Source organism: Stutzerimonas stutzeri (assembly GCF_000219605.1).
Lineage (GTDB): Bacteria > Pseudomonadota > Gammaproteobacteria > Pseudomonadales > Pseudomonadaceae > Stutzerimonas > Stutzerimonas stutzeri.
The window spans coordinates 3,339,542-3,796,351 of record NC_015740.1 but is presented as its reverse complement, the minus strand read 5'-3'; the positions used below and the strand labels follow the sequence as shown (position 1 = coordinate 3,796,351).

At 63.1% G+C, this 456,810-nt stretch carries 392 protein-coding genes, 7 tRNA genes, 3 rRNA genes, 1 other RNA gene and 7 pseudogenes (2 of these 410 only partly in view); 205 read left to right on the top strand and 205 right to left on the bottom strand.

The features are described from left to right. On the bottom strand, positions 1-327 hold the beginning of the coding sequence (locus tag PSTAB_RS17510; RefSeq protein ID WP_041771855.1) for an NAD(P)/FAD-dependent oxidoreductase. 675 nt of this gene lie to the left of the window's left edge; the window shows 327 of its 1,002 coding nt (coding positions 1-327); its start codon is at positions 325-327; the stop codon falls past the left edge of the window. A 349-nt stretch (positions 328-676) separates the two neighbouring features. Between PSTAB_RS17510 and PSTAB_RS17505 the strand changes: the two genes are divergently transcribed. Further along, positions 677-1,675 (top strand): TRAP transporter substrate-binding protein, encoded by a 999-nt coding sequence (locus PSTAB_RS17505; RefSeq protein ID WP_269464888.1) that lies wholly within the window; start codon positions 677-679, stop codon positions 1,673-1,675. On the opposite strand, the gene PSTAB_RS17500 is transcribed toward PSTAB_RS17505, so the two are convergent. After that, positions 1,659-2,078, bottom strand: a complete 420-nt coding sequence (locus PSTAB_RS17500) for a DUF488 domain-containing protein (protein WP_013984003.1) — start codon at positions 2,076-2,078, stop codon at positions 1,659-1,661. The two genes, PSTAB_RS17505 and PSTAB_RS17500, sit on opposite strands and share 17 nt — an antisense overlap. A gap of 210 nt (positions 2,079-2,288) precedes the next feature. Between PSTAB_RS17500 and PSTAB_RS17495 the strand changes: the two genes are divergently transcribed. The 15 genes from PSTAB_RS17495 to PSTAB_RS17425 all read left to right on the top strand — a co-directional run bounded on the left by PSTAB_RS17495 (position 2,289) and on the right by PSTAB_RS17425 (position 19,451). Continuing rightward, positions 2,289-2,642, top strand: a complete 354-nt coding sequence (locus PSTAB_RS17495; protein ID WP_013984002.1) for a hypothetical protein — start codon at positions 2,289-2,291, stop codon at positions 2,640-2,642. A gap of 70 nt (positions 2,643-2,712) precedes the next feature. Beyond that, positions 2,713-3,153 carry a CopD family copper resistance protein gene (locus tag PSTAB_RS17490; RefSeq protein WP_011914576.1) on the top strand — a complete coding sequence of 147 codons (441 nt, stop codon included), beginning with the start codon at positions 2,713-2,715 and terminating at the stop codon, positions 3,151-3,153. 183 nt (positions 3,154-3,336) lie between these two features. Next, entirely contained in the window at positions 3,337-4,587 is a 1,251-nt protein-coding gene (locus PSTAB_RS17485; protein WP_013984001.1) for an acyl-CoA dehydrogenase family protein, read from the top strand. 260 nt (positions 4,588-4,847) lie between these two features. Next, positions 4,848-7,025 (top strand): transcriptional regulator NosR, encoded by a 2,178-nt coding sequence (nosR, locus tag PSTAB_RS17480; RefSeq protein WP_013984000.1) that lies wholly within the window; start codon positions 4,848-4,850, stop codon positions 7,023-7,025. Positions 7,026-7,092: 67 nt separating this feature from the next. After that, positions 7,093-9,006 carry a TAT-dependent nitrous-oxide reductase gene (gene nosZ, locus PSTAB_RS17475; protein ID WP_013983999.1) on the top strand — a complete coding sequence of 638 codons (1,914 nt, stop codon included), beginning with the start codon at positions 7,093-7,095 and terminating at the stop codon, positions 9,004-9,006. 121 nt (positions 9,007-9,127) lie between these two features. Continuing rightward, entirely contained in the window at positions 9,128-10,438 is a 1,311-nt protein-coding gene (locus PSTAB_RS17470; protein WP_013983998.1) for a nitrous oxide reductase family maturation protein NosD, read from the top strand. Further along, complete coding sequence (locus tag PSTAB_RS17465) at positions 10,435-11,361, top strand: ABC transporter ATP-binding protein (protein WP_013983997.1); 927 nt, start codon at positions 10,435-10,437, stop codon at positions 11,359-11,361. The genes PSTAB_RS17470 and PSTAB_RS17465 overlap by 4 nt, the downstream gene beginning before the upstream one ends. Further along, complete coding sequence (locus PSTAB_RS17460; RefSeq protein ID WP_013983996.1) at positions 11,358-12,188, top strand: ABC transporter permease; 831 nt, start codon at positions 11,358-11,360, stop codon at positions 12,186-12,188. The genes PSTAB_RS17465 and PSTAB_RS17460 overlap by 4 nt, the downstream gene beginning before the upstream one ends. 25 nt (positions 12,189-12,213) lie before the next feature. Continuing rightward, positions 12,214-12,786, top strand: a complete 573-nt coding sequence (locus PSTAB_RS17455) for a nitrous oxide reductase accessory protein NosL (RefSeq protein ID WP_013983995.1) — start codon at positions 12,214-12,216, stop codon at positions 12,784-12,786. Between the two features lie 47 nt (positions 12,787-12,833). Further along, on the top strand, positions 12,834-13,016 hold the full coding sequence (tatA, locus tag PSTAB_RS17450) for a twin-arginine translocase TatA/TatE family subunit (RefSeq protein ID WP_013983994.1): 183 nt from the start codon (positions 12,834-12,836) through the stop codon (positions 13,014-13,016). A gap of 314 nt (positions 13,017-13,330) precedes the next feature. Continuing rightward, positions 13,331-14,521, top strand: a complete 1,191-nt coding sequence (locus tag PSTAB_RS17445; RefSeq protein WP_013983993.1) for an NnrS family protein — start codon at positions 13,331-13,333, stop codon at positions 14,519-14,521. 117 nt (positions 14,522-14,638) lie between these two features. Next, positions 14,639-15,382, top strand: a complete 744-nt coding sequence (locus PSTAB_RS17440; RefSeq protein WP_013983992.1) for an SDR family NAD(P)-dependent oxidoreductase — start codon at positions 14,639-14,641, stop codon at positions 15,380-15,382. An 11-nt stretch (positions 15,383-15,393) separates the two neighbouring features. After that, positions 15,394-16,503 carry a methyl-accepting chemotaxis protein gene (locus PSTAB_RS17435; RefSeq protein WP_013983991.1) on the top strand — a complete coding sequence of 370 codons (1,110 nt, stop codon included), beginning with the start codon at positions 15,394-15,396 and terminating at the stop codon, positions 16,501-16,503. 270 nt (positions 16,504-16,773) lie between these two features. Then, positions 16,774-18,216, top strand: a complete 1,443-nt coding sequence (gene ccoN, locus PSTAB_RS17430; protein WP_041772000.1) for a cytochrome-c oxidase, cbb3-type subunit I — start codon at positions 16,774-16,776, stop codon at positions 18,214-18,216. Positions 18,217-18,311: 95 nt separating this feature from the next. Continuing rightward, complete coding sequence (locus PSTAB_RS17425) at positions 18,312-19,451, top strand: HPP family protein (protein WP_013983989.1); 1,140 nt, start codon at positions 18,312-18,314, stop codon at positions 19,449-19,451. Positions 19,452-19,475: 24 nt separating this feature from the next. Here PSTAB_RS17425 and PSTAB_RS17420 read toward each other — a convergent pair whose 3' ends face one another. The 7 genes from PSTAB_RS17420 to PSTAB_RS17390 form a co-directional block, all read right to left on the bottom strand. Then, complete coding sequence (locus PSTAB_RS17420) at positions 19,476-20,336, bottom strand: LysR family transcriptional regulator (protein WP_013983988.1); 861 nt, start codon at positions 20,334-20,336, stop codon at positions 19,476-19,478. A 102-nt stretch (positions 20,337-20,438) separates the two neighbouring features. Next, a complete protein-coding gene (locus PSTAB_RS17415) occupies positions 20,439-21,947 on the bottom strand; it encodes a nitrite reductase (protein WP_013983987.1) in 1,509 nt (502 codons plus the stop codon). Further along, entirely contained in the window at positions 21,938-22,774 is an 837-nt protein-coding gene (gene cobA / locus PSTAB_RS17410) for a uroporphyrinogen-III C-methyltransferase (protein WP_013983986.1), read from the bottom strand. Before cobA ends, PSTAB_RS17415 begins: the two co-directional genes overlap by 10 nt. A gap of 70 nt (positions 22,775-22,844) precedes the next feature. Continuing rightward, positions 22,845-24,026, bottom strand: coding sequence for a heme d1 biosynthesis radical SAM protein NirJ (nirJ, locus tag PSTAB_RS17405; protein WP_013983985.1), 1,182 nt, complete (start codon positions 24,024-24,026; stop codon positions 22,845-22,847). Between the two features lie 157 nt (positions 24,027-24,183). After that, positions 24,184-24,432 (bottom strand): cytochrome C oxidase subunit IV family protein, encoded by a 249-nt coding sequence (locus tag PSTAB_RS17400; RefSeq protein WP_013983984.1) that lies wholly within the window; start codon positions 24,430-24,432, stop codon positions 24,184-24,186. 10 nt (positions 24,433-24,442) lie between these two features. After that, on the bottom strand, positions 24,443-25,030 hold the full coding sequence (locus PSTAB_RS17395) for a cytochrome c oxidase subunit 3 (protein ID WP_013983983.1): 588 nt from the start codon (positions 25,028-25,030) through the stop codon (positions 24,443-24,445). Next, positions 25,014-25,826: a CbbQ/NirQ/NorQ/GpvN family protein gene (locus tag PSTAB_RS17390; RefSeq protein ID WP_041771999.1), complete on the bottom strand. Its 813-nt coding sequence runs from the start codon at positions 25,824-25,826 to the stop codon at positions 25,014-25,016. The genes PSTAB_RS17395 and PSTAB_RS17390 overlap by 17 nt, the downstream gene beginning before the upstream one ends. 316 nt (positions 25,827-26,142) lie before the next feature. Here PSTAB_RS17390 and PSTAB_RS17385 point away from each other — a divergent pair, with 316 nt between their 5' ends. The 11 genes from PSTAB_RS17385 to PSTAB_RS17335 all read left to right on the top strand — a co-directional run bounded on the left by PSTAB_RS17385 (position 26,143) and on the right by PSTAB_RS17335 (position 35,732). Further along, positions 26,143-27,855: a nitrite reductase gene (locus PSTAB_RS17385; protein WP_041771853.1), complete on the top strand. Its 1,713-nt coding sequence runs from the start codon at positions 26,143-26,145 to the stop codon at positions 27,853-27,855. A 56-nt stretch (positions 27,856-27,911) separates the two neighbouring features. Beyond that, the gene (locus tag PSTAB_RS17380) at positions 27,912-28,226 is read left to right on the top strand and encodes a c-type cytochrome (protein WP_013983980.1); all 315 of its coding nucleotides are present in this window, start codon (positions 27,912-27,914) and stop codon (positions 28,224-28,226) included. Between the two features lie 18 nt (positions 28,227-28,244). After that, entirely contained in the window at positions 28,245-28,586 is a 342-nt protein-coding gene (locus PSTAB_RS17375; protein ID WP_011914551.1) for a c-type cytochrome, read from the top strand. Next, entirely contained in the window at positions 28,583-29,758 is a 1,176-nt protein-coding gene (locus PSTAB_RS17370) for a cytochrome D1 domain-containing protein (RefSeq protein WP_013983979.1), read from the top strand. Before PSTAB_RS17375 ends, PSTAB_RS17370 begins: the two co-directional genes overlap by 4 nt. A 1-nt stretch (position 29,759) precedes the next feature. Next, complete coding sequence (locus PSTAB_RS17365; RefSeq protein WP_013983978.1) at positions 29,760-30,218, top strand: AsnC family transcriptional regulator; 459 nt, start codon at positions 29,760-29,762, stop codon at positions 30,216-30,218. After that, complete coding sequence (gene ahbB / locus PSTAB_RS17360) at positions 30,215-30,727, top strand: siroheme decarboxylase subunit beta (protein ID WP_013983977.1); 513 nt, start codon at positions 30,215-30,217, stop codon at positions 30,725-30,727. The genes PSTAB_RS17365 and ahbB (PSTAB_RS17360) overlap by 4 nt, the downstream gene beginning before the upstream one ends. Beyond that, positions 30,720-31,163 (top strand): Lrp/AsnC family transcriptional regulator, encoded by a 444-nt coding sequence (locus PSTAB_RS17355; protein WP_013983976.1) that lies wholly within the window; start codon positions 30,720-30,722, stop codon positions 31,161-31,163. Before ahbB (PSTAB_RS17360) ends, PSTAB_RS17355 begins: the two co-directional genes overlap by 8 nt. Then, positions 31,138-31,644, top strand: coding sequence for a siroheme decarboxylase subunit beta (ahbB, locus tag PSTAB_RS17350; protein WP_013983975.1), 507 nt, complete (start codon positions 31,138-31,140; stop codon positions 31,642-31,644). The genes PSTAB_RS17355 and ahbB (PSTAB_RS17350) overlap by 26 nt, the downstream gene beginning before the upstream one ends. A gap of 254 nt (positions 31,645-31,898) precedes the next feature. Beyond that, complete coding sequence (locus tag PSTAB_RS17345) at positions 31,899-32,339, top strand: c-type cytochrome (RefSeq protein ID WP_011914545.1); 441 nt, start codon at positions 31,899-31,901, stop codon at positions 32,337-32,339. A gap of 43 nt (positions 32,340-32,382) precedes the next feature. After that, positions 32,383-33,807 carry a cbb3-type cytochrome c oxidase subunit I gene (locus PSTAB_RS17340; protein WP_011914544.1) on the top strand — a complete coding sequence of 475 codons (1,425 nt, stop codon included), beginning with the start codon at positions 32,383-32,385 and terminating at the stop codon, positions 33,805-33,807. 83 nt (positions 33,808-33,890) lie between these two features. Further along, entirely contained in the window at positions 33,891-35,732 is a 1,842-nt protein-coding gene (locus PSTAB_RS17335) for a nitric oxide reductase activation protein NorD (protein ID WP_013983974.1), read from the top strand. A gap of 405 nt (positions 35,733-36,137) precedes the next feature. Here the strand turns inward: PSTAB_RS17335 and PSTAB_RS17330 are convergent, their stop codons facing one another. The 4 genes from PSTAB_RS17330 to ytfE all read right to left on the bottom strand — a co-directional run bounded on the left by PSTAB_RS17330 (position 36,138) and on the right by ytfE (position 38,446). Next, positions 36,138-36,329 (bottom strand): hypothetical protein, encoded by a 192-nt coding sequence (locus PSTAB_RS17330; RefSeq protein ID WP_013983973.1) that lies wholly within the window; start codon positions 36,327-36,329, stop codon positions 36,138-36,140. A gap of 67 nt (positions 36,330-36,396) precedes the next feature. After that, positions 36,397-37,080 (bottom strand): Crp/Fnr family transcriptional regulator, encoded by a 684-nt coding sequence (locus PSTAB_RS17325; protein ID WP_011914541.1) that lies wholly within the window; start codon positions 37,078-37,080, stop codon positions 36,397-36,399. 134 nt (positions 37,081-37,214) lie between these two features. Next, complete coding sequence (locus PSTAB_RS17320; RefSeq protein WP_011914540.1) at positions 37,215-37,733, bottom strand: hypothetical protein; 519 nt, start codon at positions 37,731-37,733, stop codon at positions 37,215-37,217. Further along, positions 37,730-38,446 (bottom strand): iron-sulfur cluster repair protein YtfE, encoded by a 717-nt coding sequence (gene ytfE / locus PSTAB_RS17315; RefSeq protein ID WP_013983972.1) that lies wholly within the window; start codon positions 38,444-38,446, stop codon positions 37,730-37,732. The genes PSTAB_RS17320 and ytfE overlap by 4 nt, the downstream gene beginning before the upstream one ends. A gap of 145 nt (positions 38,447-38,591) precedes the next feature. On the opposite strand from ytfE, the gene norR reads away from it, so the two are divergent. From norR to ubiT, 5 genes are all read left to right on the top strand, one after another. After that, positions 38,592-40,118 carry a nitric oxide reductase transcriptional regulator NorR gene (gene norR, locus PSTAB_RS17310; RefSeq protein WP_013983971.1) on the top strand — a complete coding sequence of 509 codons (1,527 nt, stop codon included), beginning with the start codon at positions 38,592-38,594 and terminating at the stop codon, positions 40,116-40,118. Between the two features lie 74 nt (positions 40,119-40,192). Beyond that, a complete protein-coding gene (locus PSTAB_RS17305; RefSeq protein ID WP_013983970.1) occupies positions 40,193-40,402 on the top strand; it encodes a hypothetical protein in 210 nt (69 codons plus the stop codon). Between the two features lie 204 nt (positions 40,403-40,606). Further along, positions 40,607-41,602 (top strand): ubiquinone anaerobic biosynthesis protein UbiU, encoded by a 996-nt coding sequence (gene ubiU, locus PSTAB_RS17300; RefSeq protein ID WP_011914536.1) that lies wholly within the window; start codon positions 40,607-40,609, stop codon positions 41,600-41,602. A 14-nt stretch (positions 41,603-41,616) separates the two neighbouring features. Continuing rightward, a complete protein-coding gene (locus PSTAB_RS17295) occupies positions 41,617-42,507 on the top strand; it encodes a U32 family peptidase (protein WP_013983969.1) in 891 nt (296 codons plus the stop codon). Then, complete coding sequence (gene ubiT / locus PSTAB_RS17290; protein ID WP_013983968.1) at positions 42,501-42,995, top strand: ubiquinone anaerobic biosynthesis accessory factor UbiT; 495 nt, start codon at positions 42,501-42,503, stop codon at positions 42,993-42,995. Before PSTAB_RS17295 ends, ubiT begins: the two co-directional genes overlap by 7 nt. 138 nt (positions 42,996-43,133) lie before the next feature. Here ubiT and PSTAB_RS17285 read toward each other — a convergent pair whose 3' ends face one another. Both PSTAB_RS17285 and PSTAB_RS17280 read right to left on the bottom strand, forming a co-directional pair. Then, positions 43,134-43,517: a putative zinc-binding protein gene (locus PSTAB_RS17285; RefSeq protein ID WP_013983966.1), complete on the bottom strand. Its 384-nt coding sequence runs from the start codon at positions 43,515-43,517 to the stop codon at positions 43,134-43,136. A gap of 48 nt (positions 43,518-43,565) precedes the next feature. Then, positions 43,566-44,243 carry a Crp/Fnr family transcriptional regulator gene (locus PSTAB_RS17280; RefSeq protein WP_011914533.1) on the bottom strand — a complete coding sequence of 226 codons (678 nt, stop codon included), beginning with the start codon at positions 44,241-44,243 and terminating at the stop codon, positions 43,566-43,568. Between the two features lie 231 nt (positions 44,244-44,474). Between PSTAB_RS17280 and PSTAB_RS17275 the strand changes: the two genes are divergently transcribed. The 3 genes from PSTAB_RS17275 to PSTAB_RS17265 all read left to right on the top strand — a co-directional run bounded on the left by PSTAB_RS17275 (position 44,475) and on the right by PSTAB_RS17265 (position 47,413). Further along, a complete protein-coding gene (locus tag PSTAB_RS17275) occupies positions 44,475-46,493 on the top strand; it encodes a ribonucleoside triphosphate reductase (RefSeq protein ID WP_011914532.1) in 2,019 nt (672 codons plus the stop codon). Positions 46,494-46,565: 72 nt separating this feature from the next. Continuing rightward, positions 46,566-46,721: an anaerobic ribonucleoside-triphosphate reductase gene (nrdD, locus tag PSTAB_RS17270; protein ID WP_011914531.1), complete on the top strand. Its 156-nt coding sequence runs from the start codon at positions 46,566-46,568 to the stop codon at positions 46,719-46,721. After that, positions 46,718-47,413, top strand: a complete 696-nt coding sequence (locus PSTAB_RS17265; RefSeq protein WP_013983965.1) for an anaerobic ribonucleoside-triphosphate reductase activating protein — start codon at positions 46,718-46,720, stop codon at positions 47,411-47,413. Before nrdD ends, PSTAB_RS17265 begins: the two co-directional genes overlap by 4 nt. Positions 47,414-47,509: 96 nt before the next feature. Here the strand turns inward: PSTAB_RS17265 and PSTAB_RS17260 are convergent, their stop codons facing one another. Genes PSTAB_RS17260 through PSTAB_RS17245 form a run of 4 tightly spaced genes read right to left on the bottom strand, consistent with a single transcriptional unit; the run spans position 47,510 to position 50,628 of the window. After that, positions 47,510-48,883 (bottom strand): 4Fe-4S binding protein, encoded by a 1,374-nt coding sequence (locus tag PSTAB_RS17260; RefSeq protein ID WP_011914529.1) that lies wholly within the window; start codon positions 48,881-48,883, stop codon positions 47,510-47,512. Beyond that, complete coding sequence (locus PSTAB_RS17255) at positions 48,880-49,737, bottom strand: FTR1 family iron permease (protein WP_013983964.1); 858 nt, start codon at positions 49,735-49,737, stop codon at positions 48,880-48,882. Before PSTAB_RS17255 ends, PSTAB_RS17260 begins: the two co-directional genes overlap by 4 nt. 19 nt (positions 49,738-49,756) lie before the next feature. Continuing rightward, complete coding sequence (locus PSTAB_RS17250; protein ID WP_013983963.1) at positions 49,757-50,095, bottom strand: cupredoxin domain-containing protein; 339 nt, start codon at positions 50,093-50,095, stop codon at positions 49,757-49,759. Continuing rightward, on the bottom strand, positions 50,095-50,628 hold the full coding sequence (locus tag PSTAB_RS17245) for an iron transporter (protein ID WP_011914526.1): 534 nt from the start codon (positions 50,626-50,628) through the stop codon (positions 50,095-50,097). Before PSTAB_RS17245 ends, PSTAB_RS17250 begins: the two co-directional genes overlap by 1 nt. A 331-nt stretch (positions 50,629-50,959) precedes the next feature. Between PSTAB_RS17245 and mdtD the strand changes: the two genes are divergently transcribed. From mdtD to PSTAB_RS17225, 4 genes are all read left to right on the top strand, one after another. Beyond that, complete coding sequence (gene mdtD / locus PSTAB_RS17240) at positions 50,960-52,387, top strand: multidrug transporter subunit MdtD (protein WP_013983962.1); 1,428 nt, start codon at positions 50,960-50,962, stop codon at positions 52,385-52,387. Positions 52,388-52,599: 212 nt separating this feature from the next. Further along, a complete protein-coding gene (locus PSTAB_RS17235) occupies positions 52,600-52,860 on the top strand; it encodes a hypothetical protein (protein ID WP_026006493.1) in 261 nt (86 codons plus the stop codon). Between the two features lie 97 nt (positions 52,861-52,957). Next, complete coding sequence (edd, locus tag PSTAB_RS17230) at positions 52,958-54,784, top strand: phosphogluconate dehydratase (protein WP_013983960.1); 1,827 nt, start codon at positions 52,958-52,960, stop codon at positions 54,782-54,784. Further along, positions 54,781-55,749, top strand: coding sequence for a glucokinase (locus PSTAB_RS17225; protein WP_011914522.1), 969 nt, complete (start codon positions 54,781-54,783; stop codon positions 55,747-55,749). The genes edd and PSTAB_RS17225 overlap by 4 nt, the downstream gene beginning before the upstream one ends. Before the next feature lie 123 nt (positions 55,750-55,872). On the opposite strand, the gene PSTAB_RS17220 is transcribed toward PSTAB_RS17225, so the two are convergent. Beyond that, entirely contained in the window at positions 55,873-56,742 is an 870-nt protein-coding gene (locus PSTAB_RS17220; RefSeq protein ID WP_013983959.1) for a MurR/RpiR family transcriptional regulator, read from the bottom strand. 170 nt (positions 56,743-56,912) lie between these two features. On the opposite strand from PSTAB_RS17220, the gene zwf reads away from it, so the two are divergent. The 6 genes from zwf to sugE all read left to right on the top strand — a co-directional run bounded on the left by zwf (position 56,913) and on the right by sugE (position 63,002). Beyond that, positions 56,913-58,382: a glucose-6-phosphate dehydrogenase gene (gene zwf, locus PSTAB_RS17215; protein WP_011914520.1), complete on the top strand. Its 1,470-nt coding sequence runs from the start codon at positions 56,913-56,915 to the stop codon at positions 58,380-58,382. After that, the gene (gene pgl / locus PSTAB_RS17210) at positions 58,369-59,082 is read left to right on the top strand and encodes a 6-phosphogluconolactonase (protein ID WP_013983958.1); all 714 of its coding nucleotides are present in this window, start codon (positions 58,369-58,371) and stop codon (positions 59,080-59,082) included. Before zwf ends, pgl begins: the two co-directional genes overlap by 14 nt. An 18-nt stretch (positions 59,083-59,100) precedes the next feature. Then, complete coding sequence (locus tag PSTAB_RS17205) at positions 59,101-59,838, top strand: bifunctional 4-hydroxy-2-oxoglutarate aldolase/2-dehydro-3-deoxy-phosphogluconate aldolase (RefSeq protein WP_013983957.1); 738 nt, start codon at positions 59,101-59,103, stop codon at positions 59,836-59,838. Between the two features lie 70 nt (positions 59,839-59,908). Then, positions 59,909-61,537, top strand: a complete 1,629-nt coding sequence (locus PSTAB_RS17200) for an NADP-dependent glyceraldehyde-3-phosphate dehydrogenase (protein ID WP_013983956.1) — start codon at positions 59,909-59,911, stop codon at positions 61,535-61,537. A gap of 12 nt (positions 61,538-61,549) precedes the next feature. Then, positions 61,550-62,413 carry an aldo/keto reductase gene (locus PSTAB_RS17195; RefSeq protein WP_011914516.1) on the top strand — a complete coding sequence of 288 codons (864 nt, stop codon included), beginning with the start codon at positions 61,550-61,552 and terminating at the stop codon, positions 62,411-62,413. A gap of 268 nt (positions 62,414-62,681) precedes the next feature. Beyond that, the gene (sugE, locus tag PSTAB_RS17190) at positions 62,682-63,002 is read left to right on the top strand and encodes a quaternary ammonium compound efflux SMR transporter SugE (protein WP_013983955.1); all 321 of its coding nucleotides are present in this window, start codon (positions 62,682-62,684) and stop codon (positions 63,000-63,002) included. 111 nt (positions 63,003-63,113) lie between these two features. Here the strand turns inward: sugE and PSTAB_RS17185 are convergent, their stop codons facing one another. Both PSTAB_RS17185 and PSTAB_RS17180 read right to left on the bottom strand, forming a co-directional pair. Beyond that, positions 63,114-64,037, bottom strand: coding sequence for a MalM family protein (locus PSTAB_RS17185; protein WP_013983954.1), 924 nt, complete (start codon positions 64,035-64,037; stop codon positions 63,114-63,116). A 116-nt stretch (positions 64,038-64,153) separates the two neighbouring features. Then, positions 64,154-65,446 (bottom strand): maltoporin, encoded by a 1,293-nt coding sequence (locus PSTAB_RS17180; RefSeq protein ID WP_013983953.1) that lies wholly within the window; start codon positions 65,444-65,446, stop codon positions 64,154-64,156. A 385-nt stretch (positions 65,447-65,831) separates the two neighbouring features. Between PSTAB_RS17180 and mta the strand changes: the two genes are divergently transcribed. Beyond that, entirely contained in the window at positions 65,832-67,493 is a 1,662-nt protein-coding gene (gene mta / locus PSTAB_RS17175; RefSeq protein ID WP_013983951.1) for a glucan 1,4-alpha-maltotetraohydrolase, read from the top strand. A gap of 182 nt (positions 67,494-67,675) precedes the next feature. On the opposite strand, the gene PSTAB_RS17170 is transcribed toward mta, so the two are convergent. Together PSTAB_RS17170 and PSTAB_RS17165 are read right to left on the bottom strand one after the other, a co-directional pair. Next, positions 67,676-68,788, bottom strand: a complete 1,113-nt coding sequence (locus PSTAB_RS17170) for a protein kinase family protein (RefSeq protein WP_013983950.1) — start codon at positions 68,786-68,788, stop codon at positions 67,676-67,678. After that, entirely contained in the window at positions 68,785-70,857 is a 2,073-nt protein-coding gene (locus tag PSTAB_RS17165; protein WP_013983949.1) for an alpha-amylase, read from the bottom strand. Before PSTAB_RS17165 ends, PSTAB_RS17170 begins: the two co-directional genes overlap by 4 nt. A 250-nt stretch (positions 70,858-71,107) precedes the next feature. On the opposite strand from PSTAB_RS17165, the gene malE reads away from it, so the two are divergent. The 6 genes from malE to PSTAB_RS21975 all read left to right on the top strand — a co-directional run bounded on the left by malE (position 71,108) and on the right by PSTAB_RS21975 (position 78,222). Continuing rightward, complete coding sequence (gene malE, locus PSTAB_RS17160) at positions 71,108-72,295, top strand: maltose/maltodextrin ABC transporter substrate-binding protein MalE (protein WP_013983948.1); 1,188 nt, start codon at positions 71,108-71,110, stop codon at positions 72,293-72,295. 67 nt (positions 72,296-72,362) lie between these two features. Then, the gene (gene malF, locus PSTAB_RS17155) at positions 72,363-73,928 is read left to right on the top strand and encodes a maltose ABC transporter permease MalF (protein WP_013983947.1); all 1,566 of its coding nucleotides are present in this window, start codon (positions 72,363-72,365) and stop codon (positions 73,926-73,928) included. A gap of 10 nt (positions 73,929-73,938) precedes the next feature. Continuing rightward, positions 73,939-74,829: a maltose ABC transporter permease MalG gene (malG, locus tag PSTAB_RS17150; protein WP_013983946.1), complete on the top strand. Its 891-nt coding sequence runs from the start codon at positions 73,939-73,941 to the stop codon at positions 74,827-74,829. Between the two features lie 93 nt (positions 74,830-74,922). Continuing rightward, on the top strand, positions 74,923-77,670 hold the full coding sequence (malT, locus tag PSTAB_RS17145) for an HTH-type transcriptional regulator MalT (protein WP_013983945.1): 2,748 nt from the start codon (positions 74,923-74,925) through the stop codon (positions 77,668-77,670). 136 nt (positions 77,671-77,806) lie between these two features. Next, positions 77,807-77,956, top strand: coding sequence for a hypothetical protein (locus PSTAB_RS21980; protein WP_013983944.1), 150 nt, complete (start codon positions 77,807-77,809; stop codon positions 77,954-77,956). After that, positions 77,956-78,222 (top strand): hypothetical protein, encoded by a 267-nt coding sequence (locus PSTAB_RS21975; RefSeq protein ID WP_232244018.1) that lies wholly within the window; start codon positions 77,956-77,958, stop codon positions 78,220-78,222. The genes PSTAB_RS21980 and PSTAB_RS21975 overlap by 1 nt, the downstream gene beginning before the upstream one ends. 46 nt (positions 78,223-78,268) lie before the next feature. Here the strand turns inward: PSTAB_RS21975 and PSTAB_RS17135 are convergent, their stop codons facing one another. After that, the gene (locus tag PSTAB_RS17135) at positions 78,269-78,892 is read right to left on the bottom strand and encodes a glutathione S-transferase family protein (RefSeq protein ID WP_013983942.1); all 624 of its coding nucleotides are present in this window, start codon (positions 78,890-78,892) and stop codon (positions 78,269-78,271) included. Between the two features lie 164 nt (positions 78,893-79,056). Between PSTAB_RS17135 and PSTAB_RS17130 the strand changes: the two genes are divergently transcribed. From PSTAB_RS17130 to malK, 3 genes are all read left to right on the top strand, one after another. Further along, a complete protein-coding gene (locus tag PSTAB_RS17130) occupies positions 79,057-79,605 on the top strand; it encodes a sugar O-acetyltransferase (RefSeq protein WP_013983941.1) in 549 nt (182 codons plus the stop codon). A gap of 147 nt (positions 79,606-79,752) precedes the next feature. Beyond that, on the top strand, positions 79,753-81,381 hold the full coding sequence (locus PSTAB_RS17125) for an alpha-glucosidase (RefSeq protein ID WP_013983940.1): 1,629 nt from the start codon (positions 79,753-79,755) through the stop codon (positions 81,379-81,381). Positions 81,382-81,456: 75 nt separating this feature from the next. Continuing rightward, positions 81,457-82,572, top strand: a complete 1,116-nt coding sequence (gene malK / locus PSTAB_RS17120; RefSeq protein WP_013983939.1) for a maltose/maltodextrin ABC transporter ATP-binding protein MalK — start codon at positions 81,457-81,459, stop codon at positions 82,570-82,572. 75 nt (positions 82,573-82,647) lie between these two features. Here malK and PSTAB_RS17115 read toward each other — a convergent pair whose 3' ends face one another. Beyond that, entirely contained in the window at positions 82,648-83,091 is a 444-nt protein-coding gene (locus PSTAB_RS17115; RefSeq protein WP_335324193.1) for a response regulator, read from the bottom strand. Positions 83,092-83,103: 12 nt separating this feature from the next. Next, positions 83,104-83,214, bottom strand: a pseudogene (locus PSTAB_RS22115) (hypothetical protein); the annotation flags it as partial. 115 nt (positions 83,215-83,329) lie between these two features. Between PSTAB_RS22115 and istA (PSTAB_RS17110) the strand changes: the two are divergent. Next, positions 83,330-84,829, top strand: a complete 1,500-nt coding sequence (gene istA / locus PSTAB_RS17110) for an IS21-like element ISPst3 family transposase (RefSeq protein ID WP_148263437.1) — start codon at positions 83,330-83,332, stop codon at positions 84,827-84,829. Next, the gene (istB, locus tag PSTAB_RS17105) at positions 84,822-85,625 is read left to right on the top strand and encodes an IS21-like element ISPst3 family helper ATPase IstB (RefSeq protein ID WP_013983152.1); all 804 of its coding nucleotides are present in this window, start codon (positions 84,822-84,824) and stop codon (positions 85,623-85,625) included. The genes istA (PSTAB_RS17110) and istB (PSTAB_RS17105) overlap by 8 nt, the downstream gene beginning before the upstream one ends. Positions 85,626-85,807: 182 nt before the next feature. On the opposite strand, the gene PSTAB_RS17100 is transcribed toward istB (PSTAB_RS17105), so the two are convergent. The 18 genes from PSTAB_RS17100 to PSTAB_RS17020 all read right to left on the bottom strand — a co-directional run bounded on the left by PSTAB_RS17100 (position 85,808) and on the right by PSTAB_RS17020 (position 108,197). After that, a complete protein-coding gene (locus tag PSTAB_RS17100; protein WP_013983937.1) occupies positions 85,808-86,065 on the bottom strand; it encodes a hypothetical protein in 258 nt (85 codons plus the stop codon). Positions 86,066-86,091: 26 nt separating this feature from the next. Beyond that, positions 86,092-89,769, bottom strand: a complete 3,678-nt coding sequence (gene brxC / locus PSTAB_RS17095) for a BREX system P-loop protein BrxC (protein WP_232244016.1) — start codon at positions 89,767-89,769, stop codon at positions 86,092-86,094. Between the two features lie 12 nt (positions 89,770-89,781). Then, on the bottom strand, positions 89,782-90,357 hold the full coding sequence (locus tag PSTAB_RS17090) for a DUF1788 domain-containing protein (RefSeq protein ID WP_013983935.1): 576 nt from the start codon (positions 90,355-90,357) through the stop codon (positions 89,782-89,784). A gap of 24 nt (positions 90,358-90,381) precedes the next feature. Then, a complete protein-coding gene (locus PSTAB_RS17085; RefSeq protein ID WP_232244015.1) occupies positions 90,382-90,990 on the bottom strand; it encodes a DUF1819 family protein in 609 nt (202 codons plus the stop codon). 2 nt (positions 90,991-90,992) lie between these two features. Then, complete coding sequence (locus PSTAB_RS17080; RefSeq protein WP_013983933.1) at positions 90,993-91,862, bottom strand: WYL domain-containing transcriptional regulator; 870 nt, start codon at positions 91,860-91,862, stop codon at positions 90,993-90,995. Between the two features lie 249 nt (positions 91,863-92,111). Further along, complete coding sequence (gene trfA, locus PSTAB_RS17075; protein WP_049790870.1) at positions 92,112-93,002, bottom strand: plasmid replication initiator TrfA; 891 nt, start codon at positions 93,000-93,002, stop codon at positions 92,112-92,114. Then, a complete protein-coding gene (locus PSTAB_RS17070) occupies positions 93,002-93,217 on the bottom strand; it encodes a helix-turn-helix transcriptional regulator (RefSeq protein WP_003283618.1) in 216 nt (71 codons plus the stop codon). Before PSTAB_RS17070 ends, trfA begins: the two co-directional genes overlap by 1 nt. A gap of 89 nt (positions 93,218-93,306) precedes the next feature. After that, positions 93,307-94,035: a hypothetical protein gene (locus tag PSTAB_RS17065; RefSeq protein ID WP_148263425.1), complete on the bottom strand. Its 729-nt coding sequence runs from the start codon at positions 94,033-94,035 to the stop codon at positions 93,307-93,309. 57 nt (positions 94,036-94,092) lie between these two features. Then, the gene (locus PSTAB_RS17060; RefSeq protein WP_003280843.1) at positions 94,093-95,331 is read right to left on the bottom strand and encodes a tyrosine-type recombinase/integrase; all 1,239 of its coding nucleotides are present in this window, start codon (positions 95,329-95,331) and stop codon (positions 94,093-94,095) included. Positions 95,332-95,839: 508 nt separating this feature from the next. Next, on the bottom strand, positions 95,840-96,079 hold the full coding sequence (locus PSTAB_RS17055; RefSeq protein WP_041476652.1) for an AbrB/MazE/SpoVT family DNA-binding domain-containing protein: 240 nt from the start codon (positions 96,077-96,079) through the stop codon (positions 95,840-95,842). Beyond that, positions 96,076-96,879 (bottom strand): inositol monophosphatase family protein, encoded by an 804-nt coding sequence (locus tag PSTAB_RS21425; RefSeq protein WP_041476671.1) that lies wholly within the window; start codon positions 96,877-96,879, stop codon positions 96,076-96,078. The genes PSTAB_RS17055 and PSTAB_RS21425 overlap by 4 nt, the downstream gene beginning before the upstream one ends. Positions 96,880-96,940: 61 nt before the next feature. Then, positions 96,941-98,227, bottom strand: a complete 1,287-nt coding sequence (locus PSTAB_RS17050; protein WP_237234193.1) for a Fic family protein — start codon at positions 98,225-98,227, stop codon at positions 96,941-96,943. 400 nt (positions 98,228-98,627) lie between these two features. Then, on the bottom strand, positions 98,628-100,706 hold the full coding sequence (locus PSTAB_RS17045) for a hypothetical protein (RefSeq protein ID WP_013983930.1): 2,079 nt from the start codon (positions 100,704-100,706) through the stop codon (positions 98,628-98,630). After that, a complete protein-coding gene (locus PSTAB_RS17040) occupies positions 100,703-104,707 on the bottom strand; it encodes a hypothetical protein (RefSeq protein WP_013983929.1) in 4,005 nt (1,334 codons plus the stop codon). Before PSTAB_RS17040 ends, PSTAB_RS17045 begins: the two co-directional genes overlap by 4 nt. A 260-nt stretch (positions 104,708-104,967) precedes the next feature. Further along, positions 104,968-105,774 carry a hypothetical protein gene (locus PSTAB_RS17035; RefSeq protein WP_013983928.1) on the bottom strand — a complete coding sequence of 269 codons (807 nt, stop codon included), beginning with the start codon at positions 105,772-105,774 and terminating at the stop codon, positions 104,968-104,970. Positions 105,775-106,008: 234 nt separating this feature from the next. Continuing rightward, the gene (locus PSTAB_RS17030) at positions 106,009-106,656 is read right to left on the bottom strand and encodes a helix-turn-helix transcriptional regulator (RefSeq protein WP_232244014.1); all 648 of its coding nucleotides are present in this window, start codon (positions 106,654-106,656) and stop codon (positions 106,009-106,011) included. A gap of 179 nt (positions 106,657-106,835) precedes the next feature. Then, on the bottom strand, positions 106,836-107,816 hold the full coding sequence (locus PSTAB_RS17025; protein WP_013983409.1) for an IS5-like element ISPst7 family transposase: 981 nt from the start codon (positions 107,814-107,816) through the stop codon (positions 106,836-106,838). Positions 107,817-107,870: 54 nt separating this feature from the next. Then, positions 107,871-108,197, bottom strand: a complete 327-nt coding sequence (locus PSTAB_RS17020) for a hypothetical protein (RefSeq protein ID WP_013983926.1) — start codon at positions 108,195-108,197, stop codon at positions 107,871-107,873. Between the two features lie 37 nt (positions 108,198-108,234). Here PSTAB_RS17020 and PSTAB_RS17015 point away from each other — a divergent pair, with 37 nt between their 5' ends. The 6 genes from PSTAB_RS17015 (at position 108,235) to recD (ending at position 120,136) form a co-directional block, all read left to right on the top strand. Further along, positions 108,235-109,143, top strand: a complete 909-nt coding sequence (locus tag PSTAB_RS17015) for a tetratricopeptide repeat protein (protein WP_232244013.1) — start codon at positions 108,235-108,237, stop codon at positions 109,141-109,143. Positions 109,144-109,219: 76 nt separating this feature from the next. Beyond that, on the top strand, positions 109,220-110,128 hold the full coding sequence (locus PSTAB_RS21655) for a hypothetical protein (RefSeq protein WP_148263422.1): 909 nt from the start codon (positions 109,220-109,222) through the stop codon (positions 110,126-110,128). 10 nt (positions 110,129-110,138) lie between these two features. Beyond that, on the top strand, positions 110,139-110,732 hold the full coding sequence (locus PSTAB_RS17005; RefSeq protein ID WP_003459743.1) for a hypothetical protein: 594 nt from the start codon (positions 110,139-110,141) through the stop codon (positions 110,730-110,732). 139 nt (positions 110,733-110,871) lie between these two features. Next, positions 110,872-114,333 carry an exodeoxyribonuclease V subunit gamma gene (gene recC / locus PSTAB_RS17000; protein WP_013983923.1) on the top strand — a complete coding sequence of 1,154 codons (3,462 nt, stop codon included), beginning with the start codon at positions 110,872-110,874 and terminating at the stop codon, positions 114,331-114,333. Next, positions 114,330-118,010 (top strand): exodeoxyribonuclease V subunit beta, encoded by a 3,681-nt coding sequence (recB, locus tag PSTAB_RS16995; protein WP_013983922.1) that lies wholly within the window; start codon positions 114,330-114,332, stop codon positions 118,008-118,010. Before recC ends, recB begins: the two co-directional genes overlap by 4 nt. Next, a complete protein-coding gene (gene recD, locus PSTAB_RS16990) occupies positions 118,007-120,136 on the top strand; it encodes an exodeoxyribonuclease V subunit alpha (protein ID WP_013983921.1) in 2,130 nt (709 codons plus the stop codon). Before recB ends, recD begins: the two co-directional genes overlap by 4 nt. Positions 120,137-120,183: 47 nt before the next feature. Here recD and PSTAB_RS21420 read toward each other — a convergent pair whose 3' ends face one another. The 7 genes from PSTAB_RS21420 to PSTAB_RS16965 form a co-directional block, all read right to left on the bottom strand. Continuing rightward, positions 120,184-120,954, bottom strand: a complete 771-nt coding sequence (locus tag PSTAB_RS21420) for an HNH endonuclease (protein ID WP_197932803.1) — start codon at positions 120,952-120,954, stop codon at positions 120,184-120,186. A 319-nt stretch (positions 120,955-121,273) separates the two neighbouring features. Then, positions 121,274-121,396 carry a hypothetical protein gene (locus PSTAB_RS22065; RefSeq protein WP_013983920.1) on the bottom strand — a complete coding sequence of 41 codons (123 nt, stop codon included), beginning with the start codon at positions 121,394-121,396 and terminating at the stop codon, positions 121,274-121,276. A gap of 12 nt (positions 121,397-121,408) precedes the next feature. Then, positions 121,409-122,011: a DUF4339 domain-containing protein gene (locus PSTAB_RS16985; RefSeq protein WP_013983919.1), complete on the bottom strand. Its 603-nt coding sequence runs from the start codon at positions 122,009-122,011 to the stop codon at positions 121,409-121,411. Positions 122,012-122,099: 88 nt separating this feature from the next. Then, positions 122,100-122,855 carry an IS21-like element helper ATPase IstB gene (istB, locus tag PSTAB_RS16980; protein WP_013981287.1) on the bottom strand — a complete coding sequence of 252 codons (756 nt, stop codon included), beginning with the start codon at positions 122,853-122,855 and terminating at the stop codon, positions 122,100-122,102. A 17-nt stretch (positions 122,856-122,872) separates the two neighbouring features. Then, positions 122,873-124,387 carry an IS21 family transposase gene (gene istA / locus PSTAB_RS16975; RefSeq protein WP_013981288.1) on the bottom strand — a complete coding sequence of 505 codons (1,515 nt, stop codon included), beginning with the start codon at positions 124,385-124,387 and terminating at the stop codon, positions 122,873-122,875. Between the two features lie 281 nt (positions 124,388-124,668). Further along, positions 124,669-125,118: a hypothetical protein gene (locus PSTAB_RS16970; protein WP_013983918.1), complete on the bottom strand. Its 450-nt coding sequence runs from the start codon at positions 125,116-125,118 to the stop codon at positions 124,669-124,671. Positions 125,119-125,153: 35 nt separating this feature from the next. Beyond that, positions 125,154-125,354, bottom strand: coding sequence for a hypothetical protein (locus tag PSTAB_RS16965; RefSeq protein ID WP_013983917.1), 201 nt, complete (start codon positions 125,352-125,354; stop codon positions 125,154-125,156). 118 nt (positions 125,355-125,472) lie between these two features. Here PSTAB_RS16965 and PSTAB_RS16960 point away from each other — a divergent pair, with 118 nt between their 5' ends. Further along, positions 125,473-126,123 carry a HEPN domain-containing protein gene (locus PSTAB_RS16960; protein WP_013983916.1) on the top strand — a complete coding sequence of 217 codons (651 nt, stop codon included), beginning with the start codon at positions 125,473-125,475 and terminating at the stop codon, positions 126,121-126,123. A 71-nt stretch (positions 126,124-126,194) separates the two neighbouring features. Here PSTAB_RS16960 and PSTAB_RS16955 read toward each other — a convergent pair whose 3' ends face one another. Genes PSTAB_RS16955 through PSTAB_RS16935 form a run of 5 tightly spaced genes read right to left on the bottom strand, consistent with a single transcriptional unit; the run spans position 126,195 to position 132,184 of the window. Further along, on the bottom strand, positions 126,195-126,842 hold the full coding sequence (locus PSTAB_RS16955; protein ID WP_013983915.1) for an OmpA/MotB family protein: 648 nt from the start codon (positions 126,840-126,842) through the stop codon (positions 126,195-126,197). A gap of 11 nt (positions 126,843-126,853) precedes the next feature. After that, positions 126,854-128,788, bottom strand: a complete 1,935-nt coding sequence (locus PSTAB_RS20935) for a hypothetical protein (RefSeq protein WP_013983914.1) — start codon at positions 128,786-128,788, stop codon at positions 126,854-126,856. Then, complete coding sequence (locus tag PSTAB_RS21645) at positions 128,785-130,068, bottom strand: hypothetical protein (protein WP_041771845.1); 1,284 nt, start codon at positions 130,066-130,068, stop codon at positions 128,785-128,787. The genes PSTAB_RS20935 and PSTAB_RS21645 overlap by 4 nt, the downstream gene beginning before the upstream one ends. A 10-nt stretch (positions 130,069-130,078) precedes the next feature. Next, positions 130,079-131,089: an ATP-binding protein gene (locus PSTAB_RS16940; RefSeq protein WP_232244012.1), complete on the bottom strand. Its 1,011-nt coding sequence runs from the start codon at positions 131,087-131,089 to the stop codon at positions 130,079-130,081. A 27-nt stretch (positions 131,090-131,116) separates the two neighbouring features. After that, a complete protein-coding gene (locus PSTAB_RS16935) occupies positions 131,117-132,184 on the bottom strand; it encodes a helix-turn-helix transcriptional regulator (RefSeq protein ID WP_013983911.1) in 1,068 nt (355 codons plus the stop codon). Between the two features lie 615 nt (positions 132,185-132,799). On the opposite strand from PSTAB_RS16935, the gene PSTAB_RS21410 reads away from it, so the two are divergent. Together PSTAB_RS21410 and PSTAB_RS16925 are read left to right on the top strand one after the other, a co-directional pair. Beyond that, the gene (locus tag PSTAB_RS21410; protein ID WP_080564998.1) at positions 132,800-133,669 is read left to right on the top strand and encodes a site-specific integrase; all 870 of its coding nucleotides are present in this window, start codon (positions 132,800-132,802) and stop codon (positions 133,667-133,669) included. Positions 133,670-133,911: 242 nt separating this feature from the next. Beyond that, on the top strand, positions 133,912-134,538 hold the full coding sequence (locus PSTAB_RS16925; protein ID WP_148263421.1) for an HAD family hydrolase: 627 nt from the start codon (positions 133,912-133,914) through the stop codon (positions 134,536-134,538). A gap of 101 nt (positions 134,539-134,639) precedes the next feature. Here PSTAB_RS16925 and PSTAB_RS21965 read toward each other — a convergent pair. From PSTAB_RS21965 to PSTAB_RS21400, 6 genes and pseudogenes are all read right to left on the bottom strand, one after another. Next, positions 134,640-134,951, bottom strand: a pseudogene (locus PSTAB_RS21965) (DDE-type integrase/transposase/recombinase); the annotation flags it as partial. Between the two features lie 11 nt (positions 134,952-134,962). Beyond that, entirely contained in the window at positions 134,963-136,102 is a 1,140-nt protein-coding gene (locus PSTAB_RS16915) for a WYL domain-containing protein (protein WP_335324189.1), read from the bottom strand. A gap of 21 nt (positions 136,103-136,123) precedes the next feature. Continuing rightward, the gene (locus PSTAB_RS16910; RefSeq protein ID WP_013983906.1) at positions 136,124-138,229 is read right to left on the bottom strand and encodes an ATP-binding protein; all 2,106 of its coding nucleotides are present in this window, start codon (positions 138,227-138,229) and stop codon (positions 136,124-136,126) included. A 165-nt stretch (positions 138,230-138,394) separates the two neighbouring features. Beyond that, positions 138,395-139,045 (bottom strand): hypothetical protein, encoded by a 651-nt coding sequence (locus tag PSTAB_RS16905; protein ID WP_003459809.1) that lies wholly within the window; start codon positions 139,043-139,045, stop codon positions 138,395-138,397. Between the two features lies 1 nt (position 139,046). Further along, positions 139,047-139,442: a hypothetical protein gene (locus PSTAB_RS16900; protein ID WP_003459810.1), complete on the bottom strand. Its 396-nt coding sequence runs from the start codon at positions 139,440-139,442 to the stop codon at positions 139,047-139,049. Positions 139,443-139,872: 430 nt separating this feature from the next. After that, a pseudogene (locus tag PSTAB_RS21400) lies at positions 139,873-140,061 on the bottom strand (BrxR family transcriptional regulator); the annotation flags it as partial. A gap of 202 nt (positions 140,062-140,263) precedes the next feature. On the opposite strand from PSTAB_RS21400, the gene istA (PSTAB_RS16895) reads away from it, so the two are divergent. Then, positions 140,264-141,778, top strand: a complete 1,515-nt coding sequence (gene istA / locus PSTAB_RS16895) for an IS21 family transposase (protein ID WP_013981288.1) — start codon at positions 140,264-140,266, stop codon at positions 141,776-141,778. Positions 141,779-141,795: 17 nt separating this feature from the next. Beyond that, the gene (gene istB, locus PSTAB_RS16890; protein ID WP_013981287.1) at positions 141,796-142,551 is read left to right on the top strand and encodes an IS21-like element helper ATPase IstB; all 756 of its coding nucleotides are present in this window, start codon (positions 141,796-141,798) and stop codon (positions 142,549-142,551) included. Here the strand turns inward: istB (PSTAB_RS16890) and PSTAB_RS16885 are convergent. After that, positions 142,548-143,375: a WYL domain-containing protein gene (locus PSTAB_RS16885; protein WP_013983904.1), complete on the bottom strand. Its 828-nt coding sequence runs from the start codon at positions 143,373-143,375 to the stop codon at positions 142,548-142,550. The two genes, istB (PSTAB_RS16890) and PSTAB_RS16885, sit on opposite strands and share 4 nt — an antisense overlap. A 76-nt stretch (positions 143,376-143,451) precedes the next feature. On the opposite strand from PSTAB_RS16885, the gene PSTAB_RS16880 reads away from it, so the two are divergent. From PSTAB_RS16880 to PSTAB_RS16840, 9 genes are all read left to right on the top strand, one after another. Further along, positions 143,452-143,793 (top strand): hypothetical protein, encoded by a 342-nt coding sequence (locus PSTAB_RS16880; RefSeq protein WP_232244023.1) that lies wholly within the window; start codon positions 143,452-143,454, stop codon positions 143,791-143,793. 75 nt (positions 143,794-143,868) lie between these two features. After that, positions 143,869-144,510: a hypothetical protein gene (locus PSTAB_RS16875; protein ID WP_003459813.1), complete on the top strand. Its 642-nt coding sequence runs from the start codon at positions 143,869-143,871 to the stop codon at positions 144,508-144,510. 88 nt (positions 144,511-144,598) lie between these two features. Further along, positions 144,599-145,306, top strand: a complete 708-nt coding sequence (locus tag PSTAB_RS16870; protein WP_013983902.1) for a hypothetical protein — start codon at positions 144,599-144,601, stop codon at positions 145,304-145,306. 348 nt (positions 145,307-145,654) lie between these two features. Next, positions 145,655-147,580, top strand: coding sequence for a class I SAM-dependent DNA methyltransferase (locus PSTAB_RS16865; protein ID WP_013983901.1), 1,926 nt, complete (start codon positions 145,655-145,657; stop codon positions 147,578-147,580). Continuing rightward, on the top strand, positions 147,570-148,910 hold the full coding sequence (locus PSTAB_RS16860; RefSeq protein WP_004423328.1) for a restriction endonuclease subunit S: 1,341 nt from the start codon (positions 147,570-147,572) through the stop codon (positions 148,908-148,910). The genes PSTAB_RS16865 and PSTAB_RS16860 overlap by 11 nt, the downstream gene beginning before the upstream one ends. Next, entirely contained in the window at positions 148,900-150,741 is a 1,842-nt protein-coding gene (locus PSTAB_RS16855; RefSeq protein WP_013983900.1) for an McrB family protein, read from the top strand. Before PSTAB_RS16860 ends, PSTAB_RS16855 begins: the two co-directional genes overlap by 11 nt. A 5-nt stretch (positions 150,742-150,746) precedes the next feature. After that, on the top strand, positions 150,747-152,045 hold the full coding sequence (locus PSTAB_RS16850) for an McrC family protein (protein ID WP_013983899.1): 1,299 nt from the start codon (positions 150,747-150,749) through the stop codon (positions 152,043-152,045). Between the two features lie 41 nt (positions 152,046-152,086). Continuing rightward, the gene (locus tag PSTAB_RS16845; protein WP_013983898.1) at positions 152,087-156,859 is read left to right on the top strand and encodes a DUF3320 domain-containing protein; all 4,773 of its coding nucleotides are present in this window, start codon (positions 152,087-152,089) and stop codon (positions 156,857-156,859) included. A gap of 84 nt (positions 156,860-156,943) precedes the next feature. Then, the gene (locus PSTAB_RS16840; protein WP_013983897.1) at positions 156,944-160,045 is read left to right on the top strand and encodes a type I restriction endonuclease subunit R; all 3,102 of its coding nucleotides are present in this window, start codon (positions 156,944-156,946) and stop codon (positions 160,043-160,045) included. Positions 160,046-161,337: 1,292 nt separating this feature from the next. On the opposite strand, the gene istB (PSTAB_RS16835) is transcribed toward PSTAB_RS16840, so the two are convergent. Further along, complete coding sequence (gene istB, locus PSTAB_RS16835) at positions 161,338-162,093, bottom strand: IS21-like element helper ATPase IstB (protein ID WP_013981287.1); 756 nt, start codon at positions 162,091-162,093, stop codon at positions 161,338-161,340. A gap of 17 nt (positions 162,094-162,110) precedes the next feature. Continuing rightward, positions 162,111-163,625 (bottom strand): IS21 family transposase, encoded by a 1,515-nt coding sequence (istA, locus tag PSTAB_RS16830; protein WP_013981288.1) that lies wholly within the window; start codon positions 163,623-163,625, stop codon positions 162,111-162,113. Between the two features lie 186 nt (positions 163,626-163,811). Between istA (PSTAB_RS16830) and PSTAB_RS22060 the strand changes: the two genes are divergently transcribed. Beyond that, positions 163,812-163,937 carry a hypothetical protein gene (locus PSTAB_RS22060; protein WP_013983895.1) on the top strand — a complete coding sequence of 42 codons (126 nt, stop codon included), beginning with the start codon at positions 163,812-163,814 and terminating at the stop codon, positions 163,935-163,937. Positions 163,938-163,994: 57 nt separating this feature from the next. On the opposite strand, the gene PSTAB_RS16825 is transcribed toward PSTAB_RS22060, so the two are convergent. The 9 genes from PSTAB_RS16825 to PSTAB_RS16790 all read right to left on the bottom strand — a co-directional run bounded on the left by PSTAB_RS16825 (position 163,995) and on the right by PSTAB_RS16790 (position 176,717). Further along, positions 163,995-165,266 (bottom strand): tyrosine-type recombinase/integrase, encoded by a 1,272-nt coding sequence (locus PSTAB_RS16825; protein WP_041771841.1) that lies wholly within the window; start codon positions 165,264-165,266, stop codon positions 163,995-163,997. A 156-nt stretch (positions 165,267-165,422) separates the two neighbouring features. After that, positions 165,423-167,876: a site-specific integrase gene (locus PSTAB_RS16820; protein ID WP_013983893.1), complete on the bottom strand. Its 2,454-nt coding sequence runs from the start codon at positions 167,874-167,876 to the stop codon at positions 165,423-165,425. Between the two features lie 99 nt (positions 167,877-167,975). Beyond that, positions 167,976-168,354, bottom strand: a transfer-messenger RNA (tmRNA) gene (ssrA, locus tag PSTAB_RS20985). 131 nt (positions 168,355-168,485) lie between these two features. Continuing rightward, positions 168,486-168,791, bottom strand: a complete 306-nt coding sequence (locus PSTAB_RS16815; RefSeq protein ID WP_013983892.1) for a hypothetical protein — start codon at positions 168,789-168,791, stop codon at positions 168,486-168,488. A gap of 181 nt (positions 168,792-168,972) precedes the next feature. Continuing rightward, entirely contained in the window at positions 168,973-171,825 is a 2,853-nt protein-coding gene (locus PSTAB_RS16810) for an FAD-binding and (Fe-S)-binding domain-containing protein (RefSeq protein ID WP_013983891.1), read from the bottom strand. Beyond that, complete coding sequence (locus PSTAB_RS16805) at positions 171,822-172,493, bottom strand: LutC/YkgG family protein (RefSeq protein WP_013983890.1); 672 nt, start codon at positions 172,491-172,493, stop codon at positions 171,822-171,824. The genes PSTAB_RS16810 and PSTAB_RS16805 overlap by 4 nt, the downstream gene beginning before the upstream one ends. Next, on the bottom strand, positions 172,490-173,950 hold the full coding sequence (locus tag PSTAB_RS16800; RefSeq protein ID WP_011914398.1) for a LutB/LldF family L-lactate oxidation iron-sulfur protein: 1,461 nt from the start codon (positions 173,948-173,950) through the stop codon (positions 172,490-172,492). Before PSTAB_RS16800 ends, PSTAB_RS16805 begins: the two co-directional genes overlap by 4 nt. Continuing rightward, on the bottom strand, positions 173,947-174,768 hold the full coding sequence (locus PSTAB_RS16795; protein ID WP_013983889.1) for a (Fe-S)-binding protein: 822 nt from the start codon (positions 174,766-174,768) through the stop codon (positions 173,947-173,949). Before PSTAB_RS16795 ends, PSTAB_RS16800 begins: the two co-directional genes overlap by 4 nt. A gap of 254 nt (positions 174,769-175,022) precedes the next feature. Further along, positions 175,023-176,717 carry an L-lactate permease gene (locus PSTAB_RS16790; RefSeq protein WP_013983888.1) on the bottom strand — a complete coding sequence of 565 codons (1,695 nt, stop codon included), beginning with the start codon at positions 176,715-176,717 and terminating at the stop codon, positions 175,023-175,025. Between the two features lie 269 nt (positions 176,718-176,986). Here PSTAB_RS16790 and PSTAB_RS16785 point away from each other — a divergent pair, with 269 nt between their 5' ends. Continuing rightward, positions 176,987-177,778: a GntR family transcriptional regulator gene (locus PSTAB_RS16785; RefSeq protein ID WP_011914395.1), complete on the top strand. Its 792-nt coding sequence runs from the start codon at positions 176,987-176,989 to the stop codon at positions 177,776-177,778. Between the two features lie 52 nt (positions 177,779-177,830). Here PSTAB_RS16785 and smpB read toward each other — a convergent pair whose 3' ends face one another. Then, a complete protein-coding gene (gene smpB, locus PSTAB_RS16780; protein WP_011914394.1) occupies positions 177,831-178,313 on the bottom strand; it encodes an SsrA-binding protein SmpB in 483 nt (160 codons plus the stop codon). A 206-nt stretch (positions 178,314-178,519) separates the two neighbouring features. Between smpB and PSTAB_RS16775 the strand changes: the two genes are divergently transcribed. Together PSTAB_RS16775 and PSTAB_RS16770 are read left to right on the top strand one after the other, a co-directional pair. Continuing rightward, positions 178,520-178,954, top strand: coding sequence for a type II toxin-antitoxin system RatA family toxin (locus PSTAB_RS16775; protein ID WP_011914393.1), 435 nt, complete (start codon positions 178,520-178,522; stop codon positions 178,952-178,954). After that, a complete protein-coding gene (locus PSTAB_RS16770) occupies positions 178,947-179,261 on the top strand; it encodes an RnfH family protein (RefSeq protein WP_011914392.1) in 315 nt (104 codons plus the stop codon). Before PSTAB_RS16775 ends, PSTAB_RS16770 begins: the two co-directional genes overlap by 8 nt. Before the next feature lie 40 nt (positions 179,262-179,301). Here PSTAB_RS16770 and PSTAB_RS16765 read toward each other — a convergent pair whose 3' ends face one another. Next, positions 179,302-179,814 carry an outer membrane protein assembly factor BamE gene (locus tag PSTAB_RS16765; protein WP_013983887.1) on the bottom strand — a complete coding sequence of 171 codons (513 nt, stop codon included), beginning with the start codon at positions 179,812-179,814 and terminating at the stop codon, positions 179,302-179,304. Positions 179,815-179,909: 95 nt separating this feature from the next. On the opposite strand from PSTAB_RS16765, the gene fur reads away from it, so the two are divergent. Beyond that, on the top strand, positions 179,910-180,314 hold the full coding sequence (fur, locus tag PSTAB_RS16760; RefSeq protein ID WP_011914390.1) for a ferric iron uptake transcriptional regulator: 405 nt from the start codon (positions 179,910-179,912) through the stop codon (positions 180,312-180,314). Positions 180,315-180,376: 62 nt separating this feature from the next. On the opposite strand, the gene recN is transcribed toward fur, so the two are convergent. Next, positions 180,377-182,050, bottom strand: coding sequence for a DNA repair protein RecN (recN, locus tag PSTAB_RS16755; RefSeq protein ID WP_013983886.1), 1,674 nt, complete (start codon positions 182,048-182,050; stop codon positions 180,377-180,379). A gap of 201 nt (positions 182,051-182,251) precedes the next feature. Between recN and grpE the strand changes: the two genes are divergently transcribed. The 8 genes from grpE to PSTAB_RS16715 all read left to right on the top strand — a co-directional run bounded on the left by grpE (position 182,252) and on the right by PSTAB_RS16715 (position 192,480). Further along, positions 182,252-182,821: a nucleotide exchange factor GrpE gene (grpE, locus tag PSTAB_RS16750; protein ID WP_011914388.1), complete on the top strand. Its 570-nt coding sequence runs from the start codon at positions 182,252-182,254 to the stop codon at positions 182,819-182,821. A gap of 98 nt (positions 182,822-182,919) precedes the next feature. After that, a complete protein-coding gene (dnaK, locus tag PSTAB_RS16745) occupies positions 182,920-184,833 on the top strand; it encodes a molecular chaperone DnaK (RefSeq protein ID WP_013983885.1) in 1,914 nt (637 codons plus the stop codon). A 123-nt stretch (positions 184,834-184,956) separates the two neighbouring features. After that, a complete protein-coding gene (dnaJ, locus tag PSTAB_RS16740) occupies positions 184,957-186,087 on the top strand; it encodes a molecular chaperone DnaJ (RefSeq protein WP_013983884.1) in 1,131 nt (376 codons plus the stop codon). 81 nt (positions 186,088-186,168) lie between these two features. Next, entirely contained in the window at positions 186,169-186,975 is an 807-nt protein-coding gene (dapB, locus tag PSTAB_RS16735; protein ID WP_013983883.1) for a 4-hydroxy-tetrahydrodipicolinate reductase, read from the top strand. A 216-nt stretch (positions 186,976-187,191) separates the two neighbouring features. Next, positions 187,192-188,340 carry a glutamine-hydrolyzing carbamoyl-phosphate synthase small subunit gene (gene carA, locus PSTAB_RS16730; RefSeq protein WP_013983882.1) on the top strand — a complete coding sequence of 383 codons (1,149 nt, stop codon included), beginning with the start codon at positions 187,192-187,194 and terminating at the stop codon, positions 188,338-188,340. A 36-nt stretch (positions 188,341-188,376) separates the two neighbouring features. Next, a complete protein-coding gene (carB, locus tag PSTAB_RS16725) occupies positions 188,377-191,598 on the top strand; it encodes a carbamoyl-phosphate synthase large subunit (protein WP_013983881.1) in 3,222 nt (1,073 codons plus the stop codon). Continuing rightward, a complete protein-coding gene (gene greA, locus PSTAB_RS16720; RefSeq protein WP_011914382.1) occupies positions 191,595-192,071 on the top strand; it encodes a transcription elongation factor GreA in 477 nt (158 codons plus the stop codon). Before carB ends, greA begins: the two co-directional genes overlap by 4 nt. Next, a complete protein-coding gene (locus tag PSTAB_RS16715) occupies positions 192,049-192,480 on the top strand; it encodes a hypothetical protein (RefSeq protein WP_013983880.1) in 432 nt (143 codons plus the stop codon). The genes greA and PSTAB_RS16715 overlap by 23 nt, the downstream gene beginning before the upstream one ends. Positions 192,481-192,511: 31 nt before the next feature. On the opposite strand, the gene PSTAB_RS16710 is transcribed toward PSTAB_RS16715, so the two are convergent. After that, on the bottom strand, positions 192,512-192,823 hold the full coding sequence (locus PSTAB_RS16710) for a YhbY family RNA-binding protein (protein WP_013983879.1): 312 nt from the start codon (positions 192,821-192,823) through the stop codon (positions 192,512-192,514). Between the two features lie 605 nt (positions 192,824-193,428). Between PSTAB_RS16710 and ftsH the strand changes: the two genes are divergently transcribed. The 15 genes from ftsH to PSTAB_RS16635 all read left to right on the top strand — a co-directional run bounded on the left by ftsH (position 193,429) and on the right by PSTAB_RS16635 (position 208,559). Beyond that, complete coding sequence (ftsH, locus tag PSTAB_RS16705; protein WP_013983878.1) at positions 193,429-195,351, top strand: ATP-dependent zinc metalloprotease FtsH; 1,923 nt, start codon at positions 193,429-193,431, stop codon at positions 195,349-195,351. A gap of 168 nt (positions 195,352-195,519) precedes the next feature. Continuing rightward, the gene (gene folP, locus PSTAB_RS16700; protein WP_011914378.1) at positions 195,520-196,371 is read left to right on the top strand and encodes a dihydropteroate synthase; all 852 of its coding nucleotides are present in this window, start codon (positions 195,520-195,522) and stop codon (positions 196,369-196,371) included. A gap of 10 nt (positions 196,372-196,381) precedes the next feature. Then, entirely contained in the window at positions 196,382-197,719 is a 1,338-nt protein-coding gene (gene glmM, locus PSTAB_RS16695) for a phosphoglucosamine mutase (RefSeq protein WP_013983877.1), read from the top strand. Between the two features lie 65 nt (positions 197,720-197,784). Then, positions 197,785-198,540 (top strand): triose-phosphate isomerase, encoded by a 756-nt coding sequence (tpiA, locus tag PSTAB_RS16690; RefSeq protein ID WP_041771839.1) that lies wholly within the window; start codon positions 197,785-197,787, stop codon positions 198,538-198,540. Between the two features lie 4 nt (positions 198,541-198,544). Continuing rightward, the gene (gene secG / locus PSTAB_RS16685) at positions 198,545-198,928 is read left to right on the top strand and encodes a preprotein translocase subunit SecG (RefSeq protein WP_013983875.1); all 384 of its coding nucleotides are present in this window, start codon (positions 198,545-198,547) and stop codon (positions 198,926-198,928) included. 7 nt (positions 198,929-198,935) lie between these two features. Further along, a tRNA-Leu gene (locus PSTAB_RS16680) sits at positions 198,936-199,021 on the top strand. Between the two features lie 94 nt (positions 199,022-199,115). Further along, positions 199,116-199,192 (top strand) — tRNA-Met (locus tag PSTAB_RS16675). 128 nt (positions 199,193-199,320) lie between these two features. After that, positions 199,321-199,779, top strand: coding sequence for a ribosome maturation factor RimP (rimP, locus tag PSTAB_RS16670; RefSeq protein WP_013983874.1), 459 nt, complete (start codon positions 199,321-199,323; stop codon positions 199,777-199,779). A gap of 47 nt (positions 199,780-199,826) precedes the next feature. After that, the gene (gene nusA / locus PSTAB_RS16665; RefSeq protein WP_011914373.1) at positions 199,827-201,308 is read left to right on the top strand and encodes a transcription termination factor NusA; all 1,482 of its coding nucleotides are present in this window, start codon (positions 199,827-199,829) and stop codon (positions 201,306-201,308) included. Between the two features lie 28 nt (positions 201,309-201,336). Continuing rightward, positions 201,337-203,853 (top strand): translation initiation factor IF-2, encoded by a 2,517-nt coding sequence (gene infB, locus PSTAB_RS16660; protein WP_013983873.1) that lies wholly within the window; start codon positions 201,337-201,339, stop codon positions 203,851-203,853. Between the two features lie 102 nt (positions 203,854-203,955). After that, positions 203,956-204,345 (top strand): 30S ribosome-binding factor RbfA, encoded by a 390-nt coding sequence (rbfA, locus tag PSTAB_RS16655; RefSeq protein ID WP_011914371.1) that lies wholly within the window; start codon positions 203,956-203,958, stop codon positions 204,343-204,345. Positions 204,346-204,347: 2 nt separating this feature from the next. After that, positions 204,348-205,265 carry a tRNA pseudouridine(55) synthase TruB gene (gene truB, locus PSTAB_RS16650; RefSeq protein WP_011914370.1) on the top strand — a complete coding sequence of 306 codons (918 nt, stop codon included), beginning with the start codon at positions 204,348-204,350 and terminating at the stop codon, positions 205,263-205,265. A gap of 115 nt (positions 205,266-205,380) precedes the next feature. After that, on the top strand, positions 205,381-205,650 hold the full coding sequence (gene rpsO / locus PSTAB_RS16645; protein ID WP_011914369.1) for a 30S ribosomal protein S15: 270 nt from the start codon (positions 205,381-205,383) through the stop codon (positions 205,648-205,650). 167 nt (positions 205,651-205,817) lie between these two features. Then, positions 205,818-207,923, top strand: a complete 2,106-nt coding sequence (pnp, locus tag PSTAB_RS16640) for a polyribonucleotide nucleotidyltransferase (protein ID WP_013983872.1) — start codon at positions 205,818-205,820, stop codon at positions 207,921-207,923. 270 nt (positions 207,924-208,193) lie between these two features. Continuing rightward, positions 208,194-208,559, top strand: coding sequence for a BON domain-containing protein (locus PSTAB_RS16635; protein ID WP_013983871.1), 366 nt, complete (start codon positions 208,194-208,196; stop codon positions 208,557-208,559). 66 nt (positions 208,560-208,625) lie between these two features. On the opposite strand, the gene PSTAB_RS16630 is transcribed toward PSTAB_RS16635, so the two are convergent. The 16 genes from PSTAB_RS16630 to dksA form a co-directional block, all read right to left on the bottom strand. Continuing rightward, complete coding sequence (locus tag PSTAB_RS16630) at positions 208,626-208,934, bottom strand: DUF2845 domain-containing protein (protein ID WP_013983870.1); 309 nt, start codon at positions 208,932-208,934, stop codon at positions 208,626-208,628. 17 nt (positions 208,935-208,951) lie between these two features. Then, positions 208,952-209,248: a DUF2845 domain-containing protein gene (locus PSTAB_RS16625; protein WP_011914365.1), complete on the bottom strand. Its 297-nt coding sequence runs from the start codon at positions 209,246-209,248 to the stop codon at positions 208,952-208,954. Beyond that, positions 209,248-212,136, bottom strand: a complete 2,889-nt coding sequence (locus PSTAB_RS16620; protein ID WP_013983869.1) for a DUF748 domain-containing protein — start codon at positions 212,134-212,136, stop codon at positions 209,248-209,250. Before PSTAB_RS16620 ends, PSTAB_RS16625 begins: the two co-directional genes overlap by 1 nt. An 85-nt stretch (positions 212,137-212,221) precedes the next feature. After that, entirely contained in the window at positions 212,222-213,238 is a 1,017-nt protein-coding gene (locus PSTAB_RS16615; RefSeq protein ID WP_013983868.1) for a class I SAM-dependent rRNA methyltransferase, read from the bottom strand. A gap of 61 nt (positions 213,239-213,299) precedes the next feature. After that, entirely contained in the window at positions 213,300-214,175 is an 876-nt protein-coding gene (locus PSTAB_RS16610) for an oxygenase MpaB family protein (RefSeq protein WP_013983867.1), read from the bottom strand. 128 nt (positions 214,176-214,303) lie between these two features. Next, on the bottom strand, positions 214,304-215,968 hold the full coding sequence (gene pgi / locus PSTAB_RS16605) for a glucose-6-phosphate isomerase (protein WP_013983866.1): 1,665 nt from the start codon (positions 215,966-215,968) through the stop codon (positions 214,304-214,306). Positions 215,969-216,320: 352 nt separating this feature from the next. Further along, positions 216,321-216,701 (bottom strand): aspartate 1-decarboxylase, encoded by a 381-nt coding sequence (gene panD, locus PSTAB_RS16600; RefSeq protein ID WP_011914360.1) that lies wholly within the window; start codon positions 216,699-216,701, stop codon positions 216,321-216,323. Positions 216,702-216,783: 82 nt separating this feature from the next. Beyond that, positions 216,784-217,644: a pantoate--beta-alanine ligase gene (panC, locus tag PSTAB_RS16595; protein WP_013983865.1), complete on the bottom strand. Its 861-nt coding sequence runs from the start codon at positions 217,642-217,644 to the stop codon at positions 216,784-216,786. Next, positions 217,641-218,441 carry a 3-methyl-2-oxobutanoate hydroxymethyltransferase gene (gene panB / locus PSTAB_RS16590; RefSeq protein ID WP_013983864.1) on the bottom strand — a complete coding sequence of 267 codons (801 nt, stop codon included), beginning with the start codon at positions 218,439-218,441 and terminating at the stop codon, positions 217,641-217,643. Before panB ends, panC begins: the two co-directional genes overlap by 4 nt. A gap of 126 nt (positions 218,442-218,567) precedes the next feature. Continuing rightward, entirely contained in the window at positions 218,568-219,095 is a 528-nt protein-coding gene (gene folK / locus PSTAB_RS16585; RefSeq protein ID WP_013983863.1) for a 2-amino-4-hydroxy-6-hydroxymethyldihydropteridine diphosphokinase, read from the bottom strand. 1 nt (position 219,096) lies between these two features. After that, on the bottom strand, positions 219,097-220,488 hold the full coding sequence (locus PSTAB_RS16580) for a polynucleotide adenylyltransferase PcnB (protein ID WP_013983862.1): 1,392 nt from the start codon (positions 220,486-220,488) through the stop codon (positions 219,097-219,099). A gap of 730 nt (positions 220,489-221,218) precedes the next feature. After that, positions 221,219-222,634, bottom strand: coding sequence for a sigma-54-dependent transcriptional regulator (locus tag PSTAB_RS16575; protein WP_013983861.1), 1,416 nt, complete (start codon positions 222,632-222,634; stop codon positions 221,219-221,221). 61 nt (positions 222,635-222,695) lie between these two features. Further along, the gene (locus tag PSTAB_RS16570) at positions 222,696-225,650 is read right to left on the bottom strand and encodes a sensor histidine kinase (protein ID WP_013983860.1); all 2,955 of its coding nucleotides are present in this window, start codon (positions 225,648-225,650) and stop codon (positions 222,696-222,698) included. After that, the gene (locus tag PSTAB_RS21640) at positions 225,634-225,810 is read right to left on the bottom strand and encodes a hypothetical protein (protein ID WP_003095129.1); all 177 of its coding nucleotides are present in this window, start codon (positions 225,808-225,810) and stop codon (positions 225,634-225,636) included. The genes PSTAB_RS16570 and PSTAB_RS21640 overlap by 17 nt, the downstream gene beginning before the upstream one ends. A 105-nt stretch (positions 225,811-225,915) precedes the next feature. Beyond that, positions 225,916-226,821, bottom strand: coding sequence for a tRNA glutamyl-Q(34) synthetase GluQRS (gene gluQRS / locus PSTAB_RS16560; RefSeq protein WP_013983859.1), 906 nt, complete (start codon positions 226,819-226,821; stop codon positions 225,916-225,918). A gap of 89 nt (positions 226,822-226,910) precedes the next feature. Continuing rightward, positions 226,911-227,357 carry an RNA polymerase-binding protein DksA gene (dksA, locus tag PSTAB_RS16555; protein ID WP_013983858.1) on the bottom strand — a complete coding sequence of 149 codons (447 nt, stop codon included), beginning with the start codon at positions 227,355-227,357 and terminating at the stop codon, positions 226,911-226,913. Between the two features lie 191 nt (positions 227,358-227,548). On the opposite strand from dksA, the gene PSTAB_RS16550 reads away from it, so the two are divergent. The 5 genes from PSTAB_RS16550 (at position 227,549) to PSTAB_RS22180 (ending at position 231,796) form a co-directional block, all read left to right on the top strand. Then, a complete protein-coding gene (locus PSTAB_RS16550) occupies positions 227,549-228,721 on the top strand; it encodes a pyridoxal phosphate-dependent aminotransferase (RefSeq protein ID WP_013983857.1) in 1,173 nt (390 codons plus the stop codon). Continuing rightward, a complete protein-coding gene (sfsA, locus tag PSTAB_RS16545) occupies positions 228,721-229,428 on the top strand; it encodes a DNA/RNA nuclease SfsA (protein ID WP_013983856.1) in 708 nt (235 codons plus the stop codon). The genes PSTAB_RS16550 and sfsA overlap by 1 nt, the downstream gene beginning before the upstream one ends. Before the next feature lie 259 nt (positions 229,429-229,687). Next, the gene (gene rfbD, locus PSTAB_RS16540) at positions 229,688-230,608 is read left to right on the top strand and encodes a dTDP-4-dehydrorhamnose reductase (protein ID WP_013983855.1); all 921 of its coding nucleotides are present in this window, start codon (positions 229,688-229,690) and stop codon (positions 230,606-230,608) included. Positions 230,609-230,712: 104 nt separating this feature from the next. After that, positions 230,713-231,612 carry an AEC family transporter gene (locus PSTAB_RS16535; RefSeq protein ID WP_013983854.1) on the top strand — a complete coding sequence of 300 codons (900 nt, stop codon included), beginning with the start codon at positions 230,713-230,715 and terminating at the stop codon, positions 231,610-231,612. 97 nt (positions 231,613-231,709) lie between these two features. After that, the gene (locus tag PSTAB_RS22180) at positions 231,710-231,796 is read left to right on the top strand and encodes a small membrane protein YohP (RefSeq protein WP_443977743.1); all 87 of its coding nucleotides are present in this window, start codon (positions 231,710-231,712) and stop codon (positions 231,794-231,796) included. Between the two features lie 56 nt (positions 231,797-231,852). Here the strand turns inward: PSTAB_RS22180 and PSTAB_RS16530 are convergent, their stop codons facing one another. Beyond that, positions 231,853-232,584 carry a VC0807 family protein gene (locus tag PSTAB_RS16530; protein ID WP_285590059.1) on the bottom strand — a complete coding sequence of 244 codons (732 nt, stop codon included), beginning with the start codon at positions 232,582-232,584 and terminating at the stop codon, positions 231,853-231,855. Between the two features lie 109 nt (positions 232,585-232,693). Beyond that, the gene (locus tag PSTAB_RS16525; protein ID WP_013983852.1) at positions 232,694-233,641 is read right to left on the bottom strand and encodes a lysylphosphatidylglycerol synthase transmembrane domain-containing protein; all 948 of its coding nucleotides are present in this window, start codon (positions 233,639-233,641) and stop codon (positions 232,694-232,696) included. 203 nt (positions 233,642-233,844) lie between these two features. Between PSTAB_RS16525 and PSTAB_RS16520 the strand changes: the two genes are divergently transcribed. Further along, entirely contained in the window at positions 233,845-235,095 is a 1,251-nt protein-coding gene (locus PSTAB_RS16520) for a cytochrome P450 (protein ID WP_013983851.1), read from the top strand. 21 nt (positions 235,096-235,116) lie between these two features. Here the strand turns inward: PSTAB_RS16520 and PSTAB_RS16515 are convergent, their stop codons facing one another. The 12 genes from PSTAB_RS16515 to PSTAB_RS16460 form a co-directional block, all read right to left on the bottom strand. Further along, entirely contained in the window at positions 235,117-237,918 is a 2,802-nt protein-coding gene (locus PSTAB_RS16515) for a hybrid sensor histidine kinase/response regulator (protein WP_013983850.1), read from the bottom strand. Between the two features lie 116 nt (positions 237,919-238,034). Further along, a complete protein-coding gene (purD, locus tag PSTAB_RS16510) occupies positions 238,035-239,327 on the bottom strand; it encodes a phosphoribosylamine--glycine ligase (protein WP_013983849.1) in 1,293 nt (430 codons plus the stop codon). Between the two features lie 199 nt (positions 239,328-239,526). After that, complete coding sequence (gene purH, locus PSTAB_RS16505) at positions 239,527-241,131, bottom strand: bifunctional phosphoribosylaminoimidazolecarboxamide formyltransferase/IMP cyclohydrolase (RefSeq protein ID WP_011914342.1); 1,605 nt, start codon at positions 241,129-241,131, stop codon at positions 239,527-239,529. Between the two features lie 76 nt (positions 241,132-241,207). Further along, complete coding sequence (gene fis, locus PSTAB_RS16500; RefSeq protein ID WP_003279911.1) at positions 241,208-241,528, bottom strand: DNA-binding transcriptional regulator Fis; 321 nt, start codon at positions 241,526-241,528, stop codon at positions 241,208-241,210. Continuing rightward, on the bottom strand, positions 241,525-242,538 hold the full coding sequence (dusB, locus tag PSTAB_RS16495; protein ID WP_013983847.1) for a tRNA dihydrouridine synthase DusB: 1,014 nt from the start codon (positions 242,536-242,538) through the stop codon (positions 241,525-241,527). Before dusB ends, fis begins: the two co-directional genes overlap by 4 nt. 198 nt (positions 242,539-242,736) lie before the next feature. Continuing rightward, positions 242,737-243,972, bottom strand: coding sequence for a DUF3426 domain-containing protein (locus PSTAB_RS16490; protein ID WP_013983846.1), 1,236 nt, complete (start codon positions 243,970-243,972; stop codon positions 242,737-242,739). 112 nt (positions 243,973-244,084) lie between these two features. Continuing rightward, positions 244,085-244,966, bottom strand: coding sequence for a 50S ribosomal protein L11 methyltransferase (gene prmA / locus PSTAB_RS16485; RefSeq protein ID WP_013983844.1), 882 nt, complete (start codon positions 244,964-244,966; stop codon positions 244,085-244,087). A gap of 149 nt (positions 244,967-245,115) precedes the next feature. Continuing rightward, positions 245,116-246,465, bottom strand: coding sequence for an acetyl-CoA carboxylase biotin carboxylase subunit (gene accC / locus PSTAB_RS16480; protein ID WP_011914338.1), 1,350 nt, complete (start codon positions 246,463-246,465; stop codon positions 245,116-245,118). 17 nt (positions 246,466-246,482) lie between these two features. Further along, positions 246,483-246,941 carry an acetyl-CoA carboxylase biotin carboxyl carrier protein gene (gene accB / locus PSTAB_RS16475; RefSeq protein ID WP_011914337.1) on the bottom strand — a complete coding sequence of 153 codons (459 nt, stop codon included), beginning with the start codon at positions 246,939-246,941 and terminating at the stop codon, positions 246,483-246,485. Between the two features lie 76 nt (positions 246,942-247,017). Then, on the bottom strand, positions 247,018-247,461 hold the full coding sequence (gene aroQ / locus PSTAB_RS16470) for a type II 3-dehydroquinate dehydratase (RefSeq protein ID WP_011914336.1): 444 nt from the start codon (positions 247,459-247,461) through the stop codon (positions 247,018-247,020). 211 nt (positions 247,462-247,672) lie between these two features. Beyond that, positions 247,673-249,469, bottom strand: coding sequence for a protein-disulfide reductase DsbD (locus PSTAB_RS16465; protein WP_013983843.1), 1,797 nt, complete (start codon positions 249,467-249,469; stop codon positions 247,673-247,675). Between the two features lie 31 nt (positions 249,470-249,500). Further along, positions 249,501-249,836 carry a Rieske (2Fe-2S) protein gene (locus PSTAB_RS16460; RefSeq protein ID WP_013983842.1) on the bottom strand — a complete coding sequence of 112 codons (336 nt, stop codon included), beginning with the start codon at positions 249,834-249,836 and terminating at the stop codon, positions 249,501-249,503. A 132-nt stretch (positions 249,837-249,968) separates the two neighbouring features. On the opposite strand from PSTAB_RS16460, the gene PSTAB_RS16455 reads away from it, so the two are divergent. The 3 genes from PSTAB_RS16455 to PSTAB_RS16445 are packed head-to-tail and all read left to right on the top strand — an operon-like array spanning position 249,969 to position 252,669. Further along, on the top strand, positions 249,969-251,006 hold the full coding sequence (locus PSTAB_RS16455; RefSeq protein WP_013983841.1) for a FecCD family ABC transporter permease: 1,038 nt from the start codon (positions 249,969-249,971) through the stop codon (positions 251,004-251,006). Further along, entirely contained in the window at positions 251,006-251,773 is a 768-nt protein-coding gene (locus PSTAB_RS16450) for a heme ABC transporter ATP-binding protein (protein ID WP_013983840.1), read from the top strand. The genes PSTAB_RS16455 and PSTAB_RS16450 overlap by 1 nt, the downstream gene beginning before the upstream one ends. An 11-nt stretch (positions 251,774-251,784) precedes the next feature. After that, positions 251,785-252,669, top strand: a complete 885-nt coding sequence (locus tag PSTAB_RS16445; RefSeq protein WP_041771834.1) for a ChaN family lipoprotein — start codon at positions 251,785-251,787, stop codon at positions 252,667-252,669. Positions 252,670-252,890: 221 nt separating this feature from the next. On the opposite strand, the gene PSTAB_RS16440 is transcribed toward PSTAB_RS16445, so the two are convergent. From PSTAB_RS16440 to PSTAB_RS16425, 4 genes are all read right to left on the bottom strand, one after another. Next, on the bottom strand, positions 252,891-253,688 hold the full coding sequence (locus PSTAB_RS16440) for a Crp/Fnr family transcriptional regulator (protein WP_013983838.1): 798 nt from the start codon (positions 253,686-253,688) through the stop codon (positions 252,891-252,893). Positions 253,689-253,800: 112 nt separating this feature from the next. Beyond that, positions 253,801-254,064 (bottom strand): TfoX/Sxy family protein, encoded by a 264-nt coding sequence (locus tag PSTAB_RS16435; protein ID WP_011914329.1) that lies wholly within the window; start codon positions 254,062-254,064, stop codon positions 253,801-253,803. Between the two features lie 18 nt (positions 254,065-254,082). Beyond that, complete coding sequence (locus PSTAB_RS16430; RefSeq protein ID WP_013983837.1) at positions 254,083-254,865, bottom strand: class I SAM-dependent methyltransferase; 783 nt, start codon at positions 254,863-254,865, stop codon at positions 254,083-254,085. A 72-nt stretch (positions 254,866-254,937) separates the two neighbouring features. Beyond that, positions 254,938-256,500, bottom strand: a complete 1,563-nt coding sequence (locus PSTAB_RS16425; protein WP_013983836.1) for a bifunctional aminoglycoside phosphotransferase/ATP-binding protein — start codon at positions 256,498-256,500, stop codon at positions 254,938-254,940. A gap of 159 nt (positions 256,501-256,659) precedes the next feature. Here PSTAB_RS16425 and mrcB point away from each other — a divergent pair, with 159 nt between their 5' ends. From mrcB to PSTAB_RS16410, 3 genes are read left to right on the top strand one after another with little or no spacing between them, the layout of a single operon-like run. Continuing rightward, entirely contained in the window at positions 256,660-258,972 is a 2,313-nt protein-coding gene (gene mrcB, locus PSTAB_RS16420; RefSeq protein ID WP_041771833.1) for a penicillin-binding protein 1B, read from the top strand. A gap of 48 nt (positions 258,973-259,020) precedes the next feature. After that, the gene (locus tag PSTAB_RS16415; protein WP_013983834.1) at positions 259,021-259,749 is read left to right on the top strand and encodes a tetratricopeptide repeat protein; all 729 of its coding nucleotides are present in this window, start codon (positions 259,021-259,023) and stop codon (positions 259,747-259,749) included. Then, a complete protein-coding gene (locus PSTAB_RS16410; RefSeq protein WP_013983833.1) occupies positions 259,749-260,075 on the top strand; it encodes a YqcC family protein in 327 nt (108 codons plus the stop codon). Before PSTAB_RS16415 ends, PSTAB_RS16410 begins: the two co-directional genes overlap by 1 nt. A 36-nt stretch (positions 260,076-260,111) precedes the next feature. Here the strand turns inward: PSTAB_RS16410 and PSTAB_RS16405 are convergent, their stop codons facing one another. Next, positions 260,112-260,546 carry a DUF4124 domain-containing protein gene (locus PSTAB_RS16405; protein ID WP_013983832.1) on the bottom strand — a complete coding sequence of 145 codons (435 nt, stop codon included), beginning with the start codon at positions 260,544-260,546 and terminating at the stop codon, positions 260,112-260,114. A 405-nt stretch (positions 260,547-260,951) separates the two neighbouring features. Here PSTAB_RS16405 and PSTAB_RS16400 point away from each other — a divergent pair, with 405 nt between their 5' ends. The 14 genes from PSTAB_RS16400 to PSTAB_RS16335 all read left to right on the top strand — a co-directional run bounded on the left by PSTAB_RS16400 (position 260,952) and on the right by PSTAB_RS16335 (position 276,517). Further along, on the top strand, positions 260,952-262,676 hold the full coding sequence (locus tag PSTAB_RS16400; RefSeq protein ID WP_013983831.1) for an acetolactate synthase 3 large subunit: 1,725 nt from the start codon (positions 260,952-260,954) through the stop codon (positions 262,674-262,676). Positions 262,677-262,678: 2 nt separating this feature from the next. Continuing rightward, positions 262,679-263,170: an acetolactate synthase small subunit gene (gene ilvN / locus PSTAB_RS16395; protein ID WP_013983830.1), complete on the top strand. Its 492-nt coding sequence runs from the start codon at positions 262,679-262,681 to the stop codon at positions 263,168-263,170. A gap of 77 nt (positions 263,171-263,247) precedes the next feature. After that, complete coding sequence (gene ilvC / locus PSTAB_RS16390) at positions 263,248-264,264, top strand: ketol-acid reductoisomerase (protein WP_013983829.1); 1,017 nt, start codon at positions 263,248-263,250, stop codon at positions 264,262-264,264. Positions 264,265-264,417: 153 nt separating this feature from the next. Beyond that, complete coding sequence (pssA, locus tag PSTAB_RS16385) at positions 264,418-265,257, top strand: CDP-diacylglycerol--serine O-phosphatidyltransferase (RefSeq protein WP_013983827.1); 840 nt, start codon at positions 264,418-264,420, stop codon at positions 265,255-265,257. Positions 265,258-265,311: 54 nt separating this feature from the next. Continuing rightward, positions 265,312-266,319, top strand: coding sequence for a protein-methionine-sulfoxide reductase catalytic subunit MsrP (gene msrP, locus PSTAB_RS16380; protein WP_013983826.1), 1,008 nt, complete (start codon positions 265,312-265,314; stop codon positions 266,317-266,319). Further along, positions 266,319-266,942, top strand: coding sequence for a protein-methionine-sulfoxide reductase heme-binding subunit MsrQ (gene msrQ, locus PSTAB_RS16375; RefSeq protein ID WP_041771831.1), 624 nt, complete (start codon positions 266,319-266,321; stop codon positions 266,940-266,942). Before msrP ends, msrQ begins: the two co-directional genes overlap by 1 nt. A gap of 555 nt (positions 266,943-267,497) precedes the next feature. Further along, positions 267,498-269,034 (top strand): 16S ribosomal RNA (locus PSTAB_RS16370). Positions 269,035-269,125: 91 nt separating this feature from the next. Continuing rightward, positions 269,126-269,202 (top strand) — tRNA-Ile (locus PSTAB_RS16365). Positions 269,203-269,208: 6 nt separating this feature from the next. Continuing rightward, positions 269,209-269,284, top strand: a tRNA-Ala gene (locus PSTAB_RS16360). 254 nt (positions 269,285-269,538) lie between these two features. After that, positions 269,539-272,429, top strand: a 23S ribosomal RNA gene (locus PSTAB_RS16355). Positions 272,430-272,563: 134 nt separating this feature from the next. Continuing rightward, positions 272,564-272,679: ribosomal RNA gene (gene rrf, locus PSTAB_RS16350) — 5S ribosomal RNA — on the top strand. Together the 16S, 23S and 5S rRNA genes with 2 tRNA genes alongside form the textbook arrangement of a ribosomal RNA operon. Positions 272,680-272,948: 269 nt before the next feature. Continuing rightward, on the top strand, positions 272,949-273,605 hold the full coding sequence (locus tag PSTAB_RS16345) for a paraquat-inducible protein A (protein WP_037005208.1): 657 nt from the start codon (positions 272,949-272,951) through the stop codon (positions 273,603-273,605). Further along, a complete protein-coding gene (locus PSTAB_RS16340) occupies positions 273,592-274,215 on the top strand; it encodes a paraquat-inducible protein A (protein ID WP_013983823.1) in 624 nt (207 codons plus the stop codon). The genes PSTAB_RS16345 and PSTAB_RS16340 overlap by 14 nt, the downstream gene beginning before the upstream one ends. After that, entirely contained in the window at positions 274,208-276,517 is a 2,310-nt protein-coding gene (locus PSTAB_RS16335; RefSeq protein WP_013983822.1) for a PqiB family protein, read from the top strand. Before PSTAB_RS16340 ends, PSTAB_RS16335 begins: the two co-directional genes overlap by 8 nt. Positions 276,518-276,594: 77 nt before the next feature. Here the strand turns inward: PSTAB_RS16335 and mksF are convergent, their stop codons facing one another. The 3 genes from mksF to mksB all read right to left on the bottom strand — a co-directional run bounded on the left by mksF (position 276,595) and on the right by mksB (position 281,468). Beyond that, positions 276,595-279,429, bottom strand: coding sequence for an Mks condensin complex protein MksF (gene mksF / locus PSTAB_RS16330; RefSeq protein ID WP_013983821.1), 2,835 nt, complete (start codon positions 279,427-279,429; stop codon positions 276,595-276,597). Further along, the gene (gene mksE, locus PSTAB_RS16325; RefSeq protein ID WP_013983820.1) at positions 279,426-280,115 is read right to left on the bottom strand and encodes an Mks condensin complex protein MksE; all 690 of its coding nucleotides are present in this window, start codon (positions 280,113-280,115) and stop codon (positions 279,426-279,428) included. The genes mksF and mksE overlap by 4 nt, the downstream gene beginning before the upstream one ends. Positions 280,116-280,181: 66 nt before the next feature. Next, a complete protein-coding gene (gene mksB / locus PSTAB_RS16320) occupies positions 280,182-281,468 on the bottom strand; it encodes an Mks condensin complex protein MksB (protein ID WP_013983819.1) in 1,287 nt (428 codons plus the stop codon). Between the two features lie 252 nt (positions 281,469-281,720). Here mksB and PSTAB_RS16315 point away from each other — a divergent pair, with 252 nt between their 5' ends. The 5 genes from PSTAB_RS16315 to rimI all read left to right on the top strand — a co-directional run bounded on the left by PSTAB_RS16315 (position 281,721) and on the right by rimI (position 287,209). Next, positions 281,721-282,818, top strand: a complete 1,098-nt coding sequence (locus PSTAB_RS16315) for a carboxynorspermidine decarboxylase (protein ID WP_013983818.1) — start codon at positions 281,721-281,723, stop codon at positions 282,816-282,818. A gap of 26 nt (positions 282,819-282,844) precedes the next feature. Then, positions 282,845-284,083: a saccharopine dehydrogenase family protein gene (locus PSTAB_RS16310; protein WP_041771829.1), complete on the top strand. Its 1,239-nt coding sequence runs from the start codon at positions 282,845-282,847 to the stop codon at positions 284,081-284,083. Between the two features lie 316 nt (positions 284,084-284,399). Continuing rightward, on the top strand, positions 284,400-285,944 hold the full coding sequence (locus PSTAB_RS16305) for a 2-isopropylmalate synthase (RefSeq protein ID WP_013983815.1): 1,545 nt from the start codon (positions 284,400-284,402) through the stop codon (positions 285,942-285,944). Further along, complete coding sequence (locus PSTAB_RS16300) at positions 285,941-286,747, top strand: hypothetical protein (RefSeq protein ID WP_013983814.1); 807 nt, start codon at positions 285,941-285,943, stop codon at positions 286,745-286,747. The genes PSTAB_RS16305 and PSTAB_RS16300 overlap by 4 nt, the downstream gene beginning before the upstream one ends. Before the next feature lie 9 nt (positions 286,748-286,756). Next, on the top strand, positions 286,757-287,209 hold the full coding sequence (gene rimI, locus PSTAB_RS16295) for a ribosomal protein S18-alanine N-acetyltransferase (protein WP_041771828.1): 453 nt from the start codon (positions 286,757-286,759) through the stop codon (positions 287,207-287,209). A 101-nt stretch (positions 287,210-287,310) separates the two neighbouring features. On the opposite strand, the gene PSTAB_RS16290 is transcribed toward rimI, so the two are convergent. Further along, the gene (locus tag PSTAB_RS16290; protein ID WP_013983812.1) at positions 287,311-287,853 is read right to left on the bottom strand and encodes a hypothetical protein; all 543 of its coding nucleotides are present in this window, start codon (positions 287,851-287,853) and stop codon (positions 287,311-287,313) included. A gap of 190 nt (positions 287,854-288,043) precedes the next feature. Here PSTAB_RS16290 and otsB point away from each other — a divergent pair, with 190 nt between their 5' ends. The 5 genes from otsB (at position 288,044) to PSTAB_RS16265 (ending at position 292,102) form a co-directional block, all read left to right on the top strand. After that, a complete protein-coding gene (gene otsB / locus PSTAB_RS16285) occupies positions 288,044-288,820 on the top strand; it encodes a trehalose-phosphatase (RefSeq protein ID WP_013983811.1) in 777 nt (258 codons plus the stop codon). 15 nt (positions 288,821-288,835) lie between these two features. Beyond that, complete coding sequence (gene otsA / locus PSTAB_RS16280; RefSeq protein WP_037002483.1) at positions 288,836-290,251, top strand: alpha,alpha-trehalose-phosphate synthase (UDP-forming); 1,416 nt, start codon at positions 288,836-288,838, stop codon at positions 290,249-290,251. Between the two features lie 69 nt (positions 290,252-290,320). Next, positions 290,321-290,965, top strand: coding sequence for a carbonate dehydratase (gene can / locus PSTAB_RS16275; protein WP_013983809.1), 645 nt, complete (start codon positions 290,321-290,323; stop codon positions 290,963-290,965). Continuing rightward, positions 290,965-291,864, top strand: coding sequence for a DMT family transporter (locus PSTAB_RS16270; RefSeq protein ID WP_013983808.1), 900 nt, complete (start codon positions 290,965-290,967; stop codon positions 291,862-291,864). Before can ends, PSTAB_RS16270 begins: the two co-directional genes overlap by 1 nt. A 161-nt stretch (positions 291,865-292,025) precedes the next feature. Continuing rightward, a tRNA-Met gene (locus tag PSTAB_RS16265) sits at positions 292,026-292,102 on the top strand. 97 nt (positions 292,103-292,199) lie between these two features. Here the strand turns inward: PSTAB_RS16265 and PSTAB_RS16260 are convergent. Continuing rightward, complete coding sequence (locus PSTAB_RS16260; RefSeq protein ID WP_048330550.1) at positions 292,200-292,640, bottom strand: hypothetical protein; 441 nt, start codon at positions 292,638-292,640, stop codon at positions 292,200-292,202. A 52-nt stretch (positions 292,641-292,692) separates the two neighbouring features. After that, positions 292,693-293,487 (bottom strand): annotated as a pseudogene (locus tag PSTAB_RS16255) (phage integrase); the annotation flags it as partial. Positions 293,488-293,600: 113 nt separating this feature from the next. On the opposite strand from PSTAB_RS16255, the gene istA (PSTAB_RS16250) reads away from it, so the two are divergent. From istA (PSTAB_RS16250) to PSTAB_RS21625, 6 genes and pseudogenes are all read left to right on the top strand, one after another. After that, on the top strand, positions 293,601-295,100 hold the full coding sequence (gene istA / locus PSTAB_RS16250) for an IS21 family transposase (RefSeq protein WP_148263444.1): 1,500 nt from the start codon (positions 293,601-293,603) through the stop codon (positions 295,098-295,100). Continuing rightward, on the top strand, positions 295,093-295,896 hold the full coding sequence (gene istB / locus PSTAB_RS16245) for an IS21-like element ISPst3 family helper ATPase IstB (protein WP_013983804.1): 804 nt from the start codon (positions 295,093-295,095) through the stop codon (positions 295,894-295,896). Before istA (PSTAB_RS16250) ends, istB (PSTAB_RS16245) begins: the two co-directional genes overlap by 8 nt. Before the next feature lie 194 nt (positions 295,897-296,090). Next, positions 296,091-296,618 (top strand): annotated as a pseudogene (locus tag PSTAB_RS22160) (3'-5' exonuclease); the annotation flags it as partial. A gap of 288 nt (positions 296,619-296,906) precedes the next feature. Continuing rightward, a complete protein-coding gene (locus PSTAB_RS21630) occupies positions 296,907-297,092 on the top strand; it encodes a hypothetical protein (protein WP_013983802.1) in 186 nt (61 codons plus the stop codon). 13 nt (positions 297,093-297,105) lie between these two features. After that, complete coding sequence (locus tag PSTAB_RS16230) at positions 297,106-298,377, top strand: hypothetical protein (protein ID WP_013983801.1); 1,272 nt, start codon at positions 297,106-297,108, stop codon at positions 298,375-298,377. Then, positions 298,364-298,558: pseudogene (locus PSTAB_RS21625) on the top strand (3'-5' exonuclease); the annotation flags it as partial. The gene PSTAB_RS16230 and the pseudogene PSTAB_RS21625, both read left to right, overlap by 14 nt. A 908-nt stretch (positions 298,559-299,466) precedes the next feature. On the opposite strand, the gene PSTAB_RS21380 reads toward PSTAB_RS21625, so the two are convergent. From PSTAB_RS21380 to PSTAB_RS16215, 3 genes are all read right to left on the bottom strand, one after another. Beyond that, a protein-coding gene (locus PSTAB_RS21380) for an IS3 family transposase (protein ID WP_418080427.1) occupies positions 299,467-300,677 on the bottom strand; the annotation gives its coding sequence in 2 pieces (ribosomal slippage) (positions 299,467-300,332 and positions 300,332-300,677; 1,212 coding nt in all). A 23-nt stretch (positions 300,678-300,700) separates the two neighbouring features. After that, complete coding sequence (locus PSTAB_RS21955) at positions 300,701-300,898, bottom strand: hypothetical protein (protein WP_232244010.1); 198 nt, start codon at positions 300,896-300,898, stop codon at positions 300,701-300,703. A 283-nt stretch (positions 300,899-301,181) separates the two neighbouring features. Then, entirely contained in the window at positions 301,182-302,162 is a 981-nt protein-coding gene (locus PSTAB_RS16215) for an IS5-like element ISPst7 family transposase (protein ID WP_013983409.1), read from the bottom strand. 119 nt (positions 302,163-302,281) lie between these two features. Here PSTAB_RS16215 and PSTAB_RS21615 point away from each other — a divergent pair, with 119 nt between their 5' ends. The 4 genes from PSTAB_RS21615 to PSTAB_RS21815 all read left to right on the top strand — a co-directional run bounded on the left by PSTAB_RS21615 (position 302,282) and on the right by PSTAB_RS21815 (position 304,572). Continuing rightward, positions 302,282-303,208 carry a hypothetical protein gene (locus tag PSTAB_RS21615; protein ID WP_148263420.1) on the top strand — a complete coding sequence of 309 codons (927 nt, stop codon included), beginning with the start codon at positions 302,282-302,284 and terminating at the stop codon, positions 303,206-303,208. Further along, on the top strand, positions 303,205-303,771 hold the full coding sequence (locus tag PSTAB_RS16210; RefSeq protein WP_041771822.1) for a hypothetical protein: 567 nt from the start codon (positions 303,205-303,207) through the stop codon (positions 303,769-303,771). The genes PSTAB_RS21615 and PSTAB_RS16210 overlap by 4 nt, the downstream gene beginning before the upstream one ends. Positions 303,772-304,050: 279 nt before the next feature. After that, positions 304,051-304,260: a hypothetical protein gene (locus PSTAB_RS16205; RefSeq protein ID WP_013983798.1), complete on the top strand. Its 210-nt coding sequence runs from the start codon at positions 304,051-304,053 to the stop codon at positions 304,258-304,260. Positions 304,261-304,410: 150 nt separating this feature from the next. Continuing rightward, positions 304,411-304,572: a hypothetical protein gene (locus tag PSTAB_RS21815; RefSeq protein WP_013983797.1), complete on the top strand. Its 162-nt coding sequence runs from the start codon at positions 304,411-304,413 to the stop codon at positions 304,570-304,572. A gap of 123 nt (positions 304,573-304,695) precedes the next feature. Here PSTAB_RS21815 and PSTAB_RS16200 read toward each other — a convergent pair whose 3' ends face one another. The 16 genes from PSTAB_RS16200 to PSTAB_RS16125 form a co-directional block, all read right to left on the bottom strand. Continuing rightward, entirely contained in the window at positions 304,696-305,958 is a 1,263-nt protein-coding gene (locus PSTAB_RS16200) for an OprD family porin (protein WP_013983796.1), read from the bottom strand. 272 nt (positions 305,959-306,230) lie between these two features. After that, positions 306,231-307,865, bottom strand: coding sequence for a tannase/feruloyl esterase family alpha/beta hydrolase (locus PSTAB_RS16195; protein ID WP_013983795.1), 1,635 nt, complete (start codon positions 307,863-307,865; stop codon positions 306,231-306,233). A 252-nt stretch (positions 307,866-308,117) separates the two neighbouring features. Continuing rightward, the gene (locus PSTAB_RS16190) at positions 308,118-308,516 is read right to left on the bottom strand and encodes a DoxX family protein (protein WP_011914299.1); all 399 of its coding nucleotides are present in this window, start codon (positions 308,514-308,516) and stop codon (positions 308,118-308,120) included. Between the two features lie 110 nt (positions 308,517-308,626). Then, positions 308,627-310,126, bottom strand: coding sequence for a sigma-54 interaction domain-containing protein (locus PSTAB_RS16185; RefSeq protein WP_013983794.1), 1,500 nt, complete (start codon positions 310,124-310,126; stop codon positions 308,627-308,629). A 76-nt stretch (positions 310,127-310,202) separates the two neighbouring features. After that, complete coding sequence (locus tag PSTAB_RS16180) at positions 310,203-311,573, bottom strand: TRAP transporter large permease (protein ID WP_013983793.1); 1,371 nt, start codon at positions 311,571-311,573, stop codon at positions 310,203-310,205. A gap of 16 nt (positions 311,574-311,589) precedes the next feature. Then, positions 311,590-312,192: a TRAP transporter small permease subunit gene (locus PSTAB_RS16175; protein ID WP_013983792.1), complete on the bottom strand. Its 603-nt coding sequence runs from the start codon at positions 312,190-312,192 to the stop codon at positions 311,590-311,592. Between the two features lie 73 nt (positions 312,193-312,265). Next, positions 312,266-313,351 carry a TRAP transporter substrate-binding protein gene (locus PSTAB_RS16170; RefSeq protein ID WP_011914295.1) on the bottom strand — a complete coding sequence of 362 codons (1,086 nt, stop codon included), beginning with the start codon at positions 313,349-313,351 and terminating at the stop codon, positions 312,266-312,268. A 405-nt stretch (positions 313,352-313,756) separates the two neighbouring features. Further along, positions 313,757-314,155, bottom strand: coding sequence for a MerR family transcriptional regulator (locus PSTAB_RS16165; RefSeq protein ID WP_011914294.1), 399 nt, complete (start codon positions 314,153-314,155; stop codon positions 313,757-313,759). A gap of 73 nt (positions 314,156-314,228) precedes the next feature. After that, positions 314,229-315,410, bottom strand: a complete 1,182-nt coding sequence (locus PSTAB_RS16160; RefSeq protein ID WP_013983791.1) for an acetyl-CoA C-acetyltransferase — start codon at positions 315,408-315,410, stop codon at positions 314,229-314,231. A gap of 257 nt (positions 315,411-315,667) precedes the next feature. Continuing rightward, positions 315,668-316,297, bottom strand: coding sequence for a CoA transferase subunit B (locus PSTAB_RS16155; RefSeq protein WP_013983790.1), 630 nt, complete (start codon positions 316,295-316,297; stop codon positions 315,668-315,670). A gap of 4 nt (positions 316,298-316,301) precedes the next feature. Continuing rightward, entirely contained in the window at positions 316,302-316,997 is a 696-nt protein-coding gene (locus tag PSTAB_RS16150) for a CoA transferase subunit A (protein ID WP_011914291.1), read from the bottom strand. Positions 316,998-317,082: 85 nt separating this feature from the next. After that, on the bottom strand, positions 317,083-317,982 hold the full coding sequence (locus PSTAB_RS16145; protein ID WP_013983789.1) for a hydroxymethylglutaryl-CoA lyase: 900 nt from the start codon (positions 317,980-317,982) through the stop codon (positions 317,083-317,085). A gap of 159 nt (positions 317,983-318,141) precedes the next feature. After that, positions 318,142-320,052 carry an acetyl/propionyl/methylcrotonyl-CoA carboxylase subunit alpha gene (locus PSTAB_RS16140; protein WP_013983788.1) on the bottom strand — a complete coding sequence of 637 codons (1,911 nt, stop codon included), beginning with the start codon at positions 320,050-320,052 and terminating at the stop codon, positions 318,142-318,144. Next, positions 320,052-320,849, bottom strand: coding sequence for a gamma-carboxygeranoyl-CoA hydratase (locus tag PSTAB_RS16135; protein WP_041771981.1), 798 nt, complete (start codon positions 320,847-320,849; stop codon positions 320,052-320,054). Before PSTAB_RS16135 ends, PSTAB_RS16140 begins: the two co-directional genes overlap by 1 nt. 57 nt (positions 320,850-320,906) lie before the next feature. After that, on the bottom strand, positions 320,907-322,514 hold the full coding sequence (locus PSTAB_RS16130) for a carboxyl transferase domain-containing protein (RefSeq protein ID WP_011914287.1): 1,608 nt from the start codon (positions 322,512-322,514) through the stop codon (positions 320,907-320,909). A 111-nt stretch (positions 322,515-322,625) separates the two neighbouring features. Continuing rightward, positions 322,626-323,789 (bottom strand): isovaleryl-CoA dehydrogenase, encoded by a 1,164-nt coding sequence (locus PSTAB_RS16125; RefSeq protein WP_011914286.1) that lies wholly within the window; start codon positions 323,787-323,789, stop codon positions 322,626-322,628. Positions 323,790-324,108: 319 nt separating this feature from the next. Between PSTAB_RS16125 and PSTAB_RS16120 the strand changes: the two genes are divergently transcribed. The 10 genes from PSTAB_RS16120 to PSTAB_RS16075 all read left to right on the top strand — a co-directional run bounded on the left by PSTAB_RS16120 (position 324,109) and on the right by PSTAB_RS16075 (position 334,508). Beyond that, complete coding sequence (locus PSTAB_RS16120) at positions 324,109-325,131, top strand: apurinic/apyrimidinic endonuclease family protein (protein WP_013983785.1); 1,023 nt, start codon at positions 324,109-324,111, stop codon at positions 325,129-325,131. Positions 325,132-325,411: 280 nt separating this feature from the next. Then, on the top strand, positions 325,412-327,094 hold the full coding sequence (locus PSTAB_RS16115; RefSeq protein WP_013983784.1) for an AMP-binding protein: 1,683 nt from the start codon (positions 325,412-325,414) through the stop codon (positions 327,092-327,094). Between the two features lie 57 nt (positions 327,095-327,151). Then, positions 327,152-327,757: a peroxidase-related enzyme gene (locus PSTAB_RS16110; RefSeq protein ID WP_013983783.1), complete on the top strand. Its 606-nt coding sequence runs from the start codon at positions 327,152-327,154 to the stop codon at positions 327,755-327,757. Between the two features lie 103 nt (positions 327,758-327,860). After that, a complete protein-coding gene (locus PSTAB_RS16105; protein WP_013983782.1) occupies positions 327,861-329,135 on the top strand; it encodes an OprD family porin in 1,275 nt (424 codons plus the stop codon). Positions 329,136-329,454: 319 nt separating this feature from the next. After that, complete coding sequence (locus tag PSTAB_RS16100) at positions 329,455-330,231, top strand: ABC transporter ATP-binding protein (protein ID WP_041771819.1); 777 nt, start codon at positions 329,455-329,457, stop codon at positions 330,229-330,231. After that, positions 330,228-330,944 (top strand): ABC transporter ATP-binding protein, encoded by a 717-nt coding sequence (locus PSTAB_RS16095; protein ID WP_013983780.1) that lies wholly within the window; start codon positions 330,228-330,230, stop codon positions 330,942-330,944. The genes PSTAB_RS16100 and PSTAB_RS16095 overlap by 4 nt, the downstream gene beginning before the upstream one ends. A gap of 76 nt (positions 330,945-331,020) precedes the next feature. Then, positions 331,021-332,238, top strand: coding sequence for an ABC transporter substrate-binding protein (locus tag PSTAB_RS16090; RefSeq protein WP_041771818.1), 1,218 nt, complete (start codon positions 331,021-331,023; stop codon positions 332,236-332,238). 69 nt (positions 332,239-332,307) lie between these two features. Next, the gene (locus tag PSTAB_RS16085; RefSeq protein ID WP_013983778.1) at positions 332,308-333,195 is read left to right on the top strand and encodes a branched-chain amino acid ABC transporter permease; all 888 of its coding nucleotides are present in this window, start codon (positions 332,308-332,310) and stop codon (positions 333,193-333,195) included. 2 nt (positions 333,196-333,197) lie between these two features. After that, entirely contained in the window at positions 333,198-334,205 is a 1,008-nt protein-coding gene (locus tag PSTAB_RS16080; RefSeq protein ID WP_013983777.1) for a branched-chain amino acid ABC transporter permease, read from the top strand. Between the two features lie 105 nt (positions 334,206-334,310). Further along, positions 334,311-334,508: a hypothetical protein gene (locus PSTAB_RS16075; RefSeq protein ID WP_013983776.1), complete on the top strand. Its 198-nt coding sequence runs from the start codon at positions 334,311-334,313 to the stop codon at positions 334,506-334,508. A gap of 64 nt (positions 334,509-334,572) precedes the next feature. Here PSTAB_RS16075 and ychF read toward each other — a convergent pair whose 3' ends face one another. The 9 genes from ychF to PSTAB_RS16030 all read right to left on the bottom strand — a co-directional run bounded on the left by ychF (position 334,573) and on the right by PSTAB_RS16030 (position 341,501). Then, positions 334,573-335,673 carry a redox-regulated ATPase YchF gene (ychF, locus tag PSTAB_RS16070; protein WP_013983775.1) on the bottom strand — a complete coding sequence of 367 codons (1,101 nt, stop codon included), beginning with the start codon at positions 335,671-335,673 and terminating at the stop codon, positions 334,573-334,575. Positions 335,674-335,697: 24 nt separating this feature from the next. Then, positions 335,698-336,282, bottom strand: coding sequence for an aminoacyl-tRNA hydrolase (gene pth / locus PSTAB_RS16065; RefSeq protein ID WP_041771816.1), 585 nt, complete (start codon positions 336,280-336,282; stop codon positions 335,698-335,700). Positions 336,283-336,315: 33 nt separating this feature from the next. Then, a complete protein-coding gene (locus tag PSTAB_RS16060; RefSeq protein ID WP_013983773.1) occupies positions 336,316-336,933 on the bottom strand; it encodes a 50S ribosomal protein L25/general stress protein Ctc in 618 nt (205 codons plus the stop codon). A gap of 119 nt (positions 336,934-337,052) precedes the next feature. Continuing rightward, complete coding sequence (locus PSTAB_RS16055) at positions 337,053-337,994, bottom strand: ribose-phosphate pyrophosphokinase (RefSeq protein WP_003294564.1); 942 nt, start codon at positions 337,992-337,994, stop codon at positions 337,053-337,055. Between the two features lie 78 nt (positions 337,995-338,072). After that, positions 338,073-338,147, bottom strand: a tRNA-Gln gene (locus tag PSTAB_RS16050). Positions 338,148-338,194: 47 nt separating this feature from the next. Continuing rightward, a tRNA-Gln gene (locus PSTAB_RS16045) sits at positions 338,195-338,269 on the bottom strand. Between the two features lie 19 nt (positions 338,270-338,288). After that, positions 338,289-339,149 carry a 4-(cytidine 5'-diphospho)-2-C-methyl-D-erythritol kinase gene (gene ispE / locus PSTAB_RS16040; protein ID WP_013983772.1) on the bottom strand — a complete coding sequence of 287 codons (861 nt, stop codon included), beginning with the start codon at positions 339,147-339,149 and terminating at the stop codon, positions 338,289-338,291. Further along, complete coding sequence (gene lolB, locus PSTAB_RS16035; RefSeq protein ID WP_013983771.1) at positions 339,150-339,770, bottom strand: lipoprotein insertase outer membrane protein LolB; 621 nt, start codon at positions 339,768-339,770, stop codon at positions 339,150-339,152. It lies immediately after the preceding gene. Positions 339,771-339,773: 3 nt separating this feature from the next. Then, complete coding sequence (locus PSTAB_RS16030; RefSeq protein WP_013983770.1) at positions 339,774-341,501, bottom strand: tetratricopeptide repeat protein; 1,728 nt, start codon at positions 341,499-341,501, stop codon at positions 339,774-339,776. A 200-nt stretch (positions 341,502-341,701) separates the two neighbouring features. On the opposite strand from PSTAB_RS16030, the gene hemA reads away from it, so the two are divergent. From hemA to PSTAB_RS16000, 6 genes are all read left to right on the top strand, one after another. Continuing rightward, positions 341,702-342,970 carry a glutamyl-tRNA reductase gene (gene hemA, locus PSTAB_RS16025; protein WP_013983768.1) on the top strand — a complete coding sequence of 423 codons (1,269 nt, stop codon included), beginning with the start codon at positions 341,702-341,704 and terminating at the stop codon, positions 342,968-342,970. After that, entirely contained in the window at positions 342,967-344,049 is a 1,083-nt protein-coding gene (gene prfA / locus PSTAB_RS16020) for a peptide chain release factor 1 (RefSeq protein ID WP_013983767.1), read from the top strand. Before hemA ends, prfA begins: the two co-directional genes overlap by 4 nt. 35 nt (positions 344,050-344,084) lie before the next feature. Beyond that, on the top strand, positions 344,085-344,912 hold the full coding sequence (gene prmC, locus PSTAB_RS16015; protein ID WP_013983766.1) for a peptide chain release factor N(5)-glutamine methyltransferase: 828 nt from the start codon (positions 344,085-344,087) through the stop codon (positions 344,910-344,912). A 24-nt stretch (positions 344,913-344,936) separates the two neighbouring features. Beyond that, positions 344,937-345,692 (top strand): molybdopterin-synthase adenylyltransferase MoeB, encoded by a 756-nt coding sequence (locus PSTAB_RS16010; RefSeq protein ID WP_013983765.1) that lies wholly within the window; start codon positions 344,937-344,939, stop codon positions 345,690-345,692. Further along, positions 345,685-346,479, top strand: a complete 795-nt coding sequence (gene murI, locus PSTAB_RS16005; RefSeq protein ID WP_013983764.1) for a glutamate racemase — start codon at positions 345,685-345,687, stop codon at positions 346,477-346,479. The genes PSTAB_RS16010 and murI overlap by 8 nt, the downstream gene beginning before the upstream one ends. Before the next feature lie 83 nt (positions 346,480-346,562). Beyond that, complete coding sequence (locus PSTAB_RS16000; protein ID WP_013983763.1) at positions 346,563-347,081, top strand: acyloxyacyl hydrolase; 519 nt, start codon at positions 346,563-346,565, stop codon at positions 347,079-347,081. 61 nt (positions 347,082-347,142) lie between these two features. On the opposite strand, the gene PSTAB_RS15995 is transcribed toward PSTAB_RS16000, so the two are convergent. The 3 genes from PSTAB_RS15995 to upp all read right to left on the bottom strand — a co-directional run bounded on the left by PSTAB_RS15995 (position 347,143) and on the right by upp (position 349,429). Beyond that, entirely contained in the window at positions 347,143-347,454 is a 312-nt protein-coding gene (locus tag PSTAB_RS15995) for a YkgJ family cysteine cluster protein (RefSeq protein ID WP_013983762.1), read from the bottom strand. Between the two features lie 74 nt (positions 347,455-347,528). Beyond that, positions 347,529-348,788: a uracil-xanthine permease family protein gene (locus PSTAB_RS15990; RefSeq protein ID WP_013983761.1), complete on the bottom strand. Its 1,260-nt coding sequence runs from the start codon at positions 348,786-348,788 to the stop codon at positions 347,529-347,531. A 2-nt stretch (positions 348,789-348,790) separates the two neighbouring features. Next, positions 348,791-349,429, bottom strand: coding sequence for a uracil phosphoribosyltransferase (upp, locus tag PSTAB_RS15985; protein ID WP_013983760.1), 639 nt, complete (start codon positions 349,427-349,429; stop codon positions 348,791-348,793). A gap of 258 nt (positions 349,430-349,687) precedes the next feature. Between upp and PSTAB_RS15980 the strand changes: the two genes are divergently transcribed. The 4 genes from PSTAB_RS15980 to PSTAB_RS15965 all read left to right on the top strand — a co-directional run bounded on the left by PSTAB_RS15980 (position 349,688) and on the right by PSTAB_RS15965 (position 357,068). Beyond that, entirely contained in the window at positions 349,688-350,245 is a 558-nt protein-coding gene (locus tag PSTAB_RS15980) for a hypoxanthine-guanine phosphoribosyltransferase (protein ID WP_013983759.1), read from the top strand. A 522-nt stretch (positions 350,246-350,767) separates the two neighbouring features. Continuing rightward, a complete protein-coding gene (locus tag PSTAB_RS15975) occupies positions 350,768-352,735 on the top strand; it encodes a DUF1302 domain-containing protein (RefSeq protein ID WP_013983758.1) in 1,968 nt (655 codons plus the stop codon). A gap of 97 nt (positions 352,736-352,832) precedes the next feature. Continuing rightward, positions 352,833-354,194 carry a DUF1329 domain-containing protein gene (locus tag PSTAB_RS15970; protein ID WP_013983757.1) on the top strand — a complete coding sequence of 454 codons (1,362 nt, stop codon included), beginning with the start codon at positions 352,833-352,835 and terminating at the stop codon, positions 354,192-354,194. Between the two features lie 258 nt (positions 354,195-354,452). Continuing rightward, positions 354,453-357,068 carry a LuxR C-terminal-related transcriptional regulator gene (locus tag PSTAB_RS15965; RefSeq protein ID WP_041771814.1) on the top strand — a complete coding sequence of 872 codons (2,616 nt, stop codon included), beginning with the start codon at positions 354,453-354,455 and terminating at the stop codon, positions 357,066-357,068. A 148-nt stretch (positions 357,069-357,216) separates the two neighbouring features. Here the strand turns inward: PSTAB_RS15965 and PSTAB_RS15960 are convergent, their stop codons facing one another. The 4 genes from PSTAB_RS15960 to PSTAB_RS15945 form a co-directional block, all read right to left on the bottom strand. Beyond that, on the bottom strand, positions 357,217-357,486 hold the full coding sequence (locus PSTAB_RS15960) for a DUF3509 domain-containing protein (protein ID WP_013983755.1): 270 nt from the start codon (positions 357,484-357,486) through the stop codon (positions 357,217-357,219). A gap of 111 nt (positions 357,487-357,597) precedes the next feature. Next, a complete protein-coding gene (locus PSTAB_RS15955; protein ID WP_013983754.1) occupies positions 357,598-357,852 on the bottom strand; it encodes a YebG family protein in 255 nt (84 codons plus the stop codon). An 85-nt stretch (positions 357,853-357,937) separates the two neighbouring features. Beyond that, positions 357,938-358,402: a hypothetical protein gene (locus tag PSTAB_RS15950; protein ID WP_013983753.1), complete on the bottom strand. Its 465-nt coding sequence runs from the start codon at positions 358,400-358,402 to the stop codon at positions 357,938-357,940. Between the two features lie 119 nt (positions 358,403-358,521). Further along, positions 358,522-358,977: a DciA family protein gene (locus PSTAB_RS15945; RefSeq protein WP_013983752.1), complete on the bottom strand. Its 456-nt coding sequence runs from the start codon at positions 358,975-358,977 to the stop codon at positions 358,522-358,524. 270 nt (positions 358,978-359,247) lie between these two features. On the opposite strand from PSTAB_RS15945, the gene secA reads away from it, so the two are divergent. From secA to PSTAB_RS15905, 8 genes are all read left to right on the top strand, one after another. Beyond that, complete coding sequence (gene secA / locus PSTAB_RS15940) at positions 359,248-361,986, top strand: preprotein translocase subunit SecA (RefSeq protein WP_041771980.1); 2,739 nt, start codon at positions 359,248-359,250, stop codon at positions 361,984-361,986. A 108-nt stretch (positions 361,987-362,094) separates the two neighbouring features. Next, positions 362,095-363,312: a bifunctional glutamate N-acetyltransferase/amino-acid acetyltransferase ArgJ gene (gene argJ, locus PSTAB_RS15935; protein WP_013983749.1), complete on the top strand. Its 1,218-nt coding sequence runs from the start codon at positions 362,095-362,097 to the stop codon at positions 363,310-363,312. 118 nt (positions 363,313-363,430) lie between these two features. Next, the gene (locus PSTAB_RS15930; protein ID WP_013983748.1) at positions 363,431-364,063 is read left to right on the top strand and encodes a glutathione S-transferase family protein; all 633 of its coding nucleotides are present in this window, start codon (positions 363,431-363,433) and stop codon (positions 364,061-364,063) included. Continuing rightward, entirely contained in the window at positions 364,060-364,998 is a 939-nt protein-coding gene (locus PSTAB_RS15925; protein WP_013983747.1) for a Nudix family hydrolase, read from the top strand. The genes PSTAB_RS15930 and PSTAB_RS15925 overlap by 4 nt, the downstream gene beginning before the upstream one ends. A gap of 183 nt (positions 364,999-365,181) precedes the next feature. Then, positions 365,182-365,745 carry an alkyl hydroperoxide reductase subunit C gene (gene ahpC / locus PSTAB_RS15920; protein ID WP_013983746.1) on the top strand — a complete coding sequence of 188 codons (564 nt, stop codon included), beginning with the start codon at positions 365,182-365,184 and terminating at the stop codon, positions 365,743-365,745. 118 nt (positions 365,746-365,863) lie between these two features. Next, positions 365,864-367,426 carry an alkyl hydroperoxide reductase subunit F gene (ahpF, locus tag PSTAB_RS15915; RefSeq protein ID WP_013983745.1) on the top strand — a complete coding sequence of 521 codons (1,563 nt, stop codon included), beginning with the start codon at positions 365,864-365,866 and terminating at the stop codon, positions 367,424-367,426. Positions 367,427-367,653: 227 nt separating this feature from the next. Further along, the gene (locus PSTAB_RS15910) at positions 367,654-368,781 is read left to right on the top strand and encodes a DUF3182 family protein (protein ID WP_041771979.1); all 1,128 of its coding nucleotides are present in this window, start codon (positions 367,654-367,656) and stop codon (positions 368,779-368,781) included. Next, complete coding sequence (locus tag PSTAB_RS15905; protein WP_013983743.1) at positions 368,768-369,559, top strand: alpha/beta hydrolase family protein; 792 nt, start codon at positions 368,768-368,770, stop codon at positions 369,557-369,559. The genes PSTAB_RS15910 and PSTAB_RS15905 overlap by 14 nt, the downstream gene beginning before the upstream one ends. A 16-nt stretch (positions 369,560-369,575) precedes the next feature. On the opposite strand, the gene PSTAB_RS15900 is transcribed toward PSTAB_RS15905, so the two are convergent. Genes PSTAB_RS15900 through PSTAB_RS15880 form a run of 5 tightly spaced genes read right to left on the bottom strand, consistent with a single transcriptional unit; the run spans position 369,576 to position 375,144 of the window. Further along, the gene (locus PSTAB_RS15900; RefSeq protein WP_193384068.1) at positions 369,576-370,604 is read right to left on the bottom strand and encodes an ion transporter; all 1,029 of its coding nucleotides are present in this window, start codon (positions 370,602-370,604) and stop codon (positions 369,576-369,578) included. Then, positions 370,597-371,187, bottom strand: coding sequence for a cob(I)yrinic acid a,c-diamide adenosyltransferase (locus tag PSTAB_RS15895; RefSeq protein ID WP_013983741.1), 591 nt, complete (start codon positions 371,185-371,187; stop codon positions 370,597-370,599). Before PSTAB_RS15895 ends, PSTAB_RS15900 begins: the two co-directional genes overlap by 8 nt. A gap of 13 nt (positions 371,188-371,200) precedes the next feature. Beyond that, positions 371,201-373,216, bottom strand: a complete 2,016-nt coding sequence (locus tag PSTAB_RS15890; protein ID WP_013983740.1) for a sensor histidine kinase — start codon at positions 373,214-373,216, stop codon at positions 371,201-371,203. 46 nt (positions 373,217-373,262) lie between these two features. Further along, positions 373,263-374,174, bottom strand: coding sequence for a putative 2-dehydropantoate 2-reductase (locus PSTAB_RS15885; protein ID WP_013983739.1), 912 nt, complete (start codon positions 374,172-374,174; stop codon positions 373,263-373,265). 4 nt (positions 374,175-374,178) lie between these two features. Beyond that, positions 374,179-375,144 carry a response regulator gene (locus PSTAB_RS15880; protein ID WP_011914242.1) on the bottom strand — a complete coding sequence of 322 codons (966 nt, stop codon included), beginning with the start codon at positions 375,142-375,144 and terminating at the stop codon, positions 374,179-374,181. 150 nt (positions 375,145-375,294) lie between these two features. Between PSTAB_RS15880 and PSTAB_RS15875 the strand changes: the two genes are divergently transcribed. After that, on the top strand, positions 375,295-375,774 hold the full coding sequence (locus PSTAB_RS15875) for a YajQ family cyclic di-GMP-binding protein (RefSeq protein ID WP_011914241.1): 480 nt from the start codon (positions 375,295-375,297) through the stop codon (positions 375,772-375,774). 89 nt (positions 375,775-375,863) lie between these two features. Beyond that, positions 375,864-376,688 carry a mechanosensitive ion channel family protein gene (locus PSTAB_RS15870; RefSeq protein WP_011914240.1) on the top strand — a complete coding sequence of 275 codons (825 nt, stop codon included), beginning with the start codon at positions 375,864-375,866 and terminating at the stop codon, positions 376,686-376,688. A 49-nt stretch (positions 376,689-376,737) separates the two neighbouring features. Here PSTAB_RS15870 and PSTAB_RS15865 read toward each other — a convergent pair whose 3' ends face one another. Together PSTAB_RS15865 and PSTAB_RS15860 are read right to left on the bottom strand one after the other, a co-directional pair. Continuing rightward, positions 376,738-378,438 carry an AmpG family muropeptide MFS transporter gene (locus PSTAB_RS15865; RefSeq protein ID WP_011914239.1) on the bottom strand — a complete coding sequence of 567 codons (1,701 nt, stop codon included), beginning with the start codon at positions 378,436-378,438 and terminating at the stop codon, positions 376,738-376,740. Between the two features lie 38 nt (positions 378,439-378,476). After that, positions 378,477-378,836, bottom strand: coding sequence for an MGMT family protein (locus tag PSTAB_RS15860; RefSeq protein ID WP_041771978.1), 360 nt, complete (start codon positions 378,834-378,836; stop codon positions 378,477-378,479). A 135-nt stretch (positions 378,837-378,971) separates the two neighbouring features. Between PSTAB_RS15860 and PSTAB_RS15855 the strand changes: the two genes are divergently transcribed. Then, positions 378,972-379,976 (top strand): DUF481 domain-containing protein, encoded by a 1,005-nt coding sequence (locus PSTAB_RS15855; RefSeq protein WP_013983737.1) that lies wholly within the window; start codon positions 378,972-378,974, stop codon positions 379,974-379,976. 70 nt (positions 379,977-380,046) lie between these two features. On the opposite strand, the gene PSTAB_RS15850 is transcribed toward PSTAB_RS15855, so the two are convergent. After that, positions 380,047-380,805: an SDR family oxidoreductase gene (locus PSTAB_RS15850; RefSeq protein WP_013983736.1), complete on the bottom strand. Its 759-nt coding sequence runs from the start codon at positions 380,803-380,805 to the stop codon at positions 380,047-380,049. A 100-nt stretch (positions 380,806-380,905) separates the two neighbouring features. On the opposite strand from PSTAB_RS15850, the gene PSTAB_RS15845 reads away from it, so the two are divergent. From PSTAB_RS15845 to PSTAB_RS15825, 5 genes are all read left to right on the top strand, one after another. Then, positions 380,906-381,613, top strand: a complete 708-nt coding sequence (locus PSTAB_RS15845; RefSeq protein ID WP_013983735.1) for a HugZ family pyridoxamine 5'-phosphate oxidase — start codon at positions 380,906-380,908, stop codon at positions 381,611-381,613. A gap of 131 nt (positions 381,614-381,744) precedes the next feature. After that, positions 381,745-382,203, top strand: a complete 459-nt coding sequence (locus tag PSTAB_RS15840) for an FxsA family protein (protein WP_013983734.1) — start codon at positions 381,745-381,747, stop codon at positions 382,201-382,203. A 248-nt stretch (positions 382,204-382,451) separates the two neighbouring features. Then, positions 382,452-382,745, top strand: a complete 294-nt coding sequence (locus PSTAB_RS15835) for a co-chaperone GroES (RefSeq protein WP_011914234.1) — start codon at positions 382,452-382,454, stop codon at positions 382,743-382,745. A gap of 47 nt (positions 382,746-382,792) precedes the next feature. Continuing rightward, positions 382,793-384,433, top strand: coding sequence for a chaperonin GroEL (gene groL / locus PSTAB_RS15830; RefSeq protein ID WP_011914233.1), 1,641 nt, complete (start codon positions 382,793-382,795; stop codon positions 384,431-384,433). A gap of 158 nt (positions 384,434-384,591) precedes the next feature. Then, positions 384,592-384,813, top strand: coding sequence for a hypothetical protein (locus tag PSTAB_RS15825; RefSeq protein ID WP_011914232.1), 222 nt, complete (start codon positions 384,592-384,594; stop codon positions 384,811-384,813). An 11-nt stretch (positions 384,814-384,824) separates the two neighbouring features. Here the strand turns inward: PSTAB_RS15825 and PSTAB_RS15820 are convergent, their stop codons facing one another. From PSTAB_RS15820 to PSTAB_RS15790, 7 genes are all read right to left on the bottom strand, one after another. After that, on the bottom strand, positions 384,825-387,881 hold the full coding sequence (locus tag PSTAB_RS15820) for a multidrug efflux RND transporter permease subunit (protein WP_013983733.1): 3,057 nt from the start codon (positions 387,879-387,881) through the stop codon (positions 384,825-384,827). Between the two features lie 54 nt (positions 387,882-387,935). Next, positions 387,936-389,069: an efflux RND transporter periplasmic adaptor subunit gene (locus PSTAB_RS15815; RefSeq protein ID WP_013983732.1), complete on the bottom strand. Its 1,134-nt coding sequence runs from the start codon at positions 389,067-389,069 to the stop codon at positions 387,936-387,938. 222 nt (positions 389,070-389,291) lie between these two features. Continuing rightward, on the bottom strand, positions 389,292-390,914 hold the full coding sequence (locus PSTAB_RS15810) for a methyl-accepting chemotaxis protein (RefSeq protein ID WP_013983731.1): 1,623 nt from the start codon (positions 390,912-390,914) through the stop codon (positions 389,292-389,294). An 83-nt stretch (positions 390,915-390,997) separates the two neighbouring features. Beyond that, a complete protein-coding gene (locus tag PSTAB_RS15805) occupies positions 390,998-392,092 on the bottom strand; it encodes a DUF1513 domain-containing protein (protein ID WP_013983730.1) in 1,095 nt (364 codons plus the stop codon). Between the two features lies 1 nt (position 392,093). Next, on the bottom strand, positions 392,094-393,170 hold the full coding sequence (locus PSTAB_RS15800) for an imelysin family protein (protein ID WP_041771977.1): 1,077 nt from the start codon (positions 393,168-393,170) through the stop codon (positions 392,094-392,096). Between the two features lie 68 nt (positions 393,171-393,238). Next, positions 393,239-394,657 (bottom strand): di-heme oxidoreductase family protein, encoded by a 1,419-nt coding sequence (locus PSTAB_RS15795; protein WP_013983728.1) that lies wholly within the window; start codon positions 394,655-394,657, stop codon positions 393,239-393,241. 168 nt (positions 394,658-394,825) lie between these two features. Next, positions 394,826-396,160: an imelysin family protein gene (locus PSTAB_RS15790; protein ID WP_011914225.1), complete on the bottom strand. Its 1,335-nt coding sequence runs from the start codon at positions 396,158-396,160 to the stop codon at positions 394,826-394,828. Between the two features lie 167 nt (positions 396,161-396,327). Between PSTAB_RS15790 and PSTAB_RS15785 the strand changes: the two genes are divergently transcribed. Together PSTAB_RS15785 and PSTAB_RS15780 are read left to right on the top strand one after the other, a co-directional pair. Continuing rightward, positions 396,328-396,900: a LemA family protein gene (locus PSTAB_RS15785; RefSeq protein ID WP_019406971.1), complete on the top strand. Its 573-nt coding sequence runs from the start codon at positions 396,328-396,330 to the stop codon at positions 396,898-396,900. A 1-nt stretch (position 396,901) separates the two neighbouring features. Next, positions 396,902-397,795 (top strand): GIDE domain-containing protein, encoded by an 894-nt coding sequence (locus tag PSTAB_RS15780; RefSeq protein WP_013983726.1) that lies wholly within the window; start codon positions 396,902-396,904, stop codon positions 397,793-397,795. Between the two features lie 6 nt (positions 397,796-397,801). On the opposite strand, the gene PSTAB_RS15775 is transcribed toward PSTAB_RS15780, so the two are convergent. The 4 genes from PSTAB_RS15775 to PSTAB_RS15760 form a co-directional block, all read right to left on the bottom strand. Continuing rightward, positions 397,802-398,485 carry a spermidine synthase gene (locus tag PSTAB_RS15775; protein ID WP_013983725.1) on the bottom strand — a complete coding sequence of 228 codons (684 nt, stop codon included), beginning with the start codon at positions 398,483-398,485 and terminating at the stop codon, positions 397,802-397,804. Positions 398,486-398,590: 105 nt separating this feature from the next. Further along, positions 398,591-400,651, bottom strand: coding sequence for a putative bifunctional diguanylate cyclase/phosphodiesterase (locus PSTAB_RS15770; protein ID WP_013983724.1), 2,061 nt, complete (start codon positions 400,649-400,651; stop codon positions 398,591-398,593). Between the two features lie 290 nt (positions 400,652-400,941). Further along, positions 400,942-401,523 carry a superoxide dismutase gene (locus tag PSTAB_RS15765; RefSeq protein ID WP_003299885.1) on the bottom strand — a complete coding sequence of 194 codons (582 nt, stop codon included), beginning with the start codon at positions 401,521-401,523 and terminating at the stop codon, positions 400,942-400,944. A 402-nt stretch (positions 401,524-401,925) separates the two neighbouring features. Next, positions 401,926-402,534, bottom strand: a complete 609-nt coding sequence (locus tag PSTAB_RS15760; RefSeq protein WP_013983723.1) for a LysE/ArgO family amino acid transporter — start codon at positions 402,532-402,534, stop codon at positions 401,926-401,928. A gap of 92 nt (positions 402,535-402,626) precedes the next feature. Between PSTAB_RS15760 and PSTAB_RS15755 the strand changes: the two genes are divergently transcribed. After that, positions 402,627-403,517 carry a LysR family transcriptional regulator ArgP gene (locus PSTAB_RS15755; RefSeq protein ID WP_013983722.1) on the top strand — a complete coding sequence of 297 codons (891 nt, stop codon included), beginning with the start codon at positions 402,627-402,629 and terminating at the stop codon, positions 403,515-403,517. Between the two features lie 9 nt (positions 403,518-403,526). Here the strand turns inward: PSTAB_RS15755 and PSTAB_RS15750 are convergent, their stop codons facing one another. Next, positions 403,527-403,799, bottom strand: a complete 273-nt coding sequence (locus PSTAB_RS15750) for a hypothetical protein (RefSeq protein WP_013983721.1) — start codon at positions 403,797-403,799, stop codon at positions 403,527-403,529. A 360-nt stretch (positions 403,800-404,159) separates the two neighbouring features. Between PSTAB_RS15750 and PSTAB_RS15745 the strand changes: the two genes are divergently transcribed. Beyond that, positions 404,160-405,059, top strand: coding sequence for a hypothetical protein (locus tag PSTAB_RS15745; RefSeq protein ID WP_013983720.1), 900 nt, complete (start codon positions 404,160-404,162; stop codon positions 405,057-405,059). Positions 405,060-405,116: 57 nt separating this feature from the next. Here the strand turns inward: PSTAB_RS15745 and PSTAB_RS15740 are convergent, their stop codons facing one another. After that, a complete protein-coding gene (locus PSTAB_RS15740; protein WP_013983719.1) occupies positions 405,117-407,027 on the bottom strand; it encodes an autotransporter domain-containing esterase in 1,911 nt (636 codons plus the stop codon). 356 nt (positions 407,028-407,383) lie between these two features. Between PSTAB_RS15740 and PSTAB_RS15735 the strand changes: the two genes are divergently transcribed. Beyond that, entirely contained in the window at positions 407,384-408,580 is a 1,197-nt protein-coding gene (locus tag PSTAB_RS15735; RefSeq protein WP_013983718.1) for a GGDEF domain-containing protein, read from the top strand. 28 nt (positions 408,581-408,608) lie between these two features. On the opposite strand, the gene pncB is transcribed toward PSTAB_RS15735, so the two are convergent. From pncB to hmpA, 4 genes are all read right to left on the bottom strand, one after another. After that, the gene (gene pncB / locus PSTAB_RS15730; protein WP_013983717.1) at positions 408,609-409,808 is read right to left on the bottom strand and encodes a nicotinate phosphoribosyltransferase; all 1,200 of its coding nucleotides are present in this window, start codon (positions 409,806-409,808) and stop codon (positions 408,609-408,611) included. Positions 409,809-410,211: 403 nt separating this feature from the next. After that, a complete protein-coding gene (locus PSTAB_RS15725; protein ID WP_003290130.1) occupies positions 410,212-410,382 on the bottom strand; it encodes a con-10 family general stress protein in 171 nt (56 codons plus the stop codon). 211 nt (positions 410,383-410,593) lie between these two features. Continuing rightward, on the bottom strand, positions 410,594-410,851 hold the full coding sequence (locus tag PSTAB_RS15720) for a hypothetical protein (RefSeq protein ID WP_013983714.1): 258 nt from the start codon (positions 410,849-410,851) through the stop codon (positions 410,594-410,596). A 49-nt stretch (positions 410,852-410,900) separates the two neighbouring features. Beyond that, entirely contained in the window at positions 410,901-412,079 is a 1,179-nt protein-coding gene (gene hmpA / locus PSTAB_RS15715; protein WP_013983713.1) for an NO-inducible flavohemoprotein, read from the bottom strand. A gap of 254 nt (positions 412,080-412,333) precedes the next feature. Between hmpA and PSTAB_RS15710 the strand changes: the two genes are divergently transcribed. Then, positions 412,334-412,558, top strand: coding sequence for a DUF2188 domain-containing protein (locus PSTAB_RS15710; RefSeq protein ID WP_013983712.1), 225 nt, complete (start codon positions 412,334-412,336; stop codon positions 412,556-412,558). A gap of 13 nt (positions 412,559-412,571) precedes the next feature. Here PSTAB_RS15710 and PSTAB_RS15705 read toward each other — a convergent pair whose 3' ends face one another. The 6 genes from PSTAB_RS15705 to gcl all read right to left on the bottom strand — a co-directional run bounded on the left by PSTAB_RS15705 (position 412,572) and on the right by gcl (position 420,286). Then, positions 412,572-413,420, bottom strand: a complete 849-nt coding sequence (locus PSTAB_RS15705) for an urea transporter (protein ID WP_013983711.1) — start codon at positions 413,418-413,420, stop codon at positions 412,572-412,574. Positions 413,421-413,513: 93 nt separating this feature from the next. After that, the gene (gene pyk, locus PSTAB_RS15700) at positions 413,514-414,929 is read right to left on the bottom strand and encodes a pyruvate kinase (protein ID WP_013983710.1); all 1,416 of its coding nucleotides are present in this window, start codon (positions 414,927-414,929) and stop codon (positions 413,514-413,516) included. A 56-nt stretch (positions 414,930-414,985) separates the two neighbouring features. Next, positions 414,986-416,257: a glycerate kinase type-2 family protein gene (locus PSTAB_RS15695; protein WP_013983709.1), complete on the bottom strand. Its 1,272-nt coding sequence runs from the start codon at positions 416,255-416,257 to the stop codon at positions 414,986-414,988. Positions 416,258-416,585: 328 nt separating this feature from the next. Next, a complete protein-coding gene (locus PSTAB_RS15690) occupies positions 416,586-417,476 on the bottom strand; it encodes a 2-hydroxy-3-oxopropionate reductase (protein WP_013983708.1) in 891 nt (296 codons plus the stop codon). 72 nt (positions 417,477-417,548) lie between these two features. After that, on the bottom strand, positions 417,549-418,331 hold the full coding sequence (hyi, locus tag PSTAB_RS15685; RefSeq protein WP_013983707.1) for a hydroxypyruvate isomerase: 783 nt from the start codon (positions 418,329-418,331) through the stop codon (positions 417,549-417,551). A gap of 173 nt (positions 418,332-418,504) precedes the next feature. After that, a complete protein-coding gene (gene gcl, locus PSTAB_RS15680; protein WP_013983706.1) occupies positions 418,505-420,286 on the bottom strand; it encodes a glyoxylate carboligase in 1,782 nt (593 codons plus the stop codon). A gap of 114 nt (positions 420,287-420,400) precedes the next feature. Here gcl and PSTAB_RS15675 point away from each other — a divergent pair, with 114 nt between their 5' ends. Next, positions 420,401-421,309: a LysR family transcriptional regulator gene (locus PSTAB_RS15675; protein ID WP_013983705.1), complete on the top strand. Its 909-nt coding sequence runs from the start codon at positions 420,401-420,403 to the stop codon at positions 421,307-421,309. Between the two features lie 5 nt (positions 421,310-421,314). Here the strand turns inward: PSTAB_RS15675 and uraH (PSTAB_RS15670) are convergent, their stop codons facing one another. Together uraH (PSTAB_RS15670) and PSTAB_RS15665 are read right to left on the bottom strand one after the other, a co-directional pair. Next, positions 421,315-421,725: a hydroxyisourate hydrolase gene (gene uraH, locus PSTAB_RS15670; RefSeq protein ID WP_013983704.1), complete on the bottom strand. Its 411-nt coding sequence runs from the start codon at positions 421,723-421,725 to the stop codon at positions 421,315-421,317. A gap of 15 nt (positions 421,726-421,740) precedes the next feature. Further along, a complete protein-coding gene (locus PSTAB_RS15665; protein WP_013983703.1) occupies positions 421,741-422,244 on the bottom strand; it encodes a GlcG/HbpS family heme-binding protein in 504 nt (167 codons plus the stop codon). Between the two features lie 200 nt (positions 422,245-422,444). Between PSTAB_RS15665 and PSTAB_RS15660 the strand changes: the two genes are divergently transcribed. The 5 genes from PSTAB_RS15660 to PSTAB_RS15640 all read left to right on the top strand — a co-directional run bounded on the left by PSTAB_RS15660 (position 422,445) and on the right by PSTAB_RS15640 (position 427,320). Then, the gene (locus PSTAB_RS15660) at positions 422,445-423,119 is read left to right on the top strand and encodes a heavy metal response regulator transcription factor (protein WP_013983702.1); all 675 of its coding nucleotides are present in this window, start codon (positions 422,445-422,447) and stop codon (positions 423,117-423,119) included. Continuing rightward, positions 423,116-424,474: a heavy metal sensor histidine kinase gene (locus tag PSTAB_RS15655; protein WP_013983701.1), complete on the top strand. Its 1,359-nt coding sequence runs from the start codon at positions 423,116-423,118 to the stop codon at positions 424,472-424,474. The genes PSTAB_RS15660 and PSTAB_RS15655 overlap by 4 nt, the downstream gene beginning before the upstream one ends. Before the next feature lie 75 nt (positions 424,475-424,549). Further along, positions 424,550-425,341 carry an exodeoxyribonuclease III gene (gene xth, locus PSTAB_RS15650; RefSeq protein ID WP_013983700.1) on the top strand — a complete coding sequence of 264 codons (792 nt, stop codon included), beginning with the start codon at positions 424,550-424,552 and terminating at the stop codon, positions 425,339-425,341. A 136-nt stretch (positions 425,342-425,477) separates the two neighbouring features. Beyond that, positions 425,478-426,731: a sensor domain-containing phosphodiesterase gene (locus tag PSTAB_RS15645; protein WP_013983699.1), complete on the top strand. Its 1,254-nt coding sequence runs from the start codon at positions 425,478-425,480 to the stop codon at positions 426,729-426,731. A gap of 136 nt (positions 426,732-426,867) precedes the next feature. Next, the gene (locus PSTAB_RS15640; RefSeq protein ID WP_011914196.1) at positions 426,868-427,320 is read left to right on the top strand and encodes a PA2169 family four-helix-bundle protein; all 453 of its coding nucleotides are present in this window, start codon (positions 426,868-426,870) and stop codon (positions 427,318-427,320) included. A gap of 60 nt (positions 427,321-427,380) precedes the next feature. Here the strand turns inward: PSTAB_RS15640 and PSTAB_RS15635 are convergent, their stop codons facing one another. The 4 genes from PSTAB_RS15635 to PSTAB_RS15620 all read right to left on the bottom strand — a co-directional run bounded on the left by PSTAB_RS15635 (position 427,381) and on the right by PSTAB_RS15620 (position 432,259). Next, entirely contained in the window at positions 427,381-428,778 is a 1,398-nt protein-coding gene (locus PSTAB_RS15635) for an efflux transporter outer membrane subunit (RefSeq protein ID WP_013983698.1), read from the bottom strand. After that, the gene (locus PSTAB_RS15630; protein WP_013983697.1) at positions 428,775-429,890 is read right to left on the bottom strand and encodes an HlyD family secretion protein; all 1,116 of its coding nucleotides are present in this window, start codon (positions 429,888-429,890) and stop codon (positions 428,775-428,777) included. Before PSTAB_RS15630 ends, PSTAB_RS15635 begins: the two co-directional genes overlap by 4 nt. Beyond that, positions 429,887-431,461, bottom strand: coding sequence for an MFS transporter (locus tag PSTAB_RS15625; protein WP_013983696.1), 1,575 nt, complete (start codon positions 431,459-431,461; stop codon positions 429,887-429,889). The genes PSTAB_RS15630 and PSTAB_RS15625 overlap by 4 nt, the downstream gene beginning before the upstream one ends. A gap of 177 nt (positions 431,462-431,638) precedes the next feature. Continuing rightward, entirely contained in the window at positions 431,639-432,259 is a 621-nt protein-coding gene (locus PSTAB_RS15620) for a TetR/AcrR family transcriptional regulator (protein WP_011914192.1), read from the bottom strand. 223 nt (positions 432,260-432,482) lie between these two features. Here PSTAB_RS15620 and PSTAB_RS15615 point away from each other — a divergent pair. Next, positions 432,483-434,416: pseudogene (locus PSTAB_RS15615) on the top strand (methyl-accepting chemotaxis protein). Positions 434,417-434,506: 90 nt separating this feature from the next. Here PSTAB_RS15615 and PSTAB_RS15610 read toward each other — a convergent pair. From PSTAB_RS15610 to puuE, 7 genes are all read right to left on the bottom strand, one after another. Continuing rightward, the gene (locus tag PSTAB_RS15610) at positions 434,507-435,316 is read right to left on the bottom strand and encodes an outer membrane protein OmpK (protein WP_011914190.1); all 810 of its coding nucleotides are present in this window, start codon (positions 435,314-435,316) and stop codon (positions 434,507-434,509) included. Between the two features lie 491 nt (positions 435,317-435,807). Further along, complete coding sequence (locus tag PSTAB_RS15605) at positions 435,808-438,552, bottom strand: cation-transporting P-type ATPase (RefSeq protein ID WP_013983695.1); 2,745 nt, start codon at positions 438,550-438,552, stop codon at positions 435,808-435,810. A gap of 1,020 nt (positions 438,553-439,572) precedes the next feature. Then, positions 439,573-440,838: a urate hydroxylase PuuD gene (locus PSTAB_RS15600; protein WP_013983693.1), complete on the bottom strand. Its 1,266-nt coding sequence runs from the start codon at positions 440,836-440,838 to the stop codon at positions 439,573-439,575. An 83-nt stretch (positions 440,839-440,921) separates the two neighbouring features. After that, entirely contained in the window at positions 440,922-441,434 is a 513-nt protein-coding gene (locus tag PSTAB_RS15595; protein WP_011914187.1) for an ureidoglycolate lyase, read from the bottom strand. Between the two features lie 99 nt (positions 441,435-441,533). Further along, positions 441,534-442,529, bottom strand: a complete 996-nt coding sequence (alc, locus tag PSTAB_RS15590; RefSeq protein WP_013983691.1) for an allantoicase — start codon at positions 442,527-442,529, stop codon at positions 441,534-441,536. Between the two features lie 75 nt (positions 442,530-442,604). Beyond that, positions 442,605-443,120, bottom strand: a complete 516-nt coding sequence (gene uraD, locus PSTAB_RS15585) for a 2-oxo-4-hydroxy-4-carboxy-5-ureidoimidazoline decarboxylase (protein WP_011914185.1) — start codon at positions 443,118-443,120, stop codon at positions 442,605-442,607. Beyond that, a complete protein-coding gene (puuE, locus tag PSTAB_RS15580; protein WP_013983690.1) occupies positions 443,120-444,049 on the bottom strand; it encodes an allantoinase PuuE in 930 nt (309 codons plus the stop codon). The genes uraD and puuE overlap by 1 nt, the downstream gene beginning before the upstream one ends. A 281-nt stretch (positions 444,050-444,330) precedes the next feature. Here puuE and uraH (PSTAB_RS15575) point away from each other — a divergent pair, with 281 nt between their 5' ends. Then, positions 444,331-444,684: a hydroxyisourate hydrolase gene (gene uraH / locus PSTAB_RS15575; protein ID WP_041771811.1), complete on the top strand. Its 354-nt coding sequence runs from the start codon at positions 444,331-444,333 to the stop codon at positions 444,682-444,684. Between the two features lie 229 nt (positions 444,685-444,913). On the opposite strand, the gene PSTAB_RS15570 is transcribed toward uraH (PSTAB_RS15575), so the two are convergent. Both PSTAB_RS15570 and PSTAB_RS15565 read right to left on the bottom strand, forming a co-directional pair. Further along, the gene (locus tag PSTAB_RS15570) at positions 444,914-445,540 is read right to left on the bottom strand and encodes a LysE family translocator (RefSeq protein WP_013983688.1); all 627 of its coding nucleotides are present in this window, start codon (positions 445,538-445,540) and stop codon (positions 444,914-444,916) included. 63 nt (positions 445,541-445,603) lie between these two features. Further along, a complete protein-coding gene (locus tag PSTAB_RS15565) occupies positions 445,604-446,950 on the bottom strand; it encodes an NCS2 family permease (protein WP_026006664.1) in 1,347 nt (448 codons plus the stop codon). 351 nt (positions 446,951-447,301) lie between these two features. Between PSTAB_RS15565 and PSTAB_RS15560 the strand changes: the two genes are divergently transcribed. From PSTAB_RS15560 to PSTAB_RS15545, 4 genes are all read left to right on the top strand, one after another. Then, positions 447,302-448,057 (top strand): GntR family transcriptional regulator, encoded by a 756-nt coding sequence (locus PSTAB_RS15560; protein WP_011914179.1) that lies wholly within the window; start codon positions 447,302-447,304, stop codon positions 448,055-448,057. Positions 448,058-448,295: 238 nt separating this feature from the next. After that, entirely contained in the window at positions 448,296-448,970 is a 675-nt protein-coding gene (locus PSTAB_RS15555) for a metal ABC transporter ATP-binding protein (protein WP_013983686.1), read from the top strand. Between the two features lie 41 nt (positions 448,971-449,011). Further along, positions 449,012-449,830 (top strand): metal ABC transporter permease, encoded by an 819-nt coding sequence (locus tag PSTAB_RS15550; protein WP_043942349.1) that lies wholly within the window; start codon positions 449,012-449,014, stop codon positions 449,828-449,830. An 11-nt stretch (positions 449,831-449,841) separates the two neighbouring features. Next, positions 449,842-450,714 carry a metal ABC transporter substrate-binding protein gene (locus tag PSTAB_RS15545; RefSeq protein ID WP_013983684.1) on the top strand — a complete coding sequence of 291 codons (873 nt, stop codon included), beginning with the start codon at positions 449,842-449,844 and terminating at the stop codon, positions 450,712-450,714. Here the strand turns inward: PSTAB_RS15545 and guaD are convergent. The 4 genes from guaD to xdhA all read right to left on the bottom strand — a co-directional run. Continuing rightward, positions 450,711-452,018 carry a guanine deaminase gene (guaD, locus tag PSTAB_RS15540; protein WP_013983683.1) on the bottom strand — a complete coding sequence of 436 codons (1,308 nt, stop codon included), beginning with the start codon at positions 452,016-452,018 and terminating at the stop codon, positions 450,711-450,713. The genes PSTAB_RS15545 and guaD overlap by 4 nt on opposite strands. 88 nt (positions 452,019-452,106) lie before the next feature. Then, on the bottom strand, positions 452,107-452,967 hold the full coding sequence (xdhC, locus tag PSTAB_RS15535; protein ID WP_013983682.1) for a xanthine dehydrogenase accessory protein XdhC: 861 nt from the start codon (positions 452,965-452,967) through the stop codon (positions 452,107-452,109). A gap of 101 nt (positions 452,968-453,068) precedes the next feature. After that, a complete protein-coding gene (xdhB, locus tag PSTAB_RS15530) occupies positions 453,069-455,465 on the bottom strand; it encodes a xanthine dehydrogenase molybdopterin binding subunit (RefSeq protein WP_013983681.1) in 2,397 nt (798 codons plus the stop codon). After that, positions 455,458-456,810 carry the 3' portion of a xanthine dehydrogenase small subunit gene (gene xdhA / locus PSTAB_RS15525; protein ID WP_013983680.1) on the bottom strand. The gene runs 96 nt beyond the window's last position, so only the last 1,353 of its 1,449 coding nucleotides appear in the window; the start codon falls outside the window, past its right edge; its stop codon occupies positions 455,458-455,460. Before xdhA ends, xdhB begins: the two co-directional genes overlap by 8 nt.

Sequence of the window (456,810 nt, the reverse complement as noted above, 5' to 3'; positions counted from 1 at the left end):
GATGCAGCTGCGCTCGCCGTAACGCACGCTGAAGCCCTCGACATGCGGCTCGATGTGCTCGACCAGGCCGTGCTCCAGGCGTGCGCCATAGCCAGCGGCCTGTTCGCGCAGCCTGGCCAGCAGGTCGTTGCCGCTGATGCCCGGTGGAAAGCCCGGGTAGTTGCGCGACCGCGGTATCCACGCGGCGCGGCTGCTGCCGGCATCGACCACCAGACAGCTGCGTCGGAAGCGCGCCAGGTACAGCGCGGCGGTGAGGCCGGCGGGACCGCCGCCGACGATTAGGCAGTCGGTCACGGCAGTTTGCGGGTTCGCTTGCTCGGGGGGCATGGCGTTGGCCGGTGGCGGGTGGTTGCCAGTAGAAGGGGGCGTGACGAGAAAGTTCGGTCCGGCCGATGGATGCAATGTGCGGTTTTGAGAGCTGGTTGGAGCTTCAACCCTTGTGCCAGAGCCGTCGATGGCCAAAACTGCGCGGCTCGGTGACCGTCGGGTCCAACCCGTACCTATCGGTCACCGCCATTCCAATAAAGACCAGCCTGCGGCTCCGCTCGCGGTGCACTGGTCCCCTCGCTGTACCCCAGCCTCGCCACACCCGGCGCCGGCTGAACCATATCGAATTGCAAACACCACTCGGACGGTGCTCACGAGGCGCCTTCGGGCTTTTCCCATTGGGGGTTGGATGTACAAGTCTTGTGTCGCTGCGCTGGTCGCAGCCCTGTATTGGTTGAGTGCTCCCATGATGGCTGCCGAAGGCGGGCCGATCGTCATTAAGTTCGCCCACGTGGTGGCGGACGACACCCCCAAGGGCAAGGGGGCGTTGTTGCTCAAGCAGCTGGTCGAGGAGCGTATGGCCGGCAAGGTGAAGGTCGAGGTCTATCCGAACTCGACGCTGGTGGGCGACGCCGACGAGATGCAGGCGCTGTTCGACAACAAGGTGCAGCTGCTGGCGCCGTCGATGTCGAAGTTCGCGCCCTACACCAAGAAACTGCAAGTGTTCGATCTGCCGTTCCTGTTCGATGACGCCGAGGCGCTGCAGCGTTTCCAGAAGCGCGAGGCCGCGCGCCAGCTGCTGCGCTCCATGGCCGATCACGGCGTCTACGGCCTGGCCTACTGGAACAACGGCCTGAAGCAGCTCTCGGCCACGGCGCCGCTGCGCAAGCCGAGCGATGCGGCGGGTCTGGCCTTCCGTATCCAGCCCTCGCCGGTGCTCGAGGCGCAGTTCGCGGCGGTCGGTGCCAAGTCGGTGGTGCTGCCGTTCGCCAAGGTCTACGAGTCGCTCAAGGGCGGCGTGGTGCAGGGGGCCGAGAACCCCTGGTCGAACATCCTCAGCCAGAACATGCACAGCGTTCAGCCGTACATCACCGAAACCAACCACGGTGTGCTCGACTACATGCTGATCACCAACAACGAATTCTGGCTGAGCATGCCGTTCGCCGTGCGTTCGGAGCTGGAGGGCATCATTCTCGAGGTCACCCAGGCGGTGAATCGCGAGGCTGCGGCGGTCAATCGGCGCGACCGCGATCGCATCCTGGCCAGCGGCAGCAGCCAGCTGATCACCCTCACGCCGGAAGAACGCCAGGCCTGGCGCGAGCAGATGCTGCCGGTATGGAAAACCTACGAGGCCGAAATCGGTGCGGACCTGATTCGCGCCGCAATGACGGTCAATCGTCGCCGCTGAGGCCGCGATCGAACTCGCCGGCCATGCAGGCCGGCGAGCTCGGGCGGTTCAGCCGCTCACCCTCCTGCTCCAGCCATTCGGCCAGTACCCGTGCGTTGTTCTCGTGCTCATCCCGAGCCGCGTAGACCAGCGTCAGGGTGCCCCCTTCGGTCATCTCCAGCAGTGGCCACCAGTGCTCCGGATGCGCCGCCAGCTCGCTGCGGTAGCGCCGGCGGAACTCGGCGAAGTTCAGCGTGCCGTTCTTGAACGCCCTGCGCAGCTCGGTCGATGGCGCCAGATCTGCCAGCCAGGCCTCCAGCGCCAGCCCTTGACGATCGCAGCCCCGCGGCCATAGCCGATCGACCAGTATCCGGCGGCCGTCCGTGACCTCGGCGGGTGCATAGGCGCGTTTGCACAGAATCATCACCAGACCTCCTCGTTATCGGTAAACCAGCCTAGACCGTTCGTTCGCTGAGGTGTGGTTTATTTTACTGGTGAAGGGGTAAATAACACCCTGTGCGATTGGGTTTTCACAACCATTTAATGCGTATCTTTTTGATTTAAAAGGAGTAAAAAGCGGCACGCTTCCTGAAGTGAAGCCTTGGCGGCAAATCAATCACGACAGGAGCATTACATGAAAAGCGCAAAGGTTCTGGTGGCGGCAGCGGCAATCCTGGCAAGCGGACTGGCCAGTGCGGACGAGATTCTGGAAGTGCACAAGGACCGCGCCGTCGGTGGCGGGTTCGGTGGGCTCAGCGGCTTCATGATCGGGGCCGCAGCGGGCGGCCCGATCGGGGCGCTGATCGGTGGCGGAGTCGGTTATCTGATGGGGCAGGGCACGCAGCAGGCCGCCGGGCTGGAGCAGACGCTGTATGTGGTCAAGCGCGAGGATGGCAGCATCGCCCGCATCCGCACTTCGGATGACCGCTTTCTGCAGGGCCAGCACATCGAGCGCGATGGCGCGCGGGTCACCGCGTCGACCCGCTGATGCACAGCGGCTGGTCCGCCGGCCGCCGGATGGGGGATGATCGCGGCTGACCGTCATCGAGGAGGCACTGATGAGTTATTCCGTTCTGCATGTGGTGCATCTGCTGGCCGCGATCTTTTTCATCGGCACGCTGTTCTTCGAGGTGATGATCCTCGGCCGTATCCGTCAGCAGATCGGCGAGCAGACCATGCCGCTGGTGGAGCGCGCCGTAGGTGCGCGCTCGCGGGTGGTGCTGCACTGGGTGGTACTGTTCGTCTACGGCGCCGGTATCGGCCTGGCCTGGTATCACCGCCAGGCGCTGGCCAATCCGTTCGCCAGCAGCTTCGCCACACAACTGACGCTGAAGATCGTGCTGGCGGTCGGCGTGTTCCTCACTTTCGGCCTGGTGGCCGTGCTGCTGCGCAAGGGGCGGATGACGCCGGCACGCTACCGGACGCTGCACTGGGCCATCTTCCTGCAGATGATCGGCATCGTGCTGCTGGCCAAGGGCATGTTCTACCTGCACTGGTAGTCGCCGCCGCCTTCATCCGTCCGGCGCCTTAGCAGGTCCGCCGCGCGGGGTGATGATTCCGGTCAAGTTTGCCGGCGCTTTTCGTGGTGCTTATCGGGGCCGATTCAGTGGCTGCAGTCTCGTTGCGTTCGCCGTATCGGCGACTAAGGTGGCTGCATCCATTCCAGTCAGCAGAGGTCTGCCATGAACTTCGCCTACAGCCCGCGTGTGGAGGCCCTGCGGCAGCAGCTGCAGGCCTTCATGGACGACCACATCGTGCCGCGCATCGGCGCCTGGCACGCGGAAGTCGCTGCCGGCCAGTACCCCGTGTCGTTCATGGAGGACCTGAAGGCGCTGGCGCGGGAGGAGGGACTGTGGAACCTGTTCCTGCCATCGCTTGGCGAAGACGAGCCGGGTACCGGGCTGAGCAACCTTGAATACGCGCCGCTGGCGGAGATCATGGGGCGCGTGCACTGGGCCTCCGAGGTGTTCAACTGCAACGCGCCGGATACCGGCAACATGGAGCTGCTGCACATGTTCGCCACGCCCGAGCAGCGCGAGCGCTGGCTCAAGCCGCTATTGGAAGGTGAAATCCGCTCGGCCTTCGCCATGACCGAGCCGGACGTGCCGTCCTCCGATGCGACCAACATCCAGACGCTGATTCGCCGCGACGGCGACGACTACGTGATCAACGGCCGCAAGTGGTTCATCACCAACGCCTCGCATCCCAACTGCAAGCTGTTGATCGTCATGGGCAAGACCGACCCGGACGCCGAGACCCATCAGCAGCAGAGCATGATCCTGGTGCCGTTCGACACGCCCGGTGTCGAGCTGGTGCGCAACATTCCGGTGATGAACCACATCGCCCCGGAAGGCCACAGCGAACTGCTGCTGAAGAACGTGCGCGTGCCGGCGAGCAACCTGCTCGGCAGGGAAGGCGACGGCTTCATGATGGCCCAGGCGCGTCTAGGGCCTGGGCGCATCCACCACTGCATGCGCTCGATCGGCATGGCCGAGCTGGCCCTGGAGCTGATGGTCGAGCGCTGCCAGGAGCGCAAGGCGTTCGGCAAGTACCTGCAGCAGTATTCCAATGTCGCCGACTGGATCGCCGAGTCGCGCATCGAGATCGAGCAGGCGCGGCTGCTGGTACTCAAGACCGCCTGGATGATCGACGAGGTCGGCGCCAAGGCCGCGCGCAAGGAAATCTCGATGATCAAGGCGCTGGTGCCGCGCATGCACACCAGCGTGGTCGACCGCGCGATCCAGGTCTACGGCGCGATGGGCCTGACGCCGGACACGCCGCTGGCCGACATGTGGACCGGCGGCCGCGCGCTGCGCTTCGCCGATGGCCCGGATCAGGTGCATCTGCGCAGCATCGCGAAAATGGAAATCAAGGTCAGTGAAGCCAGCCGCGGTGCCACGGCGGCTTATCTAACCCCGCCGGGTCGTCACTGATCGTGACTGCTGCTGGCCGCGCGACGCCAAGGCGCGCGGCCTATCTCCGTTCGCGCGCATGCTCCGTCCTGTGCGCTAGCTTGCGTCTCTCTCCTACTGGCCTAGGCTAGTCATAACAACGTCTTTGTTCACGGTCATGGTGTTCTTTGACATGGGACAACGAAACCAGTCGCCGGGGGAGTCCTTGATTGCAATCAAGGGGAGGGATGTAGACGCTCACCTACCATCCGCTTACGCCAACCGTACAAGCAGGTAATTCGATGGCTTCCCGTGAAATCTGGTCGCTGGCCGGTACGTTCAGTACCTGGGTCAAGGGCTTTGTCATTCTGCTGATCCTGAGCGTCTGCGCATCGTCGCTGCAGGCCAGGGAATATGAAGCCGAGCAGCAGCGCCTCGACAAGTTCTTCCCCGGTGCCAGTCTCTCGTCAGCCGAGGGCGACTATCAGGTCCGCACGATCACCAAGGGTGACGAGGTACTCGGCTACGCCTTTCAGTCCATCAATGTGGTGGACATTCCCGCCTATTCCGGCAAACCCATCAACATGCAGGTGCTGCTCGATCCGCAGGGTGTGATCGTCGATGCCTATGTGCTTGAGCACCATGAACCGATCCTGCTGATCGGCATTCCCGAACAGAAACTGCACGACTTCAACGCCAAGTACCAGGGCATCCGGGCCGACCAGCGCGTGGTGGTCGGTCGCTCCAGCGACAGCAATGCTGTGACCATCGATGCCGTGACCGGCGCCACCGTGACCGTGATGGTGGTCAACGAGATCGTCATGCGCGCCGCCCATGAGGTGGCCGTCTCGCTGGGCCTGATCGAGGGGGGCGGCAACGCGCGGCCGAAGATCGCCAGCGTGCGCCAGGACGTCTACCAGCCGGCCAACTGGACCGAGCTGACCGGCAGTGGTGCGATCCGGCGTCTGCACCTGACTCGCGGGCAGATCGACGAAGCCTTCAAGGGCACCGAGGCCGAAGGCATCGACGAGGCCACCGCACAGACCGCCGACGAGACCTTCATCGACCTCTACGCCGCGGAGCTGAACCCGCCGACCATCGGCCGCAACCTGCTGGGCGACAATCAGTACCGCTTCCTGATGGAAGAGCTCAAGCCGGGCGAGCACGCCATCGCCGTGCTGGGCAGCGGCGAGTATTCGTTCAAGGGCTCGGGCTACGTGCGCGGCGGCATCTTCGATCGGGTCCAGCTGCGCCAGTTCGGCGACATCATCAGCTTCCGCGACCTCGACTTCCAGCGTCTGAACGATATCTACCTCGACGGCGCGCCGCGCTTCAGCGAGATGGCGATCTTCATCGTCCGCGAGGCTGCCCGCTTCGATCCGGGCTCGCCCTGGGTGCTGGAGTTGCTGGTGCGCCGCCAGACCGGCCCGGTGAGCGGCGTGTTCACCAGCTTCGAACTGCCCTACCAGATGCTCGAGGACTACATCGAGCGGCCGCAGCCCACCGCCGAGGAACTGGCTGCCATTGAGGAAGCCAATCGGCCGATGTGGGTCAACATATGGTACCAGAAGAGCTTCCAGATCGGCGTCATCCTCGCCGCCCTCGGCCTGCTCACGGTGATCCTCTTCCTGCAGGACACCTTCACCCAGCGGCCGCGCTTCCTGCACTGGCTGCGCCGCGGCTACCTGGTGTTCACCGTGGTGTTCATCGGCTGGTATGCGCTGGGGCAGCTGTCTGTGGTCAACGTGCTGACCTTCGTCCACGCGCTGTTCCAGGACTTCCGCTGGGAGCTGTTCCTCTCCGACCCGGTGATCTTCATCATCTGGACCTTCACCGCCGCCACCATCCTGCTCTGGGGCCGCGGTGTGTTCTGCGGCTGGCTGTGTCCGTTCGGCGCGCTGCAGGAGCTGATCAACGAAGCCGCACGCAAGCTGAAGATTCCGCAGTACGAGCTGCCCTTCGCGGTGCACGAGCGGCTTTGGGCCATCAAGTACATCGTCCTGCTGGTGCTGTTCGGCATCTCCCTCGAGTCGATGATGATGGCCGAGAAGGCCGCCGAGGTTGAGCCGTTCAAGACCGCCATCACCCTCAAGTTCGACCGCCAGTGGTGGTTCGTCGCCTACGCGGTGTTCCTCCTGGTCATCAACATCTTCACCCGCAAGGTGTACTGCCGTTACGTCTGCCCGCTGGGCGCGGCGCTGGCGATCCCGACCAAGCTGCGCCTGTTCGACTGGCTCAAGCGCCGCAAGGAGTGTGGCAGCCCCTGCCAGCTCTGCGCCAAGGAATGCGAGATCCAGGCGATCCATCCCGACGGCCATATCAATGCCAACGAGTGCCACTACTGCCTCGATTGCCAGATGACCTACCACAACGAGCACAAGTGCCCGCCGCTGGTGAACAAGAACAAGCGCAAGAAGCGCGACAAGAAGGCGCCGGCATCCGCCGAGCTGATTCCCGTAGTGCAAGTGGTGGAACCCTGAGCCATCGCCCCGGCGAGGTGCTCGATCGAGTGTGTTTGAAGCAGATGTCCCAAAGGAGCAAAACCCCATGAGCGACAAGAGCAAGAACAACCCCGAGGTGCTGGAGAAGGGCGGCATCAGCCGTCGTAACTTCCTCGGCGCCAGTGCGGTGACCGGCGCGGCCGTTGCGGCCACCGCCTTCGGCGGCGCGGTGATGACCCGCGAATCCTGGGCCGCCGCGGTCAAGGATGCGCAGCAGAACATCCACGTCGGTCCCGGCGAGCTGGATGACTATTACGGTTTCTGGAGCGGCGGCCACCAGGGCGAGGTGCGCGTGTTGGGCATCCCGTCCATGCGCGAGCTGATGCGCATCCCGGTGTTCAACGTCGACTCCGCCAGCGGTTGGGGCCTGACCAACGAAAGCCGCGCGATCATGGGCGACAGCGCCAAGTTCCTCAACGGCGACTGCCACCACCCGCACATCTCCATGACCGACGGCAAGTACGACGGCAAGTACGTGTTCATCAACGACAAGGCCAACACCCGTGTCGCGCGTATCCGCCTGGATATCATGAAGTGCGACAAGATGATCACCATCCCCAACTGCCAGGCCATCCACGGTCTGCGTCTGCAGAAGGTGCCCTACACCAAGTACGTGTTCGCCAACGCCGAATTCGTCATCCCGCACCCGAACGACGGCAAGGTCTTCGACCTGCAGGATGAAAACAGCTACACCATGTACAACGTCATCGACGCCGAGAAGATGGAAGTCGCTTTCCAGATCATCGTCGACGGCAACCTCGACAACACCGATGCCGATTACACCGGCCGCTTCACCGCAGCCACCTGCTACAACTCGGAGAAGGCCTACGACCTGGGCGGCATGATGCGCAACGAGCGCGACTGGGTCGTGGTGTTCGACATCGAGGCGGCGGAGAAGGCGGTCAAGGCCGGCAAGTTCATCAATCTCGGCGACTCCAAGGTGCCGGTGCTCGATGGCCGCAAGAAGGGCAACAAGGACAGCGAGTTCACCCGCTACATCCCGGTGCCGAAGAACCCGCACGGCTGCAACACCTCGTCCGATGGCAAGTACTTCATCGCCAACGGCAAGCTGTCGCCGACCGTATCGATGATCGAGATCGCCAAGCTGCCCGACCTGTTCGCCGGCAAGCTGGCCGATCCGCGTGATGTGATCGTGGGTGAGCCTGAGCTGGGTCTCGGCCCGCTGCACACCACCTTCGACGGCCGCGGTAACGCCTACACCACGCTGTTCATCGACAGCCAGGTGGTCAAGTGGAACATGGAAGAAGCTGTTCGTGCCTACAAGGGCGAGAAGGTCAACTACATCAAGCAGAAGCTTGATGTGCACTACCAGCCGGGTCACCTGCACGCGTCGCTGTGTGAAACCAATGAAGCCGATGGCAAGTGGCTGGTAGCACTGTCCAAGTTCTCCAAGGACCGCTTCCTGCCGGTTGGCCCGCTGCATCCCGAGAACGACCAACTGATCGACATCTCCGGCGACGAGATGAAGCTGGTACATGACGGCCCGACCTTTGCCGAACCGCATGACTGCATCATGGCTCGCCGTGATCAGATCAAGACCAAGAAGATCTGGGACCGCAACGATCCGTTCTTCGCCCCGACCGTGGAAATGGCGAAGAAGGACGGCATCAACCTCGATACCGACAACAAGGTCATCCGCGACGGCAACAAGGTGCGCGTGTACATGACCTCGATGGCGCCGGCGTTCGGCGTGCAGGAGTTCACCGTCAAGCAGGGCGATGAAGTCACCGTGACCATCACCAACATCGACCAGATCGAAGACGTCTCCCACGGCTTCGTGGTGGTCAACCATGGCGTGAGCATGGAGATCAGCCCGCAGCAGACTTCTTCCATCACCTTTGTCGCTGACAAGCCAGGCCTGCACTGGTACTACTGCAGCTGGTTCTGCCATGCGCTGCACATGGAAATGGTCGGCCGCATGATGGTCGAGCCGGCCTAAGCTGTTCGAGCCATCGCCAATAAGCCGGTGATAGTTCAGCGACTGCGCGAGGAACCTCGGCCCTGCCGAGGTTCTTCCCGCAGTGTTTACCCGCCTGGAAGCTGAAGAAGGTTAAAACGCAGTGTTCAAAGCTCAGGCTACTTTCTCGCGGTACTCAGCGGCAGTTTCGCTGCTGCTTTTATTCAGTGGTGCTGCCCAGGCGGCACCGCAATCGATTACCACCTTGCCGCTGCAGCCCGATGGTGAGAACCGCTGGCGCTTGCCTGCCGGTGAGTATCAAGGCCAGTTCACCATCGAGCAGCCCATGCAGCTGCGGTGCGAACCGGGAGCCGTCATCCAGTCGCAGGGGCAGGGCAGCAGCCTGCTCATCAGCGCGCCCGACGTCCTAGTCGAAGGTTGCACGTTGCACGAATGGGGCTCCGACCTCACCGCCATGGATTCGGCAGTATTCATCCTGCCTGCTGCGGAACGTGCGCAGATCAGCAATAACCGTATGCGCGGCCCGGGGTTCGGTGTGTTCGTCGATGGCACCAGAGACGTGCAGGTGATAGGCAATGAAATCGATGGCGACGCCGGCGTCCGTTCGCAGGATCGCGGCAACGGCATTCACCTGTTCGCCGTTAGTGGCGCACGCGTGCTGCACAATCACGTACGCAATGCGCGCGATGGCATCTACATCGATACCTCCAACGGCAACCACCTCGAAGGCAACGTGATCGAGGATGTTCGTTACGGCGTGCATTACATGTTCGCCAACGAAAACAGCCTCATCGACAACGTAACCCGTCGTACGCGCACGGGTTATGCGTTGATGCAGAGCCGCAAGCTGACGGTGACCGGCAACCGTTCCGAGCAGGATCAGAACTACGGCATCCTGATGAACTACATCACCTATTCGACCATTACCGGCAACTTCGTCAGCGACGTGCAGCGTGGTGATACGGGTGGCGACAGCATGATCAGCGGTGGTGAGGGCAAAGCGCTGTTCATCTACAACTCGCTGTTCAACACCATCGAAAACAATCACTTCGAAAAGAGCTCGCTGGGCATCCACCTGACCGCCGGTTCCGAAGACAACCGCATCTCCGGTAACGCCTTCGTTGGCAACCAACAGCAGGTCAAGTACGTCGCCAGCCGCACCCAGGAGTGGTCGGTGGATGGCCGCGGCAACTACTGGAGTGATTACCTGGGCTGGGATCGCAACAACGACGGTCTCGGCGATATCGCCTACGAACCGAACGACAACGTCGATCGCCTGCTCTGGCTCTACCCGCAGGTGCGCTTGCTGATGAACAGCCCGAGCATCGAGGTGCTGCGTTGGGTGCAGCGGGCGTTCCCGGTGATCAAGTCACCAGGCGTGCAGGACAGCCATCCATTGATGAAGCTGCCCACTGAAAAACTCCTTACCGAAAAGCAGGAACCAACGTCATGAACGCCGTCGAGATCCAGGGCGTAAGCCAGCGTTACGGCAGCATGACCGTGCTGCACGATTTGAATCTGAACCTCGGTGAAGGTGAGGTGCTGGGGTTGTTCGGCCATAACGGCGCGGGCAAGACCACCAGCATGAAGCTGATTCTCGGCCTGCTCTCACCGAGCGAAGGCCAGGTCAAGGTACTCGGCCGCGCGCCGAACGATCCGCAAGTGCGCCGTCAGCTCGGCTATCTACCGGAGAACGTGACCTTCTATCCGCAACTCAGCGGCCGCGAAACCCTGCGCCACTTCGCTCGCCTGAAGGGCGCGGCGTTGACCCAGGTGGATGAGCTGCTCGAGCAGGTCGGCCTCGCCCATGCCGCGGATCGCCGGGTGAAGACCTATTCCAAGGGCATGCGCCAGCGCCTCGGTCTGGCCCAGGCACTGCTCGGCGAACCGCGCTTGCTGCTGCTCGATGAGCCGACCGTGGGGCTCGATCCGATCGCCACCCAGGATCTCTATCTGCTGATTGATCGCCTGCGTCAGCGCGGCACCAGCATCATTCTTTGCTCCCACGTGCTACCGGGCGTCGAGGCGCACATCAACCGGGCTGCAATTCTCGCCAAGGGCTGCCTGCAGGCAGTGGGCAGCCTCTCGCAATTGCGTGCCGAGGCAGGGCTGCCGGTGCGCATTCGCGCCAGTGGTATCAGCGAGCGGGACAGCTGGTTGCAGCGCTGGACCGATGCAGGCCACAGCGCACGCGGGCTCAGCGAGTCGAGCATCGAGGTCGTGGCCGTCAACGGCCACAAGCTGGTGTTGCTGCGCCAGCTGCTGGGTGAGGGAGAGCCGGAGGACATCGAGATCCATCAGCCATCGCTGGAAGACCTCTACCGCTATTACATGGAGCGCGCCGGCGACGTGCGCGCCCAGGAGGGTCGGCCATGAACCAGGTCTGGAACATCGCGCGCAAGGAACTCAGCGACGGCCTGCGCAATCGCTGGCTGCTCGCCATCAGCCTGCTGTTCGCCGTGCTCGCAGTGGGCATCGCCTGGCTCGGCGCCGCGGCCTCCGGGCAGCTGGGCTTCACCTCGATCCCGGCGACCATCGCCAGCCTGGCCAGCCTGGCCACCTTTCTGATGCCGCTGATCGCGCTGCTGCTGGCCTATGACGCCATCGTCGGCGAGGACGAAGGCGGCACCCTGATGCTGCTGCTGACCTACCCGCTGGGCCGCGGGCAGATCCTGCTGGGCAAGTTCGTCGGCCACGGGCTGATCCTGGCCCTGGCGGTGCTGATCGGCTTCGGCTGTGCCGCGCTGGCCATCGCCCTGCTGGTGGACGGCGTCGAGCTGGGCCTGCTGCTCTGGGCGTTCGGTCGCTTCATGATCTCCTCGACGCTGCTCGGCTGGGTGTTTCTCGCCTTTGCCTACGTGCTCAGCGGCAAGGTCAACGAAAAGTCCAGCGCCGCGGGCCTTGCGCTCGGCGTCTGGTTTCTCTTCGTGCTGGTCTTCGACCTGGTGCTGCTGGCGCTGCTGGTGCTCAGCGAAGGCAAGTTCAATCCGGAGCTGCTGCCCTGGCTGCTCCTGCTCAACCCCACCGACATCTACCGGCTGATCAACCTGTCCGGCTTTGAGGGCAGCGGCAGCGCCATGGGCGTGCTGTCGCTTGGGGCGGACCTGCCGGTGCCGGCGGCCATGCTCTGGCTGTGCCTGCTGGCCTGGGTCGGTGTCTCGCTGCTGCTGGCCTACGGCATCTTCCGCCGGCGCCTGGCCTGACCTTTCACGAATCGAGGAGAACGCCATGAACACTTTGCATCGCATCGGCGCCGGCGCCGTCTTCGCCCTGCTGCTGGGCCTCGGCCTGGCCGGCTGCGGCGAGCAGGAGGAGGTCCGGCAATCGCTCGAGCCGGTGGCCTTCCATGCCAGCGACGAGTGCCATGTCTGCGGCATGATCATCAGCGACTTCCCCGGGCCCAAGGGTCAGGCGGTGGAGAAGGGCGGGGTGAAGAAGTTCTGTTCCACCGCCGAGATGCTGGGCTGGTGGCTGCAGCCGGAGAACCGCCTGCTCGAGGCCCGGCTGTATGTGCACGACATGGGCCGCAGCGTCTGGGAACATCCGGACGACGGTCATCTGATCGACGCAACCAGCGCCTACTATGTGGTCGGCACGACGCTCAAGGGCGCCATGGGTGCGTCGCTCGCCAGCTTCGCCCAGGAGCAGGACGCCCAGGCCCTGGCGAGCATGCACGGCGGCCGTGTGCTGCGCTTCGAAGAGATCGATCAGGCGCTGCTGCAGGAAGCGGCCAGCATGCAACATGGCGGCATGCACGGGCACCTGTCCGACGATGCACACGGCGCGCATGCGGGGCACTGAGCCCCGGACAGTGACGACCAGTCTTCCGACACTTGCGAGGTAACACAATGATGGGTATCAGCGTCTGGCAACTTCTGATCATTCTTCTGATCGTGGTCATGCTGTTCGGCACCAAGCGCCTGCGTGGCCTGGGCTCCGATCTGGGCAGCGCGATCAGCGGGTTCCGCAAATCGGTGAGCGAAGGCGAGACCGCCGCCCATACCGAAACGGTGAAGCAGGAACTCAAGTAACCGTCATCTCCGAAGCAGCCCGTCCGGCCGCGCCTCGGCATCTGGACGGGCTGCCTCGGGCACCTCGTGCCCGCCGCGACCTACCTCTGCACGATCAGCTGCGTCGCTTCGCACCGCCATGGTGCGCCTGACTGCGGCCCTTGCCCGCCGATCGTCACTTTCCCACCCCCTCGGAAAAAAGCTGATTGCAATCAAGTCTGCCGAGGGTACCTACCCTGTAGAAAGTAATCCTGGCTCCCGGATTCGGGAGCGGTCATCGAGTCCGGCGCGTCGCGGTTGTCGCAGTCGGGCGCAGAACGTCTGGAGGCCCTTCCGTGCAAGTTATCGATCGGCGAAAAGCCCTGAGTATCGCGCCCATCTGGCGGCTCGCATTTCGCCCGTTCTTTCTCGCCGGCAGCGTTTACGCGTTGCTGGCGATCCCGCTCTGGGTGGCGACCTGGACCGGCCATTGGCCGGGCTTCCAGCCCACCGGCGGCTGGTTGGCCTGGCACCGCCACGAGATGCTGTTCGGCTTCGCCATGGCCATCGTCGCCGGTTTTCTGCTCACCGCCGTGCAGACGTGGACCGGGCAGATCGCGCCGTCCGGCAATCGCCTGATGGGGTTGGCGCTGCTTTGGCTGGCGGCACGCCTGGGCTGGTTGTTCGGCCTGCCGGCCGGGTGGCTGGCCCCGCTGGACCTGCTGTTCCTGCTGGCCCTGGCCTGGATGATGGCGCGCATGCTCTGGGCCGTGCGGCAGAAGCGCAACTACCCGATCGTGGTGGTGCTGGCGCTGATGTTCGGTGCCGATCTGCTGGTGCTGACCGGCCTGCTGCAAGGCAGCGATGCCCTGCAGCGCCAGGGTGTGCTGGCCGGTCTGTGGTTGGTCGCGGCGCTGATGGCACTGATCGGCGGCCGCGTGATCCCGTTCTTCACCCAGCGTGGGCTGGGCAAGCTCGAGGCGGTCAAGCCCTGGGTCTGGCTGGACGTCGCCCTGCTGGTTGGCACCGGTGTGATCGCCCTGCTGCACGCCTTCGGCCTGGCCATGCGCCCGCAACCCTTGCTGGGGCTGCTGTTTGCCGCCATCGGTGCCGGCCACCTGCTGCGCCTGGCGCGCTGGTACGACAAAGGCATCTGGAAGGTCGGCCTGCTCTGGTCGTTGCACCTGGCGATGCTCTGGCTGGTGGTCGCGGCGTTCGGCCTGGCGCTCTGGCATTTCGGTCTGCTGGCGCAGTCCAGCCCGTCGCTGCATGCCCTGAGCGTCGGCTCGATGAGTGGCTTGATCCTGGCCATGATCGCCCGGGTGACCCTCGGCCACACCGGTCGGCCGCTGCAGTTACCGGCGGGCATCGTCGGGGCCTTCGTGCTGTTCAACCTCGGTACGGCAGCGCGGGTATTCCTCTCGGTCATCTGGCCGGTCGCCGGGCTGTGGCTGGCGGCGGCCTGCTGGGCACTGGCCTTCGCACTCTACGTCTGGCGCTACGCGCCGATGCTGGTCGCGCCCCGTGTAGATGGACACCCGGGCTAACAGCGGAAGTCGCAATCGGCAGGTGCCGTCGCACCTGCCACACCTAACCAGCTTGAAAACCGCTGCCTCTGGCGAGGCGGCCTGTGACTCGACGCGTGTCGAGCTCGGAGATGATGAATGAAAAGCGAGTTTCAGGATCGTCTTGCGGTCGTGACCGGTGCCAGCTCCGGAATCGGCCTGGCACTGTGTGCTGCCCTGTTGCAGCGGGGGGCCCAAGTGCTGGCGATGTCGCGCAGCCTGGGTGGTCTCGAGGCGCTGCTGGCGACGCATCCGGAGCAGCTGCAATGGCTGCGTGGCGATGTCACTTCGGCAGAAGACCTGGCCGAGCTGGGCCGGCGCGCGGCCCAGCTCGGCCCCGTGCATTATCTGGTGCCCAATGCGGGCATCGCCGAGCTGGCCGATGGCCTCGACATGGCGGCCTTCGACCGGCAGTGGGCAGTCAATGGCGCCGGTGCGCTGAACACCCTCGCGGTCATGCGTAACGAGTTGGCCAAGCCGGCTTCGGTGGTGTTCGTCGGCACCTTTCTGATCCGTTCGACCTTCCCCGGACTGGCCGCCTACATCGCCAGCAAGGCGGCGTTGGCGGCGCAGGCGCGTACGCTGGCGGTGGAGTTCGCGCCGCTGGATGTACGCATCAACATGGTCTCGCCGGGGCCGACCGCTACCGCGATCTGGGGCACGCTGGGACTGACCGACGACCAGCTTGAAGGCGTTGCCGATGGCGTTACCAAGCGCCTGCTGCCGGGGCATTTCCTCGAGTCCGCGGCGGTCGCCAACGTCATCCTGTTCCAGCTCTCGCAAGGCGCGCGCGGCGTGTTCGGTCAGGACTGGGTGGTGGATAACGGCTACACCATCAGCTGAGGGATACCCGCATGTGGTTCAAGTGGAAGCGCAGCGCGGTACGCCTGGAGCAGGAATTGCGCGCGTTGCAGTCCAGTCACGCCGAGCAGTCGGCGCGCGTCGCAGAGCTGGAACAGCAGCTGCAGGTAGCAGAAGCCGCCAGCCAGCAACGCCAGCGACAGCTCGACTATTACCGCGGCGTGTCGGAAAAGCTGATTCGCTTCAGCACCTCGGTGGCCCATCTCGGCGAGTCGTTCGAGTTCCTCACCGGGCAGCTGGGCGACAACAAGGCCCGTGCCGGCGAGGTCGCCGCCGCGGCGCTGAGCAACCAGAAGCATTTCGGCGAGCTGCAGGGCAAGGCCGCCGAGATGGAGGACGGCCTCGGCCTGGCCTCGCGCAAGGTCGATACCCTTGCCGAGCGCTCGCAGGAGATCAACGGTATCGTCGATCTCATCAGCGGCATCGCCAGCCAGACCAATCTGCTGGCGCTGAATGCCGCGATCGAGGCGGCGCGTGCCGGCGAGGCCGGGCGTGGTTTCGCGGTTGTCGCCGGGGAGATTCGCAGCCTGGCGGAAAAGACCGCGCTGGCGACCGATGACATCGTGCGCAAGATTGGCGAAGTGCAGGCCGAAATCCGCAATGTGCATGACTACATCCAGCTGCAGGGCAGCCACGCCAAGGGCTTCAGCCGAACCACCGAGGTGGCGGTCGAGGCGATGCGTACGCTCTACCAGCTGGCCGGGGCGATGCGCGCCAGCAGCGCCGCGTCTTCCTTCCGGGCCGGCATCGAGCTGGCCAATCTCGATGAGCTGTCGCTGAAGTTCGTGGTGTACAACCACCTGCTGAGCGACCAGGCACAACCGATCCCACAGCTGCCGAGCGAGCGCGACTGTCGTTTCGGCCGCTGGTATTACGGCGAGGGCAACCGCGATATCCAGGCGCTGGACTGCTTCCGGCAGATCGAGCGGCCGCACACGGCGGTGCATGCCCAAGGGCAGGCGGCGCTGGATGCATTTGCTCAGGACGCCCTGGAAACCGCGCTGCGCCACCTCGGCCAGATGGAGGACGCCAACCTGGAGGTGATGCGTATCGTCACCGCCGTGGTCGATCAGTACGAGAAAGGGGCGAGTCGCGCGGCCTGATGATACAGACGCCCGCATTTTCGCTTGTGATGTCGTTGGTGCAAAAATATTGCGCTTATCGAGCAATACTATTCGTTAGATAACATTTAACCCGCCGCAGACAATGCGCACGCATTCCGTCTGCGCGGCAATCCGCCGCGCTCGATATGAACCGATCCCAGGAGGAGCGGCGAGCGGATGCGGCGTGCCGGTCCGTCGACCATTGCCAGCGCTGCGCTGGCAGATCTCGATGTTCGTTTCCTGGGCGCCCGCGTCGGCCGCCTGGCAAGCATGAGCGAACTGCACAACAGTCCCGAACCAATTGCCTACAACTACCACGTGGTGCGCCAGTTCACCCTGATGACGCTGGTCTGGGGTGTGCTCGGCATGGGCCTCGGCGTCTTCATCGCCGCTCAGCTGGTATGGCCGCAGCTGAACTTCGATCTGCCCTGGACCAGCTTCGGCCGCCTACGGCCAATCCACACCAATCTGGTGATCTTCGCCTTCGGTGGCGGCGCGCTGTTCGCCTCGTCCTTCTACATCGTCCAGCGCACCAGCCATGCCCGACTGATTTCCGATCGGCTGGCCGCCGTGGTGTTCTGGGGCTGGCAGGCAGCCTGCGTGGCAATGCCGATCAGCTACGCGCTGGGCTACACCACGTCCAAGGAATACGCCGAGATGGAGTGGCCGATCGCGCTCTGGGTGACGCTGATCTGGGTGCTCTACGCCTATCTGTTCTTCGGCACCATCGCCCGCCGGCGCATCCGCCACATCTACGTCGGCAACTGGTTCTTCGGCGCCTTCATCATCGTTACCGGCATGGTGCACATCATCAACCATGCCCTGATCCCGGTGAGCCTGCTCAAGTCCTATTCGATGTACTCGGGGGCCACCGATGCGATGGTGCAATGGTGGTACGGGCACAGCGTGGTGGGCTTCATTCTCTCGGTCGGCTTTCTCGGGATGATGTACTACTTCGTGCCGAAGCAGGCCGGGCGGCCGATCTACTCGTACCGCCTTTCCATCGTGCATTTCTGGGCGATCATCTCGATCTATATCTGGGCCGGTCCGCACCACCTGCACTACACCGCACTGCCGGACTGGGCGCAGAGTCTGGGCATGGTGATGTCGATCATCCTGCTGGCGCCGAGCTGGGGCGGCATGATCAACGGCATGATGACCCTCTCCGGTGCTTGGCATAAGCTGCGCACCGACCCGATCCTGCGCTTCCTGGTGGTCTCGCTGGCGTTCTACGGCATGTCGACCTTCGAAGGCCCGATGATGGCGATCAAGACGGTCAACGCGCTGTCGCACTACACGGACTGGACCATCGGCCACGTACACGCCGGGGCGCTGGGCTGGGTGGCGATGATCTCCATCGGCTCGCTGTACCACCTGATTCCGCGGCTGTGGGGGCGCGAGCAGATGCACAGCATCGGCCTGATCAACGCGCACTTCTGGCTGGCGACCATCGGCACGGTGCTCTACATCGCCTCGATGTGGGTCAACGGCATCACTCAGGGCCTGATGTGGCGGGCGATCAACGAAGACGGCACGCTGACCTATTCCTTCGTCGAGGCGCTGGAAGCCAGCCATCCCGGCTACATCGTGCGCATGGCCGGCGGCGCCATCTTCGCCAGCGGCATGCTGCTGATGGCGCTGAACACCTGGCTGACCGTGCGCACCCGCCGCGACGAGCGCGTGCCGCAGGCAGCGCCGCTGCTGGCCAGCTGAACGCCCGGGCAGCTATCTCGCTCAAAACCGGTCCAGGGACGGACCGCTCCACCGCCCGCCGGGCGGTCTCTCCGATTTCGACACAAGCAGGACCAATGCACGACTCTTTCGCCCTCTGGATTCGCTCGTTCCTTCCCGCCCCGCTGAATGCTTCGCCGAAGGAGTGGTTGCGCGCCGCCCTCGGCGTCGCCATCGTCATGCCGCTGGTGTTCTGCAGCGGCTACATGCTGGTCGGCAGTTCGTTGACCCTGCAGATCATGGGGCCAGCCGGCGCCTCGGCGGTGCTGGTGTTCGTCGCCTCGTCCAGCCCGTTCGCCCAGCCATGGGCGGTTCTGGTTGGCAATCTGCTGGCGGCGCTGATCGGCATCAGTCTGGGCATGAGCGGCTTGCCGAGCGTGGCCTCGCTGGCACTGGCGGCGTGCCTGTCGCTGCTCTGCCTGTTTTACCTGCGCTGCCTGCATCCGCCGAGCATTGCGCTGGCGCTGGTGGCGGCGGTCGGCAGTCCGGAGCTGCATCAGCTCGGTTACGCGCTGGTGGGGCCAGTGCTGTTCTACTCGCTGCTGCTGGTGGCCGTCGCGTTGGTCTACAACAACCTCACCGGGCATCCCTATCCGAAGCCGCGGCTGAGCCGCGAGAACAGCCATCACACCCGCGACCTGCCGCCGGGCGAGCGCATGAGCTTCACCCATGACGATGTGGATCGTGCGCTGCAAGAGTTCGGCGAGTACGTCGACGTCACCCGCGACGACCTCGAGCGGCTGATCAAGCAGACCGAGAAGCACGCCCTGCGCCGCAGCATGGGCGAGATCACCGCGGCGCACGTGATGTCGCGCGATCTCTACTGGCACACCCCGGATACCTTCATCGAACAGGCCTGGCAGACGTTGCAGCAGCATCGCCTGCGCTCGTTGCCGGTGGTCGAGGGCGATGATCACCGGCTGGTCGGTATCGTCACCCAGGTGGATCTGCTCAAGCACTTCCACCCACGCCCGGGGCGGCTCAGCTTTGGCCAGCTGAACTTCCTGCGCGGCACCAAGCTGCGCGCGATCATGAGTTCGCCGGTGGTTTCGGTGACGGCCGATACGCACATGGTCGAACTGGTTTATCTACTCTCGGATCGCGGCCTGCACTGCCTGCCGGTGGTCGATGCGCAACAGCGCCTGGTCGGCATGATTACCCAGACGGATCTGATCGCCGCGCTGTACCGCAACTGGCTCAAGCAGCTGCCGGACTGAGCGGCCACGAGTCCGGCGCGACGCTCAGATATCGTAGTACCAGCGGGACCAGTCGTAATCGTCGAGGGCTACTTCGCGCAGCAGTTCGATGGCCTTGAGCAACGCGGGCGATTCGCTGGCGCGTGCATGCACCAGGTAGACCGGATAGCTGAACTCCGGCGCCTGCTCCACTCGCTTGAGAAGCCCTTCTTCCAGATAGCGCTGGACCACGCGGGTGCGAAAGTAGCCGCGGCCGCCGCATTGCACCAGATACTGCAAGGCCAGCGGCCCGAGGCTGAATGAAAGCGCGGCGCGGGTGTATTCGGGCAGCGCCTGGTTATGCTGCTTGCGAAATGCCGGCCCCCAATCCACGTACAGATACGGCGTTGGATTCTGCGCCTGCACCACCTGGATCAGCTTTTCCTCCAGCAGCTGTTCGACCTGCAGACCGGGCAGGTACTCCGGCTGGTGTACCAGCGCGGCGTCGAGCACGCCGAGGTCGAGCTTCTTCTGCAGCTCTTCGCCGCTGCCCACTTCCAGTCGCACGGCGTGGCCCGGCAGCGCTTGCCGCAGCCGCTGGACCCAGGCCAGCATCAGCGGGTTGCACAGGCTCACCTCGGCGCCGAGCGTGAGCAGTTCGCCATAACCCCGTGGCAGCGGCAGGTCGCGCCGCGCGGCCTCCCAGGTCTGCACCAGCTGGCGGGCATAGGCGGCAAAGCGCTCGCCATCGGCCGTCAGCCGCGCCCCGGCGCGATTGCGCACGAACAGCCGGCAGCTCAGCTGGTTTTCCAGGTTCTGTATGCGCGCGGTGACGGCCGTCTGGGTGATGTGCAGGCGCTCGGCCGTGGCGATGAAGCTGCCGCTGCGAATGATCTCGAGAAAGGTGCGGGCGAGATCAATATCCATGGTCGACCTTAAATGCAGTGAACGTGACGGAACCGATGATTGTAGGGGGTTGTGACCGTCGTGGGGGCGCCCACCTTGAATCGGTGGGCGATCCGCTCACGATCAGTGCGAAGTGCCTTCGGCGAATTCGATCTTGTTGCCGACGTTGTACTTGCCGGAGGGCTTGTTCATCGGGATGCGTTTGACCTCCTCCAGCGTGTTGGCGTCGTAGACGAGGAGGGCGCCGTCGGTGTCCCAGACGCTGAGCAGGGCGTAGCGGCCGTCGTTGGTGAATTCGACGTGGGCGGCGTTCTTGCCCGGCATCGGGCGCAGGGTGTGGGCGACTTCCAGGGTCTGTTTGTCGATCAGGTGCACGGCGTCGTTGTTCGGGCCGAAGAACACGTCGGTCCAGGCGTAGGGCGAGTTGGCCTGGCTGCGCATGAAGAAGCCCGGGCCTTCGGTGGGGATCTCCTTGATCAGCTTCCAGGTGTCCAGATCCAGCACCGAGATCAGTCCCTTGCTGACGTTGGGGGTGGCGAACACCCATTTGCCGTTGCGTTTCCAGTAGATGCCCGAGCCCAGGTGCGGCATGCCAGGAAGCGGAATGTCGGTGACCGCCTGGCCGTTGTCGAGATCGATCACCTGGCCACCGTGGGCCTTGCGCGAGGTGGCCAGCAGGTAGCGGTAGTCCGGCGTGAAGGAGAAGTCATCGAGGAAGTCTGCGGCCTCGATGCGCCGCGGTTCGAAGGTCGGCTCGCCGGCATAGGAGAGCTCCCAGGCCTCTTTCACGTCCTTCAGCGCGACCACGAAGCTGTCGCGCGGCGGCGCGGTGTACACGGCGCTGACCCGTGACGGCGTGCCGTCCTGGCCGACGGCGGGGATGTGCTTGACCAGCGACAGGTCGCGCGCATCGAGCAGCACCAGGTTGCCCGGCAGGTAGTTGCCCACCAGCACCCAGCGGCCGTCGTTGCTGACCGCCAGGTTGCGGGTGTTCAGCCCGGCACGGACCTCGGCGAGCATAGTCAGGTTGTGCAGGTCGTAGACGCTGACCCAGCCATCGCGGGAGGCGAAATAGACGAAGCGGCCATCGGGCGAGAACTTCGGCCCGCCGTGCAGGGCGAAGTGCGACTGGAAGTTGGCCAGTTCCTCGAATCGATCGCCATCCAGCACCCGCACGTGATGATTGCCAGCCTCGACCACGACGAACAGGTTGCGCGGATCGGCGCCGTGCTGCGGAGTCGTCGGCAGGGTGGCGACGTCGGTGAGGATGCGGTGGCTGGCCCGGATATCGGCATCGCTCCAGGTCGGCGGCACGGCCGAGGGCTGATACAGGTAATCGACCAGGCCGGTGATCTGCGCGTCATTCAGCACGTGTGAATAGGCGGCCATCTGGCTCGCCGGGCGGCCGTCGCGGATCACCGCCTGGGCCTCGGCCGGTTTGATGCGGCTGAGGCTTTCCGGCAGCAGCGCCGGCCCGGCGCCACCGAGGCGGTTGACGCCGTGGCAGGCCTGGCAGTGCTGTTCATAGAGGGCCTGGCTGTCGTCCGGCGTGGCGGCACTGGCCATGTCGAGGGCGACGAAGGTGGCGGCCGGCAGCGCGGCGGCCAGCAGCAGGGCGGGCATCAGTTGCATAAGGCCTCCGCTTGCGGGGTGGGGTCACCGTGCAGGCGCGCCGGGTGGCGGACCTGGCGCTCGGCGAACAGGCCCACCACCTTGCCGATTACGGTGAGGGTCGGTGGGGTGAGGTGCTGCTCGTCGGCCATGTTCGGCAGTTGCCGTAGCGTGCAGCGCACCACTTGCTGGTCCGGCCGGGTGCCGTTGCCGATCAGTGCGGCCGGGGTATTCACCGGCAGGCCGGCGGCGATCAGGTTGCGCGAGATCTCGCCGAGGCTGGCCAGCCCCATGTAGAACACCAGGGTCTGGCCGCCCTGGGCCAGTGCGTCCCACGGCAGGTGCAGTTCGCCGTTGGTCTGCAGGTGGCCGGTGATGAACTGGCAGGAATGCGCCAGGTCGCGATGGGTCAGCGGGATGCCGGCATAGGCGCTGCAACCGGCCGCGGCGGTGATGCCCGGCACCACCTGGCAGTCGATGCCGCGCTGCAGAAGGAATTCGAGTTCCTCGGCACCGCGGCCGAAGATGAACGGGTCGCCGCCCTTGAGCCGCACCACGCGCTTGTTCTGCAGGGCCAGGTCGGCCAGCAGCTGGTTGATCTCCGGCTGCGGCAGGCTGTGGTAGCCACTCGTCTTGCCGACGTAATGGCGGCTGCAGGCGGCGGGCAGCAGGGCCATCAGACCGTCGCTGACCAGGCGGTCGTAGACCACCGCGTCGGCCTGTTGCAGCAGGCTCCAGGCGCGCAAGGTGAGCAGCCCGGGATCGCCCGGACCGGCACCGACCAGAGCGACCTCGCCCGGGGCGAACGCCGCGCTCAGCGAGGCGGGAAGTGTGAGTGGCTGGTCCATGCGGTGCTCCTGAATTCTCATCGGGCTTACGGAGTGCGTTGCTGCGGCGCTTGGTCGGCCGCTTGATCGGTCAGATGGCGATGCTGGGAATGCGCTCGACGGCGGGCAGGCCGATCTCCTCGTCGGAGAGGTAGCAGCCCGGGTCTTCGGCCCACAGATCGCCCTGCGCCCAGGCGCGGGTACGCGTGTTGCCGTTGCAGATCGCCAGCCAGCGGCAGTCGGCGCAGCGACCGCCCACCGCGCGCGGATGCTGGCGCAGCTCCTGCAGCAGCGGCGCCGGCTCGTTCAGCCAGATGTCGCTGAAGCGTTGGCGGCGCACGTTGCCGACGGTGTGCTGCCACCAGTAGGTGTCCGGGTGTACGTCGCCGATGTTGTCGATGTTGGCGATGCCGCTGCCCGAGGCGTTGCCGCCCCAGGCGCGCAGCATGCCTTCCAGGCGCTCGCGATGTTCCGGCAGGTGCTGCTCGACCCATTGCAGCAGCAGGACCGCGTCGGCGTCGTTGTTGCCGCTGACGAAATCGGTCTCGCGGCCGTGCTGGACATCGTCCCAGGCCTGCTCGAAGAGCTGGCGCATGGCGTCGCGGGTCATCTGGTGATGGGCGTCGGCCTTGCGGCTGCGCTTGCCGCGGCCGCTGTAGTTGAGGTGCGAGAGGTAGAACTTCTGCACGTCGTGTTCGCGCATCAGTGCCAGCAGGGCCGGCAGCTGCGGGTAGTTGTTCTGCGTCAGGGTGGTGCGCAGGCCGACGCGGATGTCGCGCTGGCGGCACAGGTCGATGGCATGCATGGACGCGGCGAAGCTGCCCTTGAGCTGGCGCCACTCGTCGTGCACCGCCTCGAGACCGTCGATGCTGATGCCGACGTAGTCGAACTGCGCGGCGGCGATACGTTCGATGTTGCTCTCGTCGATCAGCGTGCCGTTGGTCGACAGCGCAACGAAGAAGCCCTTGTCGCGAGCGTAATCGGCGAGCTGGAAGATGTCGGCCCGCAGCAGCGGCTCGCCGCCGGAGAGGATCAGCACGCGCACACCGGCTTCGTGCAGGTCATCGATCACCTTCAGCGCCTCGACGGTATCCAGCTCGTCGCGGAACTCGCTGTCGGCGGAGGTGGCGTAGCAGTGCTTGCAGGTCAGGTTGCAGCGGCGCAGCAGGTTCCAGATCACCACGGGTGGGCGCTTGCCGCTGGCGCTGCGGGCACCAAGTACCGGAGTGGCCGGCCGGGCCAGGGCGCGCAGGTAATGGCTGATTCTCAACATGGTCGGCTCCGCTTCGGCAGCGTGTGACACCGGGCGCGCCGTCTCGCGCGTCCAACTCTTGAGTGGCAGGATCACCGAGCGAGGTAGGGCTGACCTTGATCAGAAACAATAAAAGTCGCAGGGCTATTGGTGCCGGGCGGGCAGGCCGTACCGCTGGTCAGAGCAGCGTCAGCAGCACGCCGATGGCCATCAGCAACGGCCAGCCGAGCAGCAGCAGACGCCAGGCTGGCGGGGCATGGCGCAGTTCCATGAAACCATCGGTGATCAGCCAGGCCTTGCCGAATGCGGCCAGCAGAACGCCTGCCGTCAGTGCCAGGGTGGCGCCGGCACTGCCGAGCACGACGGTGGAGACCGAAAGCGCGGCCAGGCCGAGCCAGCAGGCGACCAGCAACTTGGAAGCGGACATGACGACCTCGTCAGTTCAGCACGTAGACCAGCGGGAACAGCAGCACCCAGACCAGATCCACCATGTGCCAGTAGAGCACCCCGGATTCCAGCCCGCTGTGCGCGTCCGTGCGGTAGGCACCACGCCGGCAGCGCTCGGCCAGCCAGCCGAGAATCACCATGCCCAGCAGCACGTGGAGGAAATGAAAGCCGGTGAGAATCCAGTACAGGGTGAAGAACGTGTTGTGCTCCATCCCCAGACCGAGCCCGGCCAGGTGGCCATACTCGTTGAGCTTGAGCACCACGTAGACGCACGCCGAGGCCAGCGCCGCGAGCAGCAGCAACGCCGCACGACCCTGCCGCGCCTGACGGACCTGTTCCACCGCCAGCGCGGCGAGCAGGCCGGAGGTCAGCAGGCTCAGCGTCAGCGCCAGGCCGATGGAGCTGTCCAGTGCCGCGCGGCTTTCGCCGAACAGCTGCGGGTTGAACATCTGGGTGACCGCGAACGCCAGGATCAGGATGGCGAACACCGTCAGCTCGGCGAGGATGAAGAACCACATCGCCAGGTCACCCGGCAGGCGCCGGGACGGCTGGGCGACGCGTTCAGCCGAAGTGGACATCGACCACATCCATCAGCGCGGCAACGGTCTGCGGATCATCCGACAGCGGCTCGGCGAGACAGGCCAGGCAGGCCTGCCGCGGCGTCATGCCGGAGCGGATCATGCGTGCGGTGAAGATCAGCAGGCGGGTCGAGGCGACTTCCTCCAGATCGTGCTGTTCCAACCGACGCAGTGCCTGGCCAAGCTTGACCACCTGGGCGGCGAGCGCGGCATCCACCTGCGCCTCGTTGGCGACGATTCGCTCTTCCTCTGCGGCTGGCGGATAGTCGAAGCGCATCGCCACGAAACGCTGGCGGGTGCTCGGCTTCATGCCCTTGAGCAGGTTCTGGTAACCGGGGTTGTAGGACACCACCAGCATGAAGCCCGGCGGCGCCTTCAACGCCTCGCCGGTGCGCTCGATGAACAGCTCGCGGCGATCGTCGGCCAGCGGGTGCAGCACCACGGCGGTGTCCTGGCGCGCCTCGACCACTTCGTCCAGGTAGCAGATGCCGCCTTCGCGCACCGCGCGGGTCAGCGGGCCGTCCTGCCACCAGGTGCCCTGGGCGCCGATCAGGTGGCGGCCGACCAGGTCGGCGGCGGAGAGGTCGTCATGACAGGCCACGGTGTACAGCGGCAGGTTCAGCCGGTGCGCCATGTGCTGCACGAAGCGCGTCTTGCCGCAGCCGGTCGGACCCTTGATCAGCACCGGCATGCCGTGCTGCCAGGCCTGCTGGAACAGCTGCTCCTCGTTGCCCAGTGGTTGATAGAACGGGGCATCCGGTGTGCCGGCGGCGGTTGGGATCTCGAGCGCATTCACAGGCAATACCTCACGGCAGCGGTTGGTTATCTCGATCGCCACGCTACCGATCCGGGTCCGGCCGCTCAAGCAGCCTGCCGGCAAAGCTTGATTGCGATCAAGCCCGCTGCGGATGCGTGGCGGAGCGAGACCCAGCGCAAGGTTTGCCCGCGACAAGGCGTCACGCTCAGGGGGTGAGGAGGGATCTCTTGATTGTCGTCAAGCGGACCCGCAAAGCCGCTCTCATAGGATGCCAGTGCACCAACAACAACTGGATCTGCCGTACCGCCGTCACCTGAGCAGGAAGCGCATCCCGCGTTTCCAGAGGAGAAACAGCATGAAAAAACCACTACTGGCTGGATTCGTCGCCGGCTTCTCGTTACTCGCTCTGGGCATTGCTCAGGCACAGAACAATCCGGAAGACAAAGCCGAGGCTGCCTATAAGGGGCAAGCGTCGGCAGTCGATCCGGCCAGTGCACAGGTCGTGCATTCACCGGGCGCACCGGACCTCACCTCCGCCGAGTTCGAGCAGGCCAAGGAAATCTACTTCCAGCGCTGCGCCGGCTGCCACGGTGTGCTGCGCAAGGGCGCGACCGGCAAGCCGCTGACGCCTGACATCACCCAGGAGCGTGGCCAGGCCTATCTGGAAGCGCTGATCACCTATGGTTCGCCTGCCGGTATGCCGAACTGGGGGACGTCCAACGCGCTGACCAAGGACCAGATCACGCTGATGGCCAAGTACATCCAGCACACTCCGCCGACCCCGCCCGAGTGGGGGATGAAGGAGATGAAGAATTCCTGGAATGTGCTGGTCAAGCCGGAAGATCGGCCGAAAAAGCAGATGAACAAGCTGAACTTGCCGAACCTGTTCTCCGTCACCCTGCGTGACGACGGCAAGATCGCCCTCGTCGACGGTGACAGCAAGAAGATCGTCAAGACCATCGACACCGGTTATGCGGTGCATATCTCGCGCATGTCCGCTTCGGGTCGTTACCTGCTGGTTATTGGTCGCGATGCCAAAATCGACATGATCGACCTGTGGGGTAAGGAGCCGGTCAAGGTCGCCGAAATCAAGGTCGGCATCGAGGCCCGCTCGGTTGAAACTTCGAAGTACAAGGGCTACGAGGACAAGTACGTGATCGCTGGCGACTACTGGCCGCCACAGTTCACCATCATGGACGGCGAAACCCTGGAACCGCTGCAGATCGTCTCCACCCGTGGCATGACCGTCGGTACCCAGGAATACCACCCGGAACCGCGCGTCGCGGCGATCATCGCCTCCCACGAACATCCTGAGTTCATCGTCAACGTCAAGGAGACCGGCAAAGTCATGCTGGTCAACTACGAAGACATCAATAACCTGACCACCACCATGATCGGCACCGCGCCGTTCCTGCATGACGGCGGCTGGGACGTGAGCCACCGCTACTTCATGACGGCAGCGAACAACTCCAACAAAGTTGCGGTGATCGACTCGAAAGAGCGCAAGATGGCCGCGCTGGTCGATGTCGGCAAGATTCCGCACCCAGGCCGTGGCGCCAACTTCGTGCATCCGAAATTCGGACCGGTATGGGCAACCAGCCACCTGGGCGACGAGACCATCTCGCTGATTGGCACCGACCCCGACAAGCATCCGAAGAACGCCTGGAAAGTGGTCGAGACTCTGAAGGGCCAAGGTGGCGGTTCGCTGTTCATCAAGACCCATCCGAAGTCCAAGCACCTGTATCTGGATACCACCTTCCACCCGGATGCCAAGATCAGCCAGTCCGCTGCGGTCTTCGACATCAGCAATCTGGAGGGAGGCTACAAGGTGCTGCCCATCGGCGAGTGGTCCGGCCTGAAAGGCGGGGCCCAGCGCGTGGTGCAGCCGGAGTACAACGAGGCGGGCGACGAAGTCTGGTTCTCGGTCTGGAATGGTCAGGAAGAGGAGTCCGCGATTGTTGTCGTAGATGACAAGACGCTAGAACTCAAAACAGTGATCAAGGACAAAAGGTTGATTACCCCAACCGGTAAATTTAACGTCCACAACACTCAGTACGACGTTTACTGAGTCCACCTGGGGGCGGGCCTCAAGATCCGCCCCCGATTAGCCTTGAGGAAGTACTCATGAAAAAAATTCTGCTCCCATTGCTCGCCCTTGGCGGCGCGCTGGCCCTGCAGCCGGCGTTCGCACAGGACGGCGAAGCGCTGTTCAAGAGCAAGCCTTGCGCCGCGTGCCATAGCATCGACGCCAAGCTGGTAGGCCCGGCGTTCAAGGAAGTCGCCGCCAAGTACGCAGGGCAGGACGGCGCTGCCGATCTGCTGGCCGGCCACATCAAGAACGGCAGCCAGGGCGTATGGGGTCCGATCCCGATGCCGCCAAACCCGGTAACCGAAGAAGAAGCCAAGATCCTCGCCGAGTGGATTCTTAGTCAGAAGTAAGCTGCACCGGAGGACGCCATGACAGTTGCCCGACACGCCGTAAAACGTCTGGGGCTGACCCTGGCGTCCTTCCTCCTGATTCCCGTCGCGCTGGCCGCTGCTCCTTCGGCAGAACGCCAGGCCCAGCTCGACAACCTGCTCCTGCAGGATTGCGGCTCCTGCCATGGCCTGCGCATGACCGGTGGGCTCGGCCCGCCACTGACTCGCGCGGCACTGGCCGACAAACCCCGTGAAAGCCTGATCGCCACCGTCACCCATGGGCGGCCCGGCACCGCCATGCCCGGCTGGAAGGCGCTGCTCGACGAGCAGGACATCGCCTGGCTGGTCGACCAACTCCTGCAAGGATATCCAAAGCCATGATTCGCCCGATCCTGCTGTTCGCGGCTGCCGCCATGCTCAGCGCCTGTGCGCAACAACCCCTGCGCGGTACCGGTGACCTCGGCGTGGTGGTCGAGCGCGCCACCGGCAGCCTGCAGATCATCGAGAGCAGCAACCAGAGCCAGCTGGCGCGCGTCGAAGGGCTGGGCGATCTGTCCCATGCCTCGGTGGTCTTCTCCCGCGATCAGCGTTACGCCTATGTGTTCGGGCGCGACGGTGGGCTGACCAAGGTCGACCTGCTGCGCCAGCGCATCGACCGCCGTGTGGTTCAGGGAGGCAACAGCATCGGCGGGGCGATCAGCCAGGATGGCCGGCTGATCGCGGTGGGCAACTACGAGCCGGGCGGCGTCAAGGTATTCGATGCCGAGACCCTTGAGCTGGTCGCCGACATTCCGGCCACGCCGCTGGCCGATGGCAGCCGCAATTCGCGGGTGGTCGGCGTGCTCGACGCACCGGGGCGGCGCTTCATCTACAGCCTGTTCGACACCAACGAGACCTGGCTGCTGGATTTCAGCCAGGGCGATACACCGACCGTCACGCGTTTCGAGAACGTCGGCAAGCAGCCCTACGATGCGCTGCTGACCCCTGATGGCCGCTACTACATCGCCGGCCTGTTCGGCGAGGACGGCATGGCCAAGATCGACCTCTGGCACACCGTCCGCGGTGTCGAGCGGATCGTCGACGGTTACGGCCGCGGTCAGGAGAAACTGCCGGTCTACAAGATGCCGCATCTGGAGGGCTGGACGGTGGCCGGCGATCAGACCTTCGTCCCCGCCATTGGCCAGCATCGGGTGCTGGTGATGGATTCGAAGAGCTGGAAGCAGACCGACGCCATCGACGTCGCCGGCCAGCCGGTGTTCGTCATGGCGCGGCCGGATGCGCGGCAGATCTGGGTCAACTTCGCGCACCCGGACAACGGCAAGGTGCAGGTGATCGACAGCGAAACCCACGAGATCATCGCCACCCTGGAGCCCGGTCCGGCCGTGCTGCATATGGAATTCACCGCCCGTGGCGACCAGCTCTGGCTGTCGGTGCGCGACGGCAACGAGGTCCAGGTCTGGGACCCCTACAGCCTGAAGCTGATCAAGCGCCTGCCGGCACAGAGCCCGAGCGGCATCTTCTTCAGCAGCCGCGCTCACGAGACGGGGTTGTGACATGCACATCGACGCTCTCAGTCGCCGCCTGATCGACCGTTTTCAGCACGGCATGCCGCTGTGTGCCGAACCCTACCGCGCCATGGCCGAGGAACTCGGCTGCAGCGAGGACGAGGTGCTGGACCGCCTCGAACAGCTGCAGGCCGCCGGCGGGCTTTCGCGCGTCGGCCCGGTGTTCGAACACAGCCGAGCCGGTGCGAGCACCCTGGTGGCACTGGCCGTGCCCGAAGCGCGGCTGGAGCAGGTTGCGGCACGCATCAGTGCCTTCTCCGAGGTCAATCACAACTATCTGCGCGAGCATCGCTACAACCTCTGGTTCGTGCTGACCGGGCCGGACCGTGCGCACATCGACCGAGTGCTCGCCGAGATCGAAGCCGACACCGGGCTGGTGCCCCTGGACCTGCCGATGCTCAACGCGTTTCGCATCGACCTGGGCTTTCCCTTGGGAGAACCGTCATGAACGACTGCCTCAACGATTTGCAGGCGATGCAGCTGCGCCGCCTGCTCGAGGCCGGCCTGCCACTGACGGCGAGGCCCTACCAGCGCCTTGCCGAGCAGATCGGCTGCAGCGAGCGCCAGGTGCTCGAACAGGTCGAGCAGTGGCAGGAGGCCGGGCTGTTCCGCCGCGTCGGGCTGGTGCTCAAACACCGGGCGCTGGGGTTTCGCGCCAATGCCATGCTGGTGATGGATATTCCCGACGAGCAGGTCGACGCGATCGGCCGCCGCCTGGGCCAGGCCGCCGGGGTCAATCTCTGTTACCAGCGGCCACGGCGCCTGCCACAGTGGCCCTACAACCTGTTCTGCATGGTTCACGGTCGCGAACGTGAACAGGTCTGCGGACTGATCGAGCGGCTGCTGGCCGAGCACGGTCTGAGCGATGTGCCGCACCAATTGCTGTTCAGCACGCGGGCCTTCAAACAGTGTGGCGGACGTTTCGCGCCGCCATTGCCGGACGTCGCCAATGGATGACTTCGATCGACTGTTGATCAATCGCCTGCAACACGGCCTGCCGCTGGTCCGCCAGCCATGGGAAGCGCTGGCCACGGAGTTGGGCAGCAGCTCCGAGACTCTGCGGCAGCGGGTCCAGGCGTTGCTCGACGATGGCACCCTGACCCGCTTCGGGCCGATGTTCGATGTCGAGCGCCTCGGCGGCGCCTTCACCCTGGCCGCGCTGGCGGTACCGGAGGCGCGCTTCGACGAGGTCGCCACGCAGCTCGAGGCGATGCCCGAGGTCGCCCACAACTACCGCCGTGAGCACCAGTGGAACATGTGGTTCGTGCTCGGTTGCGAGACGCCCGCGGGCATCGCCGAAACCATCGCCCGCATCGAGGCGCAGACCGGCCTGACGGTGCTCAACCTGCCGAAGGAGAAAACCTATCATGTCGGTTTGCACTTCCCCGTCTGACGAAGCGCTGGTGCGTCGGTTGGTCGAACTCACCGAGGCCGGTCTGCCGCTGGTGGCCGACCCCTGGGCCTGGCTCGCCGGCGAGCTGGGGCTCGAGGTGGACGACACCCTGGCGCTGCTGCAGCGCCTGCAGGCCGAAGGGGCGATTCGGCGGATCGCCGCGGTGCCCAACCACTACCGCCTGGGTTACCGGCACAACGGCATGACCGTGTGGGATGTCGACGATGCCGAGATCGACCGTCTGGGCGCGCTGATCGGTGCTCAGCCCTTCGTCAGCCACTGCTATCGACGGCCACGCCGCGAGGGTTGGCCTTACAACCTGTTCGCCATGGTGCACGGGCGCGATGCCAGCGACATCGAGGCCTACCGCAACCAGATCCGCGCGTTGCTCGGCACTGCCTGTCGCGCGAACGAGATGCTGGTGTCCAGTCGCATTCTGAAGAAGACCGGCCTGCGCCTGGCCGCTCAGCGCCGCGCCTGAGCCTCCGTCGGCGCTGCCGTTCGCCCTCGTCGGCAGCGCCGGCCAGCGGGTGCACAAGCCCGTTGCACAGCGGCCCGATGCCCGGCGGGCGCGCCTGAAAAGCGCTGGAGCCCTTGCCCGGCAAGGGCTTGCGGCCTCCCTTCGATCTCGCTGGAAAGCCTGACTGTTGCGTTCGGGTTTTTCTTGATTGCCATCAAGCAGGTTTCGATAGCCCCCTTCTTAAACTGGCCACGCCAAGCCATGAGGAGGCGACCATGTCCGAGACCTTCACCAAAGGGATGGCCAGGAATATTTACTTCGGAGGAAGCGTGTTCTTCTTCCTGGTATTCCTCGGCCTCACTTACCACACAGAGCAGACTTTCCCCGAACGAACCAATGCATCGGAGATGACCGAGGCGGTGGTTCGCGGCAAGGCGGTCTGGGAAAACAACAACTGCATCGGCTGCCACAGCCTGCTGGGTGAAGGCGCCTACTTCGCGCCGGAGCTGGGCAACGTGTTCGTCCGCCGGGGTGGTGAGGAGGCCTTCAAGCCCTTCCTGCACGCCTGGATGAAGGCTCAGCCACTCGGCGCCCCCGGACGCCGCGCGATGCCGCAATTCAATCTGACCGAGCAGCAAGTTGACGATATGGCGGAGTTCCTCAAGTGGACTTCGAAGATCGACACCAACAACTGGCCGCCAAACAAGGAAGGTTGAGTGATGAACGTCTTTGTTTCCGAATTCAAAGGAGGGCCACGAGATGGGCATCATTAACCCGCATCTCAAATTCCAATCGCAGGCGGTCGCCAAACCCTACTTCGTGTTTGCACTGATCCTGTTCGTCGGTCAGATCCTCTTCGGTCTGATCATGGGGCTGCAGTACGTGGTGGGCGACTTCCTGTTCCCGCTGCTGCCGTTCAACGTGGCGCGGATGGTGCACACCAACCTGCTGATCGTCTGGTTGCTGTTCGGCTTCATGGGCGCGGCCTACTACCTCATCCCCGAGGAAGCGGACCGTGAGCTGCACAGCCCGAAATTGGCCATCATCCTGTTCTGGGTGTTCGCCGCCGCCGGCGTGCTGACCATTCTCGGTTACCTGTTCGTGCCCTACGCGGGTCTGGCGGAAATGACCAAGAACGAGCTGCTGCCGACCATGGGGCGCGAGTTCCTGGAGCAGCCGACGATCACCAAGATCGGCATCGTGATCGTGGCGCTGGGCTTCCTCTACAACATCGGCATGACCATGCTCAAGGGTCGCAAGACCGTGGTCAGCACGGTGATGATGACCGGTCTGATCGGCCTCGCGGTGTTCTTCCTGTTCTCCTTCTACAACCCGGAGAACCTGGCGCGCGACAAGTACTACTGGTGGTTCGTCGTGCACCTGTGGGTGGAAGGCGTGTGGGAGCTGATCATGGGTTCGATGTTGGCCTTCGTCCTGATCAAGATCACCGGCGTGGACCGCGAAGTGGTCGAGAAGTGGCTCTACGTGATCATCGCCATGGCGCTGATCACCGGCATCATCGGCACCGGCCACCACTTCTTCTGGATCGGCGCACCGACCGTGTGGCTGTGGCTGGGCTCGATCTTCTCCGCCCTTGAGCCGCTGCCGTTCTTCGCCATGGTGCTGTTCGCCCTGAACATGGTGAACCGTCGTCGCCGCGAACACCCGAACAAGGCCGCCTCGCTGTGGGCCATCGGCACCACCGTGACCGCCTTCCTCGGCGCCGGTGTATGGGGCTTCCTGCACACCCTGGCCCCGGTGAACTACTACACCCACGGTTCGCAGCTGACCGCTGCGCATGGCCACCTGGCATTCTACGGCGCCTACGCGATGATCGTGATGACCATGATCAGCTATGCCATGCCGCGTCTGCGTGGCCTGGGTGAAGCACCGGATGCACGGGCACAGCGCGTCGAGGTCTGGGGCTTCTGGCTGATGACCCTGTCCATGGTCGCCATCACCCTGTTCCTGACTGCTGCCGGCGTGGTGCAGGTCTGGCTGCAACGCATCCCTGCCGATGGCGCCGCCATGTCCTTCATGGCGACTGCCGACCAGCTGGCCATCTTCTTCTGGCTGCGCCTGGTCGCCGGGGTGTTCTTCCTGATCGGTCTGGTCTGCTACCTGTACAGCTTCCGCCAGCGCGGTCGAGTACCGGTCGCAGCAGCGGCAGCCGCCGCGGCCTGAGACGGTTCGCAATGAGCATCGACGGCCCGGCTGGTAATAGCGGGCCGTTTTGCGTTCCAACTGCCAGCACGGAGTAACCCGCCATGGCCTTTACCATCGAAGTGGAAGAGTGGGTCGGCAGTGTCTGGCACCGCTTCATCACCCGTCGCGCCAGCCCGGACTTTCCCGAGGCACGGGTGGAACTTGAGAGCATGCAGCGGCCGCTGTCGCTGCTGTTCCGCGCCATGGGCGGCGCCAGCGGCGTGGGTGTCGAGGCCGCCAGCGCGCGTGACATGCTCGTGCGGCGCAACCTGCTGCAGCAGGTCGCCGGCACCTGCAAGCAACTGCCGGTGGCCTGGTGCGACGCCAGCAATCTGCGGCTGCCACAGAGCCTGGCGGTGTACCCGGAAGTCTCGCTGAACCAGGACCTGTATCGCTGGCTGGCGCTGCTCGCCGCGCAGGCGGGGCAGATGCGCCATTGGGCGCGGGACAACCAGCGCTGGACCCAGGCCATCCTCGAGCAGTTCCCGGCCATGCGTGCGCGTTACCGGCGCCTGGTCGAGGCTCATCTGCAGTTGCGCCCGGACCCGAGCCAGCTGCCCAAGGCCGAGGCCGCACTGGAAAGCGCGCTGTGCCAGGCGCTGCGTGAACCGGGCAGCGTCAGCCAGTTCCCGCGTAGCGAGCGCGCGCCCTGGCCGCTGCCGCTGTGGCTGTATCCGGCGGACAACCTAGGCGAGCCCCAGACCACCCAGCGCGCCGAGGAAGGCGAGGGCAATCTGGAAACCCCGCCCGGCGGCGAGTCGCGCCAGCGCAAGCGGGCTCGGCGGGTCGAGGAAAGCTCGAGCAAGGGTGGCCTGCTGCTGTTCCGTCTGGAGAACCTGTTCAGCTGGTCCGAACACATCGAGCTGGACCGCTGCGGCGACGACACCGAAGACCTAGACGCGGCCCGTGTCGCCGAGGATCTCGACGAACTGGCTCTGTCGCGTCAGCGCATGCGTCAGGGCGGCGGGCTGAAGCTGGACCTGGATCTGCCAGCCGCGGACTTCGACGATGTGCCGCTGGGCGAGGGCATCAAGTTGCCCGAGTGGGATTATCGCAAGCAGCGTCTGCAGAAGGATTTCGTCAACCTGCAGCTGATGCTGCCGCGCGGCTCGGAAGCCAAGCCGTTGCCGCTGCACCTGTCGCCGTTGGCGCGGCGCCTGCGCCGGCAGTTCGAGCACCTGCGCAACGACCGCCAGTGGCTGCGCCAGCAACCGCAGGGTTCCGAGCTGGACATGCAGGCCTGGCTCGATTTTCACGTCGAGCGGCAGAACGGCCAGTGCGCCGACCGCGGCCTGTTCATGGAACAGCGGCAGAATCGCCGCGACCTGGCCTGTCTGCTGCTGGCCGACCTGTCGATGTCCACCGATGCGCACCTGGACAACGAGCACCGGGTGATCGACGTGGTGACCGACAGCCTGCTGCTGTTCGGCGAGGCGCTGTCGGCGGTGGGCGATCCCTTTGCGCTGTACGGCTTCTCCTCGCTGCGCCGCCAGCAGGTGCGCATGCAGGAGCTGAAGAGCTTCCGCCAGCCCTACGGCGACGAGACCCGCGGACGCATCCAGGCGCTCAAGCCCGGCTACTACACCCGCATGGGCGCGGCCATCCGCCAGGCCACCGAGCTGCTTGGTGCCTGCAAGCAGCGGCGCAAGCTGTTGCTGCTGGTCACCGACGGCAAGCCGAATGACTTGGACCTCTATGAAGGTCGCTACGGCGTCGAGGATACCCGTCAGGCCGTCATGGAGGCGCGCAAGCAGGGGCTGCTGCCGTTCTGCATCACCATCGACCGCGAAGCCGGCGACTACCTGCCGTACATGTTCGGCGCCAACGGCTACACCCTGATCAAGGAGCCTCAGCAGCTGCCGTTCCGCCTGCCGCAGTTGTACAAGCAGCTGACCCAGCCGTAGGCGGGTAATGCAGACGAGGGCGGTTCGCTACAACCGCCGCGGTGCTGCACTGCTCGATCGTAGGGTGGATGTCGCTTTTCACATCCACCGTGCACAGCGTGCGGTGGATGGCCACCCGGTGGATCGCTGAAGCGTGACCCCACGACAGGGGATTCGTTGGGCGAGCGGTCAGCGCGGCATGTAGGGTGGATGTCGCTTTTCACATCCACCGTGCACAGCGTGCGGTGGATGGCCATCCCGTGGATCGCTGAAGTGCGATCCAGCCCACGACGGGGATTCGTTGGGCGAGAGGTCAGCGCGGCATGTAGGGTGGATGTCGCTTTTTACATCCACCGTGCACATCGCTCGTGGATCGCCAGCCCATGGACGGTGAAGCGAAATTCACCCCAGGCTGCTGGCAGGCAATCAGAACAGATAGCGCGGCAGCCAGACGATCATCACAGCACAGAAGATGCTGAGGGCGATGCAGAACCAGAGGAAACGCCGTTGGCGGCGTTCCGGGGCGCCATCGGCGTGTTCCGGCAGGGGCATGCCGCAGTTGCTGCATTCGGCGTCCCCCGGCGGATTGTCTTGCTGGCAGTACAGGCACTTGGGCATGTGGTGCTCCTCCTCGCCAGCAAAGCCTGACACGCTGCTCGCGCCGTCGACTTTGATGGCGATCAACTCACTCGAACTGCTCGAGCCGCTGACGATCGAGGATGGCGATCTGCCGACCTTCCTGGGTGATGATGCCCTCGTCGATCAGTCGGCGGATGATCCGTGAGAACGTCTCCGGCTGGATCGACAGGTGCCCGGCCACCAGCTGTTTGGCCATCGGCAGTTCGAAGCTGTTGCTGTCGTCCTTCACCCGCGCCAGTTGCGTCAGCAGATAGCGCACCACGCGGTGAGTGGCGTTCTTCAGCGACAGCGTCTCGATCTCGTTGATGCGCTGGTGCAGGCGCACGCAGAGCTTGCCGAGCAGGGCGAACGTCAGTCGCTGGTTGGCCTCCAGCAGACGCATGTAGGCAGCGTTGGAGAAGCGGTAGACCTGCGACGGGCAGACCGCCTGGGCCGAGGCGACGTAGTTGGGCGTGTCCATCAGCATCATGGCTTCGGCGAAGGTCTGGCGGTTGCCGATCACCTCGAAGACCTTTTCCTGGCCGTCCGGTGTCAGGCGGTAGACCTTCACCGCACCGGAGATGACGAAGTAGAAGTTGTGTGCCGGCTCGCCCTGATGGAACAGGTTGTCGCCCTTGTCCAGGTTGAGCAGCTGGCTGGCATTGAGCAGTTCTTCCATCTGCTCTTCGTTGAGCGGTTCGAACAGGTGATGGCTGCGGAGGATCTGGTGGTGTACGCGGTGAAGCACCATGCAAGGCGTCCTGTTTCAATTGAACAACAACAAACGTCGGGCTTCAGCCTAGCGCAAGTGCTGGGCGATGGCGCAGGCCAGACGTTGATGACGGTCAAGGTCTGGCCAATAGGTCGTGTCGCCGCGGCGTGGGATCAGTGCAGACGGGCGACGAAACCGTCACGCCAGAGCGGCTCGGCGAACAGCTGCGGGTAGCGCTCCAGCGCCTCGACGAGGCGTTGCAGGCCCTGCTCGCGCTGGTCGGCTTCGGATAACGCCTCGGCGCCCCTGAGCAGGTCGATGAGCAGACCGTGCAGCGCGGCATCGGCGGCTTCCGGCAGTTTGCAGTTGGCAATGAGGTAGCTGGTCGCTGCCTCGATGTCGCGCTGCAGATCGGCGGCAGCCTCGTCACCGATCGGCTGGCCCGGGGCGTCCGGCAGGCTGCGCTGGACCGCTTCGTGGATGCGGGTCATGCCCTCGCGCAGGGCCTCGTCGGTGCTCCATCGCGCACCTGGCAGGGGCTCGCTGATCATTGCCTGGCCGTGCGGGCCATGATCGTGGGCCATCGCCGCCTGCGCGGTACTGGCCACCATGCTGAGCGCGAAGCCGCTGGCCACGGCGACGATGGAGGCCATGGCCATGCCCCAGGCGAGCGGTTGCAGGTACTGTTTCATGGCTGCCGCACCTCGATGGTTTGAGCGTCGTCTGAGCTGGCCGCGAGCGGCGCTTCGGCGTTGCGGAACAGCACGTTGTTCTCCAGGTGGATGTGCTGCATCAGGTCGCTGCGCATTTCCTCCAACCCGCGGTACAGCGCGCGCCAGGTATTGCAGGCGTTGGCCGGCGGCGTGATGTCGTTGGTCAGTGCGGCCAGTCGTTCCAGCGCGTTGCCGTGCTCCTGATGCTCGTAGCGCATCACCGAGATCGGCCCCTGAGCCTGCGGGAAACGCATGCCGCGCTGCAGCATGGGGAAGAGAATCTGCTCCTCCTTGAGCATGTGGCTCTCAAGCTCCTGCTGCATGTGCCACAGGTGCTGGGCGAGTCCGTTGGGGCATTCGGGGCGGCTGCCATGAACCTGCTCGACCCGGCTGGCCAGGCGGATCAGCTCGGGGAACTGGTCACGGTGACGTTCGTGGAAGCGCGCCAGCAGGTAGTCGATTAGCTCGCCCGCGGGCACGTTGCGCCAGTCCCGTTGCGCTTCCTCAGGCTCGAGGGCGAGCAGCGCCTCGGCGACGATCTGGGGCTCGACGCCGATACGCCGTGCGGCCTCGCCCAGCGAGAGGTCGCCGCCGCAGCAGAAGTCCAGGCGATAGTGGCAGAAGACGCGGGTGGCTCCCGGCAGCGAGCAGGCGAGGTTGCCGAGGGTCTGGTCGATAAGGTCTGTGCTCATGACAACGTTCCTGATGACGATGACCGAGCCATCGCAACAGGCGTGCCATCGCCGGAGGCTCCGAAAATCGCCAACTGCAGCACGCCGCTGGTGAAATTTACCCGTGCAGGTTATGGTGCGGAAAACCTTGAGGGTAACTAGAACCATGATGGCTGATGCCCTGCTCGCCGACCTGACCACCGAACTGCCCAACGCCGTGCGCTTGCAGCGCCTCGTGCATACCTTGCAGCAGCATTTCAATTGCGGCGCGGTGGTGCTGTTGCGCCTGGACGAGGACAGCCTGCGTCCGCTGGCCGCGGTCGGGCTGGTGCAGGAAGCGCTCGGCCGGCGCTTCGTCGTCGCCCAGCATCCGCGGTTGGCCGCGATCCTCTCCCAGCGCGAGCCGACCTGGTTCGAGCCTGACAGTCGCCTGCCCGACCCCTACGACGGCCTGCTCGACGCGCATGTCGGCGAACCCCTGCCAGTGCACGACTGCATGGGCGTCAGCCTCTACGTCGAGGGTAAGCTGTGGGGCGCGCTGACCCTCGATGCCTTGCATGCCGGCACCTTCGATGATGCGGCCCGCTGCGATCTGCAGCGTTTCACCCTGGTGATCGAGGCCGCCGTGCGGGTGACCCGTCTGGAACACGAGAACCGCGGCCTGCGCCTGGCGCGCAGCGATGTGCTGGAGTCCTCGGTGGAGCACGGCGAGGGTGAGATTCTCGGCCAGAGCGAGGCGATCCGCGAGCTGCTGCGCGAGCTGCAGGTGGTGGCCGACTCCGAGCTGCCGGTGCTGCTGTTGGGCGAAACCGGGGTCGGCAAGGAGTTGTTCGCGCGCTGGCTGCATCGGCATTCCCGCCGGCGCAACAAGCCGCTGGTGCACGTCAATTGCGCGGCGCTGCCGGAGTCGCTGGCCGAGAGCGAGCTGTTCGGGCACGTCAAGGGCGCCTTCTCCGGCGCCACCACCGACCGCCCGGGGCGGTTCGATGCCGCCAACGGCGGCACGCTGCTGCTCGACGAGGTCGGCGAACTGCCGCTGACGGTGCAGGCCAAGCTGCTGCGCACCCTGCAGAACGGCGAGATCCAGCGCCTGGGCGCGGACAAGCCGCGGCAGGTGGATGTGCGCATCATCGCGGCGACCAACCGAAACCTGCGCGACAGTGTGCGCGACGGGCATTTCCGCGCCGACCTCTATCACCGGCTGTCGGTCTACCCGGCGCCGATCCCGCCGCTGCGCGAGCGTGGCAATGACGTACTGATCCTCGCCGGGCATTTTCTCGAACTCAACCGCGCGCGCCTGGGGCTGCGCAGCATGCGCCTGTCGCCGGCGGCCGAGCGCGCGCTGCTGGCCTACTCCTGGCCGGGCAACGTGCGCGAGCTGGAGCACGTGGTCAGCCGCGCGGCCCTGCGCCTGCTCAGCCGGGGCGCCTCGCGCAGCGAGATTCTCACCCTGGAGCCCGAGCTGCTGGATCTGGACAGCCATGTCGCGGGCACGGAAGCGCCGGCGTTGGCCGAGCAGCCGGTGGCGGTCGACGAGATACTGTCGCTGCGCCAGACGGTGGATGCAGCGCAGCGCCGGGCCATCGTCTACGCCCTGGAAGCCTCCGCCGAAAACTGGGCGCAGGCGGCGCGACTGCTGGATGTCGACCCGAGCAACCTGCACAAACTGGCGCGGCGGCTGAAGCTGAAGTAGCGCCTGTCGGGCAGCCAGAGTCGTCGCCGGCGCGCCATGGTCTAACCTCACAGCACAACCTCGAGGAGATGCCAATGGCCCTGGACCAGAACGAATTCGAAGCGCTGCTGAACGAGGCGCAAGCCTTTGCCGAGCGCGCCGCCAGCGAGAACAATCCGCTGCATTACCGCGACGCGTTCGCTGCCAGTCTCAAGGCCATGCGCCTGCTCGGCGAGGAATCCGGCGCCTGGCGGCAGATGGTGGCGCGGGCGACCGAGGAATTCGAGGGTGACGAGGGCATCTGACAGCGACTGCCTGCGCTTGGCACCCACCGCGATGCAGGTCGATCCGCTGCATTTCGTCGCATTGGCCACGTCCGAGCAATCTTGACCCCTATCAATGCTGGCCACTGGTCAGCTGCCTAGACTGCCGGCTGTTTTCCGTTCAGCCGAACGACCGCCGCGCCGCCTGTGCGTGGCGCGCATGTACCCGAATGTCTAGGAGTTGTCATGCACCTGGTCTGCCCGGCAGGAAGCCTGCCCGCGCTCAAGGCCGCCGTCCAGCAGGGCGCCGATGCCATCTACGTCGGATTTCGCGACGACACCAACGCCCGCCATTTCGCCGGCCTCAATCTTGACGAAAAGCAGCTGGACAAGGGCCTGCAGCTGATCCGTGAAAAGGGGCGGCAGCTGTACATCGCCGTCAATACCTATGCCCAGCCGGAAGGTTGGAATCGCTGGCAGCGCGCCGTCGATCAGGCCGCCGACCTGGGCGTCGATGCGCTGATCGCCGCCGACCCCGGCGTGCTCGGCTATGCCAGCAAGCGCCATCCCAAGCTCAAGCTGCACCTGTCGGTGCAGGGCTCGGCGACCAACGCCGCGGCGCTGGGGTTCTATCAGCAGCGCTACGGCATCAGCCGTGCGGTGCTGCCGCGGGTGCTTTCGCTCAAGCAAGTCAAGCAGGTCGCGGCGAGCAGCCCGGTGCCCATCGAGGTGTTCGCCTTCGGCAGTCTGTGCATCATGGCCGAGGGGCGTTGCCACCTGTCTTCGTACCTCACCGGCGAGTCGCCGAACCTCTGTGGCGTCTGCTCGCCGGCCAAGGCGGTGCGCTGGAGCGAGGAGCCGGAAGGGCTGACCTCGCGCCTGAACAACGTGCTGATCGACCGCTACGCCGAAGGCGAATCGGCCGGTTACCCGACGCTGTGCAAAGGGCGCTTCATGGTCAACGGCCAGCGCTTCCATGCGCTGGAGGAACCGACCAGCCTGAACACCCTGGACCTGATCCCGGAACTCTCCGCCATCGGCGTCACCGCGATGAAGATCGAGGGGCGCCAGCGCAGCCCGGCCTACGTCGAGCAGGTCACCCGAGTCTGGCGCGCGGCGCTGGACAGCTACCTCAAGGCACCGCAGCGCTATGCGGTCGAACCCGGCTGGCGGCAGGTACTGGACGGCCTTTCCGAAGGCTCGCAGACCACCCTGGGTGCCTACCACCGAGCCTGGCAATGAACGAGGAGCCACGCATGAAACTCTCTCTCGGCCCGGTGCTGTTCTACTGGGATCGCCAGCAGACGCTGGATTTCTACGCGAACATGGCGGAACAGCCACTGGACGTGATCTACCTCGGCGAAACGGTGTGCTCCAAGCGCCGCGCCATGATGCTCGACGACTGGCTGGGGCTGGCCCGCGACCTGGCCGAAGCCTCGTCGGCGCAACTGGTCCTGTCCGGTCTGACGCTGGTCGAGGCCGCCTCCGAGCTGTCCAGCCTGCGCCGCCTGTGCGACAACGGCGAGCTGCTGGTGGAGGCCAACGACATGGGCGCAGTGCAACTGATGTCCGAGCGCAAGCTGCCCTTCGTCGGCGGTCCGGCACTCAACCTCTACAACGGTCATGCCCTGGCCGAGCTGGTGGCCAGCGGCATGAGCCGCTGGGTGCCGCCAGTGGAAGCCTCCGGCAAGCTGATCAAGAGCGCCCGCGCGCAACTGCAGGAACTGGGCGTGGCGCTGCCGGAAATCGAAATCTTTGCCTACGGGCACTTGCCACTGGCCTATTCGGCGCGCTGCTTCACCGCGCGAGCCGAGAACCGGCCCAAGGACGATTGCCAGTTCTGCTGCCAGAACTACCCCGAGGGCATCCCGCTGCTCAGCCAGGAGGGCGAGGCGCTGTTCACCATCAACGGTATCCAGACCATGTCCGCCGCGGTCAGCAACCTGCTTGCCGACTACGCGGGCCTGGTCGACAGCGGCGCCGACCTGCTGCGCCTGAGCCCGCGGGCCGCCGGCATGGAAGAGGTGATTGGCGCCTTCGATACGGTGCGCAAGGGTGCGCTGCCGCCGCTGGCGGTGGACGGTTGCAATGGTTATTGGCATGGCCAGCCGGGCATGCTGCGTGCCGAGGAGGCCGGTTTATGCTGAATCCGCGTGCCCATCTGGTGAATCTTGGCGGCCGCCTGTTGCCACTGGCGGCGAAGACGCCATTCCTGCTCCAGCGCCTGGCGCTGGAGCGCAGTCTCAATCAGGTATTCGCCGAAGCCCTGGATGATGGTGCGTTCGACGTGCTCGATGGCCACTGGATGAAGCTCGAGGTCGCCGACCTCGGACTCGCCTGGTGCCTGACCTGCGAGCGCGGCAAGCTGCGCATCGCGGCGCAGGCGCCGGTCGAGGTAAGCATCCGCGGCAACTGGCGCGAGTTCCTCTTGCTGGCCAGCCGTCAGGAAGACCCGGACACCCTGTTCTTCCGCCGCCGGTTGGTCATCGAGGGGGACACCGAACTGGGACTGGCGATCAAGAACCTGATCGACAGCCTCGACCCGGACACCCTGCCGGGCTGGCTGTGGAAGCTGCTGCAGGGCGCGGGAGAGGAGGTCGCCGCGGCCAATCGGGCGCAGGCGGCAAACGCCTGATCGAGGCGCCACGCCGGAGCGCCGCGAATCACAGGCGCTTCTGCTCGTTGGCACGAACGGTGGCTTCGGCCCACCTGCAAACCGTGATCTCGTTGCGCTGGCCCGGATTGATCGGGCCAGCGTCAGCTTCGGCAGATGTCACACAGCGCGCATCTGCATGCGGTCGCTGGCGATGATCTGTTTCATATCCTCGAACAGCGCTGCGATCTCTTCCTCGCTGCAGTCTTCCCGATACCGCTTGCGCAGACCGTAGCTGCTGAGGGTGATGTGCACGTCGGGCATCACGCCGTGCTGTGCCAGGCAGGCGCGGGCGCAGTGCATCGGGCAGCCGTCGATGGCCAGGATCGGTCGTCCGGAGTTGGCCTTCTTCACCAGCGCCGCGACGCGGCCGCCGACGCCGGCGATGCAGGACATTTCCGCGAGCCCGGCGCGGTCGAGACGCACGGCCAGCGTGTTGGCCAGCTGGGCGACGTTCGAGCAGCCGGAACAGGAATAGACCAGGGGGATGGGGGTGACGGTCATCGCGCGCTCCCGGCAGTGGGGTGGGTTGGCGGGCGGACATGCCGCGGGTCATTCGTCATAGGCGGCCAGCTTGCGGTTGTCGAGGATCTCGATGCGCCGACGCTGTACGGAAATGGTTCCGGCGTCGATCAGTCGATGCAGGATGCGCGAGAAGGTTTCCGGCTGGATGCCCAGCTTCGAAGCGATCAGCCGTTTCGGCACATCGAGCACCACCACGCCGCTGTCGTCCTGCTGCGACTGCGCGAGAAAGCGCACCACCCGATGGCTGGCGTTGGCCAGGGTCAGGGTGTCGATCTCGGTCATGCGCTGGTGCAGACGGATGCTGAGGGTGGCGAGGATGTCCAGGCAGATGTCCGGCTGCTGTTCGAGGATGCGTCGGTAGTGGGGCCCGTTCAGGCTTGCCACCAGGCTGGCCTTGAGGGCGGTGGCGCTGACCGGATAGCAGGGCGTGCCCTTGAACAGCAGCGCCTCGGCGAACGACTCGCCGGCGCGCATCACTTCCACCAGCTTCTCCTGACCGTCGCAGACCACCCGATGCAGCTTGATCTGGCCACTGAAGAGGAAATAGAAACGGTCGGCCTTGTCGCCCTGGTGAAACAGCGAGGCTCCCGCCGGCAGGCGCTTGAGGTTGGCCGAAGCGCATACCTCCTGCAGCGCGGCGTCCGGCAGCCGGCTGAACAGATGATGGCGGCGTAGCTCCGCTACCAGGGTCTTTTCGGTGAGCATGGTTCCTCCCCCGGGCTGGGCCGGGTCTTATCTGGCTGCATCCTAGGAGCGCCGCCGCGGGAGGTTCCTTGATCAGGGACAAGTCTGCGCGTCACGCAGGGTCGATGCCGTTCGCCTGCCAGCCGCTCGGGCTTGACGATGGTCAATTCGATAATGGAGTTCCACCGCTAAAGTCACACCATATTGTGGTTTGCTGGAAAAAGAACACTACATATGGTTATGGAGGCGGGAATGCCCAGACAGGCAGAGGTGAACCAACCGGTCTCGCTGCGCAAGCGCGATGGCCGCTTGGCGGCGTTCGAGTTGGCCAAGATCGAGCGCGCCATTGCGGCGGCCGGGGCGGCCACGGGTGAATTCGATGCAGCGGTCGCACAGGCCCTGGCCGAGGCGGTGCGGCTGCAACTGGCCCGCCGCACGGCAGTGGAAGTCGAGCAGGTGCAGGATGCTGTCGAGCGTGCGCTGATGGCCGCCGGCCACTTCGACACGGCGCGTGCCTACATCGTCTACCGCGAGCGGCACGCCCGCCTGCGGCGTGATCGCAAGGCAGTGGTGGATGTCGCGGCCTCGATGAACGAATACCTCTCGCGTGAGGATTGGCGCGTACGGGCCAACGCCAACCAGGGCTATTCACTGGGTGGGTTGATCCTCAACGTGTCGGGCAAGGTCACCGCCAACTACTGGCTGGACGAGGTCTACAGCCCGGAGATCGGCACGGCGCACCGCGAAGGCGATCTGCATATCCACGACCTGGACATGCTCGCCGGCTACTGCGCCGGCTGGTCGCTGCGCACGCTGTTGAACGAGGGTTTCAACGGCATTCCCGGGCGCGTCGAGGCGGGCCCGCCGAAGCACCTGTCCAGCGCCCTGGGGCAGATGGTCAACTTCCTCGGCACGCTGCAGAACGAGTGGGCCGGCGCCCAGGCGTTCAGCAGCTTCGATACTTACCTCGCGCCCTTCGTGCGCAAGGACCGGCTCGGTTACGACGAGGTGCGGCAGGCGATCCAGGAGTTCATCTACAACCTCAACGTGCCGTCGCGCTGGGGCACGCAAACGCCGTTCACCAACCTGACCTTCGACTGGGTTTGCCCGGAAGACCTGCGCGAGCAGATCCCCTACATTGGCGGCGAGGAAATGCCCTTCGCCTACGGCGAGCTGCAGGCCGAGATGGAGCTGATCAACCGCGCCTACATCGAAGTCATGCAGGCCGGCGACGGCCTCGGCCGGGTGTTCACCTTCCCGATCCCGACCTACAACATCACCCACGACTTCCCCTGGGACAGCGACAACGCCGAGCGCCTGTTCGAGATGACCGCGCGCTACGGGCTGCCGTACTTCCAGAACTTCCTCAACTCGGACATGCAGCCCAACCAGGTGCGTTCCATGTGCTGCCGCCTGCAGCTGGACGTGCGCGAGCTGCTCAAGCGTGGCGGCGGATTGTTCGGCTCGGCCGAGCAAACCGGTTCGCTGGGCGTGGTGACGATCAACTGTGCGCGGCTGGGTTACCTCTACCGAGGCGACAAGGCGGCCCTGCTGGCGCAGCTGGATCGCCTGCTGGAGATGGCGCGGCAGAGCCTGGAGGTCAAGCGCAAGGTCATCCAGCAGCATATGGATGCCGGGCTCTACCCCTACACCAAGCGTTACCTCGGCACCCTGCGCAATCACTTCTCCACCATCGGCGTGAACGGCCTGCACGAAATGCTGCGCAACTTCACCGATGACGCCGAGGGGCTGCACAGCGAAGCCGGTCGCGCGCTGGCGCTCGAGGTGCTCGACCACGTGCGGGCGCGGCTGGTGCAGTTTCAGGAAGACACCGGGCACCTCTACAACCTCGAGGCGACACCGGCGGAGGGCACCACCTATCGCTTCGCCAAGGAAGACCGCAAGCGTTTCCCGGACATCCTCCAGGCGGGTACGGCCGAGGCGCCGTACTACACCAACTCGTCGCAGCTGCCGGTGGGTTTCACCGACGATCCCTTCGAGGCGCTGGCATTGCAGGACGAACTGCAGTGCAAGTACACCGGCGGCACCGTGCTGCACCTGTACATGGCCGAGCAGATTTCCTCGGCCGAAGCCTGCAAGAAGCTGGTACGCAATGCGCTGTCGCGCTTCCGCCTGCCCTACCTGACGGTGACGCCGACCTTCTCGATCTGTCCGGTGCACGGCTATCTCGCCGGCGAGCACGAGTTCTGCCCGAAATGCGACGAGGCGCTGCTGCACAAGCAGCAGGCCGAAGCGGCCCTGGCCGTCTGATCTGCGATCCCATGTCACGCCGCGCCATGAGGTGCGGCGCCGCATACTCACCCCCCGCAAAGGAGCATCAGCATGACCCAAGCCAACCAATTGCCCCAGGACCAGCGCCAGCGTTGCGAAGTCTGGACCCGCGTGATGGGCTATCACCGCCCGGTCGCCGCATTCAATCCGGGCAAGCAGTCCGAGCATCGCGAGCGCCTGCACTTCACTGAAGCGGCGGCGCGGTGACCGCAGCACTTCGCGTCGGGGGGCTGGTCCCCCTGACCACGCTGGATTTTCCCGACCATCTGGCCTGCGTGCTGTTTTGCCAGGGCTGCGGCTGGCGCTGTCGCTACTGCCACAACCCGCAGCTGATTCCCGCCTGTGGCAACGAAGAAAGGCCGTGGTCGGAGATTCTGGCGTTCCTCGAGCAACGCGTCGGCCTGCTCGAGGCGGTGGTGTTCAGCGGCGGCGAGCCAACCCTGCAGACCGCGCTGCCCGAGGCCATCGCCCAGGTGCGGGCGCTGGGCTACAAGGTCGGCCTGCACAGCGCCGGCATCAAGCCGAAGCTGTTCGCCGGTATTCTGCCGCTGGTGGACTGGGTCGGTTTCGACGTCAAGGCGCTGCCCGAGCAGAGCACGGCGATCACCGGCGTGGACGGCAGCGGCAAGGCCAACTGGAGGAGCCTCGAGCACCTGCTGGAAAGCGGTGTCGAGCATGAATGCCGGACCACCGTGCACTGGCAGCTGTTCGATGCCGATAGCTTGTGGGACATGGCCCAGCGCCTGCGCCGTCTGGGTGTCGAACGCTTCGCCGTGCAATGCGTGCGCACTGCGCGCATGCTCGACGACAACCTTGCCGAGAGCCGCGCACCCTACGACCAGCAGCGGCTGTGGGAACGCCTGGATCGGCTGTTTCCGTCCTTCGTGTTGCGCGGTTAGTCGCAGGTGCTCCCTGCAGCCCCGGCCCCGGGGCCGGGCTTGCTGGAGTGAAGAAGGGGAACACGGGTGGGCTTGAGCCCACCATGAGCAGGCGGCTCACCAACCCCAGAACTGCAACCACCAGCCATAGCCCACCAGCGCGCAGCCGGCGTTGACGCAGGCGAACGCCAGCAACCGGCGCAGGCCGTTGCCGCCGTGGCGACTGATGACGTTCCAGGCCAGATACAGGCTCCATGCGATGGCGCCGATCAGCAGCGCGGCGCGAGCCGGTTGTGCCCAGGCCAGCAGGAAACCCTCGTAGCGCAGCAGCTTGACCGTGGTCGCCGAGAGGCCGAGAAACAGCCCGGCGCCGCCCAGCGGCACCAGCGCCAGCGCCAGGTGCTGGAATACATTGTCGCCGCGGCGCATGACGCGCACGGCTGCACGTAGCAATAGCCAGAGTGCGCCGCCAATCAGCAGCGAGGCGCCGAAGATATAGGTGAGGATCGCCGCACCATCGAGCCAGGTGAAGGCATCGTTGGCCTGCGGATAGTGGGTCAGCAGCCACCAGGGCGCGTTGGCTTCCAGCGGCCAAAAGATATCGCGATCCACCAGCCATTCCGCCGCGGCCTGCTTGAGGGCGATGAACCAGGGGCTGACCGTCCACTGGAACGCGCCCATGGCCAGGCCGATCATGCCGAACAGCAGCAGGGTGCTGTCCCAGTGCTCGCCTTGCCGCTGGCCGCCGACAATGAGGATTTCAGCGTTTGGTGAGCGGGCGCTCAGCTGCACTGCGCCGCGCTGTCCGCTGCAGCGGCCGCAGGCATGGCAGTCGGCGTTGCCCTGCATGCGGCGAATGTCGATCAACGGCGCACAGTTGGGCGTCGGCAGGTGCGGTTCGCGGTTTTCCAGCCAGCGCTGCTCATCGACCTTGTAGTGCACCGGCGCCAGCCGGGCGAGCAGGGCGAACACGCCGCTGACCGGGCACAGATGGCGGCACCAGACGCGCTTGCCGCGGCCGTAGAGAAAGCCCACCAGCATCGCCGCGACGGTGGAGCCGCCGAGAATCAGCAGCGCCGCCTGAGCGTAGTCGTAGACACTGATCAGCTGGCCATAGACGGTGGTGAGGATGAAGGCAATGGTCGGCCAGCCGCTCCAGCGCACCCAGCGCGGCGTGCGCTTGTTCAGCCCACGCCAGCTGATCCACTCGCTGAGTGAGCCCTCGGGGCAGAGTACGCCGCACCACAGGCGGCCGAAGAAGATCATCGACAGCAGCACGAAGGGCCACCACAGCCCCCAGAAGATGAACTGCGCCAGCACCGTCAGGTTGTCGAGCATGCCGGCCTGGGCCGGCGGCAGGTCGAGAAAGGCGGGAATCACCAGCAGCGTCAGGTAGAAGCCCACCACCAGCCACTGCAGCGTGCGGATGGCCTTCGCATGCTGGCGCAGCAGATCACCGAGTCGCGCCAGCCACGGCGCCTGGATGATCACGCCGGCCTCGCAGCGAGCTGCACCTGGGCCCGGGGTTTGAGCCAGGCCCATGCGGCGAGCCAGTACAGGCCGAGTGTCACCACCGCGGCCAGTGACGGCATGGCGCGGTAGCCGGTGAGGCCGGCCAGGGTGCCACCGAGGGCGCTGCCGTCATCCAGCAGGGCGGAGGTGTCCCAGAGCGGATCGCCGAACACCGTATAGAACACTTCCGGTACATCCATGCCCATCAGCTGGCCGCTGAAGCGATCCAGCGCGGCCATCAGCAGGGCGCCACCGAGCAGCAGCAACATCACCTCGCTGACCTGGAAGAAACGCCGCCAGCTGAAGTAGCGGCTGCCAGCCTGCAGCGCGGCATAGCTGAGCAGGGCGAGGACAAAGCCCAGAACTCCGCCGATGACGAAGCCGGTGAGGTCCTGGCCCTGCTGCTGGTTGCCGATGCCGTAGAGGAACACCACCGTCTCGCTGCCTTCGCGCCCGACGGCGAGCATGGCCAGCACCAGCAGGCCGAAGCCGCTGCCCTGGCTGAGCTTGTCCGCCGCGCTGTTCTGCAGGCTGGTCTTCAGGGTCCGGCCGTGCTGGTGCATCCAGCCGACCATGTGCAGGATCAGCAGGCTGGCTACCAGCAGCATCGCGCACTGGAACCATTCGCCACCGCTGCCGGCCAGCCAGTCGCCGGCCTGCAGCACGCCCCAGCCCAGCGCGCCGGCCAGGCCGAGCCCGGCGGCGACGCCGGCCCAGAGCATGCGCAGGGCGTTGCCGGCACCCGGTTGCTGACGCAGCCAGGCATGCAGGATGCCGATGACCAGCAGGGCCTCGACGCTTTCGCGCCAGACGATGAACATGGATTGGCCCATGGGGTTCTCCTCGGAAAAACTACTTGGCGATGATCTCGCCTTCGGGAAGATCCATATGGAATTCGTCGAAGAACGGGTAGCGGCCCGGCTTCAACGGATGGATCACGACGAAGGAGGTCACACCCGGTGACAGCACCTTCTCGACGCGCAACGGCGTGCTCTCGAACTCGGTCGGCCCGCTGCCGGCGTTGTGCACGATGATCTTGAAACGCTGACGAGCCGGCACCTCCAGGGTCGCCGGCTCGAAGTGGCCGTCACGGATGGTCAGCTCGTAGGTCGGCAGCGCGGCCTGCACCGGGCCCGCGAGCCCGGCCAGCAGGGGCAGCGCGCCGAGCAGCGAACGCCCGGCGCGGCCCATCAGTAGCCCCCTTTCTTGCCGATGCCGGCGTAGGTGAACTCGTAGTTCAGCTCGCAGCCTTCGAACCAGGGCGCGACGCCGGTTTCCTTGTCGGTGTGGCGACCGAACATGGCGTGCCCCGAGCCTGGCGGCAGGATCTTGTAGGTCAGCTGGTACTTGCCGGGGCCGAGTAGCTTGACGTTGTCTCCATAATGCGGCCCGTCGTTGGCGACCATCGGGTGGAAGTCGCCTTCGACCACTTCGTCGGAGCCCTTCTTGCGCAGCGTGTAGTGGATGCTCAGGTAGGGCACGAAGCTGCCTTCCTGCCAGCCGTTGCGGTTGTCTTCGGTGGCGCTGATGTCGGCTTCCAGATGCACGTCGGACTCGGCGGCGGCGCGCATCATGCCCGGCGGGTCCATCTCGACCGGTTGCAGGTACACTGCGCCGACTTCCATGCCGCCGCACTGCTGCGGTTCGCCGATGGGATATTCCTTCGCCTGGGCGAGCGGGGTGAGCAGCAGGGACGTGATGGCGAGCGTGGCGGGGATGCGCATTGGGGAGCCTCCGGAAAGCTGTAAAGGACGGGGCGAAGATTGCACTTGCGCTTCCGAATGATAATGATTCGCGTCAATTTCCCAAGAAATATTTTGTTACCGGTGCCCGTATGCAAAGCCGTATGCCGCTGCAGACCGCTGTTGGCAGGCGTCGGCGGCTGACTGCGACCGGTCGTCACAGCGCCGTCGTGGACTCCGGTCGTGCCCAAGCCTCGCTGCAGCACTTCCCCGTTCCGGTGGAACGAACGGCTGCGCTGACGAAGCCGCGGCGGCGCGAACCGTCGCCGGGGGAATCCTCTAAGATGGTGCACCTTTCGTTCCCGGGGACTTCATGCAACCGCCCGTAGCACTCGATGCCCGCACCGCGCGAATTCTGCCGTGGCTGGTGGCCATCGCCTTCTTCATGCAGACGCTGGACGGCACCATTCTCAATACTGCGCTGCCGGCCATGGCCCGCGACTTGGCCGAGAACCCGCTACGCATGCAGGGTGTGGTGATCGCCTACATGCTTACGGTCGCCTTGTTGATTCCCGCATCGGGCTGGATTGCCGATCGCTTCGGCAGTCGGCGGATCTTTGTCGCAGCCATCGTGCTGTTCTCCCTGGGTTCGCTGCTCTGCGCGCTGTCCACCAGCTTCAACCAGCTCGTCGCATCCCGCGTGCTGCAGGCGCTGGGCGGGGCGCTGATGCTGCCGGTAGGGCGGCTGGTGGTGCTGCGCGCCTTTCCGCGCAGCGAATTCGTGCGGATCATGGCCTTCATCGCGTTGCCGGGGCTGGTCGGGCCGCTGCTCGGGCCGACCCTGGGCGGCTGGCTGGTGGAGTACGCCTCCTGGCACTGGATCTTCCTGATCAACCTGCCGGTGGGCGTGGTCGGTTGCATCGCCGCGCTGCGCTTCATGCCGGATCTCAAGGGGCCGGAGCGGGTGCGTTTCGATACCCTGGGTTTCGTGCTGTTCGGTGCCGCGATGGTGCTGATCACCATCGCCCTGGAAGGGCTCGGCGAGATGCACATGCCGCATGCGCGGGTGATGCTGCTGCTGTTCGGCGGTGCCGCCTGCATGGCTGCCTACTGGCTGCGCGCCGGTCGCATCGATGCGCCGCTGTTCAGTCCCACGCTGTTCCATACCCGCAGCTTCGCGGTCGGCATCTTCGGCAACCTGTTCGCGCGCCTGGGGGGCGGCGCTCTGCCGTTCCTGGTGCCGCTGTTGCTGCAGGTGGCGCTGGGCTATTCGCCGGCTCAGGCGGGCATGAGCATGATTCCGCTGGCCCTGGGGGCGATGGCGGTGAAATCCCTGGCCAAGCCGATCATCGACCGCCTCGGCTATCGTCGCCTGCTGATCGGCAACACCTTGCTGCTCGGCGGCCTGATCGTCAGCCTGGCGACCATCGGCACGCAGACGCCGACCTGGCTGCTGCTGGTGCATCTCGGGCTGATCGGCATGGTCAACTCGATGCAGTTCACCGCAATGAACACGGTCACCCTGATCGGCCTCAGCCATGCCGATGCCAGCAGCGGCAACAGCCTGCTGTCGGTGGTGGTGCAGTTGTCGATGAGCCTTGGTGTCGCCACCGCCGGCGCGCTGCTCGGCGGCTTCACCGTGGAGGGTGCGGCAGGCAGCGAGGTGCTGCACGCTTTCCAGCTGACCTTCCTCTGCGTGGGTGCCATGGCCATGCTCGCGGCCGCGCTGTTTCTGCAGCTGGAGCCCCGCGACCCTGGTCACGGCGATGACTCCCGGCGCGCGGTTGACGTGGCCGAATAGGGCGGCTGCTTGCGACCTGTAAGCTTTGTCGACAGGTCGCTCAGCCGCCCCGCGTAGCGCTCCCCGCAGACTTGATCGCGATGGCTATTGCGCCACCGCGAACCCGCTGCATTTGTTTACCTGTTCAAGTAAACATTATCGACCTGTCGTATAAGGCTACATATCGTTGCGGCTCTGGATTGGCATTCTGCCGTTATGGAAGGAGCGAAGGAATGAATGGGATGAGCCTGGCCTGGCTGCTGATCGGGGGGTCGCTGTGCAGTGTGATGGTGCTGCTGGTTCTGCTATGGCTGCTGTGGCTGGAACGCAGGAGCCAGCGCTGCGAGTTGACGGTGTTGCGTGAACTGCTCGATGGCCTCGGGCAGGTGATCGTGCGGCTGGAGAAGGACAAGGCCGAGCTGACATCGGGGTTGCGCGCGGAAAAAGCCCACGTCGCCCAGTTGCGTCGGCAAATCGAGCTGCTGCGGCACTGAAATTTGTTGTTAGTACGAACATATTGCTTCGAAAGCTTGATGTGAATGGCTATGATGCGCTCCTGTTTGTTATAAAAACTACAATCTTGGAGGTTTCATGCATCCCCGGGTCGTCGAAGTCACCGAGCGCCTGATCGAGCGCAGCCGTCCGACGCGCGAGTCCTATCTCGCCATGATTCGCGCCGCCGCGAGCGCCGGGCCGGCCCGCAACGCGGCGCAGTGCGCCAACTTCGCCCATGGTGTCGCCGGCTGTGGCGCGAAGGACAAGCAGCGCCTGCGCCTGCCTGATGCGGCCAACGTGGCCATCGTCACCGCCTACAACGACATGCTCTCGGCGCACCAGCCCTACGAGGACTACCCGGAGCGCCTGCGCCAGGCGCTGCGCGAGATCGGCTCGGTGGGTCAGGTGGCCGGCGGCGTGCCGGCGATGTGTGATGGCGTTACCCAGGGCGAGCCTGGCATGGAGCTGGCCATTGCCAGCCGCGAGGTGATCGCCATGAGCACGGCGGTGGCGCTGTCGCACAACCTGTTCGACGCCGCGCTGCTGCTCGGCATCTGCGACAAGATCGTGCCTGGCCTGCTGATCGGTGCGCTGCGCTTCGGTCATCTGCCGGCGCTGTTCGTGCCGGCCGGGCCGATGCCCTCCGGCCTGGCCAACAAGGACAAGGCCGCGGTGCGCCAGCGTTACGCCGAAGGGAAGGCTGGCCGCGACGAGCTGCTCGCTGCCGAGATGCAGGCCTATCACAGCCCTGGTACCTGCACCTTCTATGGCACCGCCAACACCAATCAGATGCTGATGGAAGTGATGGGGCTGCACCTGCCGGGCTCGTCCTTCGTCAATCCCGGGACGCCGCTGCGCGATGCGCTGACCATCGAGGCGGCGCGCCAGGTCACGCGGCTCACGCCTCAGGGGGGCTGCCACACGCCCCTCGGCGAGCTGGTCGACGAGCGCGTGCTGGTCAACGCCGTGGTTGCGCTGCATGCCACCGGCGGCTCGACCAACCACACCCTGCACATGCCGGCCATCGCCCAGGCGGCGGGCATTCAGCTGACCTGGCAGGACATGGCCGACCTCTCCGAGGTGGTGCCGACGCTGGCCCGCGTCTATCCCAATGGCTCGGCGGACATCAATCACTTCCATGCCGCTGGCGGTGTCGCGTTGCTGGTGCGCGAGCTGCTCGACGCCGGCCTGCTGCACGACGATGTGCATACCGTGATGGGGCGAGGCCTGCATCGCTATACCCAGGAGCCCTTCCTCGAAGATGGCAGGCTGACCTGGCGTGAAGGGGCTGCGCAAAGCCTTGACGACAGCATCCTGCGCCCCGTGGCGCGGCCGTTCTCCGTCGAGGGCGGGTTGCGGCTGATGAGCGGCAACCTCGGGCGTGGGGTGATGAAGGTGTCCGCCGTGGCGCCGGAACTTCGCGTGGTCGAGGCGCCGGCGCGGATCTTCTCCGATCAGCTGGAGCTGGTGGAGGCGTTCAAGGCCGGCGAGCTGGAGCGTGATTTCGTCGCCGTGGTGCGATTCCAGGGGCCGCGCGCCAATGGCATGCCCGAGCTGCACAAGCTGACGCCCTATCTCGGCGTGCTGCAGGACCGCGGCTTCAAGGTCGCGCTGGTCACCGACGGGCGCATGTCCGGTGCGTCGGGCAAGGTGCCGGCGGCGATCCATGTATGCCCGGAGGCGATCGATGGCGGGCCGCTGGCGCGGCTGCGCGATGGCGATCTGTTGCGCGTAGACGGCCAGGGCGGCGTGCTCGAGGTGCTGGTGGATGCCGCCGAGCTGGCCGATCGCTTGCCGGCAGCGGCGCCGGCGACGGGCGTGCAGGGTTGCGGCCGCGAGCTGTTCGGCTTCATGCGGGCGGCATTCAGTTCGGCGGAACAGGGTGCCAGTGTGTTCACCGCCGGGCTGGAGGTGCTGCGATGAGGCTGGCGCTGGTCGGTGACATCGGAGGGACCAACGCGCGCTTCGCGCTCTGGCGCAACGCCCGGCTGGAAGCGGTGCGCGTGCTGGCGACGGCGGATTTCGCCACGCCCGAGCTGGCGGTCGAGTACTACCTGGCGTCGCTCGGTCTTGCGCCGGGCAGCGTCGGTGCGGCCTGCCTGGCCTGTGCCGGGCCGGTCAAGGGCGAGCAGTTCGTGTTCACCAACAACCACTGGCGGTTGGGGCGCAGGGATTTCTGTGGTGCCCTGCAGCTAGACGAGCTGCTGCTGATCAACGACTTCGCGGCCATGGCGCTGGGTATGACCCGGGTCGCCGAAGCGCAGCGGCGCATCATCTGCAATGGGGTCGCGGAGACGGGCGCGCCGGCGCTGGTGATCGGGCCCGGCACCGGGCTTGGCGTGGCCACGCTGCTGCCGCTGGCAGGCGGCGGCTGGCAGGCGCTGCCGGGAGAGGGTGGGCATGTCGACCTGCCGTTGGCGGATGCCTACGAGGCGGCGCTGTGGCAGCAGCTGTTCGCCGGACTCGGCCATGTGCGCGCCGAGGATGTGCTCAGTGGCGGCGGCCTGCTGCTGCTGTACCGCGCGCTCTGCCTGCTGCACGACCAGGCGCCGCGGCTGGCATCGCCGGCCGAGGTCACGGCGGCAGCGCTGGCCGGCGATACGCTGGCCGCGGCGACCCTGGAACAGTTCTGCGTGTGGCTCGGTCGCGTGGCCGGCAACAACGTGCTGACCCTGGGCGCGCGCGCGGGCGTGTATATCGTCGGTGGTGTGGTGCCGCGCTTTGCCGATTTCTTCGCCGCCAGCGGCTTCGCCCGTGGCTTTGCCAGCAAGGGCTGCATGAGCGCTTATCTCGCCGACGTGCCGGTGTGGCTGGTGACTGCGGAATATCCGGGGCTCGAAGGTGCCGGAGTGGCGCTGGAGCAGGCCCTGGCGTGCGTGCCCGGCTAGCGCGGCCGATATCCATGATGTTGTTGGAGCAACATCATGGAGCGGTGCGTGGTTCCTTGCGGGGCTGCGAGCTCCGCGTCATGGCTCGGGATTGTCGATGCCCGAGCGGTCGAGCTGGCGGCGTCAGCTCGGCTCCTCGTCCGCCGGATAACGGCTGGCGTTGAGACTTTCCTTCACTTTGCGCAGGTGCGGCTGGAAATCCACGCCGCGGCGCAGGGTCATGCCGGTGGCGAGCACGTCGAGCACCGTCAGCTGGATGATGCGCGAGGTCATCGGCATGTAGATGTCGGTGTCCTCGGGCAGTGGAATGTTCAGGCTCAGCGTGCTGGCCTGGGCCAGCGGCGAGCCGGCGGCGGTCAGGCCGAGTACCGAGGCGCCGTTCTGGCGGGCGATGCGCGCCACTTCCACCAGCTCGCGGGTACGCCCGGTGTAGGAAATGATCACGAACAGCTCGCCCGTGTGCGCTACGGACGCCAGCATGCGCTGCATCAGCACGTCCGAATGGGCGGTCACCGCCAGGTTGAAGCGGAAGAACTTGTGCTGCGCATCCAGTGCCACCGAGGCCGAGGCGCCGAGGCCGAAAAAGTGGATCTGGCGGGCCTGGATCATCAGGTCCACGGCGCGGCTGACCAGTTGCGGGTCGAGGCTCTGGCAGGCGCTGTCCAGCGAGGCGATGGCCGAGCCGAAGATCTTGCGTGTGTATTCCGCCGGGCCGTCGTCGGGCTCTACCGCCTGGCTGACATAGGCGGCGCCGCTGGCCAGGCTCTGCGCCAGCTGCATCTTCAGTTCCGGGTAGCCGCTAACGCCGAACGAGCGGCAGAAGCGATTCACCGTCGGCTCGCTGACCTGTGCGGTCTGCGCCAGCGCGGCGATGCTGAAGCGGGTGGCCTGCTGAGGGTTGCGCAGGATGACTTCGGCCACCTTGCGCTCGGCCTTGTTGAGGTCTTCGATGCGACGCTGGATCTGCTCGAGCAGGTTGTGTACGCGGTCCATGACGATCCTGATGCGGCGGGTCAGAGGTGCCCTATGCTACTGAGCGGGCTGCGGAGCGACTACCGGAATCTCCTTTTATGGCTAAATGTTGTTTTTATTACTACATCATCCTTGAATAAACGCGGCTTCGCGTGTATTCATAGTGCAGTGTTAGTAGAAGAACAAACATCATGACGCCATTATCTGTCGAACCCTGCACCCTGGCGCTGTTCGGCGCCCTCGGTGATCTGGCCTTGCGCAAGCTGTTTCCCGCGCTCTATCAGCTCGACCGTGCCGGCCTGCTGCCGGCGGACACCCGCATTCTCGGCCTCGCCCGCGACGGCGGCGAGCCGGCTTCGCATCTGGCGCTGATCGCCGAGCACCTGCGTCGCCATGTGGCCGAGCGCGAACTCGAGGAAAGCGTTCTGCAGCGTTTCCTGGCCCGTCTGGACTACCTGAGCATGGAGTTCGGCCGCCGCGAGGATTACGCCGCGCTGGCGGACAAGGCCGGCCAGGCCGAACGTATCGTCGCCTTCTTCGCCACGCCGGCTTCCGTCTACGGCGCGATCTGCGCCGGGCTGGCGGAGGCGGGGCTGGCCGAACGCACCCGCGTCGTGCTGGAAAAGCCCATCGGCCATGACCTGGGGTCGTCCCGCGAGGTGAATGACGCGGTGGCGCGTTTCTTCCCGGAAGACCGGACCTATCGCATCGATCATTACCTGGGCAAGGACACGGTGCAGAACCTGATCGCCCTGCGCTTCGCCAACAGTCTGTTCGAAACCCAGTGGAACCAGAACCACATCTCCCACGTGGAGATCACCGTCGCCGAAACTGTCGGCATCGAGGGCCGCTGGGGCTACTTCGACCAGGCCGGCCAGCTGCGCGACATGATCCAGAATCACCTGCTGCAGCTGCTCTGCCTGATCGCCATGGACCCGCCCAGCGACCTCTCGGCCGACAGCATCCGCGACGAGAAGGTCAAGGTGCTCAAGGCGCTGGCGCCCATTGCGCCGGAGCACCTCGGTCAGCAGCTGGTGCGCGGCCAGTACGTCGCTGGCAGCATCCTTGGGCGCCAGGTGCCGGGCTATCTGGAGGAAGAAAACTCCAACACCCAGAGCGACACCGAGACCTTCGTCGCCCTGCGGGCCGAGATCTGCAACTGGCGCTGGGCGGGCGTGCCGTTCTACCTGCGTACCGGCAAGCGCATGCCGCAGAAGCTGTCGCAGATCGTTATCCACTTCAAGGCGCCGCCGCACTACATCTTCGCCCCGGAACAGCGCCAGCTGATCGGCAACAAGCTGATCATCCGCCTGCAGCCGCAGGAGGGCATCTCGCTGCTGGTGATGACCAAGGACCAGGGCCTGGACAAGGGCATGCAGCTGCGCAGCGGCCCGCTGCAGCTGAATTTCTCGGAAACCTACAAGAGCCCGCGCATCCCCGACGCCTACGAGCGTCTGCTGCTGGAAGTGATGAAGGGCAACCAGAACCTCTTCGTGCGCAAGGACGAAATCGAATACGCCTGGAAGTGGTGCGACCAGCTGATCGACGGTTGGCAACGCGTCGGCGCGCCTCCCAAACCCTACGCAGCAGGCAGCTGGGGACCGGCTGCCTCGATTGCCCTGATCAGCCGTGACGGCAGGAGTTGGTATGACGATCTCTAATCTCGATCTGCCTGTGCAGACCCTAGGTTTCAGCCTCGGCAACGCCGACCAGCTGGCCGGCGAACTGGCGCTGACGGTGAGCAACGCCCTGCGCAGTGCGATCGCCGAGCGCGGTGCGGCGACCCTGGTGGTGTCCGGCGGCCGCAGCCCGATCGCGTTCTTCGAGCGCCTGGCGCAGCAGGAACTGGACTGGGCCAAGGTCACCATCAGCCTCGCCGACGAGCGCTGGGTGCCGGTCAGCCATCCCGACAGCAACGAAGGCCTGTTGCGCCGCCATCTGCTGCAGGGGCCGGCCGCTGCGGCGCGCCTGTTCGGCCTGTACCAGAGCGCGGCCAGCCTGGAGCAGGCCGCCGAAGGCGCCGACGCCAAATTGGCCGAACTGCCGCCGATCGACGTGCTGGTGCTGGGCATGGGCGAGGACGGCCACACCGCCTCGCTGTTTCCCGACAGCCCGAATCTGGAAGCGGCGCTCGACCCGCGTGGTGCGCGGCGCTGCCTGCCGATGCAGGCGCCGAGCGTACCGCGCCAGCGCCTGAGCATGTCCCTGGCGCTGCTGGCCAGCGCGCGGCTGACCCTGCTCGCCCTGCACGGCCCGGGCAAGCTGGCCACGCTCAACCAGGCCCTGGCCGGCGAATCCTATGAAGCGATGCCGATCCGCGCCTTCCTCGCCCGCCCCCTCGAAATCTACTGGTGCCCCTGAGGCCGCAAGGAATCTTCCATGACATCTACCCAAACCCGCGCCGTCAGCATGACCGACAAGATCGCCCTGATCGACCAGTGGTGCAGTGCCGCACGCATCCTGCCGGTGATCACCATCGAGCGCGAGGCGGACATCCTGCCGCTGGCCGACGCCCTGGCCGCCGGTGGCCTCAAGGTGCTGGAAATCACTCTGCGCTCGGCTCTGGGTCTGAGTGCCATCCGCCTGCTGCGCGAGCAGCGCCCCGAACTGATCGTCGGTGCCGGTACCGTGCTGGATGCCGCCATGCTGGCCCAGGCCGAGGCGGCCGGTGCGCAATTCATCGTCTCTCCGGGCAGCACTGGCGAGCTGCTGGATGCCGCGTTGCACAGCCCGTTGCCGCTGCTGCCAGGCGTCGCCAGTGCTTCGGAAATCATGCTCGGCTACGCCATGGGCTATCGCCGCTTCAAGCTGTTCCCCGCCGAGATCTGTGGCGGCGTGGCAGCGCTGAAGGCGCTGGGCGGGCCGTTCGGTGACATCCGTTTCTGCCCGACCGGCGGCGTCAATGCGCGCAATGCGCGGGATTACCTCAGCCTGGCCAACGTGATGTGCGTCGGCGGCACCTGGATGGTCGACGCCAAGGCCGTGCGTGCCGGCGACTGGGCCGCCATCGAAAGCGTCACGCGCCAGGCCCTGCAGGCGCTGGACAGCGCGCCGGCGGCCGAACTGCCGCGCGACTTCGACCTGCGCGCCGAGCGCGCCGAACAGCGCGAGCTGTAATCGTCCCAGCCCCTCGCGGCGGGCCAAGGCCCGCCGCATCTTCCCCATCTTCTCGCTACCTGGAGGTTGCATGAGCAACGCGCGCCCGCTTTCCGAGCTTTTCCCCCGTCTGGATGAGATTCCCGAAGCCTATCGTCCGGATGCACCCGTCGAGCAGCGCGACTACCTGGTCGATGGCGAGTTGATGCACTGGGACGGCCCGCTGGCGGAAGTTCGCAGCCCGGTGTTTCTGCGCGAGGCCGATGGCAGCGAGCGTCAGGTGGTGCTGGGCAGCACGCCGCTGCTCGATGCCGACGCCGCGCTGCGTGCGCTGGACGCCGCCGTTGCCGCCTATGACTACGGCCGCGGAGCCTGGCCGACCATGCGCGTGGCTGAGCGTATCGCCCATGTCGAAGCCTTCCTGGCGCGTATGCGCGAGCAGCGCGAGGCGGTGGTCAAATTGCTGATGTGGGAGATCGGCAAGAACCTCAAGGATTCGGAGAAGGAATTCGACCGCACCTGCGACTACATCGTCGACACCATCCATGCGCTGAAGGAACTGGACCGCAGCTCCAGCCGCTTCGAGCTGGAGCAGGGCACCCTCGGGCAGATCCGCCGCGTGCCCATGGGCGTGGCGCTGTGCATGGGGCCGTACAACTACCCGCTGAACGAAACCTTCACCACGCTGATCCCGGCGCTGATCATGGGCAACACCGTGGTGTTCAAACCGGCCAAGTTCGGCGTACTGCTGATCCGCCCGCTGCTCGAAGCCTTCCGCGACAGCTTCCCGGCGGGGGTCATCAACGTCATCTACGGCCGCGGTCGCGAGACGGTCAGCGCGCTGATGGCCAGCGGCAAGATCGACGTGTTCGCCTTTATCGGCACGCACAAGGGCGCCGCCGACCTGAAGAAACTGCACCCGCGTCCGCACCGCCTGCGCGCCGCGCTGGGGCTGGATGCGAAGAACCCGGGCATCGTCCTGCCGCAGGTCGATCTCGACAATGCCGTGGAGGAGGCGGTGACCGGAGCGCTGTCGTTCAACGGCCAGCGCTGCACCGCGCTGAAGATCCTCTTCGTGCATGAGGCGGTGCTCGATGGCTTCCTCGAACGCTTCGCTGCGCGGGTCAACGCGCTCAAGGCGGGCATGCCCTGGGAGCCCGGCGTGGCGCTGACGCCGCTGCCGGAGCCGGGCAAGACCGATTACCTGCATGCGGTGCTGGAAGACGCCGTGGCCAAGGGCGCGCGGGTGATCAACGCCGGCGGCGGCGAGTCGCACCAGACCTTTTTCCAGCCGGCAGTGCTGAGCCCGGCGGATTCGACCATGCGTGTCTATCACGAAGAGCAGTTCGGCCCGCTGGTGCCGGTGGTGCCGTACCGCGACCTGCAGGAGGTGATCGACTACGTCACCGCCTCCGACTACGGCCAGCAGCTGTCGATCTTCGGCAATGACCCGGCGCAGGTAGGCCGGCTGGTGGATGCCTTCGTCAACCAGGTCGGGCGCATCAACATCAACGCCCAGTGCCAGCGCGGGCCGGACAGCTATCCGTTCAACGGTCGCAAGAATTCCGCCGAAGGCACGCTGTCGGTACATGACGCCCTGCGCGTGTTCTCCATCCGTACCCTGGTGGCGACGCGCTTCAACGAGGCCAACAAGGAGCTGGTCGACCGGATCATTCGTGACCGCCAGTCGAGCTTCCTGACCACCGACTACATCTTCTGACGGAGCGCCACGATGGCCGCACCCGTGCTCGCCCAGCCGCTGTTGCTGGGCATGATGCGCCTGCTGGAATACCCCGAGCTGGGTGAGCCCCAGGCGTTGCTGGGCTTTATCGAGCGCTGTGTCGAGCGCGGGCTGAACGGCTTCGACCATGCCGACATCTATGCCGGCGGGCGCTGTGAGGCGCACTTCGGTGCGGCCCTGCGCCAGGCACCCGGGTTGCGCCAGCGCCTGCAGATCATCGGCAAGGCCGATATCGTGCCGGCGGGACAGGACTGCTCACGCTGGCGGGTCAAGCACTACGACTCCAGTGCCGGCTACCTGCGCCGGGCGGTGGACGACAGCCTGGCGCGACTGGGCGTGGAACGACTCGATGGTTTCCTGCTGCATCGCCCGGACCCGCTGCTGCAGGTCGACGAGGTGGCCGAGACGCTGAACGGACTGGTCGCCAGCGGCAAGGTCGGCTGGGTGGGGCTGTCCAACGCCGGCATCCTGCATTGCCAGGCACTGGCCCAGTGCGTGCCGCTGCGCTGCAACCAGATCGAGCTGTCACTGCAGGCCCAGCACTGGGTATGGGATGGCAGCCTGCATGCGTTGCAGGCTGCCGGCCTGCAGGTGCTGGCCTGGTCGCCCATGGGCGGTGGACGCTTCGGCGATCGGCTATGTAGCGCACTCGATGAAGTCGCCGCCGACCGGGGAGCCACGGCCAATCAGGTGGCGCTGGCCTGGCTGCGGCAGCTGCCCGGCCGGCCGTTGCCGATCCTCGGCAGCCTGCGCTGGGAGCGGATCGAGGAGGCGCTGCTGGGCGCCGAGCTGGAGCTGGACCGTCCCGCCTGGTTCTACCTGAGCGAAGCGGCCCGCGGGCATGAGGTGGCCTGAGCAGGGACATCTGCCCGCTATCCGAGGTGGAAAATGCTTCGCAGTTTTCCACCCCACGCGGGACTCGTAGGGTGGATGACGCTTCACCCATCCACGGCGGGTATCTGCGATGGTTCGGCATATCCCCGCTTAGAAACGCTACTGATCAACGGGCGCTGTGAGTGGTCCAAAACGGTGCGCGACTGTGCTAGGGTCGCATCCGCCGCGGGACGACCCGGGGCGTGTCGAATCATGCGGGGACGGCCCTGCCGTTGCTGGAGTCATCGTCATGCATTCGGCCTGGATCATGCTGATCATCGCCGGCCTGCTCGAAGTGGGCTGGGCCATTGGCCTCAAGGCTTCCGAAGGTTTCACCCGCCCGCTGCCGAGCGTGCTCACCCTGGTGGCCATGGCCGCCAGCTTCTTCCTCCTCGCCCGCGCCATGCAGGTTCTGCCGGTGGGTACTGCCTATGCGATATGGGTCGGCATCGGTGCGCTGGGCACCGTGGCGCTGGGCATCGTCATCTTCGGCGAAAGCGCCTCGCCGGCGCGGTTGCTGAGCGCGGTGCTGCTGCTGGCGGGGCTGGTGGGGCTGAAATTGACCGCCTGAGGCAGGGCCGGTCGTCCTGAGGGATCCACTCTGCGGCGCTGAAGCCCAGCCCAAGGGAGCCGTCGCAGGGTGGATGGCACTTCACCCATCCACCCGTTGCTGCCGACCGTGTCAGCGAATCTCGATTCGCTGCAGCAGATGCTGCTTCGCCTGAGTATCGCCGACGCGCGCGGCCTCGTCGGCCAGGCGCAGGGCGCGCTCCAGGTCCTTCTGCGCCAGCGCCGCATCGATCGCCTGGCGATAATAGGCCGAGGTTTCCGGCAGCACCGTCGGTGCCGGCGCGGTGGGCAGTTCGTTGCCCATCTCCTGGCCGATGCTGTAGCCCGGTACGTAGCCCTTGGCGTTCGAGCCGGCGGCACTGTCGGGGATCATCACCAGCTTGATCACGCCCACCGGGGAGTGCTGCGCCACCGGATCGGGGATGCTCGGCGGTTCGTTGCCCAGCGCCTTGGCGTAGGCCTTGGCCGGATGTTGCAGGACGGTCTGCCCGGCCATCTGCGCCTCGCTGGTGTAGAGGATCAGGTAGCGCTCGTTGCCTGGATGCTCGGGCTGCGAGCGATCGATGCGCAGGCGCGCGTCCAGACTGTCGCCTTTGAGCCCGGTTGGCGGAACGTAGACGAAGTCGTCGGCATCCAGCAGGCGGGTCGGGCGCATGCGGCTGTCCAGCAGCATGGCATTGGGTGCCAGCACGCTGCTGCCGGCCTGGCTGTATAGACGCAGCTCGAACGACGGGCCGCCGGCCGGCAGCTTGAAGGCGCGCAAGAAGCTCTTGCCGGTCTCGAAGGCATAGGCCGGTGCCTGGCTGTCAATCACGACGTTGCCGCTGAAGCCTGCCTCCAGGGGCTCGTACGGCAGTTGGTCGAGGCCGTTGCAGCAGGACGGCGCGGCCGCCAGCGCGGCACGGGCCTGTTCGACCGAGCCTTGCAGCGGGGCCGGGCTGGCGGCCAGGGCGTCGACCCGGCGCAGCGGCTCGCTGCTGCAGCCGACGAGTGCCAGAGCGATCAGCCCGGCGGCGAAAAGAGAGAGAGGATGCATGGTGCTTCTCCGGATAAAAAATGCCCCGACCTGCCAGAGTCGGGGCAAAAGGCACCGTCTGGACGGTGGGAGCGGAAAGCCTGCCGTTGCTCGCAACGGCGTTCAGCCAGTGCGGGTTACCACCAGGCCTCGGCCTGGATGCCGAAGGTGATGCCGTCATCGTCACCGGCATCGATCGATTCGCTGGCGGCCTGATAGCGGCCGCCGTCCCACTGGGCGTAGGTGGCGAACACGCGGATCTGCGGGCGCGCCCAGAAGCTGTTGCCGGCCGACCACTGCTGGGCCAGGGTGAGCTTCTTCAGGTCGCGGGTGCGCTCGCCGTCGGCCTGCGGATCGACCCGGTCGTAGCCGAACTCCAGCGCGGTGCTCATCACGTCGCTCCACTTGTACACCGGGCGCACACCGAAGCTGGCCCAGGTTTGCCCGGAGTCGTTGTCGAAGTCGCGGTCCTCGTAGATCTGCACGTACATCATCTCGATGTTGTCGGTCAGGCCGACCACGCCCTGGTTGACCAGGCGGAACATCTTGCCGTCGCTGTTGCCGGTGCTGTTGCGCCCGCTGCTACCGATGATGCCGTCGGTGCCGTACTGCAGGGCGAGCTTGTTGTAGCCGCCGAACCAGTTGCTCTGGGTGTGCTCGAGGGTGACCAGATGACCCTTCTGGTCCTGGTAGCCGGGGTCGCGTTCCTGCTCGTCGGTGAGGTTGGCCTTGCCGTAGTCGTAGCCGATCTCCAGCTTGCCGCCCGGGTTGACGTCGATCTCGGCGAGGCGGAAGTCGAGGGTGTCGTTGGCCAGGTTGGTGCCGGTGCCCGAGCCCTGGTAGACCCAGTCGCCGTCGGTGTTGCGAATCCACGCGACGCTGGCCTTGGCGAAGCCCAGGTCGATGTCTTCGATACCGGCGCCGGGGCCGGAGACGTCCCAGTAGTAGTAGTCATTGATGTGCACGTCGTGGCGCTTGTAGTAGCGCTTGCCGGCCCAGATCGCCGCGCCGGGGAGGCTCGGGATGAGGTTCTTGCCGACCACGTTGAACTGGCGGATGGAGGTGGTGCCGGCCTCGTCGAAGGGGTTGTTCTCGCCGCCGTTGGTGTCGGTGCCGGTGGCTTCCCAGTCGTTACCCTGGTCGGAGCGGTAGGCGATCATGCTGTCGACGTAGAAGCTGCGGTTGCCTTCGCTCCACACCTCCTGGCCGAGGCCGATCTCGGCGTAGGTTTCGCATTCGTTGCCCAGGCGATATTTCGCCGGTGCGCCAGCAGCCTGGAAGCAGGCCTGGTCGCCGCCGCCGGCCGTGGCGCCGACGCCCGAACGCAGATAGCCGTGGAAATCGACCGCCAGGGCCGGGCCGCCGACCAGCAGGGCGGCAAGCAGGCAGGCGGGTTTTAGGACGAACAGGGGGTGCGCGGTGTGCTTCATGACGAGGTCCTTGTTTTTCTTGTTAATGCCGAATCGATCACGCCTTCGCTGCGTGTCGCAGGGCGCAGCTCGGTGGCGAAAGCCTCGGGGATGGCTCCGCTGGCGGCATCCTCCCGACCAGAGATTTCGCTGGCGCAGCTCGAGGGCGTAATCAGGATGAGTGCGGCGTAATCCCCCGGGCGGGGCTACGCCCGGCAGGGCGCAGATGATTGCCAGGGGCCTTCGGCCTGGCCACTACGCCGGCTGCAACTGGGCGGGGGAGGTTGGTGGCCGGGGCGTGCAGGGGCAGCCTGCGGGTGCCGGTCGAAGACCCGGCCGGCGTTCATCCTCGTCCGGCGGCCTTGCCGTCGGATACCCGAACAAGCACAAGAACCGGAGTATTGCGATGAGCCACATCCTGCGTGCCGCCGTATTGGCGGCGGTCCTGCTGCCGTTTCCCGTACTGGCCGATCAGGCCGGCAAGAGCCCGGCCGGGGTGCGCTACCACGGCGGCGACGAAATCATCCTCCAGGGCTTCCACTGGAACGTCGTCCGCGAAGCGCCCAACGACTGGTACAACATCCTCCGCCAACAGGCCTCGACGATCGCGGCCGACGGCTTCTCGGCAATCTGGATGCCGGTGCCCTGGCGTGACTTCTCCAGCTGGAGCGAAGGCGGCAAGTCCGGCGGCGGCGAAGGCTACTTCTGGCACGACTTCAACAAGAACGGCCGCTACGGCAGCGATGCCCAGCTGCGTCAGGCGGCCGGTGCGCTCGGCGGTGCCGGGGTGAAGGTGCTCTACGACGTGGTGCCCAACCACATGAACCGCGGCTACCCGAACAAGGAAATCAACCTGCCGGCTGGCCAGGGCTTCTGGCGCAACGACTGCGCCGACCCGGGCAACTACCCCAACGACTGCGACGACGGCGATCGTTTCGTCGGTGGCGATGCCGACCTCAATACCGGCCATCCGCAGGTCTATGGCATGTTCCGCGACGAGTTCGCCAACCTGCGCAGCCAGTACGGCGCCGGCGGCTTCCGCTTCGATTTCGTCCGCGGCTTCGCCCCGGAGCGGGTCAACAGCTGGATGACCGACAGTGCCGACAACAGCTTCTGCGTCGGCGAGCTGTGGAAAGGCCCTTCTGAATATCCCAGCTGGGACTGGCGCAACACGGCGAGCTGGCAGCAGATCATCAAGGACTGGTCCGATCGGGCCAAGTGCCCGGTGTTCGACTTCGCCCTCAAGGAGCGCATGCAGAACGGCTCGATCGCCGACTGGAAGAACGGCCTTAACGGCAACCCCGATCCGCGCTGGCGCGAGGTGGCAGTGACCTTTGTCGACAACCACGACACCGGCTACTCGCCCGGGCAGAACGGTGGGCAGCATCACTGGCCGCTGCAGGACGGGCTGATCCGTCAGGCCTACGCGTACATTCTGACCAGCCCCGGCACGCCGGTGGTGTACTGGTCGCACATGTACGATTGGGGCTACCGCGACTTCATCCGCCAGCTGATCCAGGTGCGTCGCGCCGCTGGCGTGCGTGCCGATTCGGCGATCAGCTTCCACAGCGGCTACAGCGGCCTCGTCGCCACCGTCACCGGCAGTCAGCAGACCCTGGTGGTGGCGCTCAATTCCAACCTGAGCAATCCCGGCCAGGTCGCCAGCGGCAGCTTCAGCGAAGCAGTCAATACCAGCAATGGCCAGGTGCGGGTCTGGCGCACCGGCGCCGGCAGTGGTGGCGGTGACAATGGCGGCGGTGAGCCCGGTGCCCTGGTCAGCGTGAACTTCCGCTGCGACAACGGTGTGACGCAACCCGGCGACAGCGTCTACGCGGTGGGCAACGTCAGCCAGCTCGGCAACTGGAGCCCGGCCTCTGCGGTGCGGCTGACCGATACCAGCGGCTACCCGACCTGGAAGGGCCGCATCTCGCTGCCGGCCGGCCAGAACGTGGAATGGAAGTGCCTGATCCGCAACGAGGCCAATGCAACGCTGGTGCGGCAATGGCAGGGCGGGGCCAACAACAGCGTGAAGCCCACCGAGGGTGCCACCACGGCGGGGCGGTTCTAGCCGCAAGCGGTAGCGACGGCCCGCCTCGCCGATGTGAGGCGGGCTTTTTGTTGGCCTCCTTACGGGGCTGGGTCCAGATCTATGTGCGCAGCCGCGCCGCTCCGGGCTCGGTGGGCATCAGCCAAACAACGCAGCACTGCGGTCAGTCAGCTTCCGTCGGGTCCGCGGCGCGTCACTCACGGCTATCCGGCATTCTGCGTATCGCCCAGCTGCCAGCGAATCGCCTGGGCTTCGGCCTGGCGCAGCTCGTCGAGCAAGGCATCGCGGCCGGGGTTGCGCGCGTTGGCCAGCGCGCCGCTGGCGAGCAGGTCGGCATGCAGGGCAGTGGCTTTATCCCGGAGCCAGGCCAGGCGCTGCAGGGTCAGTGGCGTGCAGCTCTGCCCGCTGAGGTCGTCCTTCACGTCCAGCCAATGCGAGCGCCAGGCCTCCTGCAGGTACAGCCCGCCCGGATCACCGGCCAGTGCGTTGCGCCAGCCACGCATCAGGTCGCTCAGCCAGCCCGATACCGTCTCGCTTGCGCCGCGGGCGGTCAGCTCTCGATGCAGACGCTGGTAGGCATCCAGCGCGATGCGTTTCTCCTGCTCGAAATCGGCCAGTGCCCAAGCCTCGCTTTGCTGTTCCAGCCGCAGGAGGCAGGCGAACAGCTGGCGCGTCTCGAAGCGTTCGGCCGGATGAAACCCCGGCGAGGCGAGGCCGTCGCTGTTGTACTGACGCAGCGGGTCGAAGGGGTAGAGGTAGCCGAAATCGAACAGGCGGATGCGGCCATCGTCCAGGGTGTTGCCTGGCGCCAGATCCCATTCGAACAGGCCGGCCAGCACCAGCGCGATCAGCAGGTCGAACAGCTCGACCAGCTGTCGCTCGTCCCAGCGCTCGATGCGCCGGCCTTCGACCCAGGGCGACAGCACGATGCCCTGCTGCAGCGAGGCATACTGCGTCGGCACGATGCCGGCCAGGCGTTCGGCCTGCTCCGGTGTGCGCATCAGCCGGGCCAGGTCGCGGCGGCGCTGCAGCTCGTTGAGGAAACTCGCCTGGCCGTCCGGGTTCTGCACACGACAGGGCCGCCGGGCGACCTTCAGCGCCCAGTCGCGCCCGGCCAGCTGCACGCGGTAGACCCGAGCGGTCAGCCCGTCGTCGAGGCAGGCGCGTACCCAGGGCTCGTCGCCACGTACCACCGCCAGTTGTTCCGGTGGCAGCGGGCAATCCTCCGCGCGGCCCAGGCGAAACTCGGTGCCGCTGGCGAGAAAGGCCAGCTGGGCCTGGCGCCGTGCCGCTGCGGTCAGGGATGCGGTACTCATCGGGCCTGCACCACGATGACCTTGTCCTCGCCCAGCTCGCGGGCGAAGGCATAGGGCTGGCCGGAAGAAAGCAGTTTGTGTTCACCCGCGCCGATGGCTGGATGGCGCGTACGGAACTGACCAATCCGCTGCCAGTGCTCGATCAATCCAGCAATCTCGGGTCGCTGGTGCTCGGCCCAGTTCATCGAGCTGCGCGTGCCCTGATACGGGTCCGAACCGCTGGGGCCAAAGCTGCGGGCGCTTTCGTCGCCGTAGTAGATCTGCACCGCGCCGGGCGCCAGCAGCAGGGCGGCGGCGAGACCGCGCTGGTGCGCCAGGTCGCCCTTGGCCAGCTGGTTGAACAGCGCCGTGTCATGGGACGAGGCGTAGCTCAGCAGGTTGTGCCCGGGCGTCTCGGCCAGGCGCCTGGCGTAGTCGGCGTAACTGGGCTCGGCGGCGGCCAGGCAGTCGCTGGCGGCCAGCGCCTGATCCTGGAAGGCGAAGTTGATCAACGCATCGAAACCCTGGTCGAGATAGTCGCTGGCCTCTGGGCCGTGGCCGAACACTTCGCCGACCATCCAGAAAGGCTCGCCGGCCATGGGGTCGTCCGGGTTGGCGCGGGCCCAGTCGGCGCGGGCGCGCTCGGCCGCCACGCGCAACTCGGCCCAGGTCGACGGCTCGACGTGCTTGACGGTGTCGGCACGAAAGCCGTCGACGCCGAACTCGCGGACCCAGCCGGTCAGCCATTCGATCAGGTAGTCGCGCACCCGGTAGCCTTCGCGTGGCTCGGCACGGGTTTGCGCCTTGTGCGCGAGAAATTCCGGCAGCGCGACGACCGCCTCGGACTCGGTACGGAAATCCGGCAGAAAGGCCAGCGAGCCCTTGAGTGGATCGACGGTGCTGCTGGGCGGCGTGTCGTAGTCGGCGATGCCGGCACGGACCCAGTCACGGCCCCACCAGGCGGCCCAGCTCGGGTGCTCGTAATCCACCAGGTTGTGGTAGGCGTGCAGGTTCTCGTGGGCTTCCGGCTGCCAGGCGCTCCACTGCTCGGGCAGATACTCGGCCATGCCGTCGCGCAGGGCGCCGAAGCCGAGCTGCTGCATGTCCTGCAGGGTGGAATAGCCCGGATGGTTGAGCACCACGTCGAACAGCACGCGGATGCCGCGGGCATGGGCCTTGCTGATGAGGGCACGCAGGTCGTTCTCGCTGCCCATGTTGGCGTCGAGCTGGGTGAAGTCCAGCGCGTAGTAGCCGTGGTAACCGTAGTGGCGGAAGTCGCCGCGATCGCCGCCGCCGACCCAGCCGTGGATCTGCTCGTACGGCGCGCTGATCCATAGCGCATCGACGCCGAGGCTGGCGATATGGTCGAGGCGCTTGGTCAGCCCCTTGAGGTCGCCACCGTGGAAGGTGCCGATCTCCTCGGCGCCATCCGGCTCGCGGCCATAGCTGCGGTCGTTGCCTGGATCACCGTTGGCGAAGCGGTCGGTGAGCACGAAGTAGACGATCGCGTTGCGCCAGTCGCGTGCGATCGGCTGCTCGGGCGATTCGGCGCGTTCGAGCAGCAGCAGACCGTCACTGCTGGCGGCGGGTTGCAGCCTGACCCGGCCGTCGCGGACCACCGCGGTGGCGCCGGACAAGGCGTCGCGCAGGGTCTCGCCTTCGCCGAAGACCTCGCTGACCGCCAGCTCCACCTCGCGGCCATCCCAGGGCTTGCAGGTCGCGGCGGCTGCCACCGGAGCGGCGGGTTTGATCGGCAGCAGACGCAGGGCCGGCGCGGCGCCGGTCTCGACGATCAGCCGATAGCGACCGGCCTCGGGCACTTCGTAGCGGTAGGCGCTGTCTCTGCCAAGCGGCTGGCGGCGAAAGGGCGCGAGCGGCACGGCCTCGTCGCCGGCCTGAGGCATGCGCAACTGCAACTGGCCGGGCGCGAGACTGAGCTCGATGTCGTAACGGTCGCTGGCCAGCGCATTCCAGCTCAGCGCCAGCGGCTGGTCGTCCAGTCGGGCGGCCAGTTCGGGGTCAGCCAGGGCGGAGAGCGGCAGGGCGAAGCAGAGCAGCGGCAGCAGGGCAGGCAGGCGGTTGGCACGCATCGAGAAGCTCCATTGTGCTTTTTCGCCACATTTGACCGCGCGTTGCCAGCCAGGTATAGGCGTAAGCCTGAATCACCTGGCGTATTTCGCGCAGCTGAGCCGAACGATCTACGCCCCGCTTCTACGCCCTCGGTGCCCCCGAAGGGGAGGATGCAGATGGCGCGTCAGGTGCCGAGGATGGAACGACTGCCAGAGCCAAAGGCCGGCAGCGGGTGGAACAAAAAACAAGAAGCCACGAGGAACGCGAAGCATGAACACTAAATTCTGGTGTCTCGCCACCATTGGCCTGGCGGCCACCTTCAGCCTGCCGCTGCCGGCCCTGGCAGCGATCGAGGAAGGCAAGCTGGTCGTCTGGATCAACGGCGACAAGGGTTACAAGGGCCTGGCCGAGGTCGGTAAGCGGTTCACTGCCGAGACCGGCATCCCGGTCGAGGTGGCCCACCCGGACAGCGCCACCGACAAGTTCCAGCAGGCGGCGGCCACCGGCAACGGCCCGGACATCTTCATCTGGGCCCACGACCGTATCGGCGAGTGGGCCAAGAGCGGCCTGCTCACCCCGGTCACCCCCAGCGCCGAGACCAAGTCCGGTATCGCCGACTTCTCCTGGCAGGCGGTGACCTACGACAACAAACTGTGGGGCTACCCGATCTCGGTGGAAACCATCGGCCTGATCTACAACAAGGCCCTGGTCGATACTCCGCCCAAGAGCTTCGACGACGTCCTGGCGCTGAACGAGAAGCTCGCCGCCCAGGGCAAGCGCGCCATCCTCTGGGACTACAACAACACCTACTTCACCTGGCCGCTGCTGTCGGCCAAGGGCGGCTATGTGTTCGAGCAGACCGACGGCGGCTACAACGTCAAATCCACCGGGGTCAACAACGCCGGCGCCAAGGCCGGAGCCAAGGTGCTGCGCGAGCTGATCGACAAGGGCGTGATGCCCAAGGGGGCCGATTACAGCGTGGCCGAGGCAGCCTTCAACAAGGGTGACTCGGCGATGATGATCAGCGGCCCCTGGGCCTGGTCGAACATCGAGAAGAGCGGCATCGATTTCGGAGTGGCGCCGATTCCCGCCATCGATGGCGAGGCGGGCAAGCCTTTCGTCGGCGTCGCCGCCGCGCTGCTCAACGCCGCCAGCCCGAACAAGGACCTGGCCGTGGAGTTTCTCGAGAACTACCTGCTCGAGGTCGACGGCCTGAAGACTGTGAACGCCGACGTGCCGCTGGGTGCGGTGGCCAACACCGCCTACATGGAAGAGCTGTCGAGCAATCCGCACATCAAGGCGACCTTCGAGAACGCGCAGATGGGCGAGCCGATGCCCAACGTGCCGGAGATGGGCGCGTTCTGGTCATCCATGGCCGCCGCGCTGACCAACATCACCTCCGGCCGACAGGACGTCGACGCCGCCCTGGACGATGCCGCCAAGCGCATCACCCGTTGAACCCGTCGCCGGCCGCCGCCTCGGGCGCGCCGGCGGACTATGCTCCGTTCTCAAAGGTTCCGCTCCCGTGAATGCCCGTGCCGAGTTGCCCAGCCCAGCCATGACCCGTACGACCTCCCGGGGCCTGCCCCGCTCCCTGACCAACGGCCTGCGCTGGCTGGCGTGGCTGACCTTCAACGCCTTTGCGCTGTACCTGGTGGTCGCGCTCTACGTGCAGGGGCAGATGGCCTTCGCCCTGCTCGGGCTGGTGGTGACCGGGATCGCCAGCTACCTGTTCATCAACCGGCGGATGTACGCGCAGCGCTACATCTTCCCGTCGGTGGCCGGGATGCTGGTGTTCGTCATTTTCCCGCTGCTGTACACGGTGGGCATCGGCTTCACCAATTACAGCGGCAGCAATCTGCTCAGCCAGACCCAGGTGGAGCGCTACCACCTGAGCCAGACCTACCTGGCCGGCGAGCGCTTCCGTTTCACCCTGCATCCAAGCCCTGATGGCGAGCGTCTGCGCATCGACAAGGGCGAACTGGGTGTGTTCGTCAGCCCGCCGCTGACCGGCGAGCCGGACCCGCAGGCGCCGCTGACGCTGCAGCCGGCCGAGGGCGTCGAGGGGCTGGGCGAGGCGCTGCCGGTGCGCGACGTGATCCAGCGGCGCAAGGCGCTGGAGCAATGGGTACTACAGGCACCGGACGGCAGCCTGCTGCGCTTGTACGGCCTGCGTGAGGTCGCCGCGGTGGAACCGGTCTACCGGCAGGACGGCCCCGGTGTGCTGGTCGACACCCGCAGCGGTGCACGCCTGACCGCCGACATGGAGCGCGGCTTCTATGTGGACGAGACGGGCAAGGCGGTGCCGCCGGGCTTCACCGTGTTCGCCGGCTTCGCCAACTTCACCCGGGTGCTGAGCGAGCCGAGCATCCGTGAACCCTTCGTGCAGATCTTCGCCTGGACCTTCGCCTTCGCCGGGCTCACCGTGGTCTTCACCCTCGCCGTGGGGCTGGTGCTGGCCAGCCTGCTGCAATGGGAACTGGTGCGCGGCAAGGCCTTCTACCGGCTGATGCTGATCCAGCCGTATGCGGTCCCGGGGTTCATTTCCATCCTGGTGTTCCGCGGGCTGTTCAACCAGAACTTCGGCGAGATCAACCTGCTGCTCGAGGGGTTGTTCGGCATCCGTCCGGACTGGTTCAGCGACCCGACCCTGGCACGCACGATGATCCTCATCGTCAACACCTGGCTCGGCTATCCCTACATGCTGCTGCTGTGCATGGGCCTGCTGCAGGCCATCCCGCGGGATCAGTACGAGGCCTCGGCGATCGATGGCGCCAGTCCGCTGGACAACCTGCTGCGCATTACCCTGCCGCAGCTGATCAAGCCGCTGATGCCGCTGTTGATCGCCTGCTTCGCCTTCAACTTCAACAACTTCGTGCTGATCACCCTGCTGACCCGTGGCGGCCCGGACATCATCGGCGCGACCACACCGGCCGGCACCACGGACCTGCTGGTCAGCTACACCTACCGCATCGCCTTCCAGGATTCCGGGCAGGACTTCGCCCTTGCCGCGGCCATCGCCACGATGATCTTCATCCTCGTCGGTGCCATGGCGCTGCTGAATCTCAAACTCTCGAAAGTGAAGGTATAAGGAGACGGTCATGGCCATGGTGCAACCGAAATCCGCGCGTTACCGGCTCTGGGCGACCCACGCGGCGCTGCTGGCCTTCGTCGCGGCAATCCTCTTCCCGCTGCTGATGGTGGTGTCGATCTCCTTTCGCGAGGGCAACTTCGCCACCGGCAGCCTGTTCCCCGAGAACCCGACGCTGGAGCACTGGTCGCTGGCCCTCGGCATCCCCTACACCCACGAGGACGGCAGCGTGACGAACCCGCCGTTCCCGGTGCTGCTGTGGCTGTGGAACTCGGTGAAGATCGCCCTGGTCAGTTCGGCGCTGATCCTGCTCCTGTCGACCACCAGCGCCTACGCCTTCGCGCGCATGCGCTTCGGCGGCAAGGCGCCGATCCTCAAAGGCATGCTGATCTTCCAGATGTTCCCGCCGGTGCTCTCGCTGGTGGCGATCTACGCCCTGTTCGACCAGCTCGGCCAGCACGTCAGCTGGCTCGGGGTGAACAGCCACGGCGCGGTGATCGTCGCCTCGCTGGGCGGCATGGCGCTGCACATCTGGACCATCAAGGGCTACTTCGAGAGCATCGACGCCTCGCTGGAGGAGGCTGCCATCGTCGATGGGGCGACCACCTGGCAGGCGTTCTTCCATATCCTGCTGCCGATGAGCGTGCCGATCCTGGCGGTGGTGTTCATCCTCGCCTTCATCACCAGCGTCACCGAATACCCCATCGCCTCGGTGCTGCTGATGGACGTGGACAAGCTCACCCTCTCGGTCGGCGCGCAGCAGTACCTCTACCCGCAGAACTACCTGTGGGGCGACTTCGCCGCCGCCGCGGTACTCTCCGGCCTGCCCATCACCGCCGTGTTCCTCTACTGCCAGAGGTGGATCGTCGGTGGCCTGACCGCCGGCGGGGTGAAGGGCTGACCACCTGAGTTGAACGAGGCGCGGAACCGGGGAGCGGGAGCGGTGCGAACCGGTGCGCCAGACCACGACAAGAACAAGAACAGGGAACCGTCCATGAATGCCGCGATGCCACCACTGCTGCCATTGATCCCCACCAAGCTGGCGATTCCCATGTTGCCGCCGGGCCTGCTCGAACGGCCGCGCCTGGACGAGTGGCAGCAGCGCCTGCCGCAGGTGCGCCTGGCGGTGCTGCATGCCGCCAGCGGTTTCGGCAAGACCACCCTGGCGGCGCAGTGGGCGCGGGCCTTCGATGGGCGTATCGCCTGGTTCCAGCTGCATGCCAGCGACAACCTGGGGCTGCAGTTCGGTCGCTACCTGACCCAGGCGCTGGACCGCCAGCTGGACGCCGGCTGTCCTCTGTCCGTGGCGCTGGCCGAGCAGGGCCGGGTATCGCTGGACGCGTTGTTCACCCAGTTGCTGGCCGAGCTGCCGGACGAGCACGAGGCCATCCTGATCGTGCTCGACGAGTTCGAGGTGCTGAATGACGCCGAGCTGATCGCCGGCCTGCGCTTCTTCCTGCGCCACATGCCGAGCTGGATGACCCTGCTGGTGTGCAGTCGTCGCCTGCCCGAACTGGGTGTCGCCGAGCTGCGGGTCAAGCACCAGCTGCTGTTGCTCGACGCGCGCCAGCTGGCCTTCGAGGATGACGAGGTACAGGCGCTGCTGGAACTGGGTGTGCCGGCAAGCATCAACCGCGAGCAGGTCGAACGTCTCAACCGCCGCATCGGTGGCTGGCCCTGCGCGCTGCAGCTGGCCCTGCAGGAGGTGCAGACCAGCCGCGGCATGGACCTGTTCCTGGAGAACCTGCAGCTCGGCCACCCGGACATCCGCGACTACATGCGCGAACAGGTGATCGAGGGGCTGCCCGAGGACCTGCGCGGTTTTCTCGAGGCGACCTGCCTGCTCGACCGCTTCGACGCCGCCCTGGCCGATCGCCTCACCGAAGCCTGTCACGGCCGCGAGATGCTCGAACGGCTCGAGCGTGGCGGCCTGTTCATCCAGCCGCTGGACAGCCTGCGCCGCTGGTACAGCTATCACCCGCTGTTCGCCGTGTTCCTGCAGGGCGAGCTGCGCACCCACCAGCCGCAGCGGGTCAACCAGCTGCACTTGCGTGCGGCCTCCGCGCTGCTGGCCGAGAACATGCCCGAGGAAGCCGCGCGCCATGCCGTGCAGGCCAGCGACCCGCAGCAGGTCGACGAGATCCTGCAGCGCCACGGCCGGGCGTTCTATCGCCAGGGTCGTCTCGGGTTGTTGCAACAGTGCCTGGAAACCCTGCCGGAACCGGTGATCGCCGGCTCGCCGCTGCTCACCCTGCTGCAGGCCTGGGTGTCGCAGAACTCCTATCAGTTCGATCATGTCGAGCGCTGGTTCAAGGCCGGCGAGCTGGCGCTGCAGCGCAGCTGCTCGGAGCAGGACTGGGCGCGTATCGTCTGCGAGTTCAATGCCGTACGCGCGCAGGTGGCGATGAACCAGGGCGACGAGCAGCGCGCCATCGCCCTGGCGCGGGAGGCGTTGACCCGCGAGCCGCTGATCATGCGCACCTCACGGGTAGCGGCGATGTCGGGCCTGGCCGAGGCGCATTTCGTCCAGGGCGAACTGCCGCAGGCGCAGAAACAGTACGAGGAAGCCGAGCGCCGCGCGCGGGAGATCAACGCCTCGCACCTGGTGGTCTGGAGCCTCGGCCAGCTGTCGGAAATCGCCATCGCCCAGGGCCATCTGCAAAAGGCCTATACCCTGCAGGAGCGCGCCATTCAGTACATCGAGCAGCAGAATCTGCAGGCCACGCCCATCGTCGAGTTCATCTACCGAGTGCGCGGACAGGTGCTGCTGGAGTGGCACCAGCTGGACGCTGCCGAGCAGTGCGCGCTGCAGGGTATCCAGATACTCGACGAACTGGACGACCCACGCTGGCGCCTGCAAAGTTACGCGCTGCTGGCCGGCGTCGCCTACGCCCGCGGCCAGCAGCACGCCTGCGCCGACTACATCGCCCAGTTGCAGACGATGCTCGCCGACGACCGCTACCACATCGACTGGCTGGCCAATGCCCACGCGATCATGCTCGCCTACTGGGACTCCAGCCAGGATCGCGAGGCGATCCGCCAGTGGCTGCTCAGTGCGCCGCCGGTGTGCGGCGGCGCCAACCATTTCGCCCAGCTCAATGCACGCAATCACGCCCGTGCCCACCTGGCGCTGGGGCAGCTGGAGCGCGCCCTGCCGATCCTGCGCCAGCTGCTGACCGATGCCGAGCGCCACGGCCTGATCATGGACCGCAACCGCAACCATATCCTCCTGGCGCAGCTGCACTGGTTGCGCGAGGAGCGCCAGCAGGCACTGGACCACCTGCAGCGAGCCATGACCCTGGCCAGCGGCAGTGGCGCGATCGGCAGCTTCCTGCGCGTCGGCAAGCCGATCATCGGCATGCTCAAGTGCCTGCTGCACGAGCGCACCCTCGATGAAGCCGAGGCCCAGCGCGCCGCGCGCTTGATCCAGCTGGCGCAGCAGCAGCGCGATTTCAGCCGCGCCATTCGCATCACGCTGGACGAGGCGGTGATCCAGGACATCATCAACCGCCCCGACGTGCCCGAGCTGATCCGCCGTTCGCCGCTGACCCGGCGCGAATGGCAGGTGCTGAGCCTGATCCACGCGGGGCAGTCCAACGAGCAGATCGCCGATCACCTCAACGTCGCGCCGACCACCATCAAGACGCACATCCGCAGCCTCTACCAGAAGCTCAACATCACCCACCGCAGCGAAGCGGTGCAGCTGGCGCGCGACCTGTTGAGCAAGATTCAGGGCGAGTAGGGCCGCTCGCCGCCGCCCGGGCGAGCGGCTATGCTCGCTGTCCGTACAGCACAACAGGGACGTGGCGGATGATGAAGACAGCTCAGCGAACCGGCCGGCGTGCGCCCGGCGCCGCACTGCACGCCGGGGGCCGCCCATGAGCCTGACCCGCGTCCTGTTTATCGCCGCCGTCCTGGGTCTCGGCTACAAGCTGTGGAGCGGGCATCAGCAGGAGGCGCTGCTCCAGGCAGGCACGGCAAGCAGCCCCTCGGGGTTCGTCCCGGTGGCGCGCGCTCGGGCGTGGTGATGGTCTTCGCACCGGTCAACTGCCCCTCCGACGCCGCACGGCGGGCCGACGAGCTGGCGGCTGGGCTGACCCGCATGGGCATCGCCGTGCAGCGTTCCAGTCACTTCAGTACCGAGACGACCAACCCCAGCGCCGAACAGCAGGCGCAGCTGCAGCGTACCGTTGCGGTGCTCAACGGTGGCATCCCAGCGGTGTTCTTCAATGGCATGGGCAAGGCCAACCCGACCCTGGACGAGGTGGTGGCGCAGGTTCGCGCGCCGCGCTGAGTACGTCGGGGCTGCGTACTGTTAGCCCGCGCCTGCGGTGCGCCGCTCAGCCCTTCCACTGCGTCTGAGCGAAGGCGGGCAGGGTGTTGGCGCGTTGAGACGCTGAGGCCAGGTGGGGGAATGCGCCGTCCGGCGCCAGCGTGTCGGGCAGGGTAAGGCGGGCGAAGTCATAGGCGACCACCGCGCTGATATCCACCTGGCTCATGCGTTCGCCCAGCAAGGGCCGCTCGCCGCGCTCGGCCTGGCGTGCGTCCAGCAAGGCCAGCGCGCCACGCGCCTGGTCTTCGCAATGGCGGTACCAATCGTCCCACACCAGTCCTTCCGGCCGACGATCGCGTTCGTAGTACGCCGCCACGGTTTTCTCGCAGGCACCGACGGCGAAGGCCAGCAGGTTCATCGCCTCGCTGCGCTCGGCGCCGGACAGGGGCAGCAGCGCTCGCTCGGCGCCCGCCTGCTGATCGAAATGGTCGAGGATGGCGTTGCTGTCGATCAGCACCCGGCCATCGTCCAGCACCAAGGCGGGCACTCGACCCAGCGGCGAGTATTCGCGGATCTTCAGACTATCCGTCAGAACGCTGAGGGGCTCGTTGGTGAACGGTATATCCAGCAGATGCAAGCTGACGCCGACGCGGCGGACGAATGGCGACATGTAGCGACCGATCAGTTTCACGGGCAGTGCTCCGGACGGGGAGAGGTGCAACAACCCTAGTCGAGCCCGGCGGTTAATGCGAAGGCGCGACCGTCGATCGTCTCATCCGCTAGCGACCGTCAGGGAGGAGGAAGGCGCGCCGGGCGCTGTGGCACCCTCGGGCTTTCAGCGAAGGAGGCGTTGCCATGGCGATGAGCGAGAAACAGAAGATGCTGGCGGGCGAGCTGTACCACCCAGGCGACCCGGAAATCCTCGCCGACCAGGCCGCGGCCAAGGCCTGGATGGTGCGCTACAACGCAGCGCTGGCAGCCTCGCCGGACGAGCGCCGGGTGCTGCTGGCCGAGCGGCTGGCCTCGGTCGGTGCCGGCGCGGTGATCCGTCCGCCGTTCCACTGCGACTACGGCTACAACATCCACCTGGGCGAAGGCGCCTTTCTCAATTTCAACTGTGTGATTCTCGATGTGGTCGAGGTGCACATCGGCGCCGGTGCGCAGATCGGGCCGGCGGTGCAGCTCTACACCGCCGACCATCCGCGTGACCCCGAGGCGCGTCGTTCGGGCGTGGAGTTCGGTCGGCCGATCCATATCGGTCGCAACGTCTGGGTCGGTGGCGGGGCGATCATCCTCCCGGGTGTGACGGTGGGCGACGATGCGGTGATCGGTGCCGGCAGCGTGGTCACCCGCGACGTGCCGGCCGGCGCCATCGTGGTCGGCAACCCGGCGCGGGTGCGCTGACCGGCTCGCCGGGTCGCTCTACGCCCTCGCTCGGCAGGCCAGCTACGCCCGCCTGTTACGCCTGCGTCCGCCCGCCGCCGGAGGATGTTGCGACCGCTTGCCGCACCTAGAGTGGCCCCGTCTTCACGCTCACTCAAGGTACGTGGTATGTCCGAGCAACTTCAGAACTGGTGGCGCGGCGGGGTGATCTATCAGGTCTACCCGCGCAGCTTCTTCGACAGCAACGGCGATGGCGTGGGCGACCTGCCCGGCGTGCTGCACAAGCTGGACTACATCGCCAGCCTCAACGTCGACGCCATCTGGCTGTCGCCCTTCTTCACTTCGCCGATGAAGGATTTCGGCTACGACGTGGCCGACTACCGCGGCGTCGACCCGCTGTTCGGCTCGCTGGATGACTTCGTCCGGCTGGTGGAAGCCTGCCACGAGCGCGGCATGCGTGTGCTGATCGACCAGGTGCTCAACCATTCCTCGGACCAGCACCCCTGGTTCGTGGAGAGCCGCTCCAGCCGCGACAACGACAAGGCCGACTGGTACGTCTGGGCCGACCCCAAGCCGGATGGCACCGTGCCGAACAACTGGCTCTCGGTTTTCGGCGGCCCCGCGTGGAGCTGGGACAGCCGGCGCCGGCAGTACTACCTGCACAATTTCCTATCCAGCCAGCCGGACCTGAATTTCCACTGCCCGGCCGTGCAGGATCAGTTGCTCGATGACATGGAGTTCTGGCTCAAGCTCGGCGTGGACGGCTTCCGCCTGGACGCCGCCAACTTCTACTTCCACGACCTCGAGTTGCGCGACAACCCGCCGAACCTGGAGATCCGCGAGGGCAGTATCGGCGTGCGCGTGGACAACCCCTACGCTTACCAGCGGCACATCTACGACAAGACCCGTCCGGAAAACCTGGCCTTCCTGCGCCGCCTGCGCGCCCTGCTGCAGCGTTACCCCGGCGCTTCGTCGGTGGCCGAGATCGGCTGCGACGAATCCCTGCGCACCATGGCCGCCTACACCAGTGGCGGCGACACCCTGCACATGGCCTATTCCTTCGACCTGCTGACCGAACAGTGCAGCCCGGCCTATATCCGCCGCACGGTGGAGGGCATCGAGCGCGAGCTGGCCGATGGCTGGTCGTGCTGGTCCATGGGCAACCACGATGTGGTGCGGGTGATGACCCGCTGGGCGCTCGACGGCCGGCCCGATCCGGAGCGCGGCCGCGTGCTGATGGCGTTGCTGCTGTCCCTGCGCGGCAGCGTCTGCCTCTATCAGGGCGAGGAGCTGGGTCTGCCGGAGGCGGAACTGCGCTATGAAGATCTGGTCGATCCGTACGGCATCACCTTCTGGCCGGAATTCAAGGGCCGCGACGGCTGCCGCACGCCGATGCCCTGGGAGAGCGAGGCGCATCACGCCGGCTTCACTGGCAGCCAGCCGTGGCTGCCGGTGGACGACTCGCACCGCTCGCTGTCGGTGGCCGCGCAGGATGCCGACCCGCATTCGATGCTCAACTGCTACCGGCGCTTCCTCGGCTGGCGGCGCGAGCAGCGCCTGCTGATCGAGGGCGACATCCGCATGGTCTACCATGACGACGCCCTGCTGGTATTCGAGCGCCGGCTGGGCGAGGAAGCCTGGTTGTGCCTGTTCAACCTCGGCGACCTGCCACGCAGCTACGAGCTGCCGGCACAGGCGGTGCCGCTGGTGGACGTGCCGGCGAGTTTCGCCGAGTACGATGACCACTGGGCGCGGTTGCCGGCGCACGGCTTCGGCTACGCGCGGCTGGCGCGGTAGGGGCCGGCAGCGGCGGGGCGGCCCGCCGCTGCGAACGAACGAAGTGCATGGCGACATCTACGGAGAACAACAACGATGGCCAGTGTCACGCTGCGCGACATCTGCAAGAGTTACGACGGTACGCCCATTACCCGGCATATCGACCTGGATATCGAAGACGGTGAGTTCGTCGTCTTCGTCGGCCCCTCCGGCTGCGGCAAGTCCACCCTGCTGCGGCTGATCGCCGGGCTCGAGGACATCACCTCCGGTGACCTGTTCATCGACAACCAGCGCGTCAACGACCTGCCCCCCAAGGACCGTTCGGTGGGCATGGTGTTCCAGTCCTACGCGCTCTATCCGCACATGACAGTGGCCGAGAACATGGCCTTCGGCCTCAAGCTTGCCAGTGTCGAGAAACGCGAGATCGCGCGTCGCGTCGAGGCGGCCGCGGCGATCCTGCAGTTGGACAAGCTGCTCGAACGCAAGCCCAAGGACCTCTCCGGCGGTCAGCGCCAGCGTGTCGCCATCGGTCGCACCATGGTCCGCGAGCCGAAGGTTTTCCTGTTCGACGAACCGTTGTCGAACCTCGATGCCTTCCTCCGCGTGCAGATGCGCATCGAGATCGCCCGCCTGCACCAGCGCATCCGCTCCACCATGATCTACGTGACCCACGATCAGGTCGAAGCCATGACCCTGGCCGACAAGATCGTCGTGCTCAACGCCGGCGAGATTGCCCAGGTCGGTCAGCCGCTGCACCTTTATCACTACCCGCAGAACCGCTTCGTCGCCGGCTTCCTCGGCTCGCCGCAGATGAACTTCGTCGACGTGAGGGCCATTTCCGCCAGCCCCGAGGCTGTCACCATCGAACTGCCCAGCGGCTTCCCGCTGACCCTGCCGGTGGACGGCAGCGCGGTGAGCCCCGGCGACCCGCTCACCCTGGGCATTCGCCCGGAGCACTTCGTCATGCCGGATCAGGCCGATTTCACGTTCCATGGCCAGATCACCGTGGCCGAGCGCCTGGGCCAGTACAACCTGCTGCACCTCACCCTTGAACGTCTGCAGGATGTGATCACCCTCTGCGTCGACGGCAACCTGCGCGTCACCGAGGGCGAGACCTTCGCCGCCGGCCTCAAGGCCGACAAGTGCCACCTGTTCCGCGAGAACGGCGAGGCGTGCACCCGGCACTATCGGGAGCCGGCCATCTACGGGTAAGGGGCTGCGGCAGGGCGGAGCGACGGAAGGAGGGGAGCGAACCGACCCTCGCACGCGTGGCGCCTGCCCGGGCGCTCACGGCGCGGCGGGAGGCGCGGGCGTATTCGAGTCGAGGATTTCCGACAGGGTCTCGGCCAGGGCCTGATGGCTGAACGGTTTCGCCAGCACCCTGACCGCCGGCTCGGTGGCAATCCGCGTGGTGTACCCGGATGCGAGGATGATCGGGATCGTTGGATAGAGCCGCTGCACTTCTTCGGCGAGGCCGACACCATCCAGCCGCCCAGGCATGACTACATCCGACAGGAGGATGTCGATGGCCGGCTGACGCCGGTCGGCCAGCCTCGCCAGCGCGTCATCCGCCGAAGGTGCTTCGTCGACCTGATAACCCAGCTCATCGAGCATCGCGACCATCGCTTCGCGCACTTCGGCGTCATCATCGACCACCAGCACCCGTGCCGGGCGGCCGGCCCGCACGGACGCATCCTGATCCTCCGGTATGGCGCAGACAGCCTGTTCCATGCGCGGTAGCAGCAAGGACACGCGGGTTCCCTTGCCGAGCTCGCTCTGGATCGACACCGTCCCGCCGGATTGGCGGGCGAAACCATAGACCTGGGCCAGGCCCAGGCCAGTCCCTTCGCCGACTGTTGCCGCTGACCGAAAACTGACCCAGTAGAGGCTGTTCTGCCGACTGAAAACTGACCCAGGTGTTCAACTGCTTCTGCTCAATTTTTGAGCAGGAGAACACAGGGTGATCAGTATGGAAATGATGGGCAAAATTCGCCGGATGTATTTCCGCGACAAGCTGTCGCTGCATGAGATAGCCAAGCGCACCGGGTTGGCGCGCAACACGATTCGCAAGTGGGTCAGAGCACCTGAGGCCAAGCCGCCGGTCTACCAACGCCGCGCGATCTTCAACAAACTCAGCCCTTTTCACGCCACGCTGGAGCAGGCGCTAAAAGCCGATTCGCTGCGCCCCAAGCAACAGCGGCGCAGTGCCAAGGCGCTGTTGGCGCAAATCAAAGCCGATGGTTATGACGGTGGCTACAGCCAGCTCACCGCGTTTATCCGTGCCTGGCGAGGGGGACAGGACAAGGCGTCGCAGGCCTTTGTGCCACTGACCTTTGCTCTTGGCGAGGCGTTTCAGTTTGACTGGAGCGAGGAAGGCTTGCTGGTCGGCGGCATTTACCGGCGTATGCAGGTGGCACATCTGAAGCTGTGTGCCAGCCGTGCGTTCTGGCTTGTGGCGTATCCGAGCCAGGGCCATGAGATGTTATTTGACGCCCATACACGCTCGTTCGGCGCCTTGGGCGGCGTGCCGCGCCGGGGCATCTACGACAACATGAAGACCGCCGTCGACAAGGTCAATAAGGGCAAAGGCCGGGCGGTGAATGCACGCTTTGCGGTGATGTGCGCGCATTACCTGCTTGATCCGGACTTCTGCAACGTCGCCGCTGGTTGGGAAAAGGGCATCGTTGAAAAGAACGTGCAAGACAGCCGCAGGCGTATCTGGCTAGACGCCCAGGACTGCCAGTTTCACTCCTTCGAGGAACTCAATGCCTGGCTGGGCCAGCGCTGCCGCGCGCTTTGGAACGAGCTGACGCACCCTCAATACAGCGGTCTGAGTGTGGCCGAAGTGCTGGAGTTGGAGCACGCTGAACTGATGCCTGTGCCAGCGCCATTCGACGGTTACGTCGAGCGGCCTGCGCGGGTCTCCAGCACCTGCCTGGTCAGCGTCGGGCGCAACCGCTACTCGGTGCCGTGTGAGTACGCGGGTAAGTGGGTCAGCAGCCGTTTGTATCCGACGCGAATCGAGGTGGTGGCTGACGACGCGCTGATCGCCAGCCATGTCCGCTTGCTGGATCGCGACCAGGTCAGCTATGACTGGCAGCACTACCTCCCGCTGATCGAACGCAAGCCCGGTGCGCTGCGCAACGGCGCGCCCTTTGCTGATCTGCCGGCGCCGCTGCGTCAGCTTAAGCACGGTCTGGGGCGTCATGCCGGCGGTGACCGGATCATGGCGCAAGTTCTGGCTGCCGTACCAGTCGCCGGGCTCGATGCGGTGCTGGTGGCTGTTGAGCTGGTACTGGAAAGCGGCAGCCTGAGCGCCGAACACATCCTCAATGTCGTGGCGCGCCTGGCCGCGACCGAACCACCACCCAGCGTCGAAACCCACTTGTCGCTCAAGGAAGCCCCCGTCGCTAACACGGCGCGCTACGACCGCCTGCGTGGCCAGGCCGAGGAGGTCGGTCATGCGTGATTTGATGGCGGAACTCAAGGAGCTGCGCCTGCACGGCATGGCCACGGCCTGGGCGGAGTTAACTGCTCAGGGTGAGTCGAACACAGCCTCGTCCAAGTGGCTGCTCGAACACCTGCTGGAACAAGAGCACACAGATCGCGCCATGCGCTCGGTGAGCCACCAGATGAACATGGCCAAGCTGCCGATGCACCGCGATCTGGCCGGCTTCGACTTCAGCGCCTCCAGCGCCGACGCTCGCTTGATCAGCGAGCTGGCCAACCTGAGCTTTACCGACACCGCGCAGAACGTGGTGCTGATCGGTGGCCCAGGCACCGGCAAAACCCACCTAGCCACCGCGCTGGCCGTGTCCGGCATCACCCGGCACGGTAAGCGCGTGCGCTTCTACTCCACGGTCGATCTGGTCAATCTGCTGGAGCGCGAAAAACACGACGGCAAAGCCGGGCGGATCGCCCAGGCACTGCTGCGCATGGATCTGGTCATCCTCGACGAACTGGGTTATCTGCCGTTCAGCCAGGCTGGCGGTGCGTTGCTGTTTCACCTGCTGTCCAAGCTGTACGAACACACCAGCGTGGTGATCACCACCAACCTGAGCTTCGCCGAATGGTCGAGCGTGTTCGGCGACGCCAAGATGACCACCGCCCTGCTGGATCGGCTGACCCACCACTGCCACATCGTCGAAACCGGTAACGAGTCCTATCGCCTGCAACACAGTAGCTTGGCGGCCCAGGCCAAGATCAAATCACGGGAGCGAAAGCGTAAGGGCGGCCAGGAACCGGAGGACGATGAGTCGTTCTGATTTCATGGCGACGACGGCCTGCTACATGGCTGCGTGTGGCAGGTCTTAAACAACTGAACTGGGCTAGCGAAGGAGTGGGGGCAACAGCAGCTGCGCTGGTAGACTTATCCACAGTTGCTGGTAACAAAATCAGCAATCCGCCCTGGGTCAAATTTCAATCGGCAGGGTGGGTCAATTTTCCATCAGCGCCAACACTCTGCCGCCATTCTCAATTCCGTGGCTTTGGTTTGGCACCACTCGGTAAAGAGCGGCTGAATGGTGTTGCGCAGATACCGGCCGGAAAAAAGTGCATCCCAAAAACTGATTTGGTCGATTTTGGCGTGCAGCTCGCCCTGCAGCTGCCGCGACTCGACTTCGAGGCGCTGCTGTGTTGTCTGCGTCCAGCGGTCCTTCCAACTCAGAATCAGTCGGCGGGCTTCTATCTTTTCCAGTCTGTCCATACAACGCTCCAATCCTTGGTGTCTGGCTAGCGCAGCCGAATACGTTTGCCTTGTTGAATCTGTGCATCTAGCTCTGCTTTCAAGGCGCTGAGGAAACGATCCACGTCGGCCTGGGCCTCAAGGTAGACGCCATTACCCAGCTTGTTGAAAACGCTGGTGGCCGCAATTTCGACCACTGGCTTGGGTGGGGCGACAGGCTTGACCGGAACGGGAGGCGGCGTGCGCTCTTCCTTGACCTGGTTGCTACCTTGGGCCGCTTGCTGCGCGGCTTTTTCAGCTTGCTGCTGCAGCTTTTGCTGGCGATCCACCTCGGCTTGAATGGCGCGCTCCAGCTCGAAGATGCCGTCTTGCAGGCGCTCTTCGGCGGTTTGGCTTTCCAGTTGGTAAATGTGGGCCAGGCTGGTTTCAGTCTCGGCTTCGGCTTTAAGCAGCTGCAGTGGGCGCAGTAGGCGATTGCTTAGCTCAGCGCTTTCGATGCCGCTCTTGGCGATTTCGGCCTGCAGCAGGGCGATCTTCTGGTCTATCGCTGCCAGCGCCTGCTCGCGCTGTTCGGTGAGGATGCTGACGTTGACTGTCTCAACGGTTTCTACCAAACCAGAGATTTTGTGCAGCTGGTTGTATGGGCTGGCATGGCTTTCGATGGCCTGAAGTTCGGCCATTGCCTTGCGGGCACTGTCATTCTTCTCCAGGGCGTTGCGGTTTTTTTCGAAGCGACGCAGGGCCTGTTGCAGCTGCTGCCAGCTGTGCAACTGGTTGGTGAAAAATTCGTTGAGGTCGCGGTAATCCTCTTCGAGGTCGAGGTAGTCGTTCTGGTTGTCGACCACCTCCTTGAAGAAGTCGACGCTATCGCTGTTGCCCAGCAGACGCTGTAGGGTCAGCAGAGACTTCTCGATTGTGCTTTTGCCTGGGAAGCGACCGACATCAACCTTGCTCTTGTAACTCTTGAGTTCGGAGAGCCAGGTTTCCAGGCGGCTGCGGTAGAAGGCATAGAGCTCTTTCTCACCGGCCGGGCCTAGGGCGTTGAACAGATCCTGACTGAGATTGCGGGCTTTCTTGAGCAATACCTCATCGGTCTGGCGCTTTTTCTGCACCGAGATTTCCCGACGCTTGCGGCTGTTGGTCAGGTATTCGAAAGCATCCGGCAATGCGAGGCTGGGGCCAGCAACATGGAAGGAAATCCGCCCGGCGGCAGCGAGGCGGCCGATCAACAGGAGGATTTCGCCATCAGGCCAGCCGAACGGACGCTTGTTGAAGCGCTCGACGATGTCTGACACGAGCAGGCGGTCATTACCGGAGGCACGCAGGGTGATGAATTGCTCGACCTCTTTGATGGCTTGGGCGTTGCCGTCTTCCCCATCCAGGGTTAGGCCAAGCTGGGCGATGTCATCACTGTGCAGTACGGCATGCAGTTCGCGCTCGGGCTCCTGTTGCAAGACGCGCAGGTAGCCAAGCTTGTTGTAAGTGTTCTCCAGTAGGTATTGGCAGGCTTCGTCGAAGCGGGTCTGGATATTGTTGCCGCTGAGTTTGAGGTGCTGGCCGAGAGCGTAAATTTCAGCACGCTCCAGCAGCGCTTCGAGCATCAGACGCAGGCGTTTTTTACGCTCCTGGTTCTCACGGCCACGGTCGGACAGGATGCGGCTGAGATCCGGCTGATTGTCATCGTTGTTGAGGCGAATAAATTTGTTGGTTTTGAGCCAAATGCGCAGCTCGCCGAACAGCTCGCTGCTGTCGGGGAGTTTGAACAGTGCGAGGCCAGCTGGGGCTTCGTTGCTCTTGTTGAGGCAACCGGCTTCACCATACAGCGCGTAGTCCGGATCTAGCGGAGAGATAACCTCGACGCGAAGATCCTGCTCGTAGCGGCCTTCCAGGCTATGGCCGTCGAGGAAGCGGCCGATGCTGTAGTCGGTCTTGGTCAGGTTGTAGCGGAACTTGTTCTTGTCCTTGAGCAGGTCCTTGTAGATCAGCTCGGCCAGTGCCTTGTTCTCGTCCGAGGAGGCGATTTCGGTGGCCTTGATCTTGCGGGTGATGTCGCGCTCTTCGTTGGTGAGGAAGACGAACTCGTCACCGTTGCGGATGACCAGGTTTTCCTTTTCCAGGCGCTGCAGGGTGCCTTCAAGCCGGCGACGCAGGGCAAGCTTGTCGGTGTCGACCTCTTCGATGGACAGGGTGACCAGGTTGTCGAGCGTGCCTTTGATCAAATCGACATAGCGAATCATGAACAGGGTGCGCAGGATCTGTACGTCGAAGTCATCGAGTACTTCACTTTCACTGGCCTGGTCGATGGTGCGCTTGACGGCGGTGTCGAGGAAGCCTTCCACCGCACGGTAAAAACTGTACATGGGCACCAACGCGCCCAAGGGTTTGTCCTTGAGTGACAGGGCGGCCATCTGGAAGGCATCGAGCATGGAACGTTCGCCATAGGCCAGGTGCGCCCCGGTGGCACCGACCTTGCGAATTTCCTCGAAGACTTTTTGCACCAGTTGGAAGTGGTAAGGCGCAAACGGGTAGTTGGCGACAAAGCTGTCTGGGCCGTCGTAATTCTTCAGCGTTGGGCCAGAGCGGTCGAAGGTGATCTGGTTGCGCAGGATGTCGCCCTTTTGCTCCCAGAGCGCGCGCAGTTCCGCCTCGGCAGCTTCTGTTTTGCGTAGCAGACGTTTCTGGATGACTTCGTCGGTGTTGGAGCTGGAAAGCGACAGGCGAGTTTTGAAGCGCCCGGCAATCTTGGAAAAGTCATTGGCTTTGGTGGCGGACAGCTCGCCGAGCACGGCATCCATATCGGCCTGGGAGGTGACGATGATCCAGGCGCGGCCTTTGCAGATGGTGCCGAGATTTTCGGTAATGGTTTGCAGGGTAAGCATCAGGCGGGTGTCGCTGCCGATGAACTGGCCCACTTCGTCGACCAGGAACAGCACACGGTGCTTGGCAGGCTGAGTATCGAGGTATTCCTTCACCCAGTTGCAGAAGTTTTCCACCGACACGCTGAAGGTTTGCTCTGAGGCTTCAAACCACTTGTGCGCGGCTTCGGCAGAGAGGCCTAAAGCGCTGGCGAGCGCCTTTTCGATATCGTCCTGGTAGAACTGGTAACCGTCACGCTCATCGACCCACTCCAGGCCTGTGGCTGCGTTGAAGGCTTGCTTGAACTGCTCATACACGCCGCGCTGAGTGAGGTGGCGCTCCATGTGGGCGATGTGCGGGTGGTCACCGCTGAAGCCCTGATGTTCGTTGAATACGCGCAGAAAGACGTTGAGGATTGGGTTGCCTGCGTCGTTGGAGCTGGCCTTGCTGTCGATGTTGAACAGGATGACATCGGCGCTGTTGGCGACAGCCTTGTCGATGTCGGCGCGGATCATGGCGTCGCGCACTTTGTTCTGGTCGAAGAAGGCAACGGCGCGCTTGCTGTTGCCCTTTGCATCATGGGCTTCAATGTTGGCCAGCAGGTAAGACAGCGTTTTCAGGAAGTGCGACTTACCTGAACCAAAAAAACCGCTGATCCATACGCCCACTCGGTTGGCGATGGAGGGATCGCTGAGGTCGGTGCTGTAGGACTCGAAGAAGCTGCGGAAGTGTTTTTCCAGCTCGTTGGTCACGACGTATTCGTCGAGCTCCTGGTGCACGGTGGCGTCGTCTGCCTGGTCCGCCTTGACCACACCGTTAATCGGGCGGTCGAGTTCCTTGAAGAAGATTTCTTTAATGCTCACGGCCATCATCCTTATTGATCAGGGCACCAGCTTGAATGCGCGGTAGTAGTTGTTGCTGGTAATGCGGTTGAACAGAGCCAACGACTGGCCTGAGTAGTGCCCCGGGTAGAACAGTACCAGCGGCTTATGGCCGAGCAGGGCATGCAGTTTGTTGAGCAGGTTGTGGGCGCGGAGCACCGGCCATACAGAGCCCACGCCTGTAATGAGCACAACATCGTGTTCCGTGGCGCGGTAATGCTCCATCAGGTAGGGCGCGAACTTGTCCATGTGCAGCGGGCCGGCAAGCGCTTTGAGCAGTGCCAAGTCGCCCTTGGTGGTCTGCATCTGGATGGCTTTGCCAGTGAAGTTACGCTGGTCCAGATAGTCCTTCATGGCTTGCAGCAGGTTGATGTTCACAACCTTCAGCTGACTGTGCTTTTTATCCAGAAAGCTTTTGAGGAAGTCGAGGTATTGGCGCACCTGCAGCTCATCCTCGGGGTCATAGTCGAAGATCCAGAAACCGATCTCGTTGCCAAGCCCTTGGCTTTTGAGAAACTCCTCGGTGAGGATTTTTTCTGGGATCTGGTTCAGCCGATCCTGTAGCTGCTGGTTCATGCATTCATTCCTTGGTACTGCCTGTCAGAGGGTGCTGCTGGACACTTCCAGGCAGGCTTTGATGCGGTGGCGGTAGCTCTCATCCAGCAAGGTGCGAACCTCTGGGCGGACCAGTAAGGACTGCAACTGCATGCTGCGCGTACTTTTGAGTAGCTTGACCTCGGCCAGCATGCGATAGATGACTTGGCCCATTTTCTTGCGGCTGGATTCCGTCCAGGTCTCGATGGCAGGGTCGCGATGGCTGCGCTCTTCGAGGAAATCATGCCAATGCCAGGGTTCGAGATGTTCTGCCTTGGTCAGATAGGCATCACGCAGGACGGTTTCGATGAACTCCACCAGCAGCAGGTTGCGCTCCAGCGCCGCGCAGAAGGCGACCTGAGTAGCGAGTTCGTCATCACCATCACGTAGGGCTCGCCAGAAAGGCTGATCCAGGCGCTCCAGGCGTTTACGCAATGCCTGGGCAACGCGCTTGGCTGAGGCCGGGGAGCGTTTCTGCAGGCGATTGTGCTGCTGTATTTCTTCCGCCCACTGCTCTGGGGAAGCCTGTTGCAGCAGTAGATCCGCGATGACTCTGCATTCACGTACTTGCAGAGAACCGCCGATGAGGTCGGAGTCGTAGCTGAACGTCTGCATGATCAAGCGACTTCACTGCCGAACAAGTAAGGTAAAAGCTGCTCACGATCTTCGGGGGACAGCTGTATTGGATGTTCTGCGCCCCGAGAACACTGCTCGTCAGTGATTGCGGCCTGGTAACGCTGCAGCGTGTAGTGGGCCAGAGCTTTTCTGACGGTAATGGGGAGTTGCCCATCTGTCATGGCGTAGTCGCGAGCGATCATGGCTTGCTGAGCTTCGCTTAGGCGCTGGTTGGGGATGATGTGCAGGGTGGTCTGCTCATTCCAGGCGGTGTCAGGCTCGCTGGGCGGAGCATGTTCATCGCTAGGCTGAGGTGTGCCGCTAATGCGCGAGAGCAGGAAGTCCCGGAAGCTCTGGTTCTTGTGACACCAGGCCCTGACATGCCAGCGAAAGCCACTGTAAATAAGGGTGTGAGGCGACATGATTCGCTCATGCGGTTCGGGATTGCGCATCGAACTGTAGGCGATTTTCAGACTGGCTCTGTTGCGACAGGCCCTTACCAATTCACGTACAACATCGGGCCTGACGGCTCGCTCAGGCAGTTGGACTGCCACTACCCCTGGTTGGGATTCCAGCACCAGATTCATTGGCTGAGAACCGTTACTGCTCAGCAGATCCAGGTACTCGTTGATATGCCCCGAGGAAAGCACTGGTTGGAATCCGTTGGCTGGGATGTAGCCCTTGATGGACGGGCTATGCAACAGGGCCTGGGGGTTGAGTTCGTTGTTGTAGCGGTTGATGTCGGCCGAGGCTTGCTGCCGAGTGATACCGAACCATTCCATGAGCTGAGCGGTAATCAGGCGGCCTTCCCAGAGGGCAATCAGCTCGATGGCACGATAACGAGTGAGCGTCTGGTGTTTGAGAGGTGGCATGGATCCGGCCTGGGCATTTGCGTAGCTGGATTCTGGGTGGCTGCGGCGCGGGTGTAAATAGTTACCGTAAAGTTTTTTGCATGTTTGTCCGGGGCAAGTATTAAATAACGATTAAAAGACGATTAGCAGGTATCGGTTTTTTGACCTTATGCCTTGTAGGTGCTGGTTCTTGGTACAGACAAGAAAACCTGCGACAACGGTATTTGCTACCTGCAGAAACGGCTGCGAAAACCCGTCATAACGGTATCGTTACCCGCTATGACGGTAAGGTTTACCCGCTGTAACGGTACGGTTTTGGCGTTTTGAGAGGTGGCGCTGTTGCGCGGGGCTCGGGCGCTTATCAACCCTGACCAACTCGCCGTCGATCTGATACGTAAATTTTTGGCCGTGCTCGGCGCTGGCTAGAGTTAGCTTGTCCAGAGCTCGGCGGAGTAACTGGAGAAATTTGCCCGGGCTAAGAGTTTTGCTGCCCGAAAGTTTTTGCAGTGTGTCGATGCGCACCGGGTAGGGGGCTGCATGGGTTGAATAATATCCGTGCAGCCACTGCGCCAGGGGGCTCCCGCTCAGCATGCCTCTGACCCCCCAGTGAATCAGGGTGTACTGGTCACTGGCGAATAGCTTGATGATGCTGGGGTTGAGGCTCAGGGCAAGCGGTTTATTGCCGTCGAGGCCATCAGTCTTAGTGAGGTTGCCCTCATATACACACGAGGCAGTACGGATCGACAGCTCGCAGCTGCTGAGGCGCAGCAGTCTGTGTTTCAGGCTAGCTCTGCTAGGGCCCGTGTCCGTGATGTCCAGACCTTTTAGCAGGGCGTATATGCTCGTGTGGAGCTCCTGATCCAGGGGGTGATTGCGCAGCAGGTGTAGCTGCGCAGCCCAAAGGTCTAGGTCGCTCTGATCGAGCTGTTCTCCGCTGAAGGTCAGTGCAATACCAGCCTGCGAGTTGATCGTAGCTCCATCCAGTATGGCTCGTTGGCCCTTGCCTATCACTGCAAACAAAGCCGAGCGCAGGACTGCGTTGGGTAACGCTCGATATGCCTCACTCCAATGGGGCAGGCGAGCTACCTGGACATGAAGCGCGGCTGAAGTTGCGGCGCGGGCCTTGGACTCAAGTTGGCGCGCCTTGATGAGCGCCCCCATCAACCCTGATCCCGCTTCTCAATCTGAGCCCGGAGCCATGCCTCAATTTCGGCGACGATGTAGTAACACGTTGCTTGCCGATGTGCCCCATCCTTGATCGGTTTGGGGAAAGTTGCGTCCTTTTTGCGCAGTTTGTCCAGTCCAGATCTCGACAGATCGAGATGCTCAATCAGGCTGGATTGGCGGATCAATGTTTTCTGCGTGTCTAGATGCATCTGAGCGTCTCCTGGGTGATGACGCTCGCTAAGTTATGCATCTCGATGTGCCCGCACACTACTGTCGGGGTGCATGGCAGTAGCTGTTTCTAGCTGTCGAATTTGCTGATGGATGGAGCTTTGTAGCTGCGAAGCCAGTTCCGTTCTTGCTCGTCTAGGCCGTGGCACCTGAATGTGCAGGTTGGTAGTTCAATGGTGCAGGGCAGTGTCCATAGCTCATTTGGAGTCCAGATCGGCTCTCTTGCATTCTTGCTAGTCAGCTGTGGTGCAAGTTTGCCGAGCTCCTTTCCCAGACTCAGTTGCTGTAGATACGAATCCGGGCTGATGGGCGTGGCGAGGTTTGCGGTCGACTGGACATGGATTTGGAGAGCTGCCCAGAAATGGGCTACGGTCATGTAGGCTGACCATGCTCGCCGGATAGATCTCTCTCCGGGGGCTATTCTGCCTCCTAACGAGTTTCGGGCCTCCTGGAAATACTGGGTTCCTAAGTGGATTGCTTTGTTGACGCTGGCATCTTCGCCACTGGCAGTCAGCTTGATCAGATTTAGAAGGATCTCGCCGGCAACCGATCCCCGTATGGCGAGACTTTCCATGGCATCCGTTCCTGCAGAGGTAGGGCTTTCGAGCAGATCCTTGAGCACCTCGACGGGGACTGATTCAAGCCCATCATCGTTCGCACAGCGGAGCGTGTACTCGGCCATTTTTCGTGCGAGATATGCGTTTCTCAGTTTTTCGTCTGCGGGGTGCAGCATGTATGCCGTAACTTCGAACGGAAGAAAGGCTGCTTCATAAGGTGCATGGAATTTCATCACTGGCATGCAGTATCGCTCACTCTCTGGTGCGGTTTGCTTCGATGAGTAGACCGGCGTTGGCGCTCACGCGCGCTTGATCTTCACCACGTTGCCAGCGGCCAGTCTGTCAAGATGATCGGCATACCACTGCATCATGATTTTGCGTTGCTCTAGGTAAGTGCTTTTGTCGTAGACGCCTCGGACGCCTTCTTTTACATGCGAGAGCTGAGCTTCAACGTGCTGTGAGTCGAAGCCATTCTCGTTGAGGATGGTGCTGGCCAGATGGCGGAAACCATGGCCTGTCTGCCGACCTTCGTAACCCAGGCGACGCAAGGCCATCAGAAAAACGGTGTTGCTACGTGGCTTGGTTGTGTCGCTGCGCCCGGGGAAAAGAAGCTGGTAGTTCCCTGTGATGTTGTGTAGATCTCGAAGCAGTGCAATAGCTTGGCTGGGCAAAGGTATAAGGTGTTCGCGGCGACGCTTCATGCGTTCAGCGGGAATCAGCCATAACCCGGCATCCAGATCGAACTCCTGCCAGCGTGCTTCGCGTAGCTCCGAGGGGCGGCAGGCAAGCATCGTGAGTAGCTGCAGGCCAAGACGCACGTCTGTTGCGTGAGGGTAGGAGCGGATGGCCCTCAGCAGTGCGGGCAGTTCATCTAGGGATACATGGGCGAAATTTTCGACAGGCTTGGTCAGAAGGAACTTATGCAAGCCTTCGAGCGGGTTGTGGGTGGCGCGTCCGGTAACCCTGGCGAGATCGTAGACTTCTCTGCACATGCCGCGAACGCGACTCGTCTGCTCGACGATGCCTGTCTCTTCCATGGCTCGCAGGAAATTCATCCATTCCATCGGCAGAATGCTGGTGAACGGCCGTTTACCGAACACGGGGAAAACGTGCTTTTCCAGTGCTCCGATGGTTCGGACAGCAGTTCCTTCTGTCCAGGTCTTGCATTTGGCGCTGTACCACTCGCGCGCCAGGCGCTCGAAGGTGTTGTTGGCTGCCTCTAGCTCGGCTGCTTTCTGGGCTTGTTTGGTTGCCAGAACGCTACCGCCTTTCGCCGTGTTGTCGCGTAGTTCGCGAACTTTGCGGCGAGCCTGTTCGCCGGTCAGTTGGTGGTCGCCAGTGCCGTAACCGCCAAGACCTAGCCATGACCACTTGCCATCCGCCTTTTTGTAGCGCAGCTGCCAAGACTTCGAGCCGTCCGGCTTAACGCGAAAGTACAGGCCGTCACCGTCCAGTTCCCGGTATTCCTTTGGTTCAGGCTCCAGGCTGGCAAGTACGGTATCGGCCAGCGGGCGCCGCTTGATCTGGCTGCGCTTCACTCGTGTATCCCCTCGGTTCACTTTTTGTCAAAGGATACACGGCGGGATACACGGTGGGCAATTGTATAGGGGCGCGTTCAGGGACATGCAGATACAAGAAAGCCCGCACGGGGCGGGCTTTTCAGGGTGTTTCCGGTCATGTGGGAACATGTGGAAACTTACATTTGGTGGAGCCGGGGGGATTTGAATCCAAAGACACAAATGCCCAGCTCAAATCAGCGTTTCAGGCGCTTGGCCTCGGAAAACTGATTTGTAGGATTTCACTCAGTCGTTGAGCAGTATAGGAACCTTGAGCCTTCCGTCAAGAGCGCATCCAAATCGATTTTCACTTCAAAGGCTTAGCGCGGTACAGGGAGGGTTTTTTGCGTTCAAATCCTTTCTGGGGAGTTGAACTGACTGGATTGATCAAGGCGTTTTGGTTCAGGTGGTTGCCCCGATCAGTCCTCTAAACGCTTTGCTCATGACGTCATGCGACAGGCAGGGCAGCCAGTTCTGCCTGGTTGCCTGCTCAATCATCCGTAACATTCTGCACTTTTCCGAAGGTATCCCAGTGTCCGACCAGTTCATCAACGCGGTCTGGAGTGCGTTCAGTTTTGCTCAGCACTAGGCACCGCGTTGAGCCAACGTATTCCTCGACTAGATAAAGGGAGTCACCAACATCTACACCGAGCTCTTGGAGGACCTCATCGGGAATGCGAATGGCGCCATCACCATCCCAATCCTCGATCACGACTTTTAGCGTTTTCATGTAAATACCTTGCTCCAATTTCGGCTTGCCAGTGACTGGCAGGCTTCTCGCGTACCGCCAAAGCATCTCCGAGATACTGTCTGCATGTCGGCTTCAGTGACATAAGTGATGCTGTTCCCATCCTGGTCAATCAGCACGCCCCCTGCGCCAATTAGCAGCGCATGACCTGCAGCCACATCGTGTGCTGAAACCGGCACAAGCGATACGCCTGCATCCCCATCACCTGCTGCGACTCGTGCCAACCGATAGGCGATGCTGGGCATCGCCACAAAGCAACCTGGTGAGCACAATTCAGAATTGATTTCGGGCTTGTTCGTTGCCGCAGTGCTGACCATAACTCTGCTGTCTTGATTCCATTCTTTTTGGGTGAGTGTCGCTTTAATGGGGCTCCCATTGCGAAGCACACACGGTGCCCCTTTTGCCCATGCGACGCAGTCGGAATCACCATCCAGCAAAACAGGTGCATAGACCACGCCAAGCACCGGTTGGGCATCCTCAAGCAAGCCGACAGATATTGCAGAGCCTTTGTGGCCTTTCAGGAAGTCTGCAGTCCCATCATTGGGGTCAACAACCCAGCAATACCTGGCTCCTGTGAGCCTATGGCCTGTTTCCTCACCCCAGAAATCACAGTCGAGCAGCTGCAGTAACCGCGGCTTTAGCAGTGATTCAATTTCAACATCGACATCTGCTTTATCGCCTGAGCCGCGAGGTCCTTCTGGGCGCTGCCATTCAGTAATGAGCAGCAGGCCAGCGTCTTCGACTAGTTGGACGACCTGTGCAAGAAGGCTTTCGTAATCCATAGGGCTTAATATTGAGTGTTCGCTTTCTGTCTGAGGGCGTGAATGGTTGGGTGTGAGATCATCAATTCCCATGGCGCGATTTCCAGAGGGTGAACTCGGATGGCCGTAATCCGTAACGCGCCAGCACCCCTTCGTGCAGTCGTCGGAGCTCTTCAACGATCAGGGCTTGTACTTCTGGCTGCTCAGTGTCTGAAACATGCTCAGCTACTGCGTGTTGAATGCAGGTCAGCGGATCAAGCTCAGGATGAGTGACGACCTCTCGAATGGTCGATTTGATGAAGTCCCGCCAGGTCAGTCTAAGTGGGTCTGGTTCAGCAAGGTCTTGCTTGATTGCCAGGTACTCCTGCGTTGAGCGTTCATAGGCCCAGAGGTACAGGTCGCGCAGCAGCTCTACCCGGGTCATTTCGTATACGCCCAACGTGGCGCGGCTGTAGGCCTGTTCGGGTACATCCAGAAATGTCAGCGGACATAGGTTGGCGCGAAACAGTGGCAGGTTCGCTGCCAGTCTGGAGGTGCGCTTGTTGATGTCGGCAAAGGGCTGCAGGTAGGGCAGGTGCACCATCATGAAGAACGACTGCTCGAACGGATCAGTAATCTGATTGGCCTTGCTAAGCAGAACCTCCAAGGTGTCCTCAATCTGTTGTTGTGTTGAGAGAGGGCGATAGGTGCTTTTCCCAATGTCGACGGCATGCTGCCGGATGCGGCCTTCATCTGCAGGATTTGGGAGCAGGTTCTCGGCCAAGGCGCTGTGCAGGTTCATCAATGTGTAGCGGTTGAACTCTGCACTTTCAATGTTCTCGACCAACAGCTCGATTGCCGTTTTATGGTTCAAGATCATCTGTGTTTCGATGGCTGCTTTACCTTGTGCGGCCTTTCCATGCTCAATCAGCTGTCGCGTATCGAGTCGCGAGTAGGTGTTCCCCTCCAGGTGACTCGATGCCCACGATAAATCAATCAGCAGGCGATTCAGGACTGCGCGGCTGTACGTGCCTGCAGGCTCCAAGGCATCTGTGGTTTTGCCCATTCTGTGCAGTTGGCGCCGCAGTGATTCTGGCAGGTAGCTCGTTGCGTTCGGCTGGTAGGTGTCAAGAAAGTCGCGCTGGTAGCCTACGGGCTTGCGCGCTTCAGGTGGTTGGTTGATGTAAGCGAGGATGTCCCGGCTGTCTGCCGACAGCGGGATAAAGGACGGAAAGCTATCAGTGTCCAGGGTGCTGGTTTCTGCTTGGATAGCAGTTCCGAAATAGCGCCGTGCTCTACCTTCACCCTGCGCTGAGATCTGACCGCTTGCTATCAGCTTTGCAATCAGTCGCTGCGCTGTTCTCCGAGCAATGTCGGGATGTTTGGCCAATAGCTCAGTCAGCGTCAGACCGTTCCCAGATGCCTGGATACTGTTGAGTATGTCTGTGGAGGAGGGCATAGCTTAGGTGGCGCCGTTTGAATGCTGTTGGCGCAATTATGGCGCAGTTTTCTGAACTGCGCCAATTGGAGTGGCGAATTTGGCGCAGTTCTAGGCGATCTGCGCCATAGCGAGGGCCGAGGGGGCTGAGCGAGGGGTAGTAGTTCAGATGTGCTGGGGCCCTGGATATTGGTACGTCCATGACCAATGCACCCTTGTAGAAGCCCCGCTAGCACGGACACTTTCGAGTACGCTTGAGGCGAAATGCGATCCTCGTCTTGATCTGGTGCGAAACATCTCTGCTGGGGGGAGTGTCCCTTGCGTACGGCGCCAATGTGGAGTCCCGCTCTGTTCAGTTGTGCAGACACAGCTCCACGATTTTTTGAAGGATCGAGGTCTTGGCCGATTCCCGGAGCTTCACTATGTCAAAGGTGAACGTAGAGAAGAACATCTCACCCAGCGGGTGGCTCAAGACGGGAACCTTCGCTCCGGAATCGTTCGTGATTACTACGTTGTAGACGAGGCTTTGCTTCGGGATGGTGTTGTTGGCTGCTTTGTTAGACGCAACAAAGAACCAAGCCCCTTCAGTACCGTTATCCTGGATAAAGATGCTATGGCGCTGTTTCTGCCTAGTTGGCGTGAGGTAGTACGGGAGGGCAGATATTTGGATGCCGACCTCTCGTGACGGAGGCATGCCTTTGTCCTGACGCTCCTGGTTGTCGAACAGGGTGTTCCCGATGATCGAGGGTATCCGATCGGTTCTGTAAGCGTTTAGCCAGGCGTTTGTTTCTTTGTCGCGGATCAGGAATGCTCCATCCCAAATGACATCGAAGGGTTTCGCATCGCCTTTACCGAGGGCACTACTGAGCTTTTTGAATTCGTAGTTGAATTCCCCCTTGGAGGCCTCGTCGTATCGTCGCGATCGCTCAATTTTTATTGTCTTGCCGGCAATGGATACATCCAGAACCTGGATATAGACGTTCTCCTTCCAGTCCCTCCGGCAACTCATCAGCTCCAGTGACATTGTGGGCAGCGTTGCTTCGCTGATGGTTACGGCTCTGTCCTTATGGATTGCCTCTTTTAGGGCCAGCTCCTGCAGGGATTTTTCGATGGCCGCCTCAGATGGCAGCTTGCTGGCGACTACGTTGAACCCCTGGCAGATGCTACCGATAGACTGGGCGAAGCGATGTAGTTTCACCGACGTGTAGTAGTCGAACTCTGCTGTGGGATTGCGTTGCTTGGCAGCAAGAGCCTGCCAGAAGGAGTTGAAGGACTCGTCGATGGAGGTTTCAAAGATGCTGGATCCGTTCTTGCTCCCGCCAACGGTTTTGACCTTCTCACTAAGAACCAGATAGTTCGTTGTGCCCACATCCAGTTGCGTGGGGTCTGGAAGGGAGTCGGCGGCCAGCACTTTTGATGCTCCAAACCTGTCGACGAGCTCGCTGATGAAGCCAAGTCGGGCCTCATCACTTGAATAGCTCGTGACAGTGTCGAGCAGCCAAAGTGGGTTGGACATGGTCGGAAGTCCTTCTAGGAAGGCCTTGACCTGGTGAGTGGCTTCGTACACGACAGGGATAAACTCAACCCCTGACAGATTCAGTAAGCGCTCGATTCGATTGATACAGTCGGTTTGATGGTAGTTGATGCTGTTTTCATAGCGATCGCAGGCCCTGGCATTTTCATTGTTCGTGGCGAAGGCCATGTAGTTGCGATCACTGTTCGTTGTCGCGCTGAGCCGGCGGGTGCGCTCGAATCGCTTCCCGGCCCAGTCGAACATGAGCTCGCCGCTGTCTGTGATCGATCGGCTTATGGAGTCCTGTGTGGAGGAGCATTCCATGACCACTCGATTGAGCTTAATGGCGAGCTCCTGTTCTTTGGAGAAGAACAGGTCGTACGCCAGTGCATCGAAGACAAATTTTCCGTCCCTGGATGTGCGGCTCAGCATCAGTCCAATGTACAGGTCAGCATTGAACTCGACCGGGGCAATTTCGTAGTGCTTGTCCACATCCATGAGAAACGAGAGTTTGAGTTTCAGGTCCAGCAGGGCCTGAATCGCGTAGAGAGGATTCAGCGAATGCTTAGCGATGACCTCACGGACCTGGCCTGGTTCAGGGGGGAAGGCGCTCAGATATAGGAAACCGAAAGCCCCCTTTCTCGCGTTGAATTTGCTGTAGTGCACTTTGGTGGAAGCAGGAAGGCCAAGCTTCTGGCGGATGAAGTCCTTGATGGTCGAGTCAACGCGCTGGTAGTACCTCTCGGTCCTCTCGTCGGAGTTACGGGTTACCTCAACCACGGCTGCCTGAATATGCCCAACCCCTTCGGTGGGGGCCGACAAGAGATCAATGATGGTCTCCAAGTCACCAGGTAGCTTCAGCATGTTGGTGCGGGCCTTGGCGGCTGTTCCTGGTTCCAAGACATTGAAAAGGGTCATTCCGCGCTCCTTAGCAGCTGTACCAGAGTAGGGTTGATCATCAAGCGGTCATCGACTTTAAAGATGCGGTTTTTGTCTTTGGTAGGGACGTAGCTAGTGATCGTCTTGAACGCGTTTAGGAAGTGGATTGACTCCCCGAAATTGAACTCGCGCTCGGCATTTAGATCGTTGTGGTTGGGTTGAGTGTTGACATAGAGGAAGCGTGGGGTCAGGTTCAGTGCTCCACATAGCTCATACATGTCCTGCCTTTTTTTCTCCGCTCTGTGAAGGGTTTTGAGAGATTGCTCGTGGTTGTCCAGGGTGCCCGACCATCGTTTCACGTCGATGCAGATGATGGTGTTATCGACATGTACATAGGTGTCGTAGTACTCGTACACCGCGGGCCCGAGAAGATCGATCAACTGATCCAGGTTCAGTGGTTTGATCCCCAATGCAGAGAGCACCTTCGAGAAGATGAATTCCCCCACGTTCCCCTTCAGGAGCGGGATGAGGGCTGGGTTAGGTAGGTGTACATCCACCCCATCGCTGGCCATGTTGCACGCTAGATTAACGATGCCGGGCCCTGAGTCAGTGTCTTTGCCGTCAGTTCGCACGTAGTCAGGAACCAGCCATTTCCCGGGCTGATAGACAGCTTGCCCATGAAGCAGGTCGGTAAGGTGGTAGACGCTTTCCGATTTCGTGCAGACGGTGACTCGATCTGTTACCTGCCTCGGAAGGTAAAAGGCACTAATGACTTCTTGGTAGTAGTTGGAGGCCTTTACAAGAGGAGAGGCCAGGAGCTTGCGGACGTACTTTTCAGGGGCGGTGATGCTATCTGGTGACCTGAGCAGCTCATTGAGCTCGATGGCATCCCGATTACCTTCCCGCGCACTGCTGAGAATCTTGTTTCGGAATGCCCCGCTGAAGAAGTTTTCGATGTCGTCAGCGGCGGCGGCTACGTTGGCGGTGAACTGCTCGCGCTCCACTTCGGATGGGAAGCAGCGTCTCTCCGCTTGTTCAAGGCAGAACTGCATGAGCCTGTGATTCAGTAGCGAAAGGCTGTTGATGAGAAGGTCGTTACCTTCACGGCGAAGTCGGCTATACCTCACCACCAAGTCGTCGATGACGTCACTCGGTAGTAAGATTTCGGTTTGGAGATAGCTATCCCGTCTTTCAACGCGACCTACAGCCTGGATGATGGCCTTGAGCACTGCTAGATCATGCTCGTGGTTTAGGATGCGGCGATTCTTGGGCTGCATCAGGTTTGAGTCGAACTCAGACAAACGAACAGCCTCGTTCTCCCCGGATGAGATGTGTTTCAGCAGGAGAATATGGTTTTTGACGGTGTTGAGGCCGGTGTCCTTCTCGCGGATCGCGCTGTAGAAGGGGGTATTGACCAGCACCAGACGGTCGAAGTCTTGGTGGAAGTTGTCCTCGCTTCGCTCAATGAACAGATTGAGGCCGGTACCAGCGCTGCCGTATGCGGAGATCAGGCAAATGCGAGTGTCTGCATCAACCTTAAGGTACTCGTCGATGTTGACCTCTTTAGCCAGCTGGGAGCTGAAGAGGATGACCCTGATCCTAGCTTTGTCCTCAAAAGGTTTCAGCTCGAAAATCTTGTCTTGGTGCTTGCGCCGAAAACCCTTTAAACGACCCTCAAGGCCCTGTGCCAACAGGGTTCTAAAAAGATCTGCAAAACGGTTGTTCAGGGAGAGAATGAAGGTGTTCTTTCCATCCCAGGCGGCCATGAGCATGGCCTCGATCTGCCGGCGGTAGGCTGACATTCGATACTTGCTTTCACGGTAGCCCTTAGGAAGCAGGGCGCTTGACCAGAATTTGTATGCACTCTGGAAGGCAGGGTCGCTGCGCAAACCGCTGATGTCATCTGCAGAGGTGTTGTGGAAGGGCCTGACTTGCATCGTTCTGGCTTTGGCGCGGGCCTCACGGAGGTCTTCCATTGCACTTACGTCCGCTACAGACCGCTGAATTACTCGTACACCAAGGTTATCGCCAAGCGCTTCCCCATAGCGGCTCAGCATTTTTCTGGAGAAGTTCCCAGAGTAGGAGTCCTTGAAGCCCGTTGTGGCGCTCAGGCACATCGAGCTGTTCTGTGTTCCATGCAGGATACGAAGTAGTTTGACCTCAGGTAGTTCCAGGATTAGGTCGAGGTGTAAGTCGACAAAAATACGGTTCTTCACCGCGTCATTTCCGAAGGGAATCTTGTCCACCTTGACCAGTGAAAACACGATTTTGGGAGCGAAGAAGGTGAAGAACGCATCTACGAAAATCTCGGCGTCCTTAGCGCGGTCGAAGATGGATGCGACATAGGAGCTATGCTGACGAGCCTTCGTGATGAACTCAGAAAGTGGGGCGTTCTGACTGGCATCCTCGCCCAGCGCCAGCAAATGTCTTAGCGAGCTGTTTTGAGGGATCTTGGAGCAGGCGTACAGGGCACAAAGCATGACTTGCAAGAAGTCGTGCAAAGTTGGGTCTGTGCTGGGGCCGCCATCATTGAAGGACAGGCGGATCTCGCTCTTGCCGCAGACAGACCGCATTCGAATACGCTTGAGGGCATCCTCGTTGTAGAAGCGCCTTGGCGTCATGCTGAAGATGTTGCGTGACAAAGCGAGGATCTGCTCGACATCACGGTTGTCGATGGTGATGTGTCCGACATTCCCGGAACACATTTGCAGAATGGAGTCCAGGCTGACGCTGGTTTCGCAGTCCTCATCGTAATACCGGCGGAGATCATTCATCAGCTGAACAGCTTCGTTGAACGCGATGGGTTCCTCCTCGTCAGGGCCATACGTGGCCGAAATCATTTCCATCAGGCGGTGGAGGCCGGCAATAACATGAGGGGGCTTGACCTTCTCGCTGATCAGCTTCTTCTTACCGTCCTCAAAAATCCGGTCGTAGCTGTCGTGCTCCTCGTCGATCACGAGGTTGAAGGTGATTCCGTTCAGATGGAAATAGTTGGCCTCGTCGGGGAGGAAAAAGTCACTCTTCAGGTACGCAATTTGCTCATCATGGCTCAGGCTGCAGGCCGCCCCAATCGGGGCGGCGGCGTCCTCATCCGCATCGGTTGGGCTGCGTTTCGCTCCGAGAATTTCGTCAAAGCCCAACTTCTTGATATTGGGTTCTTTCTTGTTGTCTAAATATCCGATGAACGCGCGTTTCAGGAATCGGGCGGTGGTGGCAACGAAGATGGTAGGTCCCACCTTGGCCCGCTCGAACGGTAGAACGTGATCGATGATTTGGATCTTAGCCCGATCACGGTCGTCCTTGGCGCGCTGAAAACGCTCGTGAATGGTCTGGAACTCAGAGCCAATCTTCTCCCGGATTACAGCCTTGGCCAAGTCTTGCAACGCATAGAGCAGCCGGCTTTTAGCGGCATCAATCCGACGCTCAAGGTCAGCTTCTCGCAGGTAGTCGGTGACCCCTGACCTCAGGAATCGAGTCTGCTCCGCCTCAGTGATCTTGAGTCCACTAATCGCGCTACTCAGTTCGCCAATAGTCTCGCGGTAGTAGTCAGTTTTGAGAGTCCTAGTCCAGCCGACGTAGAGATCTTCATTGCAAACACCCGATACCCAGCCGACAAAATTTAGGTCGGATAAATCCTGTTCCGCCAGGAAGCTGAGGATACTGACGCCCTGAGCAGCCGCCTTCTCCTGGGTTGCCTTAGAGACGTCTATCTGTGCCTTGTGCGGGGTGATAAAGAACAGGTTGCGGTGGCCACCACGTTCGCCACGCACTGCTGCGTGCTCGATGAACTGGTCGAACACGTTGTAGGACTTGCCGAAGCCGGTGCCGTCGTTGGCGAAACTTACCGAAGGGTTAGGCTTGGCGTGCCCATTGAAAAACGGTGCCAGCCTGGCCCGGTGCGAATTTATCTCGTCGCTAAGCGCAGCACTGATTGCTCCCTTACGCGCAGGAGTGATGCCGGCGAATAGGTCGCCATTGGGTAGCGGTGGGGTCTCTGGAGGGCTACTACCACCCTTGTCGTCTCTAAGTTTCTTCTGCATGGCGGCAATCCTTCGCTTGTCGAGGTAGCTGCTGTTGCTCCCTCAAAAATAGATTGATGGTTATTCATCTATTCAAGATGAACCGGCGTCCACTCTCAGCCAACCTCTGGGTAGTTGGCATCGCCCCATAAGGTGTCTGACCTGAATGCCGCTAGGCGCCGAGCGCTGCGACAGCATCTTTGACGTTGTTTCATGGGCTGCCTCAGAGCGATGCCGCTTCGCTAGTGACTAATGGGTGTGAGTGCGCTAGACCAACCTCATCAATGGCTAAACCTCAGGAGTTTAAGGCCGTAGCCCGAATAGTTCAGGCTTACCCAGCCAGTGGTGACAAAGTCCAGTTCGAGGCTTCGCTCCAGAGTATCCACGATATCGACGTAATCTCCGATGCGTGTGTCGATACCACCTTCAATGATCAAGATCTCACCATTGAAGTGGCTTGAATTCGTAGTCTCTGCTGATGCCAGCAGAGCATTCACAGCTGCGCTAGGTGTCACCCCCCAGCCGACATTCACTGTGGCAATGCAGTCAACTCGTGGCTGCCACATAAAGTAGCTTTCCCAGTCTAGGTTTAAGAACCAGCACATTTCGCGGGAGAGGTAGAGGCTTGCCCAAAACTCTACCAGGTCACTTTCTGACTTCCAGCGATAGGCGCGAAATCCAGACTGTAGTCTTGTATCGCTTTGCTCTAGCAGATGGATGTGTACGATGCTGCCTAGGCTCGCCAGAAGCTCCTGTGGTAGCGGGCAGGTGGAGCCGCCATGAATCCAATGGGCCTCATCAAATAGCCGCAGTGGTCGCCATGCCTGATCCAACCCATAAGCCGTAAAGCGCTGTCTTGTCGGGTTGGATAGGTGCTTGTGCATGGCCCCTTCAACAATCCCCATAAACCGGTCGGCCTCCGCTTGTGTAGCGGCGATAAGCCCAACTTCGTAAGTATCCAGGTGGGGCGCTTCTTGAGCTGCCATCTGGTCGAGCGCACCTTTGGGACTTTCGAGACTTTCTTCTTGGTTGAACAGGTAGTAGAGGTAGTCTCGAAGTCCCGATTTGCCAAAGCGTGGCTTGAGCACCTTCAGCGCACCTGCACAGGAGTGTTGGCGCATTTGTACCCAGGGTATTGCGCTTCGGCTGTGACGCGAGCCATTTCGGAGCTCACGGCCTGGACCGTGATCGTGAAGTTGGCGCGAGGGCCTGCATTTGGGATGACACGTTGCAGAAACGCGGAGTAGGTCTTCATAGTGGAGTCTCCATGGTCATATGACAGGAGACAGGTTGCTTCCGGTATGCGACAGCCTGTGTCGCATTCAACCTTGTTCGTACAGTGCGGCCATCCGATGCGCCGATAAGGCCATTTGTTGTCTTAGCTCAACCGGCTCAAGAACCTCCAGGTGTTCGCCCTGGCTCAATAGCCATAGTTCCAGCCCCTGGCTAAGAGGCAGGCTGCCCATCATCAGCCACCAGCCATCAGCGGTGGGCTGTAGCTGTTGATCGGCAGTGAGCGCGTTCTCGTCTAGGCGTTCATAGAGCGTCTGAGAAATGCGCAGCTTCAGTTGAGTTGGGTACTCAGATTTCTGGGATATCAGGCTGCGCTTGACCTCGAACGAGTTCATCTCAAAACCGTCAGGAGCTCTCAGGTCTTCCCATGTAGCCTTGGCAGATTGAAAGCGATGCAGGGGAAGAGAGGCCAGTTTGCCATCGGGTAAGCCTTTGAAAATACAAACGAGGTAGATATTGGAGTCTTGATAGGAAAGACCCAGCGGCTTGAGATGTAGTGTTCGTGGCTCACTAGCACCGCGTTTCAGATAAAGCGCTTCGATAGATGAATCATCTAGAAGTGCTTGCTGAATAACCTCTAGCACCTCTGATTTTACCTGCCCTGGCTCCAGGACAATGAAGCGGGTATTACTGATGATTTTGCCTGAGCAGTCCCGGCTGGGTCGGTTTCCTTTCAACAGAGATATCGCGTAATCCCGCAGGGGTGCTAGGGATGGTCTGAAGTAGCCCTGTATTTCTGGCTGACTTCAGCCTCCGCCGATTTTGAAAGCGGTCAACCGATCAAAAACGATCAGATCGCCCGCTTATTTCTGTGTTTTTAGCCGCCGCGAGCACCTCGCAGCAGCCATTTTCCACATTACAGGCGCACCTCTCCTGCATTCGTCAGTAAATGTCGTCGAGCCATCCACAGATTCGACAGCGCGAAGAGTGTCACCAGTTGCGCGGTGTTCTTTGCCAGGCCACGGAAGCGCGTCTTCACATAGCCAAATTGGCGCTTGATCACCCGGAACGGGTGTTCGACCTTGGCCCGCACCTGGGCTTTGGCCTTCTCGATCTTGCGCCTGGCTTTGTAAAGCGGGCTGCTCTTGCCCAGTTTCTTGTAAGTGCTGCGCCGTGCCGCCACCTGCCAGATCACCTCACGACCATCATGTTCGGCACGCTTCTCGACACCGGTATAACCGGCATCAGCGCAGACCACGTTTTCCTCGCCATGCAACAACTTGTCGACTTGGGTAACGTCCGCCACGTTGGCGGCAGTGCCTACTACGCTGTGCACCAAACCCGACTCGTCATCCACGCCGATGTGCGCCTTCATGCCGAAGTAGTACTGGTTACCCTTCTTGGTCTGGTGCATTTCCGGGTCGCGTTTGCCGTCTTTATTCTTGGTCGAACTCGGCGCATTGATCAGCGTGGCATCGACGATGGTGCCTTGGCGCAGCGACAAACCTCGGTCGCCCAGGTAGCCATTGATCACGGCCAGGATGCCGGCAGCCAGTTCGTGTTTCTCCAGCAGGCGACGGAAGTTCAGGATGGTGGTTTCGTCGGGGATACGCTCCAGGTTCAGCCCAGCGAACTGGCGCAGGATAGTGGTCTCGTACAGCGCCTCTTCCATCGCCGGATCGCTGTAGCCAAACCAGTTCTGCAGCAGATGCACCCGCAGCATCGCCATCAGCGGATAGGCCGGACGGCCGCCTTCACCCTTGGGGTAGTGCGGTTCGATCAGGGCTATCAGCCCCTTCCAGGGCACCACCCGATCCATCTCGATCAGGAACAGCTCTTTGCGGGTCTGCTTGCGCTTGCCGGCGTACTCGGCATCGGCGAAGGTCATCTGCTTCATCGGAAAACTCGGTGAGTGGAGTCCGGGGATCTTGCCAAAATCAGGAAGTCTTCTTCAGAGTTTCCCTAGGTTTTCAACCTGCACCGCCATTCCGAATCTAGCCGCGTGATCCATGATCATGACGAGGTTCATTGCATCTGTCGGCAGCATGCTCAGTCGCGACAGCGACTTTTCTGCCCACCACAACTTGGCTTTTCCCTTTGGCCTGCTATGCACATGGGGGAATTTCTGTTCTAGCTCGCTCAGGTCACGCTGAATGGTGCGCTTATCAACCTGGACACCCTGGTTGGCTACTCGTTGGTGAATGGCGTTGCTATCGAGAGCGCTTTCCTTGTTCGGGAGAAGGCCAAGAATGAGTTCATGGCGAAGCAGCTGTTCCACACTTCCGTCCTTGTTTGTGTGCGACACAGGTTGTCGCATGGCCGTTGAAAATGGTCAGACACGATCATCGATGGGCAGCAGCATGAGCAAATCTGCAGACATCTTCAATCTTATGGACAACCTTCTTCCCCGAGCTGACTACGTCGAACTGGCTGAGCCTGACGAATTGCAACGTCTTTATGCTGGAGTCGGTATGCCATCGCTGAGAGCGATGGAGCTGAGCGGGCAGGCGGGTGTTAACTATCACGAGATCAAGGGAGCAAATCCGCTTCTTGGATTGGTTGACCCGATCATAATTCGAAATCGCTATGTGGAACTGCGTGAACAGGCTCTGTTGGGCGATGCGGATGCGATCAATGATCTAGGGTGGTTTTGGCTTAATGGTCTCAGGCTGAAGCCGAACCCTGCGCTGGCCAGGCGCTTATTCAAGATTGCGGCAGTGATGGGAGCCCCTGAGGCTCTATTCAACCTTGCCGAGCTGGCCTATTACGGCAAGGGCTTGCCGGTCAATCCGGAGTTGGCCATCGACTATTACGAGCAGGCTTTCGAAGCTGGGATTCCCTGTGCTGCGCAAGCATTAGGGAGTTTGTATGAGCGTGGGGATGAGGGGGTCATCGTCGATCATGGTAAAGCCATCAGTTGGTACAAGCGAGGTGCGGCGGAACATGACTCGATGGCGTGCTTCTCGCTTGGTAGGTTGGCACTGGATGAATCATCACCTGAGTATGATCCCGCGCTTGGCTTGTATTGGTTACAGTGGGCTGCGATGAAGGGGCAGGTGTTGGCGACTGAGCAGCTTACCGATTTTTACTTCTCTACCTTCGAATCCCCGCCGGATCCTGATGGGGTGCTGTTTCGTTTTTGGCGGGATCTGGCGATCAGCCAGGGAAGCTTGTGGGCTAGAGAGTTGCGTGCATCGAATGTTGCTATTCAACAGGTATGCTAAAGCTCATAGCATGCTGGCTTTATGCCCTTGCAGGGATATCAAGAGGCGCTGGGGTTAGGTGATTAAGGGGAAGGGAATGAGTTTGACTGGAAATCAAAAGGCCTTTGCACAGTACCTGGCTGACTTATGGGGCAAGCCAGAGGCACTGGGAGAGATGTGTGATTTGTTCCCAGTGGGAGATGCTTCTGAGGCAGGGCTGCTGCATAGCTTTCGCATTAGCAAACATCAGAGCTGGAAGCCTTGGAAAGGGCGTATTGCCTCAGTGGTTCATCATTGGTGGTGTCATTCGCTGCAGGAGGCCTTTCTCCATTACTCCTGGCCTGATAGCCCTAAGCCTAATTCATTCCAATGCATTGCCGCCCGTTTACGGCAAGCGCTAGCTGTGCATGATCAAGAAACTGCTCGCAATGCATGTTTGGCTATATTCCGCTGGGGGGGCGTCCGGGGCCGTAAATCTCTGGCTTGGGTCGAGGATCAATACCAACAAAAAACTCTATGTCAATCGATCATACAGGCAGTCCAACTGCTTCAGCCTGGATCTGCACAGGGGCTTGCTGCATTCGATGGCAAGAGACTCCTGATGAATTCCGCTATGACAAAGGTCTACGCGGCTGCCGACCCTGACCACATCATTATCTACGACGGCCGTGTTGGCGCTGCACTTGGATTGCTTGCCCGTTATTCGCTCATGCGCGCTGGCGTAACTAGCGTCCCTGCTGATTTATCTTTTCGGTGGGGAGCCGGGCAAGGCGACACGACGAATAGGGATCCATCGCTGGGGGCGTTCAAGTTTAGTAAGCTCAACGCTGCTCAGTGCCAGCTATGGGCGGGACAGGTTTTGCTTGCAGGAGAGCTGCTGCAGCAGGTGATGGCCTTCAACCCAAGCATCGGCTCCATTGCAGAGCTTGAGAAAGCTCTATTTATGATCGGCTACAACGTAGATCCGGCGATGCCACCGCTGCCGCTTCCCCAGATTTCACGCTAAGGAATTTAAAGTGGAGTTGTTTCGGGCGATTCCGTTCAGCCAGTTGGCGGCGGCAGAGAAAGGTCTTCGTCGCCACGCGACGATGCGGATTCCGAGCAATGTTCCCTATGTTGTCGACAACCTCTGGGAGTCTATTCGGCCGAAGAATATGCCGTCCCGCCGGCATGCCATTTATGCCAGCCCCACTCCTGAGCTCGCTTTGCAGAATGCCAGTGCTCCGCTGGCGGATGGCGAAGAATACGTTGCCTGCCGGGTTGTTGTAGAACAGCAGAAAATCCGTATTGCTCAGCTTCAAGTGACCGATGCGCGCTACCACAGCGATATTCGTTTGATTGGCAAGTGGATCAGTCAGCATGGGCAGGAGCTGGCTGAGCTTTCGTTGGATCAAAAGCAGAAGCTTGCACCGCTCTTTATGCCGGGCCTGCATCGACGTGAGATGACCGAGCTGTGGAAGGCCCATCCGCTGGTGGCCGCGCTTTGCACCTATGCGAGGCAGCACTCTTCGTTCTGGTCCTCCGCATCTGACAGCCCTCGTTCTTTGGATGGTGAGCTGTTCTTTGAATTGGTTGGTGATGCCGATACCTACCGGCTTGAAGTCATTTGAGGTTGCCGGAGCGGTTCTCCAATCGCTGCCTTAGTTCAACGACGTCACTTTGCTTCTTCCGTGAAAGATCCCGTGCGACACAGGGTGTCGCATGTGTTGATTAGCTTTCACTCCAGCGTACCCAGAGGGATGTGTGTCTATGCAGGAGCTTCAGCCTGGTCTTGTTGTCATCCATGGCAATCATCTAGAAGAACTGCGAGCCCTCGCGGTGCAGTGGATGCGCAGTCACCCGCTGCGACCACTGGAGAACGAAGTGCTGCTGGTGCAGAGCAATGGCATCGGCCAGTGGCTGAAGCTGGCGCTGGCCGAAGACCCGCACAACGGCGGCTGCGGTATTGCCGCGGCGCTGGATGTGCAACTGCCCGCGCGCTTTCTGTGGCAGGTGTATCGCTCGGTGCTTGGGGCGCAAACCACCCCGCAGTCTTCGCCGCTGGACAAGGCCGCCCTGAGCTGGCGGCTGATGCGTCTGTTGCCGAGCTTGCTGGAAAAGCCGGTGTTCGCAAGCCTGCAGCGCTTTTTGGAACAGGACGACGAACAGCGCAAGCTGCACCAACTGTGCGAGCGGCTGGCGGACTTGTTCGACCAATACCAGGTGTACCGCGCCGATTGGCTGGAAGACTGGGCTGTCGGGCGCGATCAACTGCGGCACATCAAGGGCACTGCGCAGCCGCTGGATGCGCCGAACCTGTGGCAGGCGCAGCTATGGCGCGAGGTACTGGCAGACGTAGGCGAAGGCGCGCTTGAGCAAAGCCGCGCTGGGGTGCACAAACGCTTCGTCGCCCACCTGCGCAGCGCCGCCCAGGCGCCGAAGGGGCTGCCACGCCGAGTTGTGGTGTTCGGTATTTCCTCGATGCCCGCACAAGTGCTTGAAGCGCTGAAGGAGCTTTCCCGCTACAGCCAAGTGCTGTTGTGCGTGCACAACCCTTGCCGCCACCACTGGGGCGACATCGTTGCCGATAAAGACCTGCTGGCGCACCACTACCGTCGCCAGCCTGCCCGAGAGGTTGGCACCGTAGCGAACGAGCATGGCCAAGCCTTGCTCGCTGCCTGGGGCAAGCAGGGGCGCGACTATATCAACCTGCTCGACCAGCACGACGAACCCGGCAGCTATCGCCACCTGCTCGACGGCCTCAATGGCGGGCGTATCGACCTGTTTACCGAGCCGGATACCACAACCCTGCTAGGCCAGTTGCAAAGCGACATTCTCGAACTGCGCCCTTTGGCGGAAAGCCGCGAAACCTGGGACCCGGTAGAGGTTAGTGCCGACCGCTCGCTGCGTTTTAACGTGGTGCACAGCATGCAGCGCGAAGTGGAAGTGCTGCACGACCAACTGCTCGCCCGCTTCAGCGCCGACCCACAATTGAGCCCGCGCGATGTGATCGTGATGGTGCCGGACATCAACGCCTACACCCCGCATATAGAAGCGGTGTTCGGACAGGTGCCGCGTCACGACCCGCGCTACTTGCCCTTCACCGTGTCCGACCAAGGCCAACGCGGTCGCCAGCCGCTGCTGATCGCGCTGGAGCACCTGCTCAAGCTGCCCCACAGCCGCTTCGCTGCCAGCGACATTCTCGACCTGCTGGACGTGCCGGCCCTGCGCGCACGTTTCGCGATCAACGAAGCGGACGTGCCGACCCTGCAGCGCTGGATCGAGGGCGCCGGGGTGCGCTGGGGGCTGGATGCCCAACAGCGCGAAAGCCTGGGTATGCCGCAGGGCCTGGAGCAGAACACCTGGCGCTTCGGCATGCGCCGCATGCTGCTGGGCTACGCCGTTGGGCGTGGGCCTGAGCTCAACGGCATCGAGCCCTACGATGAAGTGTCGGGGCTGGAAGCGGCCCTGGCCGGCCCGCTGCTGACCTTGCTCGACCACTTGGAAGTCGCTCTTCAGGAGCTTCAGCAACCGGCCACACCCGTGCAGTGGGCCGAGCGCCTGCAAGCCTTGTTGAAGGTGTTCTTCCGCTCGGAGAGCGATGCCGAAGAGTTGCTGCTCAACCAGTTGCTCAAGCTGCTTGAAGGTTGGCTGCGCACCTGCGAGCTGGCGCAGTTCGCGCAGCCACTGCCGCTGAGCGTGGTGCACGAAGCCTGGCTCAGCGGCATCGAGGACGGTGGCTTGTCGCAGCGTTTTCTGGCCGGTGCGGTGAACTTCTGCACCCTGATGCCGATGCGGGCGATTCCGTTCAAGGTGGTTTGCCTGCTGGGCATGAACGATGGCGATTACCCGCGCCAGCAATCGCCGGTCGATTTCGACCTGATGCGCAACGACTATCGCCCAGGTGACCGGTCGCGACGTGAAGATGACCGCTACCTGCTGCTCGAAGCCCTGCTCTCGGCTCGCAAGCAACTGTATGTGAGCTGGGTGGGCCGTAATATTCGCGACAACAGCGAGCGCGTGCCCTCGGTGCTGATCGGCCAGCTACGCGACCACCTGGCCAACGGCTGGCGCTCGGCCAGCGGCCAACCGTTGCTGCCCGCACTGACCCAGGAGCACCCGCTACAACCCTTCAGCGCCGCGTACTTCGCTAACCAGCCGGGGCCTGATGGCTTGTTCACCTATTCCAGCGAGTGGCGCGAGGTGCACGACGAACATGCCTTGCAGCCAGAAGGCGAGCGCTTGCCCGCGCCGGTTCAGGACACACCGTTGAACCTGCGCCAACTTTCCGAGTTCGTACGCGACCCGGTGGGCGCCTTCTTCACCCAGCGCTTGAAGGTCAATTTCGATGACGACGAGTTGGTCAACCGCGATGACGAAGCCTTCCAGCTCGATGGCCTGGAAAACTGGCAGCACCAGGACAGGCTCACCCAGGCGCTAAAGCGCTGGGTAGAGGAGGCGTACGACCCCGAACAGGCCGCGACCGAACTGGGCCTGCAAGTGCAGCGCCTGCAACGCGAGGGCGCCTTGCCGCTGGGCGGCTTCGGCACCTTGAGCGCCTCGGCGCTGGTGGGGCCGATGCCGGGCCTGCTGGCGCGCTACCACGCGCAACTGCAAGCCTGGCCTGAGCTGGAAGAGGGCCAGAGCGCTGCCGTTATCGACGCCACCGACGAGCTTCCCGGCCTCAAGGACTGGCTGGGTGGCATTCGCCGCAATGCGTTGGATGAGCGAGCCTACCTGCAACTGGACAGCAAAAAGCTGTGCACCGACGACAGCTATTGCTGGCACCACTTGGTGCGGCCTTGGTTGCGGCACCTGGCGTTGCAGTTGAACGGGCCTGCCTGCACGACGATTCTGGTGGGCTTGAATGGGGACGTGGTGTTCCAGCCAGTGCCCGCGCAACAGGCGCAGCAACAGTTGCAAGCGCTGCTCGAAGCCTGGGTGGCGGGCATGAAGGAGCCGCTGCCGGTGGCCTGCAAAAGTGCTTTCGTCTGGTTGGCTGCGGGCGGGGAGAACAGTGACAACGGCGAGGCGGCCTACGCCAAGGCGCGTGAAACCTACGAAGGTAGCTACACGGTCGAGGGCGAGGTGCAGCGCTCGTTCGCCCAGCGGCGGGCTTACCCCGACTTCGACCAACTGTGCGCAAGCGGCCAGTTCCCAGCCTGGGCCAAGCGCTTGTATGGCGGCTTGTTCGGCCACTTCACCCCGACCGACGCAGGGAGCGACCAATGACCGCGGAAAACCTCAACCCCCTCGGTTTCCCCCTGCACGGCAGCCGCTTGATCGAGGCGAGCGCGGGCACCGGTAAAACCTTCACCATCGCCTTGCTGTATGTGCGCCTGGTGCTGGGCCATGGCGGCGACGCGGCGTTCAAGCAAGCGCTGACGCCACCGCAAATTTTGGTAGTGACCTTCACCGACGCCGCCACCCAAGAGCTGCGCGACCGCATTCGCGCACGCTTGAACGAGGCTGCTCGGTGCTTCCAGGCAGCCGAATCGTCCCATGACCCGCTGCTGGTGAAACTGCGTGACGAGTACCCCGCCGACCAGTGGCCGACCTGTGCTCGGCGGTTGCAGTTGGCCAGCGAGTGGATGGACGAAGCGGCGGTTTCGACCATTCATGGATGGTGCTACCGGATGCTGCGCGAGCACGCCTTCGACAGCGGCAGCTTGTTTACCCAAACACTGGAAACCGACCAGCGCGAGTTGCTCGAGGAAGTGGTCAGGGACTACTGGCGCCGGCAGTTCTATAGCGTGTCGCCCGAGTTTGCCAAGGTGGTGACGGATTGCTTCAAAAGCCCTGTCGAGCTGCGCGAGGCATTGACGCCGCTGCTGTCGCGTACCGATGCCGAGTTTCGGCAAGAGGGTGTATCGATCACGGCACCCGCGAAACTGGATGCCTTGCTTCAGGTAACCGCCGACTGGAATGCCAAGTACGCCGCGCTCGAAGCGTCGGCGCGCGCCGCGTGGGCCAAGGACAACGTAGCGTTGGAGGCCATGCTGCACGAGGCCCGCACCTCGCTGAACGGTAACTCCTACCCCGCCAAGAGCCGCGAAACTCTGGACGGGATGCTGCTTAACATCGAGGCCTGGAGCCAGGGCGGCGAAGCCTGTGACCACGTGTTCAAGTGTGGGCAGACCCGCTTCAAGCTAAAAAAGGGCGGCAGCATTCCCAGGCACCTGGCGTTCGAGGCCATCGATGCGTTGGCCGACCACAAGGCCACCAAGCAGGACATTCGCGCGCAGTTGCTGCTGCATGCACTGCGTGAAGTGCAGGGTGCCTTCGAGGAAGAAAAACTGCGCCGGGCGCAGATCGGATTCGACGATTTGCTCAATCGCCTCGGCCGTGCGCTGCAAGGACCATCTGGGCCGCGCCTGGCGCAGACCATTCGCCAGCAGTACCCAGTGGCCTTGATCGACGAGTTCCAGGACACCGACCCGGTTCAATACGACATCTTCGACACCATCTACCGCATCGGCGACAACCTGCCCGACTGCGGGCTGTTCATGATCGGCGACCCGAAACAGGCGATCTATTCCTTCCGTGGCGCCGACATCTACACCTACCTAAAGGCGCGTGAGGCTACCGAGGGCCGGCATTACACCCTGGGCACCAACTACCGTTCCACCAAAGCTATGGTCGATGCCGCCAACCACTGTTTCAGCTTCGCCGAAGCGCACCCGCGAGCGGCGTTCCGCTTCGCCAAGGACGGGCAGAACCCGGTGCCGTTCAAGGGCGTCGACGCCAAAGGCCGCAGCGATGTGCTGGAAATCGAGGGCGAACAGCAGAAGGCCCTGACTCTTTGGCAACTGCAGACCGACGGCGTCATCAACAACGCCACGTACCTGCGCGAGGCCTCTGAGGTGTGCGCCTCGGCGATTCAGGCCTGGCTCGACGGTAGTGCGCCCGAGCCCTCGGGCTTGCGCAGCAGCGACGGCCAGTTGACCAAGCTCAAACCCGCCGATATCGCCATTCTGGTACGCAGCCGCACGGAAGCCGAAGCCATTCGCAAGGCCCTCGCACGTCGCAAACTGGCCAGCGTCTATTTGTCTGACCGCGACTCGGTGTTCGAAAGCGAAGAGGCCAAAGACCTGCTGTGCATCCTTCGGGCCTGCGCCCAACCCAGCAGTGACCGCTTGCTGCGTGCGGCACTGGCAACCCGCAGCGTGGGCCTTGGCTGGCAGGCGCTGGAGCGCCTGAATCAGAACGAGCTGTGCTGGGAAGAGCTTGTGCAGTGCTTCCGCGTGTTTCGCCAGCATTGGCAGCAACAAGGCGTGCTGCCAATGCTGCGTAAGCTGCTCGCGACCTTCCAGGTTCCGGCCCGGTTGCTTGCCGAGGCGCAGGGCGAACGTCGCTTGACCAACCTGCTGCACCTGGCTGAATGGCTGCAACGCAGCGCCACTGAGCTGGACGGCGAGCACGCGCTGATTCGCCACTTGGCCGAGCAGATCGAGGCGCAGAGCGAAGAAGAAATTCTGCGCCTGGAAAGCGACTCAGACCTGATCAAGGTGGTGACTGTGCACAAGTCCAAGGGCCTTGAGTACCCCTTGGTGATGTTGCCGTTCGCGTGCAGCGCCAGGCCGGTGGATGGCCGCAGCAAAACGCCGCCCATGTTCCATGAGCAGCAGGGTGAGCAATACCGCCTGGTGCTTGAATTGGGCAAAGGCGAGTTGGCGAAGCCGTCGCAGAAACTGGCCGACGATGAGCGCATGGGCGAGGAAATGCGCCTGCTGTATGTCGCCCTGACCCGCGCCCGCTACGCTACCTGGATTTGCGTGGCGCCCAAGGTGGCTAAAACCGGGGAAAAATCGCTCGACCTGCACAAGTCGGGCCTGGGCTACCTGCTGGCAGGCGAAAACAAGGTGGCGCCCGAGCGCCTGGCTGAAGTGGTCGAGGCACTGGCAAAGGGCTGCGACGACATCGCCGTGAGCAAGGCGCCCACGCCCACCCAAACCGTCCACACAGCGCCCGCCCGATCCACCGCAGGCCCAGCCTTGCGCCCGCTGCATGCGCTGGCAGCCAATTGGTGGATCGCCAGCTACTCCGCCTTGGCGATCGCCGACGACCGTACCCTGGTGGGCGCCACTTCGCCCATCGCCCCAGAGCCTGCAACTGCCCTAGAAGCCAACCTGCAAGAGCAGGACGACGAGCAGAACCCGTCTGCCGGCGTTGGCATTCACGGCTTCCCCCGAGGGGCGGGGCCGGGCACCTTCCTGCACGGGTTGTTCGAGTGGGCGGGCGATGAGGGCTTCGGCAACGCCGCCAGTGATGAGCAAGCCCTGCACGACGCCGTGGCACGGCGCTGCAACCTGCGTGGCTGGGAACGCTGGATCGACCCGTTGTCGGCCTGGCTCAGCCACTACCTGAAGGCGCCACTGCGCTTCAACGGCACCCAATGCACCCTCGCAGCGCTGGACACCTACCAGGTCGAGATGGAGTTCTGGTTCGCCAGCCAAAACGTGAGCGTCGAGCGCCTCGATGCCCTGGTGCGTGAACACACCTTGGGCGGCGTGCCACGGCCAGCGCTCGCCCCAAGCCAGTTGAACGGCATGTTCAAGGGCTTCATCGACCTGACCTTCGAGCACGAGGGCCGCTACTACGTGGCGGACTACAAGTCCAACTGGCTGGGCAGTACCGACTGCGCCTATGCCGCCGAGGCCATGGCCGAAACCATGTTGGGCAAACGCTACGACCTGCAGATGTGCCTGTACCTGCTGGCCCTGCATCGCCAGCTCAAGCTGCGCCTGCCCGGCTACGACTACGACCAGCACATGGGTGGCGCGTTGTACCTGTTCATCCGTGGGCACCAGGCGCCCACCCATGGCCTGCACTTCGAACGCCCACCGCGGCAATTGATCGAGCAGCTTGACCAACTCTTCATGGGGCAACACCTGGAGGCCAGCGCATGAGCCAGACCCTCAAGCAACTCAGCGCCAGCCAAGGCGATAGCGAGCAAGTGGTAGTGCCCATCGGCGCAGCCAGCCATGGCGAGCTATTGCAGCAACTCGATACCTGGGTGGCGCGTGGCTGGCTGCGTGCGCTGGATCGTTCGTTGGCCAAGTTCATCCTCGAACAAGACCCTCAAGCCCAGGCCAGCGTGCTGCTGGCTGCCGCGATGACCAGCCACCAACTGGGCCGTGGCCACGCCTGCCTGGACCTGGCTGCCACCCTGGCCGCCCCGGATTTCGTGCTCTCGTTGCCACCTGAAGGTGAGCAGGGCAACACGCTTCCATCGCAATGGTTGCAGGGCCTGGACGCCGCGAAGTGGCGCCAGGCGCTGGCCGCAAGCCCCATGGTCGAGGACCGCGACGCCAGCCCGAACGCGCCCGAGCGGCCCTTGGTGCTGGTGGGGCAGCGCCTGTACTTGCGCCGCTATTGGAACTACGAGTGCAGCATTGCCCAAGCCTTGAGTGCACGCTTGGGTGTGGCGCCAGGCACCCCGGACAACCTCGCCAGCCGCCTCGACGAACTGTTCCCACCGCCTTCCGAAGCCGAGCGCGCGCAGGGCAGCAACTGGCAGAAAATTGCCTGCGCGCTGGCGGCCCGTGGCAATTTCAGCATCATCACCGGCGGCCCAGGCACCGGTAAGACCACCTCGGTGGTGCGCTTGCTGGGCTTGCTGCAAACGCCGGCGGTCGATAGCGGCAAGCCGCTGCGCATTCGCCTGGCGGCCCCGACCGGCAAGGCGGCTGCGCGGTTGTCTGAGTCCATCGGCAAGGAGGTGAGGGCGTTGCCGGTCAGTGATGCGGTGCGCGCCGAGATCCCCACGGATGTGTCCACCCTGCACCGCTTGCTGGGCAGCCGCCCGAACTCGCGCAACTTCATTCACCAGCGCGACAAACCGCTTGAGCTGGATGTGCTGGTGGTTGACGAAGCCTCGATGATCGACCTGGAAATGATGGCCTGCGTACTGGACGCCTTGCCCCATGCGGCGCGGTTGATTCTGCTGGGCGACAAGGACCAGTTGGCTTCGGTGGAAGCCGGTTCCGTGATGGGCGACTTGTGCCGCGAGGCTGAAAAAGGCGGCTACAACGTGCAAACCGCCCAGTGGCTGAGCACCCACAGCAGTGAAGCCCTGCTCGACCCCGAGTTGCAGATGGCCGCAGACGCCGGTGACCCATTGGCGCAGCAGACCGTGATGCTGCGTCGCTCGTGGCGTTTCGACCCGCAGAAGGGCATCGGGCGTCTGGCCAAGCTGATCAACCACAAACACGCCGACGAAGCACGGCGTGTGCTGGAGCAGCCTTCGGAGCAGCTTTTCAACCTGCTGGTGCGTGGTGAGCAGGATGCTGCACTCACCGACCTGGCCATCGATGGTAACCGCAACGCCCCCGGCTACCGGCATTATCTGGAGCAACTGCGCGACCTGCGCCCCGCACCCGACACACCGTGGGATAGCCAGCTTTGGGCCGACTGGGCGGGCAAGGTGTTGTCTGCATTCGACCGTTTCCGCCTGCTGTGTGCATTGCGTCGGGGGCCTTGGGGCGTCGAGGGCCTGAACCAGCGCGTGGCCACGCAGTTGCGTCGGCGCGGCTTGCTGAGCAGCGACCACGGTTGGTACGAAGGGCGCCCAGTGCTGGTTACGCGCAACGACTACAGCCTGAACCTTATGAACGGCGATATCGGCATCGCGCTATGTGTGCTTGGACCAGAGGGTGCGTTGGCCCTACGCGTGGCCTTCCCGCGTAATGACGGCAGTGGCGGCGTGCGCTTCGTGCTGCCGAGCCGGTTGGTGGAGGTGGAAACGGTGTTCGCCATGACGGTGCACAAGTCCCAGGGGTCGGAGTTCAACCACACCGCGCTGGTGTTGCCTGATGCGCTGAACCCGGTGTTGACCAAGGAGCTGCTGTACACCGCGATCACCCGCGCCAGGGAGTGGTTCAGCCTGGCCGAGACTCAACCAGGTGTGTTTGAAGGCGCGGTAGAGCGCAACGTGCAGCGCACCAGCGGCTTGGCATTGCAACTGCACGAGGCGCTGGCTCAACGAGTAGGGCAGGCAGGATCACTGACATCAGTAGTGGGCGGGATAATGTAGATATCGAGCCTGCACCATAACGCTTTGTGATGGAGCAAGATGAATCTTTAGCTGTCATTTAACTTTATCCGCAACTCCTCAATGGAGAGTGGCGGGTTTCGCCAATGAAGCATGGCGTGGCAGTTCGGGCAGACCGGTACCAAGTCGTTGATAGGATCGACTTGGTATTGCTTTCCGATCGCGGAGATCGGCACTATGTGGTGAACATGAATGTAACCACGTCCGATTTCTCCGTATTTTTCCTCAAAGTTTAAGGTGCATACCTTACAAATCGGTTTGTGATGATTGATGCATATATTGCGAGCTGATTCGCTACGCTCGTAAGTATTAACGAGAACAGAACGCGCTAGCCCCTCCACATGAGATGCATCATCAGGTAATTCATCTGGAAAAATAGTTTGTGCGAGAAGTTGTTCTCCTACGATGCCGGTGCTTTCGGTCTTGGTTGTATTACTTGGTGTGTCCTGGTCGGTTGCCGAATGAGAATGCTGAGGGCGTGAGAAGTAGGCTTCAATTTCGGATGCGGGGCAGCTCTTTTCCCGGTCGTGATGCTCAAGTAGGTGACGGGCCACGGTCGCCATTTCAATCTCATAGCTGGAGCCCGGCTTAAGGCGGAAGGCGTAGCCCGGATCACGATTCTCGTCCCATACAAAGATGCAGGACACTGGACCATATTTCTGCCACTTTTGGCCAACACGGCCTATATTCCGAAGAAGATTCTTTGCTCCATCCGGCCCGTCTATAGCTTTTTGGAGGGACGAGTGCTGGGCCTTTCTCCAAGGGCAGGTCGTGTGAATTACACGATATTTGATAGCCATTGTGGCTCCCTTGTGAGGTTTAACGTGCACTGGAGTGTAGTGGTGGATTCTACCAGGCGCTCCGTTGAGTTCATGCAAACTCTACGGAATGAGGCGTCAACACACAGCGCACAGTTGGAGCGATATGCTCAAGGCATAGAACTGGTTTCCGGGCGAAAAGTCATGGCTCTATTGGCTGATATGGGGGGGATCCGTTAACGTCAGCCTACGGCGATGCATGAGGTTCATCTCAATCAGATGAACCCCAGTCATTATTTGTGAATATCGACACTGCCATTTAGCTGCCGCCGCCAGTGGAGCGGTGCAGGCTCGCGGTCATTCAGGTGGTCGGTTCCCTGCGGCCCTGCTTTTCGCGCTTCAACTCCCGAAACTCGCGGTAGTGTTCAAAGGCGGCCTTAAGCACGACGGCCAGGCCTACAGTAGCAAGAAGATTTTTGAACATGAGAGGGCTCCGTCAGGCCAGAAGAACCAGCGCAAAACACACCAGCCAGACAACGAAGTAGGCCAGGTTCTGCTGTAGGTTTTTGGCGCGCTGATACAGGTACACCGGCACCAGCCAGGCCCAGCCTCGGAAGCGGCTGGTATTGTGCCCGGCCTTTTGCAGGCGCTTCTCGTCGAAGAAGGACAGCAGCAGGTTGAACGCTAGCGTGATGTACCAGTAACTGGCGTTTTCCATCGCTCGTACTGCTGCTGCCTCGCTACCATTGATGGCGCCTGCGACGAACCACTCCATCAAGTAGCCGATGATGGGCGCGAAGGCGAGCACCCAGACTAGGGTGTTGTTCACCTGGCTGCCAACCAGCGGTGGCGGGGTGTGCTGCAGGTGTTGCCGCAGCGGGGTGTTTTCCAGCTTCGTCCACTCGGTAAAGCCATGTGTCCACACGGAGCTACCATAGCCGAGGCGGCCTGCGCGAATCAGCTCTATCACCTCCTGTTCGCTGGCGCCGCCCTTGCGTTCACCTTTTTCCTCATAGAACCACTGATTCGTGCTGCTTTGAGCATCGGACATCGACTCACTGCGGATTCCACACCATCCGGCCACCCAGTCCACGCTCATCTGGCCAGGCATTCCACGGCCATCTGGCCACCTGTTCCACGGCCATCCGGCCGGGCAGTCGGAGCGCAGCGACGCAGGGGTTGCATTGTTAGTCTGAGGTGCCCGGTGTCGTCAATTTCTTCGTCTGTTTGCGCATCGATTCGCCCTTGAGGTTGATCCGATAAGCGTTGTGCACCAGGCGGTCGAGGATGGCATCGGCCAGGGTCGGATCGCCGATCAGTTCGTGCCAGTTGTCCACGGGCATTTGGCTGGTCACGAGGGTCGAGCGCTGGCCGTAGCGGTCGTCCAGTAGCTCCAGCATGTCACGGCGCTGTTCAACGGTGAACGGGGCCAGACCCCAGTCATCAAGGATCAGCAGGTCGGTCTTGGCATAGCCGCTCATCAGCTTGGCGAAGCGCCCGTCGCCGTGGGCTAGGCCCAACTCTTCCAGCAGGCGTGGCAAGCGCAGGTAACGCACGCTGTAACCCTCTCGGCAGGCCTGGTGGGCCAGGGCGCAGGCCAGCCAGGTTTTACCCACGCCGGTGGGGCCGCCGATGATCAGGTTGAGGCCGTCGCGTAGCCACTGGCCGCCGCTCAGTTGCAGGATCAGCGCCTTATCCAGCCCGCGCGGGCTGCGGTAGTCGATGTCTTCGAGGCAGGCGTTGTGCTTGAGCCGGGCCTGGCGCAGGCGGCTGCTGAGGCGCTTGTCGTCGCGTTCGGTCAGTTCGCGGTCGACCAACAGGCCGAGGCGTTCCTCGAAGCTCAGGCTGTTGATGTCGGGGGTTTTCAGTTGCTCGGCGAGTGCCTTGAGCATGCCGGTCAGGCGCAGGGTCTGGAGCTTGTCCAGGGTCGGATGGGGCAGCATGGTGGGATTCCTTGGGGTCAGTGGTAGTAGGCGGGGCCGCGCAGGTTGGCGTGGTCGTCCGGCAGCAGGGGCAGGTTGGCTTGAGCCAACGGCAGGTTTTCCAGCCCCTGGCGCAGGATCGATTCGAGGCTCTTGTAGCTGCACGCGCCGAGGCTGAGGGCGCGACGGCAGGCCAACTCCAAGCGCACTTCGCCATGGGTCTTGCCCAGGCGCAGGATGCCCAGGCAGGCCCGGTAGCCCTGCTGCGGATGGATGCGCCGTTCGAGGATGTGCCGGATCACGCCGGCCGTGTTCGGCCCGGTCTGCTCGGCCCAGCGGATCAGCCGCTGCGGCGTCCACTCGGCATGCTCGCGATGGCTCTTGGGCATGTGCTCGGCCTGCGTGCTGTGCCTGCCCTTGTGCATTGAGCGAAGGTGACTGGCCACCCGCTGATTGGCGTGGAAGCACTCCACCGTGCGCGCTGTCAGGCGTACTTCCAGTTGTTTCTTCACCAGTTGGTACGGCACCGAGTAGTAGTGCCCATCGACCTCGACGTGGTAGTCGATGTGCACCCGCGCCTTCTTCCACTCGGCGTAGACGTAGGGTTGCTCCGGCAGGGGGCGCAGCGCCGGACGATCCAGAGCTTCGAAGGCCGACTGCCGGGAGCCCGGCAGCTTGCGAAACGGTCGTCGGTTGAGCCGCTCCAGCAATAAGGCGATGGCGCTGTTGAGTTCATCCAGGGAGAAGAACTGCCGATTCCTCAGCGCGGCGAGGATCCAGCGCTCGACCACCTGCACGCCGACCTCGGCCTTGGCCTTGTCGCGCGGTTTACGCGCCCGCGCCGGCACCACCGCCACGCCATAGTGCTCGGCCAGATCGCGGTAGCTCGGGTTGATGTCCGGCTCGTAGCGATGGCTCTTACTCACCGCGCTGCGCAGGTTGTCCGGCACCACGATCTCCGGCACGCCGCCGAGGAAGGCAAAGCAGCGGGTATGCGAGCCCAGCCAGTCCGGCAGCTGCTGCGACCAGGTGGCTTCGGCGAAGGTGTAGCTGGACGCACCGAGCACCGCGACGAACACCTGCGCCTGGCGGATCTCGCCGCTGTGGCGGTCGATCACCGGCACCGTCTGCCCGGCGTAGTCGACGAACAACTTCTCGCCGACGCGGTGCTCCTGGCGCATCACCACGTCCAGCTTGCCCTGCCAGGCCCGGTAGTGCTCGCAGAACCAGCTGTACTGAAAGCCTTTCGGCTGGCTCAGGCGATACTCCTGCCAGAGCAGCGCCAAGGTCACGCCCGGCCGGCGTAGCTCGGCATGCACCCAAGACCAATCAGGCAGTGGCCGCTGCTCGCTGGGCACTGCCGGCGCCGGTGGGAACAGCTGCTGTTCCAGCTCGGAATCGGACAACGAACAGGGCCAACTGAGGCCGCTGGCGGCAAAGCGGTTGAGGTAATCGCCGACGGTGACACGACCGATCTGCACGCTGACCGCAATCTGGCGAGCCGATAGCCCGACCTCGAACTTGAGACGAAGTACTTCGCGAATCTTACGCATGGATAAACGCTCCACGACGACCTCTCTGCTTCGAAAAAGAGGTCGATGGTAGTGAAGAAATCCTGCGTAGCTGCCTACCCGGTTGGGTGGCCGGATGGCCGTGGAATCAGTGGTCGGATACGCGTGGAATGGGTGGCCGGATCACCGTGGAATCGGTGGTCAGATGCTCATGGAATGGGTGGCCAGATGACCGTGGAATCCGCAGACTCACTCCTCGATTCGATTGATTGCGTAACGCAGAGTGGCAGTCTGGGGCGACAGATTACGTCGCTCTGGCTGCCCTACCAGGCCGAGCGGCAGCTGTTCTCTGGGCTGCCCAGCGGCTGGAGTACGCTGGAGATGTTTTTGGTAGGCAGATTGATGGTCTTGCCGTCCGCCATGAGCTTCAGGTGGTTGGCCTGGCGCAGGGCCTCCCAAAAAACGGGGAAGTTGGCCCCGCACACTCGGCAGTCGGTGAAGAAGGGGTTGCTGTAGGTCTCTCCGTCGACGATCACGTCGAAGCCGCTGCCCTCTTCGGAGCTGTACTGCCGGCCGCCGATGCTGGCGTAGGCGCTGACATAGCCGTCTTCCTCGTCGTCCGGGCAGGAGATGTTCAACTCGTTGCCGTTACCGTCGTCCACCAGATGTTCACTGACGCCCATACCCCAGCCGGACGTCCATTCATAGGTGCCGGCCTGGGCGCTGGTGCAGATGAGCAGGCCGCAGAGGAGCAATATCTTGGTTGTATGCATGATGGGTTCTCCTTTCATGTTGTTCAGATACTTGGTTAGCGGAGGAACTGGCGCAGTCGCTCTCGCATGATTTCCGCGCGGCTGGCCGGACGGGTTTCCAGTTCGGTGTACTGGCAGATGGGGCAGCGGCAGAACCAGTCGACATTCAGCTTGAGGGCGTCGCTGGTTGGAAAGCTGGTGCGCTTCCAGCGACAGTGGGGGCAGATGGTGGTAAGCGGAGGGGGTGGTATTGGCATGTATAACCTCTACGTTGTGCGTAGAGTGACTGTGCCGCAGCAGCGCGACAGATCGTGTCGTGGTATTGCAGTCAAAGATTACTCTGGTAGGGTGCGGGGCTCATCCGAGGAGAGAGTCATGCAGTTCCAGTCGCTCAAGCAACGCCATCGTCAGGAGCGCGATGCCCAGCACCCCAATCTGCGCCTGCGGGTGCATCGCGCCTTGAGCTGGCTAGACCGCGCCGAGCAGGCGGACGATCTCGACGGCCGCTTCATCTTCCTGTGGATCGCCTTCAACGCGGCCTATGCCACAGAGATCGACGAGCGCCAACGCCTCTCGGAGCAGGAGACCTTCAAGGCTTTTCTTGAAAAGCTCTGCTCTCTGGACGAGAGCAAGCGTATCGATGCATTGGTGTGGAAGGCGTTCTCCGGCAGCATTCGCGTGCTGCTGGACAACCCTTACGTGTTTCAGAGCTTCTGGGATCACCAGAGCGGCAAGATCGACGAGCCCACCTGGAAAAGCCGCTTCGCCAGCGGCAAGCGTGCTGCCCAGCAGGCCCTGGCCGGCGGTAACACGCCAGCGCTGCTCGGCGTGCTGTTCAACAGGCTGTATACCCTGCGCAACCAGCTTATTCACGGCGGCGCTACCTGGAACGGTTCGGTCAACCGCGAGCAGATGCGCGATTGCACCAGCTTGCTGGGCAAGCTGGTGCCGCTGATCATCGAATTGATGATGGATAGCGCGGATTCGCTGTGGGGGGATGCTTGTTATCCGGTGGTGGAGGCGTGAGAAACGAGTGCCGTAATTAATCGTTGTTTTCTGTTAACGATGATCGACTCTCTGTTAGGCATGGTAAGCACTCAGTCGTTATCGTCCTGAACTACCCACAGCACTTCGATACGTCGCTGCCTGGCGTCTTCAGGAGGAACTCCTGGAATCGGTTGAGAGTCTCCGTAGCCTGCTACGACGACGCGTCTGGCATCAGTGAGGGTCAGATTTCCGGTGATCAGTTTGCGTGCCTCCCGTGCCCGAGCTGCGGACAGAGTGAAGTTGTCGTCGTAGACGGTGCAAAAAGCCTCAAAGTTGGTCACTGGGCGTGATACCGGTAGGTTGTCGGTATGCCCTTCGACATATACCTTGCCTTTGGGAAATTCGTTGAGAAAGTCCGCGACCTTTTCTTCAATACTGCTAAATGCCTGTCGCGCCTGATCGGTGATGCAGGCGCTGCCACGCCCGAACACACCGTCGCGCAGGGTGAACTTCTGGGCGTTGACGTCGATAGCGACCAGCCCTTCGCTGGCGGTGCCGCTGAGAGTTTGCTTCAGCCCGCTCAGCATGTGGCTGACCTTATCCCGTTGCGATTGGCTGCTTTGTTCCAGCTCTTGCTGGTGCTTGAGGTCGGAGTAGGTCTTTTGAAGCACCGACATCACCAATAGCAGCATCACCACCGCCATCACGCCGGCCATCAGGTCGGAGATGGAAACCCACTCGTTCGGTTTGTCTTTCATGGCGGTTTCCGTCAAGCGCTTTCGTTGTCGAGCGTGACCTGATTCATGCGGTAGTCGATCGCTTTCAGGTGCTCGATGACGTCCTGCATTGCATTACGAATGTGGCCGATGTGTTCGCAGTTGGAGCTGCTGCCCACTGCCTGCTGGAGCATGGAAATGTGCTGGTCGATGTTGCTCAGGCTGCTGCCGAGCGTGTCGACTTGCTTAATCATCCGCTCTACCGCTGGCTGTAATGGGCTGGATAGCTGAAGGCTTTTCAATTGCTCTACCAGTTGGTTGATCGCCTCTGCGCTGCGGGATGAGTGCTCTACAACCGAATCATTACGCTGGGTAAGCGAGGCCATGTTTCTGTTGCTCTCTGATACGGCCTGAAGTCCCTTGACGATTCTCTCGCGCAAGTCTTCTACCAGCCCTTTCATTATTTCGATTTTTTCATTGAGCGTGTCGCTGCTCTGGATGAATGCGACATGAGCATTCTTTTGGATCGCCATGGAAGCGTCGTTCGATTGCTGAACGCTGGTCATGGTTTTGCCGACGTTCACAGACAGATCGGATACGGCGTTGGAAATCCCGGAAGTGGCTTGCGCCATAGTGGCGGAGATATTAGACATGTTGTGGGCGAAACTCTCACCCATATCGCCGATGGTTTCGGCCAGATCGCGTTTGATGCCATCCAGCACTTCGCTGACGCTCGACTTGAACTCGCCAATCGCCGTTTGCAGTTGATTCGCCGATTGGCCGATGCCACCAGCGGCTCCGGCCATCTGCCCTGCTGCATCGGAAATTGCGCCGAGGTTGCTGCTGTTGGCTTCGATAAAGCCTTCCAGGCTGGTGCGCGTGGCGTGGCTGTCGTCCAGGAGCTTTTGGTTCTGCTCGCCATGGCGTTGTAGTAGCGTCGTGGCCTCACCGAGTGAGCGGCAGGTGTCGAGGCTGCTTGCGTTAAGTGTCTGCAATTGTGGAAGGAGCGCCTGCTGCATGTCCGCAATGGCCAGGTGCGTGGTCGCCTGGGCGGTGGTGTTGGTTTGGGCTATTTGTGTCAGTGTTGAGAGCAGTTCCCGCAGTTCGTTCTCCAGGCTGGCGCGCATGGCTTGACCATCGTTCAGTTGCTGCTGGTTCTGTTCGCCGTGCTGTTGTAGTAGCTCTGTGGCTTTGCTGAGCGAGCGACTGGTGTCTAGGCTGCTGGCATTGAGAGTCTGCAATTGCGGCAACAAAACCTGCTGCAGGCCGTCTATGGCCTGATGCGTGGTGGATAGTGCCACCGTGGTTGCCTGGATGCCGTGCTGGCTAAGCTGGAGCTGTCGTTCAAGTACCTCTCGGTTGGCTTGCAGTTGCGCCAGCAGGGTCTGATCCAGCTTCTTCAGTATGCCGAGCAGAGCCTGCTGCTGCTGTTCGCTGGACTCTCGAGATGCTTGCCGGCTGTGCTCGAAAGCCGCTTTCATCTTGCCAATGCACCAGCGTAGGCGTTTTTCCTCATAGCCCTTCAGTCCAGCAAGGGCTTTTATGATGAGAAATGCCATAAGACCCCAGGTGGAGGTTTTGAACTTGGTGCCCAAGCCCTCCATCATGCCCATCAGGCTGATCATGGTATTGTCCATGCCGCCTCCTGCGTTGGCTTCGATGAGGATGCTGGAGGCCTTGTTCAGGGCGATGCCCAGTCCCAAGAAGGTGCCGAGCAGGCCTAGGATCAGCAGGACGCCAGGCATGAGGTCGGCCATCTTTTCGCCCGTGCTGGCAACGGCGGCGCTGATTTCGTTCACCGAGCCATGCTCTACGTCCAGGTCGTCGGCTCCGCTGCCGTTCCATTTTCGCTCCCAGTTGGCCGGGCGTGCACCCCAGAACATGGCGATCAGGGTCGCGCTGCCGAGCAGCAGAATAGACATGCCGAAAATGAGCTGTATCAGGTCGCTGCCTGGCAGCAGGAAACCAAGAATTTCGCTGGAGTTCATAGCGCAACTTCCACCACTTGTGCAGTACGGGCGCGGCTGGCTTCTTCAAAAATATTGGCGAAGTCGATGATGAGGCTCTGCTCATCCTGTGTCAGTTTTTCCCAGGATTTGCCATGCTGGGCGCAGTCGATTATTAACATGCCTACCGTGGCGCTGTCTTCGAGCATATATTCCTTGCCGGCGAACTCCTCGGGTTCTTTTTCCAGCATTTGCAGGAAGCCTTCGGCTGCGAATACATAGTTGCGCATTTCATTAGTTTTCTTGCGCTTTTGCTCTGCCTTAGCTGTTAGCTTGGGCAGCTCCGTTTGTAGCTTGGCGAGTTGTGCACTTTCCTCCGACGACAGCTCGGCTAGGCGCTGGCTGGTTTCGAGGCGACGCATCTCGGTTTTCTTTTTCGCCTGACTGGCGTTGAGTTTTTGCCACTCTTTATCAAGGGCATCGAGGTTCACGCCCCAGGCTATGATCAGCTCCTCAAAGACGAACGGAATCAGTTTTTTGCCGAAACGACGCAGGATGATTTCATCCAGTTGTTGAGTCTGGGCATCGCTGATCTGCGGGTCAGCCTTTAACAATTCTGCAGCGATTTCAGTAATGAACAAGTCATCTTCGTCGATGGCGTTGATATCTTGAGCTTCCGCAAGGCGAAGTTCAGTGTCGCCAAGCAGTTTTTGCGCTGCACGCAGACGTAGATAGTGTTGAAAGTCGGTGATGGCATTGTTTTCCAGTACATTTTTAATGCCTGTAGCTAATTGCGAGTACTGGTTTATCAACAGTGCTAGGTCTATTCCTTGGGCTGCCTCACCACGAACTTTGCTTCGAGCCTCACGTAGAGCCGCCTCATGCTGCTCAGCTTCTTCAGTTTCAGCCGGCCCCATCCATGCTTCACGCAGATTTTTTGCTTTAGCAATGGACCAGTTGATAGCAGCTTCGACTTTCTTCGCGAGGTCTGACTGATCCCACGCCACTAGGGCGCCCAGCGCTTTATCGAAGGCAGTTAATGCAGTGCTAACCCAAGGAAAGGTTGGCAAGTTTATAGCAGCCCATTTAGCGGCAAACCGCACGGCAGGACGGATAACGTTTTGGATAAAAGGTTTGGTTTTTTCCCAAACATCTTTTACTGCACCGACAAAACCCTCAGCTTTCTCGGCCATCCAACTCAATGTTTTTCCGGCAACATCTCGTGCTTTACTAACAATACTTGAGCCTACACTGACGACAGTACTGACAGCGCTTGATACAAAGCTAGAGACGCCGCTACATAAAGAACTGAACCACCCCATGTTTATCTCCTTATTGAATGCCTAGCAGAGCCTTGGCTCTGGCGGTTTCTTGCGCAGAATGCGCTTTATTAGATTTGTTGGAAGTTGCTACTTGCTCGTGGCTTGCCAGCACTTCATCAATGGCTGCTAAAAGATGATCTGAATGCAGCAAGGGATCTTCACTATCACGCTCCGCAGCAAGAAATGCCTTGGGTAGTGCAAGTCGCATACAAGTGCGAATCTCTCGGCCCGACAACCCCTCGGAGCGTGAACTGACGCAGTCGAGAAGAGTCTCTCGACCTTCTTTGAGAGGAATCCCTGAAACTAAAAAACGATCCCAAAGACGACGGCGTGCTTCTAGGTCAGGGAGGCTGAACTCAATGTGGTAGCCGATACGGCTGCGAAATGCTTCATCGTAGTTTTTCGCGAAGTTGGTGGCGAACACCACAATACCTTCGAAGCGCTCCAGTTCTATCAGCAAGGTGGAACGCATAGCGTTGACCTCGTTATCTACCCCCTGGGTAACTGAAGACAGGCGCTTGCCCAACAAGGTATCGGCCTCATCGAAGAACAGTAGTGCTCCGGTATCGCGTGCTTGCTCAAAGGCCGCCTGGATGTTCTTAGCGGTTTCGCCCATGAATTTGCTTTCCAACTCAGCGATGCCTAAAGACATAAAAGGCAGCCCCAGTTGCCCAGCAAGGGCCTCCGCACAAAGTGTTTTACCGGTGCCTGGAGGGCCATAAAAATTCAGAATGGCGGTCATACCCATAGGGTCAACTGCCGAAAACCCCCACTCTTGGTAAATTTTATTGTGGTATCTCAGGCGAGCTAAGCACTCATCCAACTGCAGACGAGTTTTCTGGGACAGAATGACATCCTGAGACAGGTTGAAGCGGGGTTGAAGTGTTAATGCTGATAGTTCGGGCGTTACACCCAACGTTTTTTTAGGCGTATTTTCACGCATAGGAGGGCTGTCAGGAGTTTGAGCTGAGTCTAGAACTGGATCGGTCAAAGGCTGACTGCAATCATTGGAACTTTTCATTTGGACTCCTGAATATTTCATGAAGCTCTAAGCAGTACGAACGCCGCACTGAGGTTGCTCCGGCAGACTACTTGCTTGGCTATTAACTGCTTCAGGTTCATATAAGCCCCGTAGCTTTTCAGCCCTTTGGAAGATTTCCACTGCCCACTGCTGAGGCTCAAACACCCTCACATTCTCTCCCAGTCCAAACACCCACCAAAGTGTCTCCTGATCATCCGGCACGATGGCTTGCAGGCGCTTCCAATCGCTATTGGCAAGCGGCTCCAGACTTTGCTGCGAGCTTAATGGCGTCTCACCAAGTAACCAGGCAATCTGCGGCGAAACATCAGCGACCAGCTCTATCTGCTCAATAGCTGCAGTGGTATTGAGCTCTTGGCGTATGTAGATATCGATCTCGAAGTCATCATGGGTGCGGGCTGCTGCGTCCAAGCACTCAGCTTGACGGATGCGGTGCAGAGCGAACTGTCGTAGGTCGCCATAGCCGTCGACGCTGCCGATCAGGTAGCTAATAGCGTGGCGCGAGACTAGTCCAGCGGGGTGGATCAATAGCTGCTTGAGCTCGCTTTTGCTGCGGCTCAGGTAGTTGATCTGCAGTTGTTTGTGTTCCAGCAGGGCACTGGAGGTCTGCTTCCAGACCTGCGAGGAAATTTGTGCTGGTTGCAAGGACTTGCCGTTTGGGTGGGCTCTAACCCTGCGAGCCCAGTGCGCCAGGCCATTGTTTTCCAAGTTGTCGAGGTAATCACGGGCCATACGGAATTGGGGGCCGAGCTGATCCAGAACGCTCTGTGGTAGTAGTGTCTTTAGGTGGCTTTCCGCGAGGTACAGTGCCAGTGCCGTGGGAGTGTCCATGGCCGACAAGTCGATAGGTGCATTTTCCGAAAGGCTCCAGCGAAATGATGGGGCGCTCTCGTCACGCTGCAGTGCAAATGGGATCGACAGTCGGTCAAGGTCGCGTTGAACTGTGCGCAGACTTACTGAGAAACCATCATCCTTGAGTTTCTCTAGCAAGGTTGTGGTCGCAATGCGGCCTGGTGCTCGTGGTATAAGGCGCAGCAGCGCGATAAGTCTCAGGAGCGTGTCCTTAGCTTCGGACATCTTAACTTCCCTGTCGTACTGAAATGGGTGCGCTTTGTTGGCGCCATTTACATGACGAATCTAACCCTTTAAGTGGCGATTTGCCACTCCGGCGATAAACACCGTAGCCCGAACGAGCGAAACTAGCCGCTAGGGCCTCTAGGTGGGTTGCTCGGCGTTCAACAAGCTCTGGCGAGCGGCACCAAGGGCAGTGATCGAAGCACTCTTTTGTGGTGCTATCCCCATCGTGGAGCACCATCGTCTGCTGCCATGCGCAATGGCGGCAGCAGTGGGTCATAGCTGTTCTCATACGAGTCTCCTTTGCGTAGCGCTTGCAGAGGACATTACCCGGTTATAGCGACAGAACCTGTCGCGCTGAAACACTGAGGTCTGCGATGGACCAAGCTTGTCTCGCTTCTGTTGCTTCACAGCCGCTTGACGCCGTTGCCTCTATGCCATGTTGGCTTCATCTTCAATCAACGAACCTATGTCCGCCTTGGCGTGGCAGGTCGGTTTGACGCTTGTTTTTTCTGTCGTATACAAAAAATAATTGATCGGCGTATTGCAATAGCTTTTGCTCATTGAGCATGCTGGTTATGTGCGAGCTCGTTCGTACGTATAAAAAGAAGAATCAGCATGAACACAGAGACCCAAAATGCTTACCGCTCACTAGCCAGCCACTTCTACGAAACGCGCCTGCCTGGCATCCCGGTCAGTGAGCTAAATGAGCTGAATATCATTGGTGCTTTATTGAGGGCTGCGCCTGAATATCGGCCCGACTATTTCAGGCGGTTGCGCAATGCACTCGCGCTGGATCAAAAGCTCCGGAATCACTTCTGGATTGCCCAGGAAATCAATCGGACACTCAACCCTGTTACCGTTTTGGGCCTGCCTCGCAAACGCCAGCAGGCTCGGCGGCAGAGAATTTCTGATGAAGAGCTTGGGCGCTGGGTCAAGGAGCTGTTAGCAAAGGAGCAGGTGGTTGAGGCGGGGGCCCTTTTGTTGATCAGTATGACAGGCGCGCGCCCTTGTGAACTCAGTGGCATCAGCGTCAATGGCAATCGCATCGTGATTCCTGGCGCGAAACACAGCCATGGCGGTCTGCGTGGTGCTGACCGAGTGCTTGAAGCCAGTGAGGATTTCTGCAGGCTGGTAAGCAATGCTCTTGAGGCTTTCCATTCTCAAGGCAGGAGCTTGGACTCAATCCGAATAGCGATCCATCGCGCGGCTCTTGAGACCTTTCCTCGTAAAAAGGTGCCGAGTATGTACACGTTGCGACACCAGTTCGGATCAAACCTCAAGGCATCGGGACTGTCGCGGGTCGAAATTGCTTATGTGATGGGTCATCAAGCGACGGACTCTATTGCTCGATATGGTGATAAACGATTTGGCCGCGCCGATGCTGTTCAGGTCAGGCCTGCGTGCGAAGCAGACTTATCGAAAGTTCGAACAACACATGCTGCATACGCTCGATCTCGTGCGAAGGCCATGCGTATTGATTGCTGATTGTCGAGCTCACCGGGCGTCGACCTTCAGTAGATCTCTCCCGTCGAATGCTCCGTTCGGCTGTTTTGGCCGGGCGCCTCGGCCGCTGCGTCCCTCGTCCCCAGCGTCCGTTAATGGTGTCCAGCGTACTCATCAGTCGCTCGGTCTTGGCTGGCTGCTCCGGGGAAAACAGGACAGGCGTAGAACAAGCCAGGCAATTCGGCGAAGATCAGGTTGTCCCTAACGCTCAGATAGGAATACCCGTGCCCCGCGTAAAAGCCGTGATTCTCGATGCCTTTGGAACTGTCCTGAAAATCCACAAAGGCTGCCATCCCTACAGGCAGGTACTGAAGATTGGTAGGCTGCGAGGTCGAGGCGTTCGTGCTGACGATGCCAAGATCATTATGACGAATCCGCTGAGCCTTGAAGCGGCGGCGGCTCATTTCGGAATCGCACTTTTGCCCTCTGAGCTGGAGCGGATTCAAGCAGAGCTAGATTCAGAGCTCCAGCGTATCGAACCCTACGAGGACGCACTGCTAGCTATCGAAGCACTGCAGTCAGCGGGCATAAAAGTCGCGATCTGCTCGAACCTCGCCCTTCCGTACCGGGAGCCGATAGAACGTCTCTTTCCCGGCCTGGACGGATACGGCTACAGTTTCGAGGTTGGAGCGCTGAAGCCAGACACTAGGATCTACCGGTACGTGATTGACCAACTCGGCGTCGCTGCCCATGAGACATGGATGATCGGAGACTCACAGCAGTGTGACCGGGATGGGCCAACTAAATTTGGCATTAAAGGTCATTATCTCGACCGATGCCATACACGTACCGAGGGTTTTGCAGAGCTCCGCTCATTTATACGAGTTGTTCTAAATTCAAATAAATCATGAATAATCTACCCGGATTATGCTCGCGTAGATGGTAAGGAGTGTCTTGCAACCGGGAGGGAGCAGTGCTTGGCCACTCATCTTCCTCGATATACCAGGCGAATAAATCCGCTCGTGCTTGCTTCATCACGAGTTCGATACGACTGATGGGCAACACGCTCCCGTTTGAGCTGACCGAAGAAGCCTTCAAAGGCAGCATTGTCGCCGAAATGCCAGACTGCGTTCATGCTGCAGGCCGGCGTGTTGCGATTCAGAAAGGGCTGCTAGTCAGCACTGGTGAATTGGCTACCGCGAGCCGAATGCAGGATCACTGACCAGTCACCCTGGCGCTGCCAGATTGCCATCTCCACCGCTCGGATCACCATCTGCCGATCCTGACGGTGATGCATCGAACAACCAACCACCAGCTTGCTGTAGAACCCTTCAATCAACTGTTAGGCACTTGCTCATGCAGCTCTAGAGCCGCCCGTAGTCGTTGCTGGATCTCGTCTCTGAGACCCAGTGGTTGTTGTATCTGAATGGATCCCGCGTGGGACAAAATCCACCACTTCAGCTCCCAGCTGTCATTCACCGTCGCGGTTAGTCGTGAGCCTTCATCTTCTGCGACCAGCAGCATGTCGTGGGATATGGGCGCCTCTTGCAGCAGGCGCGCGAGCCCTTCGCTGATCCAGGCTTCGAGCTTGATCTTCTGGTGGGTTCCAAACTGCATGGCGCCACTATCGACATAGTCTTGCAGGTCAAACCCTTCCGGCTTGAAGCATTGAGTCGGCAATCCACGCGCTTCTTCGAACCGATGAACAACGAATTGACGGATGTCGTCGAAGGGTTCGGCGCTAGCTATGAGGTAAGTGGTATGGGCTCGCTGCACCAGGCCCAGTGGGTTAAGTGTGAAGTTGTGAAATTGGTTCTTGTGGGCTGAGTAGTAGCGGCAGCTGAGCTGGGTGTCGTTCATCAGCGCTTGCTGAATCACGTCGAGAAGATCGGCGTTGATTTCTGGAGGGATTTGCGTGAGTTCTGGTTGCACGCTGGCCACCTTGTCCAGCCAGCGAGCCGAAGGGTTTTCTTCGCTCATGGCTTCCAGCTTTTGCCTCGCCAGGTTGAAACGCGGCTCAAGCGTTTTCAGCATAAAAGCCGGTATCAAGGGGCGAATGCTGCCTTCCACTAGCCGCAAGGTCAGGGCTTCGCCAAGTGTGATGCCAGGAAGCTCGGCGCTTTTCCCGGGCATCCAGTGCCAACCGTAGGGCATGCCTTTGTTATTGCATTGCAGGGGGAATAGCCTGGAAAGCTCAACAAGGTCACGCTCAATGGTGCGCTTTGTGGTTTCGTGCCCTGCGTCACCGAGTAGGCGTTGTAACTCAAGCGTTGTGATCCCAGGGCCCTTGGGCGGCAGCAGCTTGAGCAGTTCCCATTGGCGGGTCAGTGTGCTGCGGCTGGTGGCTGATGGCACAGCGGGCATCCTTGTCTGGGGGTTTCTAATTGGCATCATGCCCAGCCCCGGTACTCCAAGCAACTGCATCATAGGGATGCCCTGACACCAACAAATCAGCAGCAGGCTCAGCAACCGCAAGGCTGCCTAACCTTCCAGGATCTACCACTCGGCAAAGCCAATGGCTCTCATATTGCTGGCACTTTTCAGGCTGCTCTCAGCCAGCAGCGCATCAATCACTTGATTGGCGTCCGTGAATGGGTTGAAGCGAGCGCGTCTGGCCACCAGTGCAAAATCACCCGGTGTAAGGCAACTTTGTCTGAGTAGCCGGGCTAGCTTAAGGCTGTCCGGTTTCTTCAAGCCCATCTGGTGTAGATGCTGGCGAAGCAATTGAGTGATTTGCTCGGCAGTGAGGTAGCCAAAACTAATCTTTAAGTCGAAGCGTCGCAGTGCTGCTTCGTCGAGGTTGTCCATCAGGTTGGTGGAGGCGATGAATAGGCCGCGGTAGCTTTCCATCTGTGTCAGCATTTCGTTTACCGCACTGATCTCCCAGCTATGCCGAGCGTTGCGCCGGTCCTGCAGAAAGCTATCCACCTCATCGAGCAGCAGGATCGCATCATCGTCGTTGGCCTGCTCAAATGCTCGGGCGAAGTTTTGCTCGGTCATTCCCACATAAGGTGAAATCAGGTCGGATGCGCGGCGGGTCAACAGTGGCTTGCCGAGTTGCTGCGCCAGCCAATGCCCAAACGCGGTCTTGCCGGTACCGGGAGGGCCGTAAAAGCATAGGCGCGCTTCGCCATGATCACGCAGCCCACCTAAGAGCTGATCGAGTGGCATATCGGTATTGGCCAGTTCAGGGCTGTAAAACGTAGGCAAGGCATGCATGCGGCCCTGGCCGAGACGCGGAAAGCCTTGGGCTTGCAGCGTGGCATTGACCAGGAACTCAACAGTGGTGTCCAGGTTGGCCGCGTTTGTCTGATCCTGAATACTCGCCACGCTCATCGCCCGTGTGATGATGGCTGGCATCAACTGCTCGTGGTCCGCCAGCTTGTCGATCAAGGGCTGGCTGAGCTGATTGTGGCTGGCGCTGCGAATGATGTTCTCACGCTGCCGCCGCGGTGGGTTTTCCAGCCTGAGAACAAGGTCGAAGCGCCGAATATAGGCATTGTCCAGCGCATGAATGTTATTGGTGAGCCAAAAGCAGGGGATGGGGTTCTCCTCCAGCATGCGATTGATCCAGCCCTTCTGCCGCTCCTGGCCGGCCAGCATGGCCAGCTCGCTGCTGCCACTAAACAGATCTTCAATCTCATCCAGCACCAGCAGCGTCTTTTGCTGGCCGAGTACGGACATCGCTGAGCGAAGGGCGCACAGCCGTCCGCGGCGATCAATCGGATCGCCATTGTTATCCGTGCAGGCAATCTCATAGAGCTCGGCGCATAGTTCGTTTGCCAGCATGCGGGTGAGCTGACTTTTGCCTGTGCCGGGCGGGCCATAGATCAGAATGTTCACCCCCAGCTTCTTTTCCTCCAGTACCTGTTGCAGATAGGGGCGGGCGATATTCAGGGGTACACTGAGGTGGGTAAAGTCATCGGCACACAACAAGCTATCAGGGGTCGGACGAAAGGCGCTCTGAAAGAGTCCGATGGCACTGCCCTGATGGTGACGCACTGAAAACAGTAGGTCTTTGTTGTTGAAGCCCAACAAATCAGACACGTGATTTCGCGCACTGCTGCGCAGGTTGGTTTCAATCAAGCCCGACTGCACCAGGCGCCCCTCTCCCGACAGCCGTACGCGCAAGTCATTCTGCGGGACGTCCAGCAGGATGCTCAGCACCCTCGTTAGGCGGTTAAAGCCGATGTAGCCGAGCTGGTTGCAACAGTCGTCCAGCAGAGTGTCAGTATTCATCAATGAGCAGAAGCCGATCAGCTTCTGCTCAATTTCATCCAGACCAATTAGCAGCGCGAGATTCTCCAGATTTGCCTGGAGGTTGTCTGGCAGTGAGGGGTTAGGGAAGGCTTTGTCGAAAAGCTTGCGCTCCGCACGCAGCGCGGCCAGCGTGCGTTCGTGGAAGCTAGGTTTGCGAGCTTTTTTCGAGGGCCCGGATCTATGGGTGAGAAAGACCGGTACCGGCACCGCGTCTTCCTCTTCACTGTCGTCATCTTCAATCAGCCAGTAGACCCCCAGCTCACGGGCGACATCATCATCACTGAAGCAGCAGTGGTTGATAAAGCCACGATGGCCAGAACAGTCGAGCATCAACTTGAACATCCACGCTATAGCCAGCGGGCATGTATCGTGACTGTGGGGGCCGGATTTGCGAGTAGGCTTTGGCATGGCGAGTCCTCCTGTGACTATGGAGGTATTGTGATGGGTCATTGCGACGTAATGTGTCGCATGTTGACTTGGTAGCTTTTTACCCAGCGCGATAAGGCCTCAAATTTCAAGCTCTCCTAAGAGCATCAGCACAGGTAGGGCGTTTTTGTGGCTGGCGGTTGCAGCCAGCTTCAAATCATCAACGTTCGGATTGAGTTCTTCCAGGGCGCAGCCAAGGGCAGAGTAACTCCGCAACGATAAATCCGGACCTGCAAACAGAGAGGCAAAAAGGGTCTTGAAACGGCACTGCTGGAGCGCTTTCCATGGCACTTCTAGGGGATCGTCATAGGTGATGATGTGTATCACCAACTTCCGACTGGCACTGTTTCGTAGGCTATTGACTAGGTCCATCAAATCTATGCCCACAACCCCGTTGTGCATCAGCGCCAAGCGAATCATATCGATGGCTTGCTCGGACCAGCTGATGAATTCACACGCATTCAGGGTGTGTGGGCATCTGACCTGATACGTATTCTCCGGCAAGACGCGAGCGCGATCGGTCTGGTCGAAGTAAAGCGTAGCGAGCGCGCCATTTGCGGGCGGGCGGTAATCGAGCGGCGCATTGATGACAAAATTCAGATCGCTCAACCCTAGGGCGGACACCGGGTACTCCGCAGAGAAGCTGGTCTGCATGGACTCTTTAAGGGTCACAAAGTCCATAACACTTAAACGTGGCCAGTACATCGAATGCTTGATTTCAGGTGGCGACATATCATTCCCCTCGCTCAGCAACTTTCAGGCGAATGATCTTTCGGCTAACCGCCAAGTTGACCAGCCAGCTGATCAGTTGGGCGTAGTTAATGTCCTCCAGTGCCGCAATCTGTTTGCGGGCCTCCTCCAGGCTGGCGAGCATCGCGCGCATGGCGTGGGCATCTAGGGTATCAGTGAGTCCTGCCCTGGACATGAGCGTGACAGGCTCAAGCAGGGCATCGAAGGCATCTTGCTGGATCAGCAGGCGCGACAGATTGCCCAGTTGCTCCTGTAGATGCTCGGGTGGTTCAGAAGGGCTGAGAAAACCGGCCAGGCTGATAATTCGACGACCCAGACGCTTGGTATTTGAGGTTTCCTGCAGAAGAGATTCGAGGTTTTCCTTGATGAGGCGGTCCATGGTGCTTCCTCTAAATACAGACAGCACCAATCGTGAATCACGCTTGCGACACAATGGGTCGCTGGCGTGTTTGTTATGGACAATTATTCTCCGTTGAGACGAATACCCACATGCCCCTTACCCCTTCCTCAACCCAGCCACCTTCAAGAATATTTGAGCCCTCGAACATATGGAGAGTGGCCTTGCCATCGAAGCCATCAGCAGTTAGCAAGAAGTGGTCCGGTGTCTGTTCTTGCCCTCGGTATGACGAGGTTTCGTCACTCTGAGGGAATTCGACAGTGATAAACCCCGCCTCGATTTGTACCTTTCAGGGCTGGTCCAAGGTGGCATCTGTTGTTCTACAGGTTTCCATACGGGCGTTTTCGTAGAGCATTGGGATCTCGCCTGTAGTTGGATGCTGGAGCCGATAGCCAGCTCGGAATAACGCGGTCTACAAATACAACCATTTCTGCAGCTCATCCAGATTGATCACCACAATCTGCTGCGCCGTCGCTTTGGCATGCACCTTGGTTGGATCGATCTGATAGCGCTGCAATACGTACTGCACCAATGCGCCGCGTGTTTCGATCACCAGTCGGCCATCCTGCATACCGTAGTCGGTTTCGATGATGGCTTGCTGCGGATTCCACGGTCATCTGGCCACCCATTCCATGAGCATCTGACCACCGATTCCACGGTGATCCGGCCACCCATTCCACGCGTATCCGACCACTGATTCCACGGCCATCCGGCCACCCAACCGGGTAGGCAGCTACGCAGGATTTCTTCACTACCATCGACCTCTTTTTCGAAGCAGAGAGGTCGTCGTGGAGCGTTTATCCATGCGTAAGATTCGCGAAGTACTTCGTCTCAAGTTCGAGGTCGGGCTATCGGCTCGCCAGATTGCGGTCAGCGTGCAGATCGGTCGTGTCACCGTCGGCGATTACCTCAACCGCTTTGCCGCCAGCGGCCTCAGTTGGCCCTGTTCGTTGTCCGATTCCGAGCTGGAACAGCAGCTGTTCCCACCGGCGCCGGCAGTGCCCAGCGAGCAGCGGCCACTGCCTGATTGGTCTTGGGTGCATGCCGAGCTACGCCGGCCGGGCGTGACCTTGGCGCTGCTCTGGCAGGAGTATCGCCTGAGCCAGCCGAAAGGCTTTCAGTACAGCTGGTTCTGCGAGCACTACCGGGCCTGGCAGGGCAAGCTGGACGTGGTGATGCGCCAGGAGCACCGCGTCGGCGAGAAGTTGTTCGTCGACTACGCCGGGCAGACGGTGCCGGTGATCGACCGCCACAGCGGCGAGATCCGCCAGGCGCAGGTGTTCGTCGCGGTGCTCGGTGCGTCCAGCTACACCTTCGCCGAAGCCACCTGGTCGCAGCAGCTGCCGGACTGGCTGGGCTCGCATACCCGCTGCTTTGCCTTCCTCGGCGGCGTGCCGGAGATCGTGGTGCCGGACAACCTGCGCAGCGCGGTGAGTAAGAGCCATCGCTACGAGCCGGACATCAACCCGAGCTACCGCGATCTGGCCGAGCACTATGGCGTGGCGGTGGTGCCGGCGCGGGCGCGTAAACCGCGCGACAAGGCCAAGGCCGAGGTCGGCGTGCAGGTGGTCGAGCGCTGGATCCTCGCCGCGCTGAGGAATCGGCAGTTCTTCTCCCTGGATGAACTCAACAGCGCCATCGCCTTATTGCTGGAGCGGCTCAACCGACGACCGTTTCGCAAGCTGCCGGGCTCCCGGCAGTCGGCCTTCGAAGCTCTGGATCGTCCGGCGCTGCGCCCCCTGCCGGAGCAACCCTACGTCTACGCCGAGTGGAAGAAGGCGCGGGTGCACATCGACTACCACGTCGAGGTCGATGGGCACTACTACTCGGTGCCGTACCAACTGGTGAAGAAACAACTGGAAGTACGCCTGACAGCGCGCACGGTGGAGTGCTTCCACGCCAATCAGCGGGTGGCCAGTCACCTTCGCTCAATGCACAAGGGCAGGCACAGCACGCAGGCCGAGCACATGCCCAAGAGCCATCGCGAGCATGCCGAGTGGACGCCGCAGCGGCTGATCCGCTGGGCCGAGCAGACCGGGCCGAACACGGCCGGCGTGATCCGGCACATCCTCGAACGGCGCATCCATCCGCAGCAGGGCTACCGGGCCTGCCTGGGCATCCTGCGCCTGGGCAAGACCCATGGCGAAGTGCGCTTGGAGTTGGCCTGCCGTCGCGCCCTCAGCCTCGGCGCGTGCAGCTACAAGAGCCTCGAATCGATCCTGCGCCAGGGGCTGGAAAACCTGCCGTTGGCTCAAGCCAACCTGCCCCTGCTGCCGGACGACCACGCCAACCTGCGCGGCCCCGCCTACTACCACTGACCCCAAGGAATCCCACCATGCTGCCCCATCCGACCCTGGACAAGCTCCAGACCCTGCGCCTGACCGGCATGCTCAAGGCACTCGCCGAGCAACTGAAAACCCCCGACATCAACAGCCTGAGCTTCGAGGAACGCCTCGGCCTGTTGGTCGACCGCGAACTGACCGAACGCGACGACAAGCGCCTCAGCAGCCGCCTGCGCCAGGCCCGGCTCAAGCACAACGCCTGCCTCGAAGACATCGACTACCGCAGCCCGCGCGGGCTGGATAAGGCGCTGATCCTGCAACTGAGCGGCGGCCAGTGGCTACGCGACGGCCTCAACCTGATCATCGGCGGCCCCACCGGCGTGGGTAAAACCTGGCTGGCCTGCGCCCTGGCCCACCAGGCCTGCCGAGAGGGTTACAGCGTGCGTTACCTGCGCTTGCCACGCCTGCTGGAAGAGTTGGGCCTAGCCCACGGCGACGGGCGCTTCGCCAAGCTGATGAGCGGCTATGCCAAGACCGACCTGCTGATCCTTGATGACTGGGGTCTGGCCCCGTTCACCGTTGAACAGCGCCGTGACATGCTGGAGCTACTGGACGACCGCTACGGCCAGCGCTCGACCCTCGTGACCAGCCAAATGCCCGTGGACAACTGGCACGAACTGATCGGCGATCCGACCCTGGCCGATGCCATCCTCGACCGCCTGGTGCACAACGCTTATCGGATCAACCTCAAGGGCGAATCGATGCGCAAACAGACGAAGAAATTGACGACACCGGGCACCTCAGACTAACAATGCAACCCCTGCGTCGCTGCGCTCCGACTGCCCGGCCGGATGGCCGTGGAACAGGTGGCCAGATGGCCGTGGAATGCCTGGCCAGATGAGCGTGGACTGGGTGGCCGGATGGTGTGGAATCCGCAGGCTTGCTGCTCAGGCTTCAGGCGGGAGTCGGGTTCAATGATGACCTGCACCTGGGTAGTCCAACCCGGGTCTTGCTCGCGGGTATTTTCGGTTTTGTCGTCCATCAACTCCGGCACACCACGAAAGCGGCTTAACACAAAGTCGCGGTAATCCCGGTTCTTCTCGCAATAGGCGCGCACATGCCAGCGCATGCCGGTGTAGATCAGCGTGTGCGGGGCGATCAGACGCGTTTCAGCGTCAGGCGTGGTGAACGAAACATACTCACATTCCAGGCGCAGCCCTTCGCGGCAGGCGCGCAGAAGAGGGCGCAGCAGATCCGGGCGAACCGTGCGATCCGGCACCTGCAGCACTTCGGTATGCGCATAGGCCAATGCCAGCCCTTCGATGTGAGGGGCGCGGTCATGATTTTGGTTGAGCAGGTGTAGGTAGGCGCTGGCACTGTCACCAATAAACAGTGGCTTGAAGTGGCAGCTCGGTACATACCCCTTCAAATGCTTGTCATATTCCAGGTTCTGCGGCGCGTACTCGGAAATGTACGAGTTGATGTCCTTCGACGCCTGTTGCCGGCTGATGCCGAAGCTCTGCATCAGATGACCTGTAGTCAGACGCCCCTCCCACCAGGCCACCGTCTCGATCAAACGGTAGCGCAGTGCCAGATCCCAGCGAACCGACGTGATTTCCTGCTTACGCTTCATAGCCTCTCCATCTGCTCGAAAACTTTACCTGTACAGGTAAACACTCTAGATGTGTCGCTTAAGGCTACATATCTTGATGCTGTCGTTCAAGCCGCTGCAACAGGGCGGGCTGGTAAAGGGAGAGCAAAGCGTGTTTGGACTTGGGGTGTCGTGGCTCGTTATGGGTATTTGCATGCTGCTTGTGCAAGGAGCTGGAATTGCCCTGTATTGGCAGGTCCTTAAGCGACGTGAAGCGTTCGCTAGCTTGCAAAACGTACAGGCCCAGTTGAAGCAGTCGCTGATGCGGGTTTATCAGCAAGAGGATGAAATACGCGAGCTGACTGCCGGCCTGCGGGCGGAAAAAGCACATGTCGAGCAACTACAGCGAAAGCTTGAGTTTGCCCAAGAGCAGGCGAGGCAGAGACATCACGACTGTTAATTACCCGCAGACAAATCAACAAGGTTTGGGTACAACCTCTGGCAATGGATGCCTAGTCACAAGGAACACATCAGGATGAAGAAACCAGCATCGGTGCAGGCCCTGGAAGAATTGGGTCGGGTCAAGCTCTCCAAGCACTTTTTTATGCGTGATTTCCTCTACTCGGAAATCAGCCAGATTGAAGGTATCCCCAATATTCCGGACTACCCGGATCGGGCCATCGAAGCCGGGCGTGGGCTTTGTGAAAACTTGCTGGAGCCACTGCAAGAGCGCTTTGGTCGAATCGCCATTCGCTCGGCGTATCGCTCATCGGCGGTAAATGCCAAGGGGGCGGAAGATGGCAATAACTGCGCGAAGAACGAAAGCAACTATGCCTCGCACATCTGGGACTATCTGGATGCAGAAGGCCACCTCGGGGCAACTGCCTGCATCGTAGTGCCGGCCTTGTTGCCCTGGTACGACGAACATAAAGACTGGACGCCACTGGCCTGGTGGATCCATGACAACTTGCCGTATGCCAGCCAGTACTGGTTCCCCAAACTGGCGGCGTTCAACCTGCGCTGGAGTGGCAATCCCAATGCGCTCCCCAGCATCAGTACCTACGTCAATAATCCGCACACGGGCGATAAAAAAGCCTTGGTGAAAGATGGCGTCGCAACCCTGGGCTTAGCTGAGCGAAAGGCGATTACTCAGCCCTGGTTAGCCAGCTTGGTGTAGGCGTTGCTCGTTGAATAGGCGAGCTGCTTCGGCATGTTGAATATCTCAATTGGGTGCAGGTATGCACCGTACGCAGGAAGGGAAAGCGATGAAACCTTTGTACATCACCGTTGAAGACCATGCAGTGCCACAGTTGATTACCTCTGCATTGGAGGCCTACGAAATTGGGCGCACGAGCCCGCGGAAGAAAGAAGACAAACTGGAAACCTTTGGCCTGCTTTGGGGGTATATGACCCCCGAGCGGGGCAATCGCCCCCCGCGGATCATCGTGACAACCGCCACTGTTGAAACATCGGCCCTGGTGACCAAAGGCTCGGCCAAGCCCGACCTGGGCTCACTGCGCATGAAAATGGAGTTTGTCACGCGCTACTGGCCTCATCTTGAGGTAGTGGGCACCTTTCACTCCCACCCTTACGACTCATTAAGCGAGGCGCGCGAGTACAAAGGGTGGCAGGCATCCAGCCCGGAAACTGTTGGGCCGAATCAGGGCGACACAGTGTTCTGGCCCTGGCTGCATGAAGAGCTGTTTCTGAATAACCCCTATCTAGGCCACCTGATTATCAGCGTGACCGCCCTGCAAAAAACGGGCTGGGCGTTGCCGAAAGCGATTGAGGGCGACTCGGGTTTTGAATTGTCGCTAGGCAAAAGAAAGATCTGGATCACCAGTTACGCCAGCGAGGCCGTTGAGTACGAAGATGGGCCTGGGGCCCAGATGATGGACGCGCTCCCGGTGTTGGATATCACATCGATGACCCACCGAGCGATTGAGGGCAATTTTGCCCAGGCAAGCGATTGACCCTTAAACCCTTGGGCTAAATGGGCAAGGTGCCGCTATGCCTCTTGCCGTAAAGCTGGAAGAAAGACTCCAAAGAAGAGGCTACTTGGCTTAAGCGCTGCGCATCGCTGGGCGGGGAAACTGGCCGCACGGACACAAACTATTGGCTATGGCTTTACCCCTGTGCGGCCAGTGGATAAGGTGATGAGCATCACAGCATGGCAGGCCGCGGTATCCCAGGGATGGCCTCTCCAGTCGTATTGGCGCACCGCCCAATACGCGTCACACAGCCATCCCCCACGCCTATTGCCATCACCGTTTTTAGTATCGGCGCGCCGCCAATATGCAGCGCGTATTGAGGAGTGTTGTATGAGTGTTTTGGCCCAACTTGGCGAAGCCCTGCTGGCCGCAGTGCCGGTTGATGGCAGCAGCATTGGCAATCAAACGTTGTTTGAGCGGCTAAAAGCGCAGTTGCCGGGAATCAGTGAGGAGCAGCTCTGGGCCGCTCGCGATGCCCTGATTGAACAAGGGGTACTGGTCAAAGGCCGTGGCCGCGGTGGTTCGGTCCTGCGCGCGCCAGCCTCGGGCAGCAGCCTGGCCGATCAGGTGTTGAACAAGGCGCGTGAGCGCATGGCTCCGGTGAACACTGAAGAAGTCTCTGCTGGTTATGTGGTGCAAGCCGCCGCAGCGGTGAAAAAAGCCAAAGCGCCCAAGCAGCAGGCCACCAGTATCGAGGCCATGGAGAAAACCCTCTGGGCCACCGCCGACAAGCTGCGCGCCAATATGGACGCCGCCGAGTACAAGCACATCGTGCTCGGGCTGATCTTCCTCAAGTACATCTCCGACAGCTTCGCCGGCCGCCGCGCCGAGCTTACGCACAAGCTGCTGGATGAAAACGACGACTACTATCTGGGCGACGATGATCCGGAGGCGCTTAACGCCGAGCTGGAAGACCGCGACTACTACCGCGAGGTCAACGTGTTCTGGGTGCCGGAAGTGGCGCGCTGGGAGTCGATCCGCGCCGCCGCCAAACAGGTGGATATCGGCAAGCGCATCGACGATGCCCTGACCGCCATCGAGGCGGAAAACCCACGGCTGAAAAACATCCTCGACAAACGCTATGCCCGCGCTCAGTTGCCAGACGGCAAGCTCGGCGAGCTGGTGGATTTGATCTCCACCATCGGCTTTGGCGATGACACCGGCAAAGCCCGCGATCTGCTCGGCCAGGTGTATGAATACTTCCTCGGCCAGTTCGCCAGCGCCGAAGGCAAGCGCGGCGGGCAGTTCTATACGCCGGCCAGCATCGTCAAAACCCTGGTGGCGGTGCTTAACCCGCACTACGGCAAGGTCTACGACCCGTGCTGCGGCTCGGGCGGCATGTTTGTGCAATCCGAGAAATTTATCGAAGCCCACGGCGGCAAGCTGGGCGATGTGTCCATCTACGGCCAGGAAGCCAACCCCACCACCTGGCGCCTGGCGGCGATGAACCTGGCCATTCGCGGCATCGACTTCAACCTCGGCAAAGAGCCGGCCGACACCTTTGTGCGCAACCAGCACTCGGACCTGCGCGCCGACTTTGTGCTGGCCAACCCGCCGTTCAATATCAGCGACTGGTGGCACGGCAGCCTGGAAGGCGACCCGCGCTGGGTGTATGGCACACCGCCGCAAGGCAACGCCAACTACGCCTGGCTGCAACATATGCTCTACCACCTCAAGCCCAGCGGCCGTGCCGGCATCGTCCTGGCCAACGGCTCGATGAGTTCCAGCCAGAACAGCGAAGGCGAGATCCGCAAAGCCATGGTCGAGGCCGACGTAGTGGAAGTCATGGTCGCGCTGCCCGGCCAGTTGTTCTTCAACACGCAGATTCCCGCCTGCCTGTGGTTCCTCGCCAAACAGAAAACCGCCCGCCCCGGTGAAGTGCTGTTTATCGACGCACGCAAACTCGGCACCAGCGTGAGCCGAGTGCAGATCGAGCTGACTGACGCCGATATCGAACGCATCGCCCAGACCGTTGCCAAGTGGCGCGGCGAGCCGCTGGATATGGGCGGTGAGATTGCCGAGTACCAGGACATCGCCGGCTTCTGCCGCAGCGTCAAACTGGCGGAAATCGCCGAGCACGGCCATGTGCTGACGCCGGGCCGCTATGTCGGTGCTGAAGAGGTGGAGGATGACGACGAAGCCTTTGCCGAGAAGATGCAACGGCTGACCCAACAGCTTGGCGAACAGATGGAAAAGGGCGCGGAACTCGATCAGTTGATCCGGCAGAAGCTGGGGGGGCTGGGGTATGAAATCTGAGTGGCCGCTTGTTCCTATAGGGGAAGTCGCTCAGTTATTCGATGGGCCGCATGCGACTCCTAAAAAGACTAACGATGGCCCAGTTTTCCTTGGCATCAGCAGCTTGAAGAGAGGTCAGCTAGACCTGTCGAGCACCGAGCATTTATCTGAGGAAGATTTTTCCAAGTGGACTCGACGAGTGGTTCCACATGTCGGCGATGTTGTTTTTTCATATGAAACACGCATTGGCGAAGTCGCGATCATTCCGGAGGGATTGAAGTGCTGCTTGGGGCGCCGTATGGCACTCCTACGTCCTGATCAGACAAGATTACTCCCCAAGTACCTGCTGTACTATTTTCTGTCTGACGAGTTTCAGGGTCTGCTGCGAACTCGGACTATTCATGGCAGTACGGTTGATCGCCTGCCACTAACAGACTTTCCTTCTTATCCTGTTCGCATACCGTCAATCGAGGTTCAGAGGTCGATTAGCGAAGTGCTAGAGGCTTTCGACAAGCGCATTGCTCTGCTACGCGAGACCAACTCTACCCTAGAAACCATCGCCCAGACGCTGTTCAAGTCCTGGTTCGTCGATTTCGACCCCGTGCGCGCCAAGGCCGAAGGCCGCCAGCTGGAAGGTATCGACGCCACCACCGCCGCCCTGTTCCCCGATAGTTTCGAAGAGTCCGAACTGGGCTTGGTGCCGAAGGGGTGGGAAGCGGGAGTGCTCTCGGACTTGGCTAGCTTCCAGAACGGTTATGCCTTCAGAAGCCAAGACTGGGTTGATACTGGCCATCCAGTAGTAAAGATCGGTGATGTCAAACCTGGCCTGATCAATTTTTCTGGTTGCTCTCGGGTTGCACCAACCACAGTTGTCGGGCTTGAGCGCTTCAAGCTTTCCCGTGGTGATTTGTTGGTGGGTATGACGGGGTATGTCGGCGAGACCGGTTTGGTACCCCGGGTTGAGCCAGATGCCTATATCAACCAGCGTGTGGGGCGGCTGGTTACTCGCGCGGGATTAAGCGATATCGGCATGGTGTATTGCGCCGTCCGTGACCCCGCATACAAGGCATATGCAGAGTCGCAATCCCATGGAAGTGCACAAGCAAACGTAAGCGGCGCAGCACTGCTTGCCTACCCCGTCGTGATCCCATCTCCCGAAGTCCTGAGCAGGTTTAATCACATAGTTGAGCCCTTGCTGGAGTCGATTCTGTCCAACCACGAACAAGCCCAAACCCTCACCCAACTCCGCGACACCCTCTTACCCCGTCTAATCTCCGGCCAGCTGCGTCTGCCGGAAGCAATGGCGGAGATTACGAAAAGCACTGCCCAGGAGCTTCAGTATGCAAATTGAAGGATTGATTAGCGAAGCCGCCCTGCAGCGCGTTTTGGCGGAAGCCGATGGCCCGCAGGTGCGCTACTGGGTGTTGGCTGTGCTCGCTGCCATTCGTGAGCGATTCCCGCGCTGCGACTTTTATGTGCTCAACCACAGCAATCAAAGTGAGGATGAGCCGCGTATCTATATCGGCATCGGTGTGCGCCGGCCAGATACCGCTTCTGGCAGAAATGCGCTGATCCTGGTGGCCAAGAACAACACGGCGTACCTCGGTTTTCAGCGTAAAGGTCAGTTTGACGAGAAGTATCGGGGGCATGTGTTCACCGAGCGCCTGTCGGCCGAGCAACACACGGATCTGGCTGAGGTAAAGCGCTGGCTGGAGCAATTGGATCAAGCGCTTGATACCGATGATCGCCGGGCTTTACAGGGAGAGGCGCGCACAGTGGACGATTATTTGAGCTCAGACTCCGCTATGCCGTTGGCAGCCGCCGTCGCAGATGCGCCAAGCGCTAGCACCGTGCAGCCCAGCCTTAACCAGATCCTTTTTGGCCCGCCGGGAACCGGTAAAACCTACGCCACTATTGATCATGCTCTGGCCATTCTCGACCCTGGATTCATGATAGCGAATAAAGGGGACGATGAGGGCGCGCGCGAGCGGCTAAAAACACGTTTCGATCAGCTGGCGAAAGAGGGGCGCGTGCGTTTTGTGACCTTTCACCAGAGCTTTAGCTACGAGGATTTCGTTGAGGGCCTGCGTGCTGGCTGCGACGACGAAGGTCAGCTGGAGTATCGCGTGGAGCCGGGTGTGCTCAAACGCTTGTGTGCGGATGCTGAAAGAGGAGCAAGTGCTGAAAACGACCCCTTTGAGAAGGCTTTTGAACGCCTGAAGGATCGCCTGGAAAGTACGGGCGAACGCATTGTTGCGCAAACCGTCAGGGGGCGCCGTTTTGCATTCGAGTATGTGGGCGGTGAGACGTTTCGGATTTTCCCTGAGGAGTCTCAGGAACAGAAATTTCCCTATCGTGCGGCGCTCGGCGATATCCGCCGGCTTCATCGCACCGGCGACAAGAGCAGCATGCACAATGCGTCTTACGTGCAGGGCATTCTGCAATACCTGCGGGATGAGTGCGGCTTGCCGGAGTATGTTGCTGAGCTGCCGGCAGAACGTGAGCGCCCGAAGTATGTGTTGATCATCGATGAAATAAACCGTGGCAATGTTTCGCGGATCTTCGGTGAGCTGATCACCTTGATTGAAGAATCAAAGCGGGCTGGTCGAAAGGAGCATCTGGAGGTCACGCTTCCATATTCAAAGGAGCGATTCAGCGTTCCTGATAACGTCTATCTGATCGGCACCATGAACACGGCTGACCGCTCGTTGGCTGGTTTGGATATCGCCTTGCGCCGACGCTTTGTGTTCCGCGAGATGCCGCCGCGACCTGACTTGCTTAAGGAAGTGCTGGTGCAGGGGCTGAACATTGGCCAACTGCTGGAGAAGATGAATCAGCGCATTGAGGTGCTGCTGGATCGTGATCATGCCCTGGGGCATGCCTACTTTATGTCGCTGAAAGATGACAGCTCGCTGGCACGCTTGGAGCTGATTTTCCGTAACCAGATTCTGCCGTTGTTGCAGGAGTACTTCTTTGAGGATTGGCAGCGTATCGGTTGGGTGTTGAATGACCAGAACGCTAGCGCTAATGGCACGGCCCCCTTTATTCGTCGCCCGCAAAGTGAGCTGAATCTTGCCGATCTGTTTGGTAGTGGCGTAGCTGAGAAACTTACGGATCAGCGTTGGGAGCTGAATCATCAGGCATTCAGCTCCCTGGCCAGTTATCAGAACATTGTGGGCTGACTGCAGTGGCCAGCCAGCAGATCACCATTCGCGAGTACGGCCAGCTGACCACCGATGCGGTTGGCTGGTCGCTTGATTTGGCGCAGGTCTCACCCAGTGCGTTCGATTGGCTGTGTGAGCTAAGCGCCCGCTTTAACCGTAATGGTGCCACGCTGCTGCAGGTTGAAGGGCGCAGCTCGCTAAAGTGGGACAGCTACGTGGGTGTGCTGGAAACGCCCTGTGGCACGCGACTCGAAATTCTGCCAAAGCACCATGAGCAAGACGATTGCTTGCTGAAGAGCCGGCGGCTGCTGCGTAAGCTGATTCAAAGTGCCTTGCAGCTAAAACCCCGTGAGGCCTCGGTGGCCAGCCTGGAGCTGTTCGATGCGCCACTCAGCGAGTGGGTGATGGGGCAGTTTCTCGCGGAGCTGGATCTGCTGGTGAAGCGTGGCGTGCGCTTCGACTACCAGCGTATCGAGGAGGAACAGCGTTTTCTCCGTGGGCAGCTCAACGTGGTGGCGCAGATGCGCCAGCCGCCGGGGCGCCAGCATCACTTCCAGATTCGCCACGATGTGTTCCTGCCGGACCGTGCGGAAAACCGACTGCTTAAGCTGGCGCTGGAACAGGTGGCCAAAAGCACGCAGGACGCCGCCAACTGGCGTCTGGGCAATGAGCTGCGGACGATGCTGCTGGAGGTGCCGGCCAGCCGGCAGGTGAACCAGGACTTTCGGGCATGGAGCCGTGACCGGCTGATGGCGCATTACCAGGCTGTGAAACCCTGGTGCGAACTAATCCTCAATCAGCGGATGCCCATGGCGGTGAGCGGTGAGTGGCGCGGCATGAGCCTGCTGTTCCCGATGGAAAAGCTGTTTGAGTGTTACGTGGAAGGCTGGCTGCGTAAGCAGTTGGCGCCTGCGGCACGCTTAACCAGCCAGGCCAGTCGTGCCTACCTGTGTGAGCATGACCAGGGGCGGATGTTCTGTTTAAAGCCCGATCTGCTGATCGATACGGCTGAACAGCGGTGGATTCTCGATACCAAGTGGAAGCGGGTGGATACCCATAAGTCGGATAAGAACTACGACTTGAGTCAGAGCGATTTCTATCAGCTTTTTGCCTACGGTCATAAGTACCGAGATAAAGGTGTACCCCAGCTGGTGCTGATATACCCGTATTGGTCGGGTCTGCGGACAGCGCTACCGGTGTTTGATTTCGGCGAGGATATGCGGTTGTGGGTTTTGCCTTTTGATCTGGATGCCGATTGCTTGGTAGATGCGGAGAAAGCGACTTTACCTTTGAACCTCGCCTCATTTGCTCGCGCCAGCTAGGCACATCTTTCTATACACGAAACGCGATTAAAGAGATTTCTATGAGCTCAGGGATCAGCCAGAAGCTACAGAGCAGCCGTAAAGAGCTGCTGGATATCGGGCTTCGCAACAACATGCTCAACTTCCGCAAAACAGCGAAGACCTTGATGGTCGTCGATGAGCTGTCCGAGGAGGTTTTTAACATTCTCTATCGCCAGGAAAAGGCCATGACCTTTGCGCCGATGGCGCGCAAGAAACTGGCTGAACTGGCAAAGGCTACAAAGCCGGAGGAAGCAGAGGCTGACACTGCCAGTGACGCAGAGTTGCTGCACGAACTGGATAGCCTGGACTGGTCCAGCGTCGCTGACGAGGGCGATGAGGATGAATCAGGCAGGGCCCGTCGCCATCTAGATACCCGCTTGCAGACGGCCATCGATGATGAGCGTCTGTTCCTGCAGCTGTTGAAGATCCACACCGAGGCTAAAGGCTTTATCGAGGAGCAGGGGGTGAACACGCTGTTCCTGGCCCTGGGCTTTTTGCATTGGTACGAAGCGGATAGCTCGGAAAATCTGCGCAAGGCCCCTCTGATACTGCTGCCGGTCAGCCTTGAGCGCAGCGGCGCCAAAGATGCCTTCAAGCTGAAGTATTCGGGTGACGAGCTGATGGCGAACCTTTCTCTGGTTGCCAAGCTGAAGACTGACTTCGGCCTGGATATGGCCGCCTGCGGGTTTGACGAGGACAGCTTCGCCACCGATGAGCGCAGTCTTGAGCGCTTCTATGGTGAAGTGGCTGATGTGATCAGCAAGCAGTCACGCTGGAAGGTCGCCAGTAACGAGATCGCCCTGGGTTTCTTTTCCTTCGGCAAGTTTTTGATGTTCAAGGATCTTGACCCGAAGAGCTGGCCGGAAGAGAAACAACCGGACGCCAATGGCGTGATGATGCGTCTGCTGGGCTCAGGCTTCGGGGATAGGCCCGCAGCGTATCCAGAAGATGTAAACATCGACTCGGTGATCAAGCCGGGCGATGTGCGTTTTGTGAAGGACGCCGACAGTAGCCAGACCGAGGCGATTCTGGAGGTGCGCGAGGGTTCCAATCTGGTAATCCAGGGGCCGCCCGGCACAGGCAAGTCGCAGACGATCACCAACATCATCGCGGAGCTGATCGGCCAGAAGAAAACGGTGCTGTTCGTTGCCGAGAAGATGGCCGCGCTCGAGGTGGTCAAGCGTCGTCTGGATGAGAGCCATCTGGGCGATGCTGTCCTTGAGTTGCATAGCCACAAGGCCACCAAGCAGTCTGTGCTCAAGGAACTGGGGCGCACTCTGGATCAGGGGCGACCACTGACCAAGGTCGGTGAGGAGGATCTTGCGAGCTTGAAAGAGCTACAAGATGCTCTTAACCAGTATTGCGAGGCTGTGAGCTCCTCCGCAGGAGCAAGCGGTTTGCCCTTTGTTGACGTCCTCGGCCGCTACCTGAAACTGAAACGAGTTCATGCAGGGTTGCCGGTCATTTCTTTTGCGCCTATGGCGGCCTGGAGTTTTGCCGAGCAGCAAAAGCGGCGAGCGTTGGTTGAGGAGCTGGTGCTGCACCTTGAGGAAATGGGGCGCCCCGACCGAAACGTCTTCTGGGGAAGTCAGCGCACCTTCTTCTCGCCTATCGAGCAGAGCAGTGCAAATGATGCACTGCAGCTGGCGAGCTCCCATCTCAGTGCATTGCAGGCGGCTGCTGCCGCACTTTCTGAACGGTTAATGCTGACTCAGCCCGCCACCCTGGCAGATGTGGATGTGGTTTGCCGGGCTGCTCGGCGTGCTGCCGAGGCTCCGCGACTGGAGGGTGTCCAGCTATCTACAGGTGAGTGGCAGTCAAGACGTGATGTCATTCGCGAACTGCTGGAGGCAGGAGAGCGTATGACGGCGTGCCGCACTCGGCATGACAGCCAGTTGATCGACGCTGCTTGGGAGCAGGACCTGCTGGATGTCCGGCAGAGCCTTCAGGCGTACGGCGACAAGTGGTGGAAGATCTTTTCGGGGCGCTTCCGTGCAGCCCGGGCGCGTCTGCAGGGGCTCGCTCGGGAAGCATTGCCCAAGACCAATGCGGGTATGCTGGAGCTGGTGGACTCGGTACTGACCTATCAGCAGTGCAAGAAGGTGTATGACCAGCATGAGGCATTGGGTAGCGCGTTGTTCGGTGCCCAATGGCAGCGCCAGAAAACGGATTGGGCAGTACTTGAGCGTTTGAGTGCCTGGGTAATCAAGCTGCATGACGATCTGGGAAATGGACAGATTCCCCAAGGCATCATCGCCTTTCTGGCCGGGCATGCCGATGCCAGTGGCTTGGGGGATGCGGTAAGCGCAATAGAACAGCATGTTGCCGGGTTGGACAAGGCGCTACTCAGTGCGCTTGAGGTGACCGGCATGCAGGCGGAAAACGCCAACGCTGACGTGAGAAAGCTCGGTCTGGCGGCTCTAGGGGAGCGTTTACGACAGTGGCAGGGAGGACTGACCGCGCTTTACCAGATGGCGCGGTTCAATGTCCTGGCGCAGCAGGTGCGCGACATTAAGCTCGACGAGTTGCTAGAAATTGCCATCAGCAGTGATGAGCCCAGGCAGCTAACTGCCATTTTGGACTTCTCCTGGTATTCGGGGCTGGTGCAGCGGGTCTATGCCGAGAAACCAGCGTTGCAGCAGTTCGACCGCATTAAACATGAGCACCAGATCGCGCGGTTCAAATCCCTCGATCTGGCTTCGCTCAATCATGCGCAAACGCACTTGGCTAAACAGGTCTGGGAGGGGATGCCCAATATCAATCAGCCTGGGGAAATGGCTGTCCTGCGCGCTGAACTGAACAAGAAGCGCCGGCATATCCCGATCAGGCAGCTGATTGAGAAGGCGGGGCGGGCGATTCAGCAGATCAAGCCTGTTTTCATGATGAGCCCCATGTCGATCGCGAACTTTCTACCTCCAGGAAAGCTGGAGTTCGATGTGGTGGTCTTCGACGAAGCCTCCCAGGTGAAGGCTGTCGATGCATTCGGCGCCATCATGCGCGGTAAGCAGGTGGTTGTGGTCGGGGATACCCGGCAGATGCCCCCTACCGATTTCTTCAGCCGTGATGTCGAGTTGGATGACGAGGATGCGGCGACCGCCGACATTGAAAGCATCTTGAGCATGTTTAAGGCCGCAGGTAGCCAGGAGCGCTATCTCCGCTGGCACTACAGAAGCCGGCATGAGTCGTTGATCGCGGTTTCCAACGTCGAGTTCTACGACAGCAAGCTGGTGGTGTTCCCCTCTGCGGGCCAGCATCCGCATGCCAGTGGAGTGAGCTTCGATTATCTGCCGGATGCGCTATATGACCGGGGGCGAACCCGCACCAACAAGGGTGAGGCCAAGGCTGTTGCGCAGGCCGTTATGCAGCACGCGATCCAAACGCCAGAGCTATCGCTGGGGGTTGCTGCATTTAGTGTGGCGCAGCGAGACCTGATCCAGGTTGAGATCGAGTTGCTGCGCCGGCAGATGCCTGAGGCCGAGGCGTTTTTCACTTCGCAAGGGAGCGAGCCGTTCTTCGTCAAGAACTTGGAGAACATCCAGGGGGATGAGCGGGACAAGATCTTCATCAGCATCGGCTATGGACGTAACGAGTCCGGCCGAATTGCCAGGGAGTTTGGCCCGTTGAACCGCGAGGGCGGGCACCGTCGACTCAATGTTCTGATCACTCGCGCCAAATTGGCGATGCGTGTTTTCTGCAACTTCAGGGCTGACGAGCTTGAGCTCGATGCGGGGGCCAGTCTCGGAGTGAGAGCGTTGAAAAACTTCCTCAAGTACGCCGAGACGGGTGTGCTTGAAGTCGCACGAGAGACAGGCAAGGCGGCAGATTCGCCGTTTGAGCTGGAGGTAATAGAGGCGTTGCGGGAAAGGAACTACGAGGTGGAGCCGCAGGTAGGCACCGCGGGCTACTTTATCGACATCGCAGTCAAGGATCCTGACTATCCGGGGCGCTATGTTCTGGCTATCGAATGTGATGGCGCTGCATATCACAGCTCACGGTCTGCACGTGATCGAGATCGTTTGCGGCAGGGCGTTTTGGAAGGGTTGGGCTGGAACTTCCACCGGATCTGGAGTACGGATTGGTTCCGCAATCCCCAACAGGAAATCATTCGCGCCGTAGCGGCCATTGAGGCGGCCCGCGCGAGGATAGCGGAGGGGCGTCATGCGCTTCCTCAGGTGGCGCCAGAACCGAAGCATGAGATTGTTCGAGGAGCACCGGCAGAAGAGACAGTACCGAGTTCAAGCCAACCATACGTGAAGGCTCGACTGACTCCGGTGGTATCGATGACCGAGTTGCACCAGGAAAAGCCAGAACGATTGATGCAGATGATCCGGACTGTGGTTGAGGTTGAAGCACCAGTGCATGCCAGTGAGGTGACGCGGCGGGTTATGGAGGCCTATGGAGTGGCCCGGGCAGGTGCAAGGATTACCAGCGTTGTGGATGAAGCCATTCGCCTCGGAGTTCGGCAGGGCGTGTACCGTGGCCATGGCAGCTTTTTATATTGCGCGGATAGCCGGCCGGCCCCGATTCGCAGTCGTGCTCATTTGGAATCGGCGGAGCGAAAAATTGAGTGGGTTGCTCCGGAGGAGTTGGATCAGGCATTACTGGAAACGGTAAATCTTGGTTTCTCTATGGGGCGCGAAGATGCAATTTCTGGTGCACTCGGGCTGCTGGGTTTCGGGCGAGCGACATCGAAGATTGCGGGCATCCTTGAGGAGAGAATAGGTGCGCTTGCCGCTCAAGGGCGATTGCAAGTGATTGATGGGGTAGTCAAGGCAGCCGTTAATTTAGGTTAGATGGTCCGTTACCGCGACTGTAATCGACTAAGCGAATCGTATTGAGCTTGCAGAGGTGCCAGGTAAGGCTCGTTAAGGACGGATATGACCGAAGATCAATTGGAACAGGAAACACTCGGCTGGCTCAGTGAGGTGGGGTACGCGCATCTGTATGGCCCGAATATCGCCTACGACGGCGATAACCCCGAGCGCGAGAGCTATCGCGACGTGCTCTTGACCATGCGCCTGCGCACGGCCATCGCTCGACTCAATCCGCAGGTCCCGCTGGCGGCGCGTGAGGACGCCTTACGGCAGATCCTGGAGTTGGGCGTGCCGGTGCAGCTGTCGGCCAATCGCCTGTTCCATCGTCTGCTGGTCGGCGGTGTGCCGGTGCAATACCAGAAGGACGGTGAGACCCGCGGTGATTTCGTGCGGTTGATCGACTGGGCTGATGTGCGAGCCAACGAGTGGCTGGCGATCAACCAGTTCAGCATCCAGGGGCCGAAACATACACGCCGGCCGGACATCATCCTGTTCGTCAACGGCCTGCCGCTGGTGCTGCTGGAGCTGAAGAACCCTGCGGATGTGAATGCCGACCTGGTCAAGGCGTTCGACCAGCTCCAGACCTACAAGGAGCAGATTCCTGACGTCTTTCACTACAACGAGATTCTGGTTATCAGCGATGGCAGTGAGGCGCGCATGGGCTCCTTGTCGGCAGACTGGGAGCGGTTTGCTCGCTGGCGCACCATCGACGGCGTGACGGTTGATCCGCTTGGTGAGTTCAACGAGCTGGAGACGCTGGTGCGTGGTGTATTGCAGCCGGCGACGCTGCTGGATTACCTGCGCTACTTCGTACTGTTCGAGGATGATGGTCGGCTGGTGAAGAAGATCGCCGGCTATCACCAGTTCCATGCCGTGCGTGCGGCGATCCAACAGGTGGTCAGCGCTTCGCGCCCCGGCGGCACGCATAAGGGAGGGGTGGTCTGGCATACCCAGGGCTCGGGCAAGAGCATCACCATGACCTGCTTCGCCGCCCGTGTGATGCAGGAAGCGGCGATGGAGAACCCGACCATCGTGGTGATCACCGACCGCAATGACCTGGACGGCCAGTTGTTCGGCGTGTTCTCGCTGTCGCAGGATCTGCTGCGTGAACAGCCGGTGCAGGTGGCCACCCGTGGTGACTTGCGCGAGAAACTGGCCAACCGCCCCAGTGGCGGCATTGTCTTTGCCACCATCCAGAAGTTCATGCCGGGCGAGGATGAAGACAGCTTCCCAGTGTTGTCCGCACGCTCGAATATCGTGGTGGTGGCCGACGAGGCGCACCGCACCCAGTACGGCTTCAGTGCTTCGCTGAAGGTGCCGGACCTTAAGGTGGCGGAGGCCAGTGCTCGATATCAGGTGGGTTATGCCCAGCACCTGCGCGACGCTCTGCCCAACGCTACCTTCGTGGCCTTTACCGGTACGCCGGTGTCCAGCGAAGACCGTGATACCCGGGCGGTATTCGGCGACTACATCCACGTCTACGACATGCAGCAGGCCAAGGAAGATGGCGCCACCGTGGCCATCTACTACGAGTCGCGGCTGGCCAAGTTGTCGCTCAAAGACTCGGAGCTGGCGCATATCGACGACGAGGTCGACGAGCTGGCCGAAGATGAGGAAGAGGATCAGCAGTCGCGCTTGAAGTCGCGCTGGGCCGCGTTGGAAAAAGTCGTGGGGGCCGAGCCGCGTATCAAGAGCGTGGCGGCCGATCTGGTGGCGCACTTCGAGGAGCGCAACCAGGCGCAAAGCGGCAAGGCCATGGTGGTGGCCATGAGTCGCGAGATCTGCGTGCACCTGTACAACGAGATCATCGCTCTGCGCCCCGAATGGCACGACGAGGACCCGGAGAAGGGCGCGGTGAAGATCGTTATGACCGGTAGCGCATCGGACAAGGCACTGCTGCGCCCGCATATTTATCCCGGCCAGGTGAAGAAACGCTTGGAGAAGCGTTTCAAGGATCCTGCTGATCCGCTGCAACTGGTGATAGTCCGCGACATGTGGCTGACTGGCTTCGATGCGCCTTGCGTGCATACCCTGTATGTCGACAAACCGATGAAGGGCCACAATCTGATGCAGGCCATCGCCCGGGTGAACCGGGTGTTCAAGGACAAGCAGGGTGGCCTGGTGGTGGATTACATCGGCATTGCCAACGAACTGAAGGCGGCGCTCAAGGAGTACACCGCCAGCAAGGGCAGGGGGCGGCCCACCGTCGATGCGTACGAAGCCTACGCGGTGCTGGAGGAAAAGCTCGATGTGTTGCGCAGCCTGCTGCACGGCTTTGACTACAGCGATTTCCTGACCGGCGGGCACAAGCTGCTGGCCGGTGCTGCCAACCATGTGCTGGGGCTGGAGGACGGCAAAAAGCGCTTTGCTGACAATGCGTTGGCCATGAGCAAGGCTTTTACCCTGTGCTGCACCCTGGACGAGGCCAAGGCGGTACGTGAGGAAGTGGCTTTCCTGCAGGCCATCAAGGTGCTGCTGACGAAGCGCGAGATCAGCGCCAAGAAAAAGACCGATGAAGAGCGCGAGCTAGCCATCCGCCAGATCATCGGAAATGCAGTTGTCTCTGGGGATGTCGTTGATGTATTCGCGGCGGTTGGCTTGGACAAGCCCAATATCGGCCTGCTGGATGACGAGTTCCTCGCCGAGGTGCGCAACCTGCCGGAGAAGAACCTCGCCGTTGAGTTGCTGGAGCGCCTGCTGGAAGGCGAGATCAAGAGCAAGTTCGCCAGCAATCTGGCCCAGGAGAAGAAGTTCTCTGAACTGCTCGATAGCGTAATCAAGCGCTACCAGAACCGTTCCATCGAAACCGCCCAGGTCATCGAAGAGCTGATCGAGATGGCCAAGAAGTTCGCCGCTGCCAGCAAGCGCGGTGACCAGTTGGGGCTGAATGACGATGAATTGGCTTTCTACGATGCCTTGGCTAATAACGAAGCTTCGGTACGTGAGCTGGGTGACGAGATTCTCGCCAAGATTGCCCATGAACTCACCGACAGCCTGCGCCAGAACGTAACGGTCGATTGGAGTAATCGAGACAGTGTGCGTGCCAAACTGAGGCTTTTGGTTAAGCGCATCCTGCGCAAATACAAATACCCGCCGGATCAGCAGGAGGAGGCGGCGCAGCTGGTACTGGCGCAGGCGGAGACGCTGTGTGAGGCGTGGATGTAGTTGTGCCTCAGCGTGTTGAGGTCGATTTGACCAAGCGTAAGCTGACGTGGAAGCGGTGGAAGTATGTTGGCGGTCTCGGTCTAAGTCATGCCAAGCCATGCTCCGCATCGAATGACCAGCCACTCACCTGCGGCGAGTGAAAAGCTGCTTTTTGACAACAAAGCCTGTCGCTGCGCGAAGGCAGTCGACCATTTTGCTCCTTTGCTCGGTTTCGCTTCACATTCGTTACGCTGACCTCACAAACGATCAAAACGCCCAACTGCCCCATACTTGAAGATTTCAAGTATGGGGGGAGGGGGCGTACTTGAAGAATCGCCTGGACGGCTGCTTCAAGTACGCCCCCTCCCGTGTATTTGTTGTCAAAGTCAAAGCTTAGCCAGCCCGGCAGGCCGGGCTGAAAAGACGGCCTTGCGGGTGGTGCGGCGTTTAGCTGCTCATGCCGTTTGCGATCAAATTCAAAAAGTAGCCAGCGCTAGTGGCGCCGCAGTGACGAGCTCGGCGTCAAAAAAGTGCTGATGGCCATGCAGAAGAAGCTTCATTCAAAATGCTCGCCATGCGGTGGTGATTTGGTTATGAAAAAAGTCACCGAAGTCAGTGTTTTCAAGGGTTGCAGCGATAATATAACCAAAAAAAGGAGTGCCAGTTTTGGCACGTTTTGCGCCACTAGAGGCCAGTACGGTGTCAGTCCCGGCTTCCTCCAGTGCCACTAGTGGCACTCAAACTGCCTCTAGTGGCACGATCCGGGTGTCACAAAACGTGTGTGCGACACGCATGGTGTATCGCAGCAACTGAGTGCGACATGGTTGGAGTGTCGCAATGCGCGCGTGCGACAGACCGAGAGTGTCGCATTGATGTTCTGCGATACACCCTGAATATCGCAGGCCAGACCGTGCGACACGAAGGTTGTGTCGCAAATCTGCAACCACATTGCCGGTACCGCTTGAGGCACGGTATGGGTGTCGCAATGAGCATGTGCGACATGCTGGGTGTGTCGTAGTCAGTTCATGCGACAGGGGGCGCGTATCGCAGCGTGAGCGTGCGACAGCCCAAGTGTGTCGCATTGCGGTGTCGCTAATACACGATTGGGTCTCAGTACATGAGGTGATATGCCACCGGTCAAAAAAACCAAGGTGGTAGCCGTATGTGATGACCCAGTGCCGGCGGTGCGGATTCCACACCATCCGGCCACCCAGTCCACGCTCATCTGGCCAGGCATTCCACGGCCATCTGGCCACCTGTTCCACGGCCATCCGGCCGGGCAGTCGGAGCGCAGCGACGCAGGGGTTGCATTGTTAGTCTGAGGTGCCCGGTGTCGTCAATTTCTTCGTCTGTTTGCGCATCGATTCGCCCTTGAGGTTGATCCGATAAGCGTTGTGCACCAGGCGGTCGAGGATGGCATCGGCCAGGGTCGGATCGCCGATCAGTTCGTGCCAGTTGTCCACGGGCATTTGGCTGGTCACGAGGGTCGAGCGCTGGCCGTAGCGGTCGTCCAGTAGCTCCAGCATGTCACGGCGCTGTTCAACGGTGAACGGGGCCAGACCCCAGTCATCAAGGATCAGCAGGTCGGTCTTGGCATAGCCGCTCATCAGCTTGGCGAAGCGCCCGTCGCCGTGGGCTAGGCCCAACTCTTCCAGCAGGCGTGGCAAGCGCAGGTAACGCACGCTGTAACCCTCTCGGCAGGCCTGGTGGGCCAGGGCGCAGGCCAGCCAGGTTTTACCCACGCCGGTGGGGCCGCCGATGATCAGGTTGAGGCCGTCGCGTAGCCACTGGCCGCCGCTCAGTTGCAGGATCAGCGCCTTATCCAGCCCGCGCGGGCTGCGGTAGTCGATGTCTTCGAGGCAGGCGTTGTGCTTGAGCCGGGCCTGGCGCAGGCGGCTGCTGAGGCGCTTGTCGTCGCGTTCGGTCAGTTCGCGGTCGACCAACAGGCCGAGGCGTTCCTCGAAGCTCAGGCTGTTGATGTCGGGGGTTTTCAGTTGCTCGGCGAGTGCCTTGAGCATGCCGGTCAGGCGCAGGGTCTGGAGCTTGTCCAGGGTCGGATGGGGCAGCATGGTGGGATTCCTTGGGGTCAGTGGTAGTAGGCGGGGCCGCGCAGGTTGGCGTGGTCGTCCGGCAGCAGGGGCAGGTTGGCTTGAGCCAACGGCAGGTTTTCCAGCCCCTGGCGCAGGATCGATTCGAGGCTCTTGTAGCTGCACGCGCCGAGGCTGAGGGCGCGACGGCAGGCCAACTCCAAGCGCACTTCGCCATGGGTCTTGCCCAGGCGCAGGATGCCCAGGCAGGCCCGGTAGCCCTGCTGCGGATGGATGCGCCGTTCGAGGATGTGCCGGATCACGCCGGCCGTGTTCGGCCCGGTCTGCTCGGCCCAGCGGATCAGCCGCTGCGGCGTCCACTCGGCATGCTCGCGATGGCTCTTGGGCATGTGCTCGGCCTGCGTGCTGTGCCTGCCCTTGTGCATTGAGCGAAGGTGACTGGCCACCCGCTGATTGGCGTGGAAGCACTCCACCGTGCGCGCTGTCAGGCGTACTTCCAGTTGTTTCTTCACCAGTTGGTACGGCACCGAGTAGTAGTGCCCATCGACCTCGACGTGGTAGTCGATGTGCACCCGCGCCTTCTTCCACTCGGCGTAGACGTAGGGTTGCTCCGGCAGGGGGCGCAGCGCCGGACGATCCAGAGCTTCGAAGGCCGACTGCCGGGAGCCCGGCAGCTTGCGAAACGGTCGTCGGTTGAGCCGCTCCAGCAATAAGGCGATGGCGCTGTTGAGTTCATCCAGGGAGAAGAACTGCCGATTCCTCAGCGCGGCGAGGATCCAGCGCTCGACCACCTGCACGCCGACCTCGGCCTTGGCCTTGTCGCGCGGTTTACGCGCCCGCGCCGGCACCACCGCCACGCCATAGTGCTCGGCCAGATCGCGGTAGCTCGGGTTGATGTCCGGCTCGTAGCGATGGCTCTTACTCACCGCGCTGCGCAGGTTGTCCGGCACCACGATCTCCGGCACGCCGCCGAGGAAGGCAAAGCAGCGGGTATGCGAGCCCAGCCAGTCCGGCAGCTGCTGCGACCAGGTGGCTTCGGCGAAGGTGTAGCTGGACGCACCGAGCACCGCGACGAACACCTGCGCCTGGCGGATCTCGCCGCTGTGGCGGTCGATCACCGGCACCGTCTGCCCGGCGTAGTCGACGAACAACTTCTCGCCGACGCGGTGCTCCTGGCGCATCACCACGTCCAGCTTGCCCTGCCAGGCCCGGTAGTGCTCGCAGAACCAGCTGTACTGAAAGCCTTTCGGCTGGCTCAGGCGATACTCCTGCCAGAGCAGCGCCAAGGTCACGCCCGGCCGGCGTAGCTCGGCATGCACCCAAGACCAATCAGGCAGTGGCCGCTGCTCGCTGGGCACTGCCGGCGCCGGTGGGAACAGCTGCTGTTCCAGCTCGGAATCGGACAACGAACAGGGCCAACTGAGGCCGCTGGCGGCAAAGCGGTTGAGGTAATCGCCGACGGTGACACGACCGATCTGCACGCTGACCGCAATCTGGCGAGCCGATAGCCCGACCTCGAACTTGAGACGAAGTACTTCGCGAATCTTACGCATGGATAAACGCTCCACGACGACCTCTCTGCTTCGAAAAAGAGGTCGATGGTAGTGAAGAAATCCTGCGTAGCTGCCTACCCGGTTGGGTGGCCGGATGGCCGTGGAATCAGTGGTCGGATACGCGTGGAATGGGTGGCCGGATCACCGTGGAATCGGTGGTCAGATGCTCATGGAATGGGTGGCCAGATGACCGTGGAATCCGCAGGCGGCATTCTGGTCGCATCAGCGTTCTGCGACAGGCTGGTAGTATCGCTGATGTCTGAAAGCTTTCTAAAAATGCAAAAAGGCCGCACTGACGGCGGCCTTTATTGATCCTTCATCGCATCATCTCCAGCTGATGATGGTGCCCTTCTGCTATGAATGAAGGGGCTAGTGCAGCGTTTTCTTGGCTTTCCGGCCTCGCTTGCTACGTCCTTTCTGGCTGCTCATCAAATTCTTGAAATGCTGCCAGTTTATGGCGCCTAGGGGCAGGTTGTAGCTCAGGGATCGCTCCAAGGTATCCAGCAAAAACACGGACTGCGGCTTATCGAGGTAGTGCTCGCGGGTGACTTCGAGCATATCGCTGTTATGACCCAGCAGGTTTGCAATAACGGTTGCTGGCACGCCGGACTTCTGAAGCTGTACCGCGAAAGTGCGACGAAAGCTTTTAAAAGTGAAGCCGCCACTGAGTGCAACTGGGCAATGCTGTCCGATGAAGCCGGCTCCTGTGACTGGGCCGCAGAAGAAGCGGCTCGCAGCACGTGAATATAGGTGCTTTTCGTCAAAGCGAAGCTCTGAAAACAGCAAAGCATCAGGTCCTTCGGACTGACGGCGTTCCTCGACGAAGTCCAGAAAGCCCATTTCGATCAGCTTCGAGCAAATTGGGATCTCGCGCTCCGACTGCGCATTCTTTAGCGACTTGTTGAAGCCATGGGCGTTGATACTGATTAGGGGCACGCCATGGGCGTCATGGAACACATCGTTAACACGTAGCTGGCAGATTTCGTTGAGTCTGCCACCGGTGAAGAGCCCAAGCGGCATCAGCCAAAAGCAGTAGCTATGTGCGTCTTGGCGAACTTGCGCTGCCGGTGTGCCTGGCGCGTAGTTCTGATAGGGCCAGCTATTGAAGAGGCTGACCAGATTGGAATCCAAAAAGAACTTGGTGACCTTTGCTTTGGTGGTCTGGCAGCCCTCGGCTTTGAGCTCTTCATCGGCGATCAGCTTTCCCTTCAGTGCCTCGTTAATCATGCGATTGAACAGCTGATAGTAGGCCTGCAGGTTTTCTCCCTGGCTTCCTGAGGTGCTGCCTTTTCTGAGTAGCAGCGGGAGCTTATCCCGGATCGCATCAATGTCAGCACTGCCCAACTCCGACACTCGGCGCTGTGGGTTGTCCTCGGTGAGTACTGACTTCAGCTTGGCCATCCGGGCTTGGATCATGTAGGCAGTCTTGGGGGCGTAGTCGTTTTCGCGAAGGAAACGAGCCAGAACTGTATCCAAAAATTCGCTGAGGAGCGGGGAGTGATGAAAGCGATAAATCGCGTCGGCAATACTGGAGAGGTGCGGTAGTGCCAGCTCCAGGCTTTTTTCATGCCCGGGGGCGGCCACCAGGGTTAGGCCGTGGAGGATTGGAGCGGATAGGTGCGGAGTGTTTACAGCATTCATAGGTGCCTCACTAGTTAATTGAGGCACCACAATATCACTGGCTATGTAACCAGTAAATATGAAAATTGCAAAATAATATAATTATCTTCCTCCATTGACAAGTTGTCAATAGATTTTTTTCAGTGCGGGGAGGGCGATCTCCCCGCGCCGCCTCAGCTATCGGGTGATGCGGGATTGCCAGTGCCGTTTTTCAGCCCAACCGGTGGCCTTGGCCTTGTCGACTCCAGCTGGGCGGCCGATGCGAAAGACGCCTTGCTTGGCTTGCAGCGCCTTGTAGTGGCTGTAGTGGATGTGCGTAGTCGAGGCCTCAAAGTCGATCTTGTCGAGCTCCTCTTTCAGCACATAGCTCGGGTAGCAATCGCCATAGCCGCCAGTGGTGCTGCGGTCGGCGTGGCCGACCAAGGCTTTGCCGATCAGCATGTCCAGCTTTTGTCGACGGAACTGCTGAATGAACGTATGCCGCAGGCCATGAAAGGTGAGTTCGTCATCGCCCAGTCCGCATTGTCCCAAATAGCCTTTGTCATCTTTGTCTGAGCCCCGGTACCAGCGACTGGCTGTGTGCCCGGGCGAAAGGTCGCCATACACGCGAAGATTTTCAAAAAGCGGCGCTGACAGATCACTGCCATTTGCCTCCAGGCGCTGCTGATGAAACGCCAAGAAGCCGGCTTCAAGAATGACCTTATGTAGCGGCACGAGGCGCTCCGAGTCGACAGTTTTCAGCTGCCGCGCCCCGGAGCTGCTGATGCTGATTACCCATACGCCAAGCTCTTCACGAATATCGCCGAGCCGAAGCTGGCAAAGCTCGCTCAGGCGAGCGCCAGTGTAGAGGCCGAGCAGGGGTAGCCAGAAGCGGTAGTCATCCAGGCGCCAGCGCTGCGGCGACTTGAGCGTATAGACCGGGCCATTGAGCAGTTGCTCAATCTGTCTGGGGGTATAGGTGCGCTTCCGTGGCGCGGCTGCGCCTTTGGTGCTGAATGAAAGTCCGGCAGCCAGATTCTCTTTCAAATACCCCTGGTCGTGCGCATAGCTGATGAGCGCGCGTGCCAGCTCGAAAAACTTCTTCGCTGTCCTGGCATTCAAAGGCTCGTACTTGCCGCTCTGAATAATCTGACTTAGGGGCTGATAGCGAGTGGCGCGCAAGCGATGACGATTTTTGGGGTAGCTGCGCAACTGATCGCGCAAAGCATTGAAGTCCGCGCGGGTCAGCGTGCTGAGTGGGCGATGACCGCCGATTAGCTCTGCAAGTCCTTCCAGGCGAGCATGCATGGTGATGCGGGTGCGCGGATTCTTCCATGCCCCTTCGCGTACCTGGCGCTCTTCGAACTCCCGGATGAGAGCGCCGAAGTGCCGGCAGTTCTCATGAGTGAGTGGTGGCTGGATCAGCAGGTCGTTGGAGGCGGGTGCCTCAAACAAGGCTTGTAGCTTTGCGTTTTGGGCGGGTGACAAAACACTGCCGAGAGCATTCAGCAGTGCAAGCGTGCCGGCGTCCTGGGGTGCTGTGACGGCGTCGTTTGCCGCGCTCATGTCGGGGAGGGTGTACATGGGCTCTGCAGGTGGGATGGGGCCAAGTATGCGCCGGATCAGGTCCTGAATTTCTTGCAGGGCGCGTTCGTAGGCATCCGCTGAAGGGGCTTCGATGAAGCTTTTAACCAGAATCTTGTCGATCTGGCCGAGGCTGAAATGCAGCAGGATCGACGCGAGGATCGGTGAACTAGTCAGCAGTTCGACCCGCAGTTTGTCGGGGTGGCAAGGCACGCCATTGAGCCGCGCGCCGGTCAGCGGAATAAGGAGCGTATAGAGCCCGCTTTCTTCCTGAAGAATTTGAAAGTTTTGGCAGAGGGTTAGGCGGTCGAGCTGTCCCGAGATCCGGCTGAAGTGAAACATTACGCTGTGCGCGGAGCGTGGAAGGCCCGGCGGAATATGCAGCAGATGGCGACCCTGGTCGGGGCGGGCAAAACACAGGTACTCGTAGAACGACAGCATCGTGATAAGTGGATGCCCGGTTTTGAAGATGTTCTTAGCCATCGGGGTGGTTTCCAGCACTGTGATTGCGCTGTAGATGTAAGCGGCAGCCGCGTTGGCGGTGACTGGGTCGTTAGTGCCGAGCGGCCAGTCAAAGCGGGTGAAACCGAATTTGAGGGCTTGGCGCAGGGCTTCGCTCGGATACAAGGCGAAGTGGATTTCCCCGCCTGGTTCATTGCAATAGAGCACGATGTGCTCTTGGCACTCTTTCAGCAGGCGCTCATGCCCGGCGCTCAGATCAGAGTTAGCCAGTACGGCAGGTGCAGGGCGGAGCGCCCAGATTTTCAGGTGGCTCTCCGTAAAACGGCTGATTTCGGCGTGAACAATGGCCAGGTTTGACAGAAAGCCCTCAGGATCCAGCTCAATCGTGTCGGCGCTGCTGCGCCTCATCAGATCTTCGAAACGCGGGTTGAGATATTGGGCGAGATCGCGTGCGAGCGCTTCATCATGGCCGAGTGACCAGCGGATTTGTGCTGGTAGCTGCGGGTGATTGCCGATATAGCCCGGGAAGGTGAAGTAGTACTGGAAGCCAGTTTTGGCTTGATAGACCAGGTGCTGAACACCGGTTTTGCTTTGACGCTTGGACATGATGGCATACCTATTTGGATTCACAGTTGGACTGTGTGAAATCCAGTGCCATCAAATCGTGCCTGAAACCCGCGTTTTAGACGGGTTCCAGGCTTTATTTGGTGGAGCCGGGGGGATTTGAACCCCCGTCCGCCAGCTCTCCGCTATTGGTTCTACATGCTTAGCCAGATCTACTGAGTTAACTCCGCGCCGCCCGATTGGCAGGGTGCTTGGAGCGAGCTGTATGAGTTTTAGCCGTTACGTCTACAGCGAACTTGGCGGCGATCCTGTTCTATCTGACGGTCATTTCGGGTTTACAGGCATCCCCTAGTGACCGCTGGAGCCGAAGCTACCAGATGAAGGTTAGGCGGCTAGCGCGTACCCTTCGTAGTTGTCGTCGTTGGCAACTATAGGTTTGCAACAGTTTATTTACGAGTTCTGTTACCAACTCGGCATGCCCCTCAAGTTTCGTTACCGGCGTCGAATCCTAATCGGCCCCTGGTGCAGCTTGTGGTGCTGGGCACAAGTGTACGGAGATCTTTACGGCGTGTCGATCACTTTTTAATCATGCTGGTTAGAAAATGATCAGCTGCAGCGGCAGGATCGCAGGTACGATCCCGCCGCCTTGGCTCAGTTGCCGCCGCCCGAGCCGGAGCCGGCGGTGCCGCCGCTGCCGGAGCTGCCTGGGCCCTTGAGTTCTTGCAGGGCCTTGGTGGAATGGGCGATGCAGGCTTCGGTGTCGCCGGACTGCTGTGCCTGGCGGGCCTGTTGGACATACTCCTCGACTTTGCTCTTGGCCGGCTCACCCAGGGTCGCGGTGTTGGTGGCCATGTTGTCGTCGATTTCCTGCAGGTTGGTCTGGCACAGATCCTGTTGTGCGAAGACGGCGGGGCTGGCTAGCAGTACCGCGGATGCGAGCAGTGCATGAACTTTCATTGTGGGTCCTCCAGTCTTGTGGACTTCCCGGGCCTGCCTGAGAACTGCTGAAACGGCGGCGCCGAGTCGAATCGAACCCGTCAGGGGCTCTAAAAATCCGACTGCGATTGCGCAAGAGCGTTCATCGAAGCGACACAAACGAAACGGCCCCGCTCCGCTGAGCGGGGCCGTAACGCTGGTGCTAGAGCGGTTGGTCGGCAGTTTTACGACGCGTTACACGGTCAACCAGATAGACCAGGCCGTGATAGTCGATCTCGCCATGACGTGACAGGCCGATCTCGCAGGTGCGGCTGGTGGAGATGCCTTCCTCGCAGATCTGCACGGCGTTCTTCAGGCTGCGCAGTGCGTGCTCGTTCAGTTCCGGCGTGGTGAAGCCCTTGTCGCCAGCGAAGCCGCAGCAGTGGATGCCTTCCGGAATGACCACCTCGTTTGCGCAGCGGCGGGCGATATCGATCAGTGCCTGTGCTTCCCCAAGATGCTGGGTGCTGCAGGTGACGTGCACGGCGATCGGCTTGTCCTGCGGGACGAAGTCCAGTTTGTCGAGCAGATGCGTGCGGATGAAGCGCACCGGGTCGTACATGTCGAGGCGCTGATCGGTCAGGCCCTGGACCAGGCGCAGCGTGCAGGGGCTGGTGTCGCAGTAGATCGGGTCGAGCCCGCCGCGACTGGCCTTGAGCAGCGCATCGAGCATCTCCTGGCGCTTGCGTTCGCCCTGTTCGGCATAGCCCTTGGAAGCGAACGGCTGGCCGCAGCACAGGTCGTTCAACTGTTCGGGGAAGATCACCTGGTAGCCGGCCTTTTCCAGCAGGCTGCGGGTCTTGTCGAGCAGCGGCTCCTGTTCCTGATCACGCGCCGCCGGGCCCATGGCGCGGGAAACGCAGGCGGCCAGATAGACCACGCGCGGACGCTCGTCCTGCACGGCTGGTTTGGGCAGATGCAGGCGTTGCAGCGGCTGCGGTGTCGCAGGGGTCCACTGCGGCACGCGGCCCTTGCTGGCGTTGGTCATGGTCGCAGACAGCTTGGCCAGGCGCTTGGTGCCAAGAATGATGTGCGCGCCATTGGCGGCATGCAGCATGAAACGGGTGCCCTGCACGGCCGTGGAGAAATGATCGGCCAGCCAGTTGGCGGCGCCGGTTTTGCTCGCTTCACGTCCGCGCAGCTTGCGCACCAGGTCGCCGGTGTTGATGCCGACCGGGCAGCGCTGGGCACAGAGGCCGGTGGCGGCGCAGGTTTCCACGCCGTGGTAGTGGTAGAGCCGCTCGATTTCCGTGGTGTCGACACCGGCGCGCTTGCGCGCCTGGATGTCGCGCCAGATGACGATACGCTGGCGCGGCGTCAGGGTCAGCCCGTTGGATGGGCAGACCGGCTCGCAGAAGCCGCACTCGATGCACTTGTCGACGATCTCGTCGGCGGCGGGCATCGGCTTGAGGTTCTTCAGGTGGATGTCCGGGTCTTCGGAGAGCACCACGTCCGGATTGAGGATGCCGGTGGGGTCGAGCAGGCGCTTGATTTTCCACATCAGCGCGTAGGCCTCGCTGCCCCATTCCAGCTCGACGAAGGGCGCCATGTTGCGCCCGGTGCCGTGCTCGGCCTTGAGCGCGCCGCCGAACTCGACAGCCACCAGCTGCGCCACTTCGCCCATGAAGGCCTCGTAACGGGCGACCTGCGCCGGATCATCGAAGCCCTGGGTGAAGACGAAGTGCAGGTTGCCCTCCAGCGCGTGGCCGAAGAGGATCGCCTCGTCGTAGCGGTGCTTGTCGAGCAATTCGATCAGCCGGTTGACGCCCTCGGCCAGGCGCTCGACGGGGAAGGTCACGTCCTCGATGATCACCGTGGTGCCGGTCTGGCGCACGGCGCCGACCGCTGGGAAGGTGTCCTTGCGGATCTTCCACAGCTGGTTGTAGACCACCGGGTCTTCGCTGAAGTCGACCTGTTTCTCCACCGGGAAGTGCGCGATGGAGGTCATGATCAGATTGATCTGCTCGTGCAGCAGCGACTGACTGGCGGCGCGCGATTCGATCAAGAGCGCGCAGGCGGTCGGCGACAGTTCCTTCACCCACTCGGGCATCCCGGCCTTGTGCTCGACCGAGCGCAGGCTGCGGCGGTCGAGCAGCTCCACCGCGGACACCGGTTGCTGCTTGAGCACCGGCACGGCGAGGCAGCAGGTTTCCACGTCGGGGAACACGACCAGCGCGCTGGCCTTGTGCGGATGGTCCGGCACGGTGTCGTAGGTCACTGCGCTGATGAAGCCCAGCGTGCCTTCGGAACCGACCATCAGGTGGTTGAGGATGTCCAGCGGCTCGTCGTAGTCGACCAGCGCATTGAGCGAAAAGCCGGTGGTGTTCTTCAGCCGGTACTTGTGGCGGATCTTCGCGGCCAGTTCGGTATTGGCGCGGGTTTCGCGGCCCAGCTCGGCCAGCTGCTCGAGCAGGGCGGCGTGGCTCTGGCGAAACGCGGCAACGCTGGCGGCATCCTCGCTGTCGACCACGGTGCCATCGGCCAGTACCACGCGCAGCCCGGCGAGGGTCTTGTAGGTGTTCTGCGCCGTACCGCAGCACATGCCGCTGGAATTGTTGGCGACGATGCCGCCGATCTTCGCGGCATTGATCGAGGCCGGATCAGGGCCGATCTTGCGCTGAAAAGGTGCCAGCACGGCGTTGGCGTTGGCGCCGATGACGCCTGGCTGCAGGCGGATCTGCTCGCCGCCGTTGCGAATCTCGCGGCCGTTCCAGTTGTCGCCGAGCACGATCAGCACCGAGTCGGAAATCGCTTGGCCGGACAGGCTGGTGCCGGCGGCGCGGAAGGTGACGGGCACATGCTCGGCGTGGGCCAGTTTGAGCAGCGCGACCACTTCGGCTTCGGATTCGACGCGCACCACCAGCTTGGGGATCAGCCGGTAGAAGCTCGCATCGGTGCCGAACGCCAGGGTCGAAAGCGGATCATCGAAGCGGCGCTCGGCGGGGATCAGCCGTTCGACCGCCGCGAGAAACGCCGCCGGCAACGGCGCGCGTTCGAGCCGGGCGGCGGCGTTCATGCGTCCTCCAGGATCAGTACCACCAGATCCTTCGGGCCGTGGGCGCCGTAGGCCAGCACCTGCTCGATGTCGGCGGTCTTCGATGGGCCGGAAACCAGCAGCGCATTGGTCGGCATGCCGGCGGCCCACTGGAACTTCTGCTGGATTTCGTAGAAGTTGTCGTGAATTTCGCTGGCCTTGAGGATGGCGAAATGCACCGGCGGCACCAGGCTCATCAGGCGCGGCTCCTCGCGGGTGGGCCACATGATCAGACTGCCGGTGGAGGCGATGGCGCCGAGGGTGCCGGTGAGGCTCGCCGGGGTGTCGTTGAACAGCTCTTCCTTCCACTCCTCGACCGGGCGATCGTAGGCCTTCAGCGCCGGCAGGCCTTCACGGCCGGCGCAATGCGCGGTGAAGCGCTGGCCGTACGGCGTGGTCGGGGCGATCAGCAGGCTCGGCAGCTGACGGTCGTGCAGCAGCTGCTCGAGCAGGGCGGGCCAACCGGCGTCGGTGGTCAGGTGGATTTCGGTGTGCACCGCTTCCATCAGCTGACGCAGACGAGCGATACGCTGTTCCGGCGCGTAGCTCCAGGGCTGGGTGACCAGCGACGCGTCGTAGTCATCGACCACCGGCGTGGTGCCTTCCAGGCTTTTCTTCAGCTTGGCGAGGATATTGGCCTTGGCGCTCATCGCTTGCCCTCCAGGTGCTCGCGAGCCAGCTCGTGCAGCGAGCGGGCGGCAGGTTTCGGTGCGCTGTGGTTCTGCGTCCAGGGGCCGATGTTCGATGGCGTCAGGCCGCGCAGGCGTGTGGCGAAGAAGCCGAATACGCGGTACAGCGTCGGGCTGGTGTTGAGCAGGCGCCAGCCGGCCCAGATCAGCCGCTCCTTGCGAGAGTACTTGCTGCCCTGGCCGCGCATGACCTTGTGCGGGTCGTCCGGTGCCTTGACGTTCTCCTCGCGCAGGCGCCGCAGGATGGTCGGAATCGGAATCTTCACCGGGCAGACTTCGCCGCAGGCGCCACACAGCGACGAGGCGCTAGGGTGGTCCGGCACCTTGTCCAGACCGACCATGTGCGGAGTGATGATCTTGCCGATCGGCCCGGGATAGACCTCGCCGTAGGTGTGGCCGCCGACGCGGGTGTACACCGGGCAGTGGTTCATGCAGGCGCCGCAACGGATGCAGTTGAGCGTCTGGCGCAGCTCGCTGTCGGCGAAGGCCTGGCTGCGGCCGTTGTCCAGCAGGATCAGGTGCACTTCCTGCGGACCGTCCAGCTCATGCGCCTTGCGGGGGCCGGAGATCATGTTGACGTAGGTAGTGATGGGCTGGCCCAGCGCGGAGCGGGTCAGCAAGGAGAGCAGCGGGACCACGTCGCGCAGATTCTCCACCACCTTCTCGATACCGGTGACGGCGATGTGCACCGGTGGCACGGTGGTGCTCATGCGGCCGTTGCCTTCGTTTTCCACCAGCAGCAGGGTGCCGGTTTCGGCTACCGCGAAGTTCACACCGGAGACGCCGATATCGGCCTCGAAGAATTTCTGCCGCAGCGTGCGGCGGCCGATCTGGATGAGCTGGTCGACATCCTTGGTGTATTCCACGCCGAGCTTGTCATGGAACAGCGAGGCGACCTGGCCGGCATTCTTGTGAATGGCCGGCATGATGATGTGGGACGGCTTTTCGTGGTCGAGCTGGACGATGTACTCGCCCATGTCCGATTCCAGGCTCTCGATCCCGTGGCCTTCGAGGAAATGGTTCATCTCCATTTCTTCGCTGACCATCGATTTGCCCTTGATCACCTGTTTCGCCTGTCGTGCCTGGGCGATCGCGAGGACGATGTTGTTGGCCTCCTCGACCGTCTCCGCCCAGTGCACTTTCACACCGTTGCGGGTCAGGTTGGCTTCCAGTCGCTCGAGCAGTTCGGGCAGCTTGGACAAGGCGCGGGCGCGGATATGGTTGCCCATCTCGCGCAGCCGCTCGCGCTCGTCGGCATCGCTGAAGGCCGCGGCGCGCTTGGTCATCAGCGAATCCATGGCGGTGCGGAAGTTGCGTCGCAGCTGGTCGTCCTTCAGGGACTTGCGGGCGCGGGCGCGGAAGTCCGGGTCGCCGGCGTTCTCGATCTGGATCGCTGGGATGCGCTGTTCGGCGTTCATCGGGCACCTCCGGTGCGTTGCCAGAGGAAGCTCGCCAAATGCTGGCCGCGCAGGGATTCGCGCTGCTTTTCCAGGGAGCCGTTGATGTTCATCAGGCAGCCACAGTCGGCGCTGACCACCTGATGCGCGCCGGATTCCTTCAGCGCACGGGTCTTGTCCAGCACCATGGCGCCGGAGATGTCGGGCATGCGCACGCTGAAGGTGCCACCGAACCCGCAGCATTCGCTCTCGTGATCGTGCTCGACACGCTCGACCTGGCCCAGCTGGGCGAGCAGGGCGCGGCCGTGCAGGTGCGTGTTCATCTCGCGGCGGGCCGAGCAGGACGTATGCAGGGCTACTTTGGTCGGTGTGCCGGCATCCTTGAACTCGACCTTGCAGACGTTGAGCAGGAACTCGGCCAGCTCGAAGGTGCGCTCGGCCAGCGCCTGGGCCTGCTTCAGCGTGGCCGGCTCGTCCTTGAACAGCTCAAGGTAATGGTGGCGCAGCATCCCGGCGCAGGAGCCGGAGGGCACCACCACCGGCCAGTCGTTGGCGAACAGCTCCAGCTGCGCGCGGGCGACCTTGCGCGCCTCGTCGGTATAGCCGGTGGTGTAGGCCGGTTGACCGCAGCAGGTCTGGCCCTGCGGATAGTGCACGGTCAGTCCTTCGCGCTCGAGCAGGCGGATGGCATCCAGGCCAGCCTCGGGATAGAACAGATCCACCACGCAGGTACCGAACAGGTAGACCTGGCTCGGCTTGGCTGGATACTCGCGTGGCTTGGGCAGCGGCGGCGCGACGCGGGTGGCGTTCGGCGCGGCATTGTAGAAGAGTTCGCTCATCGGCTTGGTCTCCGGGTCAGCCCGGTTATCCGCAAACAGGCTTTTGAAAAACTAACTGCGTTGGCAATACGTCGTTAAAGCAGCCTCAGAACGCTCATTCAGGAAATCTAAACTCCCATGCGAGCCCAGTCCTTTTTCTTTGGCTGCGTTTGCCTCGTCTTGCCTGCCCCGCCTGCGTTTTCCAATAGCACTGTCAAGTGCGGTTTCTGGAATGCAACCGTGCCCCCAGCGGGGGCACGGTCTGTTTCTGTCGTTTACACCCCGACCAGCGGGTCGGTGACGCCCAGCACGTAGATGGCGATCAGGCCGATCACCCCGGTGAAGAGCACATAGTACAGCGTAGGCCATACGGTCTTGCGCAACGTGGAGCCTTCGCGGCCGAGCAGGCCGACGGTGGCGGAGGCGGCGACCACGTTGTGGATCGCGACCATGTTGCCCGCCGCGGCACCGACCGCCTGGGTGGCGACGACCATCGCGCCGGAAATCCCCAGGGACTGTGCGACACCGAACTGGAACTGGCTGAACATCATGTTGCTGACGGTGTTGGAGCCGGCCAGGAAGGCGCCCAGTGCGCCGACCGATGGCGCCAGCAGCGGGTAGATACCGCCTACGCTGTCCGCGACATAACGCGCCATGACGATCGGCATGCTGGCCAGTTCGGCGCCGTTGACGCCGGAGTTGATCAGGATGCGCACCATCGGCACGGTGAACAGCAGAACGAATCCGGCGCTCAGCAGTACGCTGCTGGACTCCTTTACCGCTGCCTTGAGTTCGGCGGCACGCATGCCGTGCAGGAAGAAGGTGATCAGCACCACCGCGACGAGAATGCCGCCGGGCAGGTACAGCGGCTCGATGCCCGCGTTGATGCCGGCCTCGCCGAGGATGTTGGCGAAGGCAACGGAGACCGATTTCAGCGCGGCGCCCACCTGCGGGAACACGCGGCTGATCACCAGCAGCGCGCCGACCAGTACGTAGGGCAGCCAGGCACGGAATGCGCTCATCGGGCGAGCGGCGATGTCGTCCAGCTTCATCTCGATGGTGCCCAGCCATTCGGCCGGCCATTCCTTGGCGTCGGCGAAGTCCCAGGTGGTCTTCGGCGTCAGGAACTTGAAGCGTGCCGCGGTGGTGACGATCGCCAGGCCTACCAGGCCGCCGAGCAGCGACGGGAATTCCGGGCCGAGGAAGATGCCGGTGGCGGCATAGGGCAGGGTGAAGGCCAGACCGGCGAAGATCGCGAACGGCAGCACTTCGAAGCCGGCTTTCCAGCTTTTCTCCTTGCCGAAGAAGCGCGTCAGCATCAGCACCATGACCAGCGGCATGACGGTGCCGACGATGGCATGGGTGATCGCTACGCTGCTGGTGATCTGCTGCAGGAAGATGCTCCAGCTGGAGCCCTGGGCGGTCAGTTGCGCGCCGATGGTGGCGGTGTCCAGGCCGCTGTTGATGCCCACCACGATCGGGGTGCCGACGGCGCCGAAGGAAACCGGGGTACTCTGTACCAGCATGCCGAGCAGCACCGCGGCCATTGCCGGAAAGCCGACCGCGACCAGCAGCGGTGCAGCGATTGCCGCCGGGGTGCCGAAACCGGAGGCACCTTCGATGAAGCAACCGAACAGCCAGGCGATGATGATGGCCTGGATGCGGCGGTCGGGGCTGATGGTGGTGAAGCCGGCGCGGATGGCGGTGATGCCGCCGGAGTGCTTCAGCGTGTTCAGCAGCAGGATCGCGCCGAAGATGATCCACAACAGACCGAGCGTGATCACCAGGCCCTGCAGCGTGGATGCGATGATCCGGTTGAAGCTCATGTCCCAGACGAACAGGCCGATGGCCGCGGTGAACAGGTAGACCAGCGGCATGGCGCGGCTGGCGGGCCAGCGCAGGCCGATCAGCATCACGGCCGCGAGCAGAATGGGAGTGAAAGCGAAAAGTGCGAGCAGTCCGTTGGACATGTCAGGCGTCCCCTACGGTTCGATTCAGATGGGGCCCTGAGCGGACCGTGGAATAGTTGTTGTGCACAGATCTCATGCTGAGTCCTCTTATTGTTAGTTGCTTCTGTAAAGTGGTAAGACCAATTAACAGAAGCGAATGGCCAGCGTAAGAGCTGCGTCTGGGAGCGTCAATCAGGCGGGCATAGACTTTGGTCGCAGCCGACGGCCTTGTGTGGCTTTGGGCCGACGGCTAGCATTCTCCGACTGGTAAGACCATTTCTGAGGTGGGTATGGACGTGGGCATGGTGCGTCAGCGGCGGCTGGCCGACGACATCGTCGCGCAGTTGGAAACCATGATTCTGGAGGGCACCCTCAAGGCCGGTGAGCGACTGCCGGCCGAACGGGTGCTGGCCGAGCGCTTCGGGGTGTCGCGCCCCTCTCTGCGCGAGGCGATCCAGAAGCTTGCGGCCAAGGGCCTGCTGATCAGTCGGCACGGTGGCGGCACCTTCGTCGCCGAGTCGCTGGGCTCCACCTTCAGCGACCCGTTGCTGCACCTGCTGGAAAACAACAGCGATGCCCAGCGCGACCTGCTGGAGTTCCGGCATACCCTGGAGGGCAGCTGCGCGTACTATGCGGCGCTGCGTGCAACCGAGGTGGATCAGAAGCGACTCACGGAGGCCTTCTCGGCACTGCAGGATTGCTACGCCCGTGAGGGCAAGGTGACCCGCGCGGAAGAGGGCGCGGCTGACGCGCAGTTCCACCTGGCGATTGCCGAGGCCAGTCACAACGCGGTGCTGCTGCACACCATTCGCGGCCTATTCGATCTGCTCAAGCGCAACGTGGTGACCAATATCGGCGGCATGTACGCCCTGCGCGACGAGACCCGCGACATGCTGATGAGCCAGCATCGCGAGCTGTACGAGGCGATCATGGCGCGGCGTGCGGTGGAGGCGCGCGACGTCATCCATCGGCACATCAACTATGTGCAGGAGGTGCTTGCCGAAGGCCAGCAGGAAGCCCAGCGACTGGCGCGCGCGCAGCGCCGGCAGGAGAGAGTGGGGGCATCGCAAAAGGCGGGATGATGGGTGCTGCGGGGTTGGCGGGCGAGGCAGTGAGCGCTCCGCCCGGAGCTGATCAGTCGTCCTTGCCCTTGGTGCGCATGGCGCGCTGGATTTCCCGATCGGAATCGCGTTCTTTCTCGGTGTGGCGCTTGTCGAATTCCTTCTTGCCCTTGGCCAGGGCGATCTCGCACTTGATCATGTGCTTCTTCCAGTACAGCGACAGCGCTACGCAGGCATAGCCCTTCTGCTGCACGGCGCCGAACAGCTTGCCCAGCTCGCGCTTGTTCAGCAGCAGCTTGCGGGTCCGGGTCGGGTCGGCGATGACATGTGTGCTGGCGCTTGTCAGCGGGGTGATGTGCGCGCCCATCAGCCAGGCTTCGCCATCCTTGAGCAGCACGTAGCTGTCCACCAGCTGCGCCTTGCCGGCGCGTAGGCTTTTCACTTCCCAGCCGGCAAGGACGAGGCCGGCCTCGAACTTCTGCTCGATGAAGTAATCGTGTAGCGCTTTCTTGTTCAGCGCGATGGTCCCGGGGGACTGCTTCTTCTGTTTGGCCATAGGGGCGGCATTATAGGGAGTCCCGTTGCGGCTGGCGACAACCTGCAGGAGCGTTGGCGGCAGAAACTTGAGGGGCAGCCGTTAATCCCCGACAATGTGCCCCGCTTTGCGCTGAGCGGCTTCGGCAAAGGTCGAAGTCGTGGTCGCGGGCTGGCTGCGCCGACGTTCGGATGGCGCGCAATGAAACGACGACGTAGAAGGTCCGCATGACGACGCACATTCAACGTTCCGCGCTGCTGCCTTACCCCGCGCACGCGCTGTTCGACATGGTCAACGACGTAGCCAGTTATCCGCAGTTCCTGCCCTGGTGCTCTGCGACCGAGGTGCTCTCCAGCAGCGAGACCGAGATGCACGCCAGCATGACTGTGGCCAAGGCCGGGCTCAGCCAGCGGTTCATGACGCGCAATGCGTTGGAAGTCGGCAAGCGCATCGAAATGACATTGGAAGAAGGGCCGTTCAGTCACCTGCACGGCATCTGGGAGTTCAAGGCGCTGGGCGAGAAGGCGTGCAAGATCAGCCTCGATCTGACCTTCGATTACGCCGGGCCGCTGGTCAAGGCGACGCTTGGTCCGCTGTTCAATCAGGCCGCCAATACCCTGGTGGACGCCTTTTGCGAGCGAGCGAAACAGCTCTATGGATAAGTCATCGATTGCCGTCGAAGTGGTGTATGCGCTGGCCGACAAGCAGAAGCTGCTGCAGATGACCGTGCCAGCCGGCACTACCGTCCGCGAGGCCGCGCTGCGTTCCGGGCTGGATGCGCATTTTCCCGGTCTCGATCTCGCCAGCGCGCCGTTGGGAATCTTCGGCAAGGCCGTGCCCAAGCCTGAAGAGCGGGTGCTGGAAGAGGGCGAGCGCGTCGAGATCTACCGACCGCTGATCGCCGATCCGAAGGAAGTCCGCAAGCAGCGTGCGGCGAAAGCGGCGAAAAACAAGGCAGAGGATGCTTGAACGCTAGATAGCAAAACGCCCGGACTCGCCGGGCGTTTTTTCATTCGGTTTCCAGTGGTTCTGGAATCGGTACCGGAACGGCTTCCGCTTCGTCCACTTCGCGCTGAATCTGCTCCAGCAGCGATCCCGGCGCCGGACGTTCTTCCGGTTGGCGGGGCGTGGCTGCGGGCGCGCTCGGCGCCTGGGGTTGGCGACCGAGGATCTGTTCGTCACGGCTGACGCCAGGCATGAAATCGCCTGCCAGGCCGGCCAGCTGGTCGTTGGCATTGAACACCAGGCTCACGCGCTCCTGCTGGCGCTGACTGCCGCCGGGCTGAATGCTGTACAGGTAATCCCAGCGATTGGGATGGAAAGTGTCGGTGATCAGCGGGTTGCCCATGATAAACCGCACCTGCTGGCGGGTCATTCCAGGCCGCAACTGGTCTATCATGTCCTGCGTGACGACATTGCCCTGTTGAATGTCGACCTTGTAAACCCCGGGAAATGAACAACCGGCGAGTGCGAACAGACCCACGAGGGTGAGGCTGGCCAGCATGAGCTTGGTGTTTTGCATCGGTGGGTGACTTCCACTATCTTGGCTGGGCAAAGAACCCGGATCATACCCGTATTGAAGGAGGCTGCGAAACAGCAGCAGCGAGAAAGCCAACCATGGTTGAAAATAGCGAACTACGTAAAGCAGGTCTCAAGGTAACGCTGCCGCGGGTCAAGATCCTGCAGATGCTGGATACGACCGACCGTCGACACATGAGCGCCGAGGACGTCTACAAGGCGTTGATGGAGGCGGGCGAGGATGTCGGTCTGGCGACTGTCTATCGTGTGCTGACCCAGTTCGAGGCGGCCGGCCTGGTAGTTCGGCACAACTTCGATGGTGGTCATGCCGTCTTCGAGCTGGCCGATAGCGGGCATCACGACCACATGGTCTGCGTCGATACGGGCGATGTCATCGAGTTCTTCGACCAGGAAATCGAAAAACTGCAGAAAGAAATCGTCAAGCGTCACGGCTACGAGCTGGTGGATCACAACCTGGTGCTCTACGTGCGCAAGAAGGACTGATCCTCAATAGATGTTGAAAAGGCGGCCATGGGCCGCCTTTTTTATGCCGCTCTGCCTGGCGTTCAGGCCTGTGCGGAGGTGACCATTTGCCGAGCATGAGCCAGGGATTGTTCGGTCAGGTCGACGCCGCCGAGCATCCGGGCGATCTCCTCGACGCGCCCCGCCTGGTCCAGTTCGGTAACCGCCGTGCGGGTTTCGTCGGTGTCGCGGGCCTTGTGCACGAACAGGTGGTGGTGTCCTTGCGCAGCCACCTGCGGCAGGTGCGTGACGGTCAGGACCTGGCCGCGCTCGCCGAGGCGGCGCAGGAGCTGGCCGACGATTTCCGCAGTGGGGCCGCCGATGCCGACATCGACTTCGTCGAACACCAGCGTCGGCACGCGCGAGGTTTGTGCCGTGATCACCTGGATCGCCAGGCTGATCCGTGACAGCTCGCCGCCCGACGCGACCTTGGCCAGCGGGCGCAGTGGCTGGCCAGGGTTGGCGCTGACCAGGAACTCCACCTGTTCCAGGCCGTAGGGCGTGTACTCGCCTTCTGCTGCCGGCTTGAGCTGTACGCTGAAGCGCCCGCCGGGCATGCCCAGGCGCTGGATTTCTGCCTCGACCGCGCTCGCCAGTTCTTCGGCGGCAGCCTGACGGTTGCAGCTCAGTTCGCCGGCTTTCTCCTCGTAGTGGCGAGCGTAGGCGGCCAGCTCTTCGCCGAGGCGCTCGACCGCTTCGTCATCGGCATTGAGGCCTTCCAGTTCTTCCAGCAGCTGCTGGTGCAGGTTGGGCAGTTCGCTCGGCTGTACGCGGTGCTTGCGCGCCAGGGTGTAGATGGTGTCCAGGCGCTCCTCCAGCATCTGCTGGCGTTCCGGATCGGCGTCGAAATGGTCGACGAAGCGATTGAGCTCACCGATCGCCTCTTCGACCTGGATTTGCGCGCTGGCGAGCAGGTTGACCGCTTCGCTCAGCGCCTGCGGCTGATTCTGGAAGGCGGTCAGCCGCTGCAGGCTGCTGGTCAGGGCGGAAAGCACGTTGCCGGCATCACTCTCGCTGCACAGCTCCATGACCTGGCGGCAGGCGCCGAGCAGCTGCTCGGCGTTGGCCAGGTTCTTGTGTTCCTGTTCGAGCTGCTCCAGTTCGTGCTCGCCGAGCGCGAGATTCTCCAGCTCTTCCAGCTGATAGCTGAGCAGCTGGTGGCGTGCGCGCTGCTCGTCGCTGCTGTTGCTCAGCCGTTCCAGGGTCTGGCGCGTCTGCCGCCAGCGCTGCGCGGCCAGTTGCACCTGGCGCGCCAGGTCCTGGCTGCCGCTGTACTCGTCGAGCAGGCGCCGGTGGGTGTCGGTCTTGAGCAGCGACTGGTGCTCGTGCTGGCTGTGAATATCGATCAGCAGTTCGCCCAGCGCCTTGAGGTCACCCTGCGGGCAGGGCGTGCCATTGATGTAGCCGCGCGAGCGGCCCTCGGCGGTGATCACTCGGCGCAGGATGCAGGGGCCTTCGCTGTCCATGTCGCGTTCGGCCAGCCAGGCGCGGGCGTCGGGGATGTCGTCCAGGTCGAAGCTGGCGAGGATGTCGGCCTTGTCCGCACCGATGCGCACCACGCTGCTGTCGGCCCGGTCGCCGAGGGTCAGGCCGAGGGCATCGAGCATGATCGATTTGCCCGCGCCGGTTTCACCGCTGATCACGCTCATGCCGCGTTTCAGCTCGAGGTCCAGGTGTTCGACGATGGCGTAGTTGTGAACCGACAGATGAACCAGCATGGCAAGGCTCCCGATTTTGCGTGGCTGGCTATTTATACAGTGGTTTTCCTGCTGCCCACAAGCGCAGAAGGATGAATGTGCGGTCGCTCGTCATTTCGCCCGCTGCACATCGCCGCATACCCTTGAAGCCGGTTTTCGCGCCCCCATATAGCGGCACAAGCGCGGGCTTGCTGCCCGCTGATCATACTGAGAGGAGGACCCATGGCCGACGAGCAGAACCTGGATAACCAGAACCCGGAAACGCCAGAGCAATCGCAAGCAGACGTAGCCGAGGATCTGGCAGCCCGCGTGCAATCGCTGGAGGAGCAGCTGGCGGCCGCGCAGGATCAGTCGCTGCGCGTGGCGGCAGAGCTGCAGAACATCCGTCGGCGTGCCGAGCAGGATGTCGAGAAGGCGCACAAGTTCGCGCTGGAAAAGTTCGCCGGTGACCTGCTGGCCGTCGCCGACAGCCTGGAGCGCGGTCTCGAGCTGTCGAACCCGGATGACGAGGCGGTCAAGCCGATGCGCGAAGGCGTCGAGCTTACCCTCAAGCTGCTGCTCGACACCCTGGCCCGTCATCAGCTGGAGCAGCTGGATCCGCACGGCGAGCCGTTCAATCCCGAGCATCACCAGGCCATGGCGATGGAGGAGAGCACTCACGTCGAGCCGGGCAGCGTGCTCAAGGTGTTCCAGAAAGGTTATCTGCTCAACGGGCGCCTGTTGCGTCCGGCGATGGTCGTGGTCAGCAAGGCGCCCGCCGACGCGCCGCCTTCTATCGATGAGAAGGCTTGAAATCGGCATACCCATCCCCATCTGGTAGCCAAGCGTTTTTGTGTTACCCGCAGCCGGTAGACAGGCGCGGATCAATCGAAATTTGGAGAGCGAATTAAATGGGCAAGATCATCGGTATCGACCTGGGGACCACCAACTCCTGTGTCTCCATCATGGAAAACGGCAACGTCAAGGTCATCGAGAACGCCGAAGGCGGACGCACCACGCCGTCCATCATCGCCTACACCAACGATGGCGAGACGCTGGTCGGTCAGTCGGCCAAGCGCCAGGCAGTCACCAACCCGCAGAACACTCTGTACGCGGTCAAGCGCTTGATCGGCCGCCGTTTCGAAGAAGATGTCGTGCAGAAGGACATCAAGATGGTGCCCTACACCATCGTCAAGGCCGATAACGGTGATGCCTGGGTGGAAGTGAAGGGCCAGAAGATGGCGCCTCCGCAGATTTCTGCCGAAGTGTTGAAGAAGATGAAGAAGACCGCCGAGGATTACCTGGGCGAGTCGGTCACCGAAGCGGTCATCACCGTGCCGGCCTACTTCAACGACAGCCAGCGTCAGGCTACCAAGGACGCCGGTCGCATCGCCGGTCTGGACGTCAAGCGCATCATCAACGAGCCGACCGCGGCCGCGCTGGCCTATGGCATGGACAAGGCCAAGGGCGACCACACCGTGATCGTCTATGACCTGGGTGGCGGTACCTTCGACGTGTCGGTGATCGAGATCGCCGAAGTCGACGGCGAGCATCAGTTCGAGGTGCTGGCTACCAACGGTGACACCTTCCTCGGTGGCGAAGACTTCGACATCCGCCTGATCGACTACCTCGTCGACGAATTCAAGAAAGAAACCGGCATGAACCTCAAGGGCGACCCGCTGGCCATGCAGCGCCTGAAGGAAGCTGCCGAGAAGGCGAAGATCGAGCTGTCCTCGAGCCAGCAGACCGACGTCAACCTGCCGTACATCACGGCTGACGCGTCCGGTCCGAAGCACCTGAACGTGAAGATCTCCCGCGCCAAGCTGGAGTCGTTGGTCGAGGATCTGGTCGAGCGCACCATCGAGCCGTGCCGCATCGCGCTGAAGGATGCCGGCATCGATGTGTCGAAGATCGATGACGTGATCCTGGTCGGTGGCCAGACCCGCATGCCGCTGGTGCAGCAGAAGGTCGCCGAGTTCTTCGGCAAGGAGGCGCGCAAGGACGTCAACCCGGACGAAGCCGTGGCCATGGGTGCTGCCATCCAGGGCGCCGTGCTGGCGGGCGACGTCAAGGACGTGCTGCTGCTCGACGTCTCCCCGCTGACCCTGGGTATCGAGACGCTGGGCGGCGTGATGACTCCGCTGATCGAGAAGAACACCACCATCCCGACCAAGAAGTCGCAGGTGTTCTCCACTGCCGACGACAACCAGAGCGCTGTGACCATTCACGTGCTGCAGGGTGAGCGTAAGCAGGCTGCGCAGAACAAGTCGCTGGGTCGCTTCGATCTGGCCGAGATTCCGCCGGCCCCGCGCGGCATGCCGCAGATCGAAGTCACCTTCGATATCGACGCCAACGGCATCCTGCACGTGTCCGCCAAGGACAAGGCCACTGGCAAGCAGCAGTCCATCGTGATCAAGGCCAACTCCGGTCTGTCGGAGGAGGAAATCGAGCAGATGGTGCGCGACGCCGAGGCCAATGCCGAGGAAGACCGCAAGTTCGAGGAGCTGGCTACCGCACGCAACCAGGGCGATCAGCTGGTGCATGCCACCCGCAAGATGCTCACCGAAGCCGGCGACAAGGCCAGCGACGATGACAAGGCTGCGATCGAGAAGGCGCTCGGCGAGCTGGAGCTGGCCATCAAGGGCGACGACAAGGCTGCGATCGAAGCGAAGATCGCTGCGGTGTCCCAGGCTTCCACTCCGGTTGCGCAGAAGATGTACGCCGAGCAGGCTCAGGCCGGTGAAGGTCAGCCCGCAGGTGAGCAGGCGAAGCCGGGCGACGACGTGGTCGATGCCGAGTTCGAAGAGGTCAAGGACAACAAGTAATCCCCGGCTTGCTTCCGCTCCAGCCCGCCCTCGACGTCGTCGGGGCGGGCAAGACCGCCACGCGGGGGCTTGCTCCCGCGTCGGCGTGTCTGGAAGGCATGAAATTGAGGGTTCAGGATAGTTATGGCCAAACGCGATTTTTACGAGGTGCTGGGCGTTGAGCGCGGTGCCAGCGAGGCGGAGCTGAAAAAGGCTTACCGCCGCCTCGCCATGAAGCATCACCCCGACCGCAATCCGGGTGACAAGGCGGCGGAGGAAGCCTTCAAGGAGGCCAACGAGGCCTACGAGGTGCTTTCCGACCCGAGCAAGCGGGCTGCCTACGATCAGTACGGGCACGCCGGCGTCGATCCGCAGATGGGCGCCGGGGCAGGCGGAGCCGGTTACGGCGGCGCCAACTTCTCCGACATCTTCGGCGATGTATTCAGCGATTTCTTCAGTGGCGGTCGTGGCGGCTCCCGCGGTGGCGCTCAGCGCGGCAGCGACCTGCGTTACACGCTGGAGCTGGATCTGGAAGAAGCCGTGCGCGGCACCACGGTGACCATCCGCGTGCCGACCCTGGTCGAGTGCAAGACCTGCGATGGCTCCGGGGCAAAGAAAGGCACCAGCCCGGTGACCTGTACCACCTGCGGCGGCATCGGTCAGGTGCGCATGCAGCAGGGCTTCTTCTCGGTACAGCAGACCTGTCCGCGCTGCCATGGCAGCGGCAAGATGATTTCCGACCCCTGTGGCAGCTGCCACGGCCAGGGCCGTGTCGAAGAGCAGAAGACGCTCTCGGTCAAGGTGCCGCCAGGCGTGGATACCGGCGACCGCATCCGCCTCTCCGGCGAGGGCGAGGCCGGAACCCAGGGCGGGCCGGCGGGCGACCTCTACGTGGTGGTCAACGTGCGCGAGCACGCGATCTTCCAGCGCGACGGCAAGCACCTGTACTGCGAAGTGCCGATCAGCTTCGCCGATGCGGCGCTGGGCGGTGAGCTCGAGGTGCCGACGCTGGATGGCCGGGTCAAGCTGAAAATCCCGGAAGGCACCCAGACCGGCAAGCAGTTCCGTCTGCGGGGCAAGGGTGTAGCGCCGGTGCGCGGTGGTGCGGCGGGCGACCTGATGTGTCGCGTCGTGGTCGAAACGCCGGTCAACCTGAGCAAGCGCCAGCGCGAGATGCTCGAGGAGTTCCGCGGCACGCTACAGGGCGACACCTCCCATTCACCCAAGGCCAGCGGCTGGTTCGAGGGTGTGAAGCGCTTTTTCGGTGATGTTTGAGTCGAACTGAGGGCTTGAGGTCCGGTGCCTGGTGCATCGGCCTCGCGCTCGGTTTCCGGCTTGCAGCTTGGAGCTGATGCTATGCGACGTATTGCAGTGACGGGCGCCGCCGGGCGCATGGGCAAGACCCTGATCGAGGCGGTGCAGCAGACTGGCGGCGTCGCCGGTCTGACCGCTGCCATCGATCGGCCGGACAGTACCCTGGTGGGTGCCGATGCCGGCGAACTGGCCGCCATCGGGCGGCTGGGCGTGCCGCTGACGGGAGATGTCGGCAAGGCTGTCGACGAGTTCGACGTGCTGATCGACTTCACTCACCCTTCGGTGACGCTGAAGAACCTGGAGGTCTGCCGGCGCGCCGGCAAGGCCATGGTGATCGGTACCACCGGCTTTTCGCCGGAAGAGAAGGAGCGCCTGGTGGCGGCGGCCAGAGAGATCCCGATCGTCTTCGCCGCCAACTTCAGCGTTGGCGTCAATCTGTGCCTCAAGCTGCTGGATACCGCGGCGCGCGTGCTGGGTGACGATGTGGATATCGAGATCATCGAGGCGCATCACCGGCACAAGGTTGATGCGCCGTCCGGCACCGCGCTGCGCATGGGGGAGGTGGTGGCCGAGGCGCTCGGGCGCGATCTGCAGAAGGTTGCCGTCTATGGTCGTGAAGGTCAGACCGGTGCGCGGGCGCGCGAGACCATCGGCTTCGCGACTGTGCGTGCCGGGGACGTCGTGGGCGACCATACCGTGCTGTTCGCCGCCGATGGCGAGCGCGTCGAGATCACCCACAAGGCCTCCAGTCGCATGACCTTCGCCAAGGGGGCGGTGCGCGCCGCGCTGTGGTTGGACGAGAAGCCGGCAGGGCTCTACGACATGCAGGACGTGCTCGGCCTGAAATGATTCGCTGCGCGCACCGGTTGCCCTGTGCCCCGTTCGGGTGCGCTGGCCGGCTATTTCGGCTGGACCGGAAAGGCGGTTTTGTGTAAGCTTCCCGCTTTAGTGTGTCCACTAAAAGTTGCGCAGAAATGAATCAAACAAAAAGCGGGATGACCTTCACACGTCATCCCGCTTTTTTACAATCTGCGTCTGCTCCAGCCTTGATCTACGGGAGGTCTCTTGACTAAGCCAGCCCTTACGCCAGCCATTCTGGCCCTTGCCGATGGCAGCATCTTTCGCGGCGAATCCATCGGCGCCGATGGGCAAACCATTGGTGAGGTGGTGTTCAACACCGCCATGACCGGCTATCAGGAAATCCTCACCGATCCCTCCTACGCCAAGCAGATCGTTACCCTCACCTATCCCCATGTCGGTAACACCGGCACCACGCCGGAAGACGCCGAGTCCTGGAAAGTCTGGGCCGCTGGCCTGGTCATTCGCGACCTGCCGTTGATTTCCAGCAACTGGCGCAACAAGCAATCACTGCCCGACTATCTCAAGGCCAACGGCACCGTTGCCATCGCCGGCATCGATACCCGTCGTCTGACCCGTATCCTGCGCGAGAAGGGTGCGCAGAACGGCTGCATCCTGGCTGGCGCCGACGCGACCGAAGAGAAGGCGCTGGAGCTGGCGCGCAGCTTCCCCGGCCTCAAAGGCATGGACCTGGCCAAGGAAGTCAGCGTCAAGGATCGTTACGAGTGGCGTTCCACTGTCTGGTGCCTGAAGGACGACGCGCATGCCGAGATCCCGGCCAGCGAGCTGCCCTACCATGTCGTCGCCTTCGACTACGGCATTAAGTACAACATCCTGCGCATGCTGGTCGCCCGCGGTTGCCGCGTCACCGTGCTGCCGGCGCAGACGCCTGCCAGCGAAGCCCTGGCGCTGAATCCGGACGGCATCTTCCTGGGCAACGGCCCGGGTGACCCCGAGCCGTGCGACTACGCGATCAAGGCGATTCAGGAAGTCCTCGAAACCGACATTCCGGTATTCGGCATCTGCCTCGGCCACCAGCTGCTGGCCCTGGCCTCCGGCGCCAAGACCGTGAAGATGCCCAGCGGTCACCACGGTGCGAACCACCCGGTGCAGGATCTGAAGACCGGCGTGGTGATGATCACCAGTCAGAACCACGGTTTCGCCGTGGACGAAGCCAGCCTGCCGGCCAATGTGCGCGCCACGCACAAGTCGCTGTTCGACGGCACCCTGCAGGGCATCGAGCGTACCGACAAATCGGCCTTCAGCTTCCAGGGCCATCCCGAGGCGAGCCCGGGCCCGCACGACGTCGCGCCACTGTTCGACCGTTTCATCGAAGCCATGGCCAAGCGCCGCTAAGCCTGCCGACTGACCAAAGGATTCGAGAGTAAGAAAATGCCAAAACGTACAGATATCAAAAGCATCCTCATCCTCGGCGCTGGCCCCATCGTCATCGGCCAGGCCTGCGAGTTCGACTATTCCGGTGCGCAGGCGTGCAAGGCGCTGAAGGAAGAAGGCTTCCGCGTCATCCTGGTGAACTCCAATCCGGCCACCATCATGACCGACCCGGCCATGGCCGACGCCACCTACATCGAGCCGATCAAGTGGGCCACCGTGGCCAAGATCATCGAGAAGGAGCGCCCCGACGCGCTGCTGCCGACCATGGGCGGCCAGACGGCGCTGAACTGCGCGCTGGACCTGGAAAAGCACGGTGTGCTGGAGAAGTTCGGTGTCGAGATGATCGGTGCCAACGCCGACACCATCGACAAGGCCGAAGACCGTTCGCGCTTCGACAAGGCGATGAAGAATATCGGCCTGGCCTGCCCGGAATCCGGCATTGCGCACAACATGGAAGAGGCCTACGCGGTTCTCGACAAGGTCGGCTTCCCCTGCATCATCCGTCCGTCGTTCACCATGGGCGGTACCGGTGGCGGCATCGCCTACAACCGTGAGGAGTTCGAAGAGATCTGTGCCCGCGGTCTGGATCTGTCTCCGACCAGCGAACTGCTGATCGACGAGTCGCTGATCGGCTGGAAGGAATACGAGATGGAGGTGGTCCGCGACAAGAAGGACAACTGCATCATCGTCTGCTCCATCGAGAACTTCGATCCGATGGGCGTCCACACCGGCGACTCCATCACCGTAGCCCCGGCGCAGACCCTGACCGACAAGGAATACCAGATCATGCGCAACGCCTCGCTGGCGGTGCTGCGTGAGATCGGCGTGGAAACTGGCGGTTCCAACGTGCAGTTCGGCATCTGCCCGAACACCGGGCGCATGGTCGTGATCGAGATGAACCCGCGCGTGTCGCGTTCTTCGGCACTGGCCTCCAAGGCCACTGGGTTCCCGATCGCCAAGATCGCCGCCAAGCTGGCCGTCGGCTACACCCTCGACGAATTGTCCAATGACATCACCGGTGGTCGCACCCCGGCATCGTTCGAGCCGGCGATCGACTATGTCGTGACCAAGGTGCCGCGCTTCGCCTTCGAGAAATTCCCCAAGGCCGATGCCCGCCTGACCACCCAGATGAAATCGGTCGGTGAGGTCATGGCCATCGGCCGCACCTTCCAGGAGTCCATGCAGAAAGCCCTGCGCGGTCTGGAAGTCGGCGCCACCGGTTTCGATCCGAAGCTGAACCTGGCCGATGCCGAGGCCGAGAGCACCCTCAAGCGCGAGCTGACCGTGCCGGGCGCTGACCGCATCTGGTTCGTGGCCGATGCCTTCCGCGCCGGCAAGAGCGTCGAAGACGTGTTCGCCCTGACCAACATCGATCCGTGGTTCCTGGTGCAGATCGAAGACCTGGTCAAGGACGAGGAGCAGGTCAAGACGCTCGGCCTGTCCAGCATCGACCGTGACCTGATGTACAAGCTCAAGCGCAAGGGTTTCTCCGATGCCCGTCTGGCCAAGCTGCTCGGTGTCACCGAAAAGAACCTGCGTAGCCATCGCCACAAGCTCAAGGTGCTGCCGGTCTACAAGCGCGTCGACACCTGCGCCGCCGAGTTCGCCACCGACACCGCCTACATGTACTCGACCTATGAGGAAGAGTGCGAGGCCTACCCGAGTGGCCGCGAGAAGATCATGATCCTCGGCGGCGGCCCCAACCGTATCGGGCAGGGTATCGAGTTCGACTACTGCTGTGTGCATGCCGCGTTGGCCATGCGTGAAGACGGATACGAGACCATCATGGTCAACTGCAACCCGGAGACCGTCTCCACCGATTACGACACGTCCGACCGCCTGTACTTCGAGCCCGTAACTTTGGAAGACGTGCTGGAGATCGTTCGCGTCGAGCAGCCCAAGGGTGTGATCGTGCAGTACGGCGGTCAGACGCCGCTTAAGATCTGCCGCGCCCTGGAAGAAGCCGGCGTGCCGATCATCGGCACCAGCCCGGATGCCATCGACCGCGCCGAAGATCGTGAGCGTTTCCAGCAGATGGTGCAGCGCCTGAACCTGCGCCAGCCGCAGAACGCCACCGCGCGCAGCGAAGAAGAAGCCATCGCTGCCTCCAAGGCCATCGGGTATCCGCTGGTGGTGCGCCCGTCCTACGTGCTGGGCGGTCGCGCGATGGAAATCGTCTACGAGGAAGAAGAGCTCAAGCGCTACATGCGCGAGGCGGTGCAGGTGTCCAACGACAGCCCGGTGCTGCTGGACCACTTCCTCAACTGCGCCATCGAAGTGGACGTCGACGCCGTCTGCGACGGCGAGACGGTAGTGATTGGCGGCATCATGCAGCACATCGAACAGGCCGGCGTGCACTCCGGCGATTCGGCCTGCTCGCTGCCGGCCTACTCGCTGCCGCAGCACATCCAGGACGAGATCCGCGAGCAGGTGCGCAAGATGGCCCTGGAGCTCGACGTGGTTGGTCTGATGAACGTGCAGATGGCCGTGCAGGGCGAGGACATCTACGTGCTCGAGGTCAACCCGCGCGCCTCGCGTACCGTGCCGTTCGTCTCCAAGTGCATCGGCGAGTCGCTGGCCAAGGTCGCTGCGCGCGTCATGGCGGGCAAGAGCCTGGCCGAGGTCGGCTTCACCCGCGAGATCATCCCGACCTATTTCAGCGTCAAGGAAGCGGTGTTCCCGTTCGCCAAATTCCCGGGTGTCGATACCATTCTCGGCCCGGAAATGAAGTCCACCGGCGAGGTGATGGGTGTCGGCGACAGCTTCGCCGAAGCCTTCGCCAAGGCCCAGCTGGGTGCCAGTGAAATCCTGCCGACCTCCGGCTGCGCCTTCCTCAGCGTGCGCGAAGACGACAAGCCCTACGTCGAACAGGTCGCACGTGATCTGGTTGGTCTCGGCTTCGAGGTCGTTGCCACCGCTGGCACGGCGCGTATCATCGAGGCAGCCGGGCTGCCGGTGCGTCGCGTGAACAAGGTGACCGAAGGCCGTCCGCACGTGGTCGACATGATCAAGAATGACGAGGTCACGCTGATCATCAACACCACCGAAGGGCGTCAGTCCATCGCCGATTCGTATTCCATTCGTCGCAACGCCCTGCAACACAAGATCTGCATCACCACCACCATCGCGGGTGGTCAGGCGATCTGTGAGGCGCTCAAGTTCGGTCCCGAGAAGACCGTGCGCCGCTTGCAGGATCTCCATGCAGGAATCAAGGCATGACAAAATTCCCCATGACCATCCAGGGCGCTCGCGCCCTGGAAGAAGAGCTCAAACATCTGAAAACCGTGCTGCGCCCGCAGATCACCCAGGCCATCGCCGAGGCGCGTGAGCTGGGTGACCTCAAGGAGAACGCCGAGTACCACGCGGCGCGCGAGCAGCAGGGGATGGTCGAGGCACGCATCCGCGACATCGAAGGTCGCCTGCAGAATGCCCAGGTCATCGACATCGCCAGCATCGCACCGACCGGCAAGGTGATCTTCGGTACCACCGTGGACATCGCCAACGTCGAGACGGACGAGCAGGTGACCTATCAGATCGTCGGTGACGACGAAGCCGATATCAAACAGGGCAAGCTGTCGGTGAGTTCACCGATCGCGCGTGCGCTGATCGGCAAGGAAGAAGGCGATGTGGTGGCGGTCAAGACGCCCAGCGGACTGATCGAGTACGAGATTGTCGAAGTCCGCCATATCTGATCGGCAACCCGCGCGCGCCGGCTTCATCACCTGGCAGCTGACCCAGACCTTCTGGGTCGGCGGCCTATGGTTGCTGCAGTTTCTGGTGCTGCCTGCGCTCGGCCGGATCGGCCTGGCACCGCTGCTGGTCGAGGAAGTCGCCGGGAGTCTGCGTCCTCTGATGGTCGGCTTCGCCGCGTTCTGCGCGGCGCTGCAGGCGCTGGTGCTGGTCCAGTCTGTCGGTCTTCGCGGTTTGTGGCGCGATGTGCGGGGGCAGCTGCTGCTGGCGGTGATGGCCCTGGCCGGCACTCATCTTTTGATGAATGCCGGCTGGTTCGAGTCCATCTACTGGGCCAGTTTCAGTGTTCTGGCGATGGCGCTGGGCGGTTTGATGCTGGTATTGCAGCCCGTTCCCGGGCGAGAGCAATGACTGACGGCGGCAGACTGCTGCCGCAGCGGTTTCACGCCTGGAAGCGATGGATGTTCGACAGCTGTTTGTTCGGCTTCGGATTCCTGCGATAGACCAGCGCCATTTTGCCGATGGTCTGCACCAGTTCGCATTTTCCGATTGCGCACAGCTCTTCCATCAGGGCGCGGCGATCTTCGCGCTCGGTAAGGCGGAACTGGACCTTGATCAGTTCGTGATCGTTCAGGGCTCGCTCCAGTTCGGCTTGAACGCCTTCGGTCAGCCCGTTTTCGGCAACGATCAGCACCGGTTTCAGATGATGGCCGATGGACTTGTACTGTTTCTTCTGCTCGTTGGTGAGCGGCATATTTCGACCCTTGCGTCAGAACCCTTGAAAAACGGCGGTTAGTGTAACCGAGAGGTGCAAGGCCGCACAGTGAGCGATCGGTTTGGCAGACTGTGTAGCCAGTCTGTCATGGTGGAACCTTGTGATCGCAAACGCAGCCCCAATATGAGAGCTGTGTGGACTGCCAGCCAGTTGTGACGCAGTGCTTTCTGCGAAACGGCGCGCGATTCGGTCTCCGGATACTGCATTCGGCTCGGTTTTTTTGATCAAGATATTTCAGGATGAGGGCTCAATGCGTACCTGAAAGCGTTGCGGCAGGCGTTCGAGAGCATGCAGACAAGCAAAGCCCCGGTGGTCTCGCCACCGCTCCAGTGCGCAATATCTGCTTGTCCGTGGCTTTACGGGTACGCCGGACGAACAGACCCGTTTGTGCGAAAAGGCCGGTTTGGCGGTCTATTAATGCGGGCGTCGGCCGATGGACGGCCCCGTACGGCAAGGACTAGGCTGTTTCATAGGGTTACAGACCGACTGCCTGTTCCAGTGCGTTGTGTAGTAAGTTAGGCCGAGCAACCAACCGGCCGTCATGCGGGCCCGCGGACACGGGTTTGCTCCAGAGGGTAGTTAATTTGAACGACATGGCAAAAAACCTGATCCTGTGGCTGATCATCGCCGCCGTCCTGGTCACGGTGATGAACAACTTCTCCAGCCCGAGCGAGCCGCAGACGCTGAACTACTCGGACTTCCTTGAGCAGGTCAAGGAGGGGCGCGTGGAGCGCGTGACCGTTGATGGTTTTGTCATCATCGGCAAGCGTAGCGACGGCGACACCTTCAAGACCATTCGCCCTGCGATCCAGGACAACGGCCTGATCGGCGATCTGCTCGACAACAATGTGCTGATCGAGGGCAAGCAGCCTGAGCAGCAGAGCATCTGGACGCAGCTGCTGGTGGCCAGCTTCCCGATCCTGGTGATCATCGCCGTGTTCATGTTCTTCATGCGGCAGATGCAGGGCGGTGCCGGCGGCAAGGGCGGGCCTATGAGCTTCGGCAAGAGCAAGGCTCGCCTGCTCTCCGAGGATCAGGTCAAGACCACCTTCGCTGACGTCGCCGGTTGCGACGAGGCCAAGGAAGAAGTGCATGAGCTGGTGGAGTTTCTCCGCGACCCGGGTAAGTTCCAGCGTCTCGGTGGCCGTATTCCGCGTGGCGTGCTGATGGTCGGTCCGCCCGGTACTGGTAAGACGCTGCTGGCCAAGGCGATTGCCGGTGAGGCGAAGGTGCCGTTCTTCACTATCTCGGGTTCGGATTTCGTCGAGATGTTCGTCGGTGTCGGCGCCAGCCGGGTCCGCGACATGTTCGAACAGGCCAAGAAGCACGCGCCTTGCATCATCTTCATCGACGAGATCGACGCGGTCGGTCGTCATCGTGGTGCCGGCCTCGGCGGCGGGCACGACGAGCGCGAGCAGACCCTCAACCAGTTGCTGGTGGAGATGGATGGCTTCGAGATGAACGATGGCATCATCGTCATCGCGGCCACCAACCGTCCCGACGTGCTCGATCCGGCGCTGCTGCGTCCGGGCCGCTTCGACCGGCAGGTGGTCGTAGGCTTGCCGGACATCCGCGGTCGCGAGCAGATTCTCAAGGTGCACATGCGCAAGGTGCCGGTCAGCGAGAACGTCGAGCCGGCGGTCATCGCCCGCGGTACGCCGGGTTTCTCCGGTGCGGACCTGGCCAACCTGGTCAACGAGGCGTCCCTGTTCGCTGCGCGGGCCAACAAGCGTATCGTCGAAATGCGCGAGTTCGAACTGGCCAAGGACAAGATCATGATGGGCGCCGAGCGCAAGTCCATGGTCATGTCCGAGAAAGAGAAGCTCAATACCGCGTATCACGAGGCTGGGCACGCCATCGTCGGGCGCGTGGTGCCCGAGCATGACCCGGTCTACAAGGTTTCCATCATTCCTCGCGGGCGGGCGCTGGGTGTCACCATGTTCCTGCCGGAAGAGGATCGCTACAGCCTGTCGAAACGCGCACTGATCAGTCAGATCTGCTCGCTGTTTGGTGGTCGAATCGCGGAGGAAATGACCTTGGGTTTCGAAGGCGTCACCACTGGCGCTTCCAACGACATCATGCGCGCGACTCAGTTGGCGCGGAACATGGTGACCAAGTGGGGCTTGTCGGAGAAGCTTGGCCCGCTGATGTATGCCGAAGAGGAGGGTGAGGTCTTCCTCGGTCGCAGCGCTGGCAGTCAGCACGCCAACGTTTCCGGCGAGACCGCCAAGCTGATCGATGAAGAGGTGCGCAGCATCATCGATCACTGCTATGGCACCGCCAAGCAGATACTCACCGAGAACCGCGACAAGCTGGACATGATGGCCGAAGCACTCATGAAGTACGAAACCATCGATGCACCGCAGATCGACGACATCATGGCGGGCCGTCCACCGCGCAAACCGCGTGACTGGGAAGGTGGCGGTACCGGCACGTCCGGGACGCCGGCCGTGCCGGATGACAATCGTCCGCAGACGCCGATTGGTGGTCCCGCCGGGGAGCATTGAGGGTAGCGTCGACCGAACATTCATCGGTCGGCTGTCAAAAGGCTGTATCCAGAAGGGGCGCATAGGCGCCCCTTCTGGTGTAAATTGTCCACCCCGTTGTGCCATGGTGGTGCAGCTGGCGTGGATCGCCTGCCCAGGGCGTCCGGCCTGAACGTACAAGGCTCGTGAATGAACAACTCGTCTTCACCTGCTCGACTGGTCTGCGGCAGTCGAGCCCTCGATCTTTCCCGTCCCCATGTCATGGGGATTCTCAATGTCACCCCCGATTCCTTTTCCGATGGTGGTCGCTTCGCCGAGCGCGATGCGGCATTGCGGCACGCCCAGGCGATGGTTGCAGCAGGGGCTACGCTGATCGATGTGGGGGGGGAGTCGACCCGTCCGGGCGCGCGTTCAGTTTCGCCGACCGAGGAGCTGGAGCGGGTCGCCCCCATTGTCGAGGCCATTGCCGGCGAGCTGGATGTCGTGATCTCGGTGGACACCTCAACGCCTGCGGTGATCCGCGAGTGCGCGCGGCTCGGCGCCGGTTTGATCAACGACGTGCGCTCGCTACGACGCGATGGTGCATTGGATGCAGCGGCCGACACCGGTTTGCCGGTCTGTCTCATGCACATGCGCGGCGAGCCCGGGGATATGCAGGACGATCCGCGCTACGACGATATCACTGCGGAAGTTGCGTCGTTCCTAGGTGAGCGAATGGCGGCGTGCGCAGCGGCAGGCATTCCGGCAGAGCGCATCGTGCTTGATCCGGGGTTCGGCTTTGCCAAGACGCTGAATCACAACCTCGTGCTGTTCAAGCATATGGAAAAGCTTCACCGGCTGGGGCGTCCGCTGCTGGTGGGCGTGTCGCGCAAGAGCATGATCGGTGGCGTGCTGGGGCGTCCGGTGGGTGAGCGGCTGTATGGCAGCCTTGCGCTGGCGGCCCTGGCCGTCAGCAAGGGGGCGCAGATCGTGCGGGTGCACGATGTGGCCGAGACGGTTGACGTAATTCGAATGATCGCTGCAGTGCAGGCGGCAGAGTAGGGAAGACACCATGACTAGAAAGTATTTCGGCACCGACGGCATTCGCGGACATGTTGGGCAAGCGCCTATTACCCCGGATTTCATGCTCAAGCTGGGCTGGGCGGCAGGCATGGCCTTCCGCAAGCAGGGCAAGTGCCGCATCCTGATCGGCAAGGACACCCGTATTTCGGGCTACATGTTCGAGTCGGCGCTGCAGGCGGGGCTGTCGGCTGCGGGCGCCGATGTGTTGCTGCTGGGGCCGATGCCGACGCCAGCGGTTGCTTACCTGACGCGTACCTTCCATGCCGAGGCCGGCATCGTCATCAGCGCCTCGCATAATCCCCATCACGACAACGGCATCAAGTTCTTTTCCGGTCGCGGAACCAAGCTTCCCGACGAGGTCGAGCTGATGATCGAGGAGCTGATCGATACGCCGATGACTGTGGTCGAGTCGGCACAGCTGGGAAAGGCATCGCGGATCAACGATGCGGCCGGTCGCTACATCGAGTTCTGCAAGAGCAGCGTGCCGACCAGTACCGACTTCTCCGGGCTCAAGCTGGTCATCGATTGCGCCCATGGTGCTACATACAAGGTAGCGCCCAGCGTATTTCGCGAGCTGGGAGCCGAGGTTGTAGTGATCGGCGCGCAGCCGGACGGGCTGAACATCAATGCCGATGTCGGCTCCACCCATGTTGGCCAGTTGCAAAAGGCGGTGGTGGAGCATGGGGCTGATCTCGGGATCGCCTTTGACGGAGATGGCGATCGGGTGATGATGGTCGACCATACCGGTGCGGTCGTTGATGGTGACGAGTTGCTCTACATCATCGCGACCGATCTGCAGGAACGCGAACGCTTGACCGGCGGAGTCGTCGGTACCCTGATGAGCAACCTCGGGCTCGAGCTCGCCCTTAAGGCGCGCGAGATTCCGTTCTGCCGGGCCAAGGTGGGTGATCGTTACGTGATTGCCGAGATGCTGGATAAGGGGTGGGTTCTCGGTGGCGAGAATTCGGGACACATCGTCTGCGCCCAGCACACCACTACTGGCGACGCGATCATCGCGGCCTTGCAAGTAGTCCTGGCGCTGCGCCGGCGTGGCCAGACCCTCGCTCAGGAGCGTCTGGCGTGGCACAAGTGTCCGCAGGTGCTGATCAATGTGCGCTTCTCCGGCGATAGAGATCCGATCGCGCATCCCAGCGTCAAGGCTGCCTGCGACAGCGTCACAGAGCGCATGGGTGGGCGCGGACGCGTGTTGCTGCGCAAGTCCGGCACCGAGCCGCTGGTGCGGGTAATGGTTGAGGGTGACGACGAAATACAGGTGCGCGGCATGGCGGAAGAGCTGGCCAAGGTCGTTACCGAAGTTTGTGCGTGAACGCGCTTGCCAGGGGCGCAGTCGTTGAGTAACATCTGCGCCCACTTTGACCGATGAGGTAAAGCATGCGTCGCCCCATGGTAGCTGGTAACTGGAAAATGAACGGTACCCGCGCTAGCGTCGCAGAGCTGATCGAGTCTTTTCAGCGTCAGGCACTGCCTGCAGCGGTTGAGATTGCGGTGTTTCCCTCCTTTGTGCATGTCAGTCAGGTCCTGGATGTTGTCGATGGGGCGCAAGTTTCCGTCGGTGCTCAGGATTGTGCCTTGCAGTCGGGTTTCGGGGCGCTGACTGGCGAGGTTTCGGCCGACCAGTTGGTTGATCTCGGTTGTGAGTGGGTATTGGTTGGGCACTCTGAGCGCCGCCTGGTATTGGGTGAGACGGACGAGGTGGTCAGCCAGAAATTTGCGGCAGCTCAGGCGGGCGGTTTGAAGCCTGTGCTGTGCCTCGGTGAGACGCTCGAGGAGCGCGAGGCTGGAAGAACGCTGGAAGTGGTGGCGCGGCAGTTGGGGCGGGTTCTCGATGATCAAGGTGTCGAGGCGTTCCAGTCTGCAGTGATTGCGTATGAGCCCGTCTGGGCCATCGGGTCTGGCTTGACGGCTACGCCTGAGCAGGCGCAAGAGGTGCATGCCGCCATTCGCGATCAACTGGCACGCAGCGATCGTCGCGTCGCCGAAGGTGTAAGGCTGCTGTATGGTGGCAGCGTGAAGGCGGACAATGCCGCTGAGCTGTTCGCCATGGCGGATATTGATGGGGGGCTGGTTGGTGGAGCCTCTCTGAAAGCGGATGAATTCGGTGCGATCTGTCGCGCCGCGGGGAACTGAACAGATGTTGCAGACTGTTGTGATTGTGGTGCATCTGCTGGTTGCTCTTGGTGTGGTTGCGCTGGTGCTGCTGCAGCAGGGCAAGGGTGCGGACGCTGGTGCGTCTTTCGGTTCGGGTGCTTCGGCAACTGTTTTCGGAAGCCAAGGTTCTGCTACCTTTCTGAGTCGGTTTACTGCTATACTTGCCGGCGTTTTTTTTCTGACCAGCCTGGGTCTGGCCTTTTTCGCCAAGCAGCAAGCTGATCAGTTGTCCCAGGCGGGGCTGCCGGATCCAGCTGTGCTGGAAGTGCCGGCCAGCAAGCCAGCGGTTGAGGATGTGCCTGTGCTCGAGCAGCGCAAGCCGGCGGATACTGCAGGTGATCTGCCTGAGGTGGAAGAAGGGCAATAAGGTTTTTGCCGAGGTGGTGGAATTGGTAGACACGCTACCTTGAGGTGGTAGTGGCCATAGGCTGTAGGGGTTCGAGTCCCCTCCTCGGTACCAAACAAGCAGGCCCGCCTAGTGCGGGCTTTCTTGTGTTTAAGGGTTTCGGTTGACCGGTGTTGGTCGCGGGTCGTATAATTCGTGCCCAGTTTGACGCGGGGTGGAGCAGTCTGGTAGCTCGTCGGGCTCATAACCCGAAGGTCGTTGGTTCAAATCCAGCCCCCGCAACCAGTCGATAAAGAGCCCCTGTACAGGGGCTTTTTATTAGCTTGAGGCCAGGTCGCCGGCATTTACAGGCGGTCAAAAGGGATGGGCGTTTCGCCCATTTTTCATTTGTACAGCATGCGCGAGGGACTTCGATGTCGAGCAAGCTAGAACAGTTGCAGGCCTTGTTGGCCCCGGTGGTTGAGGCGCTTGGCTATCAGTGCTGGGGCATTGAGTTCATTTCCCAGGGGCGGCATTCACTGCTGCGAGTCTATATCGATCATGCCAACGGCATTCTCATCGACGATTGCGAGAAGGTGAGTCGTCAGCTGAGTGGCGTGCTCGATGTGGAAGATCCGATCAGCGTGGACTACACCCTTGAGGTTTCTTCTCCCGGTATGGATAGGCCCCTGTTCACCATTGAACAGTACGTGGCCCATGTCGGTGATCAGGTAAAAATTAAGCTGCGCTCGCCCTTCGAGGGCAGGCGCAATTTCCAGGGTCTTCTCCGTGGGGTGGAAGAGCAGGATGTCGTGGTGCTGGTGGATGACCATGAATACCTGCTGCCGATCGACATGATCGATAAGGCCAACATAATTCCCCGTTTTGACTGAGAGCGGATCCCGCGGACCCCAATGGATTGCGAAAGGCGAGGCGTACGATGAGCAAAGAAGTACTGCTGGTTGTGGAGTCGGTGTCCAATGAAAAGGGCGTACCGGCAAGTGTGATTTTCGAGGCGCTGGAGCTGGCGTTGGCCACGGCTACCAAGAAGCGCTACGAGGACGATGTTGATCTGCGTGTGGAAATCAATCGCCACAACGGCAGCTACGAAACCTTCCGTCGTTGGACGGTCGTCGACGATGAGCACTTCGAGGACCCGGCTCACCAGCTGGCGCTCGATCAGGCTCAGGAACGCAATCCGGACGCCAAGCTCGGTGACGTGTTCGAAGAAAAGATCGAGTCCATCGAGTTCGGCCGGATCGCGGCGCAGACCGCCAAGCAGGTCATCGTGCAGAAGGTGCGCGAGGCCGAGCGCGCACAGGTCGTTGAGGCCTATCGCGACCGCGTCGGCGAGATCATTTCCGGTACGGTGAAGAAGGTCACTCGTGACAGCGTCATCGTCGACCTCGGTAACAACGCCGAGGCCCTGCTGGCCCGTGAAGACATCATTGCCCGCGAGACTTTCCGGGTTGGCGCCCGCGTTCGTGCGCTGCTCAAGGAAATCCGCACCGAGAACCGCGGCCCGCAACTGATCCTGTCGCGTACTGCGCCGCAGATGCTGATCGAGCTGTTCCGCATCGAGGTGCCGGAGATCGCCGAAGGCCTGATCGAAGTGATGGGCGCCTCGCGGGATCCGGGCTCGCGCGCCAAGATTGCCGTGCGCTCCAAGGACAAGCGAATCGATCCCCAGGGCGCTTGCATCGGCATGCGTGGTTCGCGCGTACAGGCGGTATCGGGAGAGATCGGTGGCGAGCGCGTCGATATCGTGCTGTGGGACGAGAACCCGGCACAGTTCGTCATCAATGCCATGGCGCCGGCGGAAGTCGCGGCGATCATCGTCGACGAAGACGCGCATGCCATGGATATCGCAGTCGCTGAGGACAACCTGGCCCAAGCCATCGGGCGCGGCGGTCAGAACGTGCGCCTGGCCAGTCAGCTGACCGGCTGGACACTCAATGTCATGACCGAAGCGGATATCCAGGCCAAGCAGCAGGAAGAGACCGGCGACATTCTGCGCAACTTCATCGAAGAGCTGGACGTGGATGAAGAGCTGGCGCAGGTCCTGGTGGAAGAGGGCTTCACCTCCCTCGAAGAGATTGCCTACGTCCCCATGGAGGAAATGCTTGGCATCGAAGGCTTCGACGAGGACATCGTCAATGAGCTGCGTACGCGGGCCAAAGATCGCCTGCTGACCAAGGCCATCGCCAACGAAGAGAAGCTGGCGGATGCTCAGCCAGCTGAAGATCTGCTGGCACTCGATGGCATGGATAAAGAACTGGCGGTCGAGTTGGCCGTGCGGGGCGTCATCACCCGCGAAGACCTGGCCGAGCAGTCGATCGACGACCTGCTCGACATAGACGGCATCGATGAAGAACGTGCCGGCAAGCTGATCATGGCCGCCCGAGCCCATTGGTTCGAGTAAGTATTTAGCGGCCTGAGGAGAGAAATGCATGACGCAAGTCACGGTGAAAGAACTGGCCCAGGTGGTCGACACACCGGTCGAGCGACTGCTTCAGCAGATGCGTGAGGCAGGACTGTCGCACACCAGCGCCGAGCAAGTAGTGACCGATAACGAGAAGCAGGCCCTGTTGGCGCATCTGAAAAGCAGCCATGGGGCAAAGGTGGACGAGCCGCGCAAGATCACATTGCAGCGCAAGACCACCACCAAGTTGAAAGTGGGCGGCAGCAAGACCATCAGCGTCGAAGTTCGCAAGAAGAAGACCTTCGTCAAGCGTAGCGCCGAGGAGATCGAGGCCGAACAGCGCCGCGAACTCGAGGAGCAGCGTGCTGCCGAAGAGGCTGCCCGTCTGAAGGCTGAGCAAGAGGCTCGCGAGCGTGCCGAAGAAGAGGCGCGTCGCCAGGCCGAAGCGGCCAAGGCCCAGACTGCCGAAACGGCTGCTCCGGCCGCTGCCGAGTCGGCGTCGAGCACCGAGCCGGCGCAGGTAGTGGCGGCGGTGGTAGAAGCTGCTGCACCTGCCCCGGAGCGCAAGAAGGAAGAGCCGCGGCGCGTCGAGAAACCTCGCAGCGATGACGACGAGCGTCGTGATCGCAAGCATGCGCAGCATCGTCCCTCGCTCAAGACCAAGGCGCCGTTGGCGCGTACCGTACGTAGCGGTGAAGACGAAGCCGATGGCTTCCGTCGCGGGGGCCGTGGTGGCAAGAGCAAGCTCAAGAAGCGTAACCAGCATGGGTTCCAGAGCCCAACAGGACCAGTCGTGCGTGAAGTGTCGATCGGCGAGACCATCACTGTGGCCGAACTGGCCCAGCAGATGTCGGTGAAAGCGGCCGAAGTCATCAAGTTCATGTTCAAGATGGGTTCGCCGGTCACCATCAACCAAGTGCTGGATCAGGAGACCGCTCAACTGGTCGCCGAAGAACTGGGCCACAAGGTCAAGCTGGTCAGCGACAACGCGCTGGAAGAGCAGCTGGCCGAGCTGCTGAAGTTCGAAGGCGAGTCGGTCGCCCGTGCGCCGGTCGTGACCGTCATGGGTCACGTCGACCATGGCAAGACCTCGCTGCTCGACTACATTCGTCGTGCCAAGGTGGCGGTCGGCGAAGCCGGTGGTATCACCCAGCACATCGGTGCCTATCACGTCGAGACCGAGCGTGGCATGGTCACTTTCCTTGATACCCCGGGCCACGCGGCGTTTACCGCCATGCGTGCACGCGGTGCCAAGGCCACCGATATCGTGATTCTGGTCGTGGCCGCCGACGACGGCGTCATGCCGCAGACCCAGGAAGCGGTGCAGCACGCCAAGGCGGCGGGTGTTCCGATCGTGGTCGCGGTGAACAAGATCGACAAGCCGGAAGCCAACCCGGACAACATCAAGAACGGCCTGGCCGCGCTGGATGTGATTCCGGAAGAGTGGGGCGGCGATACACCGTTCATCCCGGTTTCCGCCAAGGTCGGTACCGGTGTCGACGAGCTGCTCGAAGCGGTGCTGCTGCAGGCCGAGATTCTTGAACTGAAGGCAACGCCTTCGGCTCCGGGTCGCGGTGTGGTGGTCGAATCGCGCCTGGACAAGGGGCGTGGCCCGGTCGCCACCGTCCTGGTTCAGGACGGTACGCTGCGCCAGGGTGATATGGTCCTGTGTGGTGTGAACTTCGGCCGCGTACGGGCCATGCTCGACGAGAATGGCAAGCCGGTGAAGGAAGCCGGTCCGGCCATTCCGGTGGAGATCCTTGGTCTGGACGGTACGCCGGAAGCCGGTGACGATCTCACCGTGGTCGCCGACGAGAAGAAGGCCCGCGAAGTCGCCTTGTTCCGTCAGGGCAAGTTCCGCGAAGTGAAGCTGGCCCGCGCTCACGCCGGCAAGCTCGAGAACATCTTCGAGACCATGGGTCAGGACGAGAAGAAGACGCTCAACATCGTGCTCAAGGCCGACGTGCGTGGTTCGCTCGAAGCGCTGCAAGGGTCGCTCAACGGCCTGGGCAACGACGAGGTGCAGGTGCGCGTGGTCGGTGGCGGTGTCGGTGGTATCACCGAATCCGATGCCAACCTGGCACTGGCGTCCAATGCGGTGCTGTTCGGCTTCAACGTTCGTGCCGATGCGGGCGCGCGCAAGATCGTCGAGGCCGAAGGCCTGGACATGCGCTACTACAACGTCATCTACGACATCATCGAAGACGTCAAGAAGGCGCTCACCGGTATGCTCGGCAGTGACGTTCGCGAGAACATCCTCGGCATCGCCGAAGTGCGTGACGTGTTCCGTTCGCCGAAGTTCGGCGCAATCGCCGGTTGCATGGTCACCGAGGGCATGGTGCACCGCAATCGTCCGATCCGCGTGCTGCGCGACGACGTCGTGATCTTCGAAGGCGAACTGGAATCGCTGCGCCGCTTCAAGGATGACGTCGCGGAAGTCCGCGCCGGCATGGAATGCGGTATCGGCGTGAAGAGCTACAACGACGTCAAGGTCGGCGACAAGATCGAAGTGTTCGAGAAGGTCGAAGTGGCGCGTTCGCTGTAAGCAAGCGTCAATCTGAAAGCTGGGAGCAAGGAGTCGGTGGCCGCCTGGGTGCGGTTACTGCTTCGAGCTTCCAGCTTTCGGCTTTTAATCGGGTAGAAATTTATGGCCAAAGAATTCAGTCGTACCCAGCGTATCGGCGATCAGATGCAGCGCGAATTGGCGCTGCTTATCCAGCGTGAGATCAAGGATCCGCGCCTGGGCCTGATTACCATCACCGCGGTCGACGTCAGTCGCGATCTGTCCCATGCAAAGATCTTCATTACCATCATGGGGCAAGACGACGATCAGGAAGCAATCAAGGGCAACCTGCGCATCCTCAACGATGCTGCCGGATTCCTGCGCATGCAGCTGGGCAAGAGCATGAAGTTGCGCACTGTTCCGCAGCTGCATTTCAACTACGACGCCAGCATCCGTCGCGGTGTCGAGCTGAGCTCGCTGATCGAAAGGGCGGTTGCCGAAGATCGCAAGCACAGCGACGAGCGCGGAGAATAAGCGTGGCCCAGGTCAAGCGTGTACGTCGCGACGTCAGCGGCATCATCCTGCTCGACAAGCCGCGCGGGTTTACCTCCAACGCTGCGCTGCAGAAGGTTCGCTGGCTGCTCAATGCTGAAAAGGCCGGCCATACCGGCAGCCTCGATCCATTGGCGACGGGGGTGTTGCCGCTGTGTTTCGGCGAGGCCACGAAGTTCTCGCAGTACCTCCTGGATGCGGACAAGGCCTACGAAACGGTCATGCAGCTCGGCGTGACCACTACCACCGCCGATGCCGAAGGCGAAGTGCTGGAACGCAAGCCGGTCGCGGTGACGCGCGAGCAGCTGGAGGCGCTGTTGCCGCAGTTCCGTGGCGACATCCTGCAGGTGCCGCCGATGTATTCGGCGCTCAAGCGCGACGGCCAGCCGTTGTACAAACTAGCGCGTGCCGGAGAGGTGGTGGAGCGCGAGCCGCGTTCTGTTAATATTGCGCGCTTGGAGTTGCTCGCGCTCGAAGGCGACAAGGCTCGCCTGGCCGTCGCCTGTAGCAAGGGCACCTATATCCGCACGCTGGTCGAGGATCTAGGCCAGCAGCTTGGCTGCGGCGCGCATGTCGCTGAACTGCGGCGCACCCAGGCCGGTCCGTTCGACCTGTCGCAGACGGTGACGCTCGAAACGCTTGAGCGTTTGCATGGCGAAGGTGGTGCCGAGGCGCTGGATGCCCTTCTGCAACCGGTGGACAGCGGATTGGAGCATTGGCCGCTGCTGCAGCTTTCCGAGCACAGCGCCTACTACTGGCTGCACGGGCAACCGGTGCGGGCACCGGAGGCACCGAAGTATGGCATGGTGCGCGTGCAGGACAACAATGGCCGCTTCATCGGTATCGGCGAGGTGAGCGAAGACGGGCGTATTGCGCCGCGTCGACTGATTCGGTCGGAATGACCGGTACGCAGCGCGTTCGCGCGTTGCGTCAGAGGGTGGCTGTCAGCAGGCACGGTCATGCCTCTTTATTAAACACGGGGTCAATCCCCGGCCTGTTCACTCAAGGAGCCCTACCATGGCACTGAGCGTTGAAGAAAAAGCCCAGATCGTTAACGAGTACAAGCAAGCTGAAGGCGATACCGGTTCTCCGGAAGTGCAGGTAGCCCTGCTGACCGCCAACATCAACAAGCTGCAGGACCACTTCAAGGCCAACGGCAAAGACCACCACTCCCGTCGTGGTCTGATCCGCATGGTCAACCAGCGTCGCAAGCTGCTGGATTACCTGAAGGGTAAGGACACCACTCGTTACAGCGCCCTGATCGGTCGTCTGGGTCTGCGTCGCTAAGACGCACCCGAGCTGGAAGCCGGAAGCTGGAAGCCTGAAGTTGAAAGCCGGGACAACCCGCGCAATCAGCTTCGGTCTTCCAGCTTTCGGCTTTCTTGCAGGTCGCTTCGGGCCGACTCCCGTGCGTTCTGCCGATTTCCCCAAGGCAACAAAGAGAAGGAAAAACCGTGAATCCGGTAATCAAGAAGTTTCAGTTCGGTCAGTCGACCGTAACCCTCGAGACGGGTCGCATCGCCCGCCAGGCCTCCGGCGCCGTGCTGGTCACCGTCGATGACGACGTCAGCGTGCTGGTCACCGTGGTCGGTGCCAAGTCGGCCGATCCGAGCAAGGGGTTCTTCCCGCTCTCCGTGCATTACCAGGAGAAGACCTACGCAGCCGGCAAGATCCCCGGCGGCTTCTTCAAGCGTGAGGCACGTCCTTCCGAGAAGGAAACCCTGACCTCGCGTCTGATCGATCGTCCGATCCGTCCGCTGTTCCCGGAAGGCTTCCAGAACGAAGTGCAGGTCATCTGCACCGTCGTCTCCACCAGCAAGAAGACCGATCCGGACATCGCCGCGATGATCGGTACTTCGGCCGCTCTGGCCGTTTCCGGTATTCCGTTCGACGGCCCCATCGGCGCCGCGCGCGTGGCCTTCCATCCGGAAACCGGCTACCTGCTGAACCCGAACTACGAGCAGCTCAAGGCCTCCAGCCTGGACATGGTCGTGGCCGGCACCAAGGACGCCGTGCTGATGGTCGAGTCGGAAGCCAAGGAGCTGACCGAAGACCAGATGCTGGGCGCTGTGCTGTTCGCCCATGACGAGTTCCAGGCCGTGATCAAGGCCGTGGAAGAACTCGCCGCCGAAGCCGGCAAGCCGCGCTGGGACTGGACTGCTCCGCAGGCCAACACCGCGCTGCTGGATGCCATCCGCAGCGAGTTCGGTGCCGCCATCTCCGAAGCCTATACCATCACCATCAAGCAGCAGCGCTATGCCCGTCTGGACGAGCTGCGCGAGCAGGTCGTGGCCAAGTTCTCCGGTGAGGAAGGTCAGCCTTCCGCCGGCGAAGTGAAGGATGCCTTCGGCGAGATCGAATACCGCACCGTGCGCGAGAACATCGTCAACGGCAAACCGCGTATCGACGGTCGCGACACCCGTACCGTGCGTCCGCTGGCCATCGAAGTCGGCGTGCTGGACAAGACCCACGGCTCGGCACTGTTCACCCGTGGCGAAACCCAGGCGCTGGTCGTCGCCACCCTCGGTACCGCACGCGACGCTCAGCTGCTGGATACCTTGGAAGGCGAGAAGAAAGACGCCTTCATGCTGCACTACAACTTCCCGCCCTATTCGGTCGGCGAGTGCGGTCGCATGGGCGCTACCGGGCGCCGCGAGATCGGCCATGGCCGTCTGGCCCGTCGTGGCGTCGCCGCCATGCTGCCGAATGCCGACGAGTTCCCGTACACCATTCGCGTGGTGTCGGAGATCACCGAATCCAACGGCTCCAGTTCCATGGCGTCGGTCTGCGGTGCCTCGCTGGCGCTGATGGATGCCGGTGTACCGATGAAGGCGCCGGTTGCCGGTATCGCCATGGGTCTAGTCAAGGAAGGTGAGAAGTTCGCAGTCCTGACCGACATCCTGGGTGACGAAGATCACCTGGGCGACATGGACTTCAAGGTGGCCGGTACTGCCAAGGGCGTGACCGCTCTGCAGATGGACATCAAGATCCAGGGCATCACCGAAGAGATCATGGAGATCGCCCTGGGCCAGGCCCTGGAAGCGCGTCTGAACATCCTTGGCCAGATGAACCAGGTCATTGCCCAGTCGCGCAGCGAGCTGTCGGCCAACGCACCGACCATGCTGGCGATGAAGATCGATCAGGACAAGATCCGCGACGTGATCGGCAAGGGTGGCGCCACCATTCGTGCGATCTGTGAAGAGACCAAGGCTTCGATCGATATCGAAGACGACGGCTCGATCAAGATCTTCGGCGAAACCAAGGAAGCGGCCGAGGCGGCCAAGCAGCGCGTGCTGAGCATCACGGCCGAAGCCGAGATCGGCAAGATCTACGTCGGCAAGGTTGAGCGCATCGTCGACTTCGGTGCCTTCGTCAACATCCTGCCGGGCAAGGATGGCCTGGTGCACATCTCGCAGATCAGCGATCAGCGCATCGAGAAAGTCACCGATGTGCTGAAAGAAGGTCAGGAAGTGAAGGTGCTGGTGCTGGACGTGGATAACCGCGGCCGCATCAAGCTGTCCATCAAGGACGTGGCTGCAGCGGAAGCCTCGGGCGTCTGAGGCAACCTGGCAGTCAACAGAAAGGGCCCTCTGGGCCCTTTTTGTTTGCCTGTTCGCCGCGTGTCCGCAGCTCCGCCCGATATTGCAAGTTGCAAGCAGTGCCACGCGCAAACTTGCATTGTGCAAGTCGTCAGGGTTTTCGCTTATCTATAAGCAATTGATTCTAAAGGAAAAAAATATGTGACAGAGTTGGCACACCGCTTGCGCTGTTATCTGTGCATCTGAGGCCGGAGTCATGCCCCAGAAATCACGAGAACAGGAGTGACATCTATGAAGACTACTCAGACCCTTACCGCCGCCGCCATTGCCGCCGCTCTCAGCCTGCCTTTCGCAGGTGCTGCGCTGGCCGACACGCCTGCAATCGACAAGACCGACACCGTCATGCTCGCTGCCAATACCATGGACGACGCAGGGGACGCTGCCTCCGATACCTGGATCACCACCAAGGTGAAGTCCACGCTGCTGGCTGAAGACGCCACCCCCGGCATGGATATCGAAGTAGAGACCAAGGATGGCGTGGTTTCGCTGACCGGGACCGTAGCCACCGAAGCCGAAAAAGAAGCCGCCATTGCCAAAGCCAAGGGCATCAAAGGCGTCCGTGATGTCGCTGCAGACGGTCTGAAGACCGCCGAGTGACGTCGCTGCCCGCCACTGGCGGGCGCCGCGAATCGAAGAACCCCGCCATTGGCGGGGTTTTTTACGTTAGCCTCCCCGGCGGCTGCCGATCTGCCGCAGTCGGTTACCCTCGAAGCGCAGAAAATGCAGCATCCCATTGTTCGGCCCGTAGACCCATTCCTCGACGGCCACCTCCTGTCGATAGCCGTATTCGTCAAGCACTTCCTTGTAGCCCAGCTGTGCGCTGCTGGCTGGCTCGCCGCATTTGGCGAGCACTTCCGCCGTGGTCGCATCGAGGCTCACCAGGCGGCTGTTGCAGCGATAGGTAGAGGATGCCTTGGCATGCAGGCTGCCCAGCAACAGGCAGAGCAGCAGGGGCAATGCGCGACGATGCATCGGTGCCTCCAGGTGCTTCAATTGGCGCGGCGGGTTTCGATACGAACCAGGCGGTTCCCTTCGAATGTCAGGATGCTGAGCATACCGTTGCGTGGTCCATAGACCCATTCTTCCAATCTGAATTCCTGCCGGTCGTTCCGGCTGAGGCTGTAGCCGACCAGGTCGCGGTGTTGCGGCACGCCGCACTTGCGTTCGACCTCGAACGCGCGGTCGCCGGTCGTGACCAACTGGCTGCCGCAGCGCAGTGTGTCGGCCTGGGCACTGGCGGCAGCGATCAGCAGGACAGCAGCACCGAGGCGGTAGTACAGGTTCATCAGTCGCTCCCCAGATGCAGTACGGTCGCTACCTGGCCATTATCCGCCTCTTCAGTCGTTCCGGTGTCCAGCAGGTACACGCGCTCGGACTCCAGGCCCGCGTCGACCAGGTAGCCCTTGATCGCGGCGGCCCGCTCGCGGCTCAGACGGCGTAGCAGGGCGGCATTGTCAGACCAGGAGTCGATTACCGCCTGGCGCATCCGCTCGGCGCGTTGTTCATCGTCCAGCTCCTTCCACTCGGCTGGCGGCTGCTGATTGAGCCGGCTGCGATAGATGCCTTCCAGCAACGGCGCTTCATCGCTCGTTTCGATGCGAATCTCCGCCGGGTCTGGCGGAACCTTGTCGCCACGACGCTGCAGGATGCTGTACTGGGTTTCCCGAAACTCTTGCTGCAACCGCTGCTCGGCCAGCATCGGGCCATCGATGGCGGCGTTAGCCATGCCTTCAACCTCAAGCCGCAGGGCCGGGCGCTCCACCAGTGCCGCGGCCAGCGTATCCAGTGTCTTGCGCGCGTTGCCGTCCAGCTCGCTGCTGGCGGCTGCAAAGGCGACGTGGCTGAGGTCGGCATCGCCACCCCCGGCCAGGCCGGCGATGAACTTGAACGGCGCCTGGGCCGCCCGCACCACCAGGTTGCGCAGCGTCTGCCAGACGATCGGCATGACGCTGAACTCGGGATCGTTCAGGTTGCCCTGAACCGGCAGCTCGATGGAAATGGTGCCCTTGCTGTCCTTGAGCAAGGCCACCGCCAGGCGCACGGGCAGGTCCACGGCATCGGGACTGTCGACCTTTTCGCCGAGCTGCAGCTGCTCCAGCACCACCTTGTTCTCGGCGTTCAGCCGTCCCTGCTCGATCCGGTAATGCAGATCCAGATTGAGGCGGCCCTTGCGGATGCGGTAGCCGGCGAACTTGCCGGAATACGGCGTGAGCGTGGTCAGCTCGACCTGGCGGAAGCTGGTGGCGATGTCCAGGCTCTGCAGCGGATCGAATGGCGTCAGACTGCCCTTGATGCTCACCGGCGCGTACTGGTCCACCTTGCCGGCGATGTTCACCGAGGCGGCTTTTTGCTCGCGATTGCTCAGGACGCCGATGTCACCATTGAGTGACTGGATGGCGGTAACGAACGGCGGGCGCAGGCTGAAGTCGGCGAAGTTGGCCGAACCGTCGGCGATGTTGATCCCGCCGATGCGGATGGCCAGCGGTTCCGCGGCCTGCTGCTCGGATGCGTCCTGGGCAGCCGGTTCGTCACGCTTGACCAGCAGGTCGTTGAGGTTGGTACTCAGATCCGGGTTGACGACGAAGCGCGCGTACGGCTGGCGCAGATCGATCCGCTCGATGTCCAGGCTGCGCGGATGCTGGTAATCCAGGCCGCTGAGCTGCAGTCGCTGCCACTTCACGAAGTCGCGGTTGTTGATGGTGTCGAGCGTATGCAGCTGGGTCGCATCGACGCTGCCGCGTACGCTGAAGGCCAACGGCTCGGTACCCTGCAGGTCGACCTGTAGTTCGCTGCTGAGCATGCCGCTGCGCAGCTCCAGGCTCACCAGCGGGCTCAGGTAGGCCTGGGCGATGCGCAGGTCGATATCGCGGGTAGTCACCGCCAGCTGACCGCTGATCGGGTTGAGTTGCAGCTGCCCCTGGGCCTGGAGCGCCCCCTGCCTGCCGACCCCGGTGTCCAGCTTCAGCGAAAAGGGGCGATTTGCGAGGCTGTCGAAATCGCTGATGTCGAGGTTCAGCGGGCCGAGTTCGAGCTGGACCTCGTCGTCCGGCACGCGATCGGCCAGGTGCACGCTGTAATCGCGCAGCTGAGCATCCTGCAGCAAGACCTGCCACGGTTCGCCGGCTGTCTGGGCTTCGCTGTCCGCGGTCTGCTCGTCAGCATTCGACGGGCTCGGGCCCGCGGCGAACAGCTTCTGCCAGTCCAGCTCGCCATCGGCCTCGCGGGCGGCCCAGGTTTCCAGATGGCGGCTGCGCAGCTTGCCGATGCTGACCTGACGCCTGGCCAGGTCCAGCGTGGTTTCGCTCAGCTCGAGCCGCTCCAGGCGAACCAGCTTGCGCCCGTCCGGGCTGTCGAGGGCCAGCGGGGCCACGGCGGCCTGGGCGCTGTCCAGTGTCAGGGCCAGGCCGTCGCTGAGGTCGAGGTGGTAGCGGGTACTCAGGTCGATACTGCCATCTCGAAGAACCAGTGGCGCCGCGTCGCGCACGTACGGCCTGAAGTCCTTCAGCGGCAGTTTGCTGACCTGCAGCTGGCCGCGCGAGGCCAGCGGTTGCAGGTTGAGGTCGCCTTGCCAGTCGATGCGTCCGCCGCTTGCACCTGTGGCGGTGAGGCGGGCGTCGGCGCTGCCGTCCGTGCGGGTGGCAAGGTTGTGCAGCTCTAGGCCCAGCGAGTCGTAGACCAGCTCGATGGGCTCACTTGGGCGCCGATCACGGAAGGCGAGGTGTCCGCGCACCAGTTGCAACTGGTCGATACGCAGCGGGAAGAGTTCGCGCTCGTCGTCGGCAGATGGCTGCGTTTCGGGGACATCGAACAGCTGGCCGAGGTTCAGGGTGCCGTCCTCGGCGAAGCGCACCTCGGCGTGCGGCGCTACCAGCTGTACGGCGGCCAGGTGCAGCGTGCGTTGCCAGAGGCTGTTCCACTGCAGGTCGAGGTAGAGTCGCTCGAAGGCCAGCTGGCGATCGTCCTGCGCGCCGATGCGCAGGTCGAACAGGGTGAGTTCGAGGCTGAAGGGATTGAATTCGATGCGCTGCAGGCTGGCCGGTACGGTGGCGTAGTTGGCCAATTGCTGATTGGCGATGCGCTGGGCGATACCCGGCAGGATCAGGAAGCCAAGCAGGCTGTAGCAGATCAGCACGAGCGCCACGCCGGTGAACGCTCGCTTCATTCCATTGGGCATGACCGGAAGTATTCCTGGCGGATGGATGCCTTGGAGTATGGCATGGCCAGGCGGTTCCCCGAATCGAGCGATACCGGCAATGCGCTCAAAGCCGCAGAATCAGGGTCTTGAGTGGGGGCAGCCCGTCGTGGGAAGGGAAGTCCGCCGCCGGTGCCAGCACTTGCCATTCACGTACCGGCCGGCCCGCCTTGTCGGCGCAACGCAGCACCTGCGTCCGCCATTCGTCCATCGGCACCTTCGCCAAGTTGTTGCAACAGATCAGCACGCCGCCTTCGGCGGTGGTCAGCAATGCCGGTTTCAGCAGGCTCTGGTAGTCGCGCAGCAGGTCCACCGTGCCGAAGGCGCTGCGTGCCCAGGCCGGAGGGTCGAGCAGTACCAGATCGAACTGGCGCTGCTCGAGGCGAGGGTAGTCGGGCAGGGCGCGGCCGCGCCTGGAAGCCACCGGCAGTCCGGCGAGTTGGCGGATCGCCGGGAAATAGTCGGAGCGGACGAAGCGCATCGGTGCCAGCCCCGGGTTCAGCGCTGCATTCTCCCTGCCCACGGCGAGGTTGCGCTCGGCGAAGTCGAGGTTCCAGACATCCCGGGCGCCACCCGCCGTAGCGCAGAGCCCGACGCCGCAGGTATAGGAAAACAGGTTGAGCACCGACTTGCCGGCACTGTGTTGCTTGACCCAGCCGCGAGCGTTGCGCAGGTCGAGGAACAGCAGCGGGTCCTGGCCGTCGTGGCGCCCGCGTACGCGGTAGGCGAGCCCCCATTCATGACCGACCTGATCGGCCAGCGCGGCGGCGTCCGGCTGGTACGCCGCGTGGCTGCGGTCGATGCGCGAGTTGCCCTGCGAGCGGTCGTTGTAGACGAGCTGCAGCGGCAGTTCGAGCGAGTCCATGGCCAGCTCATGGATGCGCAGCAACGCATCTGCTGCAAGCGTCTGGTGAAAGCTCTGCACCATCAGCTGCGGCCCGTAGCGATCCACCGTCAGGCCGGCAGCACCTTCCTGGCTGCCATGGAACAGGCGGTAGCAATCGGTGCCCTGCTGGTGCAGCTGGTCGAGCAGTGGGCGCCGGCGATCGAAGGCGGCGCGCAGCGCCTGGTCTGGAGAGGGCATGCGCGCGGCTCGATAAAGGAGGGCGCGCAGTCTAGCAAGAAATGCGGCGCGACAACCGCTGCTAGCGTGGTGGCAGGCCCATGCGGCGGCGCGCGCGGTGCACCGAGGCACTGCGCACCGCCCAGCGCAGCACCGGCGCCGTACGGCGTACCCCGCTGCGAATCAGCTGGCGACGGGTGTCGCTCAGCGGTGGGCCGAACATCGCTGAGGCCCATTCCGGCAGCAGTTCGATACCGGCATGTAGCATCAGCGTGCCGAACGGCCGCAGCAGTGGGCTCGGCGCCGGAGCGGTGCGCAGTATCTGCAGAATCTCCAGTGCGCGCGCGTCGATCTGCAGCTGCGGACGGAGGCGTTCGAGGTACGTCTCGACCTCGGCGCGCGAACGTGGCACGCCTTCTGCGCCGAGGCGCTCGGCGATCAGCGCGACTTCGGCGTAGTAACGATCCTGGTCGGCTGTGCTGAGGTCAGGGTCGCGGTAACGCAGGTGCGACTTGAGGAAACTGCTGACCTCGGCGACGTGCACCCAGGTCAGCAGCTCGGGGTCGTAAGCGGCATAGGCTCGGCCATCCGGCGCCGTGCCGGTCACGCTCAGGTGGATGCGCCGTACCCGTTCGATCAGGCGCTCGGCATCTGCATGGCTGCCGAAGGTGGTGGCGGAAATGAACTGCCCGGTGCGCCGCAGTCGGCCGAGCAGGTCCTCGCGGAAGTTCGAATGATCCCATACCCCGGCCAGGGCCAGCGGGTGCAGGGCCTGCAGCAGCAACGCGGAGATTCCGCCAACCATCATCGAGGTGAAATCACCATGCACGCGCCAGCAGATCGAATCGGGACCGAAGAGCCCGGGGTCGCCCGGCGGGTTCTCGTAGTCCACCCCGCCGATGGCCAGGCCGGTGAGGCTGAGCACGCGTGCTTCGATAGGGCGACGGATGAATTCCATGGTGACGGCGCTGCAGGCTTGGGAGCTGGCGATGTTACCCGATCAGGCGCCGACGGCCGCGGGCAGGGCAGGGTGCACGCGACGGAAGGGGACCGGACGCTGCAGCAGCGTCCGGTCAGCAGGTGCGTTCAACCGCGATGACGGCCGCGGAAGAAGTCGATCAGGCCCTGAGTCGAGGCGTCTTCTGCCGGCGCCGCATCGAAGCGGGTCATCTGGTTGTAAACGGCCTTGCCCAGCTCCTTGCCCAGCTCGACACCCCACTGGTCGAAGGAGTTGATGCCCCAGATCACGCCCTGGACGAAGACCTTGTGCTCGTACAGCGCGATGAGTGCGCCGAGACGGCCGGGGCTGATGGTTTCCATCACCAGGGTGTTGCTCGGTCGGTTGCCCGGAATCACCTTGTGCGGCGCCAGGCGCTGGACTTCGGCCTCGCTCAGGCCCTTGGCACGCAGTTCGGCTTCGGCTTCTTCGCGGGTCTTGCCGAGCATCAGCGCCTGGCTCTGCGACAGGCAGTTGGCATAGAGCCATTCGTGGTGATCGGCTACCGGGTTGTGACTGACAACGGGCACGATGAAGTCGGCTGGAATCAGCGGCGTGCCCTGGTGCAACAGCTGGTGGTAGGCGTGCTGGCCGTTGGCACCGACACCGCCCCAGATCACCGGCCCGGTGCTGCAGGACACTGGCGTGCCATCCTGGCGCACGCTCTTGCCGTTGGATTCCATGTCCATCTGCTGCAGGTGCTTGACGAAGTTGCGCAGGTAGTGGTCGTAGGGCAGGAAGGCGTAGCTCTGCGCGCCCCAGAAGTTGTGGTACCAGATGCCGAGCATCGCCAGCAGCACCGGCATGTTGCTTTCGAACGGCTCGCTGAGGAAATGCTGGTCCATGCTGTAGGCGCCGGAGAGCAGGTCCTTGAAGTTGGACATGCCGATGGCCAGGGCGATGGGCAGGCCGATCGCCGACCACAGCGAGTAGCGCCCGCCGACCCAGTCCCACATGGGGAAGATGTTCTTCTCGCGAATGCCGAAGTCGACAGCCGCCTGCTTGTTGCTGGTCACGGCGATGAAGTGGCGGTAGAGCTTTTCCTCGGTGCCGCCCTTGCCCAGATACCAGTTGCGGGCCGCCTGGGCATTCTTCAGCGTCTCGAGGGTGCCGAAGGTCTTGCTGGAGATAATGAACAGCGTGGTCTCGACATTCAGCTTGGCGGTCACCTCGCGGAATTCGCTGCCGTCGATGTTGGCCAGGTAGTGCGTCCGCACGCCGTGCTGGGTGAACGGCAGCAGCGCCTCGGAGACCAGCTGTGGGCCGAGGAACGAGCCACCGATGCCGATGTTCACGACGTCGGTGATGGTCTTGTCGCTGAAGCCGCGCCACAGGTTGTTGTGGATGCGGGTGACGATGTCGGTCATCTGCGCCAGGGCGGTGTGCACGTCGCGCATGATGTTCTTGCCGTCGACCATCACCGAGTCGCCCATGGGACGGCGCAGGGCCGTGTGCAGCACCGGGCGATTCTCCGACGCATTGATCCGTTCGCCCTCGAACATGGCACGGGCGGCCTGCTCGACGCCGGCCTCGCGGGCCAGATTGACCAGCAGGGTGCGGGTCTGCGGGGTGATGAGGTTCTTCGAATAGTCGAGGAACAGGCCGCTGCAGGAAACCGACAGGTCATCGAAGCGCGTCGGGTCGGCCTTGAAGGCCTCGCGCATGCTGAAGTGCTGCATGGCCAGGCGGTGTTCTTCCAGGGCCTTCCAGGACGGCAGGCCGGTGACATCGAGCGGATGCTGGTAGTAGCTCATGGTGATGCGGCTTCCTTTGCTTTGACAGGCCGCTGAACCCCGGGAATTCGCGCAGCGAGCGCGCCATGATTGCCTCGGGATTCAGTGATGTGTATGACCGTGCGGGCACGCCGGCACTCGTTCCTGAATGCTGCGGATGCTGGCCGAACCCGGCTTTCACCGAGCCGGTGAGGCACATCCTATGCCATCAGAGACAGCTCAGACAGGGAAAACCCCTGCTGCGTTCCGGGCTTTCGCCGTCTATTCTGCCCGCGCTCATGCCGCATCCCAACCGCTGTCGCCCAGCCCCAACGAAAAAGCCCGAAGTGCGAAACACTTCGGGCTTGGATTCAATGCAGGCGTGGGGCCGGGCTCAGGCCACCTGCACCGGAATGGCGTTGCTGGTATGGCTCAGCTCGCCGTCGGCGCCCATGTAGAGCACATGGGGTTTGAAGTTGGCCAGCTCGGCTTCGCTGTAGTGCGCATAGGCACAGATGATAAGGCGATGACCGACGCCGGCCTTGTGGGCGGCGGCGCCATTGACCGAGATGATCCTGGAGCCTTCCTCGCCGCGGATGGCGTAGGTGGTGAAGCGTTCGCCGTTGTCGACGTTGTAGATCTGGATCTGTTCGTATTCACGGATACCGGCCAGGTCCAGCCACTCGCCGTCGATGGCGCAGGATCCTTCATAGTCGAGCACCGAGTGGGTTACCTGGGCGCGGTGCAGTTTGGCCTTGAGCATGATGGCGTGCATGGCGGGGTCCTCCGGGTGCGCAAGCGGCGCAGAGTGTGCCCGAAGCCTCGAACGCGATCAAGCTGCAGGCAATTGGCAGGGATCAGGCCGATGTGCGGAGGTCGACCAGCAGGTTGTCGATCAGCCGCGTCTTGCCCAGGTAGGCCGCCGCGAGAATGACCAACTCGCTGGAGGCGTCGGTGACCGGCTGCAGATCGATGGCATTGCGGATGTCCAGGTAGTCCGGACGCAGGCCGGCGTTGCGCAGTGCTTCCAGACCTTCGTCGATCAGCGCGGGAAGGTCCCGGCGACCGCCCTGGAGCGCATCCCTGAGCTGGTTCAGCGTGCGATAGAGGACAGGCGCCGTGGCGCGCTCGTCGGCGCTCAGGTAACCGTTGCGCGAGGACAGTGCCAGGCCGTCGTCGGCCCGCACGGTCGGTTCGGAGAGGATCTGCACCGGCATGTTCAGGTCGCGCACCATGGTGCGGATCACCGCCAGCTGCTGGAAATCCTTCTGGCCGAACACGGCGAGGTCCGGCAGGACCATGTTGAACAGCTTGCTCACCACCGTGGAGACACCGTCGAAATGACCGGGGCGACTGCCGCCGCAGAGGCCTTCGGATACGCCGGGTACGCGCACGATGGTCTGGTTGGCCTGGCCGTGGGGGTACATCTCCTCCACGCTGGGCGCGAAGAGCAGGTGGCAGCCAGCGTCGAACAGCTTTTCCTGGTCCGCCGCGAGCGTACGCGGGTAGTTGTCCAGGTCCTCGTTGGGACCGAACTGCAGCGGATTGACGAAGATGCTGGCGACCACGAAGTCGGCGCGCTGGCCGGCTTTCTTCACCAGCGCGATATGACCGGCGTGGAGGTTGCCCATGGTCGGCACGAAACCGATGCGTTTGCCCTCGCCGCGCGCGCGGGCGACCGCGGCGCGCAGGTCGGCGATGGTCTTGACGACGTTCATGCGGAGAAACCGTGTTCGGCTGCGGGGAATTCGACGGCCTTGACCGCCTTGACGTAGCCGGCGATGGCCGCGGGGATGTCGCCGTGCTCGCGCATGAAGTTCTTCACGAACTTCGGCACGCGGCCGCTGAGCGACAGTCCGAGCATGTCATGCAGGACCAGCACCTGGCCGTCGGTATCGCTGCCGGCGCCAATGCCGATCACCGGGATCTGCACGGCCCGGGTAATGCGCGCGGCCAGTTCGCTGGGGACGCATTCGAGCAGCAGCATGGCGGCGCCGGCTGCTTCCAGCGACTTGGCATCCTCCAGCATCTGCTGTGCCTGGGCTTCTTCGCGCCCCTGCACCTTGTAGCCGCCGAACAGATTGACCGCCTGCGGGGTCAGCCCCATATGCGCGCACACCGGGATGCCGCGGTCGGCCAGCAGGCGGATCGACTCGGCCAGCCAGGCGGTGCCCTCGAGCTTGATCATGTGGGCGCCGGCCTGCATCAGCAGCGCCGAATTGTTCAGGGTCTGCTCGGTGGTCGCGTTGGCCATGAACGGCAGGTCGGCGACGATCATCGCGCCGCGGTTGCCACGCTTGACGCTGGCGGTGTGGTAGGCCATGTCGGCGACGGTGACCGGCAGGGTGCTGTCGTGACCTTGCAGGACCATGCCGAGCGAGTCGCCGATCAGCAGCATCTCGACGCCTGCATCGCAGGCCGTCTTGGCGAAGGTGGCGTCATAGCAGGTGAGCATGACGATCTTCTCGCCCTTCTGCTTGAGCCCTTGCAGCGTGGTCAGGGTTACGTCTGGCATGAATGCCGTCCTCTTCGAGCCTCGGAGGTCAGGATTGCCGGGCGGTGCACCGGAAGGGTGCTACGGCCGCAGGTGGCAGAGGGCGCTTATAGTCCCGGCGGCGGCAGAGTAAGTCAATCGCGAGTGTTACCTGCGCGTTACGTTCGTTACCGCGTCGGTGACACTCGTATTGACGAGCCGCTCCAGCCCGCGGAACGGGCAGGCCGCGAGCAGGTCGACGAGCCGTCGCCCATCGGCCAGCACCAGCTCCGGCGGAGCGATCTCGGCCAGCGGGTAGAGCACGAACGCCCGAGCCTGCATGTGATAGTGCGGAACCTGGAGGCGCGGCTGGTCGATCAGTCGCTCGCCGAACAGCAGGATATCCAGGTCCAGGGTGCGCGGGCCCCAGCGTTCGGCCTTGCGTTCGCGGCCCTGCGCCAGTTCGATGCGCTGCAGGGCATCGAGCAGCGCCAGCGGCTCGAGGTCGGTCTCCAGTGCCGCAACCGCGTTGACGTAGCGTGGCTGGTCGGCGGGCCCGAGCGGGTCGCTGGCATAGAGAGAGGAGACCGCAGCCAGCCTGCTCCCTGGCAGTTCGGCCAGCGCCTGCAGAGCACCACGCAGCTGCTGCTGGGGATCGGCCAGGTTGCTGCCCAGGCCGATGTAGACGCGCTCCATCTCAGTCGGCCGGGTTGGCGGCGTCGCCCGGCGTGCGGCGACGGCGACCGCCACGGCGGCGTTTCTTGGCCGCGCCGGCGTCATCCTTGCCGCTGAGGCCGCGGATCATGTTGCGCCGCTCGCTGTCGTTGGCTTCCTGATAGTCGGTCCACCAATCGCCAAGGCCGCCGGTCTTCTCGCCCGCGCTTTCGCGCAGCAGGAGAAAGTCGTAGCCAGCACGGAAGCGCGGATTCTCCAGAAGCTGGTCGGCACGGCGGCCCTGCCGGCGCGGCAGGCGTTCCTGCATGTCCCAGATCTCACGCATGGGGATGGTAAAGCGCTTGGGAATCGCGGTGCGCTGGCACTGTTCCCAGATGATGTCGTGGGCGGCTTCCTGCATCGCCGGAATCGGCGGCATGCCGCGGTCCTGCAGCTCCAGTACGCGGGCCGGCAGGGCAGGCCAGAGCAGCGCCGCGAAAAGGAACGCGGGCGTCACCGGCTTGCCCTGCTGGATGCGCAGGTCGGTATTGGCCAGCGCGTTGCGGATCAGCGTGCCGGCATACTCGGGGTTGCGCTCCAGCGCGGTGGCGCTGGCGGGGAACAGCGGCGCAAACAGGTCGTATTCGAGCAGCAGCTCGAAGGTCCGCTCGGCCTTGCCGCCGAGGAACAGCTTGAGCGTCTCGTCGAACAGGCGGGCCGAGGGGATGCCGTCGAGCAGCTCGGCCAGGTCGGCGATGGGCTCGGCACTGTGGCGTTCGATTTCGAAGTCGAGCTTGGCGGCGAAGCGCACCGCGCGGAGCATACGTACCGGGTCTTCCTGGTAGCGCTGCTCGGGATCGCCGATCAGGCGGATCAGGCGATTGCGGATGTCGTGCACGCCGCGGGTGTGGTCGAGGATGCGCTCGCTGGTCGGGTCGTAGTACAGCGCATTGATGGTGAAGTCCCGGCGCTGGGCGTCGTCCTCGAGCGTGCCGTAGACGTTGTCGCGCAGGATGCGCCCGCTCTCGTTGCGCGAGGCCAACTGGCTGGCATCCTCGTCGTCTTCTTCCGGGTGGTTGGCGCGGAAGGTGGCGACTTCGATGATCTCGCGGCCGAAGTGCACGTGGACGAGCTTGAAGCGCCGGCCGATCACGCGTGCGTTGCGAAACTCGGCGCGAACCTGTTCCGGGGTCGCACTGGTGGCGACGTCGTAATCCTTGGGATTGAGCTGCAGCAACAGATCGCGCACACAGCCACCCACGACATAGGCCTCGTAGCCGGCCTGCTGCAGGCGCTCGACCACGCTCACCGCATGACGGCTGATCTCGTTGCGATGCAGGGAATGCTGCCGGCTGGACAGAATTTCAGGTGTGCGACGGGGATGCGGGATGCGGCGCAGCGGAAGACGAAAAGACTGGAACAGCTTTTTCAGCATGAGGGGCAACTGTGTGGCGGAATGACGGGCCGGCGTCGCGAAAGCCGCGAAACCTGCGCGGATTCTAGCACCGGGACTGCCGGATGGTGAACGAAGCGCAGGGTAGTGTCAAAAAGCTTCGCGTGTAGCGTGACGAGGGTTCTGCCTGGTGCAACGCGGAAGGAAATGTCTGGACGGGGCGTGCGGAAGGAAACCGCGGAGCCAGATAGCACTGAGGGGAGCCGAAGCTCCCCTCTGAATAATGTCGCGTGCTTATTTATTGTTATTGGTCTTCTCAGGCGTTGCTGTTCTTGTTGTTCGCCTGTCCTTCGGGCCGTGGCCGTCGGGAACGCTCCCACAGTGGGAGCCAATAGCAAACGGATTTCTTTGGTCGCTGACGTTGCCTTGATCTTCGATCCAACCAGTGCAGGGCCTGCTCGATGCAGTTTTTGTTGTTCTCGGCCTGGTCGTGGGGCGAACCCCGTGGCATGTCCTCTCCAAAAGAATCAGTTAGCTGCGCCTCCGCCTTCTTGTCGTTGTTTTGCTGGAGCCGTTACGTCTTGTTCTTATTGTGGGATCTGCTTGTTATTGTTGTTGTGCCATTAGGTAAGCAGTTGCCGTGCCATTTTTAGGAAATCGTTATATTTCAATGAGTTGTGATTTCCAGGCTTGGCGGAAGGCAAGAAAAAACCGGGGCGTCGTTACCGATGCTCCCGGTTTTTGTTACGAGCGATGCGCCGGCGGTAACAAATTACCCGGCGGCGCTACTGGACTTGCGCCGCGGAATGCCCAGGCGCTGGCGGCGTTCCCACAGGCATTTGCGGCTGATGCCGAGCTTGCGCGCCAGTTCGGTCTCGGTCATGTGGTCCTGATGCTCGAGCACGAAATGCTGGAAGTAGTCCTCCAGCGAGAGATCCTCGGTCGGCTCGTTGCCACCGGCGATACCGCGGATGCCGCCGAGTGAATCTTCTTCGAACTCATCGTCCAGCTCGTCGAGTTCGATATCGATGCCCAGCAGCTCGGCGTCGATCTCCGGGCTCTCGCTCAGGATCGCCGCGCGCTCGATGGCGTTTTCCAGTTCGCGCACGTTGCCGGGCCAGGAGTAGTGACGAATCGCCTGTTCGGCGTCGCGCGAGAAGCGCATCTCGTCGCTGCTCATGCGTTCGCCCTGGCGCGCCAGGAACGCCTTGGCGATTTCGAGCACGTCGTTGCCGCGCTCGCGCAGCGGCGGCAGCTTGAGCGCGATCACGTGCAGGCGGTAATAGAGGTCTTCGCGGAACTGGCCGGTCTTGGCAAGGGTTTTCAGGTCGCGGTGGGTGGCGGCGATCAGACGCACATCGACCTTCTGCGACTGCACCGAGCCGACGCGGCGGATCTCACCTTCCTGCAGTACGCGCAGCAGGCGCGCCTGGGCTTCCAGTGGCAGTTCGCCGATTTCGTCGAGGAACAGGGTGCCGCCATCGGCTGCCTCGACCAGGCCGGCGCGACCGGCGCTGGCCCCGGTGAAGGCCCCCTTCTCGTGGCCGAACAGCTCGGATTCGATCAGGGTTTCCGGAATGGCCGCGCAGTTCACCGAGATCATCGGCGCCTTGGCCCGTCGCGAGAGATTGTGCAGTGCCCGCGCCACCAGTTCCTTGCCGGTGCCCGACTCGCCCTGGATCAGCACGTTGGAATCGGTGGGGGCGACCTTGCGGATCTTGCTGAACAGGTCCTGCATCGGTGCGCAGTGGCCGATGATGCCGATGTCGCCCTGTGCCGCGTCGCTTGGGGCGCTGCCATTGCCACGGCTCGGCTGAGCGAGGGCTGCGGCGCTCTGCTGATGATCCTGAAGGATGCGCGCCACGGTCTGCAGCATCTCGTCGTGGTCGAAGGGTTTGGCGATGTAGTCCACCGCGCCCATCTTCATGGAGTCCACCGCCGAGCGCAGGCTGGCGTAGCTGGTCATGATCAGCACCGGTGTGCCTTCGGCCAGTTTGATCAGTTCGGTGCCGGGTGCGCCGGGCAGTCGCAGGTCGCTGACGATGAGGTCGAAACCCGGGATGCTGTAGCGCTCCTGTGCTTCCTGCACCGAGCCGGCTTCGCTGACCTCGTACTGGTTGCGTTCGAAGAGGCGCCGCAGGGCTGAGCGGATGATGGTTTCGTCTTCGACGATCAGTATGTGTGACATCAGTACTCTCTCGACGGTCTGGAGGCAGAACCGGCGCCGGGCCGGTACGGCAGTCGCCTCTTCAACTTACGGCGTGTGACGCTTCGACATGCCGCGGCAGGGTGATGCGAAAACGGGTGCCGCGTTGCGTTTCCGGGTCAGCCGGGCTGTCGATATCGATCTGGCCATAATGCTCTTCAATGATCGAATAGACCAGCGCGAGGCCCAGGCCCGTGCCTTCGCCCGGGTCCTTGGTGGTGAAGAACGGCTCGAACAGGCGGTCCTGGATCTCTTTCGGAATGCCGCTGCCTTCGTCCTCCACGGTCAGATAGACCGTCTGCTCGGCCACTTCGCTGGTCACCCGGATCACGCCACCGGGCGGCGATGCGTCGCGGGCGTTGGACAGCAGGTTGATCAGCACCTGCGCCAGGCGTTGCGGGTCCCCCTCGGCCACATGATCGGGATGGCACAGGTTGAGGAACTGCACCTCGGTGCGGTTGCGGTTGAGCGAGAGCAGGCCGATGGCGTCCTGGGTGACCTGTGCCAGGCTCACCGGATAGAGCTGGTGCTGGCGTTCGCCGGCATGGGCGAAGCTCATCAGCGACTGCACGATGCGCGACACGCGCTTGGTCTGCTCGATGATCTGCGCGCTGATTTCGACGATCTCGCCATCGCCTTCGCGCTCGTCCCGCAGGTTCTGCGCCAGACAGGCGATGCCGGTGATCGGGTTGCCGATTTCGTGCGCCACGCCGGCGGCCAGGCGGCCGATGCTGGCCAGACGCTCGGAATGCACCAGGCGGTCTTCCAGCTGCTGGGTCTCGGTCAGGTCCTCGACCAGCAGGACCAGGCCGCTGTTGCCGGGCGCCAGCGGCTCGGCGATGGCTGCCTTGTGCAGGTTGAGGCAGCGGCGATGGCCGTTGTGCGCCAGGCGCTGCTTGTGCAGGTGTTCGTCGGGCTGCTCGATGAAGTCGCCCAGCAGGCTGCGCCAGGGTTCGGCGATGGTCGACAGGCGCGAGCCGACGACCTGCAGCGCGGGAATTTCGGTCAGCTCTTCGAGGGCGCGATTCCACATGAGAATTTCCTGATCCTTGGCCAGCGAGCAGACCCCCATGGGCAGCTCCTGCAGCGTCTGCCGGTGATAGCGGCGCAGCGCGTCGAGTTCGGCGGCCAGGCCGGTCAGGCGCGAGTGATACTCCTCCAGGCGGTTCTCGATGAAGTGGATGTCTTCGGTGATGTAGCCCTCGGCGCCGTTCTTGTACGGCAGGAAGTTCTCGACGATATCCTGGGCCACGCTGGGCCCCATCAGCCCGGACAGGTTGGCTTCGATGCGATCACGCAGACGGCGCAGGGCATAGGGGCGGTGCTCGTCGAACGGCAGCTGCAGATCGCGCAGTGCCTGCTCCACTTCGCGCTGCGCGGTCTTGGCGCCCAGGGGCTTGGCCAGCTGGGTGGCGAACTCCTGTGGCGAGGCGGCCATCAGTTCACGCCGCTGCGGCCGGCGCACGTTTTCCACCGCACAGGCCTCGGCGGCGCTCTGCTCCTCGGGGCTGGTCTCGCTGAAGATCGAGAACAGCGAGAAGGCCAGCACGTTGACCGCCAGCGAAGCGATTGCCGCCAGGTGCCAGCTGGTGTCGTCGAGTACGTAGACCACATTGAACAGCGGGATATAGAAACCATCCAGATTGCCCACCAGGGGCAGCAGCATGGTCACCATCCAGACGCCGATGCCGGCCAGCAGGCCGGCTATGTAGCCGCGGCGGTTGGCGGTCGGCCAGTAGAGCACCGAGAGCACGCCCGGCAGGAACTGCAGGGTGGCAACGAAGGCGACGATGCCCAGGTTGGACAGGTCCTGCTCGGCGCCGAGCAGCAGGTAGAACCCGTAACCGGCAAGGATGATGGCGAAGATCAGGCTGCGTCTGGTCCATTTCAGCCAGCGGTAGATGTTGCCCTCGCTGGAGGGTTGATAGAGCGGCAGCACCAGATGGTTGAGCGCCATGCCGGACAGCGCCAGGGTGCTGACGATGATCAGCCCGCTGGAGGCCGACAGCCCGCCGACGAAGGCCAGCAGCGCCAGGGTTTCGCTCTGTGCGGTGAGGCCGAGGCCGAGGGTGAAGTATTCGGGGTTGGTGCTGACGCCCAGCTTAAGGCCGGCCCAGAGGATCAGCGGCACGGCCAAACTCATCAGCAGCAGGTACAGCGGCAATCCCCAGCTGGCGCTGACCAGCCCGCGCGGGTTGAGGTTCTCGGTGAACGTCATGTGATACATGTGTGGCATGACGATGGCCGAGGCGAAGAACACCAGCAGCAGGGTGCGCCACGGGCCTTCCTGCAGCGGCGTGTGCAACGCCTGCAGCGCCGACTGGTTCTGCAGCAGCCAGATCTCCAGCTGGTGCGGGCCGCCGAAGACCACGTACAGGGCGTACAGGCCGATGGCACCGAAGGTCACCAGCTTGACGATCGATTCGAAGGCGATGGCGAACACCAGCCCTTCGTGCTTCTCCCGCGTGGCGATGTGGCGGGCACCGAAGAGGATGGTGAACAGCATGATCATCAGGCAGTAGCCCAGCGCCACGCGCTCCTGCAGCGGCTCGAGGGTCAGGATGCCGATGGCGTCGGCGACGGCCTGGATCTGCAGGGCCAGCAGCGGCAGCATGCCGATCAGCATGACGATGGTGGTCAGCGCGCCGCTCCAGGTGCTGCGGAAGCGGAAGGCCACCAGGTCGGCCAGCGACGACAGCTGATAGGTACGCGTGATGCGCAGGATCGGGTAGAGCAGCACCGGCGCCAGCAGAAAGGCGCCGCACACGCCGAGATAGGTGGCGAGAAACCCATAGCCATACTGGTAGGCCAGGCCCACGGTGCCATAGAAGGCCCAGGCGCTGGCGTAGACGCCGAGCGAGAGGGTGTAGGTCAGCGGGTGGCGGATGATCCAGCGCGGGATCAGCCCGCGATCGCTGACCCAGGCCACGCCGAACAGCATGAACAGGTAGGCGGCGCTGATCAGGATTAGGTGGCTCAGGCTAAAGCTCGTCTGCATCACGCTGGCTCTGGAGAATGAAGGTCACCACGATCAGGATCAGCCACAGCAGATAGGGCCGATACCAGGCACCGTTGGGGTCGATCCACCAGTCCATGATGGCGGGGGAGAACAGGTAGATCCCCACCACCAGGAGCAGCACCAGTCGGTAGATATACATGCCGGGTCTCGTGTCGGAAGTGAGGGCGATGGTAGAGCAGCGGCACGCGGCAAGCCACCAGCGGCAGGCAAAAGCTCGCCTCGGGTAGTTCGATCCATGCGTGGCTCAGCGCAGCTGGGCTTCGGCGAGGGTGCGGACCCGCGGGATGCGTGCTGCATTCCAGTGGGCAACGGCCCAGCCGAGAATGTCCGCTGGCAGCGCGCCGTCCAGTTCCGCTGGCGGTTGCTGGCCAAGGGCACGCAGCGCGCGAAGCAGCAGAGGGCTGGCCTCCTGGGCCTGCAGCGGTGGCGAGCGATAGCTCTTGCCGAGCTTGTGTCCGTCCGGCTGGATGATCAGCGGCAGGTGCAGGTAGCGTGGTTGTGGCAGGCCGAGGACTTCCTGCAGATAAAGCTGGCGCGGCGTCGAATCGAGCAGGTCGGCGCCACGCACCACATCGGTGACACCTTGCCAGGCGTCATCCAGTACCACGGCCAGCTGATAGGCAATCAGGCCGTCGCGGCGGCGAATGACGAAATCGCCGACCTCGCGGCCCAGATGCTGGCGGAACTCGCCTTGCACACGATCGATGAAGACGTATTCACGATTGGGTACGCGCAGGCGGATGGCAGCATCCTCGAGGCTGCGACCGGCGGCGCGGCAGAAGCCGGGGTAGGGGCCCGGGTAGCCTTCGAGCTGCTTGCGCGAGCAGGTGCACGCATACGCCTGGCCTTCATCCAGCAGCCGTTCGATGGCGTCCCGATACGCAGCGTGACGTTCGCTCTGGCGCAGCATGTCGCCGTCCCATTCGAAGCCGTAGCTCTGCAGCGTCTCGACGATGGCCCGCTGGGCGCCGGGCATCTCCCGTGGCGGATCGATGTCTTCCATGCGCAGCAACCAAAGGCCGCCGACCGAACGGGCGTCGAGATAGGAAGCGAGGGCCGCGATCAGCGAGCCGAAGTGCAGGTAGCCGCTGGGGGTCGGTGCAAAGCGACCGATGTAGCGTGCGGGCTGGGGCGGAGCGGAGGAGGACATGGCGGGCCGGCGCGATCGGTGATGGCGAGGCGGATGAAACGGTGCAGGGCCTGGAAATGAAGCGGGGCGCCGTAGCGCCCCGTTCGGGATCAGGAACCGATCTGCTTTTCCTTGATCTCCGCCAGCGTCTTGCAATCGATGCAGAGGGTGGCGGTGGGGCGCGCTTCCAGGCGACGGATGCCGATTTCGACACCGCAGGAATCGCACCAGCCGTATTCGTTGTCTTCGATCAGCTGCAGCGTCTCGTCGATCTTCTTGATCAGCTTGCGCTCGCGGTCGCGGGCGCGCAGTTCCAGGCTGAACTCTTCTTCCTGACTGGCGCGGTCGGCCGGATCCGGGAAGTTGGCAGCTTCGTCCTGCATGTGGTGCACGGTGCGATCGACCTCTTCCATCAGCTCCTGCTTCCACTTGTTCAGGATGCCGGTGAAGTGGGCGCGCATCTTGTCGCTCATGTATTCCTCGCCCTGGCTTTCCTTGTAGGGCTCGAAGGCGCGAATCAGTTGCTTGCTCGACGGTGTTTCTTTGGTAATGGGCATGGATGAACGCCTCTCGCTATGTCCATTGCGCAGGATGATTTGTCCCTTGCCGGCCCGTGCCGGCCCTGCGGCTGCAAGCGGGCGAACTTACCAGATCGGCTCGGGGTGCGCTACTCCCCTTTCCAACAGTGGCTGCAGCGGCTTCGGGACCTTGGGTAGAATTCACGTTTTGTTCTCAACAGGAAGGTCAGATGACCTCGTCGTACAGCGCACGCAGTCGCGCAATCGAACCTTTCCACGTCATGGCGCTGTTGGAGCGGGCCAATCAGCTCCAAGTTCAAGGCCACGACGTCATTCACCTGGAAATCGGCGAGCCGGACTTCACCACCGCCGCGCCCATCGTCGCCGCGGGACAGGCCGCGCTAGCGGCCGGGCACACCCGCTACACCTCCGCCCGTGGCCTGCCACAGCTGCGCGAGGCGATTGCCGGCTTCTATGCCCAACGCTATCGATTAAGCATTGACCCCGAACGGATCCTGATTACTCCCGGCGGCTCCGGTGCGCTGCTGCTGGCCTCCAGCCTGCTGGTGGATCCGGGCAAGCACTGGCTGCTGGCCGATCCGGGTTATCCGTGCAACCGGCACTTCCTGCGACTGGTGGAAGGCGCCGCGCAGCTCGTGCCGGTCGGCCCCGAGATGCGCTATCAGCTGACCCCTGAACTGGTCGAGCGCTATTGGGATCGCGACAGCGTTGGCGCGTTGGTGGCATCGCCGGCCAACCCCACCGGGACGCTGCTCGAGCGGCCCGAACTGGCCGCCCTTTCGGCGGCGCTGAAGGAGCGCGGCGGCCACTTGGTGGTCGACGAGATCTATCACGGGCTGACCTACGGCACGGATGCGGCCAGCGTGCTGGAAGTCGATGACGAGGCCTTCGTGCTCAACAGCTTTTCCAAGTACTTCGGCATGACCGGCTGGCGCCTGGGCTGGCTGGTGGCACCGCCGGCGGCCGTGCCCGAGCTGGAAAAGCTGGCACAGAACCTATACATCAGCGCGCCAAGCATGGCCCAGCACGCGGCGCTGGCCTGTTTCGAGCCGGCGACGCTGGAGATCCTCGAGGCGCGTCGCGGCGAGTTTGCCCGGCGTCGGGACTTCCTGCTGCCAGCCCTGCGCGAGCTGGGCTTCGGCATCGCGGTCGAGCCGCAGGGAGCCTTCTATCTGTATGCAGACATCAGCGCCTTCGGCGGCGACGCCTATGGGTTCTGCCAGCACATGCTGGAAACGGAGTACGTCGCCATCACGCCGGGACTGGACTTTGGCCGTCACCAGGCCGGCCATCATGTGCGCTTCGCCTACACGCAGGATCTGCCGCGCCTGGAACAGGCCGTCGAGCGCATCGCCTGCGGCCTGCGTAGCTGGCGACCCTGATGCGCTTCGCGCAACCGCTGGAGCGGGGCCGTCTGGTCAGGCGCTACAAGCGCTTTCTCGCCGATATCGTCACCGACGAGGGCGAGGCGATGTGCATCCACTGTCCCAACACCGGCTCGATGCTCAACTGCATGAGCGAGGGCGCGCGGGTGTGGTTCCAGCGCAGCAGCGATCCTCGACGCAAGCTGCCCGGCACCTGGGAGCTGGTGGAGACGCCGCAGGGGCGATTGGCCTGCGTGAACACCGCGCGCGCCAATCCTCTGGTCGAGGAAGCATTGCTGGGCGGACAGATCGCCGAGCTGGCCGGCTTCTCGGCGCTCAAGCGCGAAGTGGCCTATGGCGTGGAGAACAGTCGCGTGGACTTTCGCCTCGAGTTCGACGGCGGGCCGGCCTACGTTGAGGTCAAGAGCGTCACCCTGGGGTTCGCCGACACAGCAGTGGCGGCGTTCCCTGATGCCGTGACGCTGCGCGGTGCACGGCATCTGCGCGAACTGGCGGCGCTGGCGCGCGCCGGGGTGCGCGCGGTGCAGCTGTACTGCGTCAATCTGAGCGGCGTGGACGCGGTCCGTCCGGCCGAGGAGATCGATCCGGGTTACGCCGCTGCGCTGCGCGACGCGGTGGCGGCAGGTGTCGAGGTGCTTGCCTACGGGGTCGAGCTGTCCCCCGTGGAGCTTCGGGTCGGCGCACGTTTGCCGGTGTTGCTCTGAAGGTCGGCAGCCGGGACGTGGAAAAAAATTCTATCCGGCCGGGAACAAAGTGCCTTTCGTCTGGCCTCAACGTGGCTGGAAACCACATCCATCATGCACGGGCAGGCTCTGCTCCGCCGCTTGAGCCGGCGTCAAGATGCGCTCCTGCCTGTTTCGATGGGACCTGCGGCGACACCGCGCACGCGTGCGTGATGCCGTGGCTAGAACCATTTTCGGACGTTCGCGCTGGCCGCGAACGTCGTCGATGAGGCGACAAAGAATGCGAATCCTCGTTTGCGGTGCTGGTGGCCAAGTTGGTCGTGAGCTGGTGGAGCGGGCGTCACGTTTCGGACTGGATGTGCTGGCCCCGGCGCGGGCACAGCTGGACATCGCCAAGCCTGAGCAAGTGGCCGACGCGATGCGTCAGCGTCCCGAGCTGATCATCAACGCGGCCGCCTATACCCATGTGGATAATGCCGAGTCCCATGGCGAGCAGGCGTATGCGGTCAATCGCGACGGTCCGCGTCACCTGGCCGAGGCTGCCAAGCACGCGGGTGTTCCGCTGTTTCACATTTCCACCGACTACGTGTTCTCGGGCAAAGCCACCCGGCCTTATACCGAAAGCGACGAGACCGGTCCGACCGGCGTCTACGGCGCGAGTAAACTGGCCGGTGAAGAGGCGATCCGCAGCTGTCTGCCGGCTCATCTGATCCTGCGCACCAGCTGGGTGTATGGCGTACATGGGCATAACTTCGTCAAGACCATGCTGCGCCTGGCGCGCCAGCGTGATGCGCTGGGTGTGGTGAGCGACCAGATCGGCTGTCCGACTCAGGCCGGCAGCATCGCCTCGGTGCTGCTCGAGCTGGCCCGGCGCTATGCGGACGGTGCGGAACTCGCCTGGGGCGTCTACCACTACAGCGGCGCGCCTGCCTGCTCCTGGTACGACTTCGCCGTCGAAATCTTCCGTCAAGGTGAAGCGGCCGGGCTGATCGCCAGGCAGCCCGAGGTATCGCCGATCATGACGGCGCAATATCCGACGCCGGCCAGGCGACCGGCCTGGTCCGTGCTCGATTGCAGTCGATTCGAGGCAGCGTTCGGTCTTGCCCCGCACCGCTGGCAGGAAGACCTGGCCGATGTGCTGGCAATTCTGCGCCAGCAGGAGGCAAATGCGGTCAAGCGGGAGCGGACCTTCCGCGCCTGACCCGGTGGCGGTACTCGGACCGCCGGTGCGATCTCCCTGCCCAGCGTGTATTCTTGCGCCCCCCGCGCCAAGGCGTGGCCTGACGTTCGGCTCTCGGAGGGCACATGGTAGTGGTATTGGCGATCCTGCCGATCTTCGGTCTGATCACGCTTGGATATCTGTTCGGTTGGCGTCAGTGGCTAACCAATGAAGGTGCTGCCGGGCTGGCCAGCGTCACCTTCAAGCTGTTCATGCCAGCGGTGTTGTTCACCGGTATCGCGCGCGCCGAGCTGAGCGATGGCATGTCGCCGATGCTCCTGCTGGGCTATTTCGTGCCGGTGCTGCTGGTTTTCCTGTTGGTCAACCTGGCCGCTCACCGCCGCGCCGGGCGGGCCACGCCGCTTGGTCTCACGGCCGCCTACTCGAACAATGTGCTGGTCGGCATCCCGCTGGTGACGACGCTGCTCGGCGCCGAGAGCCTGGTATACGTGTTCGCCATCCTGGTGTTCCACAGCCTGGTGTTGTTTTCGCTGCAGAGCTTCTATGCGGCGCTCGGTGATGGCGACAAGGTCAGTGTTCCAGCGTTGTTGAAGAACCTGGCCAACCCGCTGATCGTCGGCCTGCTGCTGGGGGCTCTGCTGAATCTCTCCGGCCTGGAACTACCCGAGCCGCTCTGGCGAATCGCCGGTTGGCTGGCGCAGGCGGCGCTGCCCTGCGCGCTGATGGTGCTGGGCATCAGTCTGTCGCGTTATCGGCTGCGGCCAAGCGCTTCGGTACTGCTGCTGACCCTAATCAAGCTGGCGCTGTTCCCGGCCCTTGTCTGGTGGCTGAGCGGTATGCTGCCGGGGCTGAATCAGGATGCGCGAAACGTGCTGGTGCTGCTTGCCGCCTGCCCCAGCGGGGTCAATGTGCTGGCCTTCGTGAAACATTCCGACGACACCCGCGCGGTCAGCTCGACGGTCTTCCTTTCCACCGTGGCGGCGGCGGTCAGCCTGCCGCTCTGGATGCTGCTGGCCGCAGGCTGACGGCGCCGTCCCCGTCTACCCCGGTCGGATTTCGTCGAACGGCCTGGAGCCAGGGCTGTCACAAAATCACAGACTTGGAAAAACGGGAGAGAACGGCATGCTGAAATTCATTGGCGGAACCGCGGGCATCATCTTCATCATCGGCCTGATCGTGGTGATCGGGATCTTCAAGCTGCTGTTCTGACGGGACGGGGCTTTAAAAGGGCTGCTCGGCGCGTGCCGGGCGGCCCTTTTTTTCGTTTACTTGCTACCGCCCTGTTCCTGGCTTCCGCTAGCCATGATGTCCTCAAGGCGCAGGCCAGTCAGGCCGTGGATGGTGCGCCAGAGATAGAAGAAGATCGCCATCATCATCAGCATGCTGGGAATGGCGATCATCGGATAGCTGAGCAGCGTCATGCGGCCCAGTTCGGCATTGAACGCCTCGCTGCCTGCCGGGCTGTTGACGATCCACTTGGCCAGCACGTAGTTCATGAAGGACGAGAAGAAGAAGGTGCCGCTGAGCAGGTAGGTAGCCCGCAACAGGCGTGTCTCGAAGTGTTCGGTCTGGCCGTTGCGCTCGAGCTGTTCGTGGATCTTGTCCACGTTGAGTACCTTGGGGTTGTACAGCAGCGTGCGGATGAGCGGGTAGCGGGTGCGCGTGGAGGCCAGTACCGCGATCCCGATGATGCCCGGCACCGCCGCTTCCTTGATCGCCAGCCACTGGGTGTCCAGCTGCAGCAGGCCGATGCCGCCGGTCAGTAGCACGCTGATCAGGCCGAGCAGTGCGATCCAGTTGAACTTGCGATATCTGGCCAGCTCCCAGAGCCCCCAGCCCAGCGGGAAGGCCAGGGCGAGCAGCAGGGCACCGTCGGCGCCGAGGCGGTCTTCGCCGCTGAGTTTCATCAGGATCAGCGAGGGGATCAGGATACTGACGGCCAGGTCGATCAGCGGGCGCGGTTTATGTTCGGCGCGGGTATGGGCAGTTTCGGTCATGACATCGGATAGGTCGGAAGAGGGCTGCATGATCGCCTGTGTGGCGCGTCTTCGCCAGACCATCTTGGTCGATATGGGGTGTCGTAGTGTTTCCCGATCCGCCGTCGGCTCAACGGATCGGCGCTTCGCGGCGTCGATTGCGCCACTGGTCGAATTCGAAGACCAGCACGACCACCATGGCCAGGGCGAACGGCAGCAGCAGATAGAAGCCGCGAAAGACGATCAGTGCCGCCAGCACGTCGACCTTGGGCACCTCCGGCAATGCCGAAAGGAACGTCAGCTCCAGCACGCCAAGCCCTCCGGGTGCGTGGGACAGCAGCGCGAGCGAGAAGGACGCGAGAAACACCCCGAGCACCGTGAGATAACCCGGATTGTGTTCGGCCGGTAGCGCGAAATAGATGATCGCCGCCGCACAGAGCAGTTCCAGCGGGCCGGCCAGCAGCTGCCGACCGACGATCGGCAGGCGCGGATACTGAATGTGCCATTTGCCCAGCCGCCAGGGCGGCAACTGGCGCCACGCACCGAAAACGTAGAGTGCGATCAGCGCCAGCAGCCCGCAGCCGATGGCCAGGGACACCCAACCGGCGCTGTGGACCAGGCGATCGAGCAGCTGAGGCTTGAGGATCAGCACGACGCCGGCTGCCAGCAGCGTGCCGAGGGTGAAGGTCAGCGAACAGAAGACGATCAGAATGCCGATTTCCTGCGGCGTCAGGCCCTTGCTGCGATACGCCCGATAGCGCACCAGCGCGCCGGAGAACACCGACGCGCCAATGTTGTGCGCCAGCGCATAGGTGGTGAACGAGCAGAGCGCGATGAACCACCAAGAAATCGTCTTGCCCAGATGGGCCATGGCAATGCGGTCATACCAGGCCAGCGCGACATAAGCGCCCAGCGTCGACAGTGCCGCGAGCAGCCAGCCCCGGGCGCCGATGGCTCGCAGGCTGTCGGCCAGCTCGGTCAGCGAGATATTGCGAACCTCGTGGTACAGCAAGTAGCCGGACAGCAGCACAGCCGAGACCCCAACGAGGGTCCAGGCGACATCGCTCTTCTTCATCATCGGCGGGTCATCATCCCATGGCTCCTTCGGACGAAACGGCGCGCGCTCGGATGGGCGTATCGAGGCCTTGGCCGTTTCTTCGACTCGTCCAGTAATCGGCAGCGGCCGGCCAGTTTTGTTCAGTTTCCGACCACTGGGCCTTGTTTCCGGCAACGTCCCCCGCCCCAGCTTGTCGATTGCAGACCTGGCTACTGGAGAACGGCATGACTGACATTCCTCGCGATGATCATCTGGAAAGTTCGCTGGCGCTGCTGGGCGAAGGTTATCCCTTCATCCGCGATCGCTGCCAGCGCCTGCACAGCAATGTTTTTCAGGCGCGTCTGCTGATGCAGAACACCATCTGCCTGAGCGGGGAGCAGGCGGCGCGCCTGTTCTATGACGAGCGCCACTTTCAGCGCGCGCAGGCGATGCCGCGGATGCTGAAGAAGACGCTGCTCGGACAGGGTGGCGTCCAGGGGCTCGATGGCGAGGCGCATCGCCATCGCAAACGCATGTTCCTGCAGCTGCTGGACGCCGCGGCTGTCGACGAGCTGGTCGGCCTGACCGAGCGGAGCTGGCGTCAGGCGATCGGCCAATGGCAGGCACAGGGCGAAGTCCAGCTGCTCGGTGAAGTGCAGATGCTGCTCACCGACAGTGTCTGCCGCTGGGCTGGAGTGCCGTTGCCATCCGCCGAGCGTGAGCTGCGCCGTGACCAGCTGGCGCAGATGATCGACGGCGCGGGCGGCATCGGACCCCGGCACCTGGCGGCGCGCAAGGCTCGTCGCGAGGCCGAGGCCTGGACGCAGCACCTGATCGAGCAGGTGCGTGCCGGTGAGCTGCAGGGCGACCCGACCCGGGCACTCATGGTCGTGGCGCATCACCGGGACCTGGACGGCAAACCGCTGGACAGCCGTATCGCGGCGGTCGAGCTGCTCAATCTGTTGCGCCCGACGGTTGCGGTGGCCTACTTCATCACTTACGCCGCCCTTGAGTTGCTGGCGCATCCGCACTGGTGCGAACGGTTGCGCGCCGAGGACGAACTGCTCGAGCCTTTCGCCCAGGAGGTGCGCCGGCTGCACGCGTTCTTCCCGTTCACGGCCGCGCGGGTGCGGGAAGGCTTCGATTGGCAGGGCCATCACTTCCCGGCCGGCACGCGCGTGATGCTGGACCTCTGGGGCACCAATCGCGAGGCGAGTCGCTGGACTGACCCCGAGGCCTTTCAGCCGGAACGCTTCGTTGACTGGGCGGGCGATGCCTTCAGTTTCGTGACTCAGGGTGGTGGCGATCCCGCGCAGGGGCATCGCTGCCCGGGCGAGCGGCTGGCGATCGAACTGCTCAAGCTCGCGCTACGTATGCTGACTCGGGAGATGGACTATGCAGTGCCGGCACAGGACCTGCGGATCGACCTGTCGCGGATGCCGGCGAAACCGGAAAGCGGGCTGCTGATCAGCGATGTGAGGCCGCGGGCGTCCTGATCCTGAGCCGCCGGCACGTCATCATTCGGCGTGCTCGGCCTGCTTGACGCGAACCCAGTGGTCGATCAGCTCGCGCAGATGGGACAGCTCCACCGGCTTGGCCATGTGACCGTCCATGCCGGCCTCTCGGGCACGTTCGCGGTGCTCGCTGAGGATATGCGCGGTGAGCGCGACCACCGGGGTACGCGGCCGGGCATTGTGCGCTTCCCACTCGCGCAACTGGTGCGTGGCCTGGAAACCGTCGAGCACCGGCATCTCACAATCCATCAGCACCAGGTCGTACGGCTGAGCCTTGATCGCCTCCAGCGCTTCCTCGCCGTTGCAGGCAGTATCCGGTTGCAGGTTGAGCTTGTTCAGCATGCCGCGGATGACCTTGGTGGAAATGCTGTTGTCCTCGGCAACCAGGATGCGGAAGTCACTGGGGACCTCCAGCGGAGGCAAGGGCTGCGCTGTGGGGCTCGGCCGGTGCTGGCTGCCTGCCTGGCGTTGCGCGAGTTCGTCGGCCAGAGTGGTCTTGAGGGTGTAGCCGGCCACCGGTTTGGCCAGGATGCGCTTGATCCCGGCATTGCGGGCGATGATCTTGCTCGGCGCGCTACTCATGCCGGTGAGCATGATCAGCAGAATGTCGTGGTTGAGGCTGGAGTCCTCCTTGATCTTGCTCGCCAGCTGCATGCCGGTCATTCCCGGCATGTCCTGGTCGAGCAGGACCACGTCGAAGTACTCCTTCAGGTGGGCTTTGGTCCGTAGCAGGGCCAGCGCTTCCTTGCCCGAGGCGACCGCGCTCACATCCAGGCCCCAGCCGCTGCACTGCTGCAGCAGTACCTTGCGGCAGGTGTCGTTGTCGTCGACGATCAGCAGGCGCGTGCCCTGCAGCGGGCCGTCCAGGTCCGCGTTGTTCTGTGCCAGACCCTCGCCGGCCAGGGGCAGGCTGATCCACAGCGTATTGCCTTGGCTGGCCCCGGTCTGGATGCCGAAGTCGCCATCCATCAGCTGGACCAGCTGGCGCGCGATGATCAGGCCGAGCCGCCCGCCATGCCGCGTCGCCGCGAGGAAGTCATGGCTGTCTACCGCGGCGTTGAGCAGCGCGTCGCGCTCGTAGGCCTCCAGCGGACGGCCGCTGTCCTGGACGGTGATGCGCAGTCGCGGACTCTCCGTCGGCCCGTCGACCGCCGCGATCAGCAGCACCTCGCCTTCGTCGGTCTGCTTGAAGGCATTCTCCAGCAGGTTCAGCAGGGTCTGCCGCAGGCGGGTCGGGTCACCGGTGACCACTTGCGGCAACTGCGGCTGGATAAAGCTGATCAGCTCGACCTTCTGCTGCTCGGCCTTGGCGCGGAAGATGCTCAGGCAGTCCTCGATCAAGGCATTGAAGTCGAACTGCACCTCGTCCAGTTCGATCTGGCCGGACTCCAGCTTGGAGATATCGAGGATTTCGTTGATCAGGTTGAGCAACTCGTTGCCGGAGCTGTGAATCGTCTGGACGTAGTCGCGTTGCTTGGCCGACAGCGAGGTGCCCAGCAGCAATTCGCTCATGCCCAGCACGCCGTTCATGGGCGTACGCAGCTCATGGCTGATCTTCGACAGGAAATCGGCCTTGGTCTTCAGCTCGGCAGTGCTGACTGCCGCAGCGGTGTACTGGCTGCGGCTGTCCGACTGCCGTTGCCGCTGCCGTTCGAGCAGGGCGAAGCTGAGCAGCAGCCCCGCCAGCGTCGCGAGACTGAAGAGCCCGCCAGTGAGCCAGCCCGGATCGAGCTGATCGAAGCCCAGCAGCATTGGCATGAAGAACACCATCCCGAGCGCGAACAGCGTCGTCCCGGCTACCACCAGGCGGGCCGGTTTGTAGCCTTGCCGCCAGTGATAACTCGCCACGGCCAGCACGCTGCACGCCGCCGCCAGCACCAGCGAGTAGATCAGCCAGCTGTACCAGGGCCATTGAGCAAGCAGGATGCTGGCGGCCAGCGCCAGCACCAGGTTGAGTTCGATGCCCAGCAGCCAGGTGATCCAGGTGCGCCCGCGCTGATTGAAGAAGCCCAGCGTGTAGCCGAGCAGGGCGCAGCTCGCGGCCAGGGCCGAGAAATCGGCGATCAGCGGCTGGCTGTAGGTCAACCAAGGCAGCCATATGGCCAGCACGCCGAGGTTGGCCGTGGCGCAGCTCAGCAGCGCACCGTGCAGCAGGCTGAGCCAGATATGGGTGCAGCTGAGGGTGTAGGCGAAGCGCAGCAGGTTGTAGAGCGCCAGCAGCGCGAGCGCGCCGAACAGCGCACCGAACAGATAGGCCGGCTTGTTCTGGTTCACCAGTCCCGCTTCGTCGATGGTCTTGAACCAGGTCATCAGTGGGTGACTGGACTGCAGGCGGATGTAGGCCTCACGTGGCTGGCCATCGTTGGGCAGGCTGAACAGGTAGGCGCGGCTGGGCAGAGGACGCTCGCTGATCGGGCGCATGTCGCCGGTCGCTGTGTGGCGCTCCAGTCGGCCGTCGCGCAGCAGATAGAAGTCCAGATACTGCGCGCGTGGTGCGAACATCCAGAGCCACTTGGGCTTGGTCAGTGGCGGCAGGCTGACCTGCAGCCAGACCGCCCGATCGCTGGCCGGTGCGCTGTAGAAAAGTTTGTCCAGGCGCTGGAACAGCGCGCGCTGGGAAACCACTTCATCCAGCGTGAGGCCGCCGGACTGGTCGATCAGCAGGCGCCAGTTCTGTGGTACGGAATCAGCGGAAAGCGTGGCGGAGGCCGGCGAAGGGGCAATGGAAGCCTGGGCCGACAGCGGGATCAGGTTGATCAGCAGCAGGCCGAAGATGACAGCTATGGCAATCCGGAGCCGACCCACTAGAGAAGTCCGTTCATGAGTGTGACGGCGGATTATAGCCATGCCGCAGCCGGCCTGTAATGCGTGCGACGGCGATAAAACCTGGCGCCGCACGCATTCCTGATGACAGGCTGAGCTTAACCCTCGCCGCGCTCGCGGGTGATGGCGCGGTAGCCGATGTCCTTGCGGTAGAAACAGCCATTCCAGCGGATCTTTTCCGCCAGGCGGTAGGCCTGCTGCTGTGCCTCGGACACGCTACGGCCGATAGCGGTGGCACAGAGTACGCGGCCGCCGGCAGTGACTACCTGACCCTCGGCATTCAAAGCGGTGCCCGCGTGGAACACCTTGCCATCCAGCTTGGCTGCTTCGTCCAGTCCCTCGATCACGTCGCCCTTGGCATAGTCGCCCGGGTAGCCGCCGGCAGCCAGTACCACACCGACGGTCGGTCGCGGATCCCAGGTCGCCTCGACCTTGTTCAGCGCCTTGGCCAGCGCGGCCTCGACCAGCAGCACCAGGCTGGACTCCAGGCGGCACATGATTGGCTGGGTTTCCGGGTCGCCGAAGCGGCAGTTGAACTCGATGACCTTAGGCTTGCCGGCCTTGTCGATCATCAGCCCGGCATAAAGGAAGCCGGTGTAGACGTTGCCTTCGGCGGCCATGCCGCGCACGGTCGGGTAGATCACCTCATCCATCACGCGCTGGTGTACCTCGGCAGTGACCACCGGAGCCGGCGAATAGGCGCCCATGCCGCCGGTATTCGGGCCGCTGTCGCCGTCGCCGACGCGCTTGTGGTCCTGGCTGGTGGCCATCGGCAGCACGTGCTCGCCGTCGACCATGACGATGAAGCTGGCCTCTTCGCCATCGAGGAACTCCTCGATCACCACCCGCGCCCCGGCGTCGCCGAAGGCATTGCCGGAGAGCATGTCACGCACGGCGTCCTCGGCTTCGGCCAGGGTCATGGCGACGATCACACCCTTGCCGGCCGCCAGGCCGTCGGCCTTGATAACGATCGGTGCGCCCTTTTCGCGCAGATAGGCCAGCGCCGGTTCGACTTCGGTGAAGTTCTGATAGTCGGCGGTCGGAATGGCGTGACGCGCCAGGAAATCCTTGGTGAAGGCCTTGGAGCCTTCCAGCTGCGCGGCGGCAGCGGTGGGGCCGAAGATGTCCAGCCCGCGCGAGCGGAACAGGTCGACCACGCCTTTGACCAGCGGCGCTTCCGGTCCGACGATGGTCAGCTGCACGTTGGCCGCGGCAAAGTCCGCCAGTTGCTCGATGGCCAGCACGTCGATGGCGACGTTCTCGCACTTGGCTTCAGTGGCGGTGCCTGCGTTGCCGGGGGCTACGTATACCTTGGCAACGCGTGGGTCCTGCGCGACCTTCCAGGCCAGGGCATGCTCGCGGCCGCCGCTACCGATGATCAGTACGTTCATTTCTCTCTCCCAATGGAGGCGGGCCGGTAGCCCGCTTGGTGGATAAGCAAAGCGTTATCCACCCTACGAATACCGAGGTCGCGATCGGGCTGGTAGATGCAAGGCGCCCGACTCTTCACCCAGCGGAGTTGCCTTCTGGCAATGAGCATGGGGGAAGAGTCGGGCAACACCGCAGATCCCTGTCCGAGTGCGGCCGAGTTTAGTGGCGGAAGTGGCGCATGCCGGTGAACACCATGGCAATACCGGCTTCGTCGGCCGCGGCGATCACTTCGTTGTCGCGCATCGAGCCACCCGGCTGGATCACTGCGGTGATGCCGGCCTTGGCTGCGTTGTCGATGCCGTCGCGGAACGGGAAGAAGGCATCGGAAGCCATGACCGCGCCCTGCACCTGCAGACCGGCGTGTTCGGCCTTGATCGCGGCGATGCGCGCGGAGTTGACGCGGCTCATCTGGCCGGCGCCGACACCGACGGTCTGGCGGTTCTTGGCGTAGACGATGGCGTTGGACTTGACGAACTTGGCCACTTTCCAGGCGAAGATCAGGTCGTGGATCTCCTGCTCGGTCGGTGCGCGCTGGGTGACGATCTTGAGGTCCGCCTCGGTGATCATGCCGATGTCACGGCTCTGGATCAGCAGGCCGCCGTTGACGCGCTTGTAGTCCCAGCCCGGACTGCGCTCGGCCGGCCACTCGCCGCATTCGAGCAGTCGGACGTTGGCCTTGCTGGCGACCACATCGCGGGCTGCCTGGGAAACCTTGGGCGCGATGATCACCTCGACGAATTGACGCTCGACGATGGCCTGGGCGGTTTCGCCGTCCAGCTCGCGGTTGAAGGCGATGATGCCGCCGAAGGCCGACTCGCTGTCGGTGGCGTAGGCCAGGTCATAGGCCTTGCGGATGCCGCCTTCGTTTTCCGGTACGACGGCGACGCCACAGGGGTTGGCATGCTTGACGATCACACAGGCCGGCTTGGTGAAGCTCTTCACGCACTCCAGCGCGGCGTCGGTGTCGGCCACGTTGTTGAACGACAGCTCCTTGCCCTGCAGCTGCCTGGCGGTGGCGACGCAGGCTTCGTCCGGCTTCTCGACGTAGAAGGCGGCCTGCTGGTGCGGGTTCTCACCGTAGCGCATGTCCTGCGCCTTGATGAACTGCATGTTGTAGGTGCGCGGGAACAGGCTGCGGTTGTCGGTGCTGAGCTGCTCGGTGCTCTGGTCGATGCCGCCGAGGTAGTTGGCGATCATGCCGTCATAGCCGGCGGTGTGTTCGAACGCCTTGAGCGCCAGGTCGAAGCGTTGGGCATAGGTCAGCCCGCCGTTCTTCAGGTTGTCGACCACTGCCGCGTAGTCCTCGGCGTTGACCACGATGGCGACATCCTTGTGGTTCTTCGCCGCGCTGCGGACCATGGTCGGGCCGCCGATATCGATATTCTCGATGGCGTCCGGCAGGGTGCAACCGGGCTTGGCCACGGTGGCGGCGAACGGGTAGAGGTTGACCGCCACCAGATCAATCGGCGCGATGCCGTGCTCGGCCATGACCGCACCGTCCAGATCACGACGGCCGAGGATGCCGCCGTGGATCTTCGGATGCAGGGTCTTCACCCGGCCATCCATCATTTCCGGGAAGCCGGTGTAGTCGGCGACCTCGATGGCGGCGATGCCATTCTCGCGCAGCAGCTTGAAGGTGCCACCGGTGGACAGGATCTCGACGCCAAGGGCTTCGAGTTCACGGGCGAAGTCGACGACGCCGGTCTTGTCGGACACGCTGATCAGCGCGCGGCGCACGGGAAGGCGGGTGGTTTGGTCGGTCATTGACGGTTCCTAGAGGCTACAGGCTTGAGGCCGCGAAGCTGGCAGGACCGGGCGACCGTGTCTGCCAGCTGTCGCTTCAGAGCAGGTCGTACTGTTTGAGTTTCTTGCGCAGGGTGCCGCGATTCAGGCCGAGCAGCTCGGATGCCTTGGTCTGGTTGCCCTTCACGTAATGCATCACGGTTTCCAGCAGCGGCGCCTCCACTTCGGAGAGCACGAGGTTGTAAACGTCCGTGACGTCGGCACCTTCGAGACGGGCGAAATAGTTGTGCAGCGCCTTCTCGACGCTGCCGCGCAACGTCTGCCCTGCTTCGCTCGGCGTGTTCAGGTGCTGCTTGAGGTTCACGTTGTCACTCACGGATGTTGTTCCACTTACCAATGTTTCATTCAACAGCGTCATGCGGCCACCTCTGTTCCATCCACCGAGCCAGGCCCAGAGCGTTGTTCGGCAAAGAATTGCCGGATGCTGGAGCCTTGCGCATCCCTGTCTTCCAGATGATTGAAACGGGCGCGGAAGTCCCGCGCGCCCGGCAGTGTTGCGAGATACCAACCCACGTGCTTGCGGGCGATACGAACTCCCATCACCTCGCCATAGAATTCGTGCAGCGCCTGAACATGTTCCAGCAGGGTGCTTTCGACCTCGCCCAGCGTCGGCGCCGCGAGCAACTCGCCGGTGCGCAGATAATGCTCCACTTCGCGAAAGATCCATGGGCGACCCTGCGCCGCACGTCCAATCAGCAGGCCATCCGCCCCAGTGACCTGGAGCACCCTGGCCGCCTTATGCGGCGAATCGATGTCGCCGTTGGCAAACACCGGAATCGACACCGCCTGCTTGATGGCGGCGATGGTGTCGTATTCGGCCTCGCCGGTATACAGGTCGGCTCGGGTGCGCCCGTGCACTGCCAGCGCCGCGATGCCGGACTGTTCGGCGATGCGGGCGATGGTCGCGCCATTCTTGTTCTGGCGGTCCCAGCCGGTGCGGATCTTCAGCGTCACCGGCACATCCACCGCGGCGACCACGGCCTCGAGAATGTCCGCGACCAGCCGCTCATCGCGCATCAGCGCCGAACCGGCGGCCTTGTTGCAGACCTTCTTTGCCGGGCAACCCATGTTGATATCGATGATCTGTGCGCCCAGCTCGACGTTGCGCTGCGCCGCTTCGGCGAGCATCTGCGGGTCGCCGCCGGCGATCTGCACCGAGCGTGGCTCGGGTTCGTCGGCATGGGGCATGCGTAACCGCGACTTGCGGCTGTTCCACAGGCGCACATCGCTGGTGAGCATTTCCGAGACCACCATGGCCGCGCCGAAGCGGCGGCACAACTGGCGGAACGGCTGATCGGTCACGCCCGCCATGGGCGCGAGAATCAACCGATTCGTCAAGGTGTAGGGGCCGATGCGTACCGCTGACATGAAGATTCCCTGCTTGGGGCCTGCTTGTTAGGTCGATCGGGACTGCAAAAAAGGGTGGGCATAATACCCGCTACGCATGACGGGTTAAAGGCTGTTTTGAACAAATTCTGAACAGCGGCCGCCTTATCGCCGAGAGTTTGGATAACGGCTGACCCATGTCGAGGGAGTCCGGCCACCGGCCGGGATCGAGGGGTTCAGCTAGTCCGGAGAATGGAATCCCAGGCTGTAGTTCACCGCCTTCGCGCCGGGGTCGAGGATGTCCAGGGCAATGTGGATCGGGACCTGCGGCGGCATGATCGTCTGGCCGGCTAGCTCGCCGGACAGGTACTCGCTGGGTTTGAAGCTGCGGCTGGCCAGCAGTTTGCCGTTCAGGTCGGCGAAGCGGATTTCCAGCAGCGGAAAGGGCTGTGCAAAGGGGGCGCGGTTGTAGAGGATCGCATCGACCACCAGTGCTCCGGTGAACTCGGGGTGGCTGCGTACGACCAGGTTGCTGCTCTTGATCTGGCCGATATCGACCAGGGCCGGCAGTTCGCAGCCGAGGGTCGGGCAGATACGCTCGAACCAGGGGCGGTACTGATGCTGGCGCGACAGCTCGTCGTAGTTGTAGACGACGTATTGCGCACCCAGCGCGAGCACCGCGAGCAGGTTCAGCGTGCCCCAGCCGAGCCAGCGTCCCCAGGGCTTCTTGCGTTCCTGCCAGTCCAGTTGCAGCGGCTCGTCGTCGAGTTCGAACAGCGGCTCGCCGCGCAGTTCGGGTTCACGCTGGGGGATGACAGGATCATCGGGCTGATCGAGGGGCTCGGTGTCCGGAAGGCTCAGGGCTGGCTCGACACGTTCGCTGCGTGCCTGTTGCGCCTTGGCGGCCGACAGCGGCCGGGCACTGACCGCAAGCGGGCTCGGTGGCTGCGGGGTATCGGCGGTGACCGGGGTGAAGCTGACTGGCCCATCACTCCCAGGTACGGCGGACGTGGCGGTCTGCTCGGCATTCAGCAGGATTTCCGCCCAGCTTTCGTCGTGCTCGCTGGTGGCGGCATCCGACGCCCGCGCGGTCTTCGTCGAGCCGCTGCGGGTTTCCAGGCTGAGCAGGTCCTGCGACAGTTCGCGCTCCTGCTGCTCCAGTTTGGCCAGTTCCTCGTCCAGATCGAGGCTGTCCAGATCCAGGTCATCGTGAATCCACAGGGTTTCATCGGCCTTGCTGGTCGGCGCGGCGCCGGGCGTGGCTGCGACCGGGCGCGGAGTCTCCGCCTGCGCGGCGGTGGTCGCCGCGACCTGCCCCGGGGCCGGGCTCAGCTCGTCACGCAGCAGATGGTGGACTGCATTGAAGACTTCCAGGCAGGCACCGCAGCGCACTGCTCCATGGGCCGCGCGGAGCTGGCTGCGGCTGATGCGAAAGCGGGTGCTGCAGTTGGGGCAATGGGTGATGAAGCTGGTCATGCGTGTTTCCGCGCGGAGGTGCCGGCTAGTCTAGCGCAAGCCGGCGGCGCAGCGGCAGTGGCCGCCGCGCCTGCTGTCCAAGTGTGCGGGGACGATCGCATGCCGCTGCACATCAGCTGCGACGAACGCCGCTGATGCGTACCCAGCCGTCCTTGTCGGCGGTCGGGTCGAGGTCGAAGGCGCCGCTGTAAGCCGCGCGAACCTCGTCGGCCTGTTCGGCGAGGATGCCGGACAGCGCCAGCCGGCCGCCCGGCTTGACCAGGGCGGTGATCTGCTGCGCCAGTGAGACGAGCGGCCCGGCAAGGATGTTGGCAACCACCACGTCGGCCGGTTCTTGCGGCAGCTGTTCGGGCAGGTAGAGGGTGAAGCGCTCCGGGGCGATGCCATTGCGCTCGGCATTGTCGCGCGAAGCATCCAGCGCCTGCGGATCGATATCGGTGCCCACGGCCTGGCGAGCACCCAGCAGCAGGCCAGCGATCGCGAGGATTCCCGAACCGCAGCCGAAATCGAGCAGTAACCGGTCGTCCAGTGTTTGTGCGTCAAGCCATTCCAGGCACAGCGCGGTGGTGGGGTGGGTGCCGGTGCCGAAGGCCAGGCCGGGATCGAGCAGCAGGTTGACCGCGTCCGGCTCCGGTGCGGCGTGCCAGCTGGGCACGATCCACAGGCGATGTCCGAAGCGCATTGGCTGGAAGTTGTCCATCCAGCTGCGTTCCCAATCCTGGTCCTCGATCACCTCGGTCTGATGCTCGGGCAGGTCACCACCGCGCAGAAGCTGCAGATGGGCGAGCAGCGCGTCGGGATCGGTATCGGCCTCGAACAGTGCCAGCAGGTGCGTATGCGACCAGAGCGGCGTGGTATTGAGGTCCGGCTCGAAGATCGGTTGGTCTTCGGCATCCATGAAGGTGACCGAGACCGCGCCCAGCTGCAGCAGCTGGTCTTCCAGCGCTTCGGCCTGATCGGGGGTGATGGCGAGTCGGATCTGCAGCCAGGACATGAAGGCCTCTCGAGTTGGGTCGCGGAAAGCGGGCAAGCTTACTGGAGCAGCGGGTGCGGCGGCCAGCGCGGCTTGCCCCAAACGGTCGGGCGGGGCGCAGAAACGACAAGGGCCGCCCGAAGGCAGCCCCTGTCATGCCGAGCCGAGGCTCAGTGCTTGTCCATACCCAGTTTCTTTTCCAGGTAATGGATGTTCACGCCGCCCTTGCAGAAGCCTGGATCGCGTACGAGATCGCGATGCAGCGGGGCGTTGGTCTTGATGCCGTCGACGATCAGTTCGTCCAGCGCGTTGCGCATCCGGCCCATGGCCTCGTCACGGTTCGCGCCGAAGGTGATCAGCTTGCCGATCAGCGAGTCGTAGTGCGGCGGTACCGAGTAGCCGTCGTACAGGTGCGAGTCGACGCGCACGCCGTTGCCGCCGGGCGCATGGAAATGCTTCACCTTGCCCGGGCTGGGCATGAAGGTACGCGGGTCTTCGGCGTTGATGCGGCATTCGACGGCATGGCCGCGGATGACCACGTCTTCCTGCTTGATCGACAGCTTCTGGCCGCCACCGATCAGCAGCATTTCCTTGACGATGTCGATGCCGGTGACCATCTCGGTGACCGGGTGCTCCACCTGTACACGGGTGTTCATCTCGATGAAGTAGAAGTTGCCATCTTCATAGAGGAACTCGAAGGTACCCGCGCCGCGGTAGCCGATGTCGATGCACGCCTTGACGCAGCGGGCCTGGACCTTGCGGCGGGCTTCTTCATCGATCAGCGGGGCTGGGGCTTCCTCGATCACCTTCTGGTGGCGGCGCTGCAGCGAGCAGTCGCGGTCGCCCAGGTGGATGGCGTTGCCCTGGCCGTCGGCCAGCACCTGGATTTCCACGTGGCGTGGATTGGTGAGGAACTTCTCGAGGTAGACCATCGGGTTGCCGAAGGCGGCGCCGGCTTCGTTGCGGGTCAGCTTGGCCGAGGCGATCAGGTCCTCTTCCTTATGCACCACGCGCATGCCGCGACCACCACCGCCACCGGCGGCCTTGATGATCACCGGGTAGCCTACTTCGCGAGCGATTCGCAGCGCTTCCTTTTCGTCTTCCGGCAGCGGGCCGTCAGAACCCGGAACGGTCGGCACGCCGGCCTGCTTCATGGCGTCCTTGGCCGACACCTTGTCGCCCATCAGGCGGATAACATCGGCAGTCGGGCCGATGAAGGTGAAACCGGATTTTTCCACCTGCTCGGCGAAGTCGGCGTTCTCGGCGAGGAACCCGTAACCGGGATGGATGCCGTCGGCACCAGTGACCTCGGCAGCGGCGATGATGGCCGGAATGCTCAGGTAGGACTGGGCGGAGGAGGCCGGGCCGATGCACACGGACTCGTCGGCCAGCGACACATGCATCAGGTCACGGTCGGCAGTGGAGTGCACCGCCACGGTCTTGATGCCCAGTTCCTTGCAGGCGCGCAGGACACGAAGGGCGATCTCGCCGCGGTTGGCGATCAGTACTTTTTCCAACATCGCTGGCTCTCCGCGGTTCAAACGATGGTGAACAGCGGCTGGTCGTATTCGACCGGCTGACCATTCTCCACCAGGATGGATTCGATGGTGCCGCTGATCTCGGCCTCGATGTGGTTCATCATCTTCATGGCTTCGACGATGCAGAGGATGTCGCCCTTCTTCACGCTCTGACCGACTTCGACGAACGGCTTGGATTCCGGCGAGGAGGCGCGGTAGAAGGTGCCGACCATCGGCGAGCGGACCACGTTGCCGTTCAGCTTGGGTGCGGCAGGAGCAGCGTCAGCAGCCGGGGCGGCAGCGGCGGCCGGAGCAGGCGCCGGTGCGGCCGGAGCCTGTGCGTAGATCGGCTGCTGCATCGCGACCTGCTTGCTGTGACGGCTGATGCGTACCGACTCTTCACCCTCGTGGATTTCCAGTTCGTCGATACCGGACTCTTCCAGCAGTTCGATCAGTTTCTTGACTTTGCGAATATCCATGAAGCGTTGACTCCCAGGTAAGTTCAAAGGGCATTGCTGCTCGCTTCTTCAAGACTCGACACCTGCGTCGAGCCCATCAGGAAGCAGCGAGTTGTTCCAGGGCGGCCTCCAGGGCCAGTCGGTAACCGCTGGCGCCAAGGCCGCAGATCACCCCTACCGCTACGTCGGAGAAATAGGAGTGATGGCGGAAAGGTTCGCGTTTGTGCACGTTGGACAGGTGCACTTCGATGAATGGGATGCTCACGGCCAGCAATGCGTCACGTAATGCGACGCTGGTGTGAGTGAATGCCGCAGGATTGATCAGGATGAAGTCCACGCCTTCGCTGCGCGCGGCATGGATGCGCTCGATCAGCTCGTACTCGGCATTCGATTGCAGATGCAGCAGATGATGGCCCGCGGCACGGGCGCGCTGCTCAAGATCCTGATTGATCTGCGCCAGCGTCACCGCGCCATAGACGCCGGGCTCGCGGGTGCCTAGCAGATTGAGATTGGGGCCGTGCAGGACCAGTAGGGTGGCCATGGGTGTTCCTTGTTTTTCTGGGTACGCCGACGCGGCGGGGCAGGCCGGGTCGCGAGAGGGGAAAAACTATGCCCCAGGCGAGGGCTGACTGTCCAGTCATGTCGCGATCGAAGGAAATGCCCGCATTATGTCTGAAGATTCCGGCAATCATTCGTCGGCCGCAGGGATGTCTCGAGTATCTGCGACAAAGCGTGGGGATTGCGTTCCGCACCTAGAGCAGAGCTGCTGCTCGATCCAGTCGCTCGGCGAAGCCGGAGGCGTCTATCTCGCCGACTACGCGGACCTCGTTCAGCTCTTTTCCGTCGCCACCGAAGAACAGGATGGCGGGCGGGCCGAACAGCTTGTAGCGGTCCAGCAGGCTGCGCTGGGCGGCATTGCTCTCGGTGATATCGAAGCGGATTAGACGATAGTCGGTCAGGCGCGGAGCGACCTGCGGATTGGCGAAGACCTCGCGTTCGATGACCTTGCAGCTGATGCACCAATCGGCATACCAGTCCAGCATCAGCGGCTGGCCGGCGGCACGGGCAGCGGCCAGTTGCGCGTCCAGTTCCGCAGGCGTGGAAACGGTATGCCAACCTTCGCCGGCCTGGCTGCCCGGCGCGCTGCCACTGGCCATCGGCAGCGGCCGCAGCGGATCGGAGCCGCCTTGCAAAGCGCCGACCCAGGCGGCAAGGGCGTAGACCAGCAGGGCCAGGCCGAGCAACTGGGCGAGCTTCTGACGAGGCGTCTTGCCGGTGAGCTCCAGGGTGCCGAGGAACAGCGCGCTGCCCGCCGCCAACAACCCCCAGAGTGCCAGGGCGATGGGGCCTGGCAGGACGCGCTCGAGCATCCAGATCGCGACGGCCAGCAGCAGCACGCCGAAGAGGTTGCGCACGCCGACCATCCAGGGTCCACTCTTGGGCAACAGGGCTCCACCACCGGTGGCGAACAACACCAGCGGCGCGCCCATGCCTAGGCCCAGGGCGAACAGCTTCAGCCCGCCGCCCACGGCGTCGCCGCTGGCGCTGATGTAGAGCAGTGCACCGGCCAGCGGAGCGGAGACGCACGGCGATACCAGCAGGCTGGACACCGCCCCCAGCATCGCGGCGCCGGTGAACGAACCGCCGCGGGCGCTGCCGGCCAGACGGTCGAGGCGGCCGCTCAAGGCCTGCGGCAGGCGCAGCTCGAACAGGCCGAACATGGCCAGCGCGAAGACCACGAAGAACAGTGCGAACGGCACGAGAATCCATGCCGACTGCAGGCGTGCCTGCAGATTCAGCTCGGCACCGAACACGCCCATCAGTGCGCCGAGTACGGCGAAACCGCCGGCCATCGGCAGTACATAGGTCACCGACAGCAGGAAGCTGCGCATGCCGCCGGGCTGGCCGCGCAAGACCACCCCGGTGAGGATCGGCAGCATCGGCAGCACGCATGGGGTGAAGGTCAGGCCTAGCCCGGCGAGGAAGAACAGCGCGATCGAGCGCCAGGACACATCGCGCGGGTTGGCCTCGCTGCCCGCGGCCGCGGAGCCTGGTGCCGCGCCATCGCCGATCGTGATCGATTCGGTTTCCGGTGGGTAGCACAGCCCCTTGTCGGCGCAGCCCTGATAGGTGACCTGCAGGGTAAAGGGGCGGTTTTCGGTGTTGGTTACCGGCAGCTCGATATCGAGAATGCCGTAATAGGCTTCGATCTCGCCGAAATAGTCATCCACCTTGGCGACGCCATCGGGCATGCGCGGTTCGCCGAGGGTGACGTCCGCGTCGCTGCTCTGGAAGGCGAAGCGGTGGCGGTAGAGGTAGTAGCCTTCGGCGGCGACGAAGCGCAGGGTGATCCGCTCGGGGGACGCCTCGACCAGGCTCAGCTTGAACGCCTCGCGTACCGGCAGAAAGTCGCTGCTGTTGTTCAGCCCGCCGAAGCTCGCGCTGGGCTTGTTGTCGAACAGGCCGGCGTTGGCGGGTAACACGAAGAGCAGAAGCAGCAGACTCAACAGGCGAAGCATGGCGATCTCACGGTAAAGCTGTGGCGGCATGATACCCAAGCCCGGAGCTCGGCGCCCGTGCTCAACTGTCGCTCTGCCTGACAGTTTGCAACCAGATGCTGTCGTCCCGCTCGATCGCATCCAGTGGCCGTAGCGATTGCCCGGCGCAGGGGCCCGCCACGCATTCGCCCGATTCGATGAGGAACAGTGCGCCATGGGTGGCGCATTGGAGCAGGCTGCCGCTGTCGTCGAGGAACCGGTCGGGCAGCCATTCCAGCGGCACGCCCCGGTGCGGGCAGCGGTTCTCGTACAGGTAGGCCCGGCCATCCCGGCGAACCGCGATGATCTGCAGTTCGCCTGCGGTGAAACCGCGGCTCTGCCCTTCCGGCAGTTCGGATGTTGCGCACAATCGAATCATCTTGACCTCTCGCAGGAACGGCGATTATCCCGCAAGCACTGCTCGTGCGCAGCCCGATGCTAATCGCGGGGTGGCGGCGCCGCCGACACGCTCTTATCCTTCGCCCCTCATCCGCCTGGCGAAGCATCCCTGATGGGCACTCGGGTTCCCGTACGTATTCTGTTTGTCGTACTCAGCGTGCTGTTGTTGGCAGCCGTCTGGCTGTCGTTGGCGCTGGGCCCGTTGAGCCTGGCGCTGGACGACACCGCGCTGGCGGCGCTGCGGCTGCTGGGACTGTCGATCGGACATGATGGTCTGCAGCAGGCAGAGTTGATCCTGGGCCAGATCCGACTGCCGCGTACGCTGCTCGGCTGCGCCGCGGGTGCCGTGCTGGCCCTGTGCGGCGTGGCGATGCAGGGACTCTTTCGCAACTCCTTGGCCGATCCCGGGCTCGTCGGGGTGTCCAGCGGCGCCGCGCTCGGTGCGGCTGCCGCGATCGTCGGCAGCACCTTCGTACCCGCGCTGCCGCAGGTCTGGCAGCCCTATGTGCTGTCCATGTTCGCCTTCCTCGGCGGCCTCGCGGTGACCTTGCTGGTGTATCGGCTGGGGCGGCGCGACGGGCAGACCCGCGTCGCCACCATGCTGCTGGCGGGTATCGCCCTGACTGCACTGGCCGGTGCCATTGTCGGCCTGTTCACCTATCTTGCCGACGACACCACGTTGCGCTCACTGACCTTCTGGAATCTCGGCAGCCTGAACGGCGCCAGCTACCCGGGGCTATGGCCGCTGTTGCTGATCACGCTTGCCGTCGGCGGTTGGCTGCCACGCCGCGCAACGGCTTTGAATGCACTCTTGCTAGGCGAATCCGAGGCGCGCCATTTGGGTTTCGACGTCGAACGCATCAAGCGCGAGCTGGTGGTCTGTACCGCGCTGGGTGTCGGCGCCGCCGTTGCTGCCGCGGGTCTGATCGGCTTCGTCGGCCTGGTCGTCCCGCATCTGATGCGTCTGCTGGTGGGGCCGGATCATCGGCTGCTCTTGCCGGCCTCGGCGCTCGCCGGCGCCACTTTGCTGTTGCTGGCGGATGTCGCCGCGCGGCTGGTGATCGCACCTGCCGAGTTGCCGATCGGCATCGTCACGGCGCTGCTAGGCGCGCCGTTCTTTCTGTTCCTGCTGCTCCGGGAGCGTGTTTGATGCTGGTCGGCAGCGATCTGACGGTAAGGCGTGGCGCCATCACGGCGCTGGATGGGGTTTCTCTGCGCTTGCAGGCGGGACAGGTGTCGGGTGTGCTCGGCCCGAACGGAGCGGGCAAGAGCACCTTGCTGGAGGCTCTGTCCGGCGAGCTGAAAACCGCCAGAGGGCAGGTCATGCTGCATGGACGAGCGCTTGGAGGCTGGTCGGATCGCGAGCGGGCGCGTTGCCTGGCGGTATTGCCGCAGAGTTCGACGCTGAGCTTTGCCTTCCAGGTCGAGGATGTGGTCGCGATGGGGCGCCTGCCGCATTGCAGCGGCCGTCAGGCTGATGCTCGCATCGTGGCCGCTGCACTCCAGGCCGCGGATGCGCAGCATCTGGCCGGGCGCAGCTATCTGCGGCTGTCCGGTGGCGAGCGTCAGCGGGTGCATCTTGCCCGAGTGCTGGCGCAGCTCTGGCCGGGGGACGAGGGCAGCGTGCTGCTGCTCGACGAGCCCACCTCGATGCTCGACCCGGCACATCAGCACAGCATCCTCCAGGCGGTTCGGGGTTTCGCCGAGCAGGGCGGTGCCGCGCTGGTGATCCTGCATGACCTGAATCTGGCTGCCCGTTACTGTGATCGCCTGTTGCTGCTCAAGAACGGTCGCGCTCAGATCGCCGGCGCGCCGGACGAGGTGCTGCGCGAGGCGCCGCTGCAAGCCGTGTTCGGCCTGGATGTGCTGGTCCAGCGGCATCCGGAACGAGGTCACCCCCTGGTCATCGCTCGTTGAGGAGGTCTGTGGTGCGCATCATCGTTTTAGTGACAGTGGTCTTGCTGAGCGCTTGTAGCGTACTGCCAGCGCTGCCCGAGTGGCAGGGTCCGGAAGGGCGGGACCACGCCGATCTCGGCCTTATCGTCGATCTGCGCAATGACGCTGTGCTGACCCCTGCTCAGCTCGTCGTCAGGTTGCAGGACAGCGAGGCCCTGCTGGTCGGCGAGCGCCACGACAATCCCGATCACCATGCGCTGCAGCTCTGGCTGCTGCAGGCGCTGGAGCAGCAACGCCCGCAGGGCAGCCTGCTGCTGGAAATGCTCGAGCCCGGCCAGCAGGCGCGTATCGACAGTGTGCGTCGAGACCTTCGCGCGGGCCATGCACCGGGCGATCTTGCCCAGGCGCTGGACTGGCAGAAGGGCTGGGACTGGAACCTCTACGGGCCTTTGGTCAGCCATGCGCTGATGCAGTCCTATCCGCTGTTGCAGGCAAATCTCGGACGCGACGAGATCATGTCCATCTACCGGGCCGCTCCCCCGTTGCAGGGGCGCGCTTCGGCAACGACCACGGTGAGGGATGCTCTGCTAGCGCAGATCGAAACCTCGCATTGCGGCATGCTGCCGGCAAGCCAGCTGCCGGCGATGCTGGCGGTGCAACAGCAGCGTGATCGACGCATGGCCGAACGTCTGCTCGTGGCGCCAAAGCCCGCGATGCTGCTGGCGGGGGCGTTCCATGTGCGGCGTGACCTTGGGGTGCCGCTGCATATCGAGGATCTGGCGGACATGCCTGTCACGGTGCTGATGCTTGCCGAGGTCGGCGAGAGGGTATCCGCCGAGCAGGCAGACTTCGTCTGGTATACACCGGCACAACCAGAGCAGGATCATTGCGAGCAACTGCGGCAGCGCGGCAAATAGCGCTGCCTTATCTGCCGCCAGCAGAAGACAGGCAAAAAAAGACCCGGCAGAGCCGGGTCAAAACCGTGATTAGCCTGATGAGGAGATAACCTGAAGGATCGACTGCCTGAGCCTTCAGCTATCGGCTGACCTCGCGATCAGTTGCGATAATAATAACAATTCTCATTTCTGCGTCAACAGGCATTCGTAAAAATATATGTGCGACCGCGACGAGCGGATCGCTAGACGGCGACGTTGACCCGCAGGTGAGTGACTTCCTTGTTCAGCAGGTCGATGCGTCGGGCCATGCTCTCGATCAGGCTGTGGGCGATGCGCGGGTTGCTTTGCGTCAGGCCGAGGAACTGTTCCTTGGGAATGACCATGACAGTGCATGGCTCGCTGGCGACCACGGTTGCGCTGCGCCGCTCGCGGGTGAACACCGCCATGGCCCCGAAGATCTCGTCCTTCTGTACGTCGCCAACCTTCTGTCCGTCGACGATGGCTTCGGCGTGGCCTTCGATGATGATGAATACATTGTCCGCTTCGTCGCCCTGGCGAATGAGCTCCTCACCTACGGCGAAATGCTTGAAGCCGGTAGCGGGGCGGATCTCCGGCTGCTTGAGGCGCGCCAGGGCGTCGCCCAGCAACGCGGTGTGACCGATCAGGTACTGAGTGAACAACTCCTGGCGGTGCTCGTCGGCATGGATGTGCTGGAACACGGCGTTGCGCGAGTAGGGCACCAGGCTGATGGGCTCGTCGCTGCAATAGCGGCACTCGGGCAGATCGCTCGACTGGCGCAGGCCGACCAGATCGCCTTCCTGGAGGTAGAACAGTGGTTTGCCATCGATCAGCGCATGCAGCAGCCCGGTCTCGATAATGAACAGCTGCTGTGCAGGCAGCTCCGCGCACAGGTCGTCGGTGTGTTTGAGTTCAAGGTTGGGGCCCGATGGCTGCAGACCTTCCAGCAGCTGGGTGGGAATGGTTTGCAGGCGAGTGATCAGGCGATCGGCGTACGCCGGTTGCTCCCCGAGTAAATACATGTCGGTAATCCTTGAACGAAACGGGCAGACGATTGGCAGGGTCACGTCGGCGCACAATAGGCCTGGTCGGGCGAGCGAGTAAATCACGCCGCGCAGAGGTTGTGAGCTAGCTCTAGTTGTCGAGTTCGCTGCCCAGGTTCCGATTCAGTTCTTCCTTCAGCGGGGCCGGCAGTTGCTGCCAGGGCACGTCGCGCAGGGCGCCTTCGATGGCATACAGCAGCACCTTCGACGCGCCAAACCCACGTGCCTTCACCGCGCGATAGGAGCTCACCGCACCCAGTCGGCGCAGATCCGCAGCAGTGTGGATGCCCGATGCGTGCAGCCACTGCACCGAGGTCTTGCCGAGATTGCGGAGCGAAAGCAGTTCGTCGTGCATGGCGGCATCCTTGCGGTGCTAGCGGTTGGGGAAGCCTGCAAGCAGGTGCAGCGGCCAGCGGATGGGTCGCCGCTGCTGGGGTGGCCCCCAGGCGGTCGCCAGTTCCGGCTCCAGCAGCGCGATGGGGTCGCGGCCATGTTGGCGTTGCCATTGTTTGACCGCTGACCAGGTGCGCAGGTAGCCAAGCAGCTCGGCAAGGTTCCAGTGCGCTTCGATGGCGAAGCCCGGCGTATCGATGCGGGCGAACGGGAGTGGGATGTCGCTGTAGCCGGCATCGACGCTGGCCCGACCGGCGGGCCAGTAACCATCGAGTGTCGTCCCGTAAAGCCGTCGAATGAGCGGGTCCAGCGTCGGCGATACCTCCAGCAGGCTGTAGCACCAGGCGCAGAACAGCCCACCCGGTTTCAGCGCTTGTCGCACCTGATCGAAAAACGCCGGCGTGGCAAACCAGTGCAGTGCCTGCGCGACAACCAGCAGGTCGAGCTGGCCGCTGCGAAGGGGCAGGCGCTCCGCCTGGGCGACGAAACGCTGTACGTCCGCCCAACCGTCGCCCGCGGCAAGTTGCTCGACGCTGGCATCGCAGGCCAGCACCTGGCGGAAGTGGCTCCTCAGCGGAAGGCTGGCCTGACCGTTCCCGGCGGCCAGGTCCAGCGCGTTGTCGGTCGCCTCGCATTGACTGGCGAGCCAGGCGAAAAGCGCCTCCGGGTAGGTCGGGCGATAACGGGCGTAGTCATCGGAGCGGCTGGAAAACAGCTGAACGCTGTCTCCGGCTCGGGAGAGGCGGGGTTCGCTGGCAGGCATAGGCATTCCCACGGTTGTTATACCGGGAGTATAGAGGCACCGCCGCGGCCTGCCCGCGACGGTGCCTAACGGTCAAAGCCCCGGCAGGCGCTGGCGGATGTTGGCGACCAGCTCGTCGAGGCTGCCGGCATCCTGCGTCTGGACCCGGCAGCTGTGCAGGCGCTCGCTGTCGCTCAGCGGCTCGCGGCTGGCCTGCTGCGCGCGGACCACCTCCATTGTCGCGTCGGACGGATCAAGGCCTTCGGCCTGACGCTGAGCGAGCCACTGGGCGATCACCGCTTCCGGAGCCTCGCAATCGAGGATGAGGAACGGCACGCCGGTCGCTTCGGCTGCCTGCCATGCCGCCTGGCGTTGCGACTGCTTCAGGTAGGCCGCGTCGATGACCACGGCGAACCCGGCCTGCAGTGCGGCAGTCGCCTGCTGGTGCAGGTGGCGATAGGTCGCTTCGCTGGCTTGCTGGCTGTAGATGCCGCTATCGAGCTGGCCTGCCTGCGCTTCGGCCTGCTCGCCGTGCAGACGCTTGCGCTCGACATCCGAGCGCAGACGCACCGCGCCGAGCGCTTCGACCAAGCGTAGCGCGACGTGACTCTTGCCGACGGCCGATACACCGTGAGTGATGGCGAGGAAGCGGGACGGAATCGCGCTGTAGCTTTCGGCGAGATTCGCGTAACTGCGGTACTGGCGCAGGATAACCTTGCGCTGCACGGCGTCCTGCTCCTGATACAGGCGGAACAGGCTGACCTTGCCGCGAACCAACGCACGATAGGCCTTATAGAGGTTGAGCAACGCCAGCGCGGCATAGTCGCCGGTGTGCTCCAGCCAGCCATTGATGAAGCGCCGGGCCTGGCATTTCAGTCCGCGATCCTCAAGGTCCATGGCCAGGAAGGCGGCATCCGAGGCGACATCGATCAGGCGGAACGGCTCGTTGAATTCGATGCAGTCGAACAGCACGACCTTGCCATCGATCAGCGTGGCATTGCCCAGGTGAAGGTCGCCATGGCATTCGCGAACGAAGCCTTGCTGGCAGCGCTGTTCGAGCAGCGGGCGCAGGCGCGTGATGCTGGTTTCGGTCCAGTCTTCGAGGGCGTCCAGCTGGCGCAGGTCTTCCGGCTCGCTGAGCAGCGGGCGTATCTGTTCGAAGTTCTGCCGCATCGGTGCGACGATCGCATCGGCGCTGTTCAGCGCGTGGTCCGGCTGTACCTGCGGGGTGCTGAGGTGGAAGCTTGCGATCTGCTCGGCCAGAGCGTCGATATGCGCATCGGTCAGCTCGCCGCGGGCCTGGACCTCGGCCAGCAGTTGGGACTGCGGGAACTCACGCATCTTCAGCACGTACTCGAAGGGATTGCCGTCGCCGCCGATCACCGGAGCATCAGGCGAGCCGGTGACAGGCAACACTTCCAGGTAGAGGTCAGGTGCCATGCGCTGGTTGAGGCGCAGCTCTTCCTCGCAGAAATGCTTGCGCGAGGCCAGATCGGTGAAGTTGAGGAAGCCGAAGTCCACCGGCTTCTTGATCTTGTAGGCGTACTGGCCGGTGAGGATCACCCAGGAAATATGGGTTTCGATGACCCGAAAGCCTTCGGTGGGGTGCGGATACAGGGCAGGATTCTGCAGGGCGGCGATCAGTGCTTGGCTCACGGTCATTCCTTGTCGAAGTTCTTGAACGGGGCGTGCGAGTCCACTGCGAAGCAGTCCACACAGTCGTAAAGTCGCCGGCATTATGGCCGCTGAGCGTTGCGCTGCAAACCGCTGAGAGGCCGTCAATCCGCTGCGGCAAAGTGCGTATAATGCGCCGCCATGACTAAACCTCGCTCCCCCCGAAATCGCTCCAAGCGCCGCTCCAGTGGTGCTCGCCCCTGGTTGGGCTGGGCGGTCAAGCTCTCCATTGTCGGCCTGGTGATCCTGGCCGGTTTCGCCATCTATCTGGATGCTGTCGTGCAGGAGAAATTCTCCGGCAAGCGCTGGACGATTCCGGCAAAGGTCTATGCGCGGCCGCTGGAACTGTTCGTCGGTCAGAAGCTGGACAAGAACGACTTCCTTGCCGAGCTGGACGCTCTTGGCTATCGGCGCGAGCGCTCGGTCAGCGGCCCGGGCGGCGCTTCGGTTGCCGGCAACGACATCGAACTGCACACCCGCGGCTTCCAGTTCTACGAAGGCGCCGAGCAGTCGCAACGGTTGCGGGTCCGCTTCTCCGGCGATTTCGTTGCTGGCCTCAGCAGCGCCAACGGGAGCGCTCTGCCTGTGGCGCGTCTGGAGCCCGTGCTGATTGGCGGGTTGTATCCGGCGCACAACGAGGATCGCATCCTGATCAAGCTGGATCAGGTGCCCCCGTATCTGTTGGAAACGCTGGTCGCGGTCGAGGATCGGGAATTCTTCAATCACTTCGGTGTGTCGCCCAAATCCATTGCCCGCGCGGTCTGGGTCAACCTGACTGCCGGCCAGGTTCGCCAGGGTGGCAGTACCCTGACCCAGCAGTTGGTCAAGAACTTCTACCTGACCAACGAGCGCAGCATGACCCGCAAGATCACCGAAGCGATGATGGCGGTGCTACTTGAGCTGCATTACGACAAACAGGAAATTCTCGAGGCTTATCTGAACGAGGTGTTTCTCGGTCAGGATGGTCGTCGCGCGGTGCACGGGTTCGGCCTGGCCAGTCAGTACTTCTTCGGTCAGCCGCTGGCCGAGCTGAAGCTGCCGCAGGTGGCGTTGCTGGTCGGCATGGTCAAGGGGCCAACCTATTACAACCCGCGGCGCAATCCCGAGCGTGCCCTGGAAAGGCGCAATCTGGTGCTCGATCTTTTGGCCGAGCAGCAGGTCATCAGCGCCGATGAGGTGGCCAAGGCCAAGCAGGCGCCACTGGGGGTAACCCAGCGCGGCAGCATGGCGGACAGCTCCTATCCGGCCTTCCTCGACCTGGTCAAGCGCCAGCTGCGAGAGGACTATCGGGACGAGGACCTTACCGAAGAAGGCCTGCGCGTCTTCACCAGCTTCGATCCGGTGCTTCAGCTGAAGGCCGAGCAGGCCATGAGCGAAACCCTCAAGCGACTCGGCAAGGCCACCGAGGGCGTCGAGGGCGCGATGATCGTCACCAATCCGGAAACCGGTGAGATCCAGGCCATGCTGGGCAGCCGCCAGCCAGGCTTTGCCGGCTTCAACCGGGCATTGGATGCCTCACGACCGATCGGTTCGCTGATCAAGCCTGCCATCTACCTGGCCGCACTGGAGAAGCCCAGCCAGTACACGCTGACCAGTCTGCTCGAGGATGAGCCCTTCTCCGTGAAAGGTGCCGATGGGCAGGTCTGGAAGCCGCAGAATTATGGGCGTCAGGCCTATGGAACGGTGTACCTGTATCAGGCGCTCGCCAATTCCTACAACCTGTCGACCGCGCGGCTCGGGCTCGATCTGGGCGTGCCGAACGTGCTGAAGACGCTCGAGCGCCTGGGTGCATCACCCAAATGGCCGGCTTACCCGTCGATGCTGCTGGGGGCTGGCGGCCTGCGTCCGATCGAAGTGGCCGACATGTATCAGACGCTTGCCAACGGTGGCTTCAACACCCCGTTGCGGGGCATTCGCAGCGTGTTGACCGCCGACGGCGAGCCGCTCAAGCGTTATCCGTTCCAGATTCAGCAGCGCTTCGATCCGGGTGCCATCTACCTCACCCAGTACGCCATGCAGCGCGCCATGCGCGAGGGTACCGGGCGCTCGGCGTACAACCGACTGCCGCAGTCGCTCAATCTGGCCGGCAAGACCGGCACCACCAACGATTCGCGTGACAGCTGGTTCGCCGGCTTCAGCCAGGATCTTCTGGCAGTGGTCTGGCTGGGGCGCGACGACAACGGCAAGACGTCTCTGACCGGGGCCACCGGGGCGCTGCAGGTATGGACCGACTTCATGCGACGGGCCGACCCGCTGCCTTTGCAGATGCCGGTTCCGGACAATGTCAGCTACGCCTGGGTCGATGCCCGTAGCGGACTGGGTACCGACGAACGCTGCCCGGATGCTGTGCAGATGCCCTATATTCGCGGCAGCGAACCGGCGCCGGGGCCGGGCTGCGGCATACAGGCCCCTGCAGAGTCGGTCATGGATTGGGTGCGTGGCTGGTTGCAGTGATGGTGCAGCCGACGTGCATTCCGTGCTTTTTTGTGAAGAGGTCAGAAAGTGAATAAGCAGTGGATAGCTGTTGTAGCAGCAGTGGTTCTGATCCAGGGTTGCGCGACGGTGGACCGTCGTTCGATACCCGTCGTCGACGCCGGCGCGCCTGTTTCCGAGGAAATGGCCGCGCGGCAGGCCTATCGCGCACCCGCTGCCACGGCCCCGGCCCAGGTGCCACGGCAGCAGCAGGAAGATTCCGGTGTCGTGGTGATGGTGCCGCAAGGATCATCGGCGCCCCTTGAAACCTTCGCAGCGCCGGACGTGCCTTTTTCTTCTTCCAGTGGCGCCGCCAGTGGTTCGCAGCCAGCCTGGCAGCCCGCACCATCGATCTCCGCACCGCCCAGCACGCCACAGCCAAGCATGCCCAGCGGCATTCCTTCCTCAGGTAGCGGTCTGGCGGCTGACGAGCAGCTTGATGGCCCGGTCCTGGCGTTGCTCACCACCGCGCAGCAGCAGCAGGGCGGCGGCGACCTGAACGGTGCCGCCTCGAGCCTCGAGCGCGCTCAGCGCATTGCGCCACGCGAGCCGCAGGTGCTTTACCGTCTCGCCCAGGTCCGTCTGGCTCAGGGCGACGCGACCCAGGCCGAACAGTTGTCACGTCGAGCGTTGAGTTACGCCAGTGGTCGGCCAGCCTTGCAGGCCAGTCTCTGGGAGCTGATCGCCCAGGCGCGTGAGCGGCAGGGCGACAGTGCGGGTGCGGCCCAGGCCCGTGAGCGGGCCAAGGTCAGTCTGTGATGGATCGCCGGCTGCCGGAGATTGCCCAGCAGCTGCTGCTGATCGAGCGCGAGCTGCGGGTGCTGGGGCTGTGGAGTGTGGATTCGCCGGCGCCAGAGGCTCTGGCCAGCGTGGAGCCGTTCTGCGTCGACACGCTGCGCTTCGAGCAGTGGTTGCAGTGGATTTTCCTGCCGCGGATGAAGGCCATCGTCGAGGCAGATCAGCCTTTGCCTGCCGCCTCCGGCATCTGCGCCATGGCCGAAGTGGTCTATCGGGAGTCCCAGGTGGTGACGCTGCTTGAGGCCCTGCGCGGCTTCGATGCGCTGATCGACAGCTCTTCACGCTAGCGCCGCGTTTGGCGGCGCCAGTCGCTCAGATGGCGCTCAGTTGCAGTTTTCCGCAATCTTGTCGCGGGTTTCCGAGATTCGCGCCTGTCGCTCTTCCTCGGTGACCCGCCGCGTTTCACCATTCTCTTCGACCCGCACGCGCGGATTGTTCTGCAACTGGGCCAGGTTGGTACGCAGGGTTTCGCAATAACGCTTGCGCTCGGCCTCCTGCGCGGCCACTTGCTGCTTGACCTTGCGGTCAATGGTGCGCTGGTCGGGTTCGGCGTCGTTTTCCTGTACCGCCGGTGCCGGCGGCGTTGCCGATTTGCCTGGCGCGACGACCGTGTTCACGGTTTCCACCTGCTGCCCCTGCGGCGGCTGAGCGCCAAAATGCGTGACGCCCTGGGCGTCTACCCATTTGTACACCTGGGCCGCCATGGCGTTGCCACAAAGGGCCAGCATCAGGCCGCTCGCAAGAAACATCAATCGCATGCTGTTACCTTCATCGGGTCGGAAAACGGCCTCCACTATACCCAAAAGACAGGGCCGCGCTTCTGCGCCCCGTCACAGCTCGAGGTTGGCCAAACGCAACGGCAGGCTTGACTTGCGGGTGCCGAATCCGAACAATCCGAGGCTTGCTGTCCTGAGTCGCCTCGCCGCAAGCGATACCGGCTCAGTCTAGACAGACATGAGGTGCTACCCGCGCCGACCTGCATCACCCGCAACGCGTTACCTCGCGCTGGGTGGAGAGCCCGCGACACCAGGGACTCTTCCAATACTGGCTCAATCAGTGGCTGACGTAGTCGGCGACCACCGTCGCTCATGCCCTGTTGGCAGTAAACCTATTTCTGGCGGCTCCGGCTTGGACCGCTATCTGGCGTTTCAGAGGTGAACAACGTGGAACTCTTATCCGGCGCTGAAATGGTCGTCCGTTCTCTGCGTGACGAAGGCGTTAAGTACATCTACGGGTACCCGGGCGGTGCCGTTCTGCATATCTACGATGCGCTTTTCAAGGAAAAGGCCATCGAACATATCCTGGTTCGTCATGAGCAGGCTGCCACCCACATGGCCGATGGCTATGCGCGCGCGACTGGCAAGGCCGGCGTGGTGTTGGTGACCTCCGGCCCTGGCGCGACAAATGCCATCACCGGTATCGCCACTGCCTTCATGGACTCGATCCCGATGGTGGTCATTTCCGGTCAGGTGCCGAGCACCATGGTCGGCACCGACGCCTTCCAGGAAACCGACATGATCGGCATCTCCCGGCCGATCGTTAAGCACAGCTTCATGATCAAGCATCCTTCGGAAATCCCCGAAGTGATGAAGAAGGCGTTCTACCTCGCAGAGTCCGGGCGTCCAGGGCCGGTTGTCATCGATATTCCGAAAGACATGACCAACCCGGCCGAAAAATTCGAATACGTTTATCCGAAAAAGGCCAAGCTCCGTTCGTACAGCCCGGCCGTACGTGGGCATTCGGGGCAGATTCGCAAGGCGGCGGAGTTGCTGCTGGGCGCCAAGCGTCCGATCATCTACGCCGGCGGCGGCGTGATCCTGGGCAAGGCCTCGGCACAACTGACCGAGCTGGCGAAGATGCTCAACCTGCCGGTGACCAATACGCTGATGGGCTTGGGCTGCTATCCGGGCAGCGACCGCCAGTTCGTCGGCATGCTCGGTATGCACGGCAGCTACACCGCCAACCTGGCGATGCATCACTCCGATGTGATTCTGGCGGTCGGCGCGCGTTTCGATGACCGCGTCATCAACGGCGCGACCAAGTTCTGCCCGAATGCCAAGATCATCCACATCGACATTGATCCGGCATCCATCTCCAAGACCATCAAGGCAGATATCCCGATCGTTGGCCCGGTGGACAGCGTGCTGACCGAGATGGTCGCCATCGTCAAGGAGATCGGCCAGGTGCCGAATGCCGAGACCGTGGCCAGCTGGTGGAAGCAGATCGACGAGTGGCGCGGCAATGGCCGGCTGTTCCCCTACAACGAGGGCGATGGTTCGATCATCAAGCCGCAGGCCGCAATCGAGGTGCTCTGCGAGGTCACCAAGGGCGAGGCCTATGTGGCATCGGACGTTGGTCAGCATCAGATGTTCGCCTGCCAGTACTACAAGTTCGACAAGCCCAACCGCTGGCTCAACTCGGGCGGCCTCGGCACCATGGGCTTCGGCCTGCCGGCAGCCATGGGGGTGAAGCTGAACTTCCCCGAAGCCGATGTCGCGGTGGTGACGGGTGAAGGCAGCATCCAGATGAACATTCAGGAGCTGTCCACCTGCCTGCAGTACGACTTGCCGGTGAAGATCATCAACCTCAACAACGGTGCGCTGGGCATGGTCCGCCAGTGGCAGGACATGGTGTACAACAGTCGCTACTCGCACTCGTACATGGAGTCTCTGCCGGACTTCGTCAAGCTGGCCGAAGCCTACGGGCACGTCGGCATGCGCATCACTGATCTCAAGGACCTCAAGCCGATGATGGAAGAGGCATTCGCCATGAAGAATCGCCTGGTCTTCCTCGATATCGCCGTCGACACCGCCGAGCACGTCTATCCGATGCAGATCAAGGATGGCGCAATGCGTGACATGTGGCTGAGCAAGACGGAGCGGACCTGATCATGAGACATATCATTTCCCTGCTGATGGAAAACGAACCGGGTGCGCTGTCTCGTGTGGTCGGCCTGTTTTCGCAGCGCAACTACAACATCGAAAGCCTCACCGTGGCGCCGACCGAAGACCCGACCCTGTCGCGTCTGACCTTGACCACCGTGGGCCATGAGGAGGTGATCGAACAGATCACTAAAAACCTCAACAAGCTGGTGGAAGTGGTCAAGCTCGTCGACCTGTCGGAGAGCGCCCATATCGAGCGTGAACTGATGCTGATCAAGGTCAAGGCCACCGGCGCCCAGCGCGCCGAGGTCAAGCGCACCACCGACATCTTCCGCGGACAGATCGTCGACGTGACCACCAGCGTCTATACCATTCAGCTGGCCGGAACCAGTGACAAATTGGACAGCTTCATCCAGGCCATTGGTACCGCTTCGATCCTCGAGGTGGTGCGCAGCGGTGTCACCGGAATCTCTCGCGGCGACAAAGTGCTGAGTATCTAACGGCTGGCGGACACCTCGTCTCGTCAGTCAGCAACGTTTTATCGAATGGCCCACGAGGCCGGCAACAGGGGTAATTCATGAAGGTTTCTTACGATAAAGACTGCGACCTCTCCATCATCCAGGGCAAGAAGGTCGCCATCATCGGTTACGGCTCCCAGGGCCACGCGCATGCGTGCAACCTGAAGGACTCCGGCGTCGACGTCACCGTTGGCCTGCGCCCGGGCTCGTCCTCCATTGCCAAGGCCGAAGCGCATGGCCTGAAGGTCAGCGACGTGCCGGCAGCCGTTGCCGCCGCCGACCTGGTAATGATCCTCACCCCGGACGAATTCCAGGGTCGCCTGTACAAGGAAGAGATCGAGCCGAACCTGAAGCAGGGCGCCACCCTGGCGTTCGCCCACGGTTTCTCGATCCACTACAACCAGGTCGTGCCGCGTGCCGATCTCGACGTGATCATGATCGCTCCGAAGGCTCCGGGCCACACCGTGCGCTCCGAGTTCGTCCGTGGCGGCGGTATCCCTGACCTGATCGCGATCTACCAGGACGCGTCCGGCAATGCCCGTAACGTCGCGCTATCCTACGCCTGTGGCGTCGGCGGCGGTCGTACCGGCATCATCGAAACCACCTTCAAGGACGAAACCGAAACCGACCTGTTCGGCGAGCAGGCCGTTCTCTGCGGCGGTTGCGTCGAGCTGGTCAAAGCCGGTTTCGAAACCCTGGTCGAAGCGGGCTACGCTCCGGAAATGGCCTACTTCGAGTGTCTGCACGAGCTGAAGCTGATCGTCGACCTGATGTTCGAAGGCGGTATCGCCAACATGAACTACTCGATCTCCAACAACGCCGAGTACGGCGAGTATGTCACCGGTCCGGAAGTCATCAACGCCGAATCCCGTGCTGCCATGCGCAACGCTCTGAAGCGCATCCAGAACGGGGAGTACGCCAAGATGTTCATCACCGAAGGTGCTGCCAACTATCCGTCCATGACTGCCTACCGCCGCAACAACGCGGCCCATGGCATCGAAGTGGTCGGCGAGAAGCTGCGCGCGATGATGCCCTGGATCGCGGCGAACAAGATCGTCGACAAGAGCAAGAACTGATCGGTTTTCTGCTCAAGAAAACGCGGCTTCGGCCGCGTTTTTTCGTTCTGCACCCCAGGCTTCTGGTATAAATCGCGGGTTTGGCCAGGCTGAACCGTGGGTGTGCCGATCTGGTCGAAATCTATCCGTACCTGTTGTAGAAGGTGAATGCGCATGAGTGGACAATCCGAAGAGCCGAACAAGCCAGTCGAGCCAGAGAGCATTCTGCCGATCGACGAGCATGTGGAGGAAACCCAGGAGGCCGACGGCCGCAAGGTCCGCCACCGGGGCATCTACCTGCTGCCGAACCTGTTCACCACTGCCAACCTTTTCGCAGGGTTCTTCTCGATCATCACGGCGATCAACGGCAATTTTTATGTGGCCGCGGCGACGGTCTTTGTCGCGATGGTGCTTGATAGTCTGGACGGACGCGTTGCGCGCCTGACCAATACTCAGAGTGCCTTTGGTGCCGAGTACGACTCGCTGTCGGATATGGTGGCGTTCGGTCTGGCGCCCGCTGTGCTGGCGTATGAATGGGCGTTGTCGGGGTTGGGTAATGTCGGGCTCACGGTCGCCTTTATCTACGTTGCCTGCGCCGCGCTGCGCCTGGCGCGCTTCAATACGCAGATCGGCAAGGTGGACAAGCGCTGGTTCATCGGGCTGGCCAGTCCGGCTGCAGCAGGTGTGGTGGCCGGTTGGGTCTGGGCGGTGTGGGCGCTCGACGAGACGGGTATTCGCGGCGTCGACCTGCCGCTGGTGCTGGTCATGCTCTTTGCGCTGATGGTAGCCGCTGCCGGTCTGCTGATGGTCAGCAACATCAAGTACTACAGCTTCAAGGATCTCGATCTGAAGGGGCGCGTTCCTTTCGTTGCGATTCTGGTCGTGGTGCTGGTGTTTGCGGTGGTATTCAGCGACCCGCCTCGTATTCTCCTGCTGATTTTCCTCGCCTATGCAGTTTCGGGTCCCGTTCAGTACCTGATGCAACTGCGTCGGCGCAAGCGCGTCGAGGGTTGATTTTCCCCCTGGCTGCGCGTATTGCTCGTCTGTAGTCGATACGCGGAGCTGGCCATGCTCATCAGAATCCCCGCAGGCGGTGATTGTCATGAATCCGAGGTGACGCCGGAGGCGATCTATCGAAGCCGGCGTCGCTTCATTCAGGGGGCGGCGCTTGCTGGGGCGGCCGTGGGGGTGCCCTTGCTGGCTAGGGCGGCCGAGCAATATCCCGGCGTCCCGGCGTCTCCAGCCCCGCCTTGGTTCGTTGGCAAGCTGGGCGACGCCCGCTGGCGCGCTGTCGTCGCGCAAGGCGAAGCCATCACGCCGTATGCCGATGCCACCCAGTACAACAACTTCTATGAGTTCGGTCCCAACAAAGGCGATCCAGCCCGTTACGCCGCGGAGTTGAAAGTCGAGCCGTGGACAGTGTTGGTTGATGGCGAAGTCGAAAAGCCGGGGCGCTATTCGCTCGATGACCTTTTTGCTGAAGGCCAGCTGGAGGAACGGATATATCGGCTGCGATGCGTGGAGGCCTGGTCCATGGTGATCCCCTGGCTGGGATTTCCGCTTGCCGACCTCGTTCAGATGGTCCGCCCCCTTTCAGCTGCGAAGTTCGTCCGCTTCGAAACGGCCTACCGCCCCGACGAGATGCGTGGGACTCGCTCCAGCTTTGCGTTGATCGATTGGCCGTACGTAGAAGGATTGCGCATGGACGAGGCGATGCACCCCCTCAGTCTGCTGGCGGTTGGAATGTATGGGCGGATGCTGCCTAATCAGAATGGCGCACCACTGCGGTTGGTCGTACCTTGGAAGTATGGCTTCAAAAGCATCAAATCGATCGTGCGGATCAGCTTTGTACGCGAGCAGCCGCGTACGACGTGGCAGTCGATGGCTCCTGAAGAGTATGGGTTCTACGCCAACGTAAATCCGCAGGTTTCCCATCCACGTTGGTCGCAGGCTCGTGAGCGGCGCCTTCCAGGCAGCCTTTTCAGCCCCAACGTGCGGGATACGCTGCTGTTCAATGGCTATGCCGATCAGGTGGCGGATTTGTACGCCTCGATGGATCTCACCAAGGACTACTGATGCGCTACCCGTGGTGGCGGCTGTGCGTATTTCTATGCGCCGCGAGCGTGCCTGTGTACTGGCTGTATCTCGCCTGGACGCTTGCGCTGGGTCCCGATCCGGGAAAGGTGCTGGTGGATAACCTCGGGCAGGGCGCGTTGGTTCTCTTGCTTCTGACGCTTGCCATGACGCCCCTGCAGCGGGTCACGGGGTGGGGCGGCTGGCTCGCTGTGCGGAGACAGCTTGGACTTTGGTGCTTCAGCTATGCATTGCTGCATCTCGCTAGCTACCTTTTCTTTCTGTTGGGTGCTGAATTCTCACGTTTGCCCGAAGAGTTGAGCGAGCGCCCCTATATTCTCGTCGGGATGCTCGGGTTGCTGGGGCTGACAGTTTTGGCCGCTACCTCCTCTCGATGGAGCATGCGCCGTCTCGGTAAGCGCTGGAAAACCTTGCACCAGCTGATCTACGTCATCGTCATTGTGGTGTTGCTGCATATGCTCTGGGTTGTACGTGCCGATGCTGGCAGGTGGGTGCTTTATGCTGGCGTGGCCGCGATCCTGCTTGCTCTACGATTTCCAGCCGCGGCTTCTGCTCTGGGGCGAGTCCGTACGCGAAAGAACAAGTTCGCAACAAAACCGAAATAAACGGTTGACGGCTGTTTTCAGGTGCCTATAATGCGCACCACTTCCGGCGCAGTCCTCAAGCAAAACCTCTTGTAAATCAAAAGGTTAGCTAAATAAAAGGGTTGCACTGGTGGCGGATTCGAGTAGAATGCGCCGCGCTGGCAGGGTGGAGGTTGAGTCCTGTTGGTGGCTTCGGTCGGATTGATCGAAAGCGGTTGAAAGGGGTGGTTGACAGCGGTTTTGGACGCTGTATGATTCGCCTCCCGCTGACGAGAGATGCAGGTTGATCGAGGCGGCAAGCGGTTGAGTAGAAAAGAGATTTTCGAAAAACAGCTTGACAGTAAGAAAGGCTGCTGTAGAATGCGCGGCCTCGGTTGAGACGAAAGGCTTGATCGAAACGCTCTTTAACAACTGAATCAAGCAATTCGTGTGGGTGCTTGTGAATGTAAGACTGGTAGTCGCAAGATTATCAGCATCACAAAGCAACACTCGTTTATTCGAGAGTTACTCTTTCTAGTAAAGAGATTTGCGATTGCTGAGCCAAGTTTAGGGTTTTCTCAAAACCCAAGCAGTATTGAACTGAAGAGTTTGATCATGGCTCAGATTGAACGCTGGCGGCAGGCCTAACACATGCAAGTCGAGCGGATGAGTGGAGCTTGCTCCATGATTCAGCGGCGGACGGGTGAGTAATGCCTAGGAATCTGCCTGGTAGTGGGGGACAACGTTTCGAAAGGAGCGCTAATACCGCATACGTCCTACGGGAGAAAGTGGGGGATCTTCGGACCTCACGCTATCAGATGAGCCTAGGTCGGATTAGCTAGTTGGTGAGGTAAAGGCTCACCAAGGCGACGATCCGTAACTGGTCTGAGAGGATGATCAGTCACACTGGAACTGAGACACGGTCCAGACTCCTACGGGAGGCAGCAGTGGGGAATATTGGACAATGGGCGAAAGCCTGATCCAGCCATGCCGCGTGTGTGAAGAAGGTCTTCGGATTGTAAAGCACTTTAAGTTGGGAGGAAGGGCAGTAAGTTAATACCTTGCTGTTTTGACGTTACCAACAGAATAAGCACCGGCTAACTTCGTGCCAGCAGCCGCGGTAATACGAAGGGTGCAAGCGTTAATCGGAATTACTGGGCGTAAAGCGCGCGTAGGTGGTTCGTTAAGTTGGATGTGAAAGCCCCGGGCTCAACCTGGGAACTGCATCCAAAACTGGCGAGCTAGAGTATGGCAGAGGGTGGTGGAATTTCCTGTGTAGCGGTGAAATGCGTAGATATAGGAAGGAACACCAGTGGCGAAGGCGACCACCTGGGCTAATACTGACACTGAGGTGCGAAAGCGTGGGGAGCAAACAGGATTAGATACCCTGGTAGTCCACGCCGTAAACGATGTCGACTAGCCGTTGGGATCCTTGTGATCTTAGTGGCGCAGCTAACGCATTAAGTCGACCGCCTGGGGAGTACGGCCGCAAGGTTAAAACTCAAATGAATTGACGGGGGCCCGCACAAGCGGTGGAGCATGTGGTTTAATTCGAAGCAACGCGAAGAACCTTACCAGGCCTTGACATGCAGAGAACTTTCCAGAGATGGATTGGTGCCTTCGGGAACTCTGACACAGGTGCTGCATGGCTGTCGTCAGCTCGTGTCGTGAGATGTTGGGTTAAGTCCCGTAACGAGCGCAACCCTTGTCCTTAGTTACCAGCACGTTAAGGTGGGCACTCTAAGGAGACTGCCGGTGACAAACCGGAGGAAGGTGGGGATGACGTCAAGTCATCATGGCCCTTACGGCCTGGGCTACACACGTGCTACAATGGTCGGTACAAAGGGTTGCCAAGCCGCGAGGTGGAGCTAATCCCATAAAACCGATCGTAGTCCGGATCGCAGTCTGCAACTCGACTGCGTGAAGTCGGAATCGCTAGTAATCGTGAATCAGAATGTCACGGTGAATACGTTCCCGGGCCTTGTACACACCGCCCGTCACACCATGGGAGTGGGTTGCTCCAGAAGTAGCTAGTCTAACCTTCGGGGGGACGGTTACCACGGAGTGATTCATGACTGGGGTGAAGTCGTAACAAGGTAGCCGTAGGGGAACCTGCGGCTGGATCACCTCCTTAATCGAAGACACCGGCTTCGTCATAAGCTCCCACACGAATTGCTTGATTCACTTGCGAAAGGCGATTGGGTTTAGACCCGAGAGTAACGATTGGGTCTGTAGCTCAGTTGGTTAGAGCGCACCCCTGATAAGGGTGAGGTCGGCAGTTCGAATCTGCCCAGACCCACCAATCGAAGGGGCCATAGCTCAGCTGGGAGAGCGCCTGCTTTGCACGCAGGAGGTCAGCGGTTCGATCCCGCTTGGCTCCACCATTAACTCTAGTCGCCGAAAGCTCAGAAATGAGTGTTTACCAGGATGAGGTTGATTGCCTGGGTTGAACATTGATTTCTGGACTTTGCGCCAGAACTGTTCTTTAAAAATTTGGGTATGTGATAGAAGTAGACCGATGTGTTGCTTTCACTGGCAGCATGTCGCGTCAAGGTAAAATTTGCGTGTTCTCTATGCAAATTTTCGGCGAATGTCGTCTTCACGTTATAGACAGTAACCAGATTGCTTGGGGTTATATGGTCAAGTGAAGAAGCGCATACGGTGGATGCCTTGGCAGTCAGAGGCGATGAAAGACGTGGTAGCCTGCGAAAAGCTTCGGGGAGTCGGCAAACAGACTTTGATCCGGAGATGTCTGAATGGGGGAACCCAGCCATCATAAGATGGTTATCACACACTGAATACATAGGTGTGTGAGGCGAACCAGGGGAACTGAAACATCTAAGTACCCTGAGGAAAAGAAATCAACCGAGATTCCCTTAGTAGTGGCGAGCGAACGGGGACTAGCCCTTAAGCTTCTTTGATTTTAGCGGAACGCTCTGGAAAGTGCGGCCATAGTGGGTGATAGCCCTGTACGCGAAAGGATCTTAGAAGTGAAATCGAGTAGGACGGAGCACGAGAAACTTTGTCTGAACATGGGGGGACCATCCTCCAAGGCTAAATACTACTGACTGACCGATAGTGAACCAGTACCGTGAGGGAAAGGCGAAAAGAACCCCGGAGAGGGGAGTGAAATAGAACCTGAAACCGTATGCGTACAAGCAGTGGGAGCCTACTTTGTTAGGTGACTGCGTACCTTTTGTATAATGGGTCAGCGACTTATTTTCAGTGGCGAGCTTAACCGAATAGGGGAGGCGTAGCGAAAGCGAGTCTTAATAGGGCGTCTAGTCGCTGGGAATAGACCCGAAACCGGGCGATCTATCCATGGGCAGGTTGAAGGTTAGGTAACACTGACTGGAGGACCGAACCGACTACCGTTGAAAAGTTAGCGGATGACCTGTGGATCGGAGTGAAAGGCTAATCAAGCTCGGAGATAGCTGGTTCTCCTCGAAAGCTATTTAGGTAGCGCCTCGTGTATCACTGCTGGGGGTAGAGCACTGTTTCGGCTAGGGGGTCACCCCGACTTACCAAACCGATGCAAACTCCGAATACCAGCAAGTGTCAGCACGGGAGACACACGGCGGGTGCTAACGTCCGTCGTGAAAAGGGAAACAACCCAGACCGTCAGCTAAGGTCCCAAAGTCATGGTTAAGTGGGAAACGATGTGGGAAGGCTTAGACAGCTAGGAGGTTGGCTTAGAAGCAGCCATCCTTTAAAGAAAGCGTAATAGCTCACTAGTCGAGTCGGCCTGCGCGGAAGATGTAACGGGGCTCAAACCATGCACCGAAGCTACGGGTTCAACGCAAGTTGAGCGGTAGAGGAGCGTTCTGTAAGCCTGTGAAGGTGAGTTGAGAAGCTCGCTGGAGGTATCAGAAGTGCGAATGCTGACATGAGTAACGACAATGCGAGTGAAAAACTCGCACGCCGAAAGACCAAGGGTTCCTGCGCAACGTTAATCGACGCAGGGTGAGTCGGTCCCTAAGGCGAGGCTGAAGAGCGTAGTCGATGGGAAACGGGTTAATATTCCCGTACTTCTAGTTACTGCGATGGGGGGACGGAGAAGGCTAGGCCAGCAAGGCGTTGGTTGTCCTTGTTTAAGGTGGTAGGCAGAGATCTTAGGTAAATCCGGGGTCTTAATGCCGAGAGCTGATGACGAGCTTTCTTTTAGAAAGCGAAGTGGTTGATGCCATGCTTCCAGGAAAAGCCTCTAAGCTTCAGGTAACTAGGAACCGTACCCCAAACCGACACAGGTGGTTGGGTAGAGAATACCAAGGCGCTTGAGAGAACTCGGGTGAAGGAACTAGGCAAAATGGCACCGTAACTTCGGGAGAAGGTGCGCCGGTGAGGGTGAAGTATTTACTACGTAAGCCCATGCCGGTCGAAGATACCAGGCCGCTGCGACTGTTTATTAAAAACACAGCACTCTGCAAACACGAAAGTGGACGTATAGGGTGTGACGCCTGCCCGGTGCCGGAAGGTTAATTGATGGGGTTAGCGCAAGCGAAGCTCTTGATCGAAGCCCCGGTAAACGGCGGCCGTAACTATAACGGTCCTAAGGTAGCGAAATTCCTTGTCGGGTAAGTTCCGACCTGCACGAATGGCGTAACGATGGCGGCGCTGTCTCCACCCGAGACTCAGTGAAATTGAAATCGCTGTGAAGATGCAGTGTATCCGCGGCTAGACGGAAAGACCCCGTGAACCTTTACTATAGCTTTGCACTGGACTTTGAGCTTGCTTGTGTAGGATAGGTGGGAGGCTTTGAAGCGTGGACGCCAGTTCGCGTGGAGCCATCCTTGAAATACCACCCTGGCAACCTTGAGGTTCTAACTCTGGTCCGTTATCCGGATCGAGGACAGTGTATGGTGGGTAGTTTGACTGGGGCGGTCTCCTCCTAAAGAGTAACGGAGGAGTACGAAGGTGCGCTCAGACCGGTCGGAAATCGGTCGCAGAGTATAAAGGCAAAAGCGCGCTTGACTGCGAGACAGACACGTCGAGCAGGTACGAAAGTAGGTCTTAGTGATCCGGTGGTTCTGTATGGAAGGGCCATCGCTCAACGGATAAAAGGTACTCCGGGGATAACAGGCTGATACCGCCCAAGAGTTCATATCGACGGCGGTGTTTGGCACCTCGATGTCGGCTCATCACATCCTGGGGCTGAAGCCGGTCCCAAGGGTATGGCTGTTCGCCATTTAAAGTGGTACGCGAGCTGGGTTTAGAACGTCGTGAGACAGTTCGGTCCCTATCTGCCGTGGACGTTTGAGATTTGAGAGGGGCTGCTCCTAGTACGAGAGGACCGGAGTGGACGAACCTCTGGTGTTCCGGTTGTCACGCCAGTGGCATTGCCGGGTAGCTACGTTCGGAAGAGATAACCGCTGAAAGCATCTAAGCGGGAAACTTGCCTCAAGATGAGATCTCACTGGAGCCTTGAGCTCCCTAAAGGGCCGTCGAAGACTACGACGTTGATAGGTTGGGTGTGTAAGCGCTGTGAGGCGTTGAGCTAACCAATACTAATTGCCCGTGAGGCTTGACCATATAACACCCAAACAATTTGGCTGTTAGACGGTAAGTCGACAAACAGACCGAAAATCTGCACGAACACGCAATACCGATTCGATCACATACCCAATTCGCTGCAGCGGCTAAACCCCGAGGCAGCAACCGAATTGCTTGACGACCATAGAGCGTTGGAACCACCTGATCCCATTCCGAACTCAGAAGTGAAACGATGCATCGCCGATGGTAGTGTGGGGTTTCCCCATGTGAGAGTAGGTCATCGTCAAGCTCCTACACCAAACCCCCGATCCGCGTAAGCGGGTCGGGGGTTTGCTTTTGGGGCGGAGAAAAGCGGCCGCGTAGAACTGAGCCTGACCCGTTCAGGCAGGCTGCTCCGATGCAGCCGGCGGCTGTGAAGGCGCTGCGGCGAGTGAGGTAAAAGTACGGCTGCCCGCTGCACCGGATCGACTGCCTTCAAGAGCATCTTCCCTCTCGCCTGACGGCTCACCGCAGTGCGTATCGCTCGTTTAAGATAAGCGCTTTACTCGGATATCCCTCATGCCGGAATCGGCTGCTAGCCCAAGACTTGAAGAGCTTCCGATCGAGCAGCTCGTAGGCTGCCCGGAATGTGATCTGTTGATGGCAAAGCCGACGCTCAACCTTGGCGAGGTGGCCGAATGCCCCCGCTGTGGTTGTGAGCTGTTTCGTCTGCGCCATCGTATTGTCGGACCGGGATTGGCATTGGTGCTGGCGGCTCTGCTGCTCTACTTTCCTGCGAACTTCCTGCCGATCATGCAGTTGAACCTGCTTGGCAGAGTCACCCACGATACCGTCTGGAGTGGGGTGTTGAGCCTGTACAACAGCGGCATGCAGGGCATCGCCGTGGTGGTGTTCCTCTGCAGTATGGCGGTGCCGTTGATGAAGCTGCTGTGCCAGCTCGCCGTGTTGCTCTGCATCGCCATCGATCGGGCCAAGCCCTTGGGGCTGCTGCTCTACCGGTTCTATCACCATCTGCGCGAGTGGGGGATGCTTGAGGTCTATCTGCTCGGAATCCTGGTTTCCATCATCAAGTTGCGTGACATGGCGGAGCTGAGCCTTGGCGTCGGCCTGGCCTGCTTTGCCGGGCTCCTGGTGGTGCAGGTGTGGCTGGAGTTGGTGATGTCACCGCATCAGGTATGGGAAGCGTTATCGGAGCCTGACGATGCGCGCCGCTGACGCCGGGCTGATGGTCTGCCACGAATGCCACCAGTTGAATCGCGCCACGCCAGGTATCGAACATCAGCATTGCAGCCGCTGCGGGGCGCGTGTGCACATGCGCAGGCCCAACAGCATCGCGCGCACCTGGGCCTTGCTGATCACCGCAGCATTGCTCTACCTGCCGGCGAACCTGCTGCCCATCATGACGGTGCGCATGCTCGGTAGCGGGACGCCGGACACCATCATGTCCGGCGTGGTCACACTGGCCAAGCACGGCATGTTTCCTATTGCGGCGGTGGTGTTCATCGCCAGCATTCTGGTGCCGACGTTCAAGCTGGTCGGGATCGCCATGTTGCTGATTTCGGTACAAAGGCATCACCCGATGTCGCCGCGACAGCGCATTCTGGTGTTCCGATTCATCGAATGGATCGGGCGCTGGTCCATGCTCGACATCTTCGTCATCGCCATTCTGGTGGCGATCGTCAATTTTGGCAGTCTCGCCAGCGTCGAAGCGGGATTCGGCGCCGTCGCTTTCGCCAGCGTGGTCATCCTGACCATGCTCGCAGCCATCACATTCGACCCACGTCTGATCTGGGATAACACGGAAGCCGGGAACAAGCATGACTGACCTGCCACAAGCTAATACACGTCCGGCCTCCAGCTGGTCGGCCATCTGGATTCTGCCGCTGATCGCGCTGGCCATCGGCGCCTGGCTGGCCTGGCAGGCGTATAGCGAACGCGGCATCCATATCGAGGTGGTGTTCGACAGCGCCGAAGGCATCGAAATCAACAAGACGTCCGTGCTCTACAAGGGCATGACGATCGGTGTCGTACGCGACTTGCGGCTGGAAGATGACGACCGTCGGCAGGTCGTGGTCGCCGATATCGAAATGAATAAGGATGTCGACGGCTATCTGCGAAGCGGCACGCGCTTCTGGCTGGTCAAGCCCAGCGTCACACTGGCCGGGATCACTGGTCTGGAGACGCTGGTGTCGGGCAACTACATCGGTATGAGCCCAGCCGATGGCGAGCCGACCAAGCGTTTCGTCGCGCTGGCGGAGGAACCGCCGATGTCCGACAGTCGCATCGGCCTGCACCTGACACTCAAGGCCGAGCGCCTCGGCTCGCTGAATCGTGGCAGCCCGGTGTTCTACCGGCAGATCCAGGTGGGGCAGGTGAAGAACTATGTGCTCGCCGAGGATGACAGCACCGTGGAGGTGCAGCTCTATATCCAGCCGGAGTATGCGCACCTGGTGCGCAAGCACACCCGTTTTTGGAACGCCAGCGGCGTCACCGTCGACGCAGGGCTGACCGGCGTGAAGTTCCGTACCGAGTCCCTGGCCAGTATCGTCGCCGGGGGCATCGCCTTCGCCACGCCCGCGCACCGCAAGGACAGCCCGGCCACCGACCCGAACATCCCGTTCCGTCTCTACGAGGATTTCGACGCAGCCCAGGCGGGGATCAAGGCCGTGGTCGCGCTGCAGGATTTCGATGGGCTGCAGGCCGGACGCACGCCGGTGATGTACAACGGCATGCAGGTTGGTCTGCTGAAAAAGCTGGATATCGACTCGGACCTCAAGGGTGCGCGCGCCGAGCTTTCGGTCGACCCGCTGTTCGAGGACTACCTGGTCGAGGACACCGATTTCTGGGTGGTCAAGCCGTCCATCTCGCTGGGCGGCATCACCGGCCTCGAGGCGTTGGTGAAAGGCAACTTCATCGCCGTTCGGCCCGGCGAGAAAGGTGGCTCGCCCAAGCGCGAGTTCGTCGCACGTCCCAAGGCGCCGCCGCTGGACATTCGCGCCCCGGGGCTGCATCTGGTGCTCACGACTGACAGTCTGGGGTCGCTGGACGTCGGCAGTCCCGTGCTCTACCGGCAGGTCCGGGTGGGGTCGGTACAGAGCTACCAGTTCTCTCGCGACCAGCAGAAGGTGGTGGTGGGCGTGCATATCGAACAGCCGTACGCCAACCTGGTGAACAGCTCGAGCCGGTTCTGGAATGCCAGCGGCATCTCGCTGAGCGGCGGTTTGTCCGGAATCGAGGTGCGCAGCGAGTCGCTGCAGAGCCTGCTTGCCGGCGGTATCGCCTTCGAGACGCCCGATCCGCAGGCCGCCGGGACGAGGAAGGTGCCGCGCTTCGTCTTGCACAAGGATAGAGACAGTGCAATCCAGCGCGGGACGCCGATCGAGATCCGCTTGGCGCGTGGCGATGGACTGAGTGCCGGTACGCCCATTCGCTACAAGGGGCTGGCCGTGGGCCAGGTGGACACAGTCACGCTGAGCGATGACCTGCAGAGTGTCGTGCTGCGTGCGCGCGTCACCGCAGCGGAGTCGCGCATCACCCGCGCCGGCACCCAGTTCTGGGTCGTTCGGCCGGAGCTCGGCATCATGCGTACGGCGAATCTGGATACGCTGGTCAGCGGCCCGTACCTGGAGGTGGCACCGGGCAAGGCGGATGCGGGCGTGCAAACGCGTTTCACCGGCCAGGAGCGGGAGCCACAGAAGGCTGGTGAAGGGTTGAGCCTCATGCTCAGCGCGGCCCGGCTGGGTTCGATCAAGCCAGGTAACGCGGTGACCTACCGCGAGGTGAAAGTCGGTGAGGTCACCGGTTATGAGCTGGGACAGAACGCCGATCGCGTACTGATCCGCGTCGTCATCGAGCCGCGCTACGCACCCCTGGTGCACACTGGCACCCGCTTCTGGGAGACCAGTGGCTTCGGTGTGGATTTCAGTCTGTTCAAAGGCGCCAGCCTGCGCACCGATTCGCTGGAGTCGCTGCTCGAGGGCGGCGTCGCCTTCGCCACGCCAGAGGGCGAGCAGATGGGACGCCGGGCGCTGCCGGGACAGACCTTCGCGCTGTTCAAGGAGCCGCAGGACGAGTGGTTCGGCTGGGCACCGAAGATCGAACTGGAGCGAGCCGCCGGCGACAGATGACAGGCGTTGCTGGAGGGCCAAGCCCCCTGCGACACATGAAGAGGGCCCCTTCCAGGGCCCTTTTTCGTTGTGGAAGATCAGGCCGGTTCTTCGGTCCGTTGGGCTGAAGCAGTGTGCTCGCTGGCGACTGGTTCGCGGCGGCTGATGTATTTCCAGTCGGCCTCGTCGATGTAGATGCCGGCCGGCCCGCTGCCGCCCTCAAGGTCGATCGCGACATGGGCCGAGACCTGAGGCTTCACCGATGCGAGGATCGGCACGAAGCCCAGCTGCAGGCTGGTTTCGATCAGCGCCTGCTGGTTGCGCTCGTCGATGTCTGCCGCCTCGTCGAGGTAGTAGGGCAGGCGGATGCGCCCGGCCTGCTCGCGGTCCATCAGGTGCAGCAACAGGTACATGTTGGTCAGCGCCTTGATGGTCATGGTGGTGCCGTTGGACGCCGCACCGTCGATGTCGGTATGAATCACCGGCTGGCCGCCGACCTTGGTGATCTCGAACGCCAGCTCGAACAGGTCCTTCAGGCCCAGCTGGTTGTTGTTCGCCGCCACCAGCCGAGCCAGATACTCCTTGGCTTCCTCGTTCTTCGCGTCCTGCTCGGCGGACTGGGACAGATCGAATACCGACAGCGTCTCGCCTTCCTCGTACTGCCCGGCGCTGTGGATGATCTGGTCGATGTGCTTGAGCGCATCCTTGTTCGGCGCCAGCACGATGCGGAAGCTCGCCAGGTTGGAAACCTGACGCTTGTTGATCTCGCGGTTGAACAGCGCGAGCTGGTGTTCCAGGCTTTCGTAGTCGCTGCGGATGTTGCGCAGCGTCCGGGCGATGTCGGTGACCGCGGCACGGCGGGCCTTGGCCAGGGTCAGCGCCTCGTCCTGACGGTGGGCGTAGGCGTTGACCAGCAGCTGCAGGCGACGCTCGGGATCTTCCTCGCTGTCGAACTTGGCCACGCCCTTCAGGCGCACTTGGGCATACAGCGCCTCGATCTGACCGTCGACGCGCTGCAGCGCCTGCCAGCTGTCCTGGTAGTCGTTGAGCAGCGGCAGCAGGTTGTCCAGCGAGTCGTCCACCGGGTCCATGTAAGGCGTACCAAACGGCAGATCCGCCGGTAGCAGCTGGCGACGTCGCAGGGCGTCTTCCAGCGTGCGCTCCTTGGCTTCCAGATCGGCCAGCTGACGGCCGACCAGCTGCAGCTTGGCGGACAGGTGCTGTACGCGCTCGGCGAAGGCGTCGCTGGTGCGCTTGAGTTCTTCCTGGGCGGCCTCGGCCTGCGCCAGCTGCTCCAGCTTCGCCGGCTCCTCGGCGGCCAGGGTCTGGCTGCGGCGGAAGTCTTCCAGCGCTTTCTGCGCATCCAGCACGGCCTGATACAGCGCCTCGGCCTGGGCCTTGCTCGCCGCGCGGTCGACGGCCACCGCATGCTGGGTCTTTAGCTGCTTGAGTTCGCGCTCCAGGCGATCCTTCTGGTCGCGCAGGGCGGCACGGTCGGCCAGGGCCTGCAGCGCCGGTGGCTCGATATGCGAGAGGTCGATGGACAGGCCCGGCACCGAGAAGGTGTCGCCCTTGAAACGATCCAGCACCGCTTCCACGGCCTTGACCCAGTCGTCGCCCTCGGCGCTGATGCCTTTTTCACCCAGCGGCAGGCTGAACAGCTGGCCATTGAACAGGCGCATCAGGCGATCCACATCGGCCTGGGAGAACTCCTCGCGCAAACGCGAGTAGCTGTTGTTGTCGGCATGGTCGAGCTGTTGCCGGACCGACTTCAGGCGTTTTTCCAGATCACGCAGGCGCTCGTCCAGGTCCTCGCTGGAGAACTGACGGGACTGCGCCAGCGCACCGGCCAGCTCGTCGTGGGCGTCCTTGGCGGCGAGCAGCTGCTGCTCCAGCACATGGGCGTCCTCGACCAGGGCGAAGCGGTTCTTCAGCACCGCCAGCTCGCCCAGCCAGCGCTGGATTTCGCTGATCTCGCGTTCCAGGCGCATCAGTTCGCCAGTCGAACCGCGCTGTTCGTTCTGCAGGCCGTCCTGCTCGCGGCGATAGTGCTCGGCCTGGATCACCAGCTCTTCCTTGCGCGCATCGGCGTAGTCGTGCCAGGTGCCGAGCAGGTTGTCGAGCAGCGGTGACAGGCGATGCAGCTTGCCGCGCAGCAGCTCGCGCTGGGCGACACCGGCCGCCAGCGCCTCGACCAGCGGGCCGGCGGCGACCAGTGCCTGGTAGTCCTGCTCCATGCGGCGCACGTCGCGGAAGGCTTCTTCGGTCGCGGCGATATAGTCGACGCTGCCCGAGCGCAGGCTGTGCTCGAAGGCATCGAGGAACAGCTGCTTCAGTTTGGCAGCCGTGATTTCCCGCATATGCAACAGGTTGATGAACAGTGCGCGGAAGGTCTTCAGGCTCTGCTCGCTGGTCGAGCGCAGCGGGATCAGCGTCATGTCCAGCGGGATCGAGGTATGCCCGCCGACCAGCAGCCGGCGCAGCTCGTCCGGCTTGGCCTCGAAGGCCTTGATGCCGGCGCGTTCGAGATTGGCGAACAGCTCGCGCTGGCGCAGGCAGGTGCCGTTCTGCTGGTAATGGTCGAGGTCCAGCGAGCCCTGATAAACGAAGAACTGATGACCGAAGCCGCCGCCCGGCCCGCGGCCAGCCACGCCGATCACATGCGGGCCGTGGGGCAGCATGACTTCGACGAGGATGTAGCTGGTGTCCGAGGCGAAGTAGAACTTGCGCGACTGCTCGAGGCTGTACTTGCCGAAGCTCATGTCCGACATGCGCGCCAGGATCGGGAACTGCAGCGCGTTGATCGACGCGGACTTGCCGAGGTTGTTGGCGCCGTAGACCGACAGCGGGTTTTCCAGCGGAAAGATGCCGAGGCTGTAGCCGGCGGTGTTCAGCAGGGCGAAGCGGCGGATGCCGTAGCGTTCCTGGCTCATGCTTCAAGCTCCTTTTCTTCGGCGATGGCGCGTGCCAAGGCGTCTTCTTCCGATTCTTCGGCTGCTTCCTCGATGAGGATGATGTCGTCTTCGCCCTCGTCCTCGGCGATCAGCTCCGGGGCGGGCAGCGGCAGGTCACTGCTGTGCAGGCTGGCGGCCAGATCGCGGTCCTGCTGCACCGACAGGCAGACGTCGAGGAAACGGTGCATCGGCGGCAGGAAGCGGTAGACGCCGTTGCTGTCCTCGGCGAAGCCCAGCTGTGTCAGGCGGCGGATGACCTTCTCTTCCAGTTCTTCCTGGGTGGTGACTTCGGCCTGCAGGAACAGGTCGCGGTACTTGTCCAGCAACGCCGGCAGTTCATCGCGACCGAGGCTGCCACCGTCGAGCACCGCCAGCGGGTCGCGGCCCTGGTCGGCCAGGTGCTCGACGAGGATGAAGGTGAACAGCGCCAGGCGCTGGGCGGTCTTGTTCACCTGCGCGCCCATCTGCTCCGGGACGAAGTAGTAGAAGCCGCGCGGATCGCAGACCAGCTCGAAGCCGAGCGCCTTGAACAGTGCGCGGTACTGGTCCTGCATGTTCGACAGCTGCGCGTAGGGCTCCGGCTCGCTGCGCGACAGGTGATAGCCCTTGAACAGCTCGCGGAAGATCGGCGCCAGCTGGGTCATTTCCTTGAGGTCGATGTTCATTCAGGTCGCTCGGATATCGTCGGGGTGATGGTGGACAAGCTGCGCGTCGTCCACCCTACGTAGGAGTCAGCCATTGGCATTGGCCACCAGCGCAAAGGAGCTGAGGCTGACGCGGTGTTCGCGGGTCAGGTACTCGCGACGTTCCAGGCGATCGCGCTGGAAGCGGCTGTCGCGGGACAGGCGCGAGAACCAGTAGAGCAGCTCGTCGGTGGCGCCCTCGGGTTCCTGTTCCAGCAGCCAGGCCATCAGGTCCGGCAGCGGCAGTGCCTGCTGGCAACGCTCGATCATCTCCCGCGCGGTGCGCGGTGCGCGCGGCTGCTCGCCCTTGCGCTTGCCGCTGGCCCGCGGGAACTGCGCCGGCTTCGGCTCGAAGCGGGCCAGGGCGTAGACGTAGGCTTCGACCTGGCTGGCAGTGCCGAGAAAGGTGCTCTGAGGACGGGTGAACAGCGGCAGCGAGGCCTGTGGTACGGCGTCCAGGCCCTTCTTGCGGATCGCCGACAGTGCCAGTGCCGCGCCGCGGGTCACGGCGTTGTGCCGACGCGCTTCCTCGCGTAGCGGCAGCAACAGCTCGCGGGCCTTGCGCAGGGTCAGCTGGGCGGTGGTCTGCATTTCCAGGATGCGCGCATGAGTGCGCAGCAGGAGGTCGTCGTCCACCAGCTGGCCGAGGCGCTGCTGTTCGCCGAGCAGCTTCATCAGCACCTGCTCGACGCGATGAACGCCCTGCTCGAAGGCGCCGTCGGCGGAGACCAGCTGGATCATCGGCTCGACGTACTCGTCCCAGGTCGCCAGCACCTCTGCATAGCGCTGGCGCAGCGGGATCTGGCGGTCGCTGGTCTTGGCCCGGTCGGCCACCGCGACCAGGGCCTGTTCGTCGTTGTCGAGTTTCTTCAGTACATCGCGTACGCGCATGTCGAGCAGGCGCAGCTGGCGGGCCAGGTCGTTGCCATCGCGAATCTCGAACGCATCGAGGATATGCCCGGCCAGGCGCTCCAGATGGCGCAGGTAGGCTTCGATCTCTAGGCACAGGCCGAGGCGGTGCTCGCGGCGCAGGTAAGCGAGGAAGTCGTGGATCTGCGCGTTCAGCTCGAAGCGGTTGGGACTCTTGGCCACCGGAACCAGGATGTCCAGGCGGATCCACTGGTCGAGCAGGGCGGTGATGTCGGTGGGCGTGCCTTCGGGTAGCTGTGCGGCGAGCTGATGGCGCAACTCCACCAGGCTCAGGGTGCCGGCGTCGAAACGCTCGCACAGCGGCTCGAGCAACGTCCAGTGTTCGGCGAGGGCACGCAGTACGCGCTTGGGTTCGATCATCGTGGCGCCAGTCCAGCCAATGAAAAAGCGCCGATTGTACTGCATTGGGGCCTTCGTGATGGGCGCGCAGACAATCGGCCACGCCGTCGCGGCACGTATGGAGGCGTCACCTGAACGTCATCGCCTGAAGGTTAGCCTGGCGCCATTCGGCGACCGGTCGGGCAAGCCCGAACGTCACTAAACGTGACGAAGTGTCGATGTGCTATTTCGATCTCTGTCGGTTCCCGGCACAATTCGCACTTTTTTGCAAAAAGCGAGCTGTCGGTTCCGCCGGCGACTCCCTCGGGGCACGAACAGATGATCAAGACGCCGTATTACCTCATCGACAAACAGAAGCTTCTGGGCAATCTCGAGAAGATCGCCTACGTGCGTGAGCAGTCCGGCGCCAAGGCGCTGCTGGCACTCAAGTGCTTCGCCACCTGGTCGGTGTTCGACCTGATGCAGCAGTACATGGACGGCACCACCTCGTCATCGCTGTACGAGCTCAAGCTCGGCCGGCAGAAGTTCGCCGGCGAGACCCACGCGTACAGCGTGGCCTGGGCCGACGACGAGATCGAAGAGATGGTCGCCAACTGCGACAAGATCATCTTCAACTCCATCGGTCAGCTGGAGCGCTTCGCCGAGGCGACCGAGGGAACCATCCGCGGCCTGCGCGTCAATCCGCAGGTGAGCAGTTCGGACTACCTGCTGGCCGACCCGGCGCGGCCGTTCAGCCGCCTGGGTGAGCATGATCCGGCGAAGATCGAGGCGGTGATCGGCAAGATCAGCGGCTTCATGTTCCACAACAACTGCGAGAACTCGAGCTTCGAGCTGTTCGACAAGATGCTGAGCACCATCGAGGAGCGCTTCGGCCATCTGCTGGAACAGGTCCAGTGGGTCAGCCTCGGCGGTGGCATCCACTTCACCGGCGAAGGCTATCCGCTCGATGCCTTCTGCGCGCGACTGAAGGCGTTCTCGGAAAAATTCGGCGTGCAGGTCTACCTGGAGCCCGGCGAGGCGGCGATCACCATGAGCTCCTCGCTGGAAGTCACCGTGCTCGACACCCTGTACAACGGCAAGAACCTCGCGGTGGTCGACAGCTCCATCGAAGCGCACATGCTCGACCTGCTGATCTACCGCCTCAACGCCAAGATGGCGCCCAACGACGGCGAGCACAGCTACATGGTGTGCGGAAAGAGCTGTCTGGCCGGCGATATCTTCGGTGAGTACCAATTCGATCGTCCGCTGGCCATCGGCGATCGGCTGTCGTTCATCGACGCGGCAGGCTACACCATGGTCAAGAAAAACTGGTTCAACGGTCTGAAAATGCCGTCCATCGTGGTAAAGCAGCTCGACGGCAGCGTCGAGATGGTTCGTGAGTTCGACTTTAACGATTACCTGTCCAGCCTTTCCTGAGGCCGCAGTACAAGGGGGTGAAACAATTGAAGAAAAACGTTCTTATCATTGGCGCAGGAGGTGTTGCCAAGGTGGTGGCCCACAAGTGCGCGCAGCACAACGACGAACTCGGTCGTATTGCTATCGCGTCGCGCAGCATCTCCAAATGCCAGGCCATCATCGACAGCGTCCAGGCCAAGGGCGGGCTGAAGCAGCCCGGCGAGATCAAGGCCTATGCGCTGGACGCCATGGACGTGGAAGCGACCAAGGCGCTGATTCGTGAAACCGAATCGCAGATCGTCATCAATGTCGGTTCTGCCTTCCTCAACATGTCCGTGCTGCGCGCCTGCATCGACACCGGCGTCGCGTATCTCGATACCGCGATCCATGAAGAGCCGGGCAAGATCTGCGAAACGCCGCCGTGGTACGGCAACTACGAGTGGAAGCACCTGGCCGAATGCCAGGAAAAGGGCATCACCGCCATCCTCGGTGCCGGCTTCGACCCGGGCGTGGTCAACGCCTACGCCGCTCTGGCCCAACAGGAATACTTCGACAAGATCGAGTCGATCGACATCCTCGACGTCAACGCCGGTTTCCACGGCAAGTATTTTGCCACCAATTTCGACCCGGAAATCAATTTCCGCGAATTCACCGGGCAGGTTTACAGCTGGCAGAACGGCCAGTGGACGACCAACCGCATGTTCGAGGTCAAGCGCACCGACGACCTGCCGGTCGTGGGCGAACAGAGCCTCTACCTGACCGGTCATGATGAGGTGCACTCGCTCTCCAAGCACCTCGACGTGCCGAACATCCGTTTCTGGATGAGCTTCGGCGAGCATTACATCAACGTCTTCACCGTACTGAAGAACCTCGGCCTGCTCTCCGAGCAGCCAGTGCGCACCGCCGAAGGCCTGGAAGTCGTTCCGCTCAAGGTGGTCAAGGCCGTGCTGCCCGATCCCGCCTCGCTGGCGCCGGGCTACACCGGCAAGACCTGCATCGGCGACCTGGTCAAGGGCACCAAGGACGGCCAGCCGCGCGAGCTGTTCATCTACAACGTGGCCGACCATGAAGAGGCCTACGCCGAGACGGACAGCCAAGGCATCTCCTACACCGCCGGCGTGCCACCGGTTGCCGCGGCGCTGCTGATCGCCCGTGGCGAGTGGGATGCCAAGCGCATGGTCAACGTCGAAGAACTGCCGGCACAGCCGTTCCTCAAGCTGCTCGATGTGATGGGCCTGCGCACTCGCATCAAGGACGAGCATGGCGATCGTCCCTGGGATCGGTAACCCAGTTACGAGCTGCACGTGAGAACGAAAGGCCCCGCTGCTCTGGTAGCGGGGCCTTTTGCTTTGTCGGCGGCGCGGCGGTGGATGTAAAAAGCGACATCCACCCTACGTTGGGGGCTGGCCTTCGTAGGGTGGAAAACGCCGAAGGCTTTTCCACCGATGGGGAACGCTGGTGGAAACGCTTCGCGGTTTTCCACCCTACGCGACAACAACCCACGCCAAACGCAGCTGCTCCTTCCCGCCCCGTCCATTTCACGCGACAATCCGCCCACACAGGCGCCCTGTCAGAGGCGCTCGGCAGCCGTGAGGATTTCCTATGAGCAGCAACGATCGCGTCATCATCTTCGACACCACCCTGCGCGACGGCGAGCAGAGTCCCGGCGCGTCCATGACCGGTGAGGAAAAGCTGCGCATCGCCCGGGCGCTGGAGCGGCTGAAGGTAGACGTGATCGAGGCGGGCTTCGCCATCGCCAGCCCCGGCGATTTCGCCGCGGTGAAGCTGGTCGCCGACAACATCAAGGACAGCACCGTGTGCAGCCTGGCGCGCGCCGTCGATGCCGACATCGAACGCGCTGCCGAAGCGCTGGCCGGCGCCAACTCCGGGCGCATCCACACCTTTATCGCCACCAGCCCGATCCACATGCAGTACAAGCTGCGCATGCAGCCGGACCAGGTGGTGGAGCAGGCAGTGCGCGCGGTGAAGAAGGCGCGCAGCCTGTGCGCCGACGTGGAGTTTTCCTGCGAGGACGCCGGCCGCTCGGAGATCGATTTCCTCTGCCGCATCATCGAGGCTGCCATCGACGCCGGGGCACGCACCATCAACATTCCGGACACGGTCGGCTACGCCATTCCGCACCAGTACGCCGACACCATCCGCCAGCTGCTCGAGCGCATCCCCAATGCCGACAAGGCGGTGTTCTCCGTGCACTGCCATAACGACCTCGGTCTGGCCGTGGCCAACTCCCTGGCCGCGGTGGTGGCCGGTGCGCGCCAGGTGGAATGCACTATCAACGGCCTCGGCGAGCGTGCCGGCAACGCCGCGCTGGAAGAGATCGTCATGGCGATCAAGACCCGCCAGGACCTGCTCAACGTGCACACCCGCATCGAGACCGAGCACATCCTTGCCGCCTCGCGCCTGGTCTCGGGCATCACCGGTTTCCCGGTGCAGCCGAACAAGGCCATCGTCGGCGCCAACGCCTTCGCCCACGAGTCGGGCATCCACCAGGACGGCGTGCTCAAGCATCGTGAGACCTACGAGATCATGTCCGCCCAGTCGGTGGGCTGGAACGCCAACAAGATGGTCATGGGCAAGCACTCCGGTCGCGCCGCGTTCCGTTCGCGCCTGGAGGAGCTGGGCATCGCACTGGAAGGCGACGAGCTGAACGCTGCCTTTGCCCGCTTCAAGGAGCTGGCGGACAAGAAGCATGAAATCTTCGACGAAGACTTGCAGGCGCTGGTCTCCGATACCCTGGCCGACGAGGCGCCCGAACACTTCAAGCTGGCCAGCCTGAAGGTGGCGAGCAAGACCGGCACCACGCCCGAAGCCAAGCTGGTGCTCAGCGTCGATGGAGCGGAGCGCAGCGCCCAGGCCGAAGGCTCCGGCCCGGTGGACGCCACCTTCAAGGCCATCGAGGCGGTCGCCGGCTCCGGTGCCACGCTGCAGCTTTACTCGGTCAACGCCATCACCCAGGGCACCGATTCCCAGGGCGAGGTGACCGTGCGGCTGGAGAAGGGCGGGCGCATCGTCAACGGCAACGGCGCCGATACCGACATCGTCGTCGCCTCGGCCAAGGCTTATCTCAACGCGCTGAACCTGATGCAGGTCGGCGCCAAGGCTCATCCACAGGTGGAAGGCGTTTGATCAGTGAAACCCGGCGTCGGGCCTACCTCGACGCCATGCAGGTAGCCAGCTGGCTGCCACGCACCGAGCTGCCGTTCGCTGCCCCGTCGCGGCTCGAGCTGCTGCAGCCTCCGGTTGCCGAGCCGGAGCCCGCGGCCGCCGTCGCGCCCGTGGCCGAGGTCGAGGCTGCACCGGTCGTCGAGCGGCCAGCCGTGGCGCCGACCGTCGAACCGACCCCGGCACCGCGCCCGCGTATCGCCATGCCGGAGCCGAAGCCCGTGGCCGCGACCGGCAGCCCTGGCGAGGAGGCCGCCGCCGAACCCGCCAAGGCCATCGAGCCGCCGCCGCGCTTCTCCCTGCAGCTGCTGCGCGCCGGCAACGTGTTGCTGGTGGTGGAACTGCCCACCGGCGAATCCTTCCAGAGCCGTGACCCGGCCTACATCCTGCTCAAGGACCTGCTGCGCGCCGCCCGGCTGCCGGACAAGCCGCAGCAGGTCGGCGACGGCGAACCGATCCGCTGGCCGCTGCTGCACAAGGGCAGCCTTGACCAGGGCGCCGAGGCTGCGCGCGATTACGTGCAGGGCGTGATGGCTGCCGAGCTGGAGCAGATGGGCTGCGACTGCATCTGGCTGATCGGCCGCCCGGCTCTGCGCTTCGCGGGCGAAGTGGACGTCGACAACTGCTATCGCGAGGTGGCCGTGGAAGGGTTGGGTCGCGCCCTGGCGATGCCGGGGCTGGAAGCCTTGATGGAACAGCCGGCCGCCAAGGCCGAGCTGTGGAAGGCCATGCGCCGCAGCATGCCGCGCTGGCACATAGGTTCGTGAGTACGCGTGATGAGTGATGCAGTCAGCTTTCGCCCGATGACAGCGGCGGATATCGAAACCGTGCTGAAGATCGAATACGCCGCCTTCAGCCACCCCTGGACCCGCGGCATCTTCAACGATGCCCTGACTGCCTACGAGTGCTGGGTGATGTTCGAGGGCGAGCAGCAGGTCGGGCACGGCGTGATCAACGTGATCCTCGACGAGGCGCACCTGCTCAATATCACCGTCAAGCCGCAGAGCCAGGGCCGCGGCCTCGGCCTGCGCCTGCTGGAGCACCTGATGCAGCGCGCCCGCGAGCACGGCGGCCGCGAATGCTTCCTCGAGGTACGCGCCAGCAATGCGCCGGCCTACCGCCTCTACGAGCGGTACGGCTTCAACGAAGTGGGCCGCCGCCGGGCCTACTATCCGTCGGCCGATGGCCGCGAAGATGCGCTGGTGATGGCCTGCACGTTGCTGGATTGATGGCGCGTTGTTCCATGGGGCGGGCTCAGCCCGCCGCCTTGCGAGGCATCGTTCTCTTAGGGGCTGAGCCCGCCCCGCGTTCGGTGCGGCAAGCGGCCCGATCACTCCCCCGGCCGCTTGTCCCGGCCTGAATCCAGCGGGGCGTCGCCCTCCAGTTCATCGTCCGACAGCACACTGTCGTCCTCGCGCAGCACCGCGTCGCCACCGCTGAGGCCGGTGTCCTCGTCGCCCTTGGCGGGGCCGTCCCAAGGTTTGCCGTCCAGCGGGTCGTAGCGGCCCAGCTCGGCTTCGTCGAGGTCCACGTCTGCGCCGATCTCGTGCTCGGACACCACGCTCAGATCCTGATCCGCCGGACCGCCGTGGCCGCGTTCGCGGGGTGAGCGCGAGCCGTCGTCCGGAATCTGCGTCTCTGGCGCCAGGTCATCCATGGTGGTCTCGCCGCCGGGCACTTCGCCGACCGTCATGCCGGCCTCGGCCTCGCGCTCCGGCGGGAACTGATCGGCGATTTCCTCGGCCGGCACCTGGTCGCCGATGCGGCCCTTGCGCTCGTCCCGGCGCTGGTCGAAGTCGAGCGGCTCCATCGAGCCCATGCGGTCCTCGGTGTCGTCGATTTCCGTCGGGGTATAGGGTTTCTGATCGCTCATGATCGTCTCCTGTCAGGCCATCGGTCTTGCAGGTTGTGACCCGGCCGCTCGATGAAGATTCAGGTGCGCCGCTGGCCGGAACCGGCATCCGGGGCCATCCTTGATGGGCTGCGAATTCGGGCTGCAGTACCTGACCGGCAGGCGAGCGAAATGGGACGAACCACCGCGCGTGATCCGGAGTCCTACCTGCATGAACGATCAAAACGACCAACCTGCGCCTGAGGCTCGGCGCTGCGCTTTCTTCTTCGACGTCGACGGCACGCTGGCTGAAATACAGCCCCGCCCGGAGCTCGTCTTCATTCCACCGCCCACCCTTGCGGCCCTGGAACGACTGCATGCCGACGGGATTCCCGTCGCCGTGATCTCCGGGCGCCCCCTGGCACAGCTCGATGCGTTGCTGGCACCGCTGCAACTGCCCGCCGCCGGCGTGCATGGCGCCGAGCGCCGGGATGCCGAAGGCGAGTTGCGCAACCTGGCGCTGGATGCCCGGCAGCTGGAGCGCATCCAGCGCGAGCTGGCCGAGGCCTGCAGCGAGCACCCCGGCTTGCATCTGGAGAACAAGGGCGTCGCCTTCGCGCTGCACTTTCGCCTGGCGCCGCAGCTGGAACAGGTCGCCCGCGAGCTCGCCGAGCATTTCGCCGAGCGCTACGCCGAGGTGCTGAGCCTGCAGCCCGGCAAGTGCGTGTTCGAACTCAAGCCACGCGGGGCGAGCAAGGGTGAAGTCATCCGCGCCTTCATGGAGGAGGTGCCATTCGCCGGCCGCACCCCGGTGTTCGTCGGCGATGACCTGACCGACGAGGCGGGTTTCGCCGCCGTCAATGCGCTGGGCGGGCGTTCCATCAAGGTCGGCGAGGGGCCCAGCGAGGCTCGCGAGCGGTTGCCATCGGTGCATGCGGTCGGCGGCTGGCTGGAACAGCTGCTGAGCGAGCTCGGCGAACCGGCCGGATCTATAACAAAACCAGACTAGAGCGAGATTTTTGCCATGAGCCGTTTAGTAGTGGTTTCCAACCGAGTCGCGCCGATCAAGGCGGGCAAGGTGGCTGCCGGAGGGTTGGCCGTCGGTGTCTACGATGCCCTGCGCCAGGCCGGAGGCATCTGGTTCGGCTGGAGCGGCGAGGTCAGCGCGACCCCGACCATCAACACCGAGGAAGTCGGCAACATCACCTATGTCACGCTGCCGCTGAACAAGCGTGACTACGACCAGTATTACCGCGGCTTCTCCAACGCCACGCTGTGGCCGATCTTTCACTACCGCATCGACCTGGCCCGCTACAGCCGTGAGGAATACGACGGCTACCGGCGGGTCAACGCCATGCTGGCCGAGAAGCTCATGCCGCTGCTCAGGCCCGACGACATCATCTGGATCCACGACTACCACCTGATCCCCTTCGCCGAAGCCTGCCGCCAGCTGGGCGTGCGCAACCGCATCGGCTTCTTCCTGCACATCCCGTTTCCGGCGCCGGAAATCCTCACCGCCATCCCGCCGCACAACGACCTGCTCAAGACGCTCTGCTACTACGACCTGATCGGCTTCCAGACCGACACCGACCGCCTGGCCTTTCAGGACTACATCACCCGCGAGGTGCGTGGCGTCATCGAGCCGGACGGCAGCCTGACCGCCTATGGGCAGAACTTCCGCGCCGGCGTCTACCCCATCGGCGTGGTGCCGGACGAAATCCAGCAGCTCGCCGAAGGCTACAAGGGCCGCGCGCATCCCATGCGCCGCGCCACCGACACACGCCGCCAGACCATCATCAGCGTCGACCGGCTGGACTACTCCAAGGGTCTGGTGGAGCGCTTCCGCGCCTACGAGGAATTTCTCGACCGCTACCCGGCGCACCGCAACAACGTCGAGTTCCTGCAGATCGCGCCAACCTCGCGCTCCGACGTGCGCACCTACCAGCACATCCGCGAGCAGCTGGAGAGTCAGGCCGGGCACCTCAACGGGCGCATGTCCGACCTCGACTGGACGCCGCTGCACTACCTGAACAAGAGCTACGACCGCCGCGTGCTGATGGGCCTGTTCCGCGCCGCCGACGTCGGCTTCGTCACCCCGCTGCGCGACGGCATGAACCTGGTCGCCAAGGAATACGTCGCCGCCCAGGACCCGGAAGACCCCGGCGTGCTGGTGCTGTCGCGCTTCGCCGGCGCGGCCCGCGAACTGACCTCGGCGCTGATCGTCAACCCGTACGACTGCGTCGGCATGGCCGAAGCGCTCGACCGGGCGCTGAACATGTCGCTGGCCGAACGCAAGGATCGCTACGAGCACCTGATGCGCGCCATTCGCGCCGCCGACCTGGACGCCTGGCGCGACAACTTCATGCGTGATCTGCGCTCGTTCATCTCGCAACCCAGTGCCCAGCGGGCGAAGAAGGTCGAGCTGGTCGAACCCGAGTGAGCCGCGGCGGCTTGTCAAAAGCCTGCAGCGACTCGTAAGGTGCCGAGCCGACCCACAGGGACACATGAGATGAGCGAACTGGACCCGCTGTTCGAGAACAACGCCCGCTGGGCCGAAGCCATCAAGGAAGAAGACCCGGATTTCTTCCAGAAACTGGCCCGCCAGCAGACGCCGGAGTACCTGTGGATCGGCTGTTCCGATGCGCGGGTGCCGGCCAACGAGATCGTCGGCCTGCTGCCGGGCGACCTGTTCGTTCATCGCAACGTCGCCAACGTCGTGCTGCACACCGACCTCAACTGCCTGTCGGTCATCCAGTACGCGGTGGACGTGCTCAAGGTCAAACACATCCTGGTCACCGGCCACTACGGCTGCGGCGGCGTCCGCGCCTCCATGCGCGACGACCAGCTGGGCCTGATCGACGGCTGGCTGCGCAGCATCCGCGACCTCTACTACGAACACCGCGTGCACCTGTCCAAGCTGGCCAGTGAGGAAGAACAGGTCGACCGCCTGTGCGAGCTCAATGTCATCCAGCAGGTCGCCAACGTCAGTCACACCACCATCGTCCAGAACGCCTGGCACCGCGGGCAGCCGCTCGCCGTGCACGGCTGCATTTACGGCATCAAGGATGGCCTGTGGAAGAATCTCAACGTCACGGTGAGCGGGCTCGACCAGTTGCCCTCGCAATACCGTCTGCGCCCGCCGCGCCAAGCCTGATGAGTGCGCGTCAGGGCCCGGCCTTCGCCGGTCTGCTTATCGCCGTGCTCTGCTGGAGCGGCAACGCCCTGGTCGGCCGCGCCTTCCATGACAGCATCCCGCCGCTCAGCCTGTCGTTCTGGCGCTGGGTGCTGGCTACCAGTTTGCTGCTGCCTTTCGTCGCCAAGGGCATCTGGACGCACCGCGCCACCCTGCGTGCCGCCGGCTGGCGCCTGCCGGTGCTCGCCGCCATGGGCATCGCCAGCTACAACTCGCTGCTCTATACCGCCGCGCAAAGCACCGAGGCGATCAACCTCACCCTGGTGAACACCTGCCTGCCGCTGGCCACCTTTATCGGCGCGGGCTTCCTGCTCGGCGAATGGCCGCTGCGCCGCGCCTGGTTCGGCATGGCCGTGGCGGCGGGCGGGCTGCTCTACCTGATCAGTCGCGGCAGCTGGCAGACCTTCGCCAGCCTGTCGTTCCAGCGCGGCGACCTCATCATGCTGCTCGCCGTGCTGGCCTGGGCGCTCTACACGCTGCTGCTGCGCCGCTGGGCCAGGCACCTGCTGGTGCCGCCGCTGGTGCTGCTGGGCGTGCTGATGCTGCTCGGTCTGCCGCTGATCCTGCCGTTCTACCTGCTGGAACTGGGCCGGGTAGGGGGCTTCGCCCTCACGCCGAGCAACCTCGCCGCCATCGGCTACACCGCCGTGTTCGCCTCGCTGGTGGCCTACGTCGGCTGGAACCATGGGGTGAAGATCGTCGGCGCGGGCAGGGCGGCCATGGTCATGTACCTGATGCCCGTATTCACCGCGCTGCTGGGCTGGGTGCTGCTGGGCGAGGCCCTGCGCACCTTCCACTGGATCGGCGGCGCCCTGATCTTCGCCGGCCTGCTGCTGGCCACGCGGCCTTCGTTCCGCTAGGGCCGTAGGATCCAGATCTGGGCTGCCGACCAGCGCGGCCCGGGCTAGGCGCCCCCACCTACGCGACCCGACCGTTCGTAACTAACCGTTTGAAAAGGATAAAAAATCTGCGGAGCCAGGGTTGACAGCCCAAACCGACCAGAGAATAATGCGCGCCACTTGGCTACATAGCTCAGTTGGTTAGAGCGCAGCATTCATAATGCTGATGTCCCAGGTTCAAGTCCCGGTGTAGCCACCAGACAAAACAAGGGGTTAGCGAAAGCTAGCCCCTTTTTTGTTTGTGCCGGTGACTACGAAGTGACTACGGTTTGCCTACCGGGTCTTCGGGGGCGACGTTAGCCCGCTTCTTTCACTGCTCCTGTGGCGCTGGCCGACTCAGCTTTCAGCTTCTCAAGCTGCAGGCGTGAAATCTCAAGCTGAATCCTCGTGTGTTCGTCTTGCAGCGGCTGAATCACTCTATGCCAGCGCATAAAGCCGAACCAGATCCCCGAAATGGCGATCCCAAGAAGTACCCCGAGAGCTCGGTGGAAAAACTTCCGGTCGGAAGCAATTACCTCCAGTTGCCGCTCAAGTATCTGTTTTCTCACAGCATCTTTAGTAGATAGCTCTTTGGCTTCTTTCAACACTTCAAGCTCAGGAAGTATTGCTATCACCTGCTCATTGGCGGACTGCTGGACGTATAGAAACGCTCCTAGCGAGAAGATCAAGAGCAGCAACGAGAACAATGCATAGAACTTGTAGATGTTGTCAGTGGGGAGCGGAATCTTACTTTCCATGTAGCGAGCCACTAGCCGGTTAGGAAGCAAGAACCTTATCAGTCCCGGCACCTTACAGGCCATGGCTGACAACTCCGCTTTGAGCTAATGGCGATAGCCGCAGTGCCGATTCCAGGTGATCCGGCGACAGATGCGCGTAGCGCATGGTCATCGTGATCGACGAGTGCCCCAGGATCCGTTGTAAGCCGAGAATGTCACCACCGGCCATCATGTAGTGACTGGCGAAGGTGTGCCGCAGGATGTGGGTCATCTGGCCCGGTGTGTCGAAGCCGCAACGCTTGTATGCACACCGAAAGGCCGACCGGCAGGGCATGAATAGCCGACCGTTTCCAGGCATACCCACCTTCATTGCCAGATCCTCAACATCCTTCGGAATCGGTACGGATCTCGACTGCCGATTCTTGGTTCGGTGGAAGTGAGCCTTACCGCCGTAGATCGCGGCACGGGTCAGCGACTCGGCTTCGTCCCAGCGGGCACCGGTAGCCAAGCAGAGCAGGGCAACGGGATAGGTGTGATTGTTGGTGGAGCGCTTGCACTCTTCGAGCAACTGGCGGATCTGCGGCAGCGTGAGAAAGGTCAGCTCTACCTGATCGGTCCTGATCTGCCGGACATTGGCGAGCGGGTTCTTTCCTACCCAGGCCCCGAGCCGGATCAATTCCGAGAACACGGCAGACAGGTAGCGTTGCTCATGGTTGACCGTATGCGGCGACGCCACTTTCAAGCGCTGTTGCCGATACCGCGCCCAGGCCAGTGCGTCGAAGGACGAGGCGAGCGGATCGCCGAGCCGTTTGGCGATCGCCAGCGTTCTCGACAGACGTGTCTTCTCGTCTTTGAGCGTGCAGCCGTGTTGCCGCTGACCGAAAACTGACCCAGTAAAGGCTGTTCTGCCGACTGAAAACTGACCCAGGTGTTCAACTGCTTCTGCTCAATTTTTGAGCAGGAGAACACAGGGTGATCAGTATGGAAATGATGGGCAAAATCCGCCGGATGTATTTCCGCGACAAGCTGTCGCTGCATGAGATAGCCAAGCGCACCGGGTTGGCGCGCAACACGATTCGCAAGTGGGTCAGAGCACCTGAGGCCAAGCAGCCGGTGTACCAACGCCGCGCGATCTTCAACAAACTCAGCCCTTTTCACGCCACGCTGGAGCAGGCGCTAAAAGCCGATTCGCTGCGCCCCAAGCAACAGCGGCGCAGTGCCAAGGCGCTGTTGGCGCAAATCAAAGCCGATGGTTATGACGGTGGCTACAGCCAGCTCACCGCGTTTATCCGTGCCTGGCGAGGGGGACAGGACAAGGCGTCGCAGGCCTTTGTGCCACTGACCTTTGCTCTTGGCGAGGCGTTTCAGTTTGACTGGAGCGAGGAAGGCTTGCTGGTCGGCGGCATTTACCGGCGTATGCAGGTGGCACATCTGAAGCTGTGTGCCAGCCGTGCGTTCTGGCTTGTGGCGTATCCGAGCCAGGGCCATGAGATGTTATTTGACGCCCATACACGCTCGTTCGGCGCCTTGGGCGGCGTGCCGCGCCGGGGCATCTACGACAACATGAAGACCGCCGTCGACAAGGTCAATAAGGGCAAAGGCCGGGCGGTGAATGCACGCTTTGCGGTGATGTGCGCGCATTACCTGCTTGATCCGGACTTCTGCAACGTCGCCGCTGGTTGGGAAAAGGGCATCGTTGAAAAGAACGTGCAAGACAGCCGCAGGCGTATCTGGCTAGACGCCCAGGACTGCCAGTTTCACTCCTTCGAGGAACTCAATGCCTGGCTGGGCCAGCGCTGCCGCGCGCTTTGGAACGAGCTGACGCACCCTCAATACAGCGGGCTGAGTGTAGCCGAAGTGCTGGAGTTGGAGCGCGCTGAACTGATGCCTGTGCCAGCGCCATTCGACGGTTACGTCGAGCGGCCTGCGCGGGTCTCCAGCACCTGCCTGGTCAGCGTCGGGCGCAACCGCTACTCGGTGCCATGTGAGTACGCGGGTAAGTGGGTCAGCAGCCGTTTGTATCCGACGCGAATCGAGGTGGTGGCTGATGACGCGCTGCTCACCAGCCATGTGCGCTTACTGGATCGCGACCAGGTCAGCTATGACTGGCAGCACTACCTCCCGCTGATCGAACGCAAGCCCGGTGCGCTGCGCAACGGAGCGCCCTTTGCTGATCTGCCAGCGCCGCTGCGTCAGCTTAAGCACGGTCTGGGGCGTCATGCCGGCGGTGAACGGATCATGGCGCAAGTCCTGGCTGCCGTACCGGTCGCCGGACTCGATGCCGTGCTGGTAGGCGTTGAGCTGGTACTGGAGAGCGGCAGCCTGAGCGCCGAACACATCCTCAATGTCGTGGCACGGCTGACAGCATCCGAACCACCACCCAGCGTCGAAACCCACTTGTCGCTCAAGGAAGCCCCCGTCGCTAACACGGCGCGCTACGACCGCCTGCGTGGCCTGGCCGAGGAGGTCGGTCATGCGTGATTTGATGGCGGAACTCAAGGAGCTGCGCCTGCACGGCATGGCCACGGCCTGGGCGGAGTTAACTGCACAGGGTGAGTCGAACACAGCCTCGTCCAAGTGGCTGCTCGAACACCTGCTGGAACAAGAGCACACAGATCGCGCCATGCGCTCGGTGAGCCACCAGATGAACATGGCCAAGCTGCCGATGCACCGCGATCTGGCCAGCTTCGATTTCAACGCCTCTAGCGCCGACGCACGCCTGATCAGCGAGCTGGCCAGCCTGGCCTTTACCGACACCGCGCAGAACGTGGTGCTGATCGGTGGGCCAGGCACCGGTAAAACCCACCTAGCCACCGCGCTGGCCGTGTCCGGCATCACCCGGCACGGTAAGCGCGTGCGCTTCTACTCCACGGTCGATCTGGTCAATCTGCTGGAGCGCGAAAAACACGACGGCAAAGCCGGGCGGATCGCCCAGGCACTGCTGCGCATGGATCTGGTCATCCTCGACGAACTGGGTTATCTGCCGTTCAGCCAGGCTGGCGGTGCGTTGCTGTTTCACCTGCTGTCCAAGCTGTACGAACACACCAGCGTGGTGATCACCACCAACCTGAGCTTCGCCGAATGGTCGAGCGTGTTCGGCGACGCCAAGATGACCACCGCCCTGCTGGATCGGCTGACCCACCACTGCCACATCGTCGAAACCGGTAACGAGTCCTATCGCCTGCAACACAGTAGCTTGGCGGCCCAGGCCAAGATCAAATCACGGGAGCGAAAGCGTAAGGGCGGCCAGGAACCGGAGGACGATGAGTCGTTCTGATTTCATGGTGACGACGGCCTGCTGCATGGCTGCATGTGGCAGGTCTTCAACAGCTGAACTGGGACAGCGAGGGAGTGGGTTCAAAAGCAGCTGCGCTGGTAGACTTATCCACAGTTGCTGGTAACAAAATCAGCAATCCGCCCTGGGTCAAATTTCAATCGGCAGGGTGGGTCAATTTTCCATCAGCGCCAACAGCTCAGGACATCAGCAATGCAGCTTTTGAACTGATCCGCACTGCCGTGGCAGAGGCCGAGAATGACCTGTTTATTGTCGGTGATGCTCACCAGCGAATATATCGTCATAAAGTGGTGTTGAGTCGGGTCGGCATCGAAGTCCGTGGTCGCAGTCGCAGCCTTAAGGTTAATTACCGCACCACTGATGAGATACGCCAATGGGCTTGCGCTCAGCTTGAAGGCTGCGCTGTGGATGACCTTGATGGCAATGCCGACTCACTGCGTGGCTATCATTCGCTGACCCACGGGGATGCGCCTGAAGTGATTGAGTCCGGTTCGTTGCAGCATGACGTCGGGCACATCAAGTCGATCCTGGCTGATCTGCAGCACGACGGTATGGAAATGCGTCAGGTGTGCATTACGGCCAGAACCAATGATGATCTCGACGGCGTAGCGAGGGAGCTTCAGGGTGCAGGCATACCTACCCTCAGGCTAGATACCTCTACAACCGACGACGCCAGTTCACAGGGCGTGCGGTTGGCCACATTACAGTTTGCGAATGAAGTTCAAACGTTTTTAAAGGAAGACTACCGTACCGTTAAGGTTGAGAAGAATGGTAAAGTCAGTGTTGTCGTGTACGCTGGTTCCGACATGCTTTTCCAGATCAATCTTGGTGACGGTAGTTACACTGTTAGCCTCAGCATTGGTGTGACCATAGATTTTGGCACAACGATTTCCCATCTGAAGGCATACCTGCTAGATCGGCAGATGCTTCGAGAGGAACTCGCACCTTGTGCTGAAAAGTATTCCGTAACGGCTTAATAGCGCAGGTGCAGTATGGACGAGAAACCTACACCAGCTCAGATTCACAAAAAGCTGTTCAACTACGGTGTCGTGGTGTTGTTGATTCTGCTCGGTTACCTATGGGCAGGTAAGCACGAAGCACCACGATCAGACAAAGAACTGGGCGTCATGGAACAGATGACCGCCCCTCCTCAAGTGCGCAAGCCTAGTAATGATTGAAATGGAGCTGCTCATGTATACGGAAAAACGAAGTAAAGGTAATGTGATCCTATGTGGGCTCACGCTTGGGTTGATGGTCCTGCATTTCGGATTGTTTGACGCTAGCCCAATGAACCCAATCGGAATCAAATACGTTCAAGAACTCTACATGGCTATCTGCCTTGGCTTCGCAGCATTCTTGATTGCGGGCTCACCGAAAGGTCGAAAGGCTGAGTACAACGCCTTGTTGTCGTTCTGCTTGTTCATGACCTTCATGTTTGTCGTGATGCCTGCCGTGTTCTCGATGTTGTATTATGGTCAACCGTTTCAATACGGTCTGATTGAAGAACGTCGAGTCCTAATGTGTTTCAGTGCCTTCTGGTTACTGTTTGCGGCACACCGAATGTCGGCTGCTCAGTTCGAGCGATTGATCCTGAGTACCGCCATGGTCGCAGTTGTTTTGTCGTGGTTAGCCTTCAAGGAAATCACACCAGAACTACGTGACCTGGATGGTTCGCATGACCAGAGTCGACCAGGTCGCGCTTTAATCGGTGCCGAAGCATTGGTCATTGGGTTCTGCATGTGTGTCTATTATTGGCATACTGGCAAGTCAATGATAGACGGCAGTAAGCGCAGCGGCATGATCTATATAGGGCTCGCCGTGTTGTTCTTTATGACCTTGGTGTTTGTGACTCAAACTCGCCAGTTGCTTCTGGTGTGCTTGGTGTTCAGCATCCTGACATTGAAGCTGCGATTCGTGAAGTTTGGTGTTGTAGGTGTTCTGGTTGCTCTGCCTTTCTACTTGAACCCAGAGTTGCTATTGCATCTTGGCGTGAGCCTAGACTTCTACATGCAAGTTGTGGAGGAAGGCGTACAAGATAACGTCCGTGAGAATACGGTTGGTCAAATCTTGAAGCACCTGGACACAAACATGTGGTTGCCAAGTGGTTCCCTTAGTTTGATGTGGAACGGAGGCTTCAAGCCACACTTCGGTGACTACTTCTTCCTATCTGACGTTGGTGTTGTTGGTACGTTGTTCCGCTTCGGCTTCTTGTCTGCGGTTGTGATCCCTATGGGTCTGTATGCTTACTGGGTGACAGCTAAGCGGCTGAGCCGAGATATGCACTTTACCGTAGCCATGTTCTTGTCGTTCTTGACCATTTGGCCGCTTCAAGGTATGTTTGAGTATCTGCAAACGGTGACAGCGACCTTGTTTGTGTTCCAAGCGCTTAAGACGTGGCACCGCAAGACAGTACTGCAAGCCGTGCATCACGCAAACTATTCACAGCGACTTGCACCGAATTAAGGGGCTTGAGTTTGGTGTGGTTGTGCTCGCTGCCTACAAAGGAGGCTCCGCTTATGCAGAGCTGTTCAGTCGTGATGAAGATGCAGGTGTGACCGAGGACACGGAGCTAGCGGAGCGCTGCTTGCTGCATGTTGCAGCTACAAGAGCTAAGAGGAATCTTTTTGTCCTGATGCGTACTTGAGGATAGGCTGAACCTTGCTCCGTGTTGGCTCGTTTTAGAGCCAGCCATGCATAGCATCGAATGACCAGGCAGCCATTCACCTGCGGCGAATGAAAAAGCTATTTTTTGACAACAAAAGCAGCCGCTACGCGAAGGCAGTTGATCATTTTGTGCTTTTTGCTCGGTTTCGCTTCACATTCGTTACGCTGACCTCACAAACGCCCAAAATGCCCAACTGCCCCATACTTGAAGGTTTCAAGTATGGGGCGCGGGGGCATACTTGAAGGAACGCTTCGCTGCTTCAAGTATGCCCCCGCGATTTTGTTGTCAAATCATAGCCGCCAGGCGTTGCCTGGCCGAAATGGCGATTGTGCACAGACGTGAGGTCCGCCATTCGCGGGCGCTGCCGCCCCGGCCTCAATCATAAGTACTCGGCCCGATCGCCGCCGCTGCACACTTGTCTTACGACCGCCATGCCACATGACTCGAGTGCTGCAGTCTCGCCGTGTCACTCGTAGGGCTTGCGGTAGCTAGTGAGTGTCGATGATGCGGCGGGCGACCGTGCCGTGTGTCTGTCACAGGGAGGTATGACGCGATGTCCGGTCTGATGCCAAAGGCCCATGCTTCAAGTGCGATTGTATGGCAGCAGCTGACTGTCACGGAATTCGCGTCGCAGCCGATGCAAATTCTTCGATGAAGGAGTGTGCTCAGTGATTGGGCGTTCCAACGGTCGCCGAAAGTGATGCCCGCAGTCGCGTGAATATTCGGTTTCTTTCCTGTTGTGTTCAGAACGAAAAAGGCCGCAGATTAGCTGCGGCCTTTTATTCATCCTGTCTCATAATCATCTCCAAGCGATGATCGTTCCCGCTCTATGCGTTAGTGAAGCTGCAGCTGGACTTGCCCCTATCAAACCGGACACCACAACCCTGTTAAGTTGATGTTACGGCCAACCGCCTGAACTCCCGAGGCGAGCGGTACTTCAGTGCGCTGTGCGGATGCTCTTCGTTGTAATGCTCAAAAGCAATCGCCAGGTTGCGTAGCGCTGTCTGGCGATCCGGCCGTGGCATATGGGCGATGTAATCACGCTTCATCGTCTTCACAAAGCTCTCGGCCATGCCGTTGCTCTGCGGGCTGCACACTGGCGTGGTCAGCGGTATCAAGCCGATTTCGCGAGCAAAGGCGCGCGTCTGTTCGGCGGTGTACGCCGAGCCGTTATCGCTCAGCCACTGAATCTGAGTGACAGGCAGTGCCTGTCCAAAACGTTTCTCGATGGCTTCAAGCATGACGTCACGGACGTCATCACCGCTGTAGCCACTCGGGCTGGCTACCCAGCTGATAGCCTCGCGGTCGCAGCAGTCCAAGGCAAAGGTCACACGCAGCTTGGCGCCATCGTCACAACGAAATTCAAAACCGTCCGAGCACCAACGGGTATTACTCTCGCTCACTGCCACTCGGCCTTCATGACGACGAGCCACACCGGGCTGCTTGCGGCGTTTCTCCAGCAGCAGGTCATGGTCGCGCATGACCCGATAAACCCGTTTCACATTGACCACCGGTTCGGCCTGCCTACGTAGAAGCGCCCAGACCCGGCGGTAGCCATAGCTGGGCAAGTCGGAGATTGAGGCCTTGATCCGCTCCACCAGAGCCGTATCGTCAGGGATACGCCGACGACGGGCTCCTCTGTCTTCTTTGGCCTGCTTGATTCGAGCCGTCAGTTGCGAGCGCGACACACCGAGACTTTCGCTGACCAGCTTCACTGGTCGTCCCCCGGCAACAAGGGTGAGTGCGCAATCCATTTTCGCGAACGGGCGATCTCCACAGCTTCCTTGAGCACCTCCGCTTCCATAGTCTTCTTGCCCAGCATTCGTTGCAGTTCGCGGATTTGCTTCATCGCATCGGCCAGCTCCGAAGCCGGAACTACGGCCTCTCCGGCGCTCACTGCCGACAGGCTGCCATCCTGATAGAGCTTGCGCCAATGAAACAGCTGGTTGGGGTTGATGCCGTGGCGTCGGGCGACCACTGAGACGCTGTGCCCGGGCTCAAGGCTCTCGCGCACCATGGTGAGCTTCTCCTCGACGCTCCAGCGGCGACGCCGCTCCTGGCCGAGTACTTCGATATGTCTGTCTTTGCTGGTAGTCATAAACACGACCGTTTGCCTATCCCTTATGGTAAGGGGGAAACGGTGTCCGGTGTTTCAGGGGGCTCGTTCAGCAGCTTACTTTTCCTCCCGCGCTTTCCGCGTCCAGCCTGGCTATGGAGCAGCATTTTAAAATGTTCCCAGCGAATCTCGTCGGTCTGGACGTTGTAAGTCAGGCCGCGCTCGATCTGCTCCAGCAATCTCAAACTCAGCGGCTTTTCCAAGTAGTGGTCTGCTGTGACCTCCGGAGCGCTGCCTTCATGGCCAAGCAGATAGGCGATCGTGGACGGAGATATGCCTGACCGTTCCAGCCGCACGGCAAATGAGCGACGGAGACTTTTAAAATTGAGCCCGCCATTAAGGATGGTCTGAAGTAGCCCTGTATTTCTGGCTGACTTCAGCCTCCGCCGATTTTGAAAGCGGTCAACCGATCAAAAACGATCAGATCGCCCGCTTATTTCTGTGTTTTTAGCCGCCGCGAGCACCTCGCAGCAGCCATTTTCCACATTACAGGCGCACCTCTCCTGCATTCGTCAGTAAATGTCGTCGAGCCATCCACAGATTCGACAGCGCGAAGAGTGTCACCAGTTGCGCGGTGTTCTTTGCCAGGCCACGGAAGCGCGTCTTCACATAGCCAAATTGGCGCTTGATCACCCGGAACGGGTGTTCGACCTTGGCCCGCACCTGGGCTTTGGCCTTCTCGATCTTGCGCCTGGCTTTGTAAAGCGGGCTGCTCTTGCCCAGTTTCTTGTAAGTGCTGCGCCGTGCCGCCACCTGCCAGATCACCTCACGACCATCATGTTCGGCACGCTTCTCGACACCGGTATAACCGGCATCAGCGCAGACCACGTTTTCCTCGCCATGCAACAACTTGTCGACTTGGGTAACGTCCGCCACGTTGGCGGCAGTGCCTACTACGCTGTGCACCAAACCCGACTCGTCATCCACGCCGATGTGCGCCTTCATGCCGAAGTAGTACTGGTTACCCTTCTTGGTCTGGTGCATTTCCGGGTCGCGTTTGCCGTCTTTATTCTTGGTCGAACTCGGCGCATTGATCAGCGTGGCATCGACGATGGTGCCTTGGCGCAGCGACAAACCTCGGTCGCCCAGGTAGCCATTGATCACGGCCAGGATGCCGGCAGCCAGTTCGTGTTTCTCCAGCAGGCGACGGAAGTTCAGGATGGTGGTTTCGTCGGGGATACGCTCCAGGTTCAGCCCAGCGAACTGGCGCAGGATAGTGGTCTCGTACAGCGCCTCTTCCATCGCCGGATCGCTGTAGCCAAACCAGTTCTGCAGCAGATGCACCCGCAGCATCGCCATCAGCGGATAGGCCGGACGGCCGCCTTCACCCTTGGGGTAGTGCGGTTCGATCAGGGCTATCAGCCCCTTCCAGGGCACCACCCGATCCATCTCGATCAGGAACAGCTCTTTGCGGGTCTGCTTGCGCTTGCCGGCGTACTCGGCATCGGCGAAGGTCATCTGCTTCATCGGAAAACTCGGTGAGTGGAGTCCGGGGATCTTGCCAAAATCAGGAAGTCTTCTTCAGAGTTTCCTTAGAAAGCTATGCGTGCATTGTAATCAATATCAATTTTTAATTGGGGAAGTCTGTGAATTCCATTTCGCCATACACTATTCGTGTCTACGATCCAAATAAATCCGGCAGTGTTTCCGGAAACTATTCGGTTCTTGGGAAGGTTGGGCAATATGATGTTTATGAAGTATTAAAGGCTTTTATTAAGGCGAACAGCCAGAAATATCATTTTGTCGCAGGTGGAAATCAAATTTATGCATTCCACAGCTTTGTTTTTGATGACGCTAAGCGGGTATTTAAGGGGTATTTGCAGGCAGGAACTTATGGCACAAAAACGGATATCATAGATATTAATACCGGTAAGGTGGCCTTTTCGAAGGTGCCAAATAATTCAGAAGTAATAAATCACTATGTGCAATTTTTTGTTCCGAAGCAGCTAAATGAAGGAATAGTTCTGCTTCACAACTACAAAAACATTGGTATCAAGACACTTCTGCATAGCATTTTAAGTGTTCATTTTTCCAGTGTGACTAAGCGCGTATTGCAAATGAATCCTTTAGCATACGCTAAAGCATACAATGAATGGCAAAACGCCGTCGCTAAAGAAATAAAATTAATTAAATTTACTGGTATGGGCGCCGCTGAGGACCAGATCGCTAAGTTAGGGCATGCCGAGACTGAAGTTGTAATAAAGTCTGGCCGTAAAAAAGATCTGGGAAAACTTAGCGATTACTTCACGTCCGGGACTGAGCAGCATACCGCAGTTGAGCTACTTACGCCTCTGTGCTCACAGGTAAAAACAGTTGTAGAGTTGGGTGGGCGCAAACGAACCTTCCGGCTTGGAACTAGTCCAAGTCAGCAGGTTTGTGAGATAGAAGTAGACGAAAGTTGTGTCAATGTTATTGCTGGAAATCCAGATCCAAGAGGTCTAGATAATTGGTGTAAAGGCTTGATGAACGATTTTCTAGCTACCGTCTATCCTGGGATGGGTATATCAATATGAGTTCAAAAGTTAACATATTTGCAATAGTGTCCGGGCACTTTGTTAGATTAAGTAAAGCAAATGGACAGTTTTCAATTTCGGATTTCGCTACGTTTATATTTATTCCAGTGCTCTTTGCGGCGTTGTCTATAGTTTTTCAGTTTAACCTTAACAAAGATATTGTTTCTTTGTTGGTTAATTTCGGTGCGATTTTTACCGCGCTATTACTCTCTGTGCTGGTTTTGGTATACGACCAAGAAAGTAAGATAGACGATAAGGCGAAAGAGGCAGATAGAAATAAAGAGCCGAGGGATATATTCTATTCGGCTAAAAAAGATCTATTGGGTTATCTGTATGTTAATATAAGTTACTCAATAGTCTGTTCGCTATTCTTGATAGCTATTTCGTTCTTGCATTCTGTGTTGGACACTTTTAATGCTGATCAGGCTCAAGTGAATGAAGGGATTGCCTTTGTAAGTAAGGTGGTGTTGACTCCGCTGGCTATTTTCTTTCTATGTAACTTGTTGTTGACTATTACAATGATAGTGAAACGATTGCATGCTCTTTTGATAATGGAGCGGTAAATAGCGGTCTGGTCCTATGGCAGGCGACGGGAAGTAATAGCCTTAGGCGGGTGACTACATTGTGCGATTTTCATGCAGCACTGTGCAGTGATGTGGGGGCAGGCCGCTAAAATCTCCCGTTTCATGGGACTCTCTGGCTGATCGGGTCGCTACACGAGTGATTCATAATGCTCCGCTCGTCCGTCCAGCGACATCCACTAGACATCCCAAGGCGGCTGGCCAAAGCTAGCCGCCTTTTTTCGTTCCTTCTGTTTGCTGTTTCGTTTACCGAGGTAAACCATGCGTGAGCGTTTCGATGAGATTCGTGCCGAGCGGGATGTTCATTCCGTGGAGCCGGTTGTTTACAACCGTGATCCCCATGCCGGGCTGTGGAAGCAGATCGCACTGGGGATTGTGGTGGGTTATCTGGCGTTGGGTCTGATCAGCGCCGTGGGTTGGGCGGTGTTTGCGCGGTTCGCCTTGGGCGGGCTGCAGATAGCGGTGCCTTGAGGTCGGGCGTTTGCCCGGCGCACAGGCCGAAACGGTAGGGATTCCGGTGCATGGCGGGCCGTTGACCGTGCCGTGCGGGCGGCGCAGAATCGCGCCATTTGGCGGGGCGACCCAGCCTGCAGGTTTTCTTTTGTGTAGTAAGGGCGTGCGATGAATACCTTTCTGACGGCGGTCTCGGTGGTCGTTTGTGTGTTGGCGATCAGTGCGGGTGTGATGCTCGATGTTCGGCACAAGCCGAGCGACGAGGCGAAGCGGGTGTATACCGCCGAGCGGGTGACCGAGATTCTGCGGCGTAATACGAAGCACAGCTGAGCCGCAGGCGAGGCTGAAGCGTGAAAACAGGCGGCCCGAGGGTCGCCTTTTTCATGCCCGGAAAAAAAAGCCGGGCGCGGGGCCCGGCGAAGTCCAACGAGGAGAGGTGCTGCGGCGTGGTGCTTACCAGAGTGGCAGGCTGTAGCTGACGATAAAGCGGTTCTCGTCCAGATCGCTGCCGAAGTTGCTGCGGGTGGTGGCGTTGCGCAGGCGCAGGCCGAGGTTCTTCAGCGGGCCGCTTTGGAACACGTAGGCGAGGTCGGTATTGCGTTCCCAGGTCTTGCCTTCGCTGGCGCCGGGGCCGCGGTCGACGTTGTCGCCGGAGAGGTAGCGGGTCATCAGGCTCAGGCCGGGGATGCCCATGGCGGCGAAGTCGTAGTCGTAGCGGACCTGCCAGGAACGCTCGTCCTGGTTGCCGAAGTCGTTGATCTGCACCAGGTTGACCAGCGAGTTGTCGCTACCGGCGATGTAGGCGAAGCCGGTATCGCCATTGAGCTGCTGATAGCCGGCACCGAAGGCGTGGCCGCCGAGCTTGTAGGTGAACATGGCGCCGAAGGCATCGGCGTCGACGTTGCTGCCGCCGTCGTCGGTCTGGTGCACGTAGCGCAGGTCGGTCTTGAAGCTCTGCTTGTCGCCGAGCGGCAGCACGTGGACCAGGCCGAAGTTGTGTTCCTTGTAGATGCCGTCCAGCCCGCCGTAGAAGTAGCTGGTGCTGAGCTCGGGCGACCAGGCGTAGCGTGCGCCGGCGAAGAGGAATTCGTCGCTGCTGGTCTGGCTGCCGAACTGGATGTTGCGGCGGCCGCCGTTGAAGGCGGTCATTTCCTCGTTATCGGAGGAGTTGCGCTGGTTGACGCGGTCGAGCTTGCCGAGGTCCAGGGTCAGGCCGTCGATCTCCTTGCTCTGCAGCCAGGCGCCGCGATAGGTCTGCGGCAGCAGGCGGCTGTCGTTGCGCATCACCACCGGCAGGATGGGTTGCAGGGTGCCGACGTGCAGGGTGGTGGCGGACAGTTTGGCCTTGGCCGTCACACCGGCGGAGCCGTAGTCGTCCTGGGCACGGTTGGGGGCGTCGCGGTCGCTCTGCAGGATGCCGGTGCCGACGCGGTCGGGGCTGGAGTCGAGCTTCACGCCGAGCAGGCCGATGGCGTCCACGCCGAAGCCGATCGGGCCTTCGGTGTAGCCGGATTCCATTTTCAGCATGAAGCGCTGGGCCCATTCCTCGGCCTTGGACTGGCCGGTGCCGGAACGGAAATCACGGTTCATGTAGAAGTTGCGCAGGTCGATGCTGGCCTTGCTGTCTTCGACGAAGGCGGCGCTGGCGGGGTGGGTGGCGATCACTACGGCGCCGCCGCAGAGAATGTGGCAGAGGGATTTGTGGTGCAGTCGCATGGTATTTCCTCTTGTTGTTGTTTTGGGCCGCTCTCGGGCGGCTACTGGGCATAGAGCGAAAGGCGTGCCAGTGGCGGAAGTAGCCGGCCTGTTCGGCTGGATGGCGCGTGCCAGAGCGCTTGCGCGTCGCATTGCCTTGGCGCGGGAGTGGCATGGGAAGCGTCCGGCTGGCTGGACATGTATGGCGCGCGGCCGGCTTTGGCGAGGCGGTGTCCAGCGCGGCGGACGGTTGGAGGAGGGCGCCGGCCGGAGAACCGGCGCCGGTTCAGATGCTAGCGGGTGCCCTTGCGGCTCTTCACACAGACGAAGCTCGTGGCGGCATTGACGTCGCCCTTGCCGACGTACTTCGGCCAGCCGGGGTATTCGCACAGCGGGCGGGTGCGGCCGGGCACGCCGACGCTGTCGGCAACGACCTGCCGCCGCGGCGCACGGCCCTGTTCGACCCAGTCTTCCAGTGCGCTCAGCGAATCCCAGGCGGCGTTGAACACGGTGCTGGCGGCGTGGCCGTAGCCGGGGATCTCGTAGTAGCGCAGGAAGCGCTGCGTCTTGCCCGGGCCCATGTCGCGGCGCACACGCTCGTAGTACTCGGCGGTGGCGCGGGTGCTCACCAGTTGGTCGGAGGTACCGTGGGCCATGAGGATCTTGCCGCCGTTGCGGGCGAATGCGGACAGGTCGGTCCGTTTGACGTCCTGGCGCAGCGACAGCTCGCTGATGCGCGCCTGCCACGGGCCGGGGTTCTGCGGGGCGAGGGTCAGCGAGTTGAAGGTGGGATTGCGCGTCACGAAGAAGCGCACCCATTCGTCCCAGAAGCCGGAATGGTAGGGCGCGCCCTCGGCGAAGCCGGTGCCGTGCACGGGCATCGGGTAGCTCGGCTGCAGGGTGTTGAGGCCGAGGCGGTTGACCACCAGCTGCACGCCTTCACCCGGCCGGCCGAGGTCGGTGCCCCAGGTGTTGAAGCCAGGGTAGTGGGTCTCGCCGCTGGCCAGCGGGAAGTTGAAGCGGATCGGGCTGTTGAACACCCGCAGCGCCTGGATCTGCGCATCCGACAGGCAACGCTGCGAGGTGTCGGCACCGCCCGGGCAACGCAGCGGTTTGCCGTTGAGCCTGGCGCGGGCCGGGTCGAACTGCGCATTGCACGCGGCCTGATGGCTGATCACGCCGTCGCGCACGCCGTCCAGCCCGTCACAGGCCTGCATCGCGGCTTCCAGCAGTGCGGCGCGTTTTTTCAGGCTGGGAAAGGCGCCGGGCTGGGCGAGGGCGCGGGTGATGCGGCCGAACTGCAGGTCCAGCGCCAGCGCGTTGTAGGCGGGGTAGAGGACGATGGCGCCGTGGAAGTCGGTCGGCCATTGCTGCACCACGGCCAGCGCCTCGCGGCCACCGGTGGAGCCACCGGCGAAATAGCTGCGCTCGGGCGCGGCGCCGTAGCGTTGTTCGATCAGGTAGACGGCGGTATCGCGGGTTTTCTTCAGCGCATCGTGGGCGTAGTTGGCCAGGGCTTCGTCGTTCCAGGCGAAGGAGCCGGGGCTGAGCGGATCGGCCACATGCCCGGAATCGCTGCCGAACACCGCGTAGCCACGGCCGAGCGGCGTGGGTTGATCCAGCGGGCCGGCGGGGACGTTGCCGGCGACGTTCGGCACCGTGCCGTTGTAACCGCCGCCGCCGAACATCATCGCCTTGCGGTTCCATTGTTCGGGCAGCACCAGGCGCATGCGGATTGCCGGTGCGGCGGGATCGACCGGGCGAATCTCGGCGCTGACATCGCAATAGGCGCCGAACGTCTGCGGGGCGCTGCCGCCGGCGGCCACCGGGGTCGCCGCCTGGGCGGACTGACTGGCCAGCAGCGCCAGGGCGAGGGAGGCCAGGGGCAGGGAACAGCGCGCAAGCGAGTTGCAGGATGGATGCATCATTGAGGCTTTCCTTCTTCTTGTTTTCGGGCCGTGCGCCGGGTAGGCGCATAAGCGCTCAAGCCAATGACATGCCAGCGGACGGAAGGAAGGGAGAGCAGGCGATGGCCGGTCGCCGCGCTTGCGGCGAAGGCTCTGGCGCAGGGATCGGGTCGATAACGGGGGAAGGTTGCGCGAGGCGCCTGGGGCTCAGGCGGGCGAGGCAGGGTGTCCGGCGCGCTGGACGACCGTCCGCCGCGCCGGACACTCAGGTGGCTAGTTGTAGCGGCCGTTCAGCCCCCCGACGCTGTAGCGCCCGGCGCCGAGCAGCAGGATGGCCAGCGAGCCGAACAGGAACAGGCCCTGCAGTTCGATGGCCCAGCCGCCCATCGGCCCGATGTCGAACAGCTCGGCCCGGTGCGCCAGCGCCAGTGCGACGACCATGTTGCCCAGCATCAGCAGGGCTCCGAGGCGGGTATACAGGCCAACGATCACCAGCAGCGGGCCGACCACTTCGCCCAGGAACACGCCATAGGCGAGAAAGGCCGGCAGCCCCATGCCGGCGAGCATGCCGCCGATGCCGTCGACGCCGTGCAACAGCTTGTGGATGCCATGCAGCAGCATCAGTACGCCGACCGAGAGCCTGAGAACCAGTTTGCCTGCATCGTCTGTCATCGTTGCGCGTCCCATTGCGGCGCCGGGAATCGGCGCCCTGCCTCCAATGTAGATCAGCCGCTGTGACATTGCCGCGTCGTCAACTATGGCCAAGCCGCGCGCTAGACCGCTCAGCGCTGGCTCAGGCCATGCTGCTGCAGCTTGCTGTAGAGGCTGGCGCGGGAGATGCCGAGCTCCATGGCGGCGCGCCGACGGTTGCCCTTGCAGGCGACCAGTGCGCTCTGCAGGGCGCGGCGCTCGGCCTGGGCGAGGGTCTGCGCCAGCGGTTGCAGCGGCAGTTCTTCGCTTGGTGCGGCCTCGCTCGGCGGGATGGACGCGGCAGCGGGCGCAACGTAGTTCGTCGCATCGGCGGAACGTGCCTGCTCGCCGAGCAACGGCAGCAGGTGCGCGGCCTGCAACTGCGAACCATCGGCACAGAGCTGGGCGCGCTCGAGCAGGTTGCCCAGCTCGCGCACGTTGCCGCGCCAGGGTTGCGCGCAGAGCAGGGCCAGCGCCTCGGGGCTCAGCTCCATGGGCGGCTGGCCGGAGCGGTTGGCGATGTCGTCGAGCAGGTGCTCGACCACGGCGGGGATGTCGCTGGCGCGCTCGCGCAACGGCGGCACGCGCAGGGCGAGGACATTGAGGCGGTAGTAGAGGTCGTCGCGGAACTGGCCGGCGGCGACCTTGGCTTCCAGGTCGATATGCGTCGCGGCAATCACCCGCACGTTGAGCGCCTTGACCTGGTTGGAGCCGAGCGGCTCCACCTCCTGTTCCTGCAGCACGCGCAGCAGCTTGGCCTGCAGCGGCAGGGGCAGGTCGCCGATCTCGTCGAGGAACAGCGTGCCGCCGTTGGCCACCTCGAATTTGCCGATGCGCGCCTTGCGGTCGGCGCCGGTAAAGGCGCCTGGCGCAGTGCCGAACAGCTCGGCCTCCACCAGGCTTTCCGGAATCGCCGCGACGTTGACCGCGACGAAGGGCCCGCGCGCCCGCGGCGAGAGGTTATGGATGCCCTGGGCCAGCAGCTCCTTGCCGGTGCCGGTCTCGCCACGCAGCAGCACCGTGGCATCGAGCTGCGCGGCGCGCCGGGCCTGACGCTTGATTTCGCTGGCGGCCGGGCTGTTGCCGATGAAACCGGCGATGGTGTAACGCGCCCGGCGTGCCTTGGCCAGTTCGTTCTGGGTGGCGACCAGCTGGGTCTGCAGGCTGGTGTACTTGGACATCAGCGGCTTGAGGTGGCGGGCGCGGTCGAACAGCACGAAGCCCAGCGCGCCGACCAGGGTGCCGTCCTCGTCGCGCAGCGGAATGCGGGTGACCACGAAGTGCTCGTCGCCGAAGGCCATCAGGTCGAGCATGCTCGGCTGGCCGCTTTCCACCACCTCGCGCAGGCGGCTGGCCGGCAGCACTTCCTCGATCTCCTTGCCGAGCACGCTGGACGGATCGCGAATACCGACCTTCTCGGCGTACTTGTCGTTGATCCAGACGATGCGCGCCTGACGGTTGACCGCGATGGTGCCCTCACACTGCGCGTTGAGGTGATCGAACAACAGAGGCATGGCCACGGCACGGAAACGTTCCGGGGAAACGCCGACGATCAGGCCGTGGTTGTCGAGTGCGTCGCGGGCAATGCTCATGGGCAGTCAGGGTCCGTTCTGGAGCGGCCGATTATGGTTGGCCCCGGCTGCCACGGGCAAGGCAACCGGGACATGCTCAGGGCTGGGAATACACTTCGTTCGGCAACCAGGTGGCGAGCGGTGCGAAATAGAACACCAGGGCCAGACCGAGCAGCTGGATGAGGATATAGGGCAGCACGCCGAGGTAGACATCGCGGGTAGTGATGCCCGGTGGGCAGACGCCCTTGATGTAGAACAGCGCGAAGCCCACCGGCGGCGTGAGGAACGAGGTCTGCAGGCAAAGCGCGAAGAGAATCGCGAACCACAGCGGATCGACGCCCATGGAGAACAGCACCGGCGCCACCAGCGGCAGGATGATCAGGGTGATCTCCACCCAGTCGAGGAAGAACCCCAGCAGGAAGGTGATTGCCAGCACGGTGAGCAGCACGCCGGTCTGGCCGAACGGCAGGCCGGTCAGCGCCGCGCGGATCACGTCGTCGCCACCCAGGCCGCGCAGCACGGCGGCGAATACCGTGGCTCCGATGAAGATGCCGAAGATGAACGCGGCGGTGCGGCTGGTCTGGTACAGCGCATCCTTGAGCACCGGCAGGCTCAGCCGGCGGCTACCGGCGGCCATCAGCAACGCACCGAAGGCGCCCACCGCCGAAGCCTCGGTGGTGGTGGCGATGCCGAAGAAGATCGAGCCGAGCACGGCGAAGATCAGCGCCAGCGGCGGGACCACGGCCCAGAACACGTCGAGCAGGGCACGGGCGTCGAGCTTTTGCCGGTTGACCGGGGCCGGGGCGAAGTCTTTTTTCAGCCAGGCGGTGATGACGATGTACAGCACGTACATCAGCGCCAGCATCATTCCCGGAATCAGCGCGCCCATGAACAGCTTGCCCACCGAAGCCTCCGAGGTGCCGAGGCGGTCGGCCATCAGCACCAGCATGATGCTCGGCGGAATCAGAATGCCCAGCGTACCCACCGAGCAGGCGGTGCCCACCGCCAGGCTCTTGTTGTAGTTGGCCTGCAGCATCGGCCCGATGGAGAGCATGCCGAGCAGCGCCACCGAGGCGCCGACGATGCCGGTGGAGGCGGCGAGCAGGATGCCGACCACCACCACCGTCACCGCATAGCCGCCGCGCAGCGGACCGAGCACGCGCACCAGGCTGTGCATCAGGCGTTCGGCGATGCCGGACCGGTCGAGCATGATGCCCATGAAGATGAACAGCGGCAGGGCCACCATCAGCTCATTGGCGACGATGCCGTAGATGCGCGCGTCGAGCACGCCGATGGTGCCATCCCAGGTGAACCAGAGATTGGCGTCGAAGTGTTCGACCAGCACATAGCCGAGCACGGCGAACAGCAGGCCGATGCCGGCCAGCGACCAGGCGACCGGGAAGCCGAGCAGCAGCAGGCCCATGAAGCTGGCGAACATGGCGATGACGAGGATTTCTTCCAGACCCATGATTGCGACTACTCCATCAGGGCTGCGAACGAGTGCGGTCGCGCTCGTCCGAGCGGGCCGTCAGGGCCCGCGGGAAATTGAACAGCAGGGTGCTGCAGCGCAGCGCGCGGGACAGCAGCGCCAGCGCCACCAGCACGAGGCCGATGGGCAGCACACTCTTGAAGATGAAGCGGTAGGGCAGCCCACTGGGCGCCTGGGAGCGTTCGTTGTAGAGGTAGGCCTTGTAGGCGTAGGGGATCAGCGCATCGATCATCAGCACGATCACCGGCAGCGCCAGCAGGGCGATGGCCAGCAGCTCGATCCAGGCCTGGCTGCGCAGGCTGAAGCGCTCGCGCAGCACGTCGACGCGCACATGGTCGTCGCGCACCACGGCGTAGGCGAGGGCGAGCATCAGGGCGGCGCCGAACAGGTGCCAGGACAGTTCTTCCAGCGCAATGGAACCGCGCGAGAGGGCGAAGCGGCTGAACACGTTGGCCAGCACGACCAGCAGAACCGCCAGCCAGAGCCAGGCGCTGGCCTGGCCGATGGCGACCAGCAGGCGGTCCAGCGGCCGCGAAATACGGTTGTACGGCAGCGCGTCGGGCGCTGGCGCATCGGGAGAGACGGGCTTGAAGGACACGGCGGACCTCGGAATCTCGGCACAGGGATAGAAGGCGGGCACGTCGCCGTGCCCGCGGGCTGCAGCGCAGCCGTCAGTCGTACTTGTAGAAGTCGCGCGGCAGGTAGCCCATGCCGTGCCAGATCGAGTGGTGCTTCATGAACTCGCGCTGGCTGGTCAGTACGCGCTTGAACATCTCGTCCTTGGCGGCCATCTCGTCGAGCACCTCATCGGTGACCTTCTGCAGCTCGCGCAGTACCGGCTCGGGCAGCACCTGGGCCTTCACGCCCTGCTTCTGGTAGTCACGCAGCGCGGTCGGCTGAGCCCACTCGCTTTCGGCGAAGCCCTTGAGCGTGGCCGACTCGCAGCCCATCTCGATGAGCGCACGGCTCTCCGGCTTGAGCTTGTCCCAGACATCCTTGTTCACCAGCAGGTGCGAGGTGGTCAGCGTCTGGTGCCAGCCGGGCATGATGTAGTTCTTGATGATCTGGTCCAGGCCCAGCATCTTGTCCACCGCCGGCTGCGAGAACTCGGTGGCGTCGATGGTCTTGCGCTCCAGCGCCTGGTAGATCTCGCCGCCCGGCACCATGGTCACCGAGGCGCCGAGCTTTTCCAGCACCTTGCCGCCGATGCCGGCGAAGCGGATACGCAGGCCATCGAAGTCCTCCAGCTTCTCGATGGGCTTGGCGAACCAGCCGGCGCCTTCCGGGCCGATGATGCTGCACAGCATCGGATGGATGTTGCGCTGGGCGTAGATTTCCTCGAGCAGCTTCTTGCCGTCACCCTGGTAGTACCAGGCCAGGTGCGCCGGCGGCTCCATGTTGAACGGCGCGCCGGAGTACAGCGGCAGGGCCGGAATGGTGCCCTGGTCGTAGCCGATCCAGGTGTAGCCGGCCGGGTACTTGCCGCTGCTCACCGCATCCATGATCTCGAACGGCGGCACCAGTTCGCCCGGCTCGTAGTAGCGCAGCTGGATGTCGCCGCCCGAGACGGCCTTGAGCGATTCGGAAAGGTGCTTGACCGGCGTGGTCAGGCCGATCAGGTGGGAGGGGAAGGCCAGCGGCACCTGCCAGCGGATCTTCTCCGCGGCACTGGCGACGCCGCTGAGCAGGCTGGCGCCGAGCAGGGTGGTGGCACCGATGGCGCAGGCGATACGGGAAAGCTTGTTCTTGGTCGACATGCAGATTTCCTTCTTGTTGTTGTTCTGTGCCCGAGGGCGGACGCGTAACCGCCCGTGGGTCGAGGGCGTTAACAGGCCAGAACAAGAACAGAGGCCGAGCCGATGCTGCCGATCCGGCGCCAGTCTTGTTCTTTGGTTTGTTCTGGCGTCGCGGGGTGGATTGCAGGTTCTGTGCCTATCGCCCCGCGAACGAGGAAAGGCGCGCGTTGCAGCGCTATTGGAGTGATTGCAGGGCGATAGCGGTGTCCGCTGCGGCAGACACTGGCCGGGTGGATATGCGGCAGTGTCCGAAATTCTGGAACATGTCCATTTCTTTGGACGGCGCGATAACGAACTGGCGGACAAACGAATCCGGCGTGCGCAGGGCGCAACGCCGGATGAGAGGCAGGCGAGAAGGGCGTCGGATCAGCTGGCGGCTTGCTTGGCCAGTGTGCTTTCCAGAGCGGTGCGGCAGCGCTCCTCGGCGGTGTCCAGCTCCAGCTGCATCTGCTGGATGTCGAGCAGCTGCTGCTCCAGCTGCTGACGCCGCTCGGCGATCATCTGCAGCATGATGTTGAGCTGCTTCTGGTTGCCGGCCTTGGGATCGTAGAGCTCGATCAGGGTCTTGCATTCGGCTAGCGAGAAGCCGATGCGCTTGCCGCGCAGGATCAGCTTCAGCGCGACGCGATCCTTGGGCGAATAGATGCGCTCCTGGCCGCGGCGGGTTGGCGTGAGCATGCCCTGTTCTTCATAGAAACGGATGGCGCGGGTGGTGATGTCCAGCTCGTTGGCCAGGTCGGAAATGCTGTAGGTCTGTTTAGCCATGATTCCTTCCGATCATCCTCTGTCACGCCCGGTGATCCGGGCGCGTATGTCTGCCCCGCGCCGTGTGATTCGCTCAGGGGCGTTCGACTGCCAAGGCTACTCCCTGACCACCACCGATGCACAGTGTCGCCAGCCCCTTGCGCGCGTCGCGGCGCTGCATCTCGTGCAGCAGGGTCACCAGGATGCGGCAGCCCGAGGCGCCGATCGGGTGGCCGAGGGCGATGGCGCCGCCGTTCACGTTGACCTTATCGGCATCCCAGCCCAATTCCTTACCCACCGACAGCGCCTGCACGGCGAAGGCTTCGTTGGCTTCGATCAGGTCCAGCTCGGCCAGCGTCCAGCGGGCCTTTTCCAGGCAGCGGCGGGTGGCGGTGACCGGGCCGATGCCCATGATCGCCGGGTCGACGCCGGCGTTGGCGTAGCCGGCGATCTTGGCCAGCACCGGCAGGCCCAGGGCCTCGGCCTTGCTGGCGCTCATCAGCACCACTGCGGCAGCGCCGTCGTTGAGGGTCGAGGCGTTGCCGGCGGTGACGCAGCCGTCCTTCTTGAAGGCTGCACGCAGGCCGCCGAGGGATTCGGCCGTGGTGCCGGCGCGGGGCTGCTCGTCACGGGCGAAGACGACCGGGTCGCCCTTGCGCTGGGGAATCATGACCGGGGTGATCTCGGCATCGAAGCGGCCGCTTTCGATGGCCGCCGCGGCACGCTGCTGCGACTGTGCGGCGAAGGCGTCCTGCTGGGCGCGGTCGATGCCGTACTTGTCGGCCAGGTTCTCCGCGGTGATGCCCATGTGGTAGTCGTTGAAGGCGTCCCACAGGCCGTCGGTGATCATGGTATCGACGATCTGCGCGTGGCCCATGCGCAGGCCGGTGCGTGCGCCGGGCAGAACGTAGGGCGCCAGGCTCATGTTCTCCATGCCGCCGGCGATGACCACTTCGGCATCGCCGCAGCGGATCGCCTGCACGGCCAGATGCACGGCCTTGAGGCCCGAGCCGCAGACCTTGTTCAGCGTCATGGACGGTACGGCGTGGGGCAGGCCGGCCTTGATCGAGGCCTGGCGCGCGGTGTTCTGCCCGGCGCCGGCGGTGAGCACATGGCCGAGGATGACTTCATCGACCTGGGCCGGGTCGATACCGGTCTTTTCCAGCAGGGCGCGGATCACGGTGGCGCCCAGTTCGACTGCCGGCACATTGGCCAGCGAGCCCTGGAAACTGCCGATGGCGGTGCGGGTTGCAGCTACGATGACGACGTCTTGCATGACGGACTCCGAATAAAAAAGCGCTACGCCGGGGCGTAACGCGAGGACCAGGCACACGGCCTGGCTCCGGGAAAGGGTGCCCTCGAACGACAGGGGGCAAGCCGTTGGTCAGCGCACTGGCAGACCGGTCGATGCCGCAGTATACGGGCGCCTGGGTGACTGGCCAGTGCTGGCGCGCCGCCGGCTCGGGGCGTTCGGGGCAGGCGGGAAGACGCAGCGGGCAAGGGATGCTCCGGCGTGCTTCCCGCACCCAGGCTTCAGCGCTGGATCGGGCAGCCGGTGGCCGCTTGCAGCTCCTCGAAGCTGACGCCTTCGGCCAGCTCCACCAGCTTCAGGCCCTGCTCGGTGACGTCCAGCACGCCGAGGTCGGTGATGATCCGGTCGACCACGCCGAGGCCGGTGAGCGGCAGGTCGCAGGCCGGCAGGATCTTGTGCGCGCCGCCCTTGGCGGTGTGCTCCATCAGCACCACGACGCGCTTGACGCCGGCTACCAGGTCCATCGCGCCGCCCATGCCCTTGACCATCTTGCCGGGGATCATCCAGTTGGCCAGGTCGCCCTTTTCCGACACCTGCATGGCGCCGAGGATGGCCAGGTTAATGTGGCCGCCGCGGATCATGGCAAAGCTCTGCGCGTTGTCGAAGAAGCTCGAGCCGGGCAGGGCGGTGACGGTCTGCTTGCCGGCGTTGATCAGGTCGGGGTCGATCTCTTCCTCGCTCGGGAAGGGACCGATGCCGAGCAGGCCGTTCTCGCTCTGCAGCCAGACGTCCATGCCTTCCGGGATGTAGTTGGCGACCAGGGTAGGCAGGCCGATACCGAGGTTGACGTAGAAGCCGTCCTGCAGCTCCTGGGCGGCGCGTTGCGCCATCTGTTCACGTGTCCAGGCCATGGTCTCAGCTCCTCACCGTGCGTTTTTCGATGCGTTTTTCCGGGTTCGGGTTGTGCACGATGCGATGCACGTAGATACCCGGCAGGTGAATCTGGTCCGGGTCCAGCTCGCCGGTCTCGACGATCTCCTCCACCTCGACGACGCAGACCTCGCCGGCCATCGCTGCCAGCGGGTTGAAATTGCGCGCGGTCTTGCGAAACAGCAGGTTGCCGGCCTTGTCGGCCTTCCATGCCTTGACCAGGGCCAGGTCCGCGGTCAGCGATTCTTCCATCACGTACCACTCGCCGTTGAACTGGCGGGTTTCCTTGCCTTCGGCCACCAGCGTGCCGTAGCCGGTCCTGGTGTAGAACGCCGGGATGCCCGCGCCGCCGGCACGCAGCTTCTCCGCCAGGGTGCCCTGCGGGGTGAACTCCAGGGCCAGCTCGCCGGCCAGGTACTGGCGCTCGAACTCCTTGTTCTCACCCACGTAGGAGGAAATCATCTTGCTGATCTGTCGCGTCTCCAGCAGCAGGCCGAGGCCGAAACCGTCGACACCGGCGTTGTTGCTGATGGCAGTCAGGTCCTTCTTGCCGCTGTCGCGCAGCGCGCCGATCAGCTGCTCGGGGATGCCGCACAGGCCGAAGCCGCCGACGGCAATGGTCATGCCGTCCTGAACCAACCCTTCCAGGGCGTGGGCGGCGTTGGGGTAAATCTTGTTCATGAATTACCTCTACTTGTTGTTCTGTCCGTGCCGGGCGCTACCTGAATGGGCGCCCGACGAATAGGGTTTAGCAAGAACGGTGCCGCTAACCGGCCAGTCTGGCGCGGGCGACCCGCGAACCGTTGGCGCGCCCCAGCAGCTGGCTGATGCGCTGGCCGGCGGCGATCAGTGCGTCGAGGTCGATGCCGGTGGCTATGTCCAGCCCGTTGAACATGTACAGCACGTCTTCGCTGGCGACATTGCCGCTGGCGCCTTTGGCGTAAGGGCAACCGCCGAGGCCGGCGACCGAGCTGTCGAACACCGCGATGCCTTCCAAGAGGCTTGCATAGATATTCGCCAGCGCCTGGCCGTAGGTGTCGTGGAAATGCCCGGCCAACCGTTCGCGCGGCACTTCGCGGGCCACGGTATCGAACAGGGTGCGGGTCTTGCCCGGTGTGCCGGTGCCGATGGTGTCGCCCAGGGAAACCTCGTAGCAGCCCATGGCATACAGCTCGCGGGCCACTTCGGCGACCTTGGCTGGCGATACCTCACCCTCATAAGGGCAGCCGAGCACGCAGGAAACGTAGCCACGCACGCGAATGTCGTGTTCGCGGGCAGCCTCCATCAAAGGCGCGAAGCGTGCCAGGCTCTCGGCGATGGAGCAGTTGATGTTCTTCTGCGAGAAAGCTTCGGAGGCCGCACCGAACACCGCGACTTCCTTCACGCCGGCCTCGGCGGCCGCCTCCAGGCCCTTCATGTTCGGCGTCAGCGCCGCGTAAGTGACCCCGGCCTTGCGCTGGATCTGCGCGAAGACTTCGGCGGAGCCCGCCATCTGCGGCACCCACTTGGGCGAGACGAAGCTGCCGACTTCGATATTGGACAGCCCGGCGGCGCTCAGGTCGTCGACCAGACGCACCTTGTCCGCCACGCTGATCGGCTGCTGCTCGTTCTGCAGACCGTCACGCGGGCCGACTTCCACCAGCCGGACCTGTTTGGGCTGGCTCATATGTCCTCCAGGGGCGAGCGCGATTGGCGGGCTCGCCGGTTCATGTGTGTCAGCCGAGGCGTCCGGCTACCGGTGGAAAAGCCTGCGGCGTTTTCCACCCTAAGGCCTTGCGTTCGTGCGTAGGGTGGACAACGGCGAAGCCACCACCCTGTGCATCCTTCAGGCCTCTTCCATCTCCAGCAGCACCGCGCCTTCGCTGACCATTTCGCCTTCGTTGCAGAACAGGCTCTTGACTACGCCAGCCTGGGCGCTGCGGATGCTGTGTTCCATCTTCATCGCTTCCAGCACGATCAGCGCGGTACCGGCTTCGACATGCTGACCGGCCTCCACCAGTACACGCACGATACTGCCGTTCATTGGCGCGGTCAGGCCGCCGTGATGCTGGTGGCTGGCCTCGGCTTCGGCGATGGGGTCGAAGGCGCGCACGGCCAGCCATTCGCCGTTCCACTGCAGGTACAGTGCATCGCCCTGGCGGATCGCCCTGGGCTTGCGGACGTTCTGCCGCGGCGCTGCCGGGTCGACCTTCAGCCGGTGGCTCTCGCCATTGCACTGCAGATGCAGGCTGACCTGCGCCGGCATGCCGAAACGCAGCCCGTTGCGCTTGGACCACGGCGAATGGGCATCGTCGTCGCGGACCGAGGTCGGCTCGCTCTGTACGAAGCACTCGGCAGCCTGCTGCCAGAAGGCATCGGACAGCTCGCCGGCCGGACGCAGCAGTTCGCTTTCGTGGCGCGGGATAAAGCCGGTATCCAGCTCGGCCTCGGCAAAGGCGCGATGGCCGACGACGCGGCGCAGAAACGCGAGGTTGGTGCGCACGCCGCCGACGGCGGTCTCGTCGAGCATGGCCAAGAGGCGCAGGCGCGCTTCCTCGCGGTTCTCGCCCCAGGCGATCAGCTTGCCGAGCATCGGATCGTAGAACGGCGACACCGTATCGCCCTCGGCGACGCCGCTGTCGACGCGACGGCCCGGACCATCCGCGGCTTCACGGTAGAGCTCGAGGGTGCCGGTGGCGGGAAGGAAATCGTTGTCCGGGTCCTCGGCGTACAGCCGTACCTCGATCGCATGGCCGATCAGCGGCACCTGCTCCTGGCTGATCGGCAGCGGTTCGCCGCGGGCGACGCGAATCTGCCAGGCGACCAGGTCGAGGCCGGTGATGGCCTCCGTGACCGGGTGCTCGACCTGCAGACGGGTGTTCATTTCCATGAAGAAGAATTCGCCACGGGCATCCAGCAGGAATTCCACGGTGCCAGCGCCGACGTAGCCGATGGCCTTGGCCGCCTTCACCGCGGCTTCGCCCATGGCACGGCGCAGCTCGGGGGACAGGCCGGGGGCAGGGGCCTCTTCGACCACCTTCTGATGGCGGCGCTGGATCGAGCAGTCGCGCTCGTTGAGGTACAGGCAGTTGCCGTGCTGGTCGGCGAAGACCTGGATTTCCACATGGCGCGGCTTGAGCACGTATTTCTCGACCAGCATGCGCGAGTCACCGAACGACGACTGCGCCTCGCGCTGGGCGGACGCCAGTGCTTCGGCCAGGTCCGCCTCGCGCTCGACCACCTTCATGCCCTTGCCGCCGCCACCGGCGGTGGCCTTGAGCAGCACCGGGTAGCCGATCTTTTCCGCGGCAGCACGGAAGGTTTCCACGTCCTGCGCTTCGCCGTGGTAGCCGGGCACCAGCGGCACGCCGGCTTCTTCCATCAGCGCCTTGGCGGCGGACTTGCTGCCCATGGCGTCGATAGCGGAGGCGGGCGGGCCGAGGAAGATCAGCCCGGCCTGTTCGATGGCGCGGGCGAACTCGGCGTTCTCCGAGAGGAAGCCGTAGCCCGGGTGGATCGCCTGGGCGCCGCTGGCCTTGGCCGCCTCGATCAGCTTGTCGATGCGCAGGTAGCTCTCGGCCGGCTTGGCGCCGCCCAGGTCGATGCGGATATCGGCCTCGCGGGCATGGCGCGCGCTGGCATCGATGGCGCTGTGCACCGCAACGGTGGTCAGGCCCATGGCCTTGGCGGTGCGCATCACGCGGCAGGCGATCTCGCCGCGGTTGGCGACCAGCAGGGTATCGATATGGCGATTCATCACTTCTTCTCCTGCCAGGCGGGCGTGCGTTTTTCCAGAAAGGCGCTCAGGCCTTCCTGACCTTCCGGGCTGGTGCGCAGGCGCGCGATGGCCTGTTCGGTGGTCTGGCGCAGGTCGGCGCTGAAATCGCCATCGCCCACTTCCAGCAGCAGGTCCTTGCAGGCCTTGAGCGCCTGCGGGCTGTTGAGCAGCAGGTTGTCGACCCATTGCTCCAGCGCGGCGTCCAGCTCGCTGGCCGGGTAGGTTTCTGCGAGCAGGCCAAGTTCGCGGGCACGTGTGCCGTCGAAGCGTTCGGCGGTCAGCGCGTAGCGGCGGGTGGCGCGCTCGCCGATGGCCTTGACCACGTACGGGCTGATCACCGCCGGCGCCAGGCCGATGCGAACTTCCGACAGGCAGAACAGTGCGTCGCGGGCGCCGATGGCCATGTCGCAGCAGGCGATCAGCCCCAGCGCGCCGCCAAAGGCCGCGCCCTGTACCACGGCCAGGGTCGGCTGCGGCAGCTGGTAAAGGCGCTGCATCAGCTCGCCGAGTTCGTGGGCGTCAGCCAGGTTCGCCTGGTAGTCGAGTTTGGCCGACTCGCGCATCCAGCCCAGATCCGCGCCAGCGGAGAAGTGCTTGCCGCGCCCGCGCAGGATGAGGAAGCGGATACCCGCATCGTCCTGCACCTGGGCCAGCGCTGCGTTCAGTTCGCCGATCACCTGGGCGTCGAAGGCATTGTTCTTGTCCGCGCGGTTGAGCCAGAGGGTGGCCACGCCGCGCGCGTCTTTGTTCAGTTCGATGGTCTGGAAATCGGTCATCTCGGCATCCTCGATGCGACTGCAGGCGCCGGCGCGCTCGGCTGCCGGCTGCACGGATTACATGCGGAACACGCCGAAGCGGGTCGGCTCGATCGGCGCGTTCAACGCGGCGGACAGCGCCAGCCCCAGCACCTCGCGGGTCTGCGCCGGGTCGATCACGCCGTCGTCCCACAGCCGCGCGCTGGAGTAATAGGGATGGCCCTGGCGCTCGTACTGTTCGAGGATCGGCTGCTTGATAGCTGCCACCTCATCGTCGCCGAGGCTCTTGCCGGCGCGCTCGCTTTGTTCCTGCTTGACCTGGGCGAGCACCCCGGCGGCCTGTTCGCCACCCATCACGGCGATGCGTGCGTTGGGCCACATCCAGAGGAAGCGCGGGTCGTAGGCGCGGCCGCACATGCCGTAGTTGCCGGCACCGAAGCTGCCGCCGATGAGCACGGTGAACTTCGGCACCTGGGCACAGGCCACCGCGGTGACCAGCTTGGCGCCGTGCTTGGCGATGCCGCCGGCCTCGTATTTCTGCCCGACCATGAAACCGGTGATGTTCTGCAGGAACAGCAGCGGAATGCCGCGCTGGCAGGCCAGTTCGATGAAGTGCGCGCCTTTCTGCGCCGCCTCGGCGAAGAGGATGCCGTTGTTGGCGAGGATGGCGATCGGGTAGCCGTGCAGGTGGGCGAAGCCGCAGACCAGGGTGGTGCCGAATAGCGCCTTGAATTCATCGAACTCGCTGCCGTCCACCAGCCGTGCGATCACTTCGCGCACGTCATAAGGCTGCTTGGCCTGTGCCGGGATCACGCCGTACAGCTCGTCGGCGGCATACAGCGGTGCGCGCGGTTCGCGGGTCTGCAGCTGGCCGAGCTTGCGCCAGTTGAGGTTGGCCACGCAGCGGCGGGCGATGGAAAGCGCGTGCTCGTCGTTCTCGGCGTAGTGGTCGGCGACGCCCGAGGTCTTGCAGTGCACGTCGGCGCCGCCCAGTTCCTCAGCGGTTACCACTTCGCCGGTGGCAGCCTTCACCAGCGGCGGGCCGGCGAGAAAGATGGTCGCCTGGTTGCGCACCATGATGGTTTCGTCGGCCATCGCTGGCACGTAGGCGCCGCCGGCAGTGCAGGAGCCCATCACCACAGCGATCTGCGGGATGCCCATGGCGCTCATGTTGGCCTGGTTGAAGAAGATGCGGCCGAAGTGCTCGCGGTCCGGGAACACCTCGTCCTGTCGCGGCAGGTTGGCGCCGCCGGAGTCCACCAGGTAGATGCAGGGCAGGCGGTTCTCGCGGGCGACGGTCTGCGCGCGCAGATGCTTCTTCACCGTCAGCGGGTAGTAGGTGCCGCCTTTCACGGTGGCGTCGTTGGCGATGATCATGCACTCGACGCCTTCGACGCGGCCGATACCGGCGACCACGCCGGCAGCGGCGACGTCTTCGCCATAGACCTCATGGGCGGCCAGCGGCGCGAGTTCGAGAAAGGCCGAGCCGGCGTCGAGCAGGGTATCGATGCGCTCGCGCACCAGGAGCTTGCCGCGTGAGACATGGCGCTGCTGGGCGGTGGCGCCGCCGCCTTCGCTGACGCGGCCGAGCAGGGCGCGCAGGTTGTTCACCTGTTCGAGCATCGCCGCGCTGTTGGCGGCGAACTCTGGCGAACGGGTATTGATCTGGGTGTGCAGGATGGCCATGGTTGGCTCCGTTCAATTCCATCATGGATGGCTCTGCCATCCACCGACTGCGGTGGAAAACGCTTCGCGGTTTTCCACCCTACGAGGGTTGGGCGTTGTTCCGCCCGCAGCTCACCTGGATTCGTTGAACAGCTCGCGTCCGATCAGCATCCGGCGGATCTCGCTGGTGCCGGCGCCGATCTCGTAGAGCTTGGCGTCACGCAGCAGGCGGCCGGTGGGGAATTCGTTGATATAGCCGTTGCCACCGAGGATCTGGATCGCCTGCAGGGCCATCTGCGTGGCGTTTTCGGCGGTATAGAGGATCACCCCGGCGGCGTCCTTGCGGGTGGTCTCGCCACGGTCGCAGGCCTGGGCGACGGCGTAGAGATAGGCACGGCTGGCGTTGAGCTGGGTGTACATGTCCGCCACCTTGCCCTGAATGAACTGGAACTCGCCGATGCTCTGACCGAACTGCTTGCGGTCGTGGATGTAGGGCACCACCACGTCGAGGCAGGCCTGCATGATCCCGGTCGGGCCGCCGGCCAGTACCACGCGCTCGTAATCCAGGCCGCTCATCAGCACCTTGACGCCGCCGTTCTCGACGCCCAGCACGTTCTCTTGCGGCACCTCGACGTCATCGAAGAACAGCTCGCAGGTGTTGGAGCCACGCATGCCGAGCTTGTCGAACTTGTTGCCGCGGGAGAAACCTTTCCAGTCGCGCTCGACGATGAAGGCGGTGATGCCGTGCGGACCCTTGTCCAGGTCGGTCTTGGCGTAGATCACATAGGTGTTGGCGTCCGGGCCATTGGTGATCCAGGTCTTGCTGCCGTTGAGCACGTAGCGGTCGCCGCGCTTTTCTGCGCGCAGCTTCATGGATACCACGTCGGAACCGGCATTCGGCTCGCTCATGGCCAGCGCGCCGACGTGTTCGCCGCTGATCAGCTTGGGCAGGTAGCGGGCCTTCTGCTCGGGGTTGCCGTTGCGGTTGATCTGGTTGACGCACAGGTTTGAGTGGGCGCCGTAGGAAAGGGCGACCGAGGCCGAGCCGCGGCTGATCTCTTCCATCGCCACCACGTGGGCCAGGTAGCCAAGGCCGGCGCCGCCGTATTCCTCGGAGACGGTGACGCCGAGCAGACCCATCTCGCCGAATTTCTTCCACATGTCGGCCGGGAACAGGTTGTCCTGGTCGATGGCCTCGGCGCGCGGCGCCAGCTCGGCGGCGACGAAGGCCTGGACCTGCTCGCGCAGCATGTCGATGGTTTCACCGAGGGCGAAATTGAGGCTGGAGTAGTTCATGGGGCCACCTGCTTGTCTTGTAATTGTTCTGTGTTCAGAGAATTCGTGCATCCGGCGGGTTCCGGCCGGCGCTCCGGTCGCAGCCTGAGCGGCTTCGGGAACTGGCTGCTCGCTACTTTACGTTAACGTAAAGGTCCGCCGGCGGTCTGTCAACATGCCAGCGGGCGGCGTTCTGCAAGCATAGGTGCACGGCAAGGGCGGTGCCGCCGGCCATGGATGCCGCGGGTGGTGTTTCGTCGGCGGTCGGGCACTCGGCTCGGCGCGGGCGGGACTAAACAGGCAATGGTCGGAGCGCCGGCCTGTCATCCACGAGGAATCCATGCCCCGTATCGGCTTCGCCTGCATGTATCGCCATCCGCAACAGAGCCTCTCGCTGAAGGAACTGGAGCGCATCGAGCGCACCTTCAACCCGCGCAGCACCACGCTGCGCTGGATGGCCTCGGCGGGGCGCGAGGCGGCCGAAGCGAAGCTCGAGGAGATCGTCGAGCACAACCTGAACGCCCAGCGGGTATTGCTCGAATACGTCGCGACGTTGCCGCCGATGCTGCGCATGTTGCGGCTGTCCAGCGACCTGCTGCCGTTCTACAGTCATGCCGAGATCGCGCCGTTTTATCGCCGCACCGAGATACGGAATCGCCTCGAGGCGGGTTTCGCCGCGATCGGCGAGCTGGCGCGGGCCCACGACATCCGCCTGTCGATGCATCCCGGCCAGTACTGCGTGCTGGGGTCGGACAAGCCGCAGGTGGTGGAGAACAGCCTGGCGGAATTCGAGTACCACGCCGACATGATCCGCATGATGGGTTATGGCCGGCGCTTCCAGGACTTCAAGTGCAACCTGCATATCGCCGGGCGGCTCGGCGCCGAGGGCGTGCGTGCCGTTTGGCCGCGGCTGTCGGCCGAGGCGCGCCAGTGCATCACCTTCGAGAACGACGAAAAGACCTATGGCCTGGACGACTGTCTGGGTCTCGCGGACCTCGCGCCGGTGGTGCTGGACATCCATCACTGCTGGATTCACGAGGACCGCCACATCGAGCCGGACGACCCGCGCATCGAGCGCATCCTGGAAAGCTGGCGCGGCGTGCGGCCGACCATGCATTACTCGCAGCCGCCGGAGCGCCTGATGGAGCTGGGCTTCGCCCCGGAGCGGAAGCTGGAAATCCCCGAGTTGCTGGAGCAGGTCAGCAAGCGCGACCTCTATGCGCACAGCAAGCGCATGTGGAACCGCTGGACGAATCGCTATGCGTTTCAGTTTCTGGATCGCTTCGACATCATGCTCGAAGCCAAGGACAAGAACCTCGCTGCGCTGGACTTCCATCACGAGTACCAGTGCGAATGCGCGTGATGGGGGAGCGCGCGGCATCATTGCGAAGCTCCTGAATCCGTGCCGCGATTGCCTGCATCCAGGCATGCCATGGCCGTCTGATCTGACCCGCAACGCCCTCGCGCCACACCGCTGGATACTGGCTATTTGCCTTCTCGCGCCCTCGACTTTCGCCTACTCCGCGACATGTTGTCACTTAGTTACCTTTACGTTAACGTAATCGTGGCCTAGGGTGACTGTCAGCAGCGCCAGCGCCCTTGCGAGTACGCCTCATAACAAACATAAGACTGAGGAAATCGTCATGAGTCTTCCGAGCTATACCTGCGGACCGCAGAGCAAACCCCTGTTGCCCATGACCATCGGCGCGGCGTTCGATCGTACCGTGGAGCGCTTCCCCCAGCGTGAGGCCCTGGTGGTGCGCCATCAGCAGCTGCGTTACACCTGGGCGGAACTGGCGGAGGCGGTGGACCGTTGCGCGCGTGGCCTGCTGGCCCTCGGACTGCAAGCTGGCGAACGAGTGGGCATCTGGTCACCGAACAATGCCCAGTGGTGCATCACCCAGTTCGCCACGGCGAAGATCGGCGTGGTGCTGGTCAACATCAATCCCGCCTACCGCCTCAGCGAACTCGAGTACGCCTTGAAACAGTCCGGCTGCCGCTGGCTGATCTGCGCCGATGCCTTCAAGACGTCCGATTACCACGCCATGCTCCACGAGCTGCTGCCGGAGCTGGAAAGCGCCGCCGTCGGGGCCCTGCAAAGCCATATGCTGCCCGAGCTGCGCGGGGTGATCAGCCTGTGCGACAAGCCGGTGGACGGCATGCTGCAGTGGCAGGCGCTGATGGAGATGGCCGAGCAGGTCGGTCCCGAGCAGTTGCGCCAGTGCGGCGAGCGCCTGCAGTTCGACGACCCCATCAACATCCAGTACACCTCCGGCACCACGGGCTTCCCCAAGGGCGCCACGCTCAGCCACTACAACATCCTCAACAACGGCTACATGGTCGGCGAGAGCCTCAGGCTGACCGAGCACGACCGCCTGGTGATCCCGGTGCCGCTGTACCACTGCTTCGGCATGGTCATGGGCAACCTCGGCTGCGTCACCCACGGCACCACCATGATCTACCCGAGCGCCGCCTTCGAGCCGCTGGCCGCGTTGCAGGCTGCGGCCGAGGAAAAGGCCACCGGCATGTACGGCGTGCCGACCATGTTCATCGCCATGCTCGACCATCCGGAGCGCCAGTCGCTGGACCTGAGCAGCCTGCGCACCGGCATCATGGCCGGCTCCACCTGCCCGATCGAGGTGATGAAGCGCGTCATCGACGACATGCACCTGGCCGAAATGCAGATTGCCTACGGCATGACCGAAACCAGCCCGGTCTCGACCCAGACCAGTGCCGATGACGACCTGGAACGCCGCGTCACCAGCGTCGGCCGCACCCAGCCGCACCTGGAAAGCAAGATCGTCGACGAGCACGGCGCGGTTGTGCCGCGCGGGCAGATCGGCGAACTGTGCACCCGCGGCTACAGCGTGATGCTCGGCTACTGGAACAACCCGGATGCCACCCGCGAGGCCATCGACGGCGCGCGCTGGATGCACACTGGCGACCTCGCGGTGATGGACGACGAGGGTTACATCAAGATCGTCGGCCGCAACAAGGACATGATCATCCGCGGCGGCGAAAACGTGTACCCGCGCGAGATCGAGGAATTCCTCTTCACCCACCCGGCGGTGGCCGACGTGCAGGTGATCGGCGTGCCGGACAGCAAGTTCGGCGAGGAGATCGTCGCCTGGGTCAAGCTGCACCCGGGCCATCAGGTCGAGGCCGAGGCGCTGCGCGAGTTCTGCAAGGGCCGCATTGCCCACTTCAAGACGCCGCGGCACATCAAGTTCGTCGACGACTTCCCGATGACCATCAGCGGCAAGGTCCAGAAGTTCCGCATGCGCGAGATCAGCGTGGTCGAGCTGGGCATCAGCGAACAGCACTGACCGGCACCGGCCGGGTTCGCCCGGCCGGCCATTCGCTCATCCGAAATGGAGCTTTCCATGGCGCTGCCTACTACTCAGTCGATCAGCCGTTTTCCGCTGCCCGACAGCCTCGACACACTGCCCTGCGATCTGCGCGAGCGGATTCTCGCCGTGCAGGAAAAGGCCGGTTTCATTCCCAACGTGTTTCTCATGCTGGCCCATCGGCCGGCGGAGTTTCGCGCCTTCTTCGCCTATCACGATGCGCTGATGGAGCGCGAAGCCGACAGCCTGACCCAGGCCGAGAAGGAGATGATCGTGGTCGCGGTCAGCGCCGACCACGGCTGCCTGTATTGCGTGGTCGCCCATGGCGCGATCCTGCGCATCCTCGCCAAGGACGCGCAGCTGGCGGACCAGATCGCCGTCAATTACCGCACCGCGCCGATCTCCGAACGCCAGCGCACCATGCTCGACTTCGCCCTGCACCTGGCCGCCGGCCGTGGCGTGCTGGACGACGCCTGGCAGGCACGCCTGGAGGCTCAGGGTTTCAGCCTCGATGACATCTGGGACATCGGCGCTATCGCCGGACTGTTCGGCCTCTCCAACCGCCTGGTGTCCATGGCACGGACCCCGCCCAACGACGAGTTCTATCTGCTGGGCCGCGTGCCCAGGAGCCCCGCGCGCTGAGCGCGAGCACCGCATTACCGCATGACGTGGTAATCCGAGCCCGGGCAGTTCGCAGCCGGACTCAACAGCTGCATCAACGATCACAACAACAAGAGAGAAAGCTATGCAACTGAAACCAGCAAGCCGAACCGTCCTGTCCGCCAGCATCGCGGCCATCGCCCTCGGTGCATCGAACGTGGCCTCGGCCGCTTTCATCGAAGACAGCAAGGCCGCTGTCGAACTGCGCAACTTCTATATGAACCGCGACTTCCGGCAATCGGGCGCCACTCAGTCCAAGGCCGAGGAGTGGGCCCAGGGCTTCATCCTGAAGATGGAATCCGGCTACACCGAAGGACCGGTCGGCTTCGGCCTGGACGCCGTCGGGCTGCTGGGCGTGAAGCTCGATTCGAGTCCGGACCGTACCGGCACCGGCATCCTGCAGCGTGATCGCAACGCGCCTAACCGCGCCCAGGACGATTACGGCTCGGCCGGCCTGACGGCAAAGGCCAAGCTGTCAGCCACCACCCTGCACGTCGGCACCCTGCAGCCGGTGCTGCCCGTGCTGATGCGCAACGACAGCCGTCTGCTGCCACAGACCTACCGTGGTGCCTGGCTGCAGAGCAAGGAGGTCAGCGGTCTGACGCTGGACCTGGGCAAGCTGGACCGGGTCAACCAGCGCGACTCTTCGGACAACGAGGAAATGACCGTCTTCAACGGCGGCCGGCGCAACATTACCTTCGGCAGTGGCGGAACTACCAGCGACGAGTTCCTCTTCGCCGGTGGTCGCTACGACTGGTCGCCGCAGCTGGCCACCAGCTACTACTACGGTGGGCTGGATGGCATTTACGACCAGCACAACTTCAACCTGATCCATGTACTGCCGCTCGGCGACAAGCAGAGTTTCAAGACCGACCTGCGCTTCGTGCGCTCGAGCGACGATGGCGGCAGCAATGTCGACAACGATGCGTTCGGCGCACTGTTCACCTACAGGCACGGCGGCCACGGCTTCACCGGTGGCTATCAGCACATGCGCGGCGACACCGGTTTCGCCTACGTCGCCGGGGGCGATAACGCGCTGATCAACCTGCTGCAGATCAACGACTTCGGCAACGAGGACGAGCGTTCCTGGCAGGTCCGCTACGACTACGACTTCGCTGCCATGGGCATCCCTGGGCTGACGCTGATGACCCGTTACGTCTCGGGTGACAACGTCGACCGCGGTGTCGGCGCCAGCGAAGGCAAGACCTGGGAGCGCAACACCGATATCGCCTATGTCATCCAGAGCGGCCCGCTGAAGAACCTCGGTCTCAAGCTGCGCAATGCCACCACCCGCAGCAACTTCCAGAGCGATATGGACGAAAACCGCGTCATCGTCAGCTACAGCCTGCCGTTGTGGTAACCGCAACGCCGCAGTGAACCTCCTCGTTGGAATTTCCGGGCCGCACAGGCCCGGCTTTTTCGCGTGATTAGAGACGCTGCCTTCGGCTTTCCAGTGCTCCGCGAACGGGGCGAACAGGAAAATGTGCGCCTAGGGGTAACTGCTCTCGATGTGATTCGATGCTGGCTATTTGCCTGCAAACTGCACGCTTTTATCGCTCAATCACCTGTTTGAAAAAGCCACTTGCCGTTTGCGGAAACCGATTGTTATCGTTTACGTAAAGGTCATGCAGCGACCTGCGCCATAACCAACAACAACAATCAAGGTTAGAGGGCACCCCATGGAACCAGAGTTTGTGCTGGAAACGCGCGGCCTGACCAAGGAATTCCGCGGATTCACCGCCGTGGATTCCGTCGATCTGAAGGTCCGTCAGGGTCATATCCATGCGCTTATCGGTCCCAACGGGGCCGGCAAGACCACCGTATTCAACCTGCTCACCAAATTCCTCACGCCCACTCGCGGCGAGATCCTTTATCGCGGCAAGAACATCACCTCGATGAAGGCCAACGAGATCGCCCGGCTCGGCCTGGTGCGCTCGTTCCAGATATCCGCAGTGTTCGGCCACATGAGCGTGCTGGAGAACGTGCGCGTCGCGCTGCAGCAGAAGATGGGCACCTCCTTCCACTTCTGGAAGTCCGAACGCAGCCTGCGCGAGCTGGACGATCAGGTGATGCAGCTGCTCGCCGAAGTGGACCTGCAATCCTTCGCCCAGACCCTCGCCGTCGAGCTGCCCTACGGCCGCAAGCGCGCGCTGGAGCTGGCCACCACCCTGGCGCTCGACCCCTTCGTGCTGCTGCTCGACGAACCGACCCAGGGTATGGGCAGCGAAGACGTGGACATGGTCGTCGAACTGGTGCGCAAGGCCGCGGCCAACCGCACGGTGCTGATGGTCGAGCACAACCTCAGCGTGGTCAGCCGCCTGTGCGATCGCATCACTGTGCTGGCGCGTGGCTCGGTGCTCGCCGAGGGCGATTACGAAAGCGTTTCGGCCAACCCGCAGGTGCGCGAAGCCTATCTCGGCAGCGAAGCCGCGACACTCGAGGAGGCGCACGCATGAATCCACCCATGGATCGCGATCAGCTGCGCATCAGCGACCTTCATGCCTTTTACGGCGAGTCGCACATCCTTCACGGTGTCGATCTGGTGGTTGGCCGCGGCGAGCTGGTGACGCTGCTCGGGCGCAACGGCGCCGGGCGCACCACCACGCTGCGGGCGATCATGAACATGGTCGGGCGCCGCACCGGCTCCATCGTGGTCAACGGCAACGAGACCATCGGCATGCCGGCCCACCAGATTCCACGGCTGGGCGTCGGCTATTGCCCGGAAGAGCGGGGCATCTTCGCCAGCCTGAGCGTCGAGGAGAACCTGCTGCTGCCGCCCACGGTGCGCAGCGGCGGCATGAGCCTGGACGAGCTCTACGAAATGTTTCCCAACCTGTATGAGCGTCGTTTCAGCCAGGGCACGCGGCTCTCCGGCGGCGAGCAGCAGATGCTGGCCATGGCGCGCATCCTGCGCACCGGCGCCAACCTGCTGCTGCTCGACGAGATCACCGAAGGCCTGGCGCCGGTCATCGTGCAGAAGCTCGGCGAGGTGCTGATCAAGCTCAAGCAGCGCGGCCTGACCATCGTCCTGGTAGAGCAGAACTTCCGTTTCGCCGCGCCATTGGCCGACCGTCATTACGTGATGGAGCACGGCCGCATCATCGAAGAGATCGAGGCGGCCGACCTGGATTCGAAAAAGGAGTTCCTCAATTCCTGTCTCGGGGTGTGAGCCCCAGGAAGCTGTAAACCGGCCGCAGTGGATGCCGGCCCGAACCACAACAAAAACAATCGAGAGTGGTGACTACATGAGCTTTTTCCGCAAGCGCGCAAGCGCCATCCTGGCTGCTTCCCTGATCGCCACGGCCGCCCAGGCCGAGATCAGCAACGACGAAATCCGTATCGGCTATCTGGCCGACATGTCCGGTACCTACCGCGACCTCTCCGGCCCCGGCGGCCTGGAGGCGCTGAAGATGGCGGTGGAGGATTTCGGCGGCACGGTCGACGGCAAGAAGATCGTCGTCTTCCATGCCGATGACCTGAACAAGCCGGACGTCGGCGCCAACACCGTGCGCCAGTGGATCGACGAGCGCAACGTCGACATGGTGACCGGCATGGTCGCCAGCTCCGTGGTGCTGGCGGCGAGCAAGGTGGTGGAGCAGGGCGGCAAGCTGGCGCTGATCTCCGGCGCGGCGGCCTCCAGCATCACCAACGAGTTCTGCTCGCCAAACCATATCCACTGGACCTACGACACCTACGCGCTGGCCAACGGCACGGCGAAGGCGGTGCTCGCCGATGGCGGCAAGAGCTGGTACATCCTCACTGCCGACTATGCCTTCGGCCACGCCATGGAAGCCGACATCACCAAGGTGGTGGAAGGTGATGGCGGCAGCATCGTCGGCAAGGTTCGCCATCCGTTCCCCAGCAGCGATTTCTCCTCCTACATGCTGCAGGCCCAGGGCTCCGGCGCAGAGGTGATCGCCCTGGCCAACGCCGGCGCCGATACCGTCAACTCGCTGAAGACCGCCAGCGAGTTCGGCGTCACCCAGTCCGGGCAGAAGCTCGCCGGCATGGTGGTGTTCCTCAACGACATCCACGCCATGGGCCTGGAAGTGACCCAGGGCCTGATGCTCACCACCGGCTGGTACTGGGACATGAACGAGGAGACCCGCGCCTGGGCCCAGCGCTACTACGAGCGCACCAAGCGCATGCCGACCATGGTGCATGCCGGCATCTACTCGGCGACCACCCACTACCTGAACGCGGTGAAGGCCGCCGGCACCGACGAAACCGTGGCGGTGCGTGCACAGATGGCCAAGACCCCGGTCAACGACATGTTCGCCAAGGGTGGGCAGATTCGCGAGGACGGCCGCATGGTGCACGACATGTACCTGGTGCAGGTCAAGACACCGGCCGAGTCCAAGGGCGAATGGGACCTGTACAAGATCGTCAGCACCATCCCCGGCGACCAGGCCTACCGGCCGTTGGCCGAAAGCCAGTGCACCAAGCTGGTCGCCAAGGACTGACCGGCTGATCCGCGCCATCACCCGGCCGGCGGCGGCCGGGTGCCACGGACTTCCTTTGGGTGGTGAACCATGACTCTCGTATTCGGCGTTCCTCTGAGCGTGCTGCTCGGGCAGCTGCTGCTCGGCCTCATCAACGGGGCGTTCTACGCGCTGCTGAGCCTGGGCCTGGCGATCATCTTCGGGCTGCTGCGCATCATCAACTTCGCCCACGGCGCGCAGTACATGCTGGGCGCCTTCGTCGCCTTCCTCGGGCTGAACTACCTGGGCGTGAGCTACTGGGTCGCACTGGTGCTGTCGCCGCTGCTGGTGGGCTGCCTCGGCATGGCCATCGAGCGCGGGCTGCTGCGGCGCATCGCCAATGAGGACCATCTCTACGGGCTGCTGCTGACCTTCGGTCTGGCGCTGATCGTCGAGGGCAGCTTCGTCAAGCTGTTCGGGGTGTCCGGCTCGTCCTACCCGATGCCGGAACTGCTGCGCGGCGGCTTCAACCTCGGCTTCATGTTCCTGCCGACCTACCGCGCCTGGGTGATCGTCGCCGCGCTGGTGGTGTGCCTGGCGACCTGGTACGTCATCGAACGCACCCGCCTGGGCTCGTATCTGCGTGCCGGCACGGAGAACCCCAAGCTGATGCAGGGCTTCGGCATCAACGTACCGCTGCTGGTGACCCTGACCTACGGCTATGGCGTGGCCCTGGCGGCCTTCGCCGGCGTGCTGGCGGCGCCGATCTACGCGGTGACGCCGGGCATGGGCTCGAATCTGCTGATCGTGGTGTTCGCCGTGGTGGTGATCGGCGGCATGGGCTCGATCCTCGGCGCCATCGTCACCGGTGTGGCCATGGGCCTGATCGAAGGGCTGACCAAGGTCTTCTATCCGGAAGCGGCCAATACCGTGGTGTTTCTGGTCATGGTGGCGGTGTTGTTGATTCGTCCTGCGGGACTCTTCGGGAAGGAGGCATGAGCATGACGAATACGGCCAATACCCAGGCGGCCTCGGTGCTGCAGGCAAGTGTGGTGCGTGAGCGCCGGCATGCGGCGGCGCGGCGGCAGAAGATCTTCTATGCGGTGCTGCTGGTGATCGCGCTGCTGGCGCCGCTGGCGGTGTACCCGGTGTTCCTGATGAAGCTGCTGTGCTTCGCGCTGTTCGCCTGCGCCTTCAACCTGCTGCTGGGCTACGCGGGCCTGCTGTCCTTCGGCCATGCGGCGTTCTTCGCCACCGGCGGCTACATCACAGGCTACATGCTGAGCAGCTACAGCGGGCTCAGTACCGAACTGGGTATTCTCGCCGGCACCCTGGCCTCGACGGTGCTCGGTGCGCTGTTCGGCATGCTGGCGATCCGCAGGCAGGGCATCTATTTCGCGATGATCACCCTGGCGCTGGCGCAGTTGGTGTTCTTCGTCTTCGTCCAGGCGCCGTTCACCGGCGGCGAGAACGGCCTGCAGGGTGTGCCGCGCGGGCACCTGTTCGGCCTTGTCGACATGAAGAACAACTTGGCGATGTACTACTTCGTGCTGGCGGTGTTCGTCCTCGGCTTCGCCATCATCCAGCGCACCATCCACTCCCCGTACGGTCAGGTGCTCAAGGCCATCCGCGAGAACGAACCGCGCGCCGTGTCGCTGGGCTACAACGTCGATCGGCACAAGCTGCTGGCCTTCGTCATCTCGGCGGCGCTGGCGGGGCTGGCCGGCTCGACCAAGACCGTGGTGTTCCAGCTGGCCTCGCTGACCGACGCGCACTGGCACATGTCGGGCGAGGTGATCCTGATGACCCTGCTCGGCGGGGTCGGCACCATCCTCGGCCCGCTGGTGGGCGCCACGGTGGTGGTGACGCTGCAGAGCTACCTGTCCAATGGACCGCTGGGCGAATGGGTGCACGTGATTCTCGGCGTGATCTTCGTGCTCTGCGTGCTGCTGTTCCGCTCCGGCATCGTCGGCTGGCTGGAGCGGCTGGTGAAGCGCAACTTCAAGTAGCGAGATACGCACGCGGCAGCGGCGCGCCGCCTGGCGATGCAGCTGCCGCGAACCCTGCGCGTGGATGCCTGCCTAATCTTCCAGGCCTCACCGGGAGACACGACCATGCTTGCCAGCGAACACTTGACCCATCCCCATCGCGCCTGGCCCTGGCGCGCCGACGAATCGCCGCTCAACGATCTGGACGATGCCGAAAGCGACACCGAGCTGGATGCCCCGGAGGAGCTGCCGGAAGAAGTCCTCGAACAGCTGGAGAAAGTCGCGCCGCCACCAGAGCCAGTTCCCGACCCGGGGCCGCTGTAACCGGCTCAGGCGGAAACGAAAAGGCCCCGACGAGTCGGGGCCTTCAGGCGAGCGTCGAGCGTGCTCAGACGTTAAAGCGGAAGTGCATCACGTCGCCGTCCTTGACGATGTATTCCTTGCCTTCCAGGCGCCACTTGCCGGCTTCCTTGGCGCCGGCTTCGCCCTTGTACTGGATGAAGTCGTCGTAGGCGATGACTTCGGCGCGGATGAAGCCCTTCTCGAAGTCGGTATGGATCACGGCGGCGGCCTGCGGCGCCGTGGCGCCGACCTTGACGGTCCAGGCGCGAACTTCCTTCACCCCGGCGGTGAAGTAGGTCTGCAGATTGAGTAGTTCGTAGCCGGCGCGGATCACGCGGTTCAGGCCCGGCTCGTCCATGCCCATGGTCTCGAGGAACATCTGCATCTCTTCCAGATCGTCCAGCTCGGCGATCTCGGCCTCGATCTTGTTGCAGACCGGCACGACGATGGCGCCTTCTTCCTCGGCGATGGCGTTGACCACGTCCAGGTGCGGATTGTTCTCGAAGCCGTCCTCGGCGACGTTGGCGATGTACATCACCGGCTTGGTGGTCAGCAGGTGGAAGGTACGGGCCAGGCGCTTTTCCTCGTCGCTGAAGTGCTTCAGCAGGGAGCGGGCCGGCTTGCCTTCGGTGAGGTGCGGGATCAGCTTCTCCAGCAGCGCCTTCTGCGCCACCGCTTCCTTGTCACCGCCCTTGGCGGTTCGGGCGACGCGCTGCAGCTGCTTCTCGCAGCTGTCGAGGTCGGCCATGATCAGCTCGAGGTCGATGATCTCGATGTCGCGCTTGGGATCGACGCTGTTGGCGACGTGGATGACGTTCTCGTCTTCGAAGCAGCGCACCACATGTGCAATCGCATCCGTCTCGCGGATATTGGCGAGGAACTTGTTGCCCAGGCCTTCACCCTTGGACGCGCCGGCGACCAGGCCGGCGATGTCGACGAACTCCATGGTGGTCGGGATCACCCGCTCCGGCTTGACGATGGCCGCCAGCGCGTCGAGACGCGGATCGGGCATCGGCACGATGCCGCTGTTCGGCTCGATGGTGCAGAAGGGGAAGTTCTCCGCCGCGATGCCGGACTTGGTCAGGGCGTTGAACAGGGTGGACTTGCCGACGTTGGGCAGACCGACGATGCCGCAGTTGAATCCCATGGTGATCTTGCCTCGGAGTTAGGTTCAGGCCTTCTGGCTGTGCAGGCGCTGCATCGCGCGGGTCCAGTCGCCGGCCAGGATTTCCGGCACGACATCCAGTGCGAAGTCGATGCTGGCGTCGAGCTTCTCGCGCTCGGCCTGCGGCGCCCGCCCCAGCACGTAGCCACTGACCAGGCTGGCGTGGCCCGGATGGCCGATACCCAGGCGCAGGCGATGAAAGCCGTTCTGGTTGCCGAGCTTGGCGATGATGTCGCGCAGCCCGTTGTGCCCGCCATGACCGCCGCCCTGCTTGAGCTTGGCGACGCCGGGGGGCATGTCGAGTTCATCGTGGGCGACCAGGATGGACTCGGGAGGAATTCGGAAAAAGCCGGCCAGTGCCGCCACCGCCTGACCGCTGCGGTTCATGTAGGTGGTGGGGATGAGCAGGCGGATGTCTTCACCCTGATGGCTGAACTTGCCGACCAGGCCGAAGTACTTGCGATCGCTGCTGAGCGAGACGCCCTCGCGGGCTGCCAAACGCTCAACGAAAAGGGCCCCCGCGTTATGCCGGGTCTGGTCGTATTCAGGGCCTGGATTTCCCAGGCCGACGATCAGTTTTACGGCAGTCACGACGGGGGCCCCTTCTTCGGCTAGACGAGTGGATTACTCGGCAGCGCCTTCTTCTTTCGGAGCGTCTTCCTTGCTCACGCGCGGGGCGTGAACGTTGGCAACCGGCAGGTCGCTGCCGTGGGCCAGGGAAACCAGCTCAACGCCTTTCGGCAGCTTGATGTCGGTCATGTGCAGAACCTGGCCGACTTCGACGTTGGCCATGTCGACTTCGATGAATTCCGGCAGGTCTTGCGGCAGGCAGGAAACTTCGACTTCGTTCAGGTTGTGCAGGATCTCGCCGCCTTGCTGCTTCACGCCAACCGAGGTTTCCTGGTTGATGAAGTGCAGGGGAACGGTAGCGGTCAGCTTGTGGCCGGCAACGACGCGAACGAAGTCGGCGTGCAGAACGAAGCTCTTGGCCGGATGACGCTGCAGCGCCTTGATCAGAACGGATTCGTTCTGGCCGTCGACGTTCAGGCTCAGCACGTGGCTGAAGGAGGCTTCGTTTTCCAGCAGCTTGGCCAGATCTTTGGCCAGGATGCTGATGGACTGCGGGGCCTTGTCGCCACCATAGATGACGGCCGGAACCAGGGCAGCGTTACGACGCAGGCGGCGGCTCGCACCTTTCCCCAGGTCGGAACGCACTTGGGCATTCAGGGTGAAATCGGTCATTTCGTTTCTCCAGTAACAACATTACCCGTCGCGCTTGCGACCAGCGCTCGGGCTGTTGGGCAAAAAGCCCCGCGCGAGGCGGGGCACATTACGTTCAGTTCGATTTCCGCAGCTTACGCTTAGCGGAACATCGCGCTGATCGATTCGGCATTGCTGATGCGGCGTACCGCTTCAGCCACCACTGGCGCGATGTCCAGTTGGCGAATTCGGGTGCAGGACTGTGCGGCGGCCGACAGCGGGATGGTGTTGGTCACCACCAGCTCGTCGAGCACGGAGCCTTCGATGTTCTCGATGGCGCGGCCGGACAGGATCGGGTGCGTGCAGTAGGCGTAGACCTTGGCAGCGCCATGGTCCTTCAGCGCCTTGGCTGCATGGCACAGGGTGCCGGCGGTGTCGACCATGTCGTCGACGAGGATGCAGGTACGGCCTTCGATGTCACCGATGATGTGCATCACTTCGGACTGGTTGGCCTTCGGGCGACGCTTGTCGATGATCGCCAGGTCGACGCCGAGGGACTTGGCCACGGCACGGGCGCGGACCACACCACCGATGTCGGGGGAGACGATCATCAGGTTCTCGAAGCGCTGTGCCTGGATGTCGTCGACCAGGACCGGCGAGCCGTAGATGTTGTCTACCGGCATGTCGAAGAAGCCCTGGATCTGGTCGGCGTGCAGGTCGACGGTCAGGACGCGGTTGACGCCGACGACGTCGAGCATGTCGGCCACGACCTTGGCGCTGATCGGCACACGGGCCGAACGCGGACGGCGATCCTGACGGGCATAGCCGAAGTAGGGGATCACGGCGGTGATGCGCGAAGCCGAGGAGCGGCGGAAGGCATCGGCCAGCACCACCAGTTCCATCAGGTTGTCGTTGGTCGGCGCGCAGGTCGGCTGAATCAGAAAGACGTCCTTGCCGCGAACGTTCTCGTTGATCTCGACACTGATTTCACCGTCGGAAAACTTTCCGACGTAGGCATCACCGAGGGGGATATGCAGCTGACGTACGACACGCCGGGCCAGATCGGGGTTGGCGTTCCCCGTGAAGACCATCATCTTGGACACGCGCAGTACCTGCCTGAGGGTGGGTCCGATGAATAAAAAGCTGTTCAAAAGGCGAGCTCTTGAACAGCTTCAAGTGTATGGCAGGGGCGGCTGGATTCGAACCAACGCATGCCAGGATCAAAACCTGGTGCCTTACCGCTTGGCGACGCCCCTGTAGGGTCAACTTCTAGTGCGCTGATCGTACGAACCTTGGAAGGTTATGGCAGGGGCGGCTGGATTCGAACCAACGCATGCCAGGATCAAAACCTGGTGCCTTACCGCTTGGCGACGCCCCTGTATCGTACAACCCTTGTGCTACGCACTCGCTTCCTGTGCCATCCGTTCCAGGCTTCGGTGCAACATCGAGACGTTGCGGCCGCGGGCCACGAAACTCGGCAAAGTGGCTGGAAGTTGGCGGCGGACTTTATCAGCCTCGCCCTCGTTTGGGAAGCTCCCAAACACACAAGCTCCAGTGCCGGTCATCCTTGCCTGAACGAATTTGTTCAACAAGCTCAAAGCGTTACGAACTTCGGGATAACGCTTCTCGACCACCGGCTGACAGTCGTTATGACCGCCCCCTGCAAGAAGGCTGCGAACTGTAATGGCCGGGGTATTACGTGTCAACTCCGGGTCGGCAAATATTTCCGCTGTACTAACAGAGACTTGCGGCGCTATGACGAGGAACCAGGGCTCGGGGAGATCGACTGGTTGCAGGCGCTCTCCGACCCCTTCGGCGAAGGCCGCGCGACCGCGAACGAACACCGGTACATCGGCCCCGAGGTTCAGGCCCAGTTCGGCCAGGTGATCTTCGCCAAGTCTGGTATTCCACAGATGGTCGAGGCCGACCAGGGTGGTGGCGGCATCCGAGCTGCCGCCGCCGATTCCGCCGCCCATGGGCAGGCGCTTGGTCAGCTGGATGTCGGCGCCCAGCGCACAGCCGCTTTCGCGCTGCAGCAGGCGTGCGGCACGGACGATCAGGTTGCTGTCGTGGTCGACGCCTGGCAATTCGGTGAGCAGGCGGATCTGCCCGTCCTCTCGCGGACGCAAGACCAGTTCGTCACCGTAATCGAGGAACTGGAACAGGGTCTGCAGCTCGTGATAGCCATCGGCACGACGCCCTGTGATGTGCAGCATCAGATTGAGCTTGGCCGGCGCCGGCAGGGTCAGCATCTGCATTCAGCGGCCCAGCTGGCGCGGTTGCCAGTCTTTGACCACCAGGGTGATCTGCAGGTCATGACCTTCCAGACGGATGCGCTCGGGCAGGGTGAAGCCGTTGTGCTCGGCGTAGGCCAGGTAGTTCACCTGCCAGCCGTCCTGCTCCAGGCGCGCCAGGCGGCTGTCGCTGTCTAGGCTCAGGCGGCTGCGGCTGTCCGGTGCGGGCAGGCCGCGAACCCACCACAGCAGGTGCGATACCGGTAATTGCCAGCCGAGCTGAGCCTCTACCAGCGCTTCCGGCGAATCCGCTTCGAAGCGGCCTTGGCCGGCCACTTCCAGTGAAACGGCGTCCGGTCGGCCGGTCAGTCGGGTGGCGCCGCGGCCAAGCGGGCCGGACAGGCGAATATCGAAATACTCCTGGCGCTGCAGCCAGAACAGCGTGCCGCTGCCCGATTCCTGCGGCGCTCGGATGCCGATCTTGCCGCTGATCTGCCAGCCGTCGAGGGTCTCGACCTGGCTGCGGTGCTCCTTCCAGGCCGCCGCGTTGCCGGGGCCTTCGACCGATTCGCGCGGGCCCATGCCGGCACAGCCGGCGAGCAGCAGGGCCAGGCAGGGGGCGACGAGTTTTTTCAGCAGGGTCATGGCTCAGGGCTTCTCCGATCCGGTCAGCCGCTTGAGCGTTTCGCGCAGGATCTGGCTGTCGGGTTGTAGTTTGAGTGCCTTCGACCAGACCGCGCGGGCCTCGCTGCGTTCACCCTTGGTCCAGAGTACCTCGCCCAGGTGCGCCGCCACTTCGTGGTCGGGGAAGCGCTGCAGGGCCTTGCGCAGCAGGGCCTCGGCTTCGCTGAGGTTGCCCAGACGGAAATTGACCCAGCCGAGGCTGTCGAGAATTGCCGGGTCATCGGGGTTGAGCTGGTAGGCCTGTTCGATCAGCTGCAGTGCTTCCTGATGGCGATCGGTGCGGTCGGCGAGGGTGTAGCCGAGGGCATTGAGCGCCATGGCATTGTCCGGCTCACGCTCGATGATGAAGCGCAGGTCACGTTCCAGTTGGCCCAGGTCGCCGCGCTTCTCGGCAAGCATGGCGCGGGTATACAGCAGGTTGAGGTCGTCGGGAAATTCGTCGAGCGCCTGCTCGACCAGGCTCCAGGCCTGCTCGGTGCGGTCGTGCTCGGAGAGGGCTTCGATCTCGATGAGATACAGCTGGATGGCATAGTCGGGTTGCTGCTGACGGGCGTCGGCCAGCACCGCGGAGGCTTCCTCGTCGCGGTTGGCGGAATACAGCAGTTGGCTCTGCAGCAGCTTCGCCGGGAGGAACTCGTTGCCTGGGCCAACCTGCGCCAGTGCGGACAGTGCCTTGGCATTCCGCCCCATGGCCTGATAGGCGCGGCCAAGGTTGAAGTGGGCAGCATCGACATGGCTGCCGCGCTCGACCAGCTCCTCGAGGTAGACGGTGGCTTCGCGCCAGGCTTCGGCCTCCATGCAGACCAGGGCCATGGAGAAGCGCAGGTCATCGTCGGCGGGGTACTGCTGAACCAGGGTGGCGAACTCGCCCATGGCGTCTTCCAGGCGTTCCTGTTCGACCAGCAGGCGCGCATAGGTCAGGCGCAGGCGCTTGTCCTCGGGATGCTGCCGCAGGCTTTTCTCCAGCAGTGTGAGGGCCTCGTCGCTGCGTTGCAGGCTATGCAGCAGGCGCGCCTCGAGCAGGATGGAGGGGATCTGCCGCTGCTTGGCCGGCTGCTTCTGCAGCAGGGCGAGCGCTTCCTCGCTGCGATCGTCCTGTTGCAGAAGTACGGCCTTGCCAAAGGACAGCTGCGGATTGTCCGGGTGCCTGGCCAGCAGCTTGTCGAAGCTCTGCAGCAGGCCGGCGCGGGTGTCCGGATCGGTTTCCGAAGCCGACAGCGCGAGGAAGTCGAAGTGCGTGTCGCCCTGGCCCTGCAGGACCTTTTCCATGAACTCCATGGATTCCTCGTAGCGCCCGGCGCGCGCCAACTGCACGGCGGCGGCGCGCTGGGCGTCGAGGTTCTCCGGTGCATTGCGTGCCCAGATCAGCGACGTGTCCAGCGCAGCCTGGTCGGCGCCGAGGTATTCGGCGATGCGAAAGCCGCGCTCGGCGACACCGGCATCCTGCGTCGCATGTGCCTGCTGCACATAGTTGCCCAGGGCGATATCGAAGCGGTTGCGCTGGCCGGCGAGTTCCGCGACCAGCAGTGCATAGAGGGACTGACGGGTGAACGAGCCGTACTCGGTGACCTCGCTGGCGGCAGCCTCCGGCGCAGCGTCCTCGACCGGCGGGCCGCTTTCCGGCGCTTGCTGGGTGAAGGTCTGGCAGCCGCCGAGAATCAGCAGGGCGGCAAGTGCGGCGAGTCTATTCATAGAGGGAAATGTACGGCTGGTGTGCGGTCGCGGCATGATGACACAAGCCGCAGGGCAAGCCCATGGCCCCATGGGGCGCGCAGGCCGGTTTGGCCGGCATTCGGCCGTACCAATCGAATCCGACAATCGAGGGCAATGGTTGTTCTCCATCTGGCGAAGTAGGAGAATTGCGCGCTCCGTTATCGAATCAGCGATTCTGCATGGCTTTCCTCGCGCTTGGCATCAATCACAAGACCGCTTCGGTGGACGTCCGCGAGCGCGTAGCCTTCACGCCGGATCAGATGGTCGAGGCCTTGCGCCAGCTGTGTCGCGTCACGCCAACTCGCGAGGCCGCGATCCTTTCGACCTGCAATCGCAGCGAGCTCTATCTGCAGCAGGATCAGCTGGAAGCCGACGCGGTATTGGCCTGGCTGGCCAACTATCACCGCCTCAGCCTCGACGAACTTAAGGCTTGTGCCTATGTACACGTCGACGACCAGGCCGTGCGTCACATGATGCGCGTCGCCTCCGGGCTCGACTCGCTGGTGCTGGGCGAGCCGCAGATTCTCGGGCAGATGAAGTCTGCCTACGCGGTCGCCCGCGAGGCCGGCAGTATCGGCCCGCTGCTCGGGCGACTGTTCCAGGCCACCTTCAGCACGGCCAAGACCGTGCGGACCGACACGGCCATCGGCGAGAACCCGGTGTCCGTGGCCTTCGCCGCGGTCAGCCTGGCACGGCAAATCTTCAGCAACCTGCAGCGCAGCCAGGCGCTGCTGATCGGCGCCGGCGAAACCATCACCCTGGTGGCGCGTCACCTGCACGAGCAGGGCGTGAAGAAGATCGTCGTCGCCAACCGTACCCTCGAGCGCGCCAGCGCCCTGGCGGCGGAGCTGGGAGCGCAGGCGATCCTGCTCGCCGACATCCCGGAAGAGCTGCACAACAGCGACATCGTCATCAGCTCCACCGCCAGCCAGCTGCCGATCCTCGGCAAGGGTGCGGTGGAGCAGGCGCTGAAGCGGCGCAAGCACAAGCCGATGTTCATGGTCGATATTGCCGTGCCGCGGGACATCGAGCCACAGGTCGGCGAGCTGGATGATGTCTATCTCTACACCGTCGACGACCTGCACGAGGTGGTCGCGGAAAACCTCAAGAGCCGTCAGGGTGCTGCCCAGGCCGCCGAGGAGCTGGTCGCCGCCGGTACCGAGGATTTCATGCAGCGCCTGCGCGAGCTGGCCGCAGTGGATGTGCTCAAGGCCTATCGGCAGCATGCCGAGCGGATTCGCGACGATGAGCTGAGCAAGGCCCAGCGTCTGCTGGCCAATGGCGCCAGCGCCGAGGACGTCCTCGCTCAGCTCGCCCGGGGGCTGACCAACAAGCTGCTGCATGCCCCCAGCGTGCAGCTGAAAAAACTCTCCGCCGAGGGCCGCGTCGAGGCGCTGAGCATGGCCCAGGAACTCTTCGCCCTGCACGAGGGCACGGAAAAGACATGAAAGCTTCGCTGCTGAACAAGCTGGACATCCTGCAGGACCGTTTCGAAGAGCTCACCGCGCTGCTCGGCGATGCCGAGGTCATCAGTGACCAGAACCGCTTCCGCGCCTATTCGCGCGAATACGCCGACGTCGAGCCGGTGATCGTCGCCTATCGCCAGCTGTGCAAGGTCCAGCAGGACCTCGAAGGCGCCCAGGCGCTGCTCAAGGACAGCGATCCCGACATGCGCGAGATGGCCGAGGAGGAAGTGGCCGAGGCCAAGGCGCAGCTCGAAACCCTGGAAGCCAATCTGCAGCGCATGTTGCTGCCCAAGGACCCGAACGACGGGCGCAACGTGTTCCTGGAAATCCGCGCCGGTACCGGCGGCGACGAGGCGGCGATCTTCGCCGGCGACCTGTTCCGCATGTATTCGCGCTACGCCGAGAAACAGGGCTGGCGCGTGGAGATCCTTTCCGAGAGCGAGGGCGAGCACGGCGGTTACAAGGAAGTGATTTCCCGCGTCGAGGGCGACAACGTCTACGCCAAGCTCAAGTTCGAGTCCGGCGCGCATCGTGTGCAGCGCGTGCCGGAAACTGAGTCGCAAGGGCGTATCCATACCTCGGCGTGCACCGTGGCGGTCCTGCCGGAGCCGGACGAGCAGGCGGCCGTGGAAATCAATCCGGCCGACCTGCGCATCGACACCTACCGCTCCTCGGGCGCCGGCGGCCAGCACGTCAACAAGACCGATTCGGCGATTCGCATCACCCACCTGCCGACCGGGATCGTCGTCGAGTGTCAGGAAGAGCGTTCCCAGCACAAGAACCGCGCCAAGGCCTTGGCCTGGCTGGCGGCAAAGTTGCAGGACCGCCAGGATGCCGCGGCGCACAAGGAAATATCCGAGACGCGCAAGCTGCTGGTCGGGTCCGGTGATCGTTCCGAGCGCATCCGTACCTACAATTTCCCTCAGGGCCGCGTCACCGACCATCGGGTCAACCTGACACTGTATTCGCTCAACGAAGTGATCGGCGGCGCCGTGGAGCAGGTCATCGAGCCGCTGCTGCAGGAATACCAGGCCGACCAGCTGGCCGCGCTGGGCGACTGATCCTTGCCGCCTTGCGGCGTTTCCACGAGCATCCCATGCCTACCATCGAGTCCCTGCTGCACAGTGCCGATCTGCCGGATTCGCCGAGCGCCAGGCTGGATGCCGAGTGGTTGCTCGCTGCCGCCCTTGGCAAGTCCACCAGCTACCTGCGCACCTGGCCCGAGCGTGAGGTGCCGGGCGACCTTGCCGAGCGCTTCGCGGCTGATCTGGCCCGCCGTCGGCGCGGCGAGCCGGTTGCCTATATCCTCGGCCGCCAGGGCTTCTGGAGCCTGGAGCTGGAGGTCGCGCCGGATACCCTGATTCCTCGTCCGGACACCGAGCTGCTGGTGGAAACCGCTCTGCAGCTGCTTCCGGCAACGCCGGCCCGGGTACTCGACCTGGGCACCGGAACCGGTGCGATCGCGCTGGCGCTGGCGGCTGAACGGCCGCAGTGGCAGGTCAGCGGTGTCGACCGCATCGAGGCCGCGGTCGCGCTCGCCGAACGCAATCGCCTGCGCCTCGGACTGGGCAACGCCCACTTCGCACGCAGCGACTGGTTCGCCGAGGTGACTGGGGAGCGCTTCCAGTTGATCGTCAGCAACCCGCCGTACATCCCTGCCAGCGATCCGCATCTGCAACAGGGCGACGTGCGCTTCGAGCCGCAGAGTGCGCTGGTGGCCGGGGTGGACGGGCTGGACGACATCCGTACGATCATCGCCCAGGCTCCCGCCCATCTGACCGCGGGCGGCTGGCTGCTGCTGGAGCACGGCTTCGATCAGGCGCCGGCGGTGCGTTCACTGATGGCGGCGCACGGCTTCGAGGCGTGCGAAAGCCGCCGCGACCTGAGCGGCCACGAGCGCGTCAGTCTCGGGCGGCAGCCATGACCTTTCTGTTACGCGAGGTGCTCGATGCTGAGTGACGAAGAACTGCTGCGTTACAGCCGGCAGATCCTGCTCAAGCAGGTCGATATCGAGGGGCAGCTGCGCCTCAAGCAGAGCCGGGCGCTGATCGTCGGCCTCGGCGGGCTCGGCTCGCCGGTGGCGCTGTATCTCGCGGCTGCAGGGGTTGGCGAACTGCATCTGGCCGACTTCGACACGCTGGACCTGACCAACCTGCAGCGCCAGATTGCGCATGACAGCCGCTCCCTGGGGCTGCACAAGGTGGATTCGGCCATGGCCCGGCTGGAAGCATTGAACCCGCATGTGCGCCTGATTCCTTATCGCAGCGGGCTGGATGCCGACTCGCTGGATGCAGTGGTCGCCCAGGTCGATCTGGTGCTCGACTGCACGGACAATTTCGCCATCCGCGAGGCGGTCAATGCAGCCTGCGTGAAGGCCCGAAAGCCCCTGGTCAGCGGTGCGGCGATTCGTCTCGAGGGACAGCTCTCCGTGTTCGATCCGCGGCTGGAAACCAGTCCCTGCTATCACTGCCTATACGGGCATGGCAGCGAGGCCGAGCTGACCTGCAGCGAGGCGGGCGTGGTCGGTCCGCTGGTGGGCATGGTCGGCAGCCTGCAGGCGCTGGAGGCGCTCAAGTTGCTGGCCGGATTCGGCGAGCCGTTGATCGGCCGTCTGCTGTTGATCGATGCGCTGTCCAGTCGTTTTCGCGAGTTGCGCGTCAAGCGCGATCCGCATTGCGCGGTGTGTGGCTCGACCGATGAGTGATTGCAACGCCCCCGTCGGCGTATTCGATTCCGGCGTCGGCGGGCTTTCGGTGCTGCGTGAGATTCGCCGGCGCCTTCCGCACGAATCGCTGCTGTATCTGGCCGACAGCGCTCATGTGCCCTATGGCGAGAAGAGTCCGGAGTACATCCGCGAGCGCTGCCGCATCATCGCGGCATTTTTCGTCGAGCAGGGCGCGAAGGCGCTGGTGCTGGCCTGCAACACCGCGACGGCGGCGGGTGTGACCGAGCTGCGCGAGCTGTACCCGGATTTGCCCATCATCGGCATGGAGCCGGCGGTAAAGCCCGCCGCCGCGGCCACCCGCAGTGGCGTGGTAGGCGTGCTGGCCACCACCGGTACGCTGAAAAGCGCCAGGTTCGCTGCGTTGCTAGATCGCTTCGCCGGCGACGTGCGCGTTATCACTCAGCCCTGCCCGGGGCTTGTCGAGCGTATCGAGGCAGGCGATCTCGCCAGCGACGAGACACGGGCCATGCTCGAAGGGTGGGTCGGGCCATTGCTGGCGCAGGGCTGCGATACCCTGATCCTGGGCTGCACCCATTACCCGTTCATTCGACCACTGTTGGCGCAGTTGCTGCCCGGCGACGTCCGTCTGATTGATACCGGGGCGGCCGTCGCGCGACACTTGCACGAACTGCTGGCCGAACGCCATCTGCTGAGCAGCGGCGAGGCCAGTCAGCGGTTTTATTGCAGCGGCGATCCGCAGCGAATGTCCGGCGTGTTGCCTACACTTTGGGGAGAACATGCAGAGGTCGAGTTGTTCTCCCGGTAGGAACTCCCGCCGCGGCGGAGTTTCTCAATTGATGCTGGCGATAATTAACCAAACAAACGCAGTGTTTTTATAAGGAAGTTCCCATGAAAAAACTGTTTACCCTGGCTGCAGTAGCGGCACTCTCGGTCGGGCAGATGGCGGCTGCTCACGCTGTGGACTTCACCGTTGCGGTCGGCCAGACCGACGAGTCGACCATGACCTATCGCCTGGGTGCGCAATTCGACTTCAACAGGAGCTGGTTCCAGACCAGCGTCGGGCGACTGACCGGGTATTGGGATGCGGGTTACACCTACTGGGAGGGCGACGAGTCCACCAGCAATCACAGCATTTCGCTGGCTCCGGTCTTCGTCTACGAGTTCGCCGGTCAGTCGGTCAAGCCTTATGTCGAGGCCGGCATCGGCGTGGCGGCATTCGAGAACACCGAGGTGGAGGGCAACCGTCTGGGGTCGTCGTTCCAGTTCGAAGACCGCATCGGTGCGGGTCTGCGCTTCGCCGGCGGCCATGAAGTCGGCGTGCGCGCGATCCACTATTCCAACGCGGGCATCAAGAAGCCGAACGACGGCATCGAGAGCTACGCCCTGCATTACCGGGTGGCGTTCTAAGCGATAACGCACCCTCCTGCAGGGCTTTCGCCGGCCCTGCAGTGCGCCTGCTCACGCAGTCTCAGCCATACGCCGTGGCGCTGCCCTTGCGCTCTTCGCGGCAATCCTGCGAACCCAATTCGAACTCCCGGCAGATCAGCGGCCGCTGCGCGTAGATGGTGCAGCGCATGCTGTCCCGGTCGAGCGCCGCGCACCAGCCGTCATCCAGCCTACGCATCACTTCGCCGCCCCAGCTGTCTCTGTCGATGAATCGCGGCGGTACGCCGGTATCGCCGAACAGCATGACTTCGAGACGGCAGCAGCACGCCGCGCAGGTGGAGCAGCTGACGATGGGGTCTTCGAGTTGTCGGTGGGCAATGGTCGCGTCGGTCATGGCGGCAGTCTAGCCGATGTGGGCGACTCAGGCGGGGCGAAGGACGGCCCCAGCGGACGCTGGGGCCGTTTGTTTCAGGCTTCTTCGTTCAGCTGCTTGTTGCGCCACCCCTCGCCACCGGGCAGCACCAGGTTGAGCAGTAGCGCGATGATCGCGCACAGCGAGATGCCGGACAGGGTGAACTCGCCGTAGCCGATCGCCATGCCGCCGATGCCGAACACCAGCGTCACCGAGACGATGATCAGGTTGCGTGCTTCGGATAGGTCGACCTGATGTCGGATCAGCGTGCTCAGGCCGACCACCGCGATCGAGCCGAACAGCAGGCAGAGAATGCCGCCCATGACCGGTACCGGAATGCTCAGCAAGCCGGCGCCGAACTTGCCGATGAAGGCCAGCGCGATGGCGAATATCGCCGCCCAGGTCATGATCTTCGGATTGTAGTTCTTGGTCAGCATCACCGCGCCCGTCACTTCGGCGTAGGTCGTGTTCGGCGGCCCACCGAACAGGCCGGCCGCGGACGTCGCCACGCCGTCACCGAGCAGCGTGCGATGCAGGCCCGGCTTCTTCACATAGTTGTTGCCGGTCACGCTGCCGATGGCGACCACGCCGCCGATGTGCTCGATCGCCGGAGCCAGGGCTACGGGGACCATGAACAGAATGGCGCCGATGTTGAACTCCGGCGTGATGAAGTTGGGCATCGCCAGCCAGGGCGCCGCGGCGATGCCGCTGGTGTCGACCACGCCGAAGGCAAAGGACAGGCCGTAGCCCACAGCGACGCCAGCGAGAATCGGCACCAGACGGAACAGACCCTTGCCCAATACCGCTACCAGCAGCGTGGTGATCAGCGCCGGCATGGAGATGAACATCGCCGTGTGGTACGGGATGAGTTGAGCACTGCCGTCGCCGGCCTTGCCCATGGCCATGTTCACAGCCACTGGCGACAGCGCCAGGCCGATGGAAATGATCACCGGAGCGATGACCACCGGTGGCAGCAAGCGGTCGATGAAGCCCGGCCCTTTCAGGCGCACGGCGAAGCCGAGCACCATGTACACGAGCCCGGCCGCCACCACGCCACCCATTACGGCCGGCAGCCCGAACTCACCCTTGGCGGCGATGATCGGGGCGATGAAGGCGAAGCTCGATGCAAGGAACACCGGTACCTGGCGCTTGGTGATCAGCTGGAACAGGAGCGTGCCGAGACCTGCGGTGAACAGAGCTACGTTGGGGTCCATGCCGGTGATCAGTGGCATCAGCACCAGCGCGCCGAAGGCGACGAACAGCATTTGCGCGCCGGCCAGTACCTGCCGGCCTACCGGCTCCTCGGGATGCGACATGCTCAGATGTCCTTCTGCTTGGTGCCGAAAATCTTGTCACCGGCATCGCCCAGACCCGGGACGATGTAGCCATGCTCGTCCAGGCGCTGATCGATGGATGCGGTGAAGATCAGCACATCAGGATGCGCCTTCTCCACGGCGGCGATGCCTTCCGGTGCGGCGACCAGGACCAGCGCGCGAATCTCCTTGCAGCCCGCTTTTTTCAGCATGTCGATGGTCGCAACCATTGAGCCGCCGGTGGCAAGCATTGGATCGATGATGATCGCCAGGCGCTGTTCGATTTCCGGGACCAACTTTTCCAGATAGGTCTGCGCCTGCAGCGTTTCTTCGTTGCGGGCAATGCCGACCGCGCTGACCTTGGCGCCGGGAATCAGGCTGAGGACGCCATCGAGCATGCCGATGCCGGCACGCAGAATCGGTACTACGGTAATCTTCTTGCCGGAGATCTTTTCCACCTGAACGGGGCCGCACCAGCCATCGATGCTGTAGTGTTCCAGCGGCAGGTCCGAGGTCGCTTCATAAGTGAGGATCGATCCCACTTCCTGCGCCAGTTCACGGAAGTTCTTGGTGCTGATGTCTGCACGGCGCATCAGACCGAGCTTGTGGCGGATCAGCGGGTGGCGGATCTCTCGAATGGGCATTGTGGGCTCCGGCGGGCAAATAAACCGGCTTAGATTAAAGCATCGCCGGGTCAGCGGCTATTCGTGCGTCATCCGGCCGGCGGACTTGCTGCGCGCGGCGAGGGTGGGTATCTTCCCCGCCCTTTCGCGAACGGCCAAAACCGGGCTGTTCGGTCAGGTTTTTCGCTGTCCGGGTTCGCCTGGCATTACGGCGATTCAACCGCACGAGCTGCCAGCCCCGGCTGGTGCTCCCAACTAAATTCTCTGGGGAATCGCTTCATGTCCGTCGATCTCGCACATATCCGCCAAGTCATGGCCGAGGCAGACTGCCTGTACACCGAGGAACAAGTCGAAGCGGCTATCGCCAAGGTTGCCGAAACCATCAACGCTGAACTGGCCGAGCGCAACCCGGTGGTGTTCTGCGTCATGAACGGCGGGCTGATCTTCTCCGGCAAGCTGGTGCCGAAGCTGAACTTCCCTCTCGAGCTGTCCTACCTGCATGCGACCCGTTACCGCAACGAGACCAGCGGTGGTGAGCTGTTCTGGAAGGCCAAGCCCGAGATTTCCTTCATCGATCGCGACGTGCTGATCATCGATGACATCCTGGATGAGGGGCACACGCTGGGCGCAATCATCGATTTCTGCCGTCATGCCGGGGCTGCCGCCGTGCATACCGCGGTACTGATCGACAAGGACCACCAGCGCAAGGCGCGCCCGGATCTGAAGGCGGACTACGTTGGCCTCAGCTGTATCGACCGCTACATCTTTGGTTACGGCATGGACTACAAGGGCTACTGGCGCAACGCCGCCGGAATCTATGCGGTAAAAGGCCTGTAAACGTCCCTTAGCGCGACGTCTTGCCTTGTACGAGGGCGCGCCCGCAATGGGTGCGCCTGATATCGCGGCTGTGTTACAAGCTCGCCGCGCTGGCGTAGTGCCTGCTTTCTGTTTCGTTTCCCCCCACCAGTGCACCAAAGGTAACGCTGATCCGCGCTATTCAGCGGTACTCGTCGGTCCTCGCGCCTCGCTCTAAGCACGCGGATACACGCGCCCGGGTAGTGGCATGCGCGTGGTTTGGAGCGAGGTATCGCTCCCATGAATTGAACTTTAGGATAACTGGCCGGCATTTCTTCAAGCTGAGCGCGGCAAAGGCTCTGCGACGGGGTTTGCGGCCTGTGCATTCGCGGCTAAGCTCTCAACGTCCCTTGTACGCATGGCCTGAGGTAATCGCGCTGAAAGCCACTGCTGGGAAGGCTAATAACACTAAAGGATTACAAGCTAAATCAAACCTTAGTGCGCTTAACCCCCCTTCGGCGTCTGGGTAGGGTTGACGCACTTCGAACCAACCAGGAGCGCCTCATGACAAAAACAACAAGGCAAGGAATCTTCCAGCCGAAGTCTCTAGCTCTCGCCGTTGCGCTGGGCACTGCTGCACCTGCTTATGCCGTCAGTTTCAACATCGGGGAAATAGAAGGTCAGTTCGATTCGTCCATGTCTGTAGGGGCCAGTTGGGCGATGGACAAGCCCGACATGGACTTGGTCGGCGAAGCCAACGGCGGCACTGGCTACACTCAGACCGGAGACGATGGTCGGCTGAACTTCAAGCGTGGCGAGACCTTTTCCAAGATTTTCAAAGGTGTGCATGACCTTGAATTGCGCTACCGCGACAGTGGTGCCTTCGTTCGTGGTAAATACTGGTACGACTTTGAACTGAAGGACGAAAGCCGCCTGCATAAGGAGATCAGCGACAGCGGTCGCAAGGAAGCCGCGCAATCCTCCGGTGCCGAGATCCTCGACGCCTTCCTCTACCACAACTACTCCATCAGCGATCTGCCGGGTACGGTGCGGGTCGGTCGCCAAGTGGTGAGCTGGGGTGAGAGCACCTTCATCGGTAACTCGATCAACTCCATCAACCCCCTCGATGCCGCCGCTTTCCGTCGTCCTGGTGCGGAAATCAAGGAAGGCCTGATTCCGGTCAATATGCTGTACGTCTCCCAAAGCCTCACGGACCGGCTGAGCATGGAGACTTTCTATCAGCTGGAATGGGATCAGACCATTGTTGATAACTGTGGCACCTTCTTCTCCTCGGCTGATGTGGCGGCCAATGGCTGTAACGACAACTACCATATTCTCAACAGCGAGTTGATCGGTTTGCTGGGTGGAGTAGACGCCCTGAATGCAGCGTCCGCGGTGCTGCCTGTGGAGCTGGCTCCTGTCAGTACATCTGACGTGGGTCTGAGCTATAGCCAGGAGGGCATGCTGGTTCGTCGCGGCAAGAACAACACGGCTCGCGACGATGGCCAGTGGGGGCTGGCACTGCGCTGGCAGGGTGACAATACCGAATACGGCGCCTACTTCATGAACTACCACAGCCGTACGCCCTTCCTCAGCATGCAGAATGCGGATGCGGCAGCGCTGGCGGGTATTCCGGGGGCCATGCAGAGCATCTATAACGCTTTGGGTGCGAGCATGGCCGGTGGGGCGGCTAACTGGTTGGGGACGGGCAACTATTGGGGAATGGGAGGCAATGGTAATCCGGGGGCGGCGGGCTACAACGCCGCATTGGGTGCCCAAGCCCAAGCTCTCGCAGCTGCAGCAGTGGCGGTCGGCAACGGTCGTTACTTCATGGACTATCCTGAGGATATTCGTCTCTACGGCCTGAGCTTCTCCACCGTACTACCCACCGGCACTGCCTGGCAGGGCGAGCTCAGCTATCGTCCGAACGCTCCGGTGCAGATCAACACCCAGCAGATGACCCTGGCTCTGGCCAACGTGGTGACGGGCGGGTCGGCGCCAGGCGCCATTCAACAAGGGTATGACCGCAAGGAAATCACCCAGATTCAGACCACGTTCACTCACTTTTTCGATCAGGTTCTGGGGGCTTCGCGCCTAACGCTGGTAGGCGAGGTTGGTTTTGCTCATGTCGGCGGCCTTGAAGGCAAGAACAAGAACCGTTATGGGCGCGATCCGATTTACGGCATCACTGGAAGTGCCGTGGACCCGGATGAAACCTCTCTGGCGCGTTATGGTGATCATGGTTTCACCACTGCCAATTCTTGGGGTTATCGTGCGCGCGGCATACTGGAATACCCCAATGCCATTGCTGGCATCAACTTCAAGCCCAACCTGTCGTTCTCTCACGACGTCGATGGCTATGGCCCGAACGGTCTGTTCAACGAAGGCTCCAAGGCGGTCAGCATTGGTCTGGATGCCGAGTACCAGAACATGTACACCGCCAGCCTGTCCTACACCGACTTCTTCGGCGGCGACTACAACACGCTGGTTGATCGCGACTTCCTCGCGTTCAGCGTGGGCGTGAACTTCTAAGGAGACCCGCGCTGTGTCCGGCCGATGAGGAAGGTCGGCCGGACTACGACGATAAGCAAGGCCTCCGGTAAACAAGATCAAGAGGAACTGGAATCGTATGAAAACAACAAGAAAGCTATTCAGTGTCTTGGCCTTCTCTCTGCTCGCCAGCAGTGTGATGGCCGCGGTTTCCCCCGAAGAAGCCGCCAAGCTCGGAACGTCCCTCACGCCGCTGGGTGCGGAGAAGGCTGGTAACGCAGACGGCACCATTCCGGAGTGGACCGGTGGCCTGAAAACCGATGCCGCGCCGCTCAAGAATGGTCATCTGACCAACCCCTTCAAGGACGAACAACCCAAGTTCGTGATCACCGCGCAGAACGCCGAGCAGTACAAGGACAAGCTGACCGCAGGTCAGATGGCCATGTTCAAGCGCTACCCGGAAACCTACAAAATCCGTGTCTTTCCGACTCACCGCTCCGTAGCGGTCCCGGACGAGATCTATGAGGCCGCCAAGAAAAGCGCGCTGAATACCGAGCTCGTCGAAGGTGGCAATGGTCTCGCCAACTTCACCGACAGCCGCTATTACGCCTTCCCGATTCCGAAGAACGGCTTGGAGGTGATTTGGAACCACATCACCCGCTATCACGGCGGCAATGTGCGACGCAACATCGTTCAGGCGACTCCGCAAACCAACGGCAGCTACACAATGGTCCACTTCGAGGACGAGGTTGCCTTCCCGCTGGGCATGACGGACCTGGATCCGGAACGCGCCAAGAACGCTTTGCTGTTCTTCAAACAGCGCGTGACAGCACCGTCGCGACTGGCTGGTAACGTGCTGCTGGTGCATGACTCGCTGGATCAGGTGAAGGAGCCGCGTCAGGCCTGGATCTACAACGCCGGGCAGCGTCGCGTTCGCCGCGCTCCGCAGGTCGCGTATGACGGCCCGGGTACCGCATCCGACGGTATGCGCACCACCGACAACTTCGACATGTTCAGTGGCGCCCCGGATCGCTACGACTGGAAACTGATCGGCAAGAAAGAGCTGTACATCCCTTACAACAGCTATGAGATCGCCTCCAGCGACCTGAAGTACGACCAGATCATCAAGGCTGGTCACGTCAATCAGGATCTGGCGCGCTATGAGCTGCACCGCGTCTGGGAGATCGAGGCCACGCTCAAGAGCGGCGAGCGGAACATCTATGCCAAGCGTCGCTTCTTCGTCGACGAGGACAGCTGGACCATCGTTCAGTCTGAGCTCTACGACGGCCGTGGACAGCTCTGGCGCGTAGGTGAAGCCCATTCGCTGCAGTACTACCAGCACAAGGTTCCGGCCTACGCATTCGAGGCGCTGTACGACATCATTTCCGGCCGCTATATCGCGATCGGCATGAGCAACGAGGAGAAGCCTCATGAGTATGGCTATCGTGCCTCTGCCCGTGACTTCACGCCGGCCGCCCTGCGTAATGCCGGGGTACGTTGATCGTCTGATATTTGGCTTGTGAATAAGGCGGCCGGATTGGCCGCCTTTTTTTTTGCTTCCATCCAGCGGATGATAATTTCCGATTAAGAGTTCCAGTGTCAGAACGCTATCGCGCCGGCTGGACCTGCTAACCAACGTTGCGGCCGCATGCAATGACAGGGATGGCGTTTCGACTGACGGCCGTGATAACCGAGCGTAACGCCTGGCACGCACTGCGCTGTGTTTCAATGGATTGATCAGAACAAGAGAACCGTTGCCATGTCCGTACGCTTCATTCCTGATGCGCTCAGTGCAGAGGCAAGTCCCGCAGGGCAATTCCCGTCCATTCCCCGTCTGCCTCCGCTGCACGTCCGGCGGCCTCGATTGACGCAGGCGCTGCTCGACAGCGACTGCCGGCTGCGCTTGATCTGCGCTCCGGCAGGATTCGGCAAGACCGTGCTGATGAGCGAGTGCGCTCGGCAGGTGCCGGCGGACACGCGGTTGGTCTGGCTGGACCTTGGTGGACGAGCCTGCACGGTGGAAGCGCTGCATGAGCAGCTCGGTGCTGCCTTGGCGGAGCCCGCAGGCGGCGGTTCTGAAAACGACTTGCTGGCTTTGCTGCGTCGTATCCGCCAGCCCGTCTGGATCATGCTCGACGACTACCCGCGGGACTCCAGTCCCGAACTCGATGATTGCCTCGATCTTCTACTGGACATGGGGCCGTCCACGGTCAGCTGGTGGGTCACCAGTCGGCGTCAGCCGGCGTGGAAACTGCCCCGGTTGCTCTTGCAGGGGCACCTGTTCGAACTTGAGGCCGAAGCGCTGGCATTCACGGCCGATGAGCTTGAACAGGTGCTCAAGGTCCATCGTATGGCCCTTTCCCCAGAGAGCTTCCAGCAGCTGCAGCGCGTCCTGGAGGGCTGGCCAGCCGGCGTCTGCCTGATGCTGCTGAACGCCGACGAACACGCCCTGCGCGAGCGGCTGCTGGCCGGCACACCGCTGCTCAGGGATTACGTGCAGCGGGAAGTGATGGCGGGGTTGAGCGACGAGGTGCGGCGCGCGCTGTTGGCCCTGGCGCGCATGCCGCGTTTCTCCGCAGAACTGTGCGATCACGTCCTCGACGGTGTGGGTCGCGAGATCCTCGATGTTCTCAAGACACGCCAGCTCTTCATCAGGCAGATCGACAACTGTGGAGAGTGGTTCAGGTTGTGGAAGCCCCTGGCCCTGATGCTGCAGCGCTCCGCGGAAAATGCGGCGCCGACTCAGGCGCATCTGCGTGCCTGTCAGTGGTTCGCCAGTCGCGGCGAGATGCGCGAAGCAGTGGAGCATGCCTTGTGGGCCGGGCAGCCGGAAGTGGCGGCCAATTACCTGCAGCGGTACGGCCAGGAACAGTTGCTGATCGGCGACAACGTGTCGCGCTTCCTCAAATGGCGAAGCGAGCTACCCCAAGACCTGTTCGCCAGTACTACGCGATTGATCGTGTTACAGGGCTGGGCGTTGATCATTTCGGCGCGACTCGACGAGGTGGATGACTGCCTGGCCGAGCTCGCCAAGTTCTTCCCTCAGCCCGACGCGCGTCGGCAGGCGCAGCTGCTGGCGCAGTGGCAGGCGCTACGGGGCTTTCTGGCGCGTCTGCGCGGCGAGCCCGAGGCGCGACAGCACTGCCTGCAGGCGCTGGAAGTGCTCTCCGACCACGCCTGGGCGCAACGCGTCCTCTGTTTGCAGGTTCTGACGCAGCAAGCCATGGCCGAAGGCGAGCTGGAGCTTGCCCAGCACTACAACAGCGAGGGCATGAAGCTCGCACGGCTCAAGGGCAGTGTGCTCTATGAGGTAATGCTCAGCGTCGACCGAATCCAGTTGCTGGAGCTGACCGGCGAGTTCGAGCGGGCAGTCGGGGTGCTGAACGAGGCACTGCAGGCCCTGCGCGAGTCGGTTCGACATAGCCCGTTGATCGGACGGCTGCAGCTGTTGCAGGGCCACCTATTGGCCTATCAGGGGCTCGACGACCCCGCGCAGGAGGCCTACCAGCTGGGCAAGGCCGAGACCGAAACCTGCGGCGACTCCTACTGTTTCTTCGGCTACGTCGGGCTTGCCGAGCTGGCGGCGCGCAATCAGGAGTTCGCCTGCGCTTATCACTGGCTGCGCGACGCCGAGCGGCTGTCACAGTGGCGCCATGTCCCTGAGGCGCGTTTCCGCGGCATCCTGCCGCTGATAAACGGAGTGGCCTGGCTACATCAGGGGGAATTGCGCAAGGCTCGCAGTGCACTCTGCCAGGTGTTGGAACTCTACGAAGGTCGCGGTTATCTGTCGCCGTCCGGCTTCTACGAATTGCTGCCGAGGGTGCGCCGCTATCTGGCTGTGATCGATATCCTGGACGGGCAGCCGGCGAAAGCGATTGCCGCGTTACGTGAACAGATCGAGCAGAACCTCGCTGCGCAGCGCCTCGGACTTGCGTGCGAGTGCCGTTTCAGCCTGGCTGAGGCCTTGCACGTCGATGGCCAGGCGGTGGAAGCGGAGGCCGAGGTGCGTCTGGCGCTGGGAGAGGCGGCTCGGCAGCATCTGGTCAAGCCGCTGTACGAACTGGCGCACCGCCAACCTCAGTGGCTGGCGCGGGTGCTGCCTGCGGTGAAGGGGGAATCGCTGCGGCAGCGTCTGTTGAGATACGAGCGCGAGCCGGAGACTACTCAGGTCGCGACGGAGGAAACCGTTCTCAGCAATCGCGAGCTCACTGTCTTGCGCCTGATCGCTCAGGGCTGTTCGAACCAGGAGATCGCCGAGCAGTTATTCATCTCGCTGCATACGGTCAAGACCCATGCGCGGCGGATCAACACCAAGCTGGGGGTCGCGCGCAGGACTCAGGCGGTGGCCAAGGCCAAGGCGCTTGCCTGGCTCTGATGCCGGGGAACACCGTTGCGCCTGGGTCAGACGCCAGGCGCAACGATACGCTGCGGATACGTTGATCGGCAGCGGGAGAGAGTTCTTGTTGTTGTTTGGAGGACGATCGGGGAAACGCGGCAACCTGCAGGCAGTCAGGCTGAAGCCGCTACAGCAGGGCGGGCTGCAAATCTCCGTGAAGTGCGCGTGGCGGCATCTGCTCGCCGCGTTCGATGGCGAGGCTGACCTGCAGGCTGGTGATCAGGCGTTGCAGCTGTTGCTGATCGCGCCACTGCTCCGCACTGATGAAGCGCTTCACCGCGACGCCTTCGGCGCCGGTCAGGGTCAGCAGGATGCTGCCGTCCGGCTTCTCGATGCTGAAGTTGACGTTGTAGCGGGGACGAAACACATCACTGATCTTCTGGAATGGACTCGTCATGCCTAAGTACCTGTATAGGGGGTTGCCAGCAATGGACCCGGTAAGGCAATGACAAGTTTCCCGGGCGCAGCGTGTCCTGACTGCTGCAAAACGCCGCAATGCTCCTTGGCGTTACGCCTGGCTGCTCAGCTCGGCCAGCGCTTCCGGGCTGCTCTTGAACGCCTTGGCGAATAGCTCTCGATGCTTGGCCATATAGATGCCGATGTCCTCGGCCTGCTGCTCGCTGAGCGATGGCGAAGCCTGCTGCAAAACCGTGGCTAGCGTCTCGGCCAGCTCCAGCATTTTGTCATGACGATCGGCTTCGGCTTTATCCATGAACAAACGCTCCAGGTCCCGACTGCTGCGGTACACCACTTCGACGGCCATTTACCACCTCGGTTATTGGCAGATTGATACTGTTTATTTATACAGCATAAGCGGGTGCGGCGAAGATTGGTAGTGTGCCGTTGCTTCAGCGAACGAAATGTCCTTGCAGCCGCTCGGCATGAAACTCCAAGGTCGCGGCGCGATATCCGCTGCGCAGCAGCGGCAGGGGCAGGCAGGATTCCCAACGGGCGCCAGGTTGCAGATCGCCGGGCCCCTGGTAGGTGGGAGCATCGTAGGCACGGCGTGCAAGGTTTGTGCGTGAGCCCGGGGAATAGGCGGCCACTTCCCATTGCAGGCTCTGCAGCTTCCTGTCCGTGTGGTTGACCAGTTGCACATGCAGCGGCTGAGCGCCCGGACAGCGCTGCGGGTCGTGGCTCAGCCGAATCTCGAGGCGCGCCAGCAGTTGTTCCTCACGATGTTCCTGCCAGAGCACCCAGCCGGCGACGAGTGCGAGGCCGAGCACGGCCCCCAGCGAGATCGGCACGGCCCTCAGCGGGTAGCGGATCAGCAGTACCAGCCAGGTGAGGATGAGCAGGGCGCCGATCAGCATGAGCGCGCTCCTGCGAACAAACGGCTTAGCGACATGGAACACCTCCGCATTGACGGGCCCATGCTAACCCGTGCCGGCCGAGGCTGCGCAAGGACGCGGCGCGCATTTGTAGCAGGATGTCAGTCGCTGGTTTTGCCGCGGCTGGCCAGGCGCTCGAGTGCGGCCCGCAGTCCCGGATCACGAATGCCCTGAGCGGCGGCCTGAATGCTGTCTGCCGCGTTTCTCGACAGTGGGGGCGTAGCGGCGGGCTTGTGTCTCGGTGGTGGCGGTGGCTGCACCTTGAACTGGATGCGTAGCAGTCCGGCAAACTCATCCATGGCTTCCAGCTGGCGCTGAAGGCGGCGCTGCTGGTAACGCAAGCGCGTGGCCCAATGGCCATCGGTGACGATCAGCAGCAGACAGCCTTCACGCCAGGATGCCACCCGACAATGTTCGCGCGCAGCCGGCTGCAGTTGGCTTTCCAGCAACCGCTGCAGACGCTCGAGTCGCAGCGCCTCACCGAACATGGCTCTGAGCGGCTTTGCTTCGCGCAACAGTGAGGCGGGTGCGCGGGCCGGTGATGGGCGAAAGGCCATGATGGTCGGAAGATCCGTGATGACGGCATTCATGGTAACAGAAGGCCGCACGGCCGAAGCCGGCCAGTACGGGAGGCGTGTGGTTGAAATGAGGCGTCACGAGCCCCATGTTGAGCGGCGAACGGTCGCCTGCCAGCGCCATTGGCGGGTCGCCGTGCTGCGCAGTCAGGCACCTTTCCTCAGTGCCGTTTCCGAGTAGAATGGCCCCTTTGCACGTTGCCGTGACCTCACGGACGTGCCTCCATCCCCAGCATGGACGTCTTTGTCGATATGTTTGCGCCTTTATTGAAGAAACTCTTTGGAAGCAAGAATGAGCGTGAAGTCAAACGCATGCTCAAGGCGGTGCAAGCCGTCAATGCACTCGAAGAGCAGATGCTGTCGCTCTCCGACGAGCAACTGCGCAGCAAGACCGAAGAGTTCAAGGCCCGTCTCGAGAAAGGCGAAACCCTCGACCAGATCCTCCCCGAAGCATTCGCCGTCTGCCGTGAAGCCGGCAAGCGCGTCATGGGCATGCGCCACTTCGACGTGCAGCTGATCGGCGGCATGACCCTGCACGAAGGGCGTATCGCCGAAATGCGCACCGGTGAAGGCAAGACGCTGGTGGCAACCCTGGCGGTGTACCTCAACGCACTGGCCGGCAAGGGTGTACACGTGGTCACCGTCAACGACTACCTGGCCCGCCGCGACGCCAACTGGATGCGCCCGCTGTATGAGTTTCTCGGCCTCACCGTCGGTATCGTCACGCCGTTCCAGCCGCCGGAAGAAAAGCGCGCCGCCTATGCCGCCGATATCACTTACGGCACCAACAACGAGTTCGGCTTCGACTACCTGCGCGACAACATGGCGTTCAGCCTCCAGGAAAAGAACCAGCGCGAACTCAACTTCGCGGTCATCGACGAAGTCGACTCCATCCTGATCGACGAAGCACGTACCCCGCTGATCATCTCTGGCCAGGCCGAAGACAGCTCCAAGCTCTATCAGCAGATCAACCAGCTGATTCCTCGCCTCAAGCAGCACATCGAGGAAGAAGAAGGCGTCGTTACCCAGGAAGGGCACTTCAGCATCGACGAGAAGACCCGTCAGGTCGAACTGAACGAGCAAGGCCATCAGTACATCGAAGAGCTGCTCACCGCAGCCGGCCTGCTGGCCGAAGGCGAGAGCCTCTACTCGGCGCACAATCTCGGCCTGCTGACCCACGTGTACGCCGGGCTACGTGCCCACAAGCTGTTCCACCGCAACGTCGAATACATCGTGCAGAACAACCAGGTGCTGCTGATCGACGAGCACACCGGCCGGACCATGCCGGGGCGCCGGCTCTCGGAAGGGCTGCACCAGGCCATCGAGGCCAAGGAAGGGCTGCAGATCCAGCCGGAAAGCCAGACCCTCGCTTCCACCACCTTCCAGAACTACTTCCGCCTCTACAAGAAACTCGCCGGCATGACCGGCACGGCCGATACCGAAGCCTTCGAATTCCAGCAGATCTACAATCTGCCCGTGGTGGTCATCCCGACCAACAAGCCGCTGGCGCGCAAGGACTTCAATGACCTGGTCTACCTGACCCAGGAAGAGAAGTTCGCCGCGATCATCGCCGATATCAAGGAATGCCGCGAACAGGGCCGCCCCGTACTGGTCGGCACCGCGACCATCGAGACGTCCGAGTACGTGTCGCGTCTGCTGGAGCAGGAAGGCATCGAACACAAAGTGCTCAACGCCAAACACCATGACAAGGAAGCCGAAATCATCGCCCAGGCCGGTCGCCCGGGTGCGGTGACCATCGCCACCAACATGGCGGGTCGTGGTACCGACATCCTGCTCGGTGGCAACTGGGAAGTGGAAGTCGCGGCACTGGAGAATCCGACCGAAGAGCAGGTCGCGCAGATCAAGGCCGACTGGCAGAAGCGCCACCAACAGGTGCTGGAGGCGGGCGGTCTGCACGTGATCGCATCCGAGCGTCACGAGTCGCGGCGTATCGACAACCAGCTGCGTGGCCGGGCCGGACGCCAGGGGGACCCAGGCTCCAGCCGTTTCTACCTGTCGCTGGAAGACAGCCTGATGCGCATCTTCGCCTCCGACCGGGTGAAGAACTTCATGAAGGCGCTGGGTATGGAGTCCGGCGAGGCCATCGAGCACCGCATGGTCACCAATGCCATCGAGAAGGCGCAGCGCAAGGTCGAAGGCCGCAACTTCGACATGCGCAAGCAGCTGCTCGAATACGACGACGTGGCCAACGAGCAGCGCAAGGTGATCTACCACATGCGCAACAGCCTGCTGGCGGCAGACGAAATCGGCCAGACCATTGCCGAGTTCCGCCAGGAGGTGCTGGACGCCTCCATCAGCGCGCATATCCCGCCGCAGTCGCTGCCCGAGCAGTGGGACATCCCCGGTCTGGAGGCTGTGCTGTACAGCGATTTCGGCGCGCGCCTGCCGATTCAGCAGTGGCTCGACGAGGACGAGAAGCTCTACGAAGAGACCCTGCGCGAGAAAATCATGCAGGCGCTGCTGGCGGACTACCAGGAGAAGGAAGAGCTGGCCGGCCCCGAGGCGCTGCGCACCTTCGAGAAGCAGATCGTGCTGCGCGTGCTGGACGACCTGTGGAAAGAACATCTGTCGACCATGGACCATCTGCGCCACGGCATTCACCTGCGCGGTTATGCGCAGAAGAACCCGAAGCAGGAATACAAGCGCGAGTCCTTCGCACTGTTCCAGGACCTGCTGAAATCCATCAAGCGCGACAGCATCCGCGTGCTTTCCCACGTGCAGGTTCGCCGCGAAGACCCGGCCGAAGAAGAGGCCCGTCTGCGTCGCGAGGCCGAGGAGCTGGCCAAGCGCATGCAGTTCCAGCACGCCGAGGTGTCCGCGCTGGATCAGCCCGAAGAACAGCCCGAGGTGGCCGGCCAGCCCGACGTCGCGGTGGCGCCGGTGCGCACCGAGCCGAAGATCGGTCGCAACGAGCCCTGCCCATGTGGCTCGGGCAAGAAGTACAAGCATTGCCACGGACAGGTCCAATAAGCCCGACCTTGTCCCGTTGATCCACGCCGCGACCGGCCTGTGCCGCTCGCGGCGTTTTTCTCCCCGTCACCTGGCCTGTTGGCCACCACTGTCTTGAAGGAGCGCTCCATGGCTGTCGGTCTTGGTCCTTTACCTACACTGCATCCGGTTCCCGGCTTCGAGCTGGGCATCGCCTCCGCCGGCATCAAGCGCCCGGGCCGCAAGGACGTGGTGGTGATGCGCTGCGCCGAAGGTTCGCGAGTGGCTGGAGTGACCACCACCAACGCGTTCTGTGCCGCGCCGGTACTGATCACCCGCGAACGCATGCACGGTCCGGTGCGCTACCTGCTGACCAACACCGGTAACGCCAATGCCGGCACCGGGCCGCAGGGGCTGGCCGACGCCCGTCGCACCTGCGCCGCGCTGGCAGCGCTGACCGGCGTTGACGAGACTGCCGTGCTGCCGTTTTCCACCGGTGTGATCGGCGAGCCGCTGCCGGTGCAGAAGATCGAGTCGGCATTGCAGGCCGCGCTCGACGACCTCTCGCCCGATCATTGGGCCGAGGCCGCGACCGGCATCATGACCACCGACACCCTGCCCAAGGGCGCCAGCCGACAGTTCCAGCACGACGGCGTCACTGTCACCGTCACCGGTATCAGCAAGGGCGCCGGGATGATCCGGCCGAACATGGCCACCATGCTCGGCTACATCGCCACCGACGCCAAGGTGGCCGGCAACGTGCTGCAGGATCTGGTGCGCGATGCGGCGAACAAGTCTTTCAATCGCATCACTATCGATGGCGATACCTCGACCAACGACTGCTGCATGCTGATCGCCACCGGCCAGGCTGCATTGCCGGAGATCACATCCGCCGCCGGTGAGCTGTTCGGCAAGCTCAAGCAGGCGGTTCTCGAGGTGTTCATGGAAGTGGCCCAGGCCATCGTCCGCGATGGCGAGGGAGCGACCAAGTTCGTCACCGTGCAGGTCAACGGGGGCGGCAATCATCAGGAATGCCTGGACGTCGCCTACGCCGTGGCCCATTCGCCGCTGATCAAGACCGCGCTGTTCGCGTCCGACCCGAACTGGGGGCGCATCCTCGCGGCCGTGGGGTATGCCGGTGTGCCGGATCTGGATGTGAGCAAGATCGATGTCTTCCTCGGCGAGGTCTGCATCGCCAGCCAGGGTGGCCGCTCGCCCAGCTATACCGAAGAGCAGGGCGCCGCGGTAATGGCCCGTGAGGAGATCAGCATTCGCATCGAGTTGGGCCGCGGCAGCTGCAGCGAGACCATTTGGACCACCGACCTGTCCCACGAGTACGTGAAGATCAACGCCGAATACCGGACCTGATCGTCTCGCCCCTCGCTATTCCCGTTGCGCATGGGCCATGTGCAGCGGGAATTGCCTTCTCCACGCGTTGAGCTTTAACGTCCGCTGACTTCCTCTGTCGACGTGAGGCGCATCGATCATGGCTTTGCAACTGGTTATTGGCGACCGCAACTACTCGTCCTGGTCGCTGCGGGCTGCCCTGGTTCTGGAACTGTCCGGCCAGGCGTTTTCGGATATCCCCGTAGCGCTCTATCGACCCGAGAGTCTGGCGCGCCTGCTCAGCTACTCGCCAACCGGCAAGGTGCCGGTGCTGCTGACCGACGAGGGCCCGGTATGGGACTCGCTGGCCATTGCCGAGTACCTCGCCGAGGTTGCGCCCAAGGCGCAGCTGTGGCCACAAGAGCGTTATGCACGAGCGCTGGCGCGCAGCATCTGTGCCGAGATGCACAGCGGCTTTCAGGCGCTGCGCAGCCACCTGCCGATGGATATGGCGCGTGATCAGGCACTGGCGCAGTTGCCTGAAGCGGTGCAGGAGGACATCGATCGGATCTGCGCGATCTGGGCCGACTGCCGCGGGCGCTTCGGCCACGGCGGAGCTTACCTGTTCGGTCAGCCAGGCGTCGCCGATGCCTTCTACGCGCCGGTGGCGTCGCGCCTGCGCAGCTATCGGGTTGAGCTGCCACCCGACGCGACGGCTTATGTCGAGACGATCCACCAATGGCCAGCCTTTCAGCGCTGGCGCGAACGAGCCGTGCAGGAAGTGATGAAGTGAAGCGTATCCATGTTGCTGCGGCCGTCATCCGCGGGCCGGAATCGAGCGTATTGATCGCCAAACGCCCACTCGACAAGCATCAGGGCGGTCTGTGGGAATTTCCGGGCGGCAAGGTCGAGGACGGTGAAGGCGTGGAATCGGCGCTGGCCCGTGAGCTGCAGGAGGAGTTGGGCATCGAGGTGACCCAGGCCCAACCGTTAATACAGGTACGCCACGATTATCCGGACAAGCAGGTCCTGCTGGATGTCTGGGAAGTGCTGGCGTTCGCCGGCGAGCCGCACGGTGCCGAGGGCCAGCCGCTGGCCTGGGTCGCCCCGGAGGAGCTTGTCGACTACAGTTTTCCCGCCGCCAATCAGCCGATCGTGACCGCTGCCCGTCTCCCGCAGCATTATCTGATCACCCCCGACGGCCTTGCCGTGCCGCGTTTGCTCGAAGGAATTGCGCGGGCGCTGGATGCAGGCATTCGGCTCATCCAGTTGCGTGCGCCGTCCCTCCCGCCTGCGGACTATCGGACGCTTGCCGAGCGTGTGCTGGCCCTGTGCGCGGGACGTGCCCAACTGATGCTCAAGGGCCCACTGGAGTGGGTCGAGGACTTTCCCGGCGCGGGTTGGCACCTCACTGCCGAACAGCTGCGGCGGGCCGGAAGCGGGCGGCCAGTGCAAGCGCAGCGATGGCTGGCAGCGTCCTGTCATGGGGCAGAAGAGCTGGCACTGGCAGCGGCATTGGAGGTAGATTTCGTCACCTTGTCGCCCGTGCAGAGCACGGCGACTCATCCCGGCGCGCCTACTCTGGGCTGGCAGCGGGCAGCGGACTTGCTGTCAGGCTTCGACCGGCCGGTTTTCCTGCTCGGTGGGCTACAGGCAGGCGATATGGGACGGGCTCGGCAGATAGGCGCGCAAGGCATTGCGGCCATCCGCGCGTTCTGGCCGGATTGAACCGCGGAGCCAATCGCGGGTCACTGCCGATGCCGCCTGAAAGACTGCAACTGAAATGTTTCATTGATAGTGAAAAGCAATGAAGGCTATTCCCTTAATCAATTAACAGTATGCTGTCGGGTGCGCTATCGTAGGCGCCGTCAAAGTTTTTGAATTCCTTTTCCAAAACCCCGAGGAGTTAGCATGTCGTTGATCAACACTCAGGTTCAGCCGTTTAAAGTCAATGCCTTCCACAATGGCAAGTTCATCGAAGTCACCGAAGAGTCCCTGAAGGGCAAGTGGTCCGTGCTGATCTTCATGCCGGCTGCCTTCACCTTCAACTGCCCGACCGAAATCGAAGACGCTGCCAACAGCTACGCCGAGTTCCAGAAGGCCGAGACCGAGGTGTACATCGTCACTACCGACACCCACTTCTCGCACAAGGTCTGGCACGAAACTTCGCCGGCCGTTGGCAAGGCTCAGTTCCCGCTGATCGGTGACCCGACTCACCAACTGACCCGCGCTTTTGGCGTGCACATCGAAGAAGAAGGCCTGGCTCTGCGCGGCACCTTCCTGATCAACCCGGAAGGCGTGATCAAGACCGTCGAGATCCACTCCAACGAGATCGCTCGTGACGTGTCCGAGACCCTGCGCAAGCTGAAAGCTGCTCAGTACACCGCCGCTCACCCGGGTGAAGTCTGCCCGGCCAAGTGGAAAGAAGGCGAGAAGACCCTGGCTCCGTCGCTGGACCTGGTCGGCAAGATCTAACGTCTATCTGCCTTGCTTGCCTGTCGAGGGAGCTGCTGTTCGCTCCTTCGACCCGACGCCTGGACGCGAACCGTCCGGGCGTTTTATTTCCTGAATTCCAAACGGGGTACTGCTGCTCATGTTGGACACCAATCTCAAGACCCAGTTGAAAGGCTACCTGGAGAAGGTCACCCAGCCCTTCGAGATCGTCGCGTCCCTCGATGGCGGCGAGAAATCCCGGGAGCTGCTGAGCCTGCTGCAGGACATCGCTGGCCTCAGCGACAAGATCACCTTGAAGACCGACGGCGACGATGCGCGCAAGCCGTCGTTCTCGCTCAACCGCATCGGCGGCAACATCAGCCTGCGTTTCGCCGGCATCCCCATGGGCCACGAGTTCACCTCGCTGGTGCTGGCCTTGCTGCAGGTCGGCGGCCACCCGTCGAAGACCGCGCCGGAAGTCATTGAGCAGATCAAGGCGCTCGACGGCGACTACCGCTTCGAAACCTACTTCTCGCTGTCCTGCCAGAACTGCCCGGACGTGGTCCAGGCGCTGAACCTGATGGCCGTGCTCAACCCGAACATCAAGCACGTGGCCATCGACGGCGCGCTGTTCCAGGATGAAGTCGAAGCGCGGCAGATCATGTCGGTGCCGAGCATCTACCTCAACGGCGAGCTGTTCACCCAGGGCCGCATGAGCGAGGAAGAGATCCTCGCCAAGCTCGACACCGGTTCCAGCGCCCGTGATGCCGAGAAGCTCAAGGCCAAGGACGCCTTCGACGTGCTGGTGGTCGGCGGCGGTCCGGCCGGCGCCGCAGCGGCCATCTACGCCGCGCGCAAGGGCATCCGCACCGGCGTCGCGGCCGAGCGCTTCGGCGGTCAGGTGCTGGACACCATGGCCATCGAGAACTTCATCTCGGTGAAGGAAACCGAAGGCCCGAAACTGGCCCGCGCGCTGGAAGAGCACGTGCGCGAGTACGAGGTCGACATCATGAACCTGCAGCGCGCCAGCCAGCTGATCCCGGCCGGCGAAGACGGCCTGCACCGCGTCCGGTTCGACAATGGCGGCGAGCTCAAGGCCAAGACCCTGATCCTCGCCACCGGCGCGCGCTGGCGCGAAATGAACGTGCCGGGCGAGCAGGAATACCGCGGCCGTGGCGTCGCCTACTGCCCGCACTGCGACGGCCCGCTGTTCAAGGGCAAGCGCGTGGCGGTGATCGGCGGTGGCAACTCCGGCGTGGAAGCGGCCATCGACCTGGCCGGCATCGTCGCCCACGTGACCCTGCTGGAATTCGGCGAAGACCTGCGTGCCGACGCCGTGCTGCAGCGCAAGCTCAACAGCCTGCCCAACGTCCGCGTGCTGAAGATGGCGCAGACCACCGAGGTCAAGGGCGACGGCCAGAAGGTCACCGGCCTGGTCTACAAGGACCGCAGCAGCGAAGAAATGCACAGCGTCGAGCTGGAAGGCATCTTCGTGCAGATCGGCCTGCTGCCCAACAGCGAATGGCTCAAGGGCACCCTGGAGCTGTCGCGTTTCGGCGAGATCATCGTCGACGCCAAGGGCCAGACCAGCATCCCCGGCGTGTTCGCCGCCGGTGACGTGACCACGGTGCCGTACAAGCAGATCGTGATCGCCGTCGGCGAAGGCGCCAAGGCCTCGCTGAGCGCCTTTGATCACCTGATCCGCACCTCCGCGCCGGCCTGATCGGGATCGGCAAACAAAAAGGGGAGCAACCGAGAGGTTGCTCCCCTTTTTCGTGGGCGATTCTTCGTGGGTGACAGGGGACAGGGCGAGTGCCCGTCCCGGCTGAGGATCATTGCGTGCTGGCTGCGGTCTACTCCGGTACACCGTGCTACCGCTCAGGTGGAAGCGAACGCCACGGCTTTGCCGCTGGCGTGCATGTCGAGCAGTCCATGGAGCTGTCCACGAAGATGATGAATGCGCAAACGCTGCAGGGGTCTCGCAGGGTCGTGCTGACCTATCCCAATCGCCCGCGCGAGCCCCAGCACGAGAAGATTGTCCACGCCGCATTGGCCGAACGCCTGGCCGTGTTGCTGGGCCTGAGTTACGGCGGCGAATACGATCCGACTCGCCGCTACGACGCCCATCCTTACCTGGTGCCGTCGGGAACCGTTGTCGGTCTGCACGAGGCCCACGAGCTGGGGCTGAACGAAGAGGGCGACCTGTTCGGCGGCGTCGTGCCGCAGCCCTTCGTCGAGACCAAGGCCATCACCCATCCGCTGGTGCGTCCGGACGCCGTGGCGCCGGTCGGCTGGTCGCGCGATTTCGGTACCCAGGTCAAAGGCAGCGTGCTGGCCGGCTACAGCGCGTTCAGCCTGGAGGATGCCAGGGACGCGGGGCGACGGCTGTTGCATGAGGGGGCGGTGCGGATCAAACCGGTCCGCGCGACGGGCGGGCGCGGCCAGCTGCGCGTTGACGACAGCGATGCCCTCGACCAGGCGTTGTTCGCCCTCGAGGAGAAGGAGCTGGGTCAGTACGGCGTCGTGCTCGAAGCTCATCTGGAGCGCGTCACCACCTTCAGCGTTGGTCAGGTACGTGTCGGCGGGCGTCTGGCCAGTTACTACGGTACCCAGCGACTGACCCGCGACAATGCCGGCAACGAGGTCTATGGCGGCTCGGACCTCGTGGTCGTCGATGGTGATTTCGAGGCGCTGCTGGCACTGGACCTTCCGGAAACCACGCGCCTGGCGGTCAGCCAGGCACAGGTCTACGACGAGGCAGCTTCGAGCTGCTACCGGCACTTTTTCGCCTCGCGGCGCAATTACGACATCGCCCAGGGCATCGACGGGCGTGGCCAACCACGTTCCGGCGTACTCGAGCAATCCTGGCGCATCGGCGGTGCCAGCAGCGCCGAGATCGCCGCGCTCGAAGCATTCAGGCGGGGCAGTGGGGTGCGTGCGGTAAAGGCCTCTTCGATCGAACTCTATGGTGAACAGCAGCAGGTGCCGGCCGGTGCCCAGGTGCTGTATCGGGACGAGGACGCCGAAGTGGGCTTCATCACCAAATGCGTAATGGTGGAGGACTATGGCGACGCATAGCGAGATGGTGAACATCCTGGTGGGCGACGAGCACATCGCCGGGACCTTTCTGTCACCGCCGGAAAAGATGCCCGGCGTACTGTTCGTGCATGGCTGGGGCGGTAGTCAGCAGCGCGATCTGACGCGCGCGCGGGGCATCGCCGGGCTCGGTTGCGTCTGCCTGTCGTTCGACCTGCGTGGCCATGCGCAGACCCGGGCACAGCAGGAAACCGTGACCCGCGAGCAGAACCTCGACGATCTGCTGGCCGCTTACGACCTGCTCGCCCAGCACCCGCATATCGACCCTTCGGCGATCGCTGTGGTGGGTACCAGCTATGGCGGTTACCTGGCAGCAATCCTCACCTCCTTGCGCCCAGTGAAGTGGCTGGCGCTGCGCGTGCCTGCGCTGTACCGCGACGAGGAATGGCAGGTGCCCAAGCGCCAGCTGGACCGCGAGGTACTCAACCAGCTGCGCAGCCGCCGCGTGCGGCCCGAGGAAAACCGTGCACTGGCGGCCTGCGCGGCATTCCGCGGCGACGTGCTGATCGTCGAGTCCGAGCACGATACCTTCGTGCCTCACGAAACGATCATGAGCTATCGCGCCGCCTTTCATTCCACTCATTCACTGACCCATCGGATCATCGATGGCGCCGACCACGCGCTGAGCAGTGAGCGCTGCCAGGAGGCCTATACGTCCATCCTGGTGAACTGGGCGACCGAAATGATCGTCGGCGCGCGCCTCGACGAGAAGTCGCCGATCGGCTTCAAGCCGGTCGAAGAGGGCGAGGCGGGCGGCTGAGCGACGGTCGTCCGCTTCAACCCGGCGGCGTGGCGGGCGGTGTCGGGCCAACGAAGCGGCTCCAGCGGCGGTCGAGAACCTGTTGCTTGAGCACCTCGATCACATCCACCAGCAGCTCCTCCAATGCCAGATCGGTGTGCTCGTCCTGATAGACCCAGGCATCGAAGAACTCGTCGGCGAGATTGGCCGCCAACGCCTGGAACTGCGGGCCGCGCATGCCCTCCACAGCGCCCTGCATCAGCCGTGCGGCGATATCGCCGAGGGCATCGTCGAGCGTGCTGGCCAGGCGATTGCCCAGCGGCAGGCGGCGCAGGCTGTGCATTTCCGGATTGTCCCGCAGCGCCTGGTGGATCAGCTGGCTGACGTAGCCTTCGATGGCGCCGCGATTGTCGCGGTAGCCGGTTTCCAGCATGCCTTGCAGGCGCCGCGACAGGTCGTTGAGCACGCGCTGCTTGCGCGGTCGGACCACCTCCTGCAGAAGGCGCCGCGAGAGGTCGTCACTGGCGCCGATCTCCTGCTGCAGACGGCCGAACAGGCGCACCATCACCCGGTCGGAAAGCTCTTCGATCAGCAGGTAGTAATAACGGCTGAACAGCCCATAGACGGCCCACCGGCGCATGTCGATCAGGCCCAGACGCTGCAGGCGAATGAGCAGGCTGCCAACCCGCAGTACCCGCAGCCACCGGAACCCCGCCAGCGGAATGCAGCCGAGCACGTCATACCAGTGAGCGAACGGGTAGTAGTACCAGCGCGCATAACGGCGCTCGAACAGCGCGACCGTCCAGCCGAGCAGCACGTCGAGAAGGAAGACCGCGACGAAGGCCAGGTCGATGTACTGGAAGTTGACGTGGATGCTTTGCTGATAGCGCTCGTGCAGCTGCGGCACCAGGCTGGCAAGCGCCGTGTTGACCGGCTGCAGCGCGAACAGGCTGTCGAACAGGATCAGCGCCAGGTTCACGCAGACCAGCAGGACGATGAAGGCTTCCCAGGCGGCATGCAGCCCGTCGCGCCGTCGCGCCTGTTGATCCACGCGGTGCTCAGTCATCCGCGCCGGCTGCCGCGGCGGCGGGTTGCCAGAGGATCTCGCCACACCCCTGGCGCCGCGCAATCAGGCGGGCGGCGACGAACAGCGCATCGGACAGCCGGTTCAGATAGGCCAGCAGCACCGGGCGCACGGTTTCGCTGGCATTGAGCTGCTGGCACCGACGTTCGGCAGTGCGCGTCACGCTGCGGCACAGGTGGGCGAGGGCGATGAGTCGAGAACCGCCCGGCAGGATGAACTCCTTGAGCGGGCCCAGCTCCTGATTCCAACGGTCGATGGCCTGCTCCAGGCGCTCGATCTCGCTTTCCTGCAGCGCCTGGTAGTCGGGCATCGCCAGCTCGCCGCCAAGATCGAACAGGCGGTGTTGGCACGGGCCGAACACGCTGATCAGCTCATCGAGCGCCGGCCACTGCACCTGCGCATCGGCCAGCTCGGCAAGCAGCAGGCCGAGCTGGCTGTTGAGCGTATCGACTTCGCCCATGGCCTCGACGCGGGGGTGATCCTTGGCGACCCGACGGCCGTCGCCCAGGCCGGTTTCGCCGCCGTCGCCGGTGCGGGTGTAGATCTTGGATAGTCGATTGCCCATGGTTTTTCCTTGTTCAGGTCGCAGTCGGCTCGACTGGCGAGCTTAGCGGCAGTCGCAGGGTGAAGGTGGTGCCGTGGCCGGGTTGGCACTGCACCTCCATCTGACCCTGGTGATTGTTGGTGATGATGAAATACGAAACGGAAAGGCCCAGTCCGGTTCCCTGGCCGACTTCCTTGGTGGTGAAGAAAGGTTCGAAGATGCGCTTGCGCACGTTCTCGGGGATGCCGCCGCCGTTGTCCTCCACCTGGATTTCCGCCCAGGGCGGGTTCAGCCGCGTACGCAGAATGATCTGCCCGGGCTCGCCGCTGTGGTGCGCATGGATGGCCTGGGCCGCGTTCTTCAGCAGATTGAGCAGCACCTGCTCCAGCTCGTTGCCGATGCAGGGCACCCGATCCACGCGCGGGTCGAAGTCACGGACGATATCGATGGCCTTGAAATCGAAGCCTTCCATCAGGGCGAAGTCGTTTCCGGCGATCTCCAGTGCCTGGTCGATCAGCACCGGCAAATGACAGTCGGCCAGTTGGCGGTTGCTCATGCGACTGAAACTGAGCATGTGGCTGACGATCTTCGCGGCCCTCGAGCCGGCCTGCTGGATGCCATCGAGCAGCTGCGGCACCTCGCGGCGCTGCAGGTACTGGTTGACTGCCTCCAGGCGCACCCCGGTTTCTTCGGCCGCCTCGCGATTGCGCTCGAGCTCGGCGGAGAGCCGGCGACGTATGTTCTGGGCGTTGTGCAGGATGGCGCCGAGGGGGTTGTTGATCTCGTGAGCCATGCCGGCCGCCAGGCTGCCCACCGAGAGCATCTTCTCCGACTGCACCATCATTTCTTCCATGTTGATGCGCTGGGTGATGTCGTCGATGCGGATCACCACGCCACGACCGCCGCCGCCGGTCAGTGGATAGCAGGTGAGCGCGTAGTGGTGTGGCTCGTCGTTGCGCAGCCACGTCACTTTCTCGATCTTTTCCACCACATGCTGCTCGGAGCTGCGGCGGATCTGCGTGAGGAAGGGCTTGAGCGGCTCGAAGGCGACGAATACCGGTTGATTCAGCGCATCGTCCAGCGGCGTGCCGGAAAGGGCGCTGGCTTCCTGATTCCATTGGGTGACGTAGAGCTGCTCGTCGAGGGCGATCAGCGCCGAGGGCATCGAGTCGATGATGCTATTGAGGTATTTCTGGAAGCCGGTGAGCTTCTGTTCGATCTTGCTGCGCACCTGCACTTCCAGCTCCAGTTTACGGTTGGAGTGGCGCGTTTCCTCGGCCAGACCCTGGGCATGGTCGAAGGCTTCCTGGGCGTCGTCACGGGCGCGCTTGAGCTGCTGCTCACGGGCTTCCATGCGCGACAGCATGGTGTTGAAGGCATCGGCGAGGCGACCGATCTCGTCCTGGTTGCCGGGCTTGGCGCGCAGGGAATAGTCCTCCTCGCGGGTGACCTGGCGCGACAGCGCCTCCAGATCGCGAATCGGCCGGGTAATGAGCTGGCGGATCTGACGCGCCACCAGAATCCAGAGCAGCAGACTGGCTACCAGGATGGCCAGGCTCGCCGTCAGCGTGCCGGTGTAGAACGCGCCTGGCAGTTCGCTGCTGGCCACCATCAGCAGATGCCCGGCGCTGCCGTCCGCTTGCGGTAGCCTGACCAGCAGGTTGGCGCGGATTTCGCCAGCACGCCAGTCGGCGACCTTGTCGATCCGCTCCGGCAGCCGCAGCCGCTCACCCTGCTGCAGCTGCGCAAGGCTGTTGCCGTCGCGGTCGTAGATCACTGCTGCGCGCAGCGGAGCATAGCCGTCCAGGCGCCTGAGCAACTCGCTGGCTGCCTCGGGCGAGGACAGGGCGCGGCTGCTCAGCTCCTCGGTGGTGAAAAGTTCGCCAAGCGTGTGCATGGCTTGCGGAGCGACGCTCTGCCGCGAGATCCAGTAGGCGGCACTGATGAAGGTGAGGTTGGATACCAGCAGCACGGCGGCGAGCAGGACGAGCAGGGCGAGCAGCAGCTTGCGGCCGACCGGGAGATTTTCGAGGCGCTGACGCAGCTTCATGGAACGGGCACGGCTTGGCGGAGGGTTTCAGCAGGGTAGCCGTCGCTCAGTCCGTGGGCAATCCGCGCAGGCCGAGGTACTCCCGCAGACGGTCATGCAGATCGTGCAGCCTCGGAACGGCGACGCCCAGCGCATCGGCGGTTGTGCAGGCATGGCCAAGCAGGTAGGCGATTTCGGTGCGGCGGCCGAGCCGGACATCCTGGTGCATCGATGAGTAGTTGGCGGCGGTCGCTTCGACTACTCGCCACACGTCGCTTTCCAGCTCCTCGGCTGCCGCGTGCTGGCCGCAGGCAGCGAGCAGCCGCGAGAGTTCGTTGCAGAGCGCGGCGAGCTGAGCGCGGTGCTGGCGCAACTCGCCATTGCGGCAGTCGTGGAGGACGGTGAGGGGATTGATCGCGCAGTTCAGCGCGAGCTTGCGCCACAGTCGGCCGAGGATGTCGTCGCTCCAGGCATTGGGGATGCCGGCCTTGTCGAGTTCACCCAAACATCCGGGGGCGCAGCCGCCATCGGGGTCGCCCAGCCAGTTCTGTCCGCGGCCGGCGAACACGACGCGCGTCGGTCCGTCCCGGTAGGCGCCTTCGGTGCTGGAGACGAAGATGCAGCGTACCAACGGCCACCGCTCGGCGATGGCCTGCTGGCTGCCCAGGCCGTTCTGCAGCAGGAGGATCTCGCAACCGGGCGCCAGGCGGGCTTCCAGCTGCGCGATGGCGGGCTCCGCATCGTAAGCCTTGCAGGCGACCAGTAGCCGATGGATGGGGTTGGGGGCGTCCGGCAGTTCCGCCGTGATCGCCTGCTGGCTGGTCTGGCCTGCCTCCTCGAGTGTGAGGCCGCCGGCCTGCCGGTAATCGGCGAGGCGTTCGGCCGAACGCAGGATGATACGTACCGGCAGCCCCGCTCTGGCCAGGCGGGTGGCCCAGAGGCTGCCGAGCGCGCCTGCGCCGAGAACGTGCCAGGTCATCGCCTCAGGCCGGCTGCTTCAGGCGCAGCGGAACGATACGCCCGGTGCTGTAAGCGCTGGGCAGCAGGGTTGCTGCACGTTCGATGATGGCCTGGGGCGTCACCGGCAGCGCTTCGGCGTCGAGGCTGACCAGGCTGATGCCGGCCTTGATCGAGACGAAGCCTTCGCTGGTCTTCAGCGCCCGCAGGTTGAGCCCTTCGTGCAGGCGCTTGAAGCTGCTCGGCGAGCAGCCTTTAAGATCGTCGATCAGCGCCAGCAGCCCGAACTGCTTCTCGTCGATCCGGCACACCACATCCAGCGGCCGGACCAGCTGCTGCAAACGCCCGGCGATGGCACGCAGTATCTCGGCATAACCGGCTTCGCCGTAACGATCGTTCAGCACTCCGGCGTCGGGCAGGCCGATCTGCAGGTAGCACAGTGCCGTGCCGCGGCTTTCCACTTGGCGCAGGCTGGCGGCCAACTGCTGGTGCAGATAACGGGCATTGCCCAATCCGGTCAGCGGGTCCAACAGGCTCTGCTGTTCAAGGCTGGCGACGTTTTCCGCCAGTTGGTGATTTTCCTGCTTCAGGCGCTGCAGGGAGGCGCACAGGCGGTCGGCTGCGTAGATGCGCGGCAGCAGCTGCTCGTTCATTGTCGACTTGCTGATGAAGTCGTCGACGCCGTGGTCGAAGGCCTCGCCGAGGGCATTTTCGCTCTCGCGACCGGTGAGCAGGATGATATAGCTGTAGTGGCCGCTGCTGGCGTCGCGCTGACGAATCTGGCCGGTGAGCTCCAGGCCGTCCATTTCCGGCATCAGCCAGTCCGCCAGCAGAACGTGGGCGGGACGCTGGGCGTGCTGCGCGAGGGCATCGGCAGCGCTGCTGGCGAAGCGTATGTCCTGATAGCCGGCTTTGCTCAGCGCGCGACCGATCATGACGCTGGAGAATTTGGCATCGTCGACGACGAGGATGCTCAGCTGGGGGTTGGGCATGGCGAGCTCAATCAATTGGAGGGGGACGTCCTGTCACTCCGGGGGCGGGCGCTGACACGTCGAATCGCTATAATGACCGCGCTTTCTTAACCGTCAAGACACGCGCGCTCGGCTCATGCGGCCCGTCGCGCAACATAGTGGAGGAATCCCATGCCCTCGTTCGACGTGGTGTCCGAACTGGACAAGCACGAAGTCACCAACGCGATCGACAACGCGATCAAGGAACTGGATCGACGTTACGACCTGCGCGGCAAAGGCAGCTTCGAGCAGAAGGACCTGACCGTGCAGCTGACGGCAGAAGCCGAGTTCCAATTGGAGCAGATGCTCGAGATCCTCAAGTTGAGCCTGGTCAAACGCAAGATCGATATCCAGTGCCTCGAAGTCAAGGATGCCTACGCTTCCGGCAAGACCATGAAACAGGAAGCGGTGCTGCGCGAGGGGATCGACAAGGAGCTGGCGAAAAAGATCGTCGCCCATATCAAGGATGCCAAGCTCAAGGTGCAGGCAGCGATTCAGGGTGAACAGGTCCGCGTGACCGGCAAGAAGCGCGACGATCTGCAGGAGGCCATCGCTCTGCTGCGTGGCCACGAGTTCGGCATGCCGCTGCAGTTCAACAACTTCCGCGACTGATTCCCGCCGCGCTTCGGCGCACGCATCAACCCCCCGCTTTCCTCGGTGTCCCGGCTGCGCGGACACCGATCCTTCGAAGGAGTATCTCCATGGACCTCTCCGTCGACTATCTGGTCGATCTTTCCGAAGCCTGGCTGCCGGTCGCGCTGCAGTACGGCGCCCAGGTCACGCTGGCACTGCTGACCTTCCTGTTCGGCTGGTGGCTGATCAACACCCTCACCGCCAAGGTCAGCAGTCTGCTGCAGCGCCGTCAGGTGGACCCGACCCTGCATGGCTTCATCGGCAGCCTGGCCAGCGTGGTGCTCAAGGTGCTGCTGCTGGTCAGCGTGGCATCGATGATCGGCGTCGAAACCACCTCGTTCATCGCCGTGATCGGCGCCGCGGGTCTGGCCATTGGCCTGGCATTGCAGGGCAGCCTGGCGAACTTCGCGGGCGGCGTGCTGATCCTGCTGTTCCGCCCGTTCCGTGTCGGCGAGTGGATCGAGGCGCAAGGTATCGCGGGCACCGTCAACTCCATCCAGATCTTTCATACGGTGCTCAAGACAGGTGACAACAAGACCGTGGTGGTGCCCAACGGCGCGCTCTCCAATGGCCATATCACCAACTTTTCCCGTGAGCCGCGCCGCCGTGCCGATATCAACATCGGCATCGATTACAGCAGCGACATCAAGCTGGCCCGCCAGATCCTGCTGGAGATCGCCGAGGACCCGCGAGTGTTGCGCGAGCCCGAGCCGGTGGTATTCGTGACGGGGCTCGGCGACAGTTCGGTGAACCTGTCGTTGCGCGTCTGGGTGGCGACCGCTGACTTCTGGCCGGTGACCTTCAGCTTTACCGAGCAGGCCAAGGAGCGCCTGACCGCCGCAGGCGTCGGGATTCCATTCCCGCAGCGCGTGGTGCACCTCGTGCAGCATTGATCACCCTTTGCAAACGAAGCGAAGCCGGCATCTGCCGGCTTCGTCGTTTTCAGCTGCGCTCCGAGGCGCCTTCGCCCTCGCCGTCAAGCGGCTGCTGGCGAGTTCGGGTCCATTGCCAGGCGATCAATACCAGCGTCGGTATGCCGAGCAGGGCGGTGACCAGGAAGAAGTTGCTGTAACCCAGGTGCTCCACCATGACGCCGGAATACCCACCGAGCAGGCGCGGAAGCAGCAGCATCAGCGAGCTGAGCAGCGCGTACTGGGTCGCCGAGAACTTCAGGTTGGTCAGGCTCGACAGATAGGCGACGAATGCGGTGGAAGCCAGACCGCCACTGAAGTTGTCGCAGGAGATGGTGACGATCAGCATCTGCAGGTTGGCGCCCATCTCCACCAGCAGCATGAACATCAGGTTGGTGGCGGCCGATGCCGCACCGCCGATGAACAGGATCGGCAGGATGCTGAAGCGCACGATCAACAGGCCGCCAAAGGCCGCGCCGAGCAGCGTCATCACCAGCCCGAACAGCTTGCTGACGCTGGCGATCTCGTCCTTGGAGAAGCCCTGATCGATATAGAAGACGTTGGCCATCACGCCCATCACCGTGTCCGACATCCGGTAGGTGGCAATCAGCCCGAGCAGTAGCAGCGCCTGCCAGCGGTAGCGCACGATGAAGTCGGTGATCGGCGTCAGTACCGGGCCCATCAGGATGCGCCCGGGCGCCGACAGGCAGCCCCAGCAGATCAGCAGGTACATGGTGCCGCGCGGCCAGTAGCCGCCCCAGTAGGACTGGAACATGCCGGTGGTGGAAACCATCAGGATGATCAGCACGATCACCGATACCGCCTGGTGGGCGAAGTCGAAGCGTGTCGGCCGCTGGCGCGCCTTGGCCTGACCGAGAATGTGGCGCACCGGGACGAACAGCGCGCGGCCCACCGGCGATACGCTGCCGAGAATGAACAGTGCGTACAGTGTGGCGCGCGGCCAGGCCTGGGCGATCAGCGCGTTGATCATCGCCGGCACCGAGATCAGCAGCACCAGCAGCAGCCCGACCGCGGCCAGCTGATGATTGAAGGTGTAGCGCGAGGGTTCGTTGGGTAGCGGCGCGGCGACGTCCGGCTCGCGGATCACCAGGCTGGTGACCAGGCCTGGCACGATGAGCAGGGCAAAGACTAGGTAGGTGGTGGTCCATGCCGCCTGGTCGTAATTCAGGTTGCTGGAGCCCAGCCATTCGGCGAGGAACAGGGCACCGGCGCTGGCCAGCAGCATGGCGATGCGGTAACCGGTCATGTAGCTGGCGGCAAGGGTCGCCTGCAGCTTGTCCTCGGCGATCTCCAGGCGGTAGGCATCGATGGCGATGTCCTGAGTGGCCGATGAGAACGCCACCACCACGGCCAGTGCGATGAGCATGGTGAGATTGTGCTGCGGGTTACACAGCGCCATGCCGATCAGGCCGACGGCGATCAGCGCCTGGGACAGCACCAGCCAGGAACGTCTCCGGCCCAGCGAGCCGATCCAGGGCAATCGCCACTGGTCGAGCATCGGCGACCACACCCATTTGAAGGCGTAGGCCAGGCTGATCCAGCTGGCAAAGCCGATGGTCTCCCGGGAAACACCCGCCTCGCGCAACCACACCGAAAGGGTGGAGAACACCAGGACCGCCGGCAGACCGGCTGCGAACCCCAGTAACAACAGGGCGAGCGTGGCAGGACTGGCGTAGGCGGCTAGCGCATCGCGCCAGGTATCACGGGACATACATCAAGGTTCTGTGCTGATGGGACGAAGGGCGCACTCTAACCGTTGAGCTCCGTCGAATGCCAGCCGTGCCGACGCATGTCCACGCGGTCGTTGACGATGGTCAGCCCCTCGGCGCGCAGCCGCATGCGTTGCTCGTGCCCGGCCGCTGTGCCGGCTGGCAGGCTGAGGCGGCCGCCGGCGGCGATCACCCTGTGCCAGGGCAGGCTGGTGTCATCCGGCAGCTGCGACATCAGGCGGCCAACCCAGCGCGCGGCGCGGCCGAGGCCGGCCATGGCGGCCAGCTCGCCGTAGCTCACCACCTTGCCCGGCGGGATCTGTGACATCACCAGGTAAACGGCGGTGCGCCGCGTTTCGGCATCGGCACCGGGGGGTGACAGCGGTGCGTGGTCATTCATGCAGAGCTTCCGGTCGGTGGTGGAGGTCGGCTCGCCGAACTCGTGATCCATTCGGCGGTCTGTGCTTGCTGTAGCTGAATGCATAGGGATAATGCCAGCCTTTCAACCCACTTCGACCATAATCCCAGCACATTTATGCTCACCAGAACCCTGCTTTGCGCGACCCTTTCCGCCGTTGCCCTGCCTTCGCTCGCCGACACCGTGTGGCTGAAGAATGGCGATCGCCTCACCGGCAAGATCAGCGTGCTCGATGGCGGCAAGCTGCTTATCGAGACCGAATACGGCGGTTCGATCCCGCTGAAGTGGAACCAGATTGCCACGCTGGAAAGCGACCAGAAGCTGCTCATCAAGCAGGATGACGTCACCGGTGAGGTCGCCCAGTCGCTGCAGGCGGCCGAGCAGGGCCAGGTCACTCTGGTCAACGGTGCCGCGCCGCGCACCGTGGAGCTGGCGAGCATCACCCAGATCATCCATCCCAAGCCGCTGATCCAGGACTTCACCTGGAAGGGCAATGTCGACGTGGCGATGGACTACAAGCGTGCCGAGACCGATACCGACGACTACGACGTCTCCTTCGACACCAAGGCGCGTCACGGCCTGTGGCGGCACAATGGCACCGGCAACTACAACCGCGAGTACCGCGACGGCGTGACGGTTACCGACAACTGGGATGCCGAGTACGCGCTGGACCGCTTCCTCGACGAACACTGGTTCTGGCAGGGGCGCCTGAGCTACAAGCACGACCAGATCGAAGACGTCCGCCGCCAGCGCACCATCGGTACCGGTCCGGGTTATCAGTTCTGGGATAACGAGCTGGGTGCCTTCTCCCTGGCCAGCCTGATCAACCGCAGCGACTACCAGTTCGCCGATGGCGACAAGGAAGCCTTCTACCTGGCCGCGGTGAAGTGGGACTACAACCGCTACCTGGTGGGCAAGACGTTCGAGCTGTTCAGCACCGGCGAGCTCGGCAAGCCGCTGGAGAACGTTGCCGACTACGCGCTGGATGCCAAAGTCGGGCTGCGCTACAAGGTGACCGACTGGGCCTCGCTGAACATGAAGGTGCAGAAAGACATCATCAGCGGTGCCGACAGCGACCTCGACGAGACTCGCTACAGCATCGGTTTCGGGGTGGGTTGGTAAGCCCTGGCGATTCGTTCCCGTCTATAGAAAGAAGGCAGCCCGATGGCTGCCTTTTTGTTTGCAGGTTCGTTCAGAGGCGCAGCCCGCCGTCCAGCTCGAGGATGCGGCCGGTGTAGTAGTCGTTCTCGAAGATGTAGGCGACCGAGTGGGCGATCTCCGCCGGCTTGCCCATGCGCTTGAGGGGAATGCCGGCGGTCATCTTCTCCAGCGCTTCGGGCTTCATGCTGGCGACCATCTCGGTCTCGATGAAGCCGGGCGCCACCCCTGCCACGCGAATGCCATAGCGCGCCAGCTCCTTGGCCCAGACCACGGTGGCCGAGGCGACACCGGCCTTGGCCGCGGAGTAGTTGGTCTGGCCCATGTTGCCGGCGCGGGAGATCGACGAGATGTTGATGATCGCGCCTTCGCTCTTGAGCTCGACCATCTTCGCTGCGACTTCCCGGGTGCAGAGGAATACGCCGGTGAGGTTGACGTCGATCACCGCCTGCCACTGGGCCAGGCTCATCTTGCTGATTTCGCCATCCTTGACCTTGAGCAGCAGGCCGTCGCGCAGGATGCCGGCATTGTTGACCAGCCCATGCAGGCCACCGAAGTCCTCGGCGACACGCGCGACCATCTCGCAGACCTGCTCCTCGCTGGCGACGTTGCACAGGTAGGCGCGGGCCTCGCCACCGGCGGCCTTGCAGGCGGCCACGGCTTCGTCCAGGCGCTCCTGGTTGAGGTCCACCAGAGCCAGGCGTGCGCCCCTGCCTGCCAGGTGCTCGGCCATGGCACGGCCGAGGCCCTGGCCGCCGCCAGTGACGATGATGACCTTGTCTTGCAGTTGCATGCGCGTCTCCTAGTTGTCCTTGTTAAGCGGGAACGACGCCCGCCAGGGAAATCGTTATGCTGGGCGCTCCGTCATCCCGGACCGTATCGAGGAGCCACAGGTGAGCGCCGAAGCCCGCAAGCATGCCCGACAACTTCTGCTCAAGGAATACCGCGGCGTGCTCTCCACCCATTCCCAGGCCATGCCCGGCTTTCCGTTCGGCTCGGTCGTGCCCTATTGCCTGGACGCGCGTGGCTGGCCGCTGCTGCTGATCAGTCGGATCGCCCAGCACACCCGCAATCTCAAGGCCGATGTGCGCTGTTCGCTGCTGGTCGGTGAGCGCGCCGCCGAGGACGTACAGGCAGCGGGCCGGCTCACGCTGCTGGCCGAGGCCCGCCAGCTCGACGACGGGGCGGCGGTCGAGGCGGCTGCGCAACGCTACTACCGCTACTTCCCCGAGTCGCAGGACTACCACCGCGTACATGACTTCGACTTCTGGGTGCTGGAGCCGGTGCGCTGGCGCTACATAGGTGGTTTCGGTGCAATTCACTGGCTGGACGACGTCGCCTCGGCCAATCCCTTCGCTGCCGAGAATGGCGAGGTGGAGCGGGGCATGGTCGAGCACATGAACGATGATCATGCAGCGGCCATTGCCCACTATGTCGAGCAGGCCGGGCTGTCGCAGGGTGCGCCAGCGCAAATGGTCGGTATCGACAGTGAAGGCTTCCACCTGCGTATCGGCCAGGCACTGCACTGGATAGCCTTCCCCGAGCCCTGCTCGACGCCCGGGGCGGTGCGCCAGACGCTGGTGGCGATGGCGCGGCGCTGACGCGGTTCAGCTTGGCTTCAGCGGCGCTGCGCATAATCCGGTTACAGGCCTTTTCTCTCCCGGGTTGAATTAGACCCGGGATGCCGCCATCTACAGAGGACTGGAAGCTGATCTTCCGCCAAGGACCATCGATGCGAATCTTCTTTGTGCTGTTTCTATTGTTCCCGCTGGCCGAGCTGTTCGTACTGATCAAGGTCGGCAGCTCCATCGGTGCGCTGGCCACCATCCTGCTGCTGGTGCTCAGCGGCATTGCCGGTGTTCTGCTGCTGCGTCTGGCCGGTTTCGCCACTGCCTGGCGCGCCCGCGAGCGCCTGGCGCGGGGCGAGTTGCCCGAGCGTGAAATGCTGCAGGGGCTGATGATGGCAATCGGCGGCGGCTTGCTGTTCCTGCCCGGCTTCATCAGTGACCTGCTGGCGCTGATCGTGCTCTTCCCGCCGACACGCAACTTCCTGTTCCGCCAGATCAACCGTCGCATGGAGGCGCAGATGCGCCGTCAGCGCGCCTTCGCCGACGACTTGCAGGCCCGCGCCAACCCGCAACGGCCCAATGTGATCGAGGGCGAATGGGAGCGACGCGACCAGGACAAATGATCCGCTCGCTCGATAACCGGCATGCCAGCAGGCATGCCGTTTTTCAGTTGCGGCCATGAAAATTTCATCCGCGCCCCTTGAAATGCTCTTGAACGCCCGCATGTAGCGGACACCGCAAGGTCGCTGTCGTGTTCGACAGTCCGTCTTCTGCGGCTCGCACTGCGGGCCGCAACCGGCACAGCCGGATTTGCCCAACCCGCCGATGAAGGGTCATCGGCATGGAACCACTCTACTAGGAGAGATCGACAATGAAGCTTCGTCCTCTGCATGACCGCGTCGTGATTCGTCGCAGCGAAGAAGAAACCAAGACCGCAGGCGGCATCGTCCTGCCGGGCTCCGCTGCCGAGAAACCGAACCGTGGCGAAGTCGTTGCTGTCGGTACCGGACGTGTGCTGGACAACGGCGAAGTGCGCGCTCCGGCCGTTAAGGTCGGCGACAAGGTGGTGTTCGGCCCGTACTCCGGCAGCAACACCGTCAAGGTCGACGGCGAAGACCTGCTGGTGATGAGCGAGAACGAAATCCTCGCCGTCATCGAAGCCTGATTACCGCGAATCTCCGTACATAATTCACGAATTGAGGATCAATCAACATGGCTGCTAAAGAAGTCAAATTCGGCGACTCCGCACGCAAGAAGATGCTGGTCGGTGTGAACGTCCTGGCTGATGCGGTGAAAGCGACCCTCGGCCCGAAAGGCCGCAATGTGGTGCTGGAGAAGAGCTTCGGTGCTCCGACCATCACCAAGGACGGCGTTTCCGTTGCCAAGGAAATCGAGCTGAAGGACCGCTTCGAGAACATGGGCGCCCAGCTGGTCAAGGACGTTGCCTCCAAGGCCAACGACGAGGCCGGTGACGGCACCACCACCGCCACCGTCCTGGCCCAGGCCATCGTCAACGAGGGCCTGAAGGCCGTCGCTGCCGGCATGAACCCGATGGACCTGAAGCGCGGCATCGACAAGGCGACCATCGCCATCGTCGCCGAGCTGAAGCAGCTGGCCAAGCCGTGCACCGACTCCAAGGCCATCGCCCAGGTCGGCACCATCTCCGCCAACTCCGACGAGTCCATCGGCCAGATCATCGCCGAGGCCATGGAGCGCGTGGGCAAGGAAGGCGTGATCACCGTTGAGGAAGGTTCGGGCTTCGAGAACGAGCTGTCCGTCGTCGAGGGCATGCAGTTCGACCGCGGCTACCTGTCGCCGTACTTCATCAACAAGCCGGACACCATGGTTGCCGAGCTGGACAACCCGCTGCTGCTGCTGGTCGACAAGAAGATCTCCAACATCCGCGAACTGCTGCCGGTGCTGGAAGGCGTCGCCAAAGCCGGTCGTCCGCTGCTGATCGTTGCCGAAGACGTGGAAGGCGAAGCCCTGGCCACCCTGGTGGTCAACAACATGCGCGGCATCGTCAAGGTCGCTGCGGTCAAGGCACCGGGCTTCGGCGATCGCCGCAAGGCCATGCTGCAGGACATCGCCATCCTGACCGGCGGTACCGTGATTTCCGAAGAAGTCGGCCTGAGCCTGGAAACCGCTACCCTGGAGCACCTGGGTAACGCCAAGCGCGTCGTGCTGAACAAGGAAAACACCACCATCATCGACGGCGCTGGTGCCCAGGCCGACATCGAAGCTCGTGTGGCGCAGATCCGCAAGCAGATCGAAGACACCACCTCCGACTACGACAAGGAAAAGCTGCAAGAGCGTCTGGCCAAGCTGGCTGGCGGTGTTGCCGTGATCAAGGTCGGTGCCGGTACCGAAGTCGAGATGAAAGAGAAGAAAGCCCGCGTCGAAGACGCCCTGCATGCGACCCGTGCGGCCGTTGAAGAAGGCGTGGTGCCTGGCGGTGGCGTGGCTCTGGTGCGCGCTCTGCAGGCCATCTCCGAGCTCAAGGGTGACAACGAAGACCAGAACGTCGGTATCGCGCTGCTGCGTCGTGCCGTCGAAGCTCCGCTGCGTCAGATCGTTGCCAACGCCGGCGGCGAGCCGAGCGTGGTGGTCGACAAGGTCAAGCAGGGCTCGGGCAACTACGGCTTCAACGCTGCGTCCGACACCTACGGCGACATGATCGAGATGGGTATCCTCGATCCGGCCAAGGTCACTCGTTCCGCGCTGCAGGCTGCTGCTTCCATCGGCGGTCTGATGGTGACTACCGAAGCCATGGTTGCCGAAGTGGTAGAAGACAAGCCGGCCCCGGCCATGCCGGACATGGGCGGCATGGGTGGCATGGGCGGCATGATGTAAGCCGACCGGCCCCTTGGCTCCATAAAAAGAACCCCGCCTCGTGCGGGGTTTTTTTTGCGTGCCGTTAAGTGCATCCTCGACCGTTCGTCAAAAAGAACGCAGGAATTAACTAGCTGAGCTACGGTCAGTTAACCACCGCCTAATCAAGGGTTTACGCCATGAAGCTGGAAATCGCTCGAGGATTGTTCCTCATCGGCGCGCTCGGAGTGACCACGCTTTGCGTAGCGGCATGGAATGAGCCCGGAGCGACACTGGTGCAGAGCAGCGAAAGCCGCAGCTATTGCCCGTTGCCGCCAGGCAGCAAATCCCGCTTCGAGGCGGCGCGCCCCGATCAGGATCTGCTCCTGCTTCTCTACGGCCTGTCACAAGGCATGCGCTAACGCCTCCGGCGTCAGGCGATGCCGGGCGCGGCGGCCGACTGCGGTGCCTTGTCCGGTCTGGCCAGCAGTTCATAGACGGCAGGCAGCACGAACAGCGTGAACAGCGTGCCCACCGACATCCCGGTGGCGATCACCAGGCCGATGTCGAACCGGCTGACGGCGCCGGCCCCACTGGCGATGATCAGCGGCACCATGCCGAACACTGTCGCTGCGGTGGTCATCAGCACCGGCCGCAGGCGAATCGCCGCCGCTTCTTCCACCGCTTCGCGGCGGCTCAGGCCGCGCTCACGACGCAGCTGGTTGGCGAACTCGACGATCATGATGCCGTGCTTGCTGATCAGACCGATCAGCGTCACCAGGCCCACCTGGGTATAGATGTTCATGCTCGACAGGCCGAGGAACAGCGGCACCAGCGCCCCGCACACGGACAACGGTACGGTGACCAGGATCACCAGCGGATCGCGGAAGCTCTCGAACTGTGCGGCCAGGACCAGGAAGATCAACGCCAGCGCCAGGGCAAAGGTCAGGTACAGCGCATTGCCTTCCTGCACGTACTGCCGCGACGCGCCGGCGTAATCGAAGCTGAAGCCCTCCGGCGCTTCCTCGCGGGCGATGGTCTGCAGCGTTTCGATCGCCTCGCCCATGCTGACGATGGGAAAGCCCTGGATCATCGCGGCGTTGAGCTGCTGGAACTGCTTGAGCTGAGTCGGCCGGGCGCGGTCGCGTACCTTGATCAAGGTCGAGAGCGGCAGCATCTGGCCCTGCTGGTTGCGCACGTAGTAGTTGCTCAGCCAGTCGGGGTTGTCGCGGTAGGCGCGTTCGACCTGGGCGATGACCTTGTAGCTGCGGCCCTCGATGGTGAAGCGGTTGATCTCGCCCTCGCCGAGCAGGGTGCTCAGGGTCAGGCCGAGGTCTTCCATGGAGACGCCCATCTGCGCGGCCTTCTCGCGGTCGATCTCGACCACGATCTCCGGCTTGTCGAACGCCAGGTCCACATCGAGGAAGGCGAACTTGCCGGACTCCTCGGCGCGCTTGCGGATGCGCTCGGTCACCTGCAGCAGCGTTTCGTAGTCGTTGGCGGTATTGATCACGAACTGGAACGGCAGGCCTTCGCCGGTGCCGGGCAGCGAAGGCAGGTTGAAACCGAAGATCTGCAGGCCGGGCAGGCGATCGAGCTTGGCCTGTACCTCGGGCAGGATTTCCATCTGCGAGCGCTCGCGCTCGTCCCAGGGTTTGAGCAGGAAGCCGCCAATGCCGCTCTGCACGCCATCGAAGCCGTTGATCTGGAACCAGGAGTAGTACTCCGGGAAGCTCTTGAATATCTCCAGGAACTGGTCGGTGTAGGCGTTCAGGTAGTCCAGGTTGGCGGTCTTCGGTGCGCTGGCCATCATGAAGACGATGCCCTGGTCCTCCTCGGGCGCCAGTTCGCTCTCGGTGAACATCAGCAGCACCGGAATCAGCGCCAGCACCAGCACGGCGAACACCAGGACCACCGGGCGGGTGTTGAGGGTGCCGTGCAGGGCGCGCTGGTAGCGCTGCTTGAGGCGTTCGAACAGCTCATCCAGGCGATGGGCGAAGCCGCTGGGGTTCTCTTCGTGGCGCAGCAGCTTCGAACACATCATCGGCGACAGCGTCAGCGCCACCACACCGGAAATCAGCACGGCGCCGGCCAGGGTCAGGGCGAACTCCTGGAACAGCGCACCGGTCAGCCCCTGCAGGAAGCCGATGGGAGCATAGACCGCGGCCAGGGTGATGGTCATCGAGACCACCGGCATGGCGATCTCCCGGGCGCCGTCGAGCGCCGCCTGCAACGGCGATTTTCCCTGCTCGATGTGCCGGTGGATGTTCTCCACCACGACGATGGCATCGTCCACCACCAGGCCGATCGCCAGCACCATGGCCAGCAGCGTCAGCAGGTTGATCGAGTAGCCCATCGCCTGCATGAAGAACAGCACGCCGATCATCGACAACGGGATGGTCACCACCGGAATCAGCACCGTGCGCAGCGAGCCGAGGAACAGGAAGACCACGACGATGACGATCACCGCGGCCTCGGCCAGAGTCTTCACCACCTCGTCGATGGACGCCTGGATGAACTCGGTGGCGTCGTAGGCGATGGTTGCCTTCAGGCCCGGCGGCAGCTGTGCCTCGATCTGCGGCATGATCGCGCGCACTTCCTTGATCACGTCCAGCGGGTTGGCGCTGGGCGTGCCCTTGATACCGATATAGACCGAAGGAATACCGTCGAACGAGCTGATCGAGTTGTAGCTTTCGGCGCCCATCTCCACCCGTGCCACGTCACCCAGCAGGACGCGGCTGTCGCCCTGGGTCTTGAGCGGGATGGCGGCGAACGCTTCCGGCGTCTTCAGCTCGGTGTCGGCGTTGATGCTGGTGACCACGTACTGGCCTTTCACTTCGCCGGCTGCCGAGAGGAAGTTGTACTTGCGCACCGCCTCGTTCACGTCGCCCGCGGAGACGCCGTAGGCTGCCAGCTTCACCGGGTCCAGCCACAGGCGCATGGCGAACACCTGGTTGCCAAGGATCTCCGCCTCGGCCATGCCTGGCAGCGTCGCCAGCTTGGGCTGGATGACTCGCGACAGGTAGTCGGTGATCTGCGGGTTGGACAGCTGGTCGCTGTAGAAGCTGATGTACATCAGCGCAGTGGAATCGGCCGCCTGCTTGTTCAGCACCGGGTCCTCGGCGTCCTGCGGCAGCTGGTTCTTGACCGAGTTGGCCTGGCTGAGCAGCTCGGTGTAGAGGCGATCTGTGTCGGCGCCGATGCGCGCGTAGACCGAGATCACCGAGGCGTTCTGCTGGCTGACCGAGGTCATGTAGTCCACCCCTTCGGCGCTGGCAAGGCTCTGCTGCAACGGCTGGGTGATATAGCCCTGAATGGTTTCGGCGTTGGCGCCGGGGTAGGCGGTGGTCACCGTGATCAGTGCGCTTTCCATCTGCGGGTACTGGCGGATGGTCAGGCTGTTGAAGGCCTGGATGCCGAGCAGCACGATCAGCAGGCTGATGACGCTCGCCAGTACCGGGCGGCGGATGAAGGGATCGGTGAAGGCCATGGGCAAGTCCCTGGAACTGTTCGATGTGGCGCTGCCGCCGGAGCGGCAGGCCCCTTATTCGGACGCCGGCTCGGCGCCGTCGAGCTTGAGCGTGCGGTTCTCGGCGATGGCGACATGGGTGCCGCTGTCGAGCTTGAGCTGGCCGGCGGTGATCACCTGTTCGCCGCCTTCCAGGCCGTCGAGGACCACCACCAGGCCGTCGCGACGCTCGCCTGTGGTGACGAAGCGGCGCTCGACCACCAGGTACGGCTCGTCGCGGCTGACCCCTTCAGGCGGCGTGCCCTCGGTCACCAGCAGCACCGAGTTGCCGTACAGCGTGTAGGTGATGGCCGTTTCCGGCACAACCACCTGCGCGTTTTCGGTCGGCAACAGGACCTGCAGGTCGGCGAACATGCCAGGCAACAGCCGACCGTCGGGGTTGGCCAGTTCGGCGCGGACCTGCACGTTGCGGGTTGTGGTTTCCACCTTCGGGTTCAGCGCGCTGATCACGCCTTCGAAACGGTCGTCCGGGTAGGCCGCCACGCGCAATTGCACCTTCTGCCCGAGCGCCAGCAGCGGTACGTGCTGTTCAGCCAGGAAGAAGTCGACGTAGAGCGTGGAGAGGTCCTGCAGCGTGGCGATGGGCGTGCCGGCAGCGATGTAATCACCCACATCCACCTGGCGGATGCCGATGGTGCCGGAGTAGGGGGCGAGGATGCGCTTCTTCGCCAGGCTGGCACGCAGCTGGGCGACGCTGGCCTCGGCCTTCTGCGACTGGGCATTGAGACGGTCGTATTCGCTGCGGGAGATGGCCTGGCGATCCAGCAGGCTGCGGGCGCGCTGGAACTCCAGGCGGGCCAGGCTGAGGTCCGCCTCGGCGCTGACCAGGCTGGCCTGCTCCATTTCGCTGTCCAGCAGCACGATGGCCTGGCCCTTGCTGACCTTCTCGCCGGACTGGAACTGCACGTCGGTGATGGTGCCGGCGATCTCGACGCTGAGGTCGATGCCCTGCGATGCCTTGAGCGTGCCGATCGCCGGCAGGCGGCTCTGCCAGTCCATGCGCCGGGCAACTTCCGCCTCGACATCGATCGCCGGCTTGGGTGCCTGGAACTGCTGAATCTGTTGATAGATCGAGTTGAACTTGAGTGCGGCAAGGATCGCAACGACGACGACCACCGCGCCCAGCATAAACAGCATGCGGCGCAACATTTTCCGATTTCCTTGGAGATGTGAGCCGGCTGTCTACTGCCGTGATCGAGGCAGCCGTTCGATCGTCCGGTCAGCGTCGCTTGGACGGTGGCTGCACTGGCGCAGCCGGACCGGGGAGGGAGGAACTTAGCCCCGAATCGGAAGCAAGTAAAGGGGGAGAGGGGGCGCAGGGCCACCGAAAGGCGGGGCGGGCGACAGGCTGTCGGGCCGCCCCGCTGATCGTCAGCCAGCGAGGCGGCGGGTGTCCTCGGTGAGCTGCGCCGACAGGCCGTGCAGGTTCTGACTGGCGGTTTCGGTGCGTTCGACGTTCTGCTGGTTGATGGTGGCGATGGAGGTGATCTCGGTGAGGTTGCGCGAGATGTCCTCGGCCACCGCTGTCTGTTCCTCGGCCGCGGTTGCGATCTGCCGGTTCATGTCGCGGATCGCCTCCACGGCCTCGGTGATGCGCTGCAGCATCAGTCCGGCCTCGGTCACCTGGCCGACCCCCTGTTCGCTGCGCACCTGGCCGCTCTCGATGGCACGCACCGCATTGCTTGCGCCGGTCTGCACGGTATCGATGATCTGGTGGATCTCGGCGGTGGATTCGGCGGTGCGCTGGGCCAGGGTGCGCACCTCGTCGGCCACCACGGCAAAACCGCGGCCGGCGTCGCCAGCACGGGCCGCCTCGATGGCGGCATTGAGCGCCAGCAGGTTGGTCTGGTCGGCGATGCCGCGGATGACTTCCAGCACCTTGCCGATCCGACCGCTGTCGCCCTCCAGCCGGCGAATGACCTCGGCAGTGCTGGCGATTGCGCTGCTCATGTCGGTGATGCTGGCGATGGTGCCGCGCATCACCGCCTCGCCCTGTTGCGCGGCGTGATCGGCGGCATCGGCGGCCTGCGCCGCTTCGGCGGCATGGCGCGAGACTTCCTGGGCAGTTGCCGACATCTCATGCACGGCAGTGGCGACCTGATCGGTGCGCGAGAACTGCTCGCGGGCGCCATCGGCCATCAGCCTGGCGATGGCGTTCAGTTCGCCGCTGGCGCTGTCCAGATTGGAGGTGCTCTGCTGTAGGCGGGTGAAGGTATCGGCGAGAAAATCGCGCAGCACGTTGGCGGCAACCGCGAGTCGGCCGAGTTCGTCGGCGCGGCTGGCGTCCACCCGCTCGGCGAACTTGCCCTGGCTGAGACGCGCGATGTGCTCGATCAGCGTGCGGATCGGCTCGATGATGCGTCGATTGACCAGCCACAGGCTGAGTAGCGCCACCACCACGCCGGCCAGGATCATGATGACCGGGCCGAGCAGCGCGGTGGCTTCGGCATCGGCCTGTATCGCCTCCGAACGCTGCCGGGCGGCCGCATGCAGCTGCTTGACCAGTTCGCTGAGCTGGGCGCTGGTGGCACGGTCGATCCCGGCCACCGCAGCATCACCGGCAAGCGGGTCGCTGCCGGCGGCGATAAAGGCGTCCAGGCCCTTGCGGTAGGCGCCGCCCAGCGTTCGATGCTCGTTGCGCAGGCGCTCGATCTGTCCGGCCAGCGCCGGTTCGTCGGCACTCAGCACGAGCAGCTCGCCAAGAACCTTCTGCACCTTGGCTTCCTGTGCCTCGAACTGGCTCCAGTAGCGGTTGCGATTTTCGAGCTGCTTGCCGCGCAGCAGTACGTTCTTCCATTCCTGCACCTGTACCTTGAACTCGAGGTTGGCCTCGTCGATCAGTTGCAGCTCAGCCAGGGGCCCGTCGAGCAGCGTCTGGAATTGGTCGATATCGCTGCTGAGCATGCGGATGCAGCCGAGGGCGATGAGGAGCGTCAGCAGCAGGCTGCCGCCGATCAGCGCGAGGATCTGCGCGCGCAGGGACTTCTGGAGCATGGGCAAGGTCTCGTCGTTTGAGAAACGTCAATGAGCATCCCTGCCGTTGTCCAGCACATCGGTCGAGTGACGTGTTTCTTGAGCTAGACGATGCGCAGATGGTTGTCCCAGAGCCCTGCCGGCATCTGCAGCGGCGTACTGGTGAAACGCTCGCCGCGGCAGTCGAACAGGCGGCAGCGGCCCTGTCCGGAGCTGACCACGAAGCCCTCGGCGACTGCCGCGACGCCGGCGCAATCGGGCAGGTGAGCCTCCTGGCGCAGCGCGGCACTGTCCAGGTCCCAGATGAACACCTTGTTGCCGCGTGGCGCGGTGACGGCCAGCAGCCGCAGCTCGTCGTGGATGGCCAGACTGGCGGTGTACTGGTTCATGATCTGCCGCTGCGCCTCGCCCAGCGGGAAGTGCTGGAAGGGCTGCCCGGGCCGCTTGATCGCCAGCAGCGGCACGCGGTCCATCGGGTCGCCTTCGTACTGCTGGCCGCTGACGACCGTGCCGTCGGCGGCGACGGCGAGGTGGCGCACGCTGTTCATGCGCTCCGGCAGTTGTTCCTTGCTGACCAGGCTGCCGTCGCGACGCAGCAGCACCAGGCTCGGCTCCATGGCGTCGAGATTCATCATCTCGCGGCTGTCGGCCTCGGTGCGGATGCCGCCGTTGGCGATCACCAGGGTTTCGTGATCCGGCATCCACAGCAGCTGGTGGGGGCCGATGCCATGGGTCGCGTGCTCGCCGACGCGCACCAGCTCTCGGCCTTGCAGGCGGTAGACACCAAGCACGCCACGGCCGGCGTCGCGGGTGTCGTTCTCGGTGGTGTAGAACCATTCGCCATCGCGGTGGAACACGCCGTGGCCGTAGAAGTGCCGGTTGGGTGGCGACGCCAGCACCTGCAGCAGGCGTCCGTCACGCGAATCGATCAGGTAACTCTCGCGGCTAGGGCGCCGACCAACGAACACCGCCAGCGGCAGGTAGGGATGCGGATACACGTCATGGCAGCGCTCGGCGACCGGGGTGGCGAACACCTGGCTCCCGTCGAGCCGATAGCCGACGGCATAGTGTCGCCCCTGCTGATCGTTGCGTGCGGAGAGCAGCACCGGCTGCCCGCCATGACGGCTCAGGCTCCAGCCCGCGATGCCACTTGCCGCGAGCACGGCGCCACCCAGACCGAGCAGGGTTCGACGTTTCATCTCAGTCCCCGTCGTGAGCGTTGAAGCCGATCTGCACGCCGAGGGCGCGGGCCAGCTCCTGCTGGTGCAGGCGATGCAGACGGTCGATGCCTTGGTAGAGCGCATCCAGTTCGCTGCGGCCCTGTTCGTCCGCCAGCTGCACGCCGAATGGTTGCGTCAGCCCGCCCAGGTGCTGCAGCAGCTGGGCGTAAGCGGCGTCGATGCGCTGGGCCAGGTCCGCCTGCTCGGCAGGCAGTAGCGAACGCAGGCCGTTGTTGTCGGCGCCTAGCCAGAGGCTTTCGGCACCCTTGACCGCTGCGGCGATGCTGGCCAGCGTGGTGTCGCTGCGCCAGCCCTCGGCCTGGTAAGGCTGCGGATGGCCCTTGGTCTGTCGACCGAGCGGGGCGCCGAGCTTCTTCTTCAGGCCATCGAGGGCGGTGACCTGGACTCGCAGCAGCTCGGCGATCGCCTCGCTTGGCTCGGCATAGCGCTCGTTGGGGAAGCTGCGCAGCTGGTCGGCCATGCCGTCCTTGTCTTCCCACTGCTGCAGCACGCCGGCGGCAAGCTGCTGCTGGTGTTCACCGATGGATGTCAGCAGCGGGCAGTAGCGGGCCTTGGTTGCGCTGTCGCCGAGATCGATCGTCTTGTCGAAGAGAACGTACTCGTAGGCGCTGAGACCCTGTACGACGACGCTGGCACCGTCCAGATCGGCCTGCGTGAGGTTGGGCTTGGCCCCGAGCAGGGCCGTGACCTGACGCGCGACCAGGTTTTTCTTGTCCGGCCAGAACTGCACCTGCCAGGCTAGGTTGCCTTCGCCCATCGGGCCTATCAGCAAGGGTTGCAGGCCGGCCCAGGCCGTCTGCGCATGGACGAAGGCTTCGCGCGCCTCTTCGAGGGTCTGGTTGTCGGCGCAGTAGGCGATGGCGCTGGCCGCCAGGCGACGGTCGGTTTCGGCCCAGTGGGTGTAGGCGGGCAGCAGGACGCCATCGGTCAGCGCCTTGCTGGTTTCGGCCTGCGGATCGGCAGGCGTGCAGGCGCTCAGCAGCAGGGCTGTCAACAGACCGCCGCTGGCCATGCGCAGGGTGTTGGAACGAATCATGGTGTCCTCGTCGGCATTGCCGGTTTGCAGCGCTCTCGCGCCGGGAAAGCATGGATACATGGGTTCACTCAGAGCGACTCGAGGAAGCTCAGCAGTGCGTTGCGTTCGTCCTGATCGAAGCCCAGCACGATCTGGCGCGATCGCTCCGCTTCGCCGCCGTGCCAGAGAATGGCTTCGAGCAGGTTGCGGGCGCGCCCGTCATGCAGGAACTGGGTATGTCCACTGACCGTCTTGGTCAGGCCGATGCCCCACAGCGGTGGGGTGCGCCACTCGCGGCCGCTGGCCTCGAACTCGGGGCGGTGGTCGGCCAGGCCTTCGCCCATGTCGTGCAGCAGCAGGTCGGTATAGGGGCGGATCACCTGATTGGCCAGCTCGGGCTCCGCGGCATCGGCGGCGGTGGTGAACTGTGGTACGTGGCAGCCGTGGCAGCCGGCGCGGTGAAACAGTGTCTTGCCGGCCAGTACCTGCGGATCACCAACGTTGCGCCGTGCCGGTACGCCGAGGTTGCGCGTGTAGAACAGCACCTGGGCGAGGATGTTGTCGCTTACCTCAGGCTCGCCGCCGTTGGGCATCGCCCGGCATTCGACCTGCCGCTCGGTGCAGCTGCTGCCGCTGAACAGGCTGGTGGACAGTCCCATGTCGTTGAAGAAGGCGTCGGCGTTCTGCTGGTTGAGGCTCGGCTGGCCGGCCTTCCAGCCGAAACGGCCGATGACGGTCTGCCGGCTGGTCTGGTCGAACACTCGATTGGGTCGGCCGGAAATGCCGTCGCCATTGCGATCGTCGGGGTCGGCATTGGCCAGCAGCGCTTCCTCTGGGATGGCTTCCAGCAGCCCGAGGCCGATCATCGGCGGTGCGATGCGCGGCGACATCAGGGTGTCGGGGTGCATGTCGCCGTACCCCAGCTCGCTCAGTTCGATCTCCGGTTTACGGAGCTCGACTTCGCTGCCATCGGCGAAACGCACGCGCTCGGTGGAGTAACGCAGGCGCACCTTGCCCTCCGGCGCGACGCCGGGAATCGCCATGTCCTGCAGCTGGCCGCCATAGCTCGGCTCCGGTGCGATGCCGCGCTCGCGGACGACTTCGGCGTGTTCCGGGCCGGCCGGAATGGACAGACGTACCAGCATCGAGACGGCGCTGGCGGCATCGGCTGCCGGCGGATGCCCGCGCCCGTCCTTGATGTGACAGTTCTGGCAGGCGTTGGTGTTGAACAGCGGGCCGAGACCGTCGCGTGCGGTAGTGGACGCGGGGGCGATGACCCAGGGATTGCGGAAGAAGCTGTTGCCGACGCTGAAGTCGAGTCGGCGCATCGGTGCCAGGTTGGCCGATGGCATGGAGAACGCGTTCTGGTCGAACTTCATCACCGTGGCGTTACCGCCCGAGAGGGCTTCGCCGGGCTCGGCCTGCTCGAAGCGCGGGGTTTCGTCGTTGCCGCAGGCAGCCAGAAACACGGCCAGCAGCGGGAAGAAGCGGCGAAACGACGGGCGCATCGGGGATACCTGCGGAGCGTTGGATTAAGCCGCGCAATCTTAGCAGCCTAATCGAAATGGAATAAGAGGGATTTGCATTTGAGGATGCGGCGGATTGCAGGCTCCGCCGCCGGTTGTTCGCCGAACGGAGACACGGGCGCCAGCGCGCGGCGCCCGTGCCGCTCCCGATCAGAATTCGTGATCGGCGGTGTCCGGGTTGAGGTCGCTGATGCCGAGGGCAGCAGCAGCCTGTTCGATGGACGCGGTCTGCTTGACCAGCGCGGCGATCGCGTTGCGCACCTTTTCCTGGCCTTCGGCATTGTCGGCGGCGATCAGCTGGTCGAAGGCTTCGCCGTTGTTGGCGCTTTCCACCAGCACCTGCAGCTTGGCTTCGGTGCTTTCCAGGTCGGTCTTCAGCGTGCTGTCCACCTCCGGGCTCACGCCCTGGACCAGCGAGGCCAGGCTCGGACCGGTCAGGGTGCTGCCGTCGACGCGCTTGTACTCGCCCAGATAGACGTTGCGGATGCCGCGGGCATTGTAGAAGTGCGAGTTGTGGGTGTTGTCGCTGAAGCAGTCGTGCTCGTCTTCGGTGGAATTGGCCTCCAGGGCGACCTTCATGCGCTCGCCGGCCAGTTCGCCGAGCGACAGGCTGCCCATGCCGAACAGCATCTTGCGCAGGCCGTTCTCCGCCGATTCGGCTTCCAGGCTGGCGCGATAGTTCTCGGCGCCCGGCTGCCACTGCTCGACCATCTCCTGCAGATCGCTGACCAGCAGGTCGGTGGCCACCTTCAGATAGGTACGGCGACGGTCACAATTGCCGCCGGTGCAGCCCTCGCCTTCGACGTAGTCGGTGTACGGCCGCTCGCCCGCACCGGGACCGGTGCCGTTGAGGTCCTGGCCCCAGAGAAGGAACTCGATGGCGTGGTAGCCGGTGGCAACGTTGGCCTCGGAGCCGGCCAGCTCGTTGAGGCTGGTCAGCAGCTCCGCGGTGATCTCGCTGGTGTCGATCTTGTCTTCGCCGACCTGCAGCTCGGTGTTGGCGATGATGTTGGCATTGGCGCCCGGGTTGCCCAGCGCATGCTGGTAGTCGCCTTCGACGTAATCGATCAGGCCTTCGTCCAGCGGCCAGGCGTTGAGCTGGCCCTCCCACTCGTCCACCACCGGGTTGCCGAAGCGGAACACCTCGGTCTGCATGTAGGGCACGCGGGCGGCCAGCCAGGCCTGGCGAGCGGCCTGCAGGGTTTCTTCGCTGGGGTTGGCGAGCAGGGCGTCGATGGCCTGCTGGAGCTGCACTGCGGTGGCATGGGCATCGCTGAACACGGCCAGCGCCAGGTCGGCATAGTGGCTGACCACAGCCTTGGCGGCCTTCTCGTCAGGCTTCTGCGCTTGCTCGGCCGGCACGCTTTCGGTCGTGCTCTGCGGGGCCGCGGTCTGGTTCGTGGGCGTCTTGTCTTCACCGCAACCGGCGAGGGAGATGGCCACGGCGAGAAGGCTGGCGGTTGCCCAGATGGGGGTGCGTAGCATGTGCGGGTTCCTTTGCGTGCGAGTGAACGAAGCCGAGGACTGCTCGGAAGCGGTCAATAATGCGAAAGATTTTCATTTTGTGCAAAGCCAATGCGTGCGCCGGCTCTCTATCGCGTTACGCAGCTGCCGATAGAATGCTGGCGTTCTGGAATTGCCTGGAGAAAGGGATGAGCTTGAGTATGGTGGTTGTGCTGGTGGTGCTGTTCCTCGTCGCCGCCTATGGGGTGATCCTCTACAACGGTCTGGTGCGTCTGAAGCATGGCGTCGGCAAGGCCTGGGCGAACATCGACGTGCTGTTGCGCCAGCGCCATGAAGAACTGCCCAAACTGGTGGAGACCTGCCGCCAGTACATGCAGCACGAGCGCAACACGCTGGAGCAGGTGATCAGTGCCCGCAACGCGGTTTCCAGTGCGCGCGAGCTGGGCGATGTCGGCGCGCTGGGGCAGGCCGAGACCGGACTGCGGGCCGGGCTTGGGCGGCTCTTCGCGCTGGCCGAGAACTATCCCGAGCTCAAGGCCAACGACAGCTTTCGGCATCTGCAGCAGCGTATCAGCGGCCTGGAGAGCGGCATCGCCGATCGCCGCGAGCTGTACAACGAGGCCGTGAACCTGAACAACGTGCGCATCGAGCAATTTCCCGATGTCGTCCTTGCCCGTGCATTCGGTTTCAAGGAGGCGGCGCTGCTGCAGTTCAGCGAGGCGGAGAAGGCCGACGTGAACCTCAAGGCGCTGTTTGGCTGAGATGGATCCCGGTCAGCTGTTCACTTACGTCCTGGCTGCAGCCCTTTGCGTCGGCGGCGCATGGATATGCATCGATCGCTGGTCGCGTGCGCGCCATCTGCTGGACACCCCGACATCGCGCATTCGGTCAGCGGCCCAAGGCTATGTCGAGCTGGTCGGCGTGCTGCGCGAGCTGGCGGTGCCACAGCCAGTGGCGCCGCTGACCGGCGAGCCTTGTCTGTGGTGGCGTTACCGTATCGAGGAGTACCGCTCCAATGGCAAGCGCAGCAGCTGGAACGTGGTGGAGCGCGGCACCAGTGAAGCCTGGCTGCGTCTGGCCGACGCCACCGGCGAATGCCTGATCGATCCGCGCGGCGCGGACGTCCATCCAGCCTTTCGCCGGGTCTGGACCGGCGATCTGCGCCACCCTCGTGGCGTTGCGCCGAGCGGCTGGCTGGGTCTGTTCAGCAGTGGCAAACGCTACCGCTATACCGAAGAGCGGCTGCACGAAGGCGAGCCGCTTTACGCCATCGGCGATTTCCGCACCCGTGGTGGCGGTCGGCACGGGCTGGATCTGCCCGCCGCCAAGCGCGAGGTGATTCGCGAGTGGAAGGGTGATTTCGCCGGTCTGCTGCAGCGTTTCGACAGCAACGCCGACGGCCAGTTGGACGAGCAGGAATGGAGCCGTGTGCGCCTGGCGGCGCGGCTCGAGGCCGAAGACCGGCATCGCCAGCAGAGCACGGCGCCGGCGTTGCATCACCTGGCGCGGCCGGCGGAGGCACTGCCTTTCGTGCTGTCCAGCCATGGCGAGGACGTGCTGGCGCGACGCTTCCACTGGCAGGCGGCGGGCGGCGCGCTGATGTGTCTGGCAGGTGCGCTGTGGCTGGCGTTGCAGCTGGGGGTGACGGCCTGGTAGGGCCGCTCAGCGCTTGCGCTTGTCGGCAATCCAGATGGTATGTCGGGTGCCGCGGTTGCCATGGGCGTACACCTGCACCTCCTCGGCCTTGAAGCCGGCTCTGGCGAGCTTCTCGGAAAAGGCCCGGTCAGCGCTGGCCGACCACACCGCCAGTACGCCGCCCGGCCGCAAGGCGCGGGCGCAGGCATCGAGGCCATCCAGCGAATAGAGCCAGCTGTTGCGCTTCTGCGTCAGGCCCTCGGGGCCGTTGTCGACATCCAGCATGATCGCATCGAAGCCCTCTGGCTGAGCCCGGAGCAGTTCGGCTACATCCTGGTTCAGTACCCGGGTGCGAGCATCGCGCAGCGGATGGCCGGACTTCTCGCCGAGCGCGCCGCGGTTCCATTCGATGACCCCGGGCACCAGCTCGGCGACCAGTACCTCGGCGTCCGCGCCCAGCTGGCGCAGGGTCGAGGCGAGGGTAAAGCCCATCCCCAGCCCGCCGATCAGTACTCGAACCTGCGCTCGGCTGGCGATCCGTTTGCAGGGGATTTCCGCCAGCGCGTCTTCCGAGCCGTGCGTGCGAGTGTTCATCAGCTGGTTGCCGTTGCCACCCTGGATCTTGATGACGAAATCGTCGCCATATTCGAACAGACACAAGGCGCCCCCGGCGGGAATGGCGGCGGTATCCAGCAGTACGAAGCGTTTCATGGGCGGCTCGTCGTCGGCCGCGATGGGCCAGAAGGGCGCCGAGTGTGGCGCAAGTCGCTGGCGCTGGCCAGCGCTTGGGCGCTGCATGCCAAAGTGGCCGCGCGACTAGCGCAGCTCGGAGTTGCCCGCTCGGTCGAAGGGCGCCGACTGGCGCAGCAGCAGGTCGAGATCCCGCGCCGGCAGGGGCTTGCTGTAGTAGTAGCCCTGGCCTTCCTGACAGCCCTCGGCGATCAGGTAGGCTTCCTGCTCAGGAGTTTCGACGCCTTCCGCGATCACGGTCATGCCGAGGCTTTTGCCCAGCTGGATGATCGCCCGGACGATGGTTGCGCCCTCGTCCTGACCGATGTCCTGCACGAAGCTCTTGTCGATCTTGATCTTGTCCAGTGGCAGGCTTTTCAGATAGCTCAGCGAGGAATAGCCGGTGCCGAAGTCGTCGATGGCGATCAGCGCGCCGGAGCGTCGCAGGCTGTGCAGGTTGTGCGCCGCCGCGTCGATATCTTCCATCAGGCCAGTCTCGGTGACCTCCAGTTCGAGGGTCTCGGCGGGCAACTGATGGGCCTGCAGCAGCTCGCCGATCATGGCTGGCAGCTGCGGATGACGCAGCTGCACGGTGGACAGGTTCACCGCCACACGCAGCCCGGTATGCCCCTCGGCGTGCCACTGGCGCAGCTGGCTGCAGGCCTGGTCGAGCACCCACTTGCCGATTTCGATGATGCTGCCGTTCTGCTCGGCCAGAGGTATGAACAGGTCCGGCGGTACCAGCTTGCCCTGCGGATGCTTCCAGCGAATCAGCGCCTCGACTCCGGTGATGCGGTTCTGCCGGTAGTCGACCTGCGGCTGGTAGACCAGGTGGAACTCGTTGCGCTTGAGGGCTTCGCTGAGATCCTTCTCCAGCTCCCGCCGCGCGCGCATCTGGCTGTCGATGCTGGCGACGTAGAACTGATAGCGGTTGCGTGAGCGGCTCTTGGCCAGCGTCATGGTCTGCTCGGCCTTTTGCAGCAGCTTCTCGGTATTGTCACCATCCTCGGGGTACAGCGTGATGCCGATGGTGGCGCGCAGACGAATCGGGTGGCCGTCCAGGTCGATCGGATTATCCAGGTCGTCGAGCACGGCCTGGGCCAGTTCGGCAGCCTCATAGGGTTGTTCGATGCCGCTGAGCACCAACACGAACTGGTCACCGCCCAGCCGCGCCAGTGCACCCAGGCGACCCGCCGATTCGCGCAGGCGATCCGCCAACCCCTTGAGCAGGCAGTCGCCTGCCTGGTAGCTGTACTGCTCGTTGATGCCCTTGAAGTCGTCGAGCCCCAGGCAGAGTACGGCGACCCGTCGTTGCAGGCGGCGCGCCTCGTCGAGGATATGGTCCAGCTGGCTTTGCAGCTGTTGCCGGTTAGGCAGGCCGGTCAGGGAGTCGTACTGGGTCATGCGATGCAGGCTGCTCTCGGCTTCCTGGCGCAGGTGCATGTTGTGTTCGATGGAGGCCAGCAGGCCGTTGGCGGTTTCCACCCAGAGGCCCAGCTCGTTGCGCTCATGTCCTCGGATCATCGGCAGTTTGTGCTCGCCGGGGCGGTCCGGATTGATCTGTGCCAGGTGCTCGATGAGCTTGGTCAGCGGGCGGGTCAGCAGCCACTGGTAGATCAGGAAGAGCACCAGCCCCAGGGTGAGGGCGCGCAGAATGCCGACGATGAAGATGACGATGGAGTCGTTGACGAATTCCTGGCCGTACTGGGCCGTGTCCAGGGTGATCCGCAGTTCGCCGTAATACTCGTTGTAGGGCGGCTTGCCGATCAGCGGAATGGAGAACTGGCGATCCTGGTGAAGGATCGGGTCGGTCAGCCAGCGGGTCGGCAGGCTGATGGGCGGGCGGATCTTCAGTGCCAGCATGCCTTCGTCCGGGTGGCCGATCGAGGCCATGCGAATCGATTCGTGCTGGAACAGGCCTTCCATCACCTGCGCGCCCATTTCCCGATCCAGGCTGTAGATGGCCTGGGTGGAAGGATCGCGCGTCATGCGCAGGATGCGCTGGGCATCGGCCTCGATCAGCTGGCGCGTCTTGTAGGCGCCGAAGATGATCTGCGCGCAGCTGAGCACCAGCCCTACCGCCAGCGCCGATAGCAGGACTACACGCAGGAGCTTCCGTGACAGGCTATTGCGCATTTCCAGCTTCAAATGAAGGTCCTTTTCCGTGCCGACGCGCGGTTGCGGAAGTATTGATAGTCATTCTGCAATCGTCAAAGAGGCAATTTACACCGGTAAGTCAGCAGCGGCGACTGTGCAGGCAGTGCCTTGCGTGATGCAAGCGCGGCCCGTCATCCGAAGGAAACATTGCATAACGGGCGCGCATGCAGTAGCGCTACGGCGTCCTGCCCTGCATCTTTATAGCGGCAGGCCGTGCCCGAGCCTTAAATGAAAATGCCCGCATGAGCGCGGGCATTTTGATTCACTGCTGGGGCTTGGGCTTAGCCTGCGAAGTTCTTCGCGACGAAGTCCCAGTTCACCAGGTTCCAGAACGCTTCGACAAACTTCGGACGGGCGTTGCGGTAGTCGATGTAGTAGGCGTGCTCCCAGACATCGCAGGTCAGCAGCGGCTTGTCGCCTGCGGTCATCGGGTTGCCGGCACCGATGGTGCTGGCCAGACCCAGGCTGCCGTCGGACTTCTTGACCAGCCAGGCCCAGCCGGAGCCGAAGGTGCCGATGGCGGTCTTGGTGAACTCTTCCTTGAACTTGTCGAACGAGCCGAAGGAGGCGTTGATGGCATCAGCCAGGGCGCCGGTCGGCTGGCCACCGGCGTTCGGCGCGAGGCAGTTCCAGAAGAAGGTGTGGTTCCAGACCTGGGCGGCGTTGTTGAAGATGCCACCGGAAGAGGTCTTGATGATGGATTCCAGATCCTTGCCTTCGAACTCGGTGCCCGGGATCAGGTTGTTCAGATTGGTCACGTAGGCAGCGTGGTGCTTGTCGTGATGGTAGTCGAGCGTCTCGGCGGACATGTGCGGCTCGAGGGCGTTCTTTTCGTAAGGCAGCGGCGGCAATTCGAAAGCCATGATGTATCTCCTACTCAGGTGTCGAGGATTGATGCGGCCAGCTCGGAGGGACGTGCGGGGTTTGCCGGCGTTGCCGGTGAGCAGGCGATGCATCGCGTCCTGCTCTTACCTCTGTCGTTCCCTTCGCTCGCTACATGCTTGCGCAATCTCTGGCCGTTCACGGTCGGCCGAACAGACAGACTGAAGCCTTCCGCTCCATGTCTGCGAGCCAGCGATCATAGCACCCGACCTGCGGCAAAACCACGCGGCAACTGTATGGACTATTGGTTCCAGAGCGGTTGCGGCGCGGCGCCTCGGTTGCGGACGATCGGCTGTGCCTTGCGTGGACCGCAGGGCAGACGATGGCGTTCCTTGGTCAGTGCAAAAAATGGACGTGGCAGGGCGCCGCAGCGTACCGCCAGTTCAGCCGGCGAATGCGAGTTGCGCGGCGATGGCGAACATCATGGCGGCCACGCCGAGGTCGATCAGGCGCCAGGTCAGCGGGCGGGCAAGCCAAGGCGCCAGCCAGGCACCGCCCAGGGCCAGTGTCATAAACCAGAGGGTCGACGCGCTGGCCGCGCCGAGCGTGTAAGCGCCCGGTTCCGGTTGCTGCGCGCCGAGCGTGCCGATCAGCACCACGGTATCCAGATAGACATGTGGGTTGAGCAGCGTCACCGCCAGCGCTGCCAACAGCACGGCGCGCAGGGGGCGAGGCTGTGCATCTTCGCTGCGCAGGCTCTGCGGTCTGGCCGCGCGGCGCAGGGCCAGCGTGCCGTACCAGAGCAGAAAAACCACGCCGCCCCAGCGGGTGGTCTCCAGCAGCAGCGGGCTGCTCGCCAGCAGTGCGGCCAGCCCGAACACTCCGAGGCTGACCAACAGGACATCGCAGACGATGCACAGCGCTGCTACCGGCAGGTGGTGTTCGCGGCGCAGGCTCTGGGCGAGCACGAAGGCGTTCTGGGCGCCGATCGCCATGATCAGCCCCGCCGCCACCAGAAGTCCGTTGATATAGCTCTGCCAGATCGCATTCATGCCGCACGCCTCGTTCGTTTTCTGCTGGCGAGTCTGGGCATCGGCAAGCTATAAGAGAAACCAATTATGCTCAGGTGGCATTAGGAAAACTGATGTTCGATTACAAATTGCTGGCTGCGCTGGCGGCGGTCGTGGAACAGGCGGGTTTCGAGCGTGCCGCCCAGGCATTGGGGCTGTCGCAGTCGGCAATATCGCAGCGGATCAAGCTACTCGAGGCACGCGTCGGTCAGCCGGTATTGCTGCGTGACACGCCGCCCAGGCCCACCGAACTGGGCCAGCGCCTGCTCAACCATGTGCAGCAGGTACGGCTGCTCGAACGCGACTTGCAGGGACAGGTCCCGGCGCTGGATGAAAACCGCCTGCCGGAACGCCTGCGTATCGCCCTCAATGCCGACACGCTGGCGACCTGGTGGGCGGGTGCAGTGGCGCCGTTCTGCGCCGAGCACCGGGTGCTGCTCGATCACGTCGTGGAAGATCAGGCGGTCGGGCTCAAGCGCATGCGCGCAGGGGAGGTTGCGGCCTGCGTCTGCGCTGCGGAGCGACCGGTGGCGGGCGCGCGCAGCCAGTTTCTCGGGGCGATGCGTTATCGCGCCCTGGCCAGCCCGGCGTTCATCGAGCGACATTTCCAGCGGGGCGCGCGTGCGGCGGACCTGGGGCGTGTTCCTGCCGTGGTGTTCGGCCCGGACGACCAGCTGCAGCATCGCTACATGGCGGCGGTCGGCGGCGGGGAGATCCTCCTTCACCACCTGTGCCCATCGTCAGAAGGCTTTGTGCGCCTGTTACGAAGCGGGCTCGGCTGGGGTCTGGCACCGGAGCTTCAGATGCGTGGCGAACTTGCGCGTGGTGAGCTGGTCGATGTGCTGTCCGGGCCGCCGATCGACGTGCCGCTGTACTGGCACCACTGGCGTAACGGCGGACAGCTGCTCGACGAGCTGACTCGGCATCTGGTGCGCTGCGCCAGCGACTGGTTGCTGGTCGAGTGATGGTCTGGCTCAGGCGAGCACTCGCTGGCCTCGATAGATGCGCACGCTGCCGCCGCTGCTGGCCGCGTGGGATACCGGCGGCGGAGCGGGCGGTAGCTGGTCGCTGAAGACGGCGAGCTGGCGCCCGAGTTCGCGCGTCAGTTCATCGTTCGAACGCATGCAGCCGGCAAGCATGGCGGTCACGGCGTCCGGCTGGTTGAGGTGGATGTCCAGTTGCTGTTCGTCGCGAAGTCTGCGACGCAGGCTGCGCATGCAGTCGATCACTGCCTTGTTCAGCTCCATGCTGTGTTCCTCGTGATTGCCCTAAGGCCCGACATCCCTGTCAGAAGTGTCTATCCGCTGGCACGGGTGATGGAGCAAGCGGCGTACCAATTTGCTGGCTGCGTCTCATCAGGAATGTGACGGGCAAGCGAAACGCCCGGCTGGCGAGGCGTGCAGACTGTCGAGCCATCGCCGAATCAGTCCCGGCAGCTGTCGGCGATCGATCCGGTGCTGGCTTTCACTGCACCGTGATGCGCGTCAGCGCCCTCGCGATGCTCTACCTCGGTGCATCCAGGGCGGCAGACGCGAGTCGCTGATGGCCGCGCCCCGAACCGTTTATACTGCGCGCTGTTTTTCGCACCGCGCCATCGAAGGTAACCCATGCGCAACGATGCTCACGACGAACTGGACAACATCCCCAGCCTGACCGCAGGCCGTGACCGTGTGGAGCCCTACCCGGCGCCGGATCTGGAGCCGATTCGCAAGGGCTCGGGCGATTACACCGACGACACCCGTCCGCGGCAGAAGCGCCGCCCGGCCAGCGGTGGCAAGGCGAGCACGGCGCCGCTGTGGGTCGTGGTGCTGGCTCTGCTGATCAGCCTCGGCGCCCTGGGCTGGTGGAGCTATCAGAAGATCGCGATGCTGGAGATGCAGCTGGTCGCCACGCAGGAAAGCTTCGCGCGGATCAGCGAGGACGCCGCCGGAAGGCTGCAGGACATTTCCGGCAAGGTGGTGGCGACCGAGTCCAACGTCACCACCGAGAGCGAGGCGGTGAAACTGCGGATCAAGCAGCTCGAGCAGCAGGCCATCGACCTTGCTCGCCAACAGCAGGCCTTTGCCACCGAGCAGCAGAGCCTGGCCGGCCGGCAAGGCAATCAGGATCAGCGCATGGAAGAGCAGGGCAAGCGCCTGGAGCGGCTGGGGGCCGACGTGCAGAGCCAGCAGGGCACCACCGCATCGCTGGCCGAGACGGTCAAGACCCTCGGTAGCGAGCAGGCCACGCTGAAGTCTGCGCTGGACGAGCAGGCCAAGCTGGCCGGACGGATCGACAGCCTGAGCAAGGACGTGGCGGTGCTCAAGCAGGGTGGTAACCAGAGTCAGGCGATCAGCCGTCTGGAGCAGGACATCCTGGTGCTGCGCAGCGAACTGGAAAACCGTCCGGCGCCTGCCAACAATACCAATACCGCCGAATTCGATTCCTTCCGCGCCCAGGTCACCCGCACCATCAACGCCATGCAGGGGCAGATTGCCAACCTGCAAGGGCAGATCGACGGGCGCTGAGTTCGCCGCGCTCGGCCGCCGCGCGCATTCGCGGCGGCGGCCTTTGAGCGTCTCCCTCTACAGATCCAAGGCCAGCGACAGTCCGAGCCCGTGGTCGCGGTTGTCGTTTCCGCGGTAATGGTAATTGGCACGCAGCGCCAGGCCGGGCGTCAGACGGTGCGTCAGGCCGACGCTGAAACGTGTCTGGTCGCCGGTCGGCACCGCTCCGGGCAGTTCGAAACTGTTGCCCGGCACGCTGTTCAAGGACATGCGCAAGTCGCGGCGGTCCTCATCCTCGCGTTCCACCTCCCGTGCCACCTCGCCGAACAGCCGCGTGCGTTCGGTCAGGGCATAGTCGCCGAACAGGCCGAGCGACAGGCGTAGCGAGTCCAGCTCCTGATCGTCATAGCTCAGGGCAGTGGAGCGGGCGCCTTTCTCGCTGTATCCGTCGACGTCCACTTTCTGGTAGCTGGCACCGATGAACGGCCCGAACTGCAGGCGATCGCCCGGCTGCATCAGGTTGAAGCCGGTCTTCACCGCGGCGCCCCAGAGGGTTCCCTCAGTGTCGCCCTTTTCCGTGCGCTCGGTGATGCCGAGGGCGAAGGTGCGCTTCAGGTCGTGGTAGTCCAGGTAGCCTGCGCTGAGGCTGAAGTCAGCGAACAGGCGCTGATACTCGTAACGGGCGAACGCCGTGGCCAGATAGCTGCGCATGTCGTAGTCGGAGTCGTTTCGACCCAGCTCCAGCGAGTTTTCCGCCAGCCCGAGGCTGACGCCGGCCAGCCAGGCTTCGCTCAGTCGATGGGTAACACCCAGCGACAGGCTCAGACCATGTCCGTCTCCACCACCGTAACCGTCGTACTCAGGTCGGTTGTAACCGCCCTGAACGAAGGTGCGCCATGCGCCGACCGGTTGCCAATCGCTACGCAGAGCGGCCAGCTCGGTATCCAGCTGCTGCAGGTGGGCGCGCAATGCGGAGCGGCCCATCTCCGGCAGCAGCGAGACTTCCCAGGGCGCGGACAGGATTGAATAGAGGTAGTCGGCGCTGATCTGGTGAACCGCGGTGGTTGGATGCACGGCGTCGTTGAACAGCAGGCGGCTTGGGTCCGGCGCGCTGCCGCCGAGGCTGTAAACCGGATCTGCCTGGCAGTTGCCGGCCGATGCGTCGAAACACACTGCGGTCTGCGCCACGTTGGGGTCGAAGCCGAACGCCGCCAGATCAGCGCGCACCTCGGCGAGCAGCAGGCGATTGTTCACCAGTACGTAGTTGCCGCCCTGGGCTTGCAGTTGGCTGGCCAGCTCGGCATTGAACTGGTCGCTCAGGAAGTTGAACGTCGCAGCCTGCCCGGTGAAGGCGCCCAACGGCGTGGTACCGACGTCGGGCAGATCGGAAACGATGATGTAGCGCGCTCCTGCTGCCTGCAGGGCGCCGACGCCAGCCACCAGATTGCTCGCGGCTTGGGCCATGGTCACCGGGTTGGTGTTGAGCTGGAAGATGTCGTTGCCGCCACCGTTCAGGTAATACAGGGCATTGCTGTCGACTCGCGGATTTTCCCGCAGATAACCGGGTCGGGTACGGCTAAGGCCGCCTACCTCGACGATGGAGTCGCCGTTTATCGAGTCGAGTATTTGATCGGTACGGTAACCGCCCACTGCATAGTTGGTCCCGTCGGGGTTGCCAGTCAGCAGCGCCGGCAGCAGCGGTGTGGATGGCAGGGACTGCAGACCCAGCATGCCGGCCAGTCGTTGGGTGCCGACCTCGCCGATGTATTCGCCCGGTCCGTAGGTGGGGCCGGTGCGGTTGGTGAAGCGCAACCCCCCGGTGGGGTTGCCGCCGAGCGTCGGGCTTTGTAGATCCGGAAAGTTGCCCGCATCGCTCAGCGAGTCGCCGAATACGATGAACTGGCTGAACGGCCCGCTATCGGCAGTAGCGACGCTGGACACGCAGGTGAGCAGAACGGCTGCCGCAAGCGGCTTGAGAGCGCTTTGCACGGGGGTATCTCCTTATTGTTCTTTTTGTGGATACGTCGACTCGCAGACGGGGCGGGCGACCCGGTCACGCTACTGGCTGGTGTCCGTGCCGATAAGCGCTCAAAAGGGCGATTGTTCCTCAGTGGCGCTACCTCTAAGGAAGTAATGGCTGTTTGCAATCAATTCATTGTCCTGGCTCAAGGGAATGCTGGGGTCAACTGGCTACCATCGGCTCCGCTTGCGCCTGGGGTGATGCTTTCGCCCTGCCGAGTAGTCGCCGCTTTGAAATGGATTGAAGAGCCGCCATCGGTATTCGGGAGTCGCCGGAGGCGTGCCTGCTGCGAACAGACCGTCCCAGCTGGGAGCACAACAATAAGATGCCATCGCCCCTCGATTTGCTGCTCAACCGCCTGACAACGCTGCTGCCCAGCGAACTCAAGCCCAATGAACTGCGCCATCTGCTGACGCCGGGTCGCCATCCGTTGCTGCTCTGCCAGCGCCGGGCGACGCTGATCGTCAACCGTGTCCGCCTGTTCGCTTTTCTCTTCGCGGTGCTGACGCCTCTGTGGAGTCTGATCGACCTGATGGTGTTCGAGCCGCGGTTGTGGCTGGCGTTGGCCGGGTTGCGCATGATGGCCTGCCTCGCCTTCACCGGACTGCTCTTGTTCTACCGGCCGAGTGGCAATCTTCTGGATGCCTACCGCGCGATCGCCATCCTCTTCGCGATACCTACGATCTTCTACATCGCGTCACATACCCTGCTCGGCAGCTATCAGCTGGCGCAGTTCTCGGCCGTGGTCGGTGCGGGCTATGCCTTCCTGCCGTTCGTGCTGATGGCCGGGCTGACCATCTTCCCGCTGACCCTGGTGGAGAATCTGGTGCTGGCCAGCCTGCTGCTGCTGGCCCAGGCGTTTGCCGGCTGTCTCAGCTGGGCCACGCTCAACTGGCCGTCGTTCGCAGGGGCGTTCTGGTTGCTGATCCTCATTGCCGGCGTCACCAGCCTGGCAAGCATGAGTCAGCTGGCATTCATGTTCGCGCTGGTGCGCCAGGCGATCCGTGATCCGCTCACGGGGGTATTTTCCCGTGGCAGCGGTGAGGAGATCCTGCGCCTGCAGTGGGATAGCGCGCAGCGCAAGGACGGCGCGCTGGCGCTGGCCTTCATCGACCTGGATCATTTCAAGTCGATCAACGACAACCACGGGCATGAAGCCGGCGACCAGGTGCTGCGCTGCGCGGCGCGGCGCCTGGTGACGACCCTGCGCGCGTCCGACAGCCTGCTGCGCTGGGGCGGCGAGGAGTTCCTGTTGATCATGCCGGATACCGACATGCAGCAGGCGCACCTGGCGCTCGAGCGTATTGTCGGGCAAGGCCTCGGCCTGCGCCCGGACGGCGCACCGCTGACCGCCAGCATCGGCCTGGCGGAGCGGCGCTGCGATCAGGTGGGCGACTACCGGGATCTGCTGGAGCTGGCGGATAAACGCATGTACTACGCCAAGACCGGCGGGCGCAATCGGCTCTGCGCAATGGAGCCGGATGCGGTGCTGCAGCAGGGGTCGCTCGCGCTGAGCGGCTAGCCGTAGGGTAGTGTGCGGCGCGCCCGGGTCAGCCGGCAGCGACGCCGAACACGTGGCGCAGGTAGCTGACGAAGGCTTCGTCGCGGCACATGGTCTTGCCTGGTGAGTCGGAGATCTTTGCCACCGGCTGGCCGTTGCAGGCGGTCATCTTGATCACCATGTTGGTCGGCTCCACTCCCGGAATGTCGCAGGTGAGCCCGGTGCCTATGCCGAAGCTGGGTCTACTGCGGTCGATCAGGGCGCGGTGGATGTGCAGTGCCTTGGCGAAATCCAGACCGTCGGAAAAGATCAGCTGACGGCTTTTCGGATCGATGCCGAGGCGCTGGTAGTGTGCGATGGCTTTCTCCGCCCATTCCAGGGGATCGCCCGAGTCGTGGCGCAGGCCATCGAACAGCTTGGCGAAGTACAGATCGAAGTCGCGCAGGAAGGCATCCATGGTGATGCAGTCGGTCAGCGCGATGCCCAGTGCGCCACGGTATTCGCGAACCCAGCAGTCGAGCGCCGCGACCTGACTGTCGATGAGGCGCGGGCCGAGCTGCTGGTGCGCCATGATCCATTCGTGGGCCATGGTGCCCATGGGTTTCACGTCCAGCGTGCGGGCCAGATGCACGTTGCTGGTGCCGACGAAACGGCCGGGAAAGTCGCAGCGCAGGCGCTCGACCACCATGGCCTGAACCGCGAAGGAGAATCGTCGCCGGGTGCCGAAGTCAGCCAGGGTGAAGCTGGCCAGCTCCTCGGCAGTCGCCTGGCTGCGCAGCCAGGCGAACTTTTCGTCCAGCCTGGCGCCCGCCTGTTCCAGCGTCACCTGCGCATAGCGCGCGCGGTTGCGCACCTCGCTGACGATGGCCAGCAGCGGTACTTCGAACAGGATCACATGCAGCCAGGGCCCGCGCAGGTACATCACCAGCTCACCGTCCTCGACATCCACCCGCAGGTAGCGGAGGTCGAAGCGGAACAGCCCGAGAAAGCGGATGAAGTCGGGCTGCATATAGGGGACGCGCTCGAGGAAGGCCAATTCCTCGGCGGACATCTGCAGCTCGGCCAGCGCTTCGATCTGGTGGCGGATCTCGCTCAGGTAAGGGCTCAGGTCTTCGCCGGAGCGGCTGCGAAAGGCCCATTCCACTTCCGCATTGGGGTAGTGATGCAGGACCGCCTGCATCATGGTGAGCTTGTAGAAGTCGGTATCCAGCAGGCTCTGGATGATGCGGTCCGAAAATGCGCTGCTCATCGGGTCGTTCCGTTCTGGACATCGGGTGATGGTAGCGGCAAATGGCGAGCAAGGCGCTGCCCGAAGGCCTTTGGCGTGTTGCCGAGCGGGTGCTGCCATTGGTCGACTCGCGCTGTCGATCAAGAATTCGAAAGGCGAACATGTGCGGTCGTGCAGTTGGTCGGAATATTATCGTCACGTAGCGCTCGTTGCGGGTTTTTGATGTTAACGGGCTGGCAAATATATATCGATCGCCATTGTTTAGTGTATCGATTTGATATCTATTCGATAGCAACTTAGCGCAGATTTTTTAATGCATACGGTAAAAGATAATAATATCTGTCGGTGACGGGTAGCGGCCTTTGTTAAATAAGAAAAGGCAGGTGCCGAAGCGCCTGCCTTTTCTGTTTTGCCGTAGCGTTAGTTAGCTGCTGCGGCCACCGCCGTGGCTGTTCTGGCCACCCTTGCGGCCGGCCTCGGAGGCCTTCTCGCGGTCATTGGCAAAGTTGCCGCCACTGTTGTGACCGCCCTTGCGGCCGGCTTCGGAAGCTTTCTCTCGATCGTTGGCGAAGTTGCCAGGGTTGTTATTTGCCATGTGTTTTTCTCCTCGATTGGATAGACACTTTCACAAACGGCTGAAAGAGAGAGATCAATCAGCCTTCACTGTCTCAGAGGGGGTATCGCCACAGGAGTTTCGCCCTGTTTCAAAGTGCAGACGAATGGTTTTCCTCATATGCAGTAGGACTATGGCGTGATGAAATTACAAGCGAAGCGGTAAATGGGCTTTGGCGTAGAAAAGAGTTCTGTTAATTGCAGCCGGTCAGCTTGGCCTGATAGGCGAAGCGCGCGTTTCGCTCGGCGAGCAGGCGCATGACGTATCCGATCTTCAGCGCCGTCGGGCCAAGTATGACCAGAGCGTGGGCAGCGACCACACTGCCCATCGCAAGCCGATGATCGAACAGATAGGCACCGCTGATGCCGAGCAGCAACAGCAGCACGCCACCCACCATGAAGCTGTTGGCCATGAACCACAGGTTTCGGGAACAACCGGGCTGGAACGGCATGACTGAATCTCCTCTGGAGGAGGCTCGCGTGGCGCGAGCCTCGAATGGGTCAATCGAGGGCTGATGCGGGACCGAAGAACTCGTAGCGCGTTTGCTGCTCCGGCACGCCAATGGCCTTGAGTTGCCGGCGCACGGCCGCCATGAACGGTTTCGGGCCGAGGAAGTAGGCGTCGACATCGCGGCTCTGCGGTAGCCAGTCCGCCAACTGCTGTTCGGTCAGCCGGCCGATGGCATCCGGTGCGTCAGCCGAGCCGTCGTGCTCCTCGTAGCAGTAGAAGCGCTGGAGCTGCGTGTGGCGCTCGGCGAGTGCGTCCACGGCGCGGCGGAAGGCGTGCACCCCGGCATTGCGCGCGCAGTGAATGAAGTGCACCGGCCGGGACGTCGCCAGCGCCTGCTCCAGCATCGCCAGGGTCGGGGTGATTCCTACGCCGCCGCTGATCAGCACCAACGGCTTGTTCCCGGGCGCAAGGGTGAACTCGCCTGCCGGCGCGAACAGCTCGACGATCGCGCCCTCCGGCATGTCGTGCAGCGCATTGGAGACCACGCCGCCAGGCTCGCGCTTGACGCTGATGCGATACTCGCGACCGTTGCCGGCAGCGGACAACGAATAGTTGCGGCGCTCTTCCTTGCCATTGATTTCCAGCCTCAGACCGATGTACTGGCCGGGCAGGAACTCCATCAGCGGCCCGCCATCCTCCGCTTGCAGGTGAAACGAGGTGATCTCCTCGCTCTCCTTGACCTTGCGCGCAATGCGGAACGGGCGCGCGCCACGCCAGCCGCCCGGCGCTTCGGCCTTGGCCTGGTAGAGGTGTTCTTCCTGGCCGATGAGCAGGTCGGCGAGCTGCTGATAGGCCGCCGCCCAGGCGTCGATTACCGCATCGGTGGCGATGGCCTCGCCAAGCACCTCGCGGATGGCGCGCAGCAGGCAATTGCCGACCAGCGGGTAATGCTCGGGTAGCACCTGCAGGGCGACGTGCTTGTTGATGATCTGTGCCACCAGCGGGCCGAGGGCGTCCAGCCGGTCGATATGCCGGGCGTACATCAGCACGCCGTTGGCCAGGGCGCGCGGTTGCTCGCCGCTGGCCTGGTGTGCCTGGTTGAACAGCGGGCGAACCTCGGGATGCTCGCTCAGCAGCAGCTTGTAGAAATGGTTGGTCAGGGCTTCGCCACCGCTTTCCAGCAACGGCACGGTGGCTTTGATAAGGGCGATCTGTTCAGCGCAAAGCATCGAATATTCCTCTGGTGGGAAAAACCGACGGTCGCCGTGGCGAACGTCATGCAGAGGGCTTTCAACAATCGTTCCAGCTCTGAAATTGACTTGAATCAAGGTTTTCGGGGCGTTGCTGGTGAAATTCACCCTGATTTGCACGGGTCATACGAACCCATGAGGGTGGAATGTACACTCCGCTTGCGTGCCGAACCTTCGTCGCCGTCCGGCTTTCCTATGGGAGAGCCCGAACATTTCATCAGCTGGAGAAAGGCATGGAGATCTATCACATCACCCATGAAGACGACCGTTGGGTGCTGCGCGAAGAGGGCGACCAGCGCGCCCTGCTCGAAGCGGCGAACCGGCAGGACATCCTCGACGAAACCCGGGACTACATGAAGTTGCGCACGGCGCTGGTCAAGGTGCACGCCGAGGGTGGCGACGTCGCCGAGGAGCACCGCTACCCGCAGGAACAGGACCCGCTGGCAACCGGAGGGTGATGCCTTTTGCTGGCTAATCGACCCGGCTGGGATGGGGTGCGCGCAGCGCCAGGCCCAGCCAGGTCGCCAGCAGGAACGGCAGGGTCAGGGCCGGCAGCCCCAGTTCGATGCACACCCGCCAGATCGCCACTGCGGCAACCATGCCCAGCAGCGGCAGGCGCCAACCGCCACGCCATTGCACCAGGGCCAGCGCGGCGAGGGCCGGGTTGAAACCGGCCTGGCCGTCCGCCCAGGGTGCGCCGAACAGGCCCGCAGCCAACAACCCCATCGCCGAGCCCGCCAGCAGCCACAGGGCATCGTGCAAGGAGGCCAGGGCCACGGCCGCCAGCAGGCAGGCGGCCGCGAGCGGCTGGTGGAGAAAGACCACCTGGCCGATACCCAGCAGCCAGGCGTCGCGCAGCGTCGTTGCGTCGGGTGCGGGGACATCGGGCGATGAAACCGACACCGGCGCGATGCACAACAGCGCGAGCAGGCCGATCAGCACGAAGGGCAGGGTGAAGCCCGGCAGGCCGCTGTTGTGGCGCAGTCGAGCGAGCAGCCAGGCCTGTAGCGGACAGCTGGCCAGCGCCGCCACGCCGACCAGCACCAGGCTGGCGCCTGACAGGCCCAGCTGGGTCACCAGCAGCGCGCCGAGCAGCGCGGCGTTGTAACCGTAGAGACCGTCGTCTCGATCAGCCTGCGGATAGCCGAGCCAGGTGGCGCCGAGGTGAGCGACCAGCACGCCGCTCAAGGCGCCGACGAGCAGTGCCGGGGCGCCACTGGCCAGCGCGAGCATGACCAGCGCTCCGCAGCCGGCATGGCGCTGCAAAAAAATCTGGGCGAAGGCATGCAGCACGGCGCGCAGGTGCGAAGAGTCGGGCATCGGCGAAATCCAGGCGAGCGCAAGGGGGCCGACCCGCAAGGGGTCGACGACTGCTGTCGTGGGGAGGTGGGCCGGGCCTGCGCCCGGCTCCATTCAGGGCAGGACTTCGATGCGCAGCGAGTTGGTGGTACCCGGCTGGCCCAGTGGCACACCGGCGGTGATCAGCACCGTATCGCCGCTCTCGGCCATGCCCTGCGCCCGTGCCAGCTCGACGGCGTGGCCGCTGACCTGCTCCATGTCGCGCATCGGCGCATCCACTACCGAGTACACGCCCCAGGCCACCGTCAGCTTGCGTGCGGTGGCGGTGCTGGGCGTCAGGCTGAGGATCGGCGTGGCCGGCCGCTCGCGCGAGGCGCGCAGGCTGGAACGGCCGGATTCGGTGTAGTTGACCAGCACTGCCACCGGCAGGATGCCGCTGATGCGGCGAATCGCGCAGCTGATGGCATCCGGCAGCGTCGCCTCGGCGTTGGGCCGGTGCACGTCGAGCTGCGCCTGGAAGTCCGGGCCGCTTTCCACCTGGCGGATGATCTTGCCCATCATGCTCACCGCTTCCAGCGGGTAATCGCCGGAGGCGGTTTCCGCCGACAGCATGACCGCGTCCGCACCCTCGGCCACGGCGTTGGCCACGTCGGTGACTTCGGCACGGGTCGGGGCCGGGGCGAAGCGCATGGATTCGAGCATCTGCGTCGCAACCACCACCGGGCGGCCGAGCTGGCGGCAGATGCGCACGATGTTCTTCTGGATGCGCGGCACGTTTTCCGGCGGTACCTCCACGCCCAGGTCGCCACGCGCCACCATGATCGCGTCGGACAGCCTGGCGATCTCGCGCAGGTGCTGCACCGCGGAAGGCTTTTCGATCTTGGCCATTAGGAAGGCCCGCTCGCCGATCAGTTTGCGCGCCTCCTGGATGTCCTGCGGGCGTTGCACGAACGACAGCGCCACCCAATCCACGCCCAGCTCGAGGCCGAAGGTCAGGTCCTGGCGGTCCTTCGCCGTCAGCGGCGAAAGCTCCAGCACCGCCTCCGGCACGTTCACGCCCTTGCGGTCGGACAGCTCGCCGCCGGCCACCACGCGGGTCTCGATGGCGTCGGCATGACGCTCGACGACCGTCAGGCGCAGGCGACCATCGTCGATCAGCAACTGCATGCCCGGTTCCAGCGCGGCGACGATCTCCGGGTGCGGCAGGTTCACGCGCCGGCTGTCGCCCGGTGTCGGGTCCAGGTCCAGACGAAAGGCCTGGTCACGCTCAAGGCGGACCTTGCCGGCGGCGAAACGGCCGACTCTGAGCTTGGGCCCCTGCAGGTCCATGAGGATGCCGATCGGCTGGTTCAGCTCCTGCTCGACCTGGCGAATCCAGGCGAAGCGCTCGGCGTGGTCGCTGTGCTCGCCGTGGCTGAAGTTCAGGCGGAACAGGTTCACGCCGGCCTCGACCAGTGCGCGCACGTCGTCGACGCTGCGGGTGGCCGGGCCGAGGGTGGCGAGGATCTTGACCTTCTTGTCGTGTGTCATGGCGGTGCTCTGGGGCAGTTGTTGTTCTGATGCGCGCCTGAACGAAGTGGAGGCCGTCAATCCGACGACGGCAGGATCAGGATCGCGCGAAAGTCGTTGACGTTGGTGCGCGTCGGGCCGGTGACGATCAGGCTGTCCAGCGCGGCGAAATAGCCATAGCCGTCGTTGTCGGCCAGCGAGTCGGCGGCACGCAGACCCAGCGCCTCGGCGCGGGCAAAGCTGTCCGGGGTCATCAGCGCGCCGGCGTTGTCCTCCGAGCCGTCGATGCCATCGGTGTCGCCGGCCAGAGCGTAAACGCCGGGCAGGCCTTGCAACGCTTCGGTCAGGGCGAGCAGGAACTCGGCATTGCGCCCGCCGCGTCCGTTGCCGCGCACGGTGACGGTGGTCTCGCCGCCGGACAGGATCACGCAGGGCGCGGCGATCGGCTGGCCGTGCAGCACCACCTGGCGGGCGATGCCGGCATGCACCTTGGCCACTTCGCGTGCTTCGCCTTCCAGATCACCGAGGATCAGTGGGGTGATACCGGCGTCACGGGCCGCCTGGGCCGCGGCATCGAGGGACTGCTGCGGCGTGGCGATCAGCTGGAAGTGGCTGCGCGAGAGCATCGGATCGCCCGGCTTGAGGGTTTCCGAGCGCGGATCCTCGAGCCAGGCGCGCACATTGGCTGGCACCTCGATGTGGTAACGCTCGAGAATCGCCAGCGCCTCGGCCGACGTGGTGGGGTCGGCGACGGTGGGGCCGGAGGCGATCACCGTGGCTTCGTCGCCGGGCACGTCGGAGATCGCGTAGGTGTACACGCTGGCCGGCCAGCAGGCTCTGGCCAGGCGGCCGCCCTTGATCGCCGAGAGGTGCTTGCGCACGCAGTTCATCTCGCCGATGTGCGCGCCGGAGCGCAGCAGCGCCTTGTTGATGGCCTGCTTGTCCGCCAGCGAGATGCCTTCGGCCGGCAATGCCAGCAATGACGAGCCGCCGCCGGAGAGCAGGAAGATCACCCGATCGCTTTCCTCGAGGTTGCTGACCAGCTCCAGCACACGGCGGGCGACGCGCTCGCCGGCGTCGTCCGGGACCGGGTGTGCGGCTTCCACCACTTCGATACGCCGGCAGTCGGCGTGGTGTTCGTAGCGGGTCACCACCAGTCCGGACAGTTCACCTTCCCAGACCTTCTCGATGGCTTCGGCCATGGCCGCGGCCGCCTTGCCGGCGCCGATGACGATGGCACGGCCGCTGCGGTCTTCGGGCAGATGGTCGGCGAGTACATGGCGCGGATGGGCGGCCTCGATGGCGCTGTCGAACAACTGGCGCAGCAGGGCTTGCGGGTCGAGGGTCATCTGAAGCTCCTTGTATGAGGTCTGCAACCGATTCCAGACCTTAGGGCTCGCCAATGCAAGCGCTAAGGTCTGCAATTGAAATCGACCCGCCCGGCAGTCGGGCCGTGACTCCTTGTGCCGGGCGAATCGAAAAGGTGCCGTCTGGTGACGGCGGTCGGGCTGAGATGCGCAGGTCATGCTGGTCGTGGGGAGACGCGATGATTCCGACCTGACGCACCTCTGGCCCGGCCCTTTGAGCGGCGCTGCGCGGGCGTTGCGATGACCCACCACCCGGTCTGTCTGTCCCTGAAGGTGGGGTCGCTGGCCCATTGCAGCGTGCTCGAAGGCTTTACTCCTTGCGGATCGAGAAGTTGGCCATGTGCTCCAGGCCCTTGATCAGCGCCGAATGGTCCCAGCCGCTGCCGCCGATTGCCGCGCAGGTGCTGAACACCTGCTGGGCATTGGCGGTGTTGGGCAGGTTCAGGCCCAGCTCGCGGGCACCGGCCAGGGCGAGGTTGAGGTCCTTCTGGTGCAGGCTGATGCGGAAGCCCGGGTCAAAGGTGCCCTTGATCATGCGCTCGCCGTGCACCTCGAGAATCTTCGAGCCGGCGAAACCGCCCATCAGCGCCTCGCGCACCTTGGCCGGGTCGGCACCGTTGCGTGCGGCGAACAGCAGTGCCTCGGCGACCGCCTGGATGTTCAGCGCGACGATGATCTGGTTGGCCACCTTGGCAGTCTGGCCATCGCCGTTCTCGCCGACACGGGTGATGTTCTTGCCCATCGCCTGGAACAGTGGCAGCGCGCGGTCGAAGGCCGTTTCGCTACCGCCGACCATGATCGACAGGGTGGCCGCCTTGGCGCCGACTTCACCACCGGATACCGGGGCGTCGAGGTATTCAGCGCCGGTGGCCTTGATCTTCTCGGCGAACTGCTTGGTGGCAGTGGGGGAGATCGAACTCATGTCGATCACCACCTTGCCGGCGCCGACGCCGGCGGCCACGCCATCGGCACGGAACAGCACGTCGTCGACCTGCGGGGTGTCCGGCACCATGACGATGATGAACTCGGCTTCCTGGGCGACTTCCTGCGGATTGGCCAGGCCGATGGCGCCGGCTTCGGTCAGTTCGGCCGGTGCCTGGTCGTGGTGCTGGGACAGGAAGATCTGGTGGCCGGCCTTCTGCAGGTTGATTGCCATGGGCTTGCCCATGATGCCGGTGCCGATGAATCCGATTTTAGCCATGAGTGTTCTCCTCGATTCTGTGGTGCAGGCCGCTGTGCGGCCCGCGTTGCTGCCTGGGCGGCGCGCTGTTGATCAGATGGCGTTGTGGCTTTTCAGCCAGCCAAGGCCGGCTTCGGTGGTGGTGGCCGGCTTGTATTCGCAGCCGACCCAGCCCTGGTAGCCGATGCGATCCAGATGCTCGAACAGGAAGCGATAGTTGATCTCGCCGGTGCCTGGCTCGTTGCGTCCGGGGTTGTCCGCCAGCTGGATATGGTTGATCGCCGCCAGGTTGTTCTCGATGGTGCGCGCCAGGTCTCCCTCCATGATCTGCATGTGGTAGATGTCGTACTGCAGGAACAGGTTGGCGTGACCGACCTTGCCGCGGATCTCCTGCGCCTGGGAGGTGTTGTTGAGGAAGAAGCGCGGGATGTCGCGGGTGTTGATCATCTCCATCACCAGGCGGATGCCGGCCTCCTCGAGCTTCTGCGCGGCGTAGCGCAGGTTTTCGATAAAGGTGATTTCCAGCTGGCCGAGATCGGCGCCACGCGGGGCGATGCCGGCCAGGCAGTTGACCTGGGTGTTGCCCAGCACCTTGGCGTAGGCGATGGCCTTGTCCACGCCGGCGCGGAACTCCTCGACCCGCTCCGGCAGAATGGCGATGCCACGCTCGCCGCCGGCCCAGTCACCGGCCGGCAGGTTGAACAGCACCTGGGTCAGCTTGTTGGCATCCAGCTGAGCCTTGATCTGCTCGGCAGGGAAGTCATAGGGGAACAGGTACTCGACACCGGAAAAGCCGGTCTGGGCGGCAGCGGCGAAGCGGTCCATGAAGTCCTGCTCGGTGAACAGCATCGACAGGTTGGCGGCAAAGCGGGGCATGGTTTTCTCCTGATCTGTAGGGATCACATTCGATTTCGCATTGCGGTGGTGTGGTGGCCACCCTGGGTGTTGCGTTTGCGGTGGATATGCTTCGCGATAGCCACCCTACGGTCCGAAGTGTTCGTAGGATGGAAGACCGCGAAGCGTCTTCCACGCGTCTGGTTACGGTTGAATCAGTCCAGCAATCCAACCGCGGTCGGGGCATCTTCCCGGCCTGCGGCCAGCGCCTCGAACTCGTTGATCGCGTCGATCTCGGTGCCCATGGCGATGTTGGTCACCCGCTCGAGGATCACCTCGATCACCACCGGCACGCGGTGTTCGGCCATCCAGGCCTGGGCCTGCTCGATGGCCGGGCGCAGGTCTTCCTGCTTGAACACGCGCAGCGCCTTGCAGCCCAGGCCCTCGACCACCGCGACGTGATCGACGCCGTAGCCTTCCATGCCGCTCTGGTCGGCATTGATGTTCTCGAAGCCCAGCTGCACGCAGTAATCCATTTCGAAGCCGCGCTGCGACTGGCGGATCAGCCCGAGGTAGGCGTTGTTCACCAGAATGTGGATGTAGGGCAGCTTGAACTGCGCGCCCACCGCCAACTCCTCGATCATGAACTGGAAGTCATAGTCGCCCGAAAGCGCCACTACTTTGCGCGCCGGGTCCGCGGCAACCACGCCGAGCGCTGCCGGAATGGTCCAGCCGAGCGGGCCGGCCTGGCCGCAATTGATCCAGTGGCGCGGCTGGTAAACGTGCAGGAACTGCGCGGCGGCGATCTGCGACAGGCCGATGGTGCTGACGTAGCAGGTGTCCTTGCCGAATGCGTTGTTCATGCACTGGTACACGCGCTGCGGCTTCATCGGCACGCTGTCGAAGTTGGTCTTGCGCAACATCGTGCGCTTGCGTTCCAGGCAGTCGGCGGCCCAGGCGCGGCGATCCGGCAGACGGCCTTCGGCCTTGCGCGCCTTGGCCACGTCGACGAACAGCTCCAGCGCGGCGCGGGCATCGGAGACGATGCCGTAGTCCGGCGCGAACACCCGACCGATCTGGGTCGGCTCGATGTCGACGTGGACGAAGGTGCGGCCCTTGGTATAGGTCTCCACGGAGCCGGTGTGACGGTTGGCCCAGCGGTTGCCGATGCCGAGCACGAAGTCGGATTCGAGCAGGGTCGCGTTGCCGTAGCGGTGGCTGGTCTGCAGCCCGCACATCCCGGCCATCAGCGGATGGTCGTCGGGGATCGAGCCCCAGCCCATCAGCGTCGGGATCACCGGCACGCCCACGGTCTCGGCGAATTCCACCAGCAAGGCCTCGGCCGCGGCGTTGTAGATGCCGCCACCGGCGACGATCAGCGGGCGCTCGGCGGCGCAGAGCATGTCGATGGCTTTCTCGATCTGCTTGCGGGTTGCCGCCGGCTTATAGACCGGCAGCGGCTCGTAGGTGTCGACGTCGAACTCGATCTCGGCCATCTGCACGTCGAACGGCAGGTCGATCAGCACCGGGCCGGGGCGGCCGGAGCGCATCACGTGGAAGGCCTGCTGGAACACGCGCGGGACCAGTGCCGGCTCGAGTACGGTGACCGCCCACTTGGTGACCGGCTTGGCGATGGACTCGATGTCCACGGCCTGGAAATCTTCCTTGTGCAGGCGGGCACGCGGTGCTTGCCCGGTGATGCAGAGGATCGGAATGGAGTCGGCGGATGCCGAGTACAGGCCGGTGATCATGTCGGTGCCGGCCGGGCCGGAGGTGCCGATGCACACGCCGATGTTGCCTGGCTTGGCACGGGTATAGCCCTCGGCCATGTGCGAGGCACCCTCGACGTGGCGGGCGAGGATATGACGGATGCCGCCATCGGCCCGCAGGGCGGAATACAGCGGATTGATCGCGGCTCCGGGGATGCCGAAGGCGGTGTCGATGCCTTCCTTGCGCAACACCGCGACGGCGGCATCGATTGCTCTCATTCGGGCCATGGATCGTTCCTCCTGGGTAACTCGATAGTTTTTATACGTGGCCCAAGCATGCCGCCCTGGATTCCGTGGAGGAATTGGCCGAGACTTCAGTTCTGTCGATATCAGGAGTATCGAATGGATCGCTATACGACCCTGCGCAGCTTCGTGCTGGTGGCCGACTGCGGCAGCTTCGCCGCCGCCGCGCACAAGGAGAACGTCACCCCGGTGGTGATGGGGCGGCGGCTGGATGCGCTGGAGCGGCATTTGGGCGTCAAGCTGATGCACCGCTCCACCCGCGGCCTGTCGCTGACCGATCTGGGCGAGCAGTATCTGGAGCGCGCCCGCGGGCTGCTCAAGGACTTCGATGAGGTGGATGCCAGCATCAGCCACGACCGCACCTCGGTACGCGGCCACCTGGTGGTGTCGGCGCCGGCGGCATTCGGGCGGCGGCATATCGGCCCGCACGCACCGGCGTTCCAGGCGCGCTACCCGGACCTGCAACTGTCGTTCAACTTCACCGACAGCGTGGTCGACCTGGTGCGCCACGGTTACGACATGGGCATTCGCATCGGCGAGGTGACCGACCCCAACTATGTGGCGGTGCGGCTGTTCCCCAACAGGCGGGTGGTCTGCGGCTCGCCCGAGTACTTCGCTCGCCATGGTACGCCGACGACGCTGGAGGAACTGACCGAGCACAACTGCCTGGCTTTCAACCTGCAGGGCGGTCAGCAGCGCGGCTGGACCTTTCTGCGCGACGGCCGGCAGGTGGCCATCCGCGTGGCCGGCAATCTGGACTGCAATGACGGTGAGCTGCTGTTCGACTGGGTCAAGCAGGGCCTGGGCATCGGCTGGCGCTCGACCTGGGAGATCCAGGCCGAGCTCAAGCGCGGCGAGCTGGTCACGGTACTCGACGAGTACGCATTGCCGGCCTACGACATCCAGGCCGTTTACCCGCAGCAGCGCTACCTGCCGGCCAAGGTGCGTTTCTTCATCGACTACCTGAAGGACATCTACAACGCACCGGGCTACTGGGAAGTGCGCTGAGCGACTCAGTTGCCGCGGTAGGTGGAGAAGCCGTAGGGGCTCAGCAGCAGCGGGATGTGGTAGTGCTCGACGCTGCCATCGGCTTCGAAGATCACCGGAACTTCGGGGAAAAAGGTGCTGGCCTTCTGCGTGGCGAACCAGTCGCCGGTCTTGAAGGTGACGCGATAGGTGCCTTTTTCCAGCGCCTTGCCTTCCGGGTAGAGCGCCGTGATCCGACCCTGCGCGTTGGTCTCGCCGCTGTTGAGTGATTTCCAGGTGTCACCCTGACGTTGTTCCAGGGTAACGCGCACATCCGGCGAGGGCAGACCGTTTTCCAGGTTCAGCACGTGCACGCTGAGCGGGTTGCCAGCTGCGAGGGTGAGACCGGACAGGCCACTGAGCATCAAGCCGGCGGCGATTGAACGTAGTGCTTTCATGGTGTTTTCCTTTCTTCAGTGGGAGGAGGGCAGCAGTTTTTCGATGGCGGCCACGGCGCAGGCCTCGTCGTTCTTGGCACCGCCGGCACCGGCCACGCCGATGGCACCGATCACCTCGTCGCCGACCTTCAGCGGCACGCCGCCGCCGAGCAGCAACAGTTCGTCCAGGGTGTTGAGGTTGGCGGCATCCGGCGTGCTGGCGGCGCGTTCGGCGAACAGGCGGGTCGGCGTCTTGCTCGACAGCGCGGTGTAGGCCTTGCGCTGCGCGGCCAGGGTGTTGTGCGGACCGACGTTGTCGTCGCGGCGCAGGGCAACGAGGTTGCCGCCGCGATCGACCACGGCGACCACCGCAGTGCGGTTCTGCGCATGGCAGGCATCCAGGGTCTGCTGGATCAGGCCGTCGGCCAGAGCCAGCGAGACGTTCTGCTGGGTGATCGGCGTCGGCGTGGCGGCGTTGGCGCTCAGGGCCGGGGTAAGCACTGCCAGGGCCAGCAGGGACAGTGTGGCGGCGATACGCATATCGGTAGTTCCTTCGGTGACGTGGCTTCGGGGTGCATGGTGCCGATGCCTGCCCGTCAGAACCGTTGCCAGCGCATTACGCTTTTGTAATGGCTGGTAGTCGTCGCCTCCCATAACCTAGCAGGCCGTTGAAGAACTACCTGCGTTGCCTCGCTGACGTCCTTCAACGGCCTGCGACGCACATTTGGCAAGGTGACCCGATGCGAATTCTGGTGGTGGAGGACGAGGCCAAGACGGCCGACTACCTCAAGCGAGGGTTGGAGGAGTCCGGCTACCGGGTGGAGGTCGCGCGCAACGGCGTCGACGGCAAACACCTGATCGAGGAGGAAACGTTCGATCTGGTAATCCTCGACGTCATGCTGCCCGGGCTCGATGGCTGGCAGCTGGTGCAGGTGGTGCGCCAGCGTTCGGCGCACACGCCGGTGCTGTTCCTCACCGCCCGCGATGCGGTGGAAGACCGGGTGCGCGGGCTGGAACTGGGCGCCGACGACTACCTCATCAAACCCTTTTCCTACGCCGAGCTGCTGGCGCGGGTGAGCACGCTGCTGCGTCGCGGCCCGCCGCGGGAAGTCGAGCATTTCCACGTCGCCGACCTGGAGCTGGACCTGCTGCGCCGCCGCGTCACCCGTCAGGGCGAGCGCATCAACCTGACCAACAAGGAGTTCGCCTTGCTGCACCTGCTGCTCAGTCGTCAGGGCGAGGTGCTTTCCCGTGCGCAGATCGCTTCGCAGGTCTGGCAGATGAACTTCGACAGCGACACCAATGTGGTCGACGTGGCGATCCGCCGGCTGCGCGCCAAGGTCGACGATCCGTACCCGCTCAAGCTCATCCACACCGTGCGCGGCATGGGCTACGTGCTGGACATCTCGGCATGAGTCTGTTGCCACGCTCACTCAGCCTGCGCCTGGCACTGGCCTTCGCCCTCGTCGCGGTGGTGCTGCTCGGGGCCATCGGCCTCTACCTGTACCGCTCGCTGGAACGCGAGATCGTCTGGCGCGACGACCAGGCGCTGCTCGGCCGGCTGGAGCGCATGCAGGCGCTACTGGACGACAGCGCCAGCGTCGACGCGCTGCGCCAGCGGCCGCAGCTGTACGAGAACATGCTGGGCAACCGCGACAGCCTGCTCTGGCTGCTGGATGCCCAGGGGCGCGCGCTGATCGAGATCAACCCGACCCGTCTGGCGATTCCGCCACTGCCGGCCGCCGATCCGGTGGCGCTGCGGGATATCGGCGAGGCGCGTCTGGCCTGGCGACAGCTGCCCGGCGAGGCGGGGCTGACGCTGGTGGCCGGGCGCCTGCTGAGCGAGCGCGAACAGATGCTGGGTGCCTATCGCGCCAAGCTGTGGTGGGCGCTGAGTGTCGGCGCGCTGCTGGCATCCGTGCTCGGCTGGTTGATCAGCCGGCGCGCGCTGCGCCCGGTGCGCCGGCTGACGCGTCAGGCCCTGGCGATCGACGTGCAACACCTGCACCTGCGCCTCGACGACTCGACCGTGCCGAGCGAGCTGGAACCGCTGCGTGCGGCGCTGAACCAGATGCTGGCCCGGCTGGAGCAGGGTTTCGCCCGACTGTCGCGCTTCAGCGAGGACCTGGCCCACGAGATGCGCACGCCATTGGGCAACCTCATGGGCCAGACCCAGCAACTGCTGCACCGTGCCCGCTCGGTGGAGGATTACCAGGCGCTGCTGGTCTCCAATCAGGAGGAGTATGAGCGCCTGGCGCGGATGATCGACAACATGCTGTTTCTCGCGCGTGCCGAGCAGCCGGCGGCGGCCATCGAGCGGCAGCGCTTTGCACTGCCGGCACTGGTCGGGCAACTGTGCGACTACTTCGAAGGCGTCGCCGAAGAGCGCGGCATCCAGCTGCTCGACGAGACCGAGGGCGAGCTGTGCGGCGACCCCGAACTGATCCGCCGGGCGCTGGCCAATCTCGTCGCCAACGCGCTGCGCTACGGCGCAGCCGACAGCCCGGTGCGAATCGTCAGCGCTACCGGGGACGGCTGGCGGCGCGTCAGCGTGATCAACCAGGGCCCGCCCATCGCCCCGGAGCATCTGCCACGCCTGTTCGACCGCTTCTACCGCTGCGACCCTTCGCGCGCCGAGCCGGGCGACTCCGGCGGACTGGGGCTGGCCATCGTACGTTCGATCGCGCAGCTGCATGGCGGCGAGGTGGAGGTGCACAGCGACGCCAGCGCGACCCGCTTCACCCTGTGCTTGCCGGCTGATCCCGACTGACGGCGCCCAAGGACGGATGCCGGCCCGTGAGGTCACAGCTAAGGTGAATATCACCAGCTGAGCAGAGAGGCGCTTGTGGATCGTCTGAAAATCGCCACCTTCAACATCAACGGCATCCGGGCGCGCCTGCCCAACCTGCTCGAATGGCTCGAGCGCGAGCAGCCCGACGTGGTCTGTCTGCAGGAACTCAAGGCGCAGGATGCCGACTTCCCCATCGACGACATCCGCGGCGCCGGCTATGGCGCCATCTGGCACGGGCAAAAGTCCTGGAACGGCGTGGCGATACTCGCCCGTGACAGCGAGCCGCTGGAGATCCGCCGCGGCCTGCCCGGCGACCCGGACGACAGCCACAGCCGCTATCTGGAGGCCGCGGTGCACGGAGTGATCGTCGCCAGCCTCTATCTGCCCAACGGCAACCCCCAGCCCGGGCCGAAGTTCGACTACAAGCTGGCCTGGTTCGAGCGGCTGATCGAGCACGCCGCAGGCTTGCTCGCCAGCGGGCATCCGGTGGTGCTCGCCGGCGACTACAACGTGGTGCCCACTGACGAAGACATCTACAACCCGCGCTCCTGGCGCAAGGATGCGCTGCTGCAGCCGGAAAGCCGCGCGTGCTACGAGCGCCTGCTGGCTCAGGGCTGGACCGATGCCTTGCGCGCCCAGTTTCCGGACGAACCGGTCTATACCTTCTGGGACTATTTCCGTCAGCACTGGCAGAAAAATTCCGGGCTGCGCATCGACCATCTGCTGCTCAGCCCCGATCTTGCGCCGTGCCTGCAGACGGCCGGTGTCGATCGTTGGGTGCGTGGTCAGGAGCACGCCAGCGACCATGCGCCGACCTGGGTCAGCCTGGCGCGCGAGGCGGACTGATGGCCAAGGCGGTCGCGACGTGCGTGTGACCGCTGGAGGTGAGGCTGCGCGGCCGCTGGCTGGCGCGCAGCGGTTGTGGCCGGCCGGTCGTCAGGGCCGGCGGGTTATGTTGCAGGCGTAGACCCCGGAGGTATGGATGCTCGGACATTTGAGGCCGTTTGCGGCCGTTGAGGACCTGATCGACCCGGTTGCCGTGCTGGCGAAGCTCGAAGCCGGCAATGTGCCGATCGGCTCCATGCTGTGCGAGGCGCTGCATGCGGTGCGCAGCCACCTCGGAATGGAAGTTGCGTTTATCGCCGAGTTCAGCGAGGGGGCCCGGGTGTTCCGCCATGTCGATGGGCGGACCGAGCACCTGGTGCTGTGTGTCGGCGACTCCAATCCGCTGGAAGAGAGCTACTGCCAGCGCGTCGTCGATGGCCGCCTGCCGGAATTGATCAACGACGCCACCCAGCTGCCTGCGGCGCTGGAGCTGCCGGTTACCCGCGAACTGCCGGTCGGCGCGCACCTGAGTGTGCCGATCCGTTTCAGCGACGGCGGTGTGTACGGCACCTTCTGCTGCTTCAGCACGCGGCCGGATGGCAGCCTGAACGAGCGCGATCTCAACACGCTGCGGCTGTTCGCTGCCTTCGCCGGGCGGCTGCTGGAGACTCAGGCGAAAAGCCAGCAGAGCTGCGCCAGCAAGCGCAGCCGGATCGAGAGCGTGCTGGCCGAGCGGAGCTATGGGGTCGTCTACCAGCCCATCGTGCATCTGGTGGAGAACCGCATCGTCGGCCACGAGGCGCTGGCGCGTTTCCGCGCCGACCCGCAGCGCACGCCGGACAAATGGTTCGATGAAGCGGGCCAGGTCGGGCTGCAGAAGGAACTGGAGATCGCCTTGATCGAGGCCGCGCTGCAGGGCTTCGACCGTTTACCGGCCGACAGCTACCTGTCGCTCAATGTCTCGCCCGAAACCATCCTGGCCGGGGCGGTCGGCGAGGTGCTCGCCCGCCAGCCACTGGACCGGCTGATGCTGGAAGTCACCGAACATGCCCTGGTGCAGGACTACGAGCGGCTCGCCGAGGCACTAAAACCGCTGCGCCGCGAGGGCCTGCGGCTCGCCGTGGACGATGCCGGCGCCGGCTACGCGAGCTTCCGCCACATCCTCAAACTCAAGCCGGACGTCATCAAGCTCGACGCCAGTCTGATCCGCAACGTCGACAGCGACACCGGCTGTCGCGCCCTGGCCGCGGCGCTGATCCGCTTCGCCGAGGAGACTGGCTGCAAGGTGGTCGCCGAGGGCGTCGAGACGCAGGAAGAGCTGGCGATGCTGCGGCGTCTGGCAGTGAACAAGGCCCAGGGCTACCTGCTCGGCCGACCGTCCGCACTCAGCGCTCGCGTGGCAACGGGCTGAGCGGCTGTTCCGCAGCTGTCTCGGCGTGCCTGCGCCTTCGGGCGGTTTCGCTGAACCTTTATGGTGCGCGGGCAGTCGATTTTTAACACGGGCCAGTGCTTTTGGCCCTTCGAGTCGACTTGCCAGGAGGTACAAGATGGATACGAAAGAGACGATTTCCGTGCTCAACGATCTGATAGAGACCTGCAAGGATGGGGAAAAGGGCTTTCTCGAATGTGCCGAGGATCTGCGCGACCCGCAGCTCAAGAGCACCATGAACCAGCGTTCGCGCGATTGCGCCACCGCCGCTGCCGAGCTGCAGCAACTGGTGCGCTCGATGGGTGGCGATCCGGAGACCAGCACCAGCCTCTCGGCCGATATGCACCGCCGCTGGGTCGACCTCAAGGCGATGATCACCGGCAAGGACGACGAGGCGATTCTCAACGAATGCGAACGTGGCGAGGACGTGGCGGTGAAGAGTTACCGCAAGGCGCTGGAAAAAGACCTGCCGGCCGAGGTGCGGATCGTTGTGGAACGCCAGTACCAGGGCGTGCAGCGCAACCATGATCAGGTCAAGGCACTGCGTGACGCCGCTCGCGCACGCGGCTGATCGCGCGTTACCCGTCTGCACGAAACGCCAGCACTTGCTGGCGTTTTTTTATGCCCGCACTCACTCCGTGCGCTCGGTAGCTGCATGCTCCGGCGCCCGCCAGCCGCCACCCAGGGCGCGGTAGAGTTCAATCAATCTGTTCAGCTGCGCCTCCTGCAGCTGCACCTCGGCCAGTTGGGTATCGAACAGATTGCGCTGCGCATCCAGCGCCTCCAGATAAGAGGAATAACCGCCGTGATAGCGGTCCTCGGCGATCGCCAGCGAGCGCGCCAGCACTTCGCGGCGCGCTTCAAGACGGCGGCTCTGACGGGCGAGGCTGTCCAGTCCGGATAGCGCGTTCTCCACCTCGCTGAAAGCATTGAGCGCCGCCCTGCGATAGGCGTAGGCAGCCTGATTGCGCTCGGCCGTGGCCACCGCCACGCCGGCCTCCAGCCGCTCGCCATCGAACAGCGGGGCCAGTACGCTGGCGCCGAGGCTCCAGACCTTCACCGGGTCGTAATCCAGCGCATCGACGTATAGCCGGCCCAGGCTTGCCGAGAGTTGCACCCGCGGCAGAAAGCGGTCGCGCTCGCTGTCGAGGAAACGGTCACTGGCGGCCAGCTGCAGCTCGGCCTGGTACAGATCCGGCCGCTGCCGCAGCAGCGCCGAAGGCAGGCTGCCCGGCACCGCTGGAGCCTGCAGTGCGGCAAGCGTGCCCCGTGGCACCGGCCCGGGCGGGTCACCGGTCAGGCGTCGCAGGGCGTGTTCCTGCTCGAGGCTAGCCTGCTCAAGCCGCGGCACCAGTTGCGCGGCCGCCTCGTACTCCGAACGCGCCTGGGTCTGCTCCAGTTCGGAGGTGTAGCCCATGCGCGACCGGTCCTCGGCAACCGCCAGGGCGGCGCGACGGGACCGCACCGTCTCATGGGTCAGCTGCAGCTGACGATCCAGTGACAGCAGCGCCACATAGCCCTGCGCGACGGTCGCGGCCAGCGCCAGGCGCAGGGTCTGCTGCTCGGCTTCGCTGGCCTGGAACTGCAACTCTGCCGCCTCGCGCAGGCTGGCCAGGCGGCCCCAGAGATCGACCTCGTAGGCGAACTGCAGGCCGGGTTGCGCGGCGGTGGTGCGGGTCAGGCCAAGGGGGCCGAGGTCCTGGCTGCGCTCCAGCCCGAACACCGCGTCCAGGCTCGGTAGCAGCGCGGCGCGAGACAGGCGTATCCGCTCGCGGGCCGCCGCCAGCCGTTCGGCGCCGATCAGCACGTCGGTGTTGCGCGCCAGCGCACGATCCACCAGATCGAGCAGAGCCGGATCGCCGAAGCCGCGCCACCACTGTGCAACCGGTGCGTTGCCATGGTTGGGCTGGCGCCACTGCGAGGGCACCTCGTCCAGCCGGGCTTCGGGTGGCAGCGGCTGGCGCGGAGGCACGCAGCCGGCCATCACCAGCGTCAGCGCCAGCGTGCCGAGCAGACCGGTTTTCCTCATGGCGCCGCGGTGTCCACGTGGGTGACCACCGACAACCCCGGCCGCAAGCGCTCGAGCAGCGGCTGGTCCGGGTCGATGGCGATGCGTACCGGCAGCCGCTGGACCACCTTGGTGAAATTGCCGGTGGCGTTGTCCGGGCGCAGCAGGCTGAACTCGGAGCCCGTGGCCGGGGCGATGCGCTCGATGCGGCCGGTCAGGCGCGCGCCGTTGAGGGCATCGACCTCGAAACTCACCGGCTGGCCGGGGCGCATGTTCGCCGTCTGGGTCTCCTTGTAGTTGGCGATCACCCAGAGCTTCGGCGGCACCAGGAACAGCAGCTGCGTGCCGGCAGTAACGTACTGGCCCAGGCGCACGCCCACCTCGCTGACCCGCCCATCGCCAGGGGCGACGATCTCGGTGTTGGCCAGGTCGATCTCGGCCTGGTGCAGCGTTGCCTGGGCGATCTCGACCCGCGCCTGCAGGCCGCCCCGGGAGATGCCGCTGGCCTTGAGCGTCTGCTCGGCGATCTCGATGGCGGCGCGTGCCTTGCGCACGTTGGCCGACGCGGCGCGGGCGCTGGCGCGGGTCTGGTCGCGCTCGCGGATGGACACCGAGCCGCGCTCGGCGAGTTCGTCGACGCGACGCTCGTCGGCCCGTGCCCGTGCCTCTTCGGCCTCGGCGGCGAACAGGTCGGCGCGGCGCGCGGCCAGGGTGGCGCGGTCGGCGGCCAGTTGCTGGTCGAGGTTTTCCAGTTCGAAGCGTGCGGCGTCCCGTTCAGCGCGGCGCTGGGCGACCCGTTGCTGGTACTGCCTGTCATCGATGCGTACCAGCACCTGGCCCTGGCGGACCTGCTCGAAGTCCTGCACCCGCACCTCGGTGACGCAGCCGGCGACCTGCGGCGCGAGCACCGTGAGCTGGCCGCGCACATAGGCGTTCTCGGTGGTGACCAGGCTGCCGGTGAACGGCCAGAGCTGCCAGGCATAGAGGATGGCGAGCACGCCGACCAGGGCCACCAGCGTCATCAGGACGATCGAGCGGCGGCTTGGCTGGATCGTCTTGGGCGGCTCGGGTGGTGTGCCGCCGGCGTCCGTGGTCGGCGTGGTCTCGGCGTCGGGTGTGCGCGCATCGCTCATGGGGCGGAAGCCTTCTTCTGTCGCGCCAGGCGCAGGGTGTGGAACAGTGACCAGCCGAGCACGGCGATGGCGAGCAGGCCGATCAGGCGGAACACGTCATTGAAGGCCAGCACGTTGGCTTCACGCGTGACGGTCTGCGACAGGCGAGCGCCGCCGAGTGCCTGGCGCAGCTGCGGGTCGAGCTGGGTGGCGGCCACTGCCTGGCTCTGTTGGGCGAGACGGGCGGCGATGCGTGGGTCGTCCGGCACCACCTGCTCGGTCAGGTGTGCCGAATGGTACTGCTCGCGGACGATCTGATAGGTGCCGAACACGGCGGGACCGGCAAGCCCGCCCAGGCTTTGGGTCATGGAAAACAGCACGATGAAGCTGACCAGGTAGTTCGGCCCGTTGGCCAGCGCCTTTCCGATGCCGGTGATCAGCAGCGGGCCGAGGAACATGCCGCTGGCGAACGACAGCAATCCCTGGCTGAGGAAGAGGTCATGCGGGCGGGTCTGGCTGGTGGCGTCGACGTCGAGAAAGCTGGCGATGCCGATCAGCAGGATCGAGAGCAGTATCTGCGCCGCGGCGGTCCGCGGGCTGAAGCTCAGCGCGCTGGCGGCGATGCCCATCACCAGCCCCAGCAGAATCACCGCGTACAGCGGGCGCAGCTGATCCGGCCCCATGCCGAGCGTTTGCAGCAGGCCGACCGCGCCATAGCTCTGTTCGGACAGCAGAAAGCGCAGCGCCAGCGCACCGAAGGCGAAGCGCAGCATCTCGGCGGTGCCCAGCCAGCGTGTCTGCAGCAAGGGGTTGCGCCGGTGATGTTCGATCATGAAGGTCAGGCAGCTGAGCAGCAGGGCCGCGATCAGTGCGTAGCCCAGCCACGGCGCCTCGGTCCACCACTGCACGCGGCCCTGGGCGAAGACTGCGGCAACCAGCGCCAGCGCCGGGGCGAAGAGGGCGAAGGTAAGGAAGTCCAGCGGCTCGAACACCTTGATGCGCTCGCCCAGCGGCAGCTTGAGCACCACCACGGCGGCCAGCGAGCAGAGCGCCAGGCCGCTTTCGAACACGTACAGGCGATGCCACTGGCCGATATCCACCAATGGTGGCGATAACAGCCAGGCCAGCGGCGTGGCGACTTGCGTCAGGCCGAAGGCGACGATCACCCCGCGCGGCAGGTGGGCCTTGGAAAAGGCCTGGAGCATGTAGAACAGCCCCAGCGACGTGGTGGCCGCTGCGGCGAAACCGCTCGCTGCGCGCACGAACATCGCCATGCCCAGGCCTTCGACGAACATATGGGCGATGCTGAGCAGCGCATAGACCGCCAACCCCAGCTCGGCGAAATGCCGCAGGCCGTATTGCTGGCGCATCTTGATCAGCAGCAGGTTGGTCGAGACGTTGACCATGAAGTAGGCGGCCGGCAGCCAGGCGCCCTGCGCGGGCGTCAGGCCCAGATCGCCCTGGATCGCCGGCAGGTTGGCGATGAATAGCGCGTTGCCGAGCCCGCCGGTCAACCCCACCAGTACGGCAACCGCGGCGTAGGCCAGGCGCCGCGGCGGACTGTGCAGCAGGATCGCCGGCGAGCCGGGCATGGACGGGCGTTCGTGGGGTTCCCAGCGTGGTACCGGGGCAAGGTATTCGGGCATCTGGACTCGGCAGCTTGTTGCGCCGACGGGCGCGGTCCTAGGTAGGACAAGCGCTGCAACGAATTTCGCCCTCCGCTCACCCGATCACGGCATCGCCAGCAGCGGGCGCTGCCGTGCGCAGTCTCAGGCCGCCGTCGGCTCGGCGATTTCGCAGCCCCTGAGGACCAGGCGGATGATGGTGTCGGCAGCGGCATCGTAGTCCGCCTCGTCGAGCCGGGCCTTGCCGGTGACGGTGCTGATCTGCCAGTCGAAGTCGGCATAGGTCTGCGTCGCGGCCCAGATGCTGAAGAGCAGATGGCTGGGGTCGATGGGCGCCATCAGACCCTGGTCGATCCAGCCCTGAATGCAGGCGATGTTATGCGCGGCCTGGGCGTTGAGCTGGGCGGTGCGCTCCGGTGACAGGTGCGGGGCGCCATGCATGATCTCGCTGGCGAACACCTTGGAGGCATAGGCGTGATCGCGGGAGATGCGGATCTTGGTGCGGATGTAGGCGCGCAGCACCTCGGCCGGATGGCCTGGCTGATTGAACGGTGCAGAGGCTTCGAGCAGCGGTTCGACGATGCTCTCCAGCACCTCGCGATAGAGGTTTTCCTTGGACTTGAAGTAGTAGTAGACGTTGGGCTTCGGCAGCCCGGCGCGGGCGGCGATGTCGCTGGTCTTGGTGGCGGCGAAGCCCTTTTCCGCGAATTCCTCGCTGGCGGCTCGCAGGATCACGTCTCGGTTGCGCTCTCGAATGCTGGACATGCGGACCTGTTTGGCTGGCGCCGCCCGGCCTGGCGGCGGTTCGGCATGCTAGCACTCGCTTCTTTGCGGCCTCAACCGAGCCGCCATCCGTCGGTTCAGCCCGAGCCAAGGCTAAACGCCATCAAGTTCCCGACAGCCATGCCGCTAAATGGCCTTGCGTGCGTCATAAATTGTGTACAGTAGTGGCACTTTGATGTGTCCAATAATAACGCGAGGGCCTTCCATGCAGTTCTTCAAGCGCAGCATTCAGTGGCAATTGATCCTCAGCATGGGCGCGGCGCTGCTGGCGAGCCTGCTGATCGTCATCCTGGTGTATGCCTCGGCTGTCGAGCGCCTCGCCGAGCGCTACCTGCTCGACGAGGCGCTGCCGGCGAATATCAATGCCATCCGCAACGATATCGAGCGCACCCTGGCGGCACCCATCACCGCCACCGCCGGTATCGCCGGCAACACGCTGGTGCACGACTGGCTGATCCAGGGTGAGGATTCGCGGCAGGCCGAGGCCATCGGTCGCTACCTCAATGGCGTGAAAGCCCAGCAGAACGCGCTGACCACCTCGGTCGCGGTGCTTGGCAGCGGCCACTACTACTCCGACGCCGGGCTGAGCCGGACCCTGTCACGCTCGACACCGGCCGATGGCTGGTTCTACAGCCTGGTGGACGGCGCCCTCGAACGCTGGGTGGAGCTGGACGTCGACAAGGCCACCGGCCAGCCGACCCTGTTCATCAACCAGCGCATCAGCGCCGGCGGACGAGTGCTTGGCGTGGCCGGGCTGGGTTACAGCCTGAGCGCCATGTCCGCACTGATCGCCGACTTCCGCTTCGGCGAGCGCGGCGAGGTCTATCTAGTCGGCAGCGATGGCCAGGTGAAGATCCACCCGCGCAGCGAGCACAACGGCCGTGCTGCACTGGCGGAGCTGGCCGGCGCGCAGGCCGCGCGGCAACTGGAAACCCAGGCGGGACAGGTGGTGCGTTTCGAACGTAATGGCGAAACGTTCCTGGCCATGGCGCAGCCGCTGGAAGGGCTCGGCTGGGCGCTGATCGCCGAGGTGCCCGAGGCGGAGATCTTCGGTGAGGCGCGGCGCACGCTCTGGACCACCAGCCTGATCGGCGCGGCCATCGGCCTGTTCTTTCTCGGCGTTATCGTTCTGCTGGCGCGCGGCCTGGTTCGGCCGATCCGCCAGGTGACGGCGGCGCTGGTGGAGATTGGTGGCGGCGGCGGCGATCTCACCCGTCGCCTGGACGAAAACCGGGCCGACGAACTCGGCGACCTGGCGCGTGGCTTCAACCGTTTCATCGGCAGCCTGCGCAGCCTCATCGGCGATGTGCTCAAGACCAGCGAGCAGCTGCGCAGCGCGGTCGGCCAGGTGGCACGGGTGGTGGACGACACCGCGGTGCGTGCCGGGCGGCAGCACGAGATGACCGACATGGTGGCCACTGCGGTGCACGAAATGGGGCTCACCGTGCAGGAGATCGCGCGCAACGCCAGCAATGCGGCGCAGGCTTCCCAGGGCGCGCGCAGCGAGGCGCTGGAGGCGCGCCAGGTGGTCAGCGAATCGATCGCCCATATCGAGGGCGGATGTCCGGCGAGATCGGCCAGGCCGCCGGCTCGGTGACCGAACTGGCGCAGCAGGTGGCCTCCATCGATCAGGTGCTGGCGGTGATTCGCAGCATCTCCGAGCAGACCAACCTGCTGGCCCTCAATGCCGCCATCGAGGCGGCCCGTGCCGGCGACATGGGCCGTGGCTTCGCTGTGGTGGCCGACGAGGTGCGCACCCTGGCCAGCCGCACCCAGGCCTCCACCGACGAGATCCAGCAGATGATCCTGCGCCTCAAGAACGGCGCGGAGAACGCGGTCGCCTCGATGCATGCCGGCCAGGCGGCCACCGGCACCGGCGTGCAGGCCAGCCAGCGCACCGGCCAGTCGCTCGGCGCCATCACCGAGCAGGTCGAGGCCATCAGCGACATGAACACCCAGGTCGCGGCGGCCACCGAGGAGCAGACCAGCGTCACCGAGGAGATCACCCTCAACGTGCAGGGTATCGCCGACCTGGCCCAGGCCACGGCGGTCGACGTGCGGAACTGCCGGGCCGACTGCCAGGCGCTGTCGCGGCTGGCCGACGACCTGAGCCGGCAGATGGGCAGTTTCAGGCTCTGAGGCATCGACCCGCCGAGCCGGGCGCGGTGGTTCGACGGTCGGGAGGGAGGTAAGGCGGGGTGGCCGGGGCCCGTGCCCCGGCCGGCGCGATCAGAAGTGCGCCTTGACGATGGCGCTGAAGGTGTTCTGGTCGGTCTTGAACGGCAGCGAGCCGTCTTCCAGGCCGTACTTGTTCGACCAGTAGTCGTACTCGATACCGACATAGAGCTTGCCCGGCGCATAGTCCAGCGCCTTGCCCAGGTCGTACTTGATCTGCGGCACGATGTGCAGGTTCTTCGAGAGGAAGTCGCCGCGGGACTTCGAGCCGGCGTCGTTGACCACCCAGTCGATGAAGCCGTCGAAGAGGATGTCGGACTTGCCGACCGGGAAGGTCATGGCCCAGGTCGGGGTGACCTGCCACTGGCCGGACGCGCGTCCGGTGGAGCCGTCGGGCTTGCGATAGTAGAAGTTGAGGGCGAAGCGGTCGAAGCCGGGCAGCTCCAGGTCCACCGCCGGGCCGAGCAGGTAGTTCTGGTTCGGCACGCCGTCCGCCGAGCTTTCGCCGCGTTCGTAGGTGGCGCCGATCAGCACGTCCTTGACCGGGCCGAACGACAGGTCGCGGCCGCTGACCTTGCCCAGCGACAGGCGCGGGCTGAATTCGCCGTAGTAGGTGTGGCCGTCGCTGCCGCTGACGCCGTTGAACCAGATGTTGTCGACGAAAAAGAACATGTCGCCCCAGGCCCAGCCGCTGGCGTGCTCGAAGGTGACGGTCTGCTGGGTGTCGGGGTCGACCTTGTAGTCCTGGCCGTAGAGGTAGGTGAGGCTGTTGTTCTGCCAGTGCAGCAGGTCGCCGGCCATGGCCGGGGCGGCGAGCAGGCCGCCGGCGAGGGCGAGGCAGAGCGGGGCAGTCTTGGAATGCATGGTGTGGTTTTCCTGTGGTGTCTTTCATGAAGCCGAGCGGCGACCGGCGCGTATTCTCCGCGAAGGGCCTGGCGGCGGGAAGTGCGAGCGCGGCGACTCAGCCGGCAGTGGTGACGACGTCCGGAGGCGAGGCGGCGCTGGGGCGAACGGGAGGGCGGAAGCGGGATGGTCGTCCGGCTGGAAGAGCGGGGTGCGGGCGCGAAGGAGCGATGCCGCTGCTGGTGGCGGTTGCGGTCATGGTTAAGCCTGCCATCTTGTTGTTGTTCGGTCATGGGCTTGCGAGGCTTCACGGCGCCTCGTCTTCGCTGAGCGACGAAAACGGACGAACACTCAGGATGCTCTGACTATAGCAATCTGTAGACAGGGCGATAAACAATTAACTTTAATATTGTGCACAATTTGCTTGTGCCAATTGCTCACCGGTCGCGGCGCCATCAGCGGCCGCGAATCCAGGCGGGAGGCTTCTGCCTGGATTCGGTTACGCCGCGGGCTCAGGACACCGCGGTCGGCGCGATCCGTGCGGCCAACGGGGAACGGCGGATCACCAGCTTCTCCAGCTCCGCCACGCAGAACACCAGCAGGCCGGCGCAGACCACCTGGGCCCATTGCAGCGGTGAAAGGTCGGTCGAACCGAAGATCGACTGCATGATCGGCGCGTGGGTGAACGCTAGCTGCAAGGGGATGCAGGCCGCAATGGCCAGCAGCACGTAGGGGTTGCCCGTCAGGCCCTGGCGGTTGGCGACCGAGGCGAGGATCGAGCGGCTGTTGAGCAGGTAGAACATTTCCGCCATCACCACGGCATTGACCGCCATGGTGCGCGCTGCTTCGACGTTGCCGCTGCTGTTCAATTCCCAGAGGAACAGGCCGAGGGCGCCGGTCATCATCAGTGCCGACACCATCAGCACGCGCCAGACGAAGAACCCCGACAGCAGGGCCTCGCCCGGCGGGCGCGGCCGGCGACCCATGATGCCGCGCTCGGCCGGCTCGAAGGCCAGCGCCAGCCCCAGGGTGCTGGAGGTGACCATGTTGATCCACAGCACCTGCGCCGGCGTCAGCGGCAGGGTCAGCTCGAAGAGGATCGCCGCGATCACCACCAGCGCCTCGCCGCCGTTGGTGGGCAGCATGAACAGGATGAATTTCTTCAGGTTGTCGTAGACCGCACGCCCTTCGCGCACGGCGGAGGCGATGGTGGCGAAGTTGTCGTCCGCCAGCACCATGTCCGACGCTTCCTTGGCCGCCTCGGTGCCTTTCATGCCCATGGCCACGCCGACATCGGCGCGCTTGAGCGCCGGTGCATCGTTGACCCCGTCGCCGGTCATGGCCACGACCTGGCCGTCGTCCTGCAGTGCCTGCACCAGGCGCAGCTTGTGCTCCGGGCTGGCGCGGGCGAACACGTCGACGTCCATGGCGACCTGGCGCAGGGCGGCGTCGTCCATCAGCGCCACCTCGGCGCCGGTCACCGCCGGCTTGCCGGCGCCGATGGCGAGCTGGGCGCCGATGGCCCGCGCGGTCTCGGCATGGTCGCCGGTGATCATCTTCACGCGGATGCCGGCGCGGTGGCATTCGTCCACCGCGACGATGGCCTCCTCGCGCGGCGGGTCGATGATGCCGACCAGCGCCAGCAGGGTGTAGCCGGCTTCGACATCGGTGAAGGTCAGCTGGCCGTTCGCCGGCGCGGCGCGCTTGCAGGCCAGCGCCAGCAGGCGCAGCCCCTTGGCCGCGGTATCGATCGCCATGCGCCGCCAGTAGTCGCGATCGAGAGGCTGGTCGCCGGCGTGCCCGGCCTGGCTGTCGCACATTTCCAGGATACGTTCGGGCGCGCCCTTGACGAAGATCCACGGCGCGCCGTCGCTGTCATGGTGATAGGAGGCCATGAAGCGGTGCTGCGACTCGAAGGGAATCGAGTCCAGGCGCGGCCAGGCGCCGTCGGCGACATGCTGGCTGAAGCCGACCTTGCCGCCCAGGACCAGCAGCGCGCCCTCGGTGGGATCGCCCATGACGCGCCACTGATGGGCCTGTTGCTGGAGGTGGGCGTCGTTGCAGAGCACGCCGGTGCGGATCGCCAGCGCCAGTGCGGGGTAATGCTCGGGGTCGACGATCCGCTCGTCGAGTTTGCAATCACCCACCGGTTCGTAGCCCACCCCGGAGACGTCGAATACGTGATCGGCGCAGACCACCCGTTGCACGGTCATCTCGTTGCGGGTGAGGGTGCCGGTCTTGTCGGAGCAGATCACCGTCACCGAGCCCAGGGTTTCCACCGCCGGCAGGCGTCGGATGATCGCGTTGCGCTGGGCCATGCGCTGCACGCCCAGGGCCAGGGTGACGGTCATGATCGCCGGCAGGCCCTCGGGAATCGCCGAGGCGGCCAGGGCCACCACCATCATGAACATGTCGGCGGCCGGATGACCGCGCCAGAGCGTGCCGAGGGCGAAGGTGGCGGCGGAGGCGGCCAGCACGGCGAAGGCCAGCCAGCGGCCGAAATGATCCACCTGGCGCAGCAGCGGGGTGGTCAGGTTCCGGATGCCGGTGAGCATCTGGTTGATCTTGCCCAGTTCGGTCGCCGCGCCAGTGGCGACGACGATGCCCGTGGCCTGGCCGAACACCACCAGCGTGCCGGAATAGGCCATGCCGTAGCGATCGCCCAGCGGCGCATCGGCCGCCACCGCTTCGATGCTTTTCTCCACCGGCAGGGATTCGCCGGTGAGCGCGGCTTCCTCGACACGCAGTTCCTTCGCCTTCACCAGGCGCAGGTCGGCCGGCACCCGGTCGCCGGAAACCAGCAAGACCCGATCGCCAGGAACCAGGTCGGCGGCGTCTATCTGGCGGCGGTCGCCGCCGCGCACCACGGTGGCGTGTGGCGAGAGCATGGCGCGGATGGCATCCAGCGCGGCTTCGGCCTTGCCTTCCTGGATGAAGCCGATGATGGCGTTGATCACCACGGCGGCGAGCAGCACGCCGGTATCGACCCAGTGCCCGAGGATGGCGGTGATCACCGCTGCGCCGAGCATCACGTAGAGCAGGATATTGTGGAACTGCATCAGCAGCCGCGTCAGCACACCGCGGCGCTTGGGCGGGGCGAGGCGGTTGGGACCGTACTGGGCGATGCGCCGCGCCGCTTCGTCGTCCGCCAGCCCGCCCGGGCTGCTTTGCAACTGCGTTTCGACTTCGGCGGCCGGCAGGGTGTGCCAGTCCGGGCGCGAATGTTCGCTGGGGTGGGTGGTCGAGCGATCGTTCATGACCGGCGCCTCTTGGAGGTCCATGGGGTGCGGTGTGTTCGTGGCAGGCCGATTCGCCTGGCGCCTTCGAGCTTACCCAACCACCCGTCGGCCGGCATGATTTAACGCAAGAGTTGTGTTTCCGAACACTGCAGGGGGACGATTGGCTTGCAGCGGATCCGTGGACGTGCGTCCTGCGATGGTACAGGCCTGCCAGGGGGACTGGCGTTTCATTGCGCTTTCCTGGAGAGGCAAAGATTGATACCGGACTGGCAAGGTTGGGTGTTTTTAATGAAAGTTTCGCTTTCATTGGCCTTTGCCGAGCCGTCTGATAGCTTGGTTTCGCCCTGCTGGGCGAGTCACTTTTTCCAGTCGCGGAAAAAGTAACCAAAAACGCTTGCCCCTGCATCCGGCCCCGGCTGCGCCGGGGTTCGTTGCTCGCTTCGTTCGCCCTTCGGGCCAGCCTGTGGCTGTTACTCCGCTACGCTCCATCGTCGCTCCGAGGGTCGTCGTACAAGGGCCATCCATGGCCCTTTACGAGGGGGCGCCAAGTTCTCTCGCCGCATCCCTGCGGCTCGCCCGTCTGTGCAACGATTCCACTCACCCTCCTGATGGGGCGTTTGGCGTCGCCTGGCAGTTCGTGCCAGAAAGGCCAAGGCAGAACAGCCCACAAGCTTTTCGATCTTCCAGGCGACTCGGACTCCTATTCCCATCGTGACGGCCCCCGGAGCGGCACCGGAAGGAGGGAACCCCGGCGCAGCCGGGGCCGGATGTCGGGTGGCCTTCTTTTTGGTTCCTTTTTCTTGGCCAAACAAGAAAAAGGGACTCGCCCAGCAGGGCGAAACCAGAAGTATCAGCACACTCGATAATCGATTTAACGACGAAAATCCAGACCAAACCGAACAGCAGCACCATCACCCAACCTTGCCAGTCCAGTGTCAGGCAACCCATGTCCCCATGAAATGCGAAGAACCGAACTCGAGGTCTGAAAAAGCCGAAGCCCGCATCGAGCGGGCTTCGGCTTTTCTCCGGGGCGGGCCGTTATTCGGTATGGGCGCCCTGGGCGATCCACTGGCCGATCAACTGGCGCTCTTCCGGGGTCATCTGGGTGATGTTGCCCAGCGGCATGATCTGGCTGGCGACGGTCTGTGCATGGATCTTGGCCGCCTGCTGGCGCATCTGCTGCGGGGTGTCGAACATCACGCCGGCGGGGGCGGCGCTGAACAGCGGGCTGGTCGGCTGTGCCGAATGGCAGACGGTGCAGCGCTCGTGGATCACGTTGCTGACTTCCGCGAACGCGACGCCATCGCTGGCGGCCGCCGCCGGTTGTTCGGCGGCCTGCTGCGGCTGCTGCTGCGCGGCCTGGCTGGCCTGTTCCGGCGTGGTGGCAGTCAGGTTCGGCGTGCTGCTCGGGCGGTTCGGCGAAGTGACGAAGGCCAGGCAGATCATCCCCACCGCGGCGGCCGGCAGCGCCCAGGCGAAGCGGTTGCTGTCGTGGCGGGTGTTGAAATAGTGGCGAGCCAGTACCGACAGCGCACCCAGGGCGGCGAGGATCAGCCAGTTGTACTGGCTGCCGTAGGTGCTCGGGAAGTGGTTGCTGATCATGATGAACAGCACCGGCAGGGTGAAGTAGTTGTTGTGCCGCGAGCGCAGCAGGCCCTTGGCCGGCAGCACCGGATCGGGGGTGCGATTCTGCTCGATGGCCGCCACCAGCGCGCGCTGGGCCGGCATGATGATGCGGAACACGTTGCCGACCATGATGGTGCCGATCAGCGCTCCGGTGTGGATGTAGGCCGCGCGGCCGCTGAAGATCTGCGAGTAGCCCCAGCAGGCGGCGATCACCAGCACGAACAGCACCAGGCCCAGCAGCGCGGGCGTCTTGCCCAGCGGCGAGTCGCAGAGCAGGTCGTAGACGAACCAGCCGACGATCAGCGAGCCGAAACCGATGAGCACCGCCGCCGCTGGCGACAGGTCGCTACCGGGGGCGATCAGGTACAGGCCCGGGTTGAGGTAGTAGATCACCATCAGCAGGGCCACGCCCGACAGCCAGGTGGTATAGGCCTCCCACTTGAACCAGTGCAGGTTCTCCGGCATCTGCGGGGGCGCGAGCTTGTATTTCTCCAGGTGATAGATGCCACCGCCATGGATGGCCCACAGGTCCCCCGACAGCCCTTCGCGGGGGTTGCTGCGGTTGAGGTTGTTTTCCAGCCAGACGAAATAGAAGGAGGCACCGATCCAGGCGATGCCGACGATCATGTGTATCCAGCGAATTCCCAGGTTCAGCCATTCGGTCAGATGTGCGTCCACGTTGATTACCTCTTGCACGGCGGCTGTAGCCGCCGTCCTTTCTTCTTATGGGTATCGGTCCGAGTCACCGCGCGCGGTTGGGCTCAGCGCGAAACCTGTTGGGGGTCGAGGAGGAGTTGCTGATCCTCCGTGAAGAAGTACTCGTCGCAGTTGTTGCCAGAACCGCTGCGATCGACCACCAGGAATTCATCCCGCTTTTCGATCGTCAGCACCGGGTGGTGCCAGACGCCGCGGTGGTAATTGACGCCCTGCCTGCCGTTGCTGCGGAAGGCGCGGACGTGGCCCGGTACAGGTGCATCGCCAAGTGGCGCGACCACGACCAGAAAGGGATGGCCGAGCAGCGGGATGAAGGCCTGGCTGCCCAGCGGATGACGTTCCAGCATGCGGATGACCAGCGGCATCTCGAGCGCCTCGGCGGCGAAGATGCTGATGATCGCCTGGTCCTCGGGCGCGGCGGTCTCGACCGTGGCCAGCTTGTGATAGCGGCGGGTCGAGCCGTTGTTGATCATGAAGTAGTCGCTGCCTTCGGTCTCGATGACGTCGCCGAAGGGGGCGAAGGCTTCCTTGGTCAGTGGCTCGATGGTCAGGGTGCGCATGGTTTGCTCGTTCAGTTAGTGGATGCTTTTCATTGTTCGCTGGAGCCCGCGCCCTCACCCGAAGGGAGAGGGTTCGGGTGAGGGGCTGAGTCCCGCTCCTTACTTCACCACCTTGCCAAACAGCCGTAGCCGGCTGACGCCGCCGTCCGGAAAGATGTTCAGGCGTACGTGGGTCACCGGGCCGAGCTTGGCGATCTGCTCACTGAACTCGTGCTCGACGTGCATGGAGAGCTTCTGGCTGGGCAGCAGTTCGCGCCAGAACAGGCTCTGCGTTTCGATCTGGCTGTCGGTGCCGCCCTTCACGTAGGCCGCCTGGATCGAGCAGCTGTCGGGGTAGTTGCCCTTGAAGTGCAGGGTATCGACGACGACGCGCTCGATCTCGCCCGGGTGGCCGAGGGCGACGATCACCCAGTCATTGCCAGGGGTGCGGCGGCGGGCGGTCTCCCAGCCGTCACCCATGTTCTCGCCGCGGTTCGGGTTGAGGATGTTGCTCATGCGCCCGAAGTGCTCATCCGAGCAGGCCAGTGCGCGGCCGCCATTGAGGGCGGCCGCCAGGTCGACCTGCTCGTTGTCGCCGACGCTGCTCCAGTCGCGGTACGGGATGCCGTGTACGCGCAGGCGGGCGACGCCGCCGTCCGGGTAGATGTTGAAGCGCAGGTGACTGACCGGCTTGTCGAAGGCGATCTCATGGTAGTGGTGGCTGTTGCCCTTGAGCTCCACGGCCGGAAGGATTTCGGTCCAGACGGTCGCGTCGCTCGGGTCGCCATCGGCGACGAAGCAGGCTTCCAGCGAGGCAGACGGCGGGTAGTTACCGGTGAAGAAGCTGGTGTCGATATCCACACCCTTGATCCAGCCCGGTACGCCGAGGCGGATCACCGCGTGGTCGTAACCTTCGAAACGCTTGCGGCGCGACTCCCAGCCGTCCATCCACTTGCCGTTGTCATCGAATACGCCTTCCTTCCATACGGCCGGCGTGGGCTGGAACAGCCGGTTGACGTCGGCGAACCAGTCGTCGGTGACGGAAATGGCGCGGGTGCCCAGACGTGCGTCGGCCAGGTTGACGTATTTCTCGAAGGGTACGGCGTAAGCTTTCATCGCGATCTGCCTTGAAATGGAGTGGAGCGTTCTGCCCTTGCAGCCTGTAGTGCGGTGTTGCCGGTCCCTTTCCGGCTACATGGCCTGCAGGCGGAACAGGGCGATCTTGTTGATTTCCGCCAGTGCCCGGGCGAATTCCTGTTCCGGGCTGTTGTGGATGCGCTCCTCGAATGCGGCGAGGATCTGGTGCCGGTTGCTGCCCTTGACCGCCATGATGAAGGGGAAGCCGAATTTCGCCTTGTAGGCGTCGTTGAGTTCGGTGAAACGGGCGAACTCTTCCGGTGTGCACTCATGGATGCCGGCGCCTGCCTGTTCGGAGGTGCTGGCGGCAGTCAGCTCGCCGCGCACGGCCGCCTTGCCGGCCAGATCCGGGTGCGCATTGACCAGCGCGAGCTGGGTGTCGTGGTCGGCGGCGAGCATCGCCTGGGACAGGCGGGTGTGCATCACCTCGACGTAGTCCAGCGTCTCGTCGACGCCAGCGCCATAGACCGTCTCGGCGACCCAGGGCGAATGCTCGTAGACATCGGCGAAGGCGGCGACGAAGGCATCGCGGTCGAGGGTCGAGGGCTTGATCGTCTTGAACGGGGTCATCAATTGCGCTCCGCGGTCATGGGGTGAGTGGCGTGCCAGTGGCGGGCGATATCGACGCGGCGGGCAAACCAGACCTTGTCATGCCCCTTGGCGTATTCGACGAAGCGCTGCAGCGCGGCCAGACGAGCGGGGCGACCCAGCAGGCGGCAGTGCATGCCGATGGACAGCATTTTCGGCGCACCTTCGCAGCCTTCCGCGTAGAGCACGTCGAAGGCGTCCTTCAGGTACTGGTAGAAGTCGTCACCCTTGTTGAAGCCCTGCACCTGGGTGAAGCGCATGTCGTTGGTGTCCAGCGTATAGGGGATCACCAGGTGCGGCTTGACCGGCGTGGACTCCGGGTCCCAGTAGGGCAGGTCGTCATCGTAGGTGTCCGAGTCGTAGAGGAAGCCGCCTTCCTCGCGCACCAGGCGCCGAGTGTTGGGACTGGTGCGGCCGGTGTACCAGCCCAGCGGGCGCTCGCCGGTGAGCTCCGTGAGGATGCGGATGGCCTCGAGCATGTGTTCACGCTCCTGGGCCTCATCCATGTACTGGTAGTCGATCCAGCGATAACCGTGGCTGCAGATTTCGTGGCCGTCGGCGACCATGGCCTTGATGACCTCCGGATGGCGCTGCGCGGCCATGGCCACGGCGAAGATCGTCAGCGGAATGTCGTGGCGCTTGAACAGCTTGAGCAGGCGCCAGACGCCAGCGCGGCTGCCGTATTCATAGAGCGACTCCATGCTCATGTTGCGTACGCCCTGCAGGGGTTGCGCCGCGACCATCTCGGAGAGAAAGGCTTCGGATTCCTTGTCGCCATGCAGCACGCTGCGCTCGCCGCCTTCCTCGTAGTTCAGCACGAAGGACAGGGCGATACGGGCGTCGCCCGGCCATTGCGGATGGGGCGGGTTGCTGGCGTAACCGATCAAGTCGCGTGGGTAGTCGGCGCTCACTGGGCTGCTTCCTGTGTGGCGGGTCGTGATGTAACGACCGGATGGCCAGATTGTATACAAGTCGATGCGTAGCTTGTAAATAGCTTTTTCGTAGCGCCTGCCTTGAAGCGCTGCGGTCGGCGGTTTTCGAGCAGGCCGCCACGACAGACGGTATCTGCAGAGAACGGGCCAACTGCGGGTCTCTGAAACTGTGTACAAAAATATCTACAAATTGTCTTGAGTCTGTTGTGCGTGGTGGCTATGCTCCGGGTCAGTTTCCATTCAACAGAGCGGAGGTGCCCGTGGGCCGTTTGACCACACACGTACTCGATGCCGCCCACGGTTGCCCGGGCAGCGGAATCAAGGTGGAGCTGTATCGCGTCGAAGATCAGGGCCTGACGCTGGTCGCCACGCGTAAGACCAACGCCGATGGCCGCTGCGACAGCCCGTTGCTGGACGGTGCGGACTACCGGTCCGGGGTCTATCAGCTGCATTTCCACGCTGGCGACTACTACCGTGGTCGCGGTGTGACGCTGGGGGCGCCGGCGTTCCTCGACGAGGTGGTGCTGCGCTTCGGCATCGACGCCGGGCAGGATCACTATCACGTGCCGCTGCTGATTTCGCCGTACAGCTACTCGACCTACCGGGGTAGCTGAGGCGGTGCTTGTTCAGTGCTGACTCTTCTGGAGTCCCTTTTGCCCGCCGTAATGGCGGGCTTTTTATTGGTGAGAGTCGAAGCGCGTGACAAGAGCCGTCTGCGGTGTGGACCGCGAAGGGGTCGGTACGGATGCGCCGCGCGTTTCTCGGGTCGGACTGCAGGTTGCACCGCGGCAGGCGTGTCGCCCTCCATCAGGTCGCGAGCCGGCGCTGCCAACGCCAGCCGAGTCACCGACTCATCAAGGACGCCGCTCCCGCGCTTCCAAACAGTGCCGCGCTGGTCCGGTTGAACCACGCATGCCCTTTCCCGGTGCGCAGATAGCGCGCCGCGCCCCGCGCGCCCAGCCCATAGGCCAGCTTGCAGCAGAGATCCAGTATGGCCCAGGTCAGGGTCATCACCAGCAGCTGCGGCAGCAACGGTTGCCCCGCGTTGAGAAACTGCGGCAGGAAGGCGGCGAAGAAGAGCATGTCCTTCGGGTTGCTGCCTCCCAGAATGAACGCTCGGCCGAACAGCCGGCTGAAACGCGGGGCGAGGGCAGGGCTTTCGATCTCGCGGGCAGCCGGTGCCTGACGTGCCGCCTGCCAGCTCTGCCAGGCGAGGTAGAACAGGTACAGCGCACCGATCAGCTTGAGCGCGCTGAACAGGCGCTCCGAGGCCGCCAACAGCGCACCAAGCCCCAGTGCCGAGGCGCTGAGCAGGGCGATGGAAGCGGTCACGCCGCCGAGAAAGGCTGGCCAGGAGCGGCGCACTCCGTAGTTCAGGCTGTTGCTGATCATCAACAGCGACAGCGGTCCGGGGATGAGGATCACCACCAGCGCCGCACTCGCATACAACAACCAGGTTTCCAGACTCATCACAGCCTCCTGAGAAATGAAAAAGCCCCGCCGCATGCGACGGGGCGGTGAGGCGCGCCTCGTTCAGAGAAACGCGAACTTGGCGATGAAGATCACGCACAGCACGTAGAGGCTGATGGAGACCTTGTCGCGCTGGCCAGTCAACAGCTTAAGCGTTGCGTAGGTCAAGAAACCCAGGGCGATGCCGTTGGCGATGGAGAAGGTCAGCGGCATCATCACCACGGTCACGATGGCCGGGATGGTGTCGGTGTGGTCCTTCCAGTCGATGTTGGCCAGCCCGCTCATCATCAGCATCGCCACGTAGATCAGCGCGCCGGCGGTGGCGTAGGCGGGAATCATGCCGGCCAGCGGGGCGAAGAACATGGCGATCAGGAACAGCACGCCGACGGTCACGGCGGTCAGCCCGGTGCGGCCGCCGGCTGCGACGCCCGAGGCGCTTTCCACGTAGCTGGTCACCGGCGGACAGCCGACGAAGGCGCCGACCACGCTGGAACTGCTGTCGGCCTTCAGCGCGCGGGACAGGTTCTCGATCTTGCCGTCCTCGTTCACCAGGTTGGCACGATGGGCGACGCCCATCAGGGTGCCGGCGGTGTCGAACATGTTCACGAAGAGGAAGGCCAGGATCACGCTGACCATCGCCACGTTGAGCGCGCCGGCGATGTCCATCGCCAGCCAGGTCGGCGCCAGGCTCGGCGGCATCGACACCAGGCCGTTGTACTCCACCAGCCCCAAGGCCCAGCCGATACCGGTGACCGCCAGCATGCTCAGCAGGATCGCGCCGAACACGTTGCGGTGGCTGAGCACTGCGATCATCAGGAAGCACACCGCGGCGAGGAGGGCGGTGGGTTCGCCGAACGAGCCCATGGTCAGCAGGGTGGCCGGGCTGTCGACCACGATGCCGGCGGTCTTCAGGCCGATCAGCCCGAGGAACAGGCCGACCCCCGCGCCCATGGCGAAGCGCAGGCTCATGGGGATGCTGTTGAGCAACCATTCGCGGATGCGCGACAGGCTCATGATCATGAACAGCACGCCGGAGATGAACACGGCGCCCAGGGCGATCTGCCAGCTGTAGCCCATCTCGCCGACGACTGTGTAGGTGAAGAAGGCGTTCAGGCCCATGCCTGGTGCCAGGCCCACCGGCCAGTTCGCGTACAGGCCCATCAACAGGCAGCCGAGCGCCGCACCGATGCAGGTCGCAACGAAGGCGGCGCCGTGGTCGATGCCGGCGTCGGCCATGATGTTCGGGTTGACGAAGATGATGTAGGCCATGGTGACGAAGGTCGTCAGGCCGGCGAGCAGTTCGGTACGGATGCTGGTGCGGTGTTCGCTTAGCTTGAACAGCCGGTCCAGCCAGCCGGGGGCGGTGCGTTGCAAGGGTGCTGCCTGGGGCTTGCGCTTGATGCTTTCCACTGGGCTTTCCTCATCGTTCTTGTTGTCGATCACCCGGAGCACGACACTCCCGAGGGGCGGGTGATGGTGTGCCCTTCGTTCTGTTAGTTGACCGAAAGGTCAGGAAGGGCTGTCTGGATTATGCTTTTGTATACAAGAATTGCAAACACTAAATCGCCCTCGCTTGTCACGGGAGCTGGCTCGCGTGGCGCACATCGCGGATATGGCGGTGATTGGAGGACAGAACGGTAGGAAATTGATTGTGCACAAGCCCAACGATGTTTTTGCTCGTTTTGTTCGTCCGACGACTGCCAGTGAAGCCGCGAACGCAGTAAAGTTCGGCCTTGCCGACACTTCACTTGCGAGCCATCGATGAACGAACAGTTGCAGCCCCTGAAGAAGCCGAACAAGACCGGCAAGACTCGCACCGGGACGCAGGACGATATCGTTTATGCGCACATCTTCGATGCCATCCTCGAACAACGCCTGGCCCCAGGCACCAAGCTCAGCGAGGAGGCCCTGGGCGAGATCTTCGGTGTCAGCCGCACCATCATCCGCCGCGCATTGTCGAGGCTGGCCCATGAAGGCGTGGTGTTGCTGCGGCCCAATCGCGGCGCGGTGGTGGCGAGCCCGAGCGTCGAGGAGGCACGGCAGATCTTCTTCGCCCGTCGGTTGGTGGAAAAGGCCATTACCGAACTGGCCGTGCAGCACGCCAGTGACGCGCAACTGGCCGAGCTGCGGCAGATGGTCATCGACGAGCGCGACTGCTTCGCCCGCGGCGATCGAGGCGCTGGCATCCGTCTGTCAGGCGAGTTCCACCTCAAGCTGGCGGAGGCGGCGAAGAACGCGCCACTGGTGAGCTTCCAGCGCAGCCTGGTGTCGCAGACTTCGCTGATCATCGCGCAGTACGAAGGGGCCAGTCGCTCGCATTGCTCCTACGACGAACACAATGAGCTGATCGATGCCATAGCCGCGCGCGACGCCGACAAGGCCGTGCACCTGATGATGCATCACATGGATCACATCGACAGCAAGCTCAACCTCGAGGAAGACAGTGCCTCGAACGACCTGCACGCGGTGTTCTCGCATCTGACCTTGATGAAGAAAAAGGCGCGTACGCCCCGCTGACCTCATTCGCGCTGCCGTTGCAGGCGGCAGCGCGCGTATTCCGCTGGCCTCGCCATCTTTCCTGGGTCGGTGCGGCATCGCAGCGGTAGCGTCAGCCTTCAGCCGCCGCCGGCTGATCTATCTCATGCCTATTGAACCGCTCTGCTACCGCGCTGTGCCTGCTGGTAAATGTTATGTTATAACTTTTATTGATTTGGTTGCTGACACCGCTTTTCGAGCGGTGCGGAGATGGAGTTTCTTGATCGTGATCGAATGTCGAGAGTTGCAGTGGGGCGCCGGCGGGCGGGCCCTCACGCCGCCGTTGAACCTCAAGCTAGCGGCCGGCAGCCTGACCGCGGTGATCGGCAGCAATGGTTCGGGCAAGAGCAGCCTGCTCAGGGTATTGGCCGGTTTGGATCGCCCCCTGGCCGGTCACATTCGAATGAGCGTGGCGCGTCCAGGCGGTGTGGCCTATCTGCCGCAGCAGCAACAGATCGACCGGCAGTTTCCGATACGTCTGCTGGAGCTGGTCAGGGGCGGTTTCTGGGGCAGCCGGCTCGGCCGTAGCGAACGCCAGGCTCGGCTACGTCAGGTACTGGCCGATTGGGGCTTGCTCGATCTGCAGACCCAGGGCCTGCACGCGCTGTCTGGTGGGGAACTGCAGCGGGCGCTGCTGGCCCGGATGAGCCTGACCGATGCGCAGGTACTGCTGCTCGATGAACCCGAGGCGGCACTCGACGAGACCGGTCTCGATCTGCTCTGGCAGCACCTCCGACGCTGGCAGCAACAAGGCAGAACGCTGGTGCTGGTCAGCCACAACCTCGACCGCCTTCGGGAGAAGCGCTGCAACGCACTGCGTATCGCGCGCAGCGGCTGCGTCGCAGCGCCGATCGATCAGCTACTCGATCGTGATCCGCTCGGGCGAGTGGCGTGACGGCCGATCTGCTCTGGAGCCCGTTTGCCGAGTTCGCCTTCATGCGCCGCGCGCTGCTCGGCGGCGTGGCGCTGGCCTGCAGCGCGGCGCCGCTGGGTGTCTTCCTGATCCTGCGGCGGATGAGTCTGATCGGCGATGCCATCGCCCACGGCATCCTGCCGGGTGCGGCGCTGGCATTCTGGCTGTTCGGTCTCAGCCTGCCTGCACTGACGCTCGGTGGGCTGACCGCCGGGCTCGGCATGGCCGGCGCAGCGGCCTGGGTCAGCCGCCGTACCGGCTTGCGTGAAGACGCCAGCCTCGCCGCGCTTTATCCCATTTCGCTGGCCAGCGGCGTGCTGCTGCTCGGCCTGGCGGGACGCAAGCTCGACCTCTTGCACCTGCTGTTTGGCTCCGCGCTGGCCGTGGACGCCGACACCCTCAGCGGCATGCTCGCCACGGCGGCGTTCAGCCTGCTGGTGCTGGCACTGATCTACCGCGCCCTGGCGCTGGACAGCCTGGACCCGTTGTTCCTGCGCAGCGTCAGCCGAATCGGGCCACTCGCCCATGCGGGCTTTCTGACACTGGTGGTGCTCAACCTGGTGATCGGCTTCCAGGCCATCGGTGCGCTGATGGTGGTGGGGCTGATGATGCTGCCGGCTGCGGCCGCGCGTTTCTGGAGCCGACGCCTGCCCGTCCTGTTGCCGCTGGCTGCGCTGCTGGGCGCCCTGTGCGTATGGCTGGGGCTGCTGCTGTCGTTCTACGCCAGCCTGCCCAGCGGGCCGTGCATCGTCCTGCTCGCGGGGGCGTTCTACCTGATTTCAGTCGTTGCGGGCCCGGTATATGGCCTGCTGCGTTCGCGTGCTTCAATCCAGACCGTCTGAGGTATCAACCCATGCGTTACCTGTTTCTGTTGTTGGCCCTCTGGCTGCCCCTTTCCCTGCAGGCGGCCGAAAAGATCAGCGTCGTGACCAGCTTCAGCATCCTTGCCGACATGACACGGGAGGTCGGTGGCGAGCATATCGAACTGACCAATCTGGTCGGTCCCGACGCCGACGCGCACCTTTATGAACCCAGCCCGGATGATGCCCAGGCCTTGCTCCGCGCCGACCTGATCATCGCCAACGGGCTGGGCTTCGAACCCTGGCTGGAGCGCCTGCTGGCCAGCAGCGAGCCTGCGGGAAAGCGGATCGATGCCAGTGCGGGCGTCGTGCCTCTGATGCTGGAAGAGGAGGGCGAGGCAGTGCCTGACCCTCATGCGTGGCAGAGCCTGACCAATGCCGAAATCTACGTGCGCAATATCGCCAAGGCGCTCGTGGCGCTCGATCCGGCGCATCGCAACGACTATGAGCGGCGTCGTGACGCCTACCTGAGCCGGCTTCACGCGCTGCTGAAGAAGGCCGATACCCGTATCGGCGGCCTGCCGGCCAGCCAGCGCAAGGTGGTGACCAGCCATGACGCTTTCGGCTATCTGGGGCAGGCCTGGCAGCTCCGGTTCATCGCGCCGCAGGGGCTGTCGACCCATGACGAACCCTCGGCCGCCGACGTGGCCGCGTTGATCCGCCAGCTCCGCCAGGAAGGGGTGAGGGCCGTGTTCGTGGAGAACATCCGTGATCCGCGGCTCATCGAGCAGATCGCCGAAGAGGCGGGCGCCACGGTAGGCGGCACCCTGTACTCCGATGCGCTGGCCAGCGCAGGGCCGGCCAGCACCTACCTCGGCATGTTCGAGCACAACCTCGATACGCTGATGCAGGCGTTGCAGCGCTAGCCAGTCTTGCGATGCACCGAGACGCCGGCGGCGAAGGTCTCCTTCACTGCGCGGTCGTCGCCGAGGATCATCAGGGCGAAGAGCTTTTCCTGCAGGGTCGTCGCCTGGCTCAGGCGATAGTCGATCAGCGGCGTCGCCTTGTAGTCGAGCACCACGAAGTCGGCCTCCTTGCCCGGCTGCAGGTTGCCGATCCGGTCGTCCAGATAGAGCGCTCGTGCGCCGCCGAGGGTGGCGAGATAGAGTGCCTTGAACGCGTCAAGCTTCTGGCCCTGCAGTTGCAACACCTTGTACGCCTCGTTGAGGCTGGCGAGCTGCGAGAAGCTGGTGCCGCCGCCGACATCGGTGCCCAGGCCGACGCGCACACCGAAGCCTTCCACCTTGGCCAGGTCGAACAGGCCGCTGCCGAGGAACAGGTTGGAGGTGGGACAGAACGACACCGCCGAGCCGGTCTCACCGAGGCGTTTGCACTCGTCGTCGCACAGGTGGATGCCGTGGGCGAACACCGAGCGCGGGCCGATCAGGCCGTGGTGGTCGTAGACGTCCAGATAGCCTTTGCGCTCGGGGAACAGCTCCTTGACCCACTCGACCTCCTGCTTGTTCTCGGAGATGTGGGTGTGCATGTACAGGTCGGGGAATTCGGCGAAGAGCTTGCCGGCCAGGGTGAGCTGCTCCGGCGTGCTGGTCGGGGCGAAACGCGGGGTGACGGCGTAGTGCAGACGGCCCTTGCCGTGCCAGCGCTCGATCAGCTCGCGGCTGTCGGCGTAGCCGGACTCGGCGGTGTCGGTGAGGAACTCCGGGGCGTTGCGGTCCATCAGCACTTTGCCGGCGATCATCCGCAGATTGCGCTTCTCGCAGGCCTCGAAGAAGGCGTCCACCGACTGCTTGTGCACCGTGCCGAACACCAGCGCGGTGGTGGTGCCGTTGCGCAGCAGCTCGCCGAGAAACAGCTCGGCCTGCTCGCGGGCGTGGGCCATGTCGCTGAAGCGGCCCTCGTTGGGGAAGGTGTAGGTTTCCAGCCAATCCAGCAGCTGCGCGCCGTAGGAGCCGATGACGCCGACCTGCGGGTAGTGGATATGGGTATCGACGAAACCCGGAGTGATCAGCGCGTCCGGGTATTCGACAACCTCGGTGCCGGCCGCCAGGGTCGGCAGCAGTTCGGCGGCGTGGCCGATGCGCGCGACCTTGCCGTCCTCGACAACCAGCAGGCCGTCCTGGAAGTATTCATGGGCTTGCTCGATGCCCACTTCACGCGGGTCGGCGAGGCAGTGGAGCAGGGCGGCACGGTAGGCTTTGGTGCTTGGCATGGTGACTCTCGAAAATCGTTGTATGAGGGTGTTGCGTTGACATGGGCAGGCCGCCGCCGAAGGGCGTGCCTGCAACAATGTCGGGTGGTCAGTTGGTCTGGGCGCGGCGCGAAGCGGGGACCAGCATCGGTACCGGCTTTTCACCGTCCTCGGCGTTCTCCCCACCCTTTTCACCGAAATGCGCGTTGTAGGTGGCGATCACCTCGCCGGCGATGGACACGGCGATTTCCACCGGCAGCTTGCCCTTCACCTCGGCGATGCCCATCGGGCAGCGCATGCGCTGCACGGTCTCCGGCTGGAAGCCGCGGTCCCGCAGACGGTGTTCGAACCTGGCGCGTTTGCTCTTGGAGCCGATCAGCCCGTAGTAGGTGAAATCGTTGCGCGAAAGGATCGCGGCGGTCAGTTCCAGGTCGAGCTGATGATTGTGGGTCATGACGATGAAGTAGCTGCCGGCGGGCATGTTATCCACTTCCTCGACCACATCGTCGGAGACCACCTTTTCCACGCCGCGCGGAATCTCGGCGGGGAATTCGTTATCGCGCGAATCGATCCAGCGCACCTTGCACGGCAGGCTGGCCAGCAGCGGCACCAGCGCGCGCCCGACATGCCCGGCACCGAACACGGCGATATGCGCCTGCGGCTGGCCCATGGGCTCGAACAGCAGCACCGTAGCGCCACCGCAGCACTGGCCGAGGCTGGCGCCGAGGGAGAAGCGCTCCAGGCGGGTGTCACGGCTGCGCTTTTCCAGCATTTCGCGGGCGATCTGCTGGGCCTTGTACTCCAGGTGGCCGCCGCCGATGGTGTCGTACAGGCGCTCACGGCTGACCACCATCTTCGAGCCGGCATTGCGCGGCGTGGAGCCGCGCTCCTCGATGATGGTCACCAGCACGCAGGGTTCGCCTTGTTGTTGCAGGTCGGCGAGTGCTTCGATCCAGGCCGTGTTGCTCATGGTTCTGTCCTTCGTATCGCCCGGTGGCGCGTGCAAGGCGTCGCCATCGGGACGTTCGTGTTGCGCTAAGGGTGGACAAGCAAAGCGTTGTCCACCCTGCGTCAGGCCGTGGTGGTCTCCGTTGTCGCAGACTTGCTCGCCGCCTGCTTCAACCTGCGCATCTGTTCCACGCCCCAGAGCACGCGCTCGGGGGTCGCCGGAGCATCGATCTGCGGCTGCGCCCGGTAGTCGGCCAGGCTCGCCACCGCATCCTTGATCGCGCACCAGACCGAAATGCCGAGCATGAACGGCGGCTCGCCCACGGCCTTGGAGTGGAACACGGTGTCTTCGGGGTTCTTGCGGTTCTCCACCAGCTTGACCCGCAGATCCAGCGGCATATCCGCCACCGCCGGGATCTTGTAGCTGGCCGGGCCGTTGGTCATCAGCTTGCCCTTGTCGTTCCAGACCAGCTCTTCCATGGTCAGCCAGCCCAGACCCTGGACGAATCCGCCCTCGACCTGGCCGATGTCGATGGCCGGGTTCAGCGAGGCGCCGACGTCATGCAGGATGTCGCTGCGCAGCATCTTGTATTCGCCGGTGAGGGTATCGACGATCACTTCCGAGCAGGCCGCGCCGTAGGCGAAGTAGTAGAACGGCCGCCCGCGCGCCTGACTGCGGTCGTAGTAAATCTTCGGCGTGCGGTAGAAGCCGGTGGACGACAGCGAGACCTGGCCGAAATAGGCCTGCTGGATCAGCTCCTCGAAGCTGATGTAGTGGTCGCGCAGGCGCACCTGGCCGTTCTTGAACTCGACGTCTTCCTCGAAGATCTGCCACTTGCGTGCGGCGAACTCCACCAGCCGCTGCTTGATGGTCTGCGCCGCATTCTGCGCCGCCTTGCCGTTGAGGTCGGCACCGCTGGAGGCCGCCGTCGGCGAGGTGTTGGGCACCTTGTCGGTGTTTGTGGCGGTGATCTGGATGCGCTCGATATCCACCTGGAACACCTCGGCCACCACCTGCGCGACCTTGGTGTTCAGGCCCTGACCCATCTCGGTGCCACCGTGGTTCAGGTGGATGCTGCCGTCGGTGTAGACGTGCACCAGCGCGCCGGCCTGGTTGAGGAAGCTGGCGGTGAAGCTGATGCCGAACTTCACCGGCGTCAGCGCCAGGCCCTTCTTCAGGATCGGGCTTGCGGCATTGAACGCGCGGATATCTTCGCGTCGCTTTGCATAGTCGCTGCTGGCTTCCAGCTCGGCGGTCATCTCCTCGAGCATGTTGTGCTCGACGGTCTGGTAGTAGTGGGTGACGTTGCGCTCGGTCTTGCCGTAGTAGTTGCGCTTGCGCACCTCGAGCGGGTCCTTGCCCAGCTCGCGGGCCACCGCGTCCATGATTTCCTCGATGGCGACCATGCCCTGCGGGCCGCCGAAGCCGCGGTAGGCGGTGTTCGAGGCGAGGTTGGTCTTGCAGCGATGGCCATTGATGGTGGCGTCGCCCAGGTAGTAGGCGTTGTCGGAGTGGAACATGGCGCGATCGACGATCGAGCCGGAAAGGTCCGGCGAGTAGCCGCAGTTACCGGCGAGATCGATCTCGATGCCGTGCAGCAGACCGTCATCGTCGAAGCCGACGTCGTACTCGACGTAGAAGGGGTGGCGTTTGCCGGTCATGGTCATGTCTTCCATGCGCGGCAGGCGCATCTTGGTCGGCCGACCGGTGAGGTGCGCGATCACCGCGCACAGGCACGCAGGTCCCGCGGCCTGGGTTTCCTTGCCGCCGAAGCCGCCGCCCATGCGGCGCATGTCGATGACGATCTTGTTCATCGGTACGCCGAGCACTTCGGCCACCAGCTTCTGCACCTCGGTGGGGTTCTGTGTCGAGGTGTAGACGATCATGCCGCCGTCTTCGGTAGGCATGACCGAGGACACCTGTGTCTCCAGGTAGAAGTGCTCCTGCCCGCCGATGTGCAGCGAACCCTGCAGCCGACGCGGCGCGCTGGCCAGGGCGGTGGCCGAGTCGCCGCGCTTGTGGGTGTGGCTGTCGAGCACGAAGTGCTTCTTGTGCAGCGCCTCGACCACGTCGAGCACCGGCTCCAGATCCTCGTATTCGATGATCGCGGCCATCGCCGCCTTGCGTGCGGTTTCCAGGCTGTCGGCAGCCACGGCGATCACCGGCTGGCCGATGAACTCGACCTTGCCGTCGGCCAGCAGCGGGTCGCCGGGCATCACGGCACCGATGTCCAGCTGGCCCGGTACGTCCTTCGCCGTGATGGCGATGGCCACACCCGGAATCTGGTAGCAGGGGCTGGTATCGATGCGGACGATGCGGGCGTGGGCGCGCTCGCTCATGCGGGCATAGACGTGCAGCTGATTGGGAAACTCCAGCCGGTCGTCGACGTACACCGCCTCGCCCGAGACATGCTTGGGCGCGCTGTCGTGCTTGACGCTGCGACCGACGCCGGTGACCAGGTCCTGGGTGAACAGCGCCGCGATTTCTTCCTGAGTGCGGGTGGTTACGTGGTTAGACATAAGCGGTCACCCTCGTCTCGGTCTTCGGTGCATGTTTTTCGAGGAAGCACTTGCGCAGCAGGTTCTGTGCGACCAGCAGGCGATACTCGCGGCTGGCGCGGAAGTCGGTCAGCGGCGTGAAGTCTTCGGCCAGTGCATCGCAGGCCGCCTCCACGGTCTGCTGGTTCCAGGGCGCGCCGTTCAGGGTCGCCTCGCAGGCCGCGGCGCGCTTGGGAATCGCCGCCATGCCGCCAAAGGCGACCCGGGCATCGGCGACCACGCCATCGGTGATCTGCAGGTCGAACGCGGCGCAGACAGCGGAGATGTCGTCGTCCAGTCGCTTGGAAACCTTGTAGGCGCGGAACAGGCGATCCGGTGTGGCGCGCGGCACTCGTACCTTCTCGATGAATTCCCCGGGCTGGCGCGCGGTGACCTTGTAGTCGATGAAGTAATCCTCGAGCGGCAGGGTGCGGCTGCTGGCGCCCTTGCGCAGGACTACGTCGGCACCCAGGGCGATCAGCAGCGGCGGCGAGTCGCCGATCGGCGAGGCGTTGCCGATGTTGCCACCGAGCGTGCCCTGGTTGCGGATCTGCAGCGAGGCGAAGCGCTGCAGCAGCTCGCCGAAATCCGGATACTCGGTGGCCAGCGCGGCGTAACAGTCGGTCAGCGGGGCGGCTGCACCAATCTCGATATGGCAGTCCGCGATCTGGACCTGCTTCATCTCGGTGATCTGACCGACATGGATCATCACCGGCAGCTCGCGATGAAACTGGGTGACCTCCAGTGCCAGATCGGTGCCACCGGCAAGCAGCCGTGCGTCGGGATTGGCGGCGTAGACCTCGGCCAGTTCGGCGACGGTCAGCGGCGACAGGCAACGCTTTTCGCCGTCGCTGAGCTCGGCCATTTCACGCGGGGCGATGGCCTTGAGCTGGGCGATGGTCTCGGCTTCGCGGGCATCGAACTGGTCCGGCTGCTTGGCACAGCAGGCCTGTTCGGCGGCTTCGAGGATCGGCCGGTAGCCGGTGCAGCGGCAGAGGTTGCCGGCCAGGGCTTCGTGGGCCTGGTGCGGATCGTATTCATTGACCGCGCCGGCGTTCTTCTGCAGGGCGAACAGGCTCATGACGAATCCCGGGGTACAGAAACCGCACTGCGAGCCGTGGCAGTCGACCATCGCCTGCTGGACGCTGTGCAGCCGGCCCTGGTCCTTGAGGTCTTCGACGCTGATCAACTGCTTGCCGTGCAGCGCGGAGACGAACGTCAGGCACGAGTTGAGGGTGCGATAGCGCAGGCGCTCGCCCACCAGTTCGCCGACCACCACGGTACAGGCGCCACAGTCACCGGAGGCGCAGCCCTCCTTGGTTCCGGT

Coding starts and splice junctions, on each gene's coding strand:
- PSTAB_RS17505 (WP_269464888.1), top strand. CDS start 677: ATGTACAAGTCTTGTGTCGCTGCGCTGGTCGCAGCCCTGTATTGGTTG.
- PSTAB_RS17500 (WP_013984003.1), bottom strand. CDS start 2,078: ATGATTCTGTGCAAACGCGCCTATGCACCCGCCGAGGTCACGGACGGC.
- PSTAB_RS17495 (WP_013984002.1), top strand. CDS start 2,289: ATGAAAAGCGCAAAGGTTCTGGTGGCGGCAGCGGCAATCCTGGCAAGC.
- PSTAB_RS17490 (WP_011914576.1), top strand. CDS start 2,713: ATGAGTTATTCCGTTCTGCATGTGGTGCATCTGCTGGCCGCGATCTTT.
- PSTAB_RS17485 (WP_013984001.1), top strand. CDS start 3,337: ATGAACTTCGCCTACAGCCCGCGTGTGGAGGCCCTGCGGCAGCAGCTG.
- nosR (WP_013984000.1), top strand. CDS start 4,848: ATGGCTTCCCGTGAAATCTGGTCGCTGGCCGGTACGTTCAGTACCTGG.
- nosZ (WP_013983999.1), top strand. CDS start 7,093: ATGAGCGACAAGAGCAAGAACAACCCCGAGGTGCTGGAGAAGGGCGGC.
- PSTAB_RS17465 (WP_013983997.1), top strand. CDS start 10,435: ATGAACGCCGTCGAGATCCAGGGCGTAAGCCAGCGTTACGGCAGCATG.
- PSTAB_RS17460 (WP_013983996.1), top strand. CDS start 11,358: ATGAACCAGGTCTGGAACATCGCGCGCAAGGAACTCAGCGACGGCCTG.
- PSTAB_RS17455 (WP_013983995.1), top strand. CDS start 12,214: ATGAACACTTTGCATCGCATCGGCGCCGGCGCCGTCTTCGCCCTGCTG.
- tatA (WP_013983994.1), top strand. CDS start 12,834: ATGATGGGTATCAGCGTCTGGCAACTTCTGATCATTCTTCTGATCGTG.
- PSTAB_RS17440 (WP_013983992.1), top strand. CDS start 14,639: ATGAAAAGCGAGTTTCAGGATCGTCTTGCGGTCGTGACCGGTGCCAGC.
- PSTAB_RS17435 (WP_013983991.1), top strand. CDS start 15,394: ATGTGGTTCAAGTGGAAGCGCAGCGCGGTACGCCTGGAGCAGGAATTG.
- ccoN (WP_041772000.1), top strand. CDS start 16,774: ATGAGCGAACTGCACAACAGTCCCGAACCAATTGCCTACAACTACCAC.
- PSTAB_RS17425 (WP_013983989.1), top strand. CDS start 18,312: ATGCACGACTCTTTCGCCCTCTGGATTCGCTCGTTCCTTCCCGCCCCG.
- PSTAB_RS17420 (WP_013983988.1), bottom strand. CDS start 20,336: ATGGATATTGATCTCGCCCGCACCTTTCTCGAGATCATTCGCAGCGGC.
- PSTAB_RS17415 (WP_013983987.1), bottom strand. CDS start 21,947: ATGCAACTGATGCCCGCCCTGCTGCTGGCCGCCGCGCTGCCGGCCGCC.
- cobA (WP_013983986.1), bottom strand. CDS start 22,774: ATGGACCAGCCACTCACACTTCCCGCCTCGCTGAGCGCGGCGTTCGCC.
- nirJ (WP_013983985.1), bottom strand. CDS start 24,026: ATGTTGAGAATCAGCCATTACCTGCGCGCCCTGGCCCGGCCGGCCACT.
- PSTAB_RS17400 (WP_013983984.1), bottom strand. CDS start 24,432: ATGTCCGCTTCCAAGTTGCTGGTCGCCTGCTGGCTCGGCCTGGCCGCG.
- PSTAB_RS17395 (WP_013983983.1), bottom strand. CDS start 25,030: ATGTCCACTTCGGCTGAACGCGTCGCCCAGCCGTCCCGGCGCCTGCCG.
- PSTAB_RS17385 (WP_041771853.1), top strand. CDS start 26,143: ATGAAAAAACCACTACTGGCTGGATTCGTCGCCGGCTTCTCGTTACTC.
- PSTAB_RS17380 (WP_013983980.1), top strand. CDS start 27,912: ATGAAAAAAATTCTGCTCCCATTGCTCGCCCTTGGCGGCGCGCTGGCC.
- PSTAB_RS17375 (WP_011914551.1), top strand. CDS start 28,245: ATGACAGTTGCCCGACACGCCGTAAAACGTCTGGGGCTGACCCTGGCG.
- PSTAB_RS17370 (WP_013983979.1), top strand. CDS start 28,583: ATGATTCGCCCGATCCTGCTGTTCGCGGCTGCCGCCATGCTCAGCGCC.
- PSTAB_RS17365 (WP_013983978.1), top strand. CDS start 29,760: ATGCACATCGACGCTCTCAGTCGCCGCCTGATCGACCGTTTTCAGCAC.
- ahbB (WP_013983977.1), top strand. CDS start 30,215: ATGAACGACTGCCTCAACGATTTGCAGGCGATGCAGCTGCGCCGCCTG.
- PSTAB_RS17355 (WP_013983976.1), top strand. CDS start 30,720: ATGGATGACTTCGATCGACTGTTGATCAATCGCCTGCAACACGGCCTG.
- ahbB (WP_013983975.1), top strand. CDS start 31,138: ATGTCGGTTTGCACTTCCCCGTCTGACGAAGCGCTGGTGCGTCGGTTG.
- PSTAB_RS17345 (WP_011914545.1), top strand. CDS start 31,899: ATGTCCGAGACCTTCACCAAAGGGATGGCCAGGAATATTTACTTCGGA.
- PSTAB_RS17340 (WP_011914544.1), top strand. CDS start 32,383: ATGGGCATCATTAACCCGCATCTCAAATTCCAATCGCAGGCGGTCGCC.
- PSTAB_RS17335 (WP_013983974.1), top strand. CDS start 33,891: ATGGCCTTTACCATCGAAGTGGAAGAGTGGGTCGGCAGTGTCTGGCAC.
- PSTAB_RS17330 (WP_013983973.1), bottom strand. CDS start 36,329: ATGCCCAAGTGCCTGTACTGCCAGCAAGACAATCCGCCGGGGGACGCC.
- PSTAB_RS17325 (WP_011914541.1), bottom strand. CDS start 37,080: ATGGTGCTTCACCGCGTACACCACCAGATCCTCCGCAGCCATCACCTG.
- PSTAB_RS17320 (WP_011914540.1), bottom strand. CDS start 37,733: ATGAAACAGTACCTGCAACCGCTCGCCTGGGGCATGGCCATGGCCTCC.
- ytfE (WP_013983972.1), bottom strand. CDS start 38,446: ATGAGCACAGACCTTATCGACCAGACCCTCGGCAACCTCGCCTGCTCG.
- norR (WP_013983971.1), top strand. CDS start 38,592: ATGATGGCTGATGCCCTGCTCGCCGACCTGACCACCGAACTGCCCAAC.
- PSTAB_RS17305 (WP_013983970.1), top strand. CDS start 40,193: ATGGCCCTGGACCAGAACGAATTCGAAGCGCTGCTGAACGAGGCGCAA.
- ubiU (WP_011914536.1), top strand. CDS start 40,607: ATGCACCTGGTCTGCCCGGCAGGAAGCCTGCCCGCGCTCAAGGCCGCC.
- PSTAB_RS17295 (WP_013983969.1), top strand. CDS start 41,617: ATGAAACTCTCTCTCGGCCCGGTGCTGTTCTACTGGGATCGCCAGCAG.
- ubiT (WP_013983968.1), top strand. CDS start 42,501: ATGCTGAATCCGCGTGCCCATCTGGTGAATCTTGGCGGCCGCCTGTTG.
- PSTAB_RS17285 (WP_013983966.1), bottom strand. CDS start 43,517: ATGACCGTCACCCCCATCCCCCTGGTCTATTCCTGTTCCGGCTGCTCG.
- PSTAB_RS17280 (WP_011914533.1), bottom strand. CDS start 44,243: ATGCTCACCGAAAAGACCCTGGTAGCGGAGCTACGCCGCCATCATCTG.
- PSTAB_RS17275 (WP_011914532.1), top strand. CDS start 44,475: ATGCCCAGACAGGCAGAGGTGAACCAACCGGTCTCGCTGCGCAAGCGC.
- nrdD (WP_011914531.1), top strand. CDS start 46,566: ATGACCCAAGCCAACCAATTGCCCCAGGACCAGCGCCAGCGTTGCGAA.
- PSTAB_RS17255 (WP_013983964.1), bottom strand. CDS start 49,737: ATGGGCCAATCCATGTTCATCGTCTGGCGCGAAAGCGTCGAGGCCCTG.
- PSTAB_RS17250 (WP_013983963.1), bottom strand. CDS start 50,095: ATGGGCCGCGCCGGGCGTTCGCTGCTCGGCGCGCTGCCCCTGCTGGCC.
- PSTAB_RS17245 (WP_011914526.1), bottom strand. CDS start 50,628: ATGCGCATCCCCGCCACGCTCGCCATCACGTCCCTGCTGCTCACCCCG.
- mdtD (WP_013983962.1), top strand. CDS start 50,960: ATGCAACCGCCCGTAGCACTCGATGCCCGCACCGCGCGAATTCTGCCG.
- PSTAB_RS17235 (WP_026006493.1), top strand. CDS start 52,600: ATGAATGGGATGAGCCTGGCCTGGCTGCTGATCGGGGGGTCGCTGTGC.
- edd (WP_013983960.1), top strand. CDS start 52,958: ATGCATCCCCGGGTCGTCGAAGTCACCGAGCGCCTGATCGAGCGCAGC.
- PSTAB_RS17225 (WP_011914522.1), top strand. CDS start 54,781: ATGAGGCTGGCGCTGGTCGGTGACATCGGAGGGACCAACGCGCGCTTC.
- PSTAB_RS17220 (WP_013983959.1), bottom strand. CDS start 56,742: ATGGACCGCGTACACAACCTGCTCGAGCAGATCCAGCGTCGCATCGAA.
- zwf (WP_011914520.1), top strand. CDS start 56,913: ATGACGCCATTATCTGTCGAACCCTGCACCCTGGCGCTGTTCGGCGCC.
- pgl (WP_013983958.1), top strand. CDS start 58,369: ATGACGATCTCTAATCTCGATCTGCCTGTGCAGACCCTAGGTTTCAGC.
- PSTAB_RS17205 (WP_013983957.1), top strand. CDS start 59,101: ATGACATCTACCCAAACCCGCGCCGTCAGCATGACCGACAAGATCGCC.
- PSTAB_RS17200 (WP_013983956.1), top strand. CDS start 59,909: ATGAGCAACGCGCGCCCGCTTTCCGAGCTTTTCCCCCGTCTGGATGAG.
- PSTAB_RS17195 (WP_011914516.1), top strand. CDS start 61,550: ATGGCCGCACCCGTGCTCGCCCAGCCGCTGTTGCTGGGCATGATGCGC.
- sugE (WP_013983955.1), top strand. CDS start 62,682: ATGCATTCGGCCTGGATCATGCTGATCATCGCCGGCCTGCTCGAAGTG.
- PSTAB_RS17185 (WP_013983954.1), bottom strand. CDS start 64,037: ATGCATCCTCTCTCTCTTTTCGCCGCCGGGCTGATCGCTCTGGCACTC.
- PSTAB_RS17180 (WP_013983953.1), bottom strand. CDS start 65,446: ATGAAGCACACCGCGCACCCCCTGTTCGTCCTAAAACCCGCCTGCCTG.
- mta (WP_013983951.1), top strand. CDS start 65,832: ATGAGCCACATCCTGCGTGCCGCCGTATTGGCGGCGGTCCTGCTGCCG.
- PSTAB_RS17170 (WP_013983950.1), bottom strand. CDS start 68,788: ATGAGTACCGCATCCCTGACCGCAGCGGCACGGCGCCAGGCCCAGCTG.
- PSTAB_RS17165 (WP_013983949.1), bottom strand. CDS start 70,857: ATGCGTGCCAACCGCCTGCCTGCCCTGCTGCCGCTGCTCTGCTTCGCC.
- malE (WP_013983948.1), top strand. CDS start 71,108: ATGAACACTAAATTCTGGTGTCTCGCCACCATTGGCCTGGCGGCCACC.
- malG (WP_013983946.1), top strand. CDS start 73,939: ATGGCCATGGTGCAACCGAAATCCGCGCGTTACCGGCTCTGGGCGACC.
- malT (WP_013983945.1), top strand. CDS start 74,923: ATGAATGCCGCGATGCCACCACTGCTGCCATTGATCCCCACCAAGCTG.
- PSTAB_RS21980 (WP_013983944.1), top strand. CDS start 77,807: ATGAGCCTGACCCGCGTCCTGTTTATCGCCGCCGTCCTGGGTCTCGGC.
- PSTAB_RS21975 (WP_232244018.1), top strand. CDS start 77,956: ATGGTCTTCGCACCGGTCAACTGCCCCTCCGACGCCGCACGGCGGGCC.
- PSTAB_RS17130 (WP_013983941.1), top strand. CDS start 79,057: ATGGCGATGAGCGAGAAACAGAAGATGCTGGCGGGCGAGCTGTACCAC.
- PSTAB_RS17125 (WP_013983940.1), top strand. CDS start 79,753: ATGTCCGAGCAACTTCAGAACTGGTGGCGCGGCGGGGTGATCTATCAG.
- malK (WP_013983939.1), top strand. CDS start 81,457: ATGGCCAGTGTCACGCTGCGCGACATCTGCAAGAGTTACGACGGTACG.
- PSTAB_RS17115 (WP_335324193.1), bottom strand. CDS start 83,091: ATGGAACAGGCTGTCTGCGCCATACCGGAGGATCAGGATGCGTCCGTG.
- istA (WP_148263437.1), top strand. CDS start 83,330: ATGGAAATGATGGGCAAAATTCGCCGGATGTATTTCCGCGACAAGCTG.
- istB (WP_013983152.1), top strand. CDS start 84,822: ATGCGTGATTTGATGGCGGAACTCAAGGAGCTGCGCCTGCACGGCATG.
- PSTAB_RS17100 (WP_013983937.1), bottom strand. CDS start 86,065: ATGGACAGACTGGAAAAGATAGAAGCCCGCCGACTGATTCTGAGTTGG.
- brxC (WP_232244016.1), bottom strand. CDS start 89,769: ATGGCCGTGAGCATTAAAGAAATCTTCTTCAAGGAACTCGACCGCCCG.
- PSTAB_RS17090 (WP_013983935.1), bottom strand. CDS start 90,357: ATGAACCAGCAGCTACAGGATCGGCTGAACCAGATCCCAGAAAAAATC.
- PSTAB_RS17085 (WP_232244015.1), bottom strand. CDS start 90,990: ATGCAGACGTTCAGCTACGACTCCGACCTCATCGGCGGTTCTCTGCAA.
- PSTAB_RS17080 (WP_013983933.1), bottom strand. CDS start 91,862: ATGCCACCTCTCAAACACCAGACGCTCACTCGTTATCGTGCCATCGAG.
- trfA (WP_049790870.1), bottom strand. CDS start 93,002: ATGGGGGCGCTCATCAAGGCGCGCCAACTTGAGTCCAAGGCCCGCGCC.
- PSTAB_RS17070 (WP_003283618.1), bottom strand. CDS start 93,217: ATGCATCTAGACACGCAGAAAACATTGATCCGCCAATCCAGCCTGATT.
- PSTAB_RS17065 (WP_148263425.1), bottom strand. CDS start 94,035: ATGCCAGTGATGAAATTCCATGCACCTTATGAAGCAGCCTTTCTTCCG.
- PSTAB_RS17055 (WP_041476652.1), bottom strand. CDS start 96,079: ATGAAAACGCTAAAAGTCGTGATCGAGGATTGGGATGGTGATGGCGCC.
- PSTAB_RS21425 (WP_041476671.1), bottom strand. CDS start 96,879: ATGGATTACGAAAGCCTTCTTGCACAGGTCGTCCAACTAGTCGAAGAC.
- PSTAB_RS17045 (WP_013983930.1), bottom strand. CDS start 100,706: ATGACCCTTTTCAATGTCTTGGAACCAGGAACAGCCGCCAAGGCCCGC.
- PSTAB_RS17040 (WP_013983929.1), bottom strand. CDS start 104,707: ATGCAGAAGAAACTTAGAGACGACAAGGGTGGTAGTAGCCCTCCAGAG.
- PSTAB_RS17025 (WP_013983409.1), bottom strand. CDS start 107,816: ATGAAGCAGATGACCTTCGCCGATGCCGAGTACGCCGGCAAGCGCAAG.
- PSTAB_RS17015 (WP_232244013.1), top strand. CDS start 108,235: ATGGCCGTTGAAAATGGTCAGACACGATCATCGATGGGCAGCAGCATG.
- PSTAB_RS21655 (WP_148263422.1), top strand. CDS start 109,220: ATGAGTTTGACTGGAAATCAAAAGGCCTTTGCACAGTACCTGGCTGAC.
- recC (WP_013983923.1), top strand. CDS start 110,872: ATGCAGGAGCTTCAGCCTGGTCTTGTTGTCATCCATGGCAATCATCTA.
- recB (WP_013983922.1), top strand. CDS start 114,330: ATGACCGCGGAAAACCTCAACCCCCTCGGTTTCCCCCTGCACGGCAGC.
- recD (WP_013983921.1), top strand. CDS start 118,007: ATGAGCCAGACCCTCAAGCAACTCAGCGCCAGCCAAGGCGATAGCGAG.
- PSTAB_RS21420 (WP_197932803.1), bottom strand. CDS start 120,954: ATGGCTATCAAATATCGTGTAATTCACACGACCTGCCCTTGGAGAAAG.
- PSTAB_RS22065 (WP_013983920.1), bottom strand. CDS start 121,396: ATGTTCAAAAATCTTCTTGCTACTGTAGGCCTGGCCGTCGTGCTTAAG.
- PSTAB_RS16985 (WP_013983919.1), bottom strand. CDS start 122,011: ATGAGCGTGGACTGGGTGGCCGGATGGTGTGGAATCCGCAGTGAGTCG.
- istB (WP_013981287.1), bottom strand. CDS start 122,855: ATGCTGCCCCATCCGACCCTGGACAAGCTCCAGACCCTGCGCCTGACC.
- istA (WP_013981288.1), bottom strand. CDS start 124,387: ATGCGTAAGATTCGCGAAGTACTTCGTCTCAAGTTCGAGGTCGGGCTA.
- PSTAB_RS16970 (WP_013983918.1), bottom strand. CDS start 125,118: ATGCATACAACCAAGATATTGCTCCTCTGCGGCCTGCTCATCTGCACC.
- PSTAB_RS16965 (WP_013983917.1), bottom strand. CDS start 125,354: ATGCCAATACCACCCCCTCCGCTTACCACCATCTGCCCCCACTGTCGC.
- PSTAB_RS16960 (WP_013983916.1), top strand. CDS start 125,473: ATGCAGTTCCAGTCGCTCAAGCAACGCCATCGTCAGGAGCGCGATGCC.
- PSTAB_RS16955 (WP_013983915.1), bottom strand. CDS start 126,842: ATGAAAGACAAACCGAACGAGTGGGTTTCCATCTCCGACCTGATGGCC.
- PSTAB_RS20935 (WP_013983914.1), bottom strand. CDS start 128,788: ATGAACTCCAGCGAAATTCTTGGTTTCCTGCTGCCAGGCAGCGACCTG.
- PSTAB_RS21645 (WP_041771845.1), bottom strand. CDS start 130,068: ATGGGGTGGTTCAGTTCTTTATGTAGCGGCGTCTCTAGCTTTGTATCA.
- PSTAB_RS16940 (WP_232244012.1), bottom strand. CDS start 131,089: ATGAAAAGTTCCAATGATTGCAGTCAGCCTTTGACCGATCCAGTTCTA.
- PSTAB_RS16935 (WP_013983911.1), bottom strand. CDS start 132,184: ATGTCCGAAGCTAAGGACACGCTCCTGAGACTTATCGCGCTGCTGCGC.
- PSTAB_RS21410 (WP_080564998.1), top strand. CDS start 132,800: ATGAACACAGAGACCCAAAATGCTTACCGCTCACTAGCCAGCCACTTC.
- PSTAB_RS16910 (WP_013983906.1), bottom strand. CDS start 138,229: ATGTTCAAGTTGATGCTCGACTGTTCTGGCCATCGTGGCTTTATCAAC.
- PSTAB_RS16905 (WP_003459809.1), bottom strand. CDS start 139,045: ATGTCGCCACCTGAAATCAAGCATTCGATGTACTGGCCACGTTTAAGT.
- PSTAB_RS16900 (WP_003459810.1), bottom strand. CDS start 139,442: ATGGACCGCCTCATCAAGGAAAACCTCGAATCTCTTCTGCAGGAAACC.
- istA (WP_013981288.1), top strand. CDS start 140,264: ATGCGTAAGATTCGCGAAGTACTTCGTCTCAAGTTCGAGGTCGGGCTA.
- istB (WP_013981287.1), top strand. CDS start 141,796: ATGCTGCCCCATCCGACCCTGGACAAGCTCCAGACCCTGCGCCTGACC.
- PSTAB_RS16885 (WP_013983904.1), bottom strand. CDS start 143,375: ATGAAGCGTAAGCAGGAAATCACGTCGGTTCGCTGGGATCTGGCACTG.
- PSTAB_RS16880 (WP_232244023.1), top strand. CDS start 143,452: ATGCTGTCGTTCAAGCCGCTGCAACAGGGCGGGCTGGTAAAGGGAGAG.
- PSTAB_RS16875 (WP_003459813.1), top strand. CDS start 143,869: ATGAAGAAACCAGCATCGGTGCAGGCCCTGGAAGAATTGGGTCGGGTC.
- PSTAB_RS16870 (WP_013983902.1), top strand. CDS start 144,599: ATGAAACCTTTGTACATCACCGTTGAAGACCATGCAGTGCCACAGTTG.
- PSTAB_RS16865 (WP_013983901.1), top strand. CDS start 145,655: ATGAGTGTTTTGGCCCAACTTGGCGAAGCCCTGCTGGCCGCAGTGCCG.
- PSTAB_RS16860 (WP_004423328.1), top strand. CDS start 147,570: ATGAAATCTGAGTGGCCGCTTGTTCCTATAGGGGAAGTCGCTCAGTTA.
- PSTAB_RS16855 (WP_013983900.1), top strand. CDS start 148,900: ATGCAAATTGAAGGATTGATTAGCGAAGCCGCCCTGCAGCGCGTTTTG.
- PSTAB_RS16845 (WP_013983898.1), top strand. CDS start 152,087: ATGAGCTCAGGGATCAGCCAGAAGCTACAGAGCAGCCGTAAAGAGCTG.
- PSTAB_RS16840 (WP_013983897.1), top strand. CDS start 156,944: ATGACCGAAGATCAATTGGAACAGGAAACACTCGGCTGGCTCAGTGAG.
- istB (WP_013981287.1), bottom strand. CDS start 162,093: ATGCTGCCCCATCCGACCCTGGACAAGCTCCAGACCCTGCGCCTGACC.
- istA (WP_013981288.1), bottom strand. CDS start 163,625: ATGCGTAAGATTCGCGAAGTACTTCGTCTCAAGTTCGAGGTCGGGCTA.
- PSTAB_RS22060 (WP_013983895.1), top strand. CDS start 163,812: ATGACCGTGGAATCCGCAGGCGGCATTCTGGTCGCATCAGCGTTCTGC.
- PSTAB_RS16825 (WP_041771841.1), bottom strand. CDS start 165,266: ATGAATGCTGTAAACACTCCGCACCTATCCGCTCCAATCCTCCACGGC.
- PSTAB_RS16820 (WP_013983893.1), bottom strand. CDS start 167,876: ATGTCCAAGCGTCAAAGCAAAACCGGTGTTCAGCACCTGGTCTATCAA.
- PSTAB_RS16815 (WP_013983892.1), bottom strand. CDS start 168,791: ATGAAAGTTCATGCACTGCTCGCATCCGCGGTACTGCTAGCCAGCCCC.
- PSTAB_RS16810 (WP_013983891.1), bottom strand. CDS start 171,825: ATGAACGCCGCCGCCCGGCTCGAACGCGCGCCGTTGCCGGCGGCGTTT.
- PSTAB_RS16805 (WP_013983890.1), bottom strand. CDS start 172,493: ATGAGCGCCAAGGCCAATATCCTCGCCAAGCTGAAGAAAAGCCTGGAA.
- PSTAB_RS16800 (WP_011914398.1), bottom strand. CDS start 173,950: ATGAACGCCGAACAGCGCATCCCAGCGATCCAGATCGAGAACGCCGGC.
- PSTAB_RS16795 (WP_013983889.1), bottom strand. CDS start 174,768: ATGAGCGAACTCTTCTACAATGCCGCGCCGAACGCCACCCGCGTCGCG.
- PSTAB_RS16790 (WP_013983888.1), bottom strand. CDS start 176,717: ATGTCCAACGGACTGCTCGCACTTTTCGCTTTCACTCCCATTCTGCTC.
- PSTAB_RS16785 (WP_011914395.1), top strand. CDS start 176,987: ATGGACGTGGGCATGGTGCGTCAGCGGCGGCTGGCCGACGACATCGTC.
- smpB (WP_011914394.1), bottom strand. CDS start 178,313: ATGGCCAAACAGAAGAAGCAGTCCCCCGGGACCATCGCGCTGAACAAG.
- PSTAB_RS16775 (WP_011914393.1), top strand. CDS start 178,520: ATGACGACGCACATTCAACGTTCCGCGCTGCTGCCTTACCCCGCGCAC.
- PSTAB_RS16770 (WP_011914392.1), top strand. CDS start 178,947: ATGGATAAGTCATCGATTGCCGTCGAAGTGGTGTATGCGCTGGCCGAC.
- PSTAB_RS16765 (WP_013983887.1), bottom strand. CDS start 179,814: ATGCAAAACACCAAGCTCATGCTGGCCAGCCTCACCCTCGTGGGTCTG.
- fur (WP_011914390.1), top strand. CDS start 179,910: ATGGTTGAAAATAGCGAACTACGTAAAGCAGGTCTCAAGGTAACGCTG.
- recN (WP_013983886.1), bottom strand. CDS start 182,050: ATGCTGGTTCATCTGTCGGTTCACAACTACGCCATCGTCGAACACCTG.
- grpE (WP_011914388.1), top strand. CDS start 182,252: ATGGCCGACGAGCAGAACCTGGATAACCAGAACCCGGAAACGCCAGAG.
- dnaK (WP_013983885.1), top strand. CDS start 182,920: ATGGGCAAGATCATCGGTATCGACCTGGGGACCACCAACTCCTGTGTC.
- dnaJ (WP_013983884.1), top strand. CDS start 184,957: ATGGCCAAACGCGATTTTTACGAGGTGCTGGGCGTTGAGCGCGGTGCC.
- dapB (WP_013983883.1), top strand. CDS start 186,169: ATGCGACGTATTGCAGTGACGGGCGCCGCCGGGCGCATGGGCAAGACC.
- carB (WP_013983881.1), top strand. CDS start 188,377: ATGCCAAAACGTACAGATATCAAAAGCATCCTCATCCTCGGCGCTGGC.
- greA (WP_011914382.1), top strand. CDS start 191,595: ATGACAAAATTCCCCATGACCATCCAGGGCGCTCGCGCCCTGGAAGAA.
- PSTAB_RS16710 (WP_013983879.1), bottom strand. CDS start 192,823: ATGCCGCTCACCAACGAGCAGAAGAAACAGTACAAGTCCATCGGCCAT.
- folP (WP_011914378.1), top strand. CDS start 195,520: ATGAACAACTCGTCTTCACCTGCTCGACTGGTCTGCGGCAGTCGAGCC.
- glmM (WP_013983877.1), top strand. CDS start 196,382: ATGACTAGAAAGTATTTCGGCACCGACGGCATTCGCGGACATGTTGGG.
- tpiA (WP_041771839.1), top strand. CDS start 197,785: ATGCGTCGCCCCATGGTAGCTGGTAACTGGAAAATGAACGGTACCCGC.
- secG (WP_013983875.1), top strand. CDS start 198,545: ATGTTGCAGACTGTTGTGATTGTGGTGCATCTGCTGGTTGCTCTTGGT.
- rimP (WP_013983874.1), top strand. CDS start 199,321: ATGTCGAGCAAGCTAGAACAGTTGCAGGCCTTGTTGGCCCCGGTGGTT.
- nusA (WP_011914373.1), top strand. CDS start 199,827: ATGAGCAAAGAAGTACTGCTGGTTGTGGAGTCGGTGTCCAATGAAAAG.
- infB (WP_013983873.1), top strand. CDS start 201,337: ATGACGCAAGTCACGGTGAAAGAACTGGCCCAGGTGGTCGACACACCG.
- rbfA (WP_011914371.1), top strand. CDS start 203,956: ATGGCCAAAGAATTCAGTCGTACCCAGCGTATCGGCGATCAGATGCAG.
- rpsO (WP_011914369.1), top strand. CDS start 205,381: ATGGCACTGAGCGTTGAAGAAAAAGCCCAGATCGTTAACGAGTACAAG.
- PSTAB_RS16635 (WP_013983871.1), top strand. CDS start 208,194: ATGAAGACTACTCAGACCCTTACCGCCGCCGCCATTGCCGCCGCTCTC.
- PSTAB_RS16630 (WP_013983870.1), bottom strand. CDS start 208,934: ATGCATCGTCGCGCATTGCCCCTGCTGCTCTGCCTGTTGCTGGGCAGC.
- PSTAB_RS16625 (WP_011914365.1), bottom strand. CDS start 209,248: ATGAACCTGTACTACCGCCTCGGTGCTGCTGTCCTGCTGATCGCTGCC.
- PSTAB_RS16620 (WP_013983869.1), bottom strand. CDS start 212,136: ATGCCCAATGGAATGAAGCGAGCGTTCACCGGCGTGGCGCTCGTGCTG.
- PSTAB_RS16615 (WP_013983868.1), bottom strand. CDS start 213,238: ATGCCCTCTCCAGACCAGGCGCTGCGCGCCGCCTTCGATCGCCGGCGC.
- PSTAB_RS16610 (WP_013983867.1), bottom strand. CDS start 214,175: ATGGAATTCATCCGTCGCCCTATCGAAGCACGCGTGCTCAGCCTCACC.
- pgi (WP_013983866.1), bottom strand. CDS start 215,968: ATGAGCTACTACCAGCATCCGCTCGATGTCACCGGCCTGCCGTCCTGG.
- panD (WP_011914360.1), bottom strand. CDS start 216,701: ATGCACGCCATCATGCTCAAGGCCAAACTGCACCGCGCCCAGGTAACC.
- panC (WP_013983865.1), bottom strand. CDS start 217,644: ATGAACGTCGTCAAGACCATCGCCGACCTGCGCGCCGCGGTCGCCCGC.
- panB (WP_013983864.1), bottom strand. CDS start 218,441: ATGCCAGACGTAACCCTGACCACGCTGCAAGGGCTCAAGCAGAAGGGC.
- folK (WP_013983863.1), bottom strand. CDS start 219,095: ATGGAGCGCGTCTACATCGGCCTGGGCAGCAACCTGGCCGATCCCCAG.
- PSTAB_RS16580 (WP_013983862.1), bottom strand. CDS start 220,488: ATGCTGAAAAAGCTGTTCCAGTCTTTTCGTCTTCCGCTGCGCCGCATC.
- PSTAB_RS16575 (WP_013983861.1), bottom strand. CDS start 222,634: ATGTCACACATACTGATCGTCGAAGACGAAACCATCATCCGCTCAGCC.
- PSTAB_RS16570 (WP_013983860.1), bottom strand. CDS start 225,650: ATGCAGACGAGCTTTAGCCTGAGCCACCTAATCCTGATCAGCGCCGCC.
- PSTAB_RS21640 (WP_003095129.1), bottom strand. CDS start 225,810: ATGTATATCTACCGACTGGTGCTGCTCCTGGTGGTGGGGATCTACCTG.
- gluQRS (WP_013983859.1), bottom strand. CDS start 226,821: ATGTCCTCCTCCGCTCCGCCCCAGCCCGCACGCTACATCGGTCGCTTT.
- dksA (WP_013983858.1), bottom strand. CDS start 227,357: ATGCCCATTACCAAAGAAACACCGTCGAGCAAGCAACTGATTCGCGCC.
- PSTAB_RS16550 (WP_013983857.1), top strand. CDS start 227,549: ATGACCTCGTCGTACAGCGCACGCAGTCGCGCAATCGAACCTTTCCAC.
- sfsA (WP_013983856.1), top strand. CDS start 228,721: ATGCGCTTCGCGCAACCGCTGGAGCGGGGCCGTCTGGTCAGGCGCTAC.
- rfbD (WP_013983855.1), top strand. CDS start 229,688: ATGCGAATCCTCGTTTGCGGTGCTGGTGGCCAAGTTGGTCGTGAGCTG.
- PSTAB_RS16535 (WP_013983854.1), top strand. CDS start 230,713: ATGGTAGTGGTATTGGCGATCCTGCCGATCTTCGGTCTGATCACGCTT.
- PSTAB_RS22180 (WP_443977743.1), top strand. CDS start 231,710: ATGCTGAAATTCATTGGCGGAACCGCGGGCATCATCTTCATCATCGGC.
- PSTAB_RS16530 (WP_285590059.1), bottom strand. CDS start 232,584: ATGACCGAAACTGCCCATACCCGCGCCGAACATAAACCGCGCCCGCTG.
- PSTAB_RS16525 (WP_013983852.1), bottom strand. CDS start 233,641: ATGATGAAGAAGAGCGATGTCGCCTGGACCCTCGTTGGGGTCTCGGCT.
- PSTAB_RS16520 (WP_013983851.1), top strand. CDS start 233,845: ATGACTGACATTCCTCGCGATGATCATCTGGAAAGTTCGCTGGCGCTG.
- purD (WP_013983849.1), bottom strand. CDS start 239,327: ATGAACGTACTGATCATCGGTAGCGGCGGCCGCGAGCATGCCCTGGCC.
- purH (WP_011914342.1), bottom strand. CDS start 241,131: ATGACCGACCAAACCACCCGCCTTCCCGTGCGCCGCGCGCTGATCAGC.
- fis (WP_003279911.1), bottom strand. CDS start 241,528: ATGACGCTGTTGAATGAAACATTGGTAAGTGGAACAACATCCGTGAGT.
- dusB (WP_013983847.1), bottom strand. CDS start 242,538: ATGTCAGCGGTACGCATCGGCCCCTACACCTTGACGAATCGGTTGATT.
- PSTAB_RS16490 (WP_013983846.1), bottom strand. CDS start 243,972: ATGACCAGCTTCATCACCCATTGCCCCAACTGCAGCACCCGCTTTCGC.
- prmA (WP_013983844.1), bottom strand. CDS start 244,966: ATGTCCTGGCTGCAGATCCGACTCGCCATCACCCCCGATCAGGCCGAA.
- accC (WP_011914338.1), bottom strand. CDS start 246,465: ATGTTGGAAAAAGTACTGATCGCCAACCGCGGCGAGATCGCCCTTCGT.
- accB (WP_011914337.1), bottom strand. CDS start 246,941: ATGGATATTCGCAAAGTCAAGAAACTGATCGAACTGCTGGAAGAGTCC.
- aroQ (WP_011914336.1), bottom strand. CDS start 247,461: ATGGCCACCCTACTGGTCCTGCACGGCCCCAATCTCAATCTGCTAGGC.
- PSTAB_RS16465 (WP_013983843.1), bottom strand. CDS start 249,469: ATGCCGCCACAGCTTTACCGTGAGATCGCCATGCTTCGCCTGTTGAGT.
- PSTAB_RS16460 (WP_013983842.1), bottom strand. CDS start 249,836: ATGATTCGATTGTGCGCAACATCCGAACTGCCGGAAGGGCAGAGCCGC.
- PSTAB_RS16455 (WP_013983841.1), top strand. CDS start 249,969: ATGGGCACTCGGGTTCCCGTACGTATTCTGTTTGTCGTACTCAGCGTG.
- PSTAB_RS16450 (WP_013983840.1), top strand. CDS start 251,006: ATGCTGGTCGGCAGCGATCTGACGGTAAGGCGTGGCGCCATCACGGCG.
- PSTAB_RS16440 (WP_013983838.1), bottom strand. CDS start 253,688: ATGTATTTACTCGGGGAGCAACCGGCGTACGCCGATCGCCTGATCACT.
- PSTAB_RS16435 (WP_011914329.1), bottom strand. CDS start 254,064: ATGCACGACGAACTGCTTTCGCTCCGCAATCTCGGCAAGACCTCGGTG.
- PSTAB_RS16430 (WP_013983837.1), bottom strand. CDS start 254,865: ATGCCTGCCAGCGAACCCCGCCTCTCCCGAGCCGGAGACAGCGTTCAG.
- mrcB (WP_041771833.1), top strand. CDS start 256,660: ATGACTAAACCTCGCTCCCCCCGAAATCGCTCCAAGCGCCGCTCCAGT.
- PSTAB_RS16410 (WP_013983833.1), top strand. CDS start 259,749: ATGGATCGCCGGCTGCCGGAGATTGCCCAGCAGCTGCTGCTGATCGAG.
- PSTAB_RS16405 (WP_013983832.1), bottom strand. CDS start 260,546: ATGCGATTGATGTTTCTTGCGAGCGGCCTGATGCTGGCCCTTTGTGGC.
- ilvN (WP_013983830.1), top strand. CDS start 262,679: ATGAGACATATCATTTCCCTGCTGATGGAAAACGAACCGGGTGCGCTG.
- ilvC (WP_013983829.1), top strand. CDS start 263,248: ATGAAGGTTTCTTACGATAAAGACTGCGACCTCTCCATCATCCAGGGC.
- pssA (WP_013983827.1), top strand. CDS start 264,418: ATGAGTGGACAATCCGAAGAGCCGAACAAGCCAGTCGAGCCAGAGAGC.
- msrP (WP_013983826.1), top strand. CDS start 265,312: ATGCTCATCAGAATCCCCGCAGGCGGTGATTGTCATGAATCCGAGGTG.
- msrQ (WP_041771831.1), top strand. CDS start 266,319: ATGCGCTACCCGTGGTGGCGGCTGTGCGTATTTCTATGCGCCGCGAGC.
- PSTAB_RS16345 (WP_037005208.1), top strand. CDS start 272,949: ATGCCGGAATCGGCTGCTAGCCCAAGACTTGAAGAGCTTCCGATCGAG.
- PSTAB_RS16340 (WP_013983823.1), top strand. CDS start 273,592: ATGCGCGCCGCTGACGCCGGGCTGATGGTCTGCCACGAATGCCACCAG.
- PSTAB_RS16335 (WP_013983822.1), top strand. CDS start 274,208: ATGACTGACCTGCCACAAGCTAATACACGTCCGGCCTCCAGCTGGTCG.
- mksF (WP_013983821.1), bottom strand. CDS start 279,429: ATGAGCCAGGAACGCTACGGCATCCGCCGCTTCGCCCTGCTGAACACC.
- mksE (WP_013983820.1), bottom strand. CDS start 280,115: ATGAACATCGACCTCAAGGAAATGACCCAGCTGGCGCCGATCTTCCGC.
- mksB (WP_013983819.1), bottom strand. CDS start 281,468: ATGCAGTACAATCGGCGCTTTTTCATTGGCTGGACTGGCGCCACGATG.
- PSTAB_RS16315 (WP_013983818.1), top strand. CDS start 281,721: ATGATCAAGACGCCGTATTACCTCATCGACAAACAGAAGCTTCTGGGC.
- PSTAB_RS16305 (WP_013983815.1), top strand. CDS start 284,400: ATGAGCAGCAACGATCGCGTCATCATCTTCGACACCACCCTGCGCGAC.
- rimI (WP_041771828.1), top strand. CDS start 286,757: ATGAGTGATGCAGTCAGCTTTCGCCCGATGACAGCGGCGGATATCGAA.
- PSTAB_RS16290 (WP_013983812.1), bottom strand. CDS start 287,853: ATGAGCGATCAGAAACCCTATACCCCGACGGAAATCGACGACACCGAG.
- otsB (WP_013983811.1), top strand. CDS start 288,044: ATGAACGATCAAAACGACCAACCTGCGCCTGAGGCTCGGCGCTGCGCT.
- otsA (WP_037002483.1), top strand. CDS start 288,836: ATGAGCCGTTTAGTAGTGGTTTCCAACCGAGTCGCGCCGATCAAGGCG.
- can (WP_013983809.1), top strand. CDS start 290,321: ATGAGCGAACTGGACCCGCTGTTCGAGAACAACGCCCGCTGGGCCGAA.
- PSTAB_RS16270 (WP_013983808.1), top strand. CDS start 290,965: ATGAGTGCGCGTCAGGGCCCGGCCTTCGCCGGTCTGCTTATCGCCGTG.
- PSTAB_RS16260 (WP_048330550.1), bottom strand. CDS start 292,640: ATGGAAAGTAAGATTCCGCTCCCCACTGACAACATCTACAAGTTCTAT.
- istA (WP_148263444.1), top strand. CDS start 293,601: ATGGAAATGATGGGCAAAATCCGCCGGATGTATTTCCGCGACAAGCTG.
- istB (WP_013983804.1), top strand. CDS start 295,093: ATGCGTGATTTGATGGCGGAACTCAAGGAGCTGCGCCTGCACGGCATG.
- PSTAB_RS21630 (WP_013983802.1), top strand. CDS start 296,907: ATGGACGAGAAACCTACACCAGCTCAGATTCACAAAAAGCTGTTCAAC.
- PSTAB_RS16230 (WP_013983801.1), top strand. CDS start 297,106: ATGTATACGGAAAAACGAAGTAAAGGTAATGTGATCCTATGTGGGCTC.
- PSTAB_RS16215 (WP_013983409.1), bottom strand. CDS start 302,162: ATGAAGCAGATGACCTTCGCCGATGCCGAGTACGCCGGCAAGCGCAAG.
- PSTAB_RS16210 (WP_041771822.1), top strand. CDS start 303,205: ATGAGTTCAAAAGTTAACATATTTGCAATAGTGTCCGGGCACTTTGTT.
- PSTAB_RS16205 (WP_013983798.1), top strand. CDS start 304,051: ATGCGTGAGCGTTTCGATGAGATTCGTGCCGAGCGGGATGTTCATTCC.
- PSTAB_RS21815 (WP_013983797.1), top strand. CDS start 304,411: ATGAATACCTTTCTGACGGCGGTCTCGGTGGTCGTTTGTGTGTTGGCG.
- PSTAB_RS16200 (WP_013983796.1), bottom strand. CDS start 305,958: ATGCGACTGCACCACAAATCCCTCTGCCACATTCTCTGCGGCGGCGCC.
- PSTAB_RS16195 (WP_013983795.1), bottom strand. CDS start 307,865: ATGATGCATCCATCCTGCAACTCGCTTGCGCGCTGTTCCCTGCCCCTG.
- PSTAB_RS16190 (WP_011914299.1), bottom strand. CDS start 308,516: ATGACAGACGATGCAGGCAAACTGGTTCTCAGGCTCTCGGTCGGCGTA.
- PSTAB_RS16185 (WP_013983794.1), bottom strand. CDS start 310,126: ATGAGCATTGCCCGCGACGCACTCGACAACCACGGCCTGATCGTCGGC.
- PSTAB_RS16180 (WP_013983793.1), bottom strand. CDS start 311,573: ATGGGTCTGGAAGAAATCCTCGTCATCGCCATGTTCGCCAGCTTCATG.
- PSTAB_RS16170 (WP_011914295.1), bottom strand. CDS start 313,351: ATGTCGACCAAGAACAAGCTTTCCCGTATCGCCTGCGCCATCGGTGCC.
- PSTAB_RS16165 (WP_011914294.1), bottom strand. CDS start 314,155: ATGGCTAAACAGACCTACAGCATTTCCGACCTGGCCAACGAGCTGGAC.
- PSTAB_RS16160 (WP_013983791.1), bottom strand. CDS start 315,410: ATGCAAGACGTCGTCATCGTAGCTGCAACCCGCACCGCCATCGGCAGT.
- PSTAB_RS16155 (WP_013983790.1), bottom strand. CDS start 316,297: ATGGCCTGGACACGTGAACAGATGGCGCAACGCGCCGCCCAGGAGCTG.
- PSTAB_RS16150 (WP_011914291.1), bottom strand. CDS start 316,997: ATGAACAAGATTTACCCCAACGCCGCCCACGCCCTGGAAGGGTTGGTT.
- PSTAB_RS16145 (WP_013983789.1), bottom strand. CDS start 317,982: ATGAGCCAGCCCAAACAGGTCCGGCTGGTGGAAGTCGGCCCGCGTGAC.
- PSTAB_RS16140 (WP_013983788.1), bottom strand. CDS start 320,052: ATGAATCGCCATATCGATACCCTGCTGGTCGCCAACCGCGGCGAGATC.
- PSTAB_RS16135 (WP_041771981.1), bottom strand. CDS start 320,849: ATGACCGATTTCCAGACCATCGAACTGAACAAAGACGCGCGCGGCGTG.
- PSTAB_RS16130 (WP_011914287.1), bottom strand. CDS start 322,514: ATGGCCATCCTGCACACCCAGATCAATACCCGTTCGCCAGAGTTCGCC.
- PSTAB_RS16125 (WP_011914286.1), bottom strand. CDS start 323,789: ATGAACTACTCCAGCCTCAATTTCGCCCTCGGTGAAACCATCGACATG.
- PSTAB_RS16120 (WP_013983785.1), top strand. CDS start 324,109: ATGCCCCGTATCGGCTTCGCCTGCATGTATCGCCATCCGCAACAGAGC.
- PSTAB_RS16115 (WP_013983784.1), top strand. CDS start 325,412: ATGAGTCTTCCGAGCTATACCTGCGGACCGCAGAGCAAACCCCTGTTG.
- PSTAB_RS16110 (WP_013983783.1), top strand. CDS start 327,152: ATGGCGCTGCCTACTACTCAGTCGATCAGCCGTTTTCCGCTGCCCGAC.
- PSTAB_RS16105 (WP_013983782.1), top strand. CDS start 327,861: ATGCAACTGAAACCAGCAAGCCGAACCGTCCTGTCCGCCAGCATCGCG.
- PSTAB_RS16100 (WP_041771819.1), top strand. CDS start 329,455: ATGGAACCAGAGTTTGTGCTGGAAACGCGCGGCCTGACCAAGGAATTC.
- PSTAB_RS16095 (WP_013983780.1), top strand. CDS start 330,228: ATGAATCCACCCATGGATCGCGATCAGCTGCGCATCAGCGACCTTCAT.
- PSTAB_RS16090 (WP_041771818.1), top strand. CDS start 331,021: ATGAGCTTTTTCCGCAAGCGCGCAAGCGCCATCCTGGCTGCTTCCCTG.
- PSTAB_RS16085 (WP_013983778.1), top strand. CDS start 332,308: ATGACTCTCGTATTCGGCGTTCCTCTGAGCGTGCTGCTCGGGCAGCTG.
- PSTAB_RS16080 (WP_013983777.1), top strand. CDS start 333,198: ATGACGAATACGGCCAATACCCAGGCGGCCTCGGTGCTGCAGGCAAGT.
- PSTAB_RS16075 (WP_013983776.1), top strand. CDS start 334,311: ATGCTTGCCAGCGAACACTTGACCCATCCCCATCGCGCCTGGCCCTGG.
- ychF (WP_013983775.1), bottom strand. CDS start 335,673: ATGGGATTCAACTGCGGCATCGTCGGTCTGCCCAACGTCGGCAAGTCC.
- PSTAB_RS16060 (WP_013983773.1), bottom strand. CDS start 336,933: ATGACCGATTTCACCCTGAATGCCCAAGTGCGTTCCGACCTGGGGAAA.
- ispE (WP_013983772.1), bottom strand. CDS start 339,149: ATGCAGATGCTGACCCTGCCGGCGCCGGCCAAGCTCAATCTGATGCTG.
- lolB (WP_013983771.1), bottom strand. CDS start 339,770: ATGACCCTGCTGAAAAAACTCGTCGCCCCCTGCCTGGCCCTGCTGCTC.
- PSTAB_RS16030 (WP_013983770.1), bottom strand. CDS start 341,501: ATGAATAGACTCGCCGCACTTGCCGCCCTGCTGATTCTCGGCGGCTGC.
- hemA (WP_013983768.1), top strand. CDS start 341,702: ATGGCTTTCCTCGCGCTTGGCATCAATCACAAGACCGCTTCGGTGGAC.
- prfA (WP_013983767.1), top strand. CDS start 342,967: ATGAAAGCTTCGCTGCTGAACAAGCTGGACATCCTGCAGGACCGTTTC.
- prmC (WP_013983766.1), top strand. CDS start 344,085: ATGCCTACCATCGAGTCCCTGCTGCACAGTGCCGATCTGCCGGATTCG.
- PSTAB_RS16010 (WP_013983765.1), top strand. CDS start 344,937: ATGCTGAGTGACGAAGAACTGCTGCGTTACAGCCGGCAGATCCTGCTC.
- murI (WP_013983764.1), top strand. CDS start 345,685: ATGAGTGATTGCAACGCCCCCGTCGGCGTATTCGATTCCGGCGTCGGC.
- PSTAB_RS16000 (WP_013983763.1), top strand. CDS start 346,563: ATGAAAAAACTGTTTACCCTGGCTGCAGTAGCGGCACTCTCGGTCGGG.
- PSTAB_RS15995 (WP_013983762.1), bottom strand. CDS start 347,454: ATGACCGACGCGACCATTGCCCACCGACAACTCGAAGACCCCATCGTC.
- PSTAB_RS15990 (WP_013983761.1), bottom strand. CDS start 348,788: ATGTCGCATCCCGAGGAGCCGGTAGGCCGGCAGGTACTGGCCGGCGCG.
- upp (WP_013983760.1), bottom strand. CDS start 349,429: ATGCCCATTCGAGAGATCCGCCACCCGCTGATCCGCCACAAGCTCGGT.
- PSTAB_RS15980 (WP_013983759.1), top strand. CDS start 349,688: ATGTCCGTCGATCTCGCACATATCCGCCAAGTCATGGCCGAGGCAGAC.
- PSTAB_RS15975 (WP_013983758.1), top strand. CDS start 350,768: ATGACAAAAACAACAAGGCAAGGAATCTTCCAGCCGAAGTCTCTAGCT.
- PSTAB_RS15970 (WP_013983757.1), top strand. CDS start 352,833: ATGAAAACAACAAGAAAGCTATTCAGTGTCTTGGCCTTCTCTCTGCTC.
- PSTAB_RS15965 (WP_041771814.1), top strand. CDS start 354,453: ATGTCCGTACGCTTCATTCCTGATGCGCTCAGTGCAGAGGCAAGTCCC.
- PSTAB_RS15960 (WP_013983755.1), bottom strand. CDS start 357,486: ATGACGAGTCCATTCCAGAAGATCAGTGATGTGTTTCGTCCCCGCTAC.
- PSTAB_RS15955 (WP_013983754.1), bottom strand. CDS start 357,852: ATGGCCGTCGAAGTGGTGTACCGCAGCAGTCGGGACCTGGAGCGTTTG.
- PSTAB_RS15950 (WP_013983753.1), bottom strand. CDS start 358,402: ATGCTGATCGGCGCCCTGCTCATCCTCACCTGGCTGGTACTGCTGATC.
- PSTAB_RS15945 (WP_013983752.1), bottom strand. CDS start 358,977: ATGGCCTTTCGCCCATCACCGGCCCGCGCACCCGCCTCACTGTTGCGC.
- secA (WP_041771980.1), top strand. CDS start 359,248: ATGTTTGCGCCTTTATTGAAGAAACTCTTTGGAAGCAAGAATGAGCGT.
- argJ (WP_013983749.1), top strand. CDS start 362,095: ATGGCTGTCGGTCTTGGTCCTTTACCTACACTGCATCCGGTTCCCGGC.
- PSTAB_RS15930 (WP_013983748.1), top strand. CDS start 363,431: ATGGCTTTGCAACTGGTTATTGGCGACCGCAACTACTCGTCCTGGTCG.
- ahpC (WP_013983746.1), top strand. CDS start 365,182: ATGTCGTTGATCAACACTCAGGTTCAGCCGTTTAAAGTCAATGCCTTC.
- ahpF (WP_013983745.1), top strand. CDS start 365,864: ATGTTGGACACCAATCTCAAGACCCAGTTGAAAGGCTACCTGGAGAAG.
- PSTAB_RS15910 (WP_041771979.1), top strand. CDS start 367,654: ATGATGAATGCGCAAACGCTGCAGGGGTCTCGCAGGGTCGTGCTGACC.
- PSTAB_RS15905 (WP_013983743.1), top strand. CDS start 368,768: ATGGCGACGCATAGCGAGATGGTGAACATCCTGGTGGGCGACGAGCAC.
- PSTAB_RS15900 (WP_193384068.1), bottom strand. CDS start 370,604: ATGACTGAGCACCGCGTGGATCAACAGGCGCGACGGCGCGACGGGCTG.
- PSTAB_RS15895 (WP_013983741.1), bottom strand. CDS start 371,187: ATGGGCAATCGACTATCCAAGATCTACACCCGCACCGGCGACGGCGGC.
- PSTAB_RS15890 (WP_013983740.1), bottom strand. CDS start 373,216: ATGAAGCTGCGTCAGCGCCTCGAAAATCTCCCGGTCGGCCGCAAGCTG.
- PSTAB_RS15885 (WP_013983739.1), bottom strand. CDS start 374,174: ATGACCTGGCACGTTCTCGGCGCAGGCGCGCTCGGCAGCCTCTGGGCC.
- PSTAB_RS15880 (WP_011914242.1), bottom strand. CDS start 375,144: ATGCCCAACCCCCAGCTGAGCATCCTCGTCGTCGACGATGCCAAATTC.
- PSTAB_RS15875 (WP_011914241.1), top strand. CDS start 375,295: ATGCCCTCGTTCGACGTGGTGTCCGAACTGGACAAGCACGAAGTCACC.
- PSTAB_RS15870 (WP_011914240.1), top strand. CDS start 375,864: ATGGACCTCTCCGTCGACTATCTGGTCGATCTTTCCGAAGCCTGGCTG.
- PSTAB_RS15865 (WP_011914239.1), bottom strand. CDS start 378,438: ATGTCCCGTGATACCTGGCGCGATGCGCTAGCCGCCTACGCCAGTCCT.
- PSTAB_RS15860 (WP_041771978.1), bottom strand. CDS start 378,836: ATGAATGACCACGCACCGCTGTCACCCCCCGGTGCCGATGCCGAAACG.
- PSTAB_RS15855 (WP_013983737.1), top strand. CDS start 378,972: ATGCTCACCAGAACCCTGCTTTGCGCGACCCTTTCCGCCGTTGCCCTG.
- PSTAB_RS15850 (WP_013983736.1), bottom strand. CDS start 380,805: ATGCAACTGCAAGACAAGGTCATCATCGTCACTGGCGGCGGCCAGGGC.
- PSTAB_RS15840 (WP_013983734.1), top strand. CDS start 381,745: ATGCGAATCTTCTTTGTGCTGTTTCTATTGTTCCCGCTGGCCGAGCTG.
- PSTAB_RS15835 (WP_011914234.1), top strand. CDS start 382,452: ATGAAGCTTCGTCCTCTGCATGACCGCGTCGTGATTCGTCGCAGCGAA.
- groL (WP_011914233.1), top strand. CDS start 382,793: ATGGCTGCTAAAGAAGTCAAATTCGGCGACTCCGCACGCAAGAAGATG.
- PSTAB_RS15825 (WP_011914232.1), top strand. CDS start 384,592: ATGAAGCTGGAAATCGCTCGAGGATTGTTCCTCATCGGCGCGCTCGGA.
- PSTAB_RS15820 (WP_013983733.1), bottom strand. CDS start 387,881: ATGGCCTTCACCGATCCCTTCATCCGCCGCCCGGTACTGGCGAGCGTC.
- PSTAB_RS15815 (WP_013983732.1), bottom strand. CDS start 389,069: ATGTTGCGCCGCATGCTGTTTATGCTGGGCGCGGTGGTCGTCGTCGTT.
- PSTAB_RS15810 (WP_013983731.1), bottom strand. CDS start 390,914: ATGCTCCAGAAGTCCCTGCGCGCGCAGATCCTCGCGCTGATCGGCGGC.
- PSTAB_RS15805 (WP_013983730.1), bottom strand. CDS start 392,092: ATGAAACGTCGAACCCTGCTCGGTCTGGGTGGCGCCGTGCTCGCGGCA.
- PSTAB_RS15800 (WP_041771977.1), bottom strand. CDS start 393,170: ATGATTCGTTCCAACACCCTGCGCATGGCCAGCGGCGGTCTGTTGACA.
- PSTAB_RS15795 (WP_013983728.1), bottom strand. CDS start 394,657: ATGCGCCCGTCGTTTCGCCGCTTCTTCCCGCTGCTGGCCGTGTTTCTG.
- PSTAB_RS15790 (WP_011914225.1), bottom strand. CDS start 396,160: ATGCTACGCACCCCCATCTGGGCAACCGCCAGCCTTCTCGCCGTGGCC.
- PSTAB_RS15785 (WP_019406971.1), top strand. CDS start 396,328: ATGAGCTTGAGTATGGTGGTTGTGCTGGTGGTGCTGTTCCTCGTCGCC.
- PSTAB_RS15780 (WP_013983726.1), top strand. CDS start 396,902: ATGGATCCCGGTCAGCTGTTCACTTACGTCCTGGCTGCAGCCCTTTGC.
- PSTAB_RS15775 (WP_013983725.1), bottom strand. CDS start 398,485: ATGAAACGCTTCGTACTGCTGGATACCGCCGCCATTCCCGCCGGGGGC.
- PSTAB_RS15765 (WP_003299885.1), bottom strand. CDS start 401,523: ATGGCTTTCGAATTGCCGCCGCTGCCTTACGAAAAGAACGCCCTCGAG.
- PSTAB_RS15760 (WP_013983723.1), bottom strand. CDS start 402,534: ATGAATGCGATCTGGCAGAGCTATATCAACGGACTTCTGGTGGCGGCG.
- PSTAB_RS15755 (WP_013983722.1), top strand. CDS start 402,627: ATGTTCGATTACAAATTGCTGGCTGCGCTGGCGGCGGTCGTGGAACAG.
- PSTAB_RS15750 (WP_013983721.1), bottom strand. CDS start 403,799: ATGGAGCTGAACAAGGCAGTGATCGACTGCATGCGCAGCCTGCGTCGC.
- PSTAB_RS15745 (WP_013983720.1), top strand. CDS start 404,160: ATGCGCAACGATGCTCACGACGAACTGGACAACATCCCCAGCCTGACC.
- PSTAB_RS15735 (WP_013983718.1), top strand. CDS start 407,384: ATGCCATCGCCCCTCGATTTGCTGCTCAACCGCCTGACAACGCTGCTG.
- pncB (WP_013983717.1), bottom strand. CDS start 409,808: ATGAGCAGCGCATTTTCGGACCGCATCATCCAGAGCCTGCTGGATACC.
- PSTAB_RS15725 (WP_003290130.1), bottom strand. CDS start 410,382: ATGGCAAATAACAACCCTGGCAACTTCGCCAACGATCGAGAGAAAGCT.
- PSTAB_RS15720 (WP_013983714.1), bottom strand. CDS start 410,851: ATGCCGTTCCAGCCCGGTTGTTCCCGAAACCTGTGGTTCATGGCCAAC.
- hmpA (WP_013983713.1), bottom strand. CDS start 412,079: ATGCTTTGCGCTGAACAGATCGCCCTTATCAAAGCCACCGTGCCGTTG.
- PSTAB_RS15710 (WP_013983712.1), top strand. CDS start 412,334: ATGGAGATCTATCACATCACCCATGAAGACGACCGTTGGGTGCTGCGC.
- PSTAB_RS15705 (WP_013983711.1), bottom strand. CDS start 413,420: ATGCCCGACTCTTCGCACCTGCGCGCCGTGCTGCATGCCTTCGCCCAG.
- pyk (WP_013983710.1), bottom strand. CDS start 414,929: ATGACACACGACAAGAAGGTCAAGATCCTCGCCACCCTCGGCCCGGCC.
- PSTAB_RS15695 (WP_013983709.1), bottom strand. CDS start 416,257: ATGACCCTCGACCCGCAAGCCCTGCTGCGCCAGTTGTTCGACAGCGCC.
- PSTAB_RS15690 (WP_013983708.1), bottom strand. CDS start 417,476: ATGGCTAAAATCGGATTCATCGGCACCGGCATCATGGGCAAGCCCATG.
- hyi (WP_013983707.1), bottom strand. CDS start 418,331: ATGCCCCGCTTTGCCGCCAACCTGTCGATGCTGTTCACCGAGCAGGAC.
- gcl (WP_013983706.1), bottom strand. CDS start 420,286: ATGGCCCGAATGAGAGCAATCGATGCCGCCGTCGCGGTGTTGCGCAAG.
- PSTAB_RS15675 (WP_013983705.1), top strand. CDS start 420,401: ATGGATCGCTATACGACCCTGCGCAGCTTCGTGCTGGTGGCCGACTGC.
- uraH (WP_013983704.1), bottom strand. CDS start 421,725: ATGAAAGCACTACGTTCAATCGCCGCCGGCTTGATGCTCAGTGGCCTG.
- PSTAB_RS15665 (WP_013983703.1), bottom strand. CDS start 422,244: ATGCGTATCGCCGCCACACTGTCCCTGCTGGCCCTGGCAGTGCTTACC.
- PSTAB_RS15660 (WP_013983702.1), top strand. CDS start 422,445: ATGCGAATTCTGGTGGTGGAGGACGAGGCCAAGACGGCCGACTACCTC.
- PSTAB_RS15655 (WP_013983701.1), top strand. CDS start 423,116: ATGAGTCTGTTGCCACGCTCACTCAGCCTGCGCCTGGCACTGGCCTTC.
- PSTAB_RS15645 (WP_013983699.1), top strand. CDS start 425,478: ATGCTCGGACATTTGAGGCCGTTTGCGGCCGTTGAGGACCTGATCGAC.
- PSTAB_RS15640 (WP_011914196.1), top strand. CDS start 426,868: ATGGATACGAAAGAGACGATTTCCGTGCTCAACGATCTGATAGAGACC.
- PSTAB_RS15635 (WP_013983698.1), bottom strand. CDS start 428,778: ATGAGGAAAACCGGTCTGCTCGGCACGCTGGCGCTGACGCTGGTGATG.
- PSTAB_RS15630 (WP_013983697.1), bottom strand. CDS start 429,890: ATGAGCGATGCGCGCACACCCGACGCCGAGACCACGCCGACCACGGAC.
- PSTAB_RS15625 (WP_013983696.1), bottom strand. CDS start 431,461: ATGCCCGGCTCGCCGGCGATCCTGCTGCACAGTCCGCCGCGGCGCCTG.
- PSTAB_RS15620 (WP_011914192.1), bottom strand. CDS start 432,259: ATGTCCAGCATTCGAGAGCGCAACCGAGACGTGATCCTGCGAGCCGCC.
- PSTAB_RS15610 (WP_011914190.1), bottom strand. CDS start 435,316: ATGCATTCCAAGACTGCCCCGCTCTGCCTCGCCCTCGCCGGCGGCCTG.
- PSTAB_RS15605 (WP_013983695.1), bottom strand. CDS start 438,552: ATGAACGATCGCTCGACCACCCACCCCAGCGAACATTCGCGCCCGGAC.
- PSTAB_RS15595 (WP_011914187.1), bottom strand. CDS start 441,434: ATGCGCACCCTGACCATCGAGCCACTGACCAAGGAAGCCTTCGCCCCC.
- alc (WP_013983691.1), bottom strand. CDS start 442,529: ATGAAAGCTTACGCCGTACCCTTCGAGAAATACGTCAACCTGGCCGAC.
- uraD (WP_011914185.1), bottom strand. CDS start 443,120: ATGACCCCGTTCAAGACGATCAAGCCCTCGACCCTCGACCGCGATGCC.
- PSTAB_RS15570 (WP_013983688.1), bottom strand. CDS start 445,540: ATGAGTCTGGAAACCTGGTTGTTGTATGCGAGTGCGGCGCTGGTGGTG.
- PSTAB_RS15560 (WP_011914179.1), top strand. CDS start 447,302: ATGAACGAACAGTTGCAGCCCCTGAAGAAGCCGAACAAGACCGGCAAG.
- PSTAB_RS15550 (WP_043942349.1), top strand. CDS start 449,012: ATGCGCCGCGCGCTGCTCGGCGGCGTGGCGCTGGCCTGCAGCGCGGCG.
- PSTAB_RS15545 (WP_013983684.1), top strand. CDS start 449,842: ATGCGTTACCTGTTTCTGTTGTTGGCCCTCTGGCTGCCCCTTTCCCTG.
- guaD (WP_013983683.1), bottom strand. CDS start 452,018: ATGCCAAGCACCAAAGCCTACCGTGCCGCCCTGCTCCACTGCCTCGCC.
- xdhC (WP_013983682.1), bottom strand. CDS start 452,967: ATGAGCAACACGGCCTGGATCGAAGCACTCGCCGACCTGCAACAACAA.
- xdhB (WP_013983681.1), bottom strand. CDS start 455,465: ATGTCTAACCACGTAACCACCCGCACTCAGGAAGAAATCGCGGCGCTG.